This is a genomic window from Pseudomonas sp. LFM046, assembly GCF_000949385.2.
In the GTDB taxonomy this organism is placed as follows: domain Bacteria; phylum Pseudomonadota; class Gammaproteobacteria; order Pseudomonadales; family Pseudomonadaceae; genus Metapseudomonas.
Window position 1 is genome coordinate 842,871 of sequence record NZ_JYKO02000001.1, and the last position, 450,689, is coordinate 1,293,559.

General features: G+C 64.1%; 418 protein-coding genes, 3 tRNA genes, 1 other RNA gene and 4 pseudogenes (1 of these 426 only partly in view). 233 read left to right on the forward strand and 193 right to left on the reverse strand.

All coding sequences use genetic code 11. The annotated features are described in order from the left end of the window. The 4 genes from TQ98_RS03990 to gatC all read right to left on the reverse strand — a co-directional run. Positions 1-181, reverse strand: the beginning of a protein-coding gene (locus TQ98_RS03990; protein WP_044872111.1) for a septal ring lytic transglycosylase RlpA family protein. The gene continues 212 nt to the left of window position 1, outside the view; only the first 181 of its 393 coding nucleotides appear in the window; its start codon is at positions 179-181; its stop codon lies off the left edge, out of view. Positions 182-279: 98 nt separating this feature from the next. Beyond that, complete coding sequence (gene gatB / locus TQ98_RS03995; RefSeq protein ID WP_044872110.1) at positions 280-1,725, reverse strand: Asp-tRNA(Asn)/Glu-tRNA(Gln) amidotransferase subunit GatB; 1,446 nt, start codon at positions 1,723-1,725, stop codon at positions 280-282. 11 nt (positions 1,726-1,736) lie between these two features. Further along, positions 1,737-3,188 carry an Asp-tRNA(Asn)/Glu-tRNA(Gln) amidotransferase subunit GatA gene (gatA, locus tag TQ98_RS04000; protein ID WP_044872109.1) on the reverse strand — a complete coding sequence of 484 codons (1,452 nt, stop codon included), beginning with the start codon at positions 3,186-3,188 and terminating at the stop codon, positions 1,737-1,739. 14 nt (positions 3,189-3,202) lie between these two features. After that, complete coding sequence (gene gatC, locus TQ98_RS04005; RefSeq protein ID WP_044872108.1) at positions 3,203-3,490, reverse strand: Asp-tRNA(Asn)/Glu-tRNA(Gln) amidotransferase subunit GatC; 288 nt, start codon at positions 3,488-3,490, stop codon at positions 3,203-3,205. A 218-nt stretch (positions 3,491-3,708) separates the two neighbouring features. Here gatC and mreB point away from each other — a divergent pair, with 218 nt between their 5' ends. The 8 genes from mreB to tldD are packed head-to-tail and all read left to right on the forward strand — an operon-like array spanning position 3,709 to position 14,617. After that, positions 3,709-4,746, forward strand: a complete 1,038-nt coding sequence (mreB, locus tag TQ98_RS04010) for a rod shape-determining protein MreB (protein WP_103102876.1) — start codon at positions 3,709-3,711, stop codon at positions 4,744-4,746. 33 nt (positions 4,747-4,779) lie between these two features. Further along, positions 4,780-5,841: a rod shape-determining protein MreC gene (gene mreC / locus TQ98_RS04015; protein ID WP_082073182.1), complete on the forward strand. Its 1,062-nt coding sequence runs from the start codon at positions 4,780-4,782 to the stop codon at positions 5,839-5,841. Next, the gene (mreD, locus tag TQ98_RS04020) at positions 5,841-6,329 is read left to right on the forward strand and encodes a rod shape-determining protein MreD (RefSeq protein WP_044872104.1); all 489 of its coding nucleotides are present in this window, start codon (positions 5,841-5,843) and stop codon (positions 6,327-6,329) included. Before mreC ends, mreD begins: the two co-directional genes overlap by 1 nt. Before the next feature lie 51 nt (positions 6,330-6,380). After that, positions 6,381-6,971, forward strand: a complete 591-nt coding sequence (locus tag TQ98_RS04025) for a Maf family protein (RefSeq protein ID WP_044872103.1) — start codon at positions 6,381-6,383, stop codon at positions 6,969-6,971. Positions 6,972-6,977: 6 nt separating this feature from the next. Continuing rightward, positions 6,978-8,435: a ribonuclease G gene (rng, locus tag TQ98_RS04030; protein WP_044872102.1), complete on the forward strand. Its 1,458-nt coding sequence runs from the start codon at positions 6,978-6,980 to the stop codon at positions 8,433-8,435. Between the two features lie 37 nt (positions 8,436-8,472). Next, positions 8,473-12,267, forward strand: a complete 3,795-nt coding sequence (locus tag TQ98_RS04035) for a YhdP family protein (RefSeq protein WP_044872101.1) — start codon at positions 8,473-8,475, stop codon at positions 12,265-12,267. Between the two features lie 56 nt (positions 12,268-12,323). Next, positions 12,324-13,178 carry a carbon-nitrogen hydrolase family protein gene (locus TQ98_RS04040; protein WP_044872100.1) on the forward strand — a complete coding sequence of 285 codons (855 nt, stop codon included), beginning with the start codon at positions 12,324-12,326 and terminating at the stop codon, positions 13,176-13,178. Continuing rightward, positions 13,175-14,617: a metalloprotease TldD gene (gene tldD, locus TQ98_RS04045; protein WP_044872099.1), complete on the forward strand. Its 1,443-nt coding sequence runs from the start codon at positions 13,175-13,177 to the stop codon at positions 14,615-14,617. Before TQ98_RS04040 ends, tldD begins: the two co-directional genes overlap by 4 nt. 18 nt (positions 14,618-14,635) lie before the next feature. Here tldD and yjgA read toward each other — a convergent pair whose 3' ends face one another. Continuing rightward, complete coding sequence (yjgA, locus tag TQ98_RS04050; protein WP_044872098.1) at positions 14,636-15,157, reverse strand: ribosome biogenesis factor YjgA; 522 nt, start codon at positions 15,155-15,157, stop codon at positions 14,636-14,638. A gap of 143 nt (positions 15,158-15,300) precedes the next feature. On the opposite strand from yjgA, the gene pmbA reads away from it, so the two are divergent. Then, on the forward strand, positions 15,301-16,647 hold the full coding sequence (gene pmbA / locus TQ98_RS04055; protein ID WP_044872097.1) for a metalloprotease PmbA: 1,347 nt from the start codon (positions 15,301-15,303) through the stop codon (positions 16,645-16,647). A gap of 62 nt (positions 16,648-16,709) precedes the next feature. Here the strand turns inward: pmbA and TQ98_RS04060 are convergent, their stop codons facing one another. The 10 genes from TQ98_RS04060 to TQ98_RS04105 all read right to left on the reverse strand — a co-directional run bounded on the left by TQ98_RS04060 (position 16,710) and on the right by TQ98_RS04105 (position 23,704). Then, the gene (locus tag TQ98_RS04060; RefSeq protein ID WP_044872096.1) at positions 16,710-16,982 is read right to left on the reverse strand and encodes an HPr family phosphocarrier protein; all 273 of its coding nucleotides are present in this window, start codon (positions 16,980-16,982) and stop codon (positions 16,710-16,712) included. Between the two features lie 16 nt (positions 16,983-16,998). Beyond that, positions 16,999-17,856, reverse strand: coding sequence for an RNase adapter RapZ (rapZ, locus tag TQ98_RS04065; RefSeq protein ID WP_044872095.1), 858 nt, complete (start codon positions 17,854-17,856; stop codon positions 16,999-17,001). 9 nt (positions 17,857-17,865) lie between these two features. Continuing rightward, the gene (gene ptsN / locus TQ98_RS04070) at positions 17,866-18,330 is read right to left on the reverse strand and encodes a PTS IIA-like nitrogen regulatory protein PtsN (RefSeq protein WP_044872559.1); all 465 of its coding nucleotides are present in this window, start codon (positions 18,328-18,330) and stop codon (positions 17,866-17,868) included. A 13-nt stretch (positions 18,331-18,343) separates the two neighbouring features. Next, complete coding sequence (gene raiA / locus TQ98_RS04075) at positions 18,344-18,652, reverse strand: ribosome-associated translation inhibitor RaiA (protein ID WP_044872094.1); 309 nt, start codon at positions 18,650-18,652, stop codon at positions 18,344-18,346. Positions 18,653-18,734: 82 nt separating this feature from the next. Continuing rightward, positions 18,735-20,231 carry an RNA polymerase factor sigma-54 gene (locus TQ98_RS04080; RefSeq protein WP_044872093.1) on the reverse strand — a complete coding sequence of 499 codons (1,497 nt, stop codon included), beginning with the start codon at positions 20,229-20,231 and terminating at the stop codon, positions 18,735-18,737. A 147-nt stretch (positions 20,232-20,378) separates the two neighbouring features. Continuing rightward, positions 20,379-21,104 carry an LPS export ABC transporter ATP-binding protein gene (gene lptB, locus TQ98_RS04085; protein WP_044872092.1) on the reverse strand — a complete coding sequence of 242 codons (726 nt, stop codon included), beginning with the start codon at positions 21,102-21,104 and terminating at the stop codon, positions 20,379-20,381. Then, on the reverse strand, positions 21,104-21,640 hold the full coding sequence (gene lptA, locus TQ98_RS04090) for a lipopolysaccharide transport periplasmic protein LptA (RefSeq protein WP_044872091.1): 537 nt from the start codon (positions 21,638-21,640) through the stop codon (positions 21,104-21,106). The genes lptB and lptA overlap by 1 nt, the downstream gene beginning before the upstream one ends. After that, positions 21,627-22,196 (reverse strand): LPS export ABC transporter periplasmic protein LptC, encoded by a 570-nt coding sequence (gene lptC, locus TQ98_RS04095; RefSeq protein WP_044872090.1) that lies wholly within the window; start codon positions 22,194-22,196, stop codon positions 21,627-21,629. The genes lptA and lptC overlap by 14 nt, the downstream gene beginning before the upstream one ends. 9 nt (positions 22,197-22,205) lie before the next feature. Beyond that, positions 22,206-22,730, reverse strand: coding sequence for an HAD family hydrolase (locus TQ98_RS04100; RefSeq protein ID WP_044872089.1), 525 nt, complete (start codon positions 22,728-22,730; stop codon positions 22,206-22,208). Next, positions 22,730-23,704, reverse strand: coding sequence for a KpsF/GutQ family sugar-phosphate isomerase (locus TQ98_RS04105; RefSeq protein WP_044872088.1), 975 nt, complete (start codon positions 23,702-23,704; stop codon positions 22,730-22,732). The genes TQ98_RS04100 and TQ98_RS04105 overlap by 1 nt, the downstream gene beginning before the upstream one ends. Positions 23,705-23,933: 229 nt before the next feature. On the opposite strand from TQ98_RS04105, the gene TQ98_RS04110 reads away from it, so the two are divergent. The 10 genes from TQ98_RS04110 (at position 23,934) to hisC (ending at position 31,820) form a co-directional block, all read left to right on the forward strand. Beyond that, the gene (locus TQ98_RS04110; protein WP_044872087.1) at positions 23,934-24,743 is read left to right on the forward strand and encodes an ABC transporter ATP-binding protein; all 810 of its coding nucleotides are present in this window, start codon (positions 23,934-23,936) and stop codon (positions 24,741-24,743) included. Further along, a complete protein-coding gene (gene mlaE / locus TQ98_RS04115; protein ID WP_044872086.1) occupies positions 24,743-25,540 on the forward strand; it encodes a lipid asymmetry maintenance ABC transporter permease subunit MlaE in 798 nt (265 codons plus the stop codon). The genes TQ98_RS04110 and mlaE overlap by 1 nt, the downstream gene beginning before the upstream one ends. After that, positions 25,540-26,007, forward strand: coding sequence for an outer membrane lipid asymmetry maintenance protein MlaD (mlaD, locus tag TQ98_RS04120; RefSeq protein ID WP_044872085.1), 468 nt, complete (start codon positions 25,540-25,542; stop codon positions 26,005-26,007). Before mlaE ends, mlaD begins: the two co-directional genes overlap by 1 nt. Positions 26,008-26,018: 11 nt before the next feature. Further along, positions 26,019-26,663 carry an ABC transporter substrate-binding protein gene (locus TQ98_RS04125; RefSeq protein WP_044872084.1) on the forward strand — a complete coding sequence of 215 codons (645 nt, stop codon included), beginning with the start codon at positions 26,019-26,021 and terminating at the stop codon, positions 26,661-26,663. Then, positions 26,660-26,968 carry an STAS domain-containing protein gene (locus TQ98_RS04130; RefSeq protein ID WP_044872083.1) on the forward strand — a complete coding sequence of 103 codons (309 nt, stop codon included), beginning with the start codon at positions 26,660-26,662 and terminating at the stop codon, positions 26,966-26,968. Before TQ98_RS04125 ends, TQ98_RS04130 begins: the two co-directional genes overlap by 4 nt. 109 nt (positions 26,969-27,077) lie before the next feature. Next, positions 27,078-27,317, forward strand: a complete 240-nt coding sequence (locus TQ98_RS04135; protein WP_044872082.1) for a BolA family protein — start codon at positions 27,078-27,080, stop codon at positions 27,315-27,317. A 20-nt stretch (positions 27,318-27,337) separates the two neighbouring features. Further along, positions 27,338-28,603 carry a UDP-N-acetylglucosamine 1-carboxyvinyltransferase gene (gene murA, locus TQ98_RS04140; RefSeq protein WP_044872081.1) on the forward strand — a complete coding sequence of 422 codons (1,266 nt, stop codon included), beginning with the start codon at positions 27,338-27,340 and terminating at the stop codon, positions 28,601-28,603. 90 nt (positions 28,604-28,693) lie between these two features. Continuing rightward, positions 28,694-29,329 carry an ATP phosphoribosyltransferase gene (hisG, locus tag TQ98_RS04145; protein WP_044872080.1) on the forward strand — a complete coding sequence of 212 codons (636 nt, stop codon included), beginning with the start codon at positions 28,694-28,696 and terminating at the stop codon, positions 29,327-29,329. 122 nt (positions 29,330-29,451) lie between these two features. Beyond that, positions 29,452-30,765 carry a histidinol dehydrogenase gene (gene hisD / locus TQ98_RS04150; RefSeq protein WP_044872079.1) on the forward strand — a complete coding sequence of 438 codons (1,314 nt, stop codon included), beginning with the start codon at positions 29,452-29,454 and terminating at the stop codon, positions 30,763-30,765. Positions 30,766-30,767: 2 nt separating this feature from the next. After that, positions 30,768-31,820 carry a histidinol-phosphate transaminase gene (hisC, locus tag TQ98_RS04155; protein WP_044872078.1) on the forward strand — a complete coding sequence of 351 codons (1,053 nt, stop codon included), beginning with the start codon at positions 30,768-30,770 and terminating at the stop codon, positions 31,818-31,820. A gap of 88 nt (positions 31,821-31,908) precedes the next feature. On the opposite strand, the gene algW is transcribed toward hisC, so the two are convergent. After that, on the reverse strand, positions 31,909-33,060 hold the full coding sequence (gene algW, locus TQ98_RS04160) for a Do family serine endopeptidase AlgW (protein WP_044872077.1): 1,152 nt from the start codon (positions 33,058-33,060) through the stop codon (positions 31,909-31,911). A gap of 111 nt (positions 33,061-33,171) precedes the next feature. On the opposite strand from algW, the gene TQ98_RS04165 reads away from it, so the two are divergent. The 3 genes from TQ98_RS04165 to cysN all read left to right on the forward strand — a co-directional run bounded on the left by TQ98_RS04165 (position 33,172) and on the right by cysN (position 36,911). Further along, the gene (locus TQ98_RS04165) at positions 33,172-33,930 is read left to right on the forward strand and encodes a Nif3-like dinuclear metal center hexameric protein (protein ID WP_044872076.1); all 759 of its coding nucleotides are present in this window, start codon (positions 33,172-33,174) and stop codon (positions 33,928-33,930) included. Positions 33,931-34,079: 149 nt separating this feature from the next. Further along, positions 34,080-34,997, forward strand: a complete 918-nt coding sequence (gene cysD, locus TQ98_RS04170; protein ID WP_044872075.1) for a sulfate adenylyltransferase subunit CysD — start codon at positions 34,080-34,082, stop codon at positions 34,995-34,997. Positions 34,998-35,009: 12 nt separating this feature from the next. Continuing rightward, positions 35,010-36,911: a sulfate adenylyltransferase subunit CysN gene (cysN, locus tag TQ98_RS04175; protein WP_044872074.1), complete on the forward strand. Its 1,902-nt coding sequence runs from the start codon at positions 35,010-35,012 to the stop codon at positions 36,909-36,911. A 90-nt stretch (positions 36,912-37,001) separates the two neighbouring features. Here the strand turns inward: cysN and TQ98_RS04180 are convergent, their stop codons facing one another. Continuing rightward, complete coding sequence (locus TQ98_RS04180) at positions 37,002-37,442, reverse strand: DUF1043 family protein (RefSeq protein ID WP_044872073.1); 441 nt, start codon at positions 37,440-37,442, stop codon at positions 37,002-37,004. 132 nt (positions 37,443-37,574) lie between these two features. Here TQ98_RS04180 and TQ98_RS04185 point away from each other — a divergent pair, with 132 nt between their 5' ends. From TQ98_RS04185 to zapE (TQ98_RS04195), 3 genes are all read left to right on the forward strand, one after another. Next, a complete protein-coding gene (locus tag TQ98_RS04185; protein ID WP_044872558.1) occupies positions 37,575-38,198 on the forward strand; it encodes an alpha/beta fold hydrolase in 624 nt (207 codons plus the stop codon). Between the two features lie 29 nt (positions 38,199-38,227). Continuing rightward, positions 38,228-39,577 carry a tryptophan--tRNA ligase gene (locus tag TQ98_RS04190; protein WP_044872072.1) on the forward strand — a complete coding sequence of 450 codons (1,350 nt, stop codon included), beginning with the start codon at positions 38,228-38,230 and terminating at the stop codon, positions 39,575-39,577. Positions 39,578-39,672: 95 nt separating this feature from the next. After that, on the forward strand, positions 39,673-40,767 hold the full coding sequence (zapE, locus tag TQ98_RS04195; RefSeq protein ID WP_103102878.1) for a cell division protein ZapE: 1,095 nt from the start codon (positions 39,673-39,675) through the stop codon (positions 40,765-40,767). A gap of 60 nt (positions 40,768-40,827) precedes the next feature. Here zapE (TQ98_RS04195) and TQ98_RS04200 read toward each other — a convergent pair whose 3' ends face one another. Further along, a complete protein-coding gene (locus tag TQ98_RS04200; RefSeq protein WP_044872557.1) occupies positions 40,828-41,793 on the reverse strand; it encodes a hypothetical protein in 966 nt (321 codons plus the stop codon). Positions 41,794-41,920: 127 nt separating this feature from the next. After that, positions 41,921-42,820: a GlxA family transcriptional regulator gene (locus TQ98_RS04205; protein WP_177410205.1), complete on the reverse strand. Its 900-nt coding sequence runs from the start codon at positions 42,818-42,820 to the stop codon at positions 41,921-41,923. Between the two features lie 249 nt (positions 42,821-43,069). Between TQ98_RS04205 and TQ98_RS04210 the strand changes: the two genes are divergently transcribed. Continuing rightward, positions 43,070-44,209: an acyl-CoA dehydrogenase family protein gene (locus TQ98_RS04210; RefSeq protein ID WP_044872068.1), complete on the forward strand. Its 1,140-nt coding sequence runs from the start codon at positions 43,070-43,072 to the stop codon at positions 44,207-44,209. A 43-nt stretch (positions 44,210-44,252) separates the two neighbouring features. Here the strand turns inward: TQ98_RS04210 and TQ98_RS04215 are convergent, their stop codons facing one another. Next, positions 44,253-45,290 (reverse strand): NADP(H)-dependent aldo-keto reductase, encoded by a 1,038-nt coding sequence (locus TQ98_RS04215; RefSeq protein ID WP_044872067.1) that lies wholly within the window; start codon positions 45,288-45,290, stop codon positions 44,253-44,255. A gap of 274 nt (positions 45,291-45,564) precedes the next feature. Between TQ98_RS04215 and rplM the strand changes: the two genes are divergently transcribed. The 7 genes from rplM to TQ98_RS04250 all read left to right on the forward strand — a co-directional run bounded on the left by rplM (position 45,565) and on the right by TQ98_RS04250 (position 50,390). After that, on the forward strand, positions 45,565-45,993 hold the full coding sequence (gene rplM, locus TQ98_RS04220; protein ID WP_016490991.1) for a 50S ribosomal protein L13: 429 nt from the start codon (positions 45,565-45,567) through the stop codon (positions 45,991-45,993). Between the two features lie 15 nt (positions 45,994-46,008). Next, entirely contained in the window at positions 46,009-46,401 is a 393-nt protein-coding gene (gene rpsI / locus TQ98_RS04225; protein WP_003448478.1) for a 30S ribosomal protein S9, read from the forward strand. Positions 46,402-46,654: 253 nt separating this feature from the next. Beyond that, a complete protein-coding gene (petA, locus tag TQ98_RS04230; RefSeq protein WP_044872066.1) occupies positions 46,655-47,248 on the forward strand; it encodes a ubiquinol-cytochrome c reductase iron-sulfur subunit in 594 nt (197 codons plus the stop codon). Continuing rightward, positions 47,248-48,459, forward strand: a complete 1,212-nt coding sequence (locus tag TQ98_RS04235) for a cytochrome bc complex cytochrome b subunit (protein ID WP_044872065.1) — start codon at positions 47,248-47,250, stop codon at positions 48,457-48,459. The genes petA and TQ98_RS04235 overlap by 1 nt, the downstream gene beginning before the upstream one ends. Continuing rightward, a complete protein-coding gene (locus TQ98_RS04240) occupies positions 48,459-49,241 on the forward strand; it encodes a cytochrome c1 (protein ID WP_044872064.1) in 783 nt (260 codons plus the stop codon). Before TQ98_RS04235 ends, TQ98_RS04240 begins: the two co-directional genes overlap by 1 nt. A 90-nt stretch (positions 49,242-49,331) precedes the next feature. Then, on the forward strand, positions 49,332-49,949 hold the full coding sequence (locus TQ98_RS04245) for a glutathione S-transferase N-terminal domain-containing protein (protein WP_044872063.1): 618 nt from the start codon (positions 49,332-49,334) through the stop codon (positions 49,947-49,949). A 9-nt stretch (positions 49,950-49,958) separates the two neighbouring features. Further along, positions 49,959-50,390 (forward strand): ClpXP protease specificity-enhancing factor, encoded by a 432-nt coding sequence (locus TQ98_RS04250; protein WP_044872062.1) that lies wholly within the window; start codon positions 49,959-49,961, stop codon positions 50,388-50,390. Between the two features lie 48 nt (positions 50,391-50,438). Here TQ98_RS04250 and TQ98_RS04255 read toward each other — a convergent pair whose 3' ends face one another. The 4 genes from TQ98_RS04255 to TQ98_RS04270 are packed head-to-tail and all read right to left on the reverse strand — an operon-like array spanning position 50,439 to position 53,764. Continuing rightward, positions 50,439-50,969, reverse strand: coding sequence for a BON domain-containing protein (locus TQ98_RS04255; protein ID WP_044872061.1), 531 nt, complete (start codon positions 50,967-50,969; stop codon positions 50,439-50,441). Then, positions 50,966-51,559, reverse strand: coding sequence for a phosphoheptose isomerase (locus TQ98_RS04260; protein ID WP_044872060.1), 594 nt, complete (start codon positions 51,557-51,559; stop codon positions 50,966-50,968). Before TQ98_RS04260 ends, TQ98_RS04255 begins: the two co-directional genes overlap by 4 nt. A 28-nt stretch (positions 51,560-51,587) precedes the next feature. Continuing rightward, positions 51,588-51,956: a YraN family protein gene (locus tag TQ98_RS04265; protein ID WP_044872059.1), complete on the reverse strand. Its 369-nt coding sequence runs from the start codon at positions 51,954-51,956 to the stop codon at positions 51,588-51,590. Beyond that, a complete protein-coding gene (locus TQ98_RS04270) occupies positions 51,953-53,764 on the reverse strand; it encodes a penicillin-binding protein activator (RefSeq protein ID WP_044872058.1) in 1,812 nt (603 codons plus the stop codon). Before TQ98_RS04270 ends, TQ98_RS04265 begins: the two co-directional genes overlap by 4 nt. A gap of 120 nt (positions 53,765-53,884) precedes the next feature. Here TQ98_RS04270 and rsmI point away from each other — a divergent pair, with 120 nt between their 5' ends. From rsmI to lpxC, 18 genes are all read left to right on the forward strand, one after another. Next, positions 53,885-54,757, forward strand: a complete 873-nt coding sequence (gene rsmI / locus TQ98_RS04275; RefSeq protein ID WP_044872057.1) for a 16S rRNA (cytidine(1402)-2'-O)-methyltransferase — start codon at positions 53,885-53,887, stop codon at positions 54,755-54,757. A gap of 40 nt (positions 54,758-54,797) precedes the next feature. Next, positions 54,798-55,155: RNase P RNA component class A (gene rnpB, locus TQ98_RS04280), an RNA gene on the forward strand. Between the two features lie 317 nt (positions 55,156-55,472). Beyond that, positions 55,473-55,928: a division/cell wall cluster transcriptional repressor MraZ gene (gene mraZ / locus TQ98_RS04285; RefSeq protein WP_044872056.1), complete on the forward strand. Its 456-nt coding sequence runs from the start codon at positions 55,473-55,475 to the stop codon at positions 55,926-55,928. Then, the gene (rsmH, locus tag TQ98_RS04290) at positions 55,925-56,872 is read left to right on the forward strand and encodes a 16S rRNA (cytosine(1402)-N(4))-methyltransferase RsmH (protein ID WP_044872055.1); all 948 of its coding nucleotides are present in this window, start codon (positions 55,925-55,927) and stop codon (positions 56,870-56,872) included. Before mraZ ends, rsmH begins: the two co-directional genes overlap by 4 nt. Further along, the gene (gene ftsL, locus TQ98_RS04295) at positions 56,869-57,162 is read left to right on the forward strand and encodes a cell division protein FtsL (RefSeq protein ID WP_044872054.1); all 294 of its coding nucleotides are present in this window, start codon (positions 56,869-56,871) and stop codon (positions 57,160-57,162) included. Before rsmH ends, ftsL begins: the two co-directional genes overlap by 4 nt. Beyond that, positions 57,162-58,892 (forward strand): penicillin-binding protein 2, encoded by a 1,731-nt coding sequence (locus TQ98_RS04300; protein ID WP_177410206.1) that lies wholly within the window; start codon positions 57,162-57,164, stop codon positions 58,890-58,892. Before ftsL ends, TQ98_RS04300 begins: the two co-directional genes overlap by 1 nt. Then, the gene (murE, locus tag TQ98_RS04305; RefSeq protein WP_044872052.1) at positions 58,892-60,355 is read left to right on the forward strand and encodes a UDP-N-acetylmuramoyl-L-alanyl-D-glutamate--2,6-diaminopimelate ligase; all 1,464 of its coding nucleotides are present in this window, start codon (positions 58,892-58,894) and stop codon (positions 60,353-60,355) included. Before TQ98_RS04300 ends, murE begins: the two co-directional genes overlap by 1 nt. Next, a complete protein-coding gene (gene murF / locus TQ98_RS04310) occupies positions 60,348-61,712 on the forward strand; it encodes a UDP-N-acetylmuramoyl-tripeptide--D-alanyl-D-alanine ligase (protein WP_044872051.1) in 1,365 nt (454 codons plus the stop codon). The genes murE and murF overlap by 8 nt, the downstream gene beginning before the upstream one ends. A 2-nt stretch (positions 61,713-61,714) precedes the next feature. After that, a complete protein-coding gene (gene mraY, locus TQ98_RS04315; RefSeq protein WP_044872050.1) occupies positions 61,715-62,797 on the forward strand; it encodes a phospho-N-acetylmuramoyl-pentapeptide-transferase in 1,083 nt (360 codons plus the stop codon). A 6-nt stretch (positions 62,798-62,803) separates the two neighbouring features. Further along, positions 62,804-64,150, forward strand: a complete 1,347-nt coding sequence (gene murD / locus TQ98_RS04320) for a UDP-N-acetylmuramoyl-L-alanine--D-glutamate ligase (protein ID WP_044872049.1) — start codon at positions 62,804-62,806, stop codon at positions 64,148-64,150. Next, the gene (ftsW, locus tag TQ98_RS04325; RefSeq protein WP_044872048.1) at positions 64,150-65,358 is read left to right on the forward strand and encodes a putative lipid II flippase FtsW; all 1,209 of its coding nucleotides are present in this window, start codon (positions 64,150-64,152) and stop codon (positions 65,356-65,358) included. The genes murD and ftsW overlap by 1 nt, the downstream gene beginning before the upstream one ends. Next, positions 65,355-66,425 carry an undecaprenyldiphospho-muramoylpentapeptide beta-N-acetylglucosaminyltransferase gene (murG, locus tag TQ98_RS04330; protein ID WP_044872047.1) on the forward strand — a complete coding sequence of 357 codons (1,071 nt, stop codon included), beginning with the start codon at positions 65,355-65,357 and terminating at the stop codon, positions 66,423-66,425. Before ftsW ends, murG begins: the two co-directional genes overlap by 4 nt. 13 nt (positions 66,426-66,438) lie before the next feature. Next, a complete protein-coding gene (gene murC / locus TQ98_RS04335) occupies positions 66,439-67,878 on the forward strand; it encodes a UDP-N-acetylmuramate--L-alanine ligase (RefSeq protein ID WP_177410207.1) in 1,440 nt (479 codons plus the stop codon). Continuing rightward, positions 67,875-68,822, forward strand: coding sequence for a D-alanine--D-alanine ligase (locus TQ98_RS04340; protein ID WP_044872045.1), 948 nt, complete (start codon positions 67,875-67,877; stop codon positions 68,820-68,822). Before murC ends, TQ98_RS04340 begins: the two co-directional genes overlap by 4 nt. Before the next feature lie 4 nt (positions 68,823-68,826). Further along, positions 68,827-69,690, forward strand: coding sequence for a cell division protein FtsQ/DivIB (locus TQ98_RS04345; protein ID WP_044872044.1), 864 nt, complete (start codon positions 68,827-68,829; stop codon positions 69,688-69,690). A gap of 21 nt (positions 69,691-69,711) precedes the next feature. Next, complete coding sequence (ftsA, locus tag TQ98_RS04350; RefSeq protein ID WP_044872043.1) at positions 69,712-70,962, forward strand: cell division protein FtsA; 1,251 nt, start codon at positions 69,712-69,714, stop codon at positions 70,960-70,962. Positions 70,963-71,010: 48 nt separating this feature from the next. Next, a complete protein-coding gene (gene ftsZ / locus TQ98_RS04355; RefSeq protein WP_044872042.1) occupies positions 71,011-72,198 on the forward strand; it encodes a cell division protein FtsZ in 1,188 nt (395 codons plus the stop codon). Between the two features lie 112 nt (positions 72,199-72,310). After that, positions 72,311-73,222, forward strand: a complete 912-nt coding sequence (lpxC, locus tag TQ98_RS04360; protein WP_044872041.1) for a UDP-3-O-acyl-N-acetylglucosamine deacetylase — start codon at positions 72,311-72,313, stop codon at positions 73,220-73,222. 75 nt (positions 73,223-73,297) lie between these two features. Here the strand turns inward: lpxC and TQ98_RS04365 are convergent, their stop codons facing one another. Continuing rightward, on the reverse strand, positions 73,298-73,753 hold the full coding sequence (locus TQ98_RS04365) for a DUF721 domain-containing protein (RefSeq protein WP_044872040.1): 456 nt from the start codon (positions 73,751-73,753) through the stop codon (positions 73,298-73,300). Between the two features lie 283 nt (positions 73,754-74,036). Here TQ98_RS04365 and secA point away from each other — a divergent pair, with 283 nt between their 5' ends. The 4 genes from secA (at position 74,037) to TQ98_RS04385 (ending at position 79,819) form a co-directional block, all read left to right on the forward strand. Continuing rightward, complete coding sequence (secA, locus tag TQ98_RS04370) at positions 74,037-76,787, forward strand: preprotein translocase subunit SecA (protein WP_103102880.1); 2,751 nt, start codon at positions 74,037-74,039, stop codon at positions 76,785-76,787. Between the two features lie 118 nt (positions 76,788-76,905). After that, the gene (argJ, locus tag TQ98_RS04375) at positions 76,906-78,123 is read left to right on the forward strand and encodes a bifunctional glutamate N-acetyltransferase/amino-acid acetyltransferase ArgJ (RefSeq protein WP_044872037.1); all 1,218 of its coding nucleotides are present in this window, start codon (positions 76,906-76,908) and stop codon (positions 78,121-78,123) included. A 119-nt stretch (positions 78,124-78,242) separates the two neighbouring features. Further along, entirely contained in the window at positions 78,243-78,881 is a 639-nt protein-coding gene (locus TQ98_RS04380; protein WP_044872036.1) for a glutathione S-transferase family protein, read from the forward strand. Beyond that, positions 78,878-79,819 carry a Nudix family hydrolase gene (locus tag TQ98_RS04385; RefSeq protein ID WP_044872035.1) on the forward strand — a complete coding sequence of 314 codons (942 nt, stop codon included), beginning with the start codon at positions 78,878-78,880 and terminating at the stop codon, positions 79,817-79,819. Before TQ98_RS04380 ends, TQ98_RS04385 begins: the two co-directional genes overlap by 4 nt. A 75-nt stretch (positions 79,820-79,894) precedes the next feature. Here TQ98_RS04385 and TQ98_RS04390 read toward each other — a convergent pair whose 3' ends face one another. The 4 genes from TQ98_RS04390 to TQ98_RS04405 are packed head-to-tail and all read right to left on the reverse strand — an operon-like array spanning position 79,895 to position 84,407. Beyond that, positions 79,895-80,470, reverse strand: coding sequence for a cob(I)yrinic acid a,c-diamide adenosyltransferase (locus TQ98_RS04390; protein WP_044872034.1), 576 nt, complete (start codon positions 80,468-80,470; stop codon positions 79,895-79,897). 1 nt (position 80,471) lies between these two features. Continuing rightward, a complete protein-coding gene (locus TQ98_RS04395) occupies positions 80,472-82,490 on the reverse strand; it encodes a HAMP domain-containing sensor histidine kinase (protein WP_044872033.1) in 2,019 nt (672 codons plus the stop codon). A gap of 46 nt (positions 82,491-82,536) precedes the next feature. Then, entirely contained in the window at positions 82,537-83,448 is a 912-nt protein-coding gene (locus TQ98_RS04400) for a putative 2-dehydropantoate 2-reductase (protein WP_044872032.1), read from the reverse strand. Beyond that, positions 83,445-84,407, reverse strand: a complete 963-nt coding sequence (locus TQ98_RS04405; RefSeq protein ID WP_044872031.1) for a response regulator — start codon at positions 84,405-84,407, stop codon at positions 83,445-83,447. Before TQ98_RS04405 ends, TQ98_RS04400 begins: the two co-directional genes overlap by 4 nt. A 226-nt stretch (positions 84,408-84,633) precedes the next feature. Here TQ98_RS04405 and TQ98_RS04410 point away from each other — a divergent pair, with 226 nt between their 5' ends. Both TQ98_RS04410 and TQ98_RS04415 read left to right on the forward strand, forming a co-directional pair. Then, positions 84,634-85,113, forward strand: coding sequence for a YajQ family cyclic di-GMP-binding protein (locus TQ98_RS04410; RefSeq protein ID WP_044872030.1), 480 nt, complete (start codon positions 84,634-84,636; stop codon positions 85,111-85,113). Positions 85,114-85,229: 116 nt separating this feature from the next. Next, positions 85,230-86,054, forward strand: a complete 825-nt coding sequence (locus TQ98_RS04415; protein ID WP_044872029.1) for a mechanosensitive ion channel family protein — start codon at positions 85,230-85,232, stop codon at positions 86,052-86,054. A 55-nt stretch (positions 86,055-86,109) separates the two neighbouring features. Here TQ98_RS04415 and TQ98_RS04420 read toward each other — a convergent pair whose 3' ends face one another. Next, complete coding sequence (locus tag TQ98_RS04420; RefSeq protein WP_044872028.1) at positions 86,110-87,858, reverse strand: AmpG family muropeptide MFS transporter; 1,749 nt, start codon at positions 87,856-87,858, stop codon at positions 86,110-86,112. Positions 87,859-87,945: 87 nt separating this feature from the next. Next, positions 87,946-88,332: an MGMT family protein gene (locus TQ98_RS04425; protein WP_044872027.1), complete on the reverse strand. Its 387-nt coding sequence runs from the start codon at positions 88,330-88,332 to the stop codon at positions 87,946-87,948. Positions 88,333-88,512: 180 nt separating this feature from the next. Between TQ98_RS04425 and TQ98_RS04430 the strand changes: the two genes are divergently transcribed. The 7 genes from TQ98_RS04430 (at position 88,513) to TQ98_RS04460 (ending at position 94,401) form a co-directional block, all read left to right on the forward strand. Continuing rightward, positions 88,513-89,517 (forward strand): DUF481 domain-containing protein, encoded by a 1,005-nt coding sequence (locus TQ98_RS04430; protein ID WP_044872026.1) that lies wholly within the window; start codon positions 88,513-88,515, stop codon positions 89,515-89,517. 148 nt (positions 89,518-89,665) lie between these two features. Next, positions 89,666-90,622 carry an ornithine cyclodeaminase family protein gene (locus TQ98_RS04435; protein ID WP_044872025.1) on the forward strand — a complete coding sequence of 319 codons (957 nt, stop codon included), beginning with the start codon at positions 89,666-89,668 and terminating at the stop codon, positions 90,620-90,622. A 9-nt stretch (positions 90,623-90,631) separates the two neighbouring features. Next, positions 90,632-91,756, forward strand: a complete 1,125-nt coding sequence (locus TQ98_RS04440) for an FAD-binding oxidoreductase (RefSeq protein WP_044872024.1) — start codon at positions 90,632-90,634, stop codon at positions 91,754-91,756. An 80-nt stretch (positions 91,757-91,836) separates the two neighbouring features. Then, a complete protein-coding gene (locus TQ98_RS04445) occupies positions 91,837-92,469 on the forward strand; it encodes a transcriptional regulator (protein ID WP_044872023.1) in 633 nt (210 codons plus the stop codon). A 108-nt stretch (positions 92,470-92,577) separates the two neighbouring features. After that, positions 92,578-93,063, forward strand: coding sequence for a nuclear transport factor 2 family protein (locus TQ98_RS04450; RefSeq protein WP_103102881.1), 486 nt, complete (start codon positions 92,578-92,580; stop codon positions 93,061-93,063). A gap of 48 nt (positions 93,064-93,111) precedes the next feature. After that, the gene (locus TQ98_RS04455; protein WP_044872022.1) at positions 93,112-93,429 is read left to right on the forward strand and encodes a GIY-YIG nuclease family protein; all 318 of its coding nucleotides are present in this window, start codon (positions 93,112-93,114) and stop codon (positions 93,427-93,429) included. A gap of 36 nt (positions 93,430-93,465) precedes the next feature. Beyond that, positions 93,466-94,401 (forward strand): glutathione S-transferase family protein, encoded by a 936-nt coding sequence (locus TQ98_RS04460; RefSeq protein ID WP_044872021.1) that lies wholly within the window; start codon positions 93,466-93,468, stop codon positions 94,399-94,401. An 86-nt stretch (positions 94,402-94,487) separates the two neighbouring features. Here the strand turns inward: TQ98_RS04460 and yejK are convergent, their stop codons facing one another. Together yejK and TQ98_RS04470 are read right to left on the reverse strand one after the other, a co-directional pair. Beyond that, the gene (gene yejK / locus TQ98_RS04465; RefSeq protein WP_044872020.1) at positions 94,488-95,495 is read right to left on the reverse strand and encodes a nucleoid-associated protein YejK; all 1,008 of its coding nucleotides are present in this window, start codon (positions 95,493-95,495) and stop codon (positions 94,488-94,490) included. Positions 95,496-95,555: 60 nt separating this feature from the next. Further along, positions 95,556-96,890, reverse strand: coding sequence for a TAXI family TRAP transporter solute-binding subunit (locus tag TQ98_RS04470; RefSeq protein ID WP_044872019.1), 1,335 nt, complete (start codon positions 96,888-96,890; stop codon positions 95,556-95,558). A gap of 110 nt (positions 96,891-97,000) precedes the next feature. Here TQ98_RS04470 and sbcD point away from each other — a divergent pair, with 110 nt between their 5' ends. Together sbcD and TQ98_RS04480 are read left to right on the forward strand one after the other, a co-directional pair. Further along, entirely contained in the window at positions 97,001-98,221 is a 1,221-nt protein-coding gene (sbcD, locus tag TQ98_RS04475; RefSeq protein ID WP_044872555.1) for an exonuclease subunit SbcD, read from the forward strand. After that, on the forward strand, positions 98,218-101,643 hold the full coding sequence (locus tag TQ98_RS04480; RefSeq protein ID WP_044872018.1) for an AAA family ATPase: 3,426 nt from the start codon (positions 98,218-98,220) through the stop codon (positions 101,641-101,643). Before sbcD ends, TQ98_RS04480 begins: the two co-directional genes overlap by 4 nt. Positions 101,644-101,691: 48 nt before the next feature. On the opposite strand, the gene rlmF is transcribed toward TQ98_RS04480, so the two are convergent. The 10 genes and pseudogenes from rlmF to TQ98_RS28030 form a co-directional block, all read right to left on the reverse strand. Then, complete coding sequence (gene rlmF / locus TQ98_RS04485) at positions 101,692-102,684, reverse strand: 23S rRNA (adenine(1618)-N(6))-methyltransferase RlmF (protein WP_044872017.1); 993 nt, start codon at positions 102,682-102,684, stop codon at positions 101,692-101,694. Between the two features lie 56 nt (positions 102,685-102,740). Next, positions 102,741-103,301, reverse strand: coding sequence for a VTT domain-containing protein (locus tag TQ98_RS04490; RefSeq protein ID WP_044872016.1), 561 nt, complete (start codon positions 103,299-103,301; stop codon positions 102,741-102,743). 34 nt (positions 103,302-103,335) lie between these two features. Next, complete coding sequence (locus TQ98_RS04495; protein ID WP_044872015.1) at positions 103,336-105,165, reverse strand: SLC13 family permease; 1,830 nt, start codon at positions 105,163-105,165, stop codon at positions 103,336-103,338. Between the two features lie 36 nt (positions 105,166-105,201). Continuing rightward, entirely contained in the window at positions 105,202-105,498 is a 297-nt protein-coding gene (locus TQ98_RS04500) for a winged helix-turn-helix domain-containing protein (RefSeq protein ID WP_044872014.1), read from the reverse strand. 17 nt (positions 105,499-105,515) lie between these two features. Next, on the reverse strand, positions 105,516-105,965 hold the full coding sequence (locus TQ98_RS04505; RefSeq protein ID WP_044872013.1) for a hypothetical protein: 450 nt from the start codon (positions 105,963-105,965) through the stop codon (positions 105,516-105,518). Between the two features lie 54 nt (positions 105,966-106,019). Beyond that, positions 106,020-108,869 (reverse strand): valine--tRNA ligase, encoded by a 2,850-nt coding sequence (locus TQ98_RS04510; RefSeq protein WP_044872012.1) that lies wholly within the window; start codon positions 108,867-108,869, stop codon positions 106,020-106,022. 118 nt (positions 108,870-108,987) lie between these two features. Continuing rightward, positions 108,988-109,461, reverse strand: a complete 474-nt coding sequence (locus TQ98_RS04515) for a DNA polymerase III subunit chi (protein ID WP_103102882.1) — start codon at positions 109,459-109,461, stop codon at positions 108,988-108,990. Positions 109,462-109,473: 12 nt separating this feature from the next. Then, on the reverse strand, positions 109,474-109,890 hold the full coding sequence (locus TQ98_RS04520; protein ID WP_044872010.1) for a DNA polymerase III subunit chi: 417 nt from the start codon (positions 109,888-109,890) through the stop codon (positions 109,474-109,476). After that, a complete protein-coding gene (locus TQ98_RS04525; RefSeq protein WP_044872009.1) occupies positions 109,887-111,374 on the reverse strand; it encodes a leucyl aminopeptidase in 1,488 nt (495 codons plus the stop codon). Before TQ98_RS04525 ends, TQ98_RS04520 begins: the two co-directional genes overlap by 4 nt. Positions 111,375-111,463: 89 nt before the next feature. After that, positions 111,464-111,712: pseudogene (locus tag TQ98_RS28030) on the reverse strand (site-specific integrase); the annotation flags it as partial. 482 nt (positions 111,713-112,194) lie between these two features. On the opposite strand from TQ98_RS28030, the gene lptF reads away from it, so the two are divergent. Together lptF and lptG are read left to right on the forward strand one after the other, a co-directional pair. Further along, positions 112,195-113,316, forward strand: a complete 1,122-nt coding sequence (lptF, locus tag TQ98_RS04535) for an LPS export ABC transporter permease LptF (protein WP_044871968.1) — start codon at positions 112,195-112,197, stop codon at positions 113,314-113,316. Continuing rightward, complete coding sequence (gene lptG / locus TQ98_RS04540; protein WP_044871967.1) at positions 113,309-114,370, forward strand: LPS export ABC transporter permease LptG; 1,062 nt, start codon at positions 113,309-113,311, stop codon at positions 114,368-114,370. The genes lptF and lptG overlap by 8 nt, the downstream gene beginning before the upstream one ends. A gap of 52 nt (positions 114,371-114,422) precedes the next feature. Here the strand turns inward: lptG and TQ98_RS04545 are convergent, their stop codons facing one another. The 3 genes from TQ98_RS04545 to TQ98_RS04555 all read right to left on the reverse strand — a co-directional run bounded on the left by TQ98_RS04545 (position 114,423) and on the right by TQ98_RS04555 (position 115,617). Continuing rightward, a complete protein-coding gene (locus TQ98_RS04545) occupies positions 114,423-114,920 on the reverse strand; it encodes an RDD family protein (protein ID WP_044871966.1) in 498 nt (165 codons plus the stop codon). 103 nt (positions 114,921-115,023) lie between these two features. Beyond that, positions 115,024-115,236: a cold-shock protein gene (locus TQ98_RS04550; protein ID WP_016491057.1), complete on the reverse strand. Its 213-nt coding sequence runs from the start codon at positions 115,234-115,236 to the stop codon at positions 115,024-115,026. Positions 115,237-115,531: 295 nt separating this feature from the next. After that, a tRNA-Leu gene (locus TQ98_RS04555) sits at positions 115,532-115,617 on the reverse strand. Positions 115,618-115,726: 109 nt separating this feature from the next. Here TQ98_RS04555 and queA point away from each other — a divergent pair. The 6 genes from queA to TQ98_RS04585 all read left to right on the forward strand — a co-directional run bounded on the left by queA (position 115,727) and on the right by TQ98_RS04585 (position 121,922). After that, the gene (gene queA / locus TQ98_RS04560) at positions 115,727-116,776 is read left to right on the forward strand and encodes a tRNA preQ1(34) S-adenosylmethionine ribosyltransferase-isomerase QueA (RefSeq protein ID WP_044871965.1); all 1,050 of its coding nucleotides are present in this window, start codon (positions 115,727-115,729) and stop codon (positions 116,774-116,776) included. A gap of 14 nt (positions 116,777-116,790) precedes the next feature. After that, the gene (gene tgt / locus TQ98_RS04565; protein WP_177410208.1) at positions 116,791-117,906 is read left to right on the forward strand and encodes a tRNA guanosine(34) transglycosylase Tgt; all 1,116 of its coding nucleotides are present in this window, start codon (positions 116,791-116,793) and stop codon (positions 117,904-117,906) included. A gap of 58 nt (positions 117,907-117,964) precedes the next feature. Further along, positions 117,965-118,306, forward strand: a complete 342-nt coding sequence (gene yajC, locus TQ98_RS04570; protein ID WP_044871963.1) for a preprotein translocase subunit YajC — start codon at positions 117,965-117,967, stop codon at positions 118,304-118,306. A gap of 63 nt (positions 118,307-118,369) precedes the next feature. Continuing rightward, positions 118,370-120,232 carry a protein translocase subunit SecD gene (gene secD, locus TQ98_RS04575; RefSeq protein ID WP_044871962.1) on the forward strand — a complete coding sequence of 621 codons (1,863 nt, stop codon included), beginning with the start codon at positions 118,370-118,372 and terminating at the stop codon, positions 120,230-120,232. 8 nt (positions 120,233-120,240) lie between these two features. Continuing rightward, positions 120,241-121,155 carry a protein translocase subunit SecF gene (secF, locus tag TQ98_RS04580; protein WP_044871961.1) on the forward strand — a complete coding sequence of 305 codons (915 nt, stop codon included), beginning with the start codon at positions 120,241-120,243 and terminating at the stop codon, positions 121,153-121,155. Positions 121,156-121,334: 179 nt separating this feature from the next. Then, the gene (locus TQ98_RS04585; RefSeq protein WP_044871960.1) at positions 121,335-121,922 is read left to right on the forward strand and encodes a glycine zipper 2TM domain-containing protein; all 588 of its coding nucleotides are present in this window, start codon (positions 121,335-121,337) and stop codon (positions 121,920-121,922) included. Positions 121,923-121,984: 62 nt separating this feature from the next. Here TQ98_RS04585 and suhB read toward each other — a convergent pair whose 3' ends face one another. Then, the gene (gene suhB, locus TQ98_RS04590; RefSeq protein WP_044871959.1) at positions 121,985-122,800 is read right to left on the reverse strand and encodes an inositol-phosphate phosphatase; all 816 of its coding nucleotides are present in this window, start codon (positions 122,798-122,800) and stop codon (positions 121,985-121,987) included. 150 nt (positions 122,801-122,950) lie between these two features. On the opposite strand from suhB, the gene trmJ reads away from it, so the two are divergent. From trmJ to TQ98_RS04700, 22 genes are all read left to right on the forward strand, one after another. After that, positions 122,951-123,724 carry a tRNA (cytosine(32)/uridine(32)-2'-O)-methyltransferase TrmJ gene (trmJ, locus tag TQ98_RS04595; RefSeq protein ID WP_044871958.1) on the forward strand — a complete coding sequence of 258 codons (774 nt, stop codon included), beginning with the start codon at positions 122,951-122,953 and terminating at the stop codon, positions 123,722-123,724. Beyond that, the gene (gene cysE, locus TQ98_RS04600; protein WP_044871957.1) at positions 123,724-124,500 is read left to right on the forward strand and encodes a serine O-acetyltransferase; all 777 of its coding nucleotides are present in this window, start codon (positions 123,724-123,726) and stop codon (positions 124,498-124,500) included. Before trmJ ends, cysE begins: the two co-directional genes overlap by 1 nt. 186 nt (positions 124,501-124,686) lie before the next feature. Next, a complete protein-coding gene (gene iscR, locus TQ98_RS04605) occupies positions 124,687-125,184 on the forward strand; it encodes a Fe-S cluster assembly transcriptional regulator IscR (protein ID WP_044872543.1) in 498 nt (165 codons plus the stop codon). Between the two features lie 49 nt (positions 125,185-125,233). Then, positions 125,234-126,448 (forward strand): IscS subfamily cysteine desulfurase, encoded by a 1,215-nt coding sequence (locus TQ98_RS04610; RefSeq protein ID WP_044871956.1) that lies wholly within the window; start codon positions 125,234-125,236, stop codon positions 126,446-126,448. Positions 126,449-126,478: 30 nt separating this feature from the next. Then, positions 126,479-126,865 carry a Fe-S cluster assembly scaffold IscU gene (gene iscU / locus TQ98_RS04615; RefSeq protein ID WP_044871955.1) on the forward strand — a complete coding sequence of 129 codons (387 nt, stop codon included), beginning with the start codon at positions 126,479-126,481 and terminating at the stop codon, positions 126,863-126,865. A gap of 26 nt (positions 126,866-126,891) precedes the next feature. Continuing rightward, entirely contained in the window at positions 126,892-127,215 is a 324-nt protein-coding gene (gene iscA / locus TQ98_RS04620) for an iron-sulfur cluster assembly protein IscA (RefSeq protein ID WP_044871954.1), read from the forward strand. 7 nt (positions 127,216-127,222) lie between these two features. Continuing rightward, positions 127,223-127,744 carry a co-chaperone HscB gene (gene hscB / locus TQ98_RS04625; protein ID WP_044871953.1) on the forward strand — a complete coding sequence of 174 codons (522 nt, stop codon included), beginning with the start codon at positions 127,223-127,225 and terminating at the stop codon, positions 127,742-127,744. Positions 127,745-127,791: 47 nt separating this feature from the next. After that, entirely contained in the window at positions 127,792-129,651 is a 1,860-nt protein-coding gene (gene hscA / locus TQ98_RS04630; RefSeq protein ID WP_044871952.1) for a Fe-S protein assembly chaperone HscA, read from the forward strand. A gap of 7 nt (positions 129,652-129,658) precedes the next feature. Beyond that, positions 129,659-129,997 carry an ISC system 2Fe-2S type ferredoxin gene (gene fdx / locus TQ98_RS04635; RefSeq protein ID WP_044871951.1) on the forward strand — a complete coding sequence of 113 codons (339 nt, stop codon included), beginning with the start codon at positions 129,659-129,661 and terminating at the stop codon, positions 129,995-129,997. A 2-nt stretch (positions 129,998-129,999) separates the two neighbouring features. Beyond that, positions 130,000-130,200, forward strand: a complete 201-nt coding sequence (iscX, locus tag TQ98_RS04640; protein WP_044871950.1) for a Fe-S cluster assembly protein IscX — start codon at positions 130,000-130,002, stop codon at positions 130,198-130,200. A gap of 102 nt (positions 130,201-130,302) precedes the next feature. Continuing rightward, entirely contained in the window at positions 130,303-130,734 is a 432-nt protein-coding gene (ndk, locus tag TQ98_RS04645) for a nucleoside-diphosphate kinase (protein ID WP_044871949.1), read from the forward strand. A gap of 24 nt (positions 130,735-130,758) precedes the next feature. Then, positions 130,759-131,907: a 23S rRNA (adenine(2503)-C(2))-methyltransferase RlmN gene (gene rlmN, locus TQ98_RS04650; protein WP_044871948.1), complete on the forward strand. Its 1,149-nt coding sequence runs from the start codon at positions 130,759-130,761 to the stop codon at positions 131,905-131,907. A gap of 13 nt (positions 131,908-131,920) precedes the next feature. Beyond that, the gene (pilW, locus tag TQ98_RS04655; RefSeq protein WP_044871947.1) at positions 131,921-132,676 is read left to right on the forward strand and encodes a type IV pilus biogenesis/stability protein PilW; all 756 of its coding nucleotides are present in this window, start codon (positions 131,921-131,923) and stop codon (positions 132,674-132,676) included. Further along, complete coding sequence (locus TQ98_RS04660; protein ID WP_044871946.1) at positions 132,673-133,749, forward strand: RodZ family helix-turn-helix domain-containing protein; 1,077 nt, start codon at positions 132,673-132,675, stop codon at positions 133,747-133,749. Before pilW ends, TQ98_RS04660 begins: the two co-directional genes overlap by 4 nt. 3 nt (positions 133,750-133,752) lie before the next feature. Beyond that, positions 133,753-134,865 carry a flavodoxin-dependent (E)-4-hydroxy-3-methylbut-2-enyl-diphosphate synthase gene (ispG, locus tag TQ98_RS04665; protein WP_044871945.1) on the forward strand — a complete coding sequence of 371 codons (1,113 nt, stop codon included), beginning with the start codon at positions 133,753-133,755 and terminating at the stop codon, positions 134,863-134,865. A gap of 15 nt (positions 134,866-134,880) precedes the next feature. Further along, a complete protein-coding gene (gene hisS / locus TQ98_RS04670) occupies positions 134,881-136,170 on the forward strand; it encodes a histidine--tRNA ligase (RefSeq protein WP_044871944.1) in 1,290 nt (429 codons plus the stop codon). 31 nt (positions 136,171-136,201) lie between these two features. After that, the gene (locus TQ98_RS04675; protein WP_044871943.1) at positions 136,202-136,840 is read left to right on the forward strand and encodes a YfgM family protein; all 639 of its coding nucleotides are present in this window, start codon (positions 136,202-136,204) and stop codon (positions 136,838-136,840) included. Continuing rightward, a complete protein-coding gene (bamB, locus tag TQ98_RS04680; protein ID WP_044871942.1) occupies positions 136,833-137,984 on the forward strand; it encodes an outer membrane protein assembly factor BamB in 1,152 nt (383 codons plus the stop codon). Before TQ98_RS04675 ends, bamB begins: the two co-directional genes overlap by 8 nt. Before the next feature lie 78 nt (positions 137,985-138,062). Next, positions 138,063-139,541 (forward strand): ribosome biogenesis GTPase Der, encoded by a 1,479-nt coding sequence (der, locus tag TQ98_RS04685; protein ID WP_044871941.1) that lies wholly within the window; start codon positions 138,063-138,065, stop codon positions 139,539-139,541. A gap of 225 nt (positions 139,542-139,766) precedes the next feature. Next, entirely contained in the window at positions 139,767-140,915 is a 1,149-nt protein-coding gene (locus TQ98_RS04690; RefSeq protein ID WP_044871940.1) for a pyridoxal phosphate-dependent aminotransferase, read from the forward strand. Then, positions 140,903-141,697 (forward strand): amidohydrolase, encoded by a 795-nt coding sequence (locus tag TQ98_RS04695; RefSeq protein WP_044871939.1) that lies wholly within the window; start codon positions 140,903-140,905, stop codon positions 141,695-141,697. Before TQ98_RS04690 ends, TQ98_RS04695 begins: the two co-directional genes overlap by 13 nt. A gap of 15 nt (positions 141,698-141,712) precedes the next feature. Next, the gene (locus tag TQ98_RS04700; protein WP_044871938.1) at positions 141,713-142,078 is read left to right on the forward strand and encodes a helix-turn-helix domain-containing protein; all 366 of its coding nucleotides are present in this window, start codon (positions 141,713-141,715) and stop codon (positions 142,076-142,078) included. A 140-nt stretch (positions 142,079-142,218) separates the two neighbouring features. Here TQ98_RS04700 and leuA read toward each other — a convergent pair whose 3' ends face one another. From leuA to xseA, 4 genes are all read right to left on the reverse strand, one after another. Continuing rightward, positions 142,219-143,889 (reverse strand): 2-isopropylmalate synthase, encoded by a 1,671-nt coding sequence (gene leuA, locus TQ98_RS04705; RefSeq protein WP_044871937.1) that lies wholly within the window; start codon positions 143,887-143,889, stop codon positions 142,219-142,221. Positions 143,890-144,245: 356 nt separating this feature from the next. Beyond that, positions 144,246-145,490 carry a mechanosensitive ion channel family protein gene (locus tag TQ98_RS04710; RefSeq protein WP_044871936.1) on the reverse strand — a complete coding sequence of 415 codons (1,245 nt, stop codon included), beginning with the start codon at positions 145,488-145,490 and terminating at the stop codon, positions 144,246-144,248. A gap of 111 nt (positions 145,491-145,601) precedes the next feature. Further along, entirely contained in the window at positions 145,602-146,423 is an 822-nt protein-coding gene (locus tag TQ98_RS04715; protein WP_044871935.1) for a peptidoglycan DD-metalloendopeptidase family protein, read from the reverse strand. A 3-nt stretch (positions 146,424-146,426) separates the two neighbouring features. Then, complete coding sequence (xseA, locus tag TQ98_RS04720) at positions 146,427-147,806, reverse strand: exodeoxyribonuclease VII large subunit (RefSeq protein ID WP_044871934.1); 1,380 nt, start codon at positions 147,804-147,806, stop codon at positions 146,427-146,429. A 99-nt stretch (positions 147,807-147,905) separates the two neighbouring features. Between xseA and TQ98_RS04725 the strand changes: the two genes are divergently transcribed. The 3 genes from TQ98_RS04725 (at position 147,906) to guaA (ending at position 151,749) form a co-directional block, all read left to right on the forward strand. After that, on the forward strand, positions 147,906-148,457 hold the full coding sequence (locus TQ98_RS04725) for a hypothetical protein (protein ID WP_044871933.1): 552 nt from the start codon (positions 147,906-147,908) through the stop codon (positions 148,455-148,457). 127 nt (positions 148,458-148,584) lie between these two features. Next, complete coding sequence (gene guaB / locus TQ98_RS04730) at positions 148,585-150,054, forward strand: IMP dehydrogenase (RefSeq protein WP_044871932.1); 1,470 nt, start codon at positions 148,585-148,587, stop codon at positions 150,052-150,054. 114 nt (positions 150,055-150,168) lie between these two features. Next, complete coding sequence (gene guaA, locus TQ98_RS04735; RefSeq protein WP_044871931.1) at positions 150,169-151,749, forward strand: glutamine-hydrolyzing GMP synthase; 1,581 nt, start codon at positions 150,169-150,171, stop codon at positions 151,747-151,749. Between the two features lie 185 nt (positions 151,750-151,934). Here the strand turns inward: guaA and TQ98_RS04740 are convergent, their stop codons facing one another. Continuing rightward, entirely contained in the window at positions 151,935-152,582 is a 648-nt protein-coding gene (locus TQ98_RS04740) for an intradiol ring-cleavage dioxygenase (RefSeq protein WP_044871930.1), read from the reverse strand. A 207-nt stretch (positions 152,583-152,789) separates the two neighbouring features. On the opposite strand from TQ98_RS04740, the gene TQ98_RS04745 reads away from it, so the two are divergent. Beyond that, positions 152,790-154,154 (forward strand): multicopper oxidase family protein, encoded by a 1,365-nt coding sequence (locus tag TQ98_RS04745; RefSeq protein ID WP_044871929.1) that lies wholly within the window; start codon positions 152,790-152,792, stop codon positions 154,152-154,154. Between the two features lie 8 nt (positions 154,155-154,162). Next, on the forward strand, positions 154,163-154,651 hold the full coding sequence (gene tadA / locus TQ98_RS04750) for a tRNA adenosine(34) deaminase TadA (RefSeq protein ID WP_044871928.1): 489 nt from the start codon (positions 154,163-154,165) through the stop codon (positions 154,649-154,651). A gap of 6 nt (positions 154,652-154,657) precedes the next feature. Here tadA and mltF read toward each other — a convergent pair whose 3' ends face one another. Next, a complete protein-coding gene (mltF, locus tag TQ98_RS04755) occupies positions 154,658-156,106 on the reverse strand; it encodes a membrane-bound lytic murein transglycosylase MltF (protein WP_242443046.1) in 1,449 nt (482 codons plus the stop codon). Between the two features lie 181 nt (positions 156,107-156,287). On the opposite strand from mltF, the gene purL reads away from it, so the two are divergent. Further along, positions 156,288-160,184: a phosphoribosylformylglycinamidine synthase gene (gene purL / locus TQ98_RS04760; RefSeq protein ID WP_103102883.1), complete on the forward strand. Its 3,897-nt coding sequence runs from the start codon at positions 156,288-156,290 to the stop codon at positions 160,182-160,184. 100 nt (positions 160,185-160,284) lie between these two features. After that, positions 160,285-160,545: a CDGSH iron-sulfur domain-containing protein gene (locus TQ98_RS04765; protein ID WP_082073175.1), complete on the forward strand. Its 261-nt coding sequence runs from the start codon at positions 160,285-160,287 to the stop codon at positions 160,543-160,545. On the opposite strand, the gene TQ98_RS27860 is transcribed toward TQ98_RS04765, so the two are convergent. Next, positions 160,512-160,703: a hypothetical protein gene (locus tag TQ98_RS27860; protein WP_177410150.1), complete on the reverse strand. Its 192-nt coding sequence runs from the start codon at positions 160,701-160,703 to the stop codon at positions 160,512-160,514. The two genes, TQ98_RS04765 and TQ98_RS27860, sit on opposite strands and share 34 nt — an antisense overlap. A 902-nt stretch (positions 160,704-161,605) precedes the next feature. Here TQ98_RS27860 and TQ98_RS04770 point away from each other — a divergent pair. The 10 genes from TQ98_RS04770 (at position 161,606) to TQ98_RS04795 (ending at position 169,647) form a co-directional block, all read left to right on the forward strand. Further along, positions 161,606-162,112, forward strand: a complete 507-nt coding sequence (locus TQ98_RS04770) for a hypothetical protein (RefSeq protein ID WP_044871924.1) — start codon at positions 161,606-161,608, stop codon at positions 162,110-162,112. Further along, positions 162,109-162,402: a hypothetical protein gene (locus TQ98_RS27535; RefSeq protein ID WP_146035983.1), complete on the forward strand. Its 294-nt coding sequence runs from the start codon at positions 162,109-162,111 to the stop codon at positions 162,400-162,402. The genes TQ98_RS04770 and TQ98_RS27535 overlap by 4 nt, the downstream gene beginning before the upstream one ends. Continuing rightward, the gene (locus TQ98_RS27540) at positions 162,399-162,821 is read left to right on the forward strand and encodes a hypothetical protein (protein WP_146035984.1); all 423 of its coding nucleotides are present in this window, start codon (positions 162,399-162,401) and stop codon (positions 162,819-162,821) included. Before TQ98_RS27535 ends, TQ98_RS27540 begins: the two co-directional genes overlap by 4 nt. Continuing rightward, complete coding sequence (locus tag TQ98_RS04775) at positions 162,821-163,192, forward strand: hypothetical protein (RefSeq protein WP_044871923.1); 372 nt, start codon at positions 162,821-162,823, stop codon at positions 163,190-163,192. The genes TQ98_RS27540 and TQ98_RS04775 overlap by 1 nt, the downstream gene beginning before the upstream one ends. Continuing rightward, the gene (locus TQ98_RS27545; protein WP_146035985.1) at positions 163,192-163,500 is read left to right on the forward strand and encodes a hypothetical protein; all 309 of its coding nucleotides are present in this window, start codon (positions 163,192-163,194) and stop codon (positions 163,498-163,500) included. Before TQ98_RS04775 ends, TQ98_RS27545 begins: the two co-directional genes overlap by 1 nt. Continuing rightward, positions 163,490-165,736, forward strand: coding sequence for a hypothetical protein (locus TQ98_RS27550; RefSeq protein ID WP_146035986.1), 2,247 nt, complete (start codon positions 163,490-163,492; stop codon positions 165,734-165,736). The genes TQ98_RS27545 and TQ98_RS27550 overlap by 11 nt, the downstream gene beginning before the upstream one ends. A gap of 14 nt (positions 165,737-165,750) precedes the next feature. Further along, positions 165,751-166,224 carry a hypothetical protein gene (locus TQ98_RS27555; protein ID WP_146035987.1) on the forward strand — a complete coding sequence of 158 codons (474 nt, stop codon included), beginning with the start codon at positions 165,751-165,753 and terminating at the stop codon, positions 166,222-166,224. Further along, entirely contained in the window at positions 166,221-166,433 is a 213-nt protein-coding gene (locus tag TQ98_RS04785; RefSeq protein WP_044871921.1) for a hypothetical protein, read from the forward strand. Before TQ98_RS27555 ends, TQ98_RS04785 begins: the two co-directional genes overlap by 4 nt. A gap of 608 nt (positions 166,434-167,041) precedes the next feature. Next, positions 167,042-168,514: a hypothetical protein gene (locus TQ98_RS27560; protein WP_146035988.1), complete on the forward strand. Its 1,473-nt coding sequence runs from the start codon at positions 167,042-167,044 to the stop codon at positions 168,512-168,514. Positions 168,515-169,092: 578 nt separating this feature from the next. Then, complete coding sequence (locus tag TQ98_RS04795; protein WP_044871919.1) at positions 169,093-169,647, forward strand: tyrosine-type recombinase/integrase; 555 nt, start codon at positions 169,093-169,095, stop codon at positions 169,645-169,647. A 290-nt stretch (positions 169,648-169,937) separates the two neighbouring features. Here TQ98_RS04795 and TQ98_RS04800 read toward each other — a convergent pair whose 3' ends face one another. Beyond that, positions 169,938-170,252 carry a hypothetical protein gene (locus TQ98_RS04800; RefSeq protein ID WP_044871918.1) on the reverse strand — a complete coding sequence of 105 codons (315 nt, stop codon included), beginning with the start codon at positions 170,250-170,252 and terminating at the stop codon, positions 169,938-169,940. Between the two features lie 221 nt (positions 170,253-170,473). On the opposite strand from TQ98_RS04800, the gene TQ98_RS27565 reads away from it, so the two are divergent. Further along, on the forward strand, positions 170,474-170,848 hold the full coding sequence (locus TQ98_RS27565; protein WP_146035989.1) for a hypothetical protein: 375 nt from the start codon (positions 170,474-170,476) through the stop codon (positions 170,846-170,848). 163 nt (positions 170,849-171,011) lie between these two features. Here TQ98_RS27565 and TQ98_RS27570 read toward each other — a convergent pair whose 3' ends face one another. Both TQ98_RS27570 and TQ98_RS04805 read right to left on the reverse strand, forming a co-directional pair. Next, positions 171,012-171,383, reverse strand: a complete 372-nt coding sequence (locus TQ98_RS27570) for a hypothetical protein (protein ID WP_146035990.1) — start codon at positions 171,381-171,383, stop codon at positions 171,012-171,014. Between the two features lie 190 nt (positions 171,384-171,573). Then, positions 171,574-173,094, reverse strand: coding sequence for a DUF6538 domain-containing protein (locus TQ98_RS04805; RefSeq protein ID WP_242443047.1), 1,521 nt, complete (start codon positions 173,092-173,094; stop codon positions 171,574-171,576). A 97-nt stretch (positions 173,095-173,191) separates the two neighbouring features. Between TQ98_RS04805 and TQ98_RS04810 the strand changes: the two genes are divergently transcribed. Next, positions 173,192-173,509: a YqfO family protein gene (locus tag TQ98_RS04810; RefSeq protein WP_044871917.1), complete on the forward strand. Its 318-nt coding sequence runs from the start codon at positions 173,192-173,194 to the stop codon at positions 173,507-173,509. A 93-nt stretch (positions 173,510-173,602) separates the two neighbouring features. On the opposite strand, the gene TQ98_RS04815 is transcribed toward TQ98_RS04810, so the two are convergent. Beyond that, positions 173,603-174,475: an AraC family transcriptional regulator gene (locus TQ98_RS04815; RefSeq protein ID WP_044871916.1), complete on the reverse strand. Its 873-nt coding sequence runs from the start codon at positions 174,473-174,475 to the stop codon at positions 173,603-173,605. A 148-nt stretch (positions 174,476-174,623) separates the two neighbouring features. Between TQ98_RS04815 and TQ98_RS04820 the strand changes: the two genes are divergently transcribed. Next, complete coding sequence (locus TQ98_RS04820) at positions 174,624-175,529, forward strand: DMT family transporter (RefSeq protein WP_044871915.1); 906 nt, start codon at positions 174,624-174,626, stop codon at positions 175,527-175,529. Beyond that, positions 175,526-175,846, forward strand: coding sequence for a cupin (locus TQ98_RS04825; protein WP_044871914.1), 321 nt, complete (start codon positions 175,526-175,528; stop codon positions 175,844-175,846). Before TQ98_RS04820 ends, TQ98_RS04825 begins: the two co-directional genes overlap by 4 nt. On the opposite strand, the gene TQ98_RS04830 is transcribed toward TQ98_RS04825, so the two are convergent. From TQ98_RS04830 to yaaA, 17 genes are all read right to left on the reverse strand, one after another. Then, positions 175,843-176,397 carry a GNAT family N-acetyltransferase gene (locus TQ98_RS04830; protein WP_052659174.1) on the reverse strand — a complete coding sequence of 185 codons (555 nt, stop codon included), beginning with the start codon at positions 176,395-176,397 and terminating at the stop codon, positions 175,843-175,845. The two genes, TQ98_RS04825 and TQ98_RS04830, sit on opposite strands and share 4 nt — an antisense overlap. 24 nt (positions 176,398-176,421) lie before the next feature. After that, on the reverse strand, positions 176,422-176,790 hold the full coding sequence (locus tag TQ98_RS04835) for a hypothetical protein (RefSeq protein WP_044871912.1): 369 nt from the start codon (positions 176,788-176,790) through the stop codon (positions 176,422-176,424). 150 nt (positions 176,791-176,940) lie between these two features. Beyond that, entirely contained in the window at positions 176,941-177,771 is an 831-nt protein-coding gene (locus TQ98_RS04840) for an SDR family oxidoreductase (RefSeq protein WP_044871911.1), read from the reverse strand. A gap of 71 nt (positions 177,772-177,842) precedes the next feature. Continuing rightward, positions 177,843-178,307: a hypothetical protein gene (locus TQ98_RS04845; RefSeq protein WP_044871910.1), complete on the reverse strand. Its 465-nt coding sequence runs from the start codon at positions 178,305-178,307 to the stop codon at positions 177,843-177,845. Positions 178,308-178,378: 71 nt separating this feature from the next. Further along, positions 178,379-179,821, reverse strand: a complete 1,443-nt coding sequence (locus tag TQ98_RS04850) for a mannose-1-phosphate guanylyltransferase/mannose-6-phosphate isomerase (RefSeq protein WP_044871909.1) — start codon at positions 179,819-179,821, stop codon at positions 178,379-178,381. Between the two features lie 135 nt (positions 179,822-179,956). Continuing rightward, the gene (locus TQ98_RS04855; RefSeq protein WP_044871908.1) at positions 179,957-180,604 is read right to left on the reverse strand and encodes an alginate O-acetyltransferase AlgF; all 648 of its coding nucleotides are present in this window, start codon (positions 180,602-180,604) and stop codon (positions 179,957-179,959) included. Between the two features lie 72 nt (positions 180,605-180,676). Beyond that, the gene (locus TQ98_RS04860) at positions 180,677-181,825 is read right to left on the reverse strand and encodes an alginate O-acetyltransferase (protein WP_044871907.1); all 1,149 of its coding nucleotides are present in this window, start codon (positions 181,823-181,825) and stop codon (positions 180,677-180,679) included. A 12-nt stretch (positions 181,826-181,837) separates the two neighbouring features. Then, positions 181,838-183,325, reverse strand: coding sequence for an MBOAT family protein (locus TQ98_RS04865; RefSeq protein ID WP_044871906.1), 1,488 nt, complete (start codon positions 183,323-183,325; stop codon positions 181,838-181,840). Positions 183,326-183,572: 247 nt separating this feature from the next. Beyond that, on the reverse strand, positions 183,573-184,670 hold the full coding sequence (locus tag TQ98_RS04870; protein WP_044871905.1) for a mannuronate-specific alginate lyase: 1,098 nt from the start codon (positions 184,668-184,670) through the stop codon (positions 183,573-183,575). A 14-nt stretch (positions 184,671-184,684) separates the two neighbouring features. Next, positions 184,685-186,115: an alginate O-acetyltransferase gene (locus tag TQ98_RS04875; protein WP_044871904.1), complete on the reverse strand. Its 1,431-nt coding sequence runs from the start codon at positions 186,113-186,115 to the stop codon at positions 184,685-184,687. Between the two features lie 11 nt (positions 186,116-186,126). Beyond that, positions 186,127-187,686: a mannuronan 5-epimerase AlgG gene (algG, locus tag TQ98_RS04880; RefSeq protein ID WP_242443048.1), complete on the reverse strand. Its 1,560-nt coding sequence runs from the start codon at positions 187,684-187,686 to the stop codon at positions 186,127-186,129. Between the two features lie 29 nt (positions 187,687-187,715). Continuing rightward, the gene (locus tag TQ98_RS04885) at positions 187,716-189,161 is read right to left on the reverse strand and encodes an alginate export family protein (RefSeq protein WP_044872539.1); all 1,446 of its coding nucleotides are present in this window, start codon (positions 189,159-189,161) and stop codon (positions 187,716-187,718) included. Positions 189,162-189,310: 149 nt separating this feature from the next. Then, a complete protein-coding gene (gene algK / locus TQ98_RS04890) occupies positions 189,311-190,672 on the reverse strand; it encodes an alginate biosynthesis TPR repeat lipoprotein AlgK (protein WP_044871903.1) in 1,362 nt (453 codons plus the stop codon). Positions 190,673-190,685: 13 nt separating this feature from the next. Continuing rightward, entirely contained in the window at positions 190,686-191,846 is a 1,161-nt protein-coding gene (locus TQ98_RS04895) for an alginate biosynthesis protein Alg44 (protein ID WP_044871902.1), read from the reverse strand. Between the two features lie 29 nt (positions 191,847-191,875). Next, entirely contained in the window at positions 191,876-193,357 is a 1,482-nt protein-coding gene (gene alg8 / locus TQ98_RS04900) for a mannuronan synthase (RefSeq protein ID WP_044871901.1), read from the reverse strand. Positions 193,358-193,418: 61 nt separating this feature from the next. Next, the gene (gene algD, locus TQ98_RS04905) at positions 193,419-194,729 is read right to left on the reverse strand and encodes a GDP-mannose 6-dehydrogenase (protein WP_044871900.1); all 1,311 of its coding nucleotides are present in this window, start codon (positions 194,727-194,729) and stop codon (positions 193,419-193,421) included. An 812-nt stretch (positions 194,730-195,541) separates the two neighbouring features. Next, positions 195,542-196,321 carry a peroxide stress protein YaaA gene (gene yaaA, locus TQ98_RS04910; RefSeq protein WP_044871899.1) on the reverse strand — a complete coding sequence of 260 codons (780 nt, stop codon included), beginning with the start codon at positions 196,319-196,321 and terminating at the stop codon, positions 195,542-195,544. A 503-nt stretch (positions 196,322-196,824) separates the two neighbouring features. On the opposite strand from yaaA, the gene TQ98_RS04915 reads away from it, so the two are divergent. From TQ98_RS04915 to TQ98_RS04935, 5 genes are all read left to right on the forward strand, one after another. After that, positions 196,825-198,216 (forward strand): PhoH family protein, encoded by a 1,392-nt coding sequence (locus tag TQ98_RS04915; RefSeq protein ID WP_044871898.1) that lies wholly within the window; start codon positions 196,825-196,827, stop codon positions 198,214-198,216. A gap of 81 nt (positions 198,217-198,297) precedes the next feature. Beyond that, positions 198,298-198,768: a cyclic pyranopterin monophosphate synthase MoaC gene (gene moaC / locus TQ98_RS04920; RefSeq protein ID WP_044871897.1), complete on the forward strand. Its 471-nt coding sequence runs from the start codon at positions 198,298-198,300 to the stop codon at positions 198,766-198,768. A 2-nt stretch (positions 198,769-198,770) separates the two neighbouring features. Beyond that, entirely contained in the window at positions 198,771-199,019 is a 249-nt protein-coding gene (locus TQ98_RS04925) for a MoaD/ThiS family protein (protein WP_044871896.1), read from the forward strand. A gap of 1 nt (position 199,020) precedes the next feature. Continuing rightward, positions 199,021-199,470: a molybdopterin synthase catalytic subunit MoaE gene (moaE, locus tag TQ98_RS04930; protein WP_044871895.1), complete on the forward strand. Its 450-nt coding sequence runs from the start codon at positions 199,021-199,023 to the stop codon at positions 199,468-199,470. Positions 199,471-199,846: 376 nt separating this feature from the next. Continuing rightward, a complete protein-coding gene (locus TQ98_RS04935) occupies positions 199,847-200,623 on the forward strand; it encodes an ABC transporter substrate-binding protein (protein ID WP_044871894.1) in 777 nt (258 codons plus the stop codon). Positions 200,624-200,904: 281 nt separating this feature from the next. On the opposite strand, the gene TQ98_RS04940 is transcribed toward TQ98_RS04935, so the two are convergent. The 4 genes from TQ98_RS04940 to TQ98_RS04955 form a co-directional block, all read right to left on the reverse strand. Continuing rightward, complete coding sequence (locus TQ98_RS04940; RefSeq protein WP_103102884.1) at positions 200,905-201,666, reverse strand: amino acid ABC transporter ATP-binding protein; 762 nt, start codon at positions 201,664-201,666, stop codon at positions 200,905-200,907. A 10-nt stretch (positions 201,667-201,676) separates the two neighbouring features. Then, positions 201,677-202,774, reverse strand: coding sequence for an amino acid ABC transporter permease (locus TQ98_RS04945; RefSeq protein ID WP_044871891.1), 1,098 nt, complete (start codon positions 202,772-202,774; stop codon positions 201,677-201,679). A gap of 10 nt (positions 202,775-202,784) precedes the next feature. After that, complete coding sequence (locus TQ98_RS04950) at positions 202,785-203,972, reverse strand: amino acid ABC transporter permease (RefSeq protein WP_044871890.1); 1,188 nt, start codon at positions 203,970-203,972, stop codon at positions 202,785-202,787. Positions 203,973-204,081: 109 nt separating this feature from the next. Further along, positions 204,082-205,110, reverse strand: a complete 1,029-nt coding sequence (locus TQ98_RS04955; protein ID WP_044871889.1) for an amino acid ABC transporter substrate-binding protein — start codon at positions 205,108-205,110, stop codon at positions 204,082-204,084. 475 nt (positions 205,111-205,585) lie between these two features. On the opposite strand from TQ98_RS04955, the gene TQ98_RS04960 reads away from it, so the two are divergent. From TQ98_RS04960 to rhlB, 4 genes are all read left to right on the forward strand, one after another. Continuing rightward, positions 205,586-206,245, forward strand: coding sequence for an alpha/beta fold hydrolase (locus TQ98_RS04960; RefSeq protein ID WP_044871888.1), 660 nt, complete (start codon positions 205,586-205,588; stop codon positions 206,243-206,245). Positions 206,246-206,706: 461 nt separating this feature from the next. After that, on the forward strand, positions 206,707-207,645 hold the full coding sequence (locus TQ98_RS04965; protein ID WP_044871887.1) for a GGDEF domain-containing protein: 939 nt from the start codon (positions 206,707-206,709) through the stop codon (positions 207,643-207,645). A 174-nt stretch (positions 207,646-207,819) separates the two neighbouring features. Continuing rightward, positions 207,820-208,977 (forward strand): dipeptidase, encoded by a 1,158-nt coding sequence (locus TQ98_RS04970; RefSeq protein WP_044871886.1) that lies wholly within the window; start codon positions 207,820-207,822, stop codon positions 208,975-208,977. Between the two features lie 98 nt (positions 208,978-209,075). Then, entirely contained in the window at positions 209,076-210,566 is a 1,491-nt protein-coding gene (gene rhlB, locus TQ98_RS04975; RefSeq protein WP_044871885.1) for an ATP-dependent RNA helicase RhlB, read from the forward strand. A gap of 285 nt (positions 210,567-210,851) precedes the next feature. Here the strand turns inward: rhlB and TQ98_RS04980 are convergent, their stop codons facing one another. Genes TQ98_RS04980 through TQ98_RS05005 form a run of 6 tightly spaced genes read right to left on the reverse strand, consistent with a single transcriptional unit; the run spans position 210,852 to position 217,718 of the window. Continuing rightward, positions 210,852-212,183: a DUF58 domain-containing protein gene (locus TQ98_RS04980; protein WP_044871884.1), complete on the reverse strand. Its 1,332-nt coding sequence runs from the start codon at positions 212,181-212,183 to the stop codon at positions 210,852-210,854. Continuing rightward, positions 212,180-213,205, reverse strand: coding sequence for a MoxR family ATPase (locus TQ98_RS04985; RefSeq protein ID WP_044871883.1), 1,026 nt, complete (start codon positions 213,203-213,205; stop codon positions 212,180-212,182). Before TQ98_RS04985 ends, TQ98_RS04980 begins: the two co-directional genes overlap by 4 nt. Then, on the reverse strand, positions 213,202-214,440 hold the full coding sequence (locus TQ98_RS04990; protein ID WP_044871882.1) for a DUF4350 domain-containing protein: 1,239 nt from the start codon (positions 214,438-214,440) through the stop codon (positions 213,202-213,204). The genes TQ98_RS04985 and TQ98_RS04990 overlap by 4 nt, the downstream gene beginning before the upstream one ends. Next, positions 214,437-216,020, reverse strand: coding sequence for a DUF4129 domain-containing protein (locus TQ98_RS04995; protein WP_044871881.1), 1,584 nt, complete (start codon positions 216,018-216,020; stop codon positions 214,437-214,439). Before TQ98_RS04995 ends, TQ98_RS04990 begins: the two co-directional genes overlap by 4 nt. Further along, positions 216,007-216,987: a stage II sporulation protein M gene (locus tag TQ98_RS05000; protein ID WP_044871880.1), complete on the reverse strand. Its 981-nt coding sequence runs from the start codon at positions 216,985-216,987 to the stop codon at positions 216,007-216,009. The genes TQ98_RS04995 and TQ98_RS05000 overlap by 14 nt, the downstream gene beginning before the upstream one ends. Further along, positions 216,984-217,718, reverse strand: a complete 735-nt coding sequence (locus tag TQ98_RS05005) for an RDD family protein (protein WP_044871879.1) — start codon at positions 217,716-217,718, stop codon at positions 216,984-216,986. The genes TQ98_RS05000 and TQ98_RS05005 overlap by 4 nt, the downstream gene beginning before the upstream one ends. A 318-nt stretch (positions 217,719-218,036) precedes the next feature. Here TQ98_RS05005 and sbcB point away from each other — a divergent pair, with 318 nt between their 5' ends. Continuing rightward, on the forward strand, positions 218,037-219,467 hold the full coding sequence (gene sbcB / locus TQ98_RS05010; protein WP_044871878.1) for an exodeoxyribonuclease I: 1,431 nt from the start codon (positions 218,037-218,039) through the stop codon (positions 219,465-219,467). Between the two features lie 83 nt (positions 219,468-219,550). On the opposite strand, the gene mvaT is transcribed toward sbcB, so the two are convergent. After that, positions 219,551-219,931: a histone-like nucleoid-structuring protein MvaT gene (gene mvaT / locus TQ98_RS05015; RefSeq protein ID WP_044871877.1), complete on the reverse strand. Its 381-nt coding sequence runs from the start codon at positions 219,929-219,931 to the stop codon at positions 219,551-219,553. A gap of 327 nt (positions 219,932-220,258) precedes the next feature. Here mvaT and purU point away from each other — a divergent pair, with 327 nt between their 5' ends. From purU to TQ98_RS27865, 3 genes are read left to right on the forward strand one after another with little or no spacing between them, the layout of a single operon-like run. Continuing rightward, entirely contained in the window at positions 220,259-221,110 is an 852-nt protein-coding gene (purU, locus tag TQ98_RS05020) for a formyltetrahydrofolate deformylase (protein ID WP_044871876.1), read from the forward strand. Positions 221,111-221,158: 48 nt separating this feature from the next. Beyond that, positions 221,159-221,584, forward strand: coding sequence for a CBS domain-containing protein (locus TQ98_RS05025; RefSeq protein ID WP_044871875.1), 426 nt, complete (start codon positions 221,159-221,161; stop codon positions 221,582-221,584). 10 nt (positions 221,585-221,594) lie between these two features. Then, a complete protein-coding gene (locus TQ98_RS27865) occupies positions 221,595-221,768 on the forward strand; it encodes a hypothetical protein (RefSeq protein ID WP_177410155.1) in 174 nt (57 codons plus the stop codon). A 268-nt stretch (positions 221,769-222,036) separates the two neighbouring features. On the opposite strand, the gene TQ98_RS05030 is transcribed toward TQ98_RS27865, so the two are convergent. After that, positions 222,037-223,914, reverse strand: coding sequence for a methyl-accepting chemotaxis protein (locus TQ98_RS05030; protein WP_103102885.1), 1,878 nt, complete (start codon positions 223,912-223,914; stop codon positions 222,037-222,039). A gap of 125 nt (positions 223,915-224,039) precedes the next feature. Between TQ98_RS05030 and TQ98_RS05035 the strand changes: the two genes are divergently transcribed. Beyond that, complete coding sequence (locus TQ98_RS05035) at positions 224,040-225,530, forward strand: helicase HerA-like domain-containing protein (protein ID WP_044871872.1); 1,491 nt, start codon at positions 224,040-224,042, stop codon at positions 225,528-225,530. A gap of 72 nt (positions 225,531-225,602) precedes the next feature. On the opposite strand, the gene TQ98_RS05040 is transcribed toward TQ98_RS05035, so the two are convergent. From TQ98_RS05040 to TQ98_RS05070, 8 genes are all read right to left on the reverse strand, one after another. Then, positions 225,603-227,075, reverse strand: a complete 1,473-nt coding sequence (locus TQ98_RS05040) for an inorganic phosphate transporter (protein ID WP_044871871.1) — start codon at positions 227,073-227,075, stop codon at positions 225,603-225,605. Between the two features lie 153 nt (positions 227,076-227,228). Continuing rightward, a complete protein-coding gene (locus tag TQ98_RS05045) occupies positions 227,229-227,426 on the reverse strand; it encodes a hypothetical protein (protein WP_044871870.1) in 198 nt (65 codons plus the stop codon). Positions 227,427-227,729: 303 nt separating this feature from the next. Then, a complete protein-coding gene (gene mapR / locus TQ98_RS05050; RefSeq protein WP_103103123.1) occupies positions 227,730-229,151 on the reverse strand; it encodes a GntR family transcriptional regulator MpaR in 1,422 nt (473 codons plus the stop codon). Between the two features lie 81 nt (positions 229,152-229,232). Continuing rightward, a complete protein-coding gene (gene ccoG, locus TQ98_RS05055; RefSeq protein WP_044871869.1) occupies positions 229,233-230,648 on the reverse strand; it encodes a cytochrome c oxidase accessory protein CcoG in 1,416 nt (471 codons plus the stop codon). 230 nt (positions 230,649-230,878) lie between these two features. After that, positions 230,879-231,052, reverse strand: coding sequence for a hypothetical protein (locus tag TQ98_RS27735; protein WP_158249346.1), 174 nt, complete (start codon positions 231,050-231,052; stop codon positions 230,879-230,881). A gap of 44 nt (positions 231,053-231,096) precedes the next feature. After that, positions 231,097-231,681 (reverse strand): ADP compounds hydrolase NudE, encoded by a 585-nt coding sequence (nudE, locus tag TQ98_RS05060; protein ID WP_044871868.1) that lies wholly within the window; start codon positions 231,679-231,681, stop codon positions 231,097-231,099. A 133-nt stretch (positions 231,682-231,814) separates the two neighbouring features. After that, the gene (locus TQ98_RS05065; RefSeq protein ID WP_044871867.1) at positions 231,815-232,945 is read right to left on the reverse strand and encodes a LuxR C-terminal-related transcriptional regulator; all 1,131 of its coding nucleotides are present in this window, start codon (positions 232,943-232,945) and stop codon (positions 231,815-231,817) included. Between the two features lie 113 nt (positions 232,946-233,058). Further along, the gene (locus tag TQ98_RS05070; protein WP_044871866.1) at positions 233,059-234,105 is read right to left on the reverse strand and encodes a Rieske 2Fe-2S domain-containing protein; all 1,047 of its coding nucleotides are present in this window, start codon (positions 234,103-234,105) and stop codon (positions 233,059-233,061) included. A gap of 316 nt (positions 234,106-234,421) precedes the next feature. Between TQ98_RS05070 and TQ98_RS05075 the strand changes: the two genes are divergently transcribed. The 4 genes from TQ98_RS05075 to ribB all read left to right on the forward strand — a co-directional run bounded on the left by TQ98_RS05075 (position 234,422) and on the right by ribB (position 238,334). After that, a complete protein-coding gene (locus TQ98_RS05075) occupies positions 234,422-235,396 on the forward strand; it encodes an NADP-dependent oxidoreductase (RefSeq protein ID WP_044871865.1) in 975 nt (324 codons plus the stop codon). Positions 235,397-235,483: 87 nt separating this feature from the next. Next, positions 235,484-236,299, forward strand: a complete 816-nt coding sequence (locus TQ98_RS05080; RefSeq protein WP_044871864.1) for an SDR family NAD(P)-dependent oxidoreductase — start codon at positions 235,484-235,486, stop codon at positions 236,297-236,299. A gap of 11 nt (positions 236,300-236,310) precedes the next feature. Continuing rightward, entirely contained in the window at positions 236,311-237,237 is a 927-nt protein-coding gene (locus TQ98_RS05085; RefSeq protein ID WP_044871863.1) for an alpha/beta hydrolase, read from the forward strand. A gap of 11 nt (positions 237,238-237,248) precedes the next feature. Beyond that, a complete protein-coding gene (ribB, locus tag TQ98_RS05090) occupies positions 237,249-238,334 on the forward strand; it encodes a 3,4-dihydroxy-2-butanone-4-phosphate synthase (RefSeq protein ID WP_044871862.1) in 1,086 nt (361 codons plus the stop codon). Positions 238,335-238,710: 376 nt separating this feature from the next. On the opposite strand, the gene TQ98_RS05100 is transcribed toward ribB, so the two are convergent. From TQ98_RS05100 to TQ98_RS05110, 3 genes are all read right to left on the reverse strand, one after another. After that, positions 238,711-239,703 (reverse strand): 5'/3'-nucleotidase SurE, encoded by a 993-nt coding sequence (locus TQ98_RS05100; protein ID WP_044871861.1) that lies wholly within the window; start codon positions 239,701-239,703, stop codon positions 238,711-238,713. A gap of 113 nt (positions 239,704-239,816) precedes the next feature. Beyond that, on the reverse strand, positions 239,817-241,193 hold the full coding sequence (locus TQ98_RS05105) for a DUF1329 domain-containing protein (protein ID WP_044871860.1): 1,377 nt from the start codon (positions 241,191-241,193) through the stop codon (positions 239,817-239,819). Between the two features lie 23 nt (positions 241,194-241,216). Further along, positions 241,217-242,857, reverse strand: a complete 1,641-nt coding sequence (locus tag TQ98_RS05110) for a DUF1302 domain-containing protein (RefSeq protein ID WP_242443049.1) — start codon at positions 242,855-242,857, stop codon at positions 241,217-241,219. 278 nt (positions 242,858-243,135) lie between these two features. Here TQ98_RS05110 and TQ98_RS05115 point away from each other — a divergent pair, with 278 nt between their 5' ends. The 5 genes and pseudogenes from TQ98_RS05115 to TQ98_RS28035 form a co-directional block, all read left to right on the forward strand. Next, entirely contained in the window at positions 243,136-244,887 is a 1,752-nt protein-coding gene (locus TQ98_RS05115) for an FAD-binding protein (protein ID WP_044871859.1), read from the forward strand. Positions 244,888-244,953: 66 nt separating this feature from the next. Beyond that, positions 244,954-245,790 carry an SDR family NAD(P)-dependent oxidoreductase gene (locus TQ98_RS05120; protein ID WP_044871858.1) on the forward strand — a complete coding sequence of 279 codons (837 nt, stop codon included), beginning with the start codon at positions 244,954-244,956 and terminating at the stop codon, positions 245,788-245,790. Between the two features lie 37 nt (positions 245,791-245,827). Next, positions 245,828-246,706: an SDR family NAD(P)-dependent oxidoreductase gene (locus TQ98_RS05125; RefSeq protein WP_044871857.1), complete on the forward strand. Its 879-nt coding sequence runs from the start codon at positions 245,828-245,830 to the stop codon at positions 246,704-246,706. 74 nt (positions 246,707-246,780) lie between these two features. Continuing rightward, complete coding sequence (locus TQ98_RS05130; protein WP_044871856.1) at positions 246,781-247,686, forward strand: NAD(P)-dependent oxidoreductase; 906 nt, start codon at positions 246,781-246,783, stop codon at positions 247,684-247,686. Positions 247,687-247,912: 226 nt separating this feature from the next. Beyond that, a pseudogene (locus tag TQ98_RS28035) lies at positions 247,913-248,044 on the forward strand (transporter); the annotation flags it as partial. Positions 248,045-248,103: 59 nt separating this feature from the next. Here TQ98_RS28035 and TQ98_RS05140 read toward each other — a convergent pair. The 5 genes from TQ98_RS05140 to TQ98_RS05160 are packed head-to-tail and all read right to left on the reverse strand — an operon-like array spanning position 248,104 to position 251,714. Next, positions 248,104-248,880, reverse strand: coding sequence for a glucose 1-dehydrogenase (locus tag TQ98_RS05140; protein WP_044871855.1), 777 nt, complete (start codon positions 248,878-248,880; stop codon positions 248,104-248,106). 11 nt (positions 248,881-248,891) lie between these two features. Continuing rightward, positions 248,892-249,647, reverse strand: a complete 756-nt coding sequence (locus TQ98_RS05145; RefSeq protein ID WP_044871854.1) for an SDR family oxidoreductase — start codon at positions 249,645-249,647, stop codon at positions 248,892-248,894. A gap of 26 nt (positions 249,648-249,673) precedes the next feature. After that, positions 249,674-250,438, reverse strand: a complete 765-nt coding sequence (locus TQ98_RS05150) for an SDR family oxidoreductase (protein ID WP_044871853.1) — start codon at positions 250,436-250,438, stop codon at positions 249,674-249,676. Next, a complete protein-coding gene (locus TQ98_RS05155) occupies positions 250,435-251,292 on the reverse strand; it encodes an SDR family NAD(P)-dependent oxidoreductase (protein ID WP_044871852.1) in 858 nt (285 codons plus the stop codon). The genes TQ98_RS05150 and TQ98_RS05155 overlap by 4 nt, the downstream gene beginning before the upstream one ends. Continuing rightward, positions 251,289-251,714, reverse strand: coding sequence for a nuclear transport factor 2 family protein (locus TQ98_RS05160; protein WP_044871851.1), 426 nt, complete (start codon positions 251,712-251,714; stop codon positions 251,289-251,291). Before TQ98_RS05160 ends, TQ98_RS05155 begins: the two co-directional genes overlap by 4 nt. A gap of 182 nt (positions 251,715-251,896) precedes the next feature. On the opposite strand from TQ98_RS05160, the gene TQ98_RS05165 reads away from it, so the two are divergent. Further along, entirely contained in the window at positions 251,897-252,376 is a 480-nt protein-coding gene (locus TQ98_RS05165) for a nuclear transport factor 2 family protein (protein WP_044871850.1), read from the forward strand. 18 nt (positions 252,377-252,394) lie between these two features. Here TQ98_RS05165 and TQ98_RS05170 read toward each other — a convergent pair whose 3' ends face one another. Then, the gene (locus TQ98_RS05170) at positions 252,395-253,354 is read right to left on the reverse strand and encodes a helix-turn-helix domain-containing protein (RefSeq protein WP_044871849.1); all 960 of its coding nucleotides are present in this window, start codon (positions 253,352-253,354) and stop codon (positions 252,395-252,397) included. Positions 253,355-253,451: 97 nt separating this feature from the next. Between TQ98_RS05170 and TQ98_RS05175 the strand changes: the two genes are divergently transcribed. The 3 genes from TQ98_RS05175 to pbpG all read left to right on the forward strand — a co-directional run bounded on the left by TQ98_RS05175 (position 253,452) and on the right by pbpG (position 255,391). Beyond that, on the forward strand, positions 253,452-253,892 hold the full coding sequence (locus TQ98_RS05175; RefSeq protein ID WP_044871848.1) for a thioesterase family protein: 441 nt from the start codon (positions 253,452-253,454) through the stop codon (positions 253,890-253,892). 12 nt (positions 253,893-253,904) lie between these two features. Continuing rightward, positions 253,905-254,291 (forward strand): DUF488 family protein, encoded by a 387-nt coding sequence (locus TQ98_RS05180; protein WP_044871847.1) that lies wholly within the window; start codon positions 253,905-253,907, stop codon positions 254,289-254,291. A gap of 170 nt (positions 254,292-254,461) precedes the next feature. Further along, entirely contained in the window at positions 254,462-255,391 is a 930-nt protein-coding gene (pbpG, locus tag TQ98_RS05185) for a D-alanyl-D-alanine endopeptidase (protein ID WP_082073215.1), read from the forward strand. An 88-nt stretch (positions 255,392-255,479) separates the two neighbouring features. Here the strand turns inward: pbpG and TQ98_RS05190 are convergent, their stop codons facing one another. From TQ98_RS05190 to TQ98_RS05205, 4 genes are all read right to left on the reverse strand, one after another. After that, positions 255,480-256,745, reverse strand: coding sequence for an MFS transporter (locus tag TQ98_RS05190; protein ID WP_044871846.1), 1,266 nt, complete (start codon positions 256,743-256,745; stop codon positions 255,480-255,482). 50 nt (positions 256,746-256,795) lie between these two features. After that, on the reverse strand, positions 256,796-257,869 hold the full coding sequence (locus TQ98_RS05195; protein ID WP_044871845.1) for a TIM barrel protein: 1,074 nt from the start codon (positions 257,867-257,869) through the stop codon (positions 256,796-256,798). A gap of 116 nt (positions 257,870-257,985) precedes the next feature. Beyond that, complete coding sequence (locus TQ98_RS05200; RefSeq protein WP_044871844.1) at positions 257,986-259,482, reverse strand: PLP-dependent aminotransferase family protein; 1,497 nt, start codon at positions 259,480-259,482, stop codon at positions 257,986-257,988. A gap of 93 nt (positions 259,483-259,575) precedes the next feature. Beyond that, a complete protein-coding gene (locus TQ98_RS05205) occupies positions 259,576-260,502 on the reverse strand; it encodes a LysR family transcriptional regulator (protein WP_044871843.1) in 927 nt (308 codons plus the stop codon). 120 nt (positions 260,503-260,622) lie between these two features. Here TQ98_RS05205 and lysA point away from each other — a divergent pair, with 120 nt between their 5' ends. Then, positions 260,623-261,861, forward strand: a complete 1,239-nt coding sequence (lysA, locus tag TQ98_RS05210) for a diaminopimelate decarboxylase (RefSeq protein ID WP_044872534.1) — start codon at positions 260,623-260,625, stop codon at positions 261,859-261,861. A 110-nt stretch (positions 261,862-261,971) separates the two neighbouring features. Continuing rightward, positions 261,972-263,078 (forward strand): cell division protein ZapE, encoded by a 1,107-nt coding sequence (zapE, locus tag TQ98_RS05215; protein WP_044871842.1) that lies wholly within the window; start codon positions 261,972-261,974, stop codon positions 263,076-263,078. A 9-nt stretch (positions 263,079-263,087) separates the two neighbouring features. Here zapE (TQ98_RS05215) and TQ98_RS05220 read toward each other — a convergent pair whose 3' ends face one another. After that, entirely contained in the window at positions 263,088-263,573 is a 486-nt protein-coding gene (locus TQ98_RS05220; RefSeq protein ID WP_044871841.1) for a heme-binding protein, read from the reverse strand. Positions 263,574-263,793: 220 nt separating this feature from the next. Here TQ98_RS05220 and TQ98_RS05225 point away from each other — a divergent pair, with 220 nt between their 5' ends. Next, positions 263,794-264,246 (forward strand): hypothetical protein, encoded by a 453-nt coding sequence (locus tag TQ98_RS05225; protein ID WP_242443050.1) that lies wholly within the window; start codon positions 263,794-263,796, stop codon positions 264,244-264,246. A gap of 145 nt (positions 264,247-264,391) precedes the next feature. On the opposite strand, the gene TQ98_RS05230 is transcribed toward TQ98_RS05225, so the two are convergent. Further along, complete coding sequence (locus tag TQ98_RS05230; protein WP_044871840.1) at positions 264,392-267,871, reverse strand: PAS domain-containing hybrid sensor histidine kinase/response regulator; 3,480 nt, start codon at positions 267,869-267,871, stop codon at positions 264,392-264,394. 249 nt (positions 267,872-268,120) lie between these two features. On the opposite strand from TQ98_RS05230, the gene TQ98_RS05235 reads away from it, so the two are divergent. From TQ98_RS05235 to TQ98_RS05260, 6 genes are all read left to right on the forward strand, one after another. Then, positions 268,121-268,690 carry a GNAT family protein gene (locus TQ98_RS05235; RefSeq protein WP_044871839.1) on the forward strand — a complete coding sequence of 190 codons (570 nt, stop codon included), beginning with the start codon at positions 268,121-268,123 and terminating at the stop codon, positions 268,688-268,690. A 3-nt stretch (positions 268,691-268,693) separates the two neighbouring features. Next, a complete protein-coding gene (locus TQ98_RS05240) occupies positions 268,694-269,536 on the forward strand; it encodes an AraC family transcriptional regulator (protein ID WP_044871838.1) in 843 nt (280 codons plus the stop codon). Between the two features lie 36 nt (positions 269,537-269,572). Beyond that, positions 269,573-270,304, forward strand: a complete 732-nt coding sequence (locus TQ98_RS05245; RefSeq protein ID WP_044871837.1) for an AzlC family ABC transporter permease — start codon at positions 269,573-269,575, stop codon at positions 270,302-270,304. Beyond that, on the forward strand, positions 270,286-270,615 hold the full coding sequence (locus TQ98_RS05250; RefSeq protein ID WP_044871836.1) for an AzlD domain-containing protein: 330 nt from the start codon (positions 270,286-270,288) through the stop codon (positions 270,613-270,615). The genes TQ98_RS05245 and TQ98_RS05250 overlap by 19 nt, the downstream gene beginning before the upstream one ends. 172 nt (positions 270,616-270,787) lie before the next feature. Next, positions 270,788-272,872, forward strand: coding sequence for a TonB-dependent siderophore receptor (locus TQ98_RS05255; RefSeq protein WP_044871835.1), 2,085 nt, complete (start codon positions 270,788-270,790; stop codon positions 272,870-272,872). A gap of 267 nt (positions 272,873-273,139) precedes the next feature. Next, on the forward strand, positions 273,140-275,014 hold the full coding sequence (locus tag TQ98_RS05260) for an MFS transporter (RefSeq protein WP_044871834.1): 1,875 nt from the start codon (positions 273,140-273,142) through the stop codon (positions 275,012-275,014). 101 nt (positions 275,015-275,115) lie between these two features. Here the strand turns inward: TQ98_RS05260 and sugE are convergent, their stop codons facing one another. Together sugE and rdgC are read right to left on the reverse strand one after the other, a co-directional pair. Further along, a complete protein-coding gene (sugE, locus tag TQ98_RS05265) occupies positions 275,116-275,430 on the reverse strand; it encodes a quaternary ammonium compound efflux SMR transporter SugE (RefSeq protein WP_044871833.1) in 315 nt (104 codons plus the stop codon). 217 nt (positions 275,431-275,647) lie between these two features. Beyond that, entirely contained in the window at positions 275,648-276,568 is a 921-nt protein-coding gene (gene rdgC, locus TQ98_RS05270) for a recombination-associated protein RdgC (RefSeq protein ID WP_044871832.1), read from the reverse strand. A 160-nt stretch (positions 276,569-276,728) separates the two neighbouring features. On the opposite strand from rdgC, the gene TQ98_RS05275 reads away from it, so the two are divergent. The 4 genes from TQ98_RS05275 to TQ98_RS05290 all read left to right on the forward strand — a co-directional run bounded on the left by TQ98_RS05275 (position 276,729) and on the right by TQ98_RS05290 (position 278,618). Next, a tRNA-Val gene (locus TQ98_RS05275) sits at positions 276,729-276,804 on the forward strand. Between the two features lie 15 nt (positions 276,805-276,819). Beyond that, a tRNA-Asp gene (locus TQ98_RS05280) sits at positions 276,820-276,896 on the forward strand. A 211-nt stretch (positions 276,897-277,107) separates the two neighbouring features. After that, positions 277,108-277,818, forward strand: a complete 711-nt coding sequence (locus TQ98_RS05285; RefSeq protein ID WP_044871831.1) for an FKBP-type peptidyl-prolyl cis-trans isomerase — start codon at positions 277,108-277,110, stop codon at positions 277,816-277,818. Positions 277,819-278,189: 371 nt separating this feature from the next. Further along, complete coding sequence (locus tag TQ98_RS05290) at positions 278,190-278,618, forward strand: YkvA family protein (protein WP_044871830.1); 429 nt, start codon at positions 278,190-278,192, stop codon at positions 278,616-278,618. On the opposite strand, the gene TQ98_RS05295 is transcribed toward TQ98_RS05290, so the two are convergent. Further along, positions 278,612-279,373 (reverse strand): ABC transporter substrate-binding protein, encoded by a 762-nt coding sequence (locus tag TQ98_RS05295; RefSeq protein WP_044871829.1) that lies wholly within the window; start codon positions 279,371-279,373, stop codon positions 278,612-278,614. The genes TQ98_RS05290 and TQ98_RS05295 overlap by 7 nt on opposite strands. A 121-nt stretch (positions 279,374-279,494) precedes the next feature. On the opposite strand from TQ98_RS05295, the gene TQ98_RS05300 reads away from it, so the two are divergent. The 3 genes from TQ98_RS05300 to TQ98_RS05310 are packed head-to-tail and all read left to right on the forward strand — an operon-like array spanning position 279,495 to position 280,638. Then, positions 279,495-279,809, forward strand: coding sequence for a helix-turn-helix transcriptional regulator (locus tag TQ98_RS05300; RefSeq protein ID WP_044871828.1), 315 nt, complete (start codon positions 279,495-279,497; stop codon positions 279,807-279,809). Then, the gene (locus tag TQ98_RS05305) at positions 279,806-280,171 is read left to right on the forward strand and encodes a hypothetical protein (RefSeq protein WP_044871827.1); all 366 of its coding nucleotides are present in this window, start codon (positions 279,806-279,808) and stop codon (positions 280,169-280,171) included. The genes TQ98_RS05300 and TQ98_RS05305 overlap by 4 nt, the downstream gene beginning before the upstream one ends. Then, on the forward strand, positions 280,171-280,638 hold the full coding sequence (locus TQ98_RS05310) for a sel1 repeat family protein (RefSeq protein WP_044871826.1): 468 nt from the start codon (positions 280,171-280,173) through the stop codon (positions 280,636-280,638). The genes TQ98_RS05305 and TQ98_RS05310 overlap by 1 nt, the downstream gene beginning before the upstream one ends. 21 nt (positions 280,639-280,659) lie before the next feature. On the opposite strand, the gene TQ98_RS05315 is transcribed toward TQ98_RS05310, so the two are convergent. Next, the gene (locus TQ98_RS05315; protein ID WP_044871825.1) at positions 280,660-282,405 is read right to left on the reverse strand and encodes a bifunctional diguanylate cyclase/phosphodiesterase; all 1,746 of its coding nucleotides are present in this window, start codon (positions 282,403-282,405) and stop codon (positions 280,660-280,662) included. 83 nt (positions 282,406-282,488) lie between these two features. Beyond that, positions 282,489-284,570, reverse strand: coding sequence for a carboxy terminal-processing peptidase (locus TQ98_RS05320; RefSeq protein ID WP_103103125.1), 2,082 nt, complete (start codon positions 284,568-284,570; stop codon positions 282,489-282,491). A 126-nt stretch (positions 284,571-284,696) separates the two neighbouring features. Here TQ98_RS05320 and TQ98_RS05325 point away from each other — a divergent pair, with 126 nt between their 5' ends. The 4 genes from TQ98_RS05325 to TQ98_RS05340 all read left to right on the forward strand — a co-directional run bounded on the left by TQ98_RS05325 (position 284,697) and on the right by TQ98_RS05340 (position 288,724). Continuing rightward, complete coding sequence (locus tag TQ98_RS05325) at positions 284,697-285,662, forward strand: NAD(P)H-quinone oxidoreductase (RefSeq protein ID WP_044871823.1); 966 nt, start codon at positions 284,697-284,699, stop codon at positions 285,660-285,662. A gap of 156 nt (positions 285,663-285,818) precedes the next feature. After that, positions 285,819-286,382, forward strand: coding sequence for an alkyl hydroperoxide reductase subunit C (gene ahpC / locus TQ98_RS05330; RefSeq protein WP_044871822.1), 564 nt, complete (start codon positions 285,819-285,821; stop codon positions 286,380-286,382). 121 nt (positions 286,383-286,503) lie between these two features. After that, positions 286,504-288,060, forward strand: coding sequence for an alkyl hydroperoxide reductase subunit F (gene ahpF / locus TQ98_RS05335; RefSeq protein WP_044871821.1), 1,557 nt, complete (start codon positions 286,504-286,506; stop codon positions 288,058-288,060). Positions 288,061-288,181: 121 nt separating this feature from the next. Then, positions 288,182-288,724 carry a hypothetical protein gene (locus tag TQ98_RS05340; protein ID WP_044871820.1) on the forward strand — a complete coding sequence of 181 codons (543 nt, stop codon included), beginning with the start codon at positions 288,182-288,184 and terminating at the stop codon, positions 288,722-288,724. Between the two features lie 121 nt (positions 288,725-288,845). Here TQ98_RS05340 and modA read toward each other — a convergent pair whose 3' ends face one another. After that, the gene (modA, locus tag TQ98_RS05345; RefSeq protein WP_044871819.1) at positions 288,846-289,601 is read right to left on the reverse strand and encodes a molybdate ABC transporter substrate-binding protein; all 756 of its coding nucleotides are present in this window, start codon (positions 289,599-289,601) and stop codon (positions 288,846-288,848) included. Positions 289,602-289,885: 284 nt separating this feature from the next. Here modA and TQ98_RS28040 point away from each other — a divergent pair. After that, a pseudogene (locus tag TQ98_RS28040) lies at positions 289,886-290,011 on the forward strand (OprD family outer membrane porin); the annotation flags it as partial. 340 nt (positions 290,012-290,351) lie between these two features. Here the strand turns inward: TQ98_RS28040 and TQ98_RS05355 are convergent. From TQ98_RS05355 to TQ98_RS05380, 6 genes are all read right to left on the reverse strand, one after another. Continuing rightward, the gene (locus TQ98_RS05355; RefSeq protein WP_044871817.1) at positions 290,352-291,005 is read right to left on the reverse strand and encodes an HAD-IB family hydrolase; all 654 of its coding nucleotides are present in this window, start codon (positions 291,003-291,005) and stop codon (positions 290,352-290,354) included. Beyond that, positions 291,005-291,994 carry an ABC transporter ATP-binding protein gene (locus tag TQ98_RS05360; RefSeq protein WP_044871816.1) on the reverse strand — a complete coding sequence of 330 codons (990 nt, stop codon included), beginning with the start codon at positions 291,992-291,994 and terminating at the stop codon, positions 291,005-291,007. The genes TQ98_RS05355 and TQ98_RS05360 overlap by 1 nt, the downstream gene beginning before the upstream one ends. Next, positions 291,991-292,788 carry an ABC transporter permease gene (locus tag TQ98_RS05365; RefSeq protein ID WP_044871815.1) on the reverse strand — a complete coding sequence of 266 codons (798 nt, stop codon included), beginning with the start codon at positions 292,786-292,788 and terminating at the stop codon, positions 291,991-291,993. The genes TQ98_RS05360 and TQ98_RS05365 overlap by 4 nt, the downstream gene beginning before the upstream one ends. Then, entirely contained in the window at positions 292,775-293,617 is an 843-nt protein-coding gene (locus tag TQ98_RS05370) for an ABC transporter permease subunit (protein ID WP_044871814.1), read from the reverse strand. The genes TQ98_RS05365 and TQ98_RS05370 overlap by 14 nt, the downstream gene beginning before the upstream one ends. Continuing rightward, entirely contained in the window at positions 293,614-294,417 is an 804-nt protein-coding gene (locus TQ98_RS05375) for an alkaline phosphatase family protein (protein WP_044871813.1), read from the reverse strand. Before TQ98_RS05375 ends, TQ98_RS05370 begins: the two co-directional genes overlap by 4 nt. Before the next feature lie 154 nt (positions 294,418-294,571). After that, positions 294,572-295,630, reverse strand: coding sequence for an ABC transporter substrate-binding protein (locus tag TQ98_RS05380; protein ID WP_044871812.1), 1,059 nt, complete (start codon positions 295,628-295,630; stop codon positions 294,572-294,574). A gap of 301 nt (positions 295,631-295,931) precedes the next feature. Here TQ98_RS05380 and TQ98_RS05385 point away from each other — a divergent pair, with 301 nt between their 5' ends. Then, positions 295,932-296,648, forward strand: a complete 717-nt coding sequence (locus tag TQ98_RS05385; protein ID WP_044871811.1) for a UTRA domain-containing protein — start codon at positions 295,932-295,934, stop codon at positions 296,646-296,648. Between the two features lie 169 nt (positions 296,649-296,817). Here the strand turns inward: TQ98_RS05385 and lpcA are convergent, their stop codons facing one another. The 7 genes from lpcA to minC form a co-directional block, all read right to left on the reverse strand. Then, positions 296,818-297,405 (reverse strand): D-sedoheptulose 7-phosphate isomerase, encoded by a 588-nt coding sequence (gene lpcA / locus TQ98_RS05390; RefSeq protein WP_044871810.1) that lies wholly within the window; start codon positions 297,403-297,405, stop codon positions 296,818-296,820. A gap of 17 nt (positions 297,406-297,422) precedes the next feature. Then, positions 297,423-298,712, reverse strand: coding sequence for a M18 family aminopeptidase (locus TQ98_RS05395; RefSeq protein ID WP_044871809.1), 1,290 nt, complete (start codon positions 298,710-298,712; stop codon positions 297,423-297,425). Between the two features lie 123 nt (positions 298,713-298,835). Next, positions 298,836-299,411, reverse strand: a complete 576-nt coding sequence (locus TQ98_RS05400; RefSeq protein ID WP_103102886.1) for a class I SAM-dependent methyltransferase — start codon at positions 299,409-299,411, stop codon at positions 298,836-298,838. 37 nt (positions 299,412-299,448) lie between these two features. Next, complete coding sequence (locus TQ98_RS05405) at positions 299,449-300,084, reverse strand: RluA family pseudouridine synthase (RefSeq protein ID WP_044871808.1); 636 nt, start codon at positions 300,082-300,084, stop codon at positions 299,449-299,451. Positions 300,085-300,142: 58 nt separating this feature from the next. Next, on the reverse strand, positions 300,143-300,397 hold the full coding sequence (minE, locus tag TQ98_RS05410; RefSeq protein ID WP_044871807.1) for a cell division topological specificity factor MinE: 255 nt from the start codon (positions 300,395-300,397) through the stop codon (positions 300,143-300,145). Then, positions 300,394-301,209, reverse strand: a complete 816-nt coding sequence (gene minD / locus TQ98_RS05415) for a septum site-determining protein MinD (RefSeq protein WP_044871806.1) — start codon at positions 301,207-301,209, stop codon at positions 300,394-300,396. Before minD ends, minE begins: the two co-directional genes overlap by 4 nt. A 99-nt stretch (positions 301,210-301,308) precedes the next feature. Continuing rightward, entirely contained in the window at positions 301,309-302,055 is a 747-nt protein-coding gene (minC, locus tag TQ98_RS05420; RefSeq protein WP_044871805.1) for a septum site-determining protein MinC, read from the reverse strand. A 121-nt stretch (positions 302,056-302,176) separates the two neighbouring features. On the opposite strand from minC, the gene TQ98_RS05425 reads away from it, so the two are divergent. Together TQ98_RS05425 and TQ98_RS05430 are read left to right on the forward strand one after the other, a co-directional pair. Next, complete coding sequence (locus TQ98_RS05425; protein ID WP_044871804.1) at positions 302,177-303,097, forward strand: lipid A biosynthesis lauroyl acyltransferase; 921 nt, start codon at positions 302,177-302,179, stop codon at positions 303,095-303,097. 37 nt (positions 303,098-303,134) lie between these two features. Next, positions 303,135-304,337: a patatin-like phospholipase family protein gene (locus tag TQ98_RS05430; protein ID WP_044871803.1), complete on the forward strand. Its 1,203-nt coding sequence runs from the start codon at positions 303,135-303,137 to the stop codon at positions 304,335-304,337. 184 nt (positions 304,338-304,521) lie between these two features. Here TQ98_RS05430 and TQ98_RS05435 read toward each other — a convergent pair whose 3' ends face one another. The 4 genes from TQ98_RS05435 to TQ98_RS05450 all read right to left on the reverse strand — a co-directional run bounded on the left by TQ98_RS05435 (position 304,522) and on the right by TQ98_RS05450 (position 309,818). After that, positions 304,522-305,367: a pirin family protein gene (locus TQ98_RS05435; protein ID WP_044871802.1), complete on the reverse strand. Its 846-nt coding sequence runs from the start codon at positions 305,365-305,367 to the stop codon at positions 304,522-304,524. Between the two features lie 162 nt (positions 305,368-305,529). Beyond that, positions 305,530-306,849, reverse strand: a complete 1,320-nt coding sequence (locus TQ98_RS05440; RefSeq protein ID WP_044871801.1) for an MFS transporter — start codon at positions 306,847-306,849, stop codon at positions 305,530-305,532. Between the two features lie 77 nt (positions 306,850-306,926). Then, positions 306,927-308,003, reverse strand: coding sequence for a C45 family peptidase (locus tag TQ98_RS05445; protein ID WP_044871800.1), 1,077 nt, complete (start codon positions 308,001-308,003; stop codon positions 306,927-306,929). A gap of 87 nt (positions 308,004-308,090) precedes the next feature. After that, on the reverse strand, positions 308,091-309,818 hold the full coding sequence (locus tag TQ98_RS05450; protein ID WP_044871799.1) for an amidohydrolase: 1,728 nt from the start codon (positions 309,816-309,818) through the stop codon (positions 308,091-308,093). A gap of 106 nt (positions 309,819-309,924) precedes the next feature. Here TQ98_RS05450 and TQ98_RS05455 point away from each other — a divergent pair, with 106 nt between their 5' ends. The 9 genes from TQ98_RS05455 (at position 309,925) to TQ98_RS05495 (ending at position 319,956) form a co-directional block, all read left to right on the forward strand. Next, a complete protein-coding gene (locus tag TQ98_RS05455; RefSeq protein WP_044871798.1) occupies positions 309,925-310,848 on the forward strand; it encodes a LysR family transcriptional regulator in 924 nt (307 codons plus the stop codon). A gap of 293 nt (positions 310,849-311,141) precedes the next feature. After that, positions 311,142-312,419, forward strand: coding sequence for a cystathionine gamma-synthase family protein (locus tag TQ98_RS05460; protein ID WP_044871797.1), 1,278 nt, complete (start codon positions 311,142-311,144; stop codon positions 312,417-312,419). Positions 312,420-312,566: 147 nt separating this feature from the next. Continuing rightward, positions 312,567-313,994 (forward strand): amino acid permease, encoded by a 1,428-nt coding sequence (locus TQ98_RS05465; RefSeq protein WP_044871796.1) that lies wholly within the window; start codon positions 312,567-312,569, stop codon positions 313,992-313,994. 65 nt (positions 313,995-314,059) lie between these two features. Next, complete coding sequence (locus TQ98_RS05470; protein ID WP_044871795.1) at positions 314,060-314,950, forward strand: LysR substrate-binding domain-containing protein; 891 nt, start codon at positions 314,060-314,062, stop codon at positions 314,948-314,950. Positions 314,951-314,966: 16 nt separating this feature from the next. Further along, a complete protein-coding gene (thrC, locus tag TQ98_RS05475; protein WP_044871794.1) occupies positions 314,967-316,340 on the forward strand; it encodes a threonine synthase in 1,374 nt (457 codons plus the stop codon). 10 nt (positions 316,341-316,350) lie between these two features. Next, on the forward strand, positions 316,351-316,788 hold the full coding sequence (locus TQ98_RS05480) for an Lrp/AsnC family transcriptional regulator (RefSeq protein ID WP_044871793.1): 438 nt from the start codon (positions 316,351-316,353) through the stop codon (positions 316,786-316,788). Between the two features lie 223 nt (positions 316,789-317,011). Then, positions 317,012-318,055: a homoserine dehydrogenase gene (locus tag TQ98_RS05485; RefSeq protein ID WP_044871792.1), complete on the forward strand. Its 1,044-nt coding sequence runs from the start codon at positions 317,012-317,014 to the stop codon at positions 318,053-318,055. A gap of 13 nt (positions 318,056-318,068) precedes the next feature. After that, a complete protein-coding gene (locus tag TQ98_RS05490; RefSeq protein ID WP_044871791.1) occupies positions 318,069-319,487 on the forward strand; it encodes an aldehyde dehydrogenase family protein in 1,419 nt (472 codons plus the stop codon). A gap of 124 nt (positions 319,488-319,611) precedes the next feature. Then, positions 319,612-319,956, forward strand: coding sequence for a RidA family protein (locus TQ98_RS05495; protein ID WP_044871790.1), 345 nt, complete (start codon positions 319,612-319,614; stop codon positions 319,954-319,956). Between the two features lie 67 nt (positions 319,957-320,023). On the opposite strand, the gene TQ98_RS05500 is transcribed toward TQ98_RS05495, so the two are convergent. Continuing rightward, complete coding sequence (locus tag TQ98_RS05500) at positions 320,024-320,788, reverse strand: VacJ family lipoprotein (RefSeq protein WP_044871789.1); 765 nt, start codon at positions 320,786-320,788, stop codon at positions 320,024-320,026. Continuing rightward, a complete protein-coding gene (locus tag TQ98_RS05505) occupies positions 320,781-322,076 on the reverse strand; it encodes a serine/threonine protein kinase (protein WP_044871788.1) in 1,296 nt (431 codons plus the stop codon). Before TQ98_RS05505 ends, TQ98_RS05500 begins: the two co-directional genes overlap by 8 nt. A gap of 263 nt (positions 322,077-322,339) precedes the next feature. Between TQ98_RS05505 and TQ98_RS05510 the strand changes: the two genes are divergently transcribed. Next, a complete protein-coding gene (locus TQ98_RS05510) occupies positions 322,340-322,720 on the forward strand; it encodes a hypothetical protein (RefSeq protein ID WP_044871787.1) in 381 nt (126 codons plus the stop codon). Positions 322,721-322,896: 176 nt separating this feature from the next. Here TQ98_RS05510 and TQ98_RS05515 read toward each other — a convergent pair whose 3' ends face one another. Further along, positions 322,897-324,447 (reverse strand): beta-1,6-glucan synthase, encoded by a 1,551-nt coding sequence (locus TQ98_RS05515; protein ID WP_044871786.1) that lies wholly within the window; start codon positions 324,445-324,447, stop codon positions 322,897-322,899. A gap of 101 nt (positions 324,448-324,548) precedes the next feature. Continuing rightward, complete coding sequence (locus TQ98_RS05520; protein WP_044871785.1) at positions 324,549-324,773, reverse strand: DUF2061 domain-containing protein; 225 nt, start codon at positions 324,771-324,773, stop codon at positions 324,549-324,551. A 224-nt stretch (positions 324,774-324,997) separates the two neighbouring features. Between TQ98_RS05520 and TQ98_RS05525 the strand changes: the two genes are divergently transcribed. From TQ98_RS05525 to cls, 8 genes are all read left to right on the forward strand, one after another. Next, positions 324,998-325,306 (forward strand): DUF485 domain-containing protein, encoded by a 309-nt coding sequence (locus TQ98_RS05525; protein ID WP_044871784.1) that lies wholly within the window; start codon positions 324,998-325,000, stop codon positions 325,304-325,306. Then, the gene (locus tag TQ98_RS05530) at positions 325,306-326,964 is read left to right on the forward strand and encodes a cation acetate symporter (RefSeq protein WP_044871783.1); all 1,659 of its coding nucleotides are present in this window, start codon (positions 325,306-325,308) and stop codon (positions 326,962-326,964) included. The genes TQ98_RS05525 and TQ98_RS05530 overlap by 1 nt, the downstream gene beginning before the upstream one ends. Positions 326,965-327,087: 123 nt before the next feature. Beyond that, positions 327,088-327,456, forward strand: a complete 369-nt coding sequence (locus TQ98_RS05535; RefSeq protein WP_044871782.1) for a DUF2784 domain-containing protein — start codon at positions 327,088-327,090, stop codon at positions 327,454-327,456. Between the two features lie 106 nt (positions 327,457-327,562). Further along, positions 327,563-328,375 (forward strand): SDR family oxidoreductase, encoded by an 813-nt coding sequence (locus tag TQ98_RS05540; RefSeq protein WP_044871781.1) that lies wholly within the window; start codon positions 327,563-327,565, stop codon positions 328,373-328,375. Positions 328,376-328,485: 110 nt separating this feature from the next. Continuing rightward, positions 328,486-329,640, forward strand: a complete 1,155-nt coding sequence (locus tag TQ98_RS05545; protein ID WP_044871780.1) for an MFS transporter — start codon at positions 328,486-328,488, stop codon at positions 329,638-329,640. Between the two features lie 75 nt (positions 329,641-329,715). Continuing rightward, positions 329,716-330,144, forward strand: a complete 429-nt coding sequence (locus TQ98_RS05550; RefSeq protein ID WP_044871779.1) for a hypothetical protein — start codon at positions 329,716-329,718, stop codon at positions 330,142-330,144. Positions 330,145-330,204: 60 nt separating this feature from the next. Then, positions 330,205-330,537, forward strand: coding sequence for a YnfA family protein (locus TQ98_RS05555; protein ID WP_044871778.1), 333 nt, complete (start codon positions 330,205-330,207; stop codon positions 330,535-330,537). A 143-nt stretch (positions 330,538-330,680) separates the two neighbouring features. After that, positions 330,681-332,075, forward strand: coding sequence for a cardiolipin synthase (gene cls / locus TQ98_RS05560; RefSeq protein WP_044871777.1), 1,395 nt, complete (start codon positions 330,681-330,683; stop codon positions 332,073-332,075). On the opposite strand, the gene TQ98_RS05565 is transcribed toward cls, so the two are convergent. Beyond that, positions 332,072-332,416 carry a hypothetical protein gene (locus TQ98_RS05565; protein ID WP_242443052.1) on the reverse strand — a complete coding sequence of 115 codons (345 nt, stop codon included), beginning with the start codon at positions 332,414-332,416 and terminating at the stop codon, positions 332,072-332,074. The two genes, cls and TQ98_RS05565, sit on opposite strands and share 4 nt — an antisense overlap. Positions 332,417-333,238: 822 nt before the next feature. Between TQ98_RS05565 and TQ98_RS05570 the strand changes: the two genes are divergently transcribed. Continuing rightward, positions 333,239-334,708 (forward strand): multiheme c-type cytochrome, encoded by a 1,470-nt coding sequence (locus TQ98_RS05570; protein WP_082073171.1) that lies wholly within the window; start codon positions 333,239-333,241, stop codon positions 334,706-334,708. Positions 334,709-334,860: 152 nt separating this feature from the next. Here TQ98_RS05570 and TQ98_RS05575 read toward each other — a convergent pair whose 3' ends face one another. From TQ98_RS05575 to mnmC, 7 genes and pseudogenes are all read right to left on the reverse strand, one after another. Beyond that, positions 334,861-335,091: a YheU family protein gene (locus tag TQ98_RS05575; protein WP_044871775.1), complete on the reverse strand. Its 231-nt coding sequence runs from the start codon at positions 335,089-335,091 to the stop codon at positions 334,861-334,863. A 49-nt stretch (positions 335,092-335,140) separates the two neighbouring features. After that, a complete protein-coding gene (locus tag TQ98_RS05580) occupies positions 335,141-337,918 on the reverse strand; it encodes a hybrid sensor histidine kinase/response regulator (RefSeq protein WP_044871774.1) in 2,778 nt (925 codons plus the stop codon). A 63-nt stretch (positions 337,919-337,981) separates the two neighbouring features. Then, positions 337,982-339,175: an osmoprotectant NAGGN system M42 family peptidase gene (locus tag TQ98_RS05585; RefSeq protein WP_044871773.1), complete on the reverse strand. Its 1,194-nt coding sequence runs from the start codon at positions 339,173-339,175 to the stop codon at positions 337,982-337,984. Between the two features lie 176 nt (positions 339,176-339,351). Continuing rightward, a pseudogene (ngg, locus tag TQ98_RS05590) lies at positions 339,352-341,092 on the reverse strand (N-acetylglutaminylglutamine synthetase). A gap of 4 nt (positions 341,093-341,096) precedes the next feature. After that, positions 341,097-342,866 (reverse strand): N-acetylglutaminylglutamine amidotransferase, encoded by a 1,770-nt coding sequence (locus TQ98_RS05595; RefSeq protein WP_044871772.1) that lies wholly within the window; start codon positions 342,864-342,866, stop codon positions 341,097-341,099. A gap of 113 nt (positions 342,867-342,979) precedes the next feature. Then, positions 342,980-343,729, reverse strand: a complete 750-nt coding sequence (locus tag TQ98_RS05600) for a sulfite exporter TauE/SafE family protein (RefSeq protein WP_044871771.1) — start codon at positions 343,727-343,729, stop codon at positions 342,980-342,982. Between the two features lie 2 nt (positions 343,730-343,731). Next, positions 343,732-345,699, reverse strand: a complete 1,968-nt coding sequence (mnmC, locus tag TQ98_RS05605) for a bifunctional tRNA (5-methylaminomethyl-2-thiouridine)(34)-methyltransferase MnmD/FAD-dependent 5-carboxymethylaminomethyl-2-thiouridine(34) oxidoreductase MnmC (protein WP_044871770.1) — start codon at positions 345,697-345,699, stop codon at positions 343,732-343,734. A gap of 206 nt (positions 345,700-345,905) precedes the next feature. Between mnmC and pap the strand changes: the two genes are divergently transcribed. Both pap and TQ98_RS05615 read left to right on the forward strand, forming a co-directional pair. Further along, positions 345,906-347,393: a polyphosphate:AMP phosphotransferase gene (pap, locus tag TQ98_RS05610; protein WP_044871769.1), complete on the forward strand. Its 1,488-nt coding sequence runs from the start codon at positions 345,906-345,908 to the stop codon at positions 347,391-347,393. A gap of 100 nt (positions 347,394-347,493) precedes the next feature. Beyond that, positions 347,494-348,678 carry a thiolase family protein gene (locus TQ98_RS05615; RefSeq protein ID WP_044871768.1) on the forward strand — a complete coding sequence of 395 codons (1,185 nt, stop codon included), beginning with the start codon at positions 347,494-347,496 and terminating at the stop codon, positions 348,676-348,678. Between the two features lie 111 nt (positions 348,679-348,789). Here the strand turns inward: TQ98_RS05615 and TQ98_RS05620 are convergent, their stop codons facing one another. Further along, positions 348,790-348,999 carry a DUF6316 family protein gene (locus TQ98_RS05620; protein ID WP_044871767.1) on the reverse strand — a complete coding sequence of 70 codons (210 nt, stop codon included), beginning with the start codon at positions 348,997-348,999 and terminating at the stop codon, positions 348,790-348,792. A 224-nt stretch (positions 349,000-349,223) separates the two neighbouring features. Here TQ98_RS05620 and TQ98_RS05625 point away from each other — a divergent pair, with 224 nt between their 5' ends. Further along, entirely contained in the window at positions 349,224-350,192 is a 969-nt protein-coding gene (locus TQ98_RS05625; RefSeq protein WP_044871766.1) for a DMT family transporter, read from the forward strand. Positions 350,193-350,333: 141 nt separating this feature from the next. Here TQ98_RS05625 and TQ98_RS05630 read toward each other — a convergent pair whose 3' ends face one another. From TQ98_RS05630 to TQ98_RS05640, 3 genes are all read right to left on the reverse strand, one after another. Further along, a complete protein-coding gene (locus TQ98_RS05630; RefSeq protein WP_044871765.1) occupies positions 350,334-350,954 on the reverse strand; it encodes an NAD(P)H-dependent oxidoreductase in 621 nt (206 codons plus the stop codon). Continuing rightward, complete coding sequence (locus tag TQ98_RS05635) at positions 350,947-352,341, reverse strand: class II fumarate hydratase (RefSeq protein WP_044871764.1); 1,395 nt, start codon at positions 352,339-352,341, stop codon at positions 350,947-350,949. The genes TQ98_RS05630 and TQ98_RS05635 overlap by 8 nt, the downstream gene beginning before the upstream one ends. Before the next feature lie 71 nt (positions 352,342-352,412). Continuing rightward, positions 352,413-353,423, reverse strand: coding sequence for a DUF2804 domain-containing protein (locus TQ98_RS05640; protein ID WP_044871763.1), 1,011 nt, complete (start codon positions 353,421-353,423; stop codon positions 352,413-352,415). A 291-nt stretch (positions 353,424-353,714) separates the two neighbouring features. Here TQ98_RS05640 and TQ98_RS05645 point away from each other — a divergent pair, with 291 nt between their 5' ends. The 5 genes from TQ98_RS05645 (at position 353,715) to TQ98_RS05665 (ending at position 358,073) form a co-directional block, all read left to right on the forward strand. Next, positions 353,715-354,236: a DUF2059 domain-containing protein gene (locus tag TQ98_RS05645; RefSeq protein ID WP_044871762.1), complete on the forward strand. Its 522-nt coding sequence runs from the start codon at positions 353,715-353,717 to the stop codon at positions 354,234-354,236. A 13-nt stretch (positions 354,237-354,249) separates the two neighbouring features. After that, positions 354,250-354,555: a BolA family protein gene (locus tag TQ98_RS05650; protein ID WP_044871761.1), complete on the forward strand. Its 306-nt coding sequence runs from the start codon at positions 354,250-354,252 to the stop codon at positions 354,553-354,555. A gap of 167 nt (positions 354,556-354,722) precedes the next feature. After that, positions 354,723-355,658 carry a rhodanese-related sulfurtransferase gene (locus TQ98_RS05655; protein ID WP_044871760.1) on the forward strand — a complete coding sequence of 312 codons (936 nt, stop codon included), beginning with the start codon at positions 354,723-354,725 and terminating at the stop codon, positions 355,656-355,658. A 38-nt stretch (positions 355,659-355,696) separates the two neighbouring features. Next, on the forward strand, positions 355,697-356,299 hold the full coding sequence (locus TQ98_RS05660; RefSeq protein ID WP_177410210.1) for a DsbA family protein: 603 nt from the start codon (positions 355,697-355,699) through the stop codon (positions 356,297-356,299). Then, positions 356,283-358,073, forward strand: a complete 1,791-nt coding sequence (locus tag TQ98_RS05665) for an ABC transporter ATP-binding protein (protein ID WP_177410156.1) — start codon at positions 356,283-356,285, stop codon at positions 358,071-358,073. Before TQ98_RS05660 ends, TQ98_RS05665 begins: the two co-directional genes overlap by 17 nt. A gap of 38 nt (positions 358,074-358,111) precedes the next feature. On the opposite strand, the gene TQ98_RS05670 is transcribed toward TQ98_RS05665, so the two are convergent. Together TQ98_RS05670 and TQ98_RS05675 are read right to left on the reverse strand one after the other, a co-directional pair. After that, on the reverse strand, positions 358,112-358,999 hold the full coding sequence (locus TQ98_RS05670; protein ID WP_242443187.1) for a class I SAM-dependent methyltransferase: 888 nt from the start codon (positions 358,997-358,999) through the stop codon (positions 358,112-358,114). A 166-nt stretch (positions 359,000-359,165) separates the two neighbouring features. Next, positions 359,166-360,260 carry a LuxR C-terminal-related transcriptional regulator gene (locus TQ98_RS05675; RefSeq protein WP_044871757.1) on the reverse strand — a complete coding sequence of 365 codons (1,095 nt, stop codon included), beginning with the start codon at positions 360,258-360,260 and terminating at the stop codon, positions 359,166-359,168. Between the two features lie 295 nt (positions 360,261-360,555). Here TQ98_RS05675 and maiA point away from each other — a divergent pair, with 295 nt between their 5' ends. Next, a complete protein-coding gene (maiA, locus tag TQ98_RS05680; RefSeq protein WP_044871756.1) occupies positions 360,556-361,221 on the forward strand; it encodes a maleylacetoacetate isomerase in 666 nt (221 codons plus the stop codon). Between the two features lie 86 nt (positions 361,222-361,307). After that, the gene (locus TQ98_RS05685) at positions 361,308-362,723 is read left to right on the forward strand and encodes an amino acid permease (protein WP_044871755.1); all 1,416 of its coding nucleotides are present in this window, start codon (positions 361,308-361,310) and stop codon (positions 362,721-362,723) included. A 158-nt stretch (positions 362,724-362,881) separates the two neighbouring features. On the opposite strand, the gene TQ98_RS05690 is transcribed toward TQ98_RS05685, so the two are convergent. Then, a complete protein-coding gene (locus tag TQ98_RS05690) occupies positions 362,882-364,489 on the reverse strand; it encodes a methyl-accepting chemotaxis protein (RefSeq protein ID WP_044871754.1) in 1,608 nt (535 codons plus the stop codon). A 246-nt stretch (positions 364,490-364,735) separates the two neighbouring features. Between TQ98_RS05690 and TQ98_RS05695 the strand changes: the two genes are divergently transcribed. From TQ98_RS05695 to TQ98_RS05745, 11 genes are all read left to right on the forward strand, one after another. Then, positions 364,736-365,629, forward strand: a complete 894-nt coding sequence (locus TQ98_RS05695; protein WP_044872529.1) for a VOC family protein — start codon at positions 364,736-364,738, stop codon at positions 365,627-365,629. 11 nt (positions 365,630-365,640) lie between these two features. Further along, entirely contained in the window at positions 365,641-366,522 is an 882-nt protein-coding gene (locus tag TQ98_RS05700) for a CoA-transferase (RefSeq protein ID WP_044871753.1), read from the forward strand. A gap of 11 nt (positions 366,523-366,533) precedes the next feature. Next, positions 366,534-367,346, forward strand: coding sequence for a ketoacid CoA transferase (locus tag TQ98_RS05705; protein WP_044871752.1), 813 nt, complete (start codon positions 366,534-366,536; stop codon positions 367,344-367,346). Positions 367,347-367,361: 15 nt separating this feature from the next. Next, on the forward strand, positions 367,362-368,228 hold the full coding sequence (locus TQ98_RS05710) for an enoyl-CoA hydratase (RefSeq protein ID WP_044871751.1): 867 nt from the start codon (positions 367,362-367,364) through the stop codon (positions 368,226-368,228). Beyond that, entirely contained in the window at positions 368,228-369,295 is a 1,068-nt protein-coding gene (locus tag TQ98_RS05715; RefSeq protein WP_044871750.1) for a nitronate monooxygenase, read from the forward strand. Before TQ98_RS05710 ends, TQ98_RS05715 begins: the two co-directional genes overlap by 1 nt. Before the next feature lie 13 nt (positions 369,296-369,308). Continuing rightward, entirely contained in the window at positions 369,309-370,067 is a 759-nt protein-coding gene (locus TQ98_RS05720) for an enoyl-CoA hydratase family protein (RefSeq protein ID WP_044871749.1), read from the forward strand. A 6-nt stretch (positions 370,068-370,073) separates the two neighbouring features. Next, positions 370,074-371,240: an acyl-CoA dehydrogenase gene (locus TQ98_RS05725; protein WP_044871748.1), complete on the forward strand. Its 1,167-nt coding sequence runs from the start codon at positions 370,074-370,076 to the stop codon at positions 371,238-371,240. An 11-nt stretch (positions 371,241-371,251) separates the two neighbouring features. Then, entirely contained in the window at positions 371,252-372,307 is a 1,056-nt protein-coding gene (locus TQ98_RS05730; RefSeq protein WP_044871747.1) for an acyl-CoA dehydrogenase family protein, read from the forward strand. Positions 372,308-372,406: 99 nt separating this feature from the next. Continuing rightward, positions 372,407-373,555, forward strand: coding sequence for an acetyl-CoA C-acetyltransferase (locus tag TQ98_RS05735; protein ID WP_044871746.1), 1,149 nt, complete (start codon positions 372,407-372,409; stop codon positions 373,553-373,555). Between the two features lie 161 nt (positions 373,556-373,716). After that, positions 373,717-374,592 carry an SDR family oxidoreductase gene (locus TQ98_RS05740; protein WP_103102887.1) on the forward strand — a complete coding sequence of 292 codons (876 nt, stop codon included), beginning with the start codon at positions 373,717-373,719 and terminating at the stop codon, positions 374,590-374,592. A 123-nt stretch (positions 374,593-374,715) separates the two neighbouring features. Continuing rightward, a complete protein-coding gene (locus TQ98_RS05745) occupies positions 374,716-374,952 on the forward strand; it encodes a hypothetical protein (protein WP_044871743.1) in 237 nt (78 codons plus the stop codon). A gap of 872 nt (positions 374,953-375,824) precedes the next feature. Here the strand turns inward: TQ98_RS05745 and TQ98_RS05750 are convergent. Further along, positions 375,825-376,031, reverse strand: coding sequence for a BPSL0761 family protein (locus TQ98_RS05750; RefSeq protein WP_044871742.1), 207 nt, complete (start codon positions 376,029-376,031; stop codon positions 375,825-375,827). An 852-nt stretch (positions 376,032-376,883) separates the two neighbouring features. Here TQ98_RS05750 and TQ98_RS05755 point away from each other — a divergent pair. Beyond that, complete coding sequence (locus TQ98_RS05755; RefSeq protein WP_158249347.1) at positions 376,884-378,989, forward strand: multicopper oxidase domain-containing protein; 2,106 nt, start codon at positions 376,884-376,886, stop codon at positions 378,987-378,989. A 140-nt stretch (positions 378,990-379,129) separates the two neighbouring features. Further along, the gene (locus tag TQ98_RS05760; RefSeq protein WP_044871741.1) at positions 379,130-379,624 is read left to right on the forward strand and encodes a hypothetical protein; all 495 of its coding nucleotides are present in this window, start codon (positions 379,130-379,132) and stop codon (positions 379,622-379,624) included. A 260-nt stretch (positions 379,625-379,884) separates the two neighbouring features. Here the strand turns inward: TQ98_RS05760 and TQ98_RS05765 are convergent, their stop codons facing one another. The 7 genes from TQ98_RS05765 to TQ98_RS05795 form a co-directional block, all read right to left on the reverse strand. Beyond that, a complete protein-coding gene (locus TQ98_RS05765; protein ID WP_044871740.1) occupies positions 379,885-380,136 on the reverse strand; it encodes a hypothetical protein in 252 nt (83 codons plus the stop codon). Further along, positions 380,133-380,600 (reverse strand): BRO family protein, encoded by a 468-nt coding sequence (locus TQ98_RS05770; protein WP_044871739.1) that lies wholly within the window; start codon positions 380,598-380,600, stop codon positions 380,133-380,135. Before TQ98_RS05770 ends, TQ98_RS05765 begins: the two co-directional genes overlap by 4 nt. Positions 380,601-381,158: 558 nt before the next feature. Continuing rightward, on the reverse strand, positions 381,159-383,078 hold the full coding sequence (locus TQ98_RS05775) for an ATP-dependent helicase (protein WP_044871738.1): 1,920 nt from the start codon (positions 383,076-383,078) through the stop codon (positions 381,159-381,161). Further along, positions 383,063-385,204, reverse strand: coding sequence for an ATP-dependent endonuclease (locus TQ98_RS05780; RefSeq protein ID WP_044871737.1), 2,142 nt, complete (start codon positions 385,202-385,204; stop codon positions 383,063-383,065). Before TQ98_RS05780 ends, TQ98_RS05775 begins: the two co-directional genes overlap by 16 nt. A gap of 143 nt (positions 385,205-385,347) precedes the next feature. Continuing rightward, entirely contained in the window at positions 385,348-385,704 is a 357-nt protein-coding gene (locus TQ98_RS28045; RefSeq protein WP_082073169.1) for a hypothetical protein, read from the reverse strand. Positions 385,705-387,122: 1,418 nt separating this feature from the next. After that, a complete protein-coding gene (locus tag TQ98_RS05790) occupies positions 387,123-388,349 on the reverse strand; it encodes a type II toxin-antitoxin system HipA family toxin (RefSeq protein ID WP_044871736.1) in 1,227 nt (408 codons plus the stop codon). Continuing rightward, positions 388,349-388,672 (reverse strand): helix-turn-helix domain-containing protein, encoded by a 324-nt coding sequence (locus tag TQ98_RS05795; protein ID WP_044871735.1) that lies wholly within the window; start codon positions 388,670-388,672, stop codon positions 388,349-388,351. Before TQ98_RS05795 ends, TQ98_RS05790 begins: the two co-directional genes overlap by 1 nt. A gap of 441 nt (positions 388,673-389,113) precedes the next feature. Here TQ98_RS05795 and TQ98_RS05800 point away from each other — a divergent pair, with 441 nt between their 5' ends. The 7 genes from TQ98_RS05800 (at position 389,114) to TQ98_RS05830 (ending at position 394,888) form a co-directional block, all read left to right on the forward strand. Next, on the forward strand, positions 389,114-390,271 hold the full coding sequence (locus TQ98_RS05800; protein WP_044871734.1) for an acyl-CoA dehydrogenase family protein: 1,158 nt from the start codon (positions 389,114-389,116) through the stop codon (positions 390,269-390,271). Next, positions 390,268-391,455 (forward strand): acyl-CoA dehydrogenase family protein, encoded by a 1,188-nt coding sequence (locus TQ98_RS05805; RefSeq protein WP_044871733.1) that lies wholly within the window; start codon positions 390,268-390,270, stop codon positions 391,453-391,455. The genes TQ98_RS05800 and TQ98_RS05805 overlap by 4 nt, the downstream gene beginning before the upstream one ends. Positions 391,456-391,469: 14 nt before the next feature. Then, positions 391,470-392,252, forward strand: a complete 783-nt coding sequence (locus tag TQ98_RS05810; protein ID WP_044871732.1) for an SDR family oxidoreductase — start codon at positions 391,470-391,472, stop codon at positions 392,250-392,252. Between the two features lie 2 nt (positions 392,253-392,254). After that, the gene (locus TQ98_RS05815; protein ID WP_044871731.1) at positions 392,255-392,713 is read left to right on the forward strand and encodes a MaoC family dehydratase; all 459 of its coding nucleotides are present in this window, start codon (positions 392,255-392,257) and stop codon (positions 392,711-392,713) included. Positions 392,714-392,847: 134 nt separating this feature from the next. After that, the gene (locus TQ98_RS05820; protein ID WP_044871730.1) at positions 392,848-394,050 is read left to right on the forward strand and encodes an acetyl-CoA C-acyltransferase; all 1,203 of its coding nucleotides are present in this window, start codon (positions 392,848-392,850) and stop codon (positions 394,048-394,050) included. Positions 394,051-394,061: 11 nt separating this feature from the next. Next, a complete protein-coding gene (locus TQ98_RS05825) occupies positions 394,062-394,448 on the forward strand; it encodes a nuclear transport factor 2 family protein (RefSeq protein ID WP_044871729.1) in 387 nt (128 codons plus the stop codon). Beyond that, positions 394,445-394,888, forward strand: coding sequence for a nuclear transport factor 2 family protein (locus TQ98_RS05830; RefSeq protein WP_044871728.1), 444 nt, complete (start codon positions 394,445-394,447; stop codon positions 394,886-394,888). Before TQ98_RS05825 ends, TQ98_RS05830 begins: the two co-directional genes overlap by 4 nt. 91 nt (positions 394,889-394,979) lie before the next feature. Here TQ98_RS05830 and TQ98_RS05835 read toward each other — a convergent pair whose 3' ends face one another. Continuing rightward, entirely contained in the window at positions 394,980-395,753 is a 774-nt protein-coding gene (locus TQ98_RS05835) for an SDR family oxidoreductase (RefSeq protein ID WP_044871727.1), read from the reverse strand. 202 nt (positions 395,754-395,955) lie between these two features. Between TQ98_RS05835 and TQ98_RS05840 the strand changes: the two genes are divergently transcribed. The 4 genes from TQ98_RS05840 to dmpG are packed head-to-tail and all read left to right on the forward strand — an operon-like array spanning position 395,956 to position 399,544. Then, positions 395,956-396,783, forward strand: a complete 828-nt coding sequence (locus TQ98_RS05840; RefSeq protein WP_044871726.1) for an alpha/beta fold hydrolase — start codon at positions 395,956-395,958, stop codon at positions 396,781-396,783. Beyond that, a complete protein-coding gene (locus TQ98_RS05845) occupies positions 396,780-397,571 on the forward strand; it encodes a fumarylacetoacetate hydrolase family protein (protein WP_044871725.1) in 792 nt (263 codons plus the stop codon). The genes TQ98_RS05840 and TQ98_RS05845 overlap by 4 nt, the downstream gene beginning before the upstream one ends. Before the next feature lie 16 nt (positions 397,572-397,587). Then, positions 397,588-398,496 (forward strand): acetaldehyde dehydrogenase (acetylating), encoded by a 909-nt coding sequence (locus TQ98_RS05850; protein WP_044871724.1) that lies wholly within the window; start codon positions 397,588-397,590, stop codon positions 398,494-398,496. Between the two features lie 13 nt (positions 398,497-398,509). After that, the gene (gene dmpG / locus TQ98_RS05855; RefSeq protein ID WP_103102888.1) at positions 398,510-399,544 is read left to right on the forward strand and encodes a 4-hydroxy-2-oxovalerate aldolase; all 1,035 of its coding nucleotides are present in this window, start codon (positions 398,510-398,512) and stop codon (positions 399,542-399,544) included. Positions 399,545-399,928: 384 nt separating this feature from the next. On the opposite strand, the gene TQ98_RS05860 is transcribed toward dmpG, so the two are convergent. The 9 genes from TQ98_RS05860 to TQ98_RS28240 form a co-directional block, all read right to left on the reverse strand. Then, the gene (locus tag TQ98_RS05860; RefSeq protein ID WP_044871680.1) at positions 399,929-400,981 is read right to left on the reverse strand and encodes a chemotaxis response regulator protein-glutamate methylesterase; all 1,053 of its coding nucleotides are present in this window, start codon (positions 400,979-400,981) and stop codon (positions 399,929-399,931) included. A gap of 4 nt (positions 400,982-400,985) precedes the next feature. Then, on the reverse strand, positions 400,986-401,597 hold the full coding sequence (locus TQ98_RS05865) for a chemotaxis protein CheD (protein ID WP_044871679.1): 612 nt from the start codon (positions 401,595-401,597) through the stop codon (positions 400,986-400,988). Beyond that, positions 401,594-402,439 (reverse strand): CheR family methyltransferase, encoded by an 846-nt coding sequence (locus TQ98_RS05870; RefSeq protein ID WP_044871678.1) that lies wholly within the window; start codon positions 402,437-402,439, stop codon positions 401,594-401,596. Before TQ98_RS05870 ends, TQ98_RS05865 begins: the two co-directional genes overlap by 4 nt. Positions 402,440-402,491: 52 nt before the next feature. Continuing rightward, positions 402,492-404,888, reverse strand: coding sequence for a methyl-accepting chemotaxis protein (locus tag TQ98_RS05875; protein ID WP_082073167.1), 2,397 nt, complete (start codon positions 404,886-404,888; stop codon positions 402,492-402,494). 18 nt (positions 404,889-404,906) lie between these two features. Continuing rightward, a complete protein-coding gene (locus TQ98_RS05880; protein ID WP_044871677.1) occupies positions 404,907-405,392 on the reverse strand; it encodes a chemotaxis protein CheW in 486 nt (161 codons plus the stop codon). Then, positions 405,379-407,217, reverse strand: coding sequence for a chemotaxis protein CheW (locus tag TQ98_RS05885; protein ID WP_044871676.1), 1,839 nt, complete (start codon positions 407,215-407,217; stop codon positions 405,379-405,381). Before TQ98_RS05885 ends, TQ98_RS05880 begins: the two co-directional genes overlap by 14 nt. A gap of 21 nt (positions 407,218-407,238) precedes the next feature. Continuing rightward, the gene (locus TQ98_RS05890) at positions 407,239-407,604 is read right to left on the reverse strand and encodes a response regulator (protein WP_044871675.1); all 366 of its coding nucleotides are present in this window, start codon (positions 407,602-407,604) and stop codon (positions 407,239-407,241) included. A gap of 250 nt (positions 407,605-407,854) precedes the next feature. Continuing rightward, entirely contained in the window at positions 407,855-409,009 is a 1,155-nt protein-coding gene (locus TQ98_RS05895) for a methyl-accepting chemotaxis protein (RefSeq protein ID WP_044871674.1), read from the reverse strand. A 126-nt stretch (positions 409,010-409,135) separates the two neighbouring features. After that, positions 409,136-409,285 (reverse strand): PSPA7_2676 family Cys-rich small protein, encoded by a 150-nt coding sequence (locus TQ98_RS28240; protein WP_277949283.1) that lies wholly within the window; start codon positions 409,283-409,285, stop codon positions 409,136-409,138. Between the two features lie 453 nt (positions 409,286-409,738). Between TQ98_RS28240 and TQ98_RS05900 the strand changes: the two genes are divergently transcribed. From TQ98_RS05900 to TQ98_RS05910, 3 genes are all read left to right on the forward strand, one after another. Next, positions 409,739-412,213: an EAL domain-containing protein gene (locus TQ98_RS05900; RefSeq protein ID WP_044871673.1), complete on the forward strand. Its 2,475-nt coding sequence runs from the start codon at positions 409,739-409,741 to the stop codon at positions 412,211-412,213. Between the two features lie 160 nt (positions 412,214-412,373). Then, complete coding sequence (locus TQ98_RS05905; RefSeq protein ID WP_044871672.1) at positions 412,374-413,237, forward strand: CAP domain-containing protein; 864 nt, start codon at positions 412,374-412,376, stop codon at positions 413,235-413,237. Positions 413,238-413,464: 227 nt separating this feature from the next. After that, entirely contained in the window at positions 413,465-414,850 is a 1,386-nt protein-coding gene (locus tag TQ98_RS05910; protein WP_044871671.1) for an EAL domain-containing protein, read from the forward strand. A gap of 44 nt (positions 414,851-414,894) precedes the next feature. On the opposite strand, the gene TQ98_RS05915 is transcribed toward TQ98_RS05910, so the two are convergent. The 5 genes from TQ98_RS05915 to TQ98_RS05935 form a co-directional block, all read right to left on the reverse strand. Further along, on the reverse strand, positions 414,895-416,700 hold the full coding sequence (locus TQ98_RS05915; protein WP_044871670.1) for a monovalent cation:proton antiporter-2 (CPA2) family protein: 1,806 nt from the start codon (positions 416,698-416,700) through the stop codon (positions 414,895-414,897). Between the two features lie 99 nt (positions 416,701-416,799). Next, positions 416,800-417,426, reverse strand: coding sequence for an isochorismate family cysteine hydrolase YcaC (gene ycaC, locus TQ98_RS05920; protein WP_044871669.1), 627 nt, complete (start codon positions 417,424-417,426; stop codon positions 416,800-416,802). Positions 417,427-417,740: 314 nt separating this feature from the next. Further along, positions 417,741-419,705, reverse strand: a complete 1,965-nt coding sequence (locus tag TQ98_RS05925) for an amidohydrolase family protein (protein WP_103102889.1) — start codon at positions 419,703-419,705, stop codon at positions 417,741-417,743. A gap of 16 nt (positions 419,706-419,721) precedes the next feature. Continuing rightward, positions 419,722-420,279 (reverse strand): antibiotic biosynthesis monooxygenase, encoded by a 558-nt coding sequence (locus tag TQ98_RS05930; RefSeq protein ID WP_177410157.1) that lies wholly within the window; start codon positions 420,277-420,279, stop codon positions 419,722-419,724. 65 nt (positions 420,280-420,344) lie between these two features. Continuing rightward, positions 420,345-420,989 carry a hydrolase gene (locus TQ98_RS05935; RefSeq protein ID WP_044875193.1) on the reverse strand — a complete coding sequence of 215 codons (645 nt, stop codon included), beginning with the start codon at positions 420,987-420,989 and terminating at the stop codon, positions 420,345-420,347. Between the two features lie 159 nt (positions 420,990-421,148). Here TQ98_RS05935 and TQ98_RS05940 point away from each other — a divergent pair, with 159 nt between their 5' ends. Next, on the forward strand, positions 421,149-422,057 hold the full coding sequence (locus tag TQ98_RS05940; RefSeq protein WP_044875192.1) for a LysR family transcriptional regulator: 909 nt from the start codon (positions 421,149-421,151) through the stop codon (positions 422,055-422,057). Between the two features lie 77 nt (positions 422,058-422,134). On the opposite strand, the gene TQ98_RS05945 is transcribed toward TQ98_RS05940, so the two are convergent. The 7 genes from TQ98_RS05945 to ribBA all read right to left on the reverse strand — a co-directional run bounded on the left by TQ98_RS05945 (position 422,135) and on the right by ribBA (position 432,009). Further along, positions 422,135-423,106, reverse strand: a complete 972-nt coding sequence (locus TQ98_RS05945) for an SCO family protein (RefSeq protein ID WP_044875191.1) — start codon at positions 423,104-423,106, stop codon at positions 422,135-422,137. Positions 423,107-423,158: 52 nt separating this feature from the next. Then, complete coding sequence (locus TQ98_RS05950; RefSeq protein WP_103103127.1) at positions 423,159-425,888, reverse strand: multicopper oxidase domain-containing protein; 2,730 nt, start codon at positions 425,886-425,888, stop codon at positions 423,159-423,161. 608 nt (positions 425,889-426,496) lie between these two features. Next, a complete protein-coding gene (locus tag TQ98_RS05955; protein WP_044875190.1) occupies positions 426,497-427,645 on the reverse strand; it encodes an ABC transporter ATP-binding protein in 1,149 nt (382 codons plus the stop codon). A gap of 17 nt (positions 427,646-427,662) precedes the next feature. After that, positions 427,663-428,472, reverse strand: a complete 810-nt coding sequence (locus TQ98_RS05960; protein ID WP_044875189.1) for an ABC transporter permease — start codon at positions 428,470-428,472, stop codon at positions 427,663-427,665. Positions 428,473-428,475: 3 nt separating this feature from the next. Next, positions 428,476-429,435 (reverse strand): ABC transporter permease, encoded by a 960-nt coding sequence (locus tag TQ98_RS05965; RefSeq protein ID WP_044875188.1) that lies wholly within the window; start codon positions 429,433-429,435, stop codon positions 428,476-428,478. Beyond that, positions 429,420-430,445: an ABC transporter substrate-binding protein gene (locus tag TQ98_RS05970; protein ID WP_103102890.1), complete on the reverse strand. Its 1,026-nt coding sequence runs from the start codon at positions 430,443-430,445 to the stop codon at positions 429,420-429,422. The genes TQ98_RS05965 and TQ98_RS05970 overlap by 16 nt, the downstream gene beginning before the upstream one ends. A 454-nt stretch (positions 430,446-430,899) precedes the next feature. Next, the gene (ribBA, locus tag TQ98_RS05975) at positions 430,900-432,009 is read right to left on the reverse strand and encodes a bifunctional 3,4-dihydroxy-2-butanone-4-phosphate synthase/GTP cyclohydrolase II (protein WP_044875185.1); all 1,110 of its coding nucleotides are present in this window, start codon (positions 432,007-432,009) and stop codon (positions 430,900-430,902) included. 80 nt (positions 432,010-432,089) lie between these two features. Between ribBA and TQ98_RS05980 the strand changes: the two genes are divergently transcribed. Beyond that, positions 432,090-432,383 carry a DUF1330 domain-containing protein gene (locus TQ98_RS05980; protein ID WP_044875184.1) on the forward strand — a complete coding sequence of 98 codons (294 nt, stop codon included), beginning with the start codon at positions 432,090-432,092 and terminating at the stop codon, positions 432,381-432,383. A 46-nt stretch (positions 432,384-432,429) separates the two neighbouring features. Here TQ98_RS05980 and TQ98_RS05985 read toward each other — a convergent pair whose 3' ends face one another. The 9 genes from TQ98_RS05985 to TQ98_RS06025 all read right to left on the reverse strand — a co-directional run bounded on the left by TQ98_RS05985 (position 432,430) and on the right by TQ98_RS06025 (position 439,998). Continuing rightward, positions 432,430-432,993: an NUDIX hydrolase gene (locus tag TQ98_RS05985; RefSeq protein WP_044875183.1), complete on the reverse strand. Its 564-nt coding sequence runs from the start codon at positions 432,991-432,993 to the stop codon at positions 432,430-432,432. 4 nt (positions 432,994-432,997) lie between these two features. Then, positions 432,998-433,750 carry a GntR family transcriptional regulator gene (locus TQ98_RS05990; RefSeq protein WP_044875182.1) on the reverse strand — a complete coding sequence of 251 codons (753 nt, stop codon included), beginning with the start codon at positions 433,748-433,750 and terminating at the stop codon, positions 432,998-433,000. An 81-nt stretch (positions 433,751-433,831) separates the two neighbouring features. Then, entirely contained in the window at positions 433,832-434,221 is a 390-nt protein-coding gene (locus TQ98_RS05995; protein WP_044875181.1) for a carboxymuconolactone decarboxylase family protein, read from the reverse strand. Positions 434,222-434,333: 112 nt separating this feature from the next. Beyond that, on the reverse strand, positions 434,334-434,819 hold the full coding sequence (locus TQ98_RS06000; protein WP_044875180.1) for a flavin reductase family protein: 486 nt from the start codon (positions 434,817-434,819) through the stop codon (positions 434,334-434,336). A gap of 12 nt (positions 434,820-434,831) precedes the next feature. Then, positions 434,832-436,313 (reverse strand): aldehyde dehydrogenase, encoded by a 1,482-nt coding sequence (locus tag TQ98_RS06005; protein WP_044875179.1) that lies wholly within the window; start codon positions 436,311-436,313, stop codon positions 434,832-434,834. Then, positions 436,310-437,143, reverse strand: coding sequence for an alpha/beta fold hydrolase (locus TQ98_RS06010; protein WP_044875178.1), 834 nt, complete (start codon positions 437,141-437,143; stop codon positions 436,310-436,312). Before TQ98_RS06010 ends, TQ98_RS06005 begins: the two co-directional genes overlap by 4 nt. Positions 437,144-437,169: 26 nt before the next feature. Beyond that, a complete protein-coding gene (locus TQ98_RS06015; RefSeq protein ID WP_044875177.1) occupies positions 437,170-437,766 on the reverse strand; it encodes an amino acid synthesis family protein in 597 nt (198 codons plus the stop codon). A gap of 372 nt (positions 437,767-438,138) precedes the next feature. Further along, positions 438,139-439,182, reverse strand: coding sequence for an LLM class flavin-dependent oxidoreductase (locus TQ98_RS06020; protein ID WP_044875176.1), 1,044 nt, complete (start codon positions 439,180-439,182; stop codon positions 438,139-438,141). A gap of 330 nt (positions 439,183-439,512) precedes the next feature. Next, positions 439,513-439,998: a flavin reductase family protein gene (locus TQ98_RS06025; RefSeq protein ID WP_044875175.1), complete on the reverse strand. Its 486-nt coding sequence runs from the start codon at positions 439,996-439,998 to the stop codon at positions 439,513-439,515. Positions 439,999-440,348: 350 nt separating this feature from the next. Here TQ98_RS06025 and TQ98_RS06030 point away from each other — a divergent pair, with 350 nt between their 5' ends. From TQ98_RS06030 to TQ98_RS06040, 3 genes are all read left to right on the forward strand, one after another. Further along, positions 440,349-441,743 carry a cytosine permease gene (locus tag TQ98_RS06030; RefSeq protein WP_044875174.1) on the forward strand — a complete coding sequence of 465 codons (1,395 nt, stop codon included), beginning with the start codon at positions 440,349-440,351 and terminating at the stop codon, positions 441,741-441,743. Positions 441,744-441,886: 143 nt separating this feature from the next. After that, positions 441,887-442,714 (forward strand): polyphosphate kinase 2, encoded by an 828-nt coding sequence (gene ppk2 / locus TQ98_RS06035; protein WP_044875173.1) that lies wholly within the window; start codon positions 441,887-441,889, stop codon positions 442,712-442,714. 89 nt (positions 442,715-442,803) lie between these two features. Beyond that, positions 442,804-444,282, forward strand: coding sequence for a lytic transglycosylase F (locus TQ98_RS06040; RefSeq protein ID WP_044875493.1), 1,479 nt, complete (start codon positions 442,804-442,806; stop codon positions 444,280-444,282). 1 nt (position 444,283) lies between these two features. On the opposite strand, the gene TQ98_RS06045 is transcribed toward TQ98_RS06040, so the two are convergent. Together TQ98_RS06045 and TQ98_RS06050 are read right to left on the reverse strand one after the other, a co-directional pair. Further along, positions 444,284-444,601 carry a heavy metal-binding domain-containing protein gene (locus TQ98_RS06045; protein WP_044875172.1) on the reverse strand — a complete coding sequence of 106 codons (318 nt, stop codon included), beginning with the start codon at positions 444,599-444,601 and terminating at the stop codon, positions 444,284-444,286. Between the two features lie 187 nt (positions 444,602-444,788). Beyond that, positions 444,789-445,214 (reverse strand): organic hydroperoxide resistance protein, encoded by a 426-nt coding sequence (locus TQ98_RS06050; RefSeq protein WP_044875171.1) that lies wholly within the window; start codon positions 445,212-445,214, stop codon positions 444,789-444,791. 364 nt (positions 445,215-445,578) lie between these two features. On the opposite strand from TQ98_RS06050, the gene edd reads away from it, so the two are divergent. The 4 genes from edd (at position 445,579) to TQ98_RS06070 (ending at position 450,616) form a co-directional block, all read left to right on the forward strand. Continuing rightward, positions 445,579-447,405 carry a phosphogluconate dehydratase gene (edd, locus tag TQ98_RS06055; RefSeq protein WP_044875170.1) on the forward strand — a complete coding sequence of 609 codons (1,827 nt, stop codon included), beginning with the start codon at positions 445,579-445,581 and terminating at the stop codon, positions 447,403-447,405. Next, positions 447,402-448,355, forward strand: coding sequence for a glucokinase (locus TQ98_RS06060; RefSeq protein ID WP_044875169.1), 954 nt, complete (start codon positions 447,402-447,404; stop codon positions 448,353-448,355). The genes edd and TQ98_RS06060 overlap by 4 nt, the downstream gene beginning before the upstream one ends. A 97-nt stretch (positions 448,356-448,452) precedes the next feature. Continuing rightward, a complete protein-coding gene (locus TQ98_RS06065; protein ID WP_044875168.1) occupies positions 448,453-449,184 on the forward strand; it encodes a response regulator in 732 nt (243 codons plus the stop codon). Continuing rightward, a complete protein-coding gene (locus TQ98_RS06070; protein ID WP_044875167.1) occupies positions 449,177-450,616 on the forward strand; it encodes an ATP-binding protein in 1,440 nt (479 codons plus the stop codon). Before TQ98_RS06065 ends, TQ98_RS06070 begins: the two co-directional genes overlap by 8 nt. Positions 450,617-450,689: the final 73 nt, after the last annotated feature.

A 450,689-nucleotide genomic window follows, 5' to 3' on the forward strand; every position in this document is an offset into this window, starting at 1 on the left:
GGTTGAAGCGCTCGCCGCTGGCGGTGCGTTTGCCCTGGTGCCGGGCGCCGTAATAGGACGCCTTGCCTTCGGCGCGGTATTCACCGGAGGGCGTTTCGCTTTCACGTTCGCGTTCGAAGGGTGAATAGGCGCAGCCGACCAGCAGGCTGGTGAAGGCAAGAAGACAGAGCAGACGCTGCATGCTGAAGGCTCCTATCGAATCCTGGGGGCGATCGAAAAGGGGAGGTGGCATTTGCCCATCTCCCCTTCAGGTTTCGACCGTCCCCAGTGCTGTCAGATTCAGCTTTCGAGCTTCTTCTTCAGCAATTCGTTCACCTGGCCCGGGTTGGCCTTGCCTTTGGACGCCTTCATGGCCTGGCCGACGAAGAAACCGAACATCTTCGCGCGCTTGGCTTCGTCGCTGGCACGGTACTGTTCGACCTGGGCGGCGTTGGCGGCCAGCACTTCATCGAGCATGGTTTCGATGGCGCCGGTGTCGGTGACCTGCTTCAGGCCTTTCTTCTCGATGATCTCGTCGGCGGAGCCTTCACCGGCGGCCATGGCTTCGAAGACCATCTTGGCGATCTTGCCGGAGATGGTGTTGTCCTTGATGCGCAGGATCATGCCGCCCAGTTGATCGGCGGAAACCGGCGACTGGTCGATCTCCAGGCCGTCCTTGTTGAGCAGGCTGGCCAGTTCGACCATTACCCAGTTGGCGGCCAGTTTGGCGTCGCCGCAGGCCTTGAACACGGCTTCGAAGTAGTCGGCCATCTCGCGGCTGGCGGACAGCACGCTGGCGTCGTAGGTGGACAGGCCGAACTCGCTCTGGAAGCGCTCGCGCTTTTCGGTCGGCAGCTCCGGCAAGCCCGCGCGGATTTCTTCGAGGAAGCTCTTCTCGATCACCACCGGCAGCAGGTCGGGGCAGGGGAAGTAACGGTAGTCGTTGGCTTCTTCCTTGCCGCGCATGGAGCGGGTCTCGTCCTTGTTCGGGTCATACAGGCGGGTTTCCTGGACGACCTTACCACCATCCTCGATCAGCTCGATCTGGCGCTGGATCTCGTGGTTGATGGCCTTCTCGATGAAGCGGAAGGAGTTGACGTTCTTGATCTCGGCGCGGGTGCCGAACTCGGCCTGGCCTTTCGGGCGTACCGAGACGTTGCAGTCGCAACGCAGCGAGCCTTCGGCCATGTTGCCGTCGCAGATGCCGAGGTAGCGCACCAGCGCGTGGATGGCTTTGACGTAGGCCACGGCTTCCTTGGCGCTGCGGATGTCCGGCTCGGAAACGATCTCCAGCAGCGGAGTGCCGGCGCGGTTCAGGTCGATGCCGCTCATGCCGTGGAAGTCTTCGTGCAGGCTCTTGCCGGCATCTTCTTCCAGGTGCGCGCGGGTGATGCCGATGCGCTTGACGGTGCCGTCTTCCAGGGTGATGTCCAGATGACCCTTGCCGACGATCGGATGCTCGAACTGGCTGGTCTGGTAGCCCTTGGGCAGGTCCGGATAGAAGTAGTTCTTGCGGGCGAAGACGTTCTTCTCGGCGATTTCGGCGTCGATGGCCAGGCCGAACTTGCAGGCCATGCGCACGGCTTCCTCGTTCAGCACCGGCAGGGTGCCGGGCATGCCGAGGTCAACCAGGCTGGCCTGGGTGTTGGGCTCGGCACCGAAGGTGGTGGCGCTGCCGGAGAAGATCTTCGATTGGGTGCTGAGCTGTGCGTGGATTTCCAGCCCGATCACTGTTTCCCATTGCATGTGAGTCGTCCTCAGAATCCGGCCGGAGCGTGTTTGTGCCAATCGGTCGCCTGCTGGTACTGGTGGGCGACGTTGAGCAGGCGGCTTTCCTGGAAGTAGGGCGCCAGCAGCTGGACGCCGACCGGCAGGCCATCGACGAAACCGGCGGGCATGGAGAGCCCTGGCAGGCCAGCGAGGTTCGCGGTGATGGTGTAGATGTCTTCCAGGTATTGCGCGACCGGGTCGTTGTTCTTCTCGCCGAGTTTCCAGGCCGGGTTGGGCGTGGTTGGCCCGAGGATCACGTCGACTTCGCCGAAGGCTGCCATGAAGTCGTTCTTGATCAGGCGGCGAATCTTCTGCGCCTTCAGGTAGTAGGCGTCGTAGTAGCCGGCGGAGAGGGCATAGGTGCCCACCATGATGCGGCGCTTCACTTCGGTGCCGAAGCCTTCGGCGCGGGAGCGCTTGTACAGGTCTTCCAGGTTCTGCGGGTTTTCGCAGCGATAGCCAAAACGCACGCCGTCGAAACGCGACAGGTTGGAGGAGGCTTCCGCCGGTGCGATCACGTAGTACGCCGGGATGGCGTGCTGCATGTTCGGCAGGCTGACTTCCTTGACGGTGGCGCCGAGCTTCTTCAGCTCTTCGACCACGGCGAGCACGGCGTCGGCGATGCGGCTGTCGAGACCAGCACCGAAGTATTCCTTCGGCAGGCCGATGCGCAGGCCGGCGAGCGGCTGGTTCAGGCTGGCCAGGTAGTCATCGACCGGCTGGTCGACGCTGGTGGAGTCCTTGGGGTCGAACCCGGCCATGGCGCCCAGCATCAGGGCGCAGTCCTCGGCGGTGCGAGCCAGCGGGCCGCCCTGATCGAGGCTGGAGGCGTAGGCGATCATGCCCCAGCGGGAAACCCGGCCGTAGGTGGGCTTGATGCCGGTGAGGTTGGTGAAGGCGGCCGGCTGGCGGATCGAGCCGCCGGTGTCGGTGCCGGTGGCGGCAGGGACCAGGCGCGCGGCCACGGCCGCGGCGGAACCACCGGAGGAGCCGCCAGGCACGCGGTCCAGGGCCCAGGGGTTCTTCACCGCGCCGTAGTGGCTGGATTCGTTGGAGGAGCCCATGGCGAACTCGTCCATGTTCAGCTTGCCGAGGCTGACGGCGCCGGCGGCCTTGAGGCGGGCGACCACGGTGGCGTCGTAGGGCGCCTTGAAGCCGTCGAGGATCTTCGAGCCGCAGCTGGTCAGCACGCTTTCGGTGCAGAACAAGTCCTTGTGGGCGATGGGGGCGCCGAGCAGGGCGCCTTGCTCACCAGCGGCGCGCCGTGCGTCGGCTGCCTTGGCCTGGTCGATGGCCGGCTCGTCGGTGATGCTGATAAAGCTGTTCAATTGCGGATCGAGCTGATGGATGCGTGCCAGCAGGCTGCGGGTCAGCTCTTCGGCGGAGAATTCCTTGGCGGCGAGGCCGCGGGCGATCTCGGCGAGGGTCAATTGATGCATGGGAAACCCTTTCCTTATTCGATGACTTTGGGCACGAGGTACAGACCGTCTTCGACGGCCGGCGCGATGGACTGGTAGGCGTCGCGGCGATTTACCTCGGTGACGCGGTCGGCGCGCAGGCGCTGGGTGGCGTCCAGCGGGTGGGCCATGGGCTCGATGCCGTCGGTGTTCACGGCTTGCATCGCGTCAATCAGGCCGAGGATGTTGTTCAGGGTCTCGGTGGTACGCGGGATATCGGCCTCGTTCAGGCCCAGTCGGGCGAGATGGGCGATTTTTTCCACGTCGGAGCGTTCAAGCGCCATCGGGGGTCTCCAACTAGAAGCGGCCTGCGTGAGCAGTTGACCGTGCGGGAATCGAGCGGGGAACGGTGCTGCGAACGGGCGGTCAAAGGCCGCGATGATGAGCCTTGGCGGCCCGGAAAAACAGGCAATTTAACATATCGGCGCCTTGCCCAAAATCCCCGTCATTGTTAGAGTTTGCCGCACTTTTTTACCCACGCGTTGCCTAGGGTCCCTCTCCCATGTTCAAGAAACTGCGTGGCATGTTTTCCAGCGATCTGTCGATCGACCTGGGCACTGCCAATACCCTGATTTACGTGCGCGAGCGCGGTATCGTCCTCAACGAGCCTTCCGTGGTCGCCATCCGTAACCACGGCAACCAGAAGAGCGTGGTCGCCGTTGGTACCGAAGCCAAGCGCATGCTGGGCCGTACTCCTGGCAACATTTCCGCCATTCGTCCGATGAAGGACGGTGTGATCGCCGACTTCAGCGTCTGCGAGAAGATGCTGCAGTACTTCATCAACAAAGTGCACGAAAACAGCTTCCTGCAACCGAGCCCGCGCGTCCTGATCTGCGTGCCCTGCAAATCCACCCAGGTAGAGCGTCGTGCCATCCGTGAATCCGCCCTGGGCGCCGGCGCCCGCGAAGTCTTCCTGATCGAAGAGCCCATGGCCGCAGCCATCGGCGCCGGCCTGCCGGTGGAAGAGGCCCGTGGCTCCATGGTCGTGGACATCGGTGGTGGCACCACCGAAATCGCCCTGATCTCCCTGAACGGTGTGGTCTACGCCGAATCCGTACGTGTGGGTGGCGACCGTTTCGATGAGTCCATCGTGACCTACGTGCGCCGCAACTACGGCAGCCTGATCGGCGAATCCACCGCTGAGCGTATCAAGCAGGAAATCGGCACCGCCTACCCGGGCGGCGAGATCCGCGAAATCGACGTTCGCGGCCGCAACCTGGCTGAAGGCGTACCGCGCAGCTTCACCCTGAACTCCAACGAAGTGCTGGAAGCCCTGCAGGAATCCCTGGCGACCATCGTCCAGGCCGTGAAGAGCGCCCTGGAACAATCTCCGCCGGAACTGGCTTCCGACATCGCCGAGCGCGGCCTGGTGCTGACCGGTGGTGGCGCGCTGCTGCGCGACCTGGACAAGCTGCTGGCCCAGGAAACCGGCTTGCCGGTGATCGTCGCCGAAGATCCGCTGACCTGCGTCGCCCGTGGTGGCGGCCGCGCACTGGAAATGATGGACCGTCACGCGATGGATCTGCTCTCCACCGAGTGACGGTGGGGAGCTTCAGTGCCATAGGAGCGGGCTATTAAACCGCTATTCGCTAAGGGACCTTCGCTCGGCGTGCGCCTGTTGGTGTTCGCCGTGCTCTCGGCTGCGCTGATGGTAGTCGACGCCCGGTTCGAAACCCTGAAGCCAGTGCGCAGCCAGATGGGGCTGGTCCTCACGCCTTTCTATTGGCTGGCTGACCTGCCGGTTCGCGTCTGGGACGGGGTGAGCGACCAGTTCACCAGCCGCAGCACGCTGATCGCCGAGAACGAGAAGCTCAAGGCCGAAGCCCTGCTGATGCAGCGCCGCCTGCAGAAGCTCGCCACCCTGACCGAGCAGAACGTGCGCCTGCGCGAACTGCTCAACTCCTCCGCGCTGGTGGACGAGAAAGTGCTGGTTGGGGAGCTGATTGGCGTCGATCCCAACCCCTTCACCCACCGCATTCTGATCGACAAGGGCGAGAAGGACGGCGTGTTCCTTGGCCAGCCGGTGCTCGATGCCCGCGGCCTGATGGGCCAGGTGGTGGAGGTGATGCCTTACACCGCCCGTGTCCTGCTGCTGACCGATACCACGCACAGCATCCCGGTGCAGGTGAATCGCAACGGCCTGCGCGCCATTGCCAGCGGCACCGGTAATCCCGAGCGCCTGGAGCTGCGCCACGTGGCCGACACCGCCGATATCAAGGAAGGCGACCTGCTGGTCAGCTCCGGCCTTGGCCAGCGCTTCCCGGCGGGTTACCCGGTGGCCACGGTCAAGGAAGTCATCCACGACTCCGGCCAGCCTTTTGCCATCGTTCGCGCCGTGCCCACTGCCGCATTGAACCGCAGCCGCTACATGCTGCTGGTGTTCAGCGACACCCGCAGCCCGGAAGAGCGCGCCAACGACGCGGCCAAGGCCCAGGAGGCCGCCGATCGAGAGGCTGCGGCGCAACCTGCCGAGGGTAGTGCGCCGCTGGCTGGTCAGGCGACGACCGCTGCACCCAATGCAGCTGCTACGCCCGCCGCACCGGCTGCCGGGACGCCAGCGCCCGCGTCCGGCGCGTCTGCCCCCGCCGCTCCCGCCAAGCCGCAGGCTGCACAGAACACCCAGGAGAGTCACTGATGGTCGGCCAGCGTTCGAGAAATGGCTGGGTCATCTGGGTCAGCCTGATCCTGGCCCTGGTGCTGAGCGTCGGGCCGGTACCCAGCTTCATGGAAATGGGGCGGCCGCTCTGGCTGGCACTCTTCCTCACATACTGGACCCTCGCCCTGCCGCATCGTGTGGGCATGACCACCGCCTGGGTGCTGGGGCTGGCGGAAGACGTGCTCTACGGCACCCTGCTCGGGCAGAACGCCGCGATCCTCACCCTGATCACCTTCCTGGTGCTGACCCTGCACCAGCGCCTGCGTATGTTCCCCATGTGGCAGCAATGCCTCGTGCTCCTCGTTGTCTTCGGCCTGGCCCAGCTGGTGCAGCTGTGGCTCAATGCCCTCACCGGTAATCGTCCCCCGACCCTGGTCTTCCTGCTGCCCGCACTGGTCAGCGCGCTGCTCTGGCCTTGGGTGTATGCCGCCTTGCGCGGTACGAGTCGCCGCCTCAACGTCAACTGATCGGCTTGCGGCCATGTCGCAAGCCTCTGTCTTCGACAGGGAGAAGTCCGCATGGCCACGCTGTATCTGGCTTCGGGGTCGCCGCGCCGGCGCGAATTGCTGGCGCAGATCGGCGTTCCCCATGTCACCCTGATCGCCTCCATCGATGAATCCATCCTGTCCGGCGAAGGTGCGTCCGCCTATGTAGAGCGCCTGGCCCGGGAGAAAGCCCTGGCCGGCCTCGCCAGCCTGGCTGAGCCTGGCGACGCCTGCGTGCTGGGTGCCGATACCGCGGTGGTGCTGGAGGGGCGCATCCTCGGCAAGCCAGCGGACCGGGAGGATGCCCTGGCTACCCTGGCGCTGTTGTCCGGTCGCGAGCACGAGGTGCTTACCGCCGTCGCCTTGGCCGACCGGGATCGCTGCGAGTCGCAAGTCGTGTCCAGCCGGGTTCGTTTTCGCCCCATTTCCCGAGCCGAGCTGGAGTCCTATTGGGCCAGCGGCGAGCCCGCCGACAAGGCAGGCAGCTACGCTATCCAGGGGCTGGGTGCGGTTTTCGTCAGTCGCGTCGAAGGTAGTTATTCAGCGGTGGTGGGATTACCGCTGCTGGAAACGGCCGAGATGCTCGCCGGGTTCGGCATTCCTGTTTGGCAGCACCTGGGATAGGTCAGCATGAGCGAAGAGATTCTGATCAATATCACGCCGATGGAATCGCGCGTGGCAGTGGTGGAAAACGGTGTGCTGCAGGAGGTGCATGTCGAGCGCACCCAGCGTCGCGGCATCGTCGGCAACATCTACAAGGGCAAGGTGGTGCGGGTGCTGCCGGGCATGCAGGCGGCCTTCGTCGACATCGGCCTGGACCGCGCGGCCTTCATCCACGCCTCCGAGATCAGCACCCGTGAAGGGAGTGCGGTGGAGAGCATCAGCGCCCTGGTCCACGAGGGCCAGAGCCTGGTGGTGCAGGTCACCAAGGACCCCATTGGCAGCAAGGGCGCGCGCCTGACCACCCAGCTGTCCATTCCGTCCCGTTACCTGGTGTACATGCCGCGCACCAGCCATGTCGGCATTTCGCTGAAGATCGAAGACGAAGCCGAGCGCGAGCGCCTCAAGCAGGTTGTGGCCGATTGCATCGCCGCCGAGGGCATCGAAGAGGCCGGCGGCTTCATCCTGCGCACCGCCGCCGACGGCGCCCGTGCCGACGAAATCCTGGTGGACATCCGCTACCTGCGCCGTCTCTGGGAGCAGATCTCTTCCCAGATGCAGACCGCCCCCGCGCCTTCGGTCATCTATGAGGACCTCAGCCTGGCCCTGCGTACCCTGCGGGACCTGGTGAATCCGCGCATCGAAAAGATCCGCATCGACTCGCGGGAGACCTTCCAGAAGGTCAACCAGTTCGTTGATGAACTGATGCCGGAAATTGCCGACCGCCTGGAACACTACCCCGGCGAGCGGCCGATCTTCGACCTCTATGGCGTCGAGGACGAAATCCAGAAGGCCCTGGAGCGCAAGGTTCTGCTGAAGTCCGGCGGCTACCTGATCATCGACCCCACCGAGGCGATGACCACCATCGACGTGAACACCGGCGCCTTCGTCGGTCACCGCACCCTTGAAGAAACCATCTTCAAGACCAACCTGGAGGCCGCCACCGCCATCGCCCGCCAACTGCGCCTGCGCAACCTGGGGGGAATCATCATCATCGACTTCATCGACATGGAAGATGAAGAGCACCAGCGCCAGGTGCTGCGGACCCTGGAAAAACAGCTGGAACGCGACCACGCCAAGACCAACATCATCGGCATCACCGAGCTCGGCCTGGTGCAGATGACCCGCAAGCGTACCCGCGAAAGCCTGATCCAGGTGCTTTGCGAACCCTGCTCCAGTTGCCAGGGCCGGGGGTTGCTGAAGACTGCGGAAACCATCTGCTACGAGATCTTCCGCGAGATCCTCCGGGAGGCCCGCGCCTACCAGGCAGAAGGTTATCTGGTGCTGGCCAACCAGAAGGTCGTGGACCGTCTTCTGGATGAAGAGTCGGGGAACGTCGCCGATCTTGAAGCCTTCATTGGGCGACCCATCAAGTTCCAGGTGGAAACCATGTATTCCCAGGAACAGTACGATGTGGTCCTGCTCTGAGGCGCTGAACTGAGTGGAAGCCTTCGCTCGTGGGTTGATGCGCCTGCTGCGCTGGCTGCTGGCACTCTGCGCCCTGTTCCTGGTACTGGCGGCGCTTTACGTCAGCCTGGGGCGCGAACTGGTGCCGCTGGTGGCCGAATATCGCGCCGAAGCGGAAGCCAAGGGCTCGGCCGCGCTTGGGCGCACCTTGAAGATCGGCAGCCTGGAAGGGCGCTGGAACGACCTGTCACCGCTGCTGATCGCCCATGACGTCCAGTTAGGGGACGGCGACGGTGCGTTGCGCCTGGACCAGCTCCGCGTAGTGCCCGACGTGCTTGGCAGCCTGTTGGCCCGGCAACCACGCATCGCCCGCCTGGAACTGGATGGCGTACAGCTGCGCCTGAGCCAGGACGCCGGCGGGCAATGGCAGCTGGAAGGCTTTGAAGTCAGTCCGGCCAGCCCGGCTCCTGGTCCCGGACAGGTGCTAGGCCTGCTGCAGCTCGTCAGTCAGGTTTCGGTGCTGAACAGCCAGCTCACCCTGGCGCCCCACGGCCAGGAGCCGGCCAACTTCACACAGGCCAGTCTCAGCGTGCGAGCCAGTGGGAGCCGCCAGCGACTGGACGGCCGCATCACGCTGCCCGACGGATTGCCATTGTCCCTGCGCCTGAGCACCCGCCTGGATCGGGAATCCTGGCTGCAGAGCGAGGCTGAGCTCTACCTCAGCCTGCCGCAGAGTGACTGGACGCGCTGGCTGCCCGCCGGCCTGACCCGCGACTGGCACCTGCAGCGTCTGCAGGCAGGTGGCGAAACCTGGCTGGAGTGGGCGCGGGGTGGCCTGCAGCGGGCCGTCGCCAGGTTGCATGTGCCTGAAGCGCGAGGCGCCTATGCCGACCGCAAACCGGTGACCCTGAGCAACCTGGGCCTGAACGCGTACTTCACGCGCAGCGAGGAGGGATTCCAGGTCCTGCTGGACTCCCTGGCGCTGAACATCGGCAAGGAGCGCTGGGGCGAGGCCCATATCCGCCTTGATCACAAGGCGGGCGAACAGCCCGAGTGGAGCCTGGGAGCCGACCGCCTGGACATCGCGCCGCTCCTGCCGCTGGTGGACGCCCTGGTGCCCCTGCCCGAGCCGGCTGCCGCTGCGGTGGCGGGCCTGGCGCCCCGCGGTGCCTTGCGCAACGTCAGCCTGCACTATCGGCCGCAGCAGGAAGGCGCCAAGCGGCTGGAGTTCAGCAGTAACCTGAGTGCCGTCAGTATCAATGCCTATCATGGCGCGCCCGCGGCGGAGAACGTCAGCGGCAGCCTGGTGGGTGACCTTCAGCAAGGTGAACTGCGCCTGGATTCGAACGACTTCGCGCTGCACCTGGACCACCTCTTTCCCAAACCCTGGCGCTACCGGGAGGCTCGCGCGCGGCTGACCTGGAAGCTGGACGACACAGCCTTCACCCTGGCCAGCCCCTACATGCGTCTGGAGGGCGAAGAGGGCAAGATCGCCGGCGACATGCTGATCCGCCTGATGCACGATCCCGCAGCCGAGGACTACATGGACCTGCGAGTCGGCCTGCGAGACGGCGACGCCAGCTACACCGAAAAATACCTGCCGACCCTTTCGCCAGGTCTCAAGCCCACCCTGGCCAAGTGGCTCAAGGAGGCCATCAAGGGCGGGGCGGTGGACGAGGGCTTCTTCCAGTACCAGGGCTCCCTGGCGCATGCCGCCGAGCCCGAGGCCCGATCCCTCAGCCTGTTCTTCAAGGTGCATGACGCCGAACTGGCGTTCGAGCCCGGCTGGCCGGAGCTGCGCGAGGCCCGTGGTGACGTGTTCATCGAAGACGCCGGCGTGCGGGTCAACGTGCCGGAAGGGCGCATCCTCGACAGCCGCGTGAGCGATGTCGAAGCCGCGGTGCCTCATGTAGAGCAGGGACAGGTGCCGCGTCTGCAATTGGAGGCACGGCTGGATAGCAGCTTTGCCGATGGTCTCAAGATTCTTCAGGAAGCGCCCATGGGGACGGCATCCACCTTTGCCGGCTGGCAGGGGAAGGGAACTCTCGACGGCAGCTTGAAGTTGGATATCCCCCTGGAAAAAGGCGAGACGTCTCATGTGGTGGTGGATCTCAGCACGGCCGATGCCCAGCTGAAGATTGCCCGCCCCGATCTGTCGTTGACCCAGCTGAAGGGCTCTTTCCGCTACGACACGGCGACCGGCCTCAGCTCCCGGGACATCCGTGGACAGGCCTTTGGCCGGGAAGTGCGCGCGAAGGCACAGGCTGAAGGTCGCGATGGCAAGGCCCGTTCGCGCATTCTCGCCAACGGCAGCATCGCCCTGAACGACCTCACCACCTGGCTCGGTGTCACCCAGCCCATTCCAGCCTCCGGCACGCTGCCTTACAGCCTGAACCTCGTCCTTGATGGCAAGGACAGCCAGCTGCGCGTCGATTCCAACCTCAAGGGCCTGGCCATCGACCTGCCCGCGCCCTTTGGCAAAGCGGCAGCGGAGTCCCGCGACACCAGCTGGCGCATGACCCTCGATGGCGATGAGCGACGCTACTGGCTGGACTACGGGGCCCTCGCCAGCCTTGCGCTGGCGACACCCGTGGGCAAGCTGGAAGAGGCCCGTGGCGACCTGGTGCTGGGCGGCGGCACGGCGGCCCTGCCGGCTAACAAGGGGCTGCGTGTGCGTGGCCGCGTCGAGGAACTGGACGCAGACCCCTGGATGGCGCTGGCCAGGCAGTACGTGCCAAAGGAAAGCGCCGAAAAGGCCCGCATGCTCAACAGTGCCAACCTGGAAATCGGCAAGTTCACGGGGTTCGGCACGAGCCTGGAGAATCTCAAGGCCAGCCTGGAGCGCTCTGCGAACGGCTGGACCCTGGGGCTGAACAGCCCGCTGATGCAGGGCAGCGTGACGGTGGCGGATGCCGGGGACGCGCCCATCGTTATCCACATGAAGCAGGTGCGCCTGCCCAAGCCGCCAGAGAATGACGCTGAAGCCGATGCCAAGCCCGATCCGTTGAAGGGGGTGGACCCGCACCAGGTGCCGGCGCTGGATGTGCGCATCGACCAGGTGGTGCTGGGCGACTCACCGCTGGGCGCCTGGTCCTTCAAGGCGCGGCCCTCGGAGAACGGTATCGCCTTCAAAGAACTCAACCTCGAGCTCAAGGGGCTAAAGATCACGGGATCGGCCGGCTGGGAAGGCACCGCCGAGAGCAGCAGCTCCTGGTACAAGGGGCGGATGGAAGGCAAGAACCTCGCGGATGTACTCAAGGCCTGGAACTTCGCCCCGTCAGTCACCAGCAAGCGCTTCCGTGCGGACGCCGATGGCCGCTGGCCGGGCTCGCCGGCCTGGGTCAGCCTCAAGCGCTATTCCGGTTCCCTGGATGCCAGCATGCGTGATGGCCAGTTCGTCGAGGTGGAAGGCAGCGCCCAGGCCCTGCGGGTGTTCGGCCTGCTCAACTTCAACTCGATCCGCCGCAGGCTGCGCCTGGACTTCTCCGACCTGGTCGGCAAGGGGCTGGCCTATGACCGGGTCAAGGGACTGCTGGTCGGCAGTGACGGACGTTTCGTGACCCAAAAGCCCATTACGGTCGAAAGCCCCTCCAGCGGCCTGGAGATGAACGGTACCCTGGACCTGGCCGCCGACCGTATCGACGCCAAGCTGCTGGTGACCCTGCCGGTGACCAACAACCTGCCGCTGGCCGCGCTGATCGTCGGTGCGCCGGCCATCGGTGGGGCGCTGTTCGTGGTGGACAAGCTGCTGGGCAACCAGGTGGCGCGCTTCGCCAGTGTGCAGTACAAGGTTGAAGGCTCCTGGAAGGACCCCAAGATCTCCTTCGACAAGCCTTTTGAAAAGCCTCATTGAAGCGAGCTATCGCAGCTTGGGTTAGCATGCTTCCCATGCCCCGAGCGGAGATTCCGATGTCCCTTGCCGTGATTCAGATGGTCAGCCAGGACGATGTCCTGGCCAACCTCGCCAGTGCCCGCCACCTGCTGGAGCAGGCTGCCGAAGGTGGCGCGCGCCTGGCGGTGCTGCCGGAAAACTTCGCTGCCATTGGTCGCCGTGACCTGGCTGATCTGGGGCGTGCCGAGGCGGAGGGCACCGGCCCGATCCTGCCCTGGCTGCGCCAGGCGGCCCGCGACCTGAAGTTGTGGATCGTGGCCGGCACGCTTCCCCTGCCGCCGGATGGCCGCCCCCAGGACAAGCCCAATGCCTGCTCGCTGTTGATCGACGAGCAGGGCGACCGTGCGGCCCGCTACGACAAGATTCACCTGTTCGATGTGGACGTCACCGACAACCGTGGCCGCTACCGCGAGTCCGATGACTATGCCCATGGCGCGCAGGTGGTCGTGGCCGATACGCCAGTGGGGCGCCTGGGCCTGACTGTCTGCTACGACCTGCGTTTCCCCGAACTCTATGGCGCCCTGCGTGAAGCGGGCGCTGAACTGATCAGCGCGCCTTCGGCCTTCACCGCCGTCACCGGCGCGGCCCACTGGCAGGTGCTGGTGCGCGCCAGGGCCATCGAAACCCAGTGCTATCTGCTGGCGGCCGGGCAGGGTGGCGTGCATCCCGGCCCGCGCGAGACCTTCGGCCATTCGGCCATCGTCGACCCCTGGGGCCGGGTACTGGCCGAACACGCCACGGGCGAGGCGGTGCTGCTGGCCAGCCGCGACGCCGAGGAGCAGGCGGCGATCCGCCAGCGCATGCCCGTGAGCCACCACCGAAGATTCATTACGCCGGCCAACCCCGGGCCGGCGCGAACGGAGAAGTTATGAGCGACCTCTTGTTATCCGTCAGCGAGCATCTGCTGGCCCCCGGTGACCTCAGCATCGAGCACCTGCCGGAAATCCTCGGCGAGCTCGCCGGTCCGGGCATCGATGCCGCCGATCTCTATTTCCAGGGCCAGGTTTCGGAGTCCTGGGTGCTGGAGGACGGTATCGTCAAGGAAGGCAGCTTCCACCTCGATCAGGGCGTGGGCGTGCGTGCCCAGTCCGGCGAGAAAACTGGATTCGCCTATAGCAATGCCATTACTTCCGATGCCCTGCGCCAGGCTGCGCGGGCGGCACGATCGATCTCCCGCGCCGGTCAGGAAGGCCGGGTACAGGCCTTTGTCAGTCCGCAGATCACCCGCCTCTACGATTCCAGTAGCCCGCTGGACGTGATCAGCCGTGCCGAGAAAGTAGAGTTGCTGAAGAAGGTGGATGCCGCCACCCGTGCCCTGGACTCGCGTATCAAGCAGGTGACCGTGAGCATGGCCGGCGTCTGGGAGCGCATCCTGATCGCCGCCAGCGATGGCAGCCTGGGTGCCGATGTGCGCCCGCTGGTGCGATTCAACGTCAGCGTGATCGTCGAGCAGAACGGTCGCCGCGAGCGCGGTGGTCACGGCGGTGGCGGGCGTACGGATTATCGGTATTTCCTTCAGGAAGACCGCGCCATGGGTTATGCCCGAGAGGCGCTGCGCCAGGCATTGGTGAACCTGGAAGCCGTTCCGGCCCCGGCCGGTACCCTGCCGGTGGTCATGGGCGCAGGCTGGTCAGGCGTGCTGCTGCACGAGGCGGTGGGCCACGGCCTGGAAGGGGACTTCAACCGCAAGGGCAGCTCGGCCTACAGCGGCCGCATTGGTGAGAAGGTGGCTTCCAGCCTCTGCACTATCGTGGACGACGGTACCCTGGCCTACCGTCGAGGTTCCCTCAGCGTCGACGACGAGGGCACCCCGACCCAGTGCACCACGCTGATCGAGAATGGCGTGCTCAAGGGCTACATGCAGGACAAGCTCAACGCCCGCCTGATGAAAGTGGCGCGCACTGGTAACGGCCGTCGCGAGTCCTACGCGCACCTGCCCATGCCGCGCATGACCAATACCTACATGCTGGCCGGCAAGAGCGACCCGCAGGAGATCATCGCCTCGGTGGAGCGCGGTATCTACTGCGCCAACCTTGGCGGCGGCCAAGTGGATATCACCAGCGGCAAGTTCGTGTTCTCCACCAGCGAGGCCTATCTGATCGAGAACGGCAAGATCACCACACCGGTGAAGGGCGCTACCCTGATCGGCAACGGCCCGGAGGCCATGAGCCGGGTGTCCATGGTGGGCAACGACCTGGCGCTGGACAGCGGTGTGGGTACGTGTGGCAAAGACGGGCAATCGGTGCCGGTTGGCGTTGGCCAGCCGACCCTGAAGATCGATGCGATGACGGTAGGTGGGACGGGGGCCTGAAGACGGCCCCCGGAAGGATCAGCGCAGGCCGCGCTTGGTTTCGTCCAGGTCGCGGATGTATTTGAACACCTTGCGCGCGGCGGCTGGCGGTTTGTTGTGGGCCGCTTCGTGCTGGGCATGACGGATGAGACCGCGCAGGTGTTGGCGGTCGGTGTCCGGGTAGTCGGCGACGAAGCTTTCCAGGGCGGCATCGCCACCCTCGATCAAGCGATCGCGCCAGCGCTCCAGGGCGTGGAAACGCTCGTTGTATTCGCGGGTGGAGCTGTCGAGCTGGTCGATCAGGCTGACGATGGCCTCGATGTCCTGCTCGCGCATGAGCTTGCCGATGTACTGGATGTGCCGTTTGCGGGCGACGTGCGCCTTGTGCTTGGGCGCCTCCGCCAGGGCCTTTTGCAGGGCGTCGGTCAGCGGAAGCTTGGCCAGAACGTCGGCCTTGAAAGTGGTCAGGCGCTCGCCGAGTTCCTGCAGGGCATGAAGCTCGCGCTTGACCTGGGTTTTACTCTTCTCTCCGGAGAAGTCGTCGTCGAAGAATTCAGACATGGGGGTGGTCCAGTGGGAAACGCCGCCATGATAACCAGTCGGGGCCGTGTTGTCCGGCCCGGCTGGCGCCGCCGGAGCGCGGTACGTGCGGTGAGGCGCCAGGTTGCTTCCCCGCGTCGAAGAATTTTTGAACTGGAGTGGCTATGAGTGAAGTAGAAGTGGTCGGCCCGGAAGCATTGCCGGAACTGCAGGCGCGGGTCGAGCGCATCCTCGCCGAGGCCCGACGCCAGGGGGCCAGTGCCTGTGAGGTGGCTGTTTCAGTGGAGCAGGGGCTGTCCACCACCGTTCGCCAGGGCGAAGTGGAGACCGTCGAATTCAATCGTGACCAGGGCTTCGGCATTACCCTGTACGTCGGGCAGCGCAAAGGCTCGGCCAGTACCTCGGCGAGCGGCGAAGACGCTATCCGCGAAACCGTGGCAGCGGCCCTGGCCATTGCCAAGCACGCGTCCGAGGACGAGTGCGCCGGCCTCGCCGACGCTGCGCTGATGGCTCGCGAGTTGCCGGAACTGGATCTCTATCATCCCTGGTCCATCACCCCCGAGCAGGCGGTGGAGCAGGCGCTGATCTGCGAAACAGCGGCCTTTGAGACCGACAAGCGCGTCACCAAGGCTGACGGCACCACCCTCAATACCCATCAGGGCTGCCGGGTGTACGGCAACAGCCATGGTTTCGTTGGTGGCTACGCCAGCACTCGCCACAGCCTGAGTTGCGTGATGATTGCCGAACAACAGGGGCAGATGCAGCGGGACTACTGGTACGACGTCAGCCGCATCGGCAGTCAACTGGCCGACCCGGCCAGCATTGGCCGCCGCGCTGCCGAGCGCACCGCAGCTCGCCTGGGCGCACGCCCGGTGCCCACCTGTGAGGTGCCGGTGCTGTTCGCTGCGGAATTGGCTACCGGGCTGTTCGGCAGCTTCCTCGGGGCAATCTCCGGCGGGAACCTGTACCGCAAGTCCTCCTTCCTCGAAGGTGCCCTCGGCCAGCGCCTGTTCCCCGAATGGCTGTCCATCGACGAGCGTCCGCACATCCCACGCGCGATGGCCAGTGCCGCCTTCGACAATGACGGTCTGGCCACCTACGCCAAGCCATTCGTGGAGAAGGGCGAACTAGTGTGCTACGTGCTCGGCACCTATTCCGGCCGCAAGCTTGGTCTGCCCAGCACCGCCAACGCCGGTGGTGTGCACAATCTCTTCGTGACTCACGGCCAGGAAGATCAAGCGGCGCTGCTGCGACGCATGGGCCGCGGCCTGCTGGTGACCGAGCTGATGGGGCAGGGGCTGAATATGGTGACCGGCGATTACTCCCGAGGTGCCGCCGGTTATTGGGTGGAGAACGGTGAGATCCAGTTCCCGGTGCAGGAAGTCACCATTGCCGGCAACCTGAAGGACATGTTCCGCCAGATTCTCGCAGTCGGCAGCGACCTGGAACTGCGCGGCAATATCCGCACAGGCTCGGTCCTGATCGAAAGGATGACGGTGGCCGGCAGCTGATTTCCAAATGCCCTGAACGAAAAAACGCGCCCGATTGGGCGCGTTTTTTTTGGTGAGGCGGGTTACTCGCCTTCGTCGAACTTGTTGTTGATCAGCTCGATCAGCGCGTTCAGGGCGTCGTCGTCCTGTTCACCTTCTGTGTGCAGGTGAATCGGGGTGCCCTTGCCGGCGGCCAGCATCATCACGGCCATGATGCTCTTGCCGTCGACCAGGCTTTCCGGAGAGCGGCCCACACGAATCTGGCAGGGGAAACGACCCGCCACGCCGACGAACTTCGCCGCCGCCCGGGCATGCAGGCCGAGCTTGTTGATGATGGTGATTTCGCAGGCTGGCATCGCGTTTTCAATCCTTCTAACTGAGGTCGCGGTGGCGAACCTGGACATTCTTCAGACTGGGTTTCAGCGCCGCCCCCAAGCGCTCGGCCAGGTATACAGAGCGGTGGTGACCACCGGTGCAGCCGATGGCGATCGTGACGTAGGCACGGTTGCTCGCGGCGAACCGCGGCAGCCATTTGTTCAAATAGCCGAGGATATCCTGATACATCTCCTCGACATCCGGTTGAGCGGCGAGGTATTCGGCGACGGTCGGCTCCAGACCGGAACAGTCGCGTAGCTCGGGCTTCCAGTAGGGATTGGGCAGGCAACGAACATCGAACACCAGGTCGGCATCCACCGGCATGCCGCGCTTGAAGCCGAACGACTCGACCAGGAACGCGGTGCCGGGCTCGGGCTGGTTCAGCAGGCGCAGTTTGATGGCATCGCGTAGCTGGTAGAGGTTGAGGTGCGTGGTGTCGATCTTCAGGTCAGCGAGATCGGCAATGGGCGCCAGCAGCGCTTCCTCGTCGCGGATGGCTTCGGCGAGAGAGCGGTTGTCATTGGTCAGCGGGTGGCGCCGGCGAGTCTCAGAGAAGCGCTTGAGCAGGGTGTCGTGCTCGGCGTCGAGGTAGAGGACATCGCATTTGATATGGCGCTTGCGGGCTTCGTCGAGCAATTCGGGAAAACGCTGCAACTGGCTGGGCAGGTTGCGCGCATCGATCGACACCGCGACCTGGGGCTCCAGCAGTTCGGTATGCAGCAGAGCCCGTTCGGCGAGCTCGGGCAGCAGGCCGGCAGGCAGGTTGTCGATGCAGTAGAAACCGTGATCTTCGAGGACGTCCAGGGCGGTGCTCTTGCCCGACCCGGAGCGGCCGCTGACGATGATCAGGCGCATGGCGAAACCCTAGCGTCCGCTCTGCACGTCCACGACCACCTGGTACAGGCTGGTGCTGTCGGGAGCATGGCGGAGCCGCTCGCGTACATCGCTGCGGTCGAGCATGCTGGCGATCTGACGGAGCAGTTCAAGGTGCTCATCGGTGGCGGCTTCCGGGACCAGCAGAACGAACAGCAGGTCCACGGGGGCGCCATCGATGGCGTCGAAATCGACTGGAGCATCCAGGCGAAGCACTGCGCTGATGGGCGACGTGCAGCCTGTGAGGCGACAGTGGGGAATGGCGATGCCATTACCGAAGCCGGTGGAGCCGAGCTTCTCCCGGGAAACCAGGCTTTCGAAAATGTCCTGGTTGTCGAGGTCGGGAAGGTCACGGGCAACCAGCTTGGCGATCTGTTCCAGAACGCGTTTCTTGCTGCCGCCCGGCACGTTCACGAGGGAACGGCCGGGGGTCAGGATTTGCTCAAGTCGAATCATATAGAGGGGAGGTTCAGCGGGCAGTGGCACCCTGCTGGCGGTTTAGCTGCTTTTCCTTGTGCTTGATCAGTTGGCGATCGAGCTTGTCGGTGAGCAGGTCGATGGCAGCGTACATGTCCTCATGCTCCGCGTTGGCAACGACTTCGCCGCCGGCGACGTGCAAAGTGGCTTCGATTTGCTGTTTGAGTTTCTCGACCTGCATGATCACCTGCACATTAGTGATTCGGTCGAAATGGCGCTCCAGACGGTCGAACTTCTCGACAACGTAGTTGCGCAGGGCGTCGGTCACATCCAGTTGATGTCCACTGATGTTGACTTGCATACCGCTTTCTCCTTATTGCCCGTGTATAAGAGACAGGCTAACGGGCCTGCCACCGGAACACTTTGGCGTGGGTCTATCCGCGTCACATCAGTCGCTTTCGTTCGCTGGAAGGTGCTATCCCAAGGGATTCGCGGTACTTGGCTACTGTGCGACGGGCCACTTGAATGCCCTGTGCCTCCAGTAAACCAGCGATCTTGCTGTCGCTCAACGGCTTTTTCGGATTTTCCGCCGCGACCAGTTTTTTGATGATGGCGCGGATCGCGGTTGACGAGCATTCGCCGCCTTCCGAGGTGCTGACGTGGCTGGAGAAGAAGTACTTCAGCTCGTAGATGCCGCGGGGAGTGTGCATGTATTTCTGGGTGGTCACACGCGAGATGGTGGACTCGTGCATGCCCACGGCCTCGGCGATGTCGTGCAGGACGAGGGGCTTCATCGCCTCTTCGCCATACTCAAGAAAGCCGCGCTGGTGCTCGACGATCTGGGTGGCGACCTTCATCAGGGTTTCGTTGCGGCTCTGCAGGCTCTTGATGAACCAGCGTGCTTCCTGGAGCTGGTTGCGCATGAAAGTGTTGTCGGCGCTGGAGTCCGCGCGACGGACGAAACCTGCATAGTGCGGATTGACCCGCAGGCGCGGTACGGCTTCCTGGTTCAGTTCCACCAGCCAGCGCTCGTTGTGCTTGCGGACGATGACGTCCGGCACCACGTACTCGGGCTCGCTGGCTTCGATCTGGGAACCGGGACGTGGATTCAGGCCCTGGATCAGTTCGATGATCTGGCGCAGGTCATCTTCCTTGACCTTCATGCGGCGCATCAGCTGGCTGTAATCGCGGCTGCCGAGCAGGTCCAGATAGTCGCCTGCCAGGCGCTGGGCTTCGCTGAGCCAGGGGGTGCCCGGGGGCAGCTGGCGCAGTTGCAGAACCAGGCACTCGCGCAGGTCGCGGGCGCCGACGCCAGCGGGCTCGAACTGCTGGATGCGATGCAGTACCACCTCGACCTCATCCAGCTCGATGCCGAGCTCAGGGTCGAAGGAGTCGGCGATCTCGGTCAAAGGCTCTTCGAGATAGCCGTCGTTGTTGATGCAGTCGATCAGGGTGACGGCGATCAGGCGATCGGTGTCGGACATCGGGGCCAGGTTGAGCTGCCAAAGCAGGTGGCTCTGCAGGCTCTCGCCAACCGAGGTACGCGAGGTGAAATCCCACTCGTCGTCATCGTTGCTCGGCAGGCTGCTGGCGCTGGTCTGGTAAACATCTTCCCACGCGGTGTCGACGGGGAGTTCGCTGGGAATGCGGTCATGCCATTCGCCATCATCCATGGCTTCGGCATTGGTCTCGACGCTGGACTCCTGGAAGGCCACTTCCTGGCTGCCGGGATTGGGCAGTTGGTCGCCTTCTGCCATGGGGTCTGCGTTGTCGAAATCGTCGCCGTCCTCCTGCCGCTCGAGCATGGGATTGGATTCCAGCGCTTCCTGGATCTCCTGCTGGAGGTCCAGGGTAGAGAGTTGGAGCAGGCGGATGGCCTGTTGCAGCTGCGGTGTCATCGTCAGCTGCTGGCCCATCTTTAGGACTAGCGATGGTTTCATGGCAGAGGGCTTAGCACCTTATTCGCCGGCGCTCGCGCGCCATCCACTACAGGGCGCCGAGGCGCCACCAGGAAGCAAATTATATGCCTGACCTTGAAGGTTTTTCCTAGCTCTCGCAATCCCTCGTGGAGGAGAAATTGCGGAGGGTTACAGGCGAAACTCGTGGCCCAGGTAGACTTCCTTCACCAACTGGTTGGCCAGGATGGCTTCCGCGTCGCCTTCGGCGATCAACTGGCCGTCACTGACAATGTAGGCTGTCTCGCAGATATCCAGGGTCTCACGGACGTTGTGGTCGGTGATCAATACGCCGATCCCCTTGGCCTTGAGGTGGTGGATGATCTGTTTGATATCGCCTACGGAAATCGGGTCCACACCGGCGAAGGGCTCGTCCAGCAGGATGAATTTGGGGGCGGTGGCCAGTGCACGGGCAATTTCCACCCGACGGCGCTCGCCGCCCGACAGGCTCATGCCGAGGCTGTCGCGGATGTGGCTGATGTGGAATTCCTGCAGGAGGCTTTCCAGCTCCTTGCGGCGCTCGGCGCGATCGAGGTCCTTGCGGGTCTCGAGGATCGCCATGATGTTGTCCGCGACGCTGAGCTTGCGGAAGATCGAGGCTTCCTGCGGCAGGTAGCCGATGCCGGCTCGAGCGCGGCCATGCATGGGCTGGTGGGTGACGTCATTGGAGTCGATCAGGACGCGGCCCTGATCGGCTTTGACCAGGCCGACGATCATGTAGAAGCAGGTGGTCTTGCCGGCGCCGTTGGGGCCGAGAAGGCCGACGATCTGGCCGCTGTCGATGGACAGGCTGACGTCGCGAACCACCTGACGGCTCTTGTAGCTCTTGGCCAGGTGCTGGGCTTTGAGAGTCGCCATTACTGTGCTTTCTGCTCTTTCTTCTTCGGCTGGATGACCATGTCGATCCGCGGGCGCGGGGTGCTGACATTGGCGCCAGTGGCGCGACCTGCGTTTACGATCTGGCGCTGGGTGTCGTAGACGATCTTCTCGCCTTCGAAGGTATTGCCTTCCTGGACAACCTTGGCCTGGTCGAGCAGGATGATGCGCTCGTTGGCGGCGAAGTACTGGATGGTCAGGCCGTAGGCCTTGACGATTTCCTTGTCTACCGCCGGCTTCTGCTCGTAGTAGGCGGGCTTGCCGACCGAGGTGAAGACTTCGATGTCACCGCTGGCGTTCTGGGTGATGGTGACGGTGTCACCGGTGATCTTCAGGGTGCCCTGGGTGATCACCACGTTGCCACGGTAGACCGCGACGCCTTGCTTGTCGTCGAGCTCGGCACTGTCGGCCTGGACGCGGATCGGCTGATCGCGGTCCGTGGGCAGTGCCCAGGCGGTGGCACTTCCGAGTGCGATGCCCAGGCTGAACAACAGGGGGAGGGTGTTAACGAACCTCATGCTGGCCTCTTACGTTGGACTGCAGGATCATCCTGCTGTCATTCAAGTACGCTTTCATTCCTTGTGCCGTGGTCACCCCATTGGCCGCCTCGATTCTAACGGCTTGCTGGGTCTGAGCATATTCCTTGTCGGGAAACACGGTCAGGCGGGTGGTGGTCAGAACGGTCGGACGACCCTTGGCGTCGGTCCGGGCGACCTTGACGTTGTCGATCAATTCGACCTCTTTGCCCTCGGGGCCGACTTCGCCGCGATCGCTCTGTACGTGCCACGGAAAATCGGTGCCACGGTGCAGGAACAGGTCCGGAGTGGTCACGAGGGTGATGTCCGTAGCCTTATAGTGTTCGAGGCGCTTGCCTGTCATCTCGTAGTGGAGTTTGCCGTCCGGCTGGAACTGAGTGCTCTTGCCGTTCTCCACGTAGAAGTCGATGGCGTTGTCGCTGCCGTTAACCGGCGCTCGGTCCATGAAACTTTCCGGGCGGATATTCCAGTAGCCAAGGGCGATCAGCAGCGCCGCGATGGGCGTGAAGATCAGGGCCAGTCGAAGATTTCTGGGCATGGGCAGGCCTCAGAGATAGGCGGCTTGTGCCGCTTCCAGGGCACCCTGGGCGCGCAGGATGAATTCGCAGAACTCACGGGCCGCCCCCTCACCACCGCGCGCCTGAGTCACGCCATGGGCGTGCTGGCGCACGAAGGCGTCGGCGTTGGCCACGGCCATGCCCAGGCCGACACGGCGAATCACCGGAAGGTCGGGCAGGTCGTCGCCAAGATAGGCGACCTGGTCATAGGTCAGGCCGAGTTCGGCGAGCAGGCCGTCGAGCACCACCAACTTGTCTTCACGGCCCTGGAACAGGTGCTGGATGCCGAGGTTCTGCGCGCGGCGCTCGACCACCTCTGACTGGCGGCCACTGATGATCGCGGTGCGCACGCCGGCGTTCATCAGCATCTTGATGCCGTGGCCGTCGAGGGTATTGAAGGTCTTGAATTCGCCGCCGCCGGGCAGGAAATAAAGGCGGCCGTCGGTCAACACGCCATCGACGTCGAATACGGCCAGGCGGACCGCCTTGGCACGGGCGAGGAGTTCGTTGCTCATCAGATCACTCCGGCTCGGGTCAGGTCGTGGATGTGCAGGGCGCCGACGGGGCGATCGGCTTCGTCCACCACCACCAGCACATTGATCTTGTGGTCATCCATGATTTTCAGCGCTTCAGCGGCGAGCATCTCCGGGCGCACGGTCTTGCCGTGGACGGTCATGACGTCGTCGATGCTGGCATGGCGTACGTCGATACCCTTGTCCAGGGTCCTGCGCAGATCGCCGTCGGTGAAGATACCGGCGAGGCGGCCGTCATTTTCCAGGACCGCGGTCATGCCCAGGCCTTTGCGGGTCATTTCCAGCAGCGCTTCGCGCAGCGGCGTGCGGCGGGCAACGCTCGGCAGGCTGTCGCCGGCGTGCATGATGTTTTCCACTTTGAGCAGCAGGCGTCGTCCAAGCGCGCCGCCCGGGTGGGAGAAGGCAAAATCTTCTGCGGTGAAGCCGCGAGCCTCCAGCAGGGCAATGGCCAGTGCGTCGCCCAGTACCAGCGACGCCGTGGTGGAGGAGGTGGGTGCCAGGTTCAGCGGGCAGGCCTCCTGGGCCACGCGAGCGTCGAGATTGGCGGCAGCGGCCTTGGCGAGCGGTGAGTCCGGATTGCCGGTAAGGCTGATCAGGGTGATGCCCAGGCGCTTGATCAGCGGCAGCAGGGTGACGATTTCGGCGGTCGAGCCGGAGTTGGACAGGGCGAGGACCACATCTTCACGGGTGATCATGCCCATGTCGCCATGGCTGGCTTCGGCAGGGTGGACAAAGAAGGACGGGGTGCCGGTGCTGGCCAGCGTGGCGGCGATCTTGTTGCCGATATGCCCCGACTTGCCCATCCCCACCACGACGACCCGTCCCTTGCAGGCCAGAATCAGCTCGCAGGCGCGAACGAAATCGGCGTCGATGCGCGGCATCAGGGCGTCGATGGCCTCGCGTTCGAGTTGGATAGTGCGTTGTGCGGACTTGATCAGATCGCTGGATTGGCTCATGAGGGCGTGCAGTTGCCGAAGGAAAAGGCAGCGATTATAGCGACAAAGGTGATTTAGCTCACGCACGAATGCCGAGGAAGCTGTCGCAAAGCTGAATGGAGAAAGTGCGGCCTTGGGAGGCGCATTTGCGCAGTGATATAGTTCGCGACTTGTTCGGCCCGTCCTGGCCGGGGTGTCCTTGCGTTGGGGCGCGTCGTCTTTCAGGGAGGCTGTATCGCAAGGAGTCTAGATGAGCGCCGAAAACGCCTACGCCGTGGAGTTGAAGGGGGTCACCTTCAAGCGCGGCACGCGAAGCATTTTCCAGGATGTCGATATCCGCATCCCGCGCGGCAAGGTGACGGGCATCATGGGGCCATCCGGTTGCGGCAAGACGACATTGCTGCGTCTGATAGCTGCCCAGCTCAAGCCGGCCAGCGGCGTAGTCTGGGTCAATGGCCAGAATCTGCCGAAGCTCTCCCGCGCTGACTTGTTCGACATGCGCAAGCAGTTCGGTGTGCTGTTCCAGAGCGGTGCGCTGTTCACTGACCTGGATGTCTTCGAGAACGTTGCCTTTCCCCTGCGGGTGCATACCAAGCTTCCCGAAGAAATGATTCGTGACATCGTTCTGATGAAACTCCAGGCAGTCGGCCTGCGCGGTGCCATCGAACTGATGCCAGACGAGCTTTCCGGCGGTATGAAACGCCGTGTGGCGCTGGCTCGCGCCATCGCTCTCGATCCGCAGATCCTGATGTATGACGAACCGTTCGTCGGCCAGGACCCCATCGCCATGGGCGTGCTGGTACGGCTGATCCGCCTGCTCAACGATGCACTGGGCATCACCAGCATCGTGGTCTCCCACGACCTGGCCGAAACCGCGAGCATCGCCGACTACATCTATGTGGTGGGTGACGCGCAAGTGCTGGGGCAGGGGACTCCCGACGAATTGATGAACTCCGATAACCCGCGTATCCGCCAGTTCATGAAAGGTATCCCGGATGGCCCGGTACCCTTCCATTTCCCGGCACCGGATTACCGTAAAGACCTGCTGGGGGGGCGCTGATGCGCAAGAAGTCCTTGCTCGAGCGCATTCGGCTGCTCGGGCGTTCCGGTCTGGATGTGTTGGAATCCCTCGGGCGTTCCACCCTGTTCCTGCTCCATGCCCTCTTCGGGCGCACCGGTGTGGGGCAGGGGTTCCACTTGCTGGTCAAGCAGCTCTACGCCGTCGGCGTGCTGTCGCTGGCGATCATCGTGGTTTCGGGCATCTTCATCGGCATGGTGCTGGCCCTGCAGGGCTATAACATCCTGGTGGATTACGGCTCCGAACAGGCGGTGGGCCAGATGGTCGCCCTGACCCTGTTGCGTGAGCTGGGGCCGGTGGTGACCGGCCTGCTCTTTGCCGGCCGTGCGGGCTCCGCCCTGACTGCCGAAATCGGCAACATGAAGTCCACCGAGCAGTTGTCCAGCCTGGAAATGATCGGCGTCGATCCGCTCAAGTACATCATTGCGCCGCGCCTGTGGGCGGGTTTCATCTCGATGCCGCTGCTGGCCATTATCTTCAGCGTGGTGGGCATCTGGGGTGGTGCCATGGTGGCGGTGGACTGGCTCGGGGTCTACGAGGGCTCCTTCTGGTCCAACATGCAGAACAGTGTTCAATTCACCGAGGATGTGCTGAACGGCGTGATCAAGAGCGTCGTATTCGCCTTCGTGGTGACCTGGATCGCCGTGTTCCAGGGCTATGACTGCGAGCCGACCTCGGAAGGGATCAGCCGCGCAACCACTAAAACCGTGGTCTATGCCTCTCTGGCCGTGCTGGGGCTGGACTTCATCCTGACCGCCTTGATGTTTGGAGATTTCTGATGCAAATCCGCACCTTGGAAATTGGTGTCGGCCTGTTCCTCCTGGCCGGTCTGTTGGCCTTGCTGCTTCTGGCTCTGCGGGTCAGCGGGTTGTCCTACGGCGCCAGTGACGATACGTATAAGCTCTATGCTCATTTTGACAATATTGCCGGTCTGACTGTCAGAGCGAAGGTAACCATGGCTGGCGTCACCATCGGCAAGGTCACCGCCATCGACCTGGATCGCGACAGCTACACCGGCCGTGTGACGATGGAAGTCGAGAAGCGTGTGGATAACCTGCCTGTGGATTCCACCGCCTCCATCCTCACTGCGGGTCTGCTGGGTGAGAAGTACATTGGCATCAGCGTTGGCGGCGACGAAGAACTGCTCAAGGACGGCGGCACTATTCGTGATACCCAGTCGGCCCTGGTGCTGGAAGACCTGATCGGCAAGTTCCTGCTGAACTCGGTCAACAAAGAGAGCAAATGAGGACTAGAGATATGATCAAAGCCCTGCGAAATGGCCTGCTGGTGCTGCTGGCAGCCCTGCCAATGCTGGCCAATGCTGCACCCAGCGCACACGAAGTGGTCCAGCAGACCACCAACCAGCTGCTGGCAGACCTCAAGGCGAACAAGCAGCAGTATCGCAGCGATCCCAATGCCTTCTACGACGCCCTGAACCGTATCCTCGGGCCGGTGGTGGACTCTGATGGTATTTCCCGCAGCATCATGACGGTGAAGTACTCCCGGAACGCGACTCCGGAGCAGATGGCCCGCTTCCAGGAGAGCTTCAAGCGCAGCCTGATCCAGTTCTACGGCAACGCGCTGTTGGAGTATGACAACCAGGACATCCGCGTGCTGCCAGCCAAGAAGGAAGACCCCGAACGCACCAGCGTTGGCATGGAGGTCAAGGGCAGCAACGGCGCCATCTATCCGGTTTCCTACACCATGGTGAACGTCAACGGGCAGTGGATGCTGCGTAATGTGATCATCAACGGCATCAACATCGGCAAGCTCTTCCGCGATCAGTTCGCCGACACCATGCAGAAAAACGGCAACGATCTGGACAAGACCATCAACGGTTGGTCCGAAGTGGTTGCCAAGGCCAAGGACTCCGAAGAAGCCAAGAAGGCGGGCGGCCAATGAGCGAGGCCCGTATCGAGCAGGCCGCTCCTGGCGAGTTGCGCCTGGTCGGCGTGCTCGACTACAGCACCGGGCCGCAATTGCGTGAGCAGGGCAGTAAGCTGATCCGCGCAAGCAATGGTGCGAGCCTGCTGGTGGACTGCTCGGCGGTGGAGAAGACCAGTAGCGTGGGGCTCGCCCTGCTGCTGGCCTTCATGCGCGATGCTGAGGCTGCCGGCAAGGCAGTGAAGCTGCGCGGACTGCCCAACGATATGCGGCAGATCGCCGAAGTGTCTGGAATGACCGAGCTCCTGCCCCTGGAGGCTTGAGCCGGTCCAACAGCCCTCCGTCAGGCCCCGAGCGCGCGGGGTTCGCAGGCGGAGGGCTTTTTTGTATCATGGCCGACCCGCGCGCGTTGGGCGCCGATTGAGGTTGAGCATGCAGGCCGTAGAAGTGAAAAACTTCCTGGAGACGAAACTGCCAGGTACCCAGGTGGAAGTGGAAGGTGAAGGCTGTAACTTCCAGTTGAACCTGATCAGTGACGAGCTGGCCGGCCTGAGCCCGGTGAAGCGCCAGCAGCAGGTATACGCCCACCTGAACCCCTGGATCGCCGATGGCACCATCCACGCCGTAACGATGAAATTCTTCAGCCGGGCCGCCTGGGCCGAGCGTTCCTGAGCCCAGTTGCCGAGAGAACTATGGACAAACTGATTATCACCGGCGGTCAGCGCCTCGATGGCGAGATCCGCATTTCCGGCGCCAAGAACTCCGCGCTGCCGATCCTCGCTGCTACCCTCCTGGCCGATACCCCGGTCACCGTGGCCAACCTGCCGCACCTGCACGACATCACCACCATGATCGAGCTCTTCGGTCGCATGGGCGTTCAGCCGGTGATCGACGAGAAGCTGGCCGTCGAAGTCGACGCCAGCAGCATCAAGACCCTGGTGGCTCCCTACGAGCTGGTCAAGACCATGCGCGCCTCGATCCTGGTGCTCGGTCCGATGGTGGCTCGCTTTGGTGAAGCCGAAGTGGCCCTTCCCGGCGGCTGCGCCATCGGGTCCCGTCCGGTCGACCTGCACATCCGTGGTCTCGAGGCCATGGGCGCCAAGATCGATGTGGAAGGCGGCTACATCAAGGCCCGTGCCCCGGCCGGTGGCCTGCGTGGCGCCAACTTCTTCTTCGATACCGTCAGCGTGACCGGTACCGAGAACATCATGATGGCCGCAGCCCTGGCCAACGGCCGTACCGTGTTGCAGAACGCTGCTCGCGAGCCGGAAGTGGTGGACCTGGCCAACTGCCTGATCGCCATGGGCGCACAGATCCAGGGTGCTGGCACCGACACCATCACCATCGACGGCGTGAAACGCCTGGGTGGCGCGCGTTACAGTGTGATGCCCGACCGTATCGAGACCGGTACCTACCTGGTCGCCGCTGCCGCCACCGGTGGTCGCGTGAAGCTCAAGGACACCGATCCGACCATCCTCGAAGCCGTGCTGCAGAAGCTGGAAGAGGCGGGTGCCCACATCAACGCGGGCAGCAACTGGATCGAACTGGACATGAAAGGTAACCGCCCGAAGGCGGTCAACCTGCGCACCGCGCCGTACCCGGCGTTCCCCACCGACATGCAGGCCCAGTTCATCTCCATGAACGCCGTAGCCGAAGGCACCGGTGCGGTGATTGAGACCGTGTTCGAAAACCGCTTCATGCACGTCTATGAAATGAACCGCATGGGCGCCCAGATCCTGGTGGAGGGCAACACCGCCATCGTCACCGGCGTACCGAAGCTCAAGGGCGCTCCGGTAATGGCCACCGACCTGCGGGCTTCCGCCAGCCTGGTGATCGCCGGCCTGGTGGCCGAGGGCGACACCCTGATCGACCGCATCTACCACATCGACCGTGGTTACGAGTGCATCGAAGAAAAACTGCAGTTGCTCGGCGCCAAGATCCGTCGCGTGCCGGGTTAGGTCACATGTCCGGCCGGCCCTGAACGGGGCCGGCGCGGGTTGACCGTGCATCAGGCCCCGAATGGGCCTTAGCCAAGGAAATCCAGTTTCATGCTCACCATCGCGCTGTCCAAGGGCCGCATTCTCGATGACACCCTGCCGCTTCTCGCAGAGGCTGGCATTGTGCCCACCGAGAATCCGGACAAGAGCCGCAAGCTGATCATCCCCACCACCCAGGAAGATGTGCGCCTGCTCATCGTCCGCGCCACCGACGTGCCAACCTATGTGGAAAACGGCGCTGCCGACCTCGGGGTCGCCGGCAAGGACGTGCTGATGGAATACGGTGGCCAGGGGCTGTATGAGCCTCTGGACCTGAAAATCGCTTGCTGCAAGCTGATGACGGCGGGTGCGGTCGGTGCCCCCGAGCCCAAAGGCCGTCTGCGGGTGGCCACCAAGTTCGTCAACGTCGCCAAGCGCTACTACGCCGAGCAGGGGCGCCAGGTGGACGTGATCAAGCTCTACGGCTCCATGGAGCTGGCCCCGCTGGTCGGGCTGGCCGACAAGATCATCGACGTGGTCGATACCGGAAACACCCTACGTGCCAACGGCCTGGAGCCCCAGGAACTGATCGCCACCATCAGCTCGCGCCTGATCGTCAACAAGGCATCGATGAAGATGCAGCACGCGCGCATCCAGGCACTGATCGAAGTGCTACGCAGCGCCGTCGAGTCTCGACACCAAAGCTGACACCTTGAGTGCGGCCCCGTGCCGCACGCGCCTATCCGTGTCATAGCCAATATTCTCGGGTGCCCGCACGGTGGGCTTGCTACTCTAGCGGCGCCCGAGCAATTGCCAATAAGAGGCCCGCTATGACTGCTCCAATCGCCATCCGCCGACTCAATGCCGCTGATCCGGATTTCGCGCGACACCTGGATCATCTGCTGAGCTGGGAAAGCGTGTCGGACGACGCGGTCAACCAGCGGGTCCTCGATATCATCCAGGCCGTGCGTGAGCGCGGCGATGCTGCGGTGGTTGAATTCACCCAGCGTTTCGATGGCGTCCAGGCGACCTCCATGGCCGACCTGATCCTGCCCCGTGAGCGTCTTGAGCTGGCCCTGACCCGCATCACTGCCGAGCAGTGCAAGGCGCTTGAAACCGCAGCAGCTCGCGTGCGCAGCTACCACGAGAAGCAGAAACAGGAATCCTGGACCTACACCGAGGCCGACGGCACCGTGCTGGGCCAGCAGGTCACCCCGCTGGACCGCGCCGGTCTCTACGTGCCGGGTGGCAAGGCGTCCTATCCGTCCTCCGTGCTGATGAACGCGATCCCGGCCAAGGTTGCCGGCGTCGCCGAAGTGGTGATGGTGGTGCCGACGCCCCGTGGCGAGATCAACGAGATCGTCCTTGCCGCCGCCTGCGTGGCCGGCGTCGACCGCGTCTTCACCATCGGCGGTGCCCAGGCCGTGGCCGCGCTGGCCTATGGCACCGAGAGCGTACCCCAGGTGGACAAGATCGTCGGCCCGGGCAACATCTATGTCGCCACCGCCAAGCGCCACGTGTTCGGCCAGGTGGGCATCGACATGATCGCCGGCCCCTCGGAAATCCTCGTGGTCTGCGATGGTGGCACCGATCCGGACTGGATCGCCATGGACCTGTTCTCCCAGGCAGAGCACGACGAGGACGCCCAGGCCATCCTGGTCAGCCCCGATGCGGCGTTCCTCGACAAGGTCGCCGCCAGCATCGACAAGCTGCTGCCTACCATGGAGCGCGCCGAAATCATCCGCACTTCCTTGCAGAACCGCGGGGCGCTGATCCTCGTCGCCGACCAGGCCCAGGCCTGCCAGGTGGCCAACCGCATCGCCCCCGAGCACCTGGAACTGTCCGTGGCCGATCCGCAGGCCTGGCTGCCCAGCATTCGCCACGCCGGCGCCATCTTCATGGGGCGCTACACCGCCGAAGCCCTGGGCGATTATTGTGCCGGCCCGAACCACGTGCTGCCCACTTCGGGCACCGCGCGCTTCTCCTCGCCGCTCGGTGTGTATGACTTCCAGAAGCGCTCTTCGATCATCTTCTGCTCGGCCGACGGTGCGTCCGAACTGGGCAAGACCGCGTCCGTGCTGGCCCGTGGCGAGTCCCTGACCGCCCACGCCCGCAGCGCTGAATTCCGAATCAAGGGGGAGTGAGCATGAGCAAGTTCTGGAGTCCTTTCGTCAAGGACCTGGTGCCCTATGTACCGGGTGAACAGCCCAAGATCGCCAATCTGGTGAAGCTGAACACCAACGAGAACCCCTATGGCCCATCGCCGAAAGCGGTGGCGGCCATGCAGGCTGAAGTAGGCGACAGCCTGCGTCTTTATCCGGACCCGAACAGCGACCGGCTCAAGCACGCTGTGGCCGACTACTACGGCGTGCAGCCAAACCAGGTGTTCGTCGGCAACGGCTCGGATGAGGTCCTCGCCCACGCCTTCTACGGCCTGTTCCAGCATGGCAAGCCGCTGCTGTTCCCGGACGTGACCTACAGCTTCTACCCGGTCTACTGCGGTCTCTACGGCATTCCCTTCGAGGCGGTGCCGCTGGATGAGCAATTCCAGATCCGCGTGAAAGACTACGCACGTCCCAATGGCGGCATCATCTTCCCCAACCCCAACGCACCCACCGGCCGCCTGTTGCCGCTGGAGGCCGTGGAGCAGCTGCTCAAGGCCAATCCGGATACGGTGGTGGTGGTGGATGAGGCCTATATCGACTTTGGTGGCCAGACCGCCATTGTCCTGGTGGACCGTTATCCGAACCTGCTGGTGACCCAGACCCTGTCCAAGTCACGCTCCCTCGCGGGGCTGCGGGTGGGGCTGGCGGTAGGGCATCCGGATCTGATCGAGGCGCTGGAGCGAATCAAGAACAGCTTCAACTCCTACCCGCTGGATCGCATGGCTATCGTGGGTGCAGCGGCGGCCTTCGAGGACAAGGCGTACTTCGAGGAAACCTGCCGCAAGGTGATCGACAGTCGTGAGGTGCTGGTGGCCGAGTTGGGCAAGCTGGGCTTCGAAGTGCTGCCCTCTGCGGCCAACTTCATCTTCGCCCGTCACCCGCAGAAGGACGCCGCCGGCATCGCCGCTGGCCTGCGCGAGCAGGGCGTGATCGTGCGTCACTTCAAGCAGGAGCGAATCGCTCAGTTCCTGCGCATCACCATCGGCACGCCTGAGCAGAACCAGGCACTGGTGGAGGCACTGGGCAAGCTCTGAGCCCAGTTCCAGAAACAAGAAAGCCGAGGACGGGTCACCGCCTCGGCTTTTTTCTTGGGCGCCTATCCATGGCGCGAGTCTGGGCCGGTCAGCTCCCGCCGTTGCTGCTGGGCGGCGGGCGAACACCCACCTCAGCGGTCAGCTCCAGCTCCTGGCCATTGCGCATCACCTGAATGTTGACCTTCTCCCCGGGGCGGGTGCGGGCTACCTGGTTCATCGATTTGCGACCGTCACCGGCCGGCTCGCCGTCGATGCTGAGGATGATGTCGCCGGGCTGCAGGGTGGCGCGCTGCGCGGGGCTGTCACGGTAGATGCCGGCGACCACGATGCCAGGACGTCCTTCCAGGCCGAAGGACTCGGCCAGTTCCGGGGTCAACGGCTGTACCTCGATGCCGAGCCAGCCGCGGATCACCTGGCCGTGTTCGATGATCGCTTTCATCACCTCCAGTGCCAGCTTGGTGGGGATAGCGAAGCCAATGCCCTGGGAGCCGCCGGACTTGGAGAAGATCGCGGTGTTGATTCCAATCAGGTTGCCGCTGGCATCCACCAGGGCGCCGCCCGAGTTGCCGGGGTTGATCGCTGCGTCAGTCTGGATGAAGTCCTCATAGGTATTCAGACCCAGCTGGTTGCGGCCGGTGGCGCTGATGATGCCCATGGTCACGGTCTGGCCGACGCCGAAGGGGTTGCCGATGGCCAGGGCGACGTCGCCGATGCGGATGTTGTCTGAGCGGCCGAGGGTAATGGGGGGCAGGTCCTTGAGATCGATCTTCAGCACCGCCAGGTCGGTTTCCGGGTCGCTGCCCACCAGGTGTGCCAGCGTCTCGCGGCCGTCCTTGAGGGCTACCACGATCTGGTCGGCGCCGGCGGTCACGTGGTTATTGGTCAGCAGATAGCCTTCCGGGCTCATGATCACCGCCGACCCCAGGCTTGACTCCATTCGGCGCTGGCGCGGCAGGTTGTCACCGAAGAAGCGGCGGAACTGAGGGTCCTCGAACAGCGGATGGGCCGGCTTGCTCACCATCTTGGTGGTGTAGAGGTTGGCCACCGCCGGCGATGCGCTGGTCACCGCATCGGCGTAGGAGTCGGGCCCCTGGCGGGTGAAGTTGAACTTGGGAGCTTCCTGCAGATGCACTTCCTGTCGGGGCAGGCCAACCCATTCCGGGTATTGCTGGATGATCAGCAGTGCCACGAGCACGCCGACAATCAGGGGCCAGCCAATAAATCGCAGGGCCTTGAGCATCGAGGGAGAATCCTGAGGGTTGCGGGGGGCAGGGGTGCCCCTTAAGGTGGCGCCATTATACGAGGGCGTCCGTTAAAAACGAGTCGTCCGCAACAGCTTGTGAGGAATCCCATGGCCATTGCCCTGAACACCTTGGTGGAGGAAGCGGATCGCTACCTGAACGCCTCCCGTATCCAGGATTACTGCCCCAACGGCCTGCAGGTGGAGGGTCGCCCTCATGTCAGCCGGATCGTGACCGGCGTCACCGCCAGCCAGGCGCTGCTGGATGCCGCGGCCGAGGCTGAAGCGGACGTGGTCCTGGTGCACCATGGATACTTCTGGAAGGGGGAGAATCCCTGCGTGGTAGGTATGAAGCAGCGCCGGCTGAAGACCCTGCTGGCCAATGACATCAGCCTGCTGGCCTATCACCTGCCCCTGGACCTGCACCCCGACGTGGGCAACAACGTGCAACTGGCACGTCAGTTGGACATCATCGTGGAAGGTCCGCTGGAGCCGGACAACCCGCGTACCGTCGGTCTGATCGGTTCCCTGGCCGAGCCCATGACTGCCTCGGATTTCGCTCGCCGTGTGCGTGAGGTCCTGGGCCGCGAGCCGCTGCTGGTGGAGGGGGACCGGATGATCAGCCGCATCGGTTGGTGCACGGGCGGCGGCCAGGGCTACATCGATACTGCCATCGCCGCAGGCGTCGACCTTTACCTCACCGGGGAGGCTTCGGAGCAGACCTTCCACAGCGCACGCGAGAATGGCGTCAGCTTCATCGCTGCCGGTCATCACGCCACTGAGCGCTATGGCATCCAGGCCTTGGGAGATTACCTGGCCAAGCGCTTCGCGCTCGAACACCTGTTCATAGATTGCCCGAACCCCGTGTGAGGGGCGGCCGGCGGCATCTATCCTGCTGGTATATCGCTAGATTGTTTCGTTCTAAAAGGGCTCCCTCAATAGAATGAGAGGCTGTGTTAGAGTGCCCGTTCGTCCACGGCCCGCCGGCCGTCGTATCAGAAAGACCTTTGTGAGTAGCCATGCTCGATAAACTGACGCACCTGAAACAGCTGGAGGCGGAGAGCATCCACATCATTCGTGAAGTGGCCGCCGAATTCGACAACCCGGTGATGCTCTACTCCATCGGCAAAGACTCCGCCGTGATGCTTCACCTGGCGCGCAAGGCCTTCTTCCCGGGCAAGCTGCCGTTCCCGGTCATGCATGTCGACACCCGGTGGAAGTTCCAGGACATGTACCGCTTCCGCGACAAGATGGTCGCCGAAATGGGCCTTGACCTGATCACCCACGTCAACCCGGAAGGCGTCGCCCAGGGCATCAACCCCTTCACCCACGGTAGCGCGAAGCACACCGACGTGATGAAGACCGAGGGTCTCAAGCAGGCCCTCGACAAGTACGGCTTCGATGCGGCCTTCGGCGGCGCCCGCCGTGACGAAGAGAAATCCCGTGCGAAGGAGCGTGTGTACTCCTTCCGCGACAGCAAGCACCGCTGGGACCCGAAGAACCAGCGCCCCGAGCTGTGGAACGTCTACAACGGCAAAGTGAAGAAGGGCGAGTCGATCCGCGTCTTCCCACTGTCCAACTGGACCGAGCTGGACATCTGGCAATACATCTATCTCGAGCAGATCCCGATCGTGCCGCTGTACTTCGCTGCCGAGCGTGAAGTCATCGAGATGAATGGCGCGCTGATCATGATCGACGACGAGCGCATCCTCGAACACCTCAGCGACGAGCAGAAGGCGAGCATCCAGACGAAGATGGTGCGCTTCCGTACCCTCGGCTGCTATCCGCTCACCGGTGCAGTGGAGTCCACCGCCACCACGCTGCCGGAAATCATCCAGGAAATGCTCCTGACCCGTACTTCCGAACGCCAGGGCCGCGTCATCGACCATGACCAGGCCGGTTCGATGGAAGAAAAGAAACGTCAGGGCTATTTCTAAGGATTCCGCATCATGAGCCACCAATCCGATCTGATCAGCCAGGACATCCTCGCGTACCTGGCTCAGCACGAGCGCAAGGAACTCCTGCGCTTCCTCACCTGCGGCAACGTCGACGACGGCAAGAGCACCCTGATCGGGCGCCTGCTGCACGACTCCAAGATGATCTACGAGGATCACCTGGAAGCCATTACTCGCGACTCCAAGAAGGTCGGCACCACCGGTGACGACGTGGACCTGGCGTTGCTGGTGGACGGCCTGCAGGCCGAGCGCGAGCAGGGCATCACCATCGACGTGGCGTATCGCTACTTCAGCACCGCCAAGCGCAAGTTCATCATCGCCGACACCCCCGGCCATGAGCAGTACACCCGCAACATGGCCACCGGCGCGTCCACCTGCGACCTGGCGATCATCCTCGTCGATGCCCGCTACGGCGTGCAGACCCAGACCCGCCGCCACAGCTTCATCGCGTCGCTGCTGGGGATCAAGCATATCGTCGTCGCCGTTAACAAGATGGACCTGAAGGATTTCGACCAGGGCGTCTTCGAGGCGATCAAGGCCGACTACCTGCAGTTCGCCGAGCGAATCAAGCTCAATCCCACCTCGATTCACTTCGTGCCGATGTCGGCGCTGAAGGGTGACAACGTGGTCAACAAGAGCGAGCGTTCGCCCTGGTACTCGGGCCAGTCGCTGATGGAAATCCTCGAGACCGTGGAAATCGCCGGCGACCGCAACGTCTCCGACATGCGTTTCCCGGTGCAGTACGTGAATCGTCCGAACCTGAATTTCCGTGGTTTCGCCGGCACCCTGGCCAGCGGCATCGTGCGCAAGGGTGACGACGTGGTCGCCCTGCCATCGGGCAAGGGCAGCCGGGTCAAGTCCATCGTCACCTTTGATGGTGAGCTGGAGCAGGCCGGTCCGGGCCAGGCCATCACCCTGACCCTGGAAGACGAGATCGACGTATCCCGTGGCGATATGCTGGTGCATGCCGACAACGCCCCGGTGGTCACCGACAGCTTCGACGCCATGCTCGTATGGATGTCTGAGGAGCCGATGCTCCCGGGCAAGAAATACGACATCAAGCGCGCCACCAGCTACGTACCGGGTTCCATCCCGAGCATTGCGCACAAGGTGGACGTGAACACCCTCGAGGAAACGGCTGCAAGCAGCCTGCAGCTGAACGAGATCGCCAAGGTCAAGGTCAGCCTGGATGCGCCCGTCGCCCTCGACGGCTATGAGCAGAACCGCACCACCGGTGCTTTCATCGTCATCGATCGCCTCACCAACGGCACCGTTGGCGCTGGCATGATCATCGCCGACGCCCAGGTAGGGCGTAACATCGACGGTCACCATGGCAAGCAGGCCCACGTATCGCCCGAAGAGCGGGCCGCGCGATTCGGCCAGAAGCCGGCCACTGTCCTGTTCAGCGGTCTGTCCGGCGCTGGCAAGAGCACCCTGGCCTACGGCGTGGAGCGCAAGCTGTTCGACATGGGCCGTGCCGTGTACGTGCTGGATGGCCAGAACCTGCGCCATGACCTGAACAAGGGGCTGCCGCAGGATCGTGCCGGCCGTACCGAGAACTGGCGCCGTGCCGCCCACGTTGCCCGCCAGTTCAACGAAGCCGGCATGCTGACCCTGGCAGCCTTCGTCGCACCGGATGCCGAGGGCCGCGAGCAGGCGAAGGCACTGATCGGCGCTGAACGCCTGATCACCGTCTACGTCCAGGCGTCGCCCATGGCCTGCCGTGAGCGCGATCCCCAGGGCCTCTATGCGGCCGGCCAGGACAACATCCCGGGCGAGTCCTTCCCCTACGACATCCCCCTGGATGCCGACCTGGTGATCGACACCCAGTCCGTGAGCGTTGAAGACGGCGTGAAACAGGTGCTTGATCTGCTCCGCACCCGCGGCGTGATCTAAGCAAGCGCCCAATAAAAAGCCCCGCAATCGCGGGGCTTTTTATTGGTTTCCTATTCGGCCGGCCGGGGTATCCGGACCGGCCGAATGGACTTAGTACTTGCCCTTCAGGCCGAAGGTCTCGTCCAGGGTGCCGGGGGCGTCCGGAGCCTTGGGGGCGTAATCCTTGGGCGCTTCGTTGCTCTTCGGAGGCGTCAGGCGTTCGCGCGGGCTGGCGGCTTCGTCAGCGTGCAGCGCGGCCAGCAGGCGCTGGCGGGTCAATTCGTCCAGGGCCAGGCGGCTGGCGCCTTCGGAGAGGTGCTCCTGCACGTCCTGGTAGCTCTGGGTGAGCTTCTTCACCAGGTTGGCGGTGGTGTTGAAGTGAGTGACCACCTCGCTCTGGTAGGTATCGAAACGTTCCTGCAGGTCATCCAGTTGGCGCTGCGTCCGGCCAGGAGCCGCATTGGGCGCCAGGCGGGCGATCAGGAAACCGATGCCGATACCGGCGAGCAGGGTCAAGACTGGTAGCAACCAGATGATGAGCGACTGTTCCACGAGTCCTTCCTCTATAAGCGGCTTTGCTTTACGTTAACGGCTCGAATCCGCGCTGTATACCGCGACGCAAGCCCTGTTGTGCTAATCCAAGACGAGTCGACCCGTCACGGGGTCACGGAGTTTCATTTGTCGATCCGCGAAAATCCTCTTCTTCTCGATGGCCCCTGCGGCCAGCTCGAGGCGCTGCATCTTGATCTGCCTGAGGCCAGGGGCCTGGCGCTGATCTGTCATCCGAACCCCGTACAGGGCGGCACCATGCTCAACAAGGTGGTCTCCACCCTGCAGCGCACCGCCCGTGACGCCGGTTACAGCACCCTGCGCTTCAACTACCGTGGCGTTGGCGCCAGTGCTGGCAGCCACGACATGGGCACCGGAGAAGTGGACGACGCCGAAGCTGTCGCCCACTGGTTCCGCGCCCAGCGCGCGGAGCTGCCATTGGCGCTGTTCGGTTTCTCCTTTGGTGGCTTCGTGGCCGGTAGCCTCGCCGGTCGCCTGGAGCGGCAGGGCATCGCCGTACCGCGCCTGTTCATGGTGGCACCTGCGGTGATGCGCCTGGACGAGAGCAATCCGCTGCCCGAAGGCGGTGAACTGACAGTGATCCAGCCCGACGCCGATGAAGTCGTGCCGCCCCAGGCGGTCTATGACTGGTCGGCGGGCCTCGCGCGCCCCCATGAGCTGCTGAAAGTGGCAGAATGCGGGCACTTCTTCCACGGCAAGCTGACCGACCTCAAGGACCTGGTCCTGCCGCGTCTCTGATTCCGAACGAAGTCCGACAAGCGAACATCATGACCACTCGTATCCTCACCGGTATCACCACCACCGGCACGCCGCACCTCGGCAACTATGCGGGCGCCATCCGCCCGGCCATCGTTGCCAGCCGCGCCAGCGACGTCGATTCCTTCTACTTCCTGGCCGACTACCACGCCCTGATCAAGTGCGACGACCCGGCCCGCATCCAGCGTTCCCGCCTGGAGATCGCCGCCACCTGGCTGGCGTGCGGTCTGGATACCGACAAGGCGACCTTCTACCGCCAGTCCGACATCCCCGAGATTCCCGAGCTCACCTGGCTGCTCACCTGCGTCAGCGCCAAGGGCCTGCTCAATCGCGCCCACGCCTACAAGGCTTCGGTGGACAAGAACCTGGAAAGCGGCGAAGACCCAGACGCGGGCGTCACCATGGGCCTGTACAGCTACCCGGTGCTGATGGCGGCGGACATCCTGATGTTCAACGCGCACAAGGTGCCGGTGGGGCGCGACCAGATTCAGCACGTGGAAATGGCCCGCGACATCGGCCAGCGCTTCAACCATCTGTTCGGCGCCGGTCGTGAATTCTTCACTCTGCCGGAAGCCGTGATCGAGGAAGAAGTGGCGACCCTGCCTGGCCTCGACGGTCGCAAGATGTCCAAGAGCTACGACAACACCATTCCGCTGTTTGGCAGTGCCAAGCAGCTGAAGGACGCCATCGCGCGAATCGTCACCGACTCCCGCGCCCCCGGCGAACCGAAGGACCCGGACAATTCCCATCTCTTCACCCTCTACCAGGCCTTCGCCACTCCGGCACAGCTCGCCGAGTTCCGCGCCGACCTGCTGGCTGGCCTGGCCTGGGGCGAAGCCAAACAGCGCCTGTTCCAGTTGCTCGACAACGAGCTGGGCGAAGCCCGCGAGCGCTACCACGCGCTGATCGAGCGTCCGTCCGACCTGGAGGACATCCTCCTGGCCGGCGCCGCCAAGGCACGCAAGATCGCCACGCCGTTCCTCAATGAGCTGCGCGAAGCGGTGGGGCTGCGCTCTTTCCGCACCAGCGCGCAGGCCGGCGGCGAGACCAAGGCCAAGAAGGCCGCCAAAAGCGCCCGATTCGTCAGCTTCCGCGACGAGGACGGCAGCTTCCGTTTCCGCCTGCTGGACGCCGACGGCGAGCAACTGCTGCTGTCCCGCTCCTTCGCCGATGGCAAGGCTGCCGGCCAGGTCAGCAAGCGCTTGCAGTCGGGCGATGAGCTGGACCTGCGCGTCGAAGGCGACGCGTTCGGCATCTGGCTGGACGACGAACAGGTGGCGTCGAGCCCTGCCTTCACCGATGACGCCGCCCGCGATGCGGCCATCCAGCGCCTGTACGCGGCCCTCGCACCTCAGGAATAGGTGTCTTTCCAGCGGCCGGCGTTGCCGGCCGATTGCCAATCCACGGGGCAGGCTCTAAAGTACCCGCCCCGTTTTTCGTTGCCTTGCTACCGATCATGACCCCCCTCGAGCGCTACCAGGCCGATCTCAAGCGGCCGGATTTCTTCCACGATGCCGCGCAGGAAAACGCAGTTCGCCACTTGCAGCGGCTGTATGACGACCTGATCGCCGACGACCGCAGCAAACCCGGCCTGCTCGGCAGCCTGTTCGGCAAGAAGCGCCAGGGCCCGGTGAAGGGCCTGTACTTCTGGGGTGGCGTGGGTCGCGGCAAGACCTATCTGGTGGATACCTTCTACGACGCGTTGCCGTTCAAGCAGAAGATGCGTACCCACTTCCACCGCTTCATGAAGCGCGTGCACGAGGAGATGAAGACCCTCAAGGGCGAGAAGAATCCGCTGACCATCATCGGCAAGCGATTCGCCGACGAGGCGCGAGTCATCTGCTTCGACGAATTCTTCGTGTCCGATATCACCGACGCCATGATCCTGGCCACGCTCCTGGAGGAGCTGTTCAAGAACGGCGTCAGCCTGGTGGCGACCTCCAACATCGTGCCGGACGGCCTCTACAAGGACGGCCTCCAGCGTGCGCGCTTCCTGCCGGCCATCGCGCTGCTCAAGGAACACACCGACATCGTCAACGTCGACAGCGGCGTGGACTACCGTCTGCGAGCTCTGGAGCAGGCCGAACTGTTCCATTTCCCGCTGGATACTGAGGCCGAAGCAAGCCTGAGCCGCAGCTTCAAGAGCCTGCTGCCGGACTGCACCATGGCCCAGGAAAACGAAGTCCTGATGATCGAGAATCGCGAAATCCGCGCCGTGCGCGTCTGTGAAGACGTCGCCTGGTTCGAATTCCGTGAGCTCTGCGACGGTCCGCGCAGCCAGAACGACTACATCGAGCTGGGCAAGATCTTCCACGCCGTGATCCTCGCCAACGTCGAGCAGATGGGCGTGACCAAGGACGACATGGCGCGGCGCTTCATCAACCTGGTGGACGAGTTCTACGACCGCAACGTGAAGCTGATCATCTCCGCCGAGGTGGAGCTGAAGGACCTGTACTCCGGTGGTCGCCTGAACTTCGAGTTCCAGCGCACCCTGAGCCGCCTGCTGGAAATGCAGTCCCACGAATTCCTCTCCAGGCCGCACAAGCCCTGAGGATCAGGTGCAAACAGAAAAGGCTGCCCAAGGGCAGCCTTTTTCATTCCCGGCGGGGAGTCAGTTCTGCGCCACCTTCAGTTCCTGCTGCTTCAGCAACTGCTGTGCGTGGGCCACTTCCAGGGCTTCCATGGCATTGATCGGCTTGATCGCCACCGCCTTCTTCAGGTGGTCCAGTGCCTTGGCCTCTTCGTCGTCGCCATACACGTATTCCAGGGCGTTGGCGTATTCGTAGTGGCCGATAGGCAGATCGCTGGTGGCTTTGAAGGAGCGAGCAAAGTACTGCTCCATCTTCTCGGAGCTGACCCCGTAGGTCATCTTGCCCACCAGCTTGCCCACCTTGCGGATCACCCCGGCCTCGTAGCCGCCATACAGGGCGAGGGCGAACGGCTGCTGCGGTTGACTCCTGAGTAACGCATCCAGCTCTTCCGGGATCTGGCTGGTGTAGCCGCGTTTGAGCACGACCGGTACCGGCAATTCTTCGCCCAGGCGGGCTTTCGCATAGGCTCGGCCGAACTGTGCAACCACGTCTGCCTTGACCAGGTCGCCGGCCTCGTCGGTGTAGCGGATTACTTCCTCAAGCAGGCGATGTTTTTCCGCCTGGTCCGGCACCAGGAACATGGCATAGACCACCTGGGCGAACATCGCGGGTACCTGGCCACCGACGCCCAGGGCCAGGCCTTGTTTCTTGGCCTCGGCGAAATCACCACGGAACATCAGTCTCCAGACGTCCTGCAACCTGGCCGCATAGGCTTCGGCCTCCTCGGGCTTGCCGGTGAATCCGGTATTACCCGCCACGGTCAGCTCCAGGGCCTTGGGGTATTTCGTGGCCATGGTCACCACCCAGTCGGCGTCCGGGTACGGGTAGTTCGGGCCGAAGCCGCGGGTCAGGCGTGGCCAGGCTTCGCGGAGCTTGTCGCCGGAGTAGTCGTAGGCGGCCTTGTCGTAGGGAAAGGGTTTCCAGGTGTCGTCCGCCACAGCGGTAAGGCTGCAGGCGGCCAGCAGGGCAAGCAGATAGCGGCGCATGGCGATGGACCTTTTCTTGTTGTTGTCCTCCCGCGCCGGGCAGGCGCGGGTGCGGGCGTCCCGTTCGGGCATGGGTCGATCATAGGGAGGTGAGGGCGGAGGCCAACCCATCCTTGGGATGGCGACGTCATTCACCTTTCTGCTGGTACTGGCGCCGGTACTGGTTAGGCGAAAGCTGAGTGTGCTGGCGAAACAGCCGGGCAAAGAAGCTGGCGTCGTCGTAGCCGACTTCGTAGCTGATGGTCTTGATGCTCTTGCGCGTGGCCGACAGGAGGCCCTTGGCCGTTTCGATGCGTAAGCGCTGCAGGTAATGCAGGGGCTTGTCGCCAGTGGCGGCCTGGAAGCGGCGCATGAAGTTGCGGATGCTCATGCCGTGTTCGCGGGAGACGTCTTCGAAGCGGAACTTGTCGGCGAAGTGGTCCTCCAGCCATTGCTGGATTTGCAGGATGGTCATGTCGTGGTGCAGCTTCTGCCCGCCGAAGCCGATGCGGCCCGGGGTGTAGCTGCGCTGCACTTCATAGAGGATGTCGCGGGCCACTGCCTGGGCGATGCCGGCGCCGCAGAAGCGCTCGATCAGATAGATATAAAGGTCGCAGGCGGAGGTGACGCCGCCGGCGCAGAACAGATTGTCGGCGTCGGAGAGGTGCTTGTCCTGATTCAGCAGCACCTTGGGGAAGCGCTCGGCGAACTCGCGGAAGAATCGCCAGTAGGTGGTCGCTTCCTTGCCATCCAGAAGGCCGGCCTGGGCGATCCAGAACACGCCGGTAGCTTCGCCGCAGATGACGCTGCCGGCAGCGTGGCGTTCCCGCAGCCAGGCGCAGACCTGTGGATAACGCGCCAGCAGGGAATCGAAATCACCCCAGAAGGCGGGGACTATGATGACTTGTGCATCGTCCAGCGGTCCGTCGACGGGAACGCGTACCTCGCTGAAGCTGCGCACCGATTGGCCGTCGGGGCTGACCAGTCTGGTCTGGAAGGCGGGGGTGAGGCCTTTGCCCTGGAGCTTGCCGAAGCGAAGGCTGGCCATATGGAAGAAGTCCTTGGCCTGCATCAGGGTGGAGGAGAAGACACCTTCGATGGCCAGGATGCTGACCTGGCGAAGGTCGGGCGACTGCGTATTGCTCATGGTGTTGTTCTTATAAGGGGAAAGCGGTCATTCTGCGGCTGGATCGTCTTATTTTTTGTCCTAAGTGTCCAGTGTGGCGGAGGAGGGGACTGGCCTAGAGTCGGTGGCCTCCGAACCTGCACGACCACAGTGCCATTCCAAGGTGATGCCATGATCCCGAGAACCCTGTTCAGCTCCGATCACGAACTCTTCCGCGACAGCGTGCGCAAGTTCCTCGAGCAGGAGGCGGTGCCCTATCACCACCAGTGGGAGAAGGACGGCCATATCGACCGCGCACTGTGGAACAAGGCTGGCGAGGCCGGGATGCTCTGCTCCCATATTCCGGAGGAATATGGCGGCATGGGGGCCGATTTCCTCTACAGCGCAGTGGTGATCGAAGAGATCGGTCGCCTGGGCCTGACGGGTATCGGCTTCTCGCTGCACTCGGACATCGTCGCCCCGTACATCCTTCATTACGGCTCCGAGGCGCAGAAGAAAAAGTACCTGCCCAAGCTGGTCAGCGGCGAGTTGGTGACCGCCATCGCCATGACCGAGCCCGGTGCCGGCTCCGACCTTCAGGGAGTGAAGACCACTGCCGTCCTGGATGGCGACGAGTACGTCATCAACGGCTCCAAGACCTTCATCACCAACGGTTTCCTTGCCGACCTGGTGATTGTGGTGGCCAAGACCGATCCCAAGGCTGGCGCCAAGGGCACCAGCCTGTTCCTGGTGGAAGCGGACACCCCGGGCTTCGCCAAGGGCAAGCGCCTGGAGAAGGTCGGCATGAAGGCCCAGGACACGTCCGAGCTGTTCTTCCAGGATGTGCGCGTGCCGAAGGAGAACCTGCTGGGCCAGGCAGGCATGGGCTTCGCCTATCTGATGCAGGAACTTCCCCAGGAGCGTCTGACCGTGGGCATCGGCGCCCTGGCTTCGGCCGAGGCGGCGCTCAACTGGACCCTGGATTACACCCGCGAGCGCAAGGCCTTCGGCAAGTCCATCGCAGAGTTTCAGAACACCCGCTTCAAGCTGGCGGAGATGGCCACCGAGATCCAGGTCGGGCGCGTCTTCGTCGACCGCTGCCTGGAACTGCACCTCGAGGGCAAGCTGGATGTACCGACGGCGGCCATGCTCAAGTACTGGGGCACCGACCTGCAGTGCAAGGTCCTGGACGAATGCGTCCAGCTGCACGGTGGCTACGGCTTCATGTGGGAATACGCGGTGGCGCGGGCCTGGGCGGACGCGCGGGTTCAGCGCATCTATGCCGGCACGAATGAGATCATGAAAGAGATCATTGCCCGTTCCCTGGTTTGATCACGGGAAACCAAAAGCCCGGCGATTGCCGGGCTTTTTCAGTTCAGGGTGCCGGGTTTGGCTGGTCCTTGTGGATGGCGGCAATGCCATCCAGTACTGCGTCGGACAATGTCAGCTCGGTGCTGCGCAGATCAGCCTCCAACTGCTCCATCGACGTGGCGCCAATGATGTTGCTGGTCACGAACGGCTGGGCGGTGACAAAGGCGAGGGCCATTTGCGCCGGGTCCAGGCCGTGCTCCCGGGCTAGCTGTACATAACGTGTGCAGGCTGATTGGGACTGTGGATTGGTATAGCGGGTGAAGCGGCTGAACAGGCTGATCCGCGCATTGGCGGGGCGGGCGCCGTTCTCGTATTTGCCGGAAAGCATGCCGAAGGCCATGGGCGAGTAAGCCAGCAGTCCGCACTGTTCGCGGATCGCCACTTCAGCCAGGCCGACTTCGAAGCTGCGGTTGAGCAGGTTGTAGGGATTCTGGATGGACACCGCGCGGGGCAGGCTGAGCTGGTCGGCCAGCTGCAGGAACTTCATGGTCCCCCAGGGCGTTTCGTTGGACAGGCCAATATGGCGGATCTTGCCGGCCTTGACCTGCTCGCTGAGGACTTCAAGGGTTTCCCGCAGCGGGGTGAAGTCTTCTTCCTTGTGCTGGTAGCCGAGCTGGCCGAAGAAGTTTGTGCTGCGCTCGGGCCAGTGCAGCTGGTAGAGGTCGATCCAGTCGGTCTGCAGGCGTTTCAGGCTGGCGTCCAGGGCTGCGGTGAGGTGCTCGCGGTTGTGCTTCAGGTTGCCGCCTCGGATATGGCTGATACCGTTGCCGGGGCCGGCCACCTTGCTCGCCAGGATCCAATCTGCGCGGTCGCGACGTCGGGCGAACCAGTTGCCGATGATGGTTTCAGTGGCGCCATAGGTCTCGGCCCTTGGCGGCACGGGGTACATCTCCGCCGCGTCCATGAAGTTGATTCCGTAGGCCTTGGCGCGCTCGATCTGCTGGAAAGCTTCCGCTTCGGTGTTCTGCTCGCCCCAGGTCATGGTCCCCAGGCAAAGGCTGCTGACCTTGAGGTCGGTGCGTCCGAGTTGGCGGTATTCCATCGCTGTCTCCTGGTTCTCGTGAAGCTCGCATGAAATCAGGTTGAAATTTTTCCTGCAATCGGCATAATTCCGCGGCTTTCTTCGTGGGGATGCCTAGCCTGCGGAGAGGGAAGGCGGGGATGCCTAGCCTGCCGAAAGAACCTTTGCCGTAGCGGACGCGCTGACCCGAGCCCCCGATAGCGTCTGTTTCCGGCTGTCCTGATCTTGTCAGGGCGAGCACTATTCAGTAAGATCCGCCGTCTTATTTTCAGGGCGGCCCCTGAGGCTATAGCGAATGAAGACTTTTACTGCAAAACCGGAAACTGTTAAGCGCGACTGGTACGTCGTCGACGCTGCAGGTCAGACCCTGGGTCGTCTGGCCACCGAAATTGCCAGCCGTCTGCGTGGCAAGCACAAGCCGGAATACACCCCCCACGTTGACACCGGCGACTACATCGTCGTGATCAATGCTGAGCAGGTACGTGTTACCGGTGCCAAGACCACCGACAAGATGTACTACTCTCACTCCGGCTTCCCGGGTGGCATCAAGGAAATCAACTTCGAGAAGCTGATTGCCAAGGCCCCTGAGCGCGTGATCGAGACCGCGGTTAAAGGCATGCTGCCGAAAAACCCGCTGGGCCGCGACATGTATCGCAAGCTGAAGGTGTACAAGGGTGCTGTTCACCCGCACACCGCTCAGCAGCCCCAAGAACTGAAGATTTAACGGGATAGATTCACTATGTCGGCGACTCAAAACTACGGCACCGGCCGTCGCAAGACTGCTACCGCTCGCGTCTTCCTGCGTCCGGGCACTGGCAAGATCTCCATCAACAACCGCAGCCTGGATACCTTCTTCGGCCGCGAAACCGCTCGCATGGTCGTGCGTCAGCCCCTGGAGTTGACCGAGACCGTCGAGAAATTCGACATCTACGTCACCGTTGTTGGCGGTGGTGTAAGCGGTCAAGCCGGTGCGATCCGCCACGGCATCACTCGCGCCCTGATCGAATACGACGAGACCCTGCGCAGCCCGCTGCGTAAAGCCGGCTACGTCACTCGCGACGCCCGCGAAGTTGAGCGTAAGAAAGTCGGTCTGCGTAAAGCGCGTAAGCGTCCGCAGTACTCCAAGCGTTAATTCGACGCTTGCAAAAAAGCGCCCAGTTTCTTCGGAACTGGGCGTTTTTTTATGCGCTTTAAGTTGTGCCTGCGACAGCATGTCGCACTTCTGAACCCCCCGCCAATCAAGGCTTCCAGCAGATTTGTATCCGGCTATTACCTTGTCAGCAAAGGGGGTTTTCTTTACCATTTGGCGAATTTTTTGCGCGGCTCGATTTTTTACCTAGTAAAGGCCTGAATAACAGGCCTAGTAGCTGATGGGAGACGACTGAATGAGCAATGACGGCGTGAATGCAGGCCGGCGTCGCTTCCTCGTAGCGGCCACGTCCGTGGTTGGTGCGGCGGGAGCGGTAGGGGTTGCGGTCCCGTTCGTGGGGTCATGGCTGCCCAGTGCCAAGGCCAAGGCCGCGGGTGCCCCGGTCAAGGTGAATATAAGCAAGGTCGAAGCAGGCCAGCAGATCATCGCCGAATGGCGTGGTCAGCCGGTGTTCATCGTGCGTCGTACCGAGGAAATTCTGGCGAACCTGCCGAAGATCCACGACCGCATGGCCGACCCGGAATCCAAGGTTTCGGTACAGCCGACCTACGTGGACCCGGTGAGCCGTTCGATCAAGCCTGAAATCCTGGTGCTGGTCGGCATCTGCACCCACCTGGGCTGCTCGCCGTCCTTCCGTCCGGAAGTCGCGCCGGCTGACCTGGGTGCCGAGTGGGTCGGTGGCTACTTCTGCCCGTGCCACGGTTCCCGCTACGACCTCGCCGGTCGTGTCTACAAGGCGCAGCCCGCGCCTATAAACCTGCCGGTGCCGCCGCACTCGTACGAGTCGGACGACGTCATCATCGTCGGTGTGGATCAGGAGAAGGCCTGATGAGCAAATTCATGGAATGGGTCGATGCGCGCTTCCCCGCGACCAAGATGTGGGAAGACCATCTGAGCAAGTACTACGCCCCGAAGAACTTCAACTTCTTCTACTTCTTCGGTTCGCTGGCACTGCTGGTACTGGTCAACCAGATCCTCACCGGGATCTGGCTGACAATGAGCTTCACCCCGTCCGCCGAAGAAGCCTTTGCGTCCGTTGAGTACATCATGCGCGACGTGGAGTACGGCTGGATCATCCGCTACCTGCACTCCACCGGTGCATCGGCGTTCTTCATCGTTGTCTACCTGCACATGTTCCGCGGTCTGCTCTACGGCTCCTACCAGAAGCCGCGTGAGCTGGTGTGGATCTTCGGCATGCTGATCTACCTCGCCCTGATGGCCGAGGCCTTCATGGGCTACCTGCTGCCCTGGGGCCAGATGTCCTACTGGGGTGCCCAGGTGATCATCTCGCTGTTCGGTGCGATTCCGGTGGTGGGCGCTGACCTGACCCAGTGGATTCGTGGTGACTACCTGATCTCCGGTATCACTCTGAACCGCTTCTTCGCCCTGCACGTGATCGCCCTGCCGATCGTCCTGCTCGGCCTGGTGGTGCTGCACATCCTGGCGCTGCATGAAGTGGGTTCGAACAACCCGGACGGCGTGGACATCAAGAAGAAGAAGGACGAGAACGGCATTCCGCTGGACGGCATCGCGTTCCACCCCTACTACTCCGTGAAAGACATCGTCGGCGTGGTGGTGTTCCTCTTCGTGTTCTGCTTCGTGGTGTTCTTCTTCCCGGAAATGGGCGGTTACTTCCTCGAGAAGCCGAACTTCGAACAGGCCAACCCGTTCAAGACGCCTGAGCACATCGCACCGGTTTGGTACTTCACTCCGTTCTACGCGATCCTTCGTGCGGTACCGGACAAGCTGATGGGCGTAATCGCCATGGGCGCCGCCATCGCCATCCTGTTCGTCCTGCCGTGGCTGGACCGCAGCCCTGTGAAGTCCATGCGCTACAAGGGCTGGCTGAGCAAGATCTGGTTGCTGGTGTTCTGCATCGCCTTCGTCATCCTCGGCGTGCTGGGTGTACTGGCGCCGACTCCGGGCCGTACGCTGATGTCGCAGGTGTGCACCACCCTGTACTTCGCGTACTTCATCCTGATGCCGTTCTACACAAGGATGGAAAAAACCAAACCGGTACCGGAAAGGGTAACAGGCTGATGAAAAAGCTATTTGCTGCATTTGTTTTCGCTGCACTGCCGGCTTTCTCCTTTGCCGCCGGTGGTCACGATGTCCATCTGGACAAGGTCGACATCGACCTGACTGACAAGGCTGCCATGCAGGATGGCGCGCGTACCTTCGCGAACTACTGCATGGGCTGCCACAGTGCCAAGTTCCAGCGCTACGAGCGTGTGGCCAAGGACCTGGGCATTCCTGAAGAGCTGATGATGGAGAACCTGGTCCTCACTGGCGCCAAGATTGGCGACCACATGAAGGTCGGTATGCAGCCTCAGGACGCCAAGGCGTGGTTCGGTGCGGCTCCGCCGGACCTGACCCTGGTAGCTCGTGTGCGTGGCACCGACTGGCTGTACAGCTACCTGCGTTCCTTCTACGAAGATCCTGCGCGTCCGTGGGGCGTGAACAACAAGGTCTTCCCGAACGTTGGTATGCCGAACGTTCTGGTTAGCCTGCAGGGCCGTCAGGTAGTTGGTTGCAAGCAGGTTCAAGCGGTTGAGGACGGTAAGAAGCAGTTCGACCCGCTGACCGGTGCTCCGATCACCCACGAAGCCTGCGATCAGCTGACCGTACTGCCGAAGACCGGCAAGCTGACCGAAGCGGAGTTCGACGAGAAGATCCAGAACCTGGTGACCTTCCTCGCCTACTCGGCCAACCCGGTCAAACTGGAAAGCCAGCGTATCGGTACCTACGTGCTGCTGTACCTGGCGTTCTTCTTCGTGTTCGCCTACCTGCTCAAGCGCGAGTACTGGAAGGACGTGCACTGATACACTGCTGCATTGTTGTAAAAAAGCGCGCGCCCTTCTCGGGCGCGCGCGTCTTTTTGCCTCTGAATAATCCCAAGTGAGGAGGGCGCAATGGCCGTCACCAACAGGCTGGCCTGTTACTCCGACCCTGCCGACCACTACTCCCATCGCGTGCGCATCGTGCTCGCCGAGAAGGGGGTCGCTGCCGAGATCATCAATGTCGAGCCGGGGCGCTGCCCGCCCAAGCTGGCCGAGGTCAATCCTTACGGCAGCGTGCCGACTTTGGTGGATCGCGATCTGGCACTCTACGAGTCCACCGTGGTGATGGAGTATCTCGAAGAACGCTATCCCCACCCGCCACTGCTACCGGTTTATCCCGTCGCCCGGGCTAATAGTCGGCTGCTTATCCATCGCGTGCAGCGCGATTGGTGTTCCCTGGTCGATCGAATCCTTGATCCGCGCAGCAAGGATGCCGACAAGGCAGTTGCACGCAAGGAGCTCCGTGAAAGCCTGACGGGCGTTTCGCCGCTCTTTGCGGACAAGCCCTACTTTCTGAGCGAAGATTTCAGTCTGGTGGACTGCTGCCTGCTGCCGATCCTCTGGCGCCTTCCCGTCCTCGGGATCGAGCTGCCTCGCCCGGCCAAGCCCCTCCTGGATTACATGGAGCGTGCATTCGCTCGTGATTCCTTCCAGGCCAGCCTTTCCGCCGCAGAGCGCGAAATGCGCTGAGGAGACCCCATGAACTCCAGTCGTCCCTATCTGGTTCGCGCCCTCTACGAGTGGATCGTCGACAACAACTGCACTCCGCACCTGCTGGTCAACGCCGAGCACGTCGGCGTGCGCGTGCCGCCCGGTTACGCCAATGACGGCCAGATCGTGCTCAACGTATCCCCCAGCGCAGTGCGCCATTTGCACATGGACAATGAAGCGGTGAGCTTCGAAGGGCGTTTTGGTGGAGTTGCCCACAGCCTCTACGTTCCGTCGGCTGCGGTGATGGCTATCTACGCCCGGGAGAATGGCCAGGGCATGGTCTTCGACCTTGAACCGCCATTACCGGGCGACGATGACCAGGGGCCGGATGATGATGGTCCCAGCGGCGGTGAGCCGCCGGCTTCGGGAGGTGAGCCCTCGCGTCCCAGTGGCCGGCCAAGCCTGAAAGTGGTCAAGTAATAAAAAAGGCGATCCATCGGATCGCCTTTTTTGTGCCTGCCGCAAGGGTCAGTTGGTGTACTCGAAGAGCCGAACAATCTTCTGCACGCCCGAGACGCCCTGGACGATGCTGGTTGCCAGCTGTGCTTCCTGGCGGGTGACCAGGCCCAGCAGGTAGACGATGCCGTTTTCGGTAACCACTTTGATCTGCGAGCTGGGCACTTTCTCGTCCGCCAGCAGTTGGGTGGTGACCTTGGTGGTGATGGTGCTGTCGTTCATGCGCGCCAGGGTGGAGGAGGGCGGCAGGATCTGCAGCTCGTTGTGCACGCGACGCACGCCCTGGGCGCTCTGGGCTGCCTGGCCGGCCAGCTCCTTGAGGTCGGCGCGTGGCGTCTGGCCGGCGAGCAAGACCACGCCGTTGTAGCTGGCGACGACAACGTGAGAGTTGGTCTTCAGGTCGGGGCTGGCAGCTTCGACCTTGGCGCGCACCTTGGAAGGCATGGACTGGTCGTCGATGGTCTTGCCGATGGTGCGTCCGCCGCAGCCGGAAAGGGCGAGGCAGAGGGCGAGGCCGGCGAGGATCAGGGGGGAACGGGTCATTCTTCACTCCCAAACAGTTGACGGTCGATCAGGTCGCAGAGGCAATGGATGGTCAGGAGGTGCACTTCCTGGATGCGCGCAGTGATCTTGGAGGGCACGCGGATTTCCACGTCCTCTGGCAGGAGCAGCGAGGCCATGCCGCCGCCGTCGCGGCCGGTCAGGGCCACCACGACCATTTCGCGATCGTGGGCGGCCTGGATGGCCTGGATCACGTTGGCCGAGTTGCCGCTGGTGGAGATGGCCAGCAGTACGTCGCCCGGCTGGCCGAGGGCGCGGATCTGCTTGGAGAAAACTTCGTTGTAGCTGTAGTCGTTGGCGATCGATGTGATGGTCGAGCTGTCGGTAGTCAACGCAATGGCGGGCAGGCTTGGGCGCTCGCGCTCGAAGCGGTTGAGCAGTTCCGAGGAGAAGTGCTGGGCGTCGCCGGCCGAGCCGCCGTTGCCGCAGGACAGGATCTTGCCCTCATTGAGCAGCGCGTGGACCATCACCATGCTGCCGTGCTCGATGTGCGGGGCCAGCAGTTCCATGGCCTGCAGCTTGGTGTCGATGCTGGCCTGGAAGAGTTGGCGAATACGGGGTTGCATGTCCATCGGGTAAGACCTTCAGTGGGGCGACCGATCAGGTGTCGAAAGCGTTCTTCAGCCAGGTCAGTCGCGGGGGTGAATCACCGTCCATTGCATCGACGGCAATCACATCAAATCGACAAGGGTATTTTGCCCAGCGGGATTCCTGTTGGAGGAACTGCTGGGCGGCGTATGCCAGTTTTTCTCGCTTGCGGGCATCGACGCTCTCGACTGCGCCTCCCCAGCCGGCGTGACGCCGGTAGCGGACTTCGGCGAATACTACTGTATCGCCGTCAAGCATGACCAGATCGAGCTCGCCGCGCCGACACAGCCAGTTCTGGGACAACAAACGCAGCCCATTTGCTTCGAGGTGGGCGCGGGCAAGGGCTTCGGCCGCCTGCCCGCGAGCACGTCGGTCGGTCAAGAGTCGCTGTCTTTCAGTTGCTGGACCTGGCCGTCGCGGAACTCCGCCCAGGGCAGTTGGCGCTCGACGCGGCGCGCGGGGCTGAGGCTCAAGCGGCCAGACAGTCCATCCACCTGGGATTCCGGCAGGGCCTTCAACTGATTCAGGCGCGGTGCCAGGCGGTAGGCATCGGCGCCCATGGCGTAGAGGCGGCCGAGGCTGCCGGCTGCCTGCGGCCACTGGCTGCCTACCTGCTGGCGAATCGGGTCGTTGCTGTTCAGCAGCCAGGGGGTTTCGCAGAAGCGGATGCCGTTCAGGTCCTGGTACTGGGACGGGTCGTTGCTCGCGGAATAGAGGTGGGAAGTGGCGTAGACCGGCACGTCCCCTGCGTACTGGAAGGCCAGGGTCGGCTTGATCTGCTGGGCCTGCTGCGGAGTGGCGGCCAGGAAGATGAAATCCACATCCTGGCGGCGTGCGGGTTGCGCAGTCACCGGAACGCCCAGGGTGTTCTGCAGGCGCTTGGCGCGGGCCTCGCTTTCGCGGAGCTGGAAGAGGTCGGCGATCTGCTGGGCCAGGGCGACCGGCTGGTCGACATGTTCGGCAGCGATCAGGCGGCCGCCTTCTGCTTGCCAGCTCTGCTGGAATGCACGGAGGACGCGATCACCCCAATCGCCACGAGGAACAAGGGCAACGGCGCTGCGCATGCCGTCGGCCCAGGCGCGACGGGCTACTTCGCGGGCTTCATCCTCGGCGGCGAGGCCGAACTGGAAAAGCTGGGCTGGGGCTTCCTGGCCGGAGTCGCTGTAGTTCAGGGCCAGGGTGGTGATGGGCAGTTGCTCGCGGGCGCTGAGCTGCTTCACGAGCGGTTTTTCCAGTGGGCCGACCACCAGTTGAACGCCATCGGCCTGCGCCTGGCGGTAGAAGTCGTCGATCGAGGTCAGTTTCGAGCTGTCGTAGAGCTCGATGGTCGGCTGCGGTTGGCCGGACTGCTTGGCCTGGTAATGGGCAGCCAGGAAACCGTCACGCAGGGCGCGGGCGACCGACGCCAACTGGCCTTCCTGAGGCAACAGCAGGGCGATCTTGGTCAGCGGCTGGCCTGCGAGCTCCTTCAGTTTGGTCAGGGGTTGGGGCAGTTGCTTGGCGGCTGGGTGATCCGGATTCTGCGCACGCCAGTTGTCGATCGCTGCTTGCTGCTGCTCCAGGGTGGAGGAGGTCTTGGTCAGGCGCGCCAGCTGCAGCCAGCCAGCCAGATCCTTGTCAGCGGCACCTTGCAGTTGGTCCACCGGCAGGCTGGAAACCAGCGTCCAGATGGCTTCGTGGTTGGCATTCGCGGCTTCGCCACTCAGCAGCGGCGCAATAAAGACACGTTCACGGGCGGCGGCAAGGGTCTGGCCGTCAGCCTCCTGGGCGCGCGCGCGGACCAGTTGGGTGCGGACCTGCTGCTCCACCGGCAGCTCCGCCAGGTGCTCAAGGCTCGGGTGGCTCAAGGCTTTCAGGGCGCTCTTGGGCTGGTTGCGAGCCATGGCGAGTTCGGCGGCGAGCGTGCTGGCAAAAATTTGTTGGGCGGGTTTCAGGCCGTCCAGCGGAATCTGCTCCAGGATTCGCGCCGAGCGGCCGATGTCCTGCTGCTGGTAGGCGAGGTCCGCGGCGGAGAGGCGCAGCAGTGCGGCTTCTTCCGGCTCCGCTGTGCTGGCTTGCTGCAGCAGTTGCTCGATGCTGGCCTGGGGTGTGCGGGGCAGTTCGCCAAGGCTGGACGAGGGCGAGCTGGCGCAGGCAGCCAGCAGGCCGGCGAGGCAGAGGGCGGAGAGCGGACGCAGGCAAGCGATCATTTATCGGTCCCGATACTCGTGAAAGAAAGGCGCAATTGTACCCAAGCCCCGGTTGAGGCGCGATGTCGGGCCGGCGAATAGGGATACAATGCGCGCTTTCAGTATTTTCCGAGGTGCCTTGTGACTCATTCCTCCGCCGCTGGCAGCGTTTTCGGCACCCTCTATGTAGTCGCAACGCCCATCGGTAACCTGGACGACATCAGCGCCAGGGCCTTGCGGGTGTTGCGCGAGGTGACCCTGATTGCGGCTGAGGACACTCGGCATTCCGTTCGCCTGCTGCAACATTTCGGCATCGATACGCCTCTGGCTGCCTGTCACGAGCACAACGAACGTGACCAGGGTGGGCGCTTCCTGGCTCGGTTACAGGCGGGGGAGGACGTGGCGCTGATATCCGACGCGGGCACGCCGCTGATTTCCGACCCCGGGTTCCATCTGGTGCGGCAGGCGCGCGCGGCAGGTATCGCTGTGGTGCCGGTGCCGGGGGCCTGTGCACTTATCGCGGCCCTGTCGGCTGCCGGCCTGCCGTCGGATCGCTTCATCTTCGAAGGTTTCCTGCCAGCCAAGGCCAACGCCCGGCGTGGTCGACTGGAAGAGATAAAGGAAGAGCCCCGCACGCTCATCTTCTACGAGGCACCTCACCGCTTGCTGGAGTCCCTGGAGGATATGCGCAATGTCTTTGGTGGAGATCGCCCGGCGCTGTTGGCGCGGGAGCTGACCAAGACATTCGAGACTCTGAAGGGCGCTCCTCTGGACGAGTTGTGTGGTTGGGTGGCGGCTGACTCCAACCAGCAGCGTGGTGAGTGTGTGGTGCTGGTGGGGGGCTGGCAGGCGCCGGAAGGCGAAGGTGCTCTGAGCGCTGAAGCGCTGCGGGTGCTCGATCTGTTGCTGGGCGAACTGCCGGTCAAGCGCGCGGCAGCGTTGGCAGCCGAGATCACCGGTGTTCGCAAGAATCTGCTCTATCAGGCCGCTCTCGAGCGGCAGGGTGATTCCTGAGCTTGTTCTTGAAGGCCGCTGCCGTTAACCTTGGCGGCGGAGAGTCGATCGGACAGTCGCTGTCTCATATCGTTCAACGGTATGGGAGGGAGGAAAGTCCGGGCTCCACAGGGCGGAGTGCCAGGTAACGCCTGGGAGGCGCAAGCCTACGGAAAGTGCCACAGAAAATAACCGCCTAAGCGCGCAAGCGCCGGTAAGGGTGAAAAGGTGCGGTAAGAGCGCACCGCACGACTGGCAACAGTTCGTGGCTAGGCAAACCCCACTCGGAGCAAGACCAAATAGGAATCCATGGCGTGGCCCGCGTCGGATTCGGGTAGGTTGCTAAAGGCTGTCAGTGATGGCAGCCGTAGATGAATGACTGTCCTCGACAGAACCCGGCTTACAGATCGACTCTCTGCTTCTCTTTTCCCTTCTTTAGTTTTGCCTCGCTCTATTCCCCTCCGTCGAAATACCGAAAAGATCTTACTCTTAACAATTTACTTTAAGTTCCAGGTTCAGCCTCCTGTAAGTGTTGGATTTTGTTCCTCCTTTGGCTCGGAAAAACCGTCCAAAACCCCGCCTGGCCCTCGCTAAATTGCCGTCCTGTAAGGAATTTTCCGCTTTTGCCCGCCTTGACGGTGGGGCTGGCGCATTTCTATAGTGTGCGGAAGTGGAGCGAAGTGGGTAGAAGTGGGAATTACTGGCACGGAAAGCCAATCAAAGGGGAAGCGCAGCCTTGTTTCGCGGAGCTAACGCCATCAGTCTCGACACGAAGGGGCGACTCGCGATGCCTAGCCGGTATCGTGACGAGCTCATGTCGCGTTGTGGCGGACAGCTCATCGTTACCATCGACGCCGTCGATCCCTGTCTGACTGTCTATCCCCTGCCTGAATGGGAGCTCATCGAGGCCAAGCTGCGTGAGCTGCCTTCCCTGCGCGAAGAAACGCGCCGCCTGCAACGTCTGCTGATCGGTAATGCCGTTGACCTGGAGCTGGACAGCGCCGGGCGATTCCTGGTCCCGCCGCGCCTGCGCGAGCACGCCAGGCTGGACAAGCGGGCGATGCTGGTCGGCCAACTGAACAAATTTCAACTGTGGGATGAGGATGCCTGGAACGCGATTTCCGAGGCAGATCTCATGGCAATCAAACAACCCGGCGGTCTGCCGGATGAACTACGTGACCTAATCCTGTGAGCGCAACCAGCAGCTTCCGCCATATCACCGTACTGCTCGAAGAGGCTGTGGATGGGCTCGCCCTGCGCACGGATGGCTGCTACCTGGACGGAACCTTCGGGCGAGGTGGGCATAGCCGCCTCATTCTGGAGCGGCTCGGGCCGGGTGGGCGCTTGCTGGGATTCGATAAAGACCCGCAAGCGATTGCGGCGGGGCAAGCTCTGGCGGCCGATGACGGCCGCTTTGTCATTGTGCAGCGGAGCTTTGCCGAGCTTGGCGAAGAGGTGCACGCACTTGGCCTGGACGGCAAGGTGGACGGCGTCCTGCTGGACCTTGGCGTGTCTTCGCCGCAACTGGACGACCCGGAGCGTGGCTTCAGCTTCCTCAATGACGGCCCACTGGACATGCGCATGAATCCCGATCGCGGCCAGAGTGCCGCGCAGTGGATCGCCACCGCCAGCGAGGACGAGATCGCCCGTGTATTCAAGGATTACGGCGAAGAGCGTTTCGCCAAGCGCATGGCGCGCGCAGTGGTACAGCGCCGTACCGAGAAACCTTTCGAGCGCACTGCTGACCTGGCTGCTGTGCTCGCCGCCGCGAACCCGGCCTGGGAAAAGGGCAAGAACCCTGCGACCCGCGCGTTCCAAGGCATTCGCATTCACGTCAACAACGAGCTGGGTGACCTGGAGCAGGGGCTGGATGCCGCGCTCGAGGCCCTCGCCGTCGGCGGCCGCCTGGTTGTGATCAGCTTCCATTCCCTGGAAGACCGCATCGTCAAGCAGTTCATGCGCAAGCATGCCAAGGGTGAAGCCGACAAACTGCCTCGCGACCTCCCGGTTCGCCAGGCCGCCTTCGAGCCACGCCTGAAACTGCTGGGCAAGCCGCAGTACGCCTCCGAGGAAGAACTGAAAGCCAACCCGCGCTCCCGCAGCGCGGTCATGCGCGTGGCGGAGAAGCTCAGATGAGCCGCCTCTACGCCAAGCCCCTACCCGGCGGCAGCCTGGTGATGCTGCTGATGTTCATCGGCGTGCTGCTGTCCGCCATCGCGGTGTCCTACAGCGCTCACTGGAATCGCAAACTGCTCAACGAGCTCTATGCGGAACTCAGCGTGCGTGACAAGGCCCAGGCCGAATGGGGGCGCCTGATCCTCGAGCAGAGCACCTGGACCGCCCACAACCGCATCGAGTCCCTGGCCAGCGAGCAGCTCAAGATGCGCATCCCTGATCCGGCTGAAGTGCGGATGGTGGCGCCATGATGAAGCTCGAAGGCGCTCTCTATCCGTGGCGCTTCCGCATTGTGCTGGGCTTGCTCGCGCTCATGGTCGGCGCCATTTCCTGGCGCATCGTCGATCTGCATGTGATCGACCATGATTTCCTCCAGGCCCATGGCGATGCGCGCAGCGTGCGCCATATCCCGATCCCCGCCCATCGTGGACTGATCACCGACCGCAACGGCGAGCCCCTTGCCGTCAGTACCCCGGTCACCACCCTCTGGACCAACCCCAAGGACCTGATGGCGCTTCGTGACCAGTGGCCGCGTATCGCTCAGGCGCTGGGACAGGACCCCAAGGCCTTCGCCCAGCGCATCGAGCAGAACGCCAACCGCGAGTTCATGTACCTGATGCGCGGCCTCACCCCGGAACAGGGCCAGGCCATCCTCGACAACAAAGTGCCCGGCGTGTACGCCATCGAGGAATTTCGCCGTTTCTATCCCGCTGGTGAAGTGACCGCCCATGTGGTGGGCTTCACCGACGTCGATGATCATGGTCGCGAAGGTGTCGAGCTGTCCTTCGAGGAGTGGCTGGCCGGCGTCCCCGGCAAGCGGCAGGTCCTCAAGGATCGCCGCGGTCGGCTGATCAAGGACGTCCAGGTTGCCCGCAATGCCAAGCCCGGCAAGGCCCTGGCCCTGTCCATCGATCTGCGCCTTCAATACCTGGCCCATCGGGAGCTGCGCAACGCCCTGGTAGAGAACGGCGCCAAGGCCGGCAGCCTGGTGATCGTCGATGTGAAGACCGGTGAAGTGCTGGCAATGGCCAACCAGCCCACCTACAACCCGAACAATCGCCGCAATCTGCAACCGGCTGCCATGCGCAACCGCGCGATGATCGACGTGTTCGAGCCAGGTTCGACAGTCAAGCCGATTTCCATGGCTGCTGCGCTGGAGACCGGCCGCTGGAAGCCCGAGGACAAGGTCGAGGTGTACCCCGGCTCCCTGCAGATCGGTCGTTACACCATCAAGGACGTGTCCAAGACTGAAGGACCGATCCTCGACCTGACTGGAATCCTGATCAATTCCAGTAACGTCGGCATGAGCAAGATCGCCTTCGATATCGGTGGCGAGACGATTTACGACACCATGCGCAAGCTCGGCCTGGGCCAGGATACCGGCCTCGGCTTCCCGGGCGAGCGCGTCGGCAACCTGCCTAACCACCGTGAGTGGCGCAAAGCTGAAACGGCCACCCTGTCCTATGGCTATGGCCTGTCGACCACCGCCATCCAGCTTGTCCACGCCTACGCCACCCTGGCCAACAATGGCCAGGCTGTACCGCTGTCGATGATCCGCGTGGACAGCGTCCCCGATGGCGCCCAAGCCATCCCGGAAAACGTGGCCAAGACCATGCAGGGCATGCTCCAGCAGGTGGTCGAGGCGCCGCGCGGTGTATTCCGTGCCCAGGTGCCGGGCTACCACGTGTCCGGCAAGAGTGGCACCGCGCGTAAAGCCAGCGTAGGAACCAAGGGCTACACCCAGAACGCCTACCGCTCGCTGTTCGCCGGCTTCGCCCCTTCCTCCAACCCGCGCATCGCGATGGTGGTGGTGATCGATGAACCCAGCAAGGCGGGCTACTTCGGCGGCCTGGTCTCGGCCCCGGTCTTCGGCAAGGTCATGGCCGGCGCACTGCGGCTGATGAACATCGCGCCGGACAACCTGCCCACCGAGGAACAACAGACCGCGAACGCGGCCACCGGCAAAGGAGGGCGGATCTGATGCCCATGCCACTGAACCAATTACTGCCCCAGGCGCAAGGCGCCACCCTGATTCGCGAACTGACCCTGGACAGCCGCAAGGTGCGTCCGGGTGATCTGTTTCTGGCCGTGCCCGGTGCGCAGCACGACGGCCGTGCCCATATCGCCGACGCTGTCGCCCGTGGCGCTGTCGCCGTGGCCTACGAGGCCGCTGGTGCGCAAGTCGCTGAAATCGCCGGCGCCGAGCTGATCGCAATCAAAGGCCTTGCCGCTCAGCTGTCGGCCATCGCCGGCCGCTTCTATGGCGAGCCGAGCCGTGCTCTGCGCCTGGTGGGCGTTACCGGTACCAACGGCAAGACCAGCGTGAGCCAACTTGTGGCCCAGGCCCTGGACCAGCTCGGCGAGCGCTGCGGCATCGTTGGCACCCTGGGTACCGGCTTCTACGGCGAACTGGAAAGCGGTCGTCACACCACGCCTGATCCCCTGGCTGTGCAGGCTACCCTGGCCGGCTTGAAGCAGGCGGGCGCCCGCGCCGTGGCCATGGAGGTTTCCTCCCACGGCCTGGAGCAGGGCCGCGTGGCCGCACTGGATTTCGACGTGGCGGCATTCACCAACCTGTCCCGCGACCATCTGGATTACCACGGCTCCATGGAGGCTTACGCCGCTGCCAAGGCTCGCCTGTTCGCCTGGCCGAACCTGCGTGCGCGGGTGATCAACCTTGACGACGAGTTCGGGCGCCATCTGGCCTCCGAGCAGCACGAGTCGCGGTTGTTCACCTACAGCCTGGAAGATGCCAACGCCTTCCTTTATTGCCGCAAGGCTACGTTCGACGACCATGGTGTGCGTGCCCAACTGGTCACCCCCCAGGGCGAGGGCCTGCTGCGCAGCCCGCTGCTGGGCCGCTTCAACCTGAGCAACCTGCTGGCCGTGGTCGGCTCGCTGCTGGCCATGGATTACCCGCTGGACGAAGTGCTGCACGTGCTGCCGTCCCTGCAGGGGCCGGTCGGTCGCATGCAGCGCCTGGGTGGCGGCGAGAAGCCCCTGGTGGTGGTGGATTACGCCCATACCCCGGACGCCCTGGAAAAAGTGCTGCAGGCCCTGCGTCCCCATGTGCGCGGGCGCCTGCTCTGCCTGTTCGGCTGCGGTGGCGACCGCGATCGCGGCAAGCGCCCGCTGATGGCTGCCATGGCCGAGCGCCTGGCCGACAGCGTGCTGGTCACTGACGACAACCCCCGCACTGAGGACCCCGCGCAGATCTTCGCAGACATCCGTCCCGGCTTCGCCGATGCGGACAAGGTGCTGTTCGTCGCTGGCCGTGGCCAGGCGATCGCCCAACTGATCGGCGGCGCCGGCGTGGATGACGTCGTCCTGCTGGCCGGCAAGGGGCACGAGGACTACCAGGAAATCGCCGGTGTGCGTCATCCCTTCTCCGATCTGGATGAAGCCGCGAAGGCGCTGGACGCGTGGGAGGTGCCGAATGCTTAAGCACTACCGCCTGTCCGAACTCCTCGGACCGCTGCAGGCCGAACTGGTGGGCGCGGATGTCGCCTTCAGTGGGGTTTCCAGCGACAGCCGCAAGATCGAGCCCGGGCAATTGTTCGTTGCCCTGGTGGGCCCGCGTTTCGATGGTCATGACTACCTGGCAGAAGTTGCTGCCAAAGGTGCTGTGGCCGCATTGGTACAGCGTGAGGTAGCCGGTGCGCCTATCCCGCAGCTGGTGGTGGCCGACACTCGCGAGGGCCTGGGCCGCCTGGGCGCCTATAACCGCGACGGTTTCACCGGCCGCGTTGCTGCGGTGACCGGTTCCAGCGGCAAAACCACCGTCAAGGAAATGCTCGCCAGCATCCTGCGTACTCAGGGTTCCGTCCTGGCCACCCGTGGCAACCTGAACAACGACCTCGGCGTGCCTCTGACCCTGCTGGAACTGGGGGCCGAACACGGCAGCGCGGTGATCGAGCTGGGCGCGTCCCGTGTTGGCGAAATCCTCTACACCGTCGGCCTGACCCGGCCTCAGGTGGCGATCATCAACAACGCCGGCACCGCTCACGTGGGTGAGTTCGGTGGGCCGGACAAGATTGTCGAGGCCAAGGGCGAGATCCTCGAGGGCCTGCCAGCCGATGGCGTGGCGATCCTCAATCGTGATGATCGCGCCTTTGCCACCTGGCACCAGCGCGCTGCCGGCCGCAAGGTGCTGAGCTTTGCCCTGGTCGACACCGGTGCCGACCTGCGTGCCGAGAACCTGACCCGTGATGCCCGCGGCTGCATGGCCTTCAGCCTTCGCGGCGTGGCTGGCGAGGCGGACATCCAGCTCAATCTGTTGGGGGCGCACAACGTCGCCAATGCCCTGGCCGCCGTCGCCGCCGCACACGCCCTGGGCGTGCCGCTGGTCGGGATCAAGGCCGGCCTGGAGAACCTGCAGCCCGTCAAGGGCCGCGCCGTAGCGCAGCTCGCCACCAGCGGCATGCGCGTGATCGACGACAGCTACAACGCCAACCCCGCGTCGATGCTCGCTGCCGTTGATATACTCGCCGGCTTTTCCGGCCGTACCGTCCTGGTGCTCGGGGATATGGGCGAACTCGGCGAATGGGCCGAGCAGGGCCACCGTGAAGTCGGCGAATACGCGCGCGGCAAGGTCAGTGCCTTGTACGCCGTCGGTCCGCTGATGGCGCACGCAGTTGCTGCCTTCGGTGCCCAGGGACGCCACTTCGCCGACCAGGCCAGCCTGATCCAGGCGCTGGCCGGCGAGCAGGACCAAAACACCACAATTCTGATCAAAGGCTCCCGCAGCGCGGCGATGGACAAAGTCGTCGCGGCATTCTGCGGGACGGGGGAGGCTCACTAATCATGCTGCTGCTGCTCGCTGAGTACCTGCAACAGTTCTACAAAGGGTTCGGCGTATTCCAGTACCTGACCCTGCGCGGGATTCTCGGCGTCCTGACAGCCCTGTCGCTGTCGCTCTGGCTCGGTCCCTGGATGATCCGTACCCTGCAGATCCGTCAGATCGGCCAGGCCGTGCGTAACGACGGCCCGCAATCGCACCTGTCGAAATCCGGCACGCCGACCATGGGCGGCGCGCTGATCCTGACCGCCATCGCCATCAGCACCCTGCTGTGGGCTGACCTGTCCAACCGCTATGTCTGGGTGGTGCTGGCCGTGACCTTGGCCTTCGGCGCCATTGGCTGGGTCGACGACTACCGCAAGGTGATCGAGAAGAACTCCCGCGGCCTACCGAGCCGCTGGAAGTATTTCTGGCAATCGGTGTTCGGCATCGCTGCCGCGATCTTCCTCTATATGACCGCCAGCACCCCGGCCGAGACGACCCTCATCCTGCCGCTGGTGAAGAACATCGAGATCCCGCTGGGTATCGGCTTCGTCGTGCTGACCTACTTCGTGATCGTCGGCTCCAGCAACGCGGTGAACCTGACTGACGGCCTCGACGGCCTGGCCATCATGCCCACCGTGATGGTCGGCGGTGCGCTGGGAATCTTCTGCTACCTGTCGGGCAACATCAAATTCGCCGAATACCTGCTGATTCCGTACGTACCGGGCTCCGGTGAGCTGATCGTGTTCTGTGCGGCGCTGGTGGGTGCGGGCCTTGGCTTCCTCTGGTTCAACACCTACCCGGCCCAGGTCTTCATGGGTGACGTGGGCGCCCTGGCCCTGGGCGCAGCCCTCGGCACCATCGCCGTGATCGTGCGCCAGGAAGTGGTGCTCTTCATCATGGGCGGCGTGTTCGTGATGGAAACTCTGTCGGTGATGATCCAGGTCGCCTCCTTCAAACTGACCGGTCGTCGTGTTTTCCGCATGGCCCCTATTCATCACCACTTCGAACTGAAAGGCTGGCCCGAACCCCGGGTCATCGTACGGTTCTGGATCATCACCGTGATCCTGGTACTCATTGGCCTCGCCACCCTGAAATTGAGGTAACCGAGAGTGACGCTGATCGCTTCCGACCAGTTCCGCATCGTTGTCGGCCTCGGCAAGAGCGGCATGTCCCTGGTGCGCTTCCTGGCGCACCAGGGCGTTCCGTTTGCCGTGGCTGATACCCGCGCGAACCCGCCGGAGCTGGCGACGCTCCAGAGCCGGTACCCACACGTGGAGGTGCGCTGTGGTGAGCTGGACCCGGACTTCCTCAGCCGTGCCACCGAGCTGTACGTGAGCCCTGGCCTGGCTGTGGCCACACCGGCGCTGCAGGAAGCCGCCCGGCGCGGGGTGAAGCTGTCCGGCGATATCGAGCTCTTCGCCCGTCACGCCAAGGCACCGATCGTCGCCATCACCGGCTCCAACGCCAAGAGCACCGTCACCACCCTGGTTGGCGAGATGGCCCAGGCCGCCGGCAAGCGGGTTGCCGTGGGTGGCAATCTCGGTACGCCGGCGCTGGACCTGCTGGCGGATGATGTCGAACTCTATGTGGTGGAGCTGTCCAGCTTCCAGCTGGAAACCACCGATCGGCTGGGCGCCGAAGTGGCGACTGTGCTGAACGTCAGCGAAGACCACATGGATCGCTATGCCGACATGCAGGCATACCACCTGGCCAAGCACCGCATCTTCCGTGGCGCCCGCCAGGTTGTGGTCAACCGCGGCGACGCACTGTCGCGTCCGTTGGTGGCCGACCAACTGCCCTGCTGGACGTTTGGCCTGAACAAACCCGACTTCAAGTCCTTCGGCCTGATCGAGGAAGAAGGCGAGAAATACCTGGCGTACCAGTTCGACAAGCTGATGACGGTTCGCGAACTGAAGATTCGTGGCGCCCACAACCAGTCCAATGCCTTGGCCGCCCTGGCCCTGGGCCATGCGGTGGGCCTGCCGTTCGAACCCATGCTGGATACCCTGCGGACCTTTGCCGGCCTGGCCCACCGCTGCCAGTGGGTGCGTGAGCTGCGTGAGGTGTCCTACTACGACGATTCCAAGGCCACCAACGTCGGCGCCGCACTGGCAGCCATCGAGGGTCTGGGGGCCGATATCGACGGAAAGCTGGTGCTGATTGCCGGCGGAGATGGCAAAGGTGCCGATTTCTCCGGCCTGAAGACACCAGTGGCGCGTTTCTGCCGCGCCGTGGTGTTGCTGGGTCGCGATGCCGAGCTGATTGCCGAAGCCCTGGGCGACGTCGCTCCGCTGGTACGGGTCAAGACCCTGGACGAGGCGGTGCAGCGATGCGCCGAACTGGCCCAGCCCGGTGATGCCGTGCTGCTGTCGCCGGCCTGCGCCAGCCTGGACATGTTCAAGAACTTCGAAGAACGCGGGCGCTTGTTCGCCCAGGCCGTGGAGGGGCTCGCCTGATGCTGGCCCGTCTGCTCGCCGCCCCGTCGCCGCTGCGCAGCCGCCGCGGCATCGACATCGACTTCCCACTGCTGGCCGGCTGCCTGTCGCTGCTCGGACTTGGCCTGGTGATGATCACCTCGGCGTCCTCGGAAGTTGCGGCGGCGCAGTCCGGCAATCCGCTCTACCACATGATTCGCCACCTGATTTACCTGGCCATCGGCCTCGGCGCAGGGCTGTTGACCCTGCAGGTGCCGATGGCGTTCTGGCAGCGCCACGGCGCGCGACTCATGCTCCTGGCCTTCGTGCTGCTGATCTTGGTGGTGCTGCCGGGCATCGGCCGTGAAATCAACGGTGCCAAGCGCTGGATCGGCTTCGGTTTGTTCAACCTGCAGCCGTCCGAGCTGGCCAAGCTGTTCTCCGTGATGTTCATTGCCGGCTACATGGTGCGTCGCCAGGACGAGGTGCGCGAGAAACTCACCGGTTTCATCAAACCGATGCTGGTGCTCGGGCCCATCGCCTTGCTGCTGCTGGCCGAACCGGACTTCGGCGCCACCGTGGTGCTGGTGGGGTCCTGCATCGCCATGCTGTTCCTTGGCGGCATCAACCTGGTGCGCTTCATTCCCCTGGCCGGCGCGGTACTGGCGGCGGGCGTGTTCGTGATGACCAACCAGAGCTACCGCATGCAGCGCCTGACCAACTTCGTCGACCCCTGGGCCGACCAGTACGGCGCTGGCTACCAACTGAGCCAGGCGCTCATCGCCTTCGGCCGTGGCGAATGGTTCGGCGTGGGCCTGGGCAACAGCATCCAGAAGCAGTTCTACCTGCCGGAAGCCCATACGGACTTCGTCTTCGCCGTGCTGGCGGAGGAGCTGGGCATGGTGGGGGCACTGGCCACCGTGGGCCTGTTCGTCTTTGTCAGCGTGCGCGCGCTCTATATCGGCCTCTGGGCCGAGAAGGCGCGGCAGTATTTCTCCGCCTATGTCGCCTACGGCCTCGCCTTCCTCTGGATTGGTCAGGTGCTGATCAACATCGGCGTGAACATTGGCCTGTTGCCTACCAAGGGCCTGACCCTGCCGTTCCTCAGCTACGGCGGCAGCTCCCTGGTGATCTGCTGCGTCAGCCTCGCGCTGCTCCTGCGGATCGAATGGGAGCGGCGTACCCATCTCGGCAATGAGGAAGTGGAGTTCGCCGAAAGCGATTTCTTTGATGAGGAGGTGCGCCCATGAGCGGCAACGTGCTGATCATGGCTGGCGGCACCGGCGGCCACGTGTTCCCGGCTCTGGCCTGCGCCCGCGAGTTTCAGGCACGCGGCTTCAAGGTGCATTGGCTGGGCACGCCGAAAGGCATCGAGAACGAGCTGGTGCCCCAGGCCGGCCTGCCGCTGCACCTCATCCAGGTGAGCGGCCTGCGTGGCAAGGGGCTGAAGTCCCTGATCAAAGCGCCTTTCGAGCTGCTCAAGTCGCTGTTCCAGGCGCGCCGCATCGTGCGTGAACTGAACCCGGTCTGCGTGCTTGGCATGGGTGGCTACGTCACCGGTCCGGGCGGCCTGGCCGCGCGGCTGTCCGGTGTGCCCCTGATCATCCACGAACAGAACGCCGTGGCAGGTACCGCCAACCGCAGCCTGGCGCCGTTCGCCAGCCGCGTGTGCGAGGCCTTCCCCGAGACCTTCGGGAAAAGCGACAAACGGCGCACCACCGGCAACCCGGTGCGTGAGGAGCTGTTCCTGGAAACCCCGCGTGATGCCCTGCGCGGCCGCAAACCGCGCCTGCTGGTGCTGGGCGGCAGCCTGGGAGCCGAGCCGCTGAACAAGCTGCTACCCGAGGCCCTGGCCAAACTGCCGGCAGACCTGCGTCCGGAAGTCTTCCACCAGGCTGGCCGAAAACATGACGAGATCACTGCGGAGCGTTATCGCGACGCCGCGGTCGAAGCCGAGGTCGCGCCCTTCATCAAGGACATGGCTCGTGCCTACGCCTGGGCCGATCTGGTCATTTGCCGTGCCGGCGCCCTGACCGTGAGCGAACTGGCCGCTGCTGGCCTGCCCTCGTTCCTGGTGCCGCTGCCCCATGCGATCGACGACCACCAGTCGCGCAATGCCGAATACCTGGCGAAGGAGGGCGCGGCTGTCCTTCTTCCGCAACATTCCACTGACGCGGCCAAGCTGGCCGCTCAGCTGACCGAGGTCCTGATGCAACCCGAGAAACTCAAGGCCATGGGTGCTACCGCCCGCCGTCTGGCCAAACCCGCCGCCACCCGTACCGTGGTTGAGATCTGCCTGGAGGTGGTCCGTGGTTGAGAGCCAGAAAGCCATGCCGCAGCCTGAGATGCGCCGCATCCGCCGTATCCACTTCGTCGGTATCGGCGGCGTGGGCATGTGCGGCATCGCCGAAGTGCTGCTGAACCTGGGTTATCGGGTGTCGGGTTCCGATCTCAAGACCTCGGCTGTGACCGATCGCCTGGAAAAGTTCGGTGCCCAGATCTTCATCGGCCATCGCGCCGAGAACGCCGAGCATGCCGACGTGCTGGTGGTATCCAGCGCCGTCAACCAGTCCAACCCCGAGGTTGCCGTCGCCCTCGAGCGCCGCATCCCGGTGGTGCCGCGCGCCGAGATGCTGGCTGAGCTGATGCGCTACCGCCATGGCATCGCCGTCGCCGGGACCCACGGCAAGACCACCACCACCAGCCTGATCGCGTCGGTATTCGCCGCTGGCGGCCTGGACCCGACCTTCGTCATCGGTGGTCGCCTGAACGCCGCTGGCACCAATGCCCAGCTGGGCACCAGCCGCTATCTGGTCGCCGAGGCGGACGAGAGCGACGCCAGCTTCCTGCACCTGCAGCCGATGGTGGCCGTGGTCACCAATATCGATGCCGACCACATGAGCACCTACGAAGGGGACTTCAACAAACTGAAGAAGACCTTCGTGGAATTCCTCCACAACCTGCCGTTCTACGGGTTGGCCGTGCTGTGCGTGGATGACCCCGTGGTTCGCGAGATCCTGCCCCAGGTGGCTCGCCCGACCGTGACCTACGGTTTCGCCGAGGACGCCGACGTGCGTGCCATCAACGTGCGTCAGGAAGGCATGCGCACCTGGTTCACTGTCCTGCGCAAGGACCGTGAGCCGCTGGATGTCTCGGTGAACATGCCGGGCAATCACAACGTACTGAACTCCCTGGCCACCATTGCCATCGCGACCGACGAAGGCATCAGCGACGAAGCCATCGTCCAGGGCTTGTCGGGCTTCCAGGGCGTCGGCCGTCGTTTCCAGGTCTACGGCGAGCTGCCAGTCGACGGCGGTAGCGTGATGCTGGTTGACGACTACGGCCACCACCCCCGCGAAGTGGCGGCGGTGATCAAGGCCGTTCGGGGGGGCTGGCCGGAGCGCCGCCTGGTGATGGTCTACCAGCCGCACCGTTACAGCCGTACTCGCGATCTCTATGACGATTTCGTGCAGGTGCTGAGCGAGGCCAACGTGCTGCTGTTGATGGAGGTCTACCCGGCCGGCGAAGAGCCGATTCCCGGCGCTGACAGCCGCCAGCTCTGCCACAGCATTCGCCAGCGCGGCCAACTGGACCCGATCTACATCGAGCGTGGCACTGACCTGGCGCCCCTGGTCAAGCCGCTGCTGCGTGCCGGCGACATCCTGCTTTGCCAGGGGGCCGGCGATATCGGTGCGCTGGCGCCGCAATTGATTCAGAACCCGCTGTTTGGCGGTCAGTCCGATGACGCCGCCAAGAGGAAGACGAAATGAGCGCGAAACTGAAATCCACCCTCGAGCCGGCCGCATTCGGCCGGGTTGCCGTGCTCTACGGCGGCAAGAGTGCCGAGCGCGAGGTTTCGCTGAAATCCGGCTCCATGGTGCTGCAGGCGCTTCAGGCCGCAGGTGTGGACGCCTTCGGCATCGATGTTGGCGACGACCTGCTGCAGCGCCTGCAGGCTGAGAAGATCGACCGTGCCTTCATCATCCTCCACGGCCGTGGTGGCGAAGACGGCAGCATGCAGGGCCTGCTGGAGTGCCTGGGCATTCCCTACACCGGCAGCGGCATCCTGGCGTCCGCTCTGGCCATGGACAAGCTGCGTACCAAGCAGCTGTGGATCAGCCTCGGCTTGCCGACGCCGCGCCATGCCGTGCTGGCCAGCGAAGAAGATTGCCGCAAGGCCGCAGCCGAGCTGGGCTTCCCGCTGATCGTCAAGCCGGCCCACGAAGGTTCCAGCATCGGCATGGCCAAGGTGGAGAATGTCGAGGCGCTGATCGAAGCCTGGCGCGATGCTGGCGTCTACGACCCGCAGGTGCTGGTGGAGCAGTGGATCCACGGCCCGGAATTTACCGTCGCCTGGCTGCGCGGCGAGGTGCTGCCGCCCATCCGTCTCGGCACTCCGCACACGTTCTATGACTACGACGCCAAGTACTTGGCCAGTGATACCCGCTACCAGATCCCCTGTGGCCTGGATGCGGACAAAGAGGGGGAGCTGAAGCAGCTCACCGCGCGCGCCTGCGAAACCCTCGGCATCCAGGGCTGGGCCCGTGCCGACGTGATGCAGGACGCCGACGGACGCTTCTGGCTCCTCGAAGTCAACACCGCACCGGGCATGACTGATCACAGCCTGGTGCCCATGGCCGCACGCGCTGCGGGTCTGGATTTCCAGCAATTGGTGCTGGCGATCCTCGCCGACAGCGTCGAGGCAAGGGGCTGATCCCATGCGTAGCGCCACTATCCGCCGTCAGGAACCCGTAATCGGCCGCGTCGCTCCGTCGCGTAAGCCGGTGCCGCGTGGCGCCAGTCGGATGGTGGCCAAGGAGCCGCTGTCGCAGCGCCTGCCCAAGCCGAGCTTCGGCTTCCTCAGGAAGCTGGCCTGGCCGGTGATGTTGGCGGTGCTCGGCTTCGGTGCCTATGAAGCGGCGCAGCGGCTGCTGCCCTACGCCGACCGGCCCATCGCCAAGGTCAATGTGCAGGGCGACCTGAGCTACATCAGCCAACAGGCGGTGCAGCAGCGGATTGCCCCGTACATCGCGGCGAGCTTCTTCAGCATCGACCTGGCGAGCATGCGCCGCGAGCTGGAACAGATGCCCTGGATCGCCCATGCCGAGGTACGCCGGGTATGGCCGGACCAGGTGATGGTCCGCCTGGAAGAACAACTGCCCATCGCCCGCTGGGGCGACGAGGCACTGCTGAACAACCAGGGCCAGGCATTCGCCCCGCGCGAGCTGGCCCACTATGAACAGCTGCCCCAGCTCTGGGGCCCGCAGCGGGCCCAGGAGCAGGTGATGCAGCAATACCAGATGCTCAGCCAGATGCTGCGCCCGCTCGGCTTCTCCATAGCCCGGCTGGAGCTGCGCGAGCGCGGTAGTTGGTTCCTGTCCACCGGCCAGGGCGTCGAGCTCTTGCTGGGACGGGATCACCTGGTGGAGAAAATGCGACGTTTCATCTCGATCTACGAGAAAACGCTGAAGGACCAGATGGCGAACATAGAGCGCGTCGACTTGCGCTATCCCAATGGCCTGTCTGTGGCCTGGCGGGCGTCGGTCGAAGCCCCGGCGGCGACCACGGTCGCCGTGCAGTGAATTAGAGAGAAGGTTAGAACCATGGCAAGCGTACAGAGCGGCAAGATGATCGTCGGCCTGGACATCGGCACCTCCAAGGTGGTGGCGCTGGTGGGCGAGATCGCAGCCGACGGCCAACTGGAAATCGTCGGCATTGGCACCCATCCGTCGCGCGGCCTGAAGAAGGGCGTGGTGGTGAACATCGAATCCACCGTGCAATCGATCCAGCGCGCAGTGGAAGAGGCCCAACTGATGGCGGGCTGCCGCATCCACTCGGCGTTCGTCGGCATCGCCGGCAATCACATCCGCAGCCTGAACTCCCACGGCATTGTGGCGATCCGCGACCGCGAGGTGAGCGGCGCCGACATCGAGCGCGTGCTGGACGCCGCCCAGGCCGTGGCTATTCCGGCTGACCAGCGCGTGCTGCACACCCTGGCCCAGGACTACGTGATCGACAACCAGGAAGGCGTGCGCGAGCCGCTCGGCATGTCCGGCGTGCGCCTGGAAGCCAAGGTGCACGTAGTGACCTGTGCAGTGAATGCGGCGCAGAACATCGAGAAGTGCGTGCGCCGCTGCGGCCTGGAAGTGGACGACATCATCCTGGAGCAACTGGCCTCGGCCTACTCGGTACTGACCGACGACGAGAAGGAACTGGGCGTCTGCCTGGTGGACATCGGTGGCGGCACCACTGACATCGCCATCTTCACTGAGGGCGCCATCCGCCATACCGCGGTGATCCCGATCGCCGGCGACCAGGTGACCAACGACATCGCCATGGCCCTGCGTACCCCGACCCAGTACGCCGAAGAGATCAAGATCCGCTACGCCTGCGCCCTGGCCAAGCTGGCCGGTGCCGGCGAAACCATCAAGGTGCCCAGCGTTGGCGACCGCCCGCCGCGCGAACTGTCGCGCCAAGCCCTGGCCGAAGTGGTCGAGCCTCGTTACGACGAGCTGTTCACGCTGGTCCAGGCGGAGCTGCGTCGCAGCGGCTACGAGGACCTGATCCCGGCAGGCATCGTCCTCACCGGCGGCACTGCGAAGATGGAAGGCGCGGTGGAACTGGCCGAAGAGATTTTCCACATGCCGGTGCGCCTCGGCGTGCCGCATAGCGTGAAGGGGCTCGCCGACGTCGTGCGCAACCCCATCTACTCCACGGGCGTGGGTCTTCTGCTGTACGGGCTGCGCAAGCAGTCTGATGGCATGCCCGCGTCCACTGGCAGCTTTGGCTATAGCGAAGAACCCAAGGCCCCTGTGCTGGAAAGGCTGAAGCGCTGGGTTCAGGGCAATTTTTAAACGCGGTACGCAGTAGGCGAAAAACTAAAAAAGGAAGGAGAGGGGAAAATGTTCGAACTCGTAGATAACGTTCCGCAAACAGCGGTAATCAAAGTGATCGGTGTCGGTGGTGGCGGTGGCAACGCCGTGAACCACATGGCCAAGAGCAACATCGAAGGCGTCGAGTTCATCTGCGCCAACACCGATGCCCAGGCGCTGAAGAACATTGGCGCGCGCACCGTCCTGCAACTCGGCCCGGGCGTGACCAAGGGCCTCGGCGCCGGCGCCAACCCCGAAGTCGGCCGCCAGGCTGCCATCGAGGACCGCGACCGCATCGCTGAAGTGCTGCAGGGCGCCGACATGGTCTTCATCACCACCGGCATGGGCGGCGGTACCGGTACCGGTGCGGCGCCGATCATCGCTGAAGTGGCCAAGGAAATGGGCATCCTCACCGTTGCGGTGGTGACCCGTCCGTTCCCGTTCGAAGGCCGCAAGCGCATGCAGATCGCCGATGAAGGCATCCGCTCCCTGGCCGAAAGCGTCGACTCGCTGATCACCATCCCCAACGAGAAGCTGCTGACCATCCTCGGCAAGGACGCCAGCCTGCTGGCCGCTTTCGCCAAGGCGGACGACGTGCTGGCCGGCGCTGTGCGCGGTATCTCCGACATCATCAAGCGCCCCGGCATGATCAACGTCGACTTCGCCGACGTTAAGACCGTGATGGGTGAAATGGGCATGGCCATGATGGGCACCGGCTGCGCCAGCGGTCCGAACCGCGCCCGCGAAGCCACCGAGGCAGCCATCCGCAACCCGCTGCTGGACGACGTCAACCTGCAGGGCGCGCGCGGCATCCTGGTGAACATCACCGCCGGTCCCGACCTGTCCCTGGGCGAGTACTCCGACGTGGGTAACATCATCGAGCAGTTCGCTTCCGAGCACGCCACCGTCAAGGTGGGCACCGTGATCGATCCGGACATGCGCGACGAACTGCACGTGACCGTAGTGGCCACTGGCCTGGGCGCGCGCATCGAGAAGCCGGTCAAGGTGGTCGACAACACCGTTCAGGCAGCCGCCGTGGCCACCGCCACCGTAGCCGCCCGTCCGGAGCAGCCGTCGGTCAACTACCGCGACCTGGATCGCCCGACTGTGATGCGCAATCAGGCTCACGCCGGCGCGGCCACTGCGGCCAAGCTGAACACGCAGGATGATCTGGATTATCTGGATATTCCGGCATTCCTGCGTCGCCAGGCTGATTGATGGACTGTATCAGGAGCATTAGGGTGATTGGTGTTCAGCAAAGGGCGGTTCTGCTATTATCGCCGCCCATTGTTGAAAACAGTTCGCAACTTGCGCTCAAGCGGCCAATGCCATGATCAGACAACGCACTCTCAAGAACATTATCCGTGCCACTGGCGTGGGGCTGCATTCCGGGGAAAAGGTCTACCTGACCCTGAAGCCCGCGCCGGTAGACACCGGCATAGTGTTTCGCCGTACCGACCTCGAACCCGTGGTGGACATCCCCGCGCGTGCCGAGAATGTCGGTGAGACCACCATGTCGACCACGCTGATCAACGGCGAGGTCAAGGTGGACACCGTGGAGCACCTGCTTTCGGCCATGGCTGGCCTGGGCATCGACAACGCCTACGTCGAACTCTCCGCGTCGGAAGTGCCGATCATGGACGGCAGCGCCGGTCCCTTCGTCTTCCTGATTCAATCCGCCGGCCTGCAGGAGCAGGACGCGCCGAAGAAGTTCATCCGCATCCTGCGCGAAGTGACTGTGGAGGAGGGCGACAAGCGCGCCACCTTCGTGCCCTTCGACGGTTTCAAGGTGAGCTTCGAGATCGATTTCGATCACCCGGTATTCCGCAACCGTACCCAGAGTGCGAGCGTGGATTTCTCCAGCACCTCGTTCGTCAAGGAGGTCAGCCGTGCGCGGACCTTCGGCTTCATGCGCGACATCGAGTTCCTGCGTTCCCAGAACCTGGCACTCGGCGGCAGCGTGGAGAACGCCATCGTGGTTGACGAGAACCAGGTGCTCAACGAAGACGGCCTGCGTTACGAGGACGAGTTCGTCAAGCACAAGATTCTCGATGCGATCGGTGACCTCTACCTGCTCGGCAATAGTCTGATCGGCGAATTCCGTGGCTTCAAGTCGGGCCACGCGCTGAACAACCGCCTGCTGCGCCAGCTCATCGAGCAGAAGGACGCCTGGGAAGTGGTGACCTTCGAGGATGCCAGGACTGCGCCTATCTCCTATATGCGACCGGTAGCAGCCGTTTAAGCAATACCCTCTTTCCTGACTTCAAAGGCCACCCTCGGGTGGCCTTTTTTTATGCCTGTCTGAAGGGGACCAAGCTCAGTCCTTTGGCTTACCGTGGCGAGCGAGACGCTCAAGGGCTTCACGCAGCCTGGGGTCGCTGACGGTTTCGGCGGTGGATTCCAGGCTTTCTGCCGCCGCGGGGGAGAGTCGGCCTTCGGTCACCGGCGCGCTGGTGGCGCCGTAGCTTGGCTGTACCTTGAACACGATGCGTTCCAGTCCGGCGAAAGCCTCGAAGGCCTTCAACTGGCGCAACAGGCGGGCCTGCTGGTAGCGCAGCCGGGTGGCCCAGTGGCCGTCGGTCACGATGAGCAGCAGCCTGCCCTCACGCCAGGAGGCAACATGGCAGTGTTCGCGGGCGGCAGGCTGCAACTGGCTGGCGAGCAGTTGCTGCAGCTGGTCGATGCGCTGGGCCTCGTTGAACAGCGCCCGTAGCGGCTTCTCCTCGCGCAGCAGCGCGGCGGGGGAGCGGGCGGGCAGGGGACGGAATGCCATGGTGGGTGCTTGAAGGAAATCGCGATGCCCCAATATTAACAGAAGCGAACTGTTGCCCCGGTGTTCCAAGGCCGCCGGACCTGCCACTTCCTCCGTTTTGCCGGAGTGCGAGGGCGCCGCGCTGGGGGACACCACCTCAACAGGTTCTGACGGGGGCTGGGAAGTGCACCCGCTTTCCTCGACAAGGAATCCGAGTAGAATGCCCCCTTCGCAAGCAGCCATGGCGGCTGCGCGGGCGACTCCAGGCCGCCCTCCATCCCAATGTGTGGAAGATCCTCTCTATATGTTTGCGCCATTGTTGAAGAAACTCTTTGGAAGCAAGAACGAACGCGAAGTGAAGCGTATGGCCAAGGTTGTCCAGGCCGTCAACGCGTTCGAAGAGCAGATGGTTGCCCTGTCCGATGACCAGCTGCGCGCCAAGACCGAAGAGTTCAAGGCGCGCCTGGCCAAGGGAGAGACCCTGGACCAGCTGTTGCCGGAAGCCTTCGCCGTGGCACGGGAGGCCGGCAAGCGCGTCATGGGCATGCGCCACTTCGACGTCCAGCTGATCGGCGGCATGACCTTGCACGAAGGCAAGATCGCCGAGATGCGCACCGGCGAGGGCAAGACCCTGGTGGGAACCCTGGCGGTTTACCTCAATGCGCTGTCCGGCAAGGGCGTGCACGTGGTCACCGTGAACGACTACCTGGCCCGCCGCGACGCCAACTGGATGCGTCCGCTCTATGAATTCCTCGGCCTGTCCGTTGGCATCGTCACCCCCTTCCAGCCGCCGGAAGAGAAGCGCGCCGCCTACGCCTCCGACATCACCTACGGCACCAACAACGAGTTCGGCTTCGACTACCTGCGCGACAACATGGCATTCAGCACGGATGACAAATTCCAGCGCGAGCTGAATTTCTCCGTGATCGACGAAGTGGACTCCATTCTCATCGACGAAGCGCGCACTCCGCTGATCATCTCCGGCCAGGCCGAAGACAGCTCCAAGCTCTACATCCAGATCAACAAGCTGATCCCGCGCCTCAAGCAGCACATCGAAGAAGTGGAAGGCCAGGTCACCCAGGAAGGCCACTACTCGGTGGACGAGAAGACCCGCCAGGTCGAGCTCAACGAGATGGGCCACCAGTTCATCGAGGAAATGCTGACCCAGGCTGGCCTGCTGGCCGAGGGCGAGAGCCTCTACTCGGCGCACAACCTCAGCCTGCTGACCCACGTCTACGCCGCGCTGCGCGCCCACACCCTGTTCCACCGCAATATCGAATACATCGTGCAGAACGACCAGGTGCTGCTGATCGACGAGCACACCGGCCGTACCATGCCCGGCCGTCGCCTGTCCGAGGGCCTGCACCAGGCCATCGAGGCCAAGGAAAACCTGCCGATCCAGGCGGAAAGCCAGACCCTGGCCTCCACCACCTTCCAGAACTACTTCCGCCTCTACAAGAAGCTGTCCGGCATGACCGGCACCGCTGACACCGAGGCCTTCGAGTTCCGCCAGATCTACGGCCTGGACGTCGTGGTGATCCCGACCCACCGCCCCGTTGCCCGTAAGGACTTCAACGACCTGGTCTACCTGACCCAGGAAGAAAAGTTCGCCGCCATCATCAGTGACATCAAGGAATGCCAGGCCAGTGGCCGTCCGGCGCTGGTGGGTACCGCCTCGATCGAAAGCTCCGAGTACGTTTCCCAGCTGCTGATCAAGGCAGGCATCGAGCACAAGGTGCTGAACGCCAAGTACCACGAGAAGGAAGCAGAAATCATCGCCCAGGCCGGTCGTCCCGGCGCTGTGACCATCGCCACCAACATGGCCGGTCGTGGTACCGACATCCTCCTCGGCGGTAACTGGGAAGCTGAAGTCGCCGCCCTGGAAGCCCCGACCGACGAGCAGGTCGCGCAGATCAAGGCCGAGTGGCAGAAGCGCCACCAGCAAGTGATCGAGGCCGGTGGCCTGCACGTAGTAGCCTCCGAGCGTCACGAATCCCGCCGTATCGACAACCAGCTGCGGGGTCGCGCCGGCCGTCAGGGTGACCCGGGTTCCAGCCGCTTCTACCTGTCGCTGGAAGACAACCTCATGCGCATCTTCGCCTCCGACCGGGTGAAGAACTTCATGAAGGCCCTCGGCATGCAGTCTGGCGAGGCCATCGAGCACCGCATGGTGACCAACGCCATCGAGAAGGCCCAGCGCAAGGTCGAAGGCCGCAACTTCGACATCCGTAAGCAGCTCCTCGAATACGACGACGTGGCCAACGAGCAGCGCAAGGTGATCTACCACATGCGCAACAGCCTGCTGGCGGCCGAAGACATCGGCGACACCATTGTCGAGTTCCGCGAGGAAGTGCTGAACAGCACCATCGACGCCCACATTCCGCCGCAGTCCATGCCGGAGCAGTGGGATGTCTCCGGTCTGGAAAACGCGCTGTACAGCGATTTCGGTCTGAAGCTGCCGATCCAGCAGTGGCTCGACGAGGACGAGAAGCTCTACGAAGAAACCCTGCGCGAGAAGATCCTCGCCCAGCTGCTGGCCGCCTACAACGAGAAGGAAGACCTCGCTGGCGCAGAAGCCCTGCGTGCCTTCGAGAAACAGATGCTGCTGCGCGTGCTGGACGACCTGTGGAAGGACCACCTGTCCACCATGGATCACCTGCGTCACGGCATCCACCTGCGCGGCTACGCCCAGAAGAACCCGAAGCAGGAGTACAAGCGCGAGTCCTTTACCCTGTTCCAGGACCTGCTCGACTCCATCAAGCGCGACACCATTCGCGTTCTTTCCCACGTTCAGGTGCGTCGCGAGGACCCCGCCGAGGAAGAAGCGCGTCTGCGCCGCGAGGCCGAGGAATTGGCCCAACGCATGCAGTTCCAGCATGCTGCTGCGCCCAGCATGGTTGACGTAGAAGCCGCCGAGGCCGCCGAAGAGCAGGACGACGTAGCCGTCGCCACGGCTGCAGCCCCGGTTCGCACCGAGCCCAAGGTAGGCCGTAACGAGCCCTGCCCCTGCGGTTCCGGCAAGAAGTACAAGCACTGCCACGGTCAAATCAACTAAGGCTCTGCTGCTGTTCCAACGCCGCGACCGGCCCTGCCGCTCGCGGCGTTTTTCCAGATAACCCCAGGCCGCCTGCGCTGTCCGCAGCCGGTCCCCTGATCACAAAGGAGCGCTCCCCATGGCTGTTGGTCTTGGCCCTCTGCCTACCCTGCACCCGGTACCCGGTTTCGAACTCGGCATCGCCTCTGCCGGCATCAAGCGCCCCGGGCGCAAGGACGTGGTGGTGATGCGCTGTGCCGCAGGTTCCACCGTGGCCGGAGTGACCACCACCAACGCCTTCTGTGCCGCCCCTGTGCTGATCACCCGTGAGCGCGTGGCCGGCGATGTCCGCTATCTGCTGACCAACACCGGCAACGCCAACGCCGGCACCGGCCCGGACGGCCTGGTCCGTGCCCGTCGCGCCTGCGCGAAACTGGCCGAGCTGGCTGGCGTGAGTGAAGACGCTGTGCTGCCGTTCTCCACCGGCGTGATCGGTGAGCCGCTGCCGGTCGAGAAGATCGAAGCCGCGCTGCCCGCTGCCCTGGAGGATCTGAAGGTCGACAACTGGGCCCAGGCTGCCGAAGGCATCATGACCACCGACACCCTGCCCAAGGGGGCCAGCCGCCAGTTCCAGCACGACGGCGTGACCATCACCGTCACCGGCATCAGCAAGGGCGCCGGCATGATCCGCCCGAACATGGCCACCATGCTCGGTTACATCGCCACCGACGCCAAGGTGGCCCGCGACGTGCTGCACGCCTTGGTGCGCGATGCGGCGAACAAGTCCTTCAACCGCATCACCATCGACGGCGACACCTCCACCAACGACTGCTGCATGCTGATCGCCACCGGCCAGGCCGCCCTGCCCGAAATCACCGCTGCCAGCGGCGACCTGTTCGCCAAGCTGAAGCAAGCCGTGTTCGATGTGTTCATGGAAATTGCCCAGGCCATCGTCCGTGACGGCGAAGGCGCTACCAAGTTCGTCACCGTGGAAGTGAACGGTGGTGGCAACCACCAGGAGTGCCTGGACGTGGCCTACGCCGTGGCCCACTCGCCGCTGATCAAGACGGCACTGTTCGCCTCCGATCCGAACTGGGGCCGCATCCTCGCCGCCGTGGGCTATGCCGGTGTGCCGAACCTGGACGTGAGCAAGATCGACGTCTTCCTCGGCGAAGTCTGCATCGCTAGCCAGGGCGGCCGCGCGGCCACCTACACCGAGGCGCAGGGCGCAGCGGTAATGGCCCGCGAGGAAATCAGCATTCGCATCGAATTGGGTCGTGGCGACTGCAGCGAAACCATCTGGACCACCGACCTGTCCCACGAATACGTGAAGATCAACGCGGAATACCGGACGTAATCCAGTCGCCCTCGCATTCCCGATTTTCATCCCCCGATGAAAATCGGGAATTTGCCAGGGGCGCGGGCAGCTTTCATGATCCAGCGACACCCTAGGGAACTGGAACAAAGGAGGAAGGCATGTCCCTGACACTGGTGATAGGCAACAAGAACTACTCGTCCTGGTCGCTGCGGGCCTGGTTGGCCATGGAACTGACCGGCTCACCGTATGACGAGGTACGAGTCCCCCTCTACCAGGCAGACAGCCACAAGCGCCTGTTGGCGTACTCGCCTACCGCCAAGGTCCCGGTGCTGAAGTCCGAAGACGGCACCATCTGGGATTCCCTGGCCATCGCCGAATACCTCGCCGAACGCTTCCCCGAAGCGCACCTGTGGCCGTTTGGCCAGGCGGCTCGCGCCATGGCCCGTGCGGTCTGTGCGGAAATGCACAGCGGCTTCGTGCCCCTGCGCAGCCACATGCCGATGGACATGCGGCGCAGCCAGCCGCTCTCCGAGGTGCCGGAGGAAGTGACCGAGGACATCCGCCGCATTTGCGCCATCTGGGCCGAATGCCGCTCGCGCTTCGGCCAGGATGGCCCCTATCTGTTCGGCCATGCCAGCATCGCCGACGCCTTCTATGCGCCGGTGGCCAGCCGCCTGCGCAGTTATGCCGTGGAGCTGCCGGAAGAGGCAGCAGCCTACGTCGAGACCATTTATCGGTGGCCGGCTTTCCAGCGCTGGTACCAGGCCGCCTTGCAGGAGACGGAGATCATCGAATGAAACGAGTGCATGTGGCTGCCGCAGTGATCCGTGGCGCCGACGGCCGGGTGCTGATCGCCAGGCGCCCGGACGACAAGCACCAGGGCGGCCTCTGGGAATTTCCCGGCGGCAAGGTGGAGGAGGGCGAGGCCGTGCAGGCCGCGCTCTCCCGTGAGCTGGAGGAGGAACTGGGCATTCGCGTGAGCGCCGCCCGGCCGCTGATCCAGGTCCACCACGACTACCCCGACAAGCAGGTGTTCCTGGATGTCTGGGAAGTCAGCGCCTTTACCGGCGTGCCCCACGGCGCCGAAGGCCAGCCCCTGGCCTGGGCGTCCTCCCGGGAGCTCGGTGGCTACGAATTTCCGGCCGCGAACAAGCCCATCGTAGCCGCTGCACGCCTGCCGGACCGCTACCTCATCACCCCCGACGATATCGAGCCCCAGGCGCTGCTGGCGGGCCTCAAGGCGGCGCTGGCCAGTGGCGTGCGGCTGGTGCAACTGCGGGCGCCAAAGATGTTCGATGCCCAATACCGTGACCTGGCGGTGGACGTCCAGGGCCTATGTGCGGGCAAGGCCCAATTGATGCTCAAGGGGCCGCTGGAGTGGCTGGGCGATTTCCCCGCCGCCGGCTGGCACCTGACGGCCGACCAGTTGCGCAAATACGCCCCCAATGGCCGCCCTTTCCCCCGGGAACGCTGGTTGGCCGCTTCCTGCCACAGCCTCGAGGAGTTGCAGCTGGCGGCGGCCATGGAAGTGGACTTCGTCAGCCTTTCGCCCGTGCAGGCCACCCAGACCCATCCCGAGGCCGAGCCCCTGGGCTGGGACCGCGCCACCGAGCTTCTCCAGGGCTTCAACCAACCCGTCTACCTGTTGGGCGGTGTCGGTCCCGCCGACCTGGAGCGTGCCTGGCAGGCCGGCGCCCAGGGTGTTGCGGGGATTCGGGCGTTCTGGCCCGCATGAGGGTAGGGCAGGCCTCCGGCCTGCTCAGCGATAGAAATCGCCCCCACAGGGCGATAAGGTCGGTGCAGGCGCGAGTCACCCCTTCTTCGCCGCCTCCCACAACACTTCCTCCACTCCCTGCCGACGTGCGATCAGTCGGGCGGCGACGAACAGCAGGTCGGAGAGGCGGTTGAGGTAGGCCAGCAGCTCGTCCCGCAGCGGCTCTTCCCGGTTCAGTGTCTGGGCGCGGCGTTCGGCGCTGCGGGCGAAGCTGCGGCACACATGGGCCTGCGCCACCAGGCGCGAGCCGCCGGGGAGGATGAAGTTCTTCAAGGGACCCAGCTCGTCATTCCAGCGGTCGATGGCCGTCTCCAGCCGCTCGATTTCCGGGCGATCCAGCACCTGGTATTCAGGCATCGCCAGTTCGCCGCCGAGGTCGAACAGACGGTGCTGGCAGGGCGCGAGCACCGAAATCACCTCGGCGAGCCCCGGCCAGCGCTCCTGACCCTCGGTCAGATCCGCCAACAGCAGTCCAAGCTGGCTGTTCAGGGTATCCACTTCGCCGATGGCCTCGATCCGAGGGTGGTCCTTGGGGACGCGGCGGTCGCTGGAGAGGCCGGTTTCGCCCTTGTCGCCGGTGCGGGTGTAGATCTTCGAGAGGCGGTTGCCCATTTCAGGTTCCTGCAGTCGTGGCACTGGAGGTCAGCGGCAGGCGCAGGGTGAAACAGGTGCCCTGGCCGGGCTTGGACTGCACTTCCATCTGGCCCTTGTGGTTGTTGGTGATGATGAAATACGAGACCGACAAGCCGAGCCCCGTGCCCTGGCCCACTTCCTTGGTGGTGAAGAAGGGCTCGAAGATACGTTTGCGCACGGTTTCCGGGATGCCCACGCCGTTGTCTTCCACCTGGATTTCCGCCCACGGCGGGCTCAGCCGGGTCCGCAGGGTGATGCGACCTTCCTCGTCATCCTCGCGCAGGTGGATGGCTTGGGCGGCGTTCTTCAGCAGGTTCAGCAGCACCTGCTCCAGTTCGTTGGCGGTACCGGGAACCGGGCCCAGCTCCGCGTCAAACTCGCGGACGACCTGCAGGCCCTTGAAGTCGAAACCCTCGGTGAGGTCGAAGTCGTTGCTTGCGATCTCCAGGGCCTGGTCGATCAGCACCGGCAACTGGCACGGCGCCAACTGGCGATTGCTGCGACGGCTGAAGGCGAGCATGTGGCTGACGATCTTCGCAGCGCGGGCGCCGGCCTGGTGGATGTCATCCAGCAGCTTGGGCACCTCGCGGGCGTTCAGGTACTGGTTCACCACTTCCAGGCTGATGCCGTTGATGGCGGCCTGTTCCTGGTTGCGATCGAGCTCCGGCGAGATGCGTCGACGAATGTTCTGCACGTTGTGCAGGATAGCGCCCAAGGGGTTGTTGATCTCGTGGGCCATGCCGGCTGCGAGGCCGCCCACCGAGAGCATCTTTTCCGACTGCACCATCAGTTCTTCCATGGACAGGCGCTGAGTGATGTCGTCGATGCGGATCACCACACCACGCCCGGTGCCGCCCATCAGCGGGTAGAAGGTCAGCGCGTAGTGGTGGACGTTTTCGCCCACGAGCCAACTGACCCGTTCGACTTTTTCCACCTTGTGCTTTTCGGCGGTCAGGCGGATCTGCGGCAGGAAGGGCTTGAGCGATGGGAAGGCCAGGAATACCGGCTGGTTGAGCGCATCGTCCATCGGGGTGCCGGAGAGGGCGCTGGCTTCCTGGTTCCACTGGGTGACGTAGAGCTGCTCGTCCAGGGCGATGAGCGCCGAGGGCATGGAGTCGATGATGCTGTTGAGGTAGTTCTGAAAGCCCGTGAGCTTTTTCTCGATCTTGCTGCGCACCTGCACTTCCAGCTCCAGCTTGCGGTTGGAGTGGCGGGTTTCCTCGGCCAGCTCGTGGGCCTGGTCGAAGGCGGCCTGGGCGTCGTCGCGGGCGCGCTTGAGCTGCTGTTCGCGGGCCTCGATGCGGCTGAGCATGGTGTTGAAGGCGTCGGCCAGGCTACCGATTTCGTCTCGATTGCCCCGTGGCGCGCGCAGTGAGTAGTTCTCCTCGCGGGTGACCTGGCGGGAAAGCTCCTCCAGACGGCGGATCGGGCGGGTGACCATGCGCTTGATCTGCCGCGCCACCAGCAACCAGAGCAGCACGCTGCAGGCAAGGATGGCCAGGCTCGCGGTCAGGGTGCCGGTGTAGAACACGCTGGGCAGCTCGCTGGACGCTATCAGCAGCAGGTGGCCGGGCTGCCGCCCGGGGACGGGCAGTTCCGCGAGGTGGGTGGTGCGGAATTCCCGCAGGCGCCAGTTGGAAATGTCGCTGGCCTTCAACGGCAGGTCGAGCGGCTCCCTACGCTGTAACTGGGCCAGCAGGTGGCCGTCGCTGTCGTAGAGGGCGGCGGCGCGCAGAGGCGTGTAACCCTCAAGGCGCTGCAGCATCTTCTTGCCGTTTTCTTCGGACGCCAGCGCGTCCGGGCCGAGGGACGAGGTGGCGAAAAGCCGGCCGAGGGTTTCCAGGCCCTGGGGGGCCACGCTTTCCTGGGAGATCCAGTAGGCGGCGCTGATGAAGGCCAGGTTGGCAATGAGCAGGACGGTGGCAAGCAGAACGAGCAGGGCGGCGAGCAGTTTGCGGCCGACCGACAGGTTCTCGAGGCGTTGACGCAGGCTGGTCAAGGGGGCAGATATCCGCGGCTGGGCTGAAAGGCAGGTTAGCGCGGGGTCAGGTGACGGGCAATCCACGCTGAAGCAGGTGGGCCTTGAGGCGTGTGTGCAGGCTCTCCAGGTGGGGCAGGTTGAGCCGGTGACGGGCTGCGGTGGCGCAGGCGTGGCCCAGCAGGTAGCTGATCTCGGTGCGCCGACCGTTGGCGACATCCTGGTACATGGAGGAGTAATTCGCCGCGGTGGCCTGGATCACCCGCAGCACCTCGTCGTGCAGGCCTTCGGCGGCGTCGGGCTGTCCGCAGCGCTGCAGCAGCTCGGCCAGTTCGGTGCATAGCACGCTGACCTCCGCCGGGTGCTCGGCGAGTCCGCCGTTGCGGCAGTCGTGCAACACGGTAAGGGGATTGATGGCGCAGTTCAGCGCCAGCTTGCGCCACAGCCGGGAGAGGATGTCCGGCGTCCAGCCGTGGGGGATTCCAGCCTGTTCCAGTTCCGCCAGCCAGGCCGGCGCTTCGGGGCGCAGCGGGTCGCCGAGCCAGGTGAACCCGTGGCCAGCGAATACCACCCGGAAGTCCCCGTCCCGAAAGGCCCCTTCGGTGCTGGAGGCGAGCACACAGCGCGCATGAGGCAGCTTCAGGGCCACGGCGTCCTGGCTGCCCAGCCCGTTCTGCAGCAGGACCAGTTCGGCGCCGGGGGCCAGGCGCGGCAGCAGGGGCTGGACGGCGGCTTCTGCGTCGTAGGCCTTGCAGGCCACCAGCAGGCGGCTGATGGGGCTGGTGCTGCTGGGCAATTCGGCGGGAATGGCATACTGCCGCGCCTCGCCCTGTTCCACCAGGGTCAGGCCACCGCCTGCTTCATAGGTCTTGAGCCGGGCGCGGTCACGCAGGACCAGGCGCACGGGCAGGCCTGCGCGGGTCAGGCGGGCAGCCCAGAGGCTGCCAAGGCTGCCGGCGCCGAGGATATGCCAGGTCATGGCTGGGGCAGGCGCAGGGCCGTCACTCGGCCGCTGGCGTAGGCCTCTGGGAGCATGGCGGAGGCCTTCTCCAGCAACTCTTCGACATCCAGGGGCAGGGCTTTGGTATCCAGGCCCACCAAGGCGATGCCGGCCTTGAGGGTGATAAAGCCTTCACTGGTCTTGAAGGCCTTCAGGTTCAGGCCTTCATGGAGGCGGCGGAAGCTGCTCGGCGAGCATTCGTGAAGGTCGTCGAGCAGGGTGATCAGGCCGAACTGGTTGTCGTCCAGGCGGGTCAGCACATCCAGCGGACGCACCAGTTGCTGCAGGCGCCGTGCGACGCCGTGCAACAGCTCATTGAAGAAGGTTTCGCCGTACTGCTGGCGCAGCTGCGGAGCATCCAGCAAGCCAATCTGCAAGTAGCACAGGGCGCCGCCGCGGGACTCCACCTGGCGCAGGCTGTCGGCCAGCTTCTGCCGCAGGTAGCGCGGGTTGCCGAGGCCGGTGAGGGAGTCCACCAGGTTGCGTTGTTCCAGGGCTGCGATGTTCTGGGTAAGCAGGCGGTTCTCCTGCAGCAGGCGATGCAGGGTGTTGCACAGACGGTCCGCGGCGAAGATCCGGGGCACCAGCTGTTCGCTCATCTCCGCCTTGCTGATGAAGTCGTCCACACCCCGGTCGAAGGCCTCGCTCAGGACATTGTCGCCCTCCTTGCCGGTCAGCAGGATGATGTAGCTGTAGTGATCGGTCATCTCATCCAGCTGGCGCACCCGCGCGGTCAATTCCAGGCCATCGATCTCCGGCATCAGCCAGTCGGCGAGGATGACGTTGGCCGGCTTGTGTTCCAACAGGTTCAGGGCTTCGCTGGCGCTGCTGGCGAAGCGCACGTCCTGGTACCCCGCCTGGCTCAAGGTGCGGCCGATCATGGCGCTGGAGAACTTCGCATCGTCCACCACCAGGATACTGAGATAAGGATTGGGCATTTGGCAGGCTCGCAAGGGGGGTGGGACAGCGGGATATGGCGTAATGATATCAAGCCTCGTTCAGGTTGCCTTGTCGCCCTACCGTTCTGCCGGTTACGGACTGCTGGGGACGGCCCCCATAAAAGGTGGCTTGTCGCTCGGTTATAATGGGTGCGCATTTTTAACCGTCAAGCCAGGCGCTCTCATATCCGTGATGCAGATCGCGCCTTCTATCTGGAGGAATCCCATGCCCTCGTTCGACGTGGTGTCCGAACTGGACAAGCACGAAGTCACCAACGCCGTCGACAACGCCATCAAGGAGCTCGATCGCCGCTACGACCTGCGCGGCAAGGGCACTTTCGAGTTCAAGGAGCTGACGGTCACCCTCACGGCCGAAGCCGACTTCCAGCTGGAGCAGATGCTGGAAATCCTCAAGCTGGCCCTGGTCAAGCGCAAGATCGATGTCCAGTGCCTGGAGATCAAGGATTCCTACGCGTCCGGCAAGGTCGTGAAACAGGAAGCCGTACTGCGCGAAGGCATCGACAAGGAACTGGCGAAAAAGATCGTCGCGCACATCAAGGAAAGCAAACTGAAGGTCCAGGCCGCCATCCAGGGCGAGCAGGTCCGCGTGACCGGCAAGAAGCGTGACGACCTCCAGGAAGCCATCGCTGCCCTGCGCGCCAAGGAGTTCGGCATGCCCCTGCAGTTCAACAACTTCCGCGACTGAGCGGAACCTTCGCGACCGATTCGCGTCGCAACCCTGTGTTCGTTTGAACCTTTGCCGCCATGGTTTGTCCATGGCGGCCTGGTTTTGCATTGCTGACAATAGCGCGGGAGAACCCCATGGAAATGAACGTCGACCAGTTGGTGAAAGTATCCGAGGCCTGGTTGCCCATTGTGCTTGAGTACAGCGGCAAGCTGGCGCTGGCCCTGATCACCCTGCTGGTGGGCTGGTGGCTGATCAATCTGCTGACCGGCAAGGTCGGCGCCCTGATGCAGCATCGCCGGGTCGACCGCACCCTGCAGGGCTTCATCGGCAGCCTGGCCAACATCATTCTGAAGATTCTGCTGCTGGTCAGCGTGGCGTCGATGATCGGCATCGAAACCACCTCCTTCGTCGCCGCCATCGGTGCCGCCGGCCTCGCGATCGGCCTGGCGCTGCAGGGCAGTCTGGCGAATTTCGCCGGCGGTGTGCTGATCCTGCTGTTCCGCCCCTTCAAGGTCGGTGATTTCATCGAGGCCCAGGGCGTGTCCGGGACCGTCGACCATATCCAGATCTTCCACACCGTGCTGCGCACCGGTGACAACAAGACCGTGATCGTGCCCAACGGCAGCCTGTCCAACGGCATCATCACCAACTACTCGAAGCAGGAGACCCGCCAGGTGCTCTACGACGTGAAGGTGGACTACTCCTCCGACCTGTCGAAGGCTCGCGACGTGTTGCTCAAGCTGGCCCGTGACCCCCGTGTGCAGCGGGAGCCGGAACCGGTAGTGGTGGTATCCGCCCTGGGCGATAGCTCCATCAATCTGTCCCTGCGCCTCTGGACGTCCAATGCGGACTACTGGGGCGTGATCTTCATGCTCAACGAGAACGTGCGCGACAGCCTGCGCGCCGCCGGTGTCGAACTGGCGCAGCCGCCGCGCATGGTCCAGGTGGTGCCGGGCTGAGGTTCGGCGGGCAAGAAAAAGGCCGGCAATTGCCGGCCTTTTTCATGTCTGCGGATCAGGGTTGCTCGGTAGACCCGGGAGCATGAGGAGCCTGCGGGGCGTCGGGGGAACCATTCTCCTTCGGCTGCCGGCGGTCGCGGCCCCACTGGATGACGATCAGCACCAGGGTGGGAATGCCCAGCAAGGCGGTGACCATGAAGAAGCTGTGGTATCCCAGGCTTTCCACCATCACGCCCGAGTAGCCACCGATCAGGCGCGGCAGCAGCAGCATGATCGAACTGAGCAGGGCGTACTGGGTGGCGGAGAACTTCAGGTTGGTCAGGCTCGACAGGTAGGCGACGAATGCCGAGGTGGCCAGGCCCGCACTGAAGTTGTCGCAGGAAATGGTCAGGATCAGCATGTTCAGGTGCGGGCCCATGTCGCTCAGGGCCACGAACATCAGGTTGGTGGCCGCCGAGCTGAGGCCGCCGATGAAGAGGATCGGCAGGATGCCGAAGCGCACGATGAGCAGGCCACCGGCGGCCGCGCCGAGTAGCGTCATCACCAGGCCGAAGAGCTTGCTGACGCTGGCGATCTGCTCCTTGGTAAAGCCCTGGTCGATGTAGAAGACGTTGGCCATTACGCCCATCACCGTGTCGGACATCCGATAGGTGGCGATCAACCCGAGCAGCAGCAGGGCCTGCCAGCGGTAGCGCTGGACGAACTCGCTGATGGGGGTCAGGACCGGCGCCATCAGCAGGCGGCCGGCGGCGGAGAAGCAGGCCAGGGTGATCAGCAGGAACATCGTCCCGCGAGGCCAGGCGCCGGTAGAGAACGCCTTCGCCGCGGCAGCGATGGTCACCAGGATGACGATCAATACGATGATCGACACCGTCTGGTGGACGAAGTCGAAGTTGGGCATCACCTTGCCCCGTGCAGCCACCAGCAACTGGCGGCGTTGCTGGCTGAGCAGATCGCGCACCGGCAGGATCTGGCGCATGCCCCAGGGCGACAGGCAAGTGATCAGGAAGATCGCGTAGAGCGCGGCGCGGGGCCAGGCGCGGTCCAGCATGCCGGTGATCATCGCCGGCAGGGAGATCAGCATCACCAGCAGGATCAGCACCGACGACAGCTGATGCTTGAGCTTGAAGCGCGAGGGGTTGCCCTGGGTCGGAAGGTCCACCAGCGGCTCGCGCATCCACAGGCTGGTGATCAGCCCCGGCAGCATCAGCAGCGCGAACAGCAGGTAGGTCCCGGCCCAGGCGCCATATTCATAGACCGTGACGCTGGAGCCGAACCATTCGGCAAAGTAGAGCGCGCCAGCAGTGGCCAGCAGCGCCGAGACCCGATAACCGGTCATGTAACTCGCGGCCAGGGCGGCCTGGCGGCTGTCTTCGGCGATTTCCAGGCGGTAGGCGTCGATGGCGATGTCCTGGGTGGCGGATGCAAAGGCCACCAGCACCGCCAGGGCGATCAGCCAGGTGAGGTTGGTTTGGGGGTCACACAACGCCATCCCCACCAGCCCGAGTCCCACCAGTGCCTGGGAAAGCACCAGCCAGGAACGGCGGCGACCGAGACGGCCCAGCAGTGGCAGGCGCCATTGGTCGAGCAGCGGCGACCAGATCCATTTGAAGGCGTAGGCCAGGCCGATCAGGCTGGCGAAGCCGATGGTTTCGCGGGATACCCCGGCCTCGCGAAGCCAGACGGAAAGGGTGGAAAACACCAGCATGTACGGCAGGCCGGCGGCGAAGCCCAGCAACAGCAGAGAAAGGGTGGCCGGCGTGGCATAGGCGGCGATGGCTTCGCGCCAGGAACGATGGGACATTAGCGGTGCGGTCCGAAAGGCGTAGGGCTGGGCATGAGGCGGCTCACGGCGTCCAGGATGGGGGCTGAAGACAAGGCAGCGCGCACTCTAACCCTTGGGCGGCATGGGATGCCAGCCGTGCCGACGCATGTCCACCCGATCGTTCTGGATACTGACACCTTCGGCTCGCAAACGTGCCCGCTGCTCGTTGCCGGAAGGCGTGCCCACCGCCAGGCTGAAGCGTCCGCCGGCCCCGAGCACCCGGTGCCAGGGCAGTTGGGTGCCTGCCGGCAATTGGCTCAGGGTCCGCCCGACCCAGCGTGCGGCGCGACCCAGGCCGGCCAATTCCGCCAACTGACCATAAGTGACCACCTTGCCTTCCGGAACCTGGCCCAGGGTCAGGTACAGCGCCTCGCGCCGACGTTCCGCGCTGGCTGTCGGCAAGTCCGCCCACGCTTGCTCAGGCACCTCTTTGCTCTTCTTTCTACCGACCATGCTGCTCCCTAGCCTTAGTACATTCGCGACAGCCAGCATAGTCGCACCGTCACGGCGGCAGGGCACGCTCATCGATTTTCCGGAACTCGACGGGAGCTGGTCGGTCAGTCCTTGCTCTGCTGTCGGTCATAGGGATAATGCCCGGCTTTTTTTGAGATCCAGAACCAAAGAAGCCGTTTTATGTTGTCCAGATCCATGTTTTGCCTGGCGCTCGCCGCCGCTTCCACCGCCACCTTCGCCGACACCGTCTGGATGAAGAATGGCGACCGACTCACCGGCACCATCCGCGTCTTCGATGGCGGCAAGCTTGTGCTGCAAACCGAATACGGCGGCACCATCCCGCTGGACTGGAAGAAGGTCGCCACCCTGGAAAGCGACCGCGAGCTGCTGATCAAACAGGGGGATCTCGACGGCGAGCGTGCCAAGTCCCTGCACCGGTCCGAGGATGGCAAGGTGATCCTTGCCAATGGTGAGGCGCCCAAGGAAGTGGAGCTGGCCAGTATCGAGCAGATCATGAAGCCCAAGCCCCTGGTGGAGGACCTGACCTGGAGCGGCAACGTCGACCTCTCCCTGGACTACAAGCGCGCCGAGTCGGACACCGACGACTACGAAGTCGACTTCAAGACCAAGGCCCGCCACGGTCGCTGGCGCCACAACGCCTCGGGCGAGTTCAACCGCGAATTCACCGATGACGAGAAGACCACGGACAACTGGGAAACCGAGTACGCGCTCGATCGCTTCATCACCGACAAGTTCTTCTGGCAGGGCCGTGGTGAGTACAAGCGCGACAAGATCGAGGATCTCGAACGCCAGCGCACCCTGGGTACCGGCCCCGGCTACCAGTTCTGGGATGACGAACTGGGGGCCTTCTCCCTCGCCGCCCTGGTCAACCGCAGCGATTACCAGTTCGCCAGCGGCGAAGAGGAAAACTTCTACGCCGTCAGTACGAAGTGGGACTACAACCGCTACCTGGTGGGCAAGACCGTGGAGCTCTTCACCAGCGGCGAAGTCGGCCGTCCCCTGGACAACACCGCCGACTACGCGCTGGATGCCGAAGCGGGCCTGCGCTACAAGCTGACCGACTGGGCCTCCCTCAACGTGAAGGCGGAGAAGGACCAGGTCGCCGGCGCCAAGGACGAACTCGACGAGACCCGCTACACCGTGGGCTTCGGCGTGGGCTGGTAAACCTCTTCGCTCCCGCAATGGTGGACGCCGCAACGCGGCCTTACACCCAGGCGCCATTCCCGTACATCGTCGTCGCATTCCCCTTGCTGATAAAGACTTTAAAGTCCAGTATGGACAAATAGTTTATATCCGCTTTGGGAGCGTCCCCATGTCCAGCACCCCGCCCCTCGTCCTTCAGCAAGCCGAAAGCCGTCGTCTCCTCCAGCAGGTCGACGTGCACCAGGCCATGCGCAGCATGTTCCTGGACCTCGCCGCCGGCGAAGCCATCCAGCCGGCCCAGCAACTGGTGGAGTTCCCCAATGCCGCCGGTGACTTCATCAACTACCTGGGTGTGCTGGCCAAGGAGAAGGTCTACGGGGTCAAGACCTCGCCCTATATCAAGAAGCCCGAGGGCGCCCTGGTCACCGCCTGGACCCTGCTGATGTCCATGGAAACCGGCCAGCCCTTGCTGCTCTGCGATGCCGGCGAGCTGACCACCGCGCGCACCGCCGCCACCACCGCGGTGGCGGTGGACACCCTGGCCCCCGAAGGGGCGCGCCGCCTCGCGGTGATCGGCAGCGGTCCGGTGGCCCGCGCGCACCTGCACTACGTAAAGGGGCTGCGTGACTGGCAGCGCATCGCTGTGTTCTCGCCGGCTTTGGCCGGGGATGCCGAGGTGCGGGCGCAGTTGCTCGCCCAGGACCCGCGCGTGGATATCTGCACCAGCCTTGAAGCGGCCGTGGCCGATGCCGACGTGGTGATGCTCTGCACCTCTTCCGCCGGGCCGGTGTTGGACCCGCGCAGTCTGGCCAAGCCCGCCCTGATCACGTCCATCAGCACCAACGCCCCGCGCGCCCACGAAGTACCGCCGGAGACCTTGGGCGAAATGGAGGTGTACTGCGATTACCGCGCCACCACGCCGGGCTCTGCCGGCGAAATGCTGCTGGCCGCCGAGCGCCACGGCTGGAGCCGCGAAGCCATCCGTGGCGACCTGCCGGATCTGGTCAGCGGCAAGGTGCCACGGCCTGACTACCGCCGCCCGGTATTCTTCCGCTCCATCGGCCTCGGCCTCGAGGACATGGCCCTGGCCAACGCCCTCTATCATCTTCAGCGCTCGGGCCAGTGAGGTGACCCCATGAACCAGGCCGACTTCATCATCATCGGTGCCGGCATCGCCGGCGCTTCCACCGGCTTCTGGCTGTCTCGCCACGGTCGGGTGCTGGTCCTGGAGCGCGAGGAACACGCCGGCTATCACTCCACCGGCCGTTCCGCCGCGCTCTATACGGTGGCCTACGGCACGCCGCAGGTCCGCGCCCTGACCGCCGCCAGCCGCGCCTTCTTCGACGCACCGCCGGAAGGCTTCAGCGAACACCCCCTGCTCACGCCCCGTGGCGAAATGGTGGTGGACTTCACCGGCGATCCCGACGAGCTGAAGCGCCAGTTCGACAGCGCCCTGGAAAACGTCGCCGAAATGCAAATGCTCACCCCGGACGAGGCCTGCGCGCTGGTGCCGGTGCTGCGCCGGGACAAGGTACAGGGCGCCATGCTCGACCCCAGCGCCGCCGATATCGACACCGATGCCCTGCACCAGGGCTACCTGCGCGGCATCCGTCGCAACGGCGGGGAGATACGGCACAGCTGCGAAGTGACGGGCGTCCAGCGCCAGGACGAGCAATGGCGGGTCAGCACCAGTCAGGGAGACTTCCAGGCACCGGTCCTGATCAACGCCGCTGGCGCCTGGTGCGACCAGCTGGCGCAACTCGCCGGCGTCCAGCCCCTGGGCTTGCAGCCCAAGCGCCGCGCCGCCTTCATCTTCGCGCCGCCGGAGGGGATGGATGCTCACAAGTGGCCGGCCCTGGTGAGCCTGGACGAATCCTTCTACTTCAAGCCCGACGCCGGCATGTTGCTGGGCTCACCGGCCAACGCCGACCCGGTGGCCCCCCATGACGTGCAGCCCGAAGAGCTGGATATCGCCCTCGGCATCTACCAGATCGAGGAACACACCACCATGAGCATTCGCCGCCCCGCGCGGGTGTGGGCCGGTCTGCGTTCCTTCTTCCCGGATGGCGACCTGGTGTCGGGTTACGACCCGCGCACGCCGGCTTTCTACTGGGTAGCGGGGCAGGGCGGCTATGGCATCCAGACCTCCGCCGCCATGGGCGAGGCCAGCGCTTGCCTGATCCTGCGCCAGCCGCTGCCGGAGCACCTGACCCGCTTCGGCCTCAGCGAGGCCCTGCTGTCCCCTGCGCGGCTGGGGTGACGGCGCAGGCGCTTTGCGCCACACTCGCGTCGCCGGGCCCCGCGTCCGGCGCCGATCTACCCGCTCCAGGAGCCGCCTCCATGACCCCCCGCCCCGATTCCTCGCTGGACAACTACCGGGCCATCGCCGATGCCATCGCCACGTTGTTCTTCCCCCATGCCGAGGTGGTGCTCCACGACTTGCGCACGCAGAAGATCGACTACATCGCCAACAACATCTCCAAACGCTGCGTCGGCGACGACGCGGCCCTGGAAGACATGCTCAGCGAAGAGGTGGACGAGCGGAACATCGGTCCCTACGAGAAGCTCAACTGGGACGGCCAGAAAATCCGCTCCGTGAGCACCGTGCTGCGTGACGGCCAGGGGGCGCCCCTCGCCGTGCTCTGCATCAACCTGAACATCTCCATGTTCGAAGCGGCCAAGGCGGCCCTGGACCTCTTCCTCTCCTCCAGCAAGCTCATTCCCCAGCCCGACGCTCTGTTCCGCGACGACTGGCAGGAACGCATCAACACCTTCCTGCACAACTGGCTGCGCCAGCGTCAGTTGGGCCTCAACCTGCTCACCCGCGATCACAAGCGCGAACTGGTCCTGGCCCTGCACGCCGAAGGCGCCTTCAAGGGCAAAAGCGCGGCGAACTACGTGGCCAACGTCCTCAACATGGGCCGCGCCACCGTCTACAAGCACCTCAAGGAGCTGAAGGAAGAGACGGTGTAGCCGGGCCCATCGTTGCGGTGGCGAATGCATTCGCCAGGTCGATGGGGCTGGAGCAACCGGCCTGACCAGGTCAATACTTTCGCTCTGACCTTCGAGCCGGAGCTGCCCATGGCCCACCCCAACGCCGAACTCATCACCCGCTTCTACCAGGCCTTCCAGCGCCTCGATGCCGAGACCATGGCGTCCTGCTACAGCCCCGACGTGCACTTCAGTGATCCGGTCTTCACCGACCTCAATGGCGCGGAGGCCGCCGACATGTGGCGCATGCTCGCCAGCCGCGCCCAGCAGTTCAGCCTGACCTTCGACGGTGTCGAAGCCGATGACCTCACCGGCCGCGCCAACTGGGTGGCCACCTACCTGTTCAGCCAGACCGGACGCATGGTGGAAAACCGCATCCAGGCGCGCTTTCTCTTCTCCGACGGCAAGATCATCGAGCACCACGACAGCTTCGATCTCTGGCGTTGGGCGCGCCAGGCCCTGGGCGGCAAGGGACTGTTGCTGGGCTGGTTGCCTGCGGTGCAGAACGCCATCCGCAAGCAGGCCGCGAAAGGCCTGGCTGCCTACCGGGCCGGCGCATTGAAAGACTTGTCCTGATAGGCGTCGACATTGCCTAATGCGGCGGCTTTCCATCAGGACCCCGCAATGCCCGAATCCGTTGAAGCCACGCCCGCCGCCAAGCCCTGGTTCGTCTATCTGGTACGTGCCGAAAACGGCGCCCTCTATTGCGGCATCAGCGACGATCCGCAGCGGCGCTTCGCCCAGCACCAGAGCGGCAAGGGCGCACGCTTCTTTCATTCCAGCCCGGCCCAGGCGCTGGTGTTCGTCGAGGCCTGCGCCGACAAGGGCGAGGCCCTGCGCCGGGAAATCGCCATCAAGCGCATGAAGAAGGTGGCCAAAGAGGCGCTGATACAAGCCTGGGAGTGCGCTGAAAAGATGGGCCTGGCCGAAGGGGCAGGCTAAGCTCCGACCTCATTCCAATCGCAGCGGAGCCCTGCCATGTCCGAACTCATCCTCCACCACTACGAGCCTTCGCCCTTCGCCAAGAAGGCGCGGCTGATGCTCGGCTACAAGCAGCTGTCGTGGCGCTCGGTGGATATTCCCCGGATCATGCCCAAGCCCGACCTGATGGCGCTGACCGGCGGCTACCGCAAGACGCCGGTGTTGCAAGTCGGGGCCGATATCTACTGCGACACCGCACTGATCGCCCGTCGCCTGGAGGCGGAAAAGGCCAGTCCGGCGCTGTTCCCGGAAGGCCAGGAGTTCAACGTCGCCAGCTTCGCCCAGTGGGTGGATTCGGTGATCTTCCAGCATGCCGTGACCCTGGTGTTCCAGCCCGAATCCATCGCCGTGCGCATGGGCCAACTGCCGCCCGCCGCGCAACAGGCCTTCCTCGCCGACCGTGCCAAGCTGTTCTCCGGCGGCAGCACCACCCGCTTGCCGGTGGAGCAGGCCCGCAGCAACTGGCCGGTGCTGATGGGACGACTCCAGCAGCAGCTGGAGCGCAGCGAAGGCGACTTCCTCTTCGGCGAACCATCGGTGGCTGACTTCTCCCTGGCCCACTGCTGCTGGTTCCTCAAGGCCACCCAGGTAACCGCACCGCTGGTGGACGACTACCCGGACGTGGCGGCCTGGTTTGGCCGTGTGCTGGGATTCGGCGAGGGGGCTTCCAGCCCGCTGTCCGCCTCAGAGGCCATTGAAATCGCCCGCAATGCCAGCCCGGCGGCATTGCCCAGCGAGGACTTCCGCGACCCCAATGGCTTCGTCCCCGGCCAGAAGGTGCAGGTTGCGGCCACTGACTACGGCGTCGATCTGGTGGAGGGTGAACTGCTGTTCGCCGGCCGTGAGGAGATCATCCTGCGCCGTGAGGACGAGCGCGCCGGGGTGGTGCATGTGCACTTCCCGCGCCTGGGGTTCCGCATCGAGGGGCTCTGATTCCGGGCGGACGGTTCTCTTGTAGGGGCGAATTCATTCGCCCCTACAGGAAAAGCAAAGCCCGGCATTGCCGGGCTTTGTCGTCGTCAGTCCTTGCGCCGTTTCAACTGGTCCTTCAACTGGGTCGGCAGCTGGCGAATGATCAGCATGTCGCGGCCTTCGTCGTACTCGACCTTCGATCCCAGCAGATGAGCCTCGAAGCTGATGGACAGGCCTTCGGCGCGGCCGGTGAAACGCTGGAACTGGTTCAGCGTGCGCTTGTCCGGCGGAATCTCCGGGGACAGGCCGTAATCCTTGTTACGGATGTGCTCATAGAAGGCGCGCGGGCGGTCTTCGTCGATCAACCCTGACAGCTCGTCGAGGGTGATGGGCTCGCCCAGTTTGGCCTGGGTGCTGGCGTAGTCCACCAGGGTCTTGGTCTTCTCGCGCGCCTGCTCTTCGGCCAGGTCCTCCGCCTCGACGAAGTCACTGAAGGCTTTCAGCAGGGTGCGGGTCTCGCTGGGCGGGTCGACGCCTTCCTGGCAGCCGATGAAGTCGCGGAAGTAGTCCGACACCTTCTTGCCGTTCTTGCCCTTGATGAACGAGATGTACTGCTTGGACTGCTGGTTGTTCTTCCACTCGGAGAGGTTGATCCGCGCCGCCAGGTGCAACTGGCCCAGGTCGAGGTGCTTGGCTGGCGCGACCTCCAGGGAGTCGGTCACGGCAACGCCTTCGCTGTGGTGCAGCAGGGCGATGGCCAGGTAGTCGGTCATGCCCTGCTGGTAGTGGGCGAAGAGCACATGGCCGCCGGTGGAGAGGTTGGATTCCTCCATCAGCTTCTGCAGGTGCTCGACGGCCTGTCGGCTGAAGGCGGTGAAGTCACGGGCCTCGTCCTGGTATTCCTTCAGCCAGCCGCTGAAGGGGTAGGCGCCGGACTCGTCGTGGAAAAAGCCCCACGCCTTGCCCTGCTTGGCGTTGTAGCTCTCGTTGAGGTCGGCCAGCAGGTTTTCCATGGCCTGGGACTCGCCCAGTACGCTGTCCCGGGCGTGCAGCACGGCAGCGCTGCCATCGGGCTTCTTGTCGATGAAGTGGACGATGCAGTGGCGGATGGGCATGGGCGTTCGCTCTCTGGGGCACACCCGGCGCGCGGGCGCCGGCGGTAAAAGTGCGCCAGTTTACCCGACCTGTTCCTCGGCTGCCTGCCGTCTCTGCACGGCCTGCAGGCGCTCGATCACATGGCGCAGGTGCAGGTGCAGGTCGTACAGCTCGTTGGAGTACGACAGCGGCACCTCCACCTTGGCCAGGCGCTGCTCCAGTTTCTCCAGGTTTTCGATCTCGGCTTCCAGGTGTTCCGGCGGGGTGCCGGCGTCCAGCTTGCGGTCGACCTCGCGCAGGAACTTGTACCAGCGGTAGATGCGCGCGCGGATGCGCCAGCGGTAGATCGGGCCGACCGCCTTGGTCAGCGGGATCATGATCACGATCAGCGGGATCAGCAGGATGATGTAGCGGTCGGCCAGTGAGGCGAAGCGGAAGGGAACATAGCGCTGCAGGATCGGCAGGCCCTTCTCGTAGTAATAGTCAGCCTCGCTCAGGCTGGCGAGGGTCTGCGGCTTGGCACTGGGGTAGGCGCCAGGCGGGTCAAGCAGCGTGCCGTCCTTCATCACCTCGCGGGCGGCTTCGAGGATCAGCGGGGTGAGGGATGGGTGGAAGTCGTCGCTGGCCACCAGGGTGGCCACCGGTGCCAGGGTACGGATGTCCTTCGACGGGCTGTTGCTGGCCAGGTTGACCAAGCCTTCGCCCACTTCCAGCCGGGTCAGGTAGGGCAGGCGTGCGCGGTAGGCGGCGCTGCGGCGCAGGCTCACCAGGTCCAGTTCCGGGCTGGCGGCCAGGCGCTGCACCACAGCGTTCTCCGCCGGGCCGAGGAAGAAGCCGGCATCCAGCTCGCCGGCAAGCAGGGCGTTGGCCGCCGGGCTGCCGCTGACCGGCTGCCACTGCGGCGGGTAGCGTTCCGGGCTGATCTGATTGGCCGCCAGCAGCGCCTCGCTGACCGAGCGCGTTCCGCTGTTCGGTGCGCCGATGGCCACCCGCAGCTGCAAGAGGTCGGCCATGCTGTCGATGTCCAGCCCCTTGCGCTGGAACAGCCAGACCGGCTCCTGGTACATCACCCCGAGCCCATGCAGGTGGCGCCGTTCCTTCTCGCTCAGGGTGAGTTCCTGGCCGCTCTGCACCAGGGCGATGTCCGCCTCGCCACTTTGCAGCTTGGCCAGGTTGTCCAGCGAGCCGGCGCTGTGCACCAGTTCCAGTTTGAAGCCCTGCTTGGCCAGTTCCTCCTTCAACTTCTCGCCGAAAGCGTTGTAGCCACCCGCCGGATTGCCGGTGGCGAGCCTGGCATGCATGGGCGGCGGTGGCGCGACGAAGTAGAAGAGGGCGCCCACCAGGGCCGCCATCACCGGAATCAGCCAGAGGTTGGCCAGCAGCATGATCTTGATGTCGCGGAAAATGCGTTGCATGTCGGTCCTTGTCTGCAGCGGGTGCTGGGAAGGATAGCGGTTCGGCGGTTGCCAGGCTTCGAAGGAAATGACAGGGTTGCCGGCATTTCCGTTCCGCCACAGTGATTCCGATGCGCATCCTCCACACCTCCGACTGGCACCTGGGCCAGCATTTCATGGGCAAGACACGGCAGGCCGAGCACCAGGCCTTCTGCCGCTGGCTGATCGAGCAGGTGCGCGAGCGCCAGGTGGATGCAGTGCTGATCGCGGGAGATGTGTTCGACACGGGCGCACCGCCGAGTTACGCCCGCGAGCAGTACAACCAGTTCATCGTCGAACTGCGTGCCACCGGCGCCGCCCTGGTGGTGCTGGGAGGCAATCATGATTCGGTGGCCATGCTCGGCGAGAGCCGTACCCTGCTGGCGCAACTGGACACCCGCGTGGTGCCGGCGGTGGGCACAGAGCTCGACGAGCAACTGCTGGTGCTCAAGCGCCGCAGCGGCGAGCCGGGCGCCATCCTCTGCGCCATCCCCTTTATCCGTCCGCGGGACGTGCTGCAAAGCCAGGCCGGACAGAGCGCGGCGGACAAGCAGCTGTCCCTGCAGCAGGCCATCCAGGAGCACTACCAGGCACTCTTCGCCCTGGCCGAGCAACACCGCGCCGAACTGGGCGGAGGGCTGCCCATCGTCGCCACGGGCCACCTGACCACGGTGGGCGCCAGTGCCAGCGAGTCCGTGCGGGAAATCTACGTCGGCGCCCTGGAGGCGTTCCCCACCAACGCTTTCCCGGCGGCGGACTACATCGCCCTCGGACATATCCACAGGCCGCAGAAGGTCGGTGGCCTCGATCACATCCGCTATTGCGGCTCGCCCATCCCCCTGGCTTTCGACGAGGCGCCGCAGCAGAAGGAGGTGCTGCTGGTGGAGCTGGACAGTATCGGCCTGCACAAGGTGGAAGCGCTGCCGGTGCCGCGCTTCCAGGCCCTGCATTCCTTGCGCGGTTCCCTGGCGGAGCTGCCGGAGCAGTTGCTGAACGTGGCCCGCGAGGGCACGCCGGAGCGCCCGGTCTGGGTGGAGGTGCTGGTCAGCGCCGATGACTACCTCAACGACCTGCAGGCTCGGCTGGCAACGCTCTGCGAAGGGTTGCCGGTGGAGGTGCTGCGCATCCGCCGTGAGCGCGGCAATGCTCAGCCTGGTTTGCAGCGGGAATCCCGTGAAACCCTCGACGAGCTGAACCCCGAAGACGTCTTCGACAAGCGTCTACAAAACGAGGAGCTGGACGACGCCCTGCGCCGCAGCCTCCAGGGTCTGCACCGCGACGTGCTGGCCGAACTGCAGGAGGGCGACGCATGAAGATCCTCAGCCTGCGCCTGAAGAACCTCAATTCCCTGAAGGGCGAATGGAAGATCGACTTCACCGGCGAACCCTTTGCCGGCAACGGTCTGTTCGCCATTACCGGTCCCACCGGCGCCGGCAAGACCACCCTGCTGGACGCCATCTGCCTCGCCCTGTACCACCGCACTCCGCGTATGGGCACGGTGTCGGCCAGCCTCAACGAACTGATGACCCGCCACACCGCCGACTGCCTCGCCGAGGTGGAGTTCGAGGTGAAGGGCGTGGCCTACCGCGCCTTCTGGAGTCAGCGCCGTGCCCGCGACAAGGTCGATGGCGGCCTGCAAGCGCCGAAGGTGGAGCTGGCGCGGGTGCTGGATGGCGAAATCCTCACCGACAAGATCAACGACAAGCTCCGACTCACCGAAAGCCTGACCGGCCTCGACTTCGACCGCTTCACCAAATCCATGCTACTGGCCCAGGGAGGCTTCGCCGCCTTCCTCGAAGCCAACGCCAACCAGCGCGCGGAACTGCTGGAGGAACTGACCGGCACCGAAATCTACGGGCTCATCTCTCAACGGGTGTTCGAACGCACCCGCGAGGCGAAAGCCGGGCTGGACCAACTGCGGGCCCGCGCCGAAGGCGTGGAACTGCTGAGCGACGAGGCCCGTGCCGCCCTGCAACTGGAAGCCGACACCCTCGCCGGCGACGAGCGCCAGCTGCAAGCGCGGCAGTCGGACCTGCAACGCCAGCGCCAGTGGCGGGACGAGCTGGACAAGGCCCTGGCCCGCCAGCAGGTTGCTGAACAACAAGGTCAGGCAGCCCGTGCCGCCCTGGAGCAGGCACGACCGCAACTGGAGCGCCTGGCCGCCAGTGAACCGGCCAGCCAGTTGCTGCCCCTGCACCGAGACTGGCAACGGGCCCAGCAACAGCTGAACCAGGGTGAAAGCGATCTGCGGGTCACCCGCCATGACCTGCAGGCCGTGGCCGAACGCATCCTCGACCAGCTTTGGGAAGGTTCCCAGCGGGGCGAACAGTGGGTGCAGGCCCGCCAAAAGGCCCTGGACGGCCTCCAGGCCGAGCGTGAAGCCCTGCAACTGCGCCTGGCCGAACAACCCCAGCGGGCTCGCCTGGGCGAGCACCTTGGGGCCTGGAGGGCCGAATTCGAGGCACAGGCCGGGCGCCGTGACGAAATGGTCGCGCTACAGAGCGCCCAGGCCGATCTGGCAAGGCAATCCGCCGAACTGGAACAGCGACTGGCCCAGGCCCGCCGGGCACTGGAGAGCGTCAGGATCGAGCAGAGCCAGGCCCGGCAAGGCGAGGCCGAAGCGCAGGCCCGCCTCGATGAATTGCTCGCCGGACAGGACGACGCTGCCATTCGCGCGCAATGGCAACAGTCGCTGGAACGCGGCGCTCAGCTGGAACGCCTGGAGCAGCTGTCCCAGCAGCGCCGCCAGTTGGCGGATCGGCAATCCCGCGCTCGCGAGCAACTGCAACCCCTGCAGGACGAGCAGAAGACCCTGATGGAGCAGCGCGATGGCCTGCGCCGGCGCTTTGCCGAGTTGAAACAGCAGATCGCCGACAAGGAGAAACTGCTGGAGCAGGAGCAGCGCATCCAGCAGCTGGAGGCCTATCGCGCCGCCCTGCAGCCGGGCGAGGCGTGCCCCCTGTGCGGCTCCCACGAACACCCGGCCATTGCCGAATACCAGGCGCTCAACCTTTCCGCGACCCAGCAGGCCCTGCGGGACTGCAAGGCGGCCCAGGAAGACGTGCGCCAACAGGGCGACGCCTTGAACAGCCGTCTGGCGACTCTGGAGGCGCAGATCACTCAGCTCAACGAGTCCCTGCAAGGCGGCGAGGCCGAGCAGCGTGAGTACGTCGAGCAGTGGCGCCAGCTGTGCCAGGTCCTCGAGCTGCAACTGCCGGATCTGGCCGCACTGCAGGCCGAGCGGCAGGGGCACAGCGAGCGATTGCAGGCGCTGCAAGACCGACTGGCGCGGCTGGATCAGCTGAAAACCGCCCAGGCCGCTGCCCGCGACCTGCGTCAGCGGCTGGACAAGTCGCTACAGGACAGCGGCAGCCAGCTCGCCCTGCTGGAGAAGGACCAGGCCAGTCTGGGCCATCAGCAACAGGCCGGCGCCCAGCGCCTGGAGCAACTGACACGCCAGCAGCAGGAGGGCCGCGATCGGCTGGCCGCCAGCCTGGCGCTCCTCGGTTACAGCCTGCCGGAGGCCGGGAATGCCTGGCTCGCCGAGCGCGAGGCGGAATGGCAGCAATGGCAGCAGGACCAGACCACCAGCCAGCAACTGGAAGGGCAACTGCGTGACCAGCAACACGCCCTCGGCATTGCCCGTGAGAAGGCCAGTCTCTGGCACGGGCGCTGGCAGGCTTCGGGCCATGGCGCGAAGGCGGCGCTGGCACGAGTGGACGATCCGCAAGTCGCGCTGGCGGCGGTAGGGGCAGAGCTGGACAGCGCCCAACAGCGGCTCAACCAGTTGAAAGGCAGCGAGCAGAGCCAGGACCAGCGGGTGCAGGACGCCCGCCATCAGCTGCAACTGCAGTTGGATGCCTGGCGCCGGGGCCTGGCGGCCAGCCCATTCGCTGACGAACCGGCCTTCCTCGCCGCCGTGCTGGACGACACCGAACACGCCGCCCTCCAAGCGCTGCAACAGCGGCTCAATCGCGAACTGGGCGACGCCGAGGCCTTGCTGGCCGATGCCCGCGGCCAGGCTGAACGCTTGCAGGCGGAACCCGGGAGCGAACTGGATCGCGAGCAGCTCGACGCGCAATGGCAGGCCCTTGGGGAACGCATGCGCGACCTGAGTCAGCGCCAGGGCGAAATCCGCGCCCAGCTCGCCGGGGACGAGCAACGCCGGCAGAGCCAGCAGGCCCTGTTCGCCGAGATCGCCCGCCAGGAGGCCGCGTGCGATCTCTGGCAGCGACTCAACGGGCTGGTGGGATCGGCCGACGGCGCCAAATACCGCAAGTTCGCCCAGGGCCTGACCCTGGACCATCTGGTGCACCTGGCCAACCGGCAATTGCAGCGACTCCACGGCCGCTACCAACTGGTCCGGCGCCAGGGCGGTGAGCTGGAGCTGGAAGTGGTGGATACCTGGCAGGCGGACGTCGCCCGCGATTGCAAGACACTCTCCGGCGGCGAGAGCTTCCTGGTCAGCCTGGCGCTGGCCCTGGCGCTGTCCGACCTGGTCAGCCACAAGACCAGCATCGACTCGTTGTTCCTCGACGAAGGCTTCGGCACCCTGGACGGCGAAACCCTGGAAGTCGCCCTCGATGCCCTGGATGCCCTGAACGCCAGCGGCAAGATGATCGGCGTGATCAGCCATGTCGAGGCGCTGAAGGAACGCATTCCGGTGCAGCTCAAGGTGCACAAGGGTGTGGGGATGGGTTACAGCCGGTTGGATGGGTGTTTCGCGGTCGGTTGAGTGGGCAGACCTGCGGTCTGCTCAGCGATTGAAATCGCCCCCACAGGGTCATTTCCAGCGCGCTTTGCGCCAGGCTTCTCGCTTCTCGGCATCAAGGAAGGTCCAGGCCACGAAGCGGCTCTGCTTCTGGCCCTGCGCCATTTCCAGTACGCGGATTTCCACGGCGTCGCTGCGGCGCAGGCGGGCTTCCATGCCGGGGACGTTGCCGCCCTTGGAGACCAGGCTGCTGAACCAGAGCACCTGATCCTTGAACTGCACGCTCTCGTCCACCATGCGCTGCAGAAAGCCCACTTCGCCGCCTTCGCACCAGAGTTCGGCACCCTGGCCGCCGAAGTTCAGCACCGGCAACTTGCGCTTGGGGTCGAGCTTGCCGAGGTTCTTCCACTTGCGCCGGCTGCCACTGGTGGCTTCTTCCAACGAGCTGTGGAAGGGCGGGTTGCACAGGGTCAGGTCGAAGCGCTCACCGGGGGCGATCAGGCCCTTGAAGATGTTCCGTGGAGCCGGTTGCTGGCGTAGCTCGATGGCGCTCGCCAACTGATTGGACTGGACGATGGCGCGGGCTGAGCCGAGGGCCGTGCCGTCGATATCGGCGCCGGTGAAGTGCCAGCCGTATTCACTATGGCCGATCAGCGGGTAGATGCAGTTGGCGCCCACGCCGATATCCAGCGCCTGAATGCCCGTGCCGCGCGGGATCGCTCCATCGTTGTCTTCCGCCAGCAGATCCGCCAGGCCGTGCAGGTAGTCGGCGCGACCGGGGATGGGCGGGCAGAGGTAGCCGGCGGGAATGTCCCAGTGGCGAATGCCGTAGAACTGCCGCAGCAGGGCGCGGTTGAACACCTTCACCGCCTCTGGGTCGGCGAAGTCGATGCTTTCCTTGCCGTAGGGGTTGGTGATGACAAAGCGCGCCAGCTCCGGGCTGCCCTGGATCAGCCGGGGAAAGTCGTAGCGGCCCTGATGGCGGTTACGCGGGTGCAGCTGGCCCTTGGCAGGGGCAGTCGGCTTGGCGGCGGCGGGGCGAGGGCGCTTGGGTGGTTGCGGCATGGTGGCGGTGTCGGCAGGGGGAAACGCGGAATTTTCCCACAGGCGGGGACCTCACGTCAGGTGACATGAAGGGCGCGGCCGAGGTAGTCGAAGAACAGGCAGTAGGCCGCGATGGGCAGTGGCAAACCCAGCAGGGTGCCGATGAGGTAGTGGCGAAAGCGCACACCACTCAGGCTGAGGGCGTAGTTGAGCGCCGGCACGGTCTGGAAAATCACCCGTAGCAGAGTGATGACGGCCACCGGTCGCTGGTCGAGGTGGGTGATGATGCGTTGCGCCAGGCGGTTGTCCAGTTCGCGCAGGGCGTTGCCGCCCAGCAGGCGAATCAGGGCGAAGGTGGAACAGCAGGAAAAGGTGGCTGCCAGGTAGGTGGCCAGACCGCCCCAGACGCGGCCCAGGGCCAGGACGGCCGCGGCAAGGAAGATCCAGCCGGGAATCTGGATCAGGTTGCCCAGGGCGAACAGCAGGGAAAAGAGCACCAGGCCCCAGCCCTTGTTGGCCAGCAGGGTGTCGTGGAGGTACTGCAGGCTCAGGTGTTCCCGCAGCCCGCTGAGCTGGAACGCCGCCAGCAGCAGGCCGAGAAACAGGGCGACCAGCAGCAGACGGCGGTAAGTGGTCATGGCGCGTGCTCCGGCATTTCCCTTTGATTGAAGCTCAGAGCGGAAACACCAGCGGCACCATGAACACGCTGACGATCATCACCAGCAGGGTGAAGGGCACGCCCACTTTCACGAAATCGCCGAAACGGTACTGGCCAGGGCCCAGCACCAGGGTGTTCACCGGCGACGAAATCGGGGTCATGAAGGCAGCCGAGGCGGCCAGGGCAACGATCATGGCGAAGGGGTAGGGTGACATTCCCAGTTGCTGAGCGGTGCCGATGGCCACCGGAGCCATGAGCACGGCGGTGGCGGTGTTGGAGATGAACAGGCCGATCAGTGCGGTGACGACGAACAGGCTGGCGAGCATGGCGTAGGGCCCGGCATTGCCGAGCACGGCCACCAACCCTTTTACCGCGAGGTCGATGCCGCCGGTCTGCTGCAGGGCGTGGGCGAAGGGCAGCATGCCGACGATGAGGATCAGGGTGGGCCAGTGGATGGCCCGGTAGGCGCTGTCCAGGTCGATGCAGCGGAAGGCGCCCATCAGCAGGCAGCCGATCAGCGCCGCCATCACGTTGGGCACCAGGCCGCTGACCATCAGGATGATCATCACCGCCAGGCTGAGCAGGGCGTAGGGCGCCTTGCGCGCGGTGGGGGCCACTTCGTCCACCTCGGCGGGCAGGCTCAGCACCAGGAAATCGCGGCCCTGGCCCTGCAGTTGGTGGATGGCCTTCCATTCGCCGGCCACCAGCAGGGTGTCGGAGGATTTGAGCTTTTCATCCACCAGCACGCCTTCCAGGGCCTCGCCGCGGCGACGCAGGCCGACCACGTTGAGCTTGTGGCGGGAACGGAAGCCGAGCTCCTGGATGGTCTTGCCCGGTAGCAGGGATTCCGGCGGCAGCGCCACTTCGGCCAGCCCCAACTGGTGGGCGTGCAGGCTGTAGTACGAGTCAGCCAGGGGCTGGGGCTCCAGCCCTAGTTCGTCAAAGGCACCGAGCAGTCCGATCGCCGGACTGACCAGGTCCACCAGCAGCACGTCGTCAGGTTCCAGCAGGGTGTTGCCGGTGGCCATCAACAGCAGGGTGCGAAAGCGTCGCTGGCGCTCGACGGCGATCACGTTGATGCCGTACTGCGAGCGCAGTTCCAGCTCGTCGAGGGTCTGCCGGGCAAGGCGCGAGTCGGCGCGTACCTTGAGGCGCCGTTCGCGATCGTCGAGACGGTAGGCCGCGGCCAGGTCCGCCAGGGTCAGGCGCGGGGCGGTATCCGCGTCGTCGGCGTTGCGGGGCGTCAGCCAATGGCGGGTCAACAGCATGTAGACGATGCCCATGGCCAGGATTGCCAGGCCCACGGGCGTGAGGCTGAAGAAGCCGAAGCCGTCGAGGCCCGCGCGGCGCAGTTCGCTGTGCACCACCAGGTTGGGGGCGGTGGCCACCAGGGTGAGCATGCCGCTGATCAGGCCGGCGAAGGCCAGGGGCATCATCAGGCGCGCCGGGGGGATCTTCAGCCGCGCCGCCACGCCCAGGGCGACCGGAATGAAGATGGCCACCACGCCCGTGGAGCTCATCACCGAGCCGAGGCCGGCGGCAGCCAGCATCAGCAGCACCAGCAGGCGCGTCTCGCTGCTGCCGGCCCGTGCGACCAGCCAGTCGCCCAGGTGGTAGGCGATACCGGTGCGCACCAGGCCGTCGCCGATGACGAAGAGGGCGGCAATCAGCACCACGCTGGGGTCGCTGAAGCCGGACAGGGTTTCGCTGATGTCGAGTACGCCGGTGAGCGGCAGGGCCACCATCACCAGCAGGGCAACCACGTCCATGCGTGGCTTGTTGAGAACGAACAGGGTGATGGCGGCCAGCAGCAGGGCCAGGACCCAGAGCAGTTCGTGGTTCAAGCGTGACTCCCAGTTCCTTGCGGGGGCAGCAGGTTCTCAGGGATAGCCGAGCACGGCCTTGATCTGATGCAGGTTAGCGGCGATCCAGCGCTTGTCGATGGCACCCCAGTCGCGGATCACATAGTGCCCGGCGTTGTTGCGCTCGCCTTCGGTCTGCTCGAAGTGGCAGTCGATATCCAGCTCGCCCAGGGCCAGCAGGGTGTCCTGCGCGGTGCGGCGGGGCATGCCGGTGGCGTCCATGATGGCTGGCACGCTGGTGGCTTCGCCGCTGTCGATCAGCCAGGCGACGTACAGGCGGCGGTAGAAGCTGGTCTTGGTCTTGCTGGTTTCCATGGGAGGTCCTTGTCGTTTCAGGAAGCGCGGCGGCGCAGGGTGCGATGGCGGCCGCTGAAGAACAGGAGCAGGAAGACTTTCACCGCCCGGTTGCCGAACAGGGGCTCCACGGTCAGGCGATCCACTATCCGCGTGCCGCCGCTCACGGCATGCAGGTTGCGCTCGTGGCGCCACAGGCGCATGCCGGTCATCGGGGATTCCTCGATGAAGCCGATACCTGGGGTGAGCGCTTGCAGCGTCAGGCGCGAGGTGCCCAGCGGCAGGCAGCCGAAGAGCCAGAGCCAACTGGTGAACAGCGGTCGTCCGGGCGCGAAGCTGAAGTCTTCCAGGCTACGAATGTCGCGTGGAATGCTCATCCACAGCCAGGGGCGCATTTCCTCGCGCAGGTAATCGACATGGGTGATCCATGCCCAGGCCCGTTCCGGGGAGACGGGGAGGGTGGATTCGAATTCGAGGGTGATCGGCATGTCTTCACGTCCCTGCAAAGACAAGGCCCGCAGTTGCGGGCCTTGTGGAGGAGGTTACAGGCTGGCGATTCGGCCGCGCTGTTCGGTCAGGTTGGCCAGGGCCTGTTCGGCCTCGGCCAGCTTGGCGCGCTCCTTCTCGATCACGTCGGCCGGCGCCTTGGCGACGAAGCCTTCGTTGGAGAGCTTGCCGCCAACGCGTTTCACCTCACCGTCCAGACGCTGGATTTCCTTGTCCAGGCGGGCGAGTTCGGCGTCCTTGTCGATCAGGCCGGCCATGGGCACCAGCACCTGCATGTCACCCACCAGGGCAGTGGCGGACATGGGGGCTTCGTCGCCCGCGGCCAGGATGCGGATGCTTTCCAGCTTGGCCAGCTTCTTCAACAGCGGCTCGTTGTCGGCCAGGCGACGACGGTCTTCGTCGTTGGCGTTGGCGAGCAGGATGTCGATGCGCTTGGCCATGGAGATGTTCATCTCGCCACGGATCTGGCGCACGCCGAGCATCAGCGCCTTGACCCACTCGATGTCGCCTTCGGCGGCGGCGTCGATGCGAGCCTCGTTCGGAACCGGCCAGGGTTGCAGCATCAGGGTGTCGCCGTTCTTGCCGGCCTGGCCCTTGATGCGCTGCCAGATCTCTTCGGTGATGAAGGGCATGAAGGGGTGGGCGAGACGCAAGGCCACTTCCAGCACGCGGATCAGGGTGCGGCGGGTGCCACGCTGGCGCTCGATGGAGGCGTTCTCGTCCCAGAGCACCGGCTTGACCAGCTCCAGGTACCAGGCGCAGTACTGGTCCCAGATGAACTCGTAGAGCGTCTGGGTGGCCAGGTCGAAGCGGAATTGGTCGAGGTGGCGGGCCACTTCGCCTTCGGTGCGTTGCAGCGCGGAGATGATCCAGCGGTCCACGGAGGACAGTTCCACCGGCTCGTCATTCACGCCGCAGTCCTGGCCATCGGTGTTCTCGATGACGAAGTTGGCGGCGTTCCACAGCTTGTTGCAGAAGTTGCGGTAGCCCTCGACGCGGCCCATGTCGAACTTCACGTCGCGGCCGGTGGAGGCCAGCGAGCAGAAGGTAAAGCGCAGGGCGTCGGTGCCGTAGCTGTTGATGCCTTCGGGGAATTCCGCCTTGGTCTGCTTGGCGATCTTCTCGGCCAGCTTGGGCTGCATCATGCCGCTGGTGCGTTTTTCCAGCAGGGTTTCCAGGTCGATGCCGTCGACGATGTCCAGCGGGTCCAGGACGTTGCCCTTGGACTTCGACATCTTGTGGCCCTGGGAGTCGCGCACCAGGCCGTGGACGTAGACGGTCTTGAACGGAACCTGCGGGGTGCCGTCCTCGTTCTTCACCAGGTGCATGGTCAGCATGATCATGCGGGCGACCCAGAAGAAGATGATGTCGAAGCCGGTGACCAGCACGTCGGTGGGGTGGAAGGTCTTGAGGAAGTCGGTCTGTTCCGGCCAGCCCAGGGTGGAGAAGGTCCACAGACCGGAGCTGAACCAGGTGTCCAGCACGTCTTCGTCCTGTTCCAGGGCGATGTCGCCCAGGTTGTACTTGGCGCGGACTTCGGCCTCGTCACGGCCGACGTAGACGTTGCCTTCTTCGTCGTACCAGGCCGGGATGCGGTGGCCCCACCAGAGCTGGCGGCTGATGCACCAGTCCTGGATGTCGCGCATCCAGGAGAAGTACATGTTCTCGTACTGCTTGGGCACAAATTGGATGCGGCCATCTTCCACGGCGGCGATGGCGGGCTCGGCCAGCGGCTTGGTGGAGACGTACCACTGGTCGGTCAGCCACGGCTCGATGACGGTGCCGGAGCGGTCGCCCTTCGGCACTTTCAGGGCGTGGTCTTCAACCTTCTCCAGCAGGCCCAGTTGGTCGAAGGCGGCAACGATCTGCTTGCGCGCTTCGAAGCGGTCGAGGCCGGCGTATTGCGCGGGCAGGCTGCTGTCCAGGTCGTGGTTGACGCTGCCGTCCAGGTTGAATACCTGGGCGTGGGCCAGCACGGCGGCGTGCTTGTCGAAGATGTTGATCAGCGGCAGGTTGTGGCGCTTGCCGACTTCGTAGTCGTTGAAGTCGTGGGCCGGGGTGATCTTCACGCAGCCGGTGCCGAACTCGGGGTCGCAGTACTCGTCCGCGATGATCGGGATGCGGCGACCCACCAGGGGCAGTTCGACGAAGGTGCCGATCAGGTTCTTGTAGCGCTCGTCTTCCGGATGCACGGCAACGGCGCTGTCGCCCAGCATGGTTTCCGGACGGGTGGTGGCGACGATCAGGTAGTCCTTGCCGTCGGCGGTCTTGTGGCCGTCGGCCAGCGGGTAGCGCAGGTTCCACAGGTTGCCCTTCTCGTCGTGGTTTTCCACTTCGAGGTCGGAGATGGCGGTGTGGAACTTGGTGTCCCAGTTGACCAGGCGCTTGCCACGGTAGATCAGGCCGTCGTCGAACAGGCGCACGAAGGCTTCCTTCACCGCGTTGGACAGGCCGTCGTCCATGGTGAAGCGCTCGCGGCTCCAGTCCACGGAGGAGCCGAGGCGACGGATCTGGCGGGTGATGGTGCCGCCGGACTGTTCTTTCCATTCCCAGACCTTGTCGAGGAACTTCTCGCGGCCGAGGTCATGGCGGCTGACGCCCTGGGCGGCCAGCTGGCGCTCTACCACCATCTGGGTGGCGATGCCGGCGTGGTCGGTGCCCGGCTGCCACAGGGTGTTGCGGCCCTGCATGCGGCGATAGCGGATCAGGGCGTCCATGATGGCGTTGTTGAAGCCGTGACCCATGTGCAGGCTGCCGGTGACGTTCGGCGGCGGGATCATGATGGTGTAGGACTCGCCGGAACCTTGCGGGGCGAAGTAGTTGTTCTTCTCCCAGGTCTGGTACCAGGAAGTCTCGATGGCGTGGGGCTGGTAGGTCTTGTCCATGGTTCGGCGGGGACCCTAGAGGCAACTGAATGGGAAAACGGGGGAGTATAGCGGCAACGGGCCGGCGAAAGAATTGGCCGGCGTTGCAGGTGGCCTGGATCGGCCCTGGCGCGCCGCCTTACGGCCGGCGCGGGGGCAGCAGACGGGTCAGGCGCGCTTCGAGGCGGCGCTTGAGTTCGGCTTCGATCTGCGGCACGAAGTCGTCGATCACGTCCTGCAGGATCAACTGCGCGGCGGCGCGCAGTTCGTTGTCCAGGCGTGTCAGCTCGGGGTTTCCGGCGGGCGTCATGCGCTGACGGATCGCTTCGGCCATGGGCTGGTTGGGGGGCGGCGCGGGTGCAGGAGCGGGCGTCGGGTTGGGTGCCGGGGCCATTGGCGCCGCCTGGACGGGGGCCAGGGGCTGCACGGGTGGCGCTGGCTGGACCGGCGCGGGTTCGACGATCTCGGACAGCAGCGGAATGCCGTCGGCGCCCAGGCTGTCGGTGAGCAGGGGCGGCTCGGCGCCGCTGGGTTCATCGTCGAGCAGGGCACGGATGGATTCGAGGTCGTCCAGCAGGTGTGCCGGCTTGTGGGGGGGCTTGGGGGTATCCATGGGGCAGTACGGCTAGAGTTCGACTCGTTTCGGATCATAGCCCCGCTGCCGGTAGGTGCGGAAATTCTCCCGGCAGGCGGCAAGGAGCGCGGGCTCCTGGTTGACGATCTCGATGACGCGGCTGAAGCGGTCGACGTGGGGGGAAATGGTCGAGGCGAGGTTGATCAGCAGACCCTGCTGGGTCGCCGGCTCCTCATCCAGGGCCAGCACCACCGGGGCGCCGGCATCGTCTTCCACAAGGCTGTGGGGGATGAAGCTCTCGGCGCGGAAGCGCCACAGCAGCTGGTCCAGCTCGTCGCGCTGGGCGGCATCGCTGCAACGCAGCAGGACTGGCAGCCCGTGCCGCCAGCCCTTGGCGGCCAACTGGCAGGCCGCGCGCAGGCGGTCCGCCGGGTTGGCCGAGGAGAGGACGTAGAACTCTATCCTCACTTGAGACGGTCCAGCAGGAACTGGGTGAGCAGGGGCACCGGGCGGCCGGTGGCGCCTTTGTCCTTGCCACCGCTGACCCAGGCAGTGCCTGCGATATCAAGGTGAGCCCAGTGGAACTTCTTGGCGAAGCGGGACAGGAAGCAGCCAGCGGTGATGGTGCCGGCCTTGGGGCCGCCGATGTTGGCGATGTCGGCGAAGGGGCTGTCCAGCTGCTCCTGGTATTCGTCGAACAGCGGCAGTTGCCAGGCGCGGTCGTCGGCGTATTCGCCGGCCTTGAGGATCTGTTTGACCAGGCCGTCGTTGTTGCCCATCAGGCCAGAGGTGTTGCTGCCCAGGGCGACGATGCAAGCGCCGGTGAGCGTGGCGATGTCAATCACGGCCTGGGGCTTGAAGCGCTCGGCGTAGGTCAGGGTATCGCACAGCACCAGGCGGCCTTCGGCGTCGGTGTTGAGGATCTCGACAGTCTGACCGCTCATGGTGGTGACGATGTCGCCAGGACGTGTGGCGCCGCCGCTGGGCATGTTCTCGGCGCAGGCCAGCAGGCCCACCAGGTTGATCGGCAGCTGCAGCTCCAGGACGGCACGGAAGGTGCCGAGCACGCTGGCGGCGCCGCACATGTCGTACTTCATCTCGTCCATGCCTGCGGCGGGCTTGATGCTGATGCCACCGGTGTCGAAGGTGATGCCCTTGCCCACGAGGGCGAAGGGTTTCTCGTCCTTCTTGCCGCCCTGGTAGTTGAGCACGATCATCCGCGGCGGCTGCTCGCTGCCCTGGGCCACCGCGAGGAAGGCACCGGCGCCCAGTTCTTTGAGCTTCTTCTCGTCCAGCACTTCAACCTTGAGGTTCTTGTGCTCCTTGGCCAGGGCCTTGGCTTCCTCGGCGATGAAACTGGGGTGGCAGAGGTTCGGCGGCAGGTTGCCCAGATCACGGGTGAAGGCCATGCCGTTGGCGATGGCCTGTGCATGCAGGCTGCCGCGCTCGACGTCGGCCTGGTCGGCCTTGTCCGTCAGCAGCGTGATTTTCTTCAGGGCCTTGGGGTCGGCCTTCTGGCTCTTGAAGCGATCGAAGACGTAGGCGCCATCGGCCAGGGTTTCCACCATCAGGCGGGCCTTGCCGTAGGCGTCGCGGCCCTTGACTGCCAGTTCGCCGAGGGCGAGGGTGGCGTCGCTGCCGCCAAGGCCTTTCAGCACGCCATTCACGGCGGCGATCATCTTGCGGAACTGGCGGTCGGAGAGTTCGCGCTCCTTGCCGCTACCCACCAGCAGGACACGCTCGGCCTTGAGGTTGGGGAGACTGTGCAGGAGCAGGGTCTGGCCCACCTTGCCGGCCAGGTCGCCGCGCTTGAGCAGGGCGGTGATGGCGCCGCCGGCTGCTTCGTCGATGGCCTTGGCGGCCTCGCCCAGCTTGCGGCCTTCGCCGACAGCGACGACCAGGGTGGCGGTTTTCAGGGTTTCCGGACGGGCGCTTTTGACGAGGAATTCCATGACATGTGTCCCCAAGACAAAGAGCCGGGATTGCAGGATGTTCCCGGCGCTTTTTCGTATGTGCTTGATTTAAAACGGATTAAATCGACTTCCGTTTCGTCCTGTACCAATTTCGTACCATTTGCGTGCGTTTGCAGCTTCGCCAGCTCAGACCAGTCCGATGGCGAATTGATCCATTCGGCGTAAGTGCTCAGCAGGACTTCAACGGTGTGCCCCAGCTGGTTGGCGATGAACGCGAGGTTCGCACCGGCCATCAGCAGCATCGTCGCATAGGTGTGGCGCGTATCGTACTGCCGCCGCTTGCGGATGCCCAGCGCCTTCATGGCCGGCACCAGGTAATCGTTGGGCGCGTCCTCGCCCATCCAGGCCTTGCCNAAAGCTACGTGGGTTGGATTGTTCGCGTTCGGCAGTGGTATCGACCAGCGCGAGTCACTCGTTACTTGCAGCTTTACCCTATCGATAGCGTTCGTAGTCATCCATGGCAGCCTTGTTCTTGAGGTCGCGCAATTATCCTGACCGTAATTGGTCAGTCAATGGCAGTACGCCATTAATTTTTCATGGCTTCAGGGTCTGGGCGCCGAAAGTGGCCGACTGGTTCGTACCAATTTCCGTACCACTGCCGGCGTAAATGGGCGGAATTGAACGGAGCGGGGCGCTTTTGGTCTACGTGGTTCGCGGGTTCTAGTCGCCGTGACACGCGCCCCTAATCGCAGGATAATGCCGGCTATTTTTTCAGTGGCCCGTCTGAACGGCGGGCTGGCCATAAAGCGGCTAGTTTGAGCTTTGCCGCCTGAGCCTGACAACCCTGGAGTGTCTGGTTTTGATTGTCTTCCGTTATCTCTCCCGCGAGGTCCTGGTTACCCTCAGTGCGGTCAGTGCCGTGCTGCTGGTGATCATCATGAGCGGCCGTTTCATCAAGTACCTGGCCCAGGCCGCACAAGGGGCCCTGGACCCCGGCGTGCTGTTCATGATCATGGGCTTCCGGATTCCCGGATTCCTCCAGCTGATCCTGCCCCTGGGGCTGTTCCTCGGCTTTTTGCTGGCCTACGGCCGGCTCTACCTCGATAGCGAAATGACCGTGCTTTCGGCCACCGGCATGAGCCAGCAGCGCCTGATGGCCTACAGCCTGGTGCCGGCTGCCCTGGTGGCCCTGCTGGTGGCCTGGCTGAGCCTGGGCCTGGCGCCTCAGGGCGTGAGCCAGGTGGAGCGCATCCTCAACGAACAGGACGCCCTGACCGAACTCGATACCCTGGTGCCCGGACGCTTCCAGGCGCTCAAGGGCGGCGGCCGGGTGACCTATGCCGAGACGCTTTCTCCCGATCGTGGTGAGTTGGGCGGCGTGTTCATCTCCGAGAAGCGTGTATCCCGCGAGCAGGGCAAGGACCGTGGCATCGGCGTGCTGGTGGCGGAGAAGGGCCACCAGGAGATTCAGCCGGACGGCAGCCGCTACCTGATCCTGAAGAATGGTTTCCGCTACGACGGCAATCCGGGCAAGGCTGACTACCGCATCATCCAGTACGAAACCTACGGCGTGCTGTTGCCCAAGCCGGAAATCAGTTCCGAGATCGGCGAGCGCGAGGCGGTGTCGACGTCCGAGCTGATCGGCAGCGCCGACCCGAAATACCGGGCCGAACTGCAGTGGCGCCTGTCCATCCCGCTGCTGGTGTTCGTCGTCACGCTGCTGGCGGTGCCGCTGTCCAGGGTCAATCCGCGCCAGGGCCGCTTCCTCAAATTGCTCCCGGCAATCCTGCTTTACATGGCTTACCTGTCCTTGCTGATCGCCGCTCGCGGCCAGCTGGATAAGGGTCGCATCCCCTTGGCTGTTGGCCTGTGGTGGGTGCATGGGATCTTCGCCGCGATTGGCTTGTTGATGTTGTATTGGGAGCCTCTGCGCCTGAAGTGGGCGGCTCGTCGTAATGCCCGTGAGGTGGCCCATGGTTAGGTTGGATCGTTACATCGGCACCAGCGTGTTCTTTGGCATCCTCACGGTGCTGGGGGTCATCGTCAGCCTGGCGGCGCTGTTCGCGTTCATCGACGAACTGAGCGACGTGGGGGGCGATTACGACGTGTTCGCCGCAGCCTGGTACGTCTTCCTCACTCTGCCGCGACGCATCTACGACATGCTGCCCATGGCGGCGCTGATCGGCAGTCTGATCGGTCTCGGCAGCCTGGCCAGCAGCAGCGAGCTGACCGTGATGCGCGCCGCTGGCGTATCCGTTGGCCGCATCGTCTGGGCGGTCATGAAGCCCATGCTGGTGCTGATGGTGGTAGGCGTGCTGATCGGTGAGTACGCCGCCCCCTGGAGTGAGAACCTGGCTCAGGCCAATCGCGCCCTGGCCCAGGGTGGCGGCGACGCGCAGAGCTCCAAGCGCGGTCTCTGGCATCGCCAGGGCGAAGAGTTCGTGCACATCAACGCCGTGCAGCCTAACGGCGTGCTCTATGGCGTCACCCGCTATCGCTTCGATGGCGAGCGCCACATGCAGTCGGCGAGCTTCGCCAGGCGCGCATTGTTCCAGGGTGATCACTGGCAACTGGAAGATGTGTCCACCACCCACTTCCGTGGCGACCACACCGAGGTGATGAACAATGCCAGTGAGCGTTGGGACGTCGAGCTCAATCCGCAGCTGCTGGGCACTGTGGTCATGGAGCCCGAGGCGCTGTCCATTTCCGGTCTCTGGCGCTACACCAATTACCTGGGGGAGCAGGGACTGAATAATGGCCGCTACTGGCTGGCGTTCTGGACCAAGGTACTGCAGCCGCTGGTCACCGCGGCGCTGGTGCTGATGGCGATTTCCTTCATCTTCGGCCCGCTGCGCTCGGTGACCCTGGGGCAGCGGGTGTTTACCGGCGTCGTGATCGGCTTCGTGGTGCGTATCAGCCAGGATCTGCTGGGGCCATCCAGCCTGGTGTTCGGCTTCTCGCCGTTGTTTGCCGTGCTGGTGCCGGCGGGCGTCTGTGCCCTGGCGGGCCTCTGGCTGTTGCGACGGGCCGGCTGACCGGTTTCTCGGGCAAGAAAAAAGCCGGCTTCTAGCCGGCTTTTTCATGGGATCACTTTTTGTGCACGCCCTTGGGTAGGTGCACGACCTGGGTCTCTGAGTAGATGTCATGCCAGGTGCGCTTGTCCTTGTCCCAGAGGCTCCAGAGGAAGCCCAGTCCGAGGGCCAGCCAGGAGCCGATGGCGATCACGAAGCGCAGAAGCGCTTGCCACAGGCTGATGGCCGAGCCGTCCTTGTTCTGCACGCGAATGCCCCAGACCTGCATGCCGAGGGTCTGGCCATTGTGAGTCCAGAATTTGGCGAAGAAGCCGAAGAGGGCGAATACCAGCAGGGTCGACAGCAATGGGTCGCCGGAAAGGGCGCCCTGATCAGCCAGCTGGCGCAGGCGTTCGCCGCCGTAGATCAGGCGCAGCACTACCTGTTGGTAGAGGAGGGTGACCACCATGAGCAGGGCGACGCAGAGCAGGAAGTCGTAGAAGATCGCGGCGAAGCGGCGGACCAGTCCGGCTTTGGGAAAGTCGCCCTGGGGGCGCAGCTGATGTTTCGGCATTGCGGGCTCTTGGCGAGTTGAGGGCGCGCCATTCTAGCAGTCGATTCGCGGGCATAAAAAAACCCCTGATGTTTCCATCAGGGGCTTTCGGCGAAGCTCAGGATCAGTTAACGACCTGAACCTTGTCAGCCTGCATGCCTTTCTGGCCTTGAACGGCTTCGAAGGTAACCTTCTGGCCTTCTTTCAGGCTACGGAAGCCGGAGCCTTCGATAGCGCGGAAGTGAACGAACAGATCCGGGCCGCTTTCCGGGGTGATGAAACCAAAACCTTTCTCGTCGTTGAACCACTTGACGGTGCCGGTTTGACGATTCGACATATCTTTAATCCTTGAAACTGAAGTTGATGACAGCCTGCTGTTCACTCGCGCGGCAGAAGGGCTGGAAACTGGTTGCAAAGAGGTAAGAGAAGTCGAGCGGGATGTAGCGGATCTGGTGATCTACCGCATCAGGTCACGATTCAACAGCGACCCATGCAAACACAGTTGGCCAACTCTACGTAAGTTTTGGGGAATTGCCAATCCCCGAAAGGCCAAAGTTTATAGGCGGTAAATTAGGGCCCAGACAGGCGGGGATCTTAGGAGGGAAAGCCTTGGGAAGGCTTGAGGATCATCGTGGTGCCCCGGGAGAGACTCGAACTCTCACTCTGTCGCCAGAAACGGATTTTGAATCCGCCGCGTCTACCATTCCGCCACCGAGGCACGATGGGCGCGCAGTATAGGGAGGCGCTCTGGGCCGGTCAATCCGTCTCCGTGGTCAGGAATGGGCATTTCCTGTACTATTTGCGCCCCTGCGATACGACCCCCCACCATGCGCGTAGCCGACTTCCATTTCGAGCTTCCCGAAGCTCTTATTGCCCGTCACCCCCTGGCCGAGCGTCGCGCCAGCCGCCTTCTTGTTCTGGACGGTGAAACCGGAGCCCTGAGCCATCGGCACTTCGCCGACCTGCTGGAATACCTGCGTCCCGGCGATCTGATGGTGTTCAACAACACCCGGGTGATCCCTGCGCGCCTGTTCGGCCAGAAGGCGTCAGGCGGAAAGCTGGAAATACTTGTCGAGCGCGTCCTGGACAGCCATCGCGTGCTGGCTCACGTGCGCTCCAGCAAGTCCCCCAAGCCGGGGTCGATCCTGCTGATCGATGGCGGCGGCGAGGCCGAGATGATCGCCCGTCACGATGCCCTGTTTGAGCTGAAGTTCGCCGAAGAGGTCCTGCCCTTGCTGGAGCGCGTCGGCCACATGCCGTTGCCTCCCTATATAGACAGGCCGGACGACGAGGCGGATCGCGAACGCTACCAGACTGTCTATGCCCGGCATGCCGGCGCCGTCGCGGCACCCACGGCCGGTCTGCATTTCGACCAGGCCCTGCTGGAGGCGGTCGCCGCCAAGGGTGTCGATACCGCATTCGTCACCCTGCACGTGGGCGCTGGTACCTTCCAGCCAGTACGGGTGGAGCGCATCGAGGATCACCACATGCACCGCGAATGGCTCGAAGTGGGCCAGGACGTGGTCGATGCCGTGGTGGCTTGCCGTGCCCGTGGCGGCCGGGTGATCGCCGTTGGCACCACCAGCGTGCGCTCTCTGGAAAGCGCCGCGCGGGATGGCCAGCTGAAGGCCTTCAGTGGTGATACCGACATCTTCCTGTACCCGGGGCGGCCCTTCCATGTGGTCGATGCCCTGGTCACCAACTTCCATCTGCCCGAATCCACCCTGCTGATGCTGGTCTCGGCCTTTGCTGGCTATCCGGAGACCATGGCCGCCTACGCTGCAGCGGTCGAGCAGGGGTACCGATTCTTCAGTTACGGTGATGCCATGTTCATCACCCGCAATCCCGCCCCGCGCGGACCCGAGGACCAAGCATGACGCGCACCTGCCGGATGAACTTCGAGCTGCTGGCCACTGACGGCAGGGCCCGTCGCGGCCGCCTGACCTTCCCTCGTGGCGTCGTCGAGACGCCAGCCTTCATGCCTGTAGGAACCTACGGCACCGTGAAAGGGATGCTGCCGCGCGACATCGAGGGCATCGGCGCCCAGATCATCCTCGGCAACACCTTCCACCTCTGGCTGCGGCCGGGCATGGAGGTGATCAAGCGTCACGGCGACCTGCACGATTTCATGCAGTGGAAGGGGCCGATCCTCACCGATTCCGGTGGCTTCCAGGTGTTCAGCCTTGGTGCCATGCGCAAGATCAAGGAAGAGGGCGTGACCTTCGCCTCCCCGGTGGACGGCGCCAAGGTGTTCATGGGGCCCGAGGAGTCCATGCAGGTCCAGCGCGACCTGGGCTCCGACATCGTGATGATCTTCGACGAGTGCACGCCTTATCCAGCGGATTTCGATACCGCCAAGCGCTCCATGGAACTGTCCCTGCGCTGGGCCAAGCGCTCCAAGACGGCCCACGGCGAAAGCACCGCTGCGCTGTTCGGCATCGTCCAGGGCGGCATGCACGAAGAGCTGCGCATGCGTTCCCTGGAAGGGCTCAGCGAGATCGGCTTCGACGGCCTGGCCATTGGTGGCCTGTCCGTGGGGGAGCCGAAGGAAGAGATGATCCGTGTGCTGGATTTCCTGCCTGGCCGGATGCCGGCGGACAAGCCGCGCTACCTGATGGGCGTCGGCAAGCCGGAAGACCTGGTGGAGGGCGTGCGTCGCGGGGTGGATATGTTCGACTGCGTGATGCCGACCCGAAACGCTCGAAACGGCCACCTGTTCATCGAAACCGGCGTGCTGAAGATTCGCAATTCGGTGCACAAGCACGATGAGTCGCCGCTGGATGCGAGCTGCGACTGTTACACCTGCAAGAACTTCTCCCGCGCTTATCTCCACCACCTGGATAAATGCGGCGAAATGCTGGGCAGCATGCTGAATACCATCCACAACTTGCGCCATTACCAGCGCCTGATGGCTGGTTTGCGCGAGGCTATCCAACAGGGTAAATTGGCCGCCTTTGTCGATGCCTTCTATGCCCGTCGCGGCCTGCCAACGCCGCCGCTGGATTGAGTCAGAGCAAGTTTCGTTCAAGACCTGGACTTTCAAATTCTTGTAACAGGAGTGCTACATGAGCTTTCTGATTCCCGCCGCCTATGCCGACGCCGCTGCACCGGCCGCCGCTGCCGGTCCCGCCGGTACTGGTTTCGAGTGGGTTTTTCTGATCGGCTTCCTGGTCATCTTCTATCTGATGATCTGGCGTCCCCAGGCCAAGCGCGCCAAGGAGCACAAGAACCTGCTCTCCGGCCTGCAGAAGGGTGACGAAGTGGTCACCTCCGGTGGCATCGCCGGCAAGGTCACCAAGGTCACCGATGACTTCGTGGTCATCGAAGTGTCCGACAGCGTCGAGCTGAAGTTCCAGAAAGGCGCTATCGCGGCAACCCTGCCGAAGGGCACCCTGAAAGCCATCTAAACGATCCATGGATCAACACCGACGGGGCGCCATCAGGCGCCCCGCGTCATAACGGGCGGAGTCATGCTCAACAAGTACCCACTGTGGAAATATCTGCTGATCCTGGCGGTGCTGGCGATCGGCCTGGTCTATTCCGCACCCAATCTCTATCCAGACGATCCGGCGATCCAGATCAGCGGCGCCAGCACCGCGCTGAAGATTCAGCAGTCCGATCTGGACAAGGCCACTGAGGCCCTGAAGCAGTCCGGCATTGAACTCAAGTCCGCCAGCATCAGTGAGCGCGGCGGCCTGCTGCGTCTGAACAAGCTGGGTGACCAGTTGCCGGCCAAGGATATTGTCCGCAAGGCTCTGGGCGACGACTACGTGGTGGCCCTGAACCTGGCCCCCACCACTCCGAATTGGCTGCGCAAGCTCGGCGCCTCGCCGATGAAGCTCGGCCTGGACCTCTCCGGTGGCGTGCACTTCCTGCTGGAAGTGGACATGGAGAAGGCCGTCGATGCGCGCCTGAAGATCTATGAGGGCGAAGTCCGCACCCTGCTGCGCAAGGAGCGTGTCCGCTACCGTAGCCTGCCGGCCCAGGAAAATGGCTTCCAGCTCGGTTTCACCGACCAGGAGTCTCTGGATAAGGCACAGTCGCTGATCCGCAAGAGCTTCACCGATTTCAACCTGACCACCACTGCGCGTGGCGATCAGCAGGTCCTGCAACTGGTGCTGACCCAGGCCAAGCTGGCGGAAATCCGCGAGTACTCCATCAAGCAGAACCTGACCACCGTCCGTAACCGCGTCAACGAGCTGGGCGTGGCCGAGCCGCTGGTGCAGCGCCAGGGCGCCAACCGCATCGTGGTGGAACTGCCGGGTGTGCAGGACACCGCCGAAGCCAAGCGTATTCTCGGCAAGACCGCCAACCTGGAATTCCGCCTGGCCGCCGAGGCCACTGCCAGCAAGGCGTCGACCGAGTCCTTCGAGTTCCGCGAGGCGGGCCGTCCGCCGGTGGCGCTGGAGCGTAGCCTGATCATCACCGGTGACCAGGTGACCGATGCCCAGGCCAGCTACGACGAGAACGGTCGCCCGCAGGTGAACATCCGTCTCGACGGCCACGGCGGTGAACTGATGAGCCGCGCTACCCGCAACAACGTCGGTCGTAGCATGGCGGTTATCTTCATCGAGCAGCGCCCGATCACTCGTTACGTGACTCAGGACGTCGATGGCGTCCAGAAGGAAGTGGCGGTACAGAGCTTCAAGGAAGAGAAGAAGATCATCAGCCTCGCGACCATCCAGTCGCCGCTGGGCAGTCAGTTCCGCATCACTGGCCTGAACGGCCAGGGTGAGTCCTCCGAACTGGCCCTGCTGCTGCGCGCTGGTGGCCTGGCTGCACCGATGTACTTCGCCGAAGAACGCACCATCGGCCCGAGCCTGGGTGCCGAGAACATCGTCAAGGGTATCGAGTCCACCGAGTGGGCGATGGTCTTCGTGTCGTTGTTCATCATGGCCATCTACCGCTTCTTCGGCTTCCTGGCCACCATCGCCCTGGCGTTCAACCTGGTGCTGTTGGTGGGCCTGATGTCGGTGATCGGTGCGACCCTGACCCTGCCGGGTATCGCCGGTATCGTGCTGACGCTCGGCATGGCGGTGGACGCCAACGTGCTGATCTACTCGCGTATCCGCGAGGAGCTGAACAACGGCATGTCGGTGCAGCGTGCGATCCACGAAGGCTTCGACCGCGCCTACACCGCGATCGTCGACAGTAACCTCACCACCCTGCTGGTGGGCGGCATCCTGTTCGCCCTCGGTACCGGTCCGATCAAGGGCTTCGCCGTGACCATGTCGCTGGGCATCATCACCTCGATGTTCACCGCCATCATGTTCACTCGCGGCATGGTCAACCTGATCTTCGGTGGCCGCAACTTCAAGAAACTGTGGATTTGAGGCCTGCCATGATCAAGTCAACCATTCGTTTCATGGCGATACGCAACGTTGCGTTCGCCATCACTGTGATCATCAGCCTGATCGGTATCGGCAGCCTGTTCGTCAAGGGCCTGAACTTTGGCCTGGACTTCACCGGCGGCACCTTGATCGAGTTGTCCTACGAGAAGCCCGCGAATCTGGAGCTGATCAAGCAGGAGCTCGGCCAGGTGGGCTACGAAGAGGCTGTGGTGCAGAGCTTCGGCGCGTCCACCGACGTGCTGGTGCGTCTGGCTGGCGAAGACCCGCAGCTGGGCAACAAGGTTGCCGAGTCGCTGCGCAAGGTGGACGCCGAGAGCAAGTTCGAGCTCAAGCGTGTGGAATTCGTCGGCCCGCAGGTCGGTGAAGAGCTGCGCGACCAGGGCGGCCTGGCCATGCTGCTGGCCCTGGGCGGCATCCTGTTGTACCTGGCCTTCCGCTTCCAGTGGAAGTTCGGTGTGGGCGCCGTGGCCTCGCTGGTTCACGACGTGACCGTCACCCTGGGCATCCTGGCGTTCTTCCAGATTCCCTTCGACCTCACCGTGCTGGCCGCGGTCCTGGCGATGATCGGTTACTCGCTGAACGACACCATCATCATCTTCGACCGTATCCGTGAGAACTTCCGTGTGCTGCGTCGGGCCGACCTGATCGAGAACATCGACGTGTCCTGCACCCAGACCCTGCTGCGGACCATTGCTACCTCGGTCTCCACGGCTCTGGCTCTGTTCGCGCTGCTGCTGTTCGGTGGCGACAGCCTGCATGGCTTCGCCCTGTCGCTGCTGGTGGGTGTGGTGGTCGGTACTTACTCCTCCATTTACATCAGTGCCCCGGTGCTGATCTGGCTGAAGCTGACCTCCGAGGATCTGATTCCGCCGGCAAACACTGCCGAAGCGGACAATCGTCCCTGAGGCGATTCGGCTCTGCACACAAGGCCTGGCTTTTGCCGGGCCTTGTCGTTTCCGGTGGGTGGGACTGACGTCCCATTTGTCGGAATATTCGTACGGAACTGGGAACTTGGTGTTTTTACGTCTATCCAAGGCTGGGAGTAGGGCCTCAATGCCCGCCAAGGAAGAGTCAGGAGGTTCATGTGAACAAGTCGATGCTCGTCGGTGCTGTTTTGGGTGCGGTTGGTGTGACTGCCGGCGGCGCCGTGGCCACCTACAACCTTGTAGGGAATAGCGGTCCGGAATACGCCGAAGTGCTCGCTGTCCAGCCGATCAGTGAAACCATCAAGACCCCGCGTGAGGTCTGCAATGACGTGGCGGTGACCCGTCAGCGTCCGGTCAAGGATCAGCATCAGATCGCCGGTACTGTCATCGGTGCGGTGGCAGGTGGTCTGCTGGGCAACCAGATCGGTGGTGGTAGCGGCAAGAAGATCGCGACCGTCGCCGGTGCGGTGGGTGGTGGCTACGCCGGTAACAAGGTGCAGGAGCACATGCAGGAGAGCGACACCTACACCACCACCGAAACCCGTTGCAAGACCGTCACCGACACCAGTCAGAAGGTGGTGGGTTATGACGTGAGGTATCAGGTGGATGGCAAGGTTGGCCAGGTTCGCATGGACCACGACCCGGGTCGTCAGATTCCGGTTACCAAGGACGGTCAACTGATCCTGACCCAGCAGGGTGGTGGTGTGCAGCCGCAAGGTAGTGGTGTTGCGGGCGTGCAGCAGTAAGCTGTCCCCCAGAACGAAAAAACCCGGCCAATGGCCGGGTTTTTTGTGGGTGTGTAAAGCGATCAGCGCTTCAGCGACGGCGGCAGGTGCGGCTGGATGGCGGTCAGCACAGCCTTGAAGCACTTGGTGTTGCCGGCTACCACGTGGCCCTTCTCGAGGAAGTCGTGACCGCCGGTGAAGTCGCTCACCAGGCCGCCGGCTTCCTGCACCAGCAGGGCGCCCGCTGCCATGTCCCACTCGGACAGGCCGAATTCCCAGAACGCGTCGAAACGGCCGGCAGCCACATAGGCGAGGTCCAGGCTGGCGGAGCCGGCGCGGCGGATGCCGGCGGTCTGGCCCACCAGGCTGCGGAACATGCCCAGGTAGCTGTCGAGGTTGTCCAACTGGTTTTCGCGGAAGGGGAAGCCGGTACCCAGCAGGGCGCCTTCCAGGCTCTTGCGCGGGCTGACGCGCAGGCGACGCCCGTTGAGGGCGGCGCCACGGCCGCGGCTGGCGGTGAATTCTTCCTGGCGGACCGGGTCGAGGACCACGGCGTGCTCCAGGCGGCCCTTGTACTTGCAGGCGATGCTCACGGCGAAGTGCGGAACACCGCGGATGAAGTTGGTGGTGCCGTCCAGCGGATCGATGATCCACAGGTAGTCAGCGCCTTCGCCCTTGCCTTCCAGCAGACCGCCTTCCTCGCCGAGAATGCCGTGATTCGGGTAGGCCTTGCGCAGGGCCTGCACGATGGACAGTTCGGCAGCGCGATCGACCTCGGTGACGTAGTCCTTTGCGTCCTTCTCGTTGACGGAGATAACGTCCAGGCGTTCGATCGAGCGGAAAATCAGTTCACCGGCGCTGCGAGCGGCGCGCAGGGCGATATTCAGCATGGGCTGCATGGGGGATTCACCTGGGTCGTTAAAGAAGAAAGCCGCACATGGTATCAGAAAAAGGTTTTGGTCGTCAGGGGAGGCTGCGTGATTCGTGGCGTCGGAAGGGACCCTCCGGTAATATCCGCTCCCTTGACGTTCCGCTGAGAGACTAGAGCGTTGCTGGAAAACATTCGCGTGGTGCTGGTCAATACCAGCCATCCGGGCAATATCGGTGGTGCCGCCCGCGCCATGAAGAACATGGGTCTATCGAAGCTGGTGCTGGTTGATCCGGAAGATTTTCCCAGTCCGGAGGCCCGTGCCCGTGCCTCGGGTGCCGATGACATCCTGGATCGCGCCCAGGTGGTCCCCACTCTGGAAGATGCCCTTGTGGGCTGCAGCCTCGTAATCGGTACCAGTGCTCGCGATCGCCGGATTCCCTGGCCGCTGCTGGACCCGCGCGAGTGTGGCAAGACCTCCGTGGAGCAGGTGCGTGCCGGTGGCGAGGTGGCCTTGGTCTTCGGCCGCGAATATGCCGGCCTGACCAACGAAGAGTTGCAGCGCTGCCAGTATCACGTGCACATCCCGTCCAACCCGGAGTTTTCCTCTCTGAACCTCGCGGCCGCCGTGCAGGTGCTGGTCTACGAAGTCCGGATGGCGTGGCTGGAGCAGGAGGGGTTGCCGAGCAAGGTGGAGAAGGTGGAAACCACCGCCATGCTCAATTCCCAGCCCGTCACGGTGGATGAGCTGGAGCGCTTCTACGAACACCTGGAGGGTACTCTGGTGGAAATCGGCTTCCTTGATCCGGAGAAGCCGCGGCACCTGATGTCCCGTCTGCGTCGCCTCTATGGTCGTAGCGGCATCAGCAAGCTCGAGATGAACATCCTGCGCGGCATCCTGACTGAGACCCAGAAGGCCGCGCGGGGCGAAATACAGAAACGGGGAGACAAGTGATGTTCGAGCGCATTCGAGAAGACATTCAAAGCGTATTTCGTCGTGATCCGGCGGCGCGCAATGCCTTCGAGGTGCTCACTTGTTATCCGGGTCTCCATGCTGTCTGGCTGCACCGCGTGGCCCATGCTCTTTGGCTTGCCGGCTGGAAGTGGCTGGCGCGCCTGGTGTCCAACTTCAGTCGCTGGATGACGGGTATCGAGATCCATCCGGGGGCGAAGATCGGTCGGCGATTCTTCATCGACCACGGCATGGGCATCGTGATTGGCGAAACCGCCGAGATCGGTGATGACGTCACCCTCTACCAGGGTGTGACCCTGGGCGGCACCAGCTGGAACAAGGGCAAGCGCCATCCGACCCTGGAAGACGGGGTGGTGGTGGGGGCGGGTGCCAAGGTGCTCGGACCCTTCACGGTCGGGGCTGGCGCCAAGATCGGCTCCAATGCCGTGGTGACCAAGGCGGTGCCGGCAGGTGCTACTGCGGTGGGTATTCCCGGTCGGATCATCGTCAAGTCTGATCCGGAGCAGGAGGCCAAACGCCAGGCTATTGCCGAGCGGTTTGGTTTCGATGCCTATGGTCTTGGTCAGGACATGCCGGACCCGGTGGCTCGTGCCATCGGCCAACTACTGGATCATGTGCAGGCCGTGGACGAGCGGCTGGACGGCATGTGCACGGCGCTTACCGCCCTGGGTAGTGACTACTGTGCCAAGGCCCTGCCGGAGCTGCGCGATGAGGACTTCGCCGGCGTGAAGGACGACGAGCGCAAGCCGGTCGCCTGACACCCGCACATAGACCTTGGTCCAGTGGGTCGGGAGCGGATTATTAGGATGCTAACGGGGTGTGCCTCTGCTATCATGCACGCCCCTGCAAGATGTAATCCCGACTGTTTTAATCGGACTTATAGTTGACTTAAATAGTCGGGAATCGCATACTCGCTGCATCCCAGCGACCCCGTGGTATTCACCATGCGACTGACCACCAAAGGCCGATACGCCGTCACCGCCATGCTCGACCTGGCGCTGCATGCACAGCAGGGTCCGGTGTCTCTGGCAGATATTTCCGAACGGCAGGGCATCTCCCTGTCGTACCTTGAACAGCTTTTCGCCAAGCTCCGCCGCGGCAACCTGGTCAGCAGTGTGCGCGGCCCCGGTGGCGGCTACCAGCTTTCCCGAGACATGCACGGCATCCATGTCGCCCAAGTGATCGATGCAGTCAACGAGTCGGTGGATGCCACCCGTTGCCAAGGTCTGGGCGATTGCCACTCTGGCGATACCTGCCTGACCCATCACCTCTGGTGTGATCTGAGCCTGCAGATCCACGAGTTCCTTAGCGGCATCAGCCTGGCCGATCTGGTCAATCGCCGTGAGGTTCAGGAGGTCGCTCAGCGGCAGGATCAACGCCGCTGTGGAAGCAATGGCAGGATGCCCCATCTCGATAAGATTGAAGCGTCCGCCATCGAATGAGCAGGGCGCCGGCCCGTGATTGGCCCTGATACCTGATAGGAGAGCCCAGATGAAATTGCCGATTTACCTCGACTACTCCGCCACTACGCCGGTGGACCCGCGCGTCGCTCAGAAAATGAGCGAGTGCCTGCTGGTGGACGGCAACTTCGGCAACCCGGCCTCGCGTTCCCACGTGTTCGGGTGGAAAGCTGAAGAGGCGGTGGAGAACGCTCGTCGTCAGGTGGCAGAACTGGTCAACGCCGACCCGCGCGAGATCGTCTGGACTTCCGGTGCGACCGAGTCCGACAACCTCGCCATCAAGGGCGTGGCGCACTTCTACAGTGGCAAAGGCAAGCACATCATCACCTCGAAGATCGAGCACAAGGCGGTGCTGGATACCACTCGCCAGCTGGAGCGCGAAGGCTTCGAAGTGACCTATCTCGAGCCTGGCGAAGATGGCTTGATCACCCCGGCCATGGTCGAGGCTGCCCTGCGTGACGACACCATCCTGGTCTCGGTCATGCACGTGAACAACGAAATCGGCACCATCAACGACATCGCCGCTATCGGCGAGTTGACTCGTGCTCGCGGCATCCTCTTCCACGTCGACGCCGCCCAGTCCACTGGCAAGGTAGATATCGACCTGGAGAAGCTGAAGGTCGACCTGATGTCCTTCTCCGCTCACAAGACCTACGGCCCGAAAGGCATTGGCGCCCTCTACGTACGCCGCAAGCCGCGCGTGCGTCTTGAGGCCATGATGCACGGCGGCGGCCACGAGCGCGGCATGCGTTCCGGCACCCTGGCTACCCACCAGATCGTCGGCATGGGCGAAGCCTTCCACATCGCCAAGCAGGAGATGGCCTCCGAGCGCGTGCGCATCAAGGCCCTGGCCGATCGCTTCTGGGCTCAGATCGACGGCATGGAAGAGCTTTACCTGAACGGCAGCGCTACTTCCCGTGTGCCGCACAACCTGAACGTCAGCTTCAACTACGTCGAGGGCGAGTCGCTGATCATGGCGCTCAAGGACCTCGCGGTCTCGTCGGGTTCCGCGTGCACCTCTGCGTCGCTGGAACCGTCCTACGTGCTGCGCGCCCTGGGTCGCAACGACGAGCTGGCACACAGCTCCATTCGCTTCACCTTCGGCCGCTTCACCACCGAGGAAGAGGTGGACTACGCCGCCAGCAAGATCCGTGAAGCGGTGAACAAGCTCCGTGAACTGTCTCCGTTGTGGGATATGTATAAAGAGGGCGTCGACCTCTCTACGGTCGAATGGCAGGCGCACTGACGCCCCCCTGATGAGTGAGGATTAAGCACCATGTCGTACAGCGAAAAGGTCATCGACCACTACGAAAACCCGCGGAACGTCGGCAAGCTCGATGCTCAGGACCCCAATGTGGGCACTGGCATGGTTGGCGCACCGGCCTGCGGTGATGTGATGCGCCTGCAGATCAAGGTCAACGAGCAGGGCGTAATCGAAGACGCCAAGTTCAAGACCTACGGCTGCGGCTCCGCCATCGCCTCCAGCTCCCTGGCCACCGAGTGGATGAAGGGCAAGACCCTGGATGAAGCGGCTGCCATCAAGAACACCACCATCGCCGAAGAGCTGGCCCTGCCCCCGGTGAAGATCCACTGCTCGGTACTGGCCGAGGACGCCATCAAGGCGGCCGTCCACGACTACAAGCAGAAGAAGGGTCTGCTCTAAGCGCTCGGAACGAGTAAGGAGTTGCAATGGCCATCAGCATGACCGAATCCGCTGCCCGTCACGTGCAGCGTTCCCTGGAGGGGCGCGGCAAGGGTGAAGGTATCCGTCTGGGGGTGCGTACGACTGGCTGCTCCGGTCTCGCCTACGTGCTGGAATTCGTCGACGAGCTGACTGCGGACGATATGGTGTTCGAAAGTCACGGCGTCAAGGTGATCATTGATCCCAAGAGCCTGACCTATCTCGACGGCACTGAGTTGGACTTCGTTCGCGAAGGGCTCAACGAGGGCTTCAAGTTCAATAACCCGAACGTGCGCGGCGAATGCGGCTGCGGCGAGAGCTTCAACGTCTGAGGCGTGTGTGGGAACTCCCTGTCATTTCGCACTGTTCGACCTGAAGCCGGGTTATCAGCTGGATCTTGAGCAGCTCGCGGCCCGTTACCGCGAGCTGGCACGTACCGTCCACCCCGATCGTTTCGCCGATGCTTCCGAGCGCGAGCAGCGCCTGGCGCTGGAGCGCGCGGCGCAGCTCAATGATGCGTACCAGACGCTGAAGAGCGCTCCGCGGCGGGCCTTGTACCTGTTGGCCATCAAGGGGCGGGAGCTACCGCTGGAGGTCACGGTGCAGGATCCGCAATTCCTGCTGCAGCAGATGCAGTGGCGCGAAGAGCTGGAAGAGTTGCACGACAGCGCCGATCTGGCGGGTGTCGACGCCTTCAAGCATCGGCTGAAGGTGGCCCAGGCTGAGCTGGATGTTGAGTTCGCCGAGTGCTGGGACGACCCCGAACGCCGTGAAGAGGCCGAGCGCCTGGTGCGCCGCATGCAGTTCATCGACAAGCTGAACCACGAAGTGCGCCAACTGGAAGAGCGCCTCGACGATTAACCCGCGATGCCGTCTTGGTTGCCGGTACGCCTGACAAATAGATAAGCATGGCCTTACTGCAGATCGCCGAACCCGGGCTGAGCCCCAAGCCGCACCAGCGCCGCCTGGCGGTGGGCATCGACCTGGGCACCACCAATTCGCTGGTCGCCGCCGTGCGCAGCGGTGTCGCTGAGCCACTGCCTGATGCCGATGGCCAGGTCATCCTGCCGTCCGCCGTTCGCTACCATGCTGATCGTGTGGAAGTGGGCCGCAGTGCCAAGCAGGCTGCTGCCATCGATCCGCTGAATACCATCATTTCCGTCAAGCGCTTCATGGGCCGTGGCCTGGAAGACGTCAAGCAACTGGGAGAACAGCTGCCGTACCGTTTCGTCGGTGGCGAGTCCCACATGCCGTTCATCGAGACCGTCCAGGGCGCCAAGAGCCCTGTGGAAGTCTCCGCCGACATCCTCAAATCCCTGCGTCAGCGCGCTGAAGACACCCTGGGTGGCGAGCTGGTCGGTGCAGTGATTACGGTGCCGGCCTATTTCGATGAAGCCCAGCGTCAGGCCACCAAGGACGCGGCGCGTCTCGCCGGTCTGAACGTGCTGCGCCTGCTCAACGAACCCACAGCTGCCGCAGTTGCCTATGGCCTGGACAAGCAGGCCGAAGGCGTTGTCGCTATCTATGACCTGGGCGGCGGTACCTTCGATATTTCGATCCTGCGCCTGACCCGTGGTGTCTTTGAGGTGATGGCTACTGGCGGCGACAGCGCCCTGGGTGGCGACGACTTCGACCACGCCATCGCTGGCTGGATGGTCGAGCAGGCCGGTCTTTCCGCTGACCTCGATCCGGGCGCCCAGCGCAGCCTTCTGCGCGCTGCCTGCGATGCCAAGGAAGCCCTGACCGATACCGACAGCGTCGAGCTGGCCTACGGCGACTGGCGCGGCGTGCTGACCCGCCAGCTGTTCGATTCCCTGATCGAACCCATGGTTTCTCGCAGCCTCAAGGCCTGCCGCCGCGCCGTGCGTGACGCCGGCATCGAGCTGGAGGAAGTCGAGGCCGTGGTCATGGTCGGCGGCTCCACCCGCGTCCCGCGCGTGCGTGAGGCAGTGGCCCAGATGTTCGGCCGCCAGCCGCTTACCGATATCGATCCGGATCAGGTTGTCGCCATCGGTGCTGCCGTCCAGGCCGATACCCTGGCCGGTAACAAGCGGGGCGAAGAGCTCCTGCTGCTGGATGTGATTCCCCTGTCGCTCGGCCTGGAAACCATGGGCGGGCTGATGGAAAAGGTGATTCCGCGCAACACTACCATCCCGGTGGCTCGCGCCCAGGACTTCACCACCTACAAGGATGGCCAGACCGCCATGATGATCCACGTGCTCCAGGGCGAGCGCGAGCTGATCAAGGACTGCCGTTCCCTGGCGCGCTTCGAATTGCGCGGCATCCCGCCCATGGTGGCGGGTGCGGCGAAGATTCGCGTGACCTTCCAGGTGGACGCCGACGGCCTGTTGGGCGTGACCGCCCGCGAGCTGGCTTCGGGTGTTGAGGCGAGCATCCAGGTGAAGCCGTCCTATGGCCTGACCGACGGCGAGATCTCGCGCATGCTGCAGGACTCCTTCCAATATGCCGGCGACGACAAGAATGCCCGCGCCCTGCGTGAGCAGCAGGTGGAGGCGCAGCGGTTGCTTGAAGCCGTACAAGCAGCGCTGGATGCCGATGGTGAGCGCTTGTTGGATGAAGCCGAGCGCACGGCGATTCTGGATAGCATGCAGACTCTGCACGAACTGGCTGCCGGCAGTGATGTCGCCGCCATCGAGGCGCAGATCAAGCGCCTGTCCCAAGTGACCGATGCCTTTGCCGCGCGTCGAATGGATGCCGCGGTGAAAGCGGCCCTGTCCGGCCGCCGACTGAACGAAATCGAGGATTGACACAGAAATGCCGCAGATCATTTTCCTGCCCCATGCCGAGCATTGCCCCGAGGGCGCTGTGATCGAGGCGCAGCCGGGCGAAAGCATCCTGAAGGCCGCGCTGCGCAACGGCATCGAGATCGAACACGCGTGCGAGATGTCCTGCGCCTGCACCACCTGCCATGTCGTGGTCCGCGAAGGCTTCAACTCCATGGAATCGTCCGACGAACTCGAAGACGACATGCTCGACAAGGCTTGGGGTCTGGAGCCCAATTCCCGCCTGTCCTGCCAGGCGATCGTCGCGGATGAGGACCTGGTGGTGGAAATCCCGAAATACACCATCAATCAGGTTTCCGAGGGGCACTGAGCATGAGCCTGAAATGGACCGACGTACTGGAGATCGCCATCCAGCTCGCTGAGACCAAGCCGGATGTCGATCCGCGCTACGTCAATTTCGTCGACCTGCACAATTGGATCCTGGCGTTGCCCGAGTTCGCCGATGACCCCCAACGTGGCGGCGAGAAGGTGCTGGAAGCCATCCAGGCCGCCTGGATCGAAGAAGCCGACTGACCGGCTTCCACCCCTGGGCTCCGGCCCTACGCATTTCCCCCTAACCCGCGTATAATTCGCGGGTTTAATTTTTCGCTTTAATCCTTGTTTCTGGAGTTTTCCATGGCTGTCGAACGTACTCTCTCCATCATCAAGCCGGACGCCGTTGCCAAGAACGTGGTTGGTGAGATCATCACCCGCTTCGAAAAGGCTGGCCTGCGCGTTGTTGCCGCCAAGATGGTTCAACTGTCCGAGCGCGAAGCCGGTGGTTTCTACGCCGAGCACAAAGAGCGCGGTTTCTTCAAGGATCTGGTTGCCTTCATGACCTCCGGTCCGGTCGTTGTTCAGGTTCTGGAAGGCGAGAACGCCATCGCCAAGAACCGTGAGCTGATGGGCGCCACCGATCCGAAGAAGGCCGACGCCGGCACCATCCGCGCCGACTATGCCGTCTCCATCGACGAGAACGCCGTACACGGCTCTGACTCCGAGGCTTCCGCTGCTCGCGAGATCGCCTACTTCTTCGCCGCCACCGAGGTGTGCGCTCGCATTCGCTAATCGCGGATGGGAGAGGGTGAAGCCATGACTGAATCGACCGGTAAAATGAACCTGCTGGGTCTGACCCAGCCGCAAATGGAAAGCTTCTTCGAGTCCATTGGAGAGAAACGCTTCCGTGCCGGCCAGGTGATGAAATGGATTCACCACTTCGGCGTCGATGATTTCGATGCGATGAGCAATCTCGGCAAGGCCTTGCGCGAAAAGCTCAAGGCCTGCGCCGAGATTCGCGGCCCGGAAGTGGTCAGCCAGGACATTTCCAGCGATGGCACCCGCAAGTGGGTGGTCCGGGTAGCTTCCGGCAGCTGCGTCGAAACCGTGTACATCCCCCAAGGCGGCCGCGGCACCCTCTGCGTCTCGTCCCAGGCCGGATGCGCCCTGGATTGCAGTTTCTGCTCCACGGGCAAGCAAGGTTTCAACAGCGACCTCACCTCTGCCGAAGTGATCGGGCAGGTGTGGATCGCCAACAAGTCCTTCGGGACCATTCCCGCGAAGATCGACCGTGCCATCACCAACGTGGTGATGATGGGCATGGGCGAACCGCTGCTGAATTTCGACAACGTGGTCTCCGCCATGAGCATCATGATGGACGACCTCGGCTACGGCATCTCCAAGCGCAAGGTGACCCTGTCCACCTCCGGTGTGGCGCCGATGATCGACAAGCTGGGCGAGGTGATCGACGTCTCCCTCGCGCTGTCGCTCCATGCGCCGAACGACCCGTTGCGCAACCAGTTGGTGCCGATCAACAAGAAGTACCCGCTGGCCGTGGTGCTCGACGCCTGTCGCCGCTACATCTCCCGCCTCGGCGAGAAGCGCGTGTTGACCGTCGAGTACACCCTGCTCAAGGACGTCAATGACCAGCCCGAACACGCTGAAGAGATGATCGAGCTGCTCAAGGACTTCCCCTGCAAGATCAACCTGATTCCGTTCAATCCCTTCCCGCACTCCGGCTACGAGCGGCCGAGCAACAACGCAATCCGCCGCTTCCAGGACCTGTTGCACAAGGCCGGGCACAATGTCACCGTCCGCACCACTCGCGGTGATGACATCGATGCTGCCTGCGGCCAACTGGTGGGCCAGGTCATGGACCGCACCCGCCGCAGCGAGCGCTACATTGCCGTGCGCCAGCTGAACGCCGAGGCGGAAGCGTCCCGCGACGCGGCAAACCGGAACTAGAGAAGGACACCCCATGACCCTGCGCGCTGCGCTGCTCCTCGTTTCCACCGCATTGCTCGCGGCCTGCGTGTCGACCGGTCACGTCGACCCGATGAAGACTGACAAGGGACGCGACGCAGCGCGTGACGCATACATCGAACTGGGCATCGGCTACCTGAAACAGGGTGCCACCGAGCGTGCCAAGGTGCCGCTGAAGAAAGCCCTGGAGCTCGACCCCTCCAATGCCGATGCCAATGCCGCCCTGGCCCTGGTGTTCCAGACCGAGATGGAGCCGGACCTGGCCGACCAGCATTATCGCAAGGCCCTCTCCTCCGGTGATGATGCGCGCATCCTCAACAACTACGGCACGTTCCTGTACGAGCAGGGGCGCTACAAGGATGCCTACGCGCGCTTCCAGCAGGCCGCCGAGGACAACCTCTATCCCGAACGTTCGCGGGTGTTCGAGAACCTGGGTCTGACTGCCCTGAAGATGAACGACCAGGCCCTGGCCAAGCAGCATTTCGACAAGGCGCTGCGCCTGAATCGCCAGCAGCCGTTGGCGCTGCTCGAAATGGCCCAGCTCTCCTTCGACGAGAAACAGTACGTGCCGGCCCGCGACTACTACGAGCGCTTTACCAAGATCGCGCCGCAGAATGCCCGCAGCCTGCTGCTCGGCGCGCGCCTGGCGACCGTTTTCGATGACCGCGACCAGGCCGCCAGCCTCGGTCTGCAACTCAAGCGACTTTATCCCGGCACGCCGGAATATCAGCAATACCAGTCGGAGCAATGATGAAAGCGTCGCATCCCGAAGCTGTAGCGGCGACCCGCGCCAACCCCGGCGAGACCCTGCGTCAGGCTCGTGAAAGCAAGAGCTTGAGCCTGGGCGAGGTTGCCCGTCACCTCAACCTCACCGAGCAGGCCCTGCGCCAGCTCGAGGCCGGCGATTTCGACCAGCTGCCGGGGCACACCTTTGCCCGCGGTTACGTGCGCGCCTACGCCAAGCTGCTGGACATGGACCAGGCTGCCCTGGTCGCCGAGTTCGATCATTTCACCGGCACCGACGCCAAGGGCAGTAACGTTCACAGCCTGGGCCGTATTGAAGAGCCGGTGCGTCTGTCCCAGAGCGTGCTGCGCATCGTCAGCTTCCTCATCCTGGTCGCCCTCGGCGCCGTTGGCTTCTTCTGGTGGCAGGAGCATTCCAGCCGGAACGGCGAGGAAGCCTCCAGTGTCAACATGGAACACGTGGAAGTGGAAAGTGCCGATGGCACCACCCAGATCCACCCGCTCGATGAGCCCGAAGATCAGGCCGTAGCCGAGGCCCAGGAAGGCCAGGACGCGGCTCCTGCCCAGGTTTCGCCGGAAATGGCGGCCGAGCCTGAGCAGCAGCCCACCGAGGTTACCTCCCCGGCTGCTGAATCCGCACCTGCGGCGCCGGCTGCGCCCGCCCAGGCGCCAGTCGTGGCTGCCGCACCCACCGTACCTGCAAGCCAGCAGGCTGCACCGGCACCGGCACCAGCAGCTCCAGCAGCGAGTCCCGTCGTTCCGGCCGCTCCGGCTACCGCCGCCGCAACGCCGGCACCGGCTGCCGCCGAAGCGCCTGCTCCGGTAGTCGCCCAGCAGGGCCAGGGCGTGGTGCGCATCCAGTTCACCGCAAATTGCTGGACCCAGGTCACCGACGCTGAAGGTAAGGTCCTCGTCAGCGCGCTCAAACGTACCGGCGACAGCATCGAGCTGGCCGGCAAGGCACCGCTGGAAGTTCGCCTGGGCTTCGCCCGTGGCGCCCAGCTCAGCTACAACGGCCAGGCGGTCGACGTGGCACCTTACGTCCGCGGCGAAACCGCACGCCTGAAGTTGGGGCAATAAGCCATGCATTGCGAATCCCCGATCAAACGCCGCCCTTCGCGGAAAATCTGGGTTGGCTCGGTACCGGTGGGCGGTGATGCGCCCATCGCCGTGCAGAGCATGACCAACACCGATACCTGCGACGTCGCCGCCACCGTTGGCCAGATCCAGCGCCTGGTGGACGCCGGCGTCGACATCGTCCGCATCTCCGTGCCCGACATGGACGCCGCCGAAGCCTTCGGTCGCATCAAGCAGCAGGTCCAGGTGCCGCTGGTGGCGGATATCCATTTCGACTACAAGATCGCCCTGCGCGTCGCCGAGCTGGGCGTCGATTGCCTGCGCATCAACCCGGGCAACATCGGCCGCGAAGACCGTGTGAAGGCTGTGGTCGACGCCGCACGCGACAAGGGCATCCCGATCCGGATCGGCGTCAACGCCGGCTCCCTGGAGAAGGACCTGCAGAAAAAATACGGCGAGCCGACCCCGCAGGCGCTTGTGGAATCCGCCTTGCGCCACGTCGAGCACCTCGACAAGCTGGACTTCCAGGACTTCAAGGTCAGCGTCAAGGCGTCCGACGTCTTCATGGCCGTCGAGGCCTACCGCTTGCTGGCCAAGCAGATCGAGCAGCCCCTGCACCTGGGCATCACCGAAGCTGGCGGCCTGCGTTCCGGCACCGTGAAGTCCGCGGTAGGCCTGGGCATGCTGCTGGCTGAGGGCATCGGCGACACCATCCGCATCTCACTGGCGGCGGACCCGGTGGAAGAGGTCAAGGTCGGTTTCGACATCCTCAAGTCCCTGCACCTGCGTTCCCGTGGCATCAACTTCATCGCCTGCCCGAGCTGCTCGCGGCAGAACTTCGATGTGGTCAAGACCATGAACGAACTGGAAGGGCGCCTCGAAGACCTGCTGGTGCCGATGGATGTGGCTGTGATCGGCTGCGTGGTCAACGGCCCGGGCGAAGCCAAGGAAGCCCATATCGGGCTCACCGGCGGCACCCCGAACAACCTGGTCTACATCGACGGCAAGCCGGCGCAGAAGCTGAACAACGACAACCTGGTGGACGAGCTGGAACGGCTCATCCGCGAAAAGGCGGCCGCAAAGGCCGAAGCTGACGCGGCGCTGATCGCCCGCAGCTGAAATTAAGGAACCTTCGTGAGCAAGACCCTGCAAGCCATTCGTGGCATGAACGACATCCTGCCGGAGCAGACGCCCATCTGGCGCTACCTGGAAAACACCCTGGCAGAGCTGCTGGATGGCTACGGCTACAGCGAGATTCGCATGCCGATTCTCGAGTTCACCGAGCTGTTCGCCCGTGGCATCGGCGAGGGCACCGATGTGGTCGACAAGGAGATGTACACCTTCCTCGACCGCAATGAAGAGTCCCTGACCCTGCGCCCCGAAGGCACAGCCGGCTGTGTGCGCGCCATGCTCGAGCACGGTCTCATCGGTGGTGGCCAGGTCCAGAAACTCTGGTACGCCGGCCCCATGTTCCGCTACGAGAAACCGCAGAAGGGTCGCTATCGCCAGTTCCACCAGATGGGCGTGGAAGTCTTCAATCTGCCCGGACCGGACATTGACGCCGAGCTGATCGTGCTCACCTGGCGCCTGTGGAAAAAGCTCGGCCTGGCCGACTCCGTGACCCTGCAACTGAACAGCCTGGGCTCCAGCGAGGCCCGTGCCCGCTACCGCGACGCCCTGGTGGCCTACCTGCAGGAGCGCTATGACCTGCTGGACGAAGACAGCCAGCGTCGCCTGACCACCAACCCGCTGCGCATCCTTGACAGCAAGAACGGTGGCACCCAAGCCCTGCTGGTGGATGCCCCGACCCTTCACGACTACCTGGACGAGGAATCCCTCGCCCACTTCGAAGGGCTCAAGGCGCGCCTGGATGCCGTGGGCATCCGTTACGAGATCAACCAGAAGCTGGTGCGTGGCCTGGACTACTACGGTCGCACCGTCATCGAGTGGGTGACCGACAAGCTCGGCGCCCAGGGCACTGTTTGCGCCGGCGGCCGTTACGACGGCCTGGTCAGCCAGTTCGGCGGCAAGCCGACCCCGGGTGTGGGCTTCGCCATGGGCGTGGAACGCCTGGTGCTGCTGCTGGAAACCCTTGGCTTGGTGCCGGAAGAGCTGAACAACCCGGCCGACGTCTACATCTGCGCCTTCGGCGAAGCCGCCGAACTGGCCGCGCTAGGCCTGTCCGAGCGGTTGCGCGATGCCCTGCCAGGCCTGCGCCTGTTGGTCAATGCCGGTGGTGGCAGCTTCAAGAGTCAATTCAAGAAGGCTGACAAGAGCGGCGCCCGTTATGCCCTGATCCTGGGGGACGACGAGCTGACCAAGCGCGTGGTAGGTTTCAAGCCGCTGCGGGACGACAGCGAACAACAAAGCATTGCCTGGGATGCTCTTGCCGAGCATCTCGCAGCCTGCCTGAAACAGGCTTGAGCATTCAAAGATCAGGAGTACGGGGTTAAGCATGCAGACCGAAGAAGAACAGATTGCGCAACTGAAGGACTGGTGGCAGCGCAACGGCAAGCCAATGCTCACTGGCGGCGCATTGGCGCTGGCCGTGGTCTTCGGTTGGCAGGCCTGGCAGAAGTACCAGAACAATCAAGCCCAGGGCGCATCCATCGTTTACCAGCAACTGCTGGAAACGGCTCTCAATCCCAGTGGCACGCCGGATGCCGCCAAGGTGGCGGAGCTCGCCGGCAAGCTGAAGAGTGATTTCGGCGGCACCCATTACGCGCAATACGGCAGCCTGTTCGTGGCCAAGGTCGCAGTGGAGTCCGGCAAGCTGGATGATGCCGCGGCTGAGCTCAAGGCCGTGCTGGACAAGCCGGCCGACGCCACCCTGGGCGAGCTGGCCCGCCAGCGCCTGGCCCGTGTCCTGGCTGCCCAGGGCAAGGCCGAGGATGCGCTCAAGCTGCTGGAAGGCGACGCGGACAAGGCCTTCGTCGCCAGCCGCGAAGAACTCAAGGGCGACCTGCTGGTTCAGCTGGGCCGCACCGACGACGCACATGCTGCCTACCTGAAGGCGAAGGCCGCACTGCCCGAAGATGCTGCCGTAGGCGGCCTGCAGATGAAGCTCGACGACCTGGCAAAAGGGGATGCGTGACGTGATGCGCTGGAAGAATGCCGCAGTGCTCGCCCTGGCCATTCTGGCCGTGGGCTGCAGCAGCAACAGCAAGAAGGAACTGCCGCCGGCCGAACTGCCCGATTTCACTGAAGAGGTGAAGCTGGACAAGGGCTGGAGCCGCTCGGTTGGCGATGGCCAGGGCGAGAGCTACAACCTGCTGGTGCCCGCCGTCGATGGCGACACCATCTATGCCTCCGACGTCAACGGCGAGGTCATGGCGATCAATCGCTTCAATGGCGACGTGATCTGGGAAAAGGATCTCGAACTGCCGGTTTCCGGCGCCGTCGGCGTTGGCTACGGCCTCGTCATGCTCGGCACCCTCAAGGGCGAAGTGATCGCCCTGGACGCCAGCAACGGCGAAGAGAAGTGGCGCGCCCGCGTCAACGGCGAAGTCCTGGCCCCGCCGGCCAACAACGGTGATGTCGTTGTGGTGCAGACCCAGAACGACACCCTGTTCGGCTTCGACGCGGCCACCGGCAACCAGCGCTGGATCTTCGAGAACACCCCGGCGGTGCTGACCCTGCGTGGTACTGGCGCGCCGATCGTGACCAACAACCTGGCCGTGGCCGGTCTTTCCACCGGCAAGGTGCTCGCCCTGGATATCCAGCGCGGCATTCCGGTCTGGGAACAGCGCGTCGCCATTCCCCAGGGCCGCTCCGAACTGGATCGTGTCGTGGATATCGACGGCGGCCTGCTGCTGTCCGGCGGCACCCTCTACATGGTCACCTACCAGGGCCGTGTTGCCGCCCTCGACCTGGAAAGCGGTCGCGTGCTCTGGCAGCGCGAGGCGTCCAGCTACGCTGGCGTCGCCCAGGGCTTTGGCAACGTCTACGTGAGCCTGGCCAATGGCACCGTGGAAGGCGTGGACGAGCGCTCCGCGTCCGCTCTCTGGAGCAACGACGCCCTGGCTCGCCGTCAGTTGTCCGCTCCGGAGGTCTACTCCAGCTACGTGGTCGTGGGTGACTTCGAAGGCTACCTGCACCTGATGAGCCAGGTGGATGGCCACTTCGTCGGTCGCGTGAAGATCGACGGCGACGGCCTGCGTGCCCGCCCGTTGGTTGTCGGTGACTGGATGTATGCCTTTGGCAACGGCGGCAAGCTGGTTGGCCTGACCATCCGCTAAGCTGAAGCTTGATATTCGGCCGCTGCCGTGTACCGGCAGCGGCCTTTGTGTTTTCTGAAATAACGAGTGGAGAGCCTCATGGTTCCCGTAATTGCCCTGGTGGGGCGGCCCAACGTCGGCAAGTCCACCCTGTTCAACCGCCTGACCAAGACCCGCAATGCGATCGTCGCGGAGTACGCAGGTCTGACCCGTGACCGCCAGTACGGCGAGGCGAAGTGGCAGGGTCGCACCTACATCGTCATCGACACCGGCGGTATCTCCGGCGACGAAGAAGGCATCGACGCCAAGATGGCCGAGCAGTCCCTGCAGGCCATCGAGGAAGCCGATGCGGTGCTCTTCATGGTCGACTCCCGCGCCGGCATGACCGCCGCCGACCAGATGATTGCCGAGCACCTGCGCAAGCGGAACAAGCGCAGCTTCCTGGTCGCCAACAAGGTCGATACCGTCGACCCCGACATCGCTCGCGCCGAGTTCAGCCCCCTGGGCCTGGGCGACGCCCTGCCGATCGCCGCTGCCCACGGCCGTGGCATCAGCCACATGCTGCAAGCCGCCTTGGGCGAGTTCCCCCGTGACGAGGGCGCCGAGGACGAGGAAGCCGCCGAGGGGGAAGTGGTCGCTGAAGGCGAAGAGGCCAAGCGCATCCCCGGCCCGAGCGAGAAAGATGGCATCAAGATCGCCATCATCGGCCGCCCGAACGTGGGCAAGTCCACCCTGGTCAACCGCATGCTCGGTGAAGAGCGGGTGATCGTGTACGACCAGGCTGGCACCACCCGTGACAGCATCTACATCCCCTTCGAGCGTAACGAAGAGAAGTACACGCTGATTGACACCGCCGGTGTGCGCCGTCGCGGCAAGATCTTCGAAGCGGTGGAAAAGTTCTCGGTGGTGAAAACCCTGCAGGCCATCCAGGACGCCAACGTGGTGATCTTCGTGATGGACGCCCGCGAGGGCGTGGTGGAACACGACCTCAATCTGCTGGGCTTCGTGCTGGAAACCGGCCGCGCGCTGGTGATCGCCCTGAACAAGTGGGACGGCATGGAGCCGAGTGAACGCGACTACGTGAAGACTGAGCTGGAGCGCCGGCTGTTCTTCGTCGACTTCGCCGACATCCACTTCATTTCCGCGCTTCATGGCACCGGCGTCGGCCACCTGTACAAGTCGGTGCAGGACTCCTTCCGCTCGGCCATTACCCGCTGGCCGACCAGCCGCCTGACCCAGATCCTCGAGGACGCGGTACAGGAGCACCAGCCGCCGCTGGTCAACGGTCGCCGCATCAAGCTGCGCTACGCCCACCTGGGTGGCGCCAACCCGCCGCTGATCGTGATCCACGGCAATCAGGTGGAGTCGGTACCCAAGTCGTACTCGCGCTACCTGGAAAACACCTACCGGCGCGTGCTCAAGCTGGTCGGCACGCCGATCCGCATCGAGTACAAGGGCGGCGAAAACCCCTACGAGGGCAAGAAAAACACCCTCACCGAGCGTCAGGTGAACAAGAAGCGTCGCCTCATGTCGCACCACAAGAAGGCCGAGAAGAAGCGCCGCGACAAGAAACGCTGATCCCGTCCGGACCGGAAGAGGGCGCCTGTGGGCGCCCTTTTTCATTCCCAGGGCCTCACTTTGGGCGGAATCCATTCTTTCGTAGGAGCGAGCTCTGCTCGCGATTGGCGCGGGCACAACGTTTCGCGAGCAGAGCTCGCTCCTACAGGGGTATTCCTGTGGTCGCGAAACCCCCTCAAGGCTTAAGCTATGGCCCTCTTCCCAGTCGTCTACAGCCGGATTGCAATGATCACCAGCAAGCTGCCCAACGTCGGCACCACCATCTTCACTCGCATGTCCCAGCTCGCCGCGGAAACCGGCGCCATCAACCTGTCCCAGGGCTTTCCCGATTTCTCCGCGCCCGCCGCGCTCTGCGAAGCGGTAGGCCGGCACATTGCCGCCGGGCACAACCAGTACGCCCCCATGACCGGCCTGCCGGCACTGCGCGAGCAAGTGGCGGCCAAGGTGGCGGCCTTCTACGGTCGCCAGGTCAGTGCCGACACTGACGTGACCATCACCCCCGGCGCCACCGAGGCGATCTTCTGTGCCATCCAGGCGGTGGTGCGCGCCGGCGACGAGGTGATCGTCCTCGACCCCAGTTACGACAGCTATGAGCCGTCGGTGGAGCTGGCCGGCGGGCGCTGCGTGCATGTTCCGCTGGCACTGCCGGGCTTCTCCATCGACTGGCAGCGCATGCAGGACGCCCTGAGCCCGCGCACCCGCATGATCATCATCAACAGCCCCCACAACCCGAGTGGCGCGTTGATTTCCCGCGCCGAACTGGACCAGTTGGCGGCGCTGATCCGTGACCGCGATATCTATCTGGTCTCGGACGAGGTCTACGAGCACCTGGTATTCGATGGCGTCGGCCACGTCAGCGTACTGGCCCACGACGAGCTCTACGCCCGTTCTTTCGTGGTCAGTTCCTTTGGCAAGACCTACCACGTGACCGGCTGGAAAACCGGCTATGTGGTCGCCCCGCCGGCGCTCTCCGCCGAGCTGCGCAAGGTCCACCAGTACGTGAACTTCTGCGGCGTCACCCCGTTGCAGTGGGCCCTGGCCGACTTCATGGGCGCTCACCCGGAGCACCTGGCCGAACTGCCTGGCTTCTACCAGGCCAAGCGTGACCTGTTCTGCGACCTGCTGTCCGGCTCCCGTTTCCGCTTCACCCGCGCCGCCGGCACCTATTTCCAACTGGTGGATTACAGCGCCATCCGCGATGACCTCGACGACGTGGCCATGTCCGAATGGCTGACCCGCGAGCATGGGGTCGCCGCGATTCCTGTCTCGGTGTTCTACCAGCAGGCGCCCAAGGACCTGCGTCTGGTGCGCTTCTGTTTCGCCAAACGTGAGGAGACGCTGCGCCAGGCAGCGGAGAAGCTATGCGCGATCTGACGACGCTGCCTGACCTCAAGCTGGCCCTGGTGCAGACCACCCTGGCCTGGCACGACTGCACCGCGAACCACGCCCATTTCGAGGCACTGCTGGAGCAGGCAAAAGGTGCTGACCTGGTCATCCTGCCGGAGATGTTCACCACGGGATTCTCGATGGATTCGGCGGTGCTCGCCGAGCCTGAACAAGGGCCGACCCACGCCTGGCTGCGTGAGCAAGCCCGACGCCTGGACGCGGTGATCACCGGCAGCGTCATCATCCAGGCCGCGGATGGCAGCCATCGTAATCGACTGCTCTGGGCGCGCCCGGACGGCGAGGTGCTGCACTACGACAAGCGGCACCTGTTCCGCATGGCCGGTGAGCACAAGCATTACACACCGGGCGAGACCCAGGCGCTGTTCGAACTCAAGGGCTGGCGGGTGCGTCCGTTGATCTGCTACGACCTGCGTTTCCCGGTGTGGAGCCGCGACCCGCACGACACCGACCTGCTGCTCTATACCGCCAACTGGCCGGCTGCACGTCGTCATCACTGGAACCGCCTGCTCCCGGCACGTGCCATCGAGAACCTCTGCTACGTGGCGGCCGTGAATCGCGTGGGCACTGACGGTAAGGGCCACGCCTACAGCGGCGACAGTCAGGTGCTGGATTTCCAGGGCGAAAGCCTGCTGGACGCCGGCGAAGCTGACGGCGTCTTCCAGGTGAGCCTGGCCGCTAGCGATCTGGCCGCCTACCGCGAGCGCTTCCCGGCGATGCGCGATGCCGACGACTTCGACCTGCACCTCTGATGCCGAGAGGGTCCCATGAGTGAACACAAGCCGCTGCCCGCCCAAGGAAACCTGCTCGTGGCAGGCGAGAAGGTCTACAACACGCCGGTGGAAGTCACGCTTGCGGTGATTGGTGGCAAGTGGAAGTCGGTGCTGCTCTATCACCTGATGCCGGAATCTCGGCGTTTCTCCGAGCTGAAGCGGCTGGTGCCCGGCATCACCGAAAAGATGCTGACCCAGCAACTACGGGAACTGGAGCGCGATGGCATCGTATCGCGCACCGTCTACGCCGAAGTGCCGCCGCGTGTGGAGTATCGCCTGACCGAGCACGGGACCAGCCTCAAGCCGGTGCTGGACTCCATGTGCGCCTGGGGCAAGTGCCACTGGCAGCAGCAGGGATAGTCGGACTCGTCCGGATGGCGATGCGCACGGCGCACCCTACCGGCACGGCTTCTGCGTAGGCTGCGCTGTGCGCACCGGCGTTTCTCCCCCATAAACGAAAACCCCGCCGAATGGCGGGGTTTTTCTTTGCTGTTTCAGCCTCAGGCCGCTTCGGCCTCGGCCTGGCTCAGCGCGCGATTGAGGGCGCTGAACAGGGCACGGAAGCTCGCCGTGGTGAGGTTCTCGTCGATGCCGATCCCGTGCAGGGCACGACCGCCGTTGACGCGCAGTTCGATATAGGCCGCGGCCTTGGCGTTGGTGCCGGCGCCGATGGCGTGCTCCGAGTAATCCATGATCTCCACCTTCACCGGCAGGCTGGCGACCAGGGCTTCCAGCGGGCCCTTGCCCATGCCGCGCAGGTGCTGGGTTTCGCCCTTGACCTGGACTTCGATGTCGACGGCGCTGGTGCCGTTCTCTTCCTGCAGTCGATGACCCTTCAGGGTGAACGGGGTGGTGGCCTGCAGGTATTCGGCGTCCAGCAGCTTGTAGATCTGCTCGGCAGTCATTTCCAGGCCCAGGCGGTCGGTTTCCTTCTGCACCACCTGGCTGAACTCGATCTGCATGCGGCGCGGCAGGCTAATGCCGTATTCCTGCTCCAGCAGGAAGGTGATGCCGCCCTTGCCAGACTGGCTGTTCACGCGGATTACCGCTTCGTAGCTGCGGCCGATGTCGGCCGGGTCGATCGGCAGGTACGGCACTTCCCACAGGGCGTCGTCCTTCTGCTGGGCGAAGCCCTTGCGGATCGCGTCCTGGTGGGAGCCGGAGAAGGCGGTGTGCACCAGGTCGCCCACATAGGGGTGACGCGGGTGAACCGGCAGTTGGTTGCACTCTTCCACCACCTTGCGCACGGCGTCGATGTCGGAGAAGTCCAGCTGCGGGTGCAGGCCCTGGGTGTACATGTTCAGCGCCAGGGTTACCAGGTCGACGTTACCGGTGCGCTCACCGTTGCCGAACAGGCAGCCTTCCACGCGGTCAGCACCGGCCATCAGGCCCAGTTCGGTAGCGGCGACGCCGGTGCCACGGTCGTTATGGGTGTGCAGGCTGATGATGACCGAGTCGCGGCGGCTGACGTGGCGGCCGAACCATTCGATCTGGTCGGCGTAGACGTTCGGGGTGGCGCACTCAACGGTAGCCGGCAGGTTGAGGATGATCTTGTTCTCGGGAGTCGGCTGCCAGACGTTGATCACGGCGTCGCAGACTTCCACGGCGAAGTCCAGCTCGGTGGAACTGAAGATTTCCGGGGAGTACTGGAAGGTCCAGTCGGTTTCCGGCTGCTTGGCGGCCAGTTCCTTGATCAGGGTGGCGGCCTTCACGGCGATGTCGACCACGCCGGCCTTGTCCTGGTTGAAGACGATGCGGCGGAAGGACGGCGCGGTGGCGTTGTAGACGTGGACGATGGCCTTCTTCGCGCCCTTCAGGGATTCGAAGGTGCGGGTGATCAGGTCTTCGCGGGCCTGGGTCAGCACCTGGATGGTCACGTCGTCCGGGATGTGGCCACCTTCGATCAGCTCACGGACGAAGTTGAAATCGGTGTCCGAAGCGGAGGGGAAGGCCACCTCGATTTCCTTCAGGCCCACTTTCACCAGGGTCTTGAAGAAACGCATCTTCTTCTGCGCGTCCATCGGCTCGATCAGCGACTGGTTGCCGTCACGCAGGTCCGAGCTGCACCAGATCGGCACTTCGGTGATGGTCTTCGATGGCCAGGTGCGATCCGGCAGGTTGATGGCCGGGAACGGACGGTACTTGTTGGACGGGGCTTTCAGCATGCTCATGGGGCAAATCCTTTTTACTGCGGGCCGTTGGATGATCGGCCAGGCATTGAAATCGGCGGATGTGGCGGAGGCGGGTTTCAGCCACGCAGTCGGGGGCTGACCAGTCGCAGGCAGGCGTGTTGACGCAGAAGGAAGAGGGTGTGTGCGGTTTTCATAGGGGCTAACCCTATTCATCGTGAGTGAATATGGCAAGCATCGCGGAAAAAATGGTGAAAAAGAGCGCAAGAATCTGCAATGGGTGATTTTATTGCGTCAGGTTGGCAAGTTGCTTGATCTGATTGCGCGGGTGGTTCGGGGCGGGGCAGCCCGCTTGCGAAAAGCCCGGCACCGGGCAATTCGCGAGCAGGAGCCGTCCTTCAATTCACCGCTGGCAGCCGCAGGGTACGCATGTCCGCACCGCTGGGGTGCTGGAACACCCGTAGGCCGAACTCCGGCAGGATTGCCAGCAGGTGGTCGAAGATGTCCGACTGGATGGCTTCGTAGCGCGCCCAGGCCGTGGTGTTGGTGAAGCAGTAGAGTTCCAGCGGCAGGCCGTCTGCGGTGGGGGCCATCTGCCGGACCAGCAGGGTCATGTCCTTGCGGATGTCCTGGTTTTCCCGCAGGTAGTGCTCGACGTAGGCGCGGAAGGTGCCGAGGTTGGTCAACTGGCGGCTGTTGATGGGCACGCGATCGCTTTCGTCCAGTTGGGCGTTCCAGCTCAGCAGTTCGCTTTCCTTCGTCTTCAGGTAGTTGTCCAGCAGGCGGAAGTGGCGCAGCCGGGCGATGTCCTCCTGGCTGAGGAAGTGCACGCTGTTCTGATCCAGATAGAGGCAGCGCTTGATGCGTCGGCCGCCGGACTCCTGCATGCCGCGCCAGTTCTTGAAGGAATCGGTGATGAAGCGCTTGGTGGGGATGGTGGTAATGGTCTTGTCCCAGTTCTGCACTTTCACCGTGTGCAGGGCGATGTCGATCACATCGCCGTCGGCGTTGAGCTGCGGCATCTCCACCCAGTCGCCGACGCGGATGATGTCGCTGGAGGTAATCTGCACGCTGGCCACCAGCGACAGCAGGGTGTCCTGGAAGATCAGCATCAGCACCGCAGCCATGGCACCGAGTCCGGACAGCAGGATCAGCGGCGAACGGTCGATCAGGCTGGCGATCATGAGGATGGTGGCGATGGCGAAGATGGCGATCTTCAGTACCTGCAGGTAACCCTTGATGGGCCTCAGGTGGGCGTCTTCGCGGCGCTGATAGAGGTCGTTGGCGATGGTCAGCGCAGCGCTCAGGGCCAGGGCGACGGTCAGGATGATGAAGGCCGCACAGACGTTGGTCACCACTGTCACGAGGGTGTCGGGCAGGTTGGGGACGACTTTCACCCCGCCTGCCAGGACCATTGCCGGGACTATGTTGGCCAGGCGCCTGACCAGCCCATGGTCCGGAATCTTCTCATGACGGCCGTAGGCGATGGCGCCGGCGACATGGAACAGGCCGCGGACCAGGATGCGCTTGACCATCCAGTTGGACAGCCAGGCCACGACGACCAGGAAGATGGAGGCGACGATGGTGTGCAACTCATTGTGTTGCCGCAGCCATTCCAGCCAGGTGGTGAATTCGATCTGCATGGACGGCTCCCTGTGACGATTCGCTGGATTGGGGGCTTGCCCCGGAACCGGCGGACCTTAGCAAATGCCTTGCTGTGCGCCCAAGGCCGCGCCCTGTGCGCGGCTGTAGGATCAGGGCTTGTAGGCGCCGATGAAAATGGCCGGGTCCACCCGCACGTCGTTCAGGCTGACGTTCCAGTGCATGTGCGGTCCGGTGGCGCGGCCGGTGGCGCCGACGCGGCCGACCACGCCCCCACGGGGCAATTGCTGGCCGAGTTTCACGTCCACCTTCGACATGTGACAGAACATGCTGATCAGGCCCTGGCCGTGGTCGACGAACACCGTCTTGCCGTTGAAGAAGTAGTCGCCGATGAGGATCACCGTCCCTGCTGCCGGGGCCTTGATCGGGGTGCCGGCGCCCACGGCGAAGTCCAGGCCGGAGTGCGGATTGCGCTCTTCACCATTGAAGAAGCGGCGCAGGCCAAAGGGGCTGGAGAGCGGGCCATCCACCGGCTTGTCGAACAGCAGGTTGCTGGGTGTGCCGGGACTGAAGCGGCGGTAGGCGGTGGTCTGTTCGGCCAGTTCGCGGTCGATGCGCTTGAGGTCTTCGGGCAGCGGGTTCACCTGGCGCGTGTTGGCCAGCTTGATGTGCTGCTCGCGGTAAGTGCGCGGGGCGACGCTGAAGGCCAGTTTGCGGCCGTCGCTCACATCGACCTGCTGTTGGCCGGCCTTGGTGCCCAGCGGGATGCCGACGATGGCGATCCAGTCGCGACCTTCCTCCTTGACCACCAGCACCGGCTTGTCTTGGTAGCGGGCGGTGGGCGCTTGGGCGCTGTTGCCCAGCTGGACCACGGCTACGCCGCCGGGCACCGGCTTGTTCAACAGGCGGGTGATGAAGCCTTCGGCATGGGCGGGGAGGGCGAGGCAGAGGAGCAGGGCGGCGAACAGGCGCATGGATCAGTCCAGCAGTGAGAGGTTCACGGGGGTGAGGTGGTTGTCTTCGACACGCACGTCCAGCTCGCCTTCGGCGAGGCGCGCTTTCAGGCGCTGGCCGGGGCGGGTCTGGCCGGCGGCGCGAATGGCCTGGCCGCGTTCGTCCAGCAGGATGCTGTAGCCGCGCCCGAGGGTGGCGAGGGGGCTGACCACATGGAGGGTCTGGGCCAGCGCGTCGAGGCGCTGGCGGCGGTCCTTCAAGGCCTCGCGGGCAGCGCGGGGGAGGCGCGTGGCGAGGCTGTCGAGCTTCTGCCGCAGCAGTGCCAGGGTGCGGCCCGGGTGCTGCGCGGCGAGGCGGGTGTCCAGGCGCGCCAGGCGCTCGTGGCGCACCTGCAGCTGGCGCTCGAAGGCACGGCGCAGGCGCATGTCCAGATCGTCCAGGCGCTGGGCCTGCTGGCGCAGGCGCTCGCCGGGGTGACGCAGGCGTCGGAACAGGCCGTCGAGGCGCAGGCGCTCGCGAGTCAGTTGCTCCCGCAGGCGCAGGACCAGGCGGCGATGCAGGCTGTCGAGGCGCTGCTGCAGCTCGCTGGCATCGGGGGCCAGCAGCTCGGCGGCGGCGGACGGCGTCGGGGCACGCACATCGGCGACGAAATCGCTGATGGAGACGTCTGTCTCATGGCCCACGGCGCTGACGATGGGCGTCTGGCAGGCGGCCACGGCGCGGGCCACGGCTTCCTCGTTGAAGCACCAGAGGTCTTCCAGGGAGCCGCCGCCACGGGCCAGGATCAGGGCATCGAAGCCCTGGGCGTCGGCCAGCGCCAGGGCGCGGACGATCTGGGCGGTGGCCTCGCGGCCCTGCACGGCGGTGGGGATCAAGGTCAGCTGCACCTGGGGCGCACGGCGGCGGAACACGCTGATGATGTCGCGGATCACGGCACCGGTGGGCGAACTGACGATGCCGATGCGCCGGGGATGGGTCGGCAGCGGGCGCTTGCGTTCGGCGGCAAACAGCCCTTCGGCGGCGAGCTTTTCCTTCAGGGCCTCGAACGCCAGGCGCAACGCACCGTCGCCGGCGGGTTCCACCGCATCGGCGATCAACTGGTAATCGCCTCGGCCCTCGAACAGCGAGACCTTGCCGCGCACCCGCACGGCGAGCCCGTCGCGCAGGGCCTGGCGCACTTTCTGGGCATTCTGCCGGAACAGGGCGCAACGCACCTGGGCCTGTGCGTCCTTGAGGGTGAAGTAAAGGTGGCCGGAAGCGGGACGGGCGAGGTTGGAAATCTCGCCTTCCACCCAGACCTGAGGGAACACGTCCTCCAGGAGATGGCGGGCGCGTTGGTTGAGCTGGCTGACGGTCAGCACCTCGCGATCGAGGCCGAGCCGTTGAAAAGGGTCTTTGAGCATGGGCGGAAATGATAATGGCTTTGGCGCCATGCGCCATAGTTGACGGGGGGAGAACGGCAGTTAAGCTGCGCGCCCTTTGCACCCTTGCAGGAGCCCGAGATGGAGCCGAGCCAACTGATCATCGTGCCGCAGATTTCCACTGTGCCCGGCCATCAGGCCCTGGCCGGGCGCATGCTGCGCTGGCTGGCACAGCACGACGTGGTGCAGGCGCTGCCCAGCACCTGCGGCCTGCGCGGCAATCGCATGGCCTACGCGATCGCTCCCGGTGCGCGAACGGTGGTGGAGCATCCTGAGCGACTGCCGTTCGGCCTGCCGGTGAATGGCCTCGAACTGGTGGACAAGCGCTGCATCTATACACCCGCCCGGGGTTTCCTCAATGAGGCCGGCTGCCCGGAGTGCCGCCAGGAGGTCGGCGAGCCGCTGTTCGAAAGCCTGGACGAATGGTGGCCGGGCCAGACCGACAACTTCATCTGCCCGGAATGCGGTTTCGAGGACGACATCAACGGATTCCTCTTCCTCCAGCCCTGCGGTTTTTCCAACCTCGGATTCATCTTCAATGGCTGGGGTGGAACCGCCTTTACGGCGGTATTTCTGGATGCATTTGCCGAGCGGCTGGGGTTTGCCGTTCGGCAGGTACGGACCGATGGCTGACGACCGCTGATCGGCTTGGCATGTTTTTTTGCTGGAATGGCCTTGCAGCCCGTCAGCCGCGTTGAGCGGATGCCGTGGCCTCGTTATAATGGCGCGCTTCCAATTTTCCCGCCTGGGAGCCCCCGCCATGCTGCGCATCAGCCAAGAAGCCCTGACCTTCGACGACGTTCTCCTGATCCCGGGTTATTCCGAGGTTCTGCCCAAGGATGTCAGCCTCAAGACCCGCCTGACCCGCGGCATCGAACTGAACATCCCGCTGGTATCCGCAGCGATGGATACCGTGACCGAAGCCCGCCTGGCCATCGCCATGGCCCAGGAAGGCGGCATCGGCATCGTCCACAAGAACATGACCATCGAGCAGCAGGCTGCCGAGGTGCGCAAGGTCAAGCGCCACGAGACTGCGATCGTCCGTGATCCGGTCACCGTCACCCCCTCCACCAAGATCATCGAGCTGCTGCAGATCGCCCGTGAATACGGCTTCTCCGGCTTCCCGGTGGTGGAAGAGGGCGAGCTGGTGGGCATCGTGACCGGCCGCGACCTGCGCTTCCGTCCGAACGTCGGCGACACCGTCGCCGCGATCATGACTCCCAAGGAAAAGCTGGTCACCGCCCGCGAAGGCACCCCGCTGGAAGAAATGAAGGCCAAGCTCTACGAAAACCGCATCGAGAAGATGCTGGTGGTTGACGAGCACTTCTACCTGCGCGGCCTCGTGACCTTCCGTGACATCGAGAAGGCCAAGACCTACCCGCTGGCTTCCAAGGATGATCAGGGCCGCCTGCGCGTTGGCGCGGCGGTGGGCACCGGCGCCGACACCGGCGAGCGCGTTGCCGCACTGGTTGCTGCCGGCGTTGACGTGGTGGTGGTGGACACCGCCCACGGCCACTCCAAGGGCGTGATCGAGCGCGTTCGCTGGGTCAAGGACAACTACCCGCACGTGCAGGTGATCGGCGGCAACATCGCTACCGGCGAAGCTGCCAAGGCCCTGGCCGAGGCGGGGGCTGATGCGGTCAAGGTCGGTATCGGCCCGGGCTCCATCTGCACCACCCGTATCGTCGCCGGTGTGGGCGTACCGCAGATTTCCGCTATCGCCAACGTCGCTGCCGCCCTGGCCGGCTCCGGCATCCCGCTGATCGCCGACGGCGGCATCCGCTTCTCCGGTGACCTGTCCAAGGCCATCGTGGCTGGCGCCTCCTGCGTGATGATGGGCTCCATGTTCGCCGGTACCGAAGAGGCTCCGGGCGAAGTGGAACTGTTCCAGGGCCGTTCCTACAAGGCCTACCGTGGCATGGGTTCCCTCGGCGCCATGGCGCAGTCCCAGGGCTCCTCCGACCGCTACTTCCAGGACTCCTCGGCCGGCGCCGAGAAACTGGTTCCGGAAGGCATCGAAGGCCGCGTTCCCTACAAGGGCACCCTGACCGCCATCGTTCACCAGCTGATGGGCGGCCTGCGCGCTTCCATGGGCTACACCGGTTGCTCCACCGTCGAAGAAATGCGCACCAAGCCCCAGTTCGTGCGTATCACCGGCGCCGGCATGGCCGAATCCCACGTCCACGACGTGCAGATCACCAAGGAAGCCCCGAACTACCGGGTCGGTTGATCGGTCGACTTAACAGGTGCTGGAAGCTGGAAGCTGGAAGCCGGAAGTGATGACTTCGGGCTTTTACTTCCAGCTTCTGGCTTTCAGCTTCAGGCTCTTTCCGAAGGAAAGCTCATGGCTCACCAAGACATTCACGCCCACCGCATCCTGATCCTCGACTTCGGCTCTCAGTACACCCAGCTGATCGCCCGCCGTGTGCGCGAGATCGGCGTGTACTGCGAAATCCACCCGTTCGACATGGACAACGAGGCCATCCGCGCCTTCGCCCCGCGCGGCATCATCCTCGCCGGTGGTCCCGAATCGGTACACGAAGCCAACAGCCCGCGCGCGCCCCAGGCCGTGTTCGACCTCAAGGTGCCGCTGTTCGGCATCTGCTACGGCATGCAGACCATGGCCGAGCAACTGGGCGGCAAGGTGCAGGGTTCCGACCTGCGCGAATTCGGCTATGCCCGCGTTGACGTAGTGGGCAAGGCTCGCCTGCTGGATGGCATCGAAGACCATGTGGATGACGACGGTGTCCTGGGCCTCGACGTGTGGATGAGCCACGGTGACAAGGTCACCGACATGCCCCACGGCTTCCACATCCTGGCCAGCACCCCGAGCTGCCCGATCGCCGCCATGGCCGATGATCACCGCGCATACTACGGCGTGCAGTTCCACCCGGAAGTGACCCACACCAAGCAGGGCGGCCGTATTCTCTCTCGCTTCGTGCTGGACATCTGCGGCTGTGCGGCCCTCTGGACCCCGTCCAACATCGTTGAAGACGCCATTGCCACCGTTCGCGCCCAGGTGGGTTCGTCCAAGGTGCTGCTGGGCCTGTCCGGCGGCGTGGACTCCTCCGTCGTGGCAGCCCTGCTGCACAAGGCCATCGGCGACCAGTTGACCTGCGTCTTCGTCGACAACGGCCTGCTGCGCCTGCACGAGGGTGACCACGTGATGGCCATGTTCGCCGAGAACATGGGCGTGCGCGTGATCCGCGCCAACGCTGAAGACAAGTTCCTCTCCCGCCTGGCCGGCGTGTCCGACCCGGAAGAGAAGCGCAAGATCATCGGCCGCACCTTCATCGAAGTGTTCGACGAAGAAGCCACCCGTCTGCAAGGCATCAAGTTCCTCGCCCAGGGCACCATCTACCCCGACGTGATCGAGTCGGCCGGCGCCAAGACCGGCAAGGCCCACGTGATCAAATCTCACCACAACGTCGGTGGCCTGCCGGAAGACATGCAGTTCGAACTGGTCGAGCCGCTGCGCGAGCTGTTCAAGGATGAAGTGCGCAAGATCGGTCTGGAACTGGGCCTGCCCTACAGCATGGTCTATCGCCACCCGTTCCCCGGCCCGGGCCTGGGCGTGCGTATCCTCGGTGAAGTGAAGAAGGAATACGCCGACGTGCTGCGTCGCGCTGACCACATCTTCATCGAAGAGCTGCACAAGGCTGACTGGTACCACAAGACCAGCCAGGCCTTCGTGGTGTTCCAGCCGGTGAAGTCGGTTGGTGTGGTCGGTGACGGCCGTCGCTACGCCTGGGTCGTCGCCCTGCGTGCGGTGGAAACCATCGACTTCATGACCGCTCGCTGGGCGCACCTGCCTTATGAGCTGCTGGAGGTCGTCTCCAACCGCATCATCAACGAGATCGAAGGCATCTCCCGCGTCACCTATGACGTGTCGAGCAAACCGCCGGCGACCATCGAGTGGGAATGATGCGAGTGCGAAAGCGCTAGCGACACAAGACCGGCCAGGCCCCAAAGCCTGGCCGGTCTTGTTTTGGGGCCCTTGTAGGATGGGTGGAGCCTGCGATACCGATCAACGCGGCACCGCACGGGCTCTGCAGGGCAGGTCTTCGGCCTCTTTGGCGAATGAGTTCGCCCCCACAAAAGGCGCACAACTCAGCCCCGGGTTTCCACCACGAGCGTCAGCCGTGCAATGAAGCCATCACCGTCTTTCACCAACTCCGCCACCGACTGTTCTCCGCCTTGCGTGCGATAGATGTAATCCTGTTCCCTGGGCGTCCACTCCTGGCTGCCGTGCACGTAGGGCGGCCGGGTCATGGCCGGGAGGATTATGGCTTCGGGGAAGTACAGCTGGCCGGTGTGGATATCCCGCTCGCCCAGATGGACCCTGACGTGCACATGGTTGGTCCGGCCTGGGTAGAAGCCGGGGAGGATGCTGCGAAATTCCGCGCGGCCTGCCGCGTCGGTAATCTGCACCCCGCGCAGGAAGCGGCTGGCCTGGTCGTCGCCGACACCCGAATAGGCGCCCTGGGCGTCGCAGTGCCAGACCTCCAGCGCCGCGTCGCCCAGTGGCTGGCAGCCTTCCAGTCGCAGCACTTCGAATCGAAGCTTCAGGGGGACGCCCGGCTTGCCGTCGGTGATGTCCTGACGCAGCAGCGCATCCTCCAGGTAAAACGGCCCGGCTGTCTGTTCCGGGCTGAGACGGCAGGCACGTGTGGCGCTGGCCAAGCCGACGCGAGGCCAGTTCAGCAGCACCAGGCCGCCCAGGCAGAGCTTCACGATCTGGCGGCGGGTGGGATGCATGAGGACACTCCTCTGCTGCAAAGCCTTTCCATCCTACGCCTGCCGGAGAAGGGAGGCTGCGCCCATCGGTCGCGCTCAATGCAGATGCTTTCACTTATCTTTCACAGTCCCCAGGTGTATCTTGTGCGCCCCGTGAACCGGCCCGACAGAGGCCGGCTCGATTAGCCGATGGGACAGCCCCGTTCTTTCCTGGAGGAGCCTGACCCCATGTCCTTCACTCGCAGACAGATTCTCGGTGGCCTGGTTGGCCTCGGTGTGGTCGGCCTTGGCGCCGGGGGCGCCCGTTACTGGTTGGGGCGTACCCTGGACGCCAAGACCCACGACTACGAACTGATTGCCGCGCCCATGGACCTCGAACTGGTCTCCGGCCACATCACTCCGGCCTGGGCCTACGGCGGTCAGGCCCCTGGGGTGGAATTGCGTTCGCGCCAGGGCGACTGGCTGCGGGTGCGCTTCATCAACAAGCTCGACGAGCCCACCACCATCCACTGGCACGGCATCCGCGTGCCCCTGGAAATGGATGGCGTGCCCTACGTGTCACAGCTGCCGGTGTTGCCGGGCGAGTACTTCGATTACCGCTTCAAGACCGAGGATGCCGGCAGCTTCTGGTATCACCCGCACCTGTCCAGCGCGCACCAGCTGGGGCGTGGACTGGTCGGCCCGCTGATCGTCGAAGAACGCGAGCCCAGCGGCTTCAAACACGAGAAAGTGCTCAGCCTGAAGACCTGGCATGTGGACCAGGACGGCGCCTTCACCGCCTTCAGTGTGCCGCGCGAGGCCGCGCGGGAAGGCACTCGCGGCCGCCTTACCACCATCAATGGCAAGCCGCTGCCGACCCTGGAACTGCCGGCCGGGCAGGTGGTGCGCGTGCGCATCCTGAACCTGGACAACACCGTGACCTACCGGCTCAACCTGCCGGGGGCTGAGGCGCGCATCTATTCCCTGGACGGCCACCCTGTCGAGCCCCGCGAGCTGGGCAAGGAATACTGGCTCGGCCCGGGCATGCGTATCGAACTGGCCATCAAGGTGCCGGCGGAAGGTACCGAACTGCCGCTGCGCAATGGTCCGCTGCGTCTGGCGACCCTGAAGAGCGTGGCCAGCAATGAGGCGCCCGGCGACTGGCCTGCACCGCTGCCGGCCAACCCGGTCCCGGAACCTGACCTGGAAAAGGCCCAGGTGCTGCGTTTCACCTTCGAATGGGCGGCCACCCTGGTCAGCGGCGCCGGGCGACCGAGCAACTACTGGCAGATCAACGGCAAGGCCTGGGACATCAACGACAAGACCTGCGCCGACCGGCCTATCGCCAAGCTGAAGAAGGATGGACACTACATCTTCGAGCTGCGCAACATGGCCCAGTACCTGCACCCGATCCATCTCCATGGCATGGCCTTCAAGGTGCTGGATTCGGACCGCAAGAACATCATTCCCTACTTCACCGACACCTACCTGCTGGGCAAGAACGAGACCGCGCGCATTGCGCTGGTGGCGGAAAACCCGGGGATCTGGATGTTCCATTGCCATGTGATCGACCACATGGAAACCGGCCTGATGGCCGCCATCGAAGTCGCCTGAGCCCGACCATGCGCCAACCCCAGATCATCGACCGCAGCCGTGACGAACACTTCATGCGCGAGGCCCTCGCGCTGGCCCAGCAGGGCGCGGCCCTGGGGGAAGTGCCGGTGGGGGCGGTGCTGGTCAAGGATGGCGAGATCGTTGGACGTGGCTTCAACTGCCCCATTTCCGGCCATGACCCGAGCGCCCATGCCGAGATGGTGGCGGTGCGCGATGCCGCCAGCCGCCTGGAGAACTACCGGCTGGTGGGCAGCACCCTCTACGTCACCCTGGAGCCCTGCAGCATGTGCGCGGGGCTCATCGTCCATTCGAGGATCACGCGGGTGGTCTACGGCACCACTGAGCCCAAGGCGGGTGTGGTGGTCAGCCGCGGGCAGTTCTTCAACCAGGAATTCCTCAACCACCGCGTGCTGGTGGAAGGTGGGGTACTGGCGCAGGAGTCCAGCGAAATGCTTTCGAGCTTCTTCCAGGCTCGCCGCGCGGCGCGCAAGGAATAACACCCGTCAGAGTCTTTCGTCCTGTTGCTCTTGCGGCGGGCGGGTCTTGTTGATGCCGGGCAGGTGGCTGGCGTTCTCCGCCAGTTGGCTGCCTTCCATCTGCGGCTGGGTTACCCAGGTGAGGATGTCGTAGTAGCGGCGGATGTTCTGCACGAACTGCACCGTTTCGCCACCGCGCGCGTAGCCGTAGCGGGTCTTGCGGTACCACTGCTTCTGCGACAGGCGCGGCAGCATCTTCTTCACGTCCAGCCACTTGTTGGGGTTCAGGCCTTCGGCCTCGGCCAGCTTGCGGGCGTCGCCGAGGTGGGCGATGCCGATGTTGTAGGCGGCCAGGGCGAACCAGGTACGGTCCGGCTCCTTGAGCTCATCGGAGAGGCCTTCCTTGATCATCGTGAAGTACTTGCCGCCGCCGTGGATGCTCTGCCTGGCGTCCAGGCGGTTGGACACGCCCATGGCCTGGGCGGTGCCCTCGGTGAGCATCATCATGCCGCGCACACCGGTCTTGGAGGTGGCGGTGGGCTGCCAGAGGGATTCCTGGTAGCCGATGGCGGCCAGCAGTCGCCAGTCCACATCGTTCTTCTGCGACGCCTGGCGGAAATGCGGCTCATAGCGCGGCAGGCGCTGCTGCAGGTGCTTGGCGAAGGTGTAGGCGCCGACGTAGCCGAGGACGTCGACGTGGCCGTAATAGCGGTCTTTCAGGCGTTGCAGGGTGCCGTCCTTGCGCGCCTTGTCGAGGAAGGCGTTGACCTCGTTGTACAGGCTGTCGTCTTCCCCCGGCGCCATGGCCCAGGCCAGGCTGGTGGCGTCGCCCAGGTCGAAGGCCACACGCACGTTGGGGAAATACACCTGGTTCATCGCCAGCTCGTTGGAGTCCACCAGGGTCAGGTCGATCTGCCCTTCGTCCACCATGCGCAGCAGGTCGACCACTTCCACTTCATCGGATTCTTCGTACTTCAGGCCGGGCAGGGTGGCTTTCAGCGCCGCCAACTGCTCGGCGTGGCTGCTGCCCTTGAGCACCATGATGCGGCGGCCCACCAGGTCTTCAGGGCGGGTGGGGCGGCGCTCCCCGTTGCGGTAGATGATCTGGGGGGTGACATCCAGGTAGGAGTGGGAGAAACGCACCTCATTCTTGCGTGCGTCGCTGGCCACCAGTCCGGCGGCGGCCAGCACCGGGCCGTTGGCCTGGCCCAGGCTGGAGAAGACGTCGTCCAGCTTGTCGGCGGTTTCGATCTTGAGTTCGACGCCGAGGTCGTCGGCGAAGCGCTTGACCAGCTCGTACTCGAAACCGGTTTCACCGTTACGATCTTCGAAGTAGGTGGCGGGGCTGTTGCGGGTGATGACGCGTAGCACACCCTCCTCCTGAACGCGCTCGAGGGTGGTGGGCTGCTTGCAGCCGACGAGCATCAGGAAGAATCCGGTAGCCAGGGCCCAGAACGCCCGACGTGTGCCGAACACGTGGTGATTTAGCATCCTGCGAGTATACGCAAAGCCCGTCTGGCGCCATATCTCGACAGGGGGCATCTTCTCTGCTAGCTGCCGGGCGACGCGAGGCACCGTCAGAGGTGCCGGAAAGCGGCGCTTTGCGCTAGAATGCACGGCCTCCAAGCACACCCCTTCCCCAGAGGCTGTCCCGAAGATGTTGATCCTGCGCGGTGCTCCCGCCCTTTCCGCTTTTCGCCACGGCAAATTGCTCGAGCAACTGACCCACAAGGTTCCCGCCGTCAGCGGACTCTACGCCGAGTTCACCCACTTCGCCGAGGTGACTGGCGTGCTCACCGGGGAGGAAGAGCAAGTCCTGGCCCGTCTGCTCAAGTACGGCCCCAGCGTCCCGGTGCAGGAGCCCAGCGGCCGCCTGTTCCTGGTGGTGCCGCGCTTCGGCACCATTTCGCCCTGGTCGAGCAAGGCCACTGACATCGCCCGCAACTGCGGCCTGGCCAAGATCGAGCGCCTGGAACGCGGCATCGCCTACTACGTCACCGGCGAGCTCAGCGATGCCGAAGCGCAGCGAGTTGCCAGCACCCTGCATGACCGCATGACCCAGCTGGTACTGGCCGGCATGGAAGAGGCCGCCAGCCTGTTCAGCCACGCCCAGCCCAAGCCGCTGACCGCCGTGGACATCCTCGGTGGCGGTCGCGCCGCGCTGGAGAAGGCCAACGTCCAACTGGGCCTGGCGCTGGCCGAGGACGAGATCGATTACCTGGTCAAGAGCTTCAACGAACTGGGCCGCAACCCCCACGACGTCGAGCTGATGATGTTCGCCCAGGCGAACTCCGAGCACTGCCGCCACAAGATCTTCAATGCCAGCTGGGACATCGACGGCCAGGCGCAGGAGAAGAGCCTGTTCGGCATGATCAAGAACACCTACGAGATGCACCGCGAAGGCGTGCTGTCCGCGTACAAGGACAACGCTTCGGTCATCGAGGGTTCCACTGCCGGCCGCTTCTTCCCGGACCCGGTGACCCGTCAGTACGGCGCCACCCAGGAGCCCGTACACATCCTGATGAAGGTGGAAACCCACAACCACCCGACCGCCATCGCGCCGTTCCCCGGTGCCTCCACCGGCTCCGGCGGCGAAATCCGCGATGAAGGCGCCACCGGCCGTGGTGCCAAGCCGAAGGCCGGCCTGACCGGCTTCACCGTTTCCAACCTGCAGATCCCCGGTTTCGAGCAGCCCTGGGAAAAGCCCTACGGCAAGCCCGAACGCATCGTCACCCCGCTGGACATCATGATCGAAGGCCCGCTGGGCGGCGCCGCGTTCAACAACGAGTTCGGCCGTCCGGCCCTGACCGGCTACTTCCGTACCTTCGAGCAGGCCATCGACACCCCCCACGGTGAAGAAGTGCGCGGCTATCACAAGCCGATCATGCTCGCGGGCGGCATGGGCAACATCCGCGCCGAGCATGTGCAGAAGGGCGAAATCTCCGTCGGCGCCAAGCTGATCGTCCTCGGCGGCCCGGCCATGCTCATCGGCCTGGGCGGCGGCGCAGCCTCCTCCATGGCCACCGGTGCCAGCTCCGCCGACCTGGACTTCGCGTCCGTCCAGCGCGACAACCCGGAAATGGAGCGTCGCTGCCAGGAAGTGATCGACCGTTGCTGGCAGCTGGGTGGCGAGAACCCCATCAAGTTCATCCACGACGTGGGTGCCGGCGGCATCTCCAACGCCCTGCCGGAACTGATCAACGACGGTGGCCGCGGCGGCCGCTTCGAACTGCGCGCCGTGCCCAACGACGAGCCGGGCATGAGCCCGCTGGAAATCTGGTGCAACGAGTCCCAGGAGCGCTATGTGCTCTCCGTGGATGCCGCTGATTTCGAGCGCTTCAAGGCCATCTGCGAGCGTGAGCGCTGCCCGTTCGCCGTCGTGGGCGAAGCCATCGAAGAGCGTCACCTGACCGTCGCCGACAGCCACTTCGGCAACAAGCCGGTGGACATGCCGCTCGAGGTCCTGCTCGGCAAGCCGCCGCGCATGCACCGCTCCGTCAGCCGCGAAGCCGAGCTGGGCGATGACTTCGCCGCCGCCGGTCTGGACATCGAAGACGCCGTGAGCCGCGTGCTGCACCACCCGGCCGTGGCCAGCAAGAACTTCCTGATCACCATCGGTGACCGCACCATCACCGGCCTGGTGGCCCGCGACCAGATGGTCGGCCCCTGGCAGGTCCCGGTAGCCGACTGCGCCGTTACCGCCACCAGCTTCGACGTCTACACCGGCGAAGCCATGGCCATGGGCGAGCGTACCCCGCTGGCCGTGCTGAACGCCCCGGCCTCCGGCCGCATGGCCATTGGCGAAGTGATCACCAACCTGGCCGCCTCGAAGATCGAGAAGCTGGGTGACATCAAGCTCTCCGCCAACTGGATGGCCGCCGCCGGCCACCCGGGCGAGGACGCGCGCCTGTACGACACCGTCAAGGCCGTGGGCATGGAACTGTGCCCGGCGCTGGGCATCACCATCCCGGTGGGCAAGGACTCCATGTCCATGAAGACCCGCTGGCAGGACGAGGGTGTGGACAAGTCCGTCACCTCGCCGCTGTCCCTGATCGTCACCGGTTTCGCTCCGGTCAGCGACATCCGCCAGACCCTGACCCCGCAGCTGCGCCTGGACAAGGGCGAGACCGACCTGATCCTGATCGACCTCGGCCGTGGCCAGAACCGCCTGGGCGGCTCCATCCTCGCCCAGGTCTACAGCAAGCTCGGCCAACAGGTGCCGGACGTCGATGACGCCGAAGACCTCAAGGCCTTCTTCGCAGTGATCCAGGGCCTGAACGCCGATGGCTATCTGCTGGCCTACCACGACCGTTCCGACGGCGGCCTGCTGGCGACCGTGCTGGAAATGGCCTTCGCCGGCCACTGCGGCCTGGACCTCTACCTCGACGCCATGGCCGACAACCGCGACGAGCTGACTGGCGTGCTGTTCAACGAAGAGTTGGGCGCCGTGATCCAGGTTCGCCAGGACGCCACCCCGGAAGTGCTGGCCCAGTTCAGTGCCGCCGGCCTTGGCGACTGCGTGGCGGTGATCGGCCAGCCGGTCAACGGCGCCAATGTCGCCATCAGCTTCAACGGCGAGGCCGTGTTCGGCGGCGAGCGCCGCCTGCTGCAGCGCCAATGGTCCGAGACCAGCTACAAGATCCAGCGCCTGCGTGACAACGCCAACTGCGCCGACCAGGAATTCGACATCCTGCTGGAAGAAGAGAACCCCGGCCTGTCCGTCAAGCTCAGCTACGACGTCAACCAGGACATCGCCGCGCCCTACATCAAGAAGGGTGTGCGTCCGCAGGTGGCGATCCTCCGCGAGCAGGGCGTCAACGGCCAGGTGGAAATGGCTGCCGCCTTCGACCGCGCCGGCTTCGCCGCCATCGACGTGCACATGAGCGACATCCTCGCCGGCCGCGTCAACCTGGAAGACTTCAAGGGCCTGGTGGCCTGCGGTGGCTTCTCCTACGGTGACGTGCTCGGCGCCGGTGAGGGCTGGGCCAAGTCCATCCTCTTCAACGCCCGTGCCCGTGACGGCTTCCAGGCCTTCTTCGAGCGCAAGGACAGCTTCGCCCTCGGCGTGTGCAACGGTTGCCAGATGATGTCCAACCTGCACGAGCTGATCCCCGGCACCGAGTTCTGGCCGCACTTCGTGCGTAACCGCTCGGAGCAGTTCGAGGCTCGCGTCGCCATGGTTCAGGTGCAGGAGTCGTCCTCGATCTTCCTGCGTGGCATGGCCGGTTCGCGCATGCCCATCGCCATCGCCCACGGCGAAGGCCATGCCGAGTTCGAGAGCGAGGAAGCCTTGCTGGAAGCCGACCTGTCCGGCTGCGTGGCGCTACGCTTTGTCGACAACCACGGCAAGGTCACCGAAACCTACCCGGCCAACCCCAACGGTTCGCCCCGTGGTATCACCGGCCTCACCAGCCGCGACGGCCGCGTGACCATCATGATGCCGCACCCGGAGCGCGTGTTCCGTGCCGTGCAGAACTCCTGGCGCCCGGATGAGTGGCAGGAAGATGCCGGCTGGATGCGCATGTTCCGCAACGCCCGCGTCTGGGTGGATTAAAAGCCGGCCGAAGGCCGTTCTGATTGGCCCACTCGGTCATCGACAGCAAAAGGCGGGAGAAGGCACTCTTCTCCCGCCTTTTTGTTTTTGAGCTCCAACCATGCCGGACCCGCTGCTCCCCGAAGTCCGCCATCTCCAGCCCGGTGAGCGCTGTCGGCTCTGCCGTTGCGGCCAGTCCGTGCGGCTTCCCGATTGCCAGGCCGATTGTCCCGATGGTTTGTCCCTGATCGCCGCCCGCGAGCAGCGCCTGTTGCTATGCCGTTGCGGCCTTTCCGCCCGTCTGCCCTATTGCGACGGAAGCCACAGTCCACCTACGCCCAGCCTGGGTCAGCGCTGGCGGCGTTTCTGGAAAGGTGAGTAACGCGTCGCAGTTATCGCCAGGCGTACTAGGCAAGGGGAGAACGCCTCGTTGTGGTACAGGTCAAACTCGCCGTATGTGAACGGCACCTCGGCGGTGATTGATATCACGGTGACATTATTTGTGGCGCCATTGCTGAGTAGTCCCGCCACCTGATTCATGCGGAGAACCTGATGTACAAACTGTGCTTCTCGGTTTTGTTTGAAAAAGCCTTATAAATCAATGGCTTGACATGGTTCAGCAATCGGATTTCCACCCAATTTTTCTACCCAAGGCTCACATCCTCAAAGCCAGATAATCCGGGCCTTCCAGCTCAAGCCCTGATTCTGCCTAGCTCCGCTCATCCGAAGAATTGTAAATTTACTGGACAGGTGGCACAGAAAATGCTTGACAGATGACGATTCTCTTGGTATAATTAGCATGAGGAATACAGAAGAGTTTTCTTTTCTCCACGTCTCCTGCGTTTGATACACGATCAATCGGATTACGGGCGCCAGTCCCGTTCAATCACTGGCACTATCTCCAGACGAAGGCGAATAGCTAACGTCTCTGCCATGTTGAGACTACACCCCTCGACATGGCACTTCTCATCTACGTTGCTCTACACAACGTACATTAGACCGGGGCTTCGATGGCCTCCACTGCACTCCAGCCAGTAGTGTTCGGTCGCATCCTTCGGACGCTAGTTCGAAGACTGGTTACTGTCGGAGTGGTTCCCCGACAGGCTGTTTAGAGTTGTACAGTTTCAGGTAACAACTCACCTAATTCAAAAGTGTTGGTGGTAATGAAGAGTCTCCTTCGGGGGACTTTTTCAGGACTCCTGCACGACTCCGTAACACAAAACATATTAATCAACTTACATCACCAGATACTCAGGAGGTATTTGCATGATCATTATTCGCCCATGCATCCAATGCGGATGCCCCTACGAAACAAAACTTTCCACATCAAAGTTCTGCTCTACAAAATGCAGAATGCAACACCACAGAGCTTTGAAGAAAGCAGAAGCAACAAACGAAACAACACAAATTGAAACACCAACACACACAGAGGAAACAACACAATGAAAACTAATGACAGCATTTTCCACACCTTCGACGCCAACGAACTGAAAGCACTCCAAGAAAACGAGAAAGGTTTCTTTGCAATGCGAGTTCACCTGAAGGATCGCCACCCAGAAACTAATGAGATTCTTCGTGGTGCGATTCAGGAGTTCACATTCCAGAACCTCCCGCATGCATTCAGTGAGTACGCCCGCCTGCTGAAAGAGGGTTACAAAGAGTGTGCACTACAGCCAAGTTATGTAGCAGGGCCTACAGGAATCTTCATCACTCTGTTCATGGAGCGTCCAAAGAAGGACCAAGCAATTGACATTAAAGTCCTCGATGAAGAGGTTGAAGCTCGTTACCGTGCAAACATTGATAAACAGAATCGTGAAATTGAAGACAGGCAAGTCAATCTGATGCTTGAGCAAGCACGAAAGAAGCGTGAACAGGAAGCAGCTCAAGCTCTCGCAGATGAAGAGGCCGCTATTCGTGCAGAAGTTCGCACACTGTTGGGTGCAGCATGAACGCCAATACCCTTGATGCAACTACAAGATTTCTCTTGAAGAAGTATTCTCCTGATGATGTGCGACTAGCTACAACAGCAGGTATTCCAAGGATTCAACTTGTAATGTCTGTTGACGACTACTCCGAAAGAATGATTTCAAAGCTGTGTGCAGAGTTTAACAAAACTCACCCTGAGTGGATGGCAGATAGCTTTACCCTTCTAACTGACTACACCCTGCCAACTGGTCATATTCTCAAAGCCGGTAGTTGGGTGTTCAGAAATTACGACAAAGGGACATTTAAGGAATGAAAGTTAAAACAAACATTCCGCCATCTTTGAGAGTGCTTGCACTTGACGTGCAAATCAATCCAGAGAAGTGGCGTGCACATTACTTCCTCAGTGGTGAAGTATTCATCAAGGAAGTATTCAAGAAGCTGAGAACATTCCTTGCCAATCGCCTTGGATACATTCCAGCTTACAACTACGTTTGGCTAACAACAGAAGTAGGTGTTGCCATTGCATTCTCTGGAAGTAAGTTTGCTTTGCAGCTTCTTCCCGATTTCTTCGAATGGTGCATTGAACAACAACACGTAGGCAAGGCCATGTGCGGATATCTTGGATGGAGCAAAGCCAAGTCCACACAACTTCTCAATGAAACACTGAAAGTATACGCACCAATTCCCAACACCCGCAGTTACGGCGGAACACTACGACAGGAGAACGAATAATGTGTAAAGCAGAATGCCTGCTTCGCAAGGCAGTAGAACAAAACGATCAACTCAGATTCCAAGTGGAAACACTTCAACGTCGTCTAGATGAAGAAGAACAAGCCAGACACAAAGCTGAGGCTGAAGTTGCAAAGCTCAATGGATACATTGATCAAGATACAAAGTGTATCGAGCAGCTAAAGCAAGCTTGGAGTTGGTGCAATGGAGAACTAGAGCAACTTCAAGAGAAAAGTCTTCTCAGTGAAGTGCAAGCCAACATTATGGTTGATCGCATTCAGGACTTGGCTAAAGAACGTGATGAGCTGTTGCAAGCGATGGAGTTTGCCAACGCTGTATTTATCGAACTTGGAATTTTCAAGGTGGAAGAATAATGACCGACACAAAGTTAACATCCACACATCGCAAATACTTTCTTGCTTTCGTGCAAGATGCTGTGAGAGGTGCACACGCCTCCACAATGCCAACAGAGAAAGTGGAAGAATTCCTAACTTCTGTAAATCTTCAGCCCGTCGCTGATGAACTTGGAAAAGCAATTCTAAGCAAAGTGAGCTACAGCCAAGTTAAGGCAGTGGACAAATTCATGAACAGTGCAGATTACCTTGCTGTGATGGATGCAATTGCTCACGCACTAACACAGTTCACCATCCCAAGAGCAACAGAGGTGGAGAATGTACAGTGATGAAATTGCCCGTCTAACAGGTACGTTGAAGTTCGAAGTCGATAAGACAGGCTTTAGAGATTTTCAGCGTTATTTGGATAACTTAGAACGCCGACTAGCGAATTTTCGTAAGGTTGCTGATAAGAAACTTGGAATCAAGCCTGCTGGAATGCAGGTAATGACCAAACAGATTAAAGAACAGCAGGCTCTTACGAAAGCTCAGTTTACTCAGCAGATGCAGGCATCCAAGTTTACCCTTGCCAATGCCAAAGCTGAAACACAACTAGCTCAACAGCGTACAAAGCAATCTCTGTTGGAATCCAAACAGAAACGTGCAGACTTGCAATTCAGTCTCCAAGCTGAAAAGGCAATGCACCAACTACGTCAACAAGCAGCTAGAACAGCCGCCGCTGAAGCTCGTTCCAAGACTGCTCTTGGCCGTCTGGCAGCCTTCGAACAGGACAGGCAGTATAAACTTGATCAGCGTCGTGCACGTGATCTGAAGCGCCAGCAACAACGCTCCAGTGTATCTAGCGGTCATCGCCTCCCTCACTTTGGTGGTGGTGGCCTTGGTGGTTTTGCAGGCCGTATGTCTCTTGGCCCGATTGTAGCGCCCTCTATGGGCGGTATTGCTGGTGCCGCTGGTGGTGCGACAGTTGCCCTTGCTGCTCTTGCCGCTGCTGCTGTAGCCGCTTCTAACGCCTTTGCTGAGGCTGCTCAGAGAGCTGGTGACACTCGTGATACTCGCCTAGCCCAATTCAAGGCAATGACGGGGAGTCGCGAAGGCGCCCTAGGTGCTGAAAGTCGATACTTGGAACTAGCGAACAAGCTTGGATTGGACGCTGCTCAAGGTGGTAGAGACTACGCCAAACTAACTGGTGCACTCTCTCGCAAAGTTGGTGTTGAACAAGCTGAGGCAACAGCAGCGGGAATCCTGTCTTACGGAAAATCTCAGGGTTCGACAGGCGAAGAGCTTCAGGGCTTGAATCGTGGTCTGTTGCAAGCACTTGGTAAGAATCAGCTCTTCTCTGAAGAGTGGACAGGCCAAATCGCCGAACACCTTGGAGCGCGTGCTAACGAGTTTGGTGCAGAAGCTTATCAACGTGCAATCGGCGGAAACAAAACTGGTCAAGCGGCTGAGGATCAATTCCGTAAGGATCGTGAGGATAGGAAGATTGCTGGTAAAACTCTACAGACGTTCTTGGTAGAGCTTGGCAACATCCTTGGGAAACACGCTAACGATGGTGGCGCCCTAGACATTGCTGTGAACACTGGTGAATCCTCCCGTGCGAGGATGGAAAACCAACTACAAGCAAGTCTTGCTCATTCTTACGATGCAAACGACTCCAAGCTGAGAAATCAAGTAGCCCTGTTCAACAAAGCCAAGTTTGACTTGCTTCAAGGGCTAGGCCCGGAGTTCGATAAATTCGGCTCTCTGGCTGCTGATACTCTCGCGATTATCACGAGCGTAATCAACAAAACCACAGAGTTTGTGAACGCTGTGAATCAAGGCGATCTGTCTGGATTCTTCGACAAAGATTCTCTGCAAGAATTCCAAGATTCCTTTGGAGAGCTTTCTACAGAGTTCCATGAACAGCTAGAGCAAATTGGCATTCTGTGGTCTGCCATCTGGGGCGATACCACACCTAAAGATGTTGGCTCCTTCGTTCTGGATGTATTGTCCAAAGTGACGCAAGGCATGGCGACAGTGTTTGATGTATCTCAATCGATCCTTGGTGTTATCACTGACATTGTTGAGAAGATTCGTGCAGCAGCGGAGACATTGGGAATCGTTGAAAAGCGTAAAGCCAACAAAGATGGAATCAGCGGAAACGCTGATCGCATTCAAGGCCAAATGACGCCAATCCCCCGCAGTGAAGAAGAAGCAAACAGGATTCAACGTGGACTGATGCCTAACTTGGATGGTGCTGCTATTCCACGTGCCGGTGCTGACTTCATTCCACAATGGATGAAGGGAATCACTGCTGCAAACATTCCTGATTACAACGCAACTGGAATCGCCGCTGCAAACGCAAGTTCTCAGACAGTCAACACCACAACCAACACTGATAACTCTGTCAAGAATGATATTGTGCAGAATATCAACGTCGAAGTGAAAGTGCCTGATAACGTCGCCACAGTGCAGGGAATGAAAGACTTCCTTGAAAGGGATCTTGATCGTGCAATCAAAAATGGTGCTGAGCGAGTGTGGTTTGACCAACTCAGCAGAGCCGCCGCACGACAGAAAGAAAAGTAACAGGGAGGGACGCAATGTCCCTCTTCCTATCAACGAACAACAAACGGAAAGTATTAATGATTCTTGGATTTAAAAGTTGGCTAAACGCAGCCAAAGGAACCATCCTTGCATTTGCACTGTTGGTGCTAGTGTCGTGTGGCGTATCCACAATGACAGCTCAGGATACAGCAGAGCGCACCGTAGAAGCCTCCCAAATTGAGTTTGAACGCGACTTCGACAAGAGAGTGAGTCAAACCCTACGTGAGCAGCGAGAACGCAATGCAGCGGAAATTAGAGACATTCATGATAAGTTGGATAAGACATACATGCTTCTATCTGGAGTGCTGGAGTCTAGCGGTTATGTCGTATTGCCAAATGGCAAAGTATTGCCGCCAGCTCACAAACCACAGACAATCACAAACAACACAACCACCAACACTGACAATTCTCAACGAACAACGTTCTCACAGAACATCAACACGAGAATTACCAAGGAGGAATCCAAATGATCCAAAAGATTCTAGTAGCTGCCTCTCTCGCCATCGCCCTTGGAGCTGGTGCTTATCTGCTTCAGCCGTCAGGCGATCCAGCGTGGAAGAACAACACTGCGATTCCTGAACAGGTTCGTGAGAAATACGATTCCGCAGAAGAGTTCCAAGCAGCAGCTAAAACAGAAATGTGCAAACAATTCCCCAATGCAGAGAGGTGCAAGCAATGACACAAACTTACAGATGGCCGACTCAGCCAAACCCCAAGAAAGCCCGCCCATTCTCTGGCCTGTTTAGTGCAGATGGCACAGTGCAGCACGTAGCCGATTATCTAGCCAAGCACTACGGAACAGACTTTGTGAATACATTTCCAGCAGCAGTCCACGAGTTCCATTCAATGGTGTTCATGGGGTACAGCGAGGATGTGTGCGATATCATGATTCAGAGTTACTACAGCACTCCGAAGCTTGCCAATTGAAACTTGTCACTTTATGTCAACCAATATCGTTAAAGTTGGAACTTTATGTCAATGACATATAGACAGTGTCGAGTTAAAATATAGTGTAGAAGGGAAGTTCTGTTTTGTTCTTCCCTTTTCTTACACCCCCGACTCTACTCCGTAACGTTCGCCAGCCTTGGCGTCCTACCCGCTGTATACACCAAACACATTAATCATCCATCCAACATGGAGGAATCTCTATGCGTCTCTGTACGTGCCGTTATTGCGGCCATGTTCATTACAAGCAGCGTGCTAATCCGTTCTGCTCTTCTGCTTGCCGTAAAGCCTACGCCGATCTAACCAAATTTAAACCAACAGCTAACCTGACAGGAGCTATCAATGACACAAACAACACCAGCAACAAAGACTAAGAAAAAGAACAACCTTCGCTATTGTGCAAACAAGGAGTGTGGAAAGCGTTTCCGCTTCAGGACAGCCAAACAGAAATATTGCTCTGATGGTTGCAAGGGTGCACAACACAACAAGAAACGTCGTGTTGATCCAATTGAAAAGGCGATGAAAATTGCGTTGAATAGCAACTTCTTCTATTACATCGCCAAGGAAGTAAAGCGAGCTGGAACCTTGGAAATTCTGACAGGACACACTGTTGAGTCCCTTGGTGAACTTTACAAAATTCATGCTTTCGCCCACATTGCCAACAAATACAGCACAGTCAAAGATTATGAAATTTCTCATATCTGCCCGGTTAACGGACAGTCCCTAGTTGGCTTGCTCCATCCTCACAATCTCGTTGTTTCCCCCAAGTCTCTCAATCGTTCACATGGAACTAAGCACTATGGCGAAGGATTGGGCATTCTCCGTTCTGAAAAAGATTTCCTGAAAGTTCGCCCGACCGACAAAGAAAGTGAAGTGAAGGAAAAGGCAATTCATTTTCTTGGTCGTGATCTGGTGGCCCGAGTTGTGAAGGAATACAAGATTAAACCAACTACAGCTTCCAAAGATCGTGCATGGATTGCTGCTAATGCTGACTTGAACATTCCTGAACACTTTGAACTCTACGAACGTGCACAGGAAGCCAAAGGCAGGGAGCTAACAACTCTGAAAGCAGAATTGAAAGCACTGATTGATGGAACAGAAGTTAAACCAGCATACAAGATTGAACTAGGATCGATGAGTGCTGCACGTGTAGTCTTGCGAGAGTGGAAACGTCATTCTGAATTCCGTCCAGAGATTGCCGGATTCCTCGCTGACTTCAGAGAATCCACACGAAACGGATATGCACAACTCTCCAACGAAGATATTCAACTAATCTTTGATCTGCTGCACGGAAAGTCTGTTGATGATCTGGAGATTGCTCTTGAAACCATGATTGCCAAGCACACTATCCCTGCTGGAACATCTGTTGATATTCCGTGGTGGGAAGATATCTATGGCGACAAAACTAAAGAAGAGACGGATGCCGCCTTTGAAATTGCAAGGCAAAATTGGGTCGTCAAGCCCTACAAAAAACCATCCAAGAAAGTCGTCAAACAAGTTGAGCCGTTTAAGTTCAACCTCACTCAGCCTGAAATCCTGACTCGTGATCTGGAAGAACTTTACCACCGTAGGAGAGACGAACGTCGCCTAGCTGCTGTTGTGACTCTCCCTGTTGTTCCTGTGCACACTCCTTCTAAGTGCGTGACAACCTCCTTCCTTGATGATCTGAAAGCGGAGATAGCTGCTGATACTCCTGCTCCCGTTGTCAGTCACCACTTCGTTGAGAGTCACCACTTCGTTGAAAGTCACTCGTTCGCCCTGGACGACGACGATGTTGATCCGTTCGCCTTCGTATCGTGCAAGGAGGTGGCATGAAGGAAATGAAAAACCCGCCACTAGGAGAGAAACGGTACGGTTCAAATCCGCCAAAACAAGGCTCAAGCCCTACTCTCATAAGGCTTTCAGCCTTTTAATGGTGTTCCATAACGTGAGTTATGGTGTGTATTCCCCTCTTCCCGAGGCGTTAGCAATAACGCTGAAGGAAGGGGCGACTTGAAGGCGAGACAACATTAATAATGCGAAGAAACTGTCTGTTAATTAGTAGTTAACAACACCATCTTATGGGGTGCTTGAATTGTAGCACGTCTGAACCCCTGATTCTGCCTGACTTCATCAATCTGTTGGTCAAGCAGAACGCCTTTCCTAACTTATGAGTCAATTTTGCAAATTTGATGAAATAGGTGAAAGTTCAAGCGCCAATTCACAGTCTTCACGCCATGTCAAACATTCTCACGTGCCGTTCGTCATTGATGGGAGTCGGGATGTTGAGATGCCTCTAATTAACAGAATGCAATTGTGTAAATAACGCATCCAGCATGGTTGCTTGACTAGTGCACATGGGCTCGTGTTTAATTAACACAACAAGGTGAATTGGCTGGCGGAGTAAAGTACGAATGAACATCGTTGAAGCGGTAAAGACTCAGGAAGAAGTGGCGTTCATTGCTCGCAAGCTGATGCTGAACGCGAAGGGCAACACCCTGTATTCCGATTTGTGGGTGTTCGGCCTGCAAGTCGCCCTCCGTATCAGCGACCTCCTAACCATCACTTACGATGACGCATTAAATAACCGTGTTGTGGTGCGGGAGTCGAAGACAGGCAAGGTGCGTAACATCAAGCTCAATGAGAAGGCCGTAGCCATCGTCCAGAAGCGTCGGGAAGCCAATCCCGCTCACACCTATCTATTCGAAGTGGACAGCAACAGGGCGAAGGGCAAGGCGGTTAGCCGCGTGGCTGTAGCAAATGCATTCAAGGCTGTGGGGGATGAACTCGGTATCAGCCTTGGCACCCACTCCATGCGTAAAACCCGTGGATGGTTGATGCACAGCAGCGGCGTATCCATTGAGAAGATATGCAAGGTGTTGAACCACAGCAGCCCAGCGGTAACGATGGTATACATCGGATTGACACAAGCTGAGATTGACGCCACTTACGATGACTTCGTGATTTGACTTCCAGCCATACGCCCCGGAGAGCCCCTACATGGGGCTTTCTTCGTTTCTGGCTACACAGTAGTGCTTTTGAATATCGTTGAATGTAGGCCCCTTGTAGGGCCTTCAAGCGTGCCAGTCTGCCAAGACTTATTTATGGATTCCGACAGCTCAGTACAGGCCCCCTGTCGCACAGTTAAGCTGCTAGCAAACAAATCCAGAGTTTCCAGAAAAGGCCCCAGCTTATTTATTTGGCTGACACTACAAAACTACCCCACCCCTGTGCAAAGTCGCTCAGAACGGCGGGTGGGTTATTTCAGCAGGAAGAAGGCTGCAAACGTCAACACGATTACAGTCACCATGAAAATCTGGTCACTACGTTGTTTGCGAGCAGCTTCATCAGCATTCACTTTCTTGTACGTCTCAACGTCACTCAAGCCTTGCATTTTGTAGCCAAGAACCTGATCAATCTGCTTCTGAATCTTTTGGTTGTGGCTGGCATTACTGTTGGCAACGAAGAACCAGACGATTAGCCACAGGCCGAATGTTGGAATACACAGCAGCAGGTGAAGGATATGATTGGTGTTCTTCTTCTGGCTGTTCAGTACGAAAATCTGTTCGTTCATGCGCGACTCCCTGTTGGTGTGTGACCATCCGCCATTGATCGTAGCTACGTGCCACCACTCTGGATAGGGGGCTGAACCCCTAAATTTGTGCGATTCAGGAAAGTCAAGCGATTTCTATTGACAGAATATCCAACTATCTGTATCGTTCGCCACCTCAACCAAATCACCCGAGCAGATGCCGGGAGGAGTTACGCCAAATCAACTGACATAGGAGGTACATCATGAATACTGCTGCACTCGCTTTTTCCCCTCTGGCCGTTCAGGCCGCCCCGATTCAAAGCACCCCGATTCAACACACATCCCTGAACACCCGTGGTTGTTACCTCCTTGGAGTTAGCTTTGACCAGCGTAAGAGGCGTTACCGTGCCCGTTGTCATATCAATGGCAAACGTATCCATCTCGGTTACTTCGATAACCCGTGGCAAGCGCACAAAGCATGGCAAGAAGCCAAGGTTTCCGCCTTGCAAGCCACTCTCCAAAATTACTTGGAACAGCCGCTAGTACATTCTGCTGTTGTGCGAACACTGCTGACCGGAATCGCCACACTCAACGCTGATCTGTCCGCCTGTCGTGACACAGTGAGTTTATCCGCGTAAGGGTTAGTCGCCCTGGAAGGCGCTATAAGGTGTTTAACGTGCAAATGGCTAGGATGGTAGTCGCGCAGTATCAGAATGCCTCCTAGGCCCCTTGCGGCTCGATATAGCGTGCATAAAGAAAAGCCCCGCACATAGCTGCGGTAATCCTTTTCATTCCATCAACTCACTGTTTTCTGTTTGGGTAGAGTTCGACGGTTACAGCCTGTAAGCTTTCGTGAAAATCCTTCAGCGGATTGTCTCGGCAGAACTTCTCAACATACGCCATAACTCCGGGCATATCTGTGCCTCCCATGATGTCATTTGTGGAGTTCAGGTATTCATTCAGGCCAGTTATGTAGCCTGCTGTGTAAGAGGCGTAGTTATTCCAGTTCGCCCAATTGCTTTGATTATTCCCTTGATTGGCTGCTTCTACAAACTTTCCACAGCTATGATTTCCTATTCCCTGTACGTTAAACACGCCCTTGCTGTCGGCTGCATGTGCAGGAATTATGCTTGCACTTCCAATCAGCACCAGTCCAAGTGCAATCTTCTTCATTCTCAGCTTCCTTCTGTTGTTCCAAAACATCTGATAAACGTGCACTAGGAGAGAATCTGTACGATTCGATTCGCCGCTATCCTTAGTGTCACTAGGGCGAGAGCCCTATTTTGTGTTCCATAACGCAAGTTATGGCCTGTTCTTTAACAATCAGGTTATTCAGCCTTACGTGGCGAGAGTGGTGCACGTATCAAGTGAAGTTGAACACAAGTTTCTCAATGGCTTCTTTTTTCTTGCTGAACTCGGGGCCGTCTGAGTAAAGATCGTAGGTCAGAAGTCCAATCTCATGACCAACAATATACGGAATAACACTCTGATCAGCTCCGTTCTGATGTAGCTGGGTTACGGTGCATCTCCGAAAACTGTGGAAGACGTGCCGATCACCAAACCCTTCCGCACGCTTCAATTTGGTGAACCGCTGGCCAAGGGCGTTAAGGCGTAATCCGTGTTTGTGCTTGTCACTACTAGCAAACAGAAAATCATGGCTACCCTGTGGGGCCTCCAAGCGCCTGACGTACATCGGCAACAGTGCTGAGTGAATTGGTACTTCGCGGAGGCCTGCTTTGGTCTTGGCGTCATCCACCTTGAAGGAGATGGGCGTTCCGTCCTTGTCAAACACTGTAGTCTCCCGACGAATACGACCAAGTTCCTCAATCCTGCACCCGGTGTAACAGGCGAAGACGATCAGGTCAGCGAGGTCTGTGTCACCTTTGGCGAGTGCAGCGGTATGGAGACGTTCGGCTTCTTCTCGTTTGTACACATCCCAGTTGTTACCAGCATTGGCGCCAACCTTGGGGTGTGTGTGATTGTCGAAGGGATTCTTCGCGTCTGCGTAGATGCCCCGGTAGTACGTGTCATACCGGCAGGCCCATTCATGGTATCGACGGAACGCAGCAAGGTATCCCGTTCGGGTCTGCCGCTGTTTGCCCACCGAATCCAAAAACTCAGCCACGGAATCGAAGTTGAGTTCCTTTCCGTTTGTGGTCAGCCATGTGGACAGCTTGGTGACTTTGGCTACATACACATCACGGGTACGGACGTTATCGTTCTGCGTAAGGTAGAACTCAGAAAATCGCTCAATGCTGGTCGAACTGATCGGGGACTTGGGCTTGTAGGTGCTGGGGTCTTTCGCAATCGCTTGAGCCTCCCCAATCTCATCGCCTTTCAGGAGCCACGTGTTTTGTGCACCTTGAACTAGGGCCAACAGTTGAGCCTCCCGCAACTGGTGCATCCTGTCCGTTTCGTGCACACCGTCCTTGCCCATGATTGCATCCCAATCATTCAAGGCGTCTGGTATGCCCATCGTCTGTGCGAGTTGTTCTAGTAGGTCGCGGACTTCATCCCTAGCTTCTCGCAGTTCATCAAGGGGCGCACTTCCATACTCGCTGCCAAGAGTCCCCTTCATGGTCGAGAGAAGTATTTCGTCGGTCTGGCTGTGGTGGGTCTTGGCTGCTCTGGCCAGCTCTTCCCGCCACTGATCACCGGAACGAATCTTTGCGTCCCTTATGGCACGGAATTCAGCCTTCCACTGTCCAACCTGCGTGCTGGCCAGCTCTTGGGCGAGGCGCTTGTCACCCGTCCGAAGACTCTTGCTCAGAATGCGTCGATTGCCGAACGCTGGGCGAAGGTCCGCAGGGACATCAATACGAGCGTGCCAAACTGTGCCGCGTTGCACGAGATGATTTGAGCGTGATGGCATAATGATGTCCAAGGGCCGGTTTCTACTCAAGAATTCTACCCAGATTTTCTACCCAATTATAGCTTAACCCCCTTGCAGGCCGCGTGTTTGCTGGGGTTCGGGGTGAAGTATGTACAAACTGTGCTTCTATGTTCCGGAAAGCCACCTGGAACCCGTGAAAAAAGCCGTCTTTGCCGCCGGCGGCGGGCGTATCGGCGCCTACGACAGTTGCTGCTGGCAGTCCCTGGGCCAGGGCCAGTTCCGGCCGCTGGAAGGCAGCAATCCCTTTGTCGGCCAGAGCGGCGTCGTCGAGCACGTGGCCGAGTGGAAGGTGGAGCTGGTGGTGGCCGACGAACTGATCCACGAAACGGTCAAGGCGCTGAAGAAGGCCCATCCCTACGAGACGCCGGCATTCGAAGTCTGGCGCCTCTCCGACATGGTGTTCTGATTGCCCCTGTCCGCTGGGGCCAGGCGGCCTCGGGACTGAGCGAGGTGAACATCGTTGGTGGGCTGAAGCCCACCCTACGATGGTAGTCCCCGGTTAGCGGAACGCTGCCCTGAACGCCCCTGGCGTGCCGCCGATTGCGGCGCGGAAGCGGTTGCTGAAATGGCTGGCGCTGGCGAAGCCGCAGGCCAGGGCGATTTCCCCCAGCGGCAGGTCGGTATCGCGCAGCAGCTTGCGTGCCCGCGCCAGGCGCCGTGCCAGCACGAACTGGTGCGGCGGCATGCCGAAGCTTTCGCGGAACATCCGTGCGAAGTGGTACTCCGACAACGCGGCGAAGGCTGCCAGTTCGCCCAGGGTGATGGCGTCGGCCAGGCGATTTTCGATGTAGTCCACCAGGCGCTTGCGCAGCGCCGGCGCCAGTCCCCCCTTCAAGCGTAATCCCTCTCGCAGTCCGGCCTGGGTCAGCAGGCTGTGGTGGATCATTTCGTGGGCCAGGCTGGTGGCTTGCAGGCGCTCGCCGGGTTCGTCCCAGTCCAGTCGGATCAGCTCGCGGAAGTTCTGCGCCTGCCGCGGGTCGTCGAGGAAGGTCCGCTCCTGCAGCTGCAATTCGCGGGGCTCCCGGTCCAGCAGCGTGACCGCGGCTTCGGCGAAATGCTCGGTGCTGAAGTAGAGGTGAGCCAGGCGGATCTCGCCGTTGATCACCCAGGATGATTCGTGCCCGGCGGGCAGGATGCACAGCTTGTCCGGCGCCCCCTTGGTGTCCGGCCGTTCGCGGCGGAAGGTCCCGGTGCCCCCGGCCAGGTAGCACGACAGGGTGTGGACCTTGGGTCCCTGGTAGTCCCGTGCGTCGTGGTGGTTGCTCCAGAGCGCCGCGCCCAGGCCGTCGCCCAGCTCCGCGCTGTGCTCCAGGCGAGCGTTCGGCGAGCTGCTGAGGGACTGGAAGACCTGGTTCTGTTCGAGTAGCGACATGGGCGGAGCCGGCCGGTGTGCGAGTGGAGTCCATGCTACCGCGCACGCCTGTGCGCGGGCAGTCTCCCGACGAGATAAGCGCAAGTTTATGCAAGCGGTGCCGGAGGGGCGGGCGGAGACTGCTTCCATCGAAATCGGAGTCGCCGCGATGAACCTGTCCCTCTACCTGCTCACCGTCCTCATCTGGGGCACCACCTGGATCGCCATCAAGTTGCAGATGGGGAGCGTCGCCATTCCCGCCTCCATCGCCTATCGCTTCGCCCTGGCGGCCGCCGTGTTGTTCGCCCTCCTGCTGGTGAGCCGTCGTCTGCAGAAGCTCGACCGCCGCGCCCAACTGATCTGCCTGGCCCAGGGCCTGTGCCTGTTCTGCGTCAACTTCATGTGCTTCTACACCGCCAGCCAGTGGATCCCCAGTGGCCTGATCGCCGTGGTGTTCTCCACGGCCACCCTGTGGAACGCCCTCAATGCGCGCCTCTTCTTCGGCCAGCGCATCGCCACCAACGTGCTCCTCGGTGGCGGTCTCGGGCTGATGGGCCTGGCGCTGCTGTTCTGGCCGGAGCTTTCGCACCACAGCGCCAGCCGCGAAACCTTCATCGGCCTGGGCCTGGCACTGCTGGGCACGCTGTGCTTCTCCGCCGGCAACATGCTCTCCAGCCTGCAGCAGAAGGCCGGGCTCAAACCCTTGACCACCAACGCCTGGGGCATGCTTTACGGGGCCCTGCTGCTGACCGGTTGGTGCCTGGTCAGTGGAACGCCCTTCGACATGGAGTGGAATACCCGCTACATCGGCTCGCTGCTGTACCTGGCCATCCCCGGCTCGGTGATCGGCTTCACTGCCTACCTGACCTTGGTGGGCCGCATGGGCCCCGAGCGCGCCGCCTATTGCACGGTGCTCTTCCCCGTGGTGGCGCTGAACATCTCCGCCTTTGTCGAAGGCTATCAGTGGACCCTGCCGGCCCTGTTCGGCCTGGTCCTGGTGATGGCCGGCAACGTGCTGGTGTTCCGCAAACCCAAGGTGGTCGTCCCGGCCGCTGCCACGGCGGGCCGCGCATGAGTGCCGGACAGGTGGTGCGCAGCCGCGACTTCACGGCGGAAAGAGCCTGGGACGCCCTGGATATCGCCGACCTCGATGGCACCACGGTGCGCCTGCACTGGACCGACCAGCCCTACATCTGGCACGTCAACGACGGTTGCGAGGTCTTCGTGGTGCTGGATGGGGCGGTGGAGATGCGATACCGCGAGGCCGGCAGAGAGCAGCGCGTGCTGCTGGGCGTGGGGGACATCTTCTACGCCGAGGTGGGCTGCGAGCATGTCGCCCACCCCCAGGGCGCGGCGCGCATCCTGGTGGTGGAGCGAGAGGGGAGCGTCTAGCGCTTCCTGGGGAGTTCAGCGCCCAGCGGGTGGCTCAGGTAGAGGGCGATTTCCTCCGGGGCCACTTCACCGGGGTCGTAGAGCATGGTGTTGAGGCCGCAGAAGGCGAAGCCGGCGCGCTGGTAGAAACCGATGGCGGGGTGGTTGCTGGTCTGGGTTTCCAGCCAGAGGCAACGCATCTCCTGGCTGCGGGCGTAGGCCATGGCGCCTTCCAGCAGCGCGCGGCCGATACCCTGGCCCTGGTGCGCCGGTGCGACGAACAGGGCGCTCAGCTCGGCGCTGCGGTTCCACGGCACCAGCCGCACGCAGGCAAAGCCGGCAAGGCTGCCATCACGGGCTTCGGCGGCCAGGGCGAAGTCCGCATCGGCCACGTCATCCGGGAAGCCTGCCGCGTCGTAGGCCTTGTGGAAGGGCTCGGGCAGCGCTTCCTCGACCAGCCGCAGGGCCAGGCCGTCGGCCTCCACGCGCCAGATATGGGACGTGCAGTAGGAGGCCTCGAAGGCGGCGAGCCGCTCGCTGTCGGCCGGCACGCGAAGGGGGCGGTAGTTCATGGTGGTGGACATCCTTGTTGACCGTCAGCGGAGCTTCGCAAAAAACCGATCCGACAGCAGCACTGCGGCCAGTGCCGGATAGCAGAGGAAATGCACCAGGAACAGCAGAACACCCATGGGGCTTGGCGTGTCCTGCAGCGTCATCATCCCCAGCAGTCCAAGGTATAGCAGCCCCAGCAGGCCGCCGTAGCCGAGGACGATGCGCCAGCGCTCGCCCGGTTCCGGGGCGCGGTGCTGGATGAAGCGGAAGGCGAGGGCGAGCAGGGCGGCTGTGGCGGCCGCGATCAGCAGGGTGGCGACGATGCCGCCGACCTTCACGAAGCTGCGTAACAGCAGGTTCAGCACAATGGCCAGGGCCACGCCACCGACGGCGTAGCGCATGGGGAGCGACATGGTGGTTCCTCGGGACCAGGACGGGGATAACTCTAGCTGTTTGGCATTGAATGTAGGTTGGCGCCGAGCGAAGCGAGGCCCAACGCATCGCCAATGTACCGCCCGTAGCACTGCGCAGCCGCTGATGGGTATCGCTGCGCTCCACCCATCCTACAGCTCGACTCCAAGCCCGAAGCGCTTCTTCAGCACCCGGTCCAGCAAGGATCTCGGCACCCAGCGCGCCAGCAGGGGCAGGGCGCGGCTGCCGTTGCCGATGCGTATCAGCGACGGACGCGGTTTGCGTTGCACCGCAGCAAGCAGAGTGCGGGCGAAGTCCTCGGCCGGGGTGGGGTGGTCCTGGGAGGCGCGGGCACGGGCGCGGATGCCTTCGCGCACCGGCCACCAGGGCGAACCTTCGGCGATCAGGTTTTCCGCCTCGCGAGTGGCGCTGGCGCCGAAGCTGGAGGCGATGGCACCGGGCTGCACTTCCATCAGGTCGATGCCGAAGGGCGCCAGTTCCAGGCGAAGGGCATCGGAGAGGGCATGCACCGCCGCCTTGGAGGCGCAGTAGGCGCCGGCGAACGGCGTGACCAGCACGCCGGAGACGCTGCCGATGTTCACCACCAGGCCACGGCGCTTGCGCAGCAGGGGAAAGCAGGCGCGGGTCACGTCCACCAAGGCGAACACGTTGGTCTCGAACTGCTTGCGCAAGGCGGGGGCGCCACCGTCCAGCAAGGGGCCCATGGCGCCGAAACCTGCGTTGTTCACCAGCACGTCGAGGCCACCTTCCTCCCGCTCCAGGCGCTCGGCGAGGGCCGCTACAGCCGGCTGGTCATTGACGTCCAGCTCAACGGCGGTGAATCCGGCGGCTTCCAGGGCGGCCAGGTCCTGCGGCTTGCGGGCGGTAGCCCAGACGCTGTAGCCGGCGGTCTTGAAGGCGTCGGCCAGGGCGCGGCCGATGCCGCTGGAGCAACCGGTGATCAGGGCGGTGGGGGTGGGCATGGCGTGTCCTTGTACGCGGAATGTTGGGCTTCGCCTCGCTCTGCGCCAACCTACGGTCGCTGGCCGGGCGATCAGTCGACGAATGTGCCACGCATGTTCGCGGCGCGAAACTCCAGCGATTGCGCGCGATAACCCTGGCGAATGGGCGGCAAGGCCAGGCAGTCCTGCCACTGGGCGCCGGGGTGCAGCTCAGCGGGGCCCAGGTAGCGTGGGCGGTCGTAGCTGGGCTGGGCGAGGTTGATGGTGTCGCCGGGACGGAAGGCCTGTACCTGCCAGGCGAAGTCGCGCAGGACGGCATCGCCGCCATTACGGATGTTCATCGCCAGGGGGCGGTCGGCGGGGCAGGCTTGCGGGTCGTAGCGGAGCTGGATGTCGAGGCGCGCGAAGCGGCTTTTCTCGTCTTGTTCTTCCCAGAGTACCCAGAGAGCGATCAGGGCGACGCCGAACACGGCGGCCAGTGACAGCGGCAATGCCTTGGCCGGGTAGCGCAGCAGCAGGACCAGCCAGGTCAGGACGAGAATGGCGCCAATGAGCATGGAAGACCTCCTTGAGGCCTTCCATGCTAGCTCAATGGCGCGGCCCGGTATTACACCGGGCCAGGGGGGGCTCAGCGAGCGATGCTGTGCACGGTGGCGGACTGCGGCGCGCGGCCGTAGACGTCATCCAGACGCTCGATGTCGTCCTCGCCCAGGTAGCTGCCGGACTGCACTTCGATGATCTCCAGCGGGATCTTGCCGGGGTTGGCCAGGCGGTGCACAGAGGCGATCGGGATGTAGGTCGACTGGTTCTCGGTCAGCAGGAACACCTTGTCGTCACAGGTCACCTGAGCGGTGCCGGAGACCACGATCCAGTGCTCGGCGCGGTGGTGGTGCATCTGCAGCGAGAGCTGCGCGCCGGGCTTCACGGTGATGTGCTTGACCTGGAAACGGCCGCCCATGTCCACCGAGTCATATGAGCCCCAGGGGCGGTATACGGCACAGTGGTTCTGGGTTTCGCTGCGGCCGTCGGCGTCCAGCTTGTTGACCAGCTTCTTCACGTCCTGCACGCGGTCCTTGTGGGCGATCATCATGGCGTCCTTGGTTTCCACGACCACCACGTCGTCCAGGCCGATCACCGACACCAGCTTGCCGTTGCCGTGCACCAGGCAGTTGTGGCTGTCCTGCACCACCACGTCGCCCTTGGTGACGTTGCCGTCCTCGTCCTTGTCGTGAACTTCCCAGATGGAGCTCCAGCTGCCCACGTCGTTCCAGCCAGCGCTGAGCGGCACCACGCAGGCGCGTGCGGTCTTCTCCATCACCGCGTAGTCGATGGAGTTGTCCGGGCAGCAGGCGAAGGTGGCCGAGTCAATGCTCACCGCGATGCCGTCACGCTTGCTGCGCTCCAGGGCCAGCAGGCAGGTGTCGTAGATATCCACATCGTGGTGCTTGAGCTCCTCCAGGAAGCGGCTGGCGCGGAACAGGAACATGCCGCTGTTCCAGAAGTAGTCGCCGGATTCCACATACTGGCGGGCGCGCGCCTCGTCGGGCTTCTCGACGAACTGGGCGACGCGGCTGATGCCTTCCGGCAGGGCGGCGTCGGCCTTGCCACGGATATAGCCGTAGCCGGTTTCCGGGCGCTCGGCGGGAACGCCGAAGAGCACCATTTCGCCCTTCTCGGCGGCAGCGGTGGCCAGGGCCAGGGCCTTCTGGAAAGCGCTCTGGTCACGCAGCACATGGTCCGCAGGCAGTACCAGCATCAGCTCGTCGCGACCTTCGGCCAGCAGCTCCATGGCGGCGATGGCCACGGCCGGCGCGGTGTTACGGCCGAAGGGCTCCAGCAGCATGGTCTGGGCCTGCAGGTCGATGGCGTCGAGCTGCTCCTGGACGATGAAGCGGTGATCCTGGTTGGCCACCAGAACCGCCGGCTGCATGCCTTCGAAATTCAGGCGCTGGAGGGTCTGCTGGAACAGGGTCTTTTCGCCGGTGAGGGCGAGGAACTGCTTGGGATACTGCTTGCGCGAAAGAGGCCAGAGGCGAGAGCCGCTACCGCCAGAGAGGATCACGGGAATCATGGTGTTTCTCCTAGAACTGTCATGGTTTGAGGGCACTGCTTCCATCGATCACATTTCTTTCTTTCCCGCCCTCTGCGTGGCAGGTATTGACCGGCGTGGTTCGACCCACGCCGGTTGTTGCTCCGTTGAAGCGGATCAGGACTCCGCCGGGCGCTTGACCCAGACCGGGGAGAGCTTGCCGCCGCTGCCGGTGATGTAGAGGCAGACCACTTCGCCGCGCTGCAGGGAGACGGGCTTGAGGTCGCTGACCTTGCGGTCGCCGTCGAACAGGGCGAGGCCCACTTTCACCGGGTTGATTTCGCGTTCGCCGCGACCCTGCGGGGCCACGTCCGGGACCACCGGGGTCTTGCCGTCGGCAGTCTTGAGGGTGAGCTTGGCGTCCGACAGGTTCTGCACCCGCAGCAGGGCCTTCTGCTTGTTCCTGAAGGGCGGTTCTTCCACCAGTTGAGGTTCTTTGCCGGCCTGGTTGACCAGGGTGTAGTAGCGGTCGGACTCCAGCTTCACCGGGACGCTGCTGCTGCCCACCTGGGCGCTGTAATTGCCGGCCGGGAGGAATTTGAAATCACTGGAGCCCAGCGGTGGCACGTCGTTCAGCGCGGTGTTGCCGACGTTGACGCTGAGCTCGCTGCTGCCGGCGTTGTAGGCACGGACGAAGGCTGACCCCTTTGGCGCCTGTGGGCCGTACAGGCCGCCTTCGTCGGCCTGTACGGTCTGCAGGGCGCCCAGGCCGAGGACCAGGGCGCAGGCGTAGGACGTCCAGCTGCGGTTGTTCTGTCGGTTCATGAGGTGTACCTCCATCTTCTTTCTAGATCGGGCCGGAACCGGCCCTGCGTTCCCCTCGGAAGGGGCGATTTCTCAATTGCCCGAGCGCGAGGCCAGGCGTTGGTCGGTACCCGCGCCCTTGCGCAGGCTGGCCACCCATTCGGGGTCGAAGTCGGACAGGTCGCTCAGCATCGGCAGGTAGCGCTCCGGGAACTCCCAGATCACCAGCTGCGGCGGGGCATTTTTCAGCTCGTCGCTCTTGAGGTACTTGAGCATCGGCAGGATCGGCCCGTGGCCGTCTTCGGCGTGGTTCACCAGGTCCCGCTGCAGGGCCTGACGCAGGGCGCCGGCGAAGTTCCACTTGTCGTTGGCGCTGTAGCTGGTGCCCACCAGCACCACCGGCACGTCGCTTTCGCCGAACAGGGCATCGTCGCCAGCGGCGCTGTCGTCCTGGCTGCGGGTGGCGCGCTTCTGCAGCTGGTCCGGGGCGGGCATCAGGTTCTCGAACAGCGGGTCCAGGGGCAGGAAGCGGGTCAGGTCGCCCTTGTAGGCATCCACGCTCTGGATTTCGGTCACGTACTGCTGCGGCGTGCCGCGCAGGTTCATGGCCTGGCTCACGGCCTGGCCGAGGCGGCCGGCTACGGCTTCGGCGCCCAGCGGGGTCCAGTGGGTGTCGGTCCGCAGGAAGACCTGGCCGTTGTCCTTGGCCTGTTCCAGGGTGGCGAGCAGGTCAGGGGCGAGGATTCCGGCCTTGCGCGCCACGCCACGGAAGCGCTCGTAGAGGTCCTGGCGCAGGGCGGTGGGCGTGGCTTCGCCCACGTACTCGGGGTAGAGGCGGGACTTGGCCGGAATGATGGCCAGCACCAGTTCCACGTTGTGCCGTGCCAGCTCGTCGCGCACGCCCTGGATCAGCGCCAGGTTGTCCCGCACATGACGATTGCCCTCGGCTACCGGGTCGAATTCCTCGTCCGAGTAGAGCCAGCCATCCTGGCCGATGACCACGCCCTGGCGGCCTTCGCCGAAGAGCTTGTAGTCCACCAGGGCCCAGAGGTTGGTGCCCAGCTGCTTGACCGGGAATTCCTCGTCGTAGTGCTTCTCGAAGGCGTGGCTCAGCTTGCCGTCCAGCACACTGGTTTCCTGGGCCACGGAGAAGCCGAAGAAGGCGCGCATGGACCAGAGGCTGAGGGCCAGCAACAGGCCGCAGAAAAGCACGATGTAGAGCAGGTTCAGGGTTCTGTTCATGGTCGGCTTCACTCAGAACTGGAAGTACAGGAAGGGCGAAAAACTCTGCGCCGAGAGTTTCAGCACCGAGGCGGCGAACAGCAGGACCACGGCGGCGTGGAAGGCGAGGGCGCCGATCCGTACGCGGGGCAGGGCAGCGCTGCCGTCGGCATTGATGGCGATGCCGTCGTCGTCTTCGCGGGCGCGGGCCTTGGGCGCACCGGCCAGCGGCTGGGCGTAGAACTGGCGGATGCCGAACACGGCCAGCACCACGTAGGCCAGCAGCAGGGTGGCGATCTGCAGGCTGGTGAGCTGGGCGCGGTTGAGTTCGGACAGGCTCCAGTCACCGAAGCTGAACATGGCGGCGTACATGCGCCAGGCGACGTCCAGGTTCTCGGCGCGGAAGATCACCCAGCCGATGATCACGAGCAGGAAGGTGAAGGCCCATTTCAGCGGATTGATCACCGTCGGCGCGGCGTTCACGCCCAGGGCGCGCTCGATGGCCAGCCAGGTGCCGTGCCAGGCGCCCCAGATGATGTAGGTGAAGTTGGCACCGTGCCACAGACCGCCCAGCAGCATGGTGAGGAACAGGTTGCGGTAGGTCTGGAAGGTGGTGCCACGGTTACCGCCCAGGCTGATGTACAGGTAGTCACGCAGCCAGGTGGAGAGGCTGATGTGCCAGCGCCGCCAGAACTCGGTGATGGACTGGCTGACATAGGGCTGGTTGAAGTTCTCCATGAAACGGAAGCCCATCATCAGGCCGAGGCCGATGGCCATGTCGCTGTAGCCGGAGAAGTCGAAGTACAGCTGGGCGGTGTAGGCCAGCGCACCGAGCCAGGCGTCGCCCGTGGTCGGGTCGGTCAGCGCGAAACAGTGATCGGCGATGGGCGCGATGCTGTCGGCGATGAAGACCTTCTTGATGAAACCCTGCATGAAGCGGGTGCAGCCCTCGGCAAACTTGTCCACCGTGTGAGTGCGGTGGTTGAACTGGTCCACCAGGTCGCGGAAGCGCAGCACCGGGCCGGCGATCAGGTGCGGGAAGATCGCCACGAAGGCCGCGAAGTCCACCAGGTTGCGCGTTGCCGGGGTGTCGCCGCGGTACACGTCGATGATGTAGCTGATGGATTCGAAGACGTAGAAGGAGATCCCGATCGGCAAGAGGATGTGCGTGAGCACAAAGGGCTCCATGCCGAACGAGGTGATGATGGCGTTGAGGCTGTCGACGCCGAAGTTGGCGTACTTGAAGTAGCCGAGGACGCAGAGGTCCACTACCACGCCGAGGATCAGCCATTTCTGCGCGGTCTTCGTGCGCACGCCGGCCGCGCCGATACGCAGGCCGATCCAGTAGTTGAGTACCGTGACGGCGGCGAACAGCGCCAGGAAGTCGATGCGCCACCAGGCGTAGAAGACGTAGCTGGCGACCAGCAACAGCAGGTTTCTGTAGCGCGTCCCGACCAGGTAGTACATGCCGAGGAAGATCGGCAGGAACAGGAACAGGAACACGTTGGAAGAAAAGACCATCCGAGTCTCTCCGTTGGACATCTAGTTACAAGGCCGCCGCCGGTCTTTCCGGCCTGGCATGCGGCCCGCCAATCCCTCCCCAGGGTGTGGCGAAATCGTCTGGCTCCACCCCGTCTGTGTGGGGTTGGAGCTTGTCTCCCCTCTCCCCCGGCCCCTCTCCCTGAAGGGAGAGGGGAGGCAGGCCGTCCGCGCTACCGACAGCCTCGTTTCCCGCTTGCGGGAGAGGATTGGGGAGAAGGTGCTTTTGCTAGCTCCCCCCCTCCTTCTTCGGATGGAACACCTGGGTCACATCCCCGCCGAGGCGGAAGCTCATGTAGGGGCCCATCTCGTCCTTGCGTTCGAGGGTTTCGGCCGAGCACCGGTAGAGCGAGCACCAGGGCTCCAGCCAGGAGAACTTGCTGTGCTTTTTCAGCTCGCTCATGTCCTGGTCCTTGCCGGTCTTCTCGTCGAAGTCCTCCTGGTCATCCACGCCGGCCAGCACCTTCTCGCCGAGGCGGCGCAGGGCGCTGTCGTTCTCTTCACGGAGGTCCACGCCGTTGGCCTGGGCGAAGCTGGCGATCATGGCCAGCGGCGGCAGGCTGTAGTTGTGGTAGGCCAGCGCGCGCTGGCGGCGCTTGAGTTCGTTGGGCAGGAAGCCGTCTTCGTCGACCTGGCTGGCGGCCACGCGGAACTGCGCCACCGACCAGTCGAAGAGGTCCTGGCGATTGGTCGCCACGGCGGTGGCCATCACCGACCAGGCGGCCCAGTAGGAGTGGTTGTTGGTCTGCTTCAGCGGCAGGTCGCTCCAGTCGTGCACCACCTGGTCGGCCAGACGGGAGAACCACGACTCGATCACCCGCGCCTGCGGCTGGTAGGGCGCCAGCGGCCGCGAGTCGGAGAACTTCAGGCGCAGGTAGGCCGAGGCCATGCTGCCCAGCGCCCATTTGCGCATGGACTTGCCGGTGTGGTTGTACTGGGTGCTGAGCAGGGCGTCGGCCTGGGCCCAGCTGTCCAGCCATTGCAGCGTGCATTCGAGCTGGGTGCGCTGGCCCTTGCGCATGTACTCCATGACCATCTTGCTGACGCCGCGCTCCATCTCGGTGATGGCCGCGGTCTTCTCGCGAAAGGCCTTCTCCGCCTCCGGATTGAGGGTCGCGCGGGCCTTGTCGGAGCCTTCGTACTTGCTGCGGAACTCCAGCTTGTCGGTGTAGGGCGCCGGCGGCGTCTTGCAGCTGCCGCCGGACTTGGCGTCAGCCACCACCGGGGCGAAGTAGCCCTGTGGCGGAACCAGCTCAGCGGCGTGGCCCTGCCCGGCGAGCAGGATGCCCGCGAGCAGGGGTGCGATCAGCCAGGGTCTGGTGTTCATGGGTACCTCCCTCCTCACTCGGCCTTGGCCGTGAGGTTGTTCCCGCCCTTGCCGGGGCGCGCGCAGACGCTGACGTCGACGCTGAGGTCGGCGGGCATCTGTTCGGGGCTGTGGATTTCCAGGGCGAGCATGTTCAGGTCGGCCCAGTCGGACTCGTTGCGCAGCTCGAAGGCGTAGCGGCCGCCGGTGTCGATGCGATCGCTCTGTTCCAGCTTGAAGTCCTCGTGCCGGCCGTTGAGGTACCAGACGGTGGTCTTGAGCTCGTGGATCGACGGATCGCTGAGGCGCAAGTCCACCTGATAGTCGCCGCCGCGCAGGTCGCGCAGGGGCGCGCCCTTGCCGTTGACCACCACTTCGTTGGCACCGGGCTTGAGCTTGACCTTGTTCTTCAGCACCGCCGGCTTGCCTTCGCAGCCGTTGGTCACCATCGGCACGGCCTGGCGGTAGAAGCTCGCCTGGGACATGTCGTAGTGGGTGGCGAATTCCCAGATCAGGACCTTCGGCGGGTTCTCCTGGAATTCCTTGCTGCTCATGTACTGCATCAGGGCGCTTTCGAAACCGCCGCCGCTGACGGCCATGTTCAGTACCTCGGCGCCGCTGTACTGCTGCAGGAAACCGGCGAAGTTGTAGGCCGGGCCGCTGTTACTGGTGCCGACCAGGGTCACCTTGGGATTGGATTCATCGCCGAACAGGTTGTCGCCGCCTTCGCCAGCACCGGCGGCCTCGGTCTCGTAGCGGTCGACGTACTGTGTGGCGTAGCCGTTGCCGCAGAACTGGGCGGCGGTCTTGTGCAGAGTGCCGGCCTTGGGCAGCAGGCCGACCACCTTGCTCTGGTACTCCTGCTTCGGGATGTCGTTGAAACCGGGAATCTCCTTCAGGGTCTCGGCCACCAGCTTGGCGGTGCGGTCGGCGCCGGCCGGGGTCCAGTGGTGGTCGGCCTTGAAGTAGTAATCGGTGCTCACGCCCTTCTCGTCGAACAGGGGCGACAGGTCGGTGACCCAGATGCCGGCCTTGCGGAACTGGGCCACGGCGGCCAGGTAGTTCTTCTTCGCCAGCTCGTAGTTGAAGTGAGCCTTCTCTTCGGGGGTGAGCTTCTCGCGGTTCACCAGGCCACGGGTGGGCTGGTAGACCACCATCAGTTCGACACCCCGGGCCTTGAGCGCATCGCGCAGGCGCTTCAACTGGCTCCAGCCGTAGGCGTTGGTGCCGAAGTCGGTGCGCAGGTCGTTCTCGGTACGGAACATCCAGTCGCCCTGGCCCTGCACCAGGCTGGTGAAGAAGCTCAGGTACTTGGTGTTGTAGTTGGCCGGGTTCTGCGCGGCGGCGCAGAGCGGCGCGGTGCGCTGCACGGTGAATTCGGGTGCCGCGTGCGCGCCCTGGGCGGCGGCCAGCAGGGCGGCGGCCAGGGCGGAGGGGGTGAACCAGTTGCGGGAAAGTCTTTGCATGATCTCGTACCTCAATCCTGGAGTTCGGCCTGGGTTTCGACGGGGTCGATCAGCACCGCTTTCTGGCGGCGCACCATCAGGTCGAGGATTTCTTCCTGCTTGTCGCCCAGCACGCCGGCGAAGCTGATGCCGGTGGATTTGCTCGGGGCGAGCAGTTCGACGCGGTACAGCTCCACCGACAGAGGCGAGTCGATGGACAGGGGACTGGAGCCGTTACCGGCGAGCTTGCCGCCCACCAGGATCAGCGAGACCTTGGTGTCGAACGGGTCGAGCTTGATGTTCCGGTCGGTGTTGGAGAGGTCCTTGATGTGGCCGAACACGCCGGTCAGGCCGTTGGCAGCCGAGAGGTTCTCGTAGAGGCGGATGTTCACGCTGTTGCGCACGCGGATGCCGTGGCGCTGGTTGCTGAGGATCTTGTTGCCCCAGAGCAGGTTGTTCGAACTCTCATACAGCGTGATGCCGTCGGAGTGGTTCTGGTAAACCTCGTTCCAGGCCACGAGATTGTTCACCGAGTTACGGTCGATCACGATGCCGGAGAGCTTGTTGTCGAAGGTCTTGTTGTGAACGATCCAGCTGTCGTCCACCTCACGGGAAATGATGATGCCGTGCTTCTTCTTGGTCCCGTGGACAGTGTTCTCGGCGATCAGCAGGCGGCGCGAACGGTCGTGCGGGTCGATGCCGTAGACGATGTTGTCGCGGTAGGTGTTGCCCTTGATCACCACGTCTTCGGCTTCGAAGCAGTAGAAGCCGTACCAGTGGTCGACGAACTCCGAATCCAGCAGCCAGCCGGTGGGCGCGGGGCGCTTCAGGCGCTTGGCCTGGCCCGGGGTGTACTGGGTGATCGAGACGCCATAGGACTTGGAATTGTCGTAGCCGAGGCTGGTGACCTTGCTGCCGACGATGTAGAGCTCGCTGCCGCCCCAGGACACCAGGAACGGACGGAATTCCTCGGGCTTGCGGAACCAGGCCGGCGATTTGTTCTTTTCACTCCAGGCGGTGAGCTGGGTGTTGGTGATGAACAGCTTGCCGTCGTTGACCAGGAAGGCGCCGCGCTCCTGGGAGAGACGGAAGTCCTTGGTGTCCTTGCCGATCTCAAGGCTGGCGTTCTGGGCCACCACCACGGGCAGGCGGGCGAGGTACACACCCGGCTCGGTCTCGGTGAACTGGCTGTCAGGCAGGGCCTTGGCCAGGTCGGCCGGGGTCACGTAGCCGCCTTCGATGAAGATCGCCTGGGGCATGCCCTGCTGGCGTTTGACCCATTCCCGCAGGCGCTCGTTGCCGCCGGTGAAGTCCTTGAGCGCATCCTGCTGGAGCATGCGCCGGACCACCACGTGACCTCGGGTGTTGCGGTCGATCTTCGCCTCCACCGCCTGCGCGGTGTAGCCGGACATGTCCGGTGCCTTGGGGGTATCCAGATGCAGCTGCTCGGCCGGCGCGGTGGACACCGTGTAGTTCTTGATCTCCTTGAGCGTCTGGACCTGCTCCGCGCCCTGGACCCAGGGCGCGGCGAACTGCAGGGCGCCGAGTACGACGCCCCCCATCAGCATTGTGGTGCCCATGCCACGTTTCATGGCTGTTCCTCCCTTGCGCCGAGTGCTCATCAGAAGCGCCAGATGAAGTCGACGAAGGCGCGGTGCATCAGCGAGTCGGTGCCGCTGCCATAGGCATCGCCCGGCTTGAACACGCCGCCACGCAGGCGCACCAGCGCCGAGCGCTCGTCCAGGTGCTCGGCCATGGACGCCGGCAGCAGGCCCTGCTTGAAGTACTTGGTAACCACCACGTCCATCTCCTGGCCGACGTCTTTCTCGCCGTCTTCCAGGGGCGCGGTGATGCCGCTCTGGCCCACGTCCTGGTTGTCGTCCACACGCCAGAAGCGGTGGTAGACGAGGCTCGCGTCGTAGTCGTCGCCCATCTGCCAGGAGGTGAATGCGGTGGCCACCTGGAGGTTGCTCAGCTCGCCACGGAAGGCCTCGCCGAAGCGGTGCATGCGGGCTTCGGTGCCGGTGAAGCTGGAGCGGTTGCTCTCCAGGCCGGTCTGGCGGAACTGCTCGGAGCTGTCGTTATCGCCGCCACCGCTGCCACGGGCATAGGCGCCGCCGACTTTCCACTGGTCGTCGATGTTCCAGCGCAGGCCGAGGTCGACGGCCCAGGCGTCCACATCGACGTTGCGCTTCCCGGCGGCGATGTTCTGGTTGCCGACGGTGGTCTGTTGCAGCTCGTCCACATCGCCGGTCAGCCAGGTGGCCTGGGCCCAGTAGTTCAGCGGCTGGGTGGAGTGGCGGTCGAAGAAGCCGCCGTCGGCTTCCAGGCCCAGCCAGGTGAGGTCGCCGGTCTCGCGCTTGGACAGCTCATCCACTTCCTCGCCGACGTTGGGCAGGTTGCCGGTGTCGTGGCTGTGATGAACCTTGGCGCCGACCCAGTGACCCGGAGTCCACTGGGTGGAGATGTCACCGAAGAAGTGCTGGCGGTCCTCGTCTTCCGGGGCCAGTTCGTCGATATCGGTGCGGTACTCGCTGAAGCGCTCGGCGACGCCGGCATGGGCGCGCAGCAGGGTGGTGTCGAAGCTCCAGCGCAGGGCTTCGATGTTGGTGTCCCACCAGGTGCCTTCTTCGCTGCGCACGCGCTGGCGGCCGAAGCGCAGGTGCTCGCCGGGGTAGGCGGTGAGACCGCCGTAGTCGACCCAGAACTCGCGCATGGCCAGGTAGTTCTTGTCCGGCTCGCGGCCGTTGTTGCGCTGGCCGGCATCGGCTTCGATATCGCTGCCTTCGAGGGTGTCGGTCTCGACGATGTCGGTGGAGGTGACCGCCTGACCCATGGCGAAGGCGCTCCATTCGCCGCGCTCGCCATAGACCCAGGGACGCAGGTCGAGACCCAGGCCGTTGACGTCGCCGCCATCGCGGGTGCCGAGGTCGCGGTCATCTTCCGATTGCGCGGTGATCTTCACGTCCAGGCCGAAGTTCCTGCCTTGGGGCTCGGCGGCGTTGGCGATGCTCGCGGCCAGCAGGGACAGGCCGAGGCCTGCCTTGATCCAGGGATTCTTGTTCATGTGCATTCGATCTCTCTCGTTCCGCAGTTCCTGTTTCCGGGAGGTTGGTGCCGAACCCGCGAGGCCCAACGTGGAGGCGCACGCAGCGCGCGCCTCGTTGAGCGTAGTCAGGCCGGGCTCGACCCCGCCGGGGGGCTGCGGAAGGGCATTCATAGGCTGCTCATCTGGGTATCCGGCACCGACGCACCGCGCAGCTGGCGCTCTTCGCGCAGCAGTTGCTCGGCACGGGCCCGGTCGGCCGGCGGCAGTTGCTGTTCCACGCTTTTCGCCAGCTCCAGGGCTTGCGGCGTGTTCTTCGGCAGTGCCAGCTGGCTGAAGACATAGGCATTGGTCAGGTTGCGCTGGATGCCTTTGCCCTGGGAGTACATCTGGCCAAGGGCGAAGTCGGCATTGATCTGGCCGCTGCGGGCGGCGCTGAGCAGGTGCTCCAGGGCCTTCTCCGGGTCGATGTCACCCAGGTAGCCGCGCAGGTATAGCTGGCCCAGCAGGTAGTCGGCGGTGGGCTCGGTGCGCGCGGCCTTCAGCAGGTGCTCCTCGGCCTTTTTCGGGTCCAGGGGGACCAGCTTGCCTTCGTAGTAGAGGCGGCCCAGCAGCAGTTCGGCGCGGGGCAGGGAGGCGGCGCGGCCTTTCTCCAGGTAGCCCAGCATCTGTTCGGTATTGCCCTGGCCGGGGTACTCGTAGATCAGCCGGGCGAGGCTCACCCAGGCCGCGGGGTAGCCGGGGGCCACGGCTTCGAGCAGTTCCTTGGCCTTGCCCTCGTCGGGCTTGCCGAGGTCGGCGTCGCTCAGCACGTTGGCCACCGACTCCACGCGCTGGGCGGGAATGCGGCCCGCGTGGTAGCCGGCCATCAGCTGGTCCAGCAGCTTCTGCTGGGCATCGGCATTGCCTTGCTTCTGGTACACGGTGGCCAGCTCGACGTAGCAGACATCGGCCAGGGACAGGTTGTGGGTGCAGATCTGCTCGATCTCGCCCAGGTGCTGATCGTAGGTGCCCTGGGTGCGATAGAAGACGATCTGCGCCAGCTCGGCCTGGGTGTGGCCTTCGGCGCGCCACTGGGCGATGCGTTCCGGCACGTTCACCGACGGGAAGTCCTGCGGGTACTGCATGTAGAGCATCACCAGCGGCAGCAGGCTGCTCTCCTCACCCGCATTGAAGGACTCTTCCAGCAGTTGCGCGGTCTCGCGACGCTCGGCCTGGCTCAGTTCGGACTTGCGCGCCAGCAGCTTGCCCAGACGGGACTTGGCGCGGGGCGACTGGTCCATGGCCTGGCGATAGGTCTGCTCGGCCTTCTCCAGCTGTTCCGGGTCGCCGCTGGCCACCTGCAGGTCGGCCAGGCCGACCGCGGCGTCGGCGTAACCGAGCTCGGCCAACTGGCGGAAGTTCTGCTCGGCGGTGGCGTTGTCGCCGCGCTTCAGGGCTTCGCGGGCGAGGCGCTCATCGGGCAGGCCGGCGCAACCGGCCAGGGCGATGGCCGCGGCCAGGAGCAGGACGGGGGTGGCGTGATGGGCCATGGCTGCGCCCTCCTCAGAAGCCTGTCGCCAGGGCGCGGTCGATCAGCCAGTCGAGGGACGGGCCGCGATCCACGCTGACTTCCACCGGCTGGCCGGCGAGGGTGCTGGGCAGCGGCTCGTCGGGCTGGATGGTGGTCCGGATGTCGGCGGACATGCTGCCGTCGTGCAGGTTGCTGCTGATGATCTTGCCGTGGCGTTCCTGGTCCTCGCCGGCCACCTGGAAGGTGACGCGGGCGCCGGGCTTGGCCTGGGCGATGTTGCGGAACGGGAAGCGCGCCTGCACGGTGGCGTGGGTGTCCTGGGGCACCAGCTCGAAGATCACGTCACCCTTGCTGGCGAACTGACCGTCGGCCACCAGCTGGCGGGCGATCTTGCAGTTGCAGGGGCTGGTCAGGGTGCCCTTCATCTGCTTGCCGAAGAGCTCTTCGACGTTCTTCGGCGAGAGCTGGCTGTCGGTCAGGTGACCCTTGAGCATCTCCAGCATGGTGGCCGAGAAGGAGGCGAGGGGTGCCCCTTTTTCCACGGTGGCGTCCGGGTCCACCAGGCTTTGTACGGTGCCTTCGCGAGGCATGGTGACCTGCATGGAGGGCACCGCCACCATGGCCGAATCGGCATGGGTGACGAAGTACAGGCCGTACAGGGAGTTGAGGATGTAGGCAAAGGCGCCGACACCGACGACGAAGATACCGGCGCTCAAGCCGACCGCCTTGAGGCGGCCCAGCGGACCCATGCCGCTGCCCGCGCCGCCCTTGCGCGGCTTGGTGAAGTTTTCCCGCTGCAGGGTGTTGAGCAGGTCACCGGCGCTGACCAGCTCACCGGAGAGGTGGGAGCTGATCAGGTAGCGCAGGGTGGCGATGTCGCGCGGCTGCAGGTTGTGGAAGACGCAGCCGACGCGCTCGTGACGGGGGTCTACTGCCCGCACCTGGAATTCAATGTCCAGACCCAGGCTGAGGCCGTCGATCTGGAACATCAGGCGGCCCTTGTGGTGGTCGCCGATGCTGGCATTGGCGCGGCCGGCAGTGAAGGCGAAGCCGCCGGCGGAGACGTCCAGCAGCGAGCCTTCGAAGCGTTCACCTCGGGCGATGAAGCGGACTTTGCCCGGAATCTTCACCCGCGCGTGCTGGCGCTGGGCTTCGGATTCATGGACCACGTTGAGATTGACGGCTGTATTCATGGCTTCGATTCCTGTCAGGTTCCTTGAACTCACACGATCGCCAGCAGCGTGGCGACGAAGATGCTGGTTGCGGAGAAGGTCATGGCCCTTGAGGACCAGGTGTTGAACCAGCGGCTGAAGCTGGCAAGGTCACGGTTGAGCTTGGTGTTCTGGCGGGTCCAGGACTGCTGGTCGAGGCGGAAGAAGACGTAGATCTTCACCAGGGCTCCGACGATCTGGTTGTAATAGAGGATCAGCGGGTAGGCCGGTCCGATCCGGTGGCCGCTGACGCTCAGCAGCAGGGTCAGGACCAGGCGGGTGATGCCGATCCACAGCAGGTACACCAGCAGGTAGGCGATGCTGTACTTCAGGCTGGCGATGATGGCCACGGCCAGGCCCAGCAGGCAGGTCCACATGGAGGCACGCTGGTCGGCGAGCACCACGGTGGTGAACCAGCCGAGGCGGCGCGGACCCAGGGCGAGCGCCCGGGAGTTCTGCCGCAGATTGTTGCCGTACCAGCGGAACATCAGCTTGCGGCTGGCCTTGACGAAGCTCTTCTCCGGCGGGTGCTCGACCGTGTTGATCGCCGCATCCGGCACGTAGAAGGTGTCGTAGCCCAGGCGCATCAGGCTGTACCAGCTGGACTTGTCGTCGCCGGTGAGGAACTGGAACCGTCCGAGGCGCCAGTGATTGAGGTGATCGCTCTCGACGTCGGCGATGAAGTCGGGGTCGGTCACCACCTGGGCGCGGAACACCGACATGCGACCGGTCATGGTCAGCACGCGCTTGGACAGGGCCATGGAGCACATGTTGAGGTGGCGCTGGGCGAAGCGCAGCTTGTGCCACTCACTCATGATGTAGCTGCCGCGTACCTCGCAGAACTCGTTGGTGGTCAGGCCGCCCACGTTGGGGAAGAGCTTGAACCAGGGCACGGTCTTCTTCACCACGCCTTCGGCCAGCACGGTGTCGCCGTCGATGACCGCCACCACGGCGTTCGCATCCGGCAGTTGCCGGGAGATGGCGCGGAAGCCGTAGGCCAGGCCGTCGCGTTTGCCGGTGCCGGGAATGCGCACGAAGTCCAGCTTGACCCGCGACGGCGGTGCCAGCTTGGACCAGATGTTCTTCACCAGCAGCTCATCGGACAGCTCGACGATGGAGCAGACCACGGTGGTGGGGTAGCCGCAGTCGATGGCTTCCTGGATGACCGAGCGATAGACCATCGCGGTGGTCAGCGCCTCGATGCGGAAACTGGTCACCATCAGGAAGACGTGGGACGGGTCCGCCGCGCTGCCGAGCTTGGCCAGGCGCCGCTTGTACCAGGGGTAAACGATGTAGAGGAACAGCGTGCCGCGCAGGAAATGCAGGGCGCCCATGGAGTAGCGCCAGATGCCCACAACCCCGATCAGCAGCAGGAAATGCTTGGAGTCGGGATCGAACACGGATTTGGGCAGCGCCAGTGCCAGCAGCATCAGTGCGATGAGGTAGAACAGCCAGCCCGAGGCTTCGAGCAGGCCATGCTTGATCTTGTCCATAGGTCTCTCGTCCTGGGCTCTTTGCGAGTGCCCCCTTCCGCAAGGGAAGGGGGCAGTCCGCTTACCAGCAGATGCCCTCGGCGTTGCCGTGGGTGGCCTTGGGCATGAAGCCCACCAGGTCGATCACCTGCTTGCCGGCCGGCGCCCGCTGGGCCAGCGGGGCGAACAGTTCGTCACGGTTGCCCAGGACGATGATGTCGGCCTTGTCCACCACCGCGTCGAAGTTGCTGTCCAGCAGGGAGGACACGTGCGGGATCTTCGACTCGATGTAGTCCTTGTTGGCGCCGTGGACACGGGCGTACTCGACGTTGCGGTCGTAGATGCTCAGGTCGAAACCCTTGCCGATCAGCATCTCGGCCAGCTCCACCAGGGGGCTTTCGCGCAGGTCGTCGGTGCCGGCCTTGAACGACAGGCCGAGCAGGGCGACCTTGCGCTTGTCATGGCTGGCGATGATGTCGAAGGCGTTCTGCACCTGGGCGGCGTTGCTGCGCATCAGCGAGCCGATCAGCGGGGACTCCACGTCCAGGGAGGTGGCGCGGTAGTTCAGCGCGCGCACGTCCTTGGGCAGGCAGGAGCCGCCAAAGGCAAAGCCCGGGCGCATGTAGTACTTGGACAGGTTCAGCTTGTGGTCCTGGCAGACCACGTCCATCACCTCGCGGCCATCGACGCCGACGGCCTTGGCGATGTTGCCGATCTCGTTGGCGAAGGTGACCTTGGCCGCGTGCCAGACGTTGCAGGTGTACTTGATCATCTCGGCCACTTCGATGTCCTTGCGGATGATCGGAGCGTCCAGTTCGCGGTAGAGGGTTTCCAGCAGGTCGCCGGCGCTCTTGTCCAGTTCGCCGATGACGGTCATGGGCGGGAAGTCGTAGTCCTTGATCGCGGTGCTCTCGCGGAGGAACTCGGGGTTCACTGCAACGCCGAAGTCCACGCCGGCCTTCTTGCCGGAGCAGTCTTCGATGATCGGGATCACGACGTTCTTTACGGTGCCCGGCAGCACGGTGCTGCGCACGACCACGGTGTGGCGTTCGGTCTTGTCGCGCAGGGCGAAACCGATTTCACGGCATACGCCTTCGATGTAGTCCAGGGCCAGGTCGCCGTTCTTCTTGCTCGGGGTACCGACACAAATGAACGACACCTGGGTTTCCCTTACGGCGGCGCCGACATCGGTGGTGCCGCGCAGACGGCCAGACTTCACGCCCTGTTGCAGAAGTTCTTCAAGGCCAGGTTCGACAATGGGCGATTTGCCATTGTTGATCAGGTCGATCTTGGTCTGAGAGACGTCGACACCGACAACTTCATGACCGCGAGCAGAGAGGCAGCCGGCACACACTGCACCAACATAGCCCAAACCAAAGATGCTGATTTGCATCGTAATCACCTCGTCCATTCAGCACGCTGTTTAATTTGTGACGTTAATGTCACGTCCATTTGCACCGTTATGTCGCAACTGCAACTTTGCGATGCACAGGCATGAGTAATACCGGACGCCAAAGTTGGGGCGTCTGAACTGGGCATGCATAGGAATTTGCCCGGGTAGAGTCCTGAGCTGATCGCCGCTATGGCTCTGGCTCGTTGGTTTTGTCCAGTAGGTCGAGTTTGTTGCGCGTCTCCTTAATTAACTTCTTTGGTTTTCACCAGATAAAAACTACCCCTCGGTCAGGAACCGATAGTTATCAAGGCAGTTTGAAATCACACCAGCTTCAGGTGTGAGGAATAAAGGTCACGGGGGGTATGAGTGCTTGGCTTTTCGGATAGTTCCTACCGTTTGTCCCGGAATTTGCATATTGCAGATTTTTGACTATGTCGATCTCTGCGCTGGTGGCATGCTCAGAGTTTGGCGGGTTTGGAAAAGTTCCTCACAGTGCAATCTGCAAGTTTTGGATGATTGCATTTTGCAAGTTGGCCACTATCGGGAATGAAGTTTTGCAGGCGATATGATCTTGAAGTGATATTGAATATCGCGCTGGCAATTAAATGGCACGGAACGAACGTGCGAATTATCCGTGAGGTGGGCCGAGGTGCCCGTGCGGACGGGGGGTGGGCCTGCCAGGCGTAACCGCCAGGACCCTTTGCGAGGAGGGATTCAGATCGCGGGTCTGCGGGGTTGAGGCGTGGGTGCAGGGCTGGGGAAACGTCTGGCCCACAAACGAAAACCCCGCCAATCGGCGGGGTTCGTTTTTCTCACTCTTGCGGTTCGTCGCGCAGGAACACCAGGCTGTCCGGCTTCGAGTGCTCCACGGAGTAGCGGTAGCCCTGGTAGTTGAAGTCCTTCAGGCCTTCCGGGCTGGTGAGGCGCTCCTTGATCACATAACGGGCCATCAGGCCACGGGCTTTCTTGGCGTAGAAGCTGATGATCTTGTACTGGCCGTTCTTCAGGTCCTTGAACTCGGTGTCGATCACCCGGGCGTTCAGGGCCTTGCGCTTGACCGAGCTGAAGTACTCGTTGGAGGCGAGGTTGAGCAGGATGTCGTCGCCCTGGGCGGCCAGGGCTTCGTTCAGCCAGCCGCTGATGCGTTCGCCCCAGAAGGCGTAGAGGTCCTTGCCGCGGCTGTTGGCCAGCTTGGTGCCCATTTCCAGGCGATAGGGTTGCATCAGGTCCAGCGGGCGCAGCAGGCCGTAGAGGCCGGAGAGCATGCGCAGGTGCTGCTGGGCGAAGTCGAAGTCGGCTTCGCTGAAGTCTTCGGCATTGAGGCCGGTGTACACGTCGCCCTTGAAGGCCAGCAGCGCCTGCTTGGCATTGGCCGGGGTGAAATCCGGGTGCCAGCTGCCATAACGCGCGGCATTGAGGCCGGCCAGCTTGTCGGACAGGTGCATCAGCTCGGCGATCTGCGCGGGGCTGAGTTCGCGCAGTTGCTGGATCAGCTCCTGGGCGTGGTCGAGGAACTCAGGCTGGGTATGGCGCGGGGTGACCGGAGGGGTTTCGTAGTCCAGGGTCTTGGCGGGGGAAATCACCAACAGCATCGAATCGTCTCCTTCAGGAATGCGGCGATTCTAGGGATTTGCCGCCTTCGGCTCCACCTATCCCGCCGATAGGCACCGTCATCGCTCAAGCAGGCAATTCGTCGAGAACGGTCCGCCCGGCCAGACGGGGCGTCAACACCAAGGGACAAGGCGCAGCGATGCTTCAATGGCCTGCGCGACCGTTGAAGGCGTAAAAAAATGGACGGATTTTGGGGGAAGGGGACTTTCGACTTTAACGGGCGCCTGGCTGGTCGCCAAGGTCTTTCTGTCGAGCGAAAAAAAAGTTTCGAACCGAGAAAAAAGTTCTTTTTTCTGTCATCCCGAATGGAGTATTAACAAATCAGACCGCCGAACCCTGCAGACAGGTGGCGGCCATCGGCCCTCACCTTGTTGGCACCATCTCCAGACCCGGCATAACCCGGCAATGGGGAGGTCGGCGGCCCTCCGCGGCGGAGAGCCAGCCTGGCATTCCGTCGCTTGGCCCTATAAGAAGGTGACCGAGTATGGATGACCACGGACGCTCCCGCCCTACCGCTCCAACCTTGTACGCGCTCGACACCAACGTCCTGATTCACGATCCCAACGCGCTGCTGAATTTCCAGGAACACCACGTGGCCATCCCGATGACCGTGCTGGAAGAACTGGACAAGCTGAAGACCGGAAAACAGGGCGTTGCCGCTGAATGCAGGCAGGCCATCCGTAACATCGACAAGATCCTCAGTGGGGCCACCCCCGAGGAAGTGGAGCACGGTGTACCCATCCAGCGAGAGAAAAGCGGCCCCTGCGGCTTCCTCTCGATCCTCATGAGCAAGCGCGCAGCCCCCATCACCTGGCTGCCGGAAGACCTCAACGACAACAAGATCATCAACCAGTTGGTGGAACTGAAGAGCCGCAAGCCGGGCATGAACGTGGTGCTGGTCACCAAGGACATCAACATGCGCCTGAAGGCGCGTGCCTGTGGCATCGACTCGGAGGACTACCACACCGACCAGTTGGTGGACGATGTCGCCCTGCTGTCCAAGGGCTACCACGACATGTCGGGCTCGTTCTGGGACCGCGTGAGCAAGGTGGAGACCCGTCAGGACCACGGTCGTACCTGGCACAGGGTTCAGCTCACCGACAACCTGCCGGCGGTGCACGTCAACGAGTTCATCGTCGATGAGCAGGGTTTCGTCGGCTGGATCAAGGGCATCAAGGCCGACGAGCTGCTGATCCTCGACCTGCACCAGGAGCCTCTGCTGCACCAGGAAGCCTGGGGCCTGCGCCCGCGGGACGTGTACCAGTCGCTGGCGCTCTATGCGCTGCTGGACCCGGATATCCACCTGGTCAACCTCAGCGGCGCGGCGGGCTCGGGCAAGACCATCCTGGCGCTGGCCGCGGCCATCGAGCAAACCATGGTCAGCAAGCGTTACCGCCGCATCATCGCCACCCGCAGCGTACAGGGCCTGGACCAGGAAATCGGCTTCCTGCCCGGCACCGAGGCGGAGAAGATGGAGCCCTGGCTGGGGGCGATTACCGACAACCTCGAAGCCTTGCACATGGATGACGAGAACACCCACGGCAGCGTGGACTACATCCTCAGCAAGGTGCCGCTGCAGTTCAAATCCCTGAACTACATCCGCGGCCGCAGCTTCCAGCAGAGCCTGATCATCATCGACGAGTGCCAGAACCTGACGCCGCACCAGATGAAAACCATCATCACCCGTGCCGGCACCGGGTCCAAGGTGATCTGCCTGGGCAACCTGGCGCAGATCGACACCCCTTACCTCTCCGCGCCGAGCTCCGGCCTGACCTACCTGACCGAACGCTTCAAGGACTTCCCCCACGGCGTGCACATTACCCTCCAGGGTGTGCCGCGCTCCGTGCTGGCCGAGTTCGCCGAAGCCCATATGTAAGCCACTTCTCCCGCCGGGCGGCACCTGCCGCCCGGTGCGGGTTTCTGTATACAATCTGTCTCCTGTCCGAGGAGACTTGCAGTGCTTACCCATCTCGATTCCGAAGGTCGCGCCAACATGGTCGACGTCACCGACAAAGCGGTGACGGCCCGTGAGGCGACAGCCGAAGCCCGCGTGCGCATGCGCCCGGAAACCCTTGCCATGATCCAGTCCGGCGGCCACCCCAAGGGCGACGTCTTCGCCGTGGCACGCATTGCCGGTATCCAGGCGGCGAAGAAAACCTCTGACCTCATTCCCCTCTGCCATCCGCTGATGCTCACCAGCGTCAAGGTGGAGCTGGAGGCGGAAGGGGAGGACTGCGTGCGCATCCTCGCCCGCTGCAAGCTGGCCGGACAGACCGGGGTGGAAATGGAGGCGCTGACTGCCGCCAGCGTCGCCGCCCTGACGATCTACGACATGTGCAAGGCGGTTGACCGCGGCATGACCATCGAAAATGTCCGCCTGCTGGAAAAGCTGGGCGGCAAGAGCGGCCACTATCAGGCCGGGGAGTAAAGATGATTCGCGTGCAGTATTTCGCCCGTTACCGTGAAGCGCTCGGCATTGAAGGCGAGCAGCTCAGCTGGGACTCGGCGTTCGCGAAGCTGGATGACCTGCGTCGGCACCTGCTGGCCCGTGGCGGCGTGTGGGACGTGCTCGCCGAGCAGAACCTGATGTGCGCCCGCAACCAGGAGCTGTGCAGCCTGGACGAAACCCTCGCCGATGGCGACGAAGTCGCCTTCTTCCCGACCGTGACCGGAGGCTGAGATGGCCATTCGCGTGCAGGACACCGCCTTCGATCCCGGCCAGGAACTCAATGCGCTGCACGCGTCCAATGTGGGCATCGGTGCAGTGGTCGGCTTTGTCGGCTACGTGCGGGACTTCAACGACGGCAAGGACGTTGCGGGGATGTTCCTCGAGCACTATCCGGGCATGACCGAGAAGGCGCTGGAGAAGATCGCAGTGGAGGCCCGGGAGCGCTGGCCGCTACTCAATGTGGAAATCCTCCACCGCGTCGGCCGTCTGGAGCCGGGCGAGCCCATCGTCTTCGTCGGCACCGCCAGTGCCCATCGCCAGGCCGCTTTCGACGCCTGCAACTTCATCATGGACTTCCTCAAGACTCGCGCTCCTTTCTGGAAGAAGGAAGACACCCCGGAAGGCCCACGCTGGGTAGAAGGGCGCTGCAGCGACAAGGCGGCGGCCGAGCGCTGGAAATGAACCTGACACGGACTTCTTTTCTGTAGGGGCGAATTCATTCGCCAAGGGTTGCGCTGCAGCCCCATGGGAGCCTGAAGGGCGGACCTTCGGCCCGCTTGGCGAATGAATTCGCCCCTACAAGGTTCCGCATCCCGATAAAACAAGCCCGGCATTGCCGGGCTTTTTTCTGGGAGATTGACGATATGTACATTTAAGTCCAGTATGGACTCACAAGTACAAAACTAGCGGCGTCCATGATGATCCACAGCCAGCTATCCACAGCCCCTATCCCACGTCCGCCTGTCCTGGCGGTCTCTTCTTCTGCCTCGCAATCCATTTTCGAACCTGCTCGCCAAACCCCGTGGCGGGCCTCCATCCGTACTGCGGGAGTCGCACCATGAAGAAACTCGTTCTGCTGGGCAGCCTTGCCCTGAGCCTGCTGGCCTCCAGCGTTTTCGCCGCCGACAAGCCCCTGCGCATCGGCATCGAAGCCGCCTATCCGCCCTTCGCCTACAAGACGCCGGAAGGCCAGATCGCCGGTTTCGACTATGACATCGGCAACGCCATGTGCGAGGAGATGAAGGTCAAGTGCCAGTGGATCGAGCAGGAGTTCGACGGCCTGATTCCCTCGCTCAAGGTGAAGAAGGTGGATGCGGTCCTCTCGTCCATGACCATCACCGAAGAGCGCAAGAAGTCCGTGGATTTCACCGGCAAGTACTACTACAGCCCGGCCCGCCTGGTGATGAAGAAGGGCGCCCAGGTCGATCCCGAATTCAAGAGCCTGGTCGGCAAGACCATCGGCACCCAGCGTTCCACCACCACCGACCGTTTCGCCTCGGAAGTGCTGGAGCCCAAGGGCGTGAAGGTGGTGCGCTACAGCACCCAGAACGAAATCTACCTGGACGTGCTCTCCGGCCGCCTGGACGGCGTGCTGGCTGACGTATTCCCGCTCAACGAAGGCTTCCTGAAGACCGATAACGGCAAGGGCTACGAATTCGTCGGCCCGGTGCTGAATGATCCGAAGTACTTCGGCGAGGGCGCGGGTATCGCTGTTCGCAAGGGCGATAACGAGCTGCGGGAGAAGTTCAACAACGCCATCAAGACCCTGCGCGAGAACGGCAAGTACCAGCAGATCCAGGCCAAGTACTTCGATTTCGATATTTACGGCGAGTGAGTTTCGCCAGGGAGAAAAAGCCGCGCATCTGCGCGGCTTTTTCGTTGGAGGGGGAAGCCCGGTGGGCTGCTTGGCGAATGAATTCGCCCCTACAGGCCCGTGCAGAGCCATTCTCGGTACACGAACCGCCCCCTCTCCCTCTGGGAGAGGGCTGGGGTGAGGGTTGTATCCGGTCGGCTCGGTGCTTGGCCATTTCGCGAATGAATTCGCTCCTACATAGGCATCCCACGCACAAACAAAAAAGGAGCCCGAAGGCTCCTTTTTGATTTCACGACCAATCCTCAGTGCAGGATCTGCCCCAGGAACAGCTTGGTCCGCTCGTTCTGCGGGTTGTCGAAGAAGGCGTTGGGCTCGTTCTGTTCCACGATCTCGCCCTTGTCCATGAAGATCACCCGGTTCGCCACGGTGCGGGCGAAGCCCATCTCGTGGGTCACGCAGAGCATGGTCATGCCGTCGTGGGCCAGGCCGATCATGGTGTCGAGCACTTCCTTCACCATTTCCGGGTCGAGCGCCGAGGTGGGTTCGTCGAACAGCATGATCTTCGGCTTCATGCACAGCGCACGGGCGATGGCCACGCGCTGCTGCTGGCCGCCGGAGAGCTGGCCCGGGAACTTGTTGGCCTGCTCGGGAATGCGCACGCGCTCCAGGTAGTGCATGGCGATTTCCTCGGCCTGGCGCTTGGGCATCTTGCGGACCCACATGGGCGCCAGGGTGCAGTTCTGCAGCACGGTGAGGTGCGGGAACAGGTTGAAGTGCTGGAACACCATGCCCACTTCGCTGCGGATCGCCTCGATGTGCTTGAGGTCGCTGGTCAGCTCGGTGCCGTCAACGATGATGCGGCCCTGCTGGTGCTCCTCCAGGCGGTTGATGCAGCGGATGGTGGTGGACTTGCCGGAACCGGACGGGCCACAGAGCACGATGCGTTCGCCCTGCTGCACGTCCAGGTTGATGTCCTTCAGCACATGGAACTGGCCGTACCACTTGTTGACGCCCTGCAGACGGATGATCGGCTCGCCGGCGACTTTCTTGCTTGCTTCAGTCATGGGGTGACTCCTAACGCTTGTGGCCGGTGTCCAGCTTGCGCTCCAGGCTTATGGAGTAGCGGGACATGCCGAAACAGAAAATCCAGAACACCAGGGCGGCGAAGACATAGCCTTCGGTGGCCATGCCCAGCCAGGCCGGGTCGGTGGTGGCTTGCTTGATGCTGTTGAGCAGGTCGAACAGGCCGATGATGATCACCAGGCTGGTGTCCTTGAACAGCGCGATGAAGGTGTTGACGATGCCGGGGATCACCAGCTTCAGGGCTTGCGGCAGGATCACCAGGCCCATCATCCGCCAGTAGCCCAGGCCCATCGCGGCCGCGGCTTCGTATTGCCCCTTGGGGATGGCCTGCAGGCCGCCGCGCACCACCTCGGCGATGTAGGCCGACTGGAACAGGATCACGCCGATCAACGCCCGCAGCAGCTTGTCGAAGGACATGCCTTCAGGCAGGAACAGCGGCAGCATCACCGAGGACATGAACAGCACGGTGATCAGCGGAATACCCCGCCAGAACTCGATGAAGGTCACGCAGATGACCTTGATCGCCGGCATGTTCGAGCGCCGTCCAAGGGCCAGCAGGATGCCGAGCGGCAAGGCGCCGACGATGCCAACCGAGGCGATCACCAGGGTCAGCATCAGGCCGCCCCACTGGCTGGTGGCCACGCTGGACATGCCGAGGAAGCCGCCGTGCAGCAGCCAGTAGGCGAGGATCGGGTAGATCACCAGGAAGGCCAGGCCATACACCGCCTTGCGCTGGAAGCGCGGCACGAACAGCGGTGCGGCACCGATGATCGCCAGCCACACGGTCAGGTCCACCCGCCAGCGCAGCGCCTCGGGGTAGAAGCCGTACATGAACTGGAAGAAGCGAATCTTGACGAAGACCCAGCAGGCGCCGTCGCTGGTGCAGTCGGCGCGTGTCGTGCCGTTCCAGTCGGCCTGGACGAAGGCCCACTGGATCAGCGGCGGCAGCACCAGCCACACCAGGTAAGCCGCGAACAAGGTCAACAGCGTGTTGAACCAGTTGGAAAACAGGTTGGCGCGCAGCCAGCCGAGGACGCCGACGCTCATCCGGGGTGGCGGCTGGTCGGGCTTGAATACGTGTGTCGTCATGGCTCGTACCTCACCGCTCGATCAGCGCAATGCGCTTGTTGTACCAGTTCATCAGGATCGAAATGCTGATGCTGATGGCCAGATAGACGCTCATGGTGATGGAGATCACCTCGATGGCCTGGCCGGTCTGGTTCAGCACGGTACCGGCGAACAGCGAGACCATGTCCGGGTAGCCGATGCCGGCTGCCAGGGACGAGTTCTTGGTCAGGTTCAGGTACTGGCTGGTGAGCGGCGGGATGATCACGCGCAAGGCCTGCGGAATGATCACCAGGCGCAGGGTCTTGGCGGCGGGCAGGCCCAGGGAGCGCGCGGCCTCGGTCTGGCCGTGGCTGACCGCCTGGATGCCGGAACGCACGATTTCGGCGATGAAGGCCGCCGTGTACACCGTCAGTGCCAGGGTCAGGGCGATCAGTTCGGGGATCACCACCCAGCCGCCATGGAAGTTGAAGCCCTGCAGGACCGGAATGCTCCACTCGAACGGGCGGCCGAAGACCAGGGCGACCAGACCGGGAATTACCACCAGCAGCACGATGGCGCTGAGCAGGACTGGGAAGCGCTGGCCGGTGGCTTCACGCTTGGCCTTGGCCCAGCGGGCGACGGCGATGATCGCCAGCAGTGCCAGTACCAAGCTGACCAGAAAGGGCAGGAAGCCATCGGCGATGGTCGGTGCCGGCATGTACAGGCCGCGGTTGTTCAGGAAGAAGTGCTCGCCTATGGCCAGGCTCTGGCGCGGCCCCGGCATGGGCAGCATCACCGCGAAGTACCAGAAGAAGATCTGCAGCAACGGCGGGATGTTGCGGAAGGTCTCGATGTAGACCGTCGCCAGTTTGCGAATCATCCAGTTCGGCGACAACCGCGCCACGCCCAGGATGAACCCGAGGATGGTGGCGAAGAAGATGCCGATACCCGAGACCAGCAGGGTGTTCAGCAGACCGATGACGAAAACGCGGCCGTAGCTGTTGCTTTCGTTGTAGTCGATCAGGTGCTGGGAAATCCCGAAGCCGGCGCTCTGCTCGAGGAAGTCGAAGCCGGACAGGATGCCGCGTTGCTGCAGGTTGTGCTGGGTGTTCTGGAACAGGAACCAGCCCATCGCTACGACTGCGACGACGGCGAATATCTGAAATAGCCACGCGCGTGCCTTTGGATCGGTCCAGACCGAACCTTTCGGAGCACGCGGGGCGTTGGCAGGTTTTTGCATGACAGCCCTCTGGGAACCGCCGGCCGGCCGGATGGGGATACGGCGGCCAGGGCTCGCGTTGTACGGAACTCGAACCCGGCGGCCACGTCATGCGGCCGCCGGGAGACGGTCAGCGCACCGGCGGTGCGTACTGCAGACCGCCCTTGTTCCACAGGGCGTTGAGACCGCGCTCGATCTTCAGATCGCTACCGGCACCGATATTGCGATCGAAGATTTCACCGTAGTTGCCGACTTGCTTGACGATTTGCACCGCCCAGTCCTTCGGCAGCTTCAGGTCCTTGCCGAACTCGCCTTCACTGCCCAGCAGACGGGCAATGTCGGGGTTCTTGGTGGTCTTGGCTATTTCTTCGACGTTCTTCGAGTTCAGGCCCAGTTCTTCGGCGTTGATCATGGCGAACAGGGACCAGCGCACGATGTCGAACCACTCCTCGTCACCCTGGCGCACGGCCGGGCCGAGGGGCTCCTTGGAGATCACTTCCGGCAGCACCACGTACTCGTCCGGAGCGGCCAGCTTGATGCGCTGGGCATACAGCTGGGACTGGTCGGAGGTCAGCACGTCGCAACGACCGGACTCCAGCGACTTGGCGCTCTCGTCGGAGGTGTCGTAGGTGATGGGGGTGTACTTCAGGTTGTTGGCGCGGAAGTAGTCGGACAGGTTGAGCTCGGTGGTGGTGCCGGCCTGGATGCAGACGGTGGCGCCGTCGAGTTCCTTGGCGCTGGAAACGCCGAGCTTCTTGTTCACCAGGAAGCCTTGACCGTCGTAGTAGGTCACGCCGGTGAAGTTCAGGCCCATGGCGGCGTCGCGAGAGCTGGTCCAGGTGCTGTTGCGCGAGAGCACGTCCACTTCACCGGACTGCAGCGCGGTGAAACGTTCCTTGGCGGTCAGCGGGCTGTATTTGACTTTGCTGGCATCGCCGAACACGGCGGCGGCAACTGCGCGGCAGACGTCAACGTCGATGCCTTTGTAGTTGCCCTTGCCATCGGCATAGGAGAAGCCCGGGAGGCCGTCACTGATGCCGCATTGCACGTAGCCTTTCTTCTTCACCGCGTCCAGGGTGGCGCCCGCCTGCGCGAAACCGCTGACACCGAGAACGGTTGCCGCGGTCAGCACGGCCAGGGTGGATTTCACCATCTTCATCAAAACCTCCAGTTGCTTTTATTGGTGTTGGAGTCTCGATCCCACCGCCGTACCCTCGTGAGGCAGGTTCAACCTTTATGCACTGGAAAGGTCAACCGGGGTGTCGGACCTAAGGAAGGAGTCTAGTTGGCGCTGCTCCGCTCGCCACCAGACCTTTCCTCGCCCATTGGTTGAATGGGCTGGAGACGGATTGCGCTCACCCCTGCACCACGAATGACGCCAGGTGACCGCTTGCAAGGCAGCGGCCGAAACCGCTACCCAACCCGTTGCACGCCGGGCAAGTGTTACCGTGCCGCGGCTGTGGTTCAGTCTGCTGCTGTTTAGCAAAGGCCGTACCAGCTAGGTGCCAGTAGGACAATTCCGATAGGTCAATAGGTAAACTTTTAGCCTTGCGACATCTTTTTCAGTTATCAAACCACCCCCATCTGGGGCCTGCACCCCAACACTGTGCAGATGCACCACAACGGAGCCACACATGAGCGACACACTGATTCTGGAGCCCACACATTCCGCCGATGCCTGCGTCATCTGGCTTCACGGCCTGGGGGCGGACCGCTATGACTTCCTGCCGGTGGCCGAAGCCCTGCAGGAAGTCCTGGGCACCACCCGCTTCGTGCTGCCGCAGGCGCCGACCCGTGCGGTTACCATCAACGGTGGCTGGGCCATGCCGTCCTGGTACGACATCCTTGCCATGAGCCCCGAGCGCGCGATCAACGAAGCCCAGCTCGAAGAGTCGGCAGAGCAGGTGATGGCTCTGGTGCAGGCGCAGATCGATGCTGGCATCGAGGCACGGCGCATCATCCTCGCCGGCTTCTCCCAGGGCGGCGCCGTGGTGCTGCATACCGCCTTCCTGCGCTGGGACGGTGAGCTGGGCGGTGTGCTGGCGCTGTCCACCTATGCGCCCACCTTCACTGATGAAATGAAACTGTCGGATACACAACGACAACTGCCGGTTCTTTGCCTGCATGGCACGTTCGACGACGTGGTGCTGCCTGCGATGGGGCGCGCCGCCCACGATCGCCTGGCCGCAGCCGGTGTTCCCGTCGGCTGGCGCGACTATCCGATGGCCCACGAGGTATTGCCGCAGCAGATCCGTGACATCGGCGCCTGGCTGGTTGAGCGGCTGCACGGCTGATCCCATCCCCATCAAGGTCCGGTGCGTCGGGGGGTGGGTGGACGTGGTCAACGATGATCGCCATGGCCTGGGCCTGGATGCCCAACTCCAGGCGAAGCTGGAAGCGCGCATGGTGGGTTATTCGATGAAATTCCGCCTGCTGGCCTGAGGCCATCTATACTGGCTTCCGGAAGGTCGTCAGCAGGCGCCTTCCGGTCTCCGCCACTCTGCAATGCATCGATTCCCCTGCCGGGAGCCCTAGGCTCCAGGCTTTTTCATGCGCGCGGGAAAATGTCACGAATGTGTCGCTAATATCGGCAATTGTCGCGCTCCTTACCAATATCCTGCCGTCTGTCGGCCCAGCTTTAGGTGGGTATTGTCAGGTAAAAAGTGTGGGAATACTGTCACACCCGGTTAACACCTGAGACAGGAATCGCCAGCGGTGCCGTCCGCTTCGACTGCCATCCGAGGCTGTTGCAGCCATGAAGCATGTCAACTGGAAAGAAGACGTAGATTTGTTGAGCCGGTTGCGCCTGTTCCAGAACGTCGCCGCGAATAATCTCCAGCAACTGATCAAGGAGTTTCGCGCTTGCGATCTGGACGAGGGTGAAGTCGTGCTGTCGCCATTCAACCGCAATCAGTACCTCTATCTGGTGCTGAGCGGGCGGATGAAGGTCTACCTGGGCTCTCTGGACAACAGTCCGGTGAGCACGGTGGAGCCGGGGGAGTGCGCCGGCGAGATCAGCTTCATCGACAACGATCGTCCGTCTGCCTACGTGGTGGCCAGCGAGCCCACCACGGCGTTGCGCTTGCACCGGCAGTCCCTGATGGGCCTGTTCCAGCATTCGCCGCAATTGATGCAGAACCTGCTGGAGCTGCTCTGCCAGCGGGTCCGCCACGGCAACCAGATCATTCTCGACGCCGAACAGAACGCCAAGGTCGACACCCTGACCGGGCTGTTCAACCGGCGCTGGCTGGAGCACATCTACCAGCGCGAAAGCACCCGCTGCGCCTTCAACAGGCAGCCGATGTCGATGCTCATGCTGGATGTGGATAACTTCAAGGCCTACAACGACCGCCACGGCCACCTGGCCGGCGACTATGCCCTTTGCCTGGTCGCCCACACCTTGCGCAATCAGCTGCGGCCCAAGGACAGCATGGCCCGCTACGGTGGCGAGGAGTTCGTCATCCTCCTGCCGGAAATGGATGGCACAGAGGCCCGCACCATCGGTGAGCGACTGCGGATGAGTCTGGAGCAGATTTCATCCTTCTACTCACCGCTGGGCGTGCTGCCCGGTGTCACCGTCTCCATCGGCCTCGCCGAAATGCACCAGCCCGACAGCCTGCAAGGTCTGATCGCCCGGGCCGACAGCGCGCTCTACCAGGCCAAGCAGGATGGGCGAAATCGCCTGAACGGATAACAGTGAGGGCAGCCGGAACGCCCATATGCGTGCAAATGTCGAGGCGTTGGGGCGTCGAGTACATGGGGTATGTGCCGTGGTTCCGGTGCGCACGAATGAGTGCGCATATTTCCGCGTCTTTCAAACGCCTGTTTGCTAGAGTCGGACGACAACGACACAGCCGGGAAGCTGGACATGCGCAAACTGCTGATCGCTCTAGTGGTGCTGATCCCCGTAGGACTGGGCATCTTCTTCGTTCTGCCTCAACTCATCGACCGCGAGATGAACACGGTGGCCACGCCACCGCCTTACCGCGCCTCCGATTCCGCCGAAAACTTGCACAAGACCCTCTTCATCGCTGACCTGCACGATGACGCGCTGCTCTGGAACCGCGATCTGCTGGTGCGCCATGACTTCGGTCACAGCGATCTGCCGCGCCTGCTGGAAGGGCATGTCGGCCTGCAGGTGTTCTCCACCGTCACCAAGACTCCGCGTGGCCTGAACTACGAAAGCAACGGCGCCGACAGCGACAACATCACCCTGCTGGTCATGGCCCAGCGCTGGCCCAAGGAAACCTGGAGCAGCCTGTTGCAGCGCGCGCTTTATCAGAGCCGGCGGTTGCAGGCGGCTGCCGACCACAGCCAGGGCAAGCTGACCCTGATCCGCAGTCGTGAGGATTTCGCCAGCTACCTCGTCGCCTGGGAAAAGGACCCGAACCGCGTCGCCGCGATCCTCGCCACCGAGGGCCTGCACCCGCTCGAAGGCAAGCTGGAAAACGTCGATCGCCTCTACGACGCGGGCTTCCGCATCGCCGGCCTGACCCACTTCTTCGATAACGAAGTGGGCGGTTCCGCCCATGGCCTGGAGAAGGGAGGACTGACCCCCTTCGGCCGCCGGGTGATCGCCCGCCTGGAAGAGAAGAAGATGCTGGTGGACCTTGCCCACGCGTCCCGCGCCCTGATCGACGACGTGCTGGACATGGCCGAGCGTCCGGTGCTGGTGTCTCACACCGGCGTCGAAGGCACCTGCCCGGGTACCCGCAACCTCACTGACGCCCACATCCAGCGTATCGCCGCCACCGGCGGGGTGATCGGCATCGGCTACTGGGAAACCGCCGTCTGCGACACCTCGGTCAAGGCCATCGTCCGGGCCATTCGCTACACCGCTGACAAGGTGGGCGTGGCGCACGTGGCGCTGGGCTCCGACTTCGACGGTACGGTGCACACGCCCTTCGACACCAGTGGCCTGGCACAGCTGACCCAGGGCCTGCAGGAGGCCGGTTTCAGCGAGGCGGATATCGCCGCCATCATGGGCGGGAACGTCCGCAGGCTGCTCCTGGAGAACCTTCCTTAGTCCACGTCAAGCCCTAAGATGCCCGCGGCACTTCGCCCTGCGGGCATCTTGCTTTACACTGGCGGCCGTTCATTCCTTAACCAATCGACGAGATCACCGTGCTCAAGGCACTCAAGAAGATATTCCGCAAGGGTGAAGAGCCGCAGACCGGCACCACCCCCACAGCTCCAGCCCCCGCCCATACCGAGAAGCAAGAGCGTCCGGCCAAGCCGAAGAAAGCACCGCGCGAAGCAGGCGAGCAGGCCGAAGGCAGCGGTGAACGCGCACCTCGCGGTGAGAAGAAACCCCGCAGCGAAAAGCCCAAATCCGACAAACCGAAGTCCGAAAAGCCGCGCCGGGAGCGTCCCGCCAAGGCCGCCGCGCCTGTGGATAACTGGAAGCTCGAAGACTTCGCGGTGGAGCCCCAGGAGGGCAAGACCCGCTTCCACGATTTCGACCTCGATCCGCGCCTGATGCACGCCATCCACGATCTGGGCTTTCCGTACTGCACCCCGATCCAGGCCCAGGTCCTCGGCCACACGCTGAAGGGCAAGGACGCCATCGGCCGCGCCCAGACCGGCACCGGCAAGACCGCCGCCTTCCTGATCTCCACCATCACTCAGCTGCTGCAGACCCCGCCGCCGAAAGAGCGCTACATGGGCGAGCCCCGTGCGCTGATCATCGCGCCGACCCGCGAGCTGGTGGTGCAGATCGCCAAGGATGCCCAGGCCCTGACCAAGTACAGCGGCCTCAGCGTCATGAGCTTCGTTGGCGGCATGGACTTCGACAAGCAGCTCCGCCAGTTGGAGTCGCGCTTCTGCGACATCCTGGTGGCCACCCCGGGCCGTCTGCTGGACTTCAACCAGCGCGGTGAGGTGCACCTGGACATGGTCGAGGTGATGGTGCTGGACGAAGCCGACCGCATGCTGGACATGGGCTTCATCCCGCAGGTCCGCCAGATCATCCGCCAGACTCCCTACAAGGGCGAGCGCCAGACCCTGCTGTTCTCCGCCACCTTCACCGAAGACGTGATGAACCTGGCTAAGCAGTGGACCGTGGACCCGGCCATCGTCGAGATCGAGCCGGAGAACGTCGCCAGCGAGACCGTGGAACAGCACGTCTACGCCGTGGCCAGCAGCGACAAGTACAAGCTGCTCTACAACCTGGTGGCGCAGAACAACTGGGAACGGGTGATGGTCTTCGCCAACCGCAAGGACGAAGTGCGTCGCATCGAGGAACGCCTGACCAAGGACGGCATCAGCGCCGCCCAGATGTCCGGCGACGTGCCCCAGCACAAGCGCATCAAGACCCTGGAAGGCTTCCGCGAAGGCAAGATCCGCGTGCTGGTGGCCACTGACGTGGCTGGCCGTGGCATCCACATCGACGGCATCAGCCACGTGATCAACTTCACCCTGCCGGAAGACCCGGACGACTACGTGCACCGCATCGGCCGTACCGGCCGTGCCGGCGCCAGCGGCACCTCCATCAGCTTCGCCGGCGAAGACGACGCCTTCGCCCTGCCGCCGATCGAAGAACTGCTGGGGCGCAAGATCAACTGCGAAATGCCCCCGACCGAACTGCTCAAATCGGTGCCCCGCAAGCACCACTGAGGTTCGGTGGAATGAAAAAGGCGAAGCCCGGTGGCTTCGCCTTTTTTGTTTGGGGATGGGCGGGGAGGGGAGACCTGCGGCCTCCTTGGCGATTGAAATCGCCCCTACCGGGAGCAGACCAGGCTGGGCGATGAACCGTCGTAGGGTGGATCACGCTTCACCGATCCACCATCGGGGTCCGGCATGGCGCCGCTGGTGGACAGAAGAGCGCTGTTCACCCTACGGCTTGCTTACGGCCTGGACGAAGGGGATGGGTCGCCTCTCCCTTCAGGGAGGGCTACAGGCTTACAACGCCCCCGCCTTCTTCCACGCCAGATACCGGCTCACCAGCTGCGGCCCCAGTTCGCTGGGGCGGGCGTCCAGCAAGGGCACGCCATGGGCGGCCAGGCGTTCATGGAGGCTGTTGCGCGCATTGAGGTAGTCCACCGTGCCGCAGTAGGCCAGGGCATCTTCGTAGGCCTGCACCGGGGTATGGCGCAGGCTGTCGAGGACTTCTTCCCGCAGGCTCACCACCAGCAGGCGGTGCTGGCGGCCGAGGCGTTTTACGGCGCTGAACAGTTCCGCATCGTCCTCGTCCCGCAGGTTGCTCACCAGCACCACCAGGGCCCGGCGATGCTGGCGGGCCAGCAGGGTGTCGGCGGCCGCGCCGAAGTCGGCCGGGCGCAGGGTGCTGTCCAGGTCGTAGACGCCATTGAGCAGCACATTCAGCTGGGCGGGGCCCTTGACCGGCATGAGGTAGCGGTCGCGCTCGGCGGCGAAGGTGGCCAGGCCCACGGCGTCACCCTGGCGCAGGGCCACGTAGCTGAGCAGCAGGCTGGCGTTGAGCGCGTGGTCGAAGTGCGACAGGTCGCCGTCCTGACTGCGCATGCGGCGGCCGCAGTCGAGCAGGAAAACGATCTGCTGGTCGCGTTCGTCCTGGTATTCGCGGGCGATGGGCGTGCGCTTGCGTGCGGTGGCCTTCCAGTCGACCTGCCGCAGGGTGTCGCCGTCGCGGAAGTCCCGCAACTGGTGGAATTCCAGGCCCAGGCCACGGCGTGGCCGCTGGCGCACGCCAAGTTGGCTGAGCCAGTCGTCCACCGCTTTCAGCTGGGCGCCGTAGAGGCGGGCGAAGTCCGGGTAGACGCGGGCCTCGCCGGGCAGTTCGAGCACGCGCTTGTGGCTCCACAGGCCGAGGGGGCTCGGCAACATCACGTCACAGGCGGGGAAGTGGAAGTGTCCGCGCTTGAGCGGGCGCACCCGGTAGCCGAATTCGGTCCGCTCGCCGGGGTGCAGGGCGACCTGTTGGGGCAGGGGCTCGAACTCCATGGCCGCTGGAACCTGGTCGAACACGCCCACATCCAGCGAGCGACTGTAGGGATGGTGCAGGGTCAGGCGAACTTCGCTCCAGCGGCCCAGCGCCAGGTTCCCCGGCAGCTGCCGTTCCAGCCGTGGCGAGGGCAGGCGGCGCAGCCAGAAAGCATCCAGCAGGGCGAGCAGTGTCAGGGCGCAGAGCAGGCCCCACCAGAGGGCGTCGAACTGCGCCGGCAGCCCGATGCCCAGGGCAGGCAGGGCTCCCAGCAGGAAGGCCAGACCAAGGAGCCCGGCCACCAGCGCCAGCAGTGCGCGGGATGGCTTCATATGCGCGGCGCCGGCACCTGGTCGAGGAGTTGCTGGAGCACCTGGTCCACCGACAGGCCTTCGATATCCAGTTCCGGCGACAGACGCACGCGGTGGCGCAATACCGCCAGGGCGCAGCCCTTGATGTCGTCCGGCAGCACGAAGTCGCCGCCGCGCAGCAGCGCACGGGCACGGCCGCCACGGACCAGGGCGATGGAGGCGCGCGGCCCTGCGCCCATGGCCAGGCCTGGCCAGCTGCGGGTGGCGCGGGCCAGGCGCACGGCGTAGTCCAGTACCTGCTCGTCCACCGGCAACTCGTTGGCAATCTTCTGCAGGGCCATCACGTCGCGGGCCTGGAGCAAGGTGCGCAGGGGCGCGACGTCGAGCATGTCGGCGCGGGCGGAGCGGGTGACCTGGCGCACCAGGTTGAGTTCTTCGCTGGCCGCCGGATAGTCCATGCGCAGCTTGAGCATGAAGCGGTCGAGCTCGGCTTCGGGCAATGGGTAGGTGCCTTCCTGCTCGATGGGGTTCTGGGTGGCCATCACGAGGAAGGGCTGCGGCACTGGCAGGGCGCGACCTTCGAGGGTGACCTGGCGCTCCTGCATCACTTCCAGCAGGGCGGCCTGGGTCTTGGCGGGGGCGCGGTTGATCTCGTCGGCCAGCAGCAGGTTGGTGAAGACCGGGCCCTTGCGCAGCTTGAACTGCTCGCTCTGCATGTCATACACGGCGTGGCCGGTGACGTCGCTGGGCATCAGGTCGGGGGTGAACTGGATGCGCGAGAACTCGCCGCCGAAGCAGCGGGCCAGGGCGCGTACCAGCAGGGTCTTGCCGAGGCCGGGCACACCTTCCACCAGCACGTGGCCGCCGGCCAGGAGGGCGGTGAGCACGTCGTCGATAACCGCTGTCTGGCCGACCACGGCCTTCTGCAGTTCCAGGCGCAGGGCCTGGGCCAACTGGCTGGCGCGCAGGCGCTGGGTGGCGGCCGAAGGTGCGGCGGCGCCAGCGGCTTCGGAGTACGACGGGTCGGAAAGCTGTTCGCTCATAGGGAATTCCTGAGTGTTTGCAGGTGGGCGACCTGGCGGGTGAAGTCGGCGGCGGTGAGTCGCTGCTTGGGCAGCGGTCGCATGGCCTGGCTGATGGCGCCGGGCGGCAGGCGGGTCAGGCGGCCCAGCACCTGCCACTGCTCGGCCACGGGGAGCCGTTCGAATCCGGGATGACGGTGTCGCGCGCGGCGCTGGATGTCCCGCTGCAGGCCTTGCAGCAGGCTGGCCTGGCCGCTGCGGCGGAGCAGGAAGTCGGCGCTGCCGCGCAGGTGTTCTTCCAGTTGCCGGCGGGCCCTGCCGGCGGGTGCCAGCAGCGGGCCCTGGCGCTGGCCGATGTGCCAGAGCACGAGGATGACCAGCAGCGCCAGCGCCACCAGGGCTTCGGGGAAGTTCCGGCCGAGCAGGGTGGCGAGACCGTCGCGCTCGGCGCGGTAGAGCAGGGTGACCGCGCTGTCCTGGGTGAGGTACCAGAGCAGCCAGGCGTTGTCGTATTCGTCGATGTCGCTGTTCTGCCAGATCCAGCCATCGGTCAGCACGGTGACCAGCCCATTGCCGTGATTCAACTGCAGCATGTGGGTGGCCTGGGCGCTGTTGGCCCAGGCATGGGCGCGGTTCTGACTGTCGTACAGGTGGAATTCCGTATCGAAGCTGACGTAGGCGGGAGCCTGCTCATTTTCCAGGTAGAGCTTGGTCAGTTCGGGGAAGGGGTCTTCCTCTTCCTGTTCGGGCTCATCCTCGGTGGCGTCGGCGGGCTGTTCATCGGCCGGGGCGCTGTCTTCCGGCTCCTGGGGCTGGGTGTCTTCTTCCTTTTCCAGGTCCTTGGCTTCGAACTGCTGGACACCCAGGCGGTCCGCCAGCAGGTCGCCGCTCTTGCCGTCCTTTTCCTCGTAAAGGCGTTCGGCGATGAACAACAGGTGGCCGCCCTTGCTTGCCCACTCCAGCAGGCGATCCGCCTGGCGCGGCGTCATGCGTTCGCGGCTGCCGAGCAGCAGCAGGCTGTGGCCGGCACTGGGGAGGTTGTCCAGCACCTCCAGGCCATCGGCGCGGGTCACCTGCAGACCTTGCTGGCGCAGGAAGTGCTCGGCGGCCAGGTAGGGATTGCCCCGAGCTTCGGGGGCGGGGCCGTGCTCGATGGTTTCCTGGTAGGGCTGCAGATGGCCGACGACGTAGATGGCCAGGAGGCCCAGCAGCAGCGCCAGGCCGGCGCCGATGAGAAAACGCGGGCGCAGGGTCATGCCGCAGCTCCCCTGGCGAACAGGCTTCTCCAGCCGTCACAGAGGCCCTGACGCAGTTCAGCGGCGGGCAGGCGGTGGCCATAGGCGAGATTCTGCCAGTGACCGGTGAGGGTCTGGCTGAAGCCTTCCAGCTCGGCATTCTCCAGGTGACGCACCAATTGCAGCACCTCGCCCTCGGTATGGGATTGCTTGAGTGGCAGGCGGAAGTCGTGCAGAAGTCGACTCAGCAGGGCGCGGTAGAGCAGGCCCAATGCCTCGCGGGGCTGGCTGGCCCAGAGGCGTTCGGCTTCGCCGGCAACGTCGTCGGGCAGGCTTTCCGGCGCCAGTTCCAGGCCGAAGAGCACCGTCGGCGCTTCGCGCGGCGCGCGCTGTGGCAGGCCGAGGCGTTCGGCGAAGGCGGCCAGCCAGTCGCGGTACCGCCAGATCAACAAGACGACCAGGCTGAATACCAGGCCCCAGAGCAGCGTCTTGATCACCAGGGCGACGGTGTCCAGGCTCTTTGCGTATTCGGCCAGCTGGAACAGGTTGCGGAAGAACTTGGCCCAGCCTTCAACATCCTCGGGCTTGGGCTGCTGGTCGGCGTCCTGGTCGCCCAGGCGCCAGAGCGTCACGGTTTCGCGGTTCTGGAACGGGGGCGCGTCGAGCAGGGTTGTGATGGCCTGTTTCGCGGCCTTGCCGGTCAGGGCCTGGTGGGTAAGGCGTTCGGCATCGGGGCCGTCGAGGTAGGCCTGGGGTGCGAGGCAGAGTGCCGGGGCTTCGTCCGCCATGGCCTGTTGCGGTATCTGGGTCAGCAACAGGCCCAGGCCCAGCAGCAGGCCGTAGGCGCTGCCGATCAGGCGCTGCCGCAGGCGGCGGAACTGCAGCTCGATGTCCCAGCCTTCCAGGGAGGTGCGGCGGTTGAGGTAGAGGGTGAAGCCGCAGGCGACATACACCGGTTCCCAGACCATCAGCACCAGCACGTAGAGGCTGTTGGACAGGTGCTCAAGCCAGAGCCAGTCGCCCGAAGCCATCTCCAGGAGTTTCTGCCAGTCCCAGTCGATGGCCACCTGCTTGGGCAGCATCAGGTAGAGCAGGGTGGCCAGGCCGAACCAGAGGGCGGACTCCAGGTGCACACCGATCACGGTCAACCACGTGGCGCCACCCGCGTCGCGCTGGCCCAGCACCACCAGCCGCTGGCTGCGCGCCTGGCCTTCAAGCCCTTCGAGTTGCAGCACCGGCAGGTCGAAGCTGCGGGTGGTGCTGAGGCGACGCCAGGTGAGGCTGGCGATCAGCTGCGGTTTTAGCAGGCGCGGGTAGGCGCGAAGCGCTTCCTTGAGACTCGGTGTGTCGTCGAAGAGCGCGCGTGAAAGGATGTACAGCGGCAGCCGTTCATAGGCCGGCTTGAACAGCCAGAAAAGGAAAATTGCCAGGCCCGGGTAGTTCCAGCAGATCAGGGTGAGCAGGCCGAACACCGGCACGGTGATCGCGGCCCAGCTGGCGATCAGCAGGCCGGCGTGACGGCGGGCCAGCATCACGCCGAGGTCCATGGCCTCCCAGGCGCTGCGCGGGCGGATCGCGACGCTGGCATCAGTCAGCCGCATGACGCCTCCTGCCAACGAGGCCGAAATAGAGCCCTACGAGAAGCCAGAGGCCGGCGCCCACCAGGTATTTCACTTGGGGTTCCACCAGGGTCATGGAGGACCAGTAGGCCTCGACGAAGGCGGCGATCAGAAGCAGCAGGATCACGCCAGCCACCAGCTGCACGCTGCGCCCGGCGGCCAGGCGCAGGGCTTCGCCACGGGGCAGGCGGCCCGGCGCGAGCAGGGCCCAGCCCAGTTGCAGCCCGGCACCACCGGAGAAGGCGATGGCGGTGAGTTCGAAGGCGCCATGGCCGATGACGAAGGACCAGAAGGTTTCGCCGAAGCCGATCTGCGTCAGGTGGCCGGCCACCGCACCGATGTGCAGGCCGTTGAAGAGCAGGAAGAACAGGCTGCCGACGCCGAAGAGCAGGCCGCCCGCATAGGTCTGAAAGGCGATGCCGATGTTGTTCATGATGTAGTGGCCGAACATCATCCAGTCATCCCCCGAGTCCCGCTCGCTCATGGGGCCGATGCGCCGGGCGTCCGGGTCGTACATGGACTCCATCGACGACACCTGCTCCGGCTCCAGCACGCTGTAGACCAGGTCGGGCCAGTAGTGCACCAGCAGGCCCATCAGCAGCAGGCTGCCGTAGAACAGCAGGCTGGCGGCGGCGATGCTGCGCCACTGGCTGCGGACCAGGCGCGGGAAGCCGCCGAGGAGAAAGCCCAGCAGGCGCCCGCCCAGGTGGCTGCGATGGCGGTAGAACTGTTGGTGGCCGCGCATGGCCAAGTGCTGGAGCTGATCCACCAGGTGGCTGCTGTAGCCGCGTTCCTGGGCGAGGGCGAGTTGCTGGCAGATCTGCCGGTAGTCGGCGGCGAAGGTCTCGCAGGCGCGGGCGTCGGCCTTGCCTCGCTCGACGAGGTCGAGCTGTTCTGCAAAGGCTTTCCAGCTGGCCTGGTGGCGGTGTTCGAAGAGGTTCTGCTTCATGGCGAATTCGATCCCAGCAGGCCGCGGGCGATGCCATTGATCCGCGCTTGCGCCTGTTCCGGCGGCACTTCCAGGGGCTCGGCCAGGATGGCGGCGAGTTCTTCACGGCGCGCCGGGGACAGGCTGGCCTGGCGCTCGGCGAAGCTGAGCAGGGCGCGCTGGTCGGCAAGGCTCAGGGGAAAGGGCGCGCGCTCCGGTTCCGCATCGGGCAGTTCGGGGCGCTGGGTCTTGTCGTCGCGATAGACCACCAGGCTGCCGGCGGCGATATCCCCGAGGCGCTTGAAGGTGGGGTGTGCCAGGCAACTCAGCGCGCCCAGGGTGTAGGCGAAGGGCAGCAGGTCAACGAAGCGCAGCAGGTTGCGCACCAGGGAGGCTGACCAGCCGATCGGGGTGCCGTCGTCGTGGACCACTCGCAGTCCCATCACCTGCTTGCCTGGGGAGCGTCCCTGGTTGAGCACCTCGAACAGCACCATGTACCACCAGTTGAGCAGGAACATGAGGATCAACCCGAGGCCGAGACCCAGCTGGCCGAGCAGGGCCAGGGCAACGAACAGCAGGAGCATGATGGCGCCGCGGATCGCCAGGTCGATGGTGTAGGCCAGGGCGCGCGGCAGCAGGCCGGCCGGTCGCAGGATCAGGTCGATGCCTTCCGGCGTTTCCACCTGATAGCGGGTATCCAGCGGCTGGGCCTGGGCGTCGGCGGGATGGGAACTGGATCGGGTTGCAGGCATCGGCGGGGCGCCAAGGTGAAAGCCAGATGCTAGCGAGCGCCCGGTGTCCAGGCAACCGGACAAGGGGGTCTCAGCCCGCATGCTGTGAAGGGCGTGGGAATTTCGACAGGGCAGGCAACGCGCGGGCGCGGGCGTGGGGTTCGAATGACGCAGGCATGGGGCAGTCCTTGGCGGGGGCGGTCGTCCAGTGGTGGCGATTCTAGGCGCGCGGAAAAGTGTCCAGCAAGCCGCTGGATAGCGACCTTTCCGACCCGGTTCGTCGCCTTGGCGCAGGTGGGCCGGTGTTAGACTGCCGCCCTCACGAACAAGGGGGCCGCCGTGACATCCAGCATCTTCTGGCACGACTACGAAACCACCGGCATCAACCCGCGCTGTGACCGGCCGCTGCAGGTGGCAGGCATTCGCACCGACGAGGCGCTCAACGAGATCGGAGAGCCGATCAACCTCTACTGCAAGCCCAGCGACGACATCCTGCCCCATCCGGCGGCTTGCCTCGTCACCGGCATCCTGCCCGGCACCCTGGAGGATAAGGGACTGTGCGAGGCGGAGTTCATGCACCGGGTGCACGCCGAACTGGCGCAGCCGGGTACGTGCGGCGCCGGCTACAACACCCTGCGATTCGACGACGAAGTCACCCGTTACAGCCTCTACCGCAATTTCTACGACCCCTATGCCCGCGAATGGCAGGGCGGTAACAGCCGCTGGGACCTGATCGATCTGGTGCGCACTGCCTACGCGCTGCGGCCGGAGGGCATCGAATGGCCGCAGCAGGATGGGCGCGTCAGTCTCCGCCTGGAGCTGCTCACCGCCGCCAACGGCATCGACCACGGACAGGCTCACGACGCGCTGTCCGACGTCCGGGCGACCATCGGCCTGGCGCGTCTGCTGCGTCAGCGTCAGCCGAAGCTGTTCGACTACCTCTATCAACTGCGCAGCAAGCACAAGGTGCAGGAGCAGGTGCGCCTGATGCAGCCGTTGGTGCATATCTCCGGGCGGTTCTCTGGAGAGCGTCACTATCTGGCTGTTGTGCTGCCGCTGGCCTGGCATCCGCGCAACCGCAATGCGTTGATCGTGCTGGACCTGCAATCCGACCCGGCGCCGTTGCTGGAGTTGGATGCCGAGACGCTGCGCGGGCGCCTCTATACCCGTCGCGACGACTTGGCCGAGGGCGAGCTGCCGGTGCCGCTCAAGCTGCTGCACATCAACCGCTGTCCGGTGGTGGCGCCGTTGGCGGTATTGCGCGAAGCGGATCGGCAGCGCCTGGGTGTCGACATGGAGCTCTGCCAGCGTCGTGCCGCGCTTTTGGCCGAGCAGGCCGCCGCCTGGCAAGACAAGTTGCCAGTCATTTACGCGGAAGAGGGATTCGCTTCGGTGGAAGATCCGGAGCAGCAGTTGTACGAGGGCTTTCTCGGTGATCGTGATCGCCGTCTCTGTGAACAAGTACGGCGTGCCGATCCACAACGCCTTTCCAGCGAGAACTGGCCGTTCGACGACCCGCGGCTGCCTGAATTGCTGTTCCGTTACCGTGCCAGAAACTTCCCTGAAACTTTGTCGGAAACCGACCAGTCACGCTGGGTGGAATTCTGCAGAAATCGGCTGAAGACCCCGGAATTCGGGGCGCCTAATACGCTGGAGAGTTTCTTCAAGACCCTGGACGAGTTGCTGGCCAAGACTGCGCCTGCACAACAGGCGGTGTTGCTGGAGTGGCGCCGATATGCCACGGAACTGGGCCGCCGCTATCAGTTGTGATCGCGGCCCGGGAAACTTTTCGAGGTTTTATCGTCGGCAATAAAAAACGCCAGCAGATGCTGGCGTTTTTTATTTCGGAAGGCTTAGCCCAGAATGGTCGACCAACCTTCAACCTCGTCGGCGCCCCACTTGGCTTTCCACTCTTTCAGGGTCTTGTGGTTGCCACCTTTGGTTTCGATGGTTTCGCCAGTGTGCGGGTTCTTGTACTGCTTGACCTTGCGGGCGCGCTTGCTGCCTGCGCCGGCAGCCTTGGCTGCGCGCGGGGCCTTGCTGGTGCGTGCATCGGGATCGAGCAGGGCAATGATGTCGCGCAGGGACTTCTGATATTCACCCATCAGTGCGCGCAGTTTGCCTTCAAACTCCAGTTCTTTCTTCAGCTTGTCGTCCTGGGACAGATTCTTCAGGCGCTCCTGGAGCTCCTTGATGGCTTCTTCCGTTGCCCGGTATTCGTTGATCAGCGACATGTCGGCGTCCCTTGTTGGAATCGTATGGTGACTTGCGTTTGCGAAGTGTCAGCAATAATAGACAGCGCTTAACTGCAAGTAAATAAGCAGGAAAACTTTTGTACGCATTGTTGGCGGCTTCTTTGTCCATATTAGTCCCGTGGCCGCGCACATGCATAATTGTGCCCCGGATACCGCTATATCGGCTGGGGCGGGAGGCCTCTTAGTTGTGCTGGGACGAATTGTTGCGCGACCACCGTCAATCCCTGTCGAGCCACGAGGTTACTGAAGTTTTCTCGCGCTCTGGCTAGAATGGCCGCCTTCGCGAAGTCTCTGGAGTGTTCCCAAATGCGCACATTTCGTCTGGTGATTGCCTGTCCGGACGGCGTCGGCATCGTAGCCAAGGTCAGCAACTTCCTGGCTACCTACAACGGCTGGATTACCGAGGCCAGCCACCACTCGGATAACCAGAGTGGCTGGTTCTTCATGCGCCATGAAATCCGCGCCGATTCCCTGCCTTTCGATCTGGACGGTTTGCGCCAGGCGTTCGCGCCCATCGCCCGGGAGTTCTCCATGGAATGGCGGGTGACCGACTCCGAAGTGAAGAAGCGCGTCGTGCTGATGGCCAGCCGCGAGTCTCACTGCCTGGCCGACCTGCTGCACCGCTGGCACAGCGGTGAACTGGATTGCGATATTCCCTGCGTCATCGCCAACCACGACGACCTGCGCAGCATGGTGGAGTGGCACGGCATTCCTTATTTCCACGTGCCGGTGGATCCGAAGAACAAGCAGCCGGCCTTTGACGAGGTTTCCCGCCTGGTCGAGGCGCACAATGCCGATACCGTGGTGCTCGCCCGCTACATGCAGATCCTCCCGCCGGAACTGTGCAAGCGCTACGCCCACCAGGTGATCAACATCCACCACAGCTTCCTGCCGTCCTTCGTCGGCGCCAAGCCCTACCACCAGGCCTCCCTGCGTGGCGTGAAGCTGATCGGGGCCACCTGCCACTACGTGACCGAAGAGCTGGACGCCGGTCCGATCATTGAGCAGGACGTGGTTCGCGTGACCCACCGCGACAGCGTCGAGGACATGGTTCGCCTCGGCAAGGACGTGGAGAAGATGGTCCTGTCCCGTGGGCTACGCTACCACCTTGAAGACCGCGTACTGGTGCACGACAACAAGACAGTCGTCTTCGACTGATCCCGATGGCGGGCGCCCGCGCTGGTCAACCGGCAGAGGAGCCCGCCCATGCTCAAGTCCATCAAGGTGCGCGATTGCATGACGCGCCACCTGGTGACCTTCAGGTCTGATACCGACCTCTTCCTGGCCATCGATCGACTTCTGGAACACCGAATCTCCGGTGCGCCGGTGGTGGACTCCCAGGGCCACTTGATTGGCATGCTCTCCGAGGGCGATTGCCTGCGTGGCATTCTGTCTGGCGCTTGTCAGGAGGGCGCCGGCGGCAGCGTCAGCAGCTACATGTCCACGCAGCTGGAGACCCTATCCCCGGATGCCGACATCATCGAGGCCTGCCAGCGCTTTCTGCGTGAACGGCGTCGGCGCTTCCCGGTGGTGGAGGACGGCGTGCTGGTCGGCCAGATCAGTCGCCGCGACGTGTTGCGCGCGGTGAAGGCCTTCGCCCAACATGCCTCCGATCAACCCCCGGAAGTCTGAGGACCCGACCATGGCCGACCCACGCGACCGCGCCACCTCCAGCCCGCCACCGACTCTGGGCGAAGGCTGTGTCCGGCGTTACGACCCGGATGAGCTGAGCGAGGAGAACGGCACTGAGTTTCCCGGTGCGGAGGAGTTGTGGCGGAAAGTGCAGGAAGAGGAAGACAAGAAGAAGGCGCCCTAGGGCGCCTTTCCGGTTTACAGGGGGACGGCTCTTGTAGGTTGGCGCTGAGCGAAGCGAAGCCCAACACGCGGAGTTGATGCCAGGATCGTTGGGCCTCGCAGGCTCGGCGCCAACCTACGGTCTTGCCTTGCAGTTTCGTAGGTGTGATAGCCAGTTTCGTAGGGTGGATAACGCTCTTCTTATCCACCAGCGGCGCCCGGCCGAACGACGATTGGTGGACCGAAAAAGCGTGGTCCACCCTACGTGAAAGCCGTCCCTTCTCCCGGTGTCAGATACGGAAGCTCCCCACCAGCTGCTGCAGTCGCACCGCCTGCTGATCCAGGTCGGCGCAGGCGCGCAGGGTGGCCTGCAGGTTCTCCACGCCTTCCTGGTTGAGGGTGTTGATCTCGGTGATGTCCATGTTCAGCGAGTCGACCACGGCGGTCTGTTCCTCGGTGGCGGTGGCCACCGACTGGTTCATGCCGTCGATCTCGCCGATGCGCTGGGTCACGCTGCCCAGGCGCTGGCCGGCCTGGTTGGCGATCTCCACGCTCTGCTCGCTGTAGCGCTGGCTCTCGGTCATGGTGGTGACCGCCTCGCGGGCGCCGACCTGCAGCTCCTCGATCATCTGCTGGATTTCCTGCGCCGATTCCTGGGTGCGGTGGGCCAGGTTGCGCACCTCGTCGGCGACCACGGCGAAGCCACGGCCGGCTTCCCCGGCGCGGGCGGCCTCGATGGCGGCGTTCAGGGCGAGCAGGTTGGTCTGCTCGGAGATGCCCTTGATCACCTCGAGGATCTGGCCGATGTTCACCGTCTTGCTGTTCAGCGTCTCGATGTTGCCGCAGGAGGCACGGATCTTCCCGGACAGCTCGTTCATCGCCTGGATGGTGCGCTCCACCACCTGGCGGCCGTCCTCGGCGAGGGTGCGCGCGGAGGAGGCCTGGTGCGAGGCATCGGCGGCGTTGCGGGCGATTTCCTGGGCGGCGGCGCCCAGTTCGTTTATCGCGGCGGCGACGCTGTTGGTGCGATTGGCCTGCTCGTCGGAATTGCTCATCGACGAGTTGGAGGCATTCAGCACCAGCTTGGCCACCTGGTTGACCTGGGCGGTGGCCGAGGACACTTCGCGGATCGAGCCGTGGATGCGCTCGACGAAGCGGTTGAAGGCGCCGGCCAGCTCGCCGAACTCGTCCTGGGCGTGGATCACCAGGCGGCGGGTCAGGTCGCCTTCGCCCTGGGCGATGTCCTGCATGGCGCGGCCCATGGTGTGCAGCGGTTGCATCAGCACGCGGATCAGCATGCCCAGCAGCATGATGATGAGCACCACGGCGATCAGGGTGGCGACGATGGCCGAGGCGCGGAACTCGCTGAGCATGCCGTAGGCCTTGCCCTTGTCGATCGACAGGCCGAGGTACCAGTTGACCGAGGGCAGGCCCTTGATCGGGGTGAAGGTGATGATGTGGGTGGCACCATCGAACTCCACTTCGCTGAAGTCGCTGCCGATGGCCGGCGTGTTCTGCGGGAACACGTCACGCAGGGTCTTCATCACCAGGTCCTTGTTCGGGTGCACCAGGATCTTGCCGTCGGCGCTGACCAGGAAGGCGTGACCTGTGCCGCGGAAGTCCAGGGCGTTGATGATCTTCACCAGGGTATCCAGGCCCAGATCGCCGCCCGCCACACCGAGGGACTGCACCGGCGTGGCAATGGTCATGGTCAGCTTGCCGGTGGACGCGTCCACGTAAGGCTCGGTCAGGGTCGTGCCACCGGCGCTCTTCGCGGCCTGGTACCAGGGGCGGGTGCGCGGGTCGTAGCCATCGGGCATGGGGTCGTCAGGACGCATGGTGAAGTGCCCCTCCTGAGTCCCGAAGTAGGTGAAGACGAAGGTGGAGGCCAGTGCCCGCTGTTGCAGCAGGGTTGGCACCGCGTCAGGCGAAGGGTTGGCGGCCAGGGATTCGGCCACGCTTTCCACCAGCAGGATCCGGCCCGAAAGCCAGTTCTGGATATTGCTGGCGGTGATATCGCCCATTTCATGCAGATAGTTTTCCAGGTCGTCTCGGAGCGCATTCCTTTGCAAGTAATCGTTGTACAGGGTGAACAGCGAGAAAGCTGCGATTACCACCAGGGAGGCGGCAAGCAGAATCTTGTGGCTGAACCTGAGGTTTTTGATCATGTTTGCTTGCGTCCGGTTGGGTCAGGCACCAGTCTTCTGGCACACGAGTGCTGAAAAAACTGAGTAGAAACGTCGGTTTATGTATCGGCTGGACCCTGTGAAAGCTTTAATCCGAGGAGGGCAAAATGCCCGATCAACGTTCCGTGATTCTTGGTGCTGACCAAGAGGGCAATGCTGTTTCCCAGGCCATGAAACTGGCCAACCGCCACGGCCTGATCGCCGGTGCCACCGGTACCGGCAAAACCGTGACCCTGCAGCGCCTGGCCGAAGTGTTCAGTGATGCCGGCGTGGCGGTGTTCGCCGCGGACATCAAGGGTGATCTCTGCGGCCTGGGCGCCGCCGGCAATCCCCAGGGCAAAGTGGCCGAACGCATTGCCTCCATGCCATGGCTGGGCCACCAGCCCCGCGCCTATCCGGTCACCCTGTGGGATGTCGCCGGCCAGTCCGGTCATCCGTTGCGCACCACCCTGAGCGAAATGGGCCCGCTGCTCCTGGGCAACCTGCTGGAGCTGACGGACAGCCAGCAGGCCGCGCTCTACGCCGCGTTCCAGGTGGCTGACCGCGAGGGCCTGCTGCTGCTCGATCTCAAGGACCTCAAGGCCCTGCTCAACCACCTCAAGGATCACCCGGAGCTGCTGGGCGAGGATCGCGCCCTGTTCGCCGGCGCATCCGCCCAGGCCCTGCTGCGGCGCCTGGCCACCCTGGAACAGCAAGGCGCCGAAGCGCTGTTCGGCGAGCCAGCCCTGCAACTGGAGGACATCCTCCAGCCCGATCGCGATGGTCGCGGGCGCATCCATCTGCTGGACGCCAGTCGCCTGGTGCACGAGGCGCCCAAGGTCTACGCCACCTTCTTGCTGTGGCTGCTGGCGGAACTGTTCGAACAGCTCCCCGAACGCGGCGACGCCGACAAGCCGGTGCTGGCGCTGTTCTTCGACGAGGCCCACCTGCTGTTCAGCGATACCCCGAAGGCCCTGCAGGAGCGCCTGGAGCAGGTGGTCCGGCTGATCCGCTCCAAGGGCGTCGGCGTCTACTTCGTCACCCAGTCCCCCAGCGACCTGCCGGACGACGTGCTGGCCCAGCTCGGCCTGCGCATCCAGCACGGCCTGCGGGCCTTCACTGCCAAGGAACAGAAAGCCCTGCGCGCGGTGGCCGACGGTTTCCGCCCCAACCCGGCCTTCGACACCCTGTCGGTACTCACCGAACTGGGAATCGGTGAAGCCTTGGTGGGCACCCTGGAAGAGAAGGGCACCCCGGCTGTGGTCCAGCGGGTTGCCATCGCCCCGCCGCAGTCGCGCATCGGTCCGCTGAACGAAAGCGAACGGGTCGCGCTGGTGCGGAACTCGCCCCAGGCCGGCCGCTACGACAAAGCCATCGACCGTGAGTCGGCTTATGAAATGCTCACTGCCCGCGCGGCCCAGGCTCCCGCCGAGACGCCTGAGCCGAGCGGTGGCAAGGCGTCGAGTGGGCCCGGCATGGGCGACCTGGCCGGTGAACTGCTCGGCAGCCTGGCCAGCCAGGTCATGAAGACGGCGGTACGCCAGGCGGCGAACCAGATCGGCCGGCAATTGGTGCGTGGGCTGATGGGCTCGCTGCTGGGCGGTAGCAAGCGTCGCTGAGGAGAATCAGGCCCTGTAGGGTCCAGAACGAAAAAGGGCGCCAGAAGGCGCCCTTTTTCATGCTCGTCCAAATCAGACGATAAAGGTGATGGCCAGCCAGAACAGGCCGGCGGAAAGCGCCATCGAGGTGGGTAGGGTGAGCACCCAGGCCATCAGGATGTTGCGCACGGTGCCGCCTTGCAGGCCGCTCTTGTTGGCGACCATGGTGCCGGCGACGCCGGAGGACAGTACGTGAGTGGTCGAGACCGGCAGGCTGTAGATGTTGGCCAGGCCGATGGCACAGGCAGCGGTGATCTGCGCGCTCATGCCCTGTGCGTAGGTCATGCCGTGCTTGCCGATCTTCTCGCCGACGGTGCGCACCACGCGCTTCCAACCCACCATGGTGCCGATGCCTAGTGCCAGGGCGACGGCCAGGATCACCCAGAAGGGCGCGTATTCGGTGGTGGCGGTCAGGTCCTTGCGCAGCTTCTCCAGGTCGGCCTTCTCGCGGGCCGGCAGCTCGGAGAGCTTGCCTACCTTCTTCGCGGTGTCGTCCAGGCAGAGCAGGTAGCGGCGGACCTCGATGCGGGCTTCGTCGCTCAGGTCGTTGTAGCTGGCGATACCGTTGAGGTCGCGGAGCAGGGCGGCGATGGTCGGCTCGGTCTGCTTGGGATCGCAACGGTAGAGCTTGGGCATGTCGCTGCCGTTGCTCTTGCCCAGGGCCAGCATCTCACCGAGGGTATCGGAGTGGCGCTGGTAGAACTGGCTGAGGTGGATCGCGGCGTCGCGGGTACGCTCGATCTGGTAGGTGGTGCTGTTGAGGTCCATCACGAACTTGGCCGGGACGATGCCGATCAGCACCAGCATGATCAGGCCGACGCCTTTCTGGCCGTCGTTGGAGCCGTGCACGAAGCTCACCGCCATGGCGGAAAGCACCAGCACCAGACGGTTCCAGAAGGGCGGATGCTTCTTCTCATCCAGCTCCTTACGGGTTTCCGGCGTCTTGTGCATCTTCGACAGCGGGTACAGCCACTTCAGGCTCAGCAGCACCAGGGCGGCAACCATGAAGCCTGCCGCCGGGGAGAAGATCAGCGACAGGCCGATATCGATGGCCTTGCCCCAGTTCACGCCTTCGGACAGCGGAATTTCGGTGAGCAGGGCGTTTGCCAGGCCGACGCCCAGGATCGAACCGATCAGGGTGTGGGAGCTGGAGGCCGGGATACCGAAGTACCAGGTGCCCAGGTTCCAGGCGATCGCTGCGGTGAGCAGGCTGAACACCATGGCCAGGCCGTGGCCGGTATTGACGTTGATCAGCAGCTCCACCGGCAGCAGGTGGACGATGGCATAGGCCACGCCAACGCCGCCCAGCAGCACACCGAGGAAGTTGAAGACCCCCGAAAGGAACACCGCCCGGTAGGGCGACATCGCCTTGGTGTAGATGACGGTGGCCACCGCGTTGGCGGTGTCATGGAAGCCGTTGATGAATTCGAAAGTCAGGACGAATGCCAGGGCGAGACAGAGGCTCAGCACCAGCCAGGCATCAAGCCCACTGAAGAGATCGAACATGAAGGTTTAGTGACTGGGTCGGAAAGGGGCCGCGATTATGCCAGAAAACCGGTCGCCGCCCAGACCCGGATGCCGAGCGGCTTCTGGTGACCCACGACTTAGTTGTCGCAAATCAATTCGAGCGGTTACCCGGCTGGCGGGTGCGACAATCTGTCAGGGGTCCTGCCGGAGTTCCTTCTCGATCTTCTCGATTTCTCTTTCGAAGCTCTTGTCCAGTAGGCTGGGTTTCTTGCGCCAGGGTTTTCGCTCAGGGTCCCTTTGCGCGGCATAGGTTGTAATTTCGCCGCCGTATACGTCCTTGTAACGTTGCGCCTGGCGCTCGAGCTCGGCGCGCAGTTCGTCTTTCGTCACGTTGTTCTTTCCGTCTCTTTGATCAATGGTCTTGAAGTGGAATGGGCAGTCTAGAGGCCTTGGCCCCCATGGCGTCGCTTACCCGGTCCAAGCCGTTGGCGCGGCTTTTTGTAGGACAAAGTTCAGTTGTCGCAATTAAACGGTACTTTCCCACGCACATCGGAAAGACCCTGCGACTATTCAGGGGTTCAAAGCAAACGTCACTTCGTACCCACCGAGAACATTGCAAATTATAACAAGCAAACGGGAAAGCTCCATTAATGGAGCCCCCCTGGAATGTGAAGAATTTCTATCGTTCGGCAGTCAGAGGTTTCCGGTGAGAGACCGGATAATTCTGCCGAGAGTTTCCATCGCTTGTTCGCTGGAATTGCTCCAGGGATGACCAAAGTTCAGCCGAGCGCAATGGCCGAAACGCCGTGTTGCGGAAAAAATCGGCCCCGGCGCGATACTGATGCCCTGGGCCAGGGCGAGCTGGAACAGGCGTAGCGAGTCCACCTGCTCAGGGAATTCCAGCCAGAGGAAGTAGCCGCCGTCCGGTTGGCTGACCCGGGTTTCTTCGGGGAAGTGCCGGGCCACCGCCGCCAGCATGGCGTTGCGCTGGCTTTCCAGGGCATAGCGCAGCTTGCGCAGGTGGCGGTCGTAGCCGCCGTGTTGCAGGTAGTCGGCGATGGCCGCCTGGGCCGGCACCGAGGCGGAGATGCTGGTCATCAGCTTCAGCCGCTCGATCTGGCTGGCGAAGCGTCCGCCGGCCACCCAGCCGACCCGGTAACCCGGTGCCAGGCTCTTGGAGAAGGAACTGCAGTGCATCACCAGGCCTTCCGTGTCGAAGGCCTTCACCGGTTTGGGCGCGTGCTGGCCGAAGTACAGCTCGGCGTAGACGTCGTCCTCGATCATCGGCACCTGGTGCTTGGCCAGCAGCGCCGCCAACTGACGCTTCTTGCCTTCGGAGAGACTGGCTCCCAGCGGGTTCTGGAAGTTGCTCATGAACCAGCAGGCCTTGATCGGCAGGCGTTCCAGGCTGTCTTCCAGCACTTGCAGGTCAATGCCGTCGCGGGGATGCACGGGGATTTCCACCGCCTTCAGCTTCAGGCGCTCCAGCACCTGCAGGCTGGCATAAAAGGCTGGCGCCTCGATGGCCACGAGGTCCCCGGGGCGGGCCACCACCTGCAGGCAGAGGTTCAGGGCTTCCAGCGCGCCATTGCAGATCACCAGCTCCTCGATGGGCAGCGGCAGGCCTCCGACCATGTAGCGCAGGGCGATCTGCCGGCGCAGGGCGTGGTTGCCCGGCGTCATGTCGGCCACCGTGGAGCGCGGGTCCATCTCCCGCACCGCGTGGGCCATGGAGCGAGCCAGGCGGGGCAGGGGAAAGAGTTCCGGGCTGGGGAACGCCGAGCCGAAGGGCACGGTGTCCGGGTCCTTGATGGAGCTCAGTACCGAGAACACCAGCTCGCTGACATCCACTTCCGTGGTCGCCGCTTCCCGGGGCCCGGGTTGGGGTTCCGGCAGCGGCCGGCGCACGTGCTCGCAGACGAAATAGCCGGAGCGCGCTCGGGCCATGATCAGCCCGCGGCTTTCCAGCAGGTAGTAGGCCTGGAACACGGTGGACGCGCTCACCCCGTAGGTGCGGCTGGCGTGGCGCACCGAGGGCACCTTCTGACCCGGCGCCAGGACTCCGGTGCGGATCAGCTCGGCGATCTCGTCGGCGAATTTCTCGTAGCGCTTCATCTTTTCCTGAGTGGGCAGCAGCAGGGCGGTGCCCAACTCTAAGCGCTCGGCGCGTGCGCCGCCATGATCCCGGGCCATGGGTCAACGCCTCGGGCTGACGAAGGTGCTGCCGGCGCTGGCTTCGGTGGCCGGGTCATCCAGGCTGCGTACCACGAAGCGCAGGGGCCGCGAGCCGGCCGGGCCGCCGTCGTCGGTCAGGGCCACCGAGACCGGCAGCGAGAGGATCTCACCGGCGCCGATGCTCACCTGGTGCTCACCCTGCAGGCGGAACCCCGCGGTGTCGGCCAGTTCGACGACATAGCGCTGGGCGCGCTGGGTCTTGTTGATCAACTTGAGGTTGTAGATGTTCTCGATCTCGCCGGCGGCGTTCTCGCGGAACATGCCACGGTCCTTGATCACATCCACCGACAACTGCGGGCGAGTGGCGCCCATCCAGCCCAGGGCAACGATCATCAGCACCAGGGCGGTGGCGTAGCCGATCAGGCGCGGCCGCAGCAGCCGGGTCCGGCCACCTTCCAGGGCGCGCTCCGAGCTGTAGCCGACCAGGCCTCGGGCGTAGCCCATGCGGTCCATGATCGAATCGCAGGCGTCGATGCAGGCGGCGCAGCCGATGCAGGCGATCTGCAGGCCATCGCGGATGTCGATGCCGGTGGGGCAGACCTGGACGCACATCTGGCAGTCGATGCAGTCCCCCAGCCCCTGGGCTTTCGGGTCGCTGTCTTTCTTGCGCGGGCCACGGGATTCGCCGCGGGCGGCGTCGTAGGAGACGATCAGGGTGTCCTTGTCGAACATCACGCTCTGGAAGCGGGCGTACGGGCACATGTGGATGCACACCTGCTCGCGCATCCAGCCCGCATTTATATAAGTGGCGGCGGTGAAGAAGATCACCCAGAACAGCGCGGTGCCGCCGATCTCCCAGGTGAACAGGTTGGCCACCAATTCCCGGACCGGGGTGAAGTAGCCGACGAAGGTGATCGCAGTGGCCAGACTGATGGCCAGCCACAGCCCGTGCTTGACCCCACGGCGGAGCAGCTTGCCGGCGCTCCAGGGCGCGGCGGCCAGCTTGATGCGCTGGTTGCGGTCACCCTCGGTGACCTGCTCGCACCACATGAAGATCCAGGTCCAGACGCTCTGCGGACAGGTGTAGCCGCACCAGACGCGGCCGGCGAACACCGTGATGAAGAACAGGCCGAAGGCGCAGATGATCAGCAGCCCCGACAGCAGGATGAAGTCCTGCGGCCAGAAGGTAGCGCCGAAGATGTAGAACTTGCTCTGTTCCAGGCTCCAGAGCACCGCCTGGCGACCGTCCCAGTCGAGCCAGAGGGTGCCGAAGAACAACAGGCACAGGAGGCCCGCACCGACGCGGCGCAGGTCGCGGTAGAAGCCGGTGAAGCGGCGGGTGTGGACAGGTCCGTTGGTGGCGGAAAGGGGTTTGCTGGCTATGGGCGGCAGGCTCGGGGTGACCTCGATGACCTGCGCCGGGATTCTCTCGCTCATGATCAGTGCCCATCAGGCTGTTACGGCGAGGCGGACTATAGGAAGGCACTGATGGGCAAAACAGATTCAGATCAGCCGGCAAAAACCATATCAGATGGCATCGAGCAGGCCGCCAGGCCGCAAGGCGCGTGGATTGGGCACGTGGCTGCCGAATCCGTGGCAGCTGTGCGGCATCCGGTCGCGGGCCGTTGGGCGGCTCGGCACCGGTCAGTCGCGGGAGGTCCGCGCGATCAGGGCAGCATCGAGCCGATGGATGCAACCGGCATGACGCAGGTGGGGTAAGCAGGAGGGCAGTACTGGGTGGCGGCCAGGGACGGCGGCAGCGGGCGCATCAGTACGGCAGCGTAGGCAGCACCGAAGGCGCAGATGATGAGGGCAACGCACAACTTTCTTTTTGTTTTCATGGTCAATCCTCTGCACAGGAGGGACATGTTGTTATGGGGCAAGACTAGGAACCGCTGCGACACACCGCCTCGTCCGAATGGACTAGATGCCGGGGTGAACTGCTGAGCGCCATGAACAGCGCGGCAATGGCCCGTGCTTCCTGCAGCTCTCCCGAGGCCACAAGGGCCGGAAGCTGCGACAACGACACCTGCAGGACTTCCAGGGGCTCCGGCTCATCACCCTCGGCGGTACAGGGCTGCAGGTCCTCGGCCAGCACCACGCGGCAGCTGTGGCACAGGTGGCCGGGGGCAAGGGTCAGCAGGCCCAATTCCCGCAGGCGGTTGGCACGCAGGCCAACCTCTTCCATCAATTCGCGATTGGCGGCCTGTTCCGGGCTCTCGTCGCCGTCGACGCCGCCCTTGGGCAGGCCCAGGACCCGTTGCTCGACCCCCACCGCATACTCGCGTACCAGCAGGACATGGTCGGGATCGGGCTTGGCCACCACGATCACCGACTGGTAGCCGGTGCCGCGCAGGCGCTCGTAGACCCGCTGCTGGCCATTGCTGAATTCCAGGTGCAGGGCTTCGATCTGGAACCAGTCGCTTTCGGCCAGCAGTTCGGTCTTCAGAATGGTGGGCAGGCTGCGCATGGCTCGGCTCCCGTGGCGGACCCTTCAGAGGGTCGCGCGCATCGGGGGCGGGGACATCGTCTGGATGGACTAGCGCAATGGCGGTTCGGACAGGCGCCCCTCACCCGTGTGCGAGGGAGGGGCGGGAAGGGGCTCAGCCCAGCGTCGCGACGCTGCGCAGGATCAGCCGGACCAGCATGGTCTGCCGCGTCACGCCGGTCTTGGAGAAGGTGGAGCGCAGGTGCGCCCGCGCGGTATTGCGGCTGATGCCCAGGGCATCGGAGGCCTCGTCCAGGGTCAGGCCGTTGGCCAGGAGCATCGCCAGCTGCGCTTCGGCCGGGGTCAGGTCGAACAGCGCCTTGACGATTTCCTGCGGGGCGCTGGATTCCTGCTCCGGATCGCTGATGAAAATGGCCACCGAAGGGCACTGTTTGCCCTCGTTCCAGGTGGTGGGCGGAATGGAGCGCACGATGATGCCGAGGTCGGCGCGGCCGGACGGGCGCTGCACGCGCATGGCCTCCACCACCGACGGGTGGTTGCTTTTCTGCGACAGCAGGGCCTGCTTCACCAACTGGCGGAACACCTGGCTGTCGCGCGGCGTGCCCACCTGCAGGGTGTCGTTGACCACCTTGATGCCGTCCTTTTCCTCCAGCAGGCGTTCGGCCAGGCGGTTCTTCTGCAGCAGCTTGCCATCCTGGTCGAGGATGATGGTGCCCACCGCCAACTGGTCCACGGCGCCGGCATAGAGGTTGCGCTCGCTTTCCACCCGGTTCAGGTGCATGTGCAACTGCACCGCCTGCTCCAGGTGCGGCAGGAACAGGTTCAGCAGGTCCTTGTCGGCCTGGGAGAAGGCCGGGTCCTGCTTGCCCCGGGAAATGCGGATACGGCACTGGGCGCCGTCGCTGGTGTTGATGTCGGCGCCGAGGATGTGGAACACGTCCACCGGTTCCATGAAGTTCTTGTAGAACTCCGAGTTCAGCCAGTCGCCGTCCGTGACGAACTCCGCCAGGGTGATCACCTGCCGGTTCGGCAGGCCGACGAAGGGGTCCAGATTGTAGAAATGCTGGTTGTAGGAATCCGTGACTTCAGCCGAGGCGCCGTCGGTGTTGATGGTCAGCCCTTCGACGTGCTGGCTCGGCGGCCGCAGGATGAAGGTGGCATAGCGGGACGCAAGGCAATGCTTGAGCTGATCGAGGAACGTGGTCCAGGGAATGTTTTCCAGCGGCCCCTTGTAGAGGTCGCGGAGCATCCCGCTGAATTCGTCGAGCGTGAGAACGTGTGCCATGTCTGAAAGCTTTCTTATTTTTATGACTTAGGAAGATTCTTACAGAGTCTTCAGTCTTTTTTTCAAGGCCAATCGTCTTCCGTCGATCGGTTGACGATTGGCAAGGGGCCGGCTTACGCCGGCTCTTTCACATCCAGGACAACAAAGGTGCGGGGCTCGCTGGCGGCGGCGTTCAGTTCAGCGATGTCGGTGTAGAACTGGTCGTACCACTTGCGCAGCTGGTAGACCGGGCCGTCGCCATCGCAGAGCAGCGGGTTGTCCACGCGGGTCTTGGTGTGCCAGATGGCCACGTCCTCGTAGAACGCATCCTGGGCCTGCTTCACGTAGGCCTTCGCCATCTCGCGGTTCTGCTCGTCGGTCAGCCCCGGCACCTTCTTCACCAGCACGCCGTAGCGCAGGGTGAAGCTGTCGAGGTCGATGGGCACGTGGCAGTTGAGCAGGACCGAGTGGATTTCCACGCCGTCCATCGCACCGGTCATTTCGGTGATCTGGTAGGCCGGGCCGAAGTAGGTGGCCACTGTGGTCAGCTGGCTGTCACCGGAGAGCCGCGCGCTGCCGCCGCGCATGTACTGGATGGCCGTATGGCCTTCGAAACGGTTGCTGAAGTGGGTCAGCTCAGTGCCGTGTACCGAGTCGAAGTGCGCCATATCGGCGACGTTGTCGATCAGCTCGCGGCAGTTTGTGTCGATTTTCATCTCCGCAACTGCCCACTCGGCCCACTCCTCGCTGAAGCAGGCATCGATGCGCGGGATGGCCTGTTCGGCGATGGGCGGATTGCCTTCCGGGTCGTTCCAGACGAACAGCAGGTTGTTCTGCTCCATCACCGGCCAGGACTTGATCTTCGCGCGCGGCGGAATGCGCTTGGCGTAGGGGATGTCGTCGCACACGCCGTCGCCACGCCAGCGCCAGTCATGGAAGGGGCAGCGCACGGCGTCGCCTTCGACGCAGCCTTCGCTGAGGTCGGCGCCCATGTGCGGGCAATAGCCATCGAGGATGCGGATCTGCCCGTCCTCTCCGGCGAAGGCCACCAGGCGGGTGCCGAAGGCGTCCAGGCGGTGGGGTTTGCCATCGCGATACTGGCTGGCCAGGCCCAGGCAGTGCCAACCTCGGGCGAAGCGCGGCTCCAGTTGCTTGGCTTCGATTCGGTGCAGGGTACTCATCTTCTTGTTCTCCCATCAGGCTCGTCGGGGGCTGCAGGCGGCTCGGACGAACCATTGCAGCTAATGCGCTGATCGGATTCTGCGGTGCCAGCATTTCCCGGCATCGTCTGATCGGACGATGGCCGGCTCCACCCTGGCCGATTAACTCTCCGCCAGAACAAGAATCGGAGCGGTGCCCCTGATCGGCATTCGCGGCGAGACCACGCTCGCCGCCGGGCAGGTCAGTCCTGTATTGCAGGACCTGGCAGCGCTCCGCCTGCCCCTCCCTGGTGGATTCCCGGGCATAACCCTTCACCTGAGCGAACGGAGAAACCGGATGCGCGCAGTAGCTATCGATCGACTCGGTGGGTCCGAGGTCCTGCAAGTGGTTCAACTGGAAAAACCGCGTCCCGGTCCCAGAGAAGTCCTGGTGCGGGTCGCCTGCGCCGGGGTCAATCCGGCGGACTGGAAATGCCGCGAGGGCTACCTGGGCGGCTTCCTCGAATACCGTTTCCCCTTCGTCCTGGGCTTCGACCTTGCTGGCACCGTGGAAGCGGTGGGCGAGGGCGTGGACGGCCTCCTGCCAGGCACCCGTGTCTTCGCCCAGAGCGATGTGGGCGCGGGCAAGTGGGGCTCCTACGCGGAGTTCGCATGCGTGTCCCGCGAGTCGGTGGTGGTGATGCCCGACAACCTCGATTTCGCCGCGGCTGCCGCCGTACCGACGCCGGCCCTGGCCGCCTGGGCCGGGTTGTTCGATGAGGGCGGCCTGCGCCCGGGCATGAAGGTGCTGATCCACGGCGGCGGCAGTGCGGTGGGTGGTTTCGCCATCCAGTTCGCCCGCTGCGCAGGGGCACGCATCGTGGCCACCTGCAGTGCCGATAACGCTGAGCGGGCCCGCAGCCTGGGCGCCGAATCTGCCTTCGATTACCGCACCGCCGACATCGGCAACGAGGTACGTCGATGGGCGCCGGAAGGGGTGGACCTGGTGCTGGACTGCATCGGCGGCGGCAGCCTCCCCGATGGGCTGGAACTGCTGCGCCATGGAGGCATCCTGGTCTCGATCCTCACCCTGGCGCCCGGTGACGCGGGGCCCGACCACGAAGCCGCTGCGCGCCGTGGCCTGCGCACCGCCGTGGCCTACAGCCGCATGCCCAGTGGCGAGCCCCTCGGGCGCATCGCGGCCTTGCTTGCCGCCGGTCGCGTGCGGCCACCCCATTTCGACCTGCTGCCCCTGGCCGAGGTGGCCGTTGCCCACGACCGGCTGCAGCACGGTCAAGTGCGCCGCAAGCAGGTTCTGCAAGTGGCCGAATGACGGGTTCCGGCCTCGTCCGAGCGGACGATGGCCGGCCTGTGCGGAAAGGCTCTACTGGCTCCAACAGAACAAAAACAGGAGGCCGTGATGGTCATTGAACAAGGCCAGGTGGCCGTGATTACCGGCGCTGCCGGCGGCATCGGCCGCGGGCTGGCGGAAGAGGCGGGGGCCCGTGGCCTGCGCCTGGTGCTGAGCGATGTGGATGGGCAGCGCCTGGCTGCCCTGGTCGACGAGCTGCAAGGGCGTGGCGTGGAAGTCGCCAGCCTGGCGGCCGACGTCGGTGACCCGCAGCAGGTGGACGCCCTGCGCGACCTCGCGGTGCAGCGCTTCGGCGGTGTCGACCTGGTGTTCAACAACGCCGGCGTGATCCAGACCGGCTTCAGCTGGGAGATCGCCGCCGACCGCTGGCAGCGCCTGCTGGATATCAACCTGGGTGGCGTGATCAACGGCATCCGCAGCTTCGTGCCCCTGCTGCTGGGCCAGCAGCGTCCGGCCCAGGTGGTCAATACCGCGTCCCTCGCCGGACTGGTCTGCAGCCCCATGCTCGGTCCCTACACCGTCAGCAAGCAGGCGGTGGTCGCCCTCTCCGAAACCCTCCACTACGAGCTGGCGGCGATCCAGTCCCAGGTCCGTGTGGCCGTGCTCTGCCCGGGGCCGGTGGCCAGCGACATCATGGCCTCCAATAGCGTCGTCGGCGCCGCCACGCAGCAGCTGGACAGCCTGCTGGACAGCAGCATTCGCCAGGGCATGGCCCCGCGCGAACTGGCCTGCGAGGTCTTCGCCGGCATCGCCGAAGAACGCTTCTGGCTGCTGCCCCACAAGAACTTCAAGCCGGCGCTGGAGCGGCGCCTCAACAGCATCCTCGACGAGACCAACCCGGTCTTCCAGATGGCCGAAGCCTAAGGACCGCCACCATGTCCCTCGACCCCCAGATCGCCGCCGTGCTGCAGCAGTTCAGCGGCATGCCGCAGCCGGACTACAGCCAGCTCGACCCCGCGCAATACCGCCAGTTCAGCGACAACCTGATGCCACCCATACCCGGCGAGCGCCTGTTCGAGGTGCGTAACCTCAAGGTGGCCGGCGCCGAGGGCGACCTGGACGCGCGCCTTTACCGCCCCGAAGACAGCAACAACCTGCCGCTGCTGGTGTTCTTCCACGGCGGCGGCTTCGTCATCGGCAATATCGATACCCACGACAATCTCTGCCGCAGCCTGGCCCGCCTGACCGGCGCCGTGGTGGTCTCGGTGGCCTACCGGCTGGCGCCGGAGCATCGTTTCCCGGCGGCACCCCACGACTGCTACCGCGCCCTCTGCGACCTGGTGGAGCGCGCCCGTGACCTGGGCTTCGATGCCAGCCGCCTGGCCGTGGCCGGCGACAGCGCCGGAGCCAACCTGGCGATCGCGGTAAGCCGCCTGACGCTGATTCGCAAGGGGCCGCGCGTTGCCTATCAGTGCCTGTTCTACCCGGCCACTGATGCGCGCTGCGACAGCGCTTCCCATGAAGCATTCGCCGAGGGTTACTTCCTCACCCGCGAACAGATGCGCTGGTTCTGGAACCAGTACCTGCCGCGTCCGGAACAGGCGGACGACGCCCTGGCGTCGCCCCTGCGTGCCGAAGACCTGGCCGGGCTGCCCCCGACCACCGTCATCAGCGCCGAATACGACCCGTTGCGGGACGAGGGCGAGGCGTTCGCGCAGCGCCTCCAGCTGGCCGGCGTGCCGACCCGCCTGATGCGCTGCGACGGCATGATCCACGGCTTCATCAGCATGGCGGCGTTCGTCGCCAAGGCCCAGGCCGTCCTCGAAACCGCCGCCGCCGACCTGCGTCAAGCGCTGAACTGAAAGGAGTGCCCATGGACAGCCCGCAGCGACTGATCGAGGCCATGGCCAGCGGCACCATGCTGGTGGTCACCGACGAGGATGAAGGCGAAGGCTCGCTGGTGATCGCCGCCGGCAATGCCGATGCCGCCGCCATCAACTTCATGGCCCGCGAAGCGCGCGGGCTGATCTGCCTGGCCCTGACCGAGGAGCGCTGCAAGACACTCGGCCTGGAACTGATGGTGCCCAACTCGCGGGCTCGCCACGGCATGGGTTTCACCCTGTCCATCGAGGCCCGCACGGGGGTGTCCACCGGCATCTCCGCCGCCGACCGCGCGCGCACCATCGCCGTCGCCGTGGACCCGGCCAGCACCGCCGTCGACCTGGTGCAACCGGGCCATGTCTTCCCTTTGCGTGCCCAACCCGGCGGTGTGATGCAGCGCGCCGGCCATGTGGAGGCCGCCTGCGACCTGGCGCGCCTGGCCGGGCTGATGCCGGCCGCCGTGCTGGTGTCCATCCTCGACGAACAGGGTGAACCGGCGAAGGGCCAGGCCCTGCGCGAGTTCGCCCAGCGCCACGGCCTGCCGTTGGGCAGCGTGGCCGACCTGATCCATTACCGCATCCTCCACGAGGGCACCATTCGCCGCTCGGGGGAGTACCCCATCAGCACCCGCCATGGCGACTTCCGCGCCATCACCTACCTGGACGACTACGAGGGACACCTGCACCTGGCACTGGTGCGGGGTGACGTGCGTCGCGACACGCCCGCCCTGGTACGCGTGCAGGCGGTGGAAACGATGCGTGACCTGCTGGACAGCCATCCCGATCAGTGGAACCTGGAGCGCTCCCTGGCGCGGGTGGCCAGGGAGGGCAACGGTGTGGTGGTGCTCCTGGCCCACCAGGAAACCCCTGGCGCGGTAATCGAACAGCTTCAGCAGCAGGTCGGACAACGGGCACGCCCGCCCAGCTTTCCGCAGCGTACATTGGGCATCGGCGCGCAGATCCTGCGCGACGTTGGCGTACGCAAGATGCGCCTGCTGAGTTTCCCCGTCAGTTACAAGGCCGTTTCCGGCTTCGAGCTGGAGGTCGCCGAGTTCGTCCCCTTCGAAGCGCAGGAGTGAACATGAGCAACGAACTGGACAGGCTGCTGAGCCCCGCCAGTCTGGCCGGCCTGACCCTGCGCAACCGCATGATCAAGACCGCGACCTTCGAGGGGATGTACTTCCTCGAACTGGCCCGGCAGATGTGCCAGGTCGTGAGCATGCCGCTGGTGTACCTGGGCGGCGTCGCCACCGCACAGCGCACCCTACGGTCCAGACCACGCGAAAGGGGGGCTGCCTTGGGCACGGGGGAGGATTCGCGCCTACAGCTCGTAGGATGGGTCGGGCGGCGTTCCGCGAGGGGAGCGAAACCCATGCTGTCGGCTAGAGCGCCTGAGCCGCCAACGGACGCGCAAAAAAAGCCCCCGATCCGGGGGCTTTTTCATTCAGCTCAACATCAAGGCGCTACACCCTGCAGCATCAGCTTCGCTTGCGCCTGCACCAGCGGCGAGGCGGTGAAGTTTCCGTCGATGGGGGTGATCACCGCTTTGCCCAGAGCGAGCTGGTAGGCATCCCCCTGCTTCTGCTCGGCGGTGGGGGCGGACGGGGCGACCAGGTTGACGCGCACCACGCCATCGGGACCCTGCTGCGGGGCGAATACCACATTGCCCCAGTCACTGATGGGCGCGAAGGCCACGCCGGTGACCTGGCCCGCTTCCAGCGCCGGGTAGTTGATGTTCAGGCCGGTAATGCCGGGCAGGCCGATGACGTTGGTCTCGCAATGCGCCTTGGACTTGCCACCGCTTTGCTCGCAGACGCGCTTGGCCTGGGCGCCGTTGGCGGCGGCGCGGTCGATGACGCGGACGGCGAAGCGTGCGGTGTCATCCATCGCGTTGAGCGTCTTGAGGTAGCCGGCCTGCGGGTTCTGGGCGATCAGCTGCAGGTCGATGGCGGTGGAGATCGCCACCGCCGGCACCCCCTTGAACATGGCGCGCACGGCGGCGTTGACGGTGCCGGACATCTGCGTCAGCGGGCCGACGTTGTCGCCGAAGTTGGTGCCGGAGACCACCAGGTCCGGGCGGTTGTCCTTCAGCAGCAGGTCGAGGCCGACGTTCACCGCGTCCACCGGCGTGCCGATGGCCGAGGTCTTGCCGGCTGGCGGGGTGTAGCCGGCGGGGGCGCCGACGCAGTACTTGTCCTGGGCCAATTGGGTGATGGCCACGGCCTGGCCGGGCACCACGACGCTGGCGGCGCCGATGCCGCTGCTGTCGTTCTGCGGGCCGACCAGGGTGACCTGGTGGCCGGCGGCGACCAGTTCCTGGTAGACCGCGTTGATGCCGGGGGCGCGGCAGCCGTCGTCGTTGGTCAGGAGAATGTTCAGGGCACTGGCCTGGAGCGAAAGGGACAGGGCGGCCAGGCTGATGGCGGATTTCAACAGCGTGTGCGTCATCTCGTTTCCTCAGTTGGAAATAGGGAACCTTCGGTCGACTGCTGGCTGAACTCAGGTGGTTTTCGGCGGGACACAAAAAAGCGAGGCCCGGGGGCCTCGCTCGATCAGGGCACTTATTTGCCCAGCTTGCGCAGGTTGGCGACGGAGAAGTAGTCCGCTTCGTAATCGCTGTTGTTCAGCTTCGCCGGCGGCTTGCCGTTGAGCAGGCGGTCGGTCAGGTAGGAACCGGCGATCAGGTCGTGGAAGACCGCCACCCGTGCCTGGAAGCCCTGCAGGTCATAGGCGTAGGCCGTGGTCTGCATGTTGCTGCGCCAGAGTTGGCCCTTGCCGTCGTAGTTGTCGGCCAGTACGGCGATCCAGGAGTCCTCGTCGATGTAGAGCACGCGCTTGCCGTAGATGTGACGCTTGCCGGGCTTGAGCGTGGCCTCCAGGACCCAGACACGGTGCGGCTCATAGCGCATGTAGTCAGGGTTGACGTGGCCGTTGGTGGACAACAGGTCGTCGAGCTTCAGGCTCGGGTCGTCCAGCTTGTAGTTGTTGTACGGGATGTAGATTTCCTTCTTGCCCACCAGTTTCCACTCGTAGCGGTCCGGGGCGCCGTTGAACAGGCGGTCCTCGTCCATCACGCGGAAGCCACCGGCGCCGAACGGGGTGTCATAGGCCACGGTCGGTGCGCGACGCACCCGGCGGTTACCCGGCAGGTACTGCCAGGACTGCGACGGCGAGCTGATCGGGTCGGTGAAGGTATGGGCGAGGATGATCTCACCCTTCTTGCGGGTCGGTTCCAGGGTCTGGACCAGGGCGAAGGCCTGCTGGCCGCCGAAGGATTCCACGGTTTCCTTGGGCGAGTCCCACACCGAGAGAATCTTGTAGTCCATGGATTCCAGCGAGCGGGTGCCGTTGGAGAGGGTCAGCGCCATGGTGTAGATGGCGTCTTCCTTCCAGGCGCGGGCCGGCAGGTTGAGGTTCCACATCAGCTCGTAGCCGTTCTTCGGGATCGGGAAGGGCGAAGCGCCGATGGCGTTGATCACGCCGTTGCCATCGCTGACCAGCTCGGCGCTGGTGGCGTTGGCGAGGGTGCGCTGCAGGACCCGGTCGGAGTAGCGGAAGTCGCGATGGCTTGGATACACCGGGATCTTGAAGGTGCTCTTGTAGCGCTGGAACAGCGCCTTCTGACCGTCGGTGAGCTTGTCGGCGTACTGCGCCATGTTCTCGGCAGTGATGACGAACAGCGGCTTCTCACCGGCGTAGGGGTCGCCATAGGCAGTGCCCGTACCGGCGTAGTTGACCTGGGGCGGAGCCCCCAGCCACTTGCCGCTCCAGGCAGGAATGCTGCCGTCGGCGTTGCCGGCCTTTTCTGCCCCCATGGGGGTGAGGTCGTTGCCCAGGCGTTTGGCTTCTTCCGGAGTGATCTTGGCCAGAACCGGGGTGCTGGCGAGAGCGGCGGCGAGAACGCCGGCCAGGAGCGGGGTCTTGTTGTTCAGTTGCATCTTGAGTCTCCTGCGGCAGTGGATCAGAAGCTGTACTTGACGTTGATGCCGAAGTTGTCGCGGTCCGCGAAGGGGGTGTCGCCGGCATCGCCGAGGAAGGCGTTGTAGCGGGCTTCCAGCGTGAGGTTGTTGAGGTAGCGCCAGGTGGTGCCGACGCCCAGGCGATGGTCACCTTCACCCATGCCGAAGGTGCCCGGCATGGACGAATCGCCGCCCAGGTTCTGGCTGAAGATCAGCGGCACGGTGAGGTCCCAGCCGTTGAAGATGTTCAGGTACTCGAGGGACAGGTTGACGGTATAGCCCCAGGAGCTCTTGTCGAAGAACAGCTTGTCGGTGTTCGGCGTAACCAGCGGGAAGGCGCCGCCGAGACCGTCCGAGACGAAGGCGGTGAAGCTGGGCGCCTTGTCGTTGTCGAGCACCTCGTTGTAGCCAACCTCACCGGTCAGGATGGCGTTGTCGGCGAAGGGCGTGGTGCCGATGGAGTGGATGAAGGACATCTGCGCCTGCATGGTCTCGGCGCGCACCGGGTGCGGCACCAGGCCGGTATCCACCAGCACCGGCTGACCGTCGCGATAGCTGACCTCGCCGCTGATGTTGGTGTCGCCGACCACGGTGGAGAAACTCGCGCCGTACAGGTCGATGTCGTCGAAGTAGCGCACCCGGTAGTTGGCGGTGTTCCAGTCGGTGAGGAAGTCGATCTGCGGCGCCTTGTCATGGAAGCGCACGTAGTAGAGGCCGAACTCGGTGTTGTTCAGCGACTCCGCCACGTAGTTCAGCGCCACGCCGTACTGGCCGCTGTCACTGGGCTTGTCGTCGTGCAGGCGGCGGGTGATGCCGAAGGCATCGGTGAAGCCGCCTTCATCGATCTGGTCGGAAACCGAGAAGAAGCTGCCGACGCCGTCGATCTCGGTCTTTTCCCACTCGTACTGGTAGTAGGTCTGGAGGCTCAGCGCGTCGGTCAGGTCGATCTGGCCGAATACCTGGCCCACCGGCAGGAAGAGTTCCTTGAGTTCCACACCCGGGGTATTGGCCTTGGTGGCATCCACCGGGGCCATGGCGCCGGAAATGCCGTTGCCGATGAACAGGCTCTCGCCCCAGCTCACTACCTGGTCGCCAACCCGCAGGTTGAGGTTGTGGCCGCCCAGGTCCCAGGCGCCGTAGACGTAGTGGTCCAGCAGACGCAGGTCCTTGCCGTGCTGGTCGATGGTGCCGTGGGGGAAGTGGTTGGCCTGGGAGCACTGGCCACCGGCGAAGCAGTTGGAGGTACCGGTGTGGTTGTCGTTGCTGCGGTTGTAGACGTCGTCGTAGAAGCCGCTGGCGCGCACGAACAGGCCGAAGTCTTCCTTCCAGTTGAAGTTGGCCTCGGTGAGGAAGCTGGAGCGGTTGGTGATCAGGCTGCCCTTGTCGAAGGCGTTGTTGCCGTCGTCGATGTTGGCGATGGCCGGGTTCGGGAAACCGTTGGACAGCGCGTGATCGCGGGACTCGGTACGCCAGGCCAGGGCGTAGGTGAGCGTGGTGTCCCAGGAGATCTTCAGATCATCGTTGGGCTGGAAGGCCATGGCCTGGCCTTGCCCGGCATGACCGATGGCGAGGCCCACGCAGGCAATGCGGATCGCGGAATGCAGCGGCTTAAGGGGATGACCTTTTTTTGTTCTTATCATCATGTCGCTCTCGGCGTGACTGGGCACAGCTCGGCTGCCAGGCCCAAGGTGGAGTTGAGTGTGGCGGGCTGACTATGTGGTCACTGAGGAGGCGCAACATCGTCCGAAAAGACTACGAGGTTTGTACGAGATCGGAGGGGGTGGTCGGAGCGTCTTGCCGGGATGCGGTCTCCCGGTTCCTGCGCAAATTCCTTAGTCCCATTGGACGATGTTGGCGGTTGGGGGCGCACTGAGAATCCGGGCAATTGCGCACCACGAACAACAAAAAGGGAGCATGCCCGATGAGCGCGAACACCTCGCAATGGGACCTGAGCTGCGACGTACTGGTGGTGGGATCGGGAGCCGGCGCCATGACCGCTGCGCTCAGGGCACACGACCTGGGATTGAAGGTGCTGGTGGTGGAGAAGAGCGACCGCTTCGGCGGCACCTCGGCCATCTCCGGCGGCGGAATCTGGATTCCCTGCAACCATCGCATCGCCGCGCTGGGCGGCGAGGACTCGGCCGAAGAAGCCATCGCCTACATCCGCGCGGTGACCAACGGTGAGATCGACGACGGCCGTATCGAGGCCTACGTCGAGCACGGTCATCGCGCCATCCAGTACCTGGAGAAGCACTCGCGGGTGCGCTTCGAGGCCCAGGCCGCCTACGCCGACTACTACCCGGAAGTACCCGGCGGCAAGCCCGGTTATCGCTCCATGGACCCCGCGCCCTTCGATGCCCGTGAACTGGGCGAAGACTTCATGCGCCTGCGCGAGCCCTCGCCGGGCACCCTGATGCTCGGACGCATGACCATGACCATGAAGGAAGCCCGCGTGCTGCTCTGCCGTGGTCCGGGCTGGATCGGTCTGACCCTGAAGGTGATGTGGCGCTACTGGCGCGACCTGGGCTGGCGACTGCGTTCGCGGCGCGACCGCTTCCTCACCCTGGGCAACGCCCTGGTGGCGGCGCTGCGGGCCTCGCTGAAGGACCGCGACGTAGCGCTGCAGCTCGAATGCCAGCTGGAAAAACTGGTGGAGGAGGGCGGCCGCGTGGTGGGCGCCGAGCTGATCCACCAGGGCCGTTCCGTGCGCGTGGAAACCCGCTGCGGCGTGATCCTTGGCGCCGGTGGTTTCGAACGCAACCAGGCCATGCGTGCCCAGTACCACCCGGTCCCGTCGCGCAGCGACTGGAGCGCCACGCCGCCCTTCAACACCGGTGATGCCATCCGTGCCGGCCAGGCGCTGGGCGCGCGTACCGCCTTGATGGATCACAGCTGGTGGGCACCCACCACCCATGTCGAGGGCGAAGAAAAGCAGCGCGCGCTGTTCGTCGAACGCAACCTGCCGGGCTGCATGCTGGTGAACTCGGCGGGCGAGCGCTTCGTCAACGAAGGCGCGCCCTACACCGACATCGTCTACGCCATGTACGCGAGCAACCGCGAGGGCGCCACCAGCGTGCCCTGCTGGCTGATCTTCGATGCCGACTATCGCCACAAGTACCCCTGCGGTGCGCTGCTGCCGGGCTATGCCATGCCCGACAGCCGCCTGCCCGCGCACCTCAAGAACTACTTCCACAAGGCCAATAGCCTGGCGGAACTGGCGCGCTCCATCGGCGTCAACGAGGCGGGACTCACGCGCAGCGTGGAGCGCTTCAACCCCATGGCCGTGGCCGGCAGCGACCTGGATTTCCACAAGGGCGATTCGCTGTTCGACCGCTACTACGGCGACCCCACCGTAACGCCCAATCCTTGCCTGGCGCCTCTGGTGAAGCCGCCGTTCTATGCGGTGAGGGTGGATGCCGGCGACATCGGCACCAAGGGCGGTCTGCTCACCGACGTGCATGCCCGCGTGCTGCGTGAAGATGGCGCGCCGATCACCGGTCTCTACGCCATTGGCAACAGCGCCGCTTCCATGATGGGCCGCACCTACCCGGGCGCCGGCTCCACCATCGGCCCGGCCATGGTGTTCGGCTTCCGCGCTGCGGAAGACTTGCATGCCCAGCGAGCCACCGCTGCGACCGAAAACAGCCGCAACGTGGCGCAACCGGTCGGCTGACGGACGGGGCCGCCGTGCGGCCCCTGGTACACGCACTCCCTCCAACAAGAACAAAAGGAAGACGCGATGATCGATTTCACGGGCAAGACCGTACTGGTCACCGGTGGCGGCGTGGGCATTGGCCGCGCCATGGTCGAAGCCTTCGCCCGCGCCGGCGCCCGACTGGCGGTGGCCGAACGGGACGCTGAGCGCGCCGCCCAGGTATGCGACTGGCTGGCCAGTTGTGGCGGTGAGGCGCTGGTGGTGCAGACGGACGTGACCTGCAAGGAACAGGTCGCCGCCCTGGCCGCACAGATCGAGGCACGTTTTGGTGGTCTCGATGTGCTGATCAACAACGTCGGCGATTCGCTGATGATCGCCAAACCCTTCGATGCCTACAGCGATGACGATATCGATCGACTCTACGCCGTCAACCTGGGGCACATCTTCCGCGTGACCCGCGCCATGCTGCCGCTGCTGCGTCGCCAGGGTGCGGGCGGCAGCATCATCAGCCTGTCCTCCATCGAAGCCTTCCGTGGCATTCCCAACTGCAGCGTCTACGCCGCCTTCAAGGCCGCCATCGGTGGCTTCACCAAGAGCCTGGCCCTGGAGCTGGGCCCGGTGGGCATCCGCGTCAACCAGATCGCCCCCGAGTCCACCGAGACGCCGCAGCTGCCGATGTCGCTGATGATCGCGCCGGAACACCGTGCGCAACTGCCGAACTGGATTCCCCTGGGCCGGTTCGGCCAGCCGGAAGACATGGCCGGCGCCGCGCTCTTCCTGGCCAGTCCGCTGTCCGGCTGGGTGACCGGCACCACCCTGCACGTGGACGGCGGCGCCCTGGCGGCGGCGGGCTGGTATCGCGACCCGAAAGGCACCTGGACCAACGTACCGGTGATCACGGGCAACGGTTTCAACTTCTAGAACCCCAGCTTTCGCTGACTGCAACAAGGAATCCCGAATGAACGCGAAGAACTCCAGAGTCGCCGTGGTCACTGGCGCCAGTCGTGGCGTCGGCAAGGGCATCGCCATCGCCCTGGGCGCAGCTGGCATGACCGTCTACCTCAGCGGCCGTTCCGCCACCCAGAGCAGCAGCCAGCTGCGTGGCCAAACCCTGCCCGGCAGCCTGGCGGAAACCGCTGAAGCGGTGACCCGCGCCGGCGGCCGTGGCATCGCCGTGGCCTGCGACCACCGTGACGACGAACAGGTGCGCGAGCTCTTTGCCCGCGTCGAGCGCGAGCAGGGCCGCCTGGACCTGCTGGTGAACAACGCCACCTACATCCACGAGAACCTGATCGATCCGGGCCCCTTCTGGCAGAAGCCCCTGGAGATGGTGGACATCCTCGACATCGGCCTGCGCTCGTCCTACGTCGCCAGCTACCACGCCGCGCCGCTGCTGGTGAAGAACGGTCACGGCCTGATCGCGTTCGTTTCCTCCTTCGGCGCCGGCTGCTACATGCACGGCCCGGCCTATGGCGCGCAGAAGGCCGGCGTCGACAAGTTCGCCGCCGACATGGCCATTGATCTGGAAGACACCGGTGTCGCTGCCGTCTCGCTGTGGCTCGGCCCGCAGCGCACCGAACGCACCGCCATCGCCGGCGCCGAACGTGCCGACCAGTACGAGGAATTCCTCGCCATGGCGGAGACCCCGGAGTTCAACGGCCGCGTGATCAACGCGCTGCTGAACGACCCGGAGCTGGCTGCGCGTTCCGGGCAGACGCTGATCACCGCCGAGCTCGCCGCCGGCTACGGCATCACCGAAGACGCCGGACGTCAGCCGCCGTCCTACCGCGACATGCTCGGCGCCCCCCGCGTGCAGCACCCCGCGCGGGTGATCTGATCGACCATCGCCCGGAACGCTCCGGGCGCTTCAATCACGGGGCCGGAAGGGCCCCATGCAGGAGTGAGGATGCGATGAAAGTTCTGGTGATCGGCGGAACCGGCCTGATCGGCGGCCATGCCGCGCTTTACCTCAAGGCCCACGGCCATGACGTGACCATTGCCGGGCGCAAGCCGGCCGCAACGGGCAGTGCGCTCGCCGAGTTGAAGCAACTGCAGGGCGATTACGTCGCTGGCAGCTTCAGCCGTGATGACCTGGTCGGGTTCGACGCCCTGGTGTTCGCCGCCGGCAGCGATATCCGCCATGCACCCCAGGGCGGCGACCTCGACGCCCACTGGCAGCGGGCCAACGTCGAGGCCATCCCGCGCTTCTTCGAACTGGCCCGCAGCGCGGGTGTCCGCCACGCGGTGCTGGTGGGCAGCTTCTATCCCCAGGTGGCGCCGGAGCTGATCGACAGCATTCCCTACGTACGCTCGCGCCATCTGTCGGATCAAGGCGTACGTGCGCTGTCCACGCCGGACTTCCGCGTGTGCAGCGTCAACGCGCCCTTCGTGGTCGGCGCCGTGCCGGGGCTGAAGGTCGACATGTTCGAGGCCTACACCCGTTACGCCGAGGGCAAGTTCGCGCCGCTGCCGTTCTTCGGTCCGGCCGGTGGCAGCAACTTCATCTCCACCCGTTCGCTGTCCCAGGCGATCCTCGGCGCGCTGCTCAACGGCGAGTCGGGCAAGGCCTATCTGGTGGGGGACGAGAACCTCAGCTACGCCGAGTACTTCGAAACCTTCCTGCGTGCCGTCGGCAACGACGCCGAGGTGCCGTCGCTGGACCAGGAGCATCCGCTGCTGCCGGACATGGCGCTCTACACCGGGCGCGGCAACACCGTGAGCTACGAACCGGATGCGGCGGAAACCGCGCTGCTCGGGTACGTGCGCAACGATATCGGACGGGCGGTGAAGGAAGTGGTGGCGCAGTATCTCGGCTGACGCGCGGGGACGGCGGTGGGCGAACCTTTTCGCTCACCGGCCTGGCCTGTGACGATTCGACTGTCCGAGCCAACAGGATGAAACTGAACCTGTAGGGTGCGCCGTGCGCACCGGCGGTTTGACGGGGTGCCGAAGCCGATCCCGGGATCGGTGCGCGCAGCGCACCCTACGGTCCAGCCCCTGCAACGATCGAAGCCGCGCGGCTCCCTGTGGGATTTACGCCTGCGGCTTCTTCTACCGCCAGACCACCGACGACCGCCCGCACGGCGAGCGCGTCGACGACAACAAGGGCCGCGCCTTCTCCATCGGCCCGTCGATCATGTACAGCAACAAGGCCGGCTGGTTCCTCACCGCAAAGCGGGATGGACCGGGCGGCTTCCCGCCTCGGTCCACCCGCGCCGGGCGGTGTGGTCCGGCTCAGATCGGCGAGCCCGGCAGGCCCGGGTAGTAGGAACCGGCCGCCACGCCGCCGTCGACCGACAGCTCGCTGCCGTTGCAGTAGCTGGCTTCGTCGCTGGCGAGGAACAGCGTGGCGCGGGCGATCTCTTCCGGAGCGCCGATGCGCTGTTGCGGCACGGTGCGGTATTGCGGGGCCAGCTCGTCGCGCGAGGCGCCGGTGGGGTTGGACATCACGGTATCGACGCCACCCGGATGCACCGAGTTGACCCGTACCCCGTGCGGGCCGAGTTCCAGTGCCGCGACCTTGGTCAGGCCGCGCACGCCCCACTTGCTCGACACGTAGGCCGCCAGGGCGTTGACCCCGCGCAGGCCGTCCACGGACGAGATGTTGACGATGGATCCGGCGCGCTGTTCGCGCATGATCGGCGCCACACTGCGCACGCCGAGGAATGTGCCGGTGAGGTTGATCGACAGGGCGCGCTCGAACTGCGACTGGGTCAATTCCTCGATGGCGCCGAACACCAGCACGGCGGCGTTGTTCACCAGCACGTCGATGCGGCCGTGGCGTTCCACGGTTTCGTGGACCAACTGCTGCCAGCCTTCTTCGTTGCTGACATCCAGGCGGCGGAAGCTGGCCGCCTCGCCCAGTTCCGCGGCCAGTGCGCGGCCTTCGTCTTCCAGCAGGTCGGCGATGACCACGGTGGCGCCTTCCTCGACGAACAGGCGCGAGGTATGCGCGCCCATGCCGCGCGCGCCGCCAGTGATGATGGCGACCTTGTTTGCCAGACGTTGCATTGCGTTCTCCTTTAGCCCCAATAAGCCTGGCCGCCATCCAGCGGGATGGTGGCGCCGGTCAGGTAGCGGGCGTTGTCGCTGACCAGGAAGGCCACGGTGCGGCCGATGTCGTGTTCGCAATCACCCACCCGGCGCAGCGGAATGCTGCTGAAGAAGGCTTCTGCCTCTACCGGGTTGCTTTCGATCCAGCCGCGCAGGCCGGGGGAGAGGGCGTGGGGGGCGATGACGTTGACGCGAATGCCGTCCACACCCCATTCGCACGCCGCCGCGCGGCTCAGGGAGCGGATGGCTTCCTTGGTCGCGGCATAGTGGCCGTAGCCCGAGGCATCCCAGCGCACGGCGGCGGAGGAGGCCAGGTTGACCACGGCGCCTTCGCCCTTGAGGTGCGGGTAGCAGGCGCGCATCAGGCGCAGGGTGGCCATGGGACCGGAGTCGATGCCCTTCATGAAGGTTTCGTCCGTCACGTCGAGGATGCTGCCCAGCGGCACGATATGCGCGTTGTTGACCAGGATGTTGAGGCCACCGAAGGCCTCCACCACCTCGGCCACGCAGCGTTCGATATCCGCCGGGTTCATCACGTCGCATTCGACCGCCAGGGCGGTGCCGCCACGACGGCGGATCTCCGCGCAGGTTTCTTCCAGGGTGGCGCGGGTGCGGCCCGCCACGGCGACCTTGGCGCCTTCGGCGGCCAGCGAGTAGGCGATACCCTGGCCGACGCCCTGGCCGCCTCCGGTCACCAGGGCGACCTTGCCTTGCAGCATGCTCATGGGTGTGTGCTCCCGAATCAGTTGGATTAGCCGGCGATGCCGGAGACCAGTTGCGCGTTGTCGATGCGCAACTCGGCGCCGTTGACGAAGCGCGATTCGTCCGAGGCGAGGAACAGCACCAGGTTGGCCACGTCCTCGGGCATGCACATGCGTGCCATGGGGTTGTCGCCGATGCCCAGGGCCACCGGATCGAGGTTGGGCACCAGGGCTTGGGTCATGGGGGTCCAGATGCCGTCGGGGTGAATGGAGTTGCAGCGGATGCGGTAGCCGCTGTTCTTGCAGTGCACGGCGACGCTGCGGGTCAGCGCGGTGACGGCGCCCTTGGAGGCGCTGTAGGCGCACATGGGCGGCAGGCCGCCGAGAGCGGCGACCGAGGACATCATGATGATCGAGCCGCCGGTGGCGTTGCGCTTCATCGCTTCGATGGCGTACTTGCAGCCGAGGAAGTAGCCGTCGGCGTTCACCCGCATCACGGTGCGCCACTGCGCCAGGCTGGCCTCCTCGATGGTGCCGAGGGGGCAGATGGCGGCGTTGTTGACCAGCACATCGAGGCGGCCGAAGGTCGCCAGGGTCTGCTCGATGGCTCGCTGCCAGTGCTGTTCCTCGGCGACATCGAGCTCGACGAACAGGGCGGCGGCACCGATCTCGGCGGCCAGGGCCGCGCCGGCCTCGCAGTCGATGTCCGCCAGCACCACGCGGGCGCCTTCGGCGGCCAGCAGGAGGGCATCAGCCTTGCCGACACCGCTGGCGGCGCCGGTGATCAGTACGACCTTGTCTTGCACACGTTTCATGCGGGGCTCCTTGGGTGTTCCTGGCCGGCCAGGGCGGCGCGCAGGGCATCTTCGCCGAAGATGGCCGAAACGACCGGGTCCAGTTGAGGGTTGCGACGCAGCTCATGGCCGCCGTCGATGGCCAGGCTCTGGCCGGTGGTCCAGCCCGACTCCGGGCCGGCGAGGTAGCGGACGGCGCCGGCGATATCCAGCGGCTCGCCCAGGCGGCCGAGCGGGATCTGTTCGAGGAAGGCATTGCTCATGGCTTCATTGGCGAACAGGCCCTGGGTGGCTTCGCTCTGGAACAGGCCGGGGCGAACGGAATTGACGCGGATGCCGGCGCTGGCCAGTTCCTCGGCCGCACAACGAACCAGGGTTTCCAGGGCCGCCTTGGCGACGCAGTACCCGGACAGCCAGCGGAACGGCATGGCCGCGGCGGTGGAGGAAATGCAGACGATGGCGCCACCGCCGTTGCGGGCCAGGTAGGGGGCGCCATGGCGGATGGCGAGGAAGGCGCTGGTCAGGTTGATGTCGAGGTCGGCGGCGAAGGTCGCCTGGTCGTGTTGCAGCAGCGGGCGGAAGGCTGCGCCGCCAACGGTCGGGATCAGGATGTCCAGCCGCCCTTGCAGGCCGTAGGCGAGCTCAAGGGCGCGGCGCAGGTCCGCTTCCTGGCAGGCGTCCCCGGCACAGACTTCGATTCGCGCGCCGGGCACCCGGGCGAGGAGTTCCTCGCGGGCTTGGGCCAGCGCTTCGCTGCGGCGCGCGCTGAGCACCACGCTGGCGCCGTCTTTGAGCAACAGTTCTGCACAGGTTTTGGCCAGGGCGCCGGTGCCGCCGGTAATCAGCGCGGTCTTGCCGCTCAGCACGCCCGTCATTGGGCGGCCCCTTGCAGCGGCAGGTCCTGGCTCCACTCCAGCAGCAGTTCACGCCGGGTGATGTGCCACAGGCCATCGATGCAGGCGAAGCGATCCAGGTAGCGGATGCCCCAGTCGAGCTTGCGGGTGACGCCTTCGACTTCGTACAGGTGGTTGGCGACGCAGTAGGTTTCCGCGCTCGCCTCCTGTTCGTCGACTTCGGCCAGGTGGTTGTGGACGTGGTGCTGGGTCAGGCTGAAGCGACCCAGGCCGTTCATCCCCGCGACGATGGCGTCGACGCCGTCGAAGCTGAAGCCGGGCCCCTTGAGTACGGCGTCGGGTGCGAACAGGCGGGCCAGTGCCGTCCAGTCCCGTTTATCCACCGCCTGTGCATAACGACAGACGAGTTCATAGAGCGCTTGCTTGTGCGATGCCTCGGACATGCCATGAGCCTCCTTGTTTGTCCTGCGCAGTTGCAGGTGCGGCGAAGCTCGCATCGCCGGGGCCGAGGGGCATCGGCCGATCGGACTATTGGCGCAAGCGCGGGGCGCTAGTCCCCTCGGACGATGAGGGGCCGGGGGAGTGCCGGCTAGGTTGGGTGTTCCCCTTACATGGAGCAGCAGAGATGGCCGACGCCGTTGAAACCCTTCTGGAAATCGAGCAGATCAAACAGCTGAAATACCGCTATTTCAGGGCAATCGACTGCCATGACTGGGCCCTGTTCGAAACCTGTGTGGCCGAAGACGTGACCACCGCGCTGGACAGTGGCAAGTACGCCTTTTCCGGTCGCGCCGGTTTTGTCGAGGGCCTGCGTGGGCTGATGGACCGGCCGACCCTGCTGTCCAAGCACCAGGGGCATCACCCGGAGATCGAGTTGGTTGCGCCCGATCGTGCCCGTGGCAGCTGGTACCTGGAGGATCATGTGATCGACACGGAGAACGGCTGGATGGTGCACGGCACGGCGTTCTACCAGGACGAATACGTCAAGCGCGACGGCGCCTGGCAGATTCTCTCCACCGGTTACCGGCGCGTGTTCGAAACGGTCACGGCGCCCATCCCGGAGCAGTTCAAGGTCATTTCCAGCTGGTTCGGCCTGCCTGAGTGAACGAATAGCGCCGGCGGCTCAGCCGGCGCGCAATTCGCGGATGCCCTTGCCCAGCCGCTTGCGCAGCAGGGTACGCAAGGTCACGCCGTCGGCGTAGCCCACCAGGCCGGCAACCTGGTCGACGCTGTGCTCGCTGGTTTTCAGCAGGTGCACGGCACGCTCGATGCGCAGGTCCTGGACATAGGCCAGGGGCGTCTTGCCCAGCACGTCCTGAATACGCCGGGCCAGGGTGCGCTTGCTGGTGGCCAGCTCGCTGGCCGCCGCGTCCAGGCTGAAGCCTTCGGCCAGGCGCTCGCGGGCCCAGCGGTCGAAGCGCTGCACCAGCGGGTCCGCATGGGCCAGGTGGTCGGAGAGCGCGTAGGCCGATTGCGAGGGACGGGAGTCGACGATCAGGTAGCGCGCCACCAGAGCAGCCAGTTCCGGGCTGGTCTGACGGATCAGCCAGAGGGTCAGGTCCAGATGGCTGAGGGCGGCGCCGGCGGTCACCCACTGTCCGGCGCTGACGATCATGCGCCCGGCGTCCAGTTGCACCTGTGGATAACGTTGCCGGAACAGCGGTGTCAGCCACCAGGTGGTGGTGGCTTCGTGGCCATTCAGCAGGCCGGTTTCCGCCAGCACGAAGGTGCCGATGCAGGCCGCTGCGATTCGCGCGCCGCCTTCGGCCCAACGGCGCAGGGCGGTGACGGCGTCGGCCACGTCGGGGCGGGCCAGTGCCGCCTGCAGCGGGTCGGGCATCTTGTAGCCCATGGCCGGGACGATCACCCAGTCCGGCGCCGGGCAGTCTTCCACCGGGCGCACCGGGACGCCGAATCCCAGGGCGCTGTTCACCTGCGGCCGCACGCCCGCCAGGGCCACTTCGAACTGCGGGCAGGGCAGGCCGTGCAGGGTGGACAGCTCGTTGGCGGTGGTCAGGGCATCGAGCACGGCGGCCAGGCCGGTGTCGAACACACCCTCAAGGGCGAGGACGGTGAGCTTCATGGCGAGATCGCTACCAAAGTTGTCAATCGCGCCAGTATGGCAAAGGGGGCATGGGCCATAAAGTGAGCTCCACACCCCCTTGCTGCGGAGACGCCTCATGTACCAGAAGACCCTTATCGCCGGTTGGGGCGACATGGACTTCAACTCCCATATGCGCAACACCGCCTACCTCGACAAGTCGGCCGACGTGCGCATGATGTATTTCTCCGATTGCGGCTTCCCCATGTCCGAGTTCCGCCGCCTGCGTCTGGGGCCGGTGGTGATGAAGGACGAGATCGAATATTTCCGCGAATGCCATCTGCTCGACGAACTGGCCGTGACCATGAGCGCTGCCGGCCTCTCCATCGATGGCAGCCGGATGTTGCTGCGCAACGAGTTCTTCCGCAGCGGCACCCTGGCCGCGCGAGTGACTTCCACGGTCGGCTGGTTCGATCTGGAGCAGCGCAAGCTGGTGGCGCCACCGCCCGCTTTGCTGGAAGCGCTCCAGGCCATGGACAGGAGCGATGATTTCCGCGAGTTGCCCAGCAGCAAGCGTTGAGGAGGAGGAGAGATGAGCATCAGCATTGTCCGTCTGGGGACGCCACGGGCCGCCGATGAGGGCCTGCGCATCGGTACCGTGCGTCGGCCGCCGCGTGGCGTGCCCAAGGCCGAGTTCGCCAGCCGCGACTACTACGACACCTGGCTGCCCCTGCTGGCGCCCAGCGCCGAGCTGATGGCCGAGGGCAAGGCGGTCGGCAGCGATGCCGACTGGGCGCGCTTCGCCAAGCACTATCGGGCCGAGATGGAGGGGGGCGAGGGCGCGCGCGTCCTCGACCTGCTGGCGGCCTTGTCCCACAGCAGCCACTTCGCCGTGGGCTGCTACTGCGAGGACGAGAGCCGTTGCCACCGTTCCCTGCTGCGCCACCTTCTGGCCGAGCGGGGCGCTTCCATCCGCTGATTCGGGCGGCCCGTCGCCGCCTTCCCCCGCCCTCTGGCGATCATCCGACCAAAGGCGCAGAATCGCGCCCTGTCGACGTAAGGTGCTGAGTATCCCGGCAACTTCGTTCCTATACTTTTCTTCGTGGGGCCGCTTTTACCGGCCCCTTTCCCTTTGGAAGCATCGTGAATATTCGTAGTTCGATCGCCAAGCTGTTCGTTCTGGGTTCCTGCGTGCTCATGCTGGCGGGAACCCCTGTCCAGGCCGCCGAACCGCCTCTGCCGGTGCGCGACCCGGCGAAACTGCAGCTGTCTTCCCATAGCGCGCTGCTGGTCGACCTGGCCAGTGACCAGGTGGTCTATTCCCGCAATTCCGCCCGTGTGATGCCCATCGCCTCGGTGACCAAGCTGATGGTCGCGGTGGTGGTGCTCGAGGCCAAGCAGCCGCTGGACGAGGTGCTGACGGTCACCATTCGCGAGAACAAGGAAATGAAGGGGGTCTATTCGCGCGTGCGCCTGGGCAGCCAGCTCAGCCGTGGCGAACTCCTGCATATCGCGCTGATGTCCTCGGAAAACCGTGCAACGTCCACCCTGGCGCACAACTATCCGGGCGGCTATTCCGCCTTCATCAAGGCGATGAACGCCAAAGCCCGCGCCCTGGGCATGGCCAATACCCGCTACGTCGAGCCCACCGGTCTTTCTCCCTTCAACGTCTCCACCGCCAACGATCTGGTGCGTCTGCTGAAGGAAACCCGCAAGTACCCGGTGATGACCCAGTACAGCACTACCTCCGCCAAGGTGGTGACCTTCGTCAAACCGCGCTACAGCCTGGGCTTTCGCAACACCAACAACCTGGTGCGCAAGCCTGACTGGAGCATTCAGCTGACCAAGACCGGCTACACCGACGATGCCGGCCATTGCCTGGTGATGGTCACCCACATGGGCCAGCGTCAGATGGCGATGGTGCTGCTGGACGCCTTCGGCAAGTACACCCACATGGCCGACGCCACCCGCATGCGCCGCTGGGTGGAAACCGGCACCAGCGGCAAGGTGCCGGTGACGGCCAAGAACACCCGCCACAACAAGAACGGCCTGGCGGTGCAGACCGAGGTCAAGCGCTGAGCCAGAGGTCCGGCTTCGACCGGACCCGCCGCAGCGGCCAAAAAGAAGCCAGCCCCAGGGCTGGCTTCTTCGTTTCCGGCCGCAGGCATCAGGCCTGGGGAACGGCCTCGCCCGCAGGCGAGTCGACGCGCTTCTGCGCCACACGGTGGAGCAGGCTGGACACCATGAAGCCGATGACCGCCAGCACGCTCATCAGGCTGAACACGTAGGTGTAACCCTGCTGGCCCGGATACTGGTCGAGGATGGAGCCGTAGATCACATAGGCGAACATGCCCGGTGCATAACCGATCAGGCAGCCGATGCCGAAGGCCGAGCCGGTAATGCGCGAGGGAATGCCCACTTCACTCATGGGGGCCCAGAACACGCCGCGCATGGTGAAGACGATCAGCGCGAACGACAGGGTGGCCGCCATGCCCGCGTAGATGTAGCTCTCGCCGGTGGGGATGCTCAGGATCACCGCCATCAGCGGCAGCAGTGCCAGGAACGCCCACTTGAGGTAGCGGCTCGGGCTCTTGAGGCCTTTGTCTGCCATGAAGCCGCCGGCCGGACCGCCCAGGACCTTGAGGAAGTACTGGTTGATGATCCCGTAGGCGCCCACCAGGGCCACCGGCAGCTGGTACATGTCCTTCAGGTAGGGAATGAAGTACGTCAGGCCGCAGTAGACGATGTAGACCATGAACACGTTGAGGCTGACCAGCCAGATGCCCGGTACGCGCACGGCTTCCAGCAGGCCGGCCAGGCCCACGGTTTCGGAGCTGGCGGCACCCTGGCGGCCGTCCTTGAGGAGGAACCAGGTGACCAGGCCGGCGAGGATGTCGATGCCCGAGTAGAACAGGATGGCGGACTTCAGACCGGCTTCGCCGGAGCCCATGGCGACGAACACGCCCAGGGCGGAGAAGGCCACCAGGGTGTCCACGACGCCGCGCCCGCCTTCGAGGAAGCCGAACATCCGTCCCTGCTCGCTGTCGTTCCCCAGGTTGCGGATGGCCTTGAGCAGCGCCGGCCAATAGATACAGTCGGCGCAGATGGCGAACAGGCTGAACACGATCAGCAACTGGCTGTAGCCGGGGAAGGTGGCCAGGTAGAGGCCCAGGGAGCCGGTGCCGATCAGGCCCAGGGGAATCAGTTTGCGGGTGTCGAAGCGGTCCGCCAGGAACCCGCCGACCACGAACAGCGCGGTGGCGATGATGGCGTTGGCGCTGAGCAGGGTACCGATCTCGGTGTGGGTCAGGCCCATGTGTTCCTGCATGGGCACGTAGAAGGCGTCCTTGAGGTTCGCCAGCTTATAGATGGTCCCGCCGCCGAGGACGAGGACCAGGAAGCGGAGCCACTTGGCCTTGGCCTGTGCTGTCATTGTTGTTCTCCACAGTTTCCGGTTGGGTAAGTCGCCTGTCGCCGAGGCGCTCAGGCTTGGGGTTGGCCGGCTTCGGCCAGGGTGAGTTCGGCCAGCACGCGCAGCTCGGTGAGCAGCCCGCGCACGTGACGAATCTGGTTGTTCGCCCAGCGGTGCTCGTCGGCCACCATGCGTTCGAGGGTGAAGCCGGGCGGCAGGCCGGTTTCGCTCATCTCGCGGTAGGGGATGAACGGGTCGTCGGCTTCATCCGACTGGCGGAAGGCCGGGGCGATGTAGTGGTTTTCCTGTTCCAGGATGAAGGCGACCACCTGGGGCGCCGACTCGCCGAGCATCAGCAATTCGAACAGCATCCGGGCGCCGGGCAGGTCATCTTCGGCGCTGCCGTGCAGCACGCCGTAGTGGCCGAAACCGTTCTGCTCGGGAACGATGCGCACGCCCTTGAGGTGCACCTGGCGGATGTGCGGCGCCAGGGCCTGCAGGGCGGGCAGCGGCTGCTCGCAGGCATTGATCATGTTGCCGAAGTCGAACAGCGCGTTCAGGCGCGGATTGCCGACCTCGCGCAGCAGCTCGGCGATCTCGAAACTCTTCAGCTCTTCGTGCTGCTCGAAGTCGAAGTGCAGGTCGTTCCGGTCGGCCAGCTCGCTGAGGTAGCGCAGGTCTTCTCCGATCTGCGCCATGACGCGGGACAGGTGGCCTTCGTAGCGGGAATAGACGCGAATGTTGCGGGTGCCGAGGGCGCGGGCGATCGCCACCACCTGATCGACGTCCTCGCGGCGGGTGCTGCTGATCTCCAGGTGCACGTCCAGGCCGAGGGTGCGGGCCTTGTCGGCGAAGGCCTGGAGCTGGGCTGGGCTCATCTGCGACAGGCTGTTTTCTTCACCGTCCAGCAGGTGCAGGGAAAGCCCCTGGAGCTCGTGGCGGTAGGCGAAGTCCAGCATGTCTTCCGGCTTGATCCGCAGGTGCGTGAGGTTGGTCAGCAGCGGATAGCCGTGGGCGAACAGGCGGAGGCTGTCGAGGCGTTCGAGGAGCCGGCTGGCCAGGGCGGGCGTCAGCAGCGGCGGCGGGGCTTCGCTGCTGGCGTTATGGCGCAGCAGGGCCGCAAAGCGGGCTTGGATAGCGTTCATTCTTGTCATTCCTGATAAAGGTGCCGGTTTGCCCGGCGGTGCCTTTATCTCTCCGGAATGGCGCTATCGATATAGCCATTATTTTTTAATTGTTATGACCACTTTGAACCCGCTCGCTAGAGGCGGTGGCCAAGTCTTTCCAGGGCGCGGACGAGGGCGATGACCTTTTCTCCGGCCTGGTCTTCGGGGGTGCCGGCAAAGCCGATCAGCAGGCCGGGCGGCAGGTAGCGCTTGAGGCAGTAGTCGCCCAGGGCGTAGGTGTAGATCTGATGCTGGGCCAGCCCTCGGGCGACGGCATCGTCGTCCACGGTTTCATCCAGCCAGCCGATCAGGTGCAGGCCGGCCTCTACCGGGTTGAGCTTCAGGAAGCCGTCCAGGTGGTGCCGCAACTGCTCCAGCAGGCTTTCCTGGCGGGCCTGGTAGAGCGCGCGCATGCGGCGGATATGGCCGAGGAAGTGGCCTTCGGTCATGAAGTCGGCGGTGGTCGCCTGGTGCAAGGTCGAGGGGCTGCGGTCCATCACCGCACGGATGGCGCAGAAGGGTTCCACCAGCGCCTCGGGCAGGATCACGTAGCCCAGTCGCAGGGACGGGTAGAGCACCTTGCTGAAGGTGCCGACGTAGATGACCTTCTGCCACTGATCCATGGCAAACAGGGCCGGCAGCGGACGGCCGACATAGCGGAATTCGCTGTCGCAGTCGTCTTCGACTATCCAGCCCTGGCCATGGCCGGCCCAGTCGATCAGTTCCTGCCGGCGGGCGTAGCTCATGGTGGTGCCGAGCGGGTGCTGGCGTGACGGTGTGGTGAAGGCCAGGCGGGCGTCGGGGCAGTCCCGCAGGCCCTGCTGCACGTCCAGGCCCTGGTCGTCGATGCGCAGGGGCACCAGGCGTCCCCCCTGGGCCTGGAAGGCGATGCGCGCGGCGATGTGGCCGGGGTCTTCCATCCATACGCCGTCCTGGGCATCGAGCAGCAGCATGCCGAGGATGTTGAAGGCCTGCTGGGCGCCGGACACGATCACCACTTGCTCGACGCTGCACTCGATGCCCCGGGCGTCGAAGACGTATTCGACGATGGCCTCGCGCAGGCGCAGCAGGCCTTTCAGCTCGCCGTAGCCGAGCATGGCCTTGGTGGGGTGGCGCAGGTGACGATTCATCAGGCGTCGCCAGACCGGCAGCGGAAAGGCGTCGTAGGCGGGGTGGCTGGGGAGGAACGAGGTGGGGCAATCAGGCGCCCACGAGGCATAGGACACCCCGCCGAAGTGCTCGCTGCGCATGGACAGGACCGACTGCCCCAGGCTCGACAGGCGCGGTGGCTTGCGGGGGGCATCGGCGGCCTTGCTGCGGCCCTCCCATTCGTTCCCGACATAGGTGCCCGCACCCGTGCGCGGGGCCAGGAAGCCCTCGGCGGTCAGCTGGTCGAAGGCATTGAGAATGGTGATCCGCGACAGCGCCAGCTCCTTGCAGAGCGTGCGTGTGGAGGGCAGGCGCGTACCACCGGGGAGGCGTCCGGACAGGATCTGCTTGCGGACCTGGAGGTAGAGCTGGCGGTAGAGCGGAAGCGGGCTGGCGCGGTCCAGTTCGATGGCTGTGAGCAGCATGCCGCCGGGAGTTTTCATTCTGTACCTGCCTTGCGCTGTCGGGTCCGGCCGGGGCGGCGCCCGGTGGGGCTATTGTGCTTCAGGCGGGCTCACGGAGGCGACGCGCGTCGATCACACGCGGGCGCCGAGGCGTGCCTGAAGGGTTTGCAGCAGGCTTGCGGCCTGCTCGTGGAAGACGTCCAGCGCGGCGTCCACCAGGGCGGAGGAGGGCCGGTATTCCGGTCGGATCAGCTGTACCCGGAATGGGATCGAGGTGCCCAGGCGGCGCACCTGCAACCCGCGCCCGGCTTCGTCCAGGGCGCTCAGCGGGTTGACGATGGCCAGCCCCAGGCCCTGGCGGACCATGGCGCAGACCGAGGCGGCGGTGCTGGTCTCCACCACCATGCGGCGTTCCACCCCGGCGGCGAGGAAATGGGCGTCCAGGCTCTGCCGGTAGATGTCCAGGCCGGCGAGGCTGATGAAGGGCCGGTCATGGAAGTCGGCCAGCGTCAGCTCGGGCCTGGCCAGGAGTTCGTGGCCGTCCGGCAGCACGCAGACCATGTCTGCGGCGAACAGCGTCGAACCTCGGGTTCCGCGAGGCAGTACGTCGGTTTCCGACAGCCCCAGATCGTGGCGCTGGCTGCTCAGGGACTCCTCCAGCAAGGGGGATTCCTGGGCGCTGATGGTCAGGCGCACGCCGGGGTGACGTTCGAGAAAGGCCTGGCAGAAGGCGGGCAGCAGGGTCTGGGCGAAGACCGGCAGGCCGGTGATTGCCAACTGGCCCTGGTCGAAGCGGCGAATCGCCTGTGCCGCGCCGACGATGCGTTCCAGACCGGCGTAGGAGCGCTGCACTTCATCGAACAGCGCCAGGCCTTGGGCGGTGGGCGCCAGGCGGCCGCCTTCGCGGTCGAACAGGCGAAAGCCCAGCAGGTGCTCGAAGCGCGCCAGCTCGCGGCTCACCGTGGGCTGCGAGGTGAACAGCAGGCGCGCGGCGCCGGTCACGCTACCGGCGGTCATGACCGCGCGGAAGACTTCGATATGGCGGATGGAGAGGTCCATGGCAGCACTCGGGGTGGTGGTCAGTCCATATCAATAATGAATGGATGCCGCACAAATTGGTATTTTGTTGAATCGACTCGCCTCGCCATCATGGCGGCCATCCCGATTCTGGAGGCCACCATGCGCCCGAACATTCCCGCCGCCACCCTTGCCAACCTCGCCCGTGAACACGGCACCCCGCTCTGGTGCTACGACGCCGCGGTGATCCGCGAGCGCATCGCCCAGCTCAAGGGTTTCGACGTGATCCGCTTCGCCCAGAAGGCCTGCTCCAACCTGAGCATCCTGCGCCTGATGCGTGAGCAAGGCGTGCAGGTGGACGCGGTGTCCCTCGGTGAAATCGAGCGCGCGCTGCTGGCCGGCTATTCGCCCAAGGGTGAACCGGCGGGTGTGGTGCTGACCTGCGACCTGTTGGATCGCCCCACCCTGAAGCGCGCGGTGGAGCTGGGTATCGAGGTCAACGTCGGTTCCATCGACATGCTCACCCAACTCGGCCAGGAAAGCCCCGGTCATCGCGTCTGGCTGCGCATCAACCCGGGCTTCGGTCACGGCCACAGCCAGAAGACCAACACCGGCGGCGAGAACAGCAAGCACGGCATCTGGCACAGCCAGTTGGACGCCGCCATGGCGGTGATCCGCGACTACGGCCTGGTGCTGGTGGGGCTGCACATGCACATCGGTTCCGGTGTGGACTACAGCCACCTGGAGCAGGTCTGCGGCGCCATGGTGAACGCGGTGCGTGACCTGGGCTGCGACCTGGAGGCGATCTCCGCCGGTGGCGGCCTGTCCATCCCTTACCGCGAGGGTGATGCGCGCGTGGACATTCCGCGCTACGCCGAGCTGTGGAACCAGGCCCGCCGCGAAATCGAGGGCATCGTGAAGCATCCGGTGCGCCTGGAGCTGGAACCGGGCCGCTTCCTGGTGGCCGAATCCGGCTGCCTGCTCAGCGAAGTGCGCGCGGTGAAGGACGTGGGCGGCAATCACTTCATCCTGGTGGACGCCGGCTTCAACGACCTGATGCGCCCGTCCATGTACGGCAGCTTTCACGACATGACCCTGCTGGACGCCACCGGTAACCCGGCGACCGCCCCCCGGCGCCAGACCGTGGTGGCCGGCCCGCTGTGCGAATCCGGCGACGTCTTCACCCAGCACGATGGCGGCCTGGTGGCCCCGCGTCCGCTGCCGGCGGCCCAGGTCGGCGACCTGCTGCTGATCCACGACACCGGTGCCTACGGCGCCTCCATGTCGTCCAACTACAACAGCCGTCCGCTGCTGCCGGAAGTGCTGGTGGAGGGTGACGAGGCCCGCCTGATCCGCCGCCGCCAGCCCCTGGCCGACCTGCTGGCGCTGGAGCAGTTCTGAATCCCCTTGTGGAATTCCACCTTACTGACCGGAGCTGCCCCGGGTTCTCTAGTGGCGCATCCTACGAGACCCCTTTGCATACCCCTGTTCAATCCGCACAATGCGGCGCCATGACGTTCGATTCCCCCCTCGCCGCCTACCAACACGCCCTGGAGCAGGGCGGCTTCCAGCCTGATCCTGCGCAACGCCATGCGGTCGACCTGCTACAGGCCTGCCATGAGGCGTTGCACCGGGCCGGCGAGGTTTCCGGCGTCTATCTCTGGGGCCCGGTCGGGCGCGGCAAGACCTGGCTGATGGACCGCTTCCACCAGAGCCTCAAGGTTCCGGCTCGGCGCCAGCATTTCCATCACTTCATGCAATGGGTCCACCAGCGCTTGTTCCAGCTCACCGGCACCCCCGACCCTCTTCATGCCCTGGCTCGGGAACTGGGCCGGGACGTGCGGGTGCTCTGCTTCGACGAGCTGTTCGTCAACGATATCGGCGACGCCATGCTGCTCGGCCGTCTGCTGCAACTGATGTTCGAGGAAGGGGTGGCCATGGTCGCCACTTCCAACCAGCCACCGCAGCAGCTCTATGCCGACGGCTTCAACCGCGAGCGTTTCCTCCCGGCCATTGCCGCCATCGAGCGGCATATGCAGGTGGTGGCAGTGGACGGCGGCCAGGACCATCGCTTGCATCCCGGTGCCGCCCATACCCGCTACTGGGTGGCTGAACCCGGCAGGCCCAGCGCGTTGACGGAGGTGTTCGAACGGCTGGCGGCAGGGCAGGCGGCATCCGATGCTCCGGTGGAGCTGGGCCATCGCCCGGTGCCCGTGGTGCGCCAGTGTGCGGCGGCGGCCTGGTTCCGCTATGCCGACCTCTGCCAGCAGCCCCTGGCGGCGCTGGACTTCATCGCCCTGTGCGACCGTTTCCCGGCCATTCTGCTCAGCGACGTGCCCAACCTCAGCGCCGCCCGGCGCGAGGGCCGCATCGCCCGGGGCACCGAGGATGGCGCCGAGCGAGTGGCCGCAGGTGACCGCGAATTGCCGCAGCTCTCGGTGCACGACGACGGCGTGCGCCGCTTCATCGCCCTGGTGGACGAATGCTACGACCGCCGCGTGCCCCTCTATCTGGAGGCAGCCGTAGCCCTGGACAGCCTCTATACCGAGGGCTATCTGGAGTTCCCCTTCCGCCGAACCTCGAGCCGCCTGCGGGAAATGCAGCTGGCGCGCTTCTGACGCCAGGCGCTACTTGAGCTGACCCTTCACCGTCTCCAGCGCGGCCACGGCGCACTGTTCGTCAAGATGGCCACCTGGCGCTCCGGCCACACCCACGGCACCGATCACCTCGTCGCCCACCTTGATCGGAACCCCTCCCGCCAGGATCAGGAAGCCGTCGATCATCGGCAGGAACTGGGCGGCGGGATTCTTCTGCACGTTCTCCAGCATCTCGGCGGTGGTGCGCTTGGTCGAGGCGGAGGTGTAGGCCTTGCGCCGGCTGGAGTCCAGCGTGTGCGGGCCGGCCTTGTCCGCGCGCATCACCACGCGGATGCTGCCGGCGCGGTCCACCACCGTGGCGGCGACGTTGTAGCCCTTGGCGGTGCAGGCCTGCACGGCGGCGCTGGCGATTTCGGCGGCGAGCGAAAGGGTGACGTTCTTTTCGCTGGCGACTTCGGCGTGAACGGCGAGGCTGACCGCCAGGCTGCCCAGGACAAGGAACTGGAGTGGTTTCATCGGGTATCTCCTGTCGCGACCGGGGGCGGCCGCTGCCATCGAGCAGGGGACAGGGACGGCAGGACGATGTCGCCTCGTAGGCGTTGGCCGTGCATTTGAGCCTAGCCAGCCTGGCGGATTTCTGTGAGCCGCCGGGCAGCGTGCAACGGGGAATTGCTCCCCGCAGGGCCGTGCCCGACACTAGACTCCTTTCATTCCCCACCAAGAAGGAACGTCTCCCGTGTCCCCACGCCAAGAAGACAGCTGGGCCCAGATCTGCCTGGCCGCCGGCCTCGATCCGGAGAAGCGCCTGGCCGCCCGCCAGGCGGTGCTCGGCCATGCCAATGCCCTGGATTGCACCCTCTACCGCCCGGACGATAACGACCTGGACGCCGAAGAGGAGGACCTGGGGGATGCGCGCATCCTCTTCACCGGCCCCTTCCAGGTTCCGGCGCAGTGGAGCGTTCAGGAGCGTGAGGATTACTTCGGCGATATCGACCCCGCGTCCTTCGTTACTGCGCTGATCGAATGCGAGGCCGACCCGGCGAGTCGCGATTTCTTCCTGGCCGATGCCGGCGATTTCGTCGCGGTGGTCATGGCCAGCGGCGACGTGCAGATGTTCTACCTGTACGACTGCAGCGAAGACGAAGACGGCCTGCACTGCGTGCTGGTGCGGGAGGATGAAGAGGGCTGAATGCCGTGGCGGGTAGGGTGGGTTTCAGCCCACGCTGACGTCCATTGCTGGGACTTCCAGGGGCAGGACTGCGTCCTGCTTGGCGATTGAAATCGCCCCTACAGGGATGGTGCCTCCGACCGGTGCGGAGCTGGGTGAGGGCCCCTCAGCGCAGGCTCACATGCCGACTGATCAGGGCCCGCAGCGCGGCGGGTTTGACCGGCTTGGCCAGGTAGTCGAGGCCGGCGGCGTGGACTTCGGCCACCAGTTCGGCGCGGCCGTCGGCGCTGATCACCACGCCGGGGAGCGGTTCGCCCAGACGGGTACGCAGCCAGGCCATGAGCTCGGTGCCGGTTTCCCCTTCATCCAGGTGGTAGTCCACCAGCGCCAGTTGCGGGCGTACTTCCTCGGCCAGCAGGTGTTCGCACTCCAGGCGGTTGCGCGCGGTCCAGACCTGGCAGCCCCAGCGTGACAACAGGCTGTGCATGCCGGTGAGGATGCTGTCCTCATTGTCGATGCACAGCACCTGCGTGCCATTGAGTGCCTGGCCGTTGGTGTCCGCCTGCTTCTGCACCACGGGCGACGGCTGTTGAGCGCGGGCCAGCGGCACAGTGACACTGAACACGCTGCCCTTGCCCGGCCAGGAGCGCACTTCCAGTGTGTGGCCGAGCACCCGGCAGAGGCCGTCGGCGATGGCCAGGCCCAGGCCCAGGCCTTTCTCGGCCCGAGTCTGGTGGCTGTCCAGGCGCTTGAACTCCTCGAAGATCACCTTGCGTTTGTCTTCCGGAATGCCGGGGCCGCGGTCCCAGACTTCCAGGCGCAGGTTGTCACCGTCGCGCCGCGCTCCGAGCAGCACGCGGCCCCGGGCGTAGCGGAAGGCGTTGGTGAGGAAGTTCTGCAGCACGCGGCGCAGCAGCTTCATGTCGCTTTCCACCCGCAGCTTGCTGCCCCGCAGGCGGAAGTCCATGCCCTGTTCCTGGGCCAGTACCTTGAATTCGGCGCCCAGGGTGTCGAACAGCGAGGCCAGGGGGAAGGCGGTGCGGTCCGGCGTGACGCGGCCACTTTCCAGGCGTGAGATGTCCAGCAGGTCGGTGATCAGGTCTTCCGCCGAACGCAACGAGCTGTCCAGGTGATTGACCAGTTCGCGGGCTTCACGGGGCAGGGCGTCCTGCTGGTGGCCGAGGGCGGCGGAGAACAGCCGTGCGGCGTTCAGCGGCTGCATCAGGTCGTGGCTGACGGCAGCGAGGAAGCGGGTCTTGGACTGGTTGGCCGATTCCGCCGTGCCTTTGGCTTCGGTCAGCGCCTGGTTGAGCTGCGACAGTTCCTGGGTGCGCTCGGCGACCCGCTGTTCCAGGCCTTCGTTGGCGCCCTTGAGGTCTCGCTCGGCCTGGCGGTAGGCGGTGATGTCGGTGAAGCTCATGACGAACCCGCCACCGGGCATGGGGTTGCCGATCAGCTCGATCACCCGGCCATTGGGGAACAGCCGCTCGGAGGTGTGGGGCGTGCCCTGGCGCATCCAGAACAGGCGCCGGGCGACATGGGCTTCCACTTCTCCCGGCCCGCAGAGGCCGCGCTCGGCGTTGTAGCGGATGATGTCGGCGATGGGCCGGCCAACGCTGATCAGCCCGTCGGGATAGTCGAACAGTTCCAGGTAGCGACGGTTCCAGGCCACCAGGCGCAGGGACTGGTCCACCACGCTGATGCCCTGGGTGATGTTCTCGATGGCGCCTTGCAGCAGGGCGCGGTTGAACTGCAGCACCTCCGAGGCTTCGTCGGCAATGCGCACCACGTCTTCCACCTGCATCTCGCGGCCTTCGATGGCGGCCTTCACCACGGCCCGCGCCGAGGAGGCGCCGAGCACGCCGGCGAGCAGGCGTTCGGTGTGGGTGATCCAGTCCTGGTTGGCGTTCTGCGCCGGGTTGAAGCTGATCCCCAGGCGGTAGGCGAAGCGGATGAAGCTCTGCCGTGCCCGCTCCTCACCGACGAAGCGCGAGGCGAGCATCAGCAGGTCGTCCACCTGGACCGCCAGCAGGGTGCGCGAGCTGGCGCGTGCGGAGACCTGCTGGCCGACGAAACGGCTGGCCTGCCAGTGCTCAGAGACGCGGGTGCGGGAGAAGACCGACACCCAGGCGAAGAGAATCCAGTTGCCGGCCAGCGACAGCACCACGCCTTGGGTCAGGGGCTGGATGGGCAGGTTCAGGGGGTTGTCGATCAGCCAGGAGAGGCCGGGGAAGTTCTCCAGGGGCCAGCCCAGGCCCCGTGCCACCACCGGCAACACCAGGGTGTAGGCCCAGAGCGCGGCACCGGCGGCGAGGCCGGCGAATACGCCACGGCGGTTGGCCTGTTTCCAGAACAGCGCGCCGATCATCGCCGGGCCCAGCTGGGCGATGGAGGCGAAGGCGATCTGGCCGATGGTCGCCAGGCTCGCGGTGGAGCCGAGCAGGCGGTAGCTGACATAGCCGAGCAGGATGATGACGACGATGCTCACCCGGCGGACCGAGAGCATCCAGTGGCGGAACACCTCGAACGGCCGCTCGGCGTTCTGCCGGCGCAGCAGCCAGGGCAGCAACATGTCGTTGGAGACCATGGTGGAGAGCGCCACGGCTTCCACGATCACCATGCCGGTGGCGGCCGACGCACCGCCAATGAAGGCCAGCAGGGCGAGTGCCGGACGGGCCTCGGCCAGCGGCAGGCTGATGACGAAGGAGTCCGGGATCACGCCGTTGGGCAGCAGCATCTGGCCGGCCAGGGCAATGGGCACCACGAAGAGCGCGGCCAGGGCCAGGTAGATCGGGAAGACCCAGCGCGCCTGGCGCAGGTCCTTCGGCTCGATGTTTTCCACCACGGTGACGTGGAACTGGCGGGGCAGGCAGATGATGGCGAGCATGGCCAGGCCCGTCTGCACCAGGAGCGAAGACCAGTCCAGGGACTGCGACCAGTAGTGCTCCAGTTGCGGGGCGCTGCGGGCGCGGGCGAACAGGTCATCGACGCCGTCGAAAAGTCCGAAGGTTACATAGGCACCTACGGCGAGGAAGGCCAGCAGTTTCACCAGGGATTCGAAGGCAATGGCCAGCACCATGCCCCGGTGGTGCTCAGTGGCGTCGAGGTTGCGGGTGCCGAACAGGATGGTGAACAGGGCCAGCACCAGGGACACGATGAGCGCGGTGTCCTGGGCGCGAGTGCCGGAAGAGTCGGCGCCGGAGCCGATCAGCAGGTTCACGCCGAGGACGATGCCCTTGAGCTGCAGGGCGATGTACGGCAGCACGCTGACCAGGCAGATCAGCGCCACCACCACCGCGAGGGACTGGGACTTGCCGTAGCGGGCGGCGATGAAGTCGGCGATGGAGGTGATGTTTTCCTGCTTGCTGATCAGCACCATCTTTTGCACCACCCAGGGCGCCAGCAGCAGCAGAAGCATGGGACCGAGGTAGATGGGCACGAAGTTCCAGATCTGCCCGGCAGCCTGGCCGACGGCGCCGAAGAAGGTCCAGCTGGTGCAATACACCGCCAGCGACAGGCTGTAGACCCAGGCGCGCATGCGCGGCGAAAGCGGCGTGCGGCGGCGATCGCCATAGAATGCGATGGCGAAGAGGATGGCCATATAGAGGAAGGCGACCGTGGCGATCAGCCCGCTGGACAGCGACATTGCAACTCCGGATGGTGCGTTGGCGAGCGGTGCCCGCCGGATTCGACTTCCAGCAGTTTCGCACCAAAATCGGCAATTCGTCAGGCGGCTGCGACCAAGGTCGCAGCCGCTCTTGAGCCCCCGCAGCGGGGCTGTTAGCGTGCTCTTTCGCCCGCGCCGTTTCATCTGTCTCGCGTGGGCGCCTGCACGGCACTTGCGCTTTACGCGACGTCTCATCCGGCAGGGTCTTAACGCCTGAGGAGGGCGCAGATGTTCAATCCACAACCGGTCACCCTGCAGCGTGGCGCCTTGCGCCTCGATCCGCTGGTGGAGGCCGATATCCCGGCGCTGGTCACCCTGGCCGAGGCCAACCGCGAAGCCCTGATCTACATGAACGGCCCGCTGCGCCCGGATTGGTACCGTCAGGGCCTGGCCGCCCAACGGGAAGAACGGGCGGTGATCTTCACCATCCGCCTGGGCGACAAGCTGGTGGGCACCACCCGCTTCGCCGATTTCATGCCCAGCCTGCCGGCCGCCGAAATCGGCTGGACCTGGCTCGCCGCCGGCGAGCACGGCACCGGCCTGAACGCGTCGATCAAGTACCTGATGCTGCGCCACGCCTTCGAGGAGTGGCAGCTGGTGCGGGTGCAGCTGAAGACCGCCGCCAGCAACCTGCGCTCCCAGCGCGCCATCGAGAAACTCGGCGCCCAGCGTGAGGGCGTGCTGCGCAACCACCGCCGCTTGTCCGACGGCCGTCTCGACGACAGCGTCCTCTACAGCATCACCGACCGCGACTGGCCGGAGGTGAAGCAACGCCTGGAGGCGCTGTTCAGCGCATAGGCCATGGGCGAACTCCGGGAAGACGCGCATTTCTGGCAGGCAGGCCACCTCGGTGGCCTGGAGCTGTTGTCTGCGCGTTACATCGACCATCGCTTCGCGCCCCATGTGCACGACGGCTATGTGATCGCCGTGGTGGAAGCGGGCGCCGAACGCTACCGTTACCGCGGCGTCGAGCACTTGGCCGATGCCGGCAGCTTCGCGCTGATCAATCCGGATGAAGTGCACACCGGCTCCAAGGGGCACGACGAGGGGTGGCGTTACCGGGTGTTCTACCCGGATGTGGCCCTGGTCCGGAGCGCGCTGGAAGAGCTGGATCTGCCGCTTTCGGGAATGCCGGCCTTCATCGGCAGCGTGCACCGCGACCCTGACCTGGTGCGGATGTTCATCAACCTGCACCGGTTGCTGGAGGCGGACGCCAGTGCCCTGCAGCAGCAAACCGCCTGGCGCGAGGCCTTGCTGGCGCTGTTCTGCCGCCATGCCCGGCTCCCCGAGCCCGGAGCGCCCGGTCGCGAATCCGTCGCTGTGCTGCGGGCCAAGGAACTGCTGCGGGATCGCCTGGCCGAGCCGCCGTCCCTGGAGGAACTGGCCGCCGAGGTGCACCTGTCTCCCTTCCATTTCGCCCGCACGTTTCGCCGAGCCACGGGCATGCCGCCCCATGCCTGGCTCAAGCAGCAGCGCCTGGACCAGGCGCGTGCCCTGCTCAAGGCCGGCTGCACCCCGGCGAATGTGGCGGCGCAGCTGGGCTTTGCCGACCAGAGCCACCTGACCCGGCAGTTCAAACAGGCCTACGGCGTAGGCCCGGGCGAATATCGCAACGCCTGCGCAAGATCGTTCAAGACCCATTGATAGCCGGGCGCTAGCCTTTCGGGACAAGGAGGCCCCATGTCCCGTATCACAGAGTTCATCCACGGCGCCCGCGACATCATTCCGATGATCGTCGGCGCGATTCCGTTCGGCATCATCTTCGGCACCCTGGCCGGCGGTGCCGGCTTGTCCGCCTGGCAGACCCTGGGCATGTCGCTCCTGGTGTTCGCCGGTTCGGCCCAGTTCATCGCCATCACGCTGCTGGGCGGCGGCGCCGGGGTGGCCGTGGTGCTGCTGACCACCTTCGTGGTCAACCTGCGCCACGCCCTCTACAGCGCCACCCTGCAACCCTTCGTGCGCCACCTGCCGAGCCGTTGGCGGATGCCGCTGGCCTTCTGGCTGACCGACGAAGCCTTTGCCGTGGTGCAGCACCGCTATGCGGAGCAGGACGACTCGCCCCACAAGCACTGGTATTTCTTCGGCGCGGCCCTGGCCATGTACCTGAACTGGCAACTCTGCACCCTGGTGGGCGTGATCTTCGGCCAGGCGGTGCCCAACCTGGCGGCCTGGGGCCTGGACTTCGCCATGCTCGCCACCTTTATCGGCATCGTCGTGCCCATGTTGCGCAACAAGCCCCAGGTGGCGGCTGCGCTGGTGGCCGGCGCCGTTGCCCTGGCCTGCCACGGCCTGCCCTACAAGCTGGGACTGATGGTCGCCGCCCTCTGCGGCATCGTGGTCGGCGTGGTGCTGGAGCGGCGTTATCGCCTCGATCTGATGGGGGAGGGCATCGCATGCAAACCTGGAGCCTGATCCTCGGCATGGCGGCCATCACCTTCGTCATCCGTTACAGCCTGTTCGCCTGGCCGAACCTGAGCTTCCCGCCGGCGGTGCGCCAGGGGCTGCATTACGTGCCGACGGCTGTGCTCACCGCCATCGTGGTGCCGGGCATGCTGATGCCCGACGGCCAGACGTTCCACCTGGCCCTGGACAACGCCTATCTGCTGGCGGGCCTCGGCGCCATCCTGATCGCCGCACTGACGCGCCATCTGCTGGCGACCATCCTCGGCGGCCTGGTGCTGTTCTTCCTGTTGCGCTGGGCGCTGGGACAACTGCCAATCTAGTGCCTTGAATGTCGCGGGCCCGCGTGGCCCGCGCTGACAGGTGCCATCGGATCAGAAAGTCCAGCCAGGAAAAATGATCTATTTGTTAATCGTTCGTATGTGCGCTTGACACTGTTTCACGTATAGTTCGCCCCTTTTTCGGCCCGACCTGGCCGATTCCTGGGGGCAAGTCATGCAGTCTGTTATCAAGTTTTCGCGTCTGGCGCTGGGGATAGCGCTGGGTATCACCTCTTACTCGGGCGTCGCCGCCGAAACCATGGAGCTGGGTAACGTCGAGGTCGTGGGCGACTGGCTGGGCGAAGCCAAGAACGAGGACGTGAAGAACCACGCCGGTGCCCGTACGGTGGTGCGCGAGCAGACCATCAAGGAGAGCGGCGCGAGCAACGTGCGCGAGGTGCTGCGCCGGGTGCCCGGCATGCAGGTGCAGGACAGCAATGGCACGGGCGGCAGCGACATTTCCCTCAACGTCGGCGTGCGTGGCCTGACCTCGCGTCTGTCGCCGCGTTCCACCATCCTTCAGGACGGCATCCCACTGGCTGTGGCGCCGTACGGCCAGCCGCAGTTGTCCCTGGCGCCCACCTCCCTGGGCAACATTGAGTCCATCGACGTAGTGCGCGGTGGTGGCTCGGTGCGTTACGGCCCGCAGAACGTCGGCGGCATCATCAACTTCGTCACCCGTGGGATTCCCGAGGAGATGGTCCGTGAGCTGAGCTTCCAGACCGAGTCCGCGCCGGCCCAGGGCGGCTTCTACAACAAGAGCAGTGCCTTCATCGGCGGCACCGCCGACAACGGCCTGGGCGTGGCCCTGCTGTATTCCGGCATTCGCGGCGATACCTATCGCGACCACAGCGACACCCAAATCGACGATGTGATGCTGAAGGGCAAGTACCAGCTCAGCGACATCGACGAGCTGTACGCCAGCCTGCAGTACTACGAGGCCGACGCCGACATGCCGGGCGGCTTGACCGCCGCCGAGTTCGACGCCGACCCCTACCAGAGCAGCCGGCCGTTCGACCGCTTCGACGGCGAACGCAAGCAGGGTGTACTGAAATACACCCGCGCGCCGGATTCGGACCGCAAGTTCGAGGTCACCACCTTCTACAACACCAGTTCCCGTGGCAGCACCCTGACCAACGGCAACCCGCAGAAGATGACCTGGCTGCGCAAATTCCCCCGCGAGTACGAAGTCTTCGGTATCGAACCGCGCTACTCGCAGATCTTCCTGATGGGTGAAAGCAGTCACGAAGTGGGTGTCGGCTACCGCTACATGGAGGAGGACTCCCAGGAGAAGCGCTTCGATCGCAGTTTCGCCGCAGGTTCCAATCCCTTTGCCGCAACCAAGAAGCTGGCCACCTACAACACCGGCGCCACCGAAGCCCATGCCGCCTATATCGACGACCGCGTCGACATCGGCAACTGGACCATCACGCCTGGCGTGCGCTACGAAAAAGTGCGCGTGACCTCCGAGAACCACCTCACCGGCGACCGCCGCGAGGAGCGTTTCAGCGAGCCGCTGCCGTCGGTGAACGTCATGTACCACATGTCCGAGGCCTGGAAGCTCTACGCCAACTACAACACTTCCTTCGGCAGCATCCAGCACATCCAGCTGTCCCAGGACAGCAACCTGACCGCGGAAAAGGCCCATACCTATGAGCTGGGTACGCGCTACGACGACGGCATCTGGACAGCCGAGCTGACCTACTTCCACATCCTCTTCGAGGACCAGCTGGAAATCATTCCGGGCTCCCAGCCGAGCGCCTGGGCCAACGCCGGGGAAACCCGCCACCGTGGCTTCGAGATGGCGGGCAGCTACGAGTTCGTCGGCCTTGACCCGCGCCTGGCTGGCCTCTCGGCCTATGCCTCGCTGGCACTGACCGAGGCCACGCGCGAGGAAGGCGTGAACCAGGGCAACGACCTGCCGTTCTACTCCCGCCAGGTGGGCACCCTTGGCTTGCGCTACAACACCGGCCCCTGGACCTTCAACGTGGATGGTTATGCCCAGTCCCGCCAGTTCGCCGACTCGGCCAACACCCGCCCGGAAAGCGCCAACGGCTCGCTGGGTGAGATTCCGGGGTACGGCTTCTGGAATGGCCGCGGCGAATACGCCTTCGGTCCGCAACTGGCTGACCTGAAGGTGGCGGTCGGCGTGAAGAACATCTTCGACCGTCAGTACTTCACCCGCTCCACCGACAACAATCTGGGCAAGTACCTGGGCCAGCCGCGGACTCTGTACCTGCAGACCAGCGTGGCCTTCTGAGGCCCGAGCTGGATTGGGGGAGGGCGCCTTTGGGCGCCCTTTTTCATTCAGGGCAGGACGTAGGGTGCGCTGCGCGCACCGAATTTCCGGCGCGGAGCCGGTGGTGCGCGCGGCACACCCTACCGATCTGCCCCTCGTGGGAGCGAATTCATTCGCGAATCGAGGTGCCGGATGTGGCTTTCCGCCACCGTCCTGCTGTCCAATCAGCGACGTGCGGATTCAGTCGCACAGGGCTGTTCCCCTGCCAACCACCAGGTACCAAGGAAGATGAGCCAACACTCGCAATTCGCCCTGCTGGGCACGCGGCGGTTCCTGCCGTTCTTCGTGACCCAGTTGCTCGGCGCCTTCAACGACAACATCTTCAAGCAGTCACTGATCCTCGCCATCCTCTACAAGCTCGCCATTTCCGGCGACAAGAGCATCTTCACCAACCTCTGCGCGTTGCTGTTCATCCTGCCGTTCTTCCTCTTTTCGGCCCTGGGTGGGCAGTTCGGTGAGAAGTTCGCCAAGGACGCGCTGATCCGCGCCATCAAGCTGGCGGAGGTGGCCATCATGACGGTGGGCGCCCTGGGGTTCTTCTTCGACAGCCTGCCGCTGCTGTTCCTGGCGCTGTTCGCCATGGGCACGCACTCGGCGCTGTTCGGCCCGGTGAAGTATTCGATCCTGCCGCAAGTGCTGCAGGAGAACGAGCTGGTGGGCGGCAACGCCCTGGTGGAGATGGGCACCTTCCTGGCCATTCTCGCCGGCACCATCAGCGCCGGCATCATGATGTCCTCCGAGCACTACGAACCGGTGGTGGCGTGTGCCATCGTGCTCACCGCCGGCCTGGGGTATCTGGTCAGCCGGGGTATTCCCCGTGCGGCGGCGGCCCTGCCGGAGCTCAAGCTGGACTGGAACATCTTCCGCCAGTCCTGGCAGATCCTGCGGATGGGCCTTGGCCAGCGGCCTTCGGTATCGCGCTCGCTGGTGGGCAACTCCTGGTTCTGGTTCCTCGGCGCCGTCTATCTGACCCAGATTCCGGCCTACTCCAAGGAACTCTTGCACGGCGACGAGAGCGTGGTGACCCTGATCCTCACCGTGTTCTCGGTGGGTATCGCGCTGGGTTCCATGCTGTGCGAGCGGCTATCGGGCGGCAAGGTGGAGGTCGGCCTGGTGCCCTTCGGTTCCATCGGCCTGACGCTCTTCGGCTTGCTGCTCTGGTGGCATTCCGGCGGTTTCCCGGAGGGCGCCCAGCCCCACGACTGGCTGGCGGTGCTGGGCCACGGCCAGGCCTGGCTGATCCTTGGCGACATCCTTGGCATCGGCCTGTTCGGTGGCTTCTACATCGTGCCGCTCTACGCGCTGATCCAGGCGCGCACGGCGGAAAACGAGCGTGCCCGGGTGATCGCCGCCAACAACATCCTCAATGCGCTGTTCATGGTGGTGTCGGCCATCGCCTCGATCCTCTTCCTCAGCGTTGCCGGGCTGTCGATCCCCGAACTGTTCCTGGTGGTGTCGCTGATGAACATCGCGGTGAACAGCTACATCTTCAAGATCGTTCCCGAGTTCAGCATGCGTTTTCTGGTCTGGCTCCTGGGCCATTCCATGTACCGGGTGGAGCACAAGGGGCTTGAGGCGATCCCGGAAGAGGGGCCGGCCGTGCTGGTGTGCAACCACGTGTCCTTCGTCGATGCCTTGTTGATCGGCGGCGCGGTGCGGCGGCCGGTGCGCTTCGTCATGTACTACAAGATCTACCAACTACCGGTGCTGAACTTCATTTTCCGCACCGCGGGTACCGTGCCCATCGCCGCGCGGCATGAGGACCTGCTGATCTACGACGCCGCCTTCAAGAAGATTGCCGAGTACCTGAAGAACGGCGAGGTGGTGTGCATCTTCCCGGAGGGCAAGTTGACCGGTGACGGGGAGATGAATGAGTTCAAGGGCGGAATCGAGCGCATTCTCGAAGAGAATCCGGTGCCGGTCATTCCCATGGCGCTGCAGGGGCTCTGGGGCAGCTTTTTCAGCCGCGACCCGGCCAAGGGTGTGTTCAAGCGCTTCTGGTCGCGCATCCGCCTGGTGGCCGGTGCGCCCATGTTGCCGCATCAGGCCGACCGCCAGACCCTGCAGGGGCTGGTGGCCGATCTGCGAGGCGATGTGCGCTGAAGGGGAGGGCGCCGTTCGAGCCGGTTTGCGCCTACGAGGTGTTTCTCTGGTGAGCAGTCCATGAAAAAGCCCGCCGATTGGCGGGCTTTTTCATGGCGGGTTCAATGGCTGAGTTTCAGGCCGATCAGGCCGCTGATGATCAGGGCCACGCTGAGCAGGCGCACCAGCGCCATGGATTCGCCGAAGAGGATGACGCCGGCGATCACGGTGCCCACGGCGCCGACTCCCGTCCAGATGGCGTAGGCGGTGCCAAGCGGCAGTTCCTTCATGGCCAGGCCGAGCAGGCCCAGGCTGATGAGCATGGCGATGACGGTGAGGGCGGTTGGCAGTGGCTTGCTGAAGCCGTCGGTGTACTTCAGGCCGACGGCCCAACCCACCTCGAACAGGCCGGCGAAGAAAAGAATGATCCAGGACATGATGACCTCGTGGGGGACTGAAGGATGTGGGGCCGTCCCCAGGTGATCACTGCATCGAGTGGCAAGGTCGTCCTTGCGATGCGCAGTATTTTGCACAACCTGATTGCCTGGACAAGTCCAGCCGGCTCAGAGGTTGTGGGAATCGGGTGTCAGACTCTCTCAGGCAGGAGGGTCTGCAAAAGGAGAGGCGCCGACGCTGGGCCGGCGCTCGCGAGGGTCAGACGCCCTGGGGGATCTCTTCGCCGCCAAGGGCTTCGAAGAGCTGGGGGATGAACTCCACCAGGGTCAGCATCATCAGGGTGAAGCTGGCATCGAGCTGGCTGAGGGAGTCGTCGCCGCCGTCCTGCTCGGCCTTTTCCTGCAGCAGGTCTTCGAAGCGCAGGCGCTTGATCACCAGTTTGTCGTCGAGGATGAAGGAGAGCTTGTCCTGCCAGGCCAGGGACAACTGGGTGACCAGCTTGCCGGAGGTCAGGTGCAGCTGGATTTCGTCGCTGGTCAGGTCCTGGCGCTTGCAGCGGACCACACCGCCGTCTTCGTCGGTGTCGCGCAGTTCGCACTCGTCCAGCACATAGAAGTCGGTGGCGGCTTCCTGGGTCTGGACCCACTGGGTGAGGGTGGCGGTGGGGGCGATTTTCACCGAAACCGGGCGGACCGGCAGCGAGCCGATGGCTTCACGCAGGGTGGAGAGCAGGTCTTCGGCGCGCTTCGGGCTGGAAGCGTCGACCAGGATCAGGCCCTGGGCCGGGGCGATGGCGGCGAAGGTGGCGGATTTTCGGATGAAGGCGCGCGGCAGGAAGGTCTGGACGATCTCGTCCTTCAATTGATCGCGCTCCTTCTTGTAGACCTTGCGCATCTGCTCGGCTTCGATCTCATCGACTTTTTCTTTCAGCGCATCGCGCACCACGCTACCGGGGAGGATGCGTTCTTCCTTGCGCGCGGCGATCAGGAAGAAGCCTTCACTCACGTGGACCAGCGGCGCATCCGCGCCCTTGCCGAAGGGCGCCACGAAACCATAGGTGGTCAGCTCCTGGCTGGCGCACGGCCGGGCCGGCTTGGTGGCCAGCGCGGCTTCCAGCGCCTCGGCGTCAATCTTCAGATCCTGGGTGAGGCGATAGACAAGCAGGTTGCGAAACCACATAAGGGGAAAACCTCCGGACACAAAGCGCGCATTATTCTCATCGGGAGGCTTCCCACTCAACCCTGAGCTAACCCTTTGGAAGCGCTGAAAATTTTTTTTCGAAAGAGGGCTTGCCAGGGTCCGGATACCGCTCTAGAATGCGCCCCACTTCGAGAGTGAAGGGTGATTAGCTCAGCCGGGAGAGCATCTGCCTTACAAGCAGAGGGTCGGCGGTTCGATCCCGTCATCACCCACCAGTTTCAAGGTTACGCGCAGCGGTAGTTCAGTCGGTTAGAATACCGGCCTGTCACGCCGGGGGTCGCGGGTTCGAGTCCCGTCCGCTGCGCCATACAAAAGCCCTCAGGTAGCAATACCTGGGGGCTTTTTCTATGCGTCCGGAAAAGTTCACCGTATCGACAACTTTGCTTACGTGATTCCTGGCAAGTTCCTGAACTAATTGCCAAACCCCTGTTCTTATTGCCCATAGCCACCTCTCGCGGCGGCCTGCTAAGCTCGCCGCTCCATCGTATTGCCATCACGGCGACAGACAAGGATTCAGCATGAAACAACATCGGTTGGCGGCCGCTGTGGCCCTCGTGGGCCTGGTTCTCGCGGGCTGCGATTCGCAGACCAGCGTTGAACTCAAGACTCCGGCCCAGAAGGCCTCCTACGGTATCGGCCTGAACATGGGCAAGAGCCTTGCGCAGGAAGGCATGGACGACCTCGATCCCAAGGCCGTCGCCCAGGGCATCGAAGACGCCATCGGTAAGAAAGAGCAGCGCCTGAAGGACGAAGAGCTGGTTGAAGCCTTCGCATTCCTGCAGAAGCGTGCTGAAGAGCGCATGACCGCGCTGAACGCCGAGAACGCCAAAGCCGGCAAGAAATTCCTCGAAGACAACGGCAAGCGCGAAGGCGTGGTGACCACCGCCTCCGGCCTGCAGTACGAAATCGTGAAGAAGGCCGATGGCCCGCAGCCGAAAGCCACCGACGTGGTGACCGTCCACTACGAAGGCAAGCTGACCGACGGCACCGTCTTCGACAGCTCCATCAAGCGTGGCAGCCCGATCGATCTGCCGGTCAACGGCGTGATCCCCGGCTGGGTCGAAGGCCTGCAACTGATGCACGTGGGCGAGAAGGTCAAGCTCTACATCCCCAGCGAGCTGGCCTATGGCGAGCAGAGCCCGAGCCCGGCCATCCCGGCCAACTCGGTGCTGGTGTTCGACCTGGAACTGATCGGCATCAAGGACCAGGCTGCTGCCGACAAGCAATAAGCAGCTGTTGTCCTCCCGAAGCGCCCCGTCTCGACGGGGCGTTTTCGTTTCCGACGCCGGTCGGCTCTGAACCGCGATGAAACCTTTCGGTCACAACGGGAGTGTGGTGAGAGGAAAGTGTTACGGTTATGCACATGACCGGGTAACCATGCCCGTGGCAAGTGCGACCTGCAGTCGCATTGCGGATCGGTTTGTCAACTGATTGATTTTGCAGGTCTTTTGGGAGTGGGCAAATTTTGCCCGATCTGTCGGGAGGCCGCATGACATGGGCCTTTTCCCGATCCTGTGGAAAACTGTTCACAAGGTTATCCACAGAATTCGTGGATAACCGCGCCGAGCCCTCTGGGCCAAGGATCTGCCAAGGAGTACCGATGAACGCACCCTGGAATTTCCAGCGTTACCTGACTTTGGCGCAGCGTTTCCTCGCTGGTGGCCGATTGCCTGCCCTGTTGCTGGCCGTTTCCCGCAAAAGCGCGAGCCAGAGCGGTCGGCTCGGGGCGGTGAAGGAAGACCTGCGACTGTTACTGTCCCTCGCCAATGCCTGGGTGCGGGGCGAGTACCGGCAGATCAATCCCAAGGCCTTTCTCGCCGTGGTGGGAGCATTGCTCTACTTCGTCACCCCGTTGGATGCGCTGCCGGATTGGCTGGTGGGCATGGGCTTCGTCGACGATCTGGCGGTGCTGGCCTGGGTGCTCAAGACCTGGAGTGGCGAGTTGGATGCCTTCCGCGCCTGGCGCAACGCACAGACGCCGGACGTACAGGCCGCACTGGAACGCCTACCCGCGCCGGATGGTCAGTGATCCTGAAGCGCGGCGCGATGCTGTTCGCTCTGTAGCAGGAGTTCCAGTTCGCCGCTGTCCCGCAGGCCTTGCAACGTGGCATCCAGGCGCTCCGGGGCTACGGGGAGGCGGCTGCCGTAGGCGCAGTGCAGGGGATAGCGCTCCACCACCCAGGGGCTGAAGACCAGCGGTGCGTCCGGGCGCACGGTGAGTTCGTAGGCGAGCGCGCGGCGCATGTCGATGATGGCGTCCAGGCGCTTGCGGCTCAGCAGATTGATGCGCGTATCCAGGTCGCGCACATCCTTCCTTTCCACATCATGATTCGCGAAGGCTTCCATCAGGGGAACGCTGTAGGCAAATCCCAGGCTGGTGCCCAGGACCTTGCCCTTGAGGTCGGCCAGGCTGCTGATGGGCGGGCTATCGCGGTGCTGCACAAGCACGTCTTCCTCTTCGAACAGCGGCGGCGACCAGTGATACGCGGCGGCGTCCACCATCCACTCGGGATTGGCATTGCAGATCACATGGATGCGCCCGCTCTTCAGGGATTCCTCGATGCGCTTGTTGGGGGTTTCGACGAAACTCACGGTTACCGCGAGGTCCTTGCCGATGCGTTCGCCAAGGCGGTGGATAAAACCGCCGAGCAGGGCGTGGTCGCTCACATCCACATAGGGCATGCCGTCGGCCGGGCCGAAGCCCACGCGCAATTCCTCGGCCAGCAGGAGACCCGGCCAGAGGCTGGCAAGCAGACAGAAAACCAACTGGAAATGCCGCGTCACGAACCTTCCCCCGACTGGTGGACGCAGTATAGTTCACCCTCTGCGGGCGTTTGCCCTGATAAGATGGCCGCCTGCACGGAGGTGCTGAAGCAGTCGGCACTGCGTTCCACGGGGAGCTTCAATGAGTGTGCAAGTGATCATGCGTGACGGCCAGGCGGAGTACGCGGTACTGCCCTGGGCGGAGTACCAGGCGCTATTGCGCGCCGCTGGCCAGGCCACCGGGGAGCCGGCCACCGAAACCGCCAGGACGGCGTTGGGGCAGCTGAAGTCGCTGCGCGAAGCCCAGGGGCAGAGCCTGGAACAACTGGCCCGCGCCGTGGGTATCAGCCCGCATTACCTGGGGCTGATCGAGTCGGGGGAGCGTGAACCCGACGAGGCCATCAAGCGTGGCCTGGCGCGCGTCCTCGGGGTGTCCGGTTGGGAGTCCGGCTCTTGAGCATCCGAATCAGCCGCCAGCACTGGCAAGCCCTGTTGACCGAACTGGAAGACGCCCGCCGTCAGCGGCACCTGCTGACCTATCGGGCATTGATCGAGCGCCTGCAACTGCCGTCTCCGGCCATGCAGACCCTCACGGCCGCCCTCGAGCATCTGGCCGCCCTCGACGCCCGCGCCGAGCGTCCGCTGCGTAGCTCGCTGGTGATCAGCCAGGGCGCCAGCCGCCTTCCGCGTACCGGGTTCTTCGAGTGCGTGGAGCGCCTGGGGCGCTTCTCCGGCCCGCCGGACGGCACTGCCGCCGCCTCCTGGCATGCCGCCGAAGTGGTACGGGTGTTCGAGTTCAGTTACCCCGAGGAGCAGTGATGCTCTGGCCGCTACGGGCGCGGATTGGCTACCAGGTGGCGCGCTGGTTGCTGCGCTTCCCCAAAGTCGTGGCCCATCCCCGTGCCTGGCAGTGGATGCAGGGCCAGTACGCGCGCATGGCGGCCTTGGGCGACGTGCAGGCCCAGTGTTTCTATGGCCACCTGTTGCTGCACCGCGGGCATGGTTTCGGCGCGCGGGAGGAGGGCATCCGCCTGCTGCGCCAGGCGGCCCGGGCCGGTGACGCCAAATCCGCCTACCAACTGGGTGTGCTCAGCCTGGATGGTGATGCCCGGCAGGCGCCGGATGCGGCCGAGGCCGCGCGCTGGTGGGGCCTTGCCGCCGATGCCGGCCACCCCCTGGCCGCGCGCAAGCTGGCCGACCTCTATCGCGATGGTGGTCCCGGCCTTTTGCCGGATGCCGCGGCGTCCGAACGCGCCGCGAGACGGGCTGCCGAGCTGGGGCTCTGAGGCCCGCACGTCCTTTCAGGCTCAGATCGCTTCGATGATGTGCAAGCTGTAGCCGGGCATGCCCTTGGCGTGGCGTTTGGCTTCCGAGGCCAGGCTGGCCAGTTGCTCGGCATCCAGGCGCTCGCAGTCCTCCGGCTTGAGGGTGACGACCCCGATGGAGAGGGACAGCAAGGGAAACTCCTCCCGCTGGCCGTGGCGGTTGTGGGCCACGAAGCAGCCTGCTTCCAGGTGCTCGTTGCGGTAGAAGCGCCGGCACTGGCCCTGAAAGTCTTCCAGCAGGTGATTGAGGCGGCTTCGCCAATCTTCGGAACCCAGCACCAGCATGAAGTCATCGCCGCCGATATGGCCGACGAAATCCCGCGCCGGGTCGACCCTTTCGCCCAGGCATTGCGCCAGGCAGAGCAGCACCTCGTCGCCCCTGGCATAGCCGTAGAGGTCGTTGAAGGGCTTGAAGCTGTCGATGTCCACGTAGCAGATCACCGCCTGGCGCCGCTGCTGCAGCAACCGGGTCAGGCACTGCTGGATGGGTACGTTTCCCGGCAGCAGGGTCAGCGGGTTGGCGTGACGGGCCTGCTGAATCTTCAGCTCGGTAATCAGCTTGAGCACATCGATGACGCGTCCCAGCCCCCGGTAGCGGCCATTGAGGATGATGATGAAATCCTCCTCGATGCGCTGTCGGGCGCGGCTGGTGATCAGCCGGCTGACCTGCTGCAGCGATTGCCCCATTTCCACAGCGAGGAAATCGGTGCTCATCAGCCAGCTCACCACCTTGCGGGTGAACAGGTCGGTGGCGAAGGGACGGAGCAGGGCCTCCGACAGCAGATGGCGATGGACCACCCCCACCGGCCGCTGGTGGGCATCCAGCACCGCGAGAGAATTGAGGTTGGGCTGGGCGCGGAAAGCTTCCAGCACCTCGTTGATCGGCGTGTCCTCGTGAACCGCAGGCTGTTCGTTGAGCAGCGCGGAGAGGTCACTGCTTTCCTCGCTCATGCCGCTGAGCGATTCCATTTGCGGCAGAAGAGCGCGGGCATCCCGAGACGGGTGCTCCTGAGGGCGACCGAGCAGGTAGCCCTGGACCAGGTCGATGCCCATTTCGGCCAGCACGGCCAGCTCTTCCGGTAGTTCGATGCCTTCGGCGATGACCTGCGCACGAGATGCTTTGGCCATCTTCAGGATGGACTCGACGAACTCACGCTTCACCGCGTCCTGATGGATGCCGTCGATGAAGTGGCGGTCGATCTTCACGTAATCGGGTCGCAGCTCCGACCACAGGCGCAGGCTGGAGTAGCCGGCGCCCAGGTCGTCCAGGGCGATGGAGAAGCCCATGGCGCGATAGTGGTGGAGGGCAGTGTCCAGCAGGTTGAAATCTTCGGTGGGGGTCTGCTCGGTAAGTTCGATCACCACCTGGCTGGGCGGGATGCCGAAGGCCTGCAGCATCTTCAGGGTGCGGCCCGGCTGATGGGCCGGGTCCAGCAGGGATTCGGGGGAGACGTTGAGGAACAGCAGTCCCTCGAGTTTCTGCTCCTTGAAACGGCTGCATGCGCTCTTGCGGCAGGCCATCTCCAGATCGCTCAGGCGGCCGGCGTGGCGCGCCACGGCAAACAGGGTCATCGGTGAGTGGAGCGGACTGTTGGAAGGGCCGCGGGTCAGGGCCTCGTAGCCGAGGATGCGGCGTTCCGACAACGATAGGATCGGCTGGAACAGGCTGTGCAAGTCGCCGTGAGCGAGGATCAGGCCCAGCGCGCTCAACTGCTCGGAGACGGTCATGCTGTTTCTCGTGAAAAGAAAAGGGGCCGCAAATGCGGCCCCCGGATTTCACGACAGTCGTATGACAGTGTTATGACATCATTTCAATGTTTCGCTACCGCGGCGTTCAGGCCCAGGTAGTCCAGCAGGATCTGTCCGGTCTCGGTGAGGTAGGCGTCGTCTTCCGGTTTGGTCTTCTCTTCCTCCACCGGGACCTCGTCCTCATCCTCGGCCTTGAGTTCCTTCAGCGGCTCCTCACCCTTGGCCTTGCGGCGGGTGTTTTCCATCGCCAGCTGCTTGGACTCGATGTCTGCCTGCTCGGCGCGGCGCTTGCTCTCGTTGAGGCTGACCACGGTGTCCTTCATCAGCGCTTGCGCCAGGGCAAGGCGCTCGCGGCTGTAGACGAAGTCCGGATTCTGCGCGGTGCGCGCGTCATGGCGGGCCTTCAGCTCGGCGAGGAAGGGTTTGAACGGGTCCAGTTCGGGCTTGATGGCCGGGCGGATGCTGTCCCAGGGCATGGCCTCGGGCAGGGCGCTCTCGCCAATCTGCTTGGTGTCGACCACAGAGGGGTACTCGATGTCCGGCAGCACGCCCTGGTGCTGGGTGCTCTGGCCGGAGACGCGGTAGAACTTGGCCAGGGTCAGCTTCAGCTCACCGTGGTTCAGCGGCTGGATGGTCTGCACAGTGCCCTTGCCAAAGGTCTGGCCACCGATGATCAGCGCACGGTGATAGTCCTGCATGGCGCCGGCGAAGATCTCCGAGGCGGAGGCGGACAGGCGGTTCACCAGCACGGTCATGGGGCCGGTGTAGAAGGCTCCGGTGTTCTCGTCGGCCAGCACATCGACGCGGCCGTCGCTATTTCGGACCAGCACGGTCGGGCCCTGGTCGATGAACAGGCCGGTGAGTTCGGTGGCTTCCTGCAGGGAGCCGCCGCCGTTGTTGCGCAGGTCGATGACCACGCCGTCGACCTTCTCCTTCTGCAGTTCGCCGAGGAGTTTCTTCACGTCACGGGTCGTGCTCTTGTACTCGGGGTCGCCGGCACGGAAGGCCTTGAAGTCCAGGTAGAAGGCCGGCACCTCGATCACGCCGAGTTTGAACTTGCTGCCTTCATGTTCGAGGTTGAGGACGGATTTCTTCGCCGCCTGCTCCTCCAGCTTCACGGCCTCGCGGGTGATGGCCACCACTTTGCTGGTCTGGTCATTCGGCGCATTGCTGGCCGGGATCACTTCCAGGCGCACGATGGAGCCTTTCGGGCCGCGGATCAGTTTGACCACTTCGTCCAGGCGCCAGCCGATCACGTCGACCATCTCGCCATTACCCTGGGCAACGCCAACGATCTTGTCCGCCGGGGCCACCTGCTTGCTCTTCTCCGCCGGACCGGCCGGAACCAGACGCACCACCTTCACGTACTCGTTGTCGCTCTGCAGCACGGCGCCGATGCCCTCGAGGGACAGGCTCATGTTGATGTCGAAGTTCTCCGCGTTATCCGGGGAGAGGTACTGGGTGTGCGGATCGTAGGTCTGGGCGAAGGCATTGATATAGGCCTGGAACACGTCTTCGCCACGGGTCTGGTCCAGTCGGGAAAGCTGGTTCTTGTAGCGCTTGACCAGGAGTTCCTGGATGGCCTTGGGCTCCTTCTTGGCGAGCTTCAGGCGCAGCACTTCATCTTTCACGCGCTTGCGCCACAGGTCGTCGAGGGCGGCGCGGTCCTTGGCCCAGGGCGCCTTCTCGCGGTCGGTCTCCAGGTTCTCGTCGACGCTGAAGTCGATCTTGTCGACGCCCTTGTCGAGCATTGCCAAGGCGAAGTCCAGGCGTTCCTTGAGGCGGTCCAGATGGCGCTTGTAGATAACGAAGCCCGGTTCCAGGTCACCGCTCTTGAGCAGGTCGTCGAATCGGGTACGCCACTTGTCGAATTCAGCGATATCGGCAGCGGTGAAGTACATCCGTGCCGGGTCGAGGAGCTTGAGGTAGCCCTCGTAGATCTTCACCGAGCGCTCGTCGTTGAGCGGCGGCTTGTTGTAGTGGTGGCGCTTGAGAAGCTCCACCACGTTGAGGCTGGCGATCACCTGTTCACGGTCGGGCTGAATGGAATCCCAACTGTTCGGGGCGGTGGGGGCGGCGTGCAGCGGCAGGACGCTGACGCTCAGAGCCAGGGCGAGTGCAGAACTGATCAGGGAGCGATTCATGCTGATTCGACGTCGGGACAGGTGATAACGCATATTAGGCCGTATTTGAGAGCGCCGGGTTCCATTGGCGCAACGCGAAGGCCCGGCAGTTGGCCGGGCCTGGTCCAAGCTCACTATGGAGGCACCGTGAAGGCATTGCAAGGCGTGGAAGGACGCGTGGAGTGGGGGGAGCGGGCCAGCCCGGTCTGTGATGTTGGACAAGTGCGGATTCGTGTGGCCGCTGCGGGCCTGAATCGTGCCGATCTGCTGCAACGGGCGGGGCTCTACCCGCCGCCGCCGGGGGCCAGCGACATCCTCGGCCTGGAGGCTTCCGGGGTAATTACCGAGGTGGGAGCCGGGAGCGGCGCCTGGCAGGTGGGTGATCAGGTCTGCTGCCTGCTGGCCGGAGGTGGCATGGCCGAGGAAGTGGTGGTGGACGCTCGCCACGTGCTGCCAGTGCCAGAGGGGCTGTCCCTGGCCGAGGCCGCCGCGTTGCCGGAAGTCTATGCCACCGCCTGGCTCAACCTGTTCCAGCTGGCCGCGCTCAAGCCCGGCGAGAAAGTCCTACTGCACGCGGGTGCAAGCGGCGTCGGTTCGGCGGCCATCCAGCTGTGCAAGGCCTTTGGCAACCCCTGCTGGGTCAGCGTCGGCTCGGCGGAACGCCTGGCCTATTGCGAATCCCTGGGTGCCCAGGGCGGCGCCCTGCGTGGTGAGGACCTTGAGGGCCTGCGGGACTTCGGCCCCTTCGACGTGATCCTCGACCCCGTGGGCGGCAATTACGCCAGCCTCAACCTGGCCCTGGCCGCCATCGATGGCCGCTGGGTGAATATCGGCCTGATGGGCGGTCGCAAGGCCGAGCTGGACATGGCCCTGCTGCTGGGCAAACGGGTGCAGCTGATCGGCTCGACCCTGCGCAGCCGCGACGAGCAGTTCAAGGCCGACCTCATCAGTGAACTGCGCCAGCACGTCTGGCCGCTGTTCGAGGAGGGGCGCCTGCAGCCGCGTCTGGAGCGCGCCTTCCCGGCTGCGGAGGCCGAGGCCGCGTTCGAGGCCCTGGCCAGCAACCAGGTAGAAGGGAAGGTCGTGCTTCTGCTTGACGGAAGCCTCGCCTGAAGCCCGGGCCAGGACGCCGCAGCCCCCGTGGCGCGCGGCGTCCAGGCCATGGATTGAGGGCCTCAATCGATGCCATGCCCTCAATCAATATGATCTTTTTGGAATAACTCCATAGTCTTCGTCGGGTAAATTTTCTAACCCAACGAGGACGTTGCGATGTCTCTGATCAACACCGAAGTCAAACCGTTCAAAGCCACCGCCTACCACCAGGGCAAGTTCGTCGAAGTGACCGAAGCCACCCTCAAGGGCAAGTGGTCCGTCTTCTTCTTCTACCCGGCTGACTTCACCTTCGTTTGCCCGACCGAGCTGGGCGACCTGGCTGACAATTACGCCGAGTTCCAGAAGCTGGGCGTGGAAATCTACGGCGTGTCGACCGACACCCACTTCACCCACAAGGCCTGGCACGACACTTCCGACACCATCGGCAAGATCCAGTACCCGCTGGTTGGCGACCCCACCTGGGTTCTGTCCAAGAACTTCGAAGTGCTGATCGAAGAAGCCGGTCTGGCTGACCGTGGCACCTTCGTGATCGATCCGGAAGGCAAGATCCAGATCGTCGAAGTCAACGCCGGCGGCATCGGCCGTGACGCCCAGGAACTGCTGCGCAAGGTCAAGGCTGCCCAGTACGTCGCCGCTCACCCGGGCGAAGTCTGCCCGGCCAAGTGGAAGGAAGGCGAAGCTACCCTCGCGCCGTCCCTCGACCTCGTTGGCAAAATCTAAGCCGACGTTCCAAGGCGGACGGCGCTAGCCGTCCGCCCTGCATCAAAGCCCCTCGCCCGTATTGGCGGATGAGCCTTGCCCGCCGAGGGGTACTCATGCCCGCAATTAAAGGAATTCGCACATGTTGGACGCCAATCTCAAAACCCAGTTGAAGGCCTACCTGGAAAAGGTCACCCAGCCGTTCGAGATCGTCGCTTCCCTCGATGACAGCGACAAATCCCGCGAACTGCTTGGGCTGCTGCAAGACATCGTCGGCCTGACCGACAAGATCACCCTGAAGACCGATGGCAGCGACGCCCGTCGCCCGTCGTTCTCGCTGAACCGCCCCGGCGCGGATATTTCCCTGCGTTTCGCCGGCATCCCCATGGGCCACGAGTTCACCTCCCTGGTGCTGGCCCTGCTGCAGGTGGGCGGCCACCCGTCGAAGCTCGCTGCGGATGTGATCGAGCAGATCAAGTCCATCGAGGGCGAGTTCAACTTCGAAACCTATTTCTCGCTGTCCTGCCAGAACTGCCCCGACGTGGTGCAGGCGCTGAACCTGATGGCCGTGCTCAACCCGAACATCCGCCACGTCGCCATCGACGGCGCGCTGTTCCAGGATGAGGTCAACGAGCGCCAGATCATGTCGGTGCCGAGCATCTACCTGAACGGCGAACTGTTCGGCCAGGGCCGTATGGACGCGGAAGAGATTCTTGCCAAGATCGACACTGGCGCCGCGGCCCGCGACGCCGAGAAACTCAACGCCAAGGCCGCGTTCGACGTGCTGGTGATCGGAGGTGGCCCCGCTGGCGCTTCCGCAGCTATCTACGCCGCCCGTAAAGGCATCCGCACCGGCGTTGCCGCCGAGCGTTTCGGCGGCCAGGTGCTGGACACCATGGCTATCGAGAACTTCATCTCCGTGCAGGAGACCGAAGGCCCGAAACTGGCACGTGCCCTGGAAGAGCACGTCAAGCAGTACGAGGTCGACATCATGAACCTGCAGCGCGCTAGCGCGCTGGTTCCGGCCAAGGCCGAAGGCGAACTGCATGAAGTGAAGTTCGAGAGCGGTGCCTCTCTGAAGGCCAAGACCGTAATCCTCTCCACCGGTGCCCGCTGGCGCGAAATGAACGTGCCCGGCGAGCAGGAATACCGTGGCCGCGGCGTGGCCTACTGCCCGCACTGCGACGGCCCGCTGTTCAAGGGCAAACGTGTGGCGGTGATCGGCGGCGGTAACTCCGGCGTGGAAGCGGCCATCGACCTGGCCGGCATCGTCGGTCAGGTCACCCTGATCGAATTCGACGACAAGCTGCGTGCCGATGCGGTGCTGCAGAAGAAGCTGGGCAGCCTGCCCAACGTCAAGGTCATCAAGAGTGCGCTGACCACCGAGGTGAAGGGCGATGGCCAGAAGGTCACCGGCCTGGTCTACAAGGACCGCACCACCGATGAGCTGCAGACCGTTGAGCTGGAAGGCATCTTCGTGCAGATCGGCCTGCTGCCCAACAGCGAGTGGCTGAAGGGTGTGGTGGAGCTGTCGCCGCGCGGCGAGATCATCGTCGACGCCAAAGGTCAGACCAACATTCCCGGCGTGTTCGCCGCCGGTGACGTGACCACGGTTCCGTACAAGCAGATCGTCATCGCTGTCGGCGAGGGCGCCAAGGCTTCCCTGAGCGCGTTCGATCACTTGATCCGTACGACCTGATTTACTCAGCATTGGTGTGCATGAGTGGCGGAGGGCCTGAACGGCTCTCCGCTTTTTTTATGTCCGCGCGGCTTCCCTGTATCCTGCGCGCTTTCGATCCTCAAGCGGCAGGGCTCCTCTCGTGAAACAGCAACTTATCGAATTGATTACGGCGATCAGCTCCGGCTGCATGGCCGAGGATGAGATCGACCGCGTCGCCGACGAGTCGGCACAAGCCTATGCCGATGCAGGCGCCTTTCTCGCCGCCAACCCCGACATCAACTACGACGACAGCTTCCCCATCCCCCTCGGGGAGTGGGTGGTGGTGGGCAGCCTGCCGGATACCGTGCTGTTCCAGGCAGACAGCTACGACCAGTTGTTCCAGCAGGTGGTGGACTCCTTCGGTCCCAGCGTGAACTTCGTGCTCAAACCCAAGCAACTGGTGAAGGTGGAGCCGCTCAAGGCGCTCAACCGCATCCAGGTGCAGATGGGTAGCCTCTACCCTGAGAAGGGCGGCTATGTGCTGGTGGATTTCAGCGAGCCGCTGGATGACGAGCTGCAATGCGTGCTGGTCTACAAGAACGACCTGGAGAAGGTCATGCAACTGGCCGTGGAAATCGGCATCTACGCCGCGCCGGCGTATGAGGCCTTGAAGGCCGCGATGGAAGAGGGCGACGACGACTGAGTCGCCGCCGGATTGCTCTTCGTAGGTTGGCGCTGAGCGCAGCGAAGCCCAACGATCGAGCGGGTCCATGCCTTGCACGTTGGGCTTCGCGCCGCTCGGCCCAACCTACGAGGACGAAACCTTACAGCTGATAGCCGTAGGACTTGATCACTTCCGCCGCTTTCGGCCCCTTCAGGTATTCCACCAGCGCCTTGGCGGCCGGGTTGGATTCACCCTTCTTCAGAATCAGCGCGTCCTGCCTGATCGGCTCGTGCATTTCGGCCGGCACGATCCAGGCGGAGCCGCTGGTGATCTTGCCATCCTTGTACACCTGCGACAGGGCGACGAAGCCCAGTTCGGCGTTGCCGCTGGAGACGAACTGCAGCGCCTGGGCGATGTTCTGGCCTTCCACCAGCTTCGGCTTCACGGTCTGGCTCAGGCCCAGCTTGTCCAGCACCTGGGTAGCCGCCACGCCGTAGGGCGCGGTTTTCGGGTTGGCGATGGACAGGTGCTTGTACTGGCCGGCTTTCAGCACATCCCCCTTGGCATCCACATAGCCCGCTTGGGGCGACCACAGCACCAGGGTGCCGATGGCATAGGTGAAGCGCGAACCGGGCACGCTGTCGCCTTCCTGCTCCAGCTTGGCCGGGGTGGTGTCGTCGGCGGAGAGGAAGACCTCGAAGGGCGCGCCGTTCTTGATCTGGGTATAGAACTGGCCCGTGGCACCGTAGGCGGCGACCAGCTTGTGGCCGGTGTCCTTCTCGAAGTCCTTGGCGATGGCCTGGATCGGGGCGGTGAAGTTGGCCGCGACGGCCACCTGGACTTCCGCGGCTGAAGCGCTGCCCAGGGTGAACAGGGCGGCGAGCGCGGCGGCGGCGCGAGTAAGGCGATGACTCATGAGAGGGACTCCTGGTGAGTGTTCTTGTTGGGCTTAGCCGCTATGTAAAAAACTATATAGCGGCGGGAGTGGCACTTTGTGAGAGTTTGACTTTTAAGTCAAGTTTCGAGCTGATGCACGCCGCTCCGCTTCCTGAAGTTGCCAGGCCACTCGGCTGGTCCTGAATACTCGCCTATCGCTATATACAAAACAATACAGCGATTGGTTGCAGACGGAGTGTCATCCAGACCCCGAAAGGACCCAGAACATTGAGAATTGAACCCCTTTGCCTCGCCATTGCTGCTGCCGTCGCCGGCGGCTTTATCGACGACAGCAAGGCCAGCCTGGTGCTGCGCAACTTCTCCATCGACCAGGACAACCGCGAAGGCGCGGCGGCGCCGTCGAAGCAGGAAGAGTGGGGCCAGGGCTTCTCAACTACTGCTCCACCCGCGACCAGGGCGAGAACCGCCTGATTGTCAGCTACACCCTGACGCTGCTGTAAGCCGGGGCAGGCCAGCAGCCTGCTGGCGAATGAAGTCGCCCCTACAGGGCCGTCGTAGGGTGGATCACGCTTCACCGATCCACCGTCGGTGCCGAACCCGGCCGCGCTGGTGGATGTAAAAAGCGACATCCACCCTACGGCTTGCTGTGCCTGGCAACGTTGGGCCTCGCAGGCTCGGCGCCAACCTACGGGGCCGCTGCGCGGCCCGCCCCCACAGGAAAGGCGAGCCCCTTCTCCCGCGTGCGGGAGAGGGTTGGGGAGAGGGGCTTTTAGCGCCAGTCGAGAATCGGCCAGCCCGCCTGTTCGGCATGGGCGCGCAAGGTGGGGTCGGGGTTGACCGCGTTGGGGTTGGCCACCAGGGAGAGCAGCGGCAGGTCGTTGCGCGAGTCGGAATAGAAGTGGGCGCCTTCGAGGCTTTCCCCCTGGTCTTCCAGCCAGGCATTCAGTCGAATCACTTTGCCGTCGCGGTAGGTCAGCACACCCTGTGTGCGGCCGCTGTAGCAGCCGTGCTGTTCTTCCAGGTCGATGGCCAGCACTTCCTCGACGCCCAGGCGCTCGGCGATGGCGCTGACCAGGAAGTGCGCGGAGGCGGAGATGATCAGGATGCGGTCACCGGCGGCGCGGTGGCGGGCCAGGCAGCGCATGGCGTCGGAATGGATCAGCGGCTCGATCACGTCTTCGACGAAGGGTTCCACCACGAACTCCACCTCATCGGGTGTGCGCCCTACCAACGGCGACAGGCTGAAGGCCATGTAATCCTCCATGGCCAGCTTGCCTTCGGCATAGAGCGCCATGAGTTCGTGGTCCTTGCGGATGAAGGATTCGCCATCGACCCACCCCAGCGCCGCCATGTGCGTGCTCCACAGGCTGGCGCAGTCGCCGTCGATCAGGGTGTCGTCAAGGTCGAAGATTGCCAGGGCCATCAGGCCACCTCCCGGATTGCGTGATCATCGATGCGCAGGCCAATGCGCTGGCCCGCGCGGTGCAGATCTTCCGCGGAGCGATTGAGTACGTCCACCACCAATTCCACGCCTCGGGCCTCGACCCGGTAGCGCACCACGTTGCCCAGCAGGCTGTGGCTGCGCACTTCGGCGTCGATGCCGCCCTCGCGGCTCAGGGTGATGGCTTCCGGACGGATGGCGATGCGGCCGTTCACCGGACGCTGCAGGAGGCGGCTGGCGACATCGGCATCCAGCAGGTTGTAGTTGCCGATGAAGCCGGCGGCGAAGGCGTCCACCGGCGCGGTGTAGAGAGTTTCCGCGTCGCCGCTCTGGACGATGCGCCCGGCGTTCATCAGGAAGATGCGGTCCGACAGGGTCAGGGCCTCCTCCTGGTCGTGGGTCACGAAAATGGTGGTCAACCCCAGCTCCTGCTGGATGGCGCGGATCTGTTCGCGCAGGTGCTTGCGGATGCGCGCGTCCAGGGCGGACAGCGGTTCATCGAGCAGCAACAGGCGGGGGCGGGTGACCAGGGAGCGGGCCAGGGCGACGCGCTGGCACTGGCCGCCGGAGAGCTGGTGCGGGTAGCGCCCGGAGAAGTCCGAAAGCTCCACCATGGCCAGGGCTTCGTCCACCCGGCGCTGGCTGTCGGCGGCGTCCACCTTTTGCATGCGCAGGCCGAAGGCGACGTTCTGCTGCACGGTCATGTTGGGGAACAGCGCATAGCTCTGGAACACCATGCCGATGCCGCGCTTCTGCGGCGACAGCGGCACCAGGTCCTGGCCGTCCAGCAGGATCTGCCCACCGTTCACGTCGGTGAGGCCGGCGATGCAGCGCAGCAGGGTGGATTTGCCGCAGCCGGAGGGGCCGAGCAGGGTGACGAATTCGCCCTTGCCGATCTCGCAGTCGATGTCGCTGAAGATGGCGGTCTGGCCATAGCTTTTGTGCAGGCCGCGAATGGAAAGAAAGCTCATGCCTTGTCCTTGTTCAGACGGTTGGCTGCCCAGGTGAACAGCAGCACGAAGAAGAAGTAGGAGATCACTAGCGCGCTGTTGAAGTGGCCGCTGCTGTTGCGCATGTTGTTCAGGTAGACCTGCAGGGTCTCGTAGCGGGTGCCCACCAGCAGGTTGGCGAAGACGAACTCGCCGAACAGGAAGGAGAACGACAGGAACAGTGACACCATCAGGCCCTTGCGCAGGTTCGGCAGCACCACCAGCAAGGCCGCCTTCCAAGTGCTGGCGCCGAGCAGGTGTGCGGCGTCCATCAGGTCGCGCAGGTTGATCGCTTGCAGGTTGTTGGTGATGGCGCGGTACATGAAGGGCAGGGCCACGGTGAAGTAACAGCCGACCAGGATCCAGGGCGTGCCCACCATGGCCAGCGGCCCGGAGCCGTAGACCTGCAGCAGCCCCACTGAGGACACCACCGGCGGTACCGCGAAGGGCAGCAGGATGAGGATGTTCATCAGCCCGTCCAGCTTCGGGAAGTGGTAGTTCACCACGAACAGCAGCGGCAGGATCAGCAGCACTGACAGCGCCAGGGCGCCGAAGCACACCAGCAGCGACTGGCCGAAGGCACTCAGGAAGCGCGCATCGCTCCACAGCGCCAGGTACCACTTGAGGGTCAGCCCTTCCGGAAGAATCGTCGCGGACCAACTGGTGGAGAGCGAGTAGAGCAGGGTGCCGCCCAGCGGCAGCAGCAGGATCAGGAACAGCAGCCAGACCACCACGCGATGGTAGAGGCTGCCGCTGCGGGATTCAGCGCGCGACATGGTAGCTCCTCTTCAACAGCCACTGGTGCACGACGGTGATCACCACCATCAGCCCCACCAGCACCATGGACAAAGCGCTGGCCAGATTCGGGTCGAGGGAGATGTCGCCGGCCACCTGGGCGGCGATGCGGATGGTCAGCACGTTGAAGTTGCCGGTGGTCAGGGCGTAGACGGTGGCATAAGCGCCGAGGGCGTTGGCCAGCAGGATGACGAAGGTGCCCAGCAGGGCCGGGGTCAGCACCGGCAGGCCGATGTGCCGCCAGAACTGCCAGGAATCGGCGCCGAGCAGGGCGGCGGATTCGCGCCAGTCCTCACGCAGCGCGTCGAAGGCCGGGTAGAGCAGCAGCACGCCAAGGGGAATCTGGAAGTAGGTGTAGAGCACGATCAGACCGGCCTTGGAGTAGAGGTTGAAGTCTTCGATCAGGCCGGACTGCTTGAGCAGGATGGTCAGGGTGCCGTTGAAGCCCAGCAGGATGATGAAGGCGAAGGCCAGGGGCACGCCGGCGAAGTTGCTGGTCATGTTGGAGAAGGCCATGACGAAGTCCCGCAGCTTCGAGTCCACCCGGCGCAGGGAGTAGCTGCCGACCAGCGCGATAACGATGCCGATCAGGCTCGACCAGAAGGCGATCTGCAGGCTGTGCTTGATGGCCTGCAGGTAGAACTTCGAACTGAAGACCTTGGTGAAGTTGCCCAGGCCCCAGCCATCGCCGGTGATCAGGCTGTGGATCGCGACCCAGGCCAGGGGCGCGATCTGAAAGAGGATGAAGAACAGGGCGAAGGGCAGCAGACAGAGCAGCGCCAGCCACTTGCCCCGGTTGGAAGAATTCACTTCAGCAGCTCCCGGCAGAAGTCCTTGTCGTGGGATGCGCCGAGCAGTTCGCAGACGGTGCCGCAGAGCTGAGTCTGTTTCGGCTGCGCGGCTGCATCCAGGCTGAAGGCGTCCCCCACGACGAACAGCGGCACTTCGCGCTCCTCGGCCAGCAGGCCGTTGTGGGAGCGGTCATTGTTCATGCCGTGGTCGGCCGTCACCAGCACCTGGTACCCGGCATCCAGCCAGCGTTGCAGGTACTCGGCGAGGATCACATCGGCCTTGCGCGCGGCGTTGCGGTATTGCGGGCTGTCGAGGCCGTACTTGTGGCCGGCGTCGTCGATGTTCATCGGGTGCACCAGCAGGAAGTCCGGGGCATGGCGCAGGCGCAGGCTTTCCGCATCGGCGAACAGGTGCGAGTCCGGGTAGTGGTCGGCGTAATAGAAGTGGCCGTGCTGGATCGGCAGCTCCGGCGCCTCGGTGTGGCGGTCGCGGGCGGCATCGAACGGCGAGCGGTTGTACAGCTCGCTGACCCAGTGATAGGCAGCGGCGGCGGTGCGGAGCCCGGCGGCGCTGGCGTAGTGGAAGATGCTGCGTTCCTTCGACAGGCGCGACACGTCGTTGTGGACGATGCCGCTCTCGATCGGCGGTACGCCGGTCAGGATGCATTCGTAGAGTGGGCGGGACAGTGCCGGCAGCTCGCACTCCAGCTTGTACAGCGCCGCTTTGCCGGCTCCGCAGTAGGCCTGCAGATGGCCCAGCGCATGCCGGGCCACCTCGTGGTTCAGGCCATCCAGCAGGACGAGGATGACTTTTCTCATTTTTCCTAGCCTCAAAATCGATCAAGTGCTGAGCGAGCGCAGTTCAGGCAAGGCGAACACGGGCGAGGAAGCGGAGTTTACGTCTGTAAATGAGCATTCCGAGCCCGTGTTCAACGCAGCATGAGCAAGCGCAGCCAGCGATTGGACGATTTTTTTATTCCATCTCGATGATCACGTGTTCCTGCCACAACTGCGGCAGAGCCTTCGAGGTGGTTTCCCACGCCTTGGCATCCTTGATCGGCTGGACCTTGGCGTACTGCTCGTTGGGCAGCAGCTTGGCCTTGACCTCGGCAGGCAGGGTCAGGTGCTCGGCGCGGATCGGACGGGCGTTGCCCTTGGCCAGGTTGATCTGGCCGGCGTCGCTGAGGATGTATTCACGAGCCAGCTTCGCGGCGCTGGGGTTCTTCGCGTACTTGTTGATGATGGTGGTGTAGCCGGAGATTACCGAGCCGTCGGACGGGATCAGCACGTCGAAGCGGCTGGGGTCGATCTGGTCGCGGTAGGACAGGCCGTTGAAGTCCCAGACGATGCCCACTTCCACTTCGCCCTTCTCCAGGGTCTGGATAGTAGGGTTGGACAGGGACAGGCGGCCCTGCTTGGCGATCTCGGCGAAGAAGTCCAGGCCCGGCTGGATGTTCTTCTCGTCACCGCCGTTGGCGATGGCGGCGGCCAGTACGCCGTTCACGGCCTGGGCGGCGGCGCTGACGTCACCGATGGTGATCTTGTACTTGCCGTTCTTCAGGTCGGCCCAGGACTTGGGCGATTCCTTGACCAACTGCTTGTTGACGATGAAGGCGATGGAGCCGGTATAGGCCAGCATCCAGTGGCCGTCCTTGTCCTTGGCCCAGTCCGGGATCTGCGCCCAGGTGCTGGGCTTGTAGGGCTGGGTGACGCCCTGTTGCACGGCGATGGGGCCGAAGGCCGCACCCACGTCGCCGATGTCGGCGGTGGCGTTGTCCTTTTCGGCGGCGAACTTGGCGATTTCCTGGGCCGAGCTCATGTCGGTGTCGACGTGCTTCAAGCCATACACCTTGTTGAGGTCAACCCAGGTGTCCTTCCAGTTGGCCCAGCTGTCGGGCATGCCCACACTGTTCACCGCGCCTTCCTTGCGGGCGGCTTGTTCAAGACTCTTCAGATCTGCGTCGCTTGCCATGGCCTGGGTACCCAGGGCGATGGCTGTTCCCATCAGTGAAGCCAGCAACAGGCGTTTCATGTGAAGCTCCTTAGCAGGTTTGGAGGTTGGTCTAGATCAGCAAGACCCAGGCCAAATCTAAAAGCCTTGGATGACGGTTTGATTTCAGGTTCGCCGCCCGAACCGCCAGCGGCAGACGCCTGGAAAGCGTAGACCATGGGCAGATGGCAGATTTGCCGGGCTGTCGCGTATGGCGATGGCATGGCGCGTGCAGATGTGCCTGACTGTCATCCCGCAGTCATCTAGGCTGCCTAGGATGGCCGGCACACCCGGACACGTTGCACCTCGATGGTGCTGGTCTATTCCAGATTGGAGTCTTTCGATGCGCGACGAGGCGCCCCGCACCCTGACCGCCATTTGCAGCGCACTGCAGGAACAGATCGAGCACGGCCTGCTGCCCCACGGCAGCAAGTTGCCGGCCGAACGCAAGTTGAGTGAGTTGTTCGACACCACCCGCATCACCCTGCGTGAGGCGTTGGGGCAACTGGAGGCCCAGGGGCTGATCTATCGCGAGGAGCGTCGTGGCTGGTTCGTTTCGCCGCCCCGGCTGCTCTACAACCCGCTGGTGCGCAGCCATTTCCACGCCATGGTGGCGGGGCAGGGCCGGGCGCCGGCCACGGAAGTCCTGGGGGCGCGACTGATTCCGGCCAGTGTGGAAATCTGCGAACTGCTGGAGCTGCCAGCGTTATCCAGCGTCTACCAGATCCGCCGCGCCCGCCGTGTCGATGGGCGCCTGGTGCTCTATGTGGAGCACTACCTGAACCCCGCCTACTTCCCCGGCATTGTCGATTTCGACCTGACCCAGTCGCTGACCGAGCTGTACGACAGCCAGTACGGTATCCGTTATGGCCGGGTGCGCTTCGACATGGTGCCCACCGCCCTGCACCCGGAGGCGGCGGCTCCGCTGAAGGTCTCAGCGGGTAGCCCGGCCCTGAAGATCACCCGCATCAACCGCGACCAGCACGGCCGTCTGATCGACTGCGACCTGGAGTTTTGGCGGCACGATGCGATTCACGTGAGCGTGGAAGTGCCGGAGTAGGGAGTGCAAGCGCAGCATTCTGTAGGTTGGGTAGAGGAACGAAACCCAACATCCCGTGGCCGACGCCGCAATCGTTGGGCCTCGCGGCGCTCGGCGCCAACTTACGGAAACGGGGCGGCTGCGCCGCCCTTGGCCAATGAATTCGCCCCTACAGGGAGGCGAACGCAGATCAGGCGTAGTTCTCGGGGCTGAGCTTGCGTTCCACCAGCTCGATCAGGATATGCAGCACCTTGATGTGCAGCTCCTGGACGCGGTCGGCGAAGTCGCCGCCGGGGGCGCAGATGCAGACGTCGGCCAAGGATTCCAGGACGGAGCCCGGCTTGCCGGTGAGGGCCACCACCTTCACGCCCAGGGTACGGGCGGCTTCGGCGGCCTTGATCACGTTGGGGCTCTTGCCGCTGGTGCTGATGGCGATCAGCACATCACCGGCCCGGCCATGGGACTCGATGTAGCGGGAGAAGATGTAGTCGTAACCGAAGTCATTGGCGACGCAGCTGATATGGCTGGGATCGCTGATGGACACGGCGGCGATACCGGGGCGGTTCTTGCGGTAGCGGCCGGTCAGCTCCTCGGCGAAGTGCATGGCATCGCACATGGAGCCGCCGTTGCCGCAGGAAAACGCCTTGCCCTTGTTCTCGAAGCTTTCCACCAGGAGTTCCGCCGCACGCTCGATGCCTTTCAGGGCCTGCTCGTTGGCGATGAAGTTGTCCAGGGCCGTCCTGGCTTCCTCCAGGCTGTTGCGGATGTGGCTGAGCATGCGGGGTTCCTTCCGGATCAGGGCAGGTCGTGGCTGGAGTAGAAGGCGGCCAGCACCTTCACCAGGTGGGCCAGGTCATGGCTGCCCGCCAGTTCGCGGATGGAATGCATGGCGAAGGTCGGCAGGCCGATGTCCACGGTACGCACCCCCAGCTGGCTGGCGGTGATGGGGCCGATGGTGGAGCCGCAACCCATGTCGCTGCGGGTCACGAAGCTTTGCACCGGCACTTCGTTTTCCAGGCAGAGGTGGCGGAAGAAACCGGCGGTTTCGCTGTTGGTGGCGTAGCGCTGGTTGCTGTTCACCTTGATCACCGGGCCGGCGTTGAGTTTCGGGCCGTGGTTGCCGTCGTGCTTGTCGGCGTAGTTGGGGTGCACGCCGTGGGCGTTGTCGGCGGAAACCAGCAGGGAACGCTGGATGACGCGGGCGAAGGCGTCGCCTTCCGGCAGCACGCGGCGCAGTACCTGTTCCAGCATCGGGCCGTCGGCGCCGCAGGCGGAGCAGGAACCCACTTCTTCGTGGTCGGTGCAGACCAGCACGCAGCTTTCATCGGCCTCGGCGGCCAGCAGGGCCTGCAGGCCGGCGTAGCAGGAGAGCAGGTTGTCCAGGCGCGCGCCGGCGATGAAGTCGCCGTCCAGGCCGATCACGGCCGCGCTCTGGGTGTCGTAGAAGGAGAGTTCGTAATCCAGCACCGCGTCGGCTACCACGCCGTGTTCCAGGGTCAGCTGTTCGGCCAGCAGATCACGGAACTCGCGGGTTTCACCGGCGGCCAGTTGCGCCAGGATCGGCGGCAGCTCGGTCTGGGCGTTGATGGCCCAGCCCTGGTTGGCCTCGCGGTTGAGGTGGATAGCCAGGTTCGGGATCACGGCGATCGGTGCCTGGAAGTCCACCAGCTGGCTTTCCACCATCCCGGCGGCGCGGTAGGTGACACGGCCGGCCAGGGACAGGTCGCGGTCGAACCAGGGGGCCAGCAGGGCGCCGCCATAGACTTCGACGCCCAGCTGCCAGAAGCCTTGCTTGTTCAGCTCGGGGTTCGGCTTGACCCGCAGGCAAGGGCTGTCGGTGTGGGCGCCTACCAGGCGCAGACCGCCTTCCAGCATCGGGCGCTTGCCCAGCTTGATGGCGACGATGGAGGAGTCGTTGCGGGTGACGTAATAACGGCCACCGCTTTCGATACGCCAGGCCTCGCGTTCGTCGAGACGCACGTAGCCGGCGGCCTCGAGGCGCTTGGCCAGGCTGCGGGTGGCGTGGAAGGGGGTGGGCGAGGCCTTGAGGAAATCGATCAGGCCCTGGTTCAACTCTTCGCGCATTGGGGGACTCCGGACAGCAGTGCCGGGAGTTTATCCCATCGCCCCCAGGGAATAGGAGGCCGACAGGCGGTGAATTTTCCTAGCAGGCCGATAGTCAGGGGCGTGGCTGCTGTTGTGGGACGCCTACAGGCGCCGGGCGACCACCGAGAACAGGTGCCAGTGCTTGTTGCGGCCCTTGGCGGTGATGCCGTCTTCTTCCTTTTCTTCGAGCATCAATACCTGCCAGCCGGACAGGAGTTCTTCCAGCTGCACGCGCCGCAGGATGGTGATGCCATTGTCAGCCCAGTCGTCCCGCTCGCCGAACAGATGGCCGGCGAACAGGCCGCCCGCCGGAAGTGCGCCACAGATGGCCTGCCAGAGCGAGGGAAAGGCGGAGGGGGGGCAGAGGGGCAGGGCGAAACTGGAGTTGACCAGATTGGCCGGCGGCAACGGCATGCTTTCGAAGCGGCAGCAGCGGCTCTGCAGCCTCTGGCGCGTTTCGTCGTCCAGCTGGGCATCGAGGCGGGCCAGGGCCTCGGGTTCTGCATCCACCGCCAGTACCTTCCAGCCGCGCCTGAGCAGTTCGAGGGTGTCGCGACCGGCGCCGCAGCCAAGATCGAGGGCGTGGCCGGGCGGCCCGTCCCAGATTTCCAGGGCGGTGAGCAGGGTAAAGCGGGCGGGCTGACCCTCGGTGGCGTTGTAGAACTCGGTGAGGCTCATCTCTTTCCCGAATCGAGGTCTTTTTCTTGAGCCTAGGTCAGAACGGCGCCGGGCACTCGAATCTCAGGCGTTCACCCGTCTGGGGATGGGTCAGGCACAGCAGGCTGGCGTGCAGGCAGAGGCGGTCGTGGGCGGCCAGGGCTTCGGGGTTGGCGTAGAGCCGGTCGCCCAGTAGCGGGTGGCCGATGGAGAGCATGTGCACGCGCAGCTGGTGCGAGCGGCCGGTGATGGGGGTCAGCTCGACGCGGCTGTAGTGTCCGCAGCGCTCGATCACCTGCCAGAAGGTCAGGGCGTGACGGCCCTGCTCGAAGTCCACCACGTGGCGCGGCTTGGTCGGCGGGTCATAGCGTAGGGGCAGTTCGATGCGGCCGCTGTCCAGTTCCGGCTCGCCCCAGCAAAGGGCGGTGTAGGCCTTTTCGGTCTCGCGGTCGTGGAACTGGCGGGACAGTTCGCGGTGGCTGTCGGCGTCCCGGGCCAGGACGATCAGGCCGGAGGTTTCCCAGTCCAGGCGGTGGACGATGCGCGCCTCGGGGTAGCCGTTCTCCTGCAGGCGGGTGATCAGGCAGTCCTTGTTGTCGTCGGCGCGACCAGGCACCGAGAGCAGCAGGGTGGGCTTGTTGACCACCAGCAGGGCGTCGTCCTGGTGGATGAATTCGATCTGGGAAAGCGGCATTGGGGTACCCACAAACGCCGACGGCGGCCGAGGCCGCCGTCGTTGGACTATCGCTCGATCAACGCTCGGGCAGGGTGATGTTCAGCTCGAGGATAGAGCAGTTGCCCTGATTCTCCAGCAGGACCTGGACCTGCTCCTGGTCGATGTCGACATACTTGCGGATCACGTCCACCAGGTCCTTCTGCAAGGCTGGCAGGTAATCCGGCTGGCTACGCTGCCCACGCTCGTGGGCGACGATGATCTGGAGTCGTTCTTTAGCGATCGAAGCGCTACTCTGCTTCTTCCGCTCGCGAAAGAAGTCGAAAATATTCATTCACGGCCTCCAAACAGGCGTTGCAAGAGTCCTTTCTTCTGCACATCGAGGAAGCGGTGCGGCAGCTCCTTTCCGAGCAGGCGGTCGACGGCATCGCTGTACGCCTGGCCGGCGTCGCTCTGGTCGTCGAGGATGACCGGGATACCCTGGTTGGAGGCCTTGAGCACCGCCTGGGATTCCGGGATCACGCCGAGCAGGTTGATGGCGAGGATTTCCTCGACGTCTTCGACGCCGAGCATTTCGCCCTTGGTGACGCGCTCGGGGTTGTAGCGGGTCAGCAGCAGGCGCTCCTTGATCGGGTCCTGGCCCTTTTCGGCACGACGGGACTTGCTGGCCAGCAGGCCGAGCATGCGGTCGGAGTCGCGTACGGAGGAGACTTCCGGGTTGGTCACGACAATCGCCTCGTCGGCGTAGTACATGGCCAGGTGGGCGCCTTTCTCGATACCGGCCGGCGAGTCGCAGACCACGTATTCGAAGTTCTGCGACAGCTCTTCGATGACCTTGCCGACGCCTTCGAGGGTCAGGGCGTCCTTGTCGCGCGTCTGACTGGCGGCCAGGACGTAGAGGTTTTCCAGGCGCTTGTCTTTGATCAGGGCCTGGGTGAGGGTCGCTTCGCCATTGATGACGTTGACGAAGTCGTACACCACGCGGCGTTCGCAACCCATGATCAGGTCCAGGTTACGCAGGCCGACGTCGAAGTCGACGATGACGGTCTTGTGACCGCGCAGTGCGAGACCGGTACCGATTGCGGCGCTGGTGGTGGTTTTACCCACACCACCCTTGCCGGACGTGACAACGAGGATCTTGGCCAAGGTGATTCACCCCAAATGATAAGAAAATCGGGAAGTTATCGGCTCGCCCGAGCCGTCCTTCTTCCCTTTCAGGTCCCTGAAATTTCGCGGCAGTATCCGTTAAAGGCGGGTGATGTTCAACACGTCTCCCGACAGGCTGACTTGTACCTGCTGACCCCACAGTGGGTCGCGTCGCAGGTCGTCGGCAACCTTGTACTGACCGGCTACCGAGACTAGTTCAGCGGCCAGCTGACGGCAGAAGATTCTTGCTTTGGTATCGCCTTTTATGCCGGCCAGGGCACGGCCGCGCATCGGACCGTACACATGGATATTGCCGTCGGCGAGAAGTTCCGCTCCGGGGCTGACCGCCGCCAGTACCACCAAATCGCCGCCAGGAGCATAGACCTGCTGGCCACCGCGTACAGGGGTGGTGATGACTTTCGTCGGTTGCACCTCGGGTTTTGGCGGCTCGGCCGGCTTTTCGACCGGTTTCTTCGCTTCAGGCTCCACCGGGTCGATGGGGCGCTCGCGGGCGCCGGACGGCGGCAGCACCGGAATGTCCAGGGCGTCGGCGGCGGCGATATGTTCCTCGCGGTTGGCGCGGATGGCCAGGGTCCGCAGGCCGTGGCGGCGGCAGATATCCAGCAGGGCGGGGAGGTCCAGCTCCGGTTCGCCGTCGGGCAGCTTGTCCAGCGCCATGACCAGCGGGGTGTTCTGGAAGAAGTTGGGGGCCTGGGCGACTTTCTCGTCCAGCTGCCGGTCGAGGCGTTCGAGGTCGTTGTGGGCCAGTTCCATCACGGTGATGGCGAGCATGCTGCCCTTGAGCTGGAACACGGGGTCTTGGTCGAGAAGGTCGGCTTGGCTCATGGTCTGCCTGCAATCGTGAATGGCGAGGACTTATAGCGAGATCGTCCGGCGCTAGCAAGCCGGAAGGGGGCGGCGCAATTCGAGTAGAATGCGCGGTTTACTCGCTCAAGCGGATTCAGAAATGGATAGACCTCAATTTCGCCCGCAGTTCCTCCACCCCCGTTACTGGGCGCTGTGGCTGGGGCTGGGCCTGCTCTGGCTGATCACCCTGTTGCCCTACCGGGTGCAACTGGGCATGGGGCGTGTGCTGGGGGCGCTGATGCTGCGGGTGGCGGGTTCGCGGCGCAAGATCGCCCGGCGCAACCTGGAACTGTGCTTCCCCGAGCTGCCCAGTGCCGAGCGTGAGCGGTTGCTGCGGGAGAACTTCGCCTCCACCGGTATCGCCTTCTTCGAGATGGCCATCAGTTGGTGGTGGCCGAAGACCCGCCTGGCGCGGCTGTCCCATATAGAAGGACTGGAACACCTGCAGAACGCCCAGGCGCAAGGGCAGGGCGTGATCCTCATGGCACTGCATTTCACCACCCTGGAGATCGGCGCCGCGCTGCTCGGGCAGGTGCATACCATCGATGGCATGTACCGCGAGCACAAGAACGCCCTATTCGACTTCATCCAGCGCCGTGGCCGCGAGCGCCACAACCTGGACGCCAGCGCCATCGAGCGCGAGGACGTGCGCGCCATGCTCAAGGTGCTGCGCGCCGGCCGCGCCATCTGGTACGCGCCGGACCAGGACTATGGCCGCAAGCAGAGCATCTTCGTGCCGCTGTTCGGCATCGAGGCCGCCACCGTCACCGCCACCACCAAGTTTTCCCGCCTGGGTCGCGCCATCGTGCTGCCCTTCACCCAGCGTCGCCTGGAAGACGGCAGCGGCTACCGGCTGGTGATCCATCCGCCGCTGACAGATTTCCCCGGTGAAACCGAAGAGGCCGACTGCCTGCGCATCAACCAGTGGGTGGAAGGCGCGGTACGCGAATGCCCCGAGCAGTACCTCTGGGCCCACCGCCGCTTCAAGACGCGGCCGGAAGGCGCACCGAAGCTTTACTGAAACCTATACTCGGAACAGATCGCCCGGAGAGCAGTCCATGGACCCAAGAACCGCCAGCAGGAAGCCCGTGACCGGGCTGATTCTCTCTGGCGGCGGTTCGCGGGCCGCCTACCAGGTGGGGGTGCTCAGCGCCATCGCCGATCTCCTGCCGGACGCCGCCTGCAACCCTTTTCCCGTCATCGTCGGCACCTCCGCCGGCGCGGTCAACGCCGTTGGCCTGGCCTGTGGGGCGATGCATTTCAGCCAGGCCATTCGCCGTCTGAACAGCGTCTGGCAGAGCTTCCGTTGCGGGCAAATCTATCGCAGCGACTGGCCCGGTGTCCTGCGTCAGAGCTCGCGCTTCTTCGGCCATAGCCTGCTGGGTCTGGGCAGCGATATCCCCGTGGCCCTGCTGGACAATGCGCCCCTGCGCGACTTGCTGCATAGGGAGCTGGATTTCTCCGGCATCTCCGCCGCCGTCCGCACCCGGCAACTGCGCGCCGTAGCGGTGACCGCCTTCGGCTACGAGACCGGCCAGGCGGTGACCTTCTACCAGGGCCGCGCCACCATCGATCCCTGGTATCGCCACCGCCGCGTGGGTGTGCCGACGCGCCTGGGCGTCGAGCACCTGATGGCCAGTGCGGCGATTCCCATGCTGTTTCCGGCGGTGCGTCTGGGCCGTGAATATTTCGGCGACGGCGCGGTGCGCCAGACGGCGCCCATCAGCCCTGCGCTGCACCTGGGTGCCAGCCGGGTGCTGGTCGTGGGGGTGAGCGGCAACCCCCTGGGCATGAATCCTTCCCCGGAATTCGCGCCGCCCACCCTCGGTCGCCCACCGACCCTGGCGCAGATCGGCGGCCACCTGCTGAACAGCACCTTCATCGACAACCTGGAAAGCGATATCGAACTGCTGGAGCGGATCAACGGCATGAGCCGGGCCATTCCGCCCGAGGCGCGGCCGCGTCACCTGAGTTCCGAGCAAGTGGAAGTGCTGGTGATCTCGCCGAGCCGGCCGCTGGACGAAATCGCCGCCCGCCATCGTCGTGAAATGCCCCGCGCCATCCGTACCTTCCTGCGCGGGCCGGGGGCGACCCGGGCCAGCGGCGCAGGGGTGCTCAGCTACCTGCTGTTCGAGCCCGGTTACTGCAACGAACTGATCGAACTGGGCTACCAGGACGCCATGACCAAGCGTGTCGAACTGCAGCGCTTTCTCGGTCTGGAGATGGCGCCGGCCTATCCCCACATCGTTCCCGCCGTCTAGCTCCGAGGCGGCGTCCACCCGCGGAGCCCGGCTCGACGCCGACGGTGGGTCGGTGAAGCGTGACCCACCCTACGTACCGACTCCGGCACCCGCCTGTAGGGTGGACGTCGCTCTTTACGTCCACCAACGAAGCCCGGCTGGACGCTGAGGGTGGGCCGCTGTCTGCAACAGCCCACCCCCGGCGTCATACCCCGAAGCGCCCGTCCCGGTAATCGCGCAGCGCCTGCTCGATCTCCTCGCGGGTGTTCATCACGAAGGGGCCGTACTGGACGATGGGTTCACCCAGCGGACGGCCGGCCAGTAGCAGCACCTTGGCCCCGTTGGCGCTCGCCAGTTCCAGCGCACCCTGTTCCGACAGGCGCACCAGGCGCCCCTTGCCGATGGTGCTGCCGTTGACCTGCACCTCGCCTTCATAGACGTAGAGCATCACCCGCAGGCCATCGGCCAGACGCGGCGCCACCTGGGTGCCAGCCGCCAGATCGAGGTCGAAGATGTGCGGTTCGGTGTGTGGACGCTGCACCGCGCCGTCCTGCACGAGCTGGCCGTCATCGAAACGGCCGGCGATCACCAGCGCCTCGACGCCCTGGGCCGTGCGTATCCGGGGAATCTCCGCCGGATCGAAGTCGCAGTAGCCGGGGTCGCCCATCTTGTCCTTGCCCGGCAGGTTGAGCCAGATCTGGAAGCCGCGCATCACGCCTTCTTCCTGCTCCGGCATCTCGCTGTGGACGATGCCGCGTGCCGCGGTCATCCACTGCACGCCGCCGTTCTGCAAGAGGCCGCTGTTGCCGAGGTGGTCCTCGTGACGCATGCGGCCTTCGATCATATAGGTGATGGTTTCGAAACCACGGTGCGGGTGCGCCGGGAAACCGGCGACATAGTCATCCGGGTTGGCCGAGCCGAACTCGTCGAGCATCAGGAAGGGATCGAAGCGAGGTACGCCCTGCTCGGCGAAGACGCGGGTCAGATTGACTCCGGCACCGTCGGACGCGGGCTGGCCGGGGCGTTGTTCGAGAATCTGGCGGTGGCTCATCTGGACCTCCTCAAGGTTGGAATGGGCCAGATCCTACGCCTGCCAATTGAATCAATGGTGCGTGATTTTGCTGGGTTAGTATCGAGTTGTTCGATCGGTTTGCAGCCAACCCAGCCTCCCCTGGAAGCGAGCGCCATGCGCTTCCAGGGGGGCCGACCGACGTTAGGCCGACCGCACCGGGCTTGCGCCCAGCACCGGATCGGGCTCGCTGTCGATGGTATCCAGGCTGAGGTGCGCCGTCTCCCGCAGCAGATAGGAGCACAGCGCCACCAGGGCCAGTGCCGCGGCGCCATAGACCGCCACGCCGAAGGGGCTGCCGGTGGCGATGAGGATCGCCGTGGCCAGGCTGGAGGCCGTGCCGCCGCCGAAGGCCGCGCCGATCTGGTACGCAGCGGACATCCCGGAATAGCGCATGGAACGGGGGAACTGCTCGGCCAGGAACGCCGGGATCGGGCCCTGGGTGGCGCCCATCAGCGCGCCCACCACCACATAGGCGGCGCAGGCGATGGCCAGGTTATGCAGGCCCACCAGCGCAAAGAACGCGAAGAAGCCTGCGGCCATCAGTACCGAGCCGAGGATCATCACCGTGCGCCGGCCGAGACGGTCCGACAGGCAGGCGAACAGCGGCGCGCTGATGACGATGGCGACGGACAGCGACACATCGAACAGCAGCGCCTCGGTGCTGCCGTAGCCCAGTTGGGTGGCGTAGGCCAGGAAGAAGGTGCTGCCGATGTAGGCGATGGTCACGTAGCCGAAGGCGATGCCGATGCACAGCAGCATTTCCCTCGGACGGGAACGCAGTGCGGCCACCAGGGGCAGACGGGTGTTCTCGCGGCGTTCCAGCGGCTTCTTCACGGGGTTCGACAGGCGCGCGTAGAGGCCGATCAGCACCAGCACGCCACCGAGCCAGAAGGGAATGCGCCAGGCGAAACCGGCCAGATCGTCATTGAAGGCGGCGCTGACGATGGCGAACACCGCCGAGCCGAGGATGCCGCCGATGCCGATGCCCATGCTGGTGAAGCTGCCCCAGAGGCCGCGTCGCCCGCTCGGGGCCGACTCGATGCCGAACAGCGCCGCGCCACCCCATTCACCACCGGCGGCGAAGCCCTGGATCAGGCGCAGCAGCACCAGCAGGACGGGGGCTGCCGCGCCGATGCTCTCGTGGGAAGGCAGGCAGCCGATGGCCAGGGTGCTGAAACCCATCAGCAGCAGGGTGATGACCAGCGCCTTCTGACGACCGGCCTTGTCACCGAAATGGCCGAACACCATGCCGCCCAGGGGGCGGGCGAAGAAGCCGGCGCCGAAAGCGCCGAAGGCCACCAGGGTGGCGGTGAGCGGGGCCAGGTCCGGGAAGAACACCTGGGGAAAGACCAGGGCGGCGGCGATGCCGTAGATGACGAAGTCGTAGAACTCCAGGGCGGTGCCCATGCCCGAGACGAAGAACGTCCGGAGCGCCGATTGCGAGTGTTGTTGGTTAGCCATTTGCCTTTGCTCGTCTTGTCATTGTTGGGGCTGCAGGCGACCGCCGGCGCATGGCGCTGGCGGTCGGGTTTCAGGCTTCAGAAGCGCACGTGGCCGCTGCGCGCCAGGGACTGCGGCGTGGCGGCGGCGTACTCCAGGGCGAAGTGCTCGGTGTCGATGCCGATGGTGAGCAGGGTTTCCCAGCGCTCGGTGGGCGGCAGCGCCAGGTCCGGGATGAAGCAGATGGGCGCGGCATCGCCCAGGCCGCCGCACATGGCTTCGGCGCGGCTGGCGAGGCTGGCGGAAGTCATGCTGCTGCGTGCGGCGTTCACATGCTCCAGGCGTGCGTAGGTGGTGGACACGTCCAGGGTGCGTTCGCCGGGCACCAGTTCCGGGGCGAGGAAATGGTTGGTGTGGGTGATCCAGCCGTCTTCGCCCGGCAGCACCACGGCGGTGGCGTGGGGGGAGAGCTCGATGCTGGCGGCGCGCGGCGAGCGGTCATCGCGGGAGAATACCGTCAGCACGGTGGACGCGCTGACCCGCGCGGAGCGGGCGAGGGCGATGGCTTCGTCGACGCTGCGGGCCTCTTCCAGCAGGCGGCGGGCGACGGCGTGCACCGGCACCCCGGCGCTGCCGTTGTCGCTGGCGTGATGAAGGATGTTGAAGTGCAGGCCCAGGCCGGCGCTGTTCACGCCGATCTTGCCGAGCATGCCGAATTCGGTGAACAGCTTGACGTCGAGGCCGCCGGCGCCGACGAGCTGGAGCATCAGGCCGTTGGGCACCAGAGTGTCGTGCCAGTCCCAGGTCTGGATGGTGCGCGGGGCGTGGGCGCCGCGCGGGGCGAACACGGCGGTGGAGCATTCACCTTCGGGGGGCGTCGGCATCACCGCGAGGATCTCGGTGCGGGCGTTCAGTGCCGCCAACTGCCAGAAGGGCAGTCCCGCACCTTCGGCGATACCGGCGACTTCCTGGGCCAGGCCAGGGCACCAGGCTTCCAGGGAGCCGAGGCTGGCCTCGCCCAGGCTGCGTACCTGTTCCGGCGCCACGTCCACCTGGTTGAAGAAGTCGAGGTAGAGCGAGACCGTCTGCCGGATCTGCTCCGACCACCGCTCCCCGATCTGGCGGCCACGGGTGTGCGGGTTCGGGGTGTCGGTGACGAAGGTGTGGAGTTTCACAGCGAATTACCTGTTCAGCGTTGGAGTATTACGGGTGCGAAGCGGCCCGGAGCCTCCGTTGGGAGGCCCCGGGTCGAGGGAAATCGATCAGCGATTGCGGGTGTAGATGTCGCGGCCGGCGAACCAGGTCTTCAGCACTTGGGTGTCGCGCAGGGCTTCGGGTTCCACCTGGAACACGTCGCGGTCCAGCAGGATCATGTCGGCCTGCTTGCCCGGTGCCAGGGAGCCGATGCTGCCTTCCAGCCGCAGGGCGCGGGCGGCGTTCAGGGTGTAGGCCTGGAACATGGTGTCCCGGTCGATCTCTTCGGCAGCGTTGAGCACGCCTTTCGGGCCCTTGCGGCTGACCGCCTGGTAGATGGCTTTCCACGGCTCCGGCGTGGTGATCGGCCAGTCGCTCGCGCCGGCGATGGTGGCACCGTTCTTCAGCAGGGAATGCGCCGGGTACTGGTACTGGAAGGCCGTGGCGCTGACATAGGGCTGAACCAGGTCCACGCTCAGTTCGTCGGCGCTGGCCCAGAAGAGTTGCATGGAGGCGATCACGTTCAGCGGCTTGAAGCGGGCGAACTCCTTGGGGTTGACCATCTGCAGGTGGGTGATGGAGTGGGGAATGCCACTGTTGCGCGCCTTGCGGGCCTGTTCGATGGCGTTGAGGGATTCCCGCACCGCGCGGTCGCCGATGGCGTGGATGTGCACCAGCCAGCCACGGGCGTCGGCCGCGTTGACCAGCTCGCCGAACTGGGCCGGGTCGAAGAGCAGTTCACCGCTCTTGTCGGAGTTCTTGTAGGGCTCGAGCATTGCCGCGCTTTGCGCCGGGTGCTCCGCCACGCCGTCAGCGAAGATCTTGATGCCGGGCAGGGTGAGGTTGGGCACGCCCTGGAATTGCTGGCGCACCTTGTCCAGTTCGTCCAGGTCCTTGGGCGTGGCCTTGGAGTCAGCCATCAGCAGGGCGGCGACGTGGGCGGTGAGTTCGCCGGAGTCGGCCAGGGCCTTGTAAGTGGGCAGCACGCCAACGGAGCTGTTGTCGATCGGGCCGCCGGGAATCTCGTTGGCCAGCGGGTCCATCCAGGCGGTGATGCCGAGGCTGTTGTAGTAGTTCAGGGCGTCACGGCCGCCGGCCAGCAGTTCAGCCTGGGAGGGCAGGGGGATCAGCTCCTGGGCGTCGTAGAGCCCTGCGTCCACGAGGAAACCGTTGGGGCGCATGTCCTCGTGGTGGCCGATGGTCGCCAGCGCTTCGCCCTTGAGGGCTTTCACCTTGGCGGCATCGATGCCGGCACGCTTGAGCATGGCGCCGTTGGCCCAGCCGGTGTGGTAATCCCAGCCGGCGAAGAGGATGGGGGTATTGGCCCATTCGCCAGTATTGAAGCGCTGCTCGAAGGCCTCGATCCGGTCCCAGTAACTGGTGGGCAGGCCGCCGACCACCAGGAACTCGCCGCGCTTCGCCTTGCCGTCATCACGCCATTGGCGCAGGCGCTGCTCCAGCTCATCGAGCGGAATCTCCTCGCCATTGAGGTTGGCCTGGTGCATCTGCAGCCCGCCCTTCATCACATGGGCGTGGGAGTCGATGAAGCCGGGCATCAGCACCTTGCCGCCCAGATCGAGCAGTTGCGTGTCGGCTTGTTTGAGCTTCAGTACCTCGGCATCGGAGCCGACGGCGACGATCCGGCCGTTCTCCACCGCCACGGCTTGCTGAAGGGCCTGGCCGGGTTCGGCGGTATAGACCTTGCCGTTGTGCAGGATGAGATCGGCGGCGGCCATAGTTTCCATTGAAGAAAAAGCGAAGCTGACGGAAAGTGCCAGGGTGAGAAGCGGCTTCATCGGGGTTGCCTTCATTCTTGTTGGTCTGCAGCGAAGACTAACCAGTCGGCTTTCCCGGAAGAATGCTGGAGCTGGCATAACTTATTTTCTGAAGTGGAAATAAAGAATGGACAGATTGACCGCGCTGGGCATGTTCGTGGCCGCCGCCGAACAGGGCAATTTCAGCCGTGCCGCCGAGCAGATGGGCACCACGCCTTCGTCCCTGACCAAGGCCGTGGCGCAGTTGGAAGAGGGGCTCGGTACGAAGCTTTTCGAGCGCACCACTCGTCGGATGTCGCTGACCGAAGCAGGGTTCATCTACCTGGAAGGCGCTCGTCAAGCGCTGATGCAATTGCAGCTGGCCAGCGAAGGGGTCGAACAACTGCAGCACGAACTGCGCGGCAGCCTGCGCATCACCGCGCCGCCGTCCTTTGCGCCGGCCTTCCTCAATGTCGTCTGTTGCCGCTTCCTGCGCGACCACCCCCATGTGCATCTGGAGGTGGACCTCTCCGACACCTATGTCGACCTCGTGGATGGCGGCTACGACCTGGCCTTGCGCGACGGCCCCACCGACCTGCCCGGCGTGATCGCCCAGCCCCTTGTGGAAAACCGCATCACCCTCTGCGCCAGCCCGGCCTATCTGGAGCGTCGCGGCGGCGACGTGACCCTGGACAACTACCTGCAGCACGACTGGCTGATCTTCCGCCATCCGCTGCTCAACCGGCATTTCTGGTGGGTGACCAAGGACGACCAGCGCATTCGCCTCAGTCAGCCGGTACCGCGCCTGTCCAGCGACAACTACGACTTCCTGCTCGCCTGCCTGCTGGACGGCCAGGGCCTGCAGTTCATCCCGCTATGGAGCGCCGCGCCCTACCTGGCTCGCGGCGAACTGGTGGAAGTGATGCCCGAGTACTGGCGCGAGCCCAGCGGCTTCGGGCCCATGGTCTACGTGCTCTACCTGACCCACAGGCGCAGCACCCGCAAGGTCAAGGTGTTCATCGAGTACCTGAAGACCTATTGGCAGGAGCACCCGGCGCAGCAGGTGGGCTGATTCGTCCGCACATGAATCCGCGCCCACCATGAATCGGCAGTCGAGGTGGAAGTCCCGTCCGAGGATTTCCACCCTGCCTTCGCGGAAAAGCGGCCCGGCTTCGCTTCCGTCACGCATGCCCTGCGTTCCATGATCACGGTCCTCCCGCCTGGAATCGAACCCGGCAGCCATTAAAAAAAACGACCCATTGGCCCTGATTACATCGTTTTTCAGGCTCTTGCCGCTTCCCTATATTGGCGCCATCGCAAGTCTTGAATTCAGGGACTTGCCAATATCGTTCATGGGAAACAGCAATGAATAACAAGACTGAAGTATCGGAACTTGGATGCGTGGGTATTGGCACGAGACTTGTTTGGGGTGGCGAAAAAGTTCGTCATCCTTACAACGCCACGCAAACGCCCATTGTGGCAAGTGCGGCCTATGGTTATGACGATATTGATGTCTGGTACGACGTTGCCCTGGGTAATACACCCGGGTTCATCTACAGCCGGATGAGCAATCCCACGGTCGCCATACTCGAAGACAAGATCTGCGAACTGGAAAGCGCCGAATCCGCGGTCGCGTTCAGCAGCGGCATGGCCGCCATTAGCAGCGTGCTCAACACCTTCCTCGCCAAGGGCGGTCGGGTGGTGTCCACCCGCGACAGCTACGGTGGCACCAACAAGATCTTCGAGGAGTTCCTGCCGCGCATGGGGGTGGACGTCACCCTCTGCGACACCCTCGACCATGAGGCCATCGAACATGAGATCGCCCTGGGCTGCGATGTCCTCTACCTGGAAACCCCTACCAACCCGACCCTGAAGGTGCTGGACATTCGGCGCCTGGCCCAGGCCGCGAAGCGGGTCGGTGCCCTGGTGGTGGCGGACAATACCTTTGCCACGCCGTTGAACCAGAACCCGCTGTCGCTGGGCGTGGACGTGGTGGTGCACAGCGCCACCAAGTTCCTCAGCGGCCACGGCGATGTGCTGGGCGGACTGGTCTGCGGCTCTGGCGAACTAATGGCGAAAGTGCGCCACCACCGCGAGATCAATGGAGCCTCCCTCGATCCCTTCTCCGCGTACCTGATCATCCGCGGCATGAAGACCCTGGCGCTGCGCCTGCGTCAGCAGCAGCGGAGCGCCCAGGCCCTGGCGGAATACCTGCTCACCGAGCCCCTGGTGGAATCGGTGAACTACCCCGGCCTGCCCAGTCACCCCAACCACGACGTGGCCCGCTCGCAGATGCGCGGCTTCGGCGCCATCGTCAGCTTCGTCCTGCGTGGCGGGATGGAGACGGTGAAGCACCTGCTGCCGCGCCTGCGCTATGCCCATCGGGCTGGAAACCTGGGGGCGGTGGAAACCATCTACGGTCCGGCGCGCACCACCAGCCATGTGGAAAACACCCTGGAAGAACGCCTGGCCCTGGGCATCTCCGAAGGACTGGTGCGGGTGTCGGTGGGAATAGAAGAAACGGATGATCTTCTGGCCGATCTCAAGCAGGCCTTCGAATACACGAAAGAGCAACTTCTTAAGTCTGAACAATCCAACTTCATCCCTGTCCGGACCGAATGTCGCACCGAGGTGGAAATCTGACGTTCGACGCATAAGCCAACTGGCCGGAGAGTCAGTGGGTTATTCATGAAAAGGAACAATAACAATACCTGGCGGCAATTCGTTTCGTTCTGCCTGGCAGTCAATGCAGAAGCTTACTTTGCCCTGAAACTTTCATGAGACTCCAATATGTCCAGATCAACTACAACGAATAAGCAAACATCGGGTCCCGGTTTCAAACAGGACATGCAGACCCGTCATATCGTGATGCTGGCCCTGGGGGGCGTCATCGGCACCGGTCTGTTCCTGACCTCGGGCTACACCGTGAACCAGGCGGGTCCCCTGGGCGCCGTGATCGCCTACATCATCGGCGCGGTCATGGTTTACATGGTCATGATGTGCCTCGGCGAACTGGCGGTGCAGATGCCGGAAACCGGCTCCTTCAGCACCTACGCCACCCGCTACCTCGGCGCCGGCACCGGCTACACGGTGGCCTGGCTCTACTGGCTGACCTGGACGGTGGCCATCGGTTCGGAGTTCACCGCCGCGGGCATCCTGATGGCGCGCTGGTTCCCCGACACGCCGGTGTGGATCTGGAGCGCGATGTTCGCCGCCACGGTGTTCATCACCAATGTCGTCTCGGTGCGTCTGTTCGCGGAAACGGAGTTCTGGCTGTCCCTGGTGAAGGTGCTGACGGTCATCGCCTTCCTGGTGGTGGGCACCGGCGCGATCATCGGTGTGTTCGACGTGAAGGAGGCGCACAGCATCGGCCTCGGCAATTTCACCCGCGAAGGTCTGTTCCCCACCGGCTTCATGTCCATCGCCATGACGCTGCTGGCGGTGTCCTTCGCCTTCTCCGGCACCGAGCTGATCGGCATCGCCGCAGGCGAGACCAAAGACCCGCAGCGCAACGTGCCCAAGGCCATTCGCACCACGGTGCTGCGCCTGGCGATCTTCTTCGTCGGCACCATCTTCGTCCTGGCCACGTTGTTGCCACGGGAGCAGGCGGGCCTGGTGGAGAGCCCCTTCGTCACGGTGTTCGAGTACATCGGCATCCCGTACTCGGCGGACATCATGAACTTCGTGATCATCAGTGCGCTGCTCTCGGCGGCCAACTCCGGACTCTATGCGGCCTCGCGCATGCTCTGGACCCTGAGTGACCAGGGCCACATGCCGCGCAGCTTCGGCGCGCTGTCCCGCCACGGCACACCGTTCAACGCCATCGTGGTGAGCATGGCCGGCGCTGGCGCCTCGCTGCTGAGCAGCGTGTTCGCGCCGGACACCATCTACCTCGCCCTGGTATCCATCTCGGGCCTGGCAGTGGTGGTGGTGTGGATGAGCATCGCCGCCAGCCAGATGGCGTTCCGCCGCCAGTTCGTCGCCAATGGCGGTGATGTGCGGGACCTGAAGTTCCGCGTGCGCGGCTACCCCTGGGTTCCGCTCGGCGCACTGGCGAGCTGCACCCTGGCCTGCGTGGGAATCGCCTTCGATCCGGCGCAGCGGGTGGCGCTGTACTTCGGCTTGCCCTTCATCGCCTGGTGCTACTTCGTCTTCTACCTCACCCGCAAGAGCCGCGAGCGGCGCCTGGCATCGGGGGCGGCGCCTGAGGCGGCCTGAGCGGCATTGGGTTAGCCTGCGAGTCCGGACCATTGGATGAAAGGTGATGTCATGAGGTGCCTCGCGTGAACCAGAAAGCCCTGCCTCCGTTGAACTGGTTGCGTGCGTTCGAAGTGTCCGCCCGGTGCCTCAGCTTCACTCACGCCGCCCTGGAGCTGCACCTGACCCAGGGCGCCGTGAGCCAGCAGATCCGCCAACTGGAAAGCCACCTCGGCGTGGCGCTGTTCAAGCGCCTGCCTCGGGGCCTGGCCCTCACGGAGGAGGGGCAGTCCTACCTGCCGGTGGTCCAGGATGCGATCACCCGATTGGCGGTGGGCACCAACGAAATCTTCGGCCAGCACCGGCAGCGGCCGATCAAGATCCGGGGCAGCCTGTCGTACCTGCTGCTGTGGCTGGCACCCCGGCTGGCGGAGTTCAGGGCGGCGCATCCGCATGTGGATATCCGCTACATCAGCAACCTCTGGGTCAAGGAACTGGACGGCGAGGACGACATGGAAATCCGTTGGGGACACGGGCAGTGGCCGGGCCTGGTGTCCCAACGGCTGACCTGGGACACCCTGTTCCCCGTCTGCTCACCGGACCTGCTGGCGCGCTCGCCGCTCACGGAGCCGGCCGACGTTGCCAGGCACGGGTTGCTGCACGTCCTGGGCTACGAGGAGGGTTGGGGCTACTGGCTGAAACGGGTGGGCGCCCATGACGTCGACTACTCCAGCGGAATGCAGTTCGACACCCTTGCCTCCACCCTGCGCATGGCCGAACTGGGGCAAGGGATCGCCCTGGCCCGTTCCTCCCTGGTGGAAGACCTGCTCCGGGAGGGGCGCCTGGTGGAGCCCTTCTCGCAGCGGATCGAAGCCAGCGAATCCTTCTATCTGGTGCGCGGCTCGGGGACTGACCTGCATCCCGATGCGATGACCTTCGCCACCTGGCTGGTGGCCCAGGCCCATCGCGGCAAATGATCGATCGGAGCTACACATGCACTATGTGAGTACACGAGGCGCGGCTACCCGCGCCGACTTCGAAACCGTGGTTCTTTCCGGGCTCGCGGCGGACGGCGGCCTGTACGTCCCGGCCAGCCTTCCGAGCTTCAGTGCCCAGGAGATCGCCTACTGGTCCTGGCTGCCGTTCGACGAACTGGCCTGGCGAGTCATGGGGCCCTTCGTCGGCCCGGCGATTCCCGAGGACGCGTTCAAGGCGCTTCTCAAGGACACCTACAGCGCCTTTGCCCACCGGTCCATTGCGCCCCTGCATCAGGTGGACCGCAACGAATGGGTGCTGGAGCTGTTCCACGGTCCGACCCGCACCGCCAAGGACTTCGCCGCCCAGCTGCATGCTCGCCTGGTGAGCTGGTTCCTCGACCGCAACCAGCAACGGGCGCAGGTGCTGGGGGCCACCAACGGCGACACCGGGCTGGCCGCCATCGAGGCATTCGGCCGCGACGGGCAGGGCCGGGTGCTGGTGCTGTATCCGCGGGACGGCGTGCCGCTGGACCGCCTCGCCGCGTTGCAGGCCGCCGACCCGGCGCGGGTATTGGCTTTCGCGGTGGAGGGCAGCTTCGACGATTGCCAGTCCATGGTGGCGGCGCTGTTCCGGGCCTGGCCGCTGCCAGGCGTCCATGCGGTTGGCTTCAACTCCACCAACTGGGTCGGCGTCATGGCTCAGCTGGTGCTCTACTTCCACGCCGCGCTACAGCTGGGCGGCGGCCTGCGGCCGGTCGGCTTCAGCATCCCGGCGGCCAGCTTCGCCGAGGTCTATGCGGGCTACATCGCGCAGAAAATGGGGCTGCCGATCAACCAGATCATCATTTCCACCAACCGCAATGACGCCCTGCATCAGTTCATCCACAGCAACCGTTACTCGACACGTCGCGCCGACCCGACCCTGTCGCCGGCGATGGATTTTTCTCACTTCGCCAACCTGGAACGCTTCGTCTGGGAGCTCTACGGCCACGATGACCAGCAGGTGAAGGCGCTGATGGAAAGCTTCGAGGCCAGTGGCGAGCTCGGCATTGCCAACCAGCACTGGCTGCAGGCACGGATGCTCATCGACTCCTATGCGGTCAGCGACGAGCAGACCATCGGCGAGATCACCCAGCTGTACCGCGACACCGGCTATGTCATTGACCCGCACACCGCCACGGGTGTGCTCGCCGCGCGACTCTACCGGCGCAGCATGGTGACGCCCATGGTGACCCTGGGTGAGTTCGCCCCCGCCAAGTCGGCGGCATTGCTCGCCGAACTGGGCGTCTGGCCCGCGCCGGAACAGACCCCGGCGACCGTCGGCGGCCACCAACGGAGCATCCGTGTGGGCGATCTGGATACCGTTATCCAGGCGCTGGGCGCGTGGTGACGGAGACGCGATGAAGCGCATTCTGGACCCCCTCGACGAACGCATCCTGGCGGAGCTCACCGCCAATGCCCGCATCGCCCACGCCGAGTTGGCGGCCAAGGTCAACCTGTCACGCAACGCCGTGCGCCAGCGCATCGAGCGGCTGGAGCGGGATGGCGCCATCCAGGGCTACACCATCCGCGAAGGCGACGGCCGCAAGCCGTCTTCACAGATCAGCGCGGTGATCTTCGTCTACCGCTACGACCGCATGCGTGGCGACGAGGTATTGCGGGCCTTGCGGAACATCCCGGAAATCCTCCAATGCGAGGTCATGAGCGGCGAGTTCGACCTCATGGTGCGGGTCGGCGCGTCGAGTCCGGAGCGCGTGCATAACGTCTGGAAGGAAATCTCCGCCATGCCCGGCGTGGAGAACACCGTCACCTCCTTTGTGCTCGCCTCGGTGATCTGAGCGCGATAAACCGCCATCACGCAGCCTGCCCTGGCGCCGCCCGGACCTGTTCCGCGCGGCGCTTTTTCTTTGGGGGCACGGAGGTCGTCGCCAGCTCTCCGGCCGGCGTTTCGGGGCTGGTCAGAATGGCCAGGAAATACAGCGGATTGCCATATTCAACTGCCACTGCCCTCCCTCGTAGGCTGGAACCCATGAAGCAACTGCCTGAATGGGAGGCAAAACAATGACTGAATACAAGATCGCCCTGGTGGGCTTTGGTGGCGTGAATCGCGGCCTCGCGCAATTGATCGCCGAGCGCAACCCGGCCTGGCGGAAGGAGCTGGGCTTCAGCCTGAAGATCGTCGGCGTCACCGACCTGTTCCTCGGTTCGATCATGGATCGCGACGGCCTGGACGCCGCGCAGCTGGCCCGCCTGCCCAGCGTCAAGGGCGCCTTCGCCGAGCTGGCGGGCGGTTCCGCCGAAGCCTTCAACGAAACCATTATCAAGCAGTCCGGCGCCGACATCGTCGCCGAAGCCACCTTCACCAACCCGGTGGACGGCGAGCCGGCCACCACGTTCTGCCGCTGGGCCCTGGAAGCCGGCAAGCATGTGGTCACCACCAACAAGGGGCCCATTGCCCTGCATGCCGAGGAGCTCAAGGCGCTGGCCGGTCGCAACGGCGTCGCCTTCGAGTACGAAGGCTCGGTGATGAGCGGCACCCCGGTTATCCGCATGGCCCGGGAGACGCTGCCCGGCGCCTCGATCATCGGGTTCGAGGGCATCCTCAATGGCACCTCCAACTACGTGCTGACCCGCATGGAAGAAGGCTTGAGCTTCACCGACGCCGTGGGCAAGGCCCAGGAGCTGGGCTATGCCGAGGCCGACCCGACCGCCGATGTGGAGGGCCACGACGTACGCCTGAAGGTGGTGATCCTGGCCAATGAGCTGCTGGGGGCGAAGCTGCGCACCAGCGATGTGCACTGCAGCGGCATCACCCAGGTCAGCGCCGCCGATATCGAGAGTGCCCGGCAACGCGGCGCACGCTGGAAGCTGATCGGTTCCGCCAGCCGTGCTGCCGATGGAGCGGTCAGCGCCAGCGTCGAGGCCCGTTTGCTGGAGGGCAGCCATCCGCTGGCGGGCATCTCCGGGGCGACCAACGCCGTGTCGTTCGATACCGAACTGCTGGGCAAGGTGACCGTCTCCGGCCCGGGCGCCGGCCGCATCGAAACGGCCTTCGCGCTGCTGTCCGATATCGTCGCCATCCATACATCCGTATCCAAACGCTAAGGGGAGCAGGCTCGTGAACGTATCCCGACTGGCTGTGGCCAAGGCCGTGGCCGAAGATCGAATCGACGTCGCCAATCCCTTCGACGGCAGCCTGCTGGGCAGTGTGCCCTGCCTCGCTGCCGCCGATGTGCCCGGCCTGCTGGAACAGGGGCGTCGCGGCGTCCAGGCCTGCGCCGCGCTGCCGCGCCACAAGCGCGCACGAATCCTGGAAACGGCGGCGCAACTCGTCGAGCGCGACGCCCCGTCGTTCGCGCAGCTCATCGTGGCGGAAGCCGGCAAGACCATTCGCCAGGCGGAAAAGGAGGTCCGGCGCTGCGTCAACACCCTCAAGCTGTCGGCGGAAGAAGCCCGGCGCAATGCGGGGGAGGTGGTGCCGTTCGATGCCTACGAGGGCTCCGAGTCGCGCCAGGGCTGGTTCACCCGTGACCCGCTGGGGCTGATCCTGGCGATCACGCCCTACAACGATCCGCTGAACCTGGTGGCGCACAAGCTCGGTCCGGCGGTCGCTGGTGGCAATGCGGTCATCCTCAAGCCCTCCGAGCTGGCGCCGCTGTCGGCCATCAAACTGGTGGATTGCCTAGTGGAGTCCGGCCTGCCGGACGCCGTGATCACCGTGGCTACCGGCGGTGCTGAGCTGGGCAAGGCGCTGGTCGCCGCCCGCGATGTGCGGATGATTTCCTTCACCGGCGGTTTCGTCACCGGCGAGAACATCGCCCGCAATGCCGGCCTGAAAAAGCTGGCCATGGACCTGGGCGGCAACGCGCCGGTGATCGTGATGGATGATTGCGACCTGGAGGCTGCCGTCGAGTCCTGCGTCTCGGGTGCTTTCTGGGCGGCGGGGCAGAATTGCATCGGCACCCAGCGATTGCTGGTGCAGGCTTCGATCTACGAGGCTTTCCGCGAGCGCTTCGTCGCCCTGGCTGAACGGCTGGTGGCGGGCGATCCGTCCCGTCCGGAGACCGATATCGGCCCGATGATCACCGAACAGGCCGCGCGGAACACCGAGCAGGTGGTGGCCGAGGCGCTCCATGAAGGTGCACGGCTGCTGTGCGGCCATCGGCGCCAGGGGTCCTGCTACGCCGCCACCGTGTTGGAAGCGGTGGATCACGGCAGCCGCCTGTGGCGCAACGAGGTCTTCGCGCCCGTGGTGGTGCTGGAGCCCTTCGACGCTCTGGACGACGCCATCGCGCTGGCCAACGAGCCCGAGTACAGCCTGCACGCCGGCATCTTCACCAACGATTTGCAGCAGGCCCTGGGCGCTGCCCGGCGCATCGAGGCGGGCGGGGTGATGATCAACGATTCCTCCGACTACCGCTTCGATGCCATGCCCTTCGGCGGCTTCAAGTACGGCAGCCTGGGGCGCGAAGGCGTGCGCTTCGCCTACGAGGAAATGACCCAGCCGAAGGTGGTGTGCATCAACCAGCTGGACTGAACCGTCGGGTGACGTCCGTTCTCGGTCGTCCTTTGCATCGGGCAGGTCCGCTCGCCGCGCTGCCCGATGCGTTTTTTTCCAATTACGGCTCGAAGGCCAGGATTCATTGCAAGGCAGGAACCCCATGATCGAACGCTTCGACGAAGGCAACCGGATGTCCATGGCGGTGCGTTACGGGCGTCATTTCGAAACCGCCGGTGTGGTGGCCGACGACCTGACGCTGGATGTCCAGGAACAGGCGCGCCAGGCCCTGGCTGCCATCGACGTGCTCATGGCGCGGGCGGGTGTGACCCGGGATGACCTCACGCGGGTGCAGATCTGGATTGCCGATTACGCCGACTTCGATCGGGTGAATCAGGTTTATGAGGCGTGGCTTGCGGGGCATCGCAAGCCGGTACGGGCCTGCGTGGAGAGCGGGTTGGGCGGATGTCTGATCGAAATCCAGGTGTTCGGTTACCTGGCGGACTGAAGGCCGGGTGCCGTGTTCATCCTTCGCCCACGAAGCAGGCTGTGGGCCTGCTTCGTGGGGTGAACGGTCACTCGGCGATCTGCAGCTTCCGCGACTGGGTGTAGACGTAGCGCAGCTTCTCGTACTCGAACGGGGAGTTGAGCTGGCCGTAGCGGAATTGGGTGGTGTAGCGCTTGTCCACCATGCGCAGCGCAGTGATTTCCGGGTGGTCGCTGCTGACTTCCGGCACGTTGAGGAAGTTGATCTGGTAGTCGGCCACGTAGTCCGCCACCAGCCCGCCGGTGTCCCGCACATTGGACGGGCCGAGGACCGGTAGCATCAGGTAGGGGCCTTCGGTCATGCCGTAGTAGCCGAGGGTCTGGCCGAAGTCTTCGGACTGCTTGGGCAGGCCCATGCGGGTCGCCGGGTCCCAGAGGCCGGCCACGCCGATGGTGGTGTTGAGCAGCAGGCGTCCGGTGATTTCCATGGAGCGCTGGCCCTTGAGCTGCAACAGGCTGTTGAGCAGGTTCGGCACGTCGCCCAGGTTGCTGAAGAAGTTGCTCACCCCGCTGCGCAGGAAGCGGGGTGTGACGTACTGATAACCGCGCACCACCGGCAGGAAGACCCATTCGTCGAAGCGGTAGTTGAAGTGGTAGACCCGCCGGTTCCACGACTCGAAGGGGTCGTAGACGTTCAGCGCGTCCAGGGTGGAACGCTCGAATTCGCGCTGGTCCAGGCCGGGATTGAACTTGAGGTCCTTGAGCGGCTGGGTGAAACCATCCTTGTCCGGCTCCTGGGCCTGGGCCAATCCGCTGGTCAACAGCAGGGCAATGAAGAGCGCTTTCTTAGCCACGGAAGAACTCCAGCATGGCGTCGCCGTTGACGCGGTAGTTGAGGTTGCCGCAGTGCCCGCCGTGGGGATACACGGTGAGCCGGTCTCCCAGGGTGCGGCGCAAGAAGCCGAGGTCGCCGGGACCGAGGATGAGGTCATCGGCGTTGTGCATCACGGCGATCTTGTTGCTGGTCTTGAGGTAGTCCGCCAGGGCGTAGAGGCTGACCTGGTTGATCAGCTGGGTCAGGCTGCCGCCGTCATAGCGGGCGCGCCAGTAGGGGATCAGCTGTTCGGTGATGTAGCAGTCGAAATCGCACTGCAGGGCGCGCTTGTAGAAGGGTGTCAGGCTGGTGCCTTCGCTGATGGGGAGTTTCACCGGGGTGATCAGGCCCCGGCGGTTGATCAGGTCCGAGGTGAAGGCGATGTCCGAGGAAGAGAAGCGGAACGAGGTGCCGATCAGCATTGCCATCTGCTCGTTGGACAGGCGCTGCCTGGATTGCTGGAAGTCGAACAGCAGGGCGTCGTTGAGGTCGATGTAGCCCTTCTGCTGGAAGTAGCGGGTCAGCTTGCCCAGCACCACCTGGTAGAAGGTGGTGGTGTCATCCACGCCCTTGACCCGGGTCTGCACCAGGCGGTCGAGGTTGGTCACCGAGGTGTAGAGGTTCACCGGCGGATTGAGCAGCAGCACGCGCTTGAAGTTGAAGGCGCGGCGGGTTTCGTCCAGGTGGCTGACGAAGGCCGCCTCCAGGGCGCCGAGGCTGTAGCCGGTCAGGTAGAAATCGGTGATCGACAGGTCCGGGTGCTGGGCCCGCACGGCCTGCATGACCCGGTAGAGGTCGTCGGCGTCTTCGGCGGTGAGGCCCGGCGTGGCGTGGCGCGAGGCGGCGGCCATGAAGTCGTAGCTGGTGGGGGAGGAGAGCTGCACCACGTGGTAGCCGGCGCCGTAGAAGAGCCGCTTGAGGTTTTCCGCATGGGAGCTGGCGTAGTGGCCGCCGGTGCCGGCGATGACGAACACCAGCGGGGCAGGGCCCTTCTGCCGGGCCAGGCGGTAGCGCATTTTCTTCACCGACCAGAAGTTGTCCGGCAGGGCGCTTTCCCGCTCCGGGCGCAGCTTCAGGTCATAGTCGGCCTGGTTGATGTCATCGTCCTTCGGCACCTTGCTGCGCAAATCGGGCGGCGTGGTGGCGATGGTTGCCTCGAAGGGGTTGGAAATGGGGAAGCCGTAGCTTGCCGCATCCACGTCCGCAGCCAGCGCGGACGCGCAGAGGGTCAGGCTGCCCAACAGGGCGGCGAGGCAAAGACGAAGCATGGGATAGGTTCCTGTTCAGTTCTGGCGGCGGCCCGCCCGCGCTGCAACGCGCAGGTTCCAGCCGCCCACCCGGCCTGACCTGGGGGCGCCGGGTCGCGTTCCTTATAAGCGAACGTCATGAGTGAATACCGAGGCTATGACAACTGCAAGTCCCGCGAGTGCGGGCCGTATGTCAGGCCAGGGGGCGGTTGGGGGCTGGAAGGTTCTTGCATAGCGCGAATGGGGGCGTATCCTTGGCGCCGCTTACCCATTCGGAGAGAACCATGTCCAGCCGTTCGTCCCTCATCCTGCTGCTGATCCTGCTGCCGCTCTGGCTGGCCGCCAGCTACGGGGTCCGTTTCGCCCTGATGGAGGATGGCCAGTGGGTCGGGCTCTGCGTCGACGAGGCGCAACGCTGGGAGTGCCAGGTGCGTTCCGGCCTGGGCCTGCTGATCCACTTCCGCGTGTTCGCCTGGATCAGCCTGGGCGCCGCCGTTGCCGGCTTCTTCCTGCCGGGCCGCGCCGGTTGGGTTCTGGCGCTGCTGGCCCTGCTCTTCGCCCTGCCGGCCCTGGTGCTCTACACCGCCAGCCTCGCCGTGTTCGCCTGTGTCATCGCCGGCCTGCGCCTGGTGCGCCGATCGGAGGCTGTTCCGGTAGCCGCCTGAGCAGCCAGTAGAAACAGAAAAGGACGCTTTAAGCGTCCTTTTTTGTGTCCGGAATTTGATGCCGTAGGGTGCGCTGTGCGCACCGAAAGCCTCGTGCGGAGACATTGGTGCGCACGGCGCACCCTACCGTCGAGGCCTTGGGGTGAATGGCACGTTCCATCCACCCTTCAGCACGCTCAGCCGCGAACCCGTAGGCACCGCCACAGGGCCGCCAGCAGCAGGGTGCTGACCGCAGCCCAGCCGATGGCCTGGATGTTGCCGAGGGTTTCCTCGTAGAGCTGGGGCACGATGCCGGCGCCGATCAGCACGGCCATCAACGCGACTTCGCGGCGCGGGACGGCTACCGGGCGGAACAGGTAGACCAGGGCCGGCAGCAGCAGGGCGGCGCTGGGGAAGCTGCGGTAGCGGGCGTCGAAGACCAGGGCCAGCATCAGCACCGCGCCGGCGAAGCCGGAGGCGGCCAGCCACCAGCCGCCACGGGCTTCCAGCCAGTCGAACAGGCGGCCTCGGGCGCCTTCCCGGGTCGACAGGGCCAGGGCGCCGTGGGCCAGGACCATCAGGTTCAGGCCTACCAGGAACGCGGCCCAGGCCCATTCGCCGACGAAGCGGCTGGTGACCCGCGCCATCTCGCCCCAGAGGCCGACGCACCCTGCACCCACCGCGGCCAGCAACGGCAGGACCAGGGCGGCGCGGGTGGAGGCCGGACGGCCGGCGAGTACCAGGGTAACGAGGAAGATGAGGCCCGAAACCCCCAGCCACATGGGCCAGTAGGGGACGTTGGTGACCGGGCCGGCGAGCACGCCCTTTTCCTGGCGATCGGCGTCGAGCAGACCCCAGTAACCGCCCACCGCGCCTTCGCTGGCGCGCTTCCAGGGCTGGTCGAAGGCTTCGATCAGGTTGTAGCCCCAGCCGTTCTCTTCGGCCATGGCAACGAAACCACGGATGAACTTCGCCTCGTTGACGCGGCTCGGCACGGCGGTTTCACGCTGACGGCCTTCGCTGGGCCAGCCGGTCTCGCCGATGAAGATGTCCTTGGGCGCGAACTTGTTGCCGAACACCTGGCGGATTTCGGCGACGTGGCGCAGGGCCTGGTCGATACCGGCGGGGTCGTCTTCCCAGTAGGGCAGCAGGTGGATGGTGAGGAAGTCCACTGCCGGGGCCACTTCCGGGTGGCGCAGCCAGAATTCCCAGACGTCCGCATAGGTCACCGGCTGCTGCACGTTGGCCTTTACCTGTTCGATCAGCTTGGCCAGCTGGGCGCCGGTGACTTCCTTGCGCAGCAGGGTCTCGTTACCGACGATCACCGACTGCACCACGTCCGGGTTGGCGTTGGCGGCCTTGATCAGGGCGTCGATTTCCTTCTGGGTGTCCACCGGGTTGCCGTTCACCCAGGCGCCCAGCATCAGCTTGAGGCCATGCTTGCGGGCCAGTTCCGGGATGGCTTCCAGGCCGGTCATGGAGTAGGTGCGCACGCAGTGGAAGCGGGTCGCCAGGAGGGCGAGGTCAGCGTCCATGCGCTCGGGACGCAGCACGAAAGGCTCGTCGAACGGGGACTGGTCCTTGTCGAACGGGCTGTAGGACGCGCACTGCAGCTTGTGGGTGGGGGTGGCGGCGTCCGGCAGGATCACCGGCTTGCCCAGGCCGTACCAGAGGCCCGCGAGGGCCAGGGCTGCGACAACGAAGGAAAGGAAATAGGGGAGTGCAGGGAAACGGGCGTTCTGACTCATGGCTCAAGGGTGCTTGCGTTGGGGGCAAAGCCGCGCATCTTAGCGGATTCGCCCCCCTCGCTCCTACGGCCCCACCGGAAAAACCGTACGGGGGATTTCCATTACGCGTGGTGGTGCAGCCAGGCGTGCTTCGGAATCTCCCTGGCCGGCTGGTCGGCCTTTTCGAAGCGCTTCCAGATCTTCTCGTGGACGTAGAAACCCACCGAGTTGCACAGCGGCTCCACTGCCGCCACCAGTCCTCCGACCGTCATGCTGCCGGTCAAGGCGTAGGCCACGCTGAAGGCGATGCAGAAGTGCATGAGGGTGAAGGTCACGGTCTTGAGCATGGCGCACCTCGTTATTGAGAATGATTATTCGATGTGCAGAGGCTAGTTGCGGCGATCAATACAGGGAAATGTTCATCCAGCATGGTGCTGATAGCTTTGCTGTATGGATGTCCTACGACCTTGGTCGAGAATTGGCGGGTGTACGACTAAGGTCGTCTGTTGCGCTTGTACGACAGTTCTATTGTTGGCTTCACCAGCAACCCGCGCTGTGGAGGACAACAACAATGAACGACAGCACCTACAAGCGGATTCAGGAGAATCCGCGCTTTCAGGAACTGGTTTCCAAGCGAGAGCGCTTCGCCTGGATTCTCTCTGCCATCATGCTCGGCCTGTACCTGGCCTTCATTCTGTTGATCGCGTTCGAGCCGCAAGTACTCGGCACCCGCATCAACCCTGACTCTCCCATTACCTGGGGTATCCCGATCGGTGTCGGACTGATCCTGTCTGCCTTCGTGCTGACCGGCGTCTACGTTCGCCGCGCCAACGGTGAATTCGACCGCCTGAACCAGGAAATCCTCAAGGAGGCTCAGTAATGATCGCCCGCATCCTTGCCGCACTCGGCCTGATGGCCGTTGCACCCGCCCTCTGGGCCGCCGGCGCCATCGAGGGCGAGGTCCAGCGCCAGCCGCTGAACGCCTCCGCCATCGTCATGTTCGTTGCCTTCGTCGGCTTCACCCTCTACATCACCTACTGGGCCTCCAAGCGCAGCAAGTCGGCTGCCGACTTCTACACCGCCGGCGGCAGCATCACCGGCTTCCAGAACGGCCTGGCGATCGCCGGTGACTACATGTCCGCGGCGTCCTTCCTGGGTATTTCCGCCCTGGTGTTCTCCTCCGGCTACGATGGCCTGATCTACTCCATCGGCTTCCTGGTGGGCTGGCCGGTGATCCTCTTCCTGATCGCTGAACGCCTGCGCAACCTCGGCAAGTACACCTTCGCCGATGTGGCCTCCTACCGCCTGAAGCAGAAGGAAATCCGCACCCTGTCCGCCAGCGGTTCGCTGGTGGTGGTGGCCTTCTACCTGATCGCCCAGATGGTGGGTGCCGGCAAGCTGATCGAGCTGCTGTTCGGCCTCAACTACCACGTCGCCGTGGTCCTGGTGGGCATCCTGATGGTGCTCTACGTGCTGTTCGGCGGCATGCTGGCCACCACCTGGGTACAGATCATCAAGGCCGTGCTGCTGCTCTCCGGCGCTTCCTTCATGGCGCTGATGGTGCTCAAGCACGTGAACTTCGACTTCGCCACCCTGTTCAGCGAGGCCATCAAGGTTCACCCGAAAGGCGAGGCCATCATGAGCCCCGGCGGCCTGGTGAAGGACCCGATCTCCGCGATCTCCCTCGGTCTGGCCCTGATGTTCGGCACCGCCGGCCTGCCGCACATCCTGATGCGCTTCTTCACCGTCAGCGACGCCAAGGAAGCCCGTAAATCGGTGTTCTACGCCACCGGCTTCATCGGCTACTTCTACATCCTGACCTTCATCATCGGCTTCGGCGCCATCCTGCTGGTCAGCACCAACCCGGCCTTCAAGGACGCCACCGGCGCGCTGCTGGGCGGCAACAACATGGCGGCGGTTCACCTGGCCAACGCCGTGGGCGGCAGCCTGTTCCTGGGCTTCATCTCCGCCGTCGCCTTCGCCACCATCCTGGCGGTGGTAGCCGGCCTGACCCTGGCCGGTGCCTCGGCCGTGTCCCACGACCTCTACGCTTCCGTGTTCAAGAAGGGCAAGGCGAGCGAGAAGGATGAGCTGCGCGTATCGAAGATCACCACCGTGTGCCTGGGCTTCCTGGCCATCGGCCTCGGCATCCTCTTCGAGAAGCAGAACATCGCCTTCATGGTGGGCCTGGCCTTCTCCATCGCTGCCAGCTGCAACTTCCCGGTGCTGATCCTCTCCATGTACTGGAAGAAACTGACCACCCGTGGCGCCATGATCGGCGGCTGGATGGGGCTGGTGACTGCAGTGGGTCTGATGATTCTCGGCCCGACCATCTGGGTTCAGATCCTCGGCCACGCCACCCCGGTCTACCCCTACGAGTACCCGGCGCTGTTCTCCATCCTGGTGGCCTTCGTCGGTATCTGGTTCTTCTCCATCACCGACAAGTCGACAGCTGCGGACGAAGAACGTGCACGCTTCTACCCGCAGTTCGTGCGTTCCCAGACCGGCCTGGGCGCCAGCGGTGCCGTGGCTCACTGATCCACACTCCCTCCCTTGCAAGACTTGGGGCAGCCTTCGGGCTGCCCTTTTTGTTTGCCGGGCAGGGCTCGTAGGATGGATCGGGCAACGCACTACCCATCACCCTGCCGTGGACGCCGTTCGATGACCTACCGCATCGCCGCCGACGCCGTGCTCCTGCTGCATCTGGCCTTCATCCTCTTCGTGGTGGTGGGTGGGCTGCTGGTGCTGAAGTGGCCGCGCCTGGCGCTGGTGCACCTGCCGGCGGTGGCCTGGGGGGCCACGGTGGAGTTCCTTCATCTCATCTGTCCCCTCACCCCGCTGGAGAACCGCCTGCGCCTGGCGGCGGGGGAGCAGGGGTACAGCGGCGGCTTCATCGAGCACTACCTGGTGCCAGTGATCTACCCGGCGGGACTGACGCCGGGCATCCAGCTCTGGCTTGGCACTTTTGTGCTGTTGCTCAACCTGGTGCCCTACGCGCTTCTGGCCAGGCGCCTGCTGCAGCGCCGCTAGCGGGGTTTTGCCCTCATCATTCAGCGCCGTGATGCAAGGCTGGCGGGACTATGGCGTTCGCTACACTGCTGGGCATCTACCGCACAACGCAGAAAGGCACCTCACCATGCACAACCGCATCATGATCACCGGCGCCGGTTCCGGGCTCGGCCGCGAAATCGCCCTGCGCTGGGCGCGCGAGGGCTGGCAGCTGGCCCTGTCCGACGTCAACGAGGCCGGCCTGGCCGAAACCCTCAAGCTGGTCCGCGAGGCCGGCGGCGACGGTTTCACCCAGCGCTGCGACGTCCGCGACTACAGCCAGCTCACCGCCCTGGCCCAGGCCTGCGAGGAAAAACTCGGCGGCATCGACATCATCGTCAACAACGCCGGCGTCGCCTCGGGCGGCTTCTTCGAGGAACTGTCCCTGGAGGACTGGGACTGGCAGATCGCGATCAACCTGATGGGTGTGGTCAAGGGCTGCAAGGCCTTCCTGCCGCTGGTGCAGAAGAGCAAGGGCAAGATCATCAACGTCGCCTCCATGGCCGCGCTGATGCAGGGTCCGGCCATGAGCAACTACAACGTCGCCAAGGCCGGTGTCGTGGCGCTGTCGGAAAGCCTGCTGATCGAACTGAAGGAAGAAGGCGTGGGCGTGCACGTGGTCTGCCCGTCCTTCTTCCAGACCAACCTGCTGGATTCCTTCCGTGGCCCGACTCCGGCCATGAAGCAGCAGGTGGGCAAGCTGCTGGAAAGCTCGCCGATCAGCGCTGCCGATATCGCTGACACCATCTACCGGGAAGTGGCCGAAGGCGCCTTCATGATCCTGCCCCACGAGCAGGGACGCATGGCCTGGGCGCTGAAGCAGAAGAACCCGCAAGCCCTCTATGACGAGATGGCCAGCATGGCGGCCAAGATGCGCGCCAAGAACCGTACCTCCGCCTGACGCCTGCTTGTCCGACCGGTCAGCTTTCCCGCCGTTCAGGGTTGCCCGTCGGCGGGCCGGGGGAGTAGGGTTTCTCCCCCGGCCTGTCGGCCAACCCGGATGGACCCTCCGTGAAACCGCTTTCCCGTGCGCTGCTGATGCTGGCGCTGGTACTCGCCGCCATCAACCTGCGGCCCGGCATCACCTCCCTTGCCCCCCTGATCGAACGAATCGCCGAAGAACTGGCCCTGAGTCGCAGCCTGATCAGCCTGACCACCGCGCTGCCGGTGCTCTGCATGGGGTTGCTGGCTCCGCTGGCGCCGCGCCTGGCGGTTCGCTTCGGCCTGGAACGGGTGATCACCGCTTGCCTGGCATTGATCGCCGTAGCCCTCCTGGCGCGCCTCGCAGGCCATGCCAGTGCGGTGCTGATCGGCAGCGCCGTGGCCATGGGGGCCGGGATCGCCGTGGCCGGGCCGCTGCTGTCCGGTTTCATCAAGCGGCATTTCCATGGGCAGATGGGCCGTGTCGTCGCCTGGTATTCCCTGAGCATGACCGTCGGCGGCGCTGCCGGCGCGGTGCTGACCCCGCCGGTGACACAACTGCTGGGAGACCAATGGCACCTGGGCCTGGCCTTCTGGGCCCTGCCGGCGCTGGCGGCGGTGCTGCTCTGGCTGGGCATGCCGAACCGCGCCGAGCCTGCCGCCGAAGCGGGGCAGGGCGGCCTGCCCTGGGGCGAGCCGCGGGCCTGGATGATCACCGCGTTCTTCGCCCTTCAGGCCGGCTTGTTCTACGCCCTCACCACCTGGCTGGTGGCGCGTTACCACGAGGCCGGCCTGAGCCTGCTGCGCAGCAACAGCCTGTTCGGCCTCTTCATGCTGGTGGGTCTGCCCAGCGCCTTCCTGCTGCCCTGGCTGGCCCAACGCTTCGACAACCGATACCAATTGCTGCTGGTCTGCGGTCTCATCAGCACCCTCTGCCTGGGGATGATCAGCTTCCAGCCCACGCTGATGCCGGAAGTCTGGGCCTCTCTGCTGGGGCTGGGGCTCAGCGGTTCCTTCGCGCTTTCCCTGGTGCTGCCGCTGTACGAGGCACACACGCCCCTGGCGGTGAGCCGCTGGACCGCCATGATGCTGTTCGTCGGCTATGGCCTGGCCTGCCTCACGCCCATTCTTGCCGGCCTTGGCCGTGATCTCGCGGGCAATTACCAGGTGCCTTTCATGGTCATCACCAGCCTGGCGGTGATCATGAGCGTGATCGCCTGGTTCCTCGGACGTGGGCATCGTTGAGGACTTCGACGCATTTCCTTTCTCACGTGGCAGTCCTGTGTTAGAAGGCTGCCACTGTTTTCCTGGAGTGCCCGCGTGGAGTCCGAATCCATCGTCTATGGCTGCATTCGCGACTGGCCGTCACTGGACGACCACGAGCACCAACTGCGCCGCGAGACCAACCGCCGCGTGCTGGACAGCCTGCCCAGCGGCGAGGCGTGGCCCTTCCTCGGTCGTGAGATGTTTTCCTGCTGCGAGCAGCCGGGTGAAGGCCTGTTCCGCACCCAGGTGATCCACTTCGGCGCGAGCTATCCGGCGGTGGAATACGAGTGGAGCCTGTGGGTGAAAGCGTTCGAGGCCCTGCTCCGGCAGCTCTACTGGACCAGCGCCGTGGTTCACCTGGAAACCGAACTCAACGGTATCCACACCTTCCGCTGGGAAAGCGAGCAGGGCTTCCACAGCCCTCAGGAAACCAACCTGCGGGTGCGCTGTGCCTGGGAGCGCGAAGGCGGCGTGCACGGCTGATATCGGAAGAGGCGGGGCTTGGCACAGCGACCGCCACGCCACCTCGAAAGGAATGCATTCATGCTCAATTACCTCTGGTTCTTCCTCGCCGCACTCTTCGAGATCGGTGGCTGCTACGCCTTCTGGCTCTGGCTGCGGATGGACAAGAGCGCCTGGTGGGTCGTGCCCGGGCTGATCAGCCTGACCCTCTTCGCGCTGCTGCTGACGCGCGTGGAAGCGGCCTACGCCGGACGGGCCTACGCGGCTTATGGCGGCATCTACATCGTCGCCTCGCTACTCTGGCTCGGTGTGGTGGAGCGCGCCCGGCCGCTGGCCAGTGACTGGCTGGGGGCGGCGCTGTGCGTGCTGGGGGCCACGGTGATTCTGCTGGGGCCGCGCTTCTCCCAGTCCTGATGCCGGGGCGCACGTCCCTGTAATTTCCCCCAACCTTTCCCGCCACCCCGCTGTCGAACCCGTCAAGGCTGCCCGGAAAGCAGCCTGGATGTCGCTGACGTACTTTCCGGGCATCGATCCTTCCCGATCAGGAGGATTGCTGGGTGAACCTGCCGTCATCAGGGACAGTGGCGCGTGTCCTGTTGGCGCTCTATTCGTCGCTCCTCCTGGCCTGCACGTCCCTGCCCCGTATCAATCCCGACATGGTCCATTCGCCGATCGCCCCGGTGCAGCTGGATGGCGCCCACGGCCCGCTTTCGGATGAGCGCAGCAAGGCCATTCTCGATCGCCTCAAGGCCTCCGGCATGGAGACGAACATCTTCGACTTGCACCTGGCCATCGAGGAGGCGCTGGTGGGCAGCCCGCTGACCGCCGGCAACAGGGTGGCGCTGTTGCAGGACGGCCCGGACACCTATGCGGCCATGCTCAAGGCCATCGAAGCGGCCCGCGACCACATCAACCTGGAAACCTATATCTTCGATGACGACGACGTGGGGCAGCGCTTCGCCGCTGCGCTGATTGCCAAGCAGCGCAGCGGCGTGCAGGTGAACCTGATCTACGACAGCGTCGGCACCCTGCGCACGTCGCCGGCCTTTTTTGCGCGCTTGCGCGAAGCCGGGGTCATGCTGGTGGAGTTCAATCCGGTGAATCCGCTGACTGCCCGCACGGGCTGGGACGTGAATCAACGGGATCACCGCAAGCTGCTGATCGCCGATGGGCGCGTCGCCATTCTCGGCGGGGTGAACATCAGCGGGGTTTATTCCGCGGGCTCCCTCGGCTCCAGCGGCAAAAAGCCGAAGAACGGCGAGCTGCCCTGGCGGGATACCGACCTGCGTATCGAAGGCCCGGTGGTGGCGGAACTGCAGAAACTCTTCATCACAACCTGGGTCCAGCAGAAGGGCGGCACCCTGGTGCCGCGCCACTACTTCCCGCCCCTGGAGCGGAAGGGCAGCGACGTGGTGCGGGCCATTGGCGGTTCGCCGGACGAGCCTTACAGCCAGATCTACGCCACCCTGATTTCCGCCTTGCACAGTGCCCAGAGCGAAATCTGGCTGACCAGCGCCTACTTCGTGCCCGACCCGCAACTGCTCGATGCTCTCAAGGCCGCCGCGGCCAGAGGCGTCGATGTGCGCCTGGTGGTGCCCAGCAGCACCGACTCCTGGCTGGTCTTCCATGCCGGGCGGGATTGTTACACCGAGCTGCTGGAGGCTGGGGTCCGGCTCTACGAACGCCGCGATGCGCTGCTCCACGTGAAAGCCGGGGTGATCGATGGCGTCTGGTCCACGGTGGGTTCCACCAACCTCGACTGGCGCAGTTTCCTGCACAACCAGGAGGTGAACGTGGTGGTACTCGGCGCCGACTTCGGCGCGCGGATGCGTGCGGCGTTCCTCGAGGACGTGAAGGGCTCGGACGAAATCACCCTCGACGACTGGCAGCGCCGCTCCGTCCGCGCCCGGGTCAGCGAACGGATCGGGCGCGTCTGGGAGTACTGGCTCTAAGCGTGGTCGTCGGTGGCTGTGCCGACTTCCTCTTGAGGCAGGCGCTGGTACGCCGCCTCGTAAAGGACGCGGGCATCGGCCAGGAGCAGGCCGAGGGCGGAGGCGAGACGGGCGGTTTCCTGGGGCAGGGATTCGAACTGGCTGCCGTTTTCCAGCATGTGCAACAGGTCGCCCAGTGCGGCCATGCGCTGGCTGGCGGCTTCGAACAGGTGCTTGGACGGCGCCCGGGTATTGAGGAACAGGACGTCGTCGTAGGGTTGGGATGAAGAGGGGAGAGGCTTGAAGTCCGCCGGGGTGGCGGTGGCGCGGCTGCGCATTGGCGAAAGGGTCGGGTTATCCATGTCCTTGATTCCTCGCGTGTCAGAGGGGCTGCGTCCCGCCGTTACGACACGGTAGGGAGGCGGGGCGTGCAGGGGTCGCAAACCGGTTACGCGAGGAAAACCCGGCAAGGCCGAAGCCTTCCCTGCACGACCCGCCATGATTGCAACTGGGCGCATGGCATGCCGTGACCTGCGTGAAGTTCGGGTTGCGACACCCGGTCGTGGTTCCAGCCACGACAGCCGTGGACTCTAGCGAGCGCATTTGTAGGCACTCAAGGTTGACGGCCTGTACGAAATGTCTGGCAAGAGCGATGAACGCCACAGCCGGGGCCGGGCCTGGTTCGTACACAAGCAGGTCTTGCGGAATCGGGCGAGATAGAGCGGTTTCGCGATGGTTCTCCGGAATTGCCGACGAAATGCACGCCAATTTCCCCGTTTTGTCATCGTTCCGTAGCAAAGCTTCTACACTCTGTACCCAGAGTCTATTGGTGCTCTGTGCTTTGTCTGGGCCGCCCTTTGGCGGCCCTTTTTGTGTCCGCCGCTTTTATCCGGCCAACCTGTCGCTGGTACGGAATTCTCGCCACTTCATCGCCTTTCAGGTCGCACCCCATTCTGGGTAATCGTCACGGATTCAATGGGATAGTGTTGCCGATTGGGGGTTATCAGGCTGCGCCCATACTTTGACGCTGCTGGGGCGCCCATCTACTACTGAATTACGTCCCCGGTGCGGGGCAGTCAGGTCGAATTTCGGCTAAAAGTGCTGAAGGAGGCGGCTATTGCCGTCAGTCTGCCGATTTCTTGCGCTTTCATTCTGGCTCTGCTCGATAGCGGCGAGGCAGCGACATGGGCGTCCCGGCAAAGCTGTCCTCCGCTTCGGCGGTTCCGCTCCATCCCGGTTTCCTGATTTCGTGGCTGCTTGCCTGCCTGCTGGCCTGGCTGCTGGCGACGCAGGCTTGGGCCGAGGAACCTACCCAACCCAATGACAAATGGCTGGAGCCGGCGCGGTCCCGGCTGATGGAGGACAAGCAGGCGCTGCCATTCTTCCCCCACCGGGCGAATACGCCCAACAACGTCTTGCTGAAAACCGAGGACTTCGACAACGCCCAGATCTGCGGTGCCTGCCACACGGAGATCTACCAGCAGTGGCGCACCTCGATGATGTCCAACTCCTGGGATGAGCCCATCTACCGGGCGCTGCTTCGCCATGCCAGCGAGGCCACGGATGGGCGTGTGGATAACTTCTGCACCGGCTGCCACACCCCCATCGGCCTCACTACCGGCCAGATCAATTCCCAGGTCAACCGTGCTTCGGTGGAGTTCACCGCCCAGCACAACCCGATGCCTGGGGTGGACTGCGAGACCTGCCACAACATCAACGCGCGCACCGGCCTGGACAATGGCGCCTATGTGCTGAGCCCTCGGGCCAATGGCCGGCCCACCAAGTTCGGCCCGCGCAGTGATGCGGTCTCTCCCTACCACGACACCGTCTACTCGGGCCTGCACACCCGTTCGGACTTCTGTGCCACCTGCCACAACGTCACCCATCCCTTCAGCACGGTGGCGGTGGAGCGCACCTACGACGAGTGGCTGGAGAGCCCCTACAGCTTCAATGGCCAGACCTGCCAGAGCTGCCACATGCCGGGGTTTGCCGGCAAGGCGGCGGTCATGGGCCCGGACCGCCCCGATGTGGCGTCCCACTGGTTCACCGGGGCCAACGCGGCGGTGCTGGATTACCTGGGGCAGAAGGAGGCGGCCCAGCGTGCCCGGGACAACCTGGCCAAGGCGGCGGAGATCAGTTTCGAGTCGGTTCCGGCGAGCCTGGCGCCAGGGCAGGAAGTGGCCGTGCGGGTGAAGGTCGCCAACATCGGCGCGGGGCACAAGATACCCACCGGTTTCCCCGAGGGGCGCGAGGTCTGGATCGACTTCCGCGTCGTGGACAGCGCGGGTCACGAGTTGTATCGGCTGGGGGCGATCAAGGACGGCGCCACCGAACCCGATACCCGCAACTTCAAGGTCCACCTCGGCGACAAGGACGGCAAGGAGCTGGATATCGAGGTCTGGAACGCCACCCAGATCCTTTCGGACAACCGCATCCTGCCCAAGGGCTACGACGTCCGCGAGTTCATCTTCGAGGTGCCGAAGGATGCCGTCGGGCCCATCACGCTGACGGCGGAGCTGAACTACTGGCCCTTCCCCCAGCGCCTGGTGGATTACCTGCTGGGCAAGGACGCGTTGAAGGTGGAAGTGACCCGCATGGGCCAGGTGGCGAAGACCCTGCCGCTGGGAGCAACGGTGCAGGCGGCGAAGCTGTGATCGACCGAGGCAAGCAAGTTCCTGTAGGGGCGATTTCAATCGCCAAGCGGACCGCAGGTTCGCCCTTCGACCCTGCAGGGGGCAGCTTCGCCGCCCTTGCGAATGAATTCGCCCCCACAGTGGTAAGCCCGCCGGCAGGGACCGGACTCGGGCTATTCCTCCAGCCACTCCTTCGGCACATCCAGCTTGCGCATCAGTTGGCACAGCTGGCTGTCGGGGTCGTAGACGATCACCGCCTCGCCCTTGCGCAATGCGGCGCGGACGCGTTCGACGCGGGTTTCCAATGGCGTTTCATCGCCGTTGTCGGTGCCTTCGCGGGTGACGAAGTCCTCGATCAGGCGGGTCAGGGTGTCGGCTTCGAGCAGGTCAAAGGGGATCAGCATGGGGAACTCTCCGGCGGGGGCGAAATTCTACCGCTGCCGCCGGACCGCTTCACCCGTCCACGCTCTGGCGCAGGATGAAACGCTCCAGGGTGGAGAACAGCAGGGCGCTGTCCAGGGGTTTGCCGAGGAAGTCGTCCATGCCGGCGGCGGCGCCGGCCTGGCGGTGTTCTTCGAGGATGTGGGCGGTGAGGGCGACGATGGGCACCGCCGGCCAGTTGCGGCTGCGCTCGATCCGGCGGATCTGCCGGGTGGCCTCGAAGCCGTCCATTTCCGGCATCTCGCAGTCCATCAGGATCAATTGGATGCCTTCCGGGTCGCGCTGGTACTCGTCCACCGCAGCCACGCCGTTGGCCACGGTACGCACCAGGTAGCCGCGCTTCTTCAGGAAGCCCTGGACCACCATCTGGTTCACCGGGTTGTCCTCTGCCACCAGGACGCAGGGCGTGGCGCTTACCCGGCGGCGTTCCTCTTGCTGCTGGGTACGCTCTTCCAGGCGGCGCTCGCGGTAGAGCTCCTGCAGGGTTTCCCGCAGCTGCGACAGGGTCAGCGGCTGGGCCAAGGCGCGCAGGCGCAGGCCGGCGCCCTGGGGCGGGTACTGGCAATGGTCGGGCGGGCAGATCAACAGCACCCGCTGGCTGTGTTCCAGATGCGAGCGCAGCGGGTCCAGCCAGTGTTCAGGCTGACCGGGCCAGGGCGCCAGCAGCACCAGCAAGGGCGGCGCGGCGAAGTCTTCCAGTTGCTCCACCAGCCTGGCCGGGTCCTGGCAGCGCTCGCAGCGCATGCCCCAGCGGCCCAGCAACCGGCTGAGGGCGTCGAGGGCGCGGGCATCCTGGCTGGCCAGGAGCACGGTGCGGCTGTCCAGCAGTTGGGTCAGCTCGTCGGTGTTGAACTCTCCCGGCTGCAGGGGGATGTCGAAGCTGAAGCAGGTGCCCTGGTTGAGGGTGCTTTGCACTTCGATGCGCCCGCCCATCATTTCCACCAGTTCCTTGCTGATGGCCAGGCCCAGGCCGCTGCCGCCGAAGCGGCGGGTGGTGCTGGAATCGCCCTGGGCGAAGGAGTCGAACAGTTGGGACAGGGCTTCCGGGCGAATGCCGATGCCGCTGTCGCTGACGCTGAACACCAGCTGTGCCCTGCCGGCGGCACCCTGGCGTACTCGAACGTGCAGGGACACATGGCCCTCGCCGGTGAATTTAAGGGCATTGCCCAGCAAGTTCATCAGCACCTGCTTGAGCCGCGTCGGGTCGCCCTGGATACGCCGGGGCACGCCGGCGTCGAGGCTGAGGTGCAGGCCCAGGCGTTTGTCCATGGCCTGCGCGGTGAACAGGACGAGGGTTTGCGAGACCAGGTCTTCAAGGTCGAACTCGATGTGTTCCAGCTCCAGCTTGCCGGATTCGATGCGGGCGAAGTCGAGGATGTCGTTGATCACCGCCATCAGCGATGTGCCCGAGCTGGAGATGGAATCGACATAGAAGCGCTGGTTGCGGTCCAGCGGGGTTTCCCTGAGCAGTTGCAGCATGCCCAGCACGCCATTGAGCGGGGTGCGGATCTCGTGGCTCATCTTGGCCAGGAAGCGGCTCTTGGCCTGGTTCTCGACGTCGGCCTGCTCGGCTGCCTGGCGCGAGCGGTAGCCTTCGTCCTTGAGGGTGTTGATACGGTCGGCGAGTCCGATGGACAGGGTGATCAGCTCGATGGTGACGCCGATTTTCACCACGGTGGCGCCGTACAGCCCCAGCACTTCGATGCCCAGGGAGCCGCTGGTGATCTGGATGAAGGCGACCAGCAGCACGCCCCAGGCCAGGGTGTAGTACGAGCCGTAGCGCAGCCCCCGGCGCCAGACATAGAGGCCGGTGAACAGGAGGAAGGCGGAAACGAACAGCACTGTCAGGCTGGAGAGGATGTTCCAGTTCAGCAGGCCCATCAGCGGAGCGGACATCAGCCCCACCAGGGTGGCCGCCATCAGCCCGCGCAGCACCTTGTCCAGCCGTGGGAAGTGCAGGCCGGTGTGGAGGAAGTGGCGGCTGAACTGCACCGCCGTCAGGCAGTGCAGGTACATGAAGATGTAGATGGCCACCGATTGCAGGATGACGTGCTCGGGCAGCAGCTTGAACAGCATGCCGTCGAAGCAGGCGGCGAGCAGGCCGACGTTGAGGTTGTACGCCAGGTACCAGAGGTAGGCCGGCTCGCGCAGGGACAGGTAGAGGAACAGGTTGTAGAAGAACATGGCGAACAGCACGCCATAGAACGCCCCGTTGAACCCCATGAGGTTTTCCTGGGCGGCGGCGCTGGCGTCGAAGGTGCTGAACACCAGCGGCACGAAGAGGGTGCTGGTGCTTTCCACCCGCAGGATCAGGGTACTTTCCCCCGGCTCGACGGCGAGGGGGAACCAGAAGTTGCGGACCTGGACCGGCCGCTGGGAGAAGGCGAAGTGGTCGCCGGTTTCCCGGGCCAACACCCGGCCGTCGGAGGTGATGTAGTAGAGGCGGATATCGTCCAGCAGCGGGTAGTTGGTTTCCAGGTAGCCGTTCAGCGCCTGGGGGCGGCTGTTGGCCAGGCGTACCTTGAACCACCACACGGAGCTGTTCTTGCCGAGATTGGCCTGTTCGCCCCGGACCTGCTGGAAAGCCGGGTCGGGGAGCTTGCGCACCTGGTCCAGGGTGAGTTCGCCCTTCGGGTCTTCCAGGTAGCCGACCCAGTGGCCGAGCGACAGGCGCAGCTGGTCCTGGTCGAGCGGCACCGCCTCCAGGGCGAAGGCCGGCCGGCAGAGCCAGAGCAGCAGAAGGACCAGACCGAGTGCCAAGGCCTTCACACAGCCTGAACGGTGACGCATGGGATACCACCCGAGTTGTTATTCGTCCCTAGGGTGGCACTTTGCGCCTCGTCGTCGCGGCCTTCAAGGGCTGCCTTCACCCTTGCCCACAAGACTTTCCACGGTCGGGACGCGAGTCTCGCTCTCCATCTGCGCGTCATGTTCCAACTGATGGCTGAAGGGTTCCAGGGACTGCTGGCTGGCGACGGCGTCGGTGGCGAATACCGGCGGGCTCATCAGGTAGGCGCCGAGCAGGCGGGTCAGGGCTTCCAGGCTGTCGATATGGGTGCGCTCGTAGCCGTGGGTGGCGTCGCAGCCGAAGGCCAGCAGGGCGGTGCGGATGTCGTGGCCTGCGGTGACCGCCGACTGGGCGTCGCTGTGGTAGTAGCGGAACAGGTCGCGGCGCAGGGGGATGGCGTTGCTTTCGCCCAGGCGCAGCAGGTGCCGCGACAGGTGGAAGTCGTAGGGGCCGCCGGAGTCCTGCAGGGCCACGGTCACGGCGTGTTCGCTGGAATGCTGGCCGGGGGCGACGGGGGCGATGTCGATGCCGACGAATTCGCTGACGTCCCAGGGCAGGGCTGCGGCGGAGCCGGAACCGATCTCCTCGGTGATGGTGAACAGCGGATGGCAGTCGATGGGGGGCACCAGGCCCGCGTCGGTGATGCCCTTGAGGGCGGTGAGCAGGGCGGCGACGCCGGCCTTGTCGTCCAGGTGACGGGCGCTGATATGGCCGCTTTCGGTGAATTCCGGCAAGGGATCGAAAGCGACGAAGTCGCCCACCGCGACGCCCAGGCTCTCGCAGTCGGCGCGGGTGGCGCAGTAGGCGTCCAGGCGCAGTTCCACGTGGTCCCAGCTCACGGGCAGGCTGTCCACCTGGGTGTTGAACGCATGGCCCGAGGCCAACAGAGGCAGCACGCTACCCCGCACCACCCCGTTGTCGCAGAAGAGGCTGACGCGGCTGCCCTCGGCGAAGCGGCTGGACCAGCAGCCCACCGGGGCCAGGGCCAGGCGGCCGGTGTCCTTGATCTCGCGGACGATGGCGCCAATGGTGTCCAGGTGCGCCGATACCGCACGATCCGGGCTGTTCTGCCTGCCCTTGAGGGTGGCGCGGATGGTGCCGCGCCGGGTCAGCTCGTAGGGGATGCCGATCTCATCCAGCCGCTCGGCCACATAACGCACGATGGTGTCGGTGAAACCGGTGGGGCTGGGGATCGCGAGCATCTCCAGCAGCGTCCGTTGCAGGTAGGCGAGGTCGGGTTCGGGGAGTCTCTGGCTCATGGCGTCTCCTTCGGTCGAGGGCGCGCGGCGGTTTGGCATGATGGGTATCGCAAGCTCCACCCATCCTACGGGTGCGGATTCACCCAGGCTGCTCACTGCGTAGGATGGGTGGAGTGGAGCGATACCCATCGATTCGCCGCATGGGCATCGCTCCGCTCTCCTCATCACGCCGGAACTCAGTTCATCCGGCTCAATGGGAACAACAGGTCGATGAACCGCTCCGCCGTGGGCTGCGGCTGGTGGTTGGCCAGGCCGACCCGCTCGTTGGCCTCGATCAGCACGTAGTCCGGCTGATTGGCCTCGGGCACCAGCAGGTCCAGACCCACCACGGGGATTTCCAGGGTGCGGGCGGCGAGGATGGATGCCTCGGCCAGCGCCGGGTGGAGGGTGTCGGTGACATCCTCCAGCGTGCCGCCCGTATGCAGGTTGGCGGTGCGCCGCACGGCCAGGCGGGTGCCGGGTGGCAGCACGTCGTCATAGCCGTGCCCGGCGGCGCGCAGGGTGCGTTCGGTTTCGCCATCCAGGGGGATGCGGCTTTCCCCCTTGCGTGGCCGCCTGACGCCGGCGGCTCTGGCGTTCGATCAGCTGGCGCAGCGTGCGCTGGCCATCGCCGACCACTTCGGCGGGGCGGCGGATGGCGGCGGCCACCACTTCGTAGTTGATCACCACCACCCGCAGGTCGAGACCCTGGTGGCAGCTTTCCAGCAGCACCCGGCTGCCGAAATGTTCGGCATGGGTGATGGCGGTGTTCACCTCATCCAGGTTGCGCAGGTCCACCGCCACGCCCTGGCCCTGCTCGCCATTTACCGGCTTGACCACCAGGCTGCCGTGCTCGGCGAGAAAGGCGGCGTTCTCTTCATCCGTGCCGGCCAGGCGCTGGGCAGGCTGGCGGATACCGACCCGGGCCAGGGCGCGATGGGTCAGCTGCTTGTCCTGGCAGAGGGTCATGCTCACCGCGCTGGTGAGGTCCGACAGGGATTCCCGGCAGCGGATGCGCCGGCCCCCCTGGCTGAGGCTGAAGAGCCCGCCCTCGGCATCGTCTACCTGCACCTCGATGCCTCGGCGCAGGGCTTCGTTGACGATGATGCGGGCGTAGGGATTGAGCTCCGCTTCCGGGCCGGGACCGATGAACAGGGTCTGGTTGATGCTGTTCTTGCGCTTCACCGTGAAGGTGGCCAGGTCCCGGAATCCCAACCGGGCATAGAGCGCCTTGGCCTGGCGGTTGTCGTGCAGCACCGAGAGGTCCAGGTAGTTCAACCCGCGGCTCATGAAGTGCTCCACCAGATGGCGTACCAGGGCTTCGCCGACGCCGGGCCGGCTGAGTTGCGGGTCCACCGCCAGGCACCAGAGGCTGGAACCGCCATCCGGGTCGTGGAATGCCGTCGCGTGGTTGAGGCCCATGACCGCGCCGATCACCTGGCTGTCGCGCTCGTCCTCGGCCAGCCAGTAGACCGGCCCGCCCAGCTGGCGCGGGGTGATGGCGCCGTGATCCACCGGCAGCATGCCGCGACGGAGGTAGAGCTGGTTGACCGCCTGCCAGTCGGCGTCGGTCTGGGCCCTACGGATACGGAAGCCGCGAAAGGCCCGGCGCGCCGGGCGGTAGTCGGGAAACCAGAGTCGCAGGGTGTCGGAGGGGTCGAGGAACAGCTGTTGCGGCGCCTGGGCCAGCACTTGCTGCGGCGCGGCGACGTAGAGGGCGATGTCGCGCTCGCCGGGGCGCTCCTCCAGCAGCTCCCGGGCCAGGCTCGCGGAGTCGGGGAAGGTGTGGCCGAGGAGCAGTCGGCCCCAGCCGCAATGGAGGACCCGTGGCGGTCCCTTGAGTGCCAGGTGGCCTTCCGCGAGGCGCGCCTGCAGGCGCTGATAGGAAGGCACCTGGCCGCGCAGCAGGCGCTGGCTGTGCAGGGTATGGGTTTTCATCGGTTCAGAGTCCCTGTTGGTTGAGCCAGAGGTTGAGGGCGGCCAACTGCCAGAGCTTGGAGCCGCGCAGAGGCGTGATGTCCTCTGCAGGGCTCTCCAGCAAGCGTTCCAGCAGGGCCGGCTGGAACAGGCCGCGATCCTGGCCCGGGTCCAGCAGCAGTTCGCGCACCCAGTCGCGGGTTCGGCCTTCCAGGTGCTTGAGACCCGGCACCGGGAAGTAGCCCTTGGGGCGGTCGATCACGTCATGGGGGATGACCTGGCGGGCGGCTGCCTTGAGCACCGCCTTGCCGCCGTCGCCGAGCTTGAAGCGCGACGGGATGCGCGCCGACAGCTCGGCCACCCGGTAGTCGAGGAACGGCACCCGCGCTTCCAGGCCCCAGGCCATGGTCATGTTGTCCACCCGCTTCACCGGGTCGTCCACCAGCATCACCGTGCTGTCCAGGCGCAGGGCCTTGTCCACCGGGTCGAGGGCACCGGGCTGCTCGAAGTGCTGGCGGACGAACTCGCCGGCCAGGTCGCCGGTGAGCCACGCGGGCATCACCGTGGCCTCGTACTCGGGGTGGCTGCGGTCGAAGAAGGCGGCGCGGTATTCGTTGAAGGGGTCGACGGTATCCACCAGGGGCGGGTACCAGTGATAGCCGCCGAACAGCTCGTCCGCGCCCTGGCCGCTCTGCACCACCTTGCAGTGTTTCGAGACCTCGCGGGCCAGCAGGTAGAAGGCGATGCAATCGTGGCTGACCATGGGTTCGCTCATGGCGGCGAAGGCGTCGGGCAGCTGCTCCAGCACTTCGCGCTCGTCGATGCGCAGTTGCTGGTGGCGGGTGCCGTAGTGGCGGGCGATCAGGTCGGAGTACTCGAACTCGTCGCCGCGTTCGCCGCCGGCATCCTGGAAGCCGATGGAGAAGGTGGCCAACTGCTCCGCCCCGGTCTCCGCCAGCAGGCCCACCAGCAGGCTGGAATCCACCCCGCCCGAGAGCAGCACACCCACCTCGCGGGCGGCGCGCTGGCGGATCGACACGGCGTCGCGCAGGCCGGCCAGCAGCAGGTCGCGCCAGTCCTCCATGACGAGGGACTGCTCGTCCTCGCGGGGGCCGTATTCCAGTTGCCACCAGTTGCCCTGGCTGCAATTGCCCTCGGCGTCGATCTGCATCCAGCCGGCCGGCGGCAACTTTTCCACGCTCTTCACCAGGGTGCGCGGCGCCGGCACCACAGCGTGGAAGTTGAGGTAGAAGTTCAGCGCCTCGGGGTCCAGCGACCGGTCCAGGTCGCCACCCTGGAGCAGGGCCGGCAGGCTGGAGGCGAAGCGCAGGCGCTTGCCGTTGCGGGTGAGGTACAGCGGCTTGATGCCCAGGCGGTCCCGCGCGAGGAACAGGCGCTGGCTGTCCCGCTCCCAGATGGCCAGGGCGAACATGCCGTTGAGCCGGGGCAGCATGTCCTTGCCCCAGGCGTGCCAGGCCTTGAGCAGGACTTCGGTGTCACCGCTGGAATGGAAGCGGTAACCCAGAGCCAGCAGCTCCTTGCGCAGTTCGGGGTAGTTGTAGATGGCGCCATTGAACACCATGGCCAGGCCCAGTTCGGGGTCCAGCATGGGCTGCCCGGAGGCTTCGGCCAGGTCCATGATCTTCAGCCGTCTGTGGCCCAGGGCGATCGGTCCCTGGCTGTGCAGGCCCCAGGCGTCGGGTCCGCGTGGGGCGAGGTGGTGAGTGATTCTATCGAGGGCAGCCAGGTCGGCCGGTTGCTTGTCGAAACGTAGTTCTCCGGAAATGCCGCACATAAGTCCTTACCGGTGTAGCCGTTGGGGATTCAGCGCCGGGGGGCACTAAAGGGTCCGACCCTTGTGCACTTCCGTGAGTTTTATATCGATTGCTTATAAGGCTGGAGGCTCCATCAGGCGAGGAGCTTCTGCGCTGCTAGGGACAGACTCACCGCCACCAGCATCAGGGCGAAGAGCCGCTGCAGGGTGGCACCGCGCAGGTGCAGCGCCAGCTGATTGCCGCAGAGCACGCCGATGGCGCCGCCGGCCGCCAGGCCGCCGAGCAGGGCCATGGGCGGCTGGGCATGGGTGAGGTAGAGGAGGAAGCCGCCGCCGGACACCAGGGCGATCACCGCCATGGAGGTGGCGGTGGCGGCCAGCATCGACAGCGGCGTGAACCAGAGCAACGCCGGGACGATGAGAAAGCCACCACCCACGCCCATGACGCCGGACAGCAGGCCCACGCCCGCGCCGATGGCCACCAGCGGCGAGCTGCGCAATGGGCCGGTACTGCGCTTGGGCAGGCCCGCGCCACGCCACATGCGCCAGGCCGACCAGAGCACCAGCAGGCAGAAGCCGAGAATCAGCACGGGCTCGGGGATGTAACGTCCCACCCACTGGCCGACGGCATTGCCCGGCAGGCCGCTGACGGCGAGCAACAGCACCGGGCGCCAGGACACCAGGCCCTGGCGGACGCGGGGGATGGCGCCGATGGCGGCGGACAGGGCCACGGCGCCCAGGCTCACGCCGATGGCGTCGCGCAGGGGCAGGTGCAGGCTGAGCAGCAGGGGCAGGGCCACCAGGGAACCGCCGGCGCCGGTCAGGCCCAGCAGCAGGCCAAGCACGGCGCCGATGGCCAGGGCTTCAATCAAGAGAAATTCCATGGTCAGGCATTCTGGCCGCGGATCAGGCGGCGCAAGGCAAATCGGTTGGGGTGGCAGGCCTCGGCCACGGCGCGGGGCACGGGCAGCGGCTCGTCGTCCAGCCAGGCGGCCAGCAGCTCGCCGGACAGCGGCGCGGTGATCAGCCCGCGGGAGCCATGGGCGCTGTTCACATACAGACCGTCGAACCAGGGCGCGGGAACGTCCGGCACCTGGCGCGCGTCCTTCGCCAGCACCGCGTAGGCCGAGGCGAAGGCATCCGCGTCGGCCAGCGGGCCGACGATGGGCAGGTAATCCGGCGTGGTGCAGCGGAACGCGGCGCGGCCTTCGAGGCGTGCCGGCTCCAGTTCGGCAGCGTGCAGGCGACGGCCGAGGTCCGGGGATATCTCCTCCAGCAGCTGCAGGTTTCCGGCGTGCTCGGCGGCGGTGGGTTCCAGGTCGGTGCTGTGGAAATCGAAGCTGGCGCCCAGGGTGTGTTCGCCCTCCCGTGGCGGCGCCACGTAGCCTTCGGCGCAGAGCACGGTGCCGAGATTCGCGCTCTCGGCGGTGGCCGGCAGGCGGCTGATCTGGCCCCGGATGCGCTTGAGCTGCAGGCCGGTGGCCTGGGGAAAACGCAGCACGTCCGCGGCGCCGGCCAGCACCGCCACGGGGGCGCAGGCGAGGCTCCGGTCCCCGGCAACGGCGTGCCAGAGCTCGCCTTCACGGCGCAGTTCCAGCGCCTCGCTGTGGGGGATCAGGCGGATATTCAGGTGAGTGGCCAGCAGGCGGCACAGGGCCGGCGGATGCACCCAGCCGGCCTCGGGGTAGAACAGGCCGCCGGCGGGCAGTGCGACCCCGGCCAGGGCTTCGGCCTGGGCTCGGTCGAGGCGGTGCAGCAGGTCGGCGGGGAAGGCGTCGGCCAGTTTGGCCTGGCGCTGGGCTTCCTTGTCGTCGAAGGCCAGTTGCAGCACGCCGCAGGCCTGCCAGTCGCGGCCCTGTTCCAGCCGCTGCAGCAGCCGGCGGGTGTGGCCGAAGCCGCTGAGGATCAGGCGCGACAGGGGTGTGCCGTGGGCGGATAGCTTGAGGTAGAGCACGCCCTGGGGGTTGCCCGAAGCCTCTCGGGCCGGCGCGTCATGGCGTTCCAGCAGGGTCACCTGCCAGCCGCGGGTGGCGAGGCTGGCGGCGCTGGCACAACCGGCCAGACCCGCCCCGATCACCAGGGCTTCACGGCGTACCGGGACGAAACGTGGGCGGGCGTACCAGGGCTTGGCGTCGTCGCGGGCTTCACCCTGGAACAGGCCACGGCTCATTTCCCACTTCTTGCCGAAACCGGGCAGGCGCTTGATGGCGAAGCCGGCTTCCTTGAGTGCACGGCGCACGAAGCCGGCAGCGGTGAAGGTGGCCAGGGTGGTGCCGGGGCCGGACAACCGTGCCAGCTGCTCGAAGAGGGCGGGGCTCCACATGTCAGGGTTCTTGATCGGGGCGAAACCGTCGAGGAACCAGGCATCGAAACGGGCGTCCAGTTCCGGCAAGCACTCCAGGGCGTCGCCCACCAGCAGGGTCAGCGTCACGCGACCCTCGGCCAGGATGAAGCGCTGGAAGCCGGGATGAATCGCCACGTACTGCTCAACGAGCTGAGCGGCCAGCGAGGCCAGTTGCGGCCACAGGGCCAGGGCGCGCTGGAGGTCGTCACGGGTGAGGGGGAATTTCTCCACGCTGACGAAATTCAGCCGGGCATCGGCTGGCGCGCATTGTTCGAACAGCTGCCAGGCACAGAGGAAGTTCAGCCCGGTGCCGAAGCCGGTTTCACCAATGGCGAAACGCCCACCGGCGGGTAATTCGGCGAAGCGCCGGGCCAGGTCGTTGCCGGCGATGAAGACGTGGTGGGTTTCGTCGATGCCCGAGGTGGGGGAGAAATAGATGTCGTCGAATTCCCGCGACAGCGGTTGGCCCTGTTCGTCCCAATCGAGTCGGGCGTGGTGGAAGTCGGACATGGGGTGTTCCGTGACTGCGAAGCGCGAATAGTAGCCGATCGGGCACCCGCTCCGGATGATCTGGAGCAGACAAGCTGATTGTGGCGTGGGGTTGGGCGGGGCGCGAGTTTTGCCCGCGAAGCGTTTCATCGAGATTTTCGCGAGCAGCGCTCGCTCCCACGGACCGGCGTCCGCTACCTTTTCCCCATCAGACCAAGGAGGCACGTATGTTCGAGTCCGCCGAGATCGGCCATTCCATCGACAAGGAAACCTATGAGAAGGCCGTAGTGGAGCTGCGCTCGGCGCTCTTGGACGCCCAGATGGAACTGAAGCAGCAGGGGCGCTTCCCGGTGCTCATCCTGATCAACGGCATCGAGGGCGCCGGCAAGGGCGAGACGGTGAAGCTGCTGAACGAATGGATGGACCCGCGCCTGATCAATGTGGAGAGCTTCCTGCACCCCACTGACGAAGAGCTGTCGCGGCCGCCGCAGTGGCGCTTCTGGCGCAAGCTGCCGCCCAAGGGGCGGATCGGCATCTTCTTCGGCAACTGGTACAGCCAGATGCTCTACGCCCGAGTCGAGGGGGACATCAAGGATGCCCAGCTGGATCAGGCCACCAACGACACGGAAAGCTTCGAGCGCATGCTCTGTGACGAGGGTGCGCTGATCTTCAAGTTCTGGTTCCACCTGTCCAAGAAGCAGCTCAAGGAGCGGCTGAAGGCCCTGGAGAACGACCCCCAGCGCAGCTGGCAGCTCAATCCCCTGGACTGGAAGCAGACCGAGGTCTACGACCGCTTCGTGCGCTTCGGCGAGCGTGTGCTGCGGCGGACCAGCCGGGACTACGCGCCCTGGTATGTGATCGAGGGTTCCGACGAGCGCTATCGCAGCCTGAGCGTGGGCCGCATCATCCTCGAAGGCTTGCAGGCGGCCCTGAAGGTCGACGCCCGGGCCAAGCCTCACCCCCACGCGGCGCCCCTGGTGTCCAGCCTGGACAACCGCAGCCTGCTGTCCAGCCTCGACCTCAGCCGCAAGCTGGACAAGGACGACTACAAGGAACAACTGGCCACCGAGCAGGCGCGCTTCGCCGGCCTGATGCGCGACAAGCGCATGCGCGGCCATGCGCTGATGGCGGTGTTCGAGGGCAATGATGCGGCGGGCAAGGGTGGCGCCATCCGTCGCGTTACCGGGGCACTGGACCCACGGCAGTACCGCACCGTGCCCATCGCCGCCCCCACCGAGGAAGAGCGGGCACAGCCCTACCTCTGGCGTTTCTGGCGGCATGTGCCGGGACGCGGGCAGTTCACCATCTTCGACCGGTCCTGGTACGGCCGCGTGCTGGTGGAGCGGGTGGAGGGCTTCTGTTCCGAGGCGGACTGGCTGCGGGCCTACGGAGAGATCAACGACTTCGAGGAGCAACTGCGCAACTACGGCATCGTGGTGGTGAAGTTCTGGCTGTCCATCGACAAGGACACCCAGTTGGCGCGCTTCAAGGAGCGTGAGCAAACCCCCTTCAAGCAATACAAGATCACCGAGGAAGACTGGCGCAATCGCGAAAAGTGGGACCTGTACGTGGACGCCGTGGGCGACATGGTGGATCGCACCAGCACCGAGATCGCGCCCTGGACCCTGGTGGAGGCCAACGACAAGCGCTATGCCCGGGTCAAAGTGCTGCGCACCATCAACGAGGCGCTGGAGGCCGCCTTCGAGAAGGGCTAGGGGATGAGCGCGCATACGCACGGTGAATGATCATGGTTGATGAGTATGGGGCAGGCCTATGCTCGTCCCATCTTCCCTCCCGACAACAACGAGGTGCGTCATGCGTGAAGTGGTGATCGTCGACAGCGTGCGGACTGGCCTGGCCAAGTCCTTCCGCGGCAAGTTCAACATGACCCGGCCGGATGACATGGCCGCCCACTGCGTGAACGCACTGCTGGCACGCAACGACCTCGACCCGGCCCTGGTGGACGACTGCGTGGTCGGCGCCGGTTCCAACGAAGGCGCCCAGGGCCACAACATCGGCCGCAACGTGGCGGTGCTCTCCGGCCTGGGCATCCAGGTCGCCGGGATGACCCTCAACCGCTACTGCTCCTCCGGCCTGCAGGCCATCGCCATTGCCGCCAACCAGATCGCCTCCGGCTGCAGCGACGTGATGGTGGCGGGCGGCGTCGAGTCCATCACCCTGACCCTGAAGAGCATCAACCAGGACAACTTCGTCAATCCGCGCCTGAAGCTCGAACACCCCGGCATCTACTACCCCATGGGCCAGACCGCCGAGATCGTCGCCCGCCGCTACAACGTCAGCCGCGAAGTCCAGGACCTCTACGCCCTGCAGAGCCAGCAGCGCACCGCCCGCGCCCAGGCCGAAGGCCTGTTCGCCGACGAGATCGTGCCGATGAGCGTGAAGTACTTCGTGGAAGACAAGGCCACCGGCGAGAAGCAGGTGCTGGACGGTGTGGTGGATCGCGACGACTGCAACCGCGCCGATACCACCCTGGAAGGCCTGGCCTCCCTGAAGCCGGTATTCAGTGAAGATGGCTCGGTCACCGCCGGCAACTCTTCGCAGCTGTCCGACGGCGCCTCCATGACCCTGTTGATGAGCCTGGACAAGGCGCTGGAGCTGGGCCTGAAGCCCAAGGCCTTCTTCCGCGGCTTCACCGTCGCCGGCTGCGAGCCCGATGAAATGGGCATCGGCCCGGTGTTCTCGGTGCCCAAGCTGCTCAAGGCCAAGGGCCTGACCATCGACGACATCGACCTGTGGGAGCTGAACGAGGCCTTCGCTTCCCAGTGCCTCTATGCCCGCGACCGCCTGGGCATCGACAACGAAAAGTACAACGTCAACGGCGGTTCGATCTCCATCGGCCACCCCTTCGGCATGACCGGCTCGCGCCAGGTCGGCCACCTGGTGCGCGAGCTGCAGCGCCGCGACAAGCGTTTCGGCATCGTCACCATGTGCGTGGGCGGTGGCATGGGCGCTACCGGTTTGTTCGAGGCGTATCGCTGAGACCCCTCATGGACCGCTTGGGGGCGATTGAAATCGCCCCCAACAGGCTGAATTTCGACACCCCATAAAAGGAAAAACCCGCGCTGGCGCGGGTTCCTTCATGTGGGGCGGTCATCGGCCCCGAAGTGCGAGTAGGGTGTCGGATTGCTTGACGCGACGGATATAGAGCGCAACCTCTCGCTCCGTATCCACGCGGGTGTAGTAGGGCCCTTCCAGGGTGCCCTCCCGGGTTGAGAAGAAATACTGGCCGTTCACAGCGCTGATCCGCTCACTGCGATAGTGGGTGCCTGGCGCCATGTCGGATGCGCGTCTACCGAACATCGGAACACCTCCTTTCCCCCCTTGGCTCTTTGAGTCTAACCAGCGCTGCCTGGCTTGCTCCGGCGCTCGACAGGCGGCTTGCCGCCGGTATGGGCGCGCGACAGGTACAGTTCTAACGCCGACCGTCGTGCAACTGTTCCTGTGCCGGGGCTCCGCGCGCTCCTAGAATGGCGTCTCCTGTCTCGCCCGGCCTGTTGCGGCCGGGTCTCCCCGCTGAGGTTCCCATGCACATCTCCTCCGGCCGTTGGGTCTACGGCCTGTTCCTCGCCCTGGTCACGGCCGTGCTCTGGGGCGTCCTGCCCATCTGGCTGAAGGAAGTCCTGCAGACCATGGACCCGGTCACCGTCACCTGGTACCGGCTGGTGGTGGCGGGCCTGCTGTTGTTCGCCTACCTGGGGGCCAATCGCCGACTGCCGGCGTTCCGTCCGTTGGGCGCGCGGGGCCGCTGGCTGGTGGTGCTGGCGGTGGTGGGGCTGACGGGCAACTACGTGTTCTATCTGATCGGCCTGAAAATGCTCAGCCCCGGCACCACCCAACTGGTGATCCAGGTGGCGCCGATCCTGTTCCTGCTGAGCAGCCTGTTCATCTTCAAGGAAAGCTTCAGCCTGGGGCAGGCGTTTGGCCTGGTCGTGACCATCCTGGGCTTCGGGCTGTTCTTCAACCAGCGCCTTGAGGAGCTGCTCACCTCCATGAGCCAGTACACCCTCGGCGTGCTGGTGATCCTGCTGGCCGCGGCCGTCTGGACCTTCTACGGGCTGGCCCAGAAGCAGCTGCTGACCCACTGGAGTTCGGCCCAGGTGATGATGGTCATCTACCTCGGTTGCGCCGCCTTGCTGATGCCCTGGGCCCACCCGCTGGAGCTGCTGTCCCTGAGCCCGCTGCAGGGCTGGTTGCTGCTGGCCTGCTGCCTGAACACCCTGGTGGCGTACGGTGCGTTCGCCGAAGCCCTGGCCCACTGGGAGGCTTCCCGGGTCAGCGCCACCCTGGCGATCACGCCGCTGGTGACCTTCGCCAGCGTGGCCGCCTGCGCCAGCCTCTGGCCGGACCATGTGCAATCGGAAGAGATCAACTGGATCGCCTACAGCGGCGCGATATTCGTGGTGCTGGGCTCGGCCCTCACCGCCCTGGCGCCGTCGCTGGTGCGCAGCTGGCGGGCGCGCCGGGAGGCGCAGGTGGTGATGCCCAACGAGTGAGTTGGCAGAGGCGATGGGTTTCGCGTCGCTCTAGCGGAACGCCGCCCGCGCCATCCTACGAATGCCGACCTCCGAGCCGAGGTGGAACCGTAGGATGGGTGGAGCTTGCGATACCCATCAGCGATGTCGATGGGTAACGCTTCAGCAGCGCGTGCCGAGCAATTCGGCCTTGCGCAGCCAGGTCTGGCGCTGTTCCTCGGAGGAGGGGCGCACCGGCGAGAACTCGGTGAGGCGGCGGGTCTTGATGCCGCAGAAACCGAGAATGGTGCGCACCATCTGGCGGTGGGCCGGGGCGCCGTAGATCCAGCGGAAGTACCAGGGCGGGGTGTCCAGCGTCACCAGCAGGTCAGCGGTGCGTCCGGTGAGCAGCTTGTCCCAGGCCTGGGACTGGCCGCGGTAGCGGAACGCGAAGCCAGGCAGGAAGACACGGTCGAAGAATCCCTTGAGCAGCGCCGGCAGGCCGCCCCACCAGACCGGGTAGACGAACACCAGGTGTTCAGCCCAGTGGATCTGGCGCTGGGCTTCCAGCAGGTCGGGTTCCAGGCTCTGGCTCTGGTCGTAGCCTTGCCGCAGCACCGGATCGAACTGCATCTCCCCCAGCTTCAACTGCCGCACCACATGGCCTTCGCTGCGCGCGCCCTGGGCGAAGGCTTCGCCCAGGGCATGGCACAGGCTGCCACCCTTGGGGGTGCCGAGAATCAGCAGGACGCGCTTGCCATCGCCTTCCAGCGGCGTGGCGCCGTGCTTTGCCGCCTCAGCCATGATTACCGGCCTCCAGCATGCTTTCCGGGCGGACCCAGGCGTCGAACTGCTCCTCGGTCAGGTAACCCAGGGCCAGGGCCGACTCCCGCAGGGTGGTGCCTTCGGCGTAGGCCTTCTTGGCGATCTGCGCGGCCTTGTCGTAGCCGATGTGAGGGTTGAGGGCGGTGACCAGCATCAGGCCGCGCTCCAGGTGCTCGGCCATGCGCGCGGCGTCCGGCTCCATGCCGGCCACGCAATGCTGCTGGAAGTTGCGGCAACCGTCCCCCAGCAGGCGGATGGACTGCAGTACGTTATGCACGATCACCGGCTTGAACACGTTCAGCTGCAGGTGGCCCTGGCTGGCGGCGAAGCCAATGGTGGCGTCATTGCCCATCACCTGGCAGGCCAGCATGGACAACGCCTCGCATTGGGTGGGGTTGACCTTGCCGGGCATGATCGAGCTGCCCGGTTCGTTGGCCGGCAGCCGCACCTCGGCCAGGCCGCCTCGCGGGCCGGAGCCCAGCAGGCGCAGGTCGTTGGCAATCTTCATCAGGGCCACGGCCAGGGTCTTGAGGGCGCCGGAAAGGTTCACCAGCGGCTCGTGCCCGGCCAGGGCGGCGAACTTGTTCGGCGCCGAAACGAAATGGATGCCGGACAGCGCCGCCAGTTCGGCGGCCATGGCCTGGGCGAAATCCTGAGGAGCGTTGAGCCCGGTGCCCACGGCGGTGCCGCCCTGGGCCAGCTGCAGGACCAGCGGCAGCGCGGCGCGGATGGCCTTGTCGGCGTAGTCGAGCTGGGCGACGAAGGCGGAGAGTTCCTGGCCGAAGGTGACGGGGGTGGCATCCATCATGTGGGTGCGACCGGTCTTCACCAGGTTGATGTGGCGGGCCGACTGCTCGGCCAGGCCGCCGGAGAGTTCGGCAATGGCCGGCAACAGCTCATGCTGGACCGCCTTGGCGATGGCGATGTGCATCGCCGTGGGGAAGCAGTCGTTGGAGCTCTGGGCGAAGTTCACATGGTCGTTGGGGTGGACCGGGCTCTTGCCGCCGCGCTGGCCGGTGGCCAGTTCGTTGGCCCGGCCGGCGATCACCTCATTGACGTTCATGTTGGTCTGGGTGCCGCTGCCGGTCTGCCAGACCACCAGGGGAAACTGGTCGTCGTGCTTGCCCGCCAGCACTTCGTCGGCGGCCTGTTCGATCAGGCGGGCGACGTCCGGGGGCAGGTCGCCATTATGGCCGTTGACCCGCGCAGCGGCCTTCTTGATCAGCGCCAGGGCGTGCACCACGGCCAGCGGCATGCGTTCGCCACCGATGGCGAAATTTTCCAGAGAACGCTGGGTCTGGGCTCCCCAGTAAGCATCGTCGGCGACTTCGACTGGCCCAAGGCTGTCGGTTTCTGTGCGGCTCATGTGGATGGCTCCGGGTATTGATTCCGCAGTTTAGGCCCTATCTCCGGCACTCGGTTCAACCGCTCGGGCAATTACCAGCGTGCGCGGGTGGCCCCTAACCAGCCGAGGGCGCTGGTCACCGGTACGCACTCACCGTCCGGGCTGCGCAGCGTGCCGTCGAAATGGCCGAACCACTGCCGCGTATCGGCGAAGAACGGCCCCAGGTGCGGACGGGCCTGGTGCAGTTGGCGCGGGGTGAAGGTGAGGTCCACCCGGCGACAGACGGTGAACAGCCGCCAGGGGGCGAGGGGATTGTTCGGCTCCTGTTCGATGGACACGGGACGATCCAGCTTGGCCAGGCGGCCACCGAACCAGAGGGCGTTTTCCGTCAGCCCGCTCGCGTCGGTCCAGCCGGACCCGAAATTGCCGGCAATGCCGCCGGGCGCGGCAAAGGCGGCGCGGGTCCAGTGGCTCTGGAAGGGCCAGACGCCACGCCCGAAGTCCAGGGCGGCGAAGCTCTGGCCGCTGGCGCACACATACTGGCGATCGCCCAGTTGCAGGCAGCCGGTGGTGGGCAGGCCCAACTGACGGCTGCTGGCGTGGAAGCAACGACCGGGGAGGGGCGCCACTAGGTTCACCGAGTCCAGGTGGACGGGGCGCTGGATGTCGAGGGCGGCCTGCAGCGGCTGGCCACCGAGGTCAGGCGCCTCTACCCGCAGGCTCAGGCGGCCGGGGTGCTCCTCCACCTTGAAATGCAGCCGTGGATGGTTGAAACCGTGGCTCTCCAGGGGCGTGTCCGGCAGGTGGCAACCTCGGGCGAAGGCCCGGAGCTGCGTGTGGGCGACGGACTTGCCACTGTCGAGGTCGAGGAAGTAGACGGCGCCGTAGCCCAGGTAATCGACGTCGGCGAGGGTCAGCGAAAGCATCCAGCGCGGCGTGGTGATGCACCAGTGGTTCCAGCGCTTGCGTCGGCCGAAGTGGCCGGGGATCGCGTAGTTCAGCCGAGGGCGGCTTGACCAGCCGACAGCTGCGGGGGTGAGCATGCCCTGGGCGTCGCAGAGAGTCGGAATCCCGGGGGGTAGGGTGGAGATGTGGCTAGTCATCAGCAGGCACGTCCATGTGTGTGCGAAGCCAGGGCATTGTAAGAAGCAGGCTACAGCGTCATCGGCAATTCCACCGATGGGCCCGACAAGATTCGGAGCCGATACAGGATGCCCAGCGGGTGGAAGCATGAGCAAGTGATGGCACTTTGACAACTGCTTCGTGGAGTGCGACATCGCACATTTTCAGCGAAGAGCTGTCGAAATCGGCACAACTTGAGCCCGATATCGGCTTGAGCGCAGAATGGCCTGCCCCGGGGCAGCCCCCCATCCATGCCCAGACAAGGATTCCCGATGACCAAGCTTCGCGTTCTCTGCACCGCCGTATTGCTGGCCTGCGCCAGCGGCCAGGTTCTGGCTGATGCTGCCAGCCACGCTGCCGATGCCGAGCGTTTCCTCAAGCTCGCCCACGCGGACAAGCTGACCGTGCCGGTCTACGCCCAGGTGCAGCAGATGTTCGAGCAGCGCTTCGCCCAGACCAAGGCCCCGGCCGCCAAGAAGGCCACCCTGGAAAGCTACCAGGCCAAGGCCAATGCCGCCCTCGACAAGGCTGTCGGCTGGGACAAGCTGAGGCCCGAGCTGGTGAAGATCTACACCAGCAACTTCACCGAGAGCGAACTGAAGGAACTGATCGCCTTCTATGAGTCCCCCCTGGGCAAGAAAGTGCTGGAAAAGATGCCGGCCCTGACCCAGCAGTCCGCCCAGCTGACCCAGGCCCGCCTGGAAAGCGCGGTGCCCGAGGTCAACAAGCTGCTCAGCGATATGACCAACGAACTGGCACCCCAGGACAAGAAGCCCCAGGACCAGAAGCAGTAAGCGGAGTAACCCGATGTCCATGCGCGACCGCATCCTGACCGCCCTGGCAGCGCTCGAACCCCAGCACCTCGAAGTGCTGGACGAGAGCCATATGCACAGCCGTGGCCAGGAAACCCACTACAAGGCGGTCATCGTCAGCCCGGCATTCGCCGGGCTGAATGCCGTCAAGCGCCACCAGAAGGTCTACGGCAGCCTGGGCGAGCTGATGGGGCAGTTCCATGCCCTCGCCCTGCATACCTACACCCCCGAGGAGTGGGCAGAGCAGGGCGCTGCGCCAGATTCGCCCACCTGCCGCGGCGGCAGCAAGAACGACCACTGAGGGGCGTGCGCCAGTCGAGGGAAGCCCGTTCGGCAGCTGAGACGGTTTAACGCAGCCAGCCCCTTGCGGCTTTTTGATAGACTTCGCACCGCGCCGGCCCAGCCGGCGCAGTCGTTTCTGTCACCCGGTCCGCCCTTTACGCGGGCGACCACTGGAGGAAGTACCGCATGACCCAGATCGTTGTTGCGGCGCTGTACAAGTTCGTCACCCTGAAGGACTACGTCGCGCTGCGTGAACCCCTGCTCAAGACCCTGCTGGACAACGGCGTCAAGGGCACCCTGCTGCTGGCCGAAGAAGGCATCAACGGCACCGTGTCCGGCACCCGCGAAGGCATCGACGCGCTGCTGGCGTGGCTCAAGGTCGATCCGCGCCTGGTCGACCTGGACCACAAGGAGTCCTACTGCGATGAGCAGCCCTTCTACCGCACCAAGGTCAAGCTGAAGAAGGAAATCGTCACCCTCGGCGTGCCCGGCGTGGACCCCAACCAGCAGGTGGGCACCTATGTCGATCCCCAGGACTGGAACGCCCTGATCAGCGACCCCGAAGTGCTGCTGATCGACACCCGCAACGACTACGAAGTGGCCATCGGCACCTTCGAAGGCGCGGTGGACCCGAAGACCAAGTCCTTCCGCGAATTCCCCGACTACATCAAGGCTCACTACGACCCGGCGGTGCACAAGAAGGTGGCGATGTTCTGCACCGGTGGCATCCGCTGCGAGAAAGCCTCCAGCTACATGCTCGGCCAGGGCTTCGAAGAGGTCTTCCACCTCAAGGGCGGCATCCTCAAGTACCTGGAAGAAGTGCCCCAGGACGAAACCCTCTGGCGCGGCGACTGCTTTGTCTTCGACAACCGCGTCACCGTGCGCCACGATCTCTCTGAGGGAGAGTTCGACCAGTGCCACGCCTGCCGCAACCCGATCTCCGCGCAGGACCGCCAGTCCGAGCACTATTCCCCCGGCATCAGCTGCCCGCACTGCTGGGACAGCCTGAGCGAGAAAACGCGCGCCAGCGCAAGCGAGCGGCAGAAGCAGATCGAGCTGGCCAAGGCCCGCAACCTGCCTCACCCGATCGGTCGTGACCCGCGCCAAGCAATGGAGAACTGAGTTTGTCCAAGGCCCGCCTGCTCTATGTGATGGACCCCATGTGTTCCTGGTGCTGGGGTTTCGCCCCGGTTGCGGAGGCCCTGGCCAGACAGGCCGCGGAGGCCGGCGTGCCGATGCACCTGGTGGCGGGCGGCCTGCGTACCGGCCAGGGTGCGGCGCTGGATACCCACACCCGGCGCTACATCCTCGAACACTGGCAGGCGGTCAACGCGGCCACCGGCCAGCCGTTCCGCTTCGAGGGCGCGATGCCCGAAGGCTTCGTCTACGACACCGAGCCGGCCTGCCGTGCCCTGGTGGTGGCGCGCAACCTGGCGGCGGAACTGGCCTGGCCCCTGGTCAAGCTGATCCAGCACGCCTTCTATGCCGAGGGCCGTGACGTGACCCAGGCCTCCACCCTGGTAGACCTGGCGGAACAGGCCGGCATTCCGCGCATCGAATTCGCCGGAGCCTTCGACGGCTCGGCAGCCCACGAGGCGACGGCGGCCGACTTCACCTGGGTGCAGGACCTCGGTATTGCCGGTTTCCCCACCCTGTTGGCCGAGCGCGACGGCCAGTTGGCGCTGCTGACCAATGGCTACCAGCCGCTGGACGAACTGGCGCCCCTTCTGACCCGCTGGCTGGAGCGTGGCGCCCATGCCTGATCGCTTGAGCTGGGCGGAGATCCGCCGTCTGGCCCTGCGCCACAAGAAATCCCTCTGGCTGGCCAACCTGGCCGCCGTCCTGGCTACTGTCTGCAGTGTGCCCATCCCGCTGCTCCTGCCCCTGCTGGTGGATGAAGTGCTGCTGCAGCGGGGCGATGCCGCGCTGCGTTTCATGGATCACTTCCTGCCCCAGCCCTGGGAAAACGCCGTCGGCTACATCGGCCTGATGCTGGTGACCACCCTGCTGCTGCGGGGCATGGCGCTGGTGTTCAACGTGCAACAGGCGCGGCTCTTCGCGAGACTGTCCAAGGATATCGTCTATCGCGTCCGCATCCGCCTGATCGAGCGCCTGAAGCGCATCTCCCTCGGCGAATACGAAAGCCTCGGCAGCGGGACCGTCACCGCTCACCTGGTGACCGACCTGGACACCCTGGACAAGTTCGTCGGCGAAACCCTCAGCCGCTTCCTGGTGGCAGTCCTGACCCTCACCGGCACGGCGGGTATCCTGGTCTGGATGCACTGGAAGCTGGCGCTGTTGATCCTCCTGTTCAACCCGCTGGTGATCTACTCCACGGTCCAACTGGGCAAGCGGATCAAGCACCTGAAGAAGCTGGAGAACGACAGCACCGGGCGCTTCACCCAGGCGCTGACGGAAACCCTCGAAGCCATCCAGGAAGTGCGCACCAGCAACCGCCAGGGCTTCTTCTTCGGCCGTCTCGGCCAGCGCGCCCAGGACGTTCGCGACTACGCCGTCGCCTCCCAGTGGAAGAGCGACGCGGCAGCGCGCACCAGCGGCCTGCTGTTCCAGTTCGGCATCGACTTCTTCCGCGCCGCCGCCATGCTCACGGTGCTGTTCTCCGACCTGTCCATCGGCCAGATGCTGGCGGTGTTCAGCTACCTCTGGTTCATGATCGGTCCGGTGGAGCAACTGCTGGGCCTGCAGTACTCCTACTACTCCGCGGGGGCCGCGCTCGGGCGTATCAACGAATTGCTGTCGCGGGCCGACGAGCCCCAGTACGCCCCCAGCGTCGATCCGTTCAAGGGGCGCGAGACCCTGGGCATCGAGGTCAAGGGCCTGCGCTTCGCCTACGCCGAAGAGCCGGTGCTGGACGGGCTCAACCTGTCCATCGCCCCCGGCGAGAAAGTGGCCATCGTCGGCGCCAGTGGCGGCGGCAAGAGCACCCTGGTGCAACTGCTGCTGGGGCTCTACCAGCCCCAGGCCGGGAGCATCCGCTATGGCGGCTGCCGCCTGGAAGAAATCGGACTGGCCCAGGTGCGCGACAACGTGGCCGTGGTCCTGCAGCATCCGGCGCTGTTCAACGACAGCGTGCGTGCCAACCTGACCATGGGCCGCGAGCGCAGCGACGACGCCTGCTGGGCTGCCCTCGAAGTCGCCCAGTTGGCCGACACCATCCGCAGCCTGCCCCAGGGGCTGGACAGCATTGTGGGTCGCTCCGGGGTGCGCCTGTCCGGCGGTCAGCGACAGCGCCTGGCCATCGCCCGCATGGTGCTATCCGAGCCCAAGGTGGTGATCCTCGACGAGGCCACCTCCGCCCTCGACGCCGCCACCGAGTACGCCCTGCACCAGGCCCTCGGCACCTTCCTCAACGGTCGCACCACCCTGATCATCGCCCACCGCCTGTCAGCGGTTAAGCAAGCGGACCGGGTGCTGGTATTCGACGGCGGTCACATCGCCGAAGACGGCGACCACCAGCAGCTGATCGCCGAAGGCGGGCTGTACGCCAAGCTCTACGGGCATCTGCAGCAGGGGTGACGACGGGGCTGTCGGCCGACAGCCCCTGCCTGAAGTCGTCAGCCGTACCTCACCGCTTCGAGGAAGGCGATCCGCTGGCCGATATCGTGGAAAACCCGCGCCGATGCGATCTGGTTGTAATCGATGCTGTCCAGCAGGCTGAGCATCTGGGCGTCCTGCCGGTAGCGCGGGCGCCAGTCCAGCAGTCCTTCGAGGGGCGCGATGGCATTCACGCCGGGAAGGAAGTTGGCCAGCAGCAGCCTGCCGCCCGGGCGCAAGGCCTGGAACAGTCGATGGGCCAGGCGTTCGCAGCGGCGGTCATCGAGCAGTTCGGTGATCCCGGCGGAGTACACCAGGTCGTAGCCACTGAACTCGCAGGTTCCGTCCAGCAGCTGCTCCAGGCTGCCCAGGCAGGTGCGCACGCCCAGTCCGCCGTAGCTTTTGCGCACGGTTTCCAGGCGCGCCGCATCGTCGTCGAACACCAGCATCTCGCCGAAGCGACCATGCCGCAGCTCCCGAGCCAGTTCCGCCTCACGGAAGTGACCGCCGGCGATGCACAGCATGCGCGCGGCCTTGCCGGCTTCGTGGCAGGTGTCGTCCAGGGCACGGGCGAGCATGCGCCGTCGGCAGCGCAGGGCGCGGGCCGCTGCGGCGTTGGTGGCGACGTCGAATAACTGACGGGTGCGCTCTTCGGGCAGATCGCGCAGGGCGTCGGATTCCACCCCATAGAGATAATCCAGCAACAGGGCATCGCCGCAGCGCAGGCCAGGGGTGGGCAGCGGCCTGCCGGGAAAGGGCAGCACATTGCTCGGCGAGGGCGCCGGCTCGGGGATCGGGGTTGGTTCGTCGAGCTTGAGGCGCTCGCGCTCGGCCTTGATGCGTTCCAGTTCCTGACGGACGTCCTGTTGTTCCTGAATGCTTCTGCTCAACTCTTCCGGATCGCTCATCTCTTCCACTTGCCACCTCCTCTGGCCAGACGTGGACTCCTTGACCCGTCACGCGGGATGAAGGCAGACGTTCATTCCGTTAAGAACCTTAGTTGATGGCCATTCGCCCGCCATCATTCAGATGAATGAAACGGCGCTTTCAGATGAGTGGAGGAAGGGGCCTTCATCACCCCTGGAGGCGGGTGAAGAGGTTGACCAGTTCGGCCTGGCGCTCAGTCTCGGTCTTGCGGAAGAGCGAGCGCAGCTGGGTGCGGACGGTGTTGATGGAGATGCACAGACGCTCGGCGCAGGTTTCCGGGGTCAGCCCCTGGGCGAGCAGCTCGGCCAGGCGCTGCTCGGCCGGGGTGAGCTGGAAGAGGTCCGCGAGCAGTTGACCGCAGGGATGGTTTTCCAGCAGCGCCACGAGCACCAGGGGCTCCAGGTGCCGGGCGGCGAGGGCGGCCGCCTCGGGCACCGGTGTCACCAGCAGCTGGGATGGGGGTTCTCCCGACAGGGACAGCCAGCCGGCGCGGCGCCCGCCGTCTCGCCCGGAGGCCTGGCGGATCAGTGCCTGCAGACGGCCATCCAGCGCCCTGCCATGGAGCCGCCCCTGGCGACCCTGCAGCACGAACTCGGGTTCGCCCAGGCGTTGCTCGGCCTGGCGATTGCAGAACAGCACGCGACCTTCGGCATTCAGCAGCCACACCGGCGAGGGATGCCGGTCCAGCAGCAGGTCGCGTCGGGCAACGTCCCGTTCCAGGGATTTCAGGCGGTCGGACATCTTCGCCGCCCTTACCAGATGGGGGCTGATGCGCTTCAGCAGGTCGCCCTGGGGCCCTTCCGGCAGGGTCGCACCCACCGCCGTCAGCAGCGACAGATAGATGCCCGCGTCCGCGTGCTCATGCAGCTTGATGCAGGAAATGCTGTTCATGCCGTAGGGCAGGTGGAATTCCTGGTAGTAGAGGTGGCGGCGGATATGGGCCGGACCGAGGTCCGCCTGGTCGTTGTACCAACTGCCCACGGGGCGAGGCACCAGCACGGCCTTGCCCGGATCGTACTGGTGGTAGTAGCTGTTGTAGGCCTCCACGCTCGCCGGGTCGCAGAGGTTGATCGAGCTGACCTGGGAGCGTTGCTCCCGCTGGTCGAGGAAGACCAGGGCACCCATCTGGTGGCCCGTGGCGGCCACCAGGAGCTCCAGCAGCGGTCGCCAGGCCTCCTCGTCGAGCACGCACTCGTAGCAGAGATTGACCAGGGTGTCGTACAGCTCGTCCATTCCCGGCATTGCGCAGCAGTCCGTTGCGTTTGATGGCGTATTGATTCCATATGACACAGGTGTGAACCCCGTGGAAACCGCCACCTGTCGGCCGACACGGCTCCCGCCTGGAAGTCTGGCTGAACGCTCTGTCAAGAAAACCTTACAAAAGCGGAGCGCCTGGTAGGCGCTTTCGCCCTCTGCGGGCGGGCGTAAGGAAATCTTTCCGGAATGTCCGTTCGGCGTCTCGCCGGGGCCGATCGGGCGCCTTGTTCGCGAATCGCTGCCAGAGTGAGATGACGCAAACAAAAAACGGCCCGACGTCATGAATTCTGAACTGACTCTCTACGGCTACTGGCGCTCCAGCGCTGCCTACCGTGTCCGCATCGCCCTCAACCTGAAGGGCCTGGCTTACCGTCACGAGCCGGTCCACCTGGTCAAGGACGGTGGCCAGCAACATCAGCCGGCCTACCGCGAACTCAATCCCCAGGGCCTGTTGCCGCTGCTGGTGGATGGCGGCCACGCCGGTGGCGAAGTCCGCATCGCCCAGTCCCTGGCCATCCTCGAATACCTCGAAGAAGCCTTCCCCGTTCCGGCCCTGCTGCCGGCCGACACGGCCCAGCGCGCCCTGGTGCGCTCCCTGGCCCTGCACATTGCCTGCGACGTGCATCCGCTGAACAACCTGCGGGTGCTGCAGTACCTCAAGAACGAACTGGGCGTGGCGGATGACGCCAAGGACGCCTGGTATCGCCACTGGGTGGGGCTCTGCCTCGCCGCTGTGGAAAAGGGGCTGGAAGCCTTTGGTGGCAAGCTTTCCCTGGGCGCCCGTCCGGGCTACCTGGAAGCCTGCCTGATTCCCCAGGTGTACAACGCGCGCCGCTTCGACTGTGACTTGTCGGCCTACCCACGCATCCTCGACATCGCTGCGCGCTGCGAAGCCCTCGAGGCATTCAGGAATGCTGCTCCGGAGGTACAGCCAGACGCGCAGTGAAGGTTATCCACCTGCCTTGCAAAGTTCCGCCGGACCACAAGCCCGGCGGGTGAAATCCCGTCACGACAACAACAAAAGGTGACGCAATGAGTGAAATGCAACACTCGGGCGAGCTGCAACGCGGCCTGAAAAATCGCCACATCCAATTGATCGCCCTTGGTGGCGCCATCGGCACCGGCCTCTTCCTCGGCTCGGCCGGGGTGCTCAAGTCCGCCGGCCCCTCGATGATCCTCGGCTATGCCATCTGCGGTTTCATCGCCTTCCTGATCATGCGCCAGCTCGGCGAGATGATCGTCGAAGAGCCGGTCGCCGGTTCCTTCAGCCATTTCGCCCACAAGTACTGGGGCGGCTTCGCCGGCTTCCTCTCCGGCTGGAACTGCTGGGTGCTCTACACCCTGGTGGGCATGAGCGAGCTCACCGCCGTGGGCAAGTACATCCATTTCTGGTGGCCCGACGTCCCCACCTGGGCTACTGCCGCGGTGTTCTTCCTGGTGGTCAATGCCATCAACCTGGCCAACGTGAAGCTCTTCGGCGAGGCCGAGTTCTGGTTCGCCATGATCAAGGTGGTGGCCATCGTCGGCATGATCGTCCTCGGCTGCTGGATGCTGTTCAGCGGTAGCGGCGGCGAGCAGGCAACCGTTGCCAACCTCTGGGCCCATGGCGGCTTCTTCCCCAACGGCATCAGCGGACTGGTGATGGCCATGGCCTTCATCATGTTCTCCTTCGGCGGGCTGGAAATGCTCGGCTTCACCGCTGCCGAGGCCGACAAGCCGAAGCAGGTGATCCCGAAGGCGATCAACCAGGTGATCTACCGCATCCTGATCTTCTATGTCGGTGCTCTGGTGGTGCTGCTCTCCCTGAGCCCCTGGGATGCGCTGCTGGCGTCCATCAACAGCGCCGGCGATCCCTACAGCGGCAGCCCCTTCGTGAAGATCTTCGCCCTAATCGGCAGCGACACCGCCGCTCACCTGCTGAACTTCGTGGTGCTCACCGCCGCGCTGTCGGTCTACAACAGCGGCACCTACTGCAACGGCCGCATGCTGCTGGGCCTGGCCGAGCAGGGTGACGCCCCGCGCTCCCTGGCCAAGGTGGACAAGCGCGGCGTACCGGTGCGCGCGCTGCTGGTGTCGGCCGTGGTGACCTTCCTTGCGGTGGTGGTCAACTACGTGGTTCCGCAGAACGCGCTGGAACTGCTGATGTCCCTGGTGGTCGCTGCCCTGGTGATCAACTGGGCGATGATCAGCTACTCCCACCTGAAGTTCCGCAAGCAGATGGACAAGGACGGTGTGCGCACCGGCTTCCGCTCCCTCTGGTACCCCATGAGCAACTACCTGTGCCTGGCCTTCGTGCTGTTCATCCTCGGCATCATGCTGATGATCCCGGGCATCCAGGTCTCCGTGTACGCCATCCCGGTGTGGCTGCTGGTGATGTGGGGTTGCTACCGCCTGAAGATGAGCGGCAAGGCCCAGGCCGGCAAGGCGGCTGGCTACCAAGCGGGCTGATTGCGTCGCGATGAAGAAAAACCCCGGCCAGGTGCCGGGGTTTTTTTTGAGTTCATGAAACAGGGCGGGCGGTGTTCAACCAGCGAAACGATACCCCTGCGGACCTCGATTGATGGGTTTCGCTTCGCTCTACGCCATCCTACGGGCCAGCCGCACCGTCAGATCTGGAACCGCGCCACCGACGACTGCATGGCGCTGGCCACGGCATCCAGGCGCTCGGCGGCGTCGGCCAGATCGCGCATGGCCTGGCTGTTGCTCCGCGACATCTGGGCGATCAGTTCCACCCGCTGGGCCACCTCGCTGCTGGCCCTGGATTGTTCGCCGATGGTGTGGGAAATCTCCTCCACCACCTCGGCGGCGTGGTGGGCGCCGCTGCGAATCTCGCCGATGGATTCCCCCGCCTGCCGGGCGAGGCTGACGCCGTCCTGAACCCGCTCCACGCCGGTCTGCATGCTGTCCACCGCCTGCTGGGTGCTCTCCCGGATGCGCTGGATCATCCCGGTGATTTCCTGGGTCGACTGCGCGGTGCGCGCCGCCAGGTTGCGCACTTCGTCCGCCACCACCGCAAAGCCGCGCCCGGCTTCCCCGGCACGGGCGGCCTCGATGGCGGCATTCAGCGCCAGCAGGTTGGTTTGCTCGGCGATGCCCTTGATCACCTGGATGATGGAATGGATTTCCTCGGAGGACTGACCCAGCGCGGTGATGGTGCTGGAGGACTGGTTCACCGCTTCGGCGATCCGGCTCATGCCTTCCACCACGCCGAGGATCACCTTGCCGCCGCTGCTGGCCAGGTCTTCGGATTGCGAGGAAATGTTCTGGGCATTGCGGGCATGCTCGGCGATCTGGCCGATATTGGCGATCATCTGCTCCATGGCCGCGGCCATGCTGGTGGCGCTGTCGGACTGCTCGCTGGCGCCATCCACGATGCTCTGGGAGGTCTCGCTGAGGCGGTGGGCGGTGCCGCGCAGTTCCTCGCTCTCGTTGCGGATGGTGGCAATCATCTGCCGTAGGTTGCCCTGCATCTCCGCCAGGGCACGCTGCAACTGGCCGGCCTCGTCGTCGCTGTCGATGCTGACCTGGGTGAGCAGATTGCCCTGGGCGATGGCGCGGGCCACCCCGACCGTCTTCTCCAGGGGGCGCAACACCGCGCGCATCAACTGGCTGGTGACCAGGCAGAGCAGCCCGATCGCCAGGAGGATGCCGCCCACCAGCCAGGCGGCGGCACTGCTGATGGCGGCCTCGCCATCGGCGCGGGTCTTGGCCGCGTGCGCCTCGATCTTGCCGCTCAAGGCTTCATTCTTCTCTTCCAGTTCACCGAAGCTGGTTTCGAACGCCGGAAGTTCGCTGCGTGCCGCCTGCGGGTCACGCAGTGCGAGGTTGACGATGCGTTCGGCGTCGCCGATGTAGCGTTCCAGGGCGGGCTGGGATTCGGCGATGGCGCTGTGGATATCCTGGGTCAGCGCCAGCTCGGCGTTCTCTTTCAGGGTTCGGCGGAACCACTCGCTGTGCTCGCGCAGGTCGTTGCGCACCTGGGCGGCGCCCGCCTCGTCGCCCGGTTGCACCACCAGGGCGGCCAGCACGTCGGCGCGCAGGGCGTCGTGCATCATGTCGCCTTCCAGGTGATTGCGCAGGGCGCTGACGCTGAGCTGGTTCTCGGCCAGCGCCTCGGCCAGCTTCGTCTGTCCCCAGTAGCCGATGCCGCCCAGCAGGGCGGCAGCCAGGACGCTGATCGCTCCGGAAGCGACCATTTTCTGTCTTATTTTCATGTCCCTTCCCCTGTGGTGTTCCTCGATCCTGGGAAGGTTAGTCCACACAGGTTGCCTTTGATGGTCAGAAGGGGACCGGCAGCCGTCCCGCTGCGATCGCCTTCCGATCCCGCCAAAACCCCCGTCCTACGTGCCTTTCGCGCTAGTCCCATCGGACGATGCCCCTCGCAGGGCCAGCCGATTAAATCCCTCCCCATAGAGCCCGCTCCCGAAATGCGCGGCGATAACGAGAATGAGGAGGACCGCATGGATATCCGTGGCCTGGGTTACGTCACCGTAGCCTCGACAGACCTGAATCGCTGGCGCGAGTACGCCACCGGAGTGCTCGGCATGATGGTGGATGCCGCGTCGGACGAGCGGCTCTACCTGAAGATGGACGAGCGCTCCTACCGCATCCTCGTCGAGCGTGCCGACCGCGACGGCTACGGCGCCTGCGGCTGGGAAGTGGCGGGCAAGGCGGCTTTCGAACAGGCCATCGCCGAACTGCAGCAGGCCGATGTCGAGGTCACCCGTGGCAGCGCCGCCGAAGCCGGCGAGCGCAAGGTCCAGGAACTGGCCCGCTTCGCCGACCCGGATGGCAACCGCCACGAACTGTTCTGGGGCCCCCGTCAGGACTTCGTGCCCTTCGTTTCCCCGGTTGGCGTATCCGGCTTCATCACCAGCGAACTGGGCATGGGCCACGCGGTCATCCCGGCGCCGAACTTCGACCGCTGCCTGGACTTCTACGAGCGCGTCATGGGCTTCGGTCTGTCCGACCTGATGAAAGTGCGCTTCACCCCCGATCCGGCCGAACCGGAAAAACGCATCCACTTCCTCCACTGCAACAACGGCCGCCATCACTCCCTGGCCCTGTTCGAGTGCCCGATTCCCTCCGGCTGCGTGCACCTGATGGTGGAAGTGAAAGAACTGGACGACGTGGGCCGTGCCCTGGATCGCATGCACGCCAGCGGCGTGAAGCTCTCTGCCACCCTCGGTCGCCACACCAATGACGAGATGACTTCCTTCTACATGCAGACCCCCGGCGGCTTCGACATGGAGTACGGCTGCGGCGGCAAGGTCATGGAATGGGAGAGCCATACGCCCTTCGAGAGCACCGTGGTCAGCCACTGGGGCCATGACTTCAGTGTTGGTCGCCGTTAAGGAGCACCCCCATGGATAAACGCATGACCGCCGCCGACGTAGTTGGCCAGCTGCACGACGGCATGACGATCGGTATCGGCGGCTGGGGCCCGCGGCGCAAGCCCATGGCCCTGATCCGCGAAATTCTTCGCTCGGACCTTAAGGACCTCACCATCGTCGCCTACGGCGGCGCCGACGTCGGCATGCTCTGCGCGGCAGGCAAGGTCAGGAAACTGGTGTACGCCTTCGTCTCGCTGGACTTCATTCCCCTGGAACCGTACTTCCGCAAGATCCGCCAGGAGGGCGGGGTGCAGGTGATGGAAATCGACGAAGGCATGATGCTGCTGGGCCTCAAGGCCGCCGCCATGAACGTGCCCTTCATTCCGACAGCGGTAGGCCTGGGCACCGACGTGCTGCGCCTGAACCCGGACCTGAAACTGGTCAGCTCGCCCTACGACGACAGCCGTGACTGGGTCGCCATGCCGGCGCTGAAGCTGGACGCCGCGCTGGTCCATGTCGATCGCGCCGACGCCCGTGGCGTCTGCCAGATCAGCGGCCCCGACCACTACATGGACGACCTCTTCGTGCGAGCCGCCGATCAGGCCTTCGTCAGCTGCGACGAGCTGGTGGACAGCGCCTGGTTCCACGAAGACCCCAGCCGTTCCCGCCTGGTGTTCTGGGAGCGCAACCGCACCACCGCCGTGGTGCACCTGCCGGGTGGCGCCCACCCCTCATCCTGCGCGCCGCTCTATGGCTTCGATACCGCCCACTTCAAGGCCTACAACGCCTCCGCCGGCGAGCCGGACGGCTGGCAGGCCTACATGGAGCGCTACGTGAACTGCGGGGAAGCGGAATACCTCGCCCGTGTCGGTGGCCTGGACGCCATTCGCAAACTGCCGCTCCCGGTTTTCTGAGGACGCTGAAGATGACTGCCACCAAACAACCGTACAGCCTCGCCGAACTGATGATCTGCGCGGCTTCCGAGACCTTCACCGGCGACGGCGAAGTGCTCGCCACCGGCATCGGCGTACTGCAGCGCCTGGCCGCGTCCCTTGCGATGCTCAACAGCAACGCCGAACTGATGATGACCGACTCCGAAGCCTTCCTGGTCGCCGAGCCGGTGCCAGTGGGCCCCCGTGGCGGCTACCAGCCCAAGTTCGACAGCTGGATGGGCTTCTCGCGCATCTTCGACAACGTCTGGAGCGGCAAGCGCCATGCCCTGGTGGGCCCGGTGCAGATCGACCGCTTCGGCCAGGCCAACATTTCCTGCATCGGCGACCATGCCAAGCCGAAGTCGCAAATGCTCGGCGTGCGCGGTTTCCCCGGCAATTCCATCAGCCACGCCAACTCCTTCATGGTGCCCAACCACAACAAGCGGGTATTCGTGGACGGCGAGGTGGATGTGGTGGCCTCCGTCGGCTACAACCCCGAGCGGCTGGCCCGTGGCTGGTCCCTGGACGAGATCGACATCCGCATCATCGTCACCGACCTCTGCGTCCTGGACTTCCAGGGTCCGAACCGTCAGATGCGCATCCGCTCCCTGCATCCGGGCGTGACCGCCGAGGAAGTGCAGGAGGCGACCAGCTTCCCGCTGCATATCCCGGACGAGATCCCGACCACCGCCGCCCCCACCCTGGAACAGCTGATCCTCATCCAGCAACTGGACCCGCACAACCTGCGCGCCAGCCAGATCAAGGACAACCCGCCGGGCGTGCGCGCCCAGGCCATGACCCACTGAGGCGGAGCCGCGCAGATGAACAACGAACAGGCCGAAGACCAGGTGGTGCACTACGAAGTGCAGGGCCCGCTGGCCCTGGTCACCATGCATCGCCCCGAGTTCCACAACGCGCAGAACTCGCGCATGACCTACGCCCTGGACGCGGCCTTCCGCCGCGCCTGCGATGACGACACCGTCAAGGTCATCGTGCTGCGGGGTGCCGGCAAGCATTTCTCCGCCGGCCACGACATCGGCACGCCGGGCCGCGACGTGGACAAGACCTTCGATCGCGCCAGCCTCTGGTACGACCATGTGAACAAGCCGGGCGGCGAATTCCTCTACGCCCGCGAGCAGGAGGTCTACCTCGGCATGTGCCGGCGCTGGCGCGACATGCCCAAGCCGACCATCGCCATGGTCCAGGGCGCCTGCATCGCCGGCGGCCTGATGCTGGCCTGGGTCTGCGACCTGATCATCGCCTCGGACGATGCCTTCTTCTCCGACCCGGTGGTGCGCATGGGCATTCCCGGCGTGGAGTACTTCGCCCACGTCCATGAACTGAATCCGCGCATCGCCAAGGAATTCCTCTTCCTCGGCGAACGCATGGGCGCCGAGCGTGCTTATCAGATGGGCATGGTCAACAAGGTGGTGCCCCGCGACGTGCTGGAAGACGTGACCCTGGACGTCGCCCGCCGCATCGCGCAGATGCCGCGCCTGGGCCTGCAACTGACCAAGCAGGCGGTGAACAACGCCGAGGACCTGATGGGCAAGCGCGCCACCATGGACATGGTGTTCGGCCTGCACCATTTCGCCCATGCCCACAACGAACTGGTCAGCGGCGACAAGCTGGGCGGCTACGACGCCCGCGCCATGGCCCAGTCCCAGCGCAATTCGGCGGAGGCGTGATGGCGTTCTCCCTGGAAACCCGCCTGACCCGACTGCTCGGCTGCCGCTATCCCATCATCCAGACGGCCATGGGCTGGGTGGCTGATCCGAGGCTGGTGGCCGCCACCGGCAATGCCGGCGGCTTCGGCTTCCTCGCCGGCGCCACCATCGAGCCGTGGAAGATGGAAGAAGCCATCCTCGAAACCAAGCGGCTGACCGACCAGCCTTTCGGCGTCAACTTCCACATGTACCAGGCCAACGCCGGCGAGATCGTCGAGCTGGTGCTCAAGCACGGTGTGCGTGCGGTGAGCTACAGCCGCTCGCCGGGCAAGGCGATGATCGCCCGGCTGAAGGATGCCGGTGTGGTCTGCATTCCCACGGTCGGCGCCCTCAAGCACGCGGTGAAAGCCGTGGAAATGGGCGCTGACGCGGTGACCGTACAAGGCGGGGAGGGCGGTGGTCACACCGGCTCCGTGCCCACCTCCATCCTGCTGGGGCAGGTGGTGGATGCGGTCGACGCGCCGGTCGTGGCGGCCGGTGGCTTCAAGGACGGTCGTGGCCTGCTCGCCGCCCTGGCCCTGGGCGCCGAAGGCATCGCCATGGGCACGCGCTTCTTGATGAGCGCCGACAGCCCGGTGCCGGCCGCGACCCTGGAGCGCTACCTGAAGGTCCGCGACCCGGCGGCCATCATCATCAGCCGCGCCATCGACGGCATGCCGCAACGCATGATCCGCAACGAACTGCTGGACAGCCTGGAGCGCTCCGGTGGCCTCAAGCGCCTGCTCCTGGCCCTGCGCAGCGCCCTGGCCTACCGCCGCCACAGCGGCGCCAGCATCGCCCAGTTGCTGGGCAGCGCACTGAAGCTCGGCAGCAACGACGGCCTCACCGCCTCCCAGACCCTGATGGCCGCCAACGCACCGATGGTGATCCAGAAGGCCATGGTCGAAGGCCGCCCGGCCGAGGGCGTGCTGCCCGCCGGACAGATCGCCGCCGCCATCGACAGCCTGCCGGGCTGCGCGGAACTCATCGAATCCATCGTGCAGCAGGCCGAGCAAGGGCTCGCCGCGCTGTGCAGCCGAGCATCCTGAGGGGGAGAGGGCCATGGCAACACCGTTCAACGTCAGCATCGACAACGGCATCGCCGAGATGGTCTTCGATCATCCGCCGGTGAACGCCTTCGACAGCAAGGGCTGGGCCTCCATCGCCGCCGAGCTGGAGCGCCTGGGCGAATCGCCCGAGGTCCGCGTCATCCTCATCCGCGCTGAAGGGCGCGGGTTCTGCGCCGGCGTCGACATCAAGGAACTGGCCACCAACCCGGACCTGATCGTCGCCGTGAACAAGGGCAACTACGACAGCTTCAAGGCCGTCCACCGCAATCCCAAGCCGGTGATCATCGCCGTGCACGGCTTCGTCCTCGGCGGCGGCATCGGCCTCTGCGGCGCGGCGGACATCCTGGTCGCCTCCGACTGCGCACGCTTCGGCGTGCCGGAAGTGGACCGCGGTGCCATGGGCGGCGGCGCCCACCTGCAGCGCCTGTTCCCGGTGCAGAAAGTGCGACACATGTACTTCACCGGCGAAATGATCGACGCCGCCGAGGCCTACCGCCTGGGGGCCGTCGAGCGTGTGGTGCCGCGCGCCGAACTGCGCGAGGCGGCCCTCGACGTCGCCCGCAAGATCGCCGCCAAGAGCCCGGACATGATCGTCCTGGCCAAGGAAGCGCTCACCGGCATCGAGGACGGCAACCTCGAAGACAAATACCGCTGGGAGCAGGGCTTCACCCTGCAGGCCTATCGCTCGCTGGATTCCCAGGAAGCCCGCGATGCCTTCGTCGACAAGCGTGCCGCCAACTTCAAGGGCTGAACCGCCATGGAACTCAACTACACACCTGAACAACAGGCCTTCCGCGAGGAAGTCCGCAGCTGGCTGGCGGCCAACGTGCCGGCCGAACCGCTGAAGTCCTTCGACTGCGAAGAGGGCTTCGCCCAGCACCGCGCCTGGGAAGCCAAACTCAACGAAGGTCGCTGGGGCATGGTCACCTGGCCGAAAGAGCTGGGCGGCCGTGGCTGCGACCTGATCGAGTGGCTGATCTTCGAAGAAGAGTATTACCGCGCCGGCGCCCCGGCCCGGGTGAACCAGAATGGCATCTTCCTCCTTGGCCCGACCCTCATGGAGTTCGGCACCCCGGAGCAGAAGGAACGCTTCCTGCCGAAGATGGCCACGGGCGAGGAAATCTGGGCCCAGGGCTGGTCCGAGCCGAACGCAGGTTCGGACATGGCCGCCATCCGCTGCCGCGCCGAGCGCCAGGGCGACCATTACGTGATCAACGGCCAGAAAACCTGGTCCACCCGTGCCGTCTGGGCCGACTGGCTGTTCGGCCTGTTCCGCACCGATCCGCAGTCCAGCCGCCACCACGGCCTGACCTTCATCCTGCTGCCGCTGAACACCCCCGGCGTCACCGTGCGCCCCATTCCCCAGCTGAACGGCCTGCCGGGCTTCGCCGAAATCTTCTTCGATGACGTGAAGGTGCCGGTGGAGAACGCGCTGGGTGGCGAAGGCATGGGCTGGCACGTGGCGATGTCCACCGCCGGCTTCGAACGTGGCCTGATGCTGCGCTCGCCGGCGCGCTTCCAGGAAACCGCGCGTCGCCTGGTGCAGCTGTACCTGGCCAATCGCGAGCAGGCCGACCAGGACCCCGCCATCGGCGAAGCGGTCATGCGCGCCTGGCTGGACGCCGAGGCCTACACCCTGAACACCTACATGACCGCCTCGCGGCTGGTGAAGGGCGGCAAGATCGGTCCGGAATCCTCCACCAACAAGATCTTCTGGTCCGAACTGGACCAGCGCATGCACGAGACGGCGCTGTCGATCCTCGGCGTGCGCGGTGAACTGCTGCCCGAAGCACCGGACGCGGGGGATGTCGGCCACTGGCTGGATGGCTTCCTCTTCGCCCAGGCCGGCCCCATCTACGCCGGTACCAACGAGATCCAACGCAACATCATCGCCGAGCGGATGCTCGGTATGCCGCGCGCATGACAGGGGGCGCCATGGACTTCACTTTCAGCGACGACCAACTGCTGTTCCAGGAAAACGTGCGTGGATTCTTCACCAACGAAGTGACCCCGGAGCGCATCCGTGAGCTCTGGCAGGAAGAGAGCGGCCGCAGCGACGCGCTCTGGGGCCAGCTCACCGAACTGGGCCTGACCGCCACCACCGTGCCGGAAGGTTTCGGTGGCCTGGACATGAACGAACTGGACTTCGTGCTCCTGGCCCAGGAGAGCGGCTACGCCGGCCTGCCGGAGCCCCTGGTGGACACCATGCTGCTGGGCGTTCCGCTGCTCGGCGCCCTGGGCGCCGACCAGCTCGACCTGCAGGGCGAATGGCTGACCCGCATCGCCGAAGGCAAGGCCCGCGTGGCGGTCGGTCAACCCGGCAACCCGCTGGTGGCCGACGCCCACGTCGCCGACCTGCTGCTCCTGCCCCACGGCGATGAAGTGCACGCGCTGCGCCGTGAGCAGGTCAGCCTGACCCGCAACGAATCCGTGGACCCGAGCCGCCAACTGTTCCGGGTCGACTGGACCCCCTCCGCCGAAACCCGCGTGGCCGATGGCGAGACGGGCAAGGCGCTCTGGGCCGCCACGCAGAACCGTGGCGCCCTGGGCACCGCCGCCCAACTGCTCGGCCTGGCCAAGCGCATGGTGGACCTGGCGGTGGACTACAGCTTCGAGCGCAAGCAGTTCGGCAAGCCGGTGGGCTCCTTCCAGGCGGTGAAGCACCTGATGGCCAACGTCGCGGTGCAGATCGAATTCGCCAAGGGTCCGCTCTACCGCGCCGCCTACGCCGTCGCCCACAGCCTGCCCGATCAGGCCGTCCAGGTTTCCCACGCCCGCATCGCCTGCGCCGAAGCGGCCCTGCTGGCGGCCAAGAACGCCATCCAGACCCACGGCGCCATGGGGTACACCTGGGAAGTGGACCTGCAGCTCTACATGAAACGCGCCTGGGCCCTGGACAAGGTCTGGGGCGACCGTGGCTGGCACAAGGCGCGGGTGCGTGAGGCGCTGTTTGGTGGCCAGGTCCTGGCGGGAGCCGGCAATACCTTCTGACCTTCATTGCCCTTTCCCCAACCCTCTCTCGCAAGCGGGAGAGGGGCCCGGGGAGAGAGAAGCCACCCTTCACACCAATCCCAACAATCCGAGGTTCCCATGCCCGAAGCCTACATAGTCGACGCCCTGCGCACCCCCACCGGCCGGCGCAAGGGTGGCCTGAGCCAGATCCACGCCGCCGATCTCGGCGCCCACGTGCTGCGTGAAATCGTCGCGCGCAATGGCATTCCCGACGCCGATTACGACGACGTGATCTTCGGCTGCGTCGACACCATCGGCCCGCTGGCGGGCGACATCGCCCGCACCTGCTGGCTGGCCGCCGGCCTCGACCAGGCCGTGCCCGGCACCACCATCGACCGCCAGTGCGGCTCGTCCCAGCAGGCCGTGCACTTCGCCGCCCAGGCGGTGATGAGCGGCACCCAGGACGTGGTGATCGCCGGTGGCGTGCAGACCATGACGCAGATCCCGATCTCCTCGGCCATGACCGCCGCCGAGCCCCTGGGCTTCACCGATCCCTTCTCCGGCTCCGAAGGCTGGGTGAAGCGTTACGGCAAGGTGCCTCCGACCCAGTTCCGCTCCGCGCAGATGATCGCCGAGAAGTGGGGCCTGACCCGCGAGGCGCTGGAAGCCTACGCCCTCGAATCCCACCGCCGCGCCCTGCACGCCATCCAGGAGGGCCGCTTCAAGCGTGAAATCGTGCCCCTGGCCGGCGTCGAGCACGACGAGACCCCGCGCCAGACCAGCCTGGACAAGATGGCCGAGCTGGAAACCCTGTTCGGTTGCGACCGCGTCACCGCCGGCGTCTCCAGCCAGACCTGCGATGGCGCCAGCGCGATGCTGGTGGTCTCCGAGGCGGCGCTCAAGCGCTACAACCTGACGCCCCGCGCCCGCATCCACCACATCAGCGTGCGCGCCGAAGACCCGATCTGGATGCTCACCGCGCCCATCCCGGCCACCGAATACGCCCTCAAGCGCGCCGGCATGACGCTGGCTGACATCGACCGTGTGGAGATCAACGAAGCCTTCGCTTCGGTGGCCATGGCCTGGCTGAAAGAGACCGGCTATCCCCACGAACGCACCAACGTCAACGGCGGCGCCATCGCCCTCGGCCACCCCCTGGGCGCCACCGGCACCCGGCTGATGTGCACCCTGCTGCACGAGCTGGAACGCAGCGGCGGCCGCTACGGCATGCAGACCATGTGCGAAGGCGGCGGGCAGGCGAACGTGACCATCATCGAACGACTCTGACGCCGCTGGCCCTCTCCCGAACCCTCTCCCGCAGGCGGGAGAGGGGGCTGTCCGTGCAGTGGTTGAAGCCGGCACGGACTGCTCTGCTCCCCTTGCCGTCCGGGAGAGGGGCCGGGGGTGAGGGAAGCTGATCCCTACTCGAATTCACCGGAGAACCCCACATGCCAATTTGCAAAGACCGCTCCGTCATCATCACCGGCGCCGGCGGCGGGCTGGGCCGGGCCTATGCCCTGGCCTTCGCCGCCGAAGGCGCCAAGGTCGTGGTCAACGACATCAACTTGCCGGCCGCTGAAGCCGTGGTCGCGGAGATCCGCGCCCAGGGTGGCCAGGCCGTCGCCAACAACGGCGACATCACCAATTACGCCGCTGCCGGCGAGATCGTCCGCGCGGCCATCGAAGCCTTCGGGGACCTGCACGTGCTGGTGAACAACGCCGGCATCTGCCGCGACCGCATGTTCGCCAGCCTGACCGAAGCCGACTGGGACGCCGTGATGGCGGTGCACCTCAAGGGCCACTTCTGCCTCGCCAGCCACGCCGTCAAGCACTGGCGCGAGCAGGCCAAGGGCGGTGTGGCGGTCAAGGCACGGATCATCAACACCAGCTCCGGCGCCGGCCTGCAGGGTTCCATCGGCCAGTCCAACTACGCGGCGGCCAAGGGCGGCATCGCCTCGCTGACCCTGGTCCAGGCCGCCGAACTGGCGCGCTACGGCATTACCGCCAACGCCCTGGCCCCGGCGGCGCGCACCGGCATGACCGAGCAGGTGTTCGCCGATGTGATGAAGAAGCCGGAAGACGGCTTCGACTACTTTGCCCCGGAAAACGTCGCGCCCCTGGTGGTGTGGCTGGGCTCCGAAGCCTCGCAGCACGTCAACGGCCGCATGTTCGAAGTGGAAGGCGGCAAGCTCTCCATCGCCGACGGCTGGCGTCGTGGTCCCGAGTTCGACAACGGCGCGCGCTACGTGCCCGGCGAACTGGGCGCGGTGGTGGAACGCCTGCTGACCGAAGCCGTGCCGGCGCAAAAGGTGTATGGCAGCTGACACGGTCGCTGTCCTGAGGCGCCCGGTGACGCACTCACCGGGCGCCTGCGGCATCTGCTCGCGGCGCGCAATGTCACGGTCACCCTGCTTCACGCCGATGACCGCCCCTCCGATCTCCAGGTGATGTCCCTCGAACAGGACGACGAGACGGACTGGCTCCTGGTGGAACAGGTCCACCGCGAGCGCTTCTCCCATATCGAACTGATGGACCCCGAGTCGGTGCTGCCGGGCGAGGTCATCGTGTTCGGCCCTGAGGACGTGGAACCGGACTGCGCCGCCTTCATGTTCCTGGTCAACGTCCTCGGCGCAATCTTCCTGCTCCCGGCCCTGGCCGTGTGGCTCGGGGTGGGGCAATCGTAGGGTGGAAATCGCTTTTCATTTCCACCGCCCCCGCCATGCCGTATACCGACGGTGGAGCACGTGCAAGGACCGTCCCGTAGGGTGCGCTGCGCGCACCAGTGTTTAGACACAGCGCCGTAGGGTGGATTCGCTTTTTATTTCCACCATCTCTGCCATGCCGTACACCGACGGTGGACCGATGAAGCGTGGTCCACCCTACGGTGGAGCACGTGCAAGGACCGTCCCGTAGGGTGCGCTGTGCGCACCAGTGTTTAGACATAGCGCCGTAGGGTGGAAATCGCTTTTTATTTCCACCATCCCTTCCATGCCGTACACCGACGGTGGACCGATGAAGCGTGGTCCACCCTACGGTGGAGCACGTGCAAGGACCGTCCCGTAGGGTGCGCTGCGCGCACCAGTGTTTAGACACAGCGCCGTAGGGTGGAAATCGCTTTTTATTTCCACCGCCCCTGCCATGCCGTACACCGACGGTGGACCGGTAAAGCGTGGTCCACCCTACGCGCGATGTCGCCCGTAGGATGGGTATCGCAAGCTCCACCCATCCTCCGACTCTCGCCAGTTCACAGGATGGTTCGGGCGGCGTTCCGCGAACGGCAGCAATCGGCCGGAGGCAGTCCTGCAACTTGGTGGCGATGAGCTATCTTGAGTCTTGTATGGGGAGGGAAAGTCCGTCGGTTTTTAATCACTTGCATTGTTTCCCCTGAAGCCGGACGACCGCGAGGAAGACCGGCTTTTTTTCACGCTTCGGCAAAAGAGGCAGGCACCGGTCCTGGCGCAATTGGAATCAGCATCCGAAGGGGGTACGCCGAGGGTGAAATGCCCGGTCTGTGGTGACGACGCGAAAGAACAGCCAGCAATAGCCGGGCGACCCGTCACTGCTCAGCCGCCCCGCCGTCCCTCACGTAAGGCGAAACCGGCAAGACTGGATCGACCTTGTAAGAGAGGGAGTACGGATAGTGCCTCAGCAACCAGGTCGCCTCTTCCCGGACATCCTTTGGTAGATCGGGGTCATGGGCCAGTTCAACGAGGTGAGACCACATCTGGTAGACGGATTTGCTTCGCTCATCCGAGAGGTTCATGCGGTGCCTCCTGGCATTCGATTGAATGCGTTACACGCGTGAATAGCTTCCCCGAATGGCAACTTTACTGAATCTGGTCAACGCCAAACATCGTCGTTTGCAGCAACCTGCTGTAGCGATTACCGCCAGGCTCTTGTCGTGGATCGGCTACCCCTCAGTGCAACATGCAAGGCTGCCGGCCTGGTACCTATAAAAACGAAGCCCAGGAGCAAGCCGCGACGTTTCACTCGAATTTCAAGGAAGGCCTTCGCTCCAATCCGGGGCCTGAGAACCTGACGTGCTTCAGCTGCTGCGAGCCGATTGATCACGCGGCAGTTCGCTTCGATGGGTATGACGCTGCAGGCATGCGTCGGCGGCAGGCATCTGCATCCGGTCACACTCCAGGGCTTTTAGTAAGGCCAGCGATACACAAGCAACCTCGATATCGCCATTCGCGATCAATCTCGATCCATCAGGCGCAATCAACCTGATAGCTGCCCAATAGCTGATTGACAGTATCCAGAGGTAAGTAACAGCATGTTTTTTACTGAAGGGAGAAGGTGAAAGCCGCAGCAGGATCCGTCTCGGCTCTACCACCCGTCACGGTCATGACCGTGACAACGCTACGCTTGGTTCCCGCCTCGTAACACCGCCAGCATTCACGTCGTTTCACATTCTTGGGCGCCCTGCGCCGATATCGTTCCCTGGCAATCTGACTACAGGGGCTGGAACGAAGAGGGTCTGATGTACCTTCCAAGAAACGCATCAAGGGCACGCCTGCGCGAAGCGGAAATTGCGAGTCGGAATTTCGCGGAACTGGCCACTGCCTTATCCAAGGGGGAAGTCACACGACGCGACTTCATCAAATGGGGCGTGGCTACATCCAGCGGTTTGCTGGTTCCCGTACACGGCCTGAGCCCCTTTTCCAGCAGCGCCTACGCGGCCACGTTCGACATCCCCACGGGGTTGCCTCCCAGTCCGCTGTTTGGCGTACTGCCTTTCACCCAGCCCATGCCGCGCTTCGATGTGCTGCCTCGCAAGGCGTTCACCTTCGGTGCGGGCGTGATGAAGCCCCTTCCTGCCTTCCCGGGCGTGCCAGGTCCTGATCCGACCGAACAGGCCAATGTCACGCAGCAGCCGGTACCGGCCGTGCTGGGTGGACGCACCGGCCCCATCGAGGGCCGTCCGCCGGGACCGGTCTGGGCCCACCAGCAGTGGGCCAATTTTCCACCCGAGTTGGCGGTGGAGGTCACCCAGGAGGGCGCCAAGCCCAACACCGTCTACAACCCCGGCGTGCCGTCGAGCCTGAACTCCGGTATCAATGCTTCCGCGCCCTTCAAGCCGCGCTTCCATCCCGACCTGCCGGACCAGGGCGCGCTGAAGCTCTGGACCTTCAACGGCACCCTGCCGCCCAAGTTGCTGATCGGCCGTTACCACGAGTCGATCCTGTTCCGTCACCACAACCGGCTACCGGACGATCCCGAGCAGAATGGCGGTTTCGGCATCCACACCATCACCACCCATGAGCACAACGGCCACCACGGGGCGGAGAACGACGGGTTCACCGGCGCCTACTTCTTCCCGCATCAGTTCTACGACTACCACTATCCGATCTGCCACGGCGGCTACAACACCATCAACACGGGCGCCACCGACCCACGCTGCGGCTCGCCCAACGATGCCGGTGGTATCGAGAACGTCCAGGGTGACTTCCACGAGACCATGAGCACCCACTGGTTCCACGACCACATGTTCAGCTTCACCTCGCAGAACGTGTACAAGGGCAACGCCGGGATGTTCAACATCTACAGCAGCCTGGATCGCGGCAACGAGGAGCTCAACGACGGCGTGAACCTGCGCCTGCCCAGTGGCTCAGCGAAGTCGTATGGCAACCTCGATTACGACGTGAACCTGATGCTCGCCGACAAGGCCTGGGATGCCGACGGCCAGCTGGCGATGAACATCTTCGACTTCGACGGCTTCCTCGGCGACGTGATGACCGTGAACCTGGTCTACAAGCCGTTCTTCGAGGTCGAACGGCGCAAGTACCGCTTCCGCATCCTCAATGCGGCGGTGGCGCGGTTCTTCAAGCTGTCCCTGAGCGATGCGTCGCCGATGATCCAGATCGCCAATGACGGCAACCTGCTGCCGACGCCCGTGGTGCTCAGCATGTTGGATGAATTGGGCATCGCCGAGCGCTACGACATCGTCATCGACTTCAAGCGCTACATGGTCGGCGACAAGGTGTGGCTGGTGAACCTCGCCGAGCACGAGAACGGCCGGCGGCCCAAGGAAGACCTCTCGCTGCGCGAAGCCCTGTCGGGCACCTCCAGCGACCCCTGCGTGGGCCGCATCCTGGAATTCCGCATCGTGCGTGATCCGGCGCAACCCGATGTCAGTCAGGTGCCGGCGCAGCTGATCGCGAACCCTGACCTGTCGAAGATCCCGGTGGCGGCCCAGCGAGTCTTCGAGTTCGGCCGTGGCGCCAAGCAGACCACTACCGACCCGATCACCAGCTTCTTCGGGCCGTGGGGTGTTGGAACCGATGGCGGTGAAAAGCTGGCTGCGGATTTCGGCCGTATCTCGGCGGCCCCGCGTTTCGGCACCCGCGAGATCTGGACCCTGAAGAACGGTGGCGGTGGCTGGGACCACCCCATCCACATCCACTTCGAAGAGGGCCAGATCCTCGCCCGCGATGGCAAGGCGAGCAACGTCCCGGCCTGGGAACGCGGTCGCAAGGACGTCTACCGCCTGCGCCCGGGTGGCAGTGTCACCCTCACCATGCAATTCCGCGATTTCGGCGGGATGTTCATGGAGCACTGCCACAACACCACTCACGAAGACAACGCCATGTTCCTGCGCTGGGAAATCGACGATGCCGGCGGCGCCTTCCTGCGCCCGCTGCCAACGCCAATCCCGACGCCCCAAGGCGTCACCTTCGTAGCGCCGGACGACATCCTGCCGACCGCGTTCCGGTGAGAGGCACAACATGAACACCGTGAGGCGGTGGGGCAGGCTGACGCTGTGCACGTTGCTTGCCTGTGGCAACGCAATCGGTTGCCCCTCGCGGTCCGTTTGCCGCACGCAACCAGGGCTCCCCCGGAGCCCAGGAGGCAATGATGAACATCCTCCATGGAAGAGTCCCACCAGCGCTGCTGGCGTTTTTTGGACTGTTCGCAATCCTGCAATCGAGTACTGCTGCTGCCGTGCCCGTATTCGCGCGGAGAGCAGCGTTGCGCACGATTCCCATCGCTGGCGTCCTGGCTGGACAGAGCGAGGACATCGACCTGAAAGGAATGGCGCGCATCAACAGCACGACCTTCAGCGACCCCGACCTGGGAGGCGCGCCGGGCGTTGAATTGTTTATCGACTTCCTCAACGTGGTGGGCGTCGGGAGGTCCAGTGGGACCCGCTATTTCGCCCACGGTGAGAACAATGTGGTCCGCGAATTGCGCCCGACTGACGTGGTGGAACTGATCTTCCCCATTGCGCCGGTGAACGCCGGCACCTTGGCCTCCACCGAGTCGGTGCTGGCCATTTTTCAGCTGACCTTCAACGTCGACACGGGCCAGTTGCTCACGGCCGCCGCCAGTCTCTCCACCCCTGGGCTTTAACGTGCAGGGTGGGCCTCAGCCCACGCCGTTCTCTGACGGTGGGCTGAAGCCCACCCTACGGGCGCTGAGCGAAGCATCAGGCCAATACGCCGCTCCGCTACTCGTAGGATGGGTCGGGCGGCGTTCCGCGAGCGGAGCGATACCCATGCTGTGCAACGGAACCCTGTGGGGGCGAATTCATTCGCCAAGGGCAACCCCGTCGCCCCAAAAAACAAAGGCCCCTCTCCCAACCCGGAAGAGGGGCCAACCCACACCTCAAATCACCCACGCCCCAACGGCAACTGCTCCAGCTTCACCAACTGCCAGAAATCCTCCAAATTGCTGCGGGACAGATGCACCACCGCATCCATCAGCGTGCCTTCCCGGATGTTGTCCAGATAGGGCCCGGGAATCCCCTCCCTTAAGCCCGCATTGTCCAGGATGACCTCCGCAAGCACCTGCACCGAGTGCAGCCGTGAATCCAGGCGGTCCAACAGCTCCCGCAGCCGACGCTGTTCGAAATCGACGCTCATGCCGACACCTCCGTGCCCGAGGTCATCAAGACCGGCAAATCCCGCCAGGCCACCCAGACCTCGCCCTGCCAGCGCACCACCCCCAACTGCCGGCCCTCAACACTCATAAAGGAACGGCACGGTGCCGCATCCGGCACTCGGTGATAGTCATGCAACGTCGGCACCAGCACCTCGCTGAGCCAACGGCCGATATCGCCATGCTCTGTCTCACCGAAACGGAACAGCGCCTTGTAGGCACCGATATCACTGATCGCCGTCACCTCTTCATGGAAGCCGCGGGTGTATTCGAGGCAGAGCGTCTGCTGCTCGTGCGGCTCCAGGGCCGCAAGCAAGGATTGGGCATCGGGAACGCCGATCAACCGGGCGAAGTCATGGGCGACGAACCAGGGCTGGTTGTCGACCATCAGGGCGCGCAGGCGAAGGGAATGGTGGAAGAAAACGAGAGGGGTGTATGCGTCGTGCATGGTGGAACTCCAGTGTTTGAGTAGACACCGCCACCGTCCGCTGTCAGTCGAAGGGTGGCAGATCGCGCAGGGTTGACAGACCGGACACTGGAGCCGGCAGACCCGAGGGTCTCCCCACGCGATCTGCCATAGAGCAATGCAGTTGGAAAACTGCATGCGAGCAAGCACCTGCAAGAAACATTCGCCGTTTCTCGCATGCACCTTGCGGCGCAATCGCGCCAGTGTTTCAGGCTGTCAAACCCGGCCACGGGATTGACCGTGGCGGGGGGACACTAGCTATGGCGCGCGTAGGGCCTCAAGGCTAATGGGCTGTGGGAAAGTTCTCTGTAGGTTTGAGAAAAGAGAGTAAGAAAAATCTGTAGGAAGTAGCCGTGCGGGCGACGCTGTTGCGTTGGGCAAGCCAACTGATTTTGTGCTTCCGTTGTACATGGGATGGTTTCTGCTGAGCAGCAAATAGCAGCTTCTGGCCGAAAGCAGCCGGTGGAAAGCGGCGACTGTCGGCCATAAGGAGCATTAGGGGAGGAAAAAATGTATCTGTCCCCTTTTCTCCGTGAGCCTTCAGGAGGCGTCTAGATCAATTACGTAGTCCTTGCCGAACATGGCTTTCGCCTTCTCAATAACTTCCAAAGATGGTTGCGGATAGAAGAAAGCCAAATTTCTTCGAGCGCGAGTGCAGCATACATAAACTATTTTGCTGGTTCGTGAAATAACCGTATCTTTACCGTTTCCGGTAAAGAAGGACTCAAAATTATATTTGTTCCATCTTCCATTATCCATGGTTACCAATACATTGTCGTACTCGCGGCCTTTGGTTTTATGTTGCGTCGAGAAAGGAGTCTGGCCGTCGATATAGTCGTAGAGGTTTTTGAACTCGCTGTAAGGAAGGCTGCGGACTTGTTTGTAAATGTAATTCCTGGCCTTTTGGAAAACATCAAGGCGGTCGTCCTTTCGTACAAGTCCTTTGACGTGAGCAAGATCAATCATCTCGCCGATGGTTTTTCCATTGGCATCGGATAGCTCTTCAATTTCGTGCTTTAGCTTAACCTTGTCTGCGTGTGAACGGATTTTGAAGTCAGTTGAGCGCATGAAGTCATTGAAGTTAGATGACGTGTACAGTTGAATTAGTTTCTGGATTCGGTGTAGATGTTTGATTAAGTGATCATTGGTCGTTCCGCCTCCACCAAGCATGCTTTGATCTGCCTTCTGGTCATCGATCAACATGTCTTTGTCTATATATATAGATGATATGTTTGAGAATGGCTGGCTTAGGGCTTCTTGATATATGTCGGGATGCTCATTGATATACGCCTCTTGAGCAGGCGTTGGGGAGACCTTGTTAACTTCTTTTCCTGTCTTTCCAGCTTTTATCTCTTTTATAACCTGATCTAATGTTTTGTCATCAACTAGATAGTCCGGCTCCTCAGATTTGATGTGTTTTCGAATTCGTCCCACATATTCAAGAATTTTGTCAGCGTCGTATATTCGCATAAGGCTTGGAAAGCCCGCTTTTGACGCAATCAGGTTATGTGTTAGGTTCAACTCTTTTGTGTGTAATGGGGAGGGGTCCCAGTCTAAGTACTCTCTAGCTTTTTGAAGGTCGGGATTTGAGGAGTAAATAAAGATTGCCGAACCAGTAATAGGAGCTCCATCTTCCATATTTGGTGCGGAATTATCATCGGATGGGCTTTGCTTTAATCCATCTGTCCTGATTTTATTGGCTAGGTTTATTACAGACGTGGGATTGCGCCTGTTCTGTTCTTTTTTGATTTCCGTCACCTGAGACTTACCGTCACCCTTGAAGTCATCCAGGTTGCCGATCCCTTCGTCATAGATGGACTGCATGGCATCGCCGAAGAAGCCTACGATATTTCGTTTTTTATTACAGGATAGATGTTCTAATAATATGTCTACTACGAGGGGGTTAGTGTCCTGATACTCGTCGACCAGGATAAATTGGAAAGTATCATTTAGAATTTGGCACAGCTTTTTGTATCTCGAAAACATTGCATGTGCCAAAATTATCACTTGGTCGTGGGATATGACGCCATCTCGTAGTTTTAGATAATCCTTATATTCGATTTCTCCGTCAATTGAAGTGAATTTCTCCGGCGTACCATCTTGCGCAAGTACTTTAAATAGCTTCTGGTCGTCATCGTTTATTAGATCTATTAACGTTTCTTTCAGCTCCTTCTGAAAGTGTTTGATACGTGACCACAGAAAATCGTGAATCGTGGAGACGTGTAGGTTTTCATTGTTGGATCTATGTTCTATCTCGCGCGTAGCGGCATTTGTGTAGGTAATGCAAGCTACGCGAGCTAGAGGGTTTTGATGTAGCAGGCCAGAAATAGTCTCAATCAATGAATACGTTTTTCCGCTGCCTGCACCTCCGCTTAAGAGGAAGTTCTTCCCGTGGTTTGTTGCTTCCAATACTTGGCACGTTTCATTGCTATATCTTTTATCGTTCAGCTGCGCAGCCATTCTAAGCCCTCCTTAATATATGCAGGAGATTTCCAATTTGAGAAACTGGAAACATCACTTGGTTGGCTGTTCAGGAGGATGTCTATTGCCAGTGCAGTTTTCTTGTCTACGCCTTTCTCTGCGAACTCGAACGCACTATAAGTACCTTCAATAAAGAGGTTGAAGTGCTTGGCTACTAAGGAAGGGAAGGCAACAGGATCATCGCCTAATAGGGTTTTGTTAATGCTAAAGAAAGCGTCCTCGAAGCTGCGCCCTCGATAGCCATCTTCTTCCGTCTGGTAGGCGGTGAAGAGAAAGCCTGCCTCATCCGGAACCCAGGCGCTTCCGTCGTGGGTAAATGTTTTGTTTTCTTTTTTTAGGTTTAGGAAGTATTTGATTTCAGAACGATCTTTGTTGTGGAAGAAACATAGTGCATTGTTTGTTGTATGGTCCGTATCCGGATCGTTCGGTTGGCACTTTTCTGTCGTTGATATTGGGTTTCCGTTCTTATATTTCTTAATTTCACCGTTGTCATCTAATTCTTGGGATGTCTTGCCGGTGTCTATGTCTGTGAGGATTAGAGTCTTTATGCCAAGGAAACGTATGAATTTTTCGAAGACCTGTGAGTGAGCGCCGACTTCAACAATGGAGATATTTTGGGATAGTAGAGGGGCTGAGTTGTCAGTGGGGGACTCTTGATCAAGTTTTCTCATCATTGCCGGCAGTAGAATTCGCTCGGTGTCACCTTCAACAAGTACGGCTTTGTCCGCGAAGAAAAGCTCGGCTCGGTTCAGTGTTAAATATTGCTTTAAAAACCTAAAGTGATTGCTTTTGCCTTCTTGGCCTTCTTGGCCTTCTTGGCCTTCTTGGCCTTCTTGGTCATATTCTTTTTGCAGGCTCTTCAGACTCCTGCATTTAACAGATCCATCAAGTCTCTTCATGTACTTGATGTCATCAAAGTCACATTCGGCAACTATGTGCGATGAGTGGGTGGTTATTACTGTTTGAAGGTTGACAGTTAGACCGTCCTCTCTCTTAACTCCTTTGTTGAGCAGGTTTTTTATGTTTTTAATAAAGACATATTGCATTTGTGGATGCGTATGAGCCTCGGGCTCTTCTATGAATAGCAAATTGATGGCTGATGGGCGTTCAGCGGCGGCTTTTCTAAATGCCGTCATCAGCAAGTCAATTTCGAAGATCATGCTGATTAAGTTCATGTACCCAAGTCCGTTGAAATGCTCAGGAAGGTCATGGGTTTCGTGACGGTAGAGAACTGTAGTATTTCCTTCCAGTAGCTCTCTATGTTGCAGGGTGGAAGCAATCTTGAGAGAAGTTTCAGATTGGGAAAGTCCACCAAACTGCTCAACATTGCTGAGCAGTTTTGAAAACATTTCTTGATAGATTTCGCTTAAGTCTTTGTCGGCGCCACGCAGAGATTTTTTGAAACGATTAACGGTCTCTTTTTGATGCTCTGATTCTTCTGTTGCTTTATATATAGTGGCGGTCTGGCCGGAAAGAGTCTTGTCGTTTTCCTTGTTGGTTACGTTTCGCTTTGCGCTAATGGAGCGAAATGAGATTATTTCGTCTAATGAAATTTTTTCTTTTGTAAGGTCTGTATAAATATCGTGGTTTGAGCTTAGGTGACTTTTTCTGGATATACTTCCAAAGTATTTTTGCTGCTTTTCGGCAAGATAAAGAATGGCGTCATTTTCGTAATTTTCTTTGTCCTCTTGAAAGGCGTCATAGAGTGAGATTAGCTGCGGGTGGGATATTTTATATTCAAAGCCCAAGATTATCTGGTTGTCCTCGGGGGCTAGGCTCATTATAAGTGGGGCGACCTGGCCGAGATCGTCTCCTTCGTTATATAAAATAAAAAGCTTCAGCTCCATTCCTAATGGTTGATATTCGTTCTCGCTGGGGATGGGGTTTTTCCCCAAAATAAGCGAACTTAATTTCTCTCTGAGTTCTATATTGAAGTCATTGAAGGTGATCTTGCTTCTCTCTGCGACAAGCTTCTCAAGTGCTGAGAGGAGAGAGGTTTTCCCCGTATTATTTTTTCCGATAACTAGTGATAGGTCGTTTTCTAAGTCTAGTTTGAAGTCTGTCAATAGACGGAAGTTTTTAATTTCAATGGATGATATCTTCATTTTCTAGCTCGACATGAATTGATGAGGTCAGGCGCGCTAGTGCGTGCCCGAGATTGGCTGCGTAAATTAGGGAGGATAAAAAAGAGGGCAGGCTATTTTTTAGCGATCTAGGTACATGGATCTGGTTTGGCACAGTCATGATTTCACTTCCGCACATAACTCTTCCGCCCTTCCGGCGTCAGGCAATAGATCCCGCCACGAGGTCCGGTACAGAAGGTATTGGTACCGCACGCACATTCACTGGAAGAGTCAGTAAAGCGCTGAAGGGAGGGAGTGGTCTGATTGCGAGAGCTTCCAGAGGTGCCGAGGTAGGCCTGGCAACTGCGCTTCGATCCACTGATCGATCCGTCATTGCACAGAAAGAGATCGCCATCGCAACGAGCGATGCCGCCCTTGCTGCCGGAACAAGGCGTATTGCTGGCGTAGGCCTGCTGCGATAGCGCAGCCAGTGCCAGGGCGAGGAGGAAAAGGAAGCGGAGCGGTCCGGGCACTTCGAGCATCCTTGCGAGTGATGGCTTGATGCTATCTCTCGGATCTGTCCTCAGACAAGGATTTGCCTTCAGCTATTACCTTCGTCGTATGCCCGGTCAGCTCCACCATTGCGGAAGGTACCGGCCGGAACCAAAGGCCTACGGGTCCCAGGCGTAATTGGTCTCGAAGCTGTCGCTCGTCAGCAGCAGCAATCGGCCAGAAGAAGACTTTTAGAGTAATGAAAATAAATCTGTCCCCTTTTCGCCCAGCGACTTGAACCACTAGTTAGGCGGTTTGGGCTGGCTGATGAAGGTCTTTATTACTGCGTCTACTTTCTCTTTTGTCCATTCGCTGTTGTCTAGAAGATATCTCTCTTGATTGCTATTTAATGAAGATGCTATTCCGGTGCTGGATGATCCGTGACTATGCATTTTTATAATTGTTGCTATTTGCCTGTCGGCGTCGGGATCTTGCACGTAACCCCTGCGAAAAGGTTGTTGTAACGATTTGTTTCTGAGTGTAAATAGTGAAATGAAAGCAAATATGTAGGTTAATGCAAAGTGTGGCGTCAGCATAATTACTCTGGATGGATCGTTGGATGTTGCGTAGAGATACGTGAAGAGTATTCCGGATAGAGTTGTCAGTAGGCAGCAGAGAATTATCAGAGGGCTTGCCTGTTTCTTGCTTGAGGCAGATAGCGCTGTAATTACAGCGGGCACAATTGCCACCCAAGTTAGCATTGTTATTTTTGCTATCAGTGGCGCCTGCCTATCTGATGGGGTGTCGTCTGCATAAAAAAGTATCGCTGTATTTAAAAGCATGCATGTGCTGATGCAGGTGTAATTTTTATACATGGCGAGCCTAACTATATGTAGACGACACAAGTGGCCTCATATTTTTTGCCTTATGTGCCTGATAACTTTCCTTGCTCATGCGTAACTCCCTGTTTTGCTTGAGTGTCGCGCCAGAAACACGAAATGAGGCGAGGAGAAAATTTGCATGGCTATTGGCCATATTGCGGAGTTTAGCAGCGTGTCCACAGTCTGCTGTTGGCCGATAGCCGTCTGCAGAGACAGTCCCAAACCATTCCACCACATCGACCCAACCCGCCTCGTCGCACATCAATAAATCCCCGCTCAGGGGAATACCCATTGCGTATGCCAGCAGGCCTTTATTGCCAGCGAGGCCCAGCGTTGGGTTTCGCTGCGCTCTACGCCAACCTACGCGGCCGAGCGGCTTTGAGCGCACACCTCTACACATTTACCCCGCCACAACGGCCATTCCCCTCGTCGTCCATCCGGACGATTACCCGCCGACTCACCAGTTACCGATATCGCCGATGACCGTCACGCCTTCATGAAAGTCGAGGGTGTGTTCGAGGGTTTTGCCACACAAGAGCCGCCACACGTTGCGCAGCGATGCCATTTCAGATCGCCCCGCTCACCGCTTAGGCCAGCAGTTTCTTTCCGCTGGTTGCGTCCACTGCGGCATCCAGCTCGGCTCCAGCCAAGTGCTGCGAATAGTGGTCTTTCAATTCCGGTTCCCAGGCGGCGACCTCATCCAAAATTCCCGCCGCTTCCTCCTCGGATAGCGCAAAGTGCTGGTGGTGACTCAACAGGTTGGCTCGGCTCAACAGGGGGCCTTTCATTCCAACATCCATCGCAAGCCCTTGCGCTGGGCCCTCTCCCAACACGGGAAGTACGTCGTACATGGGCGAGAGTCGCCAAACTCCGTCCTGCCAGATCACCGCGTGGTTGCGGGGATGATCATCGCTGTTACCCACCAGGGCGTTGTACGCCATTCGCCGGTAGAGCTCTTGCCGATCGGCATCTGGCGCACCTCTGCGGTACAGCTCATCGGCCAGCGCGGCGTAAATCCATCCTTTATTGGTTTGCACACGCCAGTCGGCATCAAGCAGGGTCAAACCACTCATCATTGGGATACGGTGAAATTTCTTCTGATCCTCAGACCACTTCCGGTCAAATCGCTCGACCAGGAGCGTGTTGCCTCTCTCGCTGCGATGTAAGGCCGTTCGGGCAACACTCATGCCCTTGTGAGCCGCAAAGGTCATGCAGGCGTACTCGAATGCCGGCAGGTCGTAGTGATCGAACTTATCGCGCGGCTTGGCCAAAACCAGCCTGTGGTCGAAACGGTAGGTGCGCTTCGGCCTAGCGCCACCGACTGCCGAGCGCTGATCCCGTATTTTCAGCGCCTCCAGCTGTTCACTGGTCAGCTGGCTGTCATAGATCGCCGCGCAGACCTCAATGAAGTGGTCGAGCCCCTTGGCGTCGAGCATTTTCATGGGCTTCTCGCCTACACCTGGCCTGGGCGTACGCTGCTCGCCAGCCATGATGTTTCCTGCGCGATCCTCGTTCGGTGACAACAGCAGGAGTTGAATCGGATCGAGCGTGCCCTTGCGTGTGCGCTGCAACAACCGCTCCCCCCAGCCGTCAGGCATCGCATCGTCGATGAATCCGGGTACACCGCCATTCTTGAGCACGGTAATCGGGCGATTGGACAGCGGGAACCGAATCGGGTCCGGCACCCAGTACTTGCCCTCAACTGCCTCCGGAGAATAGAGGAATGTGCCGACGCCACCGTCCAGGGTGAGCCTGCCCAAGGTCACGGTCGCGCCCGTGATCGGGCACTCCATGTAGATGTAGGCACTGGACATCAGAAGTCCTCCGCATTGCTACGCGGCAGTCGTACACGCTTGTTGGTATTGGTTTCCAGAAAATCGGCATCGAATGCGGGGTCATCCAGCAGTGCTTGGAACACCCTGTCGGAAATCCCTACGGTAAACAGCGCCAGCATGAAATCGCGTAGTGAAACGCCCTCCGCTTTCCCAGCCTCGATATGCCGAATCGCACGAAGGGAGATCCCGGCTTGTTCTGCAAGGTCAGCCTGTCGTATCCCCATGCGCAGGCGCGCCTCTTTCACCAGCAGGGCTACGCGGTACAGCAGGGATACGCTTTGTACGGGAAAGTAGTCTTTCATAAGGTTTCACCAGGAGACATCCTAGGCTTTATAAGGTGTCATTAAGTGCATGTTAATGGCTAGATGAAAAGTTCATTACGTTCGCCTGATGACATCTTATAGCTCATAAGGTGCAGTTAGGTGGCACTTTAATTACGTGCCAACCCACTTCTCCGCACGTTCAAATGCTTCACCTAGGTGCATGCCCGCCAGACAGATCAGCGGGCCTTCATTGCCTGCGAGGTTCTGCGTTGGTTTTCGCTGCACTCACATAACGTCGCCCGCTCCAGCCAACCGGGGCAGCTTTGCTGCCCTTGGCGAATGAATTCGCCCCTACACATTTACCCCGCCACAACGGCCATTTCCCTCGTCGTCCATCCGGACGATTCCTCGCCTTCCGCAACTCGCCAGACTCCCCAGCGACAGGGGCGCCCGCCCCGAGAATCACAAGAAGGCAGCCTTATGGAATTCGCGTTCAGCGATGAGCAGGAGATGATCCGCGAGTCCGCCGAGAGCTTTCTCGCGGACGTTTCCGACTCCGCCGCCGTGCGAGCGGCCATGGCCACCGAGCTGGGGCATGACCCCGAGCTCTGGCAGCGCCTGTGCAGCGAGATGGTCTGGCCGGCCATTCATATCCCCGAGCAGTACGGTGGCCTGGGCCTGGGCTTTGTCGAGCTGGCCATCCTGCTGGAGCAGATGGGCCGCCGGCTGTTCTGTTCACCCTTTTTCGCCAGCGCCTGCCTGGCCACCCCGGCGCTCCTGCTGGGGGGCAGTGAGGAGCAGAAAGCGCGCTGGCTCCCGCAACTGGCCGACGGCAGCCTGACCGCGACCCTGGCGTTCGCCAGCACGAACGGCAATGGGCTGGATGCGGTCCAGGCGAGTTTCCGTGCCGAAGGCGAGGGCTTCGTCATCGACGGCACCCTGCGCCAGGTGGTGGACGGCCACAGCGCCGGCCTGCTGGTCGTGGCAGCCCGTGGCCGGGATGGCATCGGCCTGTTCGTCCTGCCCGCCGACACGCCCGGTATCAGCCGTCGCCTGACCCCCACCATGGACCAGACCCGCAAGCTCGCCGAGGTGCAGTTCGACCAGGTCTTCGTCACCGCCGACGCCCGTCTGGGCACGGCGGGGCAGGGCGGCGAGTTGCTGGACAAGGTCCTGCAACTGGCCTGTGTCGCCCTGGCGGCCGAGCAGACCGGCGGCGCCCAGCAGTCCCTGGACCTGACCTTGGCCTACACTGCCGAGCGCCAGCAGTTCGGGCGCCCTATCGCCAGCTTCCAGGCCATCAAGCACCGCGCGGCGGACATGATGCTGGAGGTGGAGTGCGCGCGCTCGGCAGCCTGGTACGCCGCCTGCGTGGCCGAGGAAGTGCTCGCCGGGAATGGCGACGAGAACGTCGCGGCCGAACTGCCCCTGGCCGCCGCGCTGGCCAAGTCGCGCTGCTCAGAAGCCTTCTTCCAGTGCGCGGCGGAGTCCATCCAATTGCACGGCGGTGTCGGCTTCACCTGGGAGTACGACCCGCACCTCTACTTCAAGCGCGCCCGGGCCAGCGAGGCCCTGTTCGGCGCGCCGTCCTGGCATCGCGAGCGCATCGCCGCCGCCCTCCTGGGAGAGAACCTATGAAAATCAGTTTCAGTGAGGCGGATGAAGCCTTCCGCCGCGACGTGGCCGGCTGGCTGGCGGACAACCTCTGCGGCGAGTTCGAGCAGCTGCGCTTTCGTGGCGGGCCGGGTGATGAACACAGCTTCCCCGAGGAGCGCAAAGCGTGGGAGCGCAAGCTCGCGGAAGGCGGCTGGACCTGTGTGGGCTGGGCGCCGGAACACGGCGGCCGTGGCCTGTCCATCAGCCAGCAGGTGATCTTCCACGAGGAATACGCGCGTGCTGGCGGCCCCGGTCGCATGGGGCACATCGGTGAAGGCCTGGCCGGGCCCACCATTGCCGCCTTCGGCACCGAAGAACAGCAGCGCCGCCTGCTGCCGGGCATCGTGGCCGGCACCGAGTTCTGGTGCCAGGGCTATTCCGAGCCGGGGGCGGGTTCGGACCTCGCCAACGTCAAGACCCGCGCCGTGCTGGAAAACGGCCAGTGGCGCATCAGCGGGCAGAAGGTCTGGACCTCGCTCGCTCACGAGTCCGAGTGGTGCTTCGTCATCGCCCGTACCGAGCAGGGCAGCGTCGGCCACAAGGGCCTGTCGTTCCTGCTGGTGCCCATGAGCCAGCCGGGCATCACCGTGCGGCCCATCGAGCAGCTCACCGGCACCTCCGAGTTCAACGAGGTGTTCTTCGACGACGCCGTGACCGACGCCAACAACATCCTCGGCGCGCCCGGCGATGGCTGGAAGATCGCCATGGCCCTGCTGGGCTTCGAGCGCGGCGTGTCCACCCTGGGCCAGCAGATGCTGTTCCAGAACGAGCTGGAAGAAATCATCCGCATCGCCCGCGCCAACGGCGCCGCCCGCGACCCGCTGCTGCGCCAGCGCATCGCCGAGGCCTGGGGCGGGCTGCGCATCCTGCGCTACAACTCCCTGCGCATGCTGTCCGGCGCGCAGGACGGTTCGCTACGCCGCGAAGCGATGATCTACAAGCTGTGCTGGGCCAACTGGCACGTGGAGCTGGGCAAGCTCGCCATGGACGTGCTCGGCCCGGATGCCGAACTGCTGGACGGCGGGCCGTATCAGCTCGGCCGCCTGCAGTCGATGTTCCTCTTCAGCCGCTCCGACACCATCTACGGCGGCACCAACGAAATCCAACGCAACATCATCGCCGAACGCGCGCTGGGCATGCCCCGCGAGCCGCGCGTGCGCGCCTGAATCGAGGACCTTGCATGAGCATTCCCAACTACGTTCCCGGTCACGGCCTGCTGCGCGGCAAGTCGGTGCTGATCACCGCCGCCGCCGGCGCAGGCATCGGTTACTCCGCCGCCCTGCGCGCCGCCGAGGAAGGCTGCCGGGCGCTGATGATCAGCGATATCCATGAAGGCCGTTTGCAGGAAGCGGCGCAGAAGATCCGCGAAGCCACCGGGCTGGAGCGGGTCTTCACCCAGGTGTGCAACGTCACCGTCGAAGAGCAGGTGCAGGCCCTGGTGGCCGCCGCCGAGCGCGACCTGGGCGGCGTCGATGTGCTGATCAACAACGCCGGCCTGGGCGGCTCGCGCCTGCTGGTGGAGATGGGCGACGAGGAGTGGAACCGCGTTCTCGACGTGACCCTCACCGGCACCATGCGCATGACCCGCGCCATGCTGCCGAAGATGATGGATCGCAAGCAGGGCGTGATCGTCAACAACGCCTCGGTGCTCGGCTGGCGGGCGCAGAAGGAGCAGAGCCATTACGCCGCCGCCAAGGCGGGTGTCATGGCGCTGACCCGCTGCGCGGCGGTCGAGGCGGCCGAGCATGGCATCCGCATCAACGCGGTGAGCCCGAGCATCGCCCTGCACGACTTCCTGAAGAAATCCGCACCCAAGGAACTGCTGGACCAACTGGCCTCCCGCGAAGCCTTTGGCCGTGCCGCTGAAGTCTGGGAAGTGGCCAACGTGATGATGTTCCTGGCCAGCGACTACAGCTCCTACATGACCGGCGAGGTGCTGTCGGTCTCCAGCCAGAGGGCGTGAGCATGACCAAGGTTTTCGAGACGCCTTTTGCGCTGCTGGAGCAGGTCGGCGAGCAACTGGGCCACAGCGACTGGATCAGCGTCGAGCAATCGCGCATCGACCAGTTCGCCGAAGCCACCGGCGACCACCAGTGGATTCACGTCGACCCGGTGCGCGCGGCCACGGGGCCCTTTGGCGCCTGCATCGCCCATGGCTACCTGACCCTGGCCCTGGTCAACCTCTTCCTGCCGCAGATCGTTGAAGTGCGCGGCATCTCCATGGGGGTGAACTACGGCTGCGAGAAGGTGCGCTTCCCCAACGTGGTGCGGGCCGGCAGCCGGGTTCGCGGCAGCGCCCAACTGGTGGCGGCCGAAGAAGTGAAGGGCGGCGTGCAAGCCACCATCCGCGTCAGCGTCGAGATCGAGGGCGAAGACCGTCCGGGCTGCGTGGTGGACACCATCAGTCGGTATTACCCCGCGTAGGGGCGAATCCATTCGCCAAGGGCAGCGCAGCTGCCCCACCGGGCCTTGCAGGGCAGACCTGCGGCCTGCTTGGTGAATGAATTCGCCCCTACAAAAAGAGGCCCCAGCAAGCCCATGAATTCGAGGACAACAAGATGAAAGAAGCCGTAATCGTCTCCACCGCCCGTACCCCCATCGGCAAAGCCTTCCGTGGGGCCTTCAACGACACCGAAGCGCCGCTGATGGGCGGCCATGTGGTCGCCGAAGCCGTGCGTCGCGCGGGCATCGAACCGGGCGAGGTGGATGACGTGATCATGGGCGCCGCTGCCCAGCAGGGCACCCAGGCCTACAACCTCGGCCGCCTCTGCGCCGTGGCTGGCGGCCTGCCGAACAGCGTGTCCGGCATGGCGGTGGAGCGCCAGTGTTCCTCGGGCCTGATGAGCATCGCCCTGGCCGCCAAGAGCATCATGTGCGACGAGATCGACATCGCCGTCGCCGGTGGTCTGGAGTCCATCTCCCTGGTGCAGAACAAGCACAAGAACAGCTACCGCAACCAGTCCGAAGCGGTGCTGATGCGTGACCCGCGCGCCTACATTCCGATGATCGAAACGGCGGAAATCGTTTCCGAGCGCTATGGCATTTCCCGCGAACAGCAGGACGAATACGCCTACCACAGCCAGATGCGCACCGCGCTGGCTCAGAGCGCCGGCCTGTTCGACGCCGAGCTGGCGCCGCTCACCGTGCGCAAGCTGGTGGTGGACAAGGCCACGGGTGAGAGCCGCCACGAGTCGGTGACCCTGACCCGCGACGAATGCAACCGCGCCGACACCACCCGTGAAAGCCTGCAAGCCCTGGAGCCGGTGTGGCAGGGCGGTCAGTGGACCAGCCCGGGACGCTTCATCACCGCTGGCAACGCCTCGCAGCTGTCCGACGGCGCCAGCGCCTCCGTGCTGATGAGCGCGCAGATGGCCGAACGCCGTGGCCTGGAGCCGCTGGGCATCTACCGCGGCCTGGCCGTGGCCGGTTGCGACGCTGACGAGATGGGCATCGGCCCGGTCTTCGCCATTCCCAAGCTGCTCAAGCGTCACGGCCTGAAGCTGGACCACGTCGGCCTCTGGGAGCTGAACGAAGCCTTTGCCTGCCAGGTGATCCATTGCCGCGACACCCTGGGGATTCCGGACGAGCGTCTGAACGTGAACGGTGGCGCCATCTCCATCGGCCATCCCTTCGGCATGTCCGGCGCGCGCATGGTCGGCCACGCCCTGATCGAGGGTAAGCGCCGCGGCCTGCGCTACGTGGTGGTGACCATGTGCATCGGTGGCGGCATGGGTGCTGCCGCCCTGTTCGAAGTGGCCTGAGGGACGACGCCATGATTGATGAGCAGCAGGTACGGGCGACGCTCGCCCGTTATGTCGAGCTGGTGAATGCCGTGGATATCGACGGCATCCTCGCGCTTTACGCCGAAGACGCGGTGGTCGAAGACCCGGTGGGCAAGCCGCCCTACGTGGGCATCGAGGCCATCTCGCGCTTCTACCGCGAAGGCCTGGGGCGCCTGGATGCCAGCGCGCGGCTGGACGGTTCCATCCGCGCCACCCGTGGCTGCGGCGCCGTGCCGTTCTGCGTGGACCTGAACTGGGGCGGCCAGGCCCGCTCCATCGAAGTGATCGACGTGATGGAGTTCGACGGCGAAGGCCGCATCCGTTCGATGAAAGCCTTTTGGGGCGAAGCCAACATGATCGCGAGGGAACAGCCATGAACCTGGAACAGCGCATTGCCCGCCTGGAAGCCGTCGAGGCTATCCGCGAGCTCAAGCACCGCTACTTCAACGCCTGCGACCTGAAGGAAGTCGAGGTAATCCGCGCTTGCTTCGCCGAGGGTGCGATAACCATCAACTACGGCCCCGTCGGCTGCTTCCAGGATCGCGACAGCTTCGTCGCGCTGTACCAGTCCCTGGCCTGCAACGAGCGCGTGATCGACCTGCACCACGGCGCCAACCCGGAGATCGAGCTGGCCGGCGATGACGAAGCGGTGGGGCGCTGGGCGCTCTACTACTTCAACCTGGACGGCGAGACGGGTGCCACGCGGCAGCTGGGCGGGGTTTACCAGGATCGCTACCGGCGCATCGACGGGCAGTGGAAGATCGTCGAGACGGAGTTCAGGGCGCATTCGCTGGTGGAGTCCGCTGCGCGGACTTGATGGGTTTCGCTGCGCTCTACGCCATCCTACGGAGTGCCCAGTAGGATGGGTCGGGCGGCGCTCCGCGAGCGGAGCGATACCCATCAGCTCTTCAATTCACCCCCGCCTGATCCAGAAACACCGGCTTCTCCCCACCCCCATGCACGCAGATGTCCGCCCCGCTCACGTAGCTGGAGAGCGGAGAGGCGAGGTACAGGCAGGTATCGCCAATGTCCGTCGGCGCTGCCATGCGTTGCAGCGGAATCCCCGCCGCCACGCGCGCCACGCCTTCGGCGTCGCCGTAATGCAGTTCGGCCTGCTCAGTCAGGATCAATCCGGCGGTCACCGCATTCACCCGTACCTTGGGCGCCCATTCCACCGCCAGGGAGCGGGTCAGGTTGAGCAGCCCGGCCTTGGCCGCGCCATAGGCGGCGGTGCCGGGGGAGGGGCGTACTGCGCTGACGCTGCAGATATTGATGATGGCGCCGCCCTCGGGCTGCTCCTGCATCACCCGGTTGGCCAACTGGCAGAGATTGAGGGGGGCCAGCAGGTTGAGGCGCACGATGGACTCGGAGAAGCGCGGCGAGGCCGTGGCCGCATCCGCATGGGGCGCGCCGCCGGCATTGTTCACCAGCACATCGAGGCGGCCGAAGCGTTCCTTGATGCCGTCCACCATGGCCTGGAGCTGGTCGAAGTCGCGAACGTCGCACGCCACGAAATGGGCGCTGCGGCCGCCGTGCTCGGGCAGGCTTTCCGGCGCCTGGCGCCCACAGATCACCACCTCGGCGCCCTGCTGCAGGAAGCGCAGGCTGATGCCCCGTCCCACACCCTTGCCACCGCCGGTCACCAGTACCACCTTGCCGCTGAAATCCATCGGGTCGCTCATGGCTGCCTCGTTAGTCGGTTCTTGATGGAACGAGGCTAAGGATTGCCGGGGGAGGCGCCTACGTCCGGGAGGACTATTCGCACGGTATCCGTGGGGTGAACTGAATCCTGCAGGACCGAAACGGCTGCTAGTCCTCTCGGACGATGTTGCCCACCCAGGCGCGCCGAATAATCCCGGCAAACAACAAGCCGAGGAGAGTCCCATGGGCGCGCTACCGCAAGGGCGATTCGTCACGCTGCCGGATGGCCTGCGACTGCACTACCTGGAGGCTGGCGAGGGCGAGCCGGTGGTGTTCATTCACGGCAGCGGCCCCGGGGCCAGCGGCCATAGCAACTTCAAGCAGAACTACCCGGTATTCGCCAATTTCGGCTACCGCGCCATCGTGCCGGACCTGCCGGGCTACGGCCGTTCCGACAAGCCGGAAACCCAATACACCCTGGAGTTCTTCGTCAACGCCCTGACCGGCCTGCTGGACGCCCTGGACATCCAGCGCTGCGTGCTGGTGGGTAACTCCCTGGGCGGTGCCATCGCCATCAAGATGGCCCTGGACCTGCCCCAGCGGGTCAGCCGTCTGATCCTGATGGCGCCGGGTGGCCTGATGGAGAAGGAGCAGTACTACCTGCAGATGGAAGGCATCCAGAAGATGGGTGCGGCCTTCGCCAATGGCGAGCTGAACGATGCCGCCGGCATGCGCCGCCTGCTGTCCCTGCAGCTCTACGATGCCTCGCTGATCAGCGATGAAACCGTCAACGAGCGGGTCGAGGTGGTGCAACAGCAGCCGCGCTGCGTGCTCAGCACCATGCAGGTGCCGAACATGGCCTCGCGCCTTGCCGAGCTGTCCTGCCCGATCCTCGGTTTCTGGGGCATGAACGACAAGTTCTGCCCGTCCTCCGGCGCCCAGACCATGCTGGAGGCGTGCAGCAATATCCGCTTCGTGATGCTAAGCGAATGCGGCCACTGGGTGATGGTGGAACACCGTGAGTTGTTCAACCGCACCTGCCTGGACTTCATCGCGGAGGGCCGGCCATGAGCGAAGCCCTGCACCGCCAGTACGGCGAGGAGCTCTATCAGGCGCTGCTCGCTGGCCAGACCCTGCAACCTCTGACCAACCGCTGGGCCGACATCACCATCGAAGACGCCTACCGCATTTCCCTGCACGCCATCGAGCGCCGGGTCGCCGCGGGCGACGCCATCGTCGGCAAGAAGATCGGCGTTACCTCCGAGGCCGTGCAGCGGATGCTCAACGTGCATCAGCCGGACTTCGGTTTCATCACCCGCGACATGTGGTTCGACCATGGCGCGGAGATTTCCCTGTCCGCCAACCGCCTGATCCAGCCGCGCGCCGAGGGCGAGATCGCCTTCAAGCTCAAGCGTGACCTGAAGGGGCCGGGCGTCACCGAGCAGGACGTGCTGGACGCCACCGAGTGCGTGATCCCGTGCTTCGAGATCGTCGACTCGCGCATCCAGGACTGGAAGATCCGCATCCAGGACACCGTGGCCGACAATGCCTCCTGCGGGGTCTTCGTCCTCGGCCGCGAGCAGGTGGACCCGCGTGACCTCGACCTGCCCAACCTGCGCATGAAGGTGTTCAAGAACGGCGCGCAGATCAGCGAGGGCCTGGGCTCGGCCGTGCAGGGCAACCCGCTCACGGCGGTGGCCTGGCTGGCCAACACCCTGGGCGAGCTGGGCATCCCCTTCAAGGCCGGCGAGATCATCCTCTCCGGCTCGCTAGTGCCGCTTGAACCGGCCCGCGCCGGCGATCACTTCGAACTGACCATCGACGGCCTGGGCAGTGCCCAGGTGTCCTTCTGTGCCTGACTCCGGGGGAGTGGAGATGAGCAAGAAACTCAAGGCGGCCATCATCGGGCCGGGCAATATCGGAACCGACCTGCTGATCAAGATGCGCCGTTCGGAATGGATCGAACCGGTGTGGATGGTGGGGGTCGACCCGACTTCCGAAGGCCTCAAGCGCGCCGCCGAATTCGGCCTGAAGACCACCGCCGAAGGCGTGGACGGTCTGCTGCCGCACGTGCTGGACGACGACATCCGCATCGCCTTCGATGCCACTTCGGCTTATGTGCATGCGGAGAACAGCCGCAAGCTCAACGAGCTGGGCGTGATCATGATCGACCTCACCCCGGCGGCCATCGGCCCGTACTGCGTACCGCCGGTGAACCTCAAGGAACACGCGGCCAAGTTGGCGATGAACGTCAACATGGTCACCTGCGGCGGCCAGGCCACCATTCCCATGGTGGCGGCGGTGTCCCGCGTGCAGCCGGTGGAATACGGCGAAATCGTCGCCACCGTGTCCTCCCGTTCGGTAGGTCCGGGTACTCGCCAGAACATCGATGAATTCACCCGCACCACCGCTGGCGCCGTGGAGAAGATCGGCGGGGCGAAGCGCGGCAAGGCGATCATCGTCATCAACCCGGCCGAGCCGCCGCTGATGATGCGCGACACCATCCACTGCCTCACCGAAGGCGAGCCGGACCAGGCGGAAATCCGTGCCTCGGTGCTGCACATGGTCAAGGAAGTGCAGCGTTACGTGCCGGGCTACAAGCTGATCAACGGCCCGGTGTTCGACGGCCGCAAGGTGTCGATCTTCATCGAGGTGGAAGGCCTGGGCGACTTCCTGCCCAAGTCCGCCGGCAACCTGGACATCATGACCGCCGCCGGCCTGCGCACCGCCGAGATGTTCGCCGAAGAAGCCCACAAAGGCAGCCTCGTGCTTCCCGTCCGCTGATTGGAGAAACCCCATGAACCTTCAAGGTAAGAGCGTGCGCCTGCACGACATGAGTCTGCGCGACGGCATGCATGCCAAGCGCCACCAGATCAGCCTGGACGAGATGGTCGCCGTGGCCACCGGCCTGGACGCCGCCGGCGTGCCGCTGATCGAGATCACCCACGGCGACGGCCTGGGTGGCAGCTCGCTGAACTACGGCTTCCCGGCCCACTCGGACGAGGAATACTTCGACGCGGTGATCCCCAAGCTCAAGCAGGCCAAGGTTTCCGCCCTGCTGCTGCCGGGCATCGGCACCGTCGACCACCTGAAGATGGCCCACGACTGTGGCGTCTCCACCATCCGCGTCGCCACCCATTGCACCGAGGCCGACGTTTCCGGCCAGCACATCGGCATGGCGGCGAAGATGGGCCTGGACACGGTCGGCTTCCTGATGATGGCGCACATGGTCAGCGCGGAAAAACTGCTGGAGCAGGCGAAGCTGATGGAGAGCTACGGCGCCAACTGCATCTACTGCACCGACTCGGCCGGCTACATGCTGCCGGACGAAGTGACCGAGAAGATCGGCGTGCTGCGTGCCGGGCTGAATGCCAACACCGAAGTCGGCTTCCACGGCCACCACAACATGGGCATGGCGATTGCCAACTCCCTGGCTGCCATCGAAGCCGGTGCCGCGCGCATCGACGGTTCGGTCGCAGGCCTGGGCGCCGGTGCCGGCAACACGCCGCTGGAAGTGTTCGTCGCGGTGCTGGAGCGCATGGGCGTGAAGACCGGCATCGACCTGTACAAGATCATGGACGTCGCCGAGGACCTGGTGGTGCCGATGATGGACCAGCCGATCCGCGTCGACCGCGATGCCCTGACCCTGGGCTACGCCGGTGTGTACAGCTCCTTCCTGCTGTTCGCCAAGCGCGCCGAGCAGAAGTACGGCATCCAGGCCCGCGAGCTGCTGGTGGAACTGGGCCGCCGTGGCACCGTGGGTGGGCAGGAGGACATGATCGAAGACCTGGCACTGACCATGTCGCGCCAGCGTGGGGTCATGCCGACTTGAGGGTTCAGGCATCGAGCGGGGTTGGGCTTCCCTCACCCCCGGCCCCTCTCCCAAAGGTAGAGGGGTGACTCGCGCCGGCTGGCTCGAAACCAGCCGGATGCACCGATCAGTGCGTAGGGTGGATCACGCTTTACCGATCCACCATCGGCGCCGGGGTTGGCCTCGTTGGTGGATGTGAAGAGCGACATCCACCCTACGACAGACGGCGCGGGTCGTCCCGGACGCTCCCGTAGGATGTGGTGGAGCGAAGCGATACCCATCAGCGATGGTTCGATGGGTATCGCAAGCTCGCGGAACGCCGCTCGACCCATCCTATGGACTGAACAGGGCAGACCTGCGGCCTGCTCGGCGAATGAATTCGCCCCTACAGAAAGCTCGACACCGCTACACCCGATTCCCACTCCCCCTTCTTCTGGCCTGCGCCAGCAGTGCCGGGCCTATTTCTTCCAGCGGCAGCACTTCTTCCGCCGCGCCAATCTCCGCCGCCTCCCGAGGCATTCCGTAGACCACGCAGCTGGCTTCGTCCTGGGCCACCGTGTAGCCACCGGCTTCGCGGATTTCCAGCAGGCCGCGGGCGCCGTCCTTGCCCATGCCGGTGAGCAGGGCGGCGATCAGGTTGCGCCCGGCGCAGCGGGCGGCGCTGTTGAACATCACATCCACCGCCGGGCGATGGCCGTTGACCGGTGGGGCTTCCGATAGCCGTGCCACGTAGTTGGCGCCCGACCGGGCCACTTCCATGTGCAGGCCGCCGGGGGCGAGGAGGGCGGTGCCGGGGAGGATGCGGTCGCCGTCGCGGGCCTCGCTGACGCTGAGGCGGCAGAGCTTGTCCAGCCGCGCGGCGAAGGAGCGGGTGAAGCCCGCCGGCATGTGCTGCGTGATGACCACGCCGGGGCTGTCCGCCGGCAGGCCCAGCAGCACTTCCTTGATGGCCTCGGTGCCGCCGGTGGAGGCGCCGATGGCGATGAGCTTTTCGGTGCCGACGATGGGCAGGCCGCGTTCGGCAGGGCGCTCGGTGCTGGCGCCGTTGCGCCGGATCATCCGCGCGCGGGCGGCTAACTTGAGCTTGGCACGGATTTCCTCGGCGTAGGCCTGCATGCCTTCGGCGATGCCCAGCTTGGGCTTGGCGACGAAGTCGATGGCGCCCAGTTCCAGGGCGCGGAGGGTCGCTTCGGAGCCGCGCTCGGTGAGGGAGGAAATCATCAGCACGGGCGTCGGCCGGCCCTTCATCAGCTTGTCGAGGAAGGTCAGGCCGTCCATGCGCGGCATTTCCACGTCCAGCGTGATGACGTCAGGTGAGAGCTGCTTGATCAGGTCGCGTGCGACATAGGCATCGGGCGCCACACCCACCAGCTGCAGTTCGGCGTCGGACCGGACGATCTCGCTGAGCAGGCTGCGGATCAGCGCCGAGTCGTCCACCACCAGTACCTTGATGGGCACGTGTTCACTCCTTGAACAGGTCGTAGGGGCCCAGTGCCTCGCCGCGCTTGAGGTAGAGGACGTATTCCAGTTCGCGCTGGAGGATGGTGTCGTTGTGCAGGCTCTTGAGCTTCTTCACCAGCACCTTGCCGGTGTTGGGGAAGATGTAGACCTTGCGCGCGTGGGGGCCCATCACGTCTTCGTTCACCAGGGGGATGCCTTCGGTGTCCAGGTAGCTGTGGACGAATTCCACGGTGCGCAAGGTGGTGTCCACACGCAGCAGTTCGTGGGGCAGGTTGCCGGCGCCGAACACCTTGGCTTCCAGGTGATGGCGGCGGGCGCCCTGGCGGAGCATCTCATCGCAGAGCTGCTCCATGATGCGCACGCCGTGGTGGGTGGAGGCGCTGGCCAGGCCGCTGCCCGGGCCGGGCTCGGGCAGCAGGAACTGGTTCATGCCACCGATGCCGTAGTGGGGGTCGAAGAGGCAGACGGATATGCAACTGCCGAGCACCGACACCAGCACCTGGTCTTCCGTGGTGGCGTAGAACTCGCCGGGCAGCACCTTGACCGCCGGCAACTGCAGGTCGGGATCGAAGTAGCGGTTGGCGGCGATGGCGCCTGTGGTTTCCCCTTTCATGGTGTGGCTCCTTGCACCGGTTGGTACACGGTACGGCTGACCAGCTTCACCAGGTGGTTCGCCTGGACGAAGCTCTCCGAGTGACCGGCGAAAAACAGACCGTCCGGTCGCAGCAGGCGGACCATGCGTTCCAGCAGGCGCACCTGGGTGGGCTTGTCGAAGTAGATCATCACGTTGCGGCAGAAGATAGCGTCGAGCCCGCCGGCCATGCGCCAGTCCGCGTCCAGCAGGTTGATGCGGCGGAACTCCACCATCTGCCGCAGCTCCGGCACGACCCGCGCCAGTCCGGCGTTGCTGCCGGTGCCGCGCTGGAAGTAGCGCCTCTTCAGGGCCGGTTCGAGCTGGGCGATGCGCTCCAGCGGGTAGACGCCGTTGCCGGCGGTTGCCAGCACGCCGGTGTCGATGTCGGAGGCGATGATCTGCACCTGGCGGGCCTGCTCGCCCAGGGCCTGGTGCAGGGCGATCGCCATGGAATAGGGCTCTTCGCCGGTACTGGACGCGGCCGACCAGAAGCGCAGTGGCCGGCCCCTGCGTTGAGACTCGCGGGCCAGGCTGACGAGCTGGTCGAAGTGGTGACGTTCGCGGAAGAAGGCGGTGATGTTGGTGGTCAGGGCGTTGATGAAGGGCTGCCATTCCTCGGGGTGCTGGTCGAGGAAGGCCAGGTAGCTGGCGAAGGAGGGCAGGTTGAGCTGGCGCAGGCGTCGCGCCAGGCGGCTGTAGACCATCTGCCGCTTGCTGGTGGCCAGGCTGATGCCGGCGCGCCGGTAGAGCCGGGTGCGCACCTGCTCGAAGTCCTCTTCGCTGTAGCCGAACTCGTGCTCGCCCAGAACCAGCGCGTTCATCGCGTTACCTCAAAGGCCCCGGCGCGTGAGCGCCGGGGCGGTGGGCACAGGGCTAGAACTCTTCCCATTCCTCTTCCTTGCTCCGCGCGGCGCGCCCGGCGGCCCGTTGCGGACGCGCCGCCTGGGGCTGCCGTGCGGTGGTGCGGGCGGCGGGTTGGCCGGCGTGCGCCGGGTCCAGCTTGAACACCGCCACCGACTGCGCCATCAGCCCGGCCTGTTCCTGCAGGGCTTCGGCGGCCGAGGCGGCTTCTTCAACCAGGGCGGCGTTCTGCTGGGTCATCTCGTCCATCTGGTTGACCGCGCCGTTGACTTCCTCGATGCCACGGCTCTGCTCGGTGGAGGCTGCGGCGATCTCCGCCATGATGTCGGTGACCCGCTTGATGGCGACCACGATGTCGCTCATGGTCTGGCCGGCCTGGGCCACCAGGGTGTTGCCGTTTTCCACCTTGCTCACCGAGTCGGAGATCAGCGTCTTGATCTCCTTGGCGGCGGCCGCCGAGCGCTGGGCCAGGGTGCGGACCTCGGCGGCCACCACGGCGAAGCCACGGCCCTGTTCGCCGGCGCGGGCCGCTTCCACGGCCGCGTTGAGGGCGAGGATGTTGGTCTGGAAGGCGATGCCGTCGATGACGCCGATGATGTCGGAGATCTTGCGGGCCGACTCGTTGATGGCGGTCATGGTGCTGACCACCTTCTGCACCACGTTGCCGCCCTCGGTGGCCACTTCCGAGGCGTTCACCGCCAGGGAGTTGGCCTGGCGCGCGTTCTCGGCGTTCAGTTTCACCGTGCTGGTCAGCTCTTCCATGCTGGAGGCGGTTTCTTCCAGGCTGGAGGCCTGCTGTTCGGTGCGGGTGGACAGCTCGGCGTTGCCGCTGGCGATCTCGCTGGCGGCGGTGTTGATGGTGTCGGCGGCCTCGCGGATCTGCCCGAGCATGCGCGACAGGCTCTGGGCGGTTTCGTTGGAGTAGTCCTTCAGCTCGCCGAAGGTGCCCTGGTAGTCGGCACTGATGCTCTGCGACAGGTCGCCCTGGGCCAGTGCCCCGAGCATCCGCGAGACATCCTTGAGGCCCTTGTCGGCGGTGTCCACCAGGGTGTTGAGGCCGGTGGCCAGGTTGAGGATGAAGCCGGACTTGCCCTGCTCGTCGATGCGCTTGGAGAAGTCGCCGGCGGCAGCGGCGCCCACCAGCCCGGCCACTTCGCGTTCCACCTGGACTTCCACGGTGCGGTCGGCCCATTCCACCACCGAGCCGAGGCGTTCGCCGGTTTCACTGATCACCGGGTTGGCGACCAGGCCGAAGTGGCGTCCGCCGACTTCGATCTGGGTGCGGAAGGTGCTGGTGAAGGTGGCGAGCAGGCGCTTCTGGTGTTCCGGGTTCTTGTGGAACTGGTCGATCGAACCGCCCAGCAGCTTGCTCACCGAGAAGCTCGGCAGGGCCTTGCGCAGGTCCGCCTCGGCGTTCTGCAGCATGGTGGTGACGGTCTTGTTCATGTAGATGATGTTGCGTTCGCCGTCGGCGATCATCACGTTGGTGCTGCAGTTGTCCAGGGCGCTCTTGATGCGGGCGTTCTCCCCGGCGACCAGCAACTCGCGCTCGCGGGCGGCCAACTGTTCGGTGATGTCCTGCCACTCGACCACCGCGCCGAGGCGTTCGCCGGTGGCGGTCATGACCGGGTTGGCGACCACGGTGAGGGTGCGGCCGCCCAGCTTGATCTTGGCTTCGTAGGTGCTGGTCAGACGTTCCAGCATGCCGCGCTGGTGGGCCGGATTCTTGTGGAAGCGGTCGATGCTGCCGCCGAGGATGTCGCTGGAGCGGAAGTGCGGCAGCTCCTTGCGGATGTCGGTTTCAGCGGCGCGGAACATCTCGCCCACCGCCTGGTTCATGTAGACGATGTTGAAGTCGCGGTCGGCGATCATCACGTTGGCGGTGACGTTGTCCAGGGCGCTCTTGATGCGGATGTTTTCACCGGCGGCCTGGGCGGCGGCCTTGAGCTGGTCGCGCACGCGGTCGATGGCCTCGGTGATCTGCGCCTTTTTGCCCGGCAGGCGGTCCATGTCGCGGCTGAAATCGCCATTGCCATAGGCGGTGACCACGCGCACCACCTGCATCTTCACTGCGATATGGGCGGCCACCAGTTCATTGATGCCCTTGGCGAGGTGCGCCTGGACACCGTTGAAGCGCTCCACCGGGATGACTTCGTCGATCCAGCCGTCGCTGTGCTGGCGGGTCATTTCCGACAGCGCCTTGTCCAGTGCCTCGGTCTGCACGCTTTCCGCTTCCTGCTGGCGCAGGCCCTTCTGCAGGCGGGCGAGGGCGTCGTAGACCGGCGCCCAGACGAGGTCGTTGGCGGCGTTGATCGGTTGGTCCAGGTTACCGTCGGCCAGGCCCTGGATCAGGCTGGCCAGGTGCTGCGCGCGAAGCTGTGCTTGTGCTTTTCCGTTGAACAGACCCATGGATTGTCCCCTTGCGTGTCAGGCTGCGGCTTCTTCGACCAGGGCCATTTCGCGGCTGGTCATCAGCTTCTCGATGTCCACCAGGATCAACATCCGCTCGGCCACGGTGGCAAGGCCCAGCAGGTACTCGGTATCGAAGCTGGCGCCGAATTCCGGCGGCGGCTTGATCTCTTCGCCCGGCAGGGCGATCACGTCGGACACCGAGTCCACCACCACGCCGACGATGCGCCGGCCGATGTTGAGGATGATGACCACGGTGAACGGGTCGTAGGTGACGTCGGCGAGGTTGAATTTGATGCGCAGGTCGACGATGGGAACGATGGCGCCGCGCAGGTTGATCACGCCCTTGATGAAGGCCGGGCTGTTGGCGATGGCGGTCACCTGGTCATAGCCGCGAATTTCCTGCACCCGGAGTATGTCGATGGCGTACTCCTCGCGACCGAGGGTGAAGGTCAGGTACTCCTGGGCCGATTGGCCCGCCTGCTCCGCACTAGGGGAGTTCATGCAGCGCTGCTCCTTGTTGTTGTGCCAGGCCCGGCAGGGCGTCTACGTCGAGGATCAGGGCGACGCTGCCGTCGCCCATGATGGTGGCGCCGGCGATGCCATCGATCCGGCGGAAGTTCTGTTCCAGGCTCTTGATCACCACCTGCTGCTGGCCTACCAGGTCGTCCACCTGCAGGGCGAAGGGGCGCCCGTCGGCTTCGAGGATGACCACGATGGACTGCTCGGCCGGCAACGGCGGGGCGGACTCGCCCAGCAGGTCGTGCAGCGAGAGCAGTGGCAGGTACTCGCCGCGCACGCGGATCACCGCGCCTTCTTCCCCGGCCAGGCCGCGGATGTCGGCGGCCTTGGGCTGCAGGGATTCGACGATGTAGGTGAGCGGGATGACGTAGTGGGTCTGCGCCACGGCGACGATCAGGCCGTCGAGGATGGCGAGGGTCAGGGGCAGGCGGATGCTGATGCGGGTGCCCAGGCCCGCTACGGAGTCGATGTCGATGCGCCCGCCCATGCCCTGGATGTTGCGCTTGACCACGTCCATGCCGACGCCGCGCCCGGAGAGGTCGGTGACCACTTCGGCGGTGGAGAAGCCGGGCATGAAGATCAACTGCCAGACCTCGGCGTCGCTCATGCCGTCGTGCACCGGCAGGTTCTTCTCCCGGGCCTTGGCGAGGATGCGTCCACGGTCCAGGCCACGGCCGTCGTCGCTGATCTCCACTACGATGCTGCCGCCCTGGTGAAAGGCCCCCAGGCGTACGGTGCCGCTGGCCGGCTTGCCGGCGGCCAGGCGTACCTCGGGCGATTCGATGCCGTGGTCGATGCTGTTGCGGACGATGTGGGTGAGCGGGTCGCTGAGGCGTTCGATCACGCCCTTGTCCAGCTCGGTGTGTTCGCCCTGCAGCACCAGTTCCACCTGCTTGCCGAGGCGCGAGGAGGTGTCCCGCACCAGGCGCGGGAAGCGGCTGAAGATGAAGCTGATGGGCAACATGCGGATCGACATCACCGATTCCTGCAGGTCGCGGGTGTTGTGCTCCAGCTGCGCCAGGGCCTGGTGGATGCGTTCGTGGACGCTCGGGTCCAGCGCGCCGCCCAGTTGGCCGAGCATGGCCTGGGTGATCACCAGCTCGCCGACCAGGTTGATCAGGCTGTCGATCTTCTCGACGCTGACGCGGATGGAGCTGGATTCGCCTTCGCCGCTGGCGGGCTTGCTGGCGGCGGAGGGCGTGGCGGCCTTTGCCGGTTCGCGCGGGGCCGGGAGGGCGGCAGGGGGCGCGTTCTGGACGGTGGGCGTATCGGTGAACAGGCCATAGGCCTCGGGCTCGGCCTGGGCCGGCGCGCCGGGGGCGTCGTCGAAGAATCCGAAGTCGTCATCGGCTGCTGCTGTGGGCAGGCCCGGTGCGTCATCGAAGAAGCCAAAGCCCGCCTCCTCGATGGCGGGCGGTGCATCCACCAGCAGTTCCCGCAGGCGGGCGACGGTTTCTTCCACCGGCACGTCGGGATCGGGGCGCTGGTGGCGGTGGGCGTCCAGCAGGCGCATCAGCACGTCGCGGGCCTGGAGGAACAGGTCGACCATCTCCGCCCGCAAGGCCATCTGGCCGCTGCGGATGCGGTCGAGCAGGGTTTCCAGCTCGTGGGTCACGGCGGTCAGGTCGTCGAAGCCGAACATGCCGGCCGAACCCTTGATGGAGTGCGCGGCGCGGAAGATGCCGTTGAGTTCTTCCGCGTCAGGCGCCTGCAGGTCGAGGCCGAGCAGCAACAGTTCGAGGCTGGCCAGATGCTCTTCGGTTTCCTCGTAGAACACCTGGAGGAACTGGTTCATCCCTAAGCTCATGGGAAGCGCCTTGTGCTGGGGTCAGGGGAGGACCTTGCGGGTAACTTCCAGCAGCTTTGGCGGATCGAAGGGCTTGACCAGCCAGCCAGTGGCGCCGGCGGATTTGCCTTGCTGCTTCATGGCGTCGCTGGACTCGGTGGTCAGCATCAGGATGGGCGTGGCCCGGTAGCCCGGCAGGCCGCGCAGGCTGCGGATCAGGCTGAGGCCGTCCATGTTCGGCATGTTCTGGTCGGTGAAGACCAGGTTGTAGGCCTTGCTCTGGGCCTTGCCGAGGCCGTCCTTGCCATCTACCGCCTCGTCCACCAGGTAGCCGGCGGACTTGAGGGTGAAGCTCAGCATCTGTCGGATCGATGCCGAGTCGTCGACTATGAGGATCTGCTTGCTCATCAGGTGCGGCTCTCCATTGCGCTTTATAGGGGTGAAGCACTGCAGGCTGGTGCCGACCCGGGGAGCCCGACGAACCTCTGAGCTGTCGGCTGCTCTGTCGGTCTGCGTCCGGCGCCAACCTCTGGAACTGCGTACCAAGATAGCCACTGGCCATGACTCTTTTTAGTCGGAAGCCCACCTTGCGTCCAGATTCTGGCGTCAGCCATTCGTCGCGCGGCTGGCTGACTCCCGAAAGACGACGACGAACGGTTCAGAAAAGCTCCACTTCTCCCGCGTTGACGCTGCTCTGGGCGACGGGGTTGGCAACGGGTTTGCGCAGTTCCGTGGTCTCGTCGCCCAGGCGCTCCGCCCAGTGCTCCGGCTCCAGGCCGCGCAGGCCGCCGAGGCCCCTGGCGAATCCGCCGAGCTTGGTGAAGTGCTTGCGCATCTGGCCGAGCAACTGGCTGCTCATGTCCTGGAATTGCAGGGCGGTAATGGCCTGGTCGACGCCGTTGCCCACCTCCAGGGAGAGGCGGTCCAGCTCCTGGATCACCTTCAGGGTGTGGTGGTTCATGCCTTCGAGGTCTTCCAGCATGTGGTGCAGTTGCTGCCGGGATTCCATGGCGAAACCCATGTCCTTGTCCGCCAGTTGGGCGATGGCCGCCTCGGCGTCCTGGATCTCCCGGTAGACGACATCCACGTGCCCGCGAATCTGCTCGGAAAAACCGGTGGAGCGGGTGGACAGGGCACGCACCTCGTCCGCCACCACGGCGAAGCCCCGGCCGCTCTCGCCGGCGCGGGCAGCCTCGATGGCGGCGTTCAGGGCCAGCAGGTTGGTTTGCTTGGCGATGGCGTCCATATCGTGGGTGGATTTCAGGATATCGGCGATTTTCTGCGTCACCCGATCCATGCGTTTCACCAGCTCCTGGGAGGTCTGGCTGGTTTCCAGGGCGGCTTCGACGAACAGGCCCAGGGTGTCGCGGGTGGTGGCGATGAATTCCTGGAAGTTCATGCCGTCGTCGGCGCGCTGCTGGTCGCCGTAGCGTTCGATCAGGGAGTGGGAATGGGCGCGCTGCTGGTCGATGCGTGCGGCGAGCCCGTGGAAGCTGTCACCCAGGCGACGAATGGCGTCCTGCAAGAGGCCGTCGATCTGTCCGGCATGGGCCTGGAGGGTGCCGAGCTGTTCGTCCAGGGCATCCTGGGCGCGCTGCCAGTCCGGCGTCGCCGCGACCGTCTGCATGCTGGCCTCTGTCGCCGCGGCGCGTGTGTCCCGCAGCAGCCAGGTCAGCAGCAGGCTGGCCAGCCATCCCCCGGCGAGGGCCAGCCAGAGCGGCAGGCCAACGGCAATCATGCCGGCGCAGGCCAGCCAGATCAGGGAGTGCAGGGCCAGGGCCTTGACGGTATTGGCGGACAGCGGCTGCGACATGGGGCACTCCCTTGCCAGGTGATTGGGCCGAACAACGGTGCTTTCAAAGGCCATCGGCGACGCAGCTTAAAGCTAGAGGGCTGTCGTCTAATGTCAAATCGCTATCCGTCGGATTTCTGCTGCCGATCATCCTGTCGCGTCAGCCTCCTCCGGTGGACTCAGGTAGCGATGGGCGCCGCAGCGCAGGCAACGCTGGCAAATCATGGGCACGGCGCCCACTTCGGTACGGAAACCCTCGGTCCAGTGGCAACCGAGCAGAAAGCAACGAATTCGCATGGCTCCTCCCCGGGGGTGGTCCCCCTGGTTCGATCCGGCAGCAGTGAATGGAACGGCACTCGCCTTGTTGTTCTTGGAGGCATGGGCGGGGAAGAGGATCGGCCTGCTGCTCTAGAGCCGACAACCTAAAAGGGCGGTGGGGCGGCCGCTGGTCGGGCGTAGCCTTCCGGTGGGCGGATAGCCCTTGGATGACGGGCCCCGGCGGAGTGATGTCAGAGCCTGAACGCTGCCACGCTCCAGCCAGCCCGGAGGCTCCTGTTTCGCGTCCTGGCGTCCGGAAACCAGTGGCAATTTAGTGGCTATGCTTGGGTTGCGGTGCAAGACCTACGAACAGGTTGGCCGTTGCCAGGTGTGGCTCGTTTTAGGAAGTGGGTGCTGGCGAAACAGGTGGATGGGTTTCGAGTTCCGCTTTTTATCAATCCCATTGAACGAGGCATGTCTGGAGATTGCGAAATGGATTTCTTCAGAAGCGGAAGCGCCGTTCAACCAGCCAGACCCGACCTTTCAGGAAAGAGGCGCCCGACCAAGTGGCACCGCATGTATTTCTTTCTCGCGGGTTTCGATGTGCTGGTGGTCATCCTGAGCGTGTTGCTCAACCACATGATCGTCGACACGTACCACCGCTCCATCAAGGCCAACCAGTCCTGGGTCCAGCAACTGTCCAGCTATTCGATGCTGGGTAGCCTGGCCTCTGCCGTCAACGCACCCGGCAACAATGTGTTCGATACCCATGACGTCGAAGCCGAATCGCGGAACATGCGCGAGGCTTTGCGTGCCTTCGACGAGCACCTGTCTACCGCAAAGCAGCAGCTGCAGGTCCGCATTTTCAACCAGACGGAACACAGCGCGGACATACAGGCCTACACCCTGGCGCTTCGGGAGGACGTGCACGAAGTCGACATCGCGATGGGCGAGATGGTGAATGAGGCTTTGCTGATCTTTTCCTACTTCCGGGAAGGCCAGTCGGACAACGCCGGCAAGCGCATGGCCACCATGGACCGGAAGTACGCCGAGTTGCTGGCCTCGCTTGCGACCGTGCGCGAGCGTGTCGGCCTGATCCAGAGCAAGCTGCTGGAGGAGGAGCTGGAGTCGGTGGAGGTGCTGCGCCGGATCGAGTACTCGACCATGGTGTTCGTGCTGATGATGGTGACCGCGGCGACGCTCTACGGGGGCAAGATCAGGCGTGAAATGGAGGCGCAGGCAGCCGAAAAGGAGGGCTATCTGGCGGTGCTGCACGAAAGCGAGCGGCAGTTCCGTCAGCAGGCCTCACTGCTGGACAAGGCTCAGGACGCCATCGTCGTCCACGGTATGGATTACCGCATCCTGTACTGGAACAAGAGCGCCGAGCGCCTCTACGGGCTGTCGAAGGAAGAGGCCCTCGGCAAGTCGGCCCAGGAGCTGATCTACCAGGGGCACAACGCGTTCAACGAGGCCGCCGACAGCCTGATCGCGACGGGTGATTGGGCGGGCGAGGTCACGCTGCGGCGGCGTGACGGCATCAGCATCACCCTGGAAAGCCACCGGACCCTGGTGCGGGACGATGACGGCCGGCCGCAGTCCGTCCTGTCCATCAACACCGACATCACCCATCGCAAGTCCGCCGAGCAGGAGGTCAAGCGCCTGGCCTTCTATGACCAGCTGACCGGGCTGGCCAACCGGCGGCTCATGCTCGACCGGTTGCAGCATGTGCTGGCGGCCAGCGCCCGCAGCCTGAATACCAGCGCGGTCATCCTCATCGACCTGGATAACTTCAAGGCACTGAATGACACCCTGGGCCACGACCGGGGGGACATGCTGCTGCAACAGGTGGCCCTGCGTCTTACGAATTGCATCCGCGAAAGCGACACGGTCGCCCGGCTGGGTGGCGACGAGTTCGTGGTGCTGCTGGAAAACCTCAGTGACAGCCCGCCGGAGGCCGCCATCCAGGTCAAGACCATCGGCGAGAAGATCATCAGTTCGCTGAACATTTCCTACCAGCTGGACGGCTACGAGTACCACAGCAGCCCCAGCCTCGGTATCGCCCTGTTCCAGGGGCAGCTGAACACGGTGGACGACATCATGAAACGCGCCGACCTGGCGATGTACCGGGCCAAGGCGGCAGGACGCAATACCATGCGTTTCTTCGACCCGGAGATGCAGGCGGTCGCTACGGCGCGGGCCAGGCTCGAGGCGGACCTGCGCCAGGGGTGGCAAAGCAAGGAGCTCGTCCTGCACTTCCAGCCCCAGGTGAACAGTGAAGGCCAGGTCATCGGGGCCGAGGCCCTGATGCGATGGGAGCACCCGGAACGCGGCTTCGTGCAGCCGTCCGAGTTCGTCGCCCTGGCGGAGGAAACCGGTCTGATCCTGCCTCTGGGCCGCTGGGCGCTGCAATCCGCCTGCGCGCAATTGGTGGTCTGGGCACGGCACCCGGAAACCGCCCGACTGGGCATGGCGGTGAATGTGAGCGCCCGGCAGTTCCACCATCCGGACTTCGTCCAGGAAGTGCTGGACGTCCTGAAGCACACCGGGGCCGATCCACGGAAGTTGAAACTGGAGCTCACCGAAGGGCTGCTGATCGAGGATATGGAGAACACCATCGCCAAGATGGTCGAGTTGAAGGAGATCGGCATCGGCCTTTCCCTGGACGATTTCGGCACCGGCTACTCGTCGCTGTCCTACCTGAAGAGCCTGCCGCTGGATCAACTGAAGATCGACCAGTCGTTCATCCGCGATGTGCTGGTCGATCCCAACGACGCGGCCATCGCCTGCGCCATCGTGAGCCTGAGCAAGATCCTCGGGCTCTCGGTGATCGCGGAAGGGGTGGAAACCGACGCCCAGCGCGCGTTCCTGCTCAACCACGGCTGCAAGACCTACCAGGGCTTCCTGTACGCGCCGCCGCTGCCGGCCGAGACGTTCAGTGAGTTCGTGCATGAACGGTTGATGGCCTAGCACCGGTTCCGCTGGGCCGGCCGTTGGTGCGCACGGCGCGGCGGGTAGGGTGCGCCGTGCGCACCGGCGGTTGGGTGGAGTGGCCGGCCCTGAACCTTGCCCCGGCGCCGCAGTCTCATCGCAGGCTCGATTTCCTCTTCCCCCTCTCGCAAGAACCTTCATGCGCCCATTCGCTCGATCGCTTCGCCTGGTCCCCTTGTTCCCCGTTGCCCTGATGCCCTTCCTGGCAAGCCCCGCCCAAGCCGGTGATGAGCGGCAACTGCTGGCTGCCATCAACGACTACCGCACCCACAGCCAGCGCTGTGAATGGCGCACATTCCGGGCGGCCCCACCGCTGGTGCTGAAGTCGAACCTGGCCTTGCCGGTGGAATACCGGGGCGAACTGCGACGGGGCCTGCGCGATGCCGGCTACCCGGCCGGGGAGGTGCGCACCATCCGCCTGTCCGGTGCGCGGGACGCCAAGGCGGCCTTCAGGATGCTCAGCGGCGATTACTGCGAAGACCTGCTGGACCGCCAGGTGTCCGACATCGGCATCAGTCGCAGCGGCAACCAGTGGCGTGTGGTGCTGGCGCAGCCGATGGCCACGGCTGCCCAGTTGGGCGATGCCCGCTCGGCCGGGCAGGCGCTGCTGGCGCAGGTCAACGCGGCCCGGGCAAAACCGCGCATGTGCGGCTGGAAACGCTTCGCCGCCGCCCGCCCGCTGACCTGGAGCTCCGCCCTCGGCAGCGCCGCCCAGCAGCACAGCCGCTCCATGGCCAAGCGCGACTATTTCTCCCACGAAGGCCCCGACGGCGATTCACCCTTCGACCGGGCGCGTGCGGCGGGTTATCGGGGCAAGCAAGTGGGCGAGAACATCGCCGCCGGCCAGGGCTCACCCCGAGCGGCCATGGACAGCTGGCTCGCCAGCCCCGGCCATTGCGCCAACCTGATGAACCCCAGGTTCACCCAGGTCGGCGCCGCCTATGCGTCGGAGACCCGCAGCGAAAACGGCATTTACTGGACCATGATGTTCGGGGCGCCGTGACGTCGGAGGGATCCCGACCACCGCTGATGGGTTTCGCTTCGCTCTAGCGGAACGCCGCCCGCCACATCCTACGAAAGCGGCGGCCTGCTTTTCTGTGGGGGCGAATTCACCCCAATGACAGCCCTTCGGCCTGACCAGCCGCCCCTTTGCGCTGTCCTTTGATCGCATGTCAATTTGCAATCACGCCAGCAGCTTCAAGAATGGATAAGTCGGCAAAGGGATTTTCCATGACTTCCATCTCGGCTTCTCTCAAGCGAATTCATCAGTTCTGGCAATCGTCCGACCTGGTTCTGATCGGTCAGCGGCGGGAGCGGCGCATGCGTATGCTGGCCAGTGGGCTGATGGTGCTGATGGGCTGCTTGTGGGGTGGCTACTTCTCGCTGCGGGGTGCCTGGGGCATCGTGTGGATGGACCTGGCGCTGATCCTGTGCGGCCTCAGCGTGTTTTTCCTGACCCTGAGCAACCACGCGCGCAGCGCCAATCTGCTGCTGTTCGGGGTGCTGATCGTCATCATCCTGGTGTCGACCCTGCTGCTGGACGTGCCCACCGCCGCAGCCCCCAGGGCGTCCCACCTGTACTTCCTGCCGCTGGCTGTGGCGGCGCTGATGGCCTTTCGCGACGAGCCCACGTGGCTGCGCTATGGCGCCGCCTCGCTTTGCCTGGCGCTGTTCACCTGCCTGGCGGCGTCATCCTGGAGCCCCATCACCGGCTACAGCCTGCCGGACGAGGTGCGGGTGATCGGTTCCTGGGTGCAGGGCGTGGCGTCCGCGACGATGCTGTTCATGCTGCTGCACATCCTGCAAACCGACGCGGCGGAGCGCTCGGAGCTGGACCGTGACTTGCGCACGGCGCTTCGCGAGGAGCAGTTCAGGCTGTACTACCAACCCCAACTGGATATCGCCAACCGGGTCGTTGGCGCCGAGGTGCTGATCCGTTGGCAGCACCCGCAGCGCGGGTTGCTGCCGCCCGGGGAGTTCATCGATCACGCGGAGACAACGGGGCTGATCATCCCCATCGGCCAATGGGTGCTGCAGCAGACGTGCGCGCAGCTGCGCGCCTGGAAGGACGATCCGTTGCTCCGTCAGTTGTGCCTGGCGGTGAACATCAGCCAGAAACAGTTTCGCCAATCCACTTTCGTGCCGGAGGTGCTGGCGCTGCTCGAGGGGTACGGCATCGAGGCGCGGCGGCTTGAACTGGAACTGACCGAAACCCTGATCGTGCAGGACATCGAGGACCTCACGCGCAAGATGTCGGCGCTGGTGGAGCAGGGCGTTCGCTTCTCCCTGGATGACTTCGGCACGGGCTTCTCGTCCCTGAGCCACCTCAAGCGATTGCCACTGAACATGCTGAAGATCGATCGTTCCTTCATCTGCGATGTGCTGACCGATGCCAGCAGCGAGACCATCGTGCGAACGGTGATCGCGCTGGGGCAGAGCATGGGGATGACGGTGATCGCCGAAGGCGTGGAGACCGAATCCCAGCGCGATTTCCTGACGAGCATCGGCTGCCAGCAGTTCCAGGGCTACCTGTTCGCCAAGCCCTTACCGCCGGCAGAGTTCGTCGAGTGCGTGCGGCGCTGCAATGTGCCGGCCCTGGAAGCCGTTTCTTCCTGAACGAAGGATGTCGCGAATGAACCCACTGCCGCAGGAAAAGGGCGTCATTTGACGCCCTTTTCCTCGATCAGGTCCGCGTCGAACAGGTGCTCCAGCTCGGCGCGGGCCTCGCGGGCGGTCTGGATCACGGCGGCGTCATCGTCGTAGACCTGGTGCTGGGCAGCCAGTACTTCCTCGTCGTGGCGCTGGAAACGGCGGATGCGGGCGTTGGCCTGGTCTTCGTCGAGGCCCAGGCCCAGCAATGCCTGGCGACTCATTTCCAGGGCCGAGTGGAAGGTCTCCCGTATCGGTACGGCGCCCAGGTCCAGCAGGCGGTGCACATGCTGGCGGTTGCGCGCGCGGGCAATGACCTTCACGTGCGGAAAGTGGCGCTTCACCAGCTCGGCGATCTTGAGATTGGTTTCCGGATCGTCGGTGGCGACGATGAGGAACTCCGCCTTGTCCACCTTGGCCGCGCGGAGGATTTCCGGGCGCAGCGGGTCGCCATAGAAGATCGGCATCCTGCCCAGGCTGCGGCCGTATTCGATCATCTCCACCGCCGTGTCCAGCGCCACGAAGGGTACGCGCTGGGCGCGCAGGACCCGCGCGATGATCTGCCCCATGCGGCCCATGCCGGCGACCACCACCCGTGGCTCGTCGCTTTCGATGTTCTTGTATTCCGGTGGCACCGGAACCTGCGCCTGCTTCGCCTTGAACATACGGAACAGGAACAGCACCAGCAGTGGCGTGACGGCCATGGACAGGGTGATGGTGAGCACCAGCAAGTCGTGCAGGCGGGCGTCCAGCAGGCCCTGTTCAAAGGCCAGCTTGAACACCACGAAGGCGAATTCGCCACCGGCCGCCAGCACAATGCCCAGGCGCACCGCATGGGCCTTGTCCAGACCGCCGGCATAGCGACCGATCAGGTAGAGCAGGGGCATCTTGATCAACACCAGGATCAGCGTCAGGCCGATGACCGACAGCGGTTCGCTCAGCAGCAGGCCAAGGTCGGCGCTCATGCCCACGCTGATGAAGAACAGCCCCAGCAGCAGGCCCTTGAAGGGCTCGATATGGGATTCCAGTTCGTGGCGGTATTCGGAGTCCGCCAGCAGGACCCCGGCAATGAAGGCGCCCAGGGCCATGGAGACCTCGGCCAGCTCCATCAACCAGGCGGTGCCGATCACCACCAGCAGGGCCGTGGCGGTGGACACCTCGCGCAGACCGGTCCGCGCCACGACGCGGAAGACCGGACGCAGCAGGTAGCGTCCGCCGATGATCACCGCGCCCACGCTGCCTATCACCTGGAGCAGGTGGACCAGGGAGTCGCGGTCAGCCGCCAGTTCGCCGGTGCCGGCCAGCACCGGCATCAGGGCGATCAACGGGATGGCGGCAATGTCCTGAAATAAAAGGATGGCGAAGGCCAGGCGGCCATGGGGCGCGGTCAGCTCCTTGCGCTCGGCCAGCAATTGCAGGCCGAAGGCGGTGGATGACAGGGCCAGGCCAATGCCCACCACGGCCGCGGTGTTCAGTGACTGGGCGAAGAACAGCCAGGCGACCGTGCCTATGGTCAGGCCGGTCAGCAGCACCTGGGCCAGGCCCATGCCGAACACCGAGTGGCGCATGACCCAGAGCCGCCGGGGCGACAGTTCCAGGCCAATGATGAAGAGCAGCAGCACCACGCCCAGTTCGGAAAAGCGGCTGACACTTTCCGTGTCGTCGATCAGGCGCAGAACCGAGGGCCCTATCAGTACGCCCGCCAGCAGGTAGCCCAGCACGGCCCCCAGTTGCAGGCGCTTGGCCAGGGGCACGGCGATGACGGTGGCAAGCAGGAAAATCAGCGCCGCTTGCAGCAGGTTACCGTCGTGGGGCATGGGTCACTCCTCGTTCTTGGTGATGCGGGGGCGACATTTTAGAGCAGGGACGGTAATCGGTGAGGAAGCCGCGTCAATGCGACGCGGCTTCCGGGCGGCTTATTTGCCGGCGGTGAGGGTGGTGTAGCTGGTGATGAGGTTGCGGTAATCGGGGATGTGGTTGGAGAACAGCGCAGCCAGGCCCTCGATGTCATTGCGCCAGTCGCGGTGCAATTCGCAGGCCACGCCGAACCAGGTCATCAGTTGGGCGCCGGCGGCCTCCATGCGGCGCCAGGCGGCGTCACGGGTGACTTCGTTGAAGGTGCCGGAGGCATCGGCGACCACGAAGACCTCAAAGCCCTCTTCCAGGGCCGACAGTGCCGGGAAGGCCACGCAGACCTCGGTGACCACGCCGGCGATGATCAACTGCTTCTTGCCGGTGGCCTTCACGGCCTTGACGAAGTCTTCGTTGTCCCAGGCGTTGATGTTGCCGGGGCGGGCGATGTAGGGCGCGTCGGGGAACTGCTCTTTCAGTTCCGGTACCAGCGGGCCGTTGGGGCCGGTTTCGAAGCTGGTGGTGAGGATGGTGGGCAGCTTGAAGTACTTGGCCAGGTCACCCAGGGCCAGCACGTTGTTCTTGAACTTGTCGGGCTCGATATCCCGCACCAGCGACAGCAGGCCGGCCTGGTGATCGACCAGCAGTACAGCGGCGTTGTTCTTGTCCAGACGCTTGTATTGGAACGACATGGTTGAGTCTCCTTGCTTTTGTGGGTTGCCCGCCTTTGTGAGGCGAACAGCTTGGGGGCAGCGTTGCGAGTCCGGCACTTCGTGGTCCCTGGCCACCTGCTGGGCCTTCCTGTGGCGCTCGATCAGCAGTGGGTAGTGCGGGAATACATGACTATAGGCGGCTGCCGACTGGGCGGCGTCGTCCTGGGCCATCTTGGAGTACGTGCCTGACGCGTCGATGACAGCGAATACCGTGTAGCCCGCGTTCGTCGCACTGATGAGGTCGAGCGTTGGCACCCGCCGCTTTTTTGTAGGGGCCAGGGGAGTCGCCCGTGTCAGAAGGCGAAACAGGAACACCCCAACGCCCCCCAGAAGCCCTGGTAGTCACTCACCGGCACGCTCGACTGGCGCGCCCGCTCGTGGCTATGGGCGTGCACCGCGCAGGCGCCGACGCACTGGTGCACCTGGGCGGTGAGCGGCGCGCTGGGCTTCCAGTGGCCGGGCACCTTGGCCACCGGCGACCACTCGGGCAGCACCGGCAGTTGCCGGGGGCCGAATGGGTCGAATTCGCCGGCGGCGTAGACCACCTTGCCGTCGACCACGGTCAGCACCGACTCGATCCACTTGATCGCCTCTTCCTCGACGCTGAAGAAGTCCGCCGACAGCGCCGCCAGGTCGGCCAACTGGCCCACCTTGATCTGCCCCTTCTTGCCCTGCTCGCTGGAGAACCAGGCGCTGCCGTGGGTGAACAGTTCCAGCGCGGTGGCGCGGGACAGGCCCTGGGGGTACAGCTCCAGGCCGCCGACGGTCTTGCCGCTGACCAGCCAGTAGAGCGAGGTCCAGGGGTTGTAGCTGGACACGCGGGTGGCGTCGGTGCCGGCGCCCACCGGTACACCCTCGCTGAGCATGCGCTGGATCGGCGGGGTTTTCTCGGCCGCCTGGGCGCCGTAGCGGTCGACGAAGTATTCGCCCTGGAAGGCCATGCGGTCCTGGATGGCGATGCCGCCGCCGAGGGCGCGCACGCGCTCGATGTTCTTCGGGCTGATGGTCTCGGCGTGGTCGAAGAACCAGGGCAGGCCGTTGAACGGGATGTCGCGGTTGACCCGCTCGAACACGTCGAGCATGCGCGAGATGGATTCGTCGTAGGTGGCGTGCAGGCGGAACGGCCAGCGCTGCTCCACCAGGTGGCGCACCACCGGTTCCAGTTCCTGCTCCATGGTCTGCGGCAGGTCCGGGCGCGGTTCGAGGAAGTCCTCGAAGTCGGCGGCGGAGAACACCAGCATCTCGCCGGCGCCGTTGTGGCGGAAGAAGTCGCTGCCGTCGCCCGGTTTGACCTGCTTGCTCCAGTTCTGGAAGTCCTGGAGTTCCTCCTTGGGCTTCTGGGTGAACAGGTTGTAGGCGATGCGCACGGTGAGCTGGTCCTGCTGGGCCAGTTCCTGGATCACCTGGTAGTCGTCCGGGTAGTTCTGGTAGCCGCCGCCGGCGTCGATGGCGCTGGTCAGGCCGAGGCGGTTCAGCTCGCGCATGAACTGGCGGGTGGAGTTGACCTGGTACTCCAGCGGCAGCTTCGGCCCCTTGGCCAGGGTCGCGTAGAGGATGGTGGCGTTGGGGCGGGCGATCAGCATGCCGGTGGGGTTGCCGTTGGCGTCGCGCTGGATCTCGCCGCCGGGCGGGTTGGGGGTGTCCTTGGTGTAGCCCACCGCTTTCAGCGCGGCGCGGTTGAGCAGCGCACGGTCATAGAGGTGGAGGAGGAACACCGGGGTGTCCGGCGCCGCGCGGTTGATCTCGTCCAGGGTCGGCATGCGCTTCTCGGCGAACTGGAATTCGTTCCAGCCCCCGACCACCCGCACCCACTGCGGGCTGGGGGTGCGCTCGGCCTGCTCTTTGAGCATGCGCAGGGCGTCGGCCAGGGACGGCACGCCTTCCCAGCGCAGCTCCAGGTTGTAGTTGAGGCCGCCACGGATCAGGTGCAGGTGCGAGTCGTTGAGGCCGGGGATGACGGTGCGCTGCTTGAGGTCGATCACCCGGGTGGCGTCGCCGCGCAGGGCCATGGCCTCGGCGTCGGTGCCGACGGCGAGGAACTTGCCATCCTTGATGGCCACGGCGCTGGCGGTGGGCTTGGCGCGGTCGACCGTGTGGAAGCGACCGTTGAACAGGATCAGATCGGCAAACATGGAGCCCCCTGAAGTCGTGGCATTGGCGGAGAAGGGCAGCGCGGACCAGAGCGCGCCGGCGGCACCGAGCACGGTGCTGGCGGCGAGGAACTGGCGGCGGCTGTTGCTGGACGGATCGTCGCTCATGGAACCCTCCCTGGGCTCAGCGTTGGTTCAGCCAACCGGCGAAGAAGCGCGTCACCGGCGGCATGAAAAGATAGACAACCAGCAGCACGATGCTGGCGGTGATCACCACGTTGCTCGGTACATAACCGCCCAGCCAGGGGGCGACCTTGAACAACGGCTGCCAGAGCAGCGGCACCAGCAGGGCCAGGGGCAGGATCACCAGGAAGGTCACGCAGGCCTGCTTCCAGCGCGGGGGCTGGGGCATATCGGCCGGGGCCGGGGTGAACCAGAACTCCCGCTCGGGGTTGATTTCCAGTTGGTCGCCATCGGCGAGCAGGGGGCTGACCTCTTCGATCAGCTGGCGGCGCTCGGTGGAATCCAGCCAGGTCTGCAATTGGGCGGTGCTGGCGAAGCGCAGGATGGATGTGAACAGGTGCAGGCCGTCCTTGCGGTCGCGCACCACATCGATGCCGAGGTGACCGGGGTAACCCTTGGCGATGCCGACGATGCGGCGCAGCCAGGCTTCGTATTGCTGTTCCTGTCCTTGCTTGACCTGGTGGCGAACCAGCAGGGTCACGACGTCGTCTGGGATCATCGTGGTGTGCTCCCTTCAGCGGATGGAAGAGGGCCGGACGCGGCGGGCGCGTCCGGCCTGGGGGCTTACTTCACCTGGCGCTGGGGGGCCTTGTGCACCATGGTGTAGGCGTAGTCCACGCCCATGCCGTAGGCGCCGCTGTGCTCCCGCACCAGCTCCATCACGGCGTCGTAGCTTTCGCGCTTCGACCAGTCACGCTGGTACTCGAGCAGGACCTGCTGCCAGGTCACCGGGATCGCACCGGCCTGGATCATGCGCTGCACGGCCATGTCGTGGGCTTCCTGGGAGGTGCCGCCGGAGGCATCGGTAACAATGTAGACCTCGTAGCCGGCTTCGATGGCTTCCAGGGCGGGGAAGGTCAGGCACACTTCGGTCCAGAGGGCGGCCATCACCAGTTTCTTGCGGCCAGTGGCTTTCACGGCGGCGACGAATTTCTCGTCTTCCCAGGAGTTCATCGAGGTGCGCTCGACGGGCTGCTGGCCAGGGAACACACCCAGCAGTTCCGGCCAGATGTAGCCGCTGAAGCTTTCGGTTTCCACGGAGGTGAGGATGGTCGGAACGTTGAAGATCTTGGCGCTTTTGGCCAGGGCTACGGTGTTGTTCTTCAGTTGCTGGCGGTCGATGGACTGCACGCCAAAGGCCATTTGCGGCTGGTGGTCGATCAGGATCAGGGCGGAGTTGGTCGGGTTCAGCAGTTCGCGGATGGACATGGCATTTCTCCTGGAGCAGTGGTTTTTTGGCTTTCTTCCTGGCCGGTGCCTTCTCCGTGAAGGCTGTTTGGTTCCGACGTGGGATTAAGTTTGTGCTAGCCCATAGATGGAAACAATTAGCTAAAATTGAAATTCATTGATTCTGAATTGGAGACATTGATGGACAGGGTCGAGTGCATGCGTGCTTTCATCGAAACCGTGCGCAGCAATGGCTTTGCCGCTGCGGCGCGGGCGCTGGACCTGCCACGCTCCACGGTGAGCAAGCAGGTGCAGGCGCTGGAGGAGACCATTGGTGTGCAGCTGCTGGTGCGCACCACGCGCAGCCTTCACCTGACCGAAGCGGGGGCGGAGTATTTCGAGTCGGCGCGGGACCTGCTGGCGAGCCTCGATGAAGCCGAACAGCGGGCGCGGGAGGGGGTGGGGGAGTTGCGCGGCGTGCTGCGGGTGAACGCGCCCATGTCCTTCGGGCTGCGCAAGCTGGGGCCGCTGATTCCGCTCTTCCATGAGCGGCATCCGCAGATCGAGCTGCAACTGGTGCTCAGCGACCAGCAGGTGGACCCGGTGCGCGGCGGCTTCGATGTGACCATCCGCATCGCCAGCCTGGCGGACTCTTCCATGGTGGCCCGCACCATCGCGCCGGCGCCGCGCTATCTGGTGGCATCGCCCGCCTACCTGGAACGGGCGGGTATGCCCGAATCGCCGGAGGACCTCGCCGGCCATGCCTTCCTCTGCTACGGCTATCTGCAAAGTGGGGTCGGCCTGGCCCTCAGCAACGGCACGGAAACCCGCCGCGTGCAGGTGACCGGTCCACTCCACGCCAACAACGGCGACTTCCTCGCCCAGGCCGCCGAGGCCGGCATGGGCATCACGCTGCTGCCCAGTTTCATCGTCGACGAAGCCCTGGCCGCCGGCCGGCTGGTGACGCTGCTCTGCGAGTGGCAGGCACCGCCCATCAGCATCAACGCCGTCTACCCCTCCGCCCGCCGCCTGCCGCAGAAGACCCGGGTCTTCATCGATTTCCTGGTGGAAGAGATGGCACGGGCCAATGAGCGGGTGGTGTGTCCATAGGAAGGTGGGGCCGTCGGGGCAACTGCGTTGCCCTTGGCGAATGAATTCGCCCCTACAAAGAGAGGGTGCGCGGGATATCAGCGCTGCGCCTGGCGCAGCGTTTCTTCATCCAGGTAGCGGATCAGCGCCTGGATATCCACATCGGTCAGGCGCAGGTTGGGCATGGGGACCTGGTTGTACTGGCGGTAGAGCTCGATGGCCAGCGGGTCTTTCTCGGCGAGCATGACATCGGGTTCCTTGAGCCAGCGGGTCAGCCATTGCGGGTCGCGCAGGCGGGTGACGCCGAGCAGGTCCGGGCCGATGCCGCGCAGGCCGCCCAGTTCGCCGTCTTGCGGGCCGAGGGTGTGGCAGGCGCTGCAACGGGTGCGAAACACCTGCTCGCCGGTCGAGGGCGTGCGGATGGCCGGGGCGTCGGCGTAGCTGCGCGCGCTCGGGTTGGCCTGGCGCCAGTTCTGCAGGCCGTTGCCGAGCTTGTCGGCGAGTATGTAGGGGTTCTCGAACGGGGAGACCTTCATCCACTCGCCGGTGGCCTGGTTGCCGATCACCAGGCTGAGGTTGTGCTGCTTGAGATTGCCCGGATCATCCCCGGGGACCAGCAGGCCGAGCTTTTCCCGCAGGTGGGTGATCTCGTCGTAGTCGCCGGTGAGGAACTGCCAGCCCGGCGCCACCTTGAACTTCTGGGCATAGGCCTTGAGCACGTCGGGGGTGTCGTGGATGGGGTCGATGCTGATGGAGTAGAAGTACAGGTCGCGTCCGACCCGGTCGCCAAGGATCTTCTGGACCTGGCGAAGGCGGGCCGTCTCCAGCGGGCAGGAGTCGCCGCAGCTGGTGAAGATGAAATTGATTGCCACCACCTTGCCTTCGATCAGGTCGTCGAAAAAGCGCACGTGCCGGCCGTTCTGATCGATCAGTTCGGGGTTGGGGAAGTAGTCCCTGCCCCAGGGGCCGGAGGCGTGTGGCGGGTGTCTGGGCGTCAGCCAGTCGGCGATACCGGCGGTGACCAGTACCAGGGCAACGAACGCGAACAGCAGCGGTCTGGCATGGCGCATGACGTCGACTCCTGGTGGGGGCGGAGCCCTGAGGCTCCGCCCAGATTTGCGCTCAGCGTGCGGTCTGGCCGGTGCCGTCGCCGCTGCGGAAGGTCGGCAGGGCGACGGAGTCCACGTAGCTCACGCCGTCCCAGCTGGGCAGGGGCGTGGGCATCAGCTGGACCTGGCCGGGATGCTCGATGTCCCAGCGCAGCAGCATGGAGTTGTCCTCATGCTGGGTGTTGTGACAGTGCTCCATGTAGGTCCCGGCGAACTCGCGGAAATGCACGGCCATTTCCACCACCTGCTGGCTTTCACTGTCTTCGCCGATGCGATAGACGTCCTTGCGCGCCCACTTTTCCCATTCCGGTGGCGGCAGGCCGCCGCGGCTGAGGACGATGCCTTCCTCGAAGTGCACATGGACCGGGTGCGCCCAGCCGCCGCCGCCGTTCTGGATCTTCCAGATTTCCAGGGTGCCGGAGCCGCTATAGCCGGCCGGCGTCGGGCCATTGGCCAGTTGCGGGGCGGCGGCGATGCGCCGTGGGTCCATGTTGAAGCCCTGGCCGCCGTCGGTCCTGACGGTCCAGGGGGTTTCATCCGTGCCGTTGGTGCGGCCGAAGACGAAGCTGCGGTGGCGCGTCTGGCTCAGCAGCTGGCGGTCATTGGGATTATCCGGATGCAGGGTCAGCGGAATCATCACCTTGCCTTCCGCCTTGCCGGGTTTGGCCGGCTCGTAGTCGGCGGGGTTCATGGCCAGGTCCTGGCCGCTGTAGGCCTGAACCCGCAGTTCGAGGACCTTGCCCACCGCCGGGTCGCCCCTGTCCCACATCGGGCCGGTGCTGGTCTGCTTGATCACCGCCTTGTACTTCTCGGAGAGGATGTCGGCGAGGGCGATTTCCTGCTTGCTGCCCTTGCCGGTCTCATGCTCCAGGACGTTGACGAAGTAGAGCTTGTCCCCGGCCTTGACGCCGTTCTTGGCGAAGTTGACGACGATGTCGTAGCGCTCGGCGATGCCCTGGATGGGCAGGATGCCGAAGTGGTCCTTGAAGTTGCCGTCGCGGTCCAGGTCCATGGTGCCGTCGAAGGGCACGGCGTGTTCCATGATGTTGCCGTCGTTGGCGATCATGTGGAACGGCACCCGCGCATAGGAAACGCCCGATCCTTTCGGCCCCTTGAACTCGCCGCTGGTGCCCTTGATTTCACGCACCAGGGCCAGCTTGAGGTAGCGGGATACCGAGCCGTTGAGAATGCGGAAGCGGTAGCTGCGGGCGCGCACGTCGAACCAGGGCTTGAACTGCCAGTTGACCAGCACCTGGTCGCCGAGGAAGCCGTCGGTGTTGAAGGGATTGAACCAGAGCTGGCCCTGCTGATCCCAGGCCTTGTCCGCCACCAGCAGGTTGACGTCGTAATCGCGGTTGCCCCAGGCCAGCCCGGTGCCGCTGGGGAAGCGCAGGTTCACGCCGTCGTCGACGGCTTCGTTACCCCGGTCCAGGGCGCTGTAGTAGTTCATCATCGCGGCGTCGCCTTTGTAGACGTTCTGCGCGGTGAAATCGAGCATGTGGTCGTGGAACCAGTGGGTGCTCATGGTCTCCCGCCAGTCGCCGCGAATCTGGATCCGGCCGTTCTGGCAGGTCTTGAGGCCGGGATGGGTGTCGTTGACCCAGAGGGTTTCGCCGTCCTCGCAGGGGAAGGCCGCGCGCGGGTCGCCGGCGGTGGTGTTGATGGTGTCGTAGCCGGCCAGTTGGATGGGCCAGCGGTAGTCGTAGTACTGGCCGGGGAAGAAGAAGGCGTTGGTGTAGCCGTCGCTCTCCGCCGGGGTGTGGCCGTTGTGCTCGTGGGTGCTGAGGGTGTGCAGGCCGAAGCCACGGTTGGCCGCCGGATCGATGGGCAGGGCGTTGTAATGGCGGAACAGCACCGGTTGTCCGTAGCGGACCATCAGCAATTTGGGCGGGAAGGTGCCGTCGAAGGTCCACAGGGCGTTGTGGTCCTGAACCGGCATGTTGGGGTGGAAACGCGGTTGGATGGTGGCGGTGGTTCCGTTGGTGGTGGGCAGTCCGGCGGTGTTGAAGTAGAGCCCGCCCGGCGCGAATTCACCTTCGGCATAGTGGTGCCGCTGGTACTGGTCGCGGACACCGCCATTGGTGCGAGCGCCGGCCTGGGCCGTCTGGATCGCCATCTGTGGGTAGAACTCGTTCCAGCGCTGGTGCGACCAGCCCATGCCCGGCGGGCGGCCCTCTGCGGCCCCGGTTATCTGCCGGTGCAGGAAATCGCCGATCTCCGTTCTCCAGGGGTTGGGGTCCAGGGAGTTGGCGTACTGGGTGGGGAAGGGCGACAGGCCCGGCTGGCCAAGGAAGGCGTCCAGGTCGGCACCGGAAGGGCCGCTGCGGGCGACGTCGCCGGTGTCCTGCTCGGGAGCCGAGCCCAGGGTCGGCGCCGGGAAGGGGATGGATTGGGCCGGTGTCGTCGGGTTCAGCGGTTCCAGGCCGAAGACTTCGAACAGCATCATCTGCTGGGTAAAGGGTTGGGCGTTGAACAGGGGGCTCGGCTTGCCATTGGTGGGGTAGTTGAAGCGGGTCTGCTGGGCCGGCGGCAGAACGTTGTCAGCCCGCGGCGTGGTGCGGTCTCCCACCTGGCCGTTGGGCAGCTCGAAGGAACCGGTATTGGCCGGTGCGGCAGTCTCCAGGGCGTCCAGCGCCGCCTGCGGGTTCTCCGGCGGGCCGGTGAAGTGCGATGGGTCGTCTGCGGGGGGCGGACCGAACAGGTCCAGCGGTACGGCGACCGCTGCGTAGAGGTCTAGCGCCATCAGGGCGCCAATGAAGAAACCTGAGGACCTGAAGACCCTTGGCACCTTGTCCAGGGCTTTCGAGATCACACGCGAATTCCGGGCAGACATACCCACCTCGCTATCGAAGGCAGAGGAACACATCGAGAGAGGGAGCGGGCCACTGGAAAGAGGCACGGGGTGGGGCGGAGGTCACTGGCGCTGCAACTACGAAAATGGCCGCGCCGCGGCACGCGACATCAGGTGCGAGGCAGTTGTGGCACGTTGGCCTCGCGGTAATCCTTTTCGCTGTAACAAGGTGTGTCAACGTGGGTTGCGAGCCCTGTATTGCGAAAGGTCAAAACCCTGGCACAGGCGGTAGAGCCCCCAAATATGGGGGTTTCAGGGGATTGGAGAGGAATTTTGCAGTGGTGCTGGATTCCGGTTTTTGACAGTGACGGAATTCCGGCAGGGGTGTGGCGAGAGGTTGGGAACCCGCAGCGGTGCGCATGGCGCACCCTACGCAGAGCGATGGAGCCGGCTGGGTAGGGTGCGCTGTGCGCACCAGCCGTTGGCGGGCTTCGTGGAAACCAGGCGCGTGGAGCAGGATCGAGCATCCGCCACGAATGAGGGATGCTCGATCCCTGTCCTCAATGCGCCCCGGCGCCCTTGGCCAGGTCGCTTTCGTTCCACTCGGTGTAGACGCAGGCATCCGCTGCGGCCCAGCGCACCAGGACTTGCGCACCCGGTTGCAGGGGCGCGGTGGCGCCGGAGAGTTCCTTCAGGGTCAGGCTGGTGCCGCCCGCAGTGGTCACGCTGCAGGTCAGGCTTTCGCCGAGGAACACGGTTTCCGTCACCTTGGCCTGGATCTGGTTCCAGCCGGCGGCCAGGGGCTGCGCGGCGGCCTGTTCCGGGGTCAGTACCTGGGCCTTTTCCGGGCGCACCATCAGCACCAGTTCCTGATCGTTCTTCAGGCCAGCGGTGGGGCGGATGGCCAGCGGCTGGTTCTCGAAGCTGGCCACGGCATTGCCCTGGGCCTTCACCTTGAGGAAGTTGGAGTTGCCGAGGAAGGACGCCACGAAGGCATTCGGCGGGTCCTGGTAGAGGTCGTAGCCGCTGCCGAGGCCAACGATGCGGCCGTGGCTGAAGATGGCGATGCGCTGGGACAGGCGCATGGCTTCTTCCTGGTCGTGGGTCACGTAGACGATGGTGATGCCGAGGCGGCGGTGCAGGTGGCGCAGTTCGTCCTGCAGGTCTTCGCGCAGCTTCTTGTCCAGGGCGCCCAGGGGTTCGTCCATCAGCAGGATGCGCGGTTCGTACACCAGCGCCCTGGCAATGGCCACGCGCTGTTGCTGGCCGCCGGAAAGCTGGGCCGGGCGACGCTGGGCGAACTTCTCCAGCTGCACCAGCTTGAGCATGGACTCGACGCGGCGCTCGCGTTCGCCCGCGGCCTGCTTGCGAATGTCCAGGGGGAAGCCGATGTTGTCGCGCACGTTGAGGTGCGGGAACAGCGAGTAGCGCTGGAACACCATGCCGATGTCGCGCTTGTGGGGCGGCACGTTCACCAGGGACTTGCCGTCCACCAGGATTTCGCCGGAGCTGGGCGTCTCGAAGCCGGCCAGCATGGATAGCGTGGTGCTCTTGCCGGAGCCGCTGGAGCCGAGGAAGGTGAGGAACTCGCCGTCCTGGATGTCCAGGTTGATGTTGTCCACGGCGGTGAAGTCGCCGTAGTGCTTGTTCAGGTTGCGCAGGCTGACCAGGGTCTTGTTTACGCGGGTGTCTTGGATCACGGCACTCATTTTCGTTACCTCGGCGCTCAGGCGCTTGCAGGGTTGCGCCGGCGCAGCACGGCGGCGATCACCATGACCAGTACGGACAGACCGATCAGCAGCGTCGAGGCGACGGCGATCACCGGGGTCAGGTCCTGGCGCAGGGTGGTCCACATTTTCACGGGCAGGGTCTGCAGGGTCGGGCTGGCCATCATCACGCTCAGCACCACTTCATCCCAGGAGACCAGGAAGGCGAACAGGGCACCGGCCATCATGCCGGGGCGAATCCCCGGGAAGGTCACCTTGAATACCGCCTGCAGCCGCGAGGCACCGCAGATCACCGCGGCATCCTCGATGGACTGATCGAACAGCTTCAGCGAGTTGATGATCGAGATGATCGTGAACGGCAACGCGACGATCACGTGGCTGACCACGAAGGAGAACAGCGTCCCGGTGTAGCCCAGCTTGAGGAAGAGGGCGTACACGGCCACGGCGATGATCACCAGCGGCACGATCATCGGCAGGGTGAACAGGCCGTAGAGAAACTCCCGGCCGGGGAACTTGCCGCGCACCAGGGCGAAGGCGGTGGGCAGACCCAGGGCCACGGAGCAGAAGGTGGTCAGCACGGCCACCTTGAGGCTGGCCAGGGCCGACTCCATCCACTCGGCGTTGGAGAAGAACTGGTCGTACCACTTCAGCGTCCAGCCCGGCGGCGGGAACACCAGCCACTGGGAGGAGCCGAAGGACAGCAGCACGATGAACAGGATCGGCAGCAGCAGGAAGGCTGCGATCGTCCCCGTCGTGAGGTAGAGGCCGATGCGCAGGCGCAGGCCCATGGCATTGGGTGACAGCAGCATGGCTTACCTCGCAGTACTGGAAGCCACCGGGGATTCCGGTTGCAGCTTCAGGTAGACGTAGAACAGCGCCAGGGTGATGACGATCAGCAACGCGGCGGCGGCGCTGGCCAGGCCCCAGTTGAGGAAGGACTGCACCTGCTGGACGATGAACTCCGGCAGCATCATGTTCTGCGCCCCACCCAGTAGGGCCGGGGTGACGTAGTAACCCAGCGACATGACGAAGACCATCAGGCCACCGGAGAACAGGCCCGGACGGCACAGCGGCAGGAACACCTTGAAGAAGTTGGTCCAGGGGCTGGCGCCGCAGATCGAGCCGGCCTGCAGCACCATCGGGTCGATGGCGGACATGGTGGCCTGCAGCGGCAGCACGATGAACGGGATCATGATGTAGCTCATGCCGATCACCACGCCGGTGAGGTTGTGCACCATCTCCAGGGGCTGATCGATGATGCCCAGCGCCATCAGGACCTTGTTGATCACGCCGGACGCCTGCAGCAGCACCAGCCAGGAGTAAGTGCGCGCCAGCAGGCTGGTCCACATCGACAGCAGGACGATGTTCAGCAGCCAGCGGCCCCAGCCACGGGGTACCAGGGTGATCACCCAGGCCAGGGGGAAGCCCAGCAGCAGGCTGATCAGGGTCACCAGGCCGCCGACGGCGAAGGTGTTGAACAGCACCCGGGTATAGGCCGAGTTGGCGAACAGCTGCTCATAGTTGCCCAGCCCCGGAGTGGGCTCCAGGACGCCGCGCAGGAGCAGGCCAATCAGCGGTGCGAGGAAGAACAGGCCGAGGAAGAGCAGGGCCGGAATCAGGTTGCGGGCACCGCGCCAGCGCAGCGCGGCCTGGTTGTCTTGCTTCATCGGCGCAGCCTTGACGTCGGTGCCGCCCAAGGCGCGGGATGCGCCTCGGGTGGCCTTGGCCTGCGAGCCGGGCTGAATGGCAGCCATCTTCACTTGACCAGCCATTCGTTCCACCGAGCGGCGATTTCCTGGCCGTTCTTGGCCCAGTACGCGTAGTCGAGGGTGATCTGATCCTTAGCGTAGGCGGTGGGGAGGTTGGGGGCGAGATCGCCCTTGAGCTGGCCCACGCTGTCGACGTTCACCGGGGCGTAGGCGGTGAGGTTGGCGAAGTCGGCCTGGCCCTTGGCGCTGCTGGCGTTGGCCAGGAACTTCATGGCCGCGTCCTTGTTCTTGGCGCCTTTGGGGATGACCAGGAAGTCGGCCATGACCAGGTTCTGTTTCCAGCTCACGCCCACTGGCGCGCCGTCCTGTTGCAGGGCGTAGACGCGGCCATTCCAGAACTGGCCGAGGGTCGCTTCACCAGAGGCCAGCAACTGCTGGGACTGGGCGCCGCCGCCCCACCAGACAATGTCTTGCTTGATGGTGTCGAGCTTCTTGAAGGCGCGATCCAGGTCCAGCGGGTAGAGCTTGTCGGCGGGCACGCCGTCAGCCAGCAGGGCCAGTTCCAGCACGCCGGGACTCGGCCACTTGTAGAGGGCGCGCTTGCCCGGGTAGTTGGCGGTGTCGAACAGGGCGGTCCAGTCCTGCGGCGTCTTGCCGCCGACCTTGCCCTGGTTGTAGCCGAGCACGAAGGAGAAGAAGAAGGAGCCGACGCCGTGGTCGGAAACGAAGCGCGGGTCGATCTTGTCGCGCTGGATCACCTTGAAGTCCAGGGGTTCCAGCAGGCCCTCGGCAGCGGCGCGCAGGGCGAAGTCGGCCTCGACGTCCACCACGTCCCACTGCACGTTGCCGCTCTCGACCATGGCTTTGAGCTTGCCGTAGTCGGTGGGGCCGTCCTGGACCACGTGGATGCCGCTGGCTTCGCTGAAGGGCTCGGCCCAGGCCTGTTTCTGTGCATCCTGGGTCGTGCCGCCCCAGCTCACGAAGCTGAGGTTGTCGGCGGCGATGGCAGCGGTGCCGGTCGCGGCCAGGAATGCTGCGGCGAGAACCGCGGTTGCACGTTTTTTGAACACCATCTGGCTTGCCCTCATTGTTGTGTTTGTACGCAAGCGGGCTTCGCTTTCTACCCGCTTATCAGGAGCAGGGACCCCACTGGGGGATTCAAGGGTGGTCGAGGCGGGAGGCGGTCCCGAATTATCTCGGCCTACGGAATGTCATATTATGGTATTCCAAACTTTCTGCAAGTCCTCCGCATTGCCGGTCATCGCCGATGTCGCTGGAAGCCGCGTGGTGGGGCGGGGCTGTTGTGGGGGCGAATTCATTCGCCAAGGGTTGTGTAGGAGCGAACTCTGCTCGGGAAGCCTTTCACACGAGCCATTCGCGAGCAGTTCGTAGGGTGGATAGCGCTCTTCTATCCACCATTCGACGTGCGGCTGGGCTCGGATTGGTGGACAAAAAAAGCGTTGTCCACCTTACGGGGCCGCTGCGCGGCCCATGGCGAATGAATTCGCCTCCACACCCTGCGCGGCCTCAGCCCTCGAACGGCAGGGTGTCCACCACTTCCAGGTCGTACCCGGTGAGGCCGGCGTATTTCAGGGGCGGGCCGAGGTGGCGGAGTTTGCCCACGCCCAGGTCCTGGAGGATCTGCGCGCCGGTACCTACTTCGGAGTAGATGCGTGACTGCGAACGGCTGTACTGCCGGCGCGGCTGGGTGAGTTGCGGCACGCGCTCGAGCAGGGCCTGGGAGGATTCGTTGTTGGCCAGCACCACCACCACGCCGTGGCCGGCCTCGGCCACTTTCTGCAGGGCGGCCCAGAGGGTCCAGTTCTTCGGTCCGGTGTATTCGGCGCCGACCAGGTCGCGCAGCGGGTCGATCACATGCACCCGCACCAGGGTGGGTTCGTCGCGGTGGATGTCGCCCATCACCATGGCCAGGTGCACGCCGCCCTCGATGCGGTCTTCGTAGGTGACCAGGCGGAAGGTGCCGTGAACCGTGGGCAGGTCGCGCTCGCCGATACGGGTGACGGTGTGTTCGGTGCTGAGGCGGTAGTGGATCAGGTCGGCGATGGTGCCGATCTTGATCCCGTACTTCTCGGAGAAGGCTTCCAGGTCCGGGCGGCGGGCCATGGTGCCGTCGTCGTTCATGACTTCGACGATGACCGAGGCCGGGGAGAAGCCGGCCAGGCGCGCCAGGTCGCAGCCGGCTTCGGTGTGGCCGGCGCGGGTCAGCACGCCGCCTTCGCGGGCGCGCAGGGGGAAGATATGGCCGGGCTGCACCAGGTCGTCAGCCTTGGCATCGGCGGCGACGGCGGTGAGCACGGTGTGGGCACGGTCGGCGGCGGAGATGCCGGTGGTCACGCCGGTGGCGGCCTCGATGGACACGGTGAAGGCGGTGGAGAAGGCGCTGCCGTTGGCCGGCACCATCTGCTCCAGGCCGAGGCGCTGGCAACGCTCGTCGGTGAGGGTCAGGCAGATCAGGCCACGGGCTTCGCGGGCCATGAAATTGATCGCCTCGGGGGTGCATTTCTCCGCGGCCAGCAGCAGGTCGCCCTCGTTCTCACGGTCTTCGTCGTCCACCAGCAGGACCATCTTGCCCTGGCGGTAGTCTTCGATGATTTCTTCGATGCGGTTGAACGGCATGGTGTGACACCTGGCTGGATAAAATGGAAAGTAATCTGGTATACCATAATACCAATTTAACCGGAACAGCAGAGGTCAGCATGAAGGCTTACTGGATCGCCCACGTCGATGTGAAGGACCCGGAGCGCTACAGCGAATACACCCGCCGCGCGCCCGCGGCATTCGCCAAGTATGGCGGCAAGCTGCTGGCCCGTGGCGGCCGTTCGGAAGCCCTGGAAGGCCGGGCGACGCCACAGCGCAGCGTGGTGATCGAGTTCGAGTCCTACGACCAGGCGTTGGCCTGCTACCGCTCGGCGGAGTACCAGGAAGCCTGTGGATATCGTCAAGGAGTGGCGAAGGCGGAGGTGATCATTGTGGAGGGGGTGGCGCCCTGATCGGGGCGCTTTTCCTGTAGGGGCGGTCGCGCGAGCGAGCAACGCCTCAGCGGATGAAATGAATCTTCCCGGTATCGTCGTTGCCCATGTAGATCCCATACACCCCCGCCTCGCGTTCCTCGATGTAGCGCTCGAGGATCTGCCGGATCGCCGGGTAGTAGATGCTCTCCCAGGGAATCTCCTCGGGGGCGAAGAAGCGGTAGTCCAGGGTCTCGGGCCCGTGCTGGCCGGTCACTTCCAGGGCGATGGCGCGGAAGATGATGTAGACCTCGCTGATCTTCGGCACGCTGAAGATGGAGTAGGGGCAGACGATCTCGGCGCGCACGCCGCTTTCTTCCCACACCTCCCGCAAGGCCGCTTCCTCGGTGGTCTCGCCGTTTTCCATGAAGCCGGCGGGTAGCGTCCAGGTGCCGGGGCGAGGGGGAATGGCGCGCTGGCAAAGCAGGTACTTGCCGTCCTGCTCGATGATGCAGCCGGCAATGACCTTCGGGTTTTCGTAATGGATGTAGCCGCAGTCCGCGCACACCAGCCGCTCATGGGTGTCCCCGGCGGGACGCTGGCGGCTCAGGCCGCCGCTGCCGCAGCCGGGACAGAAGCGCGGGGCGGGCATGGCGTCAGCGTCCTATGCGCGGCTCTTTGAGGGCGATGGGGTTGGCGATCTCGCGCACCTTGCCCGGTTCGTCCTGCTTGGATTTGAGGTAGTCCAGGGCCACCTTGGCGGCAGCGCGGACGTGGTCCACGGACGCCTGGTGGGCGGCCAGCGGGTCGCCGCTCTTGATGGCTTCGACGATGCGTTCCATTTCCTTGTTGCTGGCGCCGCGGCGGTTCTCCTGGGAGACGGAGGTGGCGCGCAGGTAGCTGATGCGTGCCTGCAGCTGGCGCAGCTGGGTGGCGGCGATGTGGTTGCCGGAGCCTTCCAGCAGCACATCGTAGAAGCCCTGGACGGACTCGAGCACCTGTTGCAGCTCGCCTTCTTCGAGGGCCTTGCGGTTGTCGTCGAGGGCGCGCTCCAGGGCGCGGATGTCCTTGGCCTTGGCGTTGAGGGTGAAGAGCTGGACGATCAGGCCTTCGAGCACGCAGCGCAGCTCGTAGATGTCGCAGGCGTCTTCCAGAGTGATGATGGCGACGCGCGGACCCTTGGCATCGGCGAACTCCACCAGGCCTTCGGATTCCAGGTGGCGGAGGGCTTCACGCACCGAGGTGCGGCTCACGCCCAGCCGGTCGCAGAGGTCACGCTCCACCAGGCGATCGCCGGGCAGCAGCTGGAAGTTCATGATGGCGCTCCGCAGCTTGTCGAGGACGATCTCGCGCAGGGTGACGGGATTGCGGTTGACCTTGAAGCTGTCATCGAGGGGCAAGCGTTTCATGTGGTCCGCTCTGGTAATGGCTGTCCGTAGGAAAAACGAAGGAGCACCAGAGGGTGCTCCATCATCGGGTGGCGCCGGCAATCAACCCTGGGCCTCGGAATCAGCCTCGGCGAAGGCCTCGCGCGCGATGCGGAAGCTGTCCACCGCTGCCGGCACGCCGCAATAGATGCCGACTTGCAGGAGGATCTCGCGAATCTGTTCGCGGGACAGGCCGTTACGCAGAGCGCCGCGAACGTGAAGCTTCAATTCGTGAGGGCGGTTGAGTGCCGAAATCATGGCCAAGTTTATCATGCTGCGTTCTTTCAGCGATAAGCCGTCCCGGCCCCAGACGTGGCCCCAGCAGTACTCCGTGACCAGCTCCTGCAGAGGGCGCGTGAAGTCGTCGGCGTTCTGGATGGACTTGTTCACATAGGCCTCGCCCAGCACTTGGGTACGGATTGCCAGGCCTTTGGCGTATTTGTCGTTGCTCATTGCGGGTTCTCCCTGCTCAGGCCCGGCCGGTGGGCTGAAGCCCACCCTACATGGGCCAGGAATAAAAAAGGGCCGCTGCCGAGAGTGGTGGCGAACGGCCCTGAAGGGTGACTCAGGCGATCTCCGGCAGGGCGCCAAGCTTGCCCTTGTGGTAGACCATGGGCGTGACCTCGTCCTTGGGCAGGATCAGGTTCTTCACCGCCCCGACGATGATGGCGTGGTCGCCGCCGTCGTATTCCCGCCACAGCTCGCATTCGATGATCGCGGTGGCCTTGGACAACAGTGGGTTGCCCAGCTCGCTCAGGTGCCAGTCGATGCCCTTGGCCTTGTCCTTGCCCTTCTTGGCGAAGGCGTAGGCTTCGGCCTGCTGGTCGGCGCAGAGCAGGTGGATGGCGAACTGCTTGCTATCGCGCAGCACCGGGTAGGTGTCCGAGGCGTAGTTGGGGCAGAACAGCACCAGGGCCGGGTCGATGGACAGGGCACTGAAGGCGCTGGCGGTGATGCCGACGATTTCGCCGTCGGCATCTAGGGTGGTGACCACGGTGACGCCGGAGGGAAAGGAGCCCATCACTTCTTTGTAGATACCGGGTTCGATCATGGTGGTGCCCTCTCAGCGCATCACGAAGGGGTCGGGCATCGGAGCCGGCGAGAGGTTGATCCACACCGTCTTAAGCTCGGTGTAGGCCAGCACCGAATCGATGCCGCTCTCGCGGCCGTAGCCGCTGTTGTGGAAACCGCCGATGGGCGCCATGGCCGACACGGCACGGTAGGTGTTGACCCAGATGATCCCCGAACGCACGTCACGGGCCATGCGGTGGGCGCGGCCCAGGTCGCGGGTCCAGATGCCGGCGGCGAGGCCGAACTGGGAGTCGTTGGCGATGGCCAGCGCTTCGGCCTCGTCCTTGAAGCGGATCACCGAGGCCACGGGGCCGAAGACTTCTTCCTGCATGATCTTCATCGAGTTGCGGTCGCACTCGAACAGGGTGGGCTCGTAGTACCAGCCCTTGGCGTCGATCTCGGGACGCTTGCCGCCCAGGCGCAGGCGCGCGCCTTCGGCCAGGGCGTCGGCCACCAGGCCTTCCACCACGGCGAGCTGCTGCGCAGTGGCCATGGGACCCATCTCGCTGCTGTCGTCCTGCGGATTGCCGATGCGGATGCGCTTGGCGCGCGCCACCAGGCGCTCGACGAATTCGTCGTAAATCTCGTCCTGCACCAGCAGGCGCGAGCCGGCCACGCAGCTCTGCCCGGAGGCGGCGAAGATGCCGGCCACGGCGCCATTGATGGCGCTGTCCAGGTCAGCGTCGGCGAAGATGATGTTGGGCGATTTGCCGCCCAGCTCCAGGGACAGCTTGGCGAAGTTCTCCGCGCTGCTGCGCACCACATGGCGGGCAGTGGCGGCGCCGCCGGTGAAGGCGATCTTGCGCACCAGCGGATGGCGGGTCAGGGCCGCGCCGGTGCTCGGGCCGAAGCCGGTGACCACGTTGACCACGCCCGCCGGGAAGCCGGCTTCCAGGGCCAGGCGCGCCAGCTCCAGGATGGTGGCCGAGGCGTGCTCGGAGGGCTTCAGGACGATGGTGTTGCCGGCGGCCAACGCCGGGGCCAGCTTGATGGCGGTGAGGTACAGCGGGCTGTTCCACGGAATGATGCCGGCCACCACGCCCAGGGGCTCGTGGACGGTGTAGGCGAACATGTCCGCCTTGTCGATGGGCAGGGTGCCGCCTTCCAGCTTGTCCGCGAGGCCCGCGGTGTAGTGGAAGAATTCCGGGAGGTAGCCGACCTGGCCGCGGGTTTCGCGGATCAGCTTGCCGTTGTCGCGGCTTTCCAGCTGGGCCATGTGTTCCTTGTTCTCGGCGATCAGGTCGCCCAGGCGGCGCAGCAACTTGCCACGGACGGTGGCGGAGAGGCCGCGCCAGGCCGGGTTCTCGAACGCCTGCTGGGCCGCCTGCACGGCACGCTCGACATCCGCTTCATCGGCATCGGGCAGTTCCGCCCAGGGCTCGGCCAGGGCCGGGTTGAGGCTTTGGAAGGTCTTGCCGGACAGTGCATCGACCCACTGGCCGCCGATGCACATCTGGAAGCGTGCGAGCGTCATGCGACGATCCCCTTTGCTTGATTCTGGAAAGTCTCTGCCTCGTGGAGGAAGTCCAGCAGCATCTGGTTCACCAGACGCGGCGACTCCACCGGCATCATGTGCCGTTGCTCGTCGAGCACCACCGCCCGCGCGCCGGGAATGCGCTCGGCCAGTTGCCGGGCCATCTCGGGCGTCGAGCCCGGGTCCAGCTCGCCGGTGGCGACCAGGGTCGGCACCTTGATGCTGGGGAGGTCCTCGGTGCGGTACATGTCCTGGGTGGCGAAGAGTTCATAGGTAGTCAGATAGCCCTGCGGATCATTGCTGGCAAGGGTCTGACGGATGGCCTCGATCTGCGCCGGATTGGCGGCCTGGTACTCGCGGCTGAACCAGCGCGACAGGGCCGCTTCCGCGTTCGCATCCGGGCCGTGCTCGGCGGCCTGGCGGGTGCGTTCGATCACCCCGGCGCGCTGTTCGGCGCTGCGGTTGAAGACGCTGTTGAGGATCACCAGGCCTTCCAGGTACTGCGGGTGGTGCAGGGCGAAGGCCCGTGCCACCAGGCCACCCATGGAGAAGCCGATGACCGTGGCTCGCTCCAGCTTCAGATGGTCCAGCAGTTCGCGCAGCTGTTCGGCGTAGCCCACCAGCCCGGTGCCCGGTTCGGGGCGCGGGCTGGCGCCATGGCCGAGCATGTCGTAGGCGATGACCTGGAACTGCGGGGCCAGGCCGACGATCTGGCCGCCCCACATTTCCTTGTTCAGACCGACGCCGTGGATCAGCACCACGGGGTGGCCTTGGCCGGTCGCCAGATAACTGGTGCCGGCCGGTGTGCGTTCAGCGGTGAGCCGAATCATGGATCGCTCCTGCACGGGCCTTGGGATTACTTGGCCTGGGCCTGCTCGGCGGCCAGTTCTTCCAGATCGATGTAGCGGTTGCCGATGCGCGGGTGCAGGCGGCCACCATCGGCAGCGCCCAGCACGACGATGATTTCGTCGGCGCGCGGTGCGTCTTCGATCTGCATTTCCAGGGTGATGTAGTGAGAGCGCAGGCCCTCGTCATCCTTGTGCATCATCGGGATCTGGATCGAGGTGCCCGGGCCGCCACGCTTGTTGGTGAAGCTCAGGTAGCTCTTGGCGTTCACCGCCTGGCGGTAGTGGTTGCCGAAACGCAGGGTGTGGATAACCGCGGAAGCGTGTTCGATCTCGCCATCGGCGCCTACCACGGCGGCCTTGCCATAGGCCTCGATCTTGTTCGCACCGCCGATGGCGGCGGTCAGGCGCTCGACCATCATGGCGCCGAGGTCGGAGCAGTTGGCCTTGATCTCGGGCTTGAGGTCTTCGACAAAGCCGCGGCCCAGCCACGGGTTCTTGATGACCACGGCCAGTCCCACCATGGTCACCGGCTTCTCGGCGGCCTTGCCGCCTTCGATGAAGGTTTCTTCCACGTAGCTGACGATTTTGCGGATTTCGAAGCTCATTGGGCTCTCCTGGTTGGGGAAGTCTCTTGCTGTCTGATGGTATACCATAATATTGATTATGCAAGAGCCAGCTAGCACGGGAGGGTGGGGCATGGCGACGGAAGGTCGCTGGAGACGGAGCTGGAAGTCGCGAAAGGCGCACCCTGACGAGCTTCGGCGGGCTCTGCAGAGGAGCGACTGAAAAACAGGATGACGTCGCACGGGTAGGGTGCGCCGTGCGCACCGACGGTTCGAAACCGTGCCCAAGCAGATCCCGGAGCCGGTGCGCGCAGCGCACCCTACAGTCCAGGCCTGTCCGGCAAATGAGTTCGCCCCCACGAGGCATCAGCGCCTGTGGGGGCGAATTCATGCGCGAATGGCGGACCGCAGGACTCAGCGGAAAGCCGGTACCACGTGCTTGATGAACAGCTCCAGCGACTTCTTCTTCTCGGCGTGGGACAGGCTGTTGTCGGCCCAGAAGCTGAACTCGTCCACGCCCAGTTCCTGGTAGTGGCGGATGCGCGCGATGATTTCTTCCGGGGTGCCGATCATGGTGTTCTTGCGGATGTTCTCCAGCTCGAACTCCGGGCGGTCCTTGAATTTCTCTTCCGGACTCGGCGGCAGGAGGCCGTTGACCGGAGTCTGCTTGTTGCCGAACCAGGCATCGAAGGTGCGGTAGAAGCGCGAGATGGCGGCGGCGCCAACCTTCCAGCCTTCCGGATCGTCCTCGCTGTGCACGTGGGTGTGGCGCAGCACCATGAGTTGCGGGCGCGGGACGCCAGGGTTGTTGGCCAGGGCACCCTCGAACTTGTTCTTCAGGTCCACCACTTCCTCGTCGCCCTTCATCAGCGGGGTGACCATCACGTTGCAGCCGTTGGCCACGGCGAAGTTGTGGGAGTCCGGGTCGCGGGCGGCGATCCAGATCGGCGGGTAGGGCTTCTGGATCGGGCGCGGCGAGGAGGTGGAGGTGGGGAACTTCCAGATCTCGCCGTCGTGGGCGACATCGCCCTGCCACAGGGCTTTCACCACCGGGACCATTTCGCGCAGGGCCTGACCGCCACTGGTGGCGGGCATGCCACCGGCCATGCGGTCGAATTCGTACTGGTAGGCGCCACGGGCCAGGCCCACTTCCATGCGGCCGTTGCTGATCACGTCCAGCAGCGCGCACTCGCCGGCCACGCGGATGGGGTGCCAGAAGGGCGCGATGATGGTGCCGGCGCCCAGGCGGATGGTGGTGGTGCGTGCGGCGAGGTAGGAGAGCAGTGGCATGGGGCTCGGCGAGATGGTGTATTCCATCGCGTGGTGTTCGCCGATCCACACGGTGCTGAAACCACCGGCTTCCGCCATCAGGGTCAGCTCGGTCAGGTCCTCGAACAGCTGACGATGGCTGATCTGCTCGTCATACCGCTCCATATGCACGAACAAAGAGAATTTCATGTCGCTTACCTCGAACCTTTTTCTGTTCGGCCATGGAACGGCCGGCTGCTGTGGGGGACTCCGCCGGTGTCCTCGGAAGGGCGGGGCGGCTTGATGGATATTGGTATACCATAATATGGAATATCCGCAAGAAATTTCCGCCAGAGTGACAGGCGTCTCGTAGGTTGTGGCTGAGCCTGCGAAGCCCAACGATTCCGGTGGCGTCAGCGTTGGGCGTCGTGCTTCGGACCAGCGTGGCCCGCACTAACCTGCAGGCCTTCATCCCGCGAGCCGATCGCCGTGCAAAAAAAAAGCCCCCAATCAAGGGGGCGGGAATCAACAAGGAATGAATCAGGCGAAGGCCTGCAGCGCGCCCATCTTGCCGCGGCAGTACACCATCGGGATCACGTCCTGCTCGGGGACGATCAGGTTTTTCACGGCGCCCACCAGGATGGCGTGGTCGCCGCCTTCGTACTCGCGCCACAGCTCGCATTCGATGATGGCGGTGGCGTTGGGCAGGATCGGGTTGCCCAGTTCGCTCAGGGTCCAGTCGATGCCCTGGGCCTTGTCCTTGCCCTTTTTCGCAAAGGCATAGGCTTCGTCGCGCTGGTCGGCGGACAGCAGGTGGATGGCGAAACGCTTGCTCTTGATCAGCACCGGATAGGAATCGGAACTGTAGTTGGGGCAGAACAGCACCAGGGCCGGGTCCATGGACAGGGAACTGAAGGCGCTGGCGGTCAGCCCGACGACCTGGCCGTCGTCATCCAGGGTGGTGATGACGGTGACGCCGGAGGGGAAGGAGCCCATGACTTGTTTGTAGGCATTGGTGTCGATCATTTCGGGTACCTATCGTGAGCAAGTGGCTGCGACCGGCAGCTCATCTGTGTCTGATGGTATACCGTAATACCTGAAGTGCAAGCAGTATTTTTCCACAGCTACGGTCGCCCGACGAACGACGCATGAGTCTCTGAAAGCCAGTAACCACGGGGCTTGAGCGGGATGAGGTTGAACGTTTCAGCTGATGGAAAGGGGGCTTTCAGTACAGATTGGCGTCTAAAAATGCCTTGTCTGAGTCTTGGAATACCATAATATGGTGTCCGCTTTCGGGTGTCTGCCGTTCTTGGGACGACGCCCGAAGTCGTGGGCCCGCGTGGCTTTTCTACAAAGACAATAAGCAAGGCAAGACGATGTCCGAGAATTCCCAGCAGACGCTGATCGAGAACCATACCGTCGATTACGTGCCGCCCGCCGAACGCCACGGCAAGGCCCGCGACCTGTTCACGCTCTGGTTCAGCACCAATATCGCGCCGTTGCCTATCGTCACCGGGGCCATGGTGGTCCAGGTATTCCACCTCGACCTGCTCTGGGGCCTGTTGGCCATTGTGCTGGGGCACATGATCGGCGGCGTCTTCATCGCCCTGGCTTCGGCCCAGGGGCCGCAGATGGGCATTCCGCAGATGGTGCAGAGCCGGGGCCAGTTTGGCCGCTATGGCGCGCTGCTGATCGTGCTGTTCGCCGCCGTCATCTACGTTGGCTTCTTCATCTCCAACATCGTGCTGGCGGGCGAGTCGATCCACGGCATCGCCCCCGCCGTGCCGCTGCCGGCGGCCATCATCATCGGCGCCATCAGTGCTACCGCCATCGGCGTGATCGGCTACCGCTTCATCCACACCCTCAACCGCATCGGAACCTGGGTGATGGGCGGCGCGCTGCTGGCCGGTTTCATCGCCATTTTCTGCAGCGAACTGCCGGCGGACTTCTTCAGCCGTGGTGCCTTCAACCTGTCGGGCTTCCTGGCCACGATCTGCCTGGGGATCATCTGGCAGCTGAGCTTCTCGCCCTATGTGTCGGACTACTCGCGCTACCTGCCGGCCAGCATCGGCATCGCCAAGCCGTTCTGGGCCACCTATTTCGGCGCCTGCCTGGGCACCATCCTGTCCTTCAGCTTCGGTGCGGTGGCAGTCCTGGCGACCCCGGAAGGCACCGAGGCCATGGCGGCGGTCAAGCAGGCCACCGGTGTCCTCGGTCCGGTGCTGATGCTGCTGTTCCTGCTCAACATCATCAGCCACAACGCCCTCAATCTGTACGGCGCAGTGCTGTCCATCGTCACTTCCATCCAGACCTTCGCCGGTGGCTGGACGCCCAGCATCCCGGTGCGGGTTGTCTTGTCCGCCGTGGTTCTGGTGGGCAGTTGCCTGATGGCCCTGGGCGCCTCGGCCAACTTCATTTCCCACTTCATCGGCCTGATCCTGGCGCTGTTGCTGGTCCTGGTGCCCTGGGCGTCGATCAACCTGATCGACTTCTACCTGATCAAGCGCGGCCGCTACGACATCGCCTCGATCTTCAAGGCGGACGGCGGCATTTACGGGCGTTTCAATCCCCACGCGATCACGGCCTATTTCCTCGGCATCCTGGTGCAGTTGCCATTCGCCAATACCGCGCTCTACGTCGGCCCCTGGGCCAATTACATCGAGGGCGTGGACCTGTCCTGGCTGGTGGGGCTGCTGGTGACCTGCCCGCTCTACTACTGCCTGGCCACCCGCAGCAAGGAAGCGGTGGGGGTGTTGCGCCTGGCCGACTGACACCCGCGGTTCCTGTTCCGGAGCACCCCGTCCTGCGTGTCAGGACGGGGTGATTTTTTTCAGGGGCGCGCGCTTTGGCCCCTGCAAGTCGCCGCCCGTCAGCTAGCTTTTACTGATCGGATTCCTCAGGAGTGGAGTAGGTCATGGCAAAGGGCAACAAGAACAAGGCCGCCGCCAGTGAAGTGGCGGACAAGGAACCCATCGATCGCAAGTCCTACGAGCAGGAGCTCAAGCGCCTGCATGTGGAACTGGTGAAGCTGCAGCAGTGGGTGGTGGACCAGGGGCTGAAGGTCTGCATCGTGTTCGAGGGGCGCGACGGCGCCGGCAAGGGCGGCACCATCAAGGCCATCACCGAGCGGGTCAGTCCGCGAGTGTTCCGCGTGGTGGCGCTGCCCGCGCCGACCGAGCGGGAAAAGACCCAGATGTACGGTCAGCGCTATCTGACGCATATGCCGGCGGCGGGGGAAGTGGTGATCTTCGACCGCAGTTGGTACAACCGCGCCGGCGTCGAACGGGTCATGGGCTTCTGCACCGACGAGCAGGCCCACAAGTTCCTCGCGGTGACGCCGCTGTTCGAGAAGATGATGGTCGAGTCCGGGATCATCCTCATCAAGTACTGGCTGGAAGTGAGTGCCGAGGAGCAGACCCGTCGCCTCAAGGACCGCATCGATGATGGGCGCAAGATCTGGAAGCTGTCGCCCATGGACCTCAAGTCCTACACCCGCTGGGACGATTACACCCGTGCTCGCGACGAGATGTTCGCCGCTACCGATACCTCCTGGGCGCCCTGGTACATGGCCCGTTCCGAAGACAAGCGGCGGGTGCGGCTGAACATCATCAGCCACCTGCTCAAGCAGGTTCCCTACAAAGACCTGACCCACGACAAGAAGGTGACGCTGCCCAGGCGCGGCAAGCTCGGCAAGTACAAGGCCGCTCCCTATCCGTTCCGGATGATCGAGGAGCTTTTCTAGGCAGGACTCTGTCGGCGGATGGCCTGCCCGGCCACCCAGGAGATCCGGGGCCCATGGGCCCCGGCTTGCGTTTCACGAGGTTGGTCACCATGAAACCCTGTTTGTCCGTTTCGCTGCTGCTGGGCCTGGCGCTGGCCTCGCTGCTTGTCATTGCTCGTGCCGAAGATTTGCCCAGTGCCGAGTTGAGCGCTGCCGAAGAAGCGGAAGTGGATGCCATGGTGCTACCCGTTCCGCCTGTCTGGACCGGGGACTTCCAGGGCATGCGGGAGCGCCGGCTGGTGCGCATCCTGGTGCCCTACAGCAAGACCTTCTATGCCGTGGACCGAGGCCGCCAACTGGGCGTCAGCTACGAAATCGGCAAGGCCTTCGTGGACTGGTTGAACAAGAAGTACCCGTTCAAGAACAAGTCCCTGCGCTGGCGGGCGCTGTTCATTCCCGTCGCCCGGGACGAATTGCTGCCCAAGCTGGTGGAAGGCATTGGCGATGTCTCCGCCGGCGGGCTGGCGATCACCGACAAGCGGCTGGGGGCGGTGGACTTCAGCGAGCCCTTCGCCAATGGAATACGCGAGGCCCTGGTGACCGGCCCTGGCAGCCAGCCGTTGGCAAAGATCGAGGACCTGGCCGGCATGGAAATCATGGTCCGGCCGTCCAGCAGCTATTTCGAGCACCTGCAGGCGCTCAACGAGGACTTCAAGAAGCGTGGGCTGGAGCCGGTGAAGATCAAGGCGGCCGATGAGAACCTGGAGTCCGAGGACCTGCTGGAAATGGTCAATGTCGGCCTGGTGGGCGCCACGGTGGTGGATCGCTATATCGCCGAACTCTGGCAGTCCATGCTGACGCAGCTGGTGATCCATGATGCCTTCTACATACGGGATGACACGCAGGTCGCCTGGGCGGTGCGCAAGAACAGCCCGCAGTTGCGCAAGGTGCTGTCGGAGTTCGCCAAGGGCCACAAGCTGGGCACGACGTTTGGCAACTCGCTTCGCAACAAGTACGTGAAGAACAGCAAGGAGCTCTATGCCGCCACCAGTGAGGAGGAGCTCAAGCGATTCGCCGAACTGGTGGCGCTGTTCGAGAAGCACGCCAGCACCTACGACTTCGATTACCTGATGCTCATGGCCCAGGGCTTCCAGGAGTCCCAGCTCAACCAGAGCGCGCGTAGCCAGCGTGGCGCCGTGGGGGTGATGCAGTTGCTGCCGAGCACCGCCTCTGACCCCAGTGTCGGTGTCCAGGACGTCGACACCAGCGCCGACCGCAACATCGAGGCTGGCAGCAAGTACCTGCGCCTGCTGGTGTCCAAGTACCTCGACGATCCGGGACTGACACCCACGAACCGCACCCTGATGGCGTTCGCTGCCTACAACGCCGGGCCGGGGAACCTGCGCAAGTTTCGCCGGTTGGCGGAGAAGTCCGGCCTGGACAAGAACGTCTGGTTCGGCAATGTCGAACATGCCGCCGCGCGCATCGTCGGGCGCGAGACGGTGGATTACGTCGGCAACATCTACAAGTACTACGTGGCCTACAAGCTGGCCCGCGACAAGCAGCTGGCCAAGGCCTCGAGCACCTGACTCAGACCACCACGGCAGTGCCGCTGATGCTCACCATCAGCATGCTGCCGTTCTGGCCGACCACCTCGTAGTCGATATCGATGCCGACCACCGCGTTGGCGCCCAGCTTTTCGGCACGCTCGGACAGTTCCTCAAAAGCGATTTCCCGTGCGCGGGCCAGTTCCTTCTCATAGGCGCCCGAGCGGCCGCCGATGATGTCGCGGATACCGGCAAACAGGTCGCGGAACACGTTGGCACCGAGGATGGCTTCGCCGACCACGATGCCCTTGTATTCGCGAATGGCCCGGCCTTCGAGGGTGGGGGTGGTAGAGAGGATCATGCTGTGCTCCTTGGCGGGTTGGGTGAATGGCCAAGTGTAGGGGCGATTTCAATCGCCAAGGGTTGCGCAGCAGCCCCTCAGGGAATTCAAGGGCAGACCTTCGGCCTGCCTGGCGAATGAATTCGCCCCTACAAAGAAGAAGGGCGGGCACCCCTTTCGGGATGCCCGCCCTTTTGCGTCATGCAACTCAGACCAGGGTCAGGGTCACATCGATGTTGCCGCGAGTGGCGTTGGAGTAGGGGCACACGATGTGGGCCTTGTCCACGATGGCGCGGGCTTCCTCGCGGTCTAGGCCGGGGATGTCGATGCGCAGTTCCACTTCGATGCCGAAGCCGGTCGGGATGGCGCCGATGCCGACGATGCCTTCGATGGAGGTTTCCGCCGGCAGCTTGTGCTTGTCACGGGCGGCGACGAATTTCAGCGCGCCGAGGAAGCAAGCCGAATAACCGGCTGCGAACAGTTGCTCGGGGTTGGTGCCTTCGCCGCCAGCACCGCCCAGTTCACGGGGGGTGGTCAGGCTGACGTCGAGCACGCCGTCGGAGGAGATGGCACGGCCGTCACGGCCGCCGGTGGCTTCTGCGTAGGCGCGGTAGAGAACGTTTTCGATGGTCATGATGATTTTCCTCTGAGTTGGTTTGTTCGTTAATCTTTGGTGCGCTAAGTTGTTTGGTGAGGCAGAAGTTACTGCCAAGTTATTTTGCGCGCAATATATTTTTTAGAGCATTTCGCGCTAAATCGAATTCCAGCGGGCATAAGCCTCTGGCATGCGCCATGGGTGGAATAGGTGGCGACCTGGGCCCAGGGGTTATGCTGCGTGCCGCCATACCCTGCAGTGGTCTATATGAATGGAAGCGGGATTTGATTATTTTGTTGTTGCAATAACAAAATATTTTGCGTCGTCTAGTGAATTTTTGGCGTTATTGGCAGTATTGTGGTTTGTATAAAAACAAATCCTCCCGCTATCTGGAGTCGAATCCATGCATCCCCGCGTACTTGAGGTAACCGAGCGTCTGGTGGAACGCAGCCGCGCAACCCGCGAGCGCTACCTGGCAATGATTCACAAGGCGGCCAGTGAGGGTCCCCAGCGCGGCAAGCTGCAGTGCGCCAACTTCGCCCATGGCGTGGCCGGCTGCGGCGGTGGGGACAAGCAGCGCCTACGCCTGATGGATTCGGCCAACGTGGCCATCGTCACCGCCTACAACGACATGCTCTCGGCCCACCAGCCCTACGAGGACTACCCGGAGAAGATCCGCCAGGCCCTGCGCGACATCGGTTCCGTGGGGCAGGTGGCGGGCGGCGTGCCGGCCATGTGCGACGGTGTCACCCAGGGCGAACCGGGCATGGAACTGGGGATCGCCAGCCGCGAAGTGATCGCCATGTCCACCGCCGTGGCGCTGTCCCACAACATGTTCGATGCGGCGCTGTTCCTCGGCATCTGCGACAAGATCGTTCCCGGCCTGATGATGGGCGCCCTGCGTTTCGGTCACCTGCCGTCGATCTTCGTGCCCGCCGGGCCCATGCCGTCCGGCCTGTCCAACAAGGAGAAGGCCGAAGTGCGCCAGCGCTATGCGGAAGGCAAGGCCACCCGCGATGAGCTGCTGGCGTCGGAAATGGCCGCCTACCACAGCCCCGGCACCTGCACCTTCTATGGCACCGCCAACACCAACCAGATGCTCATGGAGGTGATGGGGCTGCACCTGCCGGGCGCCTCCTTCGTCAATCCCAATACCCCGCTGCGGGAGGCACTGACCGTGGAGACGGCGCGCCAGGTCACCCGCCTGACCCGGCAGGGTGGGCAGTTCCTGCCCATAGGCGAGATCGTCGACGAACGTGTGCTGATCAACTCGGTGGTGGCGCTGCATGCGACCGGCGGGTCCACCAACCACACCTTGCACCTGCCGGCCATCGCCCAGGCGGCGGGCATCCAGCTCACCTGGCAGGACATGGCCGAGCTCTCCGAAGTGGTGCCGACCCTCGCCCACGTCTATCCCAACGGCAAGGCCGACATCAATCACTTCCAGGCCGCCGGCGGCGTGGCCTTCCTGGTGCGCGAACTGCTCGACGCCGGGCTGCTCCATGAAGACGTCAACACCGTCATGGGGCGTGGGCTGCACCATTACACCCAGGAGCCCTTCCTCGAAGACGGCAAGCTGGTCTGGCGTGATGGTCCGGCCGCCAGCCTGGACGAGAGCATCCTGCGCCCGGTGGCACGCCCCTTCTCGCCGGAGGGCGGCCTGCGGGTAATGAAGGGCAACCTCGGCCGTGGCGTGATGAAGGTGTCCGCCGTGGCCCCGGAGCACCAGGTGGTGGAAGCCCCGGCGCGGGTATTCCACGATCAGCAGGCGCTGGCCGATGCCTTCAAGGCTGGCGAATTGGAGCGCGACCTGGTGGCGGTGATGCGCTTCCAGGGGCCGCGCAGCAATGGCATGCCTGAGCTGCACAAGATGACGCCCTTCCTCGGCGTCTTGCAGGATCGTGGCTTCAAGGTCGCATTGGTCACCGACGGCCGCATGTCCGGCGCGTCAGGCAAGATTCCGGCGGCCATCCACGTCTGTCCGGAAGCCTTCGACGGTGGCCCGCTGGCGCGGGTGCGCGATGGCGACCGGGTGCGTGTGGACGGCACCACCGGCACCCTGGAAGTCCTGGTGGACGCTGCCGAGTTCGCCGCCCGTGAACCGGCGCAGTGGGACCTGGAAGCCAATGTCGGCACCGGCCGCGAGCTGTTTGCCTTCATGCGCGAATCCTTCAGCAGCGCCGAACAGGGCGCCAGCGCCTTCACCCGCAATCTGGAGACGCTGAAGTGAAGTTGGCGCTGGTTGGAGACATCGGTGGCACCAACGCGCGTTTCGCACTCTGGCGCGACGGGCAACTGGAGTCGGTTCAGGTGCTGGCCACCGCCGACTTCGCCGGACCGGAGGAGGCCATCAGCCATTACCTGGCAGGACTCGGCCATTCGGCGGGCAGCCTGGGCGCCGTCTGCCTGGCGGTGGCCGGGCCCGTGGGCGGCGAGCATTTCCGCTTCACCAACAATCACTGGCGTCTCAGCCGTTCGGCCTTCTGCCACACCTTGCAGGTGGACGAGCTACTGCTGATCAACGACTTCTCCGCCATGGCCTTGGGCATGACGCGCCTCAAGGCGCATGAACGGTTGCCGATCTGCCCGGGTGTCGCCGATCCGGACAGTCCGGCGGTGGTGATCGGGCCGGGCACGGGCCTGGGCGTCGGTACGCTGCTGCCGCTGGGGGAGGGCCGCTGGAAAGCGTTGCCAGGCGAGGGCGGCCACGTGGACCTGCCGGTAGGCAACTTGCGTGAGGCGGCCCTCTGGCAGCAGCTGCACGGTCAACTGGGCCATGTCAGCGCCGAGAATGTGCTGAGCGGCAATGGCCTGCTTCAGCTCTATCGAGCCGTTTGCGCCGTGGACGGTCACCCGCCGCGCCTGACGTCTCCGGCCGAAGTGAGTGCCGCAGCGCTGGCTGGCGATCCCCTGGCCGGTGAGGTGCTGGAACTTTTCTGCAGCTGGCTCGGCCGGGTGGCCGGCAACAACGTGCTGACCCTAGGCGGTCGTGGCGGCGTGTATATAGTCGGCGGCGTGGTGCCGCGTTTCGCGGCCTTCTTCCAGAAGAGCGGCTTTGCCCGCGCCTTTGCCAGCAAGGGTTGCATGAGCGGCTATTTCGAGGGCATTCCGGTATGGCTGGTGACGGCCGAATATCCCGGCCTGGAAGGGGCGGGGGTGGCCCTGCAGCAGTTGAATTGACGCGGGGTGGCGCCCGATTCGTTGGGCCTCGCGGGCTCGGCGCCAACCTACGAGGCCCAACATTTGATCGACCCGATAACAACAAAGGACGGCCAATGTGAGCCAATCCGGAAAATCCATTCTCCTGGTGGATGACGACCAGGAAATTCGCGAACTGCTGGAAACCTACCTGAGCCGCGCCGGCTTCCAGGTGCGCAGCGTTGCCGATGGCGAGGGCTTCCGCCGCGCCATGGCGGAAGAAGCGGCGGACCTGGTGATCCTCGACGTGATGCTGCCCGATGAAGATGGCTTCAGCCTCTGCCGCTGGGTGCGCGGGCACCAGCGCCTGGCTCAGGTGCCGATCATCATGCTCACCGCCAGTTCCGATGAGGCCGACCGGGTGATTGGCCTGGAGCTGGGCGCCGACGATTATCTGGGCAAGCCGTTCAGCCCCCGTGAGCTGCTGGCGCGGATCAAGGCGCTGTTGCGTCGTGTCGGCTTCGGCCAGGAGCGCACCGTGGTGGAGGTGCTGGCCTTCGACGATTGGCGCCTGGACATGATCAGCCACCGCCTGTTCCACCTCGACGGCGAGGAGGTGATCCTCTCCGGTGCCGACTTCGCCCTGCTGAAACTCTTCCTCGATCATCCGCAGCAGATCCTCGACCGCGACACCATCGCCAATGCCACCCGTGGCCGCGAGGTAATGCCCCTGGAGCGCATCGTCGACATGGCAGTCAGCCGACTGCGTCAGCGCCTGCGCGATACCGACAAACCGCCCCGGCTGATCCGTACCGTGCGCGGTGCAGGCTACCTGCTGGCGGCCCAGGTCACGCCCCATCACCATGCCTAGCCGCCTGCGACTGATGCCGCGTTCGTTGCTCGGACGCATGCTCTTCCTCACTTTGCTGGTGGTGCTGCTGGCCCAGGCGCTGTCCAGCGTCATCTGGGTCTCCCAGCTGCGCGCCAGCCAGATGGATGGCCTGCTCGCCAGCTCCCGCAGCCTGGCCCAGTCCATGGCGGCCAGCGTCCGCTACATCCGCTCCCTGCCGCTGGGTTACCGCCCCATGGTGCTGGACCAGTTGCGCAGCATGGGCGGCACGCGCTTCTTCGTCTCCCTCAACGACAAGCCGCTGCAAATGCGCGTGCTACCGGAGACCCAGCGCAAGCGGGCGGTGCTGGGTGAGGTGGAGTCCGTGCTGCGGGAGCGCCTGGGCAAGCAGGTGGAAATGTCCCTGCACTTCGTCAGCCCGGACGACCTGCGCATTTTCAACAGCGGTCTCAAGCTCGACGAACTGCCACGCTCCTGGGCCCACTACGCGCTGACCCTGGAGCCGGTGAATCCACCGGTGCTGGTGACCCAGATCCAGATCGGCACCAGCGAGTGGCTGTACCTCGCCTCCTTGTTGCCCGAGCCCTACACCACCCTGGAAGACCAGGGCCTGCCGGACCAGCAGCTGTGGTTCATCCTCCTCACCAGCAGCCTCCTGCTGTTGTTCATCGGCCTGCTGGTGCATTGGCAGAGCCGGCCGTTGAAGCGCCTGGCCACCGCCGCACGGGAAATGTCCCTGGGGGCCGAGGTGGAACCCCTGCCCGAAGCCGGCGGCAGCGAAGTGGCGGACGTGAGCCGTGCCTTCAACAGCATGCGGGAGCGGATCAGCCGCTACCTCAGCGAACGCAGTCAGCTGTTCAGTGCGATTTCCCATGACCTGCGTACGCCCATTACCCGCCTGCGCCTGCGGGTGGAGTTGCTGGAGGACGAAGCACTGCAGGCCAAGTTCAGCCGCGATCTGGACGACCTGGAACTGCTGGTCAAGGGTGCGCTGCAATGCGTGAAGGACACCGACATCCACGAGAACATCGAGCAGGTGGACCTCAACCACCTTCTGCACGGGCTGGTGGAGCCCTACCTGGGCACCGGACAGGTGACCCTGGAAGGGGCGGCGAGTGCCTCCTACCCCGGAAAGCCCCTGGCCCTGCGCCGTTGCATCGGCAACCTTGTGGATAACGCGCTGAAGTACGGCGAGCGGGCGCATCTGCAGATCGAGGACAGCGAGGACGCGTTCGTCCTGCATGTGGATGACGAAGGCCCCGGCGTGCCCGAGCAGAAGCTGGAGCAGGTGTTCGAGCCGCATTTCCGCCTGGCTGGACACCAGCAGGGCTATGGGCTGGGGCTGGGTATCGCGCGCAATCTCGCCCACAGCCATGGCGGGGAGCTGAGCCTGAAGAACTTGCGTGAGGGTGGGTTGCGGGTGACGCTGTGGTTGCCGAGGCAGGCGGAGTGATCGGTTGGCCCGCACCACACTCCCAATGAGCGTCACCCCTCTCCCTTCGGGAGAGGGCGCTAGTCCGAGTATT

Bases quoted from the DNA above. Each gene is read 5' to 3' on its own strand.
- gatB (WP_044872110.1), bottom strand. From the start codon at position 1,725: ATGCAATGGGAAACAGTGATCGGGCTGGAAATCCACGCACAGCTCAGC.
- gatA (WP_044872109.1), bottom strand. From the start codon at position 3,188: ATGCATCAATTGACCCTCGCCGAGATCGCCCGCGGCCTCGCCGCCAAG.
- gatC (WP_044872108.1), bottom strand. From the start codon at position 3,490: ATGGCGCTTGAACGCTCCGACGTGGAAAAAATCGCCCATCTCGCCCGA.
- mreB (WP_103102876.1), top strand. From the start codon at position 3,709: ATGTTCAAGAAACTGCGTGGCATGTTTTCCAGCGATCTGTCGATCGAC.
- mreD (WP_044872104.1), top strand. From the start codon at position 5,841: ATGGTCGGCCAGCGTTCGAGAAATGGCTGGGTCATCTGGGTCAGCCTG.
- TQ98_RS04025 (WP_044872103.1), top strand. From the start codon at position 6,381: ATGGCCACGCTGTATCTGGCTTCGGGGTCGCCGCGCCGGCGCGAATTG.
- rng (WP_044872102.1), top strand. From the start codon at position 6,978: ATGAGCGAAGAGATTCTGATCAATATCACGCCGATGGAATCGCGCGTG.
- TQ98_RS04035 (WP_044872101.1), top strand. From the start codon at position 8,473: ATGCGCCTGCTGCGCTGGCTGCTGGCACTCTGCGCCCTGTTCCTGGTA.
- TQ98_RS04040 (WP_044872100.1), top strand. From the start codon at position 12,324: ATGTCCCTTGCCGTGATTCAGATGGTCAGCCAGGACGATGTCCTGGCC.
- tldD (WP_044872099.1), top strand. From the start codon at position 13,175: ATGAGCGACCTCTTGTTATCCGTCAGCGAGCATCTGCTGGCCCCCGGT.
- yjgA (WP_044872098.1), bottom strand. From the start codon at position 15,157: ATGTCTGAATTCTTCGACGACGACTTCTCCGGAGAGAAGAGTAAAACC.
- pmbA (WP_044872097.1), top strand. From the start codon at position 15,301: ATGAGTGAAGTAGAAGTGGTCGGCCCGGAAGCATTGCCGGAACTGCAG.
- TQ98_RS04060 (WP_044872096.1), bottom strand. From the start codon at position 16,982: ATGCCAGCCTGCGAAATCACCATCATCAACAAGCTCGGCCTGCATGCC.
- rapZ (WP_044872095.1), bottom strand. From the start codon at position 17,856: ATGCGCCTGATCATCGTCAGCGGCCGCTCCGGGTCGGGCAAGAGCACC.
- ptsN (WP_044872559.1), bottom strand. From the start codon at position 18,330: ATGATTCGACTTGAGCAAATCCTGACCCCCGGCCGTTCCCTCGTGAAC.
- raiA (WP_044872094.1), bottom strand. From the start codon at position 18,652: ATGCAAGTCAACATCAGTGGACATCAACTGGATGTGACCGACGCCCTG.
- TQ98_RS04080 (WP_044872093.1), bottom strand. From the start codon at position 20,231: ATGAAACCATCGCTAGTCCTAAAGATGGGCCAGCAGCTGACGATGACA.
- lptB (WP_044872092.1), bottom strand. From the start codon at position 21,104: ATGGCGACTCTCAAAGCCCAGCACCTGGCCAAGAGCTACAAGAGCCGT.
- lptA (WP_044872091.1), bottom strand. From the start codon at position 21,640: ATGAGGTTCGTTAACACCCTCCCCCTGTTGTTCAGCCTGGGCATCGCA.
- lptC (WP_044872090.1), bottom strand. From the start codon at position 22,196: ATGCCCAGAAATCTTCGACTGGCCCTGATCTTCACGCCCATCGCGGCG.
- TQ98_RS04100 (WP_044872089.1), bottom strand. From the start codon at position 22,730: ATGAGCAACGAACTCCTCGCCCGTGCCAAGGCGGTCCGCCTGGCCGTA.
- TQ98_RS04105 (WP_044872088.1), bottom strand. From the start codon at position 23,704: ATGAGCCAATCCAGCGATCTGATCAAGTCCGCACAACGCACTATCCAA.
- TQ98_RS04110 (WP_044872087.1), top strand. From the start codon at position 23,934: ATGAGCGCCGAAAACGCCTACGCCGTGGAGTTGAAGGGGGTCACCTTC.
- mlaE (WP_044872086.1), top strand. From the start codon at position 24,743: ATGCGCAAGAAGTCCTTGCTCGAGCGCATTCGGCTGCTCGGGCGTTCC.
- mlaD (WP_044872085.1), top strand. From the start codon at position 25,540: ATGCAAATCCGCACCTTGGAAATTGGTGTCGGCCTGTTCCTCCTGGCC.
- TQ98_RS04125 (WP_044872084.1), top strand. From the start codon at position 26,019: ATGATCAAAGCCCTGCGAAATGGCCTGCTGGTGCTGCTGGCAGCCCTG.
- TQ98_RS04130 (WP_044872083.1), top strand. From the start codon at position 26,660: ATGAGCGAGGCCCGTATCGAGCAGGCCGCTCCTGGCGAGTTGCGCCTG.
- TQ98_RS04135 (WP_044872082.1), top strand. From the start codon at position 27,078: ATGCAGGCCGTAGAAGTGAAAAACTTCCTGGAGACGAAACTGCCAGGT.
- murA (WP_044872081.1), top strand. From the start codon at position 27,338: ATGGACAAACTGATTATCACCGGCGGTCAGCGCCTCGATGGCGAGATC.
- hisG (WP_044872080.1), top strand. From the start codon at position 28,694: ATGCTCACCATCGCGCTGTCCAAGGGCCGCATTCTCGATGACACCCTG.
- hisD (WP_044872079.1), top strand. From the start codon at position 29,452: ATGACTGCTCCAATCGCCATCCGCCGACTCAATGCCGCTGATCCGGAT.
- hisC (WP_044872078.1), top strand. From the start codon at position 30,768: ATGAGCAAGTTCTGGAGTCCTTTCGTCAAGGACCTGGTGCCCTATGTA.
- algW (WP_044872077.1), bottom strand. From the start codon at position 33,060: ATGCTCAAGGCCCTGCGATTTATTGGCTGGCCCCTGATTGTCGGCGTG.
- TQ98_RS04165 (WP_044872076.1), top strand. From the start codon at position 33,172: ATGGCCATTGCCCTGAACACCTTGGTGGAGGAAGCGGATCGCTACCTG.
- cysD (WP_044872075.1), top strand. From the start codon at position 34,080: ATGCTCGATAAACTGACGCACCTGAAACAGCTGGAGGCGGAGAGCATC.
- cysN (WP_044872074.1), top strand. From the start codon at position 35,010: ATGAGCCACCAATCCGATCTGATCAGCCAGGACATCCTCGCGTACCTG.
- TQ98_RS04190 (WP_044872072.1), top strand. From the start codon at position 38,228: ATGACCACTCGTATCCTCACCGGTATCACCACCACCGGCACGCCGCAC.
- zapE (WP_103102878.1), top strand. From the start codon at position 39,673: ATGACCCCCCTCGAGCGCTACCAGGCCGATCTCAAGCGGCCGGATTTC.
- TQ98_RS04200 (WP_044872557.1), bottom strand. From the start codon at position 41,793: ATGCGCCGCTATCTGCTTGCCCTGCTGGCCGCCTGCAGCCTTACCGCT.
- TQ98_RS04205 (WP_177410205.1), bottom strand. From the start codon at position 42,820: ATGGCCAGCCTTCGCTTCGGCAAGCTCCAGGGCAAAGGCCTCACCCCC.
- TQ98_RS04210 (WP_044872068.1), top strand. From the start codon at position 43,070: ATGATCCCGAGAACCCTGTTCAGCTCCGATCACGAACTCTTCCGCGAC.
- TQ98_RS04215 (WP_044872067.1), bottom strand. From the start codon at position 45,290: ATGGAATACCGCCAACTCGGACGCACCGACCTCAAGGTCAGCAGCCTT.
- rplM (WP_016490991.1), top strand. From the start codon at position 45,565: ATGAAGACTTTTACTGCAAAACCGGAAACTGTTAAGCGCGACTGGTAC.
- rpsI (WP_003448478.1), top strand. From the start codon at position 46,009: ATGTCGGCGACTCAAAACTACGGCACCGGCCGTCGCAAGACTGCTACC.
- petA (WP_044872066.1), top strand. From the start codon at position 46,655: ATGAGCAATGACGGCGTGAATGCAGGCCGGCGTCGCTTCCTCGTAGCG.
- TQ98_RS04235 (WP_044872065.1), top strand. From the start codon at position 47,248: ATGAGCAAATTCATGGAATGGGTCGATGCGCGCTTCCCCGCGACCAAG.
- TQ98_RS04240 (WP_044872064.1), top strand. From the start codon at position 48,459: ATGAAAAAGCTATTTGCTGCATTTGTTTTCGCTGCACTGCCGGCTTTC.
- TQ98_RS04245 (WP_044872063.1), top strand. From the start codon at position 49,332: ATGGCCGTCACCAACAGGCTGGCCTGTTACTCCGACCCTGCCGACCAC.
- TQ98_RS04250 (WP_044872062.1), top strand. From the start codon at position 49,959: ATGAACTCCAGTCGTCCCTATCTGGTTCGCGCCCTCTACGAGTGGATC.
- TQ98_RS04255 (WP_044872061.1), bottom strand. From the start codon at position 50,969: ATGACCCGTTCCCCCCTGATCCTCGCCGGCCTCGCCCTCTGCCTCGCC.
- TQ98_RS04260 (WP_044872060.1), bottom strand. From the start codon at position 51,559: ATGGACATGCAACCCCGTATTCGCCAACTCTTCCAGGCCAGCATCGAC.
- TQ98_RS04270 (WP_044872058.1), bottom strand. From the start codon at position 53,764: ATGATCGCTTGCCTGCGTCCGCTCTCCGCCCTCTGCCTCGCCGGCCTG.
- ftsL (WP_044872054.1), top strand. From the start codon at position 56,869: ATGAGCCGCCTCTACGCCAAGCCCCTACCCGGCGGCAGCCTGGTGATG.
- TQ98_RS04300 (WP_177410206.1), top strand. From the start codon at position 57,162: ATGAAGCTCGAAGGCGCTCTCTATCCGTGGCGCTTCCGCATTGTGCTG.
- murE (WP_044872052.1), top strand. From the start codon at position 58,892: ATGCCCATGCCACTGAACCAATTACTGCCCCAGGCGCAAGGCGCCACC.
- murF (WP_044872051.1), top strand. From the start codon at position 60,348: ATGCTTAAGCACTACCGCCTGTCCGAACTCCTCGGACCGCTGCAGGCC.
- mraY (WP_044872050.1), top strand. From the start codon at position 61,715: ATGCTGCTGCTGCTCGCTGAGTACCTGCAACAGTTCTACAAAGGGTTC.
- ftsW (WP_044872048.1), top strand. From the start codon at position 64,150: ATGCTGGCCCGTCTGCTCGCCGCCCCGTCGCCGCTGCGCAGCCGCCGC.
- murG (WP_044872047.1), top strand. From the start codon at position 65,355: ATGAGCGGCAACGTGCTGATCATGGCTGGCGGCACCGGCGGCCACGTG.
- murC (WP_177410207.1), top strand. From the start codon at position 66,439: ATGCCGCAGCCTGAGATGCGCCGCATCCGCCGTATCCACTTCGTCGGT.
- TQ98_RS04340 (WP_044872045.1), top strand. From the start codon at position 67,875: ATGAGCGCGAAACTGAAATCCACCCTCGAGCCGGCCGCATTCGGCCGG.
- TQ98_RS04345 (WP_044872044.1), top strand. From the start codon at position 68,827: ATGCGTAGCGCCACTATCCGCCGTCAGGAACCCGTAATCGGCCGCGTC.
- ftsA (WP_044872043.1), top strand. From the start codon at position 69,712: ATGGCAAGCGTACAGAGCGGCAAGATGATCGTCGGCCTGGACATCGGC.
- ftsZ (WP_044872042.1), top strand. From the start codon at position 71,011: ATGTTCGAACTCGTAGATAACGTTCCGCAAACAGCGGTAATCAAAGTG.
- lpxC (WP_044872041.1), top strand. From the start codon at position 72,311: ATGATCAGACAACGCACTCTCAAGAACATTATCCGTGCCACTGGCGTG.
- TQ98_RS04365 (WP_044872040.1), bottom strand. From the start codon at position 73,753: ATGGCATTCCGTCCCCTGCCCGCCCGCTCCCCCGCCGCGCTGCTGCGC.
- secA (WP_103102880.1), top strand. From the start codon at position 74,037: ATGTTTGCGCCATTGTTGAAGAAACTCTTTGGAAGCAAGAACGAACGC.
- argJ (WP_044872037.1), top strand. From the start codon at position 76,906: ATGGCTGTTGGTCTTGGCCCTCTGCCTACCCTGCACCCGGTACCCGGT.
- TQ98_RS04380 (WP_044872036.1), top strand. From the start codon at position 78,243: ATGTCCCTGACACTGGTGATAGGCAACAAGAACTACTCGTCCTGGTCG.
- TQ98_RS04385 (WP_044872035.1), top strand. From the start codon at position 78,878: ATGAAACGAGTGCATGTGGCTGCCGCAGTGATCCGTGGCGCCGACGGC.
- TQ98_RS04390 (WP_044872034.1), bottom strand. From the start codon at position 80,470: ATGGGCAACCGCCTCTCGAAGATCTACACCCGCACCGGCGACAAGGGC.
- TQ98_RS04400 (WP_044872032.1), bottom strand. From the start codon at position 83,448: ATGACCTGGCATATCCTCGGCGCCGGCAGCCTTGGCAGCCTCTGGGCT.
- TQ98_RS04405 (WP_044872031.1), bottom strand. From the start codon at position 84,407: ATGCCCAATCCTTATCTCAGTATCCTGGTGGTGGACGATGCGAAGTTC.
- TQ98_RS04410 (WP_044872030.1), top strand. From the start codon at position 84,634: ATGCCCTCGTTCGACGTGGTGTCCGAACTGGACAAGCACGAAGTCACC.
- TQ98_RS04415 (WP_044872029.1), top strand. From the start codon at position 85,230: ATGGAAATGAACGTCGACCAGTTGGTGAAAGTATCCGAGGCCTGGTTG.
- TQ98_RS04420 (WP_044872028.1), bottom strand. From the start codon at position 87,858: ATGTCCCATCGTTCCTGGCGCGAAGCCATCGCCGCCTATGCCACGCCG.
- TQ98_RS04425 (WP_044872027.1), bottom strand. From the start codon at position 88,332: ATGGTCGGTAGAAAGAAGAGCAAAGAGGTGCCTGAGCAAGCGTGGGCG.
- TQ98_RS04430 (WP_044872026.1), top strand. From the start codon at position 88,513: ATGTTGTCCAGATCCATGTTTTGCCTGGCGCTCGCCGCCGCTTCCACC.
- TQ98_RS04435 (WP_044872025.1), top strand. From the start codon at position 89,666: ATGTCCAGCACCCCGCCCCTCGTCCTTCAGCAAGCCGAAAGCCGTCGT.
- TQ98_RS04440 (WP_044872024.1), top strand. From the start codon at position 90,632: ATGAACCAGGCCGACTTCATCATCATCGGTGCCGGCATCGCCGGCGCT.
- TQ98_RS04445 (WP_044872023.1), top strand. From the start codon at position 91,837: ATGACCCCCCGCCCCGATTCCTCGCTGGACAACTACCGGGCCATCGCC.
- TQ98_RS04450 (WP_103102881.1), top strand. From the start codon at position 92,578: ATGGCCCACCCCAACGCCGAACTCATCACCCGCTTCTACCAGGCCTTC.
- TQ98_RS04455 (WP_044872022.1), top strand. From the start codon at position 93,112: ATGCCCGAATCCGTTGAAGCCACGCCCGCCGCCAAGCCCTGGTTCGTC.
- TQ98_RS04460 (WP_044872021.1), top strand. From the start codon at position 93,466: ATGTCCGAACTCATCCTCCACCACTACGAGCCTTCGCCCTTCGCCAAG.
- yejK (WP_044872020.1), bottom strand. From the start codon at position 95,495: ATGCCCATCCGCCACTGCATCGTCCACTTCATCGACAAGAAGCCCGAT.
- TQ98_RS04470 (WP_044872019.1), bottom strand. From the start codon at position 96,890: ATGCAACGCATTTTCCGCGACATCAAGATCATGCTGCTGGCCAACCTC.
- sbcD (WP_044872555.1), top strand. From the start codon at position 97,001: ATGCGCATCCTCCACACCTCCGACTGGCACCTGGGCCAGCATTTCATG.
- TQ98_RS04480 (WP_044872018.1), top strand. From the start codon at position 98,218: ATGAAGATCCTCAGCCTGCGCCTGAAGAACCTCAATTCCCTGAAGGGC.
- rlmF (WP_044872017.1), bottom strand. From the start codon at position 102,684: ATGCCGCAACCACCCAAGCGCCCTCGCCCCGCCGCCGCCAAGCCGACT.
- TQ98_RS04490 (WP_044872016.1), bottom strand. From the start codon at position 103,301: ATGACCACTTACCGCCGTCTGCTGCTGGTCGCCCTGTTTCTCGGCCTG.
- TQ98_RS04500 (WP_044872014.1), bottom strand. From the start codon at position 105,498: ATGGAAACCAGCAAGACCAAGACCAGCTTCTACCGCCGCCTGTACGTC.
- TQ98_RS04505 (WP_044872013.1), bottom strand. From the start codon at position 105,965: ATGCCGATCACCCTCGAATTCGAATCCACCCTCCCCGTCTCCCCGGAA.
- TQ98_RS04510 (WP_044872012.1), bottom strand. From the start codon at position 108,869: ATGGACAAGACCTACCAGCCCCACGCCATCGAGACTTCCTGGTACCAG.
- TQ98_RS04515 (WP_103102882.1), bottom strand. From the start codon at position 109,461: ATGGATACCCCCAAGCCCCCCCACAAGCCGGCACACCTGCTGGACGAC.
- TQ98_RS04525 (WP_044872009.1), bottom strand. From the start codon at position 111,374: ATGGAATTCCTCGTCAAAAGCGCCCGTCCGGAAACCCTGAAAACCGCC.
- lptG (WP_044871967.1), top strand. From the start codon at position 113,309: ATGGTTAGGTTGGATCGTTACATCGGCACCAGCGTGTTCTTTGGCATC.
- TQ98_RS04545 (WP_044871966.1), bottom strand. From the start codon at position 114,920: ATGCCGAAACATCAGCTGCGCCCCCAGGGCGACTTTCCCAAAGCCGGA.
- TQ98_RS04550 (WP_016491057.1), bottom strand. From the start codon at position 115,236: ATGTCGAATCGTCAAACCGGCACCGTCAAGTGGTTCAACGACGAGAAA.
- queA (WP_044871965.1), top strand. From the start codon at position 115,727: ATGCGCGTAGCCGACTTCCATTTCGAGCTTCCCGAAGCTCTTATTGCC.
- tgt (WP_177410208.1), top strand. From the start codon at position 116,791: ATGAACTTCGAGCTGCTGGCCACTGACGGCAGGGCCCGTCGCGGCCGC.
- yajC (WP_044871963.1), top strand. From the start codon at position 117,965: ATGAGCTTTCTGATTCCCGCCGCCTATGCCGACGCCGCTGCACCGGCC.
- secD (WP_044871962.1), top strand. From the start codon at position 118,370: ATGCTCAACAAGTACCCACTGTGGAAATATCTGCTGATCCTGGCGGTG.
- secF (WP_044871961.1), top strand. From the start codon at position 120,241: ATGATCAAGTCAACCATTCGTTTCATGGCGATACGCAACGTTGCGTTC.
- suhB (WP_044871959.1), bottom strand. From the start codon at position 122,800: ATGCAGCCCATGCTGAATATCGCCCTGCGCGCCGCTCGCAGCGCCGGT.
- cysE (WP_044871957.1), top strand. From the start codon at position 123,724: ATGTTCGAGCGCATTCGAGAAGACATTCAAAGCGTATTTCGTCGTGAT.
- iscR (WP_044872543.1), top strand. From the start codon at position 124,687: ATGCGACTGACCACCAAAGGCCGATACGCCGTCACCGCCATGCTCGAC.
- TQ98_RS04610 (WP_044871956.1), top strand. From the start codon at position 125,234: ATGAAATTGCCGATTTACCTCGACTACTCCGCCACTACGCCGGTGGAC.
- iscU (WP_044871955.1), top strand. From the start codon at position 126,479: ATGTCGTACAGCGAAAAGGTCATCGACCACTACGAAAACCCGCGGAAC.
- iscA (WP_044871954.1), top strand. From the start codon at position 126,892: ATGGCCATCAGCATGACCGAATCCGCTGCCCGTCACGTGCAGCGTTCC.
- hscA (WP_044871952.1), top strand. From the start codon at position 127,792: ATGGCCTTACTGCAGATCGCCGAACCCGGGCTGAGCCCCAAGCCGCAC.
- fdx (WP_044871951.1), top strand. From the start codon at position 129,659: ATGCCGCAGATCATTTTCCTGCCCCATGCCGAGCATTGCCCCGAGGGC.
- iscX (WP_044871950.1), top strand. From the start codon at position 130,000: ATGAGCCTGAAATGGACCGACGTACTGGAGATCGCCATCCAGCTCGCT.
- ndk (WP_044871949.1), top strand. From the start codon at position 130,303: ATGGCTGTCGAACGTACTCTCTCCATCATCAAGCCGGACGCCGTTGCC.
- rlmN (WP_044871948.1), top strand. From the start codon at position 130,759: ATGACTGAATCGACCGGTAAAATGAACCTGCTGGGTCTGACCCAGCCG.
- pilW (WP_044871947.1), top strand. From the start codon at position 131,921: ATGACCCTGCGCGCTGCGCTGCTCCTCGTTTCCACCGCATTGCTCGCG.
- TQ98_RS04660 (WP_044871946.1), top strand. From the start codon at position 132,673: ATGATGAAAGCGTCGCATCCCGAAGCTGTAGCGGCGACCCGCGCCAAC.
- ispG (WP_044871945.1), top strand. From the start codon at position 133,753: ATGCATTGCGAATCCCCGATCAAACGCCGCCCTTCGCGGAAAATCTGG.
- TQ98_RS04675 (WP_044871943.1), top strand. From the start codon at position 136,202: ATGCAGACCGAAGAAGAACAGATTGCGCAACTGAAGGACTGGTGGCAG.
- bamB (WP_044871942.1), top strand. From the start codon at position 136,833: ATGCGTGACGTGATGCGCTGGAAGAATGCCGCAGTGCTCGCCCTGGCC.
- der (WP_044871941.1), top strand. From the start codon at position 138,063: ATGGTTCCCGTAATTGCCCTGGTGGGGCGGCCCAACGTCGGCAAGTCC.
- TQ98_RS04690 (WP_044871940.1), top strand. From the start codon at position 139,767: ATGATCACCAGCAAGCTGCCCAACGTCGGCACCACCATCTTCACTCGC.
- TQ98_RS04695 (WP_044871939.1), top strand. From the start codon at position 140,903: ATGCGCGATCTGACGACGCTGCCTGACCTCAAGCTGGCCCTGGTGCAG.
- TQ98_RS04700 (WP_044871938.1), top strand. From the start codon at position 141,713: ATGAGTGAACACAAGCCGCTGCCCGCCCAAGGAAACCTGCTCGTGGCA.
- leuA (WP_044871937.1), bottom strand. From the start codon at position 143,889: ATGAGCATGCTGAAAGCCCCGTCCAACAAGTACCGTCCGTTCCCGGCC.
- TQ98_RS04710 (WP_044871936.1), bottom strand. From the start codon at position 145,490: ATGCAGATCGAATTCACCACCTGGCTGGAATGGCTGCGGCAACACAAT.
- TQ98_RS04715 (WP_044871935.1), bottom strand. From the start codon at position 146,423: ATGCGCCTGTTCGCCGCCCTGCTCCTCTGCCTCGCCCTCCCCGCCCAT.
- xseA (WP_044871934.1), bottom strand. From the start codon at position 147,806: ATGCTCAAAGACCCTTTTCAACGGCTCGGCCTCGATCGCGAGGTGCTG.
- TQ98_RS04725 (WP_044871933.1), top strand. From the start codon at position 147,906: ATGGAGCCGAGCCAACTGATCATCGTGCCGCAGATTTCCACTGTGCCC.
- guaB (WP_044871932.1), top strand. From the start codon at position 148,585: ATGCTGCGCATCAGCCAAGAAGCCCTGACCTTCGACGACGTTCTCCTG.
- guaA (WP_044871931.1), top strand. From the start codon at position 150,169: ATGGCTCACCAAGACATTCACGCCCACCGCATCCTGATCCTCGACTTC.
- TQ98_RS04740 (WP_044871930.1), bottom strand. From the start codon at position 152,582: ATGCATCCCACCCGCCGCCAGATCGTGAAGCTCTGCCTGGGCGGCCTG.
- TQ98_RS04745 (WP_044871929.1), top strand. From the start codon at position 152,790: ATGTCCTTCACTCGCAGACAGATTCTCGGTGGCCTGGTTGGCCTCGGT.
- tadA (WP_044871928.1), top strand. From the start codon at position 154,163: ATGCGCCAACCCCAGATCATCGACCGCAGCCGTGACGAACACTTCATG.
- purL (WP_103102883.1), top strand. From the start codon at position 156,288: ATGTTGATCCTGCGCGGTGCTCCCGCCCTTTCCGCTTTTCGCCACGGC.
- TQ98_RS04765 (WP_082073175.1), top strand. From the start codon at position 160,285: ATGCCGGACCCGCTGCTCCCCGAAGTCCGCCATCTCCAGCCCGGTGAG.
- TQ98_RS27860 (WP_177410150.1), bottom strand. From the start codon at position 160,703: ATGAATCAGGTGGCGGGACTACTCAGCAATGGCGCCACAAATAATGTC.
- TQ98_RS04770 (WP_044871924.1), top strand. From the start codon at position 161,606: ATGAAAACTAATGACAGCATTTTCCACACCTTCGACGCCAACGAACTG.
- TQ98_RS27535 (WP_146035983.1), top strand. From the start codon at position 162,109: ATGAACGCCAATACCCTTGATGCAACTACAAGATTTCTCTTGAAGAAG.
- TQ98_RS27540 (WP_146035984.1), top strand. From the start codon at position 162,399: ATGAAAGTTAAAACAAACATTCCGCCATCTTTGAGAGTGCTTGCACTT.
- TQ98_RS04775 (WP_044871923.1), top strand. From the start codon at position 162,821: ATGTGTAAAGCAGAATGCCTGCTTCGCAAGGCAGTAGAACAAAACGAT.
- TQ98_RS27545 (WP_146035985.1), top strand. From the start codon at position 163,192: ATGACCGACACAAAGTTAACATCCACACATCGCAAATACTTTCTTGCT.
- TQ98_RS27550 (WP_146035986.1), top strand. From the start codon at position 163,490: ATGTACAGTGATGAAATTGCCCGTCTAACAGGTACGTTGAAGTTCGAA.
- TQ98_RS27555 (WP_146035987.1), top strand. From the start codon at position 165,751: ATGTCCCTCTTCCTATCAACGAACAACAAACGGAAAGTATTAATGATT.
- TQ98_RS04785 (WP_044871921.1), top strand. From the start codon at position 166,221: ATGATCCAAAAGATTCTAGTAGCTGCCTCTCTCGCCATCGCCCTTGGA.
- TQ98_RS27560 (WP_146035988.1), top strand. From the start codon at position 167,042: ATGACACAAACAACACCAGCAACAAAGACTAAGAAAAAGAACAACCTT.
- TQ98_RS04795 (WP_044871919.1), top strand. From the start codon at position 169,093: ATGAACATCGTTGAAGCGGTAAAGACTCAGGAAGAAGTGGCGTTCATT.
- TQ98_RS04800 (WP_044871918.1), bottom strand. From the start codon at position 170,252: ATGAACGAACAGATTTTCGTACTGAACAGCCAGAAGAAGAACACCAAT.
- TQ98_RS27565 (WP_146035989.1), top strand. From the start codon at position 170,474: ATGAATACTGCTGCACTCGCTTTTTCCCCTCTGGCCGTTCAGGCCGCC.
- TQ98_RS27570 (WP_146035990.1), bottom strand. From the start codon at position 171,383: ATGAAGAAGATTGCACTTGGACTGGTGCTGATTGGAAGTGCAAGCATA.
- TQ98_RS04810 (WP_044871917.1), top strand. From the start codon at position 173,192: ATGTACAAACTGTGCTTCTATGTTCCGGAAAGCCACCTGGAACCCGTG.
- TQ98_RS04815 (WP_044871916.1), bottom strand. From the start codon at position 174,475: ATGTCGCTACTCGAACAGAACCAGGTCTTCCAGTCCCTCAGCAGCTCG.
- TQ98_RS04820 (WP_044871915.1), top strand. From the start codon at position 174,624: ATGAACCTGTCCCTCTACCTGCTCACCGTCCTCATCTGGGGCACCACC.
- TQ98_RS04825 (WP_044871914.1), top strand. From the start codon at position 175,526: ATGAGTGCCGGACAGGTGGTGCGCAGCCGCGACTTCACGGCGGAAAGA.
- TQ98_RS04830 (WP_052659174.1), bottom strand. From the start codon at position 176,397: ATGAACTACCGCCCCCTTCGCGTGCCGGCCGACAGCGAGCGGCTCGCC.
- TQ98_RS04835 (WP_044871912.1), bottom strand. From the start codon at position 176,790: ATGTCGCTCCCCATGCGCTACGCCGTCGGTGGCGTGGCCCTGGCCATT.
- TQ98_RS04840 (WP_044871911.1), bottom strand. From the start codon at position 177,771: ATGCCCACCCCCACCGCCCTGATCACCGGTTGCTCCAGCGGCATCGGC.
- TQ98_RS04845 (WP_044871910.1), bottom strand. From the start codon at position 178,307: ATGCTCATTGGCGCCATTCTCGTCCTGACCTGGCTGGTCCTGCTGCTG.
- TQ98_RS04850 (WP_044871909.1), bottom strand. From the start codon at position 179,821: ATGATTCCCGTGATCCTCTCTGGCGGTAGCGGCTCTCGCCTCTGGCCT.
- TQ98_RS04855 (WP_044871908.1), bottom strand. From the start codon at position 180,604: ATGAACCGACAGAACAACCGCAGCTGGACGTCCTACGCCTGCGCCCTG.
- TQ98_RS04860 (WP_044871907.1), bottom strand. From the start codon at position 181,825: ATGAACAGAACCCTGAACCTGCTCTACATCGTGCTTTTCTGCGGCCTG.
- TQ98_RS04865 (WP_044871906.1), bottom strand. From the start codon at position 183,325: ATGGTCTTTTCTTCCAACGTGTTCCTGTTCCTGTTCCTGCCGATCTTC.
- TQ98_RS04870 (WP_044871905.1), bottom strand. From the start codon at position 184,670: ATGAACACCAGACCCTGGCTGATCGCACCCCTGCTCGCGGGCATCCTG.
- TQ98_RS04875 (WP_044871904.1), bottom strand. From the start codon at position 186,115: ATGCAAAGACTTTCCCGCAACTGGTTCACCCCCTCCGCCCTGGCCGCC.
- algG (WP_242443048.1), bottom strand. From the start codon at position 187,686: ATGAAACGTGGCATGGGCACCACAATGCTGATGGGGGGCGTCGTACTC.
- TQ98_RS04885 (WP_044872539.1), bottom strand. From the start codon at position 189,161: ATGAACAAGAATCCCTGGATCAAGGCAGGCCTCGGCCTGTCCCTGCTG.
- algK (WP_044871903.1), bottom strand. From the start codon at position 190,672: ATGGCCCATCACGCCACCCCCGTCCTGCTCCTGGCCGCGGCCATCGCC.
- TQ98_RS04895 (WP_044871902.1), bottom strand. From the start codon at position 191,846: ATGAATACAGCCGTCAATCTCAACGTGGTCCATGAATCCGAAGCCCAG.
- alg8 (WP_044871901.1), bottom strand. From the start codon at position 193,357: ATGGACAAGATCAAGCATGGCCTGCTCGAAGCCTCGGGCTGGCTGTTC.
- algD (WP_044871900.1), bottom strand. From the start codon at position 194,729: ATGCAAATCAGCATCTTTGGTTTGGGCTATGTTGGTGCAGTGTGTGCC.
- yaaA (WP_044871899.1), bottom strand. From the start codon at position 196,321: ATGCTGTTGGTGATTTCCCCCGCCAAGACCCTGGACTACGAAACCCCT.
- TQ98_RS04915 (WP_044871898.1), top strand. From the start codon at position 196,825: ATGGATGACCACGGACGCTCCCGCCCTACCGCTCCAACCTTGTACGCG.
- TQ98_RS04925 (WP_044871896.1), top strand. From the start codon at position 198,771: ATGATTCGCGTGCAGTATTTCGCCCGTTACCGTGAAGCGCTCGGCATT.
- moaE (WP_044871895.1), top strand. From the start codon at position 199,021: ATGGCCATTCGCGTGCAGGACACCGCCTTCGATCCCGGCCAGGAACTC.
- TQ98_RS04935 (WP_044871894.1), top strand. From the start codon at position 199,847: ATGAAGAAACTCGTTCTGCTGGGCAGCCTTGCCCTGAGCCTGCTGGCC.
- TQ98_RS04940 (WP_103102884.1), bottom strand. From the start codon at position 201,666: ATGACTGAAGCAAGCAAGAAAGTCGCCGGCGAGCCGATCATCCGTCTG.
- TQ98_RS04945 (WP_044871891.1), bottom strand. From the start codon at position 202,774: ATGACGACACACGTATTCAAGCCCGACCAGCCGCCACCCCGGATGAGC.
- TQ98_RS04950 (WP_044871890.1), bottom strand. From the start codon at position 203,972: ATGCAAAAACCTGCCAACGCCCCGCGTGCTCCGAAAGGTTCGGTCTGG.
- TQ98_RS04955 (WP_044871889.1), bottom strand. From the start codon at position 205,110: ATGAAGATGGTGAAATCCACCCTGGCCGTGCTGACCGCGGCAACCGTT.
- TQ98_RS04960 (WP_044871888.1), top strand. From the start codon at position 205,586: ATGAGCGACACACTGATTCTGGAGCCCACACATTCCGCCGATGCCTGC.
- TQ98_RS04965 (WP_044871887.1), top strand. From the start codon at position 206,707: ATGAAGCATGTCAACTGGAAAGAAGACGTAGATTTGTTGAGCCGGTTG.
- TQ98_RS04970 (WP_044871886.1), top strand. From the start codon at position 207,820: ATGCGCAAACTGCTGATCGCTCTAGTGGTGCTGATCCCCGTAGGACTG.
- TQ98_RS04980 (WP_044871884.1), bottom strand. From the start codon at position 212,183: ATGAAGCCATCCCGCGCACTGCTGGCGCTGGTGGCCGGGCTCCTTGGT.
- TQ98_RS04985 (WP_044871883.1), bottom strand. From the start codon at position 213,205: ATGAGCGAACAGCTTTCCGACCCGTCGTACTCCGAAGCCGCTGGCGCC.
- TQ98_RS04990 (WP_044871882.1), bottom strand. From the start codon at position 214,440: ATGACCCTGCGCCCGCGTTTTCTCATCGGCGCCGGCCTGGCGCTGCTG.
- TQ98_RS04995 (WP_044871881.1), bottom strand. From the start codon at position 216,020: ATGCGGCTGACTGATGCCAGCGTCGCGATCCGCCCGCGCAGCGCCTGG.
- TQ98_RS05000 (WP_044871880.1), bottom strand. From the start codon at position 216,987: ATGAAGCAGAACCTCTTCGAACACCGCCACCAGGCCAGCTGGAAAGCC.
- TQ98_RS05005 (WP_044871879.1), bottom strand. From the start codon at position 217,718: ATGCCTGCAACCCGATCCAGTTCCCATCCCGCCGACGCCCAGGCCCAG.
- mvaT (WP_044871877.1), bottom strand. From the start codon at position 219,931: ATGTCGCTGATCAACGAATACCGGGCAACGGAAGAAGCCATCAAGGAG.
- purU (WP_044871876.1), top strand. From the start codon at position 220,259: ATGCGCACATTTCGTCTGGTGATTGCCTGTCCGGACGGCGTCGGCATC.
- TQ98_RS05025 (WP_044871875.1), top strand. From the start codon at position 221,159: ATGCTCAAGTCCATCAAGGTGCGCGATTGCATGACGCGCCACCTGGTG.
- TQ98_RS27865 (WP_177410155.1), top strand. From the start codon at position 221,595: ATGGCCGACCCACGCGACCGCGCCACCTCCAGCCCGCCACCGACTCTG.
- TQ98_RS05030 (WP_103102885.1), bottom strand. From the start codon at position 223,914: ATGATCAAAAACCTCAGGTTCAGCCACAAGATTCTGCTTGCCGCCTCC.
- TQ98_RS05035 (WP_044871872.1), top strand. From the start codon at position 224,040: ATGCCCGATCAACGTTCCGTGATTCTTGGTGCTGACCAAGAGGGCAAT.
- TQ98_RS05040 (WP_044871871.1), bottom strand. From the start codon at position 227,075: ATGTTCGATCTCTTCAGTGGGCTTGATGCCTGGCTGGTGCTGAGCCTC.
- mapR (WP_103103123.1), bottom strand. From the start codon at position 229,151: ATGAAGCGCTACGAGAAATTCGCCGACGAGATCGCCGAGCTGATCCGC.
- ccoG (WP_044871869.1), bottom strand. From the start codon at position 230,648: ATGAGCGAGAGAATCCCGGCGCAGGTCATCGAGGTCACCCCGAGCCTG.
- TQ98_RS27735 (WP_158249346.1), bottom strand. From the start codon at position 231,052: ATGAAAACAAAAAGAAAGTTGTGCGTTGCCCTCATCATCTGCGCCTTC.
- nudE (WP_044871868.1), bottom strand. From the start codon at position 231,681: ATGCGCAGCCTGCCCACCATTCTGAAGACCGAACTGCTGGCCGAAAGC.
- TQ98_RS05065 (WP_044871867.1), bottom strand. From the start codon at position 232,945: ATGGCACACGTTCTCACGCTCGACGAATTCAGCGGGATGCTCCGCGAC.
- TQ98_RS05070 (WP_044871866.1), bottom strand. From the start codon at position 234,105: ATGAGTACCCTGCACCGAATCGAAGCCAAGCAACTGGAGCCGCGCTTC.
- TQ98_RS05075 (WP_044871865.1), top strand. From the start codon at position 234,422: ATGCGCGCAGTAGCTATCGATCGACTCGGTGGGTCCGAGGTCCTGCAA.
- TQ98_RS05080 (WP_044871864.1), top strand. From the start codon at position 235,484: ATGGTCATTGAACAAGGCCAGGTGGCCGTGATTACCGGCGCTGCCGGC.
- TQ98_RS05085 (WP_044871863.1), top strand. From the start codon at position 236,311: ATGTCCCTCGACCCCCAGATCGCCGCCGTGCTGCAGCAGTTCAGCGGC.
- ribB (WP_044871862.1), top strand. From the start codon at position 237,249: ATGGACAGCCCGCAGCGACTGATCGAGGCCATGGCCAGCGGCACCATG.
- TQ98_RS05100 (WP_044871861.1), bottom strand. From the start codon at position 239,703: ATGACGCACACGCTGTTGAAATCCGCCATCAGCCTGGCCGCCCTGTCC.
- TQ98_RS05105 (WP_044871860.1), bottom strand. From the start codon at position 241,193: ATGCAACTGAACAACAAGACCCCGCTCCTGGCCGGCGTTCTCGCCGCC.
- TQ98_RS05110 (WP_242443049.1), bottom strand. From the start codon at position 242,857: ATGATGATAAGAACAAAAAAAGGTCATCCCCTTAAGCCGCTGCATTCC.
- TQ98_RS05115 (WP_044871859.1), top strand. From the start codon at position 243,136: ATGAGCGCGAACACCTCGCAATGGGACCTGAGCTGCGACGTACTGGTG.
- TQ98_RS05120 (WP_044871858.1), top strand. From the start codon at position 244,954: ATGATCGATTTCACGGGCAAGACCGTACTGGTCACCGGTGGCGGCGTG.
- TQ98_RS05125 (WP_044871857.1), top strand. From the start codon at position 245,828: ATGAACGCGAAGAACTCCAGAGTCGCCGTGGTCACTGGCGCCAGTCGT.
- TQ98_RS05130 (WP_044871856.1), top strand. From the start codon at position 246,781: ATGAAAGTTCTGGTGATCGGCGGAACCGGCCTGATCGGCGGCCATGCC.
- TQ98_RS05140 (WP_044871855.1), bottom strand. From the start codon at position 248,880: ATGCAACGTCTGGCAAACAAGGTCGCCATCATCACTGGCGGCGCGCGC.
- TQ98_RS05145 (WP_044871854.1), bottom strand. From the start codon at position 249,647: ATGAGCATGCTGCAAGGCAAGGTCGCCCTGGTGACCGGAGGCGGCCAG.
- TQ98_RS05150 (WP_044871853.1), bottom strand. From the start codon at position 250,438: ATGAAACGTGTGCAAGACAAGGTCGTACTGATCACCGGCGCCGCCAGC.
- TQ98_RS05155 (WP_044871852.1), bottom strand. From the start codon at position 251,292: ATGACGGGCGTGCTGAGCGGCAAGACCGCGCTGATTACCGGCGGCACC.
- TQ98_RS05160 (WP_044871851.1), bottom strand. From the start codon at position 251,714: ATGTCCGAGGCATCGCACAAGCAAGCGCTCTATGAACTCGTCTGTCGT.
- TQ98_RS05165 (WP_044871850.1), top strand. From the start codon at position 251,897: ATGGCCGACGCCGTTGAAACCCTTCTGGAAATCGAGCAGATCAAACAG.
- TQ98_RS05170 (WP_044871849.1), bottom strand. From the start codon at position 253,354: ATGAAGCTCACCGTCCTCGCCCTTGAGGGTGTGTTCGACACCGGCCTG.
- TQ98_RS05175 (WP_044871848.1), top strand. From the start codon at position 253,452: ATGTACCAGAAGACCCTTATCGCCGGTTGGGGCGACATGGACTTCAAC.
- TQ98_RS05180 (WP_044871847.1), top strand. From the start codon at position 253,905: ATGAGCATCAGCATTGTCCGTCTGGGGACGCCACGGGCCGCCGATGAG.
- TQ98_RS05190 (WP_044871846.1), bottom strand. From the start codon at position 256,745: ATGACAGCACAGGCCAAGGCCAAGTGGCTCCGCTTCCTGGTCCTCGTC.
- TQ98_RS05195 (WP_044871845.1), bottom strand. From the start codon at position 257,869: ATGAACGCTATCCAAGCCCGCTTTGCGGCCCTGCTGCGCCATAACGCC.
- TQ98_RS05200 (WP_044871844.1), bottom strand. From the start codon at position 259,482: ATGAAAACTCCCGGCGGCATGCTGCTCACAGCCATCGAACTGGACCGC.
- TQ98_RS05205 (WP_044871843.1), bottom strand. From the start codon at position 260,502: ATGGACCTCTCCATCCGCCATATCGAAGTCTTCCGCGCGGTCATGACC.
- lysA (WP_044872534.1), top strand. From the start codon at position 260,623: ATGCGCCCGAACATTCCCGCCGCCACCCTTGCCAACCTCGCCCGTGAA.
- zapE (WP_044871842.1), top strand. From the start codon at position 261,972: ATGACGTTCGATTCCCCCCTCGCCGCCTACCAACACGCCCTGGAGCAG.
- TQ98_RS05220 (WP_044871841.1), bottom strand. From the start codon at position 263,573: ATGAAACCACTCCAGTTCCTTGTCCTGGGCAGCCTGGCGGTCAGCCTC.
- TQ98_RS05230 (WP_044871840.1), bottom strand. From the start codon at position 267,871: ATGTCGCTGTCCAGCGGGCTGATCGCCACGGTCGCCTTCCTCTATATG.
- TQ98_RS05235 (WP_044871839.1), top strand. From the start codon at position 268,121: ATGTTCAATCCACAACCGGTCACCCTGCAGCGTGGCGCCTTGCGCCTC.
- TQ98_RS05240 (WP_044871838.1), top strand. From the start codon at position 268,694: ATGGGCGAACTCCGGGAAGACGCGCATTTCTGGCAGGCAGGCCACCTC.
- TQ98_RS05245 (WP_044871837.1), top strand. From the start codon at position 269,573: ATGTCCCGTATCACAGAGTTCATCCACGGCGCCCGCGACATCATTCCG.
- TQ98_RS05250 (WP_044871836.1), top strand. From the start codon at position 270,286: ATGCAAACCTGGAGCCTGATCCTCGGCATGGCGGCCATCACCTTCGTC.
- TQ98_RS05255 (WP_044871835.1), top strand. From the start codon at position 270,788: ATGCAGTCTGTTATCAAGTTTTCGCGTCTGGCGCTGGGGATAGCGCTG.
- TQ98_RS05260 (WP_044871834.1), top strand. From the start codon at position 273,140: ATGAGCCAACACTCGCAATTCGCCCTGCTGGGCACGCGGCGGTTCCTG.
- sugE (WP_044871833.1), bottom strand. From the start codon at position 275,430: ATGTCCTGGATCATTCTTTTCTTCGCCGGCCTGTTCGAGGTGGGTTGG.
- rdgC (WP_044871832.1), bottom strand. From the start codon at position 276,568: ATGTGGTTTCGCAACCTGCTTGTCTATCGCCTCACCCAGGATCTGAAG.
- TQ98_RS05285 (WP_044871831.1), top strand. From the start codon at position 277,108: ATGAAACAACATCGGTTGGCGGCCGCTGTGGCCCTCGTGGGCCTGGTT.
- TQ98_RS05290 (WP_044871830.1), top strand. From the start codon at position 278,190: ATGAACGCACCCTGGAATTTCCAGCGTTACCTGACTTTGGCGCAGCGT.
- TQ98_RS05300 (WP_044871828.1), top strand. From the start codon at position 279,495: ATGAGTGTGCAAGTGATCATGCGTGACGGCCAGGCGGAGTACGCGGTA.
- TQ98_RS05310 (WP_044871826.1), top strand. From the start codon at position 280,171: ATGCTCTGGCCGCTACGGGCGCGGATTGGCTACCAGGTGGCGCGCTGG.
- TQ98_RS05315 (WP_044871825.1), bottom strand. From the start codon at position 282,405: ATGACCGTCTCCGAGCAGTTGAGCGCGCTGGGCCTGATCCTCGCTCAC.
- TQ98_RS05320 (WP_103103125.1), bottom strand. From the start codon at position 284,570: ATGAATCGCTCCCTGATCAGTTCTGCACTCGCCCTGGCTCTGAGCGTC.
- ahpC (WP_044871822.1), top strand. From the start codon at position 285,819: ATGTCTCTGATCAACACCGAAGTCAAACCGTTCAAAGCCACCGCCTAC.
- ahpF (WP_044871821.1), top strand. From the start codon at position 286,504: ATGTTGGACGCCAATCTCAAAACCCAGTTGAAGGCCTACCTGGAAAAG.
- modA (WP_044871819.1), bottom strand. From the start codon at position 289,601: ATGAGTCATCGCCTTACTCGCGCCGCCGCCGCGCTCGCCGCCCTGTTC.
- TQ98_RS05355 (WP_044871817.1), bottom strand. From the start codon at position 291,005: ATGGCCCTGGCAATCTTCGACCTTGACGACACCCTGATCGACGGCGAC.
- TQ98_RS05360 (WP_044871816.1), bottom strand. From the start codon at position 291,994: ATGAGCTTTCTTTCCATTCGCGGCCTGCACAAAAGCTATGGCCAGACC.
- TQ98_RS05365 (WP_044871815.1), bottom strand. From the start codon at position 292,788: ATGTCGCGCGCTGAATCCCGCAGCGGCAGCCTCTACCATCGCGTGGTG.
- TQ98_RS05375 (WP_044871813.1), bottom strand. From the start codon at position 294,417: ATGAGAAAAGTCATCCTCGTCCTGCTGGATGGCCTGAACCACGAGGTG.
- TQ98_RS05380 (WP_044871812.1), bottom strand. From the start codon at position 295,630: ATGAAACGCCTGTTGCTGGCTTCACTGATGGGAACAGCCATCGCCCTG.
- TQ98_RS05385 (WP_044871811.1), top strand. From the start codon at position 295,932: ATGCGCGACGAGGCGCCCCGCACCCTGACCGCCATTTGCAGCGCACTG.
- lpcA (WP_044871810.1), bottom strand. From the start codon at position 297,405: ATGCTCAGCCACATCCGCAACAGCCTGGAGGAAGCCAGGACGGCCCTG.
- TQ98_RS05395 (WP_044871809.1), bottom strand. From the start codon at position 298,712: ATGCGCGAAGAGTTGAACCAGGGCCTGATCGATTTCCTCAAGGCCTCG.
- TQ98_RS05400 (WP_103102886.1), bottom strand. From the start codon at position 299,411: ATGAGCCTCACCGAGTTCTACAACGCCACCGAGGGTCAGCCCGCCCGC.
- TQ98_RS05405 (WP_044871808.1), bottom strand. From the start codon at position 300,084: ATGCCGCTTTCCCAGATCGAATTCATCCACCAGGACGACGCCCTGCTG.
- minE (WP_044871807.1), bottom strand. From the start codon at position 300,397: ATGAATATTTTCGACTTCTTTCGCGAGCGGAAGAAGCAGAGTAGCGCT.
- minC (WP_044871805.1), bottom strand. From the start codon at position 302,055: ATGAGCCAAGCCGACCTTCTCGACCAAGACCCCGTGTTCCAGCTCAAG.
- TQ98_RS05425 (WP_044871804.1), top strand. From the start codon at position 302,177: ATGGATAGACCTCAATTTCGCCCGCAGTTCCTCCACCCCCGTTACTGG.
- TQ98_RS05430 (WP_044871803.1), top strand. From the start codon at position 303,135: ATGGACCCAAGAACCGCCAGCAGGAAGCCCGTGACCGGGCTGATTCTC.
- TQ98_RS05435 (WP_044871802.1), bottom strand. From the start codon at position 305,367: ATGAGCCACCGCCAGATTCTCGAACAACGCCCCGGCCAGCCCGCGTCC.
- TQ98_RS05440 (WP_044871801.1), bottom strand. From the start codon at position 306,849: ATGGCTAACCAACAACACTCGCAATCGGCGCTCCGGACGTTCTTCGTC.
- TQ98_RS05450 (WP_044871799.1), bottom strand. From the start codon at position 309,818: ATGAAGCCGCTTCTCACCCTGGCACTTTCCGTCAGCTTCGCTTTTTCT.
- TQ98_RS05455 (WP_044871798.1), top strand. From the start codon at position 309,925: ATGGACAGATTGACCGCGCTGGGCATGTTCGTGGCCGCCGCCGAACAG.
- TQ98_RS05460 (WP_044871797.1), top strand. From the start codon at position 311,142: ATGAATAACAAGACTGAAGTATCGGAACTTGGATGCGTGGGTATTGGC.
- TQ98_RS05465 (WP_044871796.1), top strand. From the start codon at position 312,567: ATGTCCAGATCAACTACAACGAATAAGCAAACATCGGGTCCCGGTTTC.
- thrC (WP_044871794.1), top strand. From the start codon at position 314,967: ATGCACTATGTGAGTACACGAGGCGCGGCTACCCGCGCCGACTTCGAA.
- TQ98_RS05480 (WP_044871793.1), top strand. From the start codon at position 316,351: ATGAAGCGCATTCTGGACCCCCTCGACGAACGCATCCTGGCGGAGCTC.
- TQ98_RS05485 (WP_044871792.1), top strand. From the start codon at position 317,012: ATGACTGAATACAAGATCGCCCTGGTGGGCTTTGGTGGCGTGAATCGC.
- TQ98_RS05495 (WP_044871790.1), top strand. From the start codon at position 319,612: ATGATCGAACGCTTCGACGAAGGCAACCGGATGTCCATGGCGGTGCGT.
- TQ98_RS05505 (WP_044871788.1), bottom strand. From the start codon at position 322,076: ATGCTTCGTCTTTGCCTCGCCGCCCTGTTGGGCAGCCTGACCCTCTGC.
- TQ98_RS05510 (WP_044871787.1), top strand. From the start codon at position 322,340: ATGTCCAGCCGTTCGTCCCTCATCCTGCTGCTGATCCTGCTGCCGCTC.
- TQ98_RS05515 (WP_044871786.1), bottom strand. From the start codon at position 324,447: ATGAGTCAGAACGCCCGTTTCCCTGCACTCCCCTATTTCCTTTCCTTC.
- TQ98_RS05520 (WP_044871785.1), bottom strand. From the start codon at position 324,773: ATGCTCAAGACCGTGACCTTCACCCTCATGCACTTCTGCATCGCCTTC.
- TQ98_RS05525 (WP_044871784.1), top strand. From the start codon at position 324,998: ATGAACGACAGCACCTACAAGCGGATTCAGGAGAATCCGCGCTTTCAG.
- TQ98_RS05530 (WP_044871783.1), top strand. From the start codon at position 325,306: ATGATCGCCCGCATCCTTGCCGCACTCGGCCTGATGGCCGTTGCACCC.
- TQ98_RS05535 (WP_044871782.1), top strand. From the start codon at position 327,088: ATGACCTACCGCATCGCCGCCGACGCCGTGCTCCTGCTGCATCTGGCC.
- TQ98_RS05540 (WP_044871781.1), top strand. From the start codon at position 327,563: ATGCACAACCGCATCATGATCACCGGCGCCGGTTCCGGGCTCGGCCGC.
- TQ98_RS05555 (WP_044871778.1), top strand. From the start codon at position 330,205: ATGCTCAATTACCTCTGGTTCTTCCTCGCCGCACTCTTCGAGATCGGT.
- TQ98_RS05565 (WP_242443052.1), bottom strand. From the start codon at position 332,416: ATGGATAACCCGACCCTTTCGCCAATGCGCAGCCGCGCCACCGCCACC.
- TQ98_RS05570 (WP_082073171.1), top strand. From the start codon at position 333,239: ATGGGCGTCCCGGCAAAGCTGTCCTCCGCTTCGGCGGTTCCGCTCCAT.
- TQ98_RS05575 (WP_044871775.1), bottom strand. From the start codon at position 335,091: ATGCTGATCCCCTTTGACCTGCTCGAAGCCGACACCCTGACCCGCCTG.
- TQ98_RS05580 (WP_044871774.1), bottom strand. From the start codon at position 337,918: ATGCGTCACCGTTCAGGCTGTGTGAAGGCCTTGGCACTCGGTCTGGTC.
- TQ98_RS05585 (WP_044871773.1), bottom strand. From the start codon at position 339,175: ATGAGCCAGAGACTCCCCGAACCCGACCTCGCCTACCTGCAACGGACG.
- TQ98_RS05595 (WP_044871772.1), bottom strand. From the start codon at position 342,866: ATGTGCGGCATTTCCGGAGAACTACGTTTCGACAAGCAACCGGCCGAC.
- TQ98_RS05600 (WP_044871771.1), bottom strand. From the start codon at position 343,729: ATGGAATTTCTCTTGATTGAAGCCCTGGCCATCGGCGCCGTGCTTGGC.
- mnmC (WP_044871770.1), bottom strand. From the start codon at position 345,699: ATGTCCGACTTCCACCACGCCCGACTCGATTGGGACGAACAGGGCCAA.
- pap (WP_044871769.1), top strand. From the start codon at position 345,906: ATGTTCGAGTCCGCCGAGATCGGCCATTCCATCGACAAGGAAACCTAT.
- TQ98_RS05615 (WP_044871768.1), top strand. From the start codon at position 347,494: ATGCGTGAAGTGGTGATCGTCGACAGCGTGCGGACTGGCCTGGCCAAG.
- TQ98_RS05620 (WP_044871767.1), bottom strand. From the start codon at position 348,999: ATGTTCGGTAGACGCGCATCCGACATGGCGCCAGGCACCCACTATCGC.
- TQ98_RS05625 (WP_044871766.1), top strand. From the start codon at position 349,224: ATGCACATCTCCTCCGGCCGTTGGGTCTACGGCCTGTTCCTCGCCCTG.
- TQ98_RS05630 (WP_044871765.1), bottom strand. From the start codon at position 350,954: ATGGCTGAGGCGGCAAAGCACGGCGCCACGCCGCTGGAAGGCGATGGC.
- TQ98_RS05635 (WP_044871764.1), bottom strand. From the start codon at position 352,341: ATGAGCCGCACAGAAACCGACAGCCTTGGGCCAGTCGAAGTCGCCGAC.
- TQ98_RS05640 (WP_044871763.1), bottom strand. From the start codon at position 353,423: ATGACTAGCCACATCTCCACCCTACCCCCCGGGATTCCGACTCTCTGC.
- TQ98_RS05645 (WP_044871762.1), top strand. From the start codon at position 353,715: ATGACCAAGCTTCGCGTTCTCTGCACCGCCGTATTGCTGGCCTGCGCC.
- TQ98_RS05650 (WP_044871761.1), top strand. From the start codon at position 354,250: ATGTCCATGCGCGACCGCATCCTGACCGCCCTGGCAGCGCTCGAACCC.
- TQ98_RS05655 (WP_044871760.1), top strand. From the start codon at position 354,723: ATGACCCAGATCGTTGTTGCGGCGCTGTACAAGTTCGTCACCCTGAAG.
- TQ98_RS05660 (WP_177410210.1), top strand. From the start codon at position 355,697: ATGTGTTCCTGGTGCTGGGGTTTCGCCCCGGTTGCGGAGGCCCTGGCC.
- TQ98_RS05670 (WP_242443187.1), bottom strand. From the start codon at position 358,999: ATGAGCGATCCGGAAGAGTTGAGCAGAAGCATTCAGGAACAACAGGAC.
- TQ98_RS05675 (WP_044871757.1), bottom strand. From the start codon at position 360,260: ATGCCGGGAATGGACGAGCTGTACGACACCCTGGTCAATCTCTGCTAC.
- maiA (WP_044871756.1), top strand. From the start codon at position 360,556: ATGAATTCTGAACTGACTCTCTACGGCTACTGGCGCTCCAGCGCTGCC.
- TQ98_RS05685 (WP_044871755.1), top strand. From the start codon at position 361,308: ATGAGTGAAATGCAACACTCGGGCGAGCTGCAACGCGGCCTGAAAAAT.
- TQ98_RS05690 (WP_044871754.1), bottom strand. From the start codon at position 364,489: ATGAAAATAAGACAGAAAATGGTCGCTTCCGGAGCGATCAGCGTCCTG.
- TQ98_RS05695 (WP_044872529.1), top strand. From the start codon at position 364,736: ATGGATATCCGTGGCCTGGGTTACGTCACCGTAGCCTCGACAGACCTG.
- TQ98_RS05700 (WP_044871753.1), top strand. From the start codon at position 365,641: ATGGATAAACGCATGACCGCCGCCGACGTAGTTGGCCAGCTGCACGAC.
- TQ98_RS05705 (WP_044871752.1), top strand. From the start codon at position 366,534: ATGACTGCCACCAAACAACCGTACAGCCTCGCCGAACTGATGATCTGC.
- TQ98_RS05710 (WP_044871751.1), top strand. From the start codon at position 367,362: ATGAACAACGAACAGGCCGAAGACCAGGTGGTGCACTACGAAGTGCAG.
- TQ98_RS05715 (WP_044871750.1), top strand. From the start codon at position 368,228: ATGGCGTTCTCCCTGGAAACCCGCCTGACCCGACTGCTCGGCTGCCGC.
- TQ98_RS05720 (WP_044871749.1), top strand. From the start codon at position 369,309: ATGGCAACACCGTTCAACGTCAGCATCGACAACGGCATCGCCGAGATG.
- TQ98_RS05725 (WP_044871748.1), top strand. From the start codon at position 370,074: ATGGAACTCAACTACACACCTGAACAACAGGCCTTCCGCGAGGAAGTC.
- TQ98_RS05730 (WP_044871747.1), top strand. From the start codon at position 371,252: ATGGACTTCACTTTCAGCGACGACCAACTGCTGTTCCAGGAAAACGTG.
- TQ98_RS05735 (WP_044871746.1), top strand. From the start codon at position 372,407: ATGCCCGAAGCCTACATAGTCGACGCCCTGCGCACCCCCACCGGCCGG.
- TQ98_RS05740 (WP_103102887.1), top strand. From the start codon at position 373,717: ATGCCAATTTGCAAAGACCGCTCCGTCATCATCACCGGCGCCGGCGGC.
- TQ98_RS05745 (WP_044871743.1), top strand. From the start codon at position 374,716: ATGTCCCTCGAACAGGACGACGAGACGGACTGGCTCCTGGTGGAACAG.
- TQ98_RS05750 (WP_044871742.1), bottom strand. From the start codon at position 376,031: ATGAACCTCTCGGATGAGCGAAGCAAATCCGTCTACCAGATGTGGTCT.
- TQ98_RS05760 (WP_044871741.1), top strand. From the start codon at position 379,130: ATGAACATCCTCCATGGAAGAGTCCCACCAGCGCTGCTGGCGTTTTTT.
- TQ98_RS05765 (WP_044871740.1), bottom strand. From the start codon at position 380,136: ATGAGCGTCGATTTCGAACAGCGTCGGCTGCGGGAGCTGTTGGACCGC.
- TQ98_RS05770 (WP_044871739.1), bottom strand. From the start codon at position 380,600: ATGCACGACGCATACACCCCTCTCGTTTTCTTCCACCATTCCCTTCGC.
- TQ98_RS05775 (WP_044871738.1), bottom strand. From the start codon at position 383,078: ATGGCTGCGCAGCTGAACGATAAAAGATATAGCAATGAAACGTGCCAA.
- TQ98_RS05780 (WP_044871737.1), bottom strand. From the start codon at position 385,204: ATGAAGATATCATCCATTGAAATTAAAAACTTCCGTCTATTGACAGAC.
- TQ98_RS28045 (WP_082073169.1), bottom strand. From the start codon at position 385,704: ATGCTCGAAGTGCCCGGACCGCTCCGCTTCCTTTTCCTCCTCGCCCTG.
- TQ98_RS05790 (WP_044871736.1), bottom strand. From the start codon at position 388,349: ATGTCCAGTGCCTACATCTACATGGAGTGCCCGATCACGGGCGCGACC.
- TQ98_RS05795 (WP_044871735.1), bottom strand. From the start codon at position 388,672: ATGAAAGACTACTTTCCCGTACAAAGCGTATCCCTGCTGTACCGCGTA.
- TQ98_RS05800 (WP_044871734.1), top strand. From the start codon at position 389,114: ATGGAATTCGCGTTCAGCGATGAGCAGGAGATGATCCGCGAGTCCGCC.
- TQ98_RS05805 (WP_044871733.1), top strand. From the start codon at position 390,268: ATGAAAATCAGTTTCAGTGAGGCGGATGAAGCCTTCCGCCGCGACGTG.
- TQ98_RS05810 (WP_044871732.1), top strand. From the start codon at position 391,470: ATGAGCATTCCCAACTACGTTCCCGGTCACGGCCTGCTGCGCGGCAAG.
- TQ98_RS05815 (WP_044871731.1), top strand. From the start codon at position 392,255: ATGACCAAGGTTTTCGAGACGCCTTTTGCGCTGCTGGAGCAGGTCGGC.
- TQ98_RS05820 (WP_044871730.1), top strand. From the start codon at position 392,848: ATGAAAGAAGCCGTAATCGTCTCCACCGCCCGTACCCCCATCGGCAAA.
- TQ98_RS05825 (WP_044871729.1), top strand. From the start codon at position 394,062: ATGATTGATGAGCAGCAGGTACGGGCGACGCTCGCCCGTTATGTCGAG.
- TQ98_RS05830 (WP_044871728.1), top strand. From the start codon at position 394,445: ATGAACCTGGAACAGCGCATTGCCCGCCTGGAAGCCGTCGAGGCTATC.
- TQ98_RS05835 (WP_044871727.1), bottom strand. From the start codon at position 395,753: ATGAGCGACCCGATGGATTTCAGCGGCAAGGTGGTACTGGTGACCGGC.
- TQ98_RS05840 (WP_044871726.1), top strand. From the start codon at position 395,956: ATGGGCGCGCTACCGCAAGGGCGATTCGTCACGCTGCCGGATGGCCTG.
- TQ98_RS05845 (WP_044871725.1), top strand. From the start codon at position 396,780: ATGAGCGAAGCCCTGCACCGCCAGTACGGCGAGGAGCTCTATCAGGCG.
- TQ98_RS05850 (WP_044871724.1), top strand. From the start codon at position 397,588: ATGAGCAAGAAACTCAAGGCGGCCATCATCGGGCCGGGCAATATCGGA.
- dmpG (WP_103102888.1), top strand. From the start codon at position 398,510: ATGAACCTTCAAGGTAAGAGCGTGCGCCTGCACGACATGAGTCTGCGC.
- TQ98_RS05865 (WP_044871679.1), bottom strand. From the start codon at position 401,597: ATGAAAGGGGAAACCACAGGCGCCATCGCCGCCAACCGCTACTTCGAT.
- TQ98_RS05870 (WP_044871678.1), bottom strand. From the start codon at position 402,439: ATGAACGCGCTGGTTCTGGGCGAGCACGAGTTCGGCTACAGCGAAGAG.
- TQ98_RS05875 (WP_082073167.1), bottom strand. From the start codon at position 404,888: ATGGGTCTGTTCAACGGAAAAGCACAAGCACAGCTTCGCGCGCAGCAC.
- TQ98_RS05880 (WP_044871677.1), bottom strand. From the start codon at position 405,392: ATGAACTCCCCTAGTGCGGAGCAGGCGGGCCAATCGGCCCAGGAGTAC.
- TQ98_RS05885 (WP_044871676.1), bottom strand. From the start codon at position 407,217: ATGAGCTTAGGGATGAACCAGTTCCTCCAGGTGTTCTACGAGGAAACC.
- TQ98_RS05890 (WP_044871675.1), bottom strand. From the start codon at position 407,604: ATGAGCAAGCAGATCCTCATAGTCGACGACTCGGCATCGATCCGACAG.
- TQ98_RS05895 (WP_044871674.1), bottom strand. From the start codon at position 409,009: ATGTCGCAGCCGCTGTCCGCCAATACCGTCAAGGCCCTGGCCCTGCAC.
- TQ98_RS28240 (WP_277949283.1), bottom strand. From the start codon at position 409,285: ATGCGAATTCGTTGCTTTCTGCTCGGTTGCCACTGGACCGAGGGTTTC.
- TQ98_RS05900 (WP_044871673.1), top strand. From the start codon at position 409,739: ATGGATTTCTTCAGAAGCGGAAGCGCCGTTCAACCAGCCAGACCCGAC.
- TQ98_RS05905 (WP_044871672.1), top strand. From the start codon at position 412,374: ATGCGCCCATTCGCTCGATCGCTTCGCCTGGTCCCCTTGTTCCCCGTT.
- TQ98_RS05910 (WP_044871671.1), top strand. From the start codon at position 413,465: ATGACTTCCATCTCGGCTTCTCTCAAGCGAATTCATCAGTTCTGGCAA.
- TQ98_RS05915 (WP_044871670.1), bottom strand. From the start codon at position 416,700: ATGCCCCACGACGGTAACCTGCTGCAAGCGGCGCTGATTTTCCTGCTT.
- ycaC (WP_044871669.1), bottom strand. From the start codon at position 417,426: ATGTCGTTCCAATACAAGCGTCTGGACAAGAACAACGCCGCTGTACTG.
- TQ98_RS05925 (WP_103102889.1), bottom strand. From the start codon at position 419,705: ATGAGCGACGATCCGTCCAGCAACAGCCGCCGCCAGTTCCTCGCCGCC.
- TQ98_RS05930 (WP_177410157.1), bottom strand. From the start codon at position 420,279: ATGATCCCAGACGACGTCGTGACCCTGCTGGTTCGCCACCAGGTCAAG.
- TQ98_RS05935 (WP_044875193.1), bottom strand. From the start codon at position 420,989: ATGTCCATCCGCGAACTGCTGAACCCGACCAACTCCGCCCTGATCCTG.
- TQ98_RS05940 (WP_044875192.1), top strand. From the start codon at position 421,149: ATGGACAGGGTCGAGTGCATGCGTGCTTTCATCGAAACCGTGCGCAGC.
- TQ98_RS05945 (WP_044875191.1), bottom strand. From the start codon at position 423,106: ATGCGCCATGCCAGACCGCTGCTGTTCGCGTTCGTTGCCCTGGTACTG.
- TQ98_RS05950 (WP_103103127.1), bottom strand. From the start codon at position 425,888: ATGGCGCTAGACCTCTACGCAGCGGTCGCCGTACCGCTGGACCTGTTC.
- TQ98_RS05955 (WP_044875190.1), bottom strand. From the start codon at position 427,645: ATGAGTGCCGTGATCCAAGACACCCGCGTAAACAAGACCCTGGTCAGC.
- TQ98_RS05960 (WP_044875189.1), bottom strand. From the start codon at position 428,472: ATGCTGCTGTCACCCAATGCCATGGGCCTGCGCCTGCGCATCGGCCTC.
- TQ98_RS05965 (WP_044875188.1), bottom strand. From the start codon at position 429,435: ATGGCTGGTCAAGTGAAGATGGCTGCCATTCAGCCCGGCTCGCAGGCC.
- TQ98_RS05970 (WP_103102890.1), bottom strand. From the start codon at position 430,445: ATGGTGTTCAAAAAACGTGCAACCGCGGTTCTCGCCGCAGCATTCCTG.
- ribBA (WP_044875185.1), bottom strand. From the start codon at position 432,009: ATGCCGTTCAACCGCATCGAAGAAATCATCGAAGACTACCGCCAGGGC.
- TQ98_RS05980 (WP_044875184.1), top strand. From the start codon at position 432,090: ATGAAGGCTTACTGGATCGCCCACGTCGATGTGAAGGACCCGGAGCGC.
- TQ98_RS05985 (WP_044875183.1), bottom strand. From the start codon at position 432,993: ATGCCCGCCCCGCGCTTCTGTCCCGGCTGCGGCAGCGGCGGCCTGAGC.
- TQ98_RS05990 (WP_044875182.1), bottom strand. From the start codon at position 433,750: ATGAAACGCTTGCCCCTCGATGACAGCTTCAAGGTCAACCGCAATCCC.
- TQ98_RS05995 (WP_044875181.1), bottom strand. From the start codon at position 434,221: ATGAGCAACGACAAATACGCCAAAGGCCTGGCAATCCGTACCCAAGTG.
- TQ98_RS06000 (WP_044875180.1), bottom strand. From the start codon at position 434,819: ATGATCGAACCCGGTATCTACAAAGAAGTGATGGGCTCCTTTCCCTCC.
- TQ98_RS06005 (WP_044875179.1), bottom strand. From the start codon at position 436,313: ATGACGCTCGCACGCTTCCAGATGTGCATCGGCGGCCAGTGGGTCGAT.
- TQ98_RS06010 (WP_044875178.1), bottom strand. From the start codon at position 437,143: ATGATTCGGCTCACCGCTGAACGCACACCGGCCGGCACCAGTTATCTG.
- TQ98_RS06015 (WP_044875177.1), bottom strand. From the start codon at position 437,766: ATGAGCTTCGAAATCCGCAAAATCGTCAGCTACGTGGAAGAAACCTTC.
- TQ98_RS06020 (WP_044875176.1), bottom strand. From the start codon at position 439,182: ATGAAATTCTCTTTGTTCGTGCATATGGAGCGGTATGACGAGCAGATC.
- TQ98_RS06025 (WP_044875175.1), bottom strand. From the start codon at position 439,998: ATGATCGACACCAATGCCTACAAACAAGTCATGGGCTCCTTCCCCTCC.
- TQ98_RS06030 (WP_044875174.1), top strand. From the start codon at position 440,349: ATGTCCGAGAATTCCCAGCAGACGCTGATCGAGAACCATACCGTCGAT.
- ppk2 (WP_044875173.1), top strand. From the start codon at position 441,887: ATGGCAAAGGGCAACAAGAACAAGGCCGCCGCCAGTGAAGTGGCGGAC.
- TQ98_RS06040 (WP_044875493.1), top strand. From the start codon at position 442,804: ATGAAACCCTGTTTGTCCGTTTCGCTGCTGCTGGGCCTGGCGCTGGCC.
- TQ98_RS06045 (WP_044875172.1), bottom strand. From the start codon at position 444,601: ATGATCCTCTCTACCACCCCCACCCTCGAAGGCCGGGCCATTCGCGAA.
- TQ98_RS06050 (WP_044875171.1), bottom strand. From the start codon at position 445,214: ATGACCATCGAAAACGTTCTCTACCGCGCCTACGCAGAAGCCACCGGC.
- edd (WP_044875170.1), top strand. From the start codon at position 445,579: ATGCATCCCCGCGTACTTGAGGTAACCGAGCGTCTGGTGGAACGCAGC.
- TQ98_RS06070 (WP_044875167.1), top strand. From the start codon at position 449,177: ATGCCTAGCCGCCTGCGACTGATGCCGCGTTCGTTGCTCGGACGCATG.